Source organism: Streptomyces spinosisporus (genome assembly GCF_022698145.1).
Taxonomy (GTDB): domain Bacteria; phylum Actinomycetota; class Actinomycetes; order Streptomycetales; family Streptomycetaceae; genus Streptomyces; species Streptomyces spinosisporus.
The window spans coordinates 282529-743901 of record NZ_JALDAX010000001.1; the positions used below are offsets into that span (position 1 = coordinate 282529).

The window sequence follows — 461373 nt, forward strand, 5'->3', positions numbered from 1 at the left end:
GGTGGGGGTGGCGACCGGGTTGTTCTGGTTGAGCGGCGTCCACTCCAGGCCGTCGGTGCTGACGGCCAGGTGCAGGCCGTAGTTCGCGGCCAGCATGTCCGGCGACTCCGTGAAGTAGCACATGACGTACGCCGCGTCGGTGGCGGCCCGCGCGGTGCCCGCACCGAGGGCCAGTGCGCCGGTGCCGGCGATCGGGAGGGCCGCCGCCATGCCGAGGATGCGGCGGCGGGAGGGGTGGGGTCCTGTTGCGTCCATCTGGTCTCCAGGGGCGTGGGTGCCGAGGGGCCTGGCGATCGATATGTCGAACAGAGTTCGGTAAATCGGTCAGAAGGTAGGGATGTGACGCGTGGGCGTCAATCACACCGTCGTGCTTGGCCGGTTCTCGTCGTTCACATGTCCCGCGACCGTGGAGCTGCTGTGTGGATCGAGCTCCGCCCGTGCCCGAGCCGCCGCCCCGACCGCCACCGCGTCACCGCCGAGGCCCGCGGGCAGGACCGTCAACGGGCGGCCGCTGACCGGGGGTTCGGCGGCCAGGGCCCGCCGGATCGACGGCTCCACCAGCGACCAGGAACGGCTGACGCCCCCGCCGATCACAAAGGTGGTGACGTCCAGCAGGCCCGCCGTGATCAGCAGCGCACGGGCCACACCGGCGCCCGCGGCCTCGTACACGGCGAGCGCGTCCGCGTCCCCCAGCGCCGCCGACTCGGCCACCCCGCGGGCGCTGACGGACCGGCCGGTGCGCTCGCCGTAGCGGGCGGCGATGGAGCGGCCCGACGCGAGGGTCTCCAGATGACCGCGGCCGCCGCAGGTGCACGGCAGATCACCGAAGCCCGGCACATGCCCGATCTCGCCGGCCGCCCCGTGCGGCCCCTCGTACAGTCCCCCTTCCAGCCACAGCGCCCCGCCGACCCCGGTGCCCAGCGTCATGCCGAGCACATGCGGTACGCCCGCCACCACACCGGCCGCCGCCTCGCCGCGCAGGAACGCGTTGACGTCGTTGTCGAGGAACGCCGGTACGCCCAGCGCCCGTTCGATCTCCGCGCTCACCTCGAACCCGGCCCAGTCGCGGAAGGAGTCGCTGGCCACCAGGATCCGCCCGGCCCGCGCGTCCACCACCCCGGCCGCCCCGACCCCCACGGCGAGCAGCCGCGCCGGCGTACGGTCCAGCAGGCGCCGTACGCACGCAAGGGCGGCGCCCACCATCGCCGCCCCGCCGTCGGCCGCCGGGGTCGGCACCTCCAGCCGGTCGACGATGCCGAAGTCCTCCGCGCACAGGACCACCTGGGTGGTCGTGCCGCCGATGTCGACGCCCGCGATCACCTCGGGACCTCGTGTCACGCAGTGGCCTCCGTTCGTTCCTGCGCCCGGCGGCGCCGCTGCACCACCGGATCCGGCACGGGCACGGCCGCGATGAGCCGCCGTGTGTAGTCGCTGCGGGGCCGCAGCAGGGTCGACATGGTGGGCCCCTGTTCCTCGACCCGGCCGGCCCGCATGACGACGACCCGCTGGGCGAACTCCTGGACCACCGCCAGGTCGTGGGAGACGAAGAGACAGGCGAAGCCCAGCTCGCGCTGCAGCTCGGCGATCACCTCGAGCACCGTCCGCTGCACGCTCACGTCCAGTGCGCTGGTCGGCTCGTCCGCGACCAGCAGCCGTGGTTCGAGGACCAGGGAGCGGGCCAGGCTGACGCGCTGGCGCTGCCCGCCGGACAGCTCGCGCGGTCCTCTGGCCGCCAACTCCTTGGGCAGCCGCACCAGTTCGAGCACCTCGGCGACCCGGGCCCGCCGGTCGGCCGACGACATGCCCCGGCGGTGCATCCGCAGCGGTTCGGCGACGCACTCGGCCACGCTCATCCGTGCGTCCAGCGAGGCCACCGGGTCCTGGAAGACCACGCCCACCCCGGACAGCAGGGCCCGTCGCCTGCGGCCCCGGGTGCGTCCGAGGTCGGTGCCGAACAGCGACACCGTCCCGGCGTCCGGCGGGATCAGGCCGAGGGCCACCCGCGCCGCCGTGGACTTGCCGGAGCCGGACTCGCCCACCAGGCCGACGGTCTCGCCCGGGCGGACGTCGAGCGTCACCCCGTCGAGCGCCTGCACGGCGGACGGCCCGCGCCCGAACCGCACGGAGACGTCCCGGAGTTCGACCACGGACGCGCCCTCCCGCTCCGGAGCGTCCTCGCCGCTGAGGGCCAGCCGGGGGACCGCGGCGAGCAGCCGCTGCGTGTACTCGTGCGAGGGACGCAGCAGCACCTGTTCCACCGGCCCCGTCTCCACGATCTCGCCCCGCAGCATCACCGCGACCCGGTCGGCGAAGTCGGCGACCACGCCCATGTTGTGGGTGACGAGGAGGACTCCGGTGCCGTAGTCCGCCGCCAGCCCCCGTAGCAGATCGAGGATCTCGGCCTGCACCGTCACGTCCAGGGCCGTCGTGGGTTCGTCCGCGATCAGCAGGTCCGGCGAGTTGGCGATGGCCATCGCGATGACGACCCGCTGCCGCTGCCCGCCGGACAGCTGGAACGGAAACGCCGACGCCCGTCGCTCCGGCTCGGGAATGCCGACCCTGCGCAGCAGTTCGACCGCCTCGCGGGCGGCCTCCGCGCGCGAGAGGGGCCGGTGGTTGCGGATGACCTCGGCGATCTGCGCGCCGACCCGGGTGAGCGGGTCGAGTGCGGTGGCCGGTTCCTGGAAGACCATCGAGGCGGTACGGCCGCGCAGCCGGGCGAGTTCGGCCTCGCCGGTGCCGACGACCTGCGTGCCGCCGACCGTGATCCGGCCGGAGACGCGGGCGTTGCCGGGCAGCAGGCCGAGCGCGGCCAGGGCGACCGTGGACTTGCCGGAGCCGGACTCGCCGACGAGGGCGAGGGTTTCGCCGGGCTGCACGTGCAGTGCAATGTCACATACCGCGGGTACGTCGCCGGTGTCCGTGCCGAACGTGACCCCCAGCCCCTCGACCTCCAGCACCCTCTCCGCCGCCGTCTCCGCCGCCGTCCCCACCTCAGCCGCCGCCTCGGCCTCCGCGTCCTTCTCCGCGCCGCTCATCCCCGCCCCCTCACGTCGAACGCGTCCCGCAGCCCGTCGCCGATCGCGTTGAACGCGCACACGACGAGGATGATCGCCAGACCCGGTGGGACGATCAGCCACCAGCGTCCCGAGTACGCCGCCGTCAGACCGGCCGACAGCATGCCGCCCCAGTCCGTCTTCGGCGGCTGCACGCCGAGGCCCAGATACGACACGTACGCGACGAGCAGGATCGCGTCGGCGACCTGGAAGGTGGCCGCGACGACGATCGTCGACACCGAGTTGGGCAGGATGTGCCGGGCGATCGCCCGGCCGTGCGTGCCGCCGGTCGCGCGCAGCGTCAGCACGTAGTCGCGGCTCTTGAGGGTGAGCGTCTCCGCGCGCACCAGCCGGGACGGGACCAGCCACGACACCAGCCCGAGGACGAGGATGAGCCCGAGGGTGTCCGGGGTCGTGATCGCGGAGACGACCAGCAGGATGAACAGCGCGGGGATGGCGATGCCGGCGTCGACGACCCGCATCATCACCGCGTCGGCCCAGCCGCCCACGTAGCCCGCCGTGGCACCCCACAGCGTGCCGATGACGGTCGCGAGGACGCCGGCCGCGAGCCCCACGAGCAGCGAGACCTGCCCGCCGAACATCAGCCGCCCCACCTCGTCGTGCCCCACGGCGTCCGTCCCGAGCCAATGGGCCCCGCTCGGCCCGAGGTTGACCTGATGGAGATCGGTATGGGTCTGGTCGGTGGAGTACAGCAGCGGTCCGACGAAGCAGAACAGCAGGAAGACGACCACCACCACGAGCCCGGCGACCGCCAGCTTGTTCCGCGTGAACCGCCGTAGCGACAGACGGTAGTTGGCGACCGGCTCGGCGGTCGGGGTGGTGGACTGCAGTACGGCACTCATGTACGGCCCGCCTTCACTCGGGGATCGACCACCCGTTGGACCACGTCGGCGAGCAGGGTGCCGACGACCGTGGCGACGGAGATGACGAGGACGCAGCCGAGCAGCACCGGATAGTCGGAGGACTGCGCGGCGCTCCAGAACAGCAGCCCCATGCCCGGGTAGTTGAAGAGCTGCTCGACCACGAGCGCACCGCCGAACAGGACGGGCACGTAGTAGCCGAGCATCGCGATCACCGGGGTCAGCGAGTTGCGGAACACGTGCCGGAACAGGATCGCCCCCTGCCGTGAGCCGCCCGCCCGCGCGGTGCGGACGTAGTCCTCGGACAGGTTCTCCAGGGTCGCGGCGCGCATGTAGCGGCTGAAGACGGCCACCATGGAGGCGGCCCCCGTGACGACCGGCAGCACGAGCGCCACCGGGTCCGCGAACACCTGGGCCAGCGTGTCCCCCTGGGGTGCCTGGGAGGGGAACCAGTGCAGGGTCTGGGTGAAGACCAGCACCAGGATCAGGCCGAGGAAGTACACGGGCGTCGAGTACGCGACGAAGCTCAGCGTGGTGATCACGTAGTCCGCGGGCTTGTTGCGCCGCACCGCCTGCCACATGCCGAGCGGGATCGCCAGCAGCAGGCCCACCAGCGCGGACAGGACCGTCAGCACCAGTGTCTTCGGCAGGCGCTGCCCGATGAGCTGGGAGACGCCCTCGTTGAGGGTGTACGACGTGCCCAGGTCGCCGTGCAGCAGGGTGCGCAGGTAGTAGACGTACTGGACCGGCAGTGAACGGTCCAGGCCCTGCTCGTGGTTGAACGCCGCGATCTGCTGTGCCGTCGCCTGCGGTCCGAGGATCCCGCGTGCGGGACCCCCGGGCAGCGCGTGCAGCAGGCAGAAGACCACGACCGTGACGATGAGGATCACCACGAGGGCCTGGAGCGCCCGCCGGAGCAGATAGAGAAGAGTCTCCATGCCTCAGCTGGTCCACTTCCACTGCGCCGGGTGGAAGTTGGCGAGCGAGTCCTGGGCGAAGCCGCCGAGCCCCTTCTTCATCACCGAGATCTGGTAGTCGGGCTCCGGCAGCCAGATCACCGGCAGGTCCTTGGCGAGGGAGGCGCTGTAGTCCTGGATCGCCTGGTTCGAACTCGACGTCGTGGACGCGCTGATGAGCTGGTCGACCTTGGCGTCGGAGTAGTTGCCGAAGTTGGAGCCGCCCTTGGACTGGAAGAGGGCGTCGCCGGTCGGGAACGCCGGGAAGTACCAGCTGCCGGCCGTGCCGAAGAAGGACAGCTGCCACTTGCAGATCGACTGGCTCGCCGTGCACTGCGGGGTCTGCGAGAGCACGGAGTTGACCGGCGCGGTCTTGATGGAGAACTTGATGCCGGTCTTCGCGAGCGAGGACTGGATCGCGCTCATCATGTTGTCCGTGACGGCCGAGCCGGACTGTGAGAGCACCTGCATCTGGAACTTCGTCCCCTTGGCGACCCCGTCACCGCACTGGCTCGCCCCGCTGCCCGGGCGGGTGCAGGTCATCACCCCGCTCTGCTCGCTCCAGCCGTGCGAGGTGAGCAGCGCCCTGGCCGCGCTCGTCGAGAACGGGTACGGGTTGTCCTTCTGCGTCTGCGAGACGAAGGCGGAGGCCTGCCCCGTGGGGATCGGGCCGTAGCCGGGAACGGCGGTGCCGCTGAAGACGACCTTCGCGATGGTCGTCTGGTCGATCGAGCGCTGGATCGCCTGGCGGGCGTAGAGCTGCTTGAACACCGGCCCCATCGACGGGTTGTTGAAGTTGTACGGCATGTACGTGATCGCCCAGCCCGACCACGGCTTCACCTCGTAGCCCCGCGCGGTGAAGCTCTCCTTCTGGTCGAGGTCGGTCGCCTCGATGTAGCCGTAGTCGACGCTCCCGGAGCGCAGGGCGTTCTTCTCGGCGTCCGTCGTGGTGAACGGCAGCAGGTTCACCGTGGGGATGCCCGGCTTCTCACCGCCGTCGTACTTCTTGTTGGCGGCGAGGACGACCTTGCCGGCCGTGGAGAAGGACTTCACGCCGTAGGGGCCGCTGATCGTCTTCCACAGCGGGTTGGAGGCGTAACCCCCGATGTTCTTGGCCGCGTTGTTGAGGTACGTCCACGTCTTGACGGGGTCGCCGCCCTGGTCCCAGGCGTGCTTCGGCAGCGGGATGATGTACTGCAGCTCGTTCGCCAGCATCCACTGCGGGTTGTAGGCCTTGTCGAAGGTCAGCGTGACGTGGCGGTCGTCGTCGGCCTTCAGGGACGTCCAGTTGTCGGGCGCCTGGCCGGGCGAGTAGCCCGCCCACTGCTTCTTGTTCGCCTTGATCAGGTCGAACCAGAACTTCACGTCCTGCGAGGTGATCGGCTTCCCGTCGCTCCAGTGGCGGTCGCCCAGCGTGATCTTCACGCTCTTGTTGTCGGCGGCGAAGTCGGCGGCCGTCGCGATCGAACCGGCCTTGTTCCAACCGATCTTGCCGGTCGAGCCGTCGTACGCGACCAGCGGCTCCCACAGGGTGTGCGAGATGGAGCTGTTGTTGGTGTTCAGATGCGCCGCGGTGCCGATCGGCAGGATCCAGTTCGGCGTGAAGTTCGCGGGCAGCGCGTAGTTGATGGAGTCCTTGGACGCGGACGACGAACCGGTCGACCCGGAGCAGCCCGCGAGCAGCAGCGCGCACGCGGAGAGGGTGACACCGGCCAGGAGTCTCGTGCGGGCAGGGGACATGGCTCTCCTCGGGGATGGGCTCGAGCGGGGTGAGGACAGTCAACGACCCGCTTGTCCGAAGAAACAGACGCGCCGCTGTAAAAAGTCTGTTTCTGCTGTTCTGGAAAAAGCCTGGAGGGGTCTCGATTGGCCTACGCTCATCGCTCCGAGAGCCGAAGACGGAAGTTGTTTCGTCCATGACTGAAAAAAGTCCGCCGAGGCGCAAGCACAGCGCGGGCGTCTCCTCGCTGGCCGAGCGCGTCCTCGAACTGCTCGCCTCCGGGCAGGCCACCACCCGTACGGAGATCGGCACCCTGCTCGGCGCCGCGCCCTCGACGGTCTCCTTCACGGTGAGCCAGCTGCTGGACCTCGGCCTGGTCGCCGAGGAGGGCACGGTCTCCTCCGCCGGCGGACGGCCGCGGAAGGTGCTGCGCCTCGGCGGCAGCGACGGGTTCGCGGTGGCGGCAGAACTCGGCGGACGGCACGCCCGCGTGGGCGTGGTGCTGCCGGGCGGCGGGCTCACCGAGGTGTCGACCGTGCCGTTCCCGACGGCCGACGGACCCGACGGGGCGCTGCCGGGACTCGCCGAGACCCTGGCGGGCCTGGCCGACCGGCACGGGCGGAGCCTGCTGCGCGGCGTCGGCCTCTCCCTGCCGGGCCCCGTCGACGTCGCCTCGGGCGTGGTCACGCTCCCGTCCCGGATGCCCGGCTGGAACCGCTTCCCCGTCCGCGCCTGGCTGGAGGACCGCTTCGGCGTCCCGGCGGCCATCGAGAACGACGCCAACTGCATGGCCGTCGGCGAGCACACCGTCCAGCCCGTGGGCCGGCGCCAGTCGATCATGGTGAAGACCGGCACGGCGATCGGCGCGGGCGTCATCGCCGACGGCCGCCTCTACCGCGGCGGCACGGGCGCGGCCGGCGAGATCACCCATGTCCGGGTCGAGGCCGGGCACGACATCCCCTGCTCCTGCGGCAACACCGGATGCCTGGAGACGGTCGCCTCCGGCGCGGCCCTGGTCCGCATCCTGCGCGAGCGCGGCCTGACGGTGACCAGCACCGAGGACGTCGTACGCCTCGCCTCCGACGCCGACCCCGAGGCGACCCGCGCCGTGCGGCAGGCGGGCCGCTACCTCGGCCAGGTGCTGGCCGCCAACGTCAACTTCTTCAACCCCGACGCCGTGTACCTCGGCGGCATCCTCTCCACCCTGGAGCCGTTCGTCGCCGCCGTACGCAGCCAGTTGTACGAGGGCTGCCATCCGCTGGTCACCGAGCACCTGGTGATCGAGCGGGCCAGCCTCGGCGCGGACGCGGGACTGGTCGGCGCGGGGCAGTTCGCGCTGCAGCGCGCGCTGGCGCACGCACTGCACTCCCTCACCGGCAACCACCACCCCTGACGGGCAACGACCACCCCTGACCGGCACCCACCACCTTTGATCCTTCCGGAGGAGCCATGCCGCAAGAGCGTCCCGTGATCGCCGTCGCCGGTCTCGGCATCGAGTCGTCGACGTTCTCCCCGGCCCGCACCGAAGCCCCCGCCTTTCACCCGCAGCGCGCCGACGAGGTCCTCACCCGCTACCCCTTCCTGGCCGCCGGCACCGAGCTGCGCGCCGCCGCCGACTGGCGCGGCGCCCTGGTCGGCAAGGCGCTGCCCGGCGGCACGGTGACGGCGGCGGCGTACGCCGAACTCTCCGCCGAACTCATCGAGCGGCTACGTCAGTCGGGCCCTGTCGACGGCCTCTGGTTCGACATCCACGGCGCCATGACCGTCGAGGGGCTGGACGACGCCGAGGTGGACCTGCTGACCCGCATCCGCGCGGTGATCGGACCGGACGTCCCCGTGTCGACCTCCATGGATCTGCACGGCAACGTCTCCCGCGCACTCGTCCACCTCAGCGATCTGATCACCTGCTACCGCATGGCCCCGCACGAGGACGCCATGGAGACCAAGGAGCGCGCCGCCCGCAACCTCGTGGACCTGGTGACCGGGGGCGGACCCCGCCCGGTCAAGGCCTGGGTCCCGGTGCCGGTGCTGCTGGCGGGCGAGCAGACCTCGACCCGGATCGAGCCCGCGAAGAGCGTCTACGCCGCCGTCCCCGAGGTGGAGGCCGCCGAGGGCGTCACGGACGCGGCGATCTGGGTCGGCTACGCCTGGGCCGACGAACCACGCAACCGGGCGGCGGTCGTCGTCACCGGACCGGACCGCACCGAGGTGTCCCGGGGCGCCGAGCGACTGGCCCGCGGCTTCTGGCAGGCGCGCCGGGACTTCGCCTTCGTCGCCCCCACCGGCACCCTGTCGGACTGCCTCGACGAGGCGCTCGCCTCCTCGGCCCGTCCGTACTTCATCAGCGACACCGGCGACAACCCGACCGCCGGCGGCGCGGGCGACGTCACCTGGGGCCTGCAACAGGTGCTGTCCCGCCCGGAGTTCAAGGACCCCTCGGGCCCGACGGTCATCTACGCCTCCGTGCCCGGACCGTCCGCGGTCGCCGAGGCCGAGAAGGCCGGCGTCGGCGCGACGGTCACCGTCACCGCGGGCGCCGAGGTCGACGACCGGCACGCCGGGCCGCTCACCCTGACCGGTGTCGTCCACGCGATCCGGCACGGCGACCGGGACGCCGAGACCGAGGTCGTCCTGCGCGTCGGCAGCGTCCGGGTGATCCTGACCCGGCTGCGCAAGCCGTACCACCACGAGCACGACTTCACCGACCTGGACCTCGACCCGCGCACGGCGGACGTCGTGATCGTCAAGATCGGCTATCTGGAGCCCGAACTCTTCGCCATGGCCGCCGACTGGAAGATGGCCCTGACCCCCGGCGGCGTGGACCAGGACCTGACCAGGCTCGGCCACCACCGCATCCGCCGGCCCATGTTCCCCTTCGACGCGGACATGCCCGACCCCGACCTCACCGCCCGGATCGTCCCGCCGCCGGGCGAACCGCTCACCGGTCCGGAGGAGTGAGCCGGCCCGCTCCGTTCGAGCGGGTCGCCGCCTCGATCAACTGGTCGATCAGCGCGATCAGTACGTCCCGTGACGACTCCCGCTCACGCGCGTCGCACAGCAGCACCTGCACATGCTCCGGCAGGGCGAGCGCCTCGCGGATCTCGTCGGGCGGATAGGGGTGGTCGCCGTAGAAGCCGTTGACGCCCACGACGAAGGGGATGTTGCGGCGTTCGAAGAAGTCGATCGCGGCGAAGCTGGTCTCCGGGCGGCGGACGTCGAGCAGGACGACCGCGCCGAGCGCGCCCAGCGCGAGGTCGTTCCACATGAACCAGAAGCGCTGCTGGCCCGGGGTGCCGAAGAGATACAGCACCAGGTCCTGGCCGATGGTGATCCGGCCGAAGTCCAGGGCCACGGTGGTGGCGTGCTTCTCCTCGATGCCGGCGAGGTCGTCGACGTCCACGCTCGCGAGGGTCAGCCGTTCCTCCGTGCGCAGCGGGGTGATCTCGCTGACCGAGCCGACCATGGTGGTCTTGCCGACGCCGAAGCCCCCGGCGATCAGGATCTTCACCGTGTCGGGTGCCGCCCGGGTGATGGTGTCAGAGCCGGCCAAGGCCGTCCCTCACTTTCTGCAGCAGGTCCAGGTCCGGATTGGCGGAGACGGGATGCGGAGGACGGGCGGTGATACGGCCCGCCTCCAGCAGGTCGCAGAGCATGATCACCACCACGCTCACCGGCAGGTCGAGCAGCGCGGCGAGCTCCGCGACGGCGAGCGGTTCGGCACAGTGGCGCAGGATGCGCTGCTGCTCGGGCTGCGGCCGGGTGGCCCAGACCGGCGGCGGGTCCACCGCGGTCACCGTCGTGATGAGGGTGAAGTCGGCGCGGCTGGGCCTGGTCCGTCCGCCGGTCAGTGCGAACGGCCGGACCAGACGGCCCGCCGTGTCGCCACCGCCCATCTCACGCGCCGGATTCGGAGGTCGGGCCGACGCCCGCCCGCGGCGCCGCGCTGAGGTGCTCGCCGATCTTCTTCACCAGCATGTTCATCTGGTACGCCACCACGCCCACGTCCGCGCCCTGGCTGGTGAGCACCACGAGGTGGGCGCCCGGACCGGCCGAGGTGAGGATCAGATAGCTGTGCGCCATCTCGATCAGCGCCTGGCGCACCGGGCCGCCGCGGAAGTCCATGCTGACGCCCTTGCTCAGGCTCATCAGACCGGACGCGGTGGCCGCCAGCCGCTCGGCGTCGTCGCGCAGGAACCCGGTGGACTTGCTGACGACCAGCCCGTCCTCGGAGAGCACGACGGCATGGTTCACCTCGGCGACCCGCTCCACGAGGCCGGTCAGCAACTGGTCGAGCTGGGTATGGGTGGCTGGGACTGCGGGTGTCATGGCGGTGTTCCTTCGTCAGCGGTCGGCGGGCGGTGTCGAGGGGACTGCAAGGCCTGCGGCGGGGACGGGCGCATCCGGGTCCCGAGTCCCGGGTGCGTCCTGAAGGTCGTACTGCGTCTCGGTGTCGTCGTCACGTGCCCGGAGCGTGCCGCGCTGGAAACCGGCGAGCGAGGAGGCGGCCTGCTCCGCGGTGAACTCCTCGTCGCCGTCGTCCTGTTCGCCGGAGGGGGGGGCCTCGCGCAGCTCGGCGGCCAGGCTGGTCTGGGGGACCCGGCGGGGGAGCGGCGCCATGCCGTCGCGCCGGGCGGAGGGCACGGGTCCCTTGGCGACGGGCGTCGTGGCGGCCGCAGGCTCCTGCGCGGGCTCCTTGTCCCCGTCGGCCGGTTCCTCGGTCGTGTCGCCGGCGGGGGTCTCGCCGGAGACGGCCGGAGTCTCGCGTACGACGATGTCGTGCGGGAGCAGCACGATCGCCGTCGTGCCGCCGTACGGCGAGGGGCGCAGCGTGACCGTGATGCCGTGCCGGGTGGCGAGCCGGGCGACCACGAACATGCCGAGCCTGAGGTCGTCGGCCAGCGCCACCACGTCGAACTGCGGCTCCACCGCCAACTGGGCGTTGAAGGAGGCGTAGTCCTCCTCCGACATGCCGAGGCCGCGGTCCTCCACCTCGACGGCCAGGCCCTTGGCCACCGTCGACGCGCGCACCCCGACCGGGGCGGGCGCGGGCGAGTACACCGTCGCGTTGTCGATCAGCTCGGCCAACAGATGGATCACGTCGGCCACCGCGGGCGGCGCGAGATACACGTCCTCGTCGGTGTGCACCTCGACCCGCTGGTACTCGGCGACCTCACCGACCGCGCTGCGCAGGATGTCGATCAGCGCGACCGGCTCCCGCCAGCTGCGCCGCGGCTGCTCGCCGCTGATGATGACCAGGTTCTCCTCGTAGCGGCGCAACTGGCTGGCCGTGGAGTCCAGTTCGTACAGGCCCTTGAGGACGTCCGGGTCGGAGTGGCTGCGCTCCAGCGTGTCGAGCTTGGTCAGCTGCAGATTGACCAGGTTCTGGCTCTGCCGGGCGATGCCGAGGATCACCTTCTGGAAACCGCGCCGGGTGTCGGCGAGTTCGACCGCGGTGTGCACGGCGGTGCGCTGCGCCTTGTTGAACGCCCGTGCCACCTGGCCGAGTTCGTCGGAGCCGTAGTCGAGCGGCGGGGTCGCCAGGTCCGCGTCGACCTTCTCGCCCCGGTCGAGACGCGAGACCACGTCCGGCAGCCGCTCCTCGGCCAGGCTCAGGGTGGCCTCGCGCAGACCGCGCAGCCGGCGGGACAGGGAGCGGGTGATCCGCCAGGACATGCCCACGCACAGCAGCAGGGCGATCAGTCCGCCCGCGCTCAGCGCGGCGGCCTTCAGCAGCAGGTCGTCGGCCTTGTCGGCGCTGCGGTCGAGCAGTGCGGACGTCTGGGCGCCGATCAGCCGCCCGTACTCGGCGCCCACCTTCTCGAACGCGGCCGCCCACTCCTTCTGCGCGGCGGGCAACGCGACCTTCCCGCCGGACGCCGAGGGCCGGGAGGCCAGCACCTGGTCCTCGACGCGCTGAATGGTCTGCCACTCGGGGCTCTGCAGGATCCGCTCGGTCTGGGTCTTCGCGCTGCCGCGCAGCGAGGGCACGATCTGGTCCTCGACCAGCCAGCGGCGGGTGGCCACCAGCTCGGAGAAGGTGTCCCAGGACTTCTCGCCCAGCCGCCCGGACGGCCAGGCCACGGTCAGCTGGGCGTCCTCCTGGGAGACCAGCTCCGCCGCGTGCTCCAGCGCGACCAGCGGCCCGGCCTGCGAGGTGAGGTCGCCGTCGTCGACCTGCGAGAGCTCCTGGAAGGCGTGGATCTGGTCGTCGATGATCGAGCTGTACTGGTCGAGCGCCTGCGCGGCGGTGATGTCCGTGGGGTCGTCCAGCTGGCCGCGGTAGTACTCCAGGCTGCTCACCGAGCCGAGGACCGAGTACAGCCGGTCCGAGATGCGCGCGGGGGCGTTGTTGATCGCGTCGGTCTGGCCGACCAGCTTGGCGACGGCCTTGTCCGTCGCCGCGCGCTGGGTGTCCAGTGCCTGCCGGGAGCCGCGCGGGTCGGCCAGCCAGGCCGCCGACAGACTGCGCTCGCGCTGCAGGGCGAGCGTGGCGTCGGTGCCCATGGCTCCGGTGGACCGGCTCAGTTCCGTCTGCCCCCGCAGCCGCAGCCCCTCGCTGAAGATCTGAGTGGTCGTCAGCGCCCACATGGCCGCGAGCGTGACGCTCGGCACCAGGGCCAGCAGGATCAGGGAGAGACGTATGGAGCCGATACGGCGCCGGGCACCTTTCCGTTCAGACATCGTCGTCCTAGGCGATCAGCGGAGCGAAGGGGGAAACACGGGGGTGGCCGTGAGCTGGGAGAGAAGGGGTGCTCTGGATGCTATCCGCACAACTGACCGCACGTGCCCCAGGTCTCCGAATCTTTCGAGACATTGACGTCCGAAGTGTCGTTCAGCGCGTCCCGTGGGACGCGAACTCGGCGACCGAGGCCACGTTCGCCTTGGTGACGAACGCCGGTCCGGTGAGCACGGGGGAGACCCCGCCGCCGCTGACATTGCCGTTGGTCCTGTACAGCCACAGCGCGTCCACCGCGAGATAGCCCTGCAGATAGGGCTGTTGATCCACCGCGAACTGCACATCACCGCTCCGGACGGCCTTCACCAGGTTCTGGTTGAGGTCGAACGTCGCCACGTGCGCCCTGCTGCCGGAGTGCTTCACCGAGTCCACCGCGTCGAGCGCGAACTGGGCGCCGTTCATGATCACTTCGTCGATCGTCGGGTCCTGGCGCAGCCGGGCGGTGAGCGCGGCGTCGGTGGAGTTCGCGTCGGTGCCGTCGACGTAGACGATGTCGGTCCGGCCGCCGAAGGTCTTCTTCACCCCGGCGCAGCGGGCCTCCAGGGCGACGTTGCCGCGCTCGTGGATCACACACAGCGCGTGCTTGGCCCTGAGGTCGTCGAGCTTGTCGCCCACGGCGCGGCCGGCCAGGCTCTCGTCCTGTCCGAAGAACTCCAGGGCCCCCTCGGACTGCCAGGAGTCGATGCCGGAGTTGAGGCCGACCACGGGGATGTCCGCGCCGCGCGCCGCGGCGACCGGGCCCTTCATGGCCTGCGGCTTGGCCAGGGTCACCGCGATGCCGTCGACCTTCTGCCGGATCGCGTCGCGCACCAGCGAGGCCTGTGCTGCCGCGTCCGGGTCGTTGGCATACGTCAGTTCGATGTTGTCCTTCGCGGCGGCCGCCTCGGCGCCCTTCTTGACCAGGTTCCAGAAGGTGTCGCCCTCCGAGGCGTGGGTGACCATGGCGACCTTGAGACGGGCCGTGTCCGCCCTGCCGCCGGTGCCGAGAGAGGAGTCGGACCCGCCCCCGGACCCGGAGCACCCGGCCGCGAGCAGACAGACGGCGGCGGCCGCGGCGAGCGCACGGGCGGATCTGTGGGCGGCGGACTGTGGGGGAGGAGTGTTCATGAGGGTGCGGCACCTCGCTGTGCGGCTGAGCAAGTGGAACGGCGAGTCGGAGGCTCCGTCCGTCGTCCGACGTCGGACGACGCAAGGTGACTCTCGCTGGCCGGAGCCAATCGTGTGGGACCGTCGGTCGTCAAGTGATCAGCAACATTCAGTGAGTTGTTGCTGCCGCATCGTGATGATGCGGTCCGTCGGCGGGGGTGCGGCTACGGTTTGCGGGCCACGACGCCGTACATCGCGATGTCCTCGTCGCGGATCGGCCCCGGGTCCGCACCGTCCGGACGCCACTTGTGGACCTGGACCAGGCCCGGCTCGACGAGCTCCAGGCCCTCGACGAACTCCCCGGCCTCCGCGAAGGTGCGCAGCCGCATCGGCATGCCGCGGGCCGCGTACTCGACGGCGACCCGGCCGACCTCCTGCGGCGCGAACTCGGCGGTGCCGATGGACATCGCGAGATGGCTGCCCGGCGCGAGCGGTTCGAGCAGCCGGCGGACGATGCCCACGGCGTCGTCCTCGTCGAGCATGAAGTGGACGATCGCGACGACGGTGAGCGCGACCGGCTCGGCCAGGTCCAGGGTGTCGCGGAACGCGGGGCTGTCGAGGATGGTCCGCGGATCGCGCATGTCCGCCTCGACATAGGACGTCCGGCCCTCGGGCGTGCTGTTCAGCAGGCTCTGCGAGAGCGTGAGGACGAGCGGGTCGTTGTCGACGTAGACGACCCGGGACTCCGGGGCCACCGACTGGGCGATCTCATGGATGTTCGGCGACGTCGGGATGCCGGTGCCGATGTCGAGGAACTGGCGCATCCCCGCCTCCTCGGCCAGCCGGCGGACCGCCCGGTTCAACCAGTCGCGGTTGGCCCGCATATGGACCGGCAGGGCGGGCCACTCCCGGCACATGGCGTCGCCCGCCTCCCGGTCGGCGGGGTAGTGGTCCGTGCCGCCCAGGATGTAGTCGTAGATCCGCGCGGCATGCGCGGTGCCGGTGTCGATGCCGGCCCGGCCGGCCGGCCGGGCGCTGTCCTCGGGCACGATGGCCCCTCCCGTCACGTCGTCCCGCTCCACGGAGCCCCGACATCTACTTCGTCAACCGACGCGCGGGGCAAACCACTTGGGCAACAGGAGTCACGGGAGGCGGCACGGGTCGCGTCCGGGGCCGGGTTCGGTCCCCGGTCAGGCGGGCACGCCCTGCTCCTCGTGCCGTGCGCTCGCTTCCTTCCTGTCCTTCCTGTCCTTCCTGTCCTTCCTGCGCTGCCGCCGGCTGCGGCGCGGCTCCTGGTCCGGCAGCCAGCCGAAGACGAGGCAGCTGCCCACGACGCCGAGGAGCAGGCCGATGAAGAAGCCGCCCAGGTTGGAGGTGATCCAGGAGCCCAGGGAGGCCAGGACGCCGATGATGGAGTAGAAGAGCCGCTGCGAGGGGCTGAACAGGGTCAGCAGCCCGCACAGCACCATGACCACGGGCAGCAGGTACCCGGCCAGGCCCTGCATGCCGATGTGCATGACGACCTTCAGCGAGGCCTTCTCGGTGAGCAGGATCTCCGCCCCGCCCAGAGCGAGCAGCAGCCCGCCCCAGAACGGGCGGCGGGCCCGCCACCGACGGAAGGCGGGCCGCACGCTCTGTGTCCGACGCGTCCGCATCAGCAGCCCGAGCTGCTGAACGACAGTTTCAGACCCGGCAGTTTGAAGACGCCCGCGGTCGTCGCGTAGTTCGTCTGCCGCAGGTTGTCGATGTGCACCGTGTCGGACTGCTGGCTGAAGACGCCCTTCGGGCCCTTGACGCCGGCCTTGTCGAGGGTGCTCGCGTCATTGCCGATCTCGATGTTCTTGAACGCGGCGTCGCCGGACAGCTCGGTCGAGTCGGTGGTCAGGTCGGTCGCCTTCACCTTCGACGAGCCGCTGCCCGCCTTGATGAGCAGGTTGGTGCCGCCCAGGTCGACGCTCTGGCACAGGCTGTCCAGCGTGGCGTTCTTGATCGCGGAGGTGACGATCAGCACCTGACCGCCGGTGTCGCCCTCGTTCGGGCTGTTCTCGATCATGCTGTCGAGCCCGCCGAACTGCTCGAAGCCGGTGCCGTCCAGCGACTTGGCGGTGACGGTGAAGGGCATGCCGGAGATCGAGAACGACACCCCCAGCGCTCCCTCCGCGGTCATGATCGCGAGGCCGGCGGCGACCGCGACGGCGGGCACCGCCATCACGGCGGCCCGGCGCAGCCGGACCCGACCGCGTCTCGCGGGGCCGGTCGTGGAACCGCTCTCCGCGCTTCCTGGGGTGTGGTCGGCGGACGGGGTGACGTCCGAGGACGAGGCCATCTCTGCTCCCATGTGCTTGGTCATGGCGGGTTGGGCATCAGCGGCACGTTGTCCTGGCGCGGACAGCGGACAGCGGCGCACGCCTCCTGACAACTCCCGGCGGGTGCAAGGGCTTTCACGTACTCCGCAGTAGCCGAACCAGGAAGTTACCCGTGGTTACATTTAAGGGTCAAGGGAGTTGTGGAAAAAGAGTGTCGGTTGTGCCTCACCTGTGGTTCCGTCCTCCGGTGAAGCCGCCGCACACTTCTTGATCAGCCGTCAACTCTGCCTCGACGCCTTGACGTTGACTGAGTCTCAGGTCTACAACTGCCCCTGGCTTCCCCCAGGATCCGTGGCGCCGGATCCCCGTCGCGCGGTATGACCCGCGCTCCCGGAATCCCACACACCCCCACGTTCTCGACGGCTTCGCACGGGTACTTCCCCTGACCCGTGCGGGCCGGCTTCCCCGCCCGGTCCCGGCAGGCGGCCCTTCCCACGGGTCCTCTGCCGGTCACCGGCCGGTCGCCGTCGCCGGTCCGTCGCGTAGGAGAAGGCGTCACGGACCGGTGGCGGCGGACGCAGTCCAGCGTCCCCCCACGCCACTTTCAGCCCCCACATCCCAGAGAAGAGGCCCCCGCATGCGTACTCGCACCCTCGTCACTCTCGTCGGCGCCGTAGCCGCCCTCTCCATCCCGGCCGCCGTCCCCGCCTCCGCGGCCGACACCGCCGTCCTGACCACCGGTTCGGCCGGCGGCACCGCCGTCGCGGTCGGCGACGTCCTCACCGCACCGCTCGCCTCCGGCACCAACGCCACCCTCTACTCCAGCGCGACCGGCACCAGCGGCGTCGTCTGCTCGTCCTCGACGTTCACCGCGAGCGTCACCGACAACCCCGCCGCGCCGGGCACCGCCACCGAGTCGGTCACCGGGCAGAGCTTCGACAGCAGCAGCTGCACCAGCAACGTCGTGGGCGTGACCGGCGTCAGCAGCATCACGGTCGACAACCTGCCCTACACCACCACCGTGACCTCCGACGGCGCCCTCACGGTGACCCCGGCGAGCGGCTCCACCATCCAGACCACGGTCAAGCTGAGGACCCTGCTGGGCAGCATCACCTGTGTCTACCAGGCCCCGAGCCTGACCGGCACGGCGAGCAACGACGACAGCAGCATCGCCTTCACCGACCAGGAGTTCACCAAGGTGTCGGGCTCCTCGCTCTGCTTCAGCAGCGGCTTCTTCAGCGCCAAGTACGGCCCGGTGACCGACAACGGCGCGACGGTCTACGTCAACTGACCGCCCCTTAGGGCGACTTCAGCGTCGACGCAGACGCAGCGCCAGGGCGGCGCCGCCGGTGAGCACCAGCACCGCAGCGGCGCCGCCCGCAACCATGGGCGCGGACGGACCGGAGTCCGCGGTGGAGGAGGAGGCCACCGGAGTGCTGTCGGGGGCGCCGGTCTGCTGCTGCGGCGTCGCCGCGTGCGCGGCGTGCGAAGGGGTCGTGGAGGGGCTCGTGGAGGACTCCGGTGTCCTCGAAGGGCTGCTGCTCGCGGCCTTCTTGCCGCCGCTCTCCTTCGCGTCCCCGGCCGACGACCCCGCCGCACCGCCGCTCTTCCCGCTGCCGGACGCCGACCGGAACACGACGTCCGAGCAGGAGTAGTACGTGTCCGTCGTGCTGCTGTTCTGCCAGATCGTGTAGAGCACATGGTGCCCGGTCCGGTCGGACGGCAGCTTCGCCGTGATGCGGTACGCGCCGCTCGTCAGGGCCGGGTCCCTGACCGCGGCAAAGGGCTGTTCCGCCAGCGCGGACCAGGTCAGCGGCTTCTTCGGGTCGTAGCCCTGCTTGGTGAGATACAGCTTGAACGTGCCGGTGTGCGGGATCGTCGAGGCGTACTTCATCGTCATCGTCGCGCCCGGCGTCAGCGTCGTCGACGGCCAGTCGGAGCGCGCGAGGTCGAGGCCCTTGTAGGCGGGCAGGCCGCCGCTGCACAGCTTGCCGTCCGGGATGACCTGCCGGTCCCTGCCGCCCACGTCCGGCACCCGCAGGTTGTCCCACATCGTGAAGGGGCCGCCGTTCGCGGCGATCGCGGCTCGGCAGGCCGCCGACCCCGAACTGCCGCCGTCGGGGGAGCAGGCGTAGACCCGGCTGACCGGATCGGTGGGCGCGCCGTGCGCCTGCGCGGGGTTCGCCGCCCACAGAGGGAGCAGGAACGGGGTGACGAGGGCGGCCGTCAGGGCGGTGCGGTGTGCGGTCATCCGGGGCATCCGGAACGTCTCCTCGGCCGGCGCGGGAACAGTGTGCTCCCGGTGAGTACGGACGACGGGCGGGACGCGTTCATCGTGTGAGCCCCGGAGTGAAAGAGGGTGCCCGGTATCCGAACGTGCGCCCGGCGCCGCCCTTTCACCTGCGTCGTCCGTCTCTGGAGGCCACCTCCGTCTCATTGAAAACCAACCGGTCGCCTCGTACTCTGGCGGTCGCCGGTACGGGCCTGTCCGTCTGGTCTGTCATCGCTTTCGGGGGACCGAGGGAGGGACATGCCTCAACCGACCCTGACGGCCACCGTTCCCCGTCAGCTCGTGCACCGGGCTGCCATCGCGGAAACGTTCCTCACCGACTGGGAGAGGACCGGGGCGGACCAGTTCCGGCTGTGTGCGCAGTGGCCACGGGCCCACCAGTTACACGTGTCCCCGGACCGCTCCGCCTACGAGCCGCTGCTCGTCGCGGAGACCGTGCGCCAGTGCGGGGCGCTGCTGTCCCACGCCGAGTACGAGGCCCCGCTCGACCACTGCTTCGTGCTGAAGGAACTGCGCCTGACCACACGCCCCGAGCACCTCGCCGTGGGGAGCGCACCCGCCGAACCCGTCCTGGACGTCAGGGTCTTCGACGTCCGCCACCGGGCCGGCCGCCCGACCGCGTTCCGCTACGACACCGACGTACGCGTCGGCGGTGAGCGGGTCGCGAGCGCGCACATCTCCGTGAGCTGGACCAGTGCCTCGGTCTACCGCAGGCTGCGCGGCGGCCGCACTCCGGACACCGTCTCGGCGCTGCCGCCCGCGCCCGCGCTGCCCGCGGACGCCGTGGGCCGGGCGCTGGCGGCGGACGTCGTGCTCGCGCCGCCCGACCGTCCGGGGCGCTGGCAACTGCGAGTAGATACCGCCCATCCCGTTTTCTTCGACCATCCGCTCGATCACGTACCGGGCATGCTGCTGCTGGAGGCGGCGCGTCAGGCGGCGCACGCGACCACCGGTCTGCCGGGCTCGTCCGCGGCCTTCCGTTCCACCTTCCATCAGTACGCAGAGCTGGACAGACCCACCTGGATCGAGGTCGTGGACGCGGACGGAGAAGGGATCCGGATCCGCGGAACACAGGGTGGTACGACGGTCTTCGAGTGCGCCGTGGGCGCCGCCGTAGGGTGAGATATCGTTCACGGGGAGTAAAAAACAAACAGCACGACCCGTTCGTTCCAGTCCCAGGAGTGTTCAGCCGATGGCGAGGCAGTTACGCGCCGAACAGACCCGCACGACGATCATCGCGGCCGCAGCAGACCTGTTCGACCGCCGCGGCTATGAGTCGACCAGCCTCAGCGACATCGTCGAGCACGCCCACGTCACCAAGGGCGCGCTGTACTTCCACTTCGCGGCGAAGGAGGACCTGGCCCACGCGATCATGGAGCTGCAGTCCAGGTCCCTGCGGGACCTGACGGCCGAGATCGACGCACGGGGCTACTCCTCACTGGAGACCCTGATGCGCATCACCTTCGGCGTCGCCCGGCAGTCCGTCGAGGGCCCGATCCCACGGGCGGGGCTCCGGCTCGCGACCGGGGGAGTCGCCGTGCGGCCACCGCTCAAGCACCCCTTCACCGAGTTCCGTGAGATGGCCACCCGCAAGCTCCTCGGCGCCGTCAAGGAGTCCGACCTGCACACGGACATCGACGTCGACGCCATCGCCCACTCCCTCGTCAGCTTCTACGTCGGCACCCGCATAGTCGGTCGGTCGCTCGAACCCGTCACCCGCCAGCCCCGCAGACTCGCCGAGATGTGGTACGTCATGATCCGCGGGCTGGTCCCGGTCACGCGCCGGGCGCCGTATCTGAACCTCGCCACCCGGTTGGAGCGAGAGATCAGACCGGCGTGACGGGATCCGATGTGATCTTGCCGGAATCCTGACGGGACTAGGGTGAGGCGCATGTCCGACATCCCGTTCGCGCCCGTGATCCTCGGTGATGAGCCGGGTTCCTTCCCGCACTCCGTGCTCGCCGAGCGGCACCCCGCGATCATCCGGCAGGTGCGGGAGGCCTTCCCCTACGGTCCCGCACAGCACCGCGCACTCGACGCGCTGCTCGCGAGCTGCACCGAGGGCGTCGTCGAACCGCTCCCCGCCGATGCGCACGACCGGGACCGCTGGGAGGAGTGGGGAGCCGGCGCATACACCGGCCGGTCCTGGTTCAAGATCCCCTGGCTGTGGTCGGAGAGCTACTTCTACCGCCAACTGCTCGAAGCCGTCGGCTACTTCGGCACCGGGCCCTGGCAGGGCGTCGACCCGTTCCGCCCGTTCAAGCTGGCCGAACTCGACTCGCCGGAGACGGACGAGGAACTGGCCGCGCTGGACGCCCTGTCCGCCGACGACCAGGACCGGGCCCTGCTGCACGGCTCCCTCTGGGGCAACCGCGCCGACCTCGGTTTCCGCCTCTCGACCGGGGACGCGGGCCCCGCGGACGCCGCCCCGGGTCTGGTCGCCGACGACAGCGCGGCCCTCTGGGCGCTGCTCCCGCCGTCCGGTGCCGGCACGCTCTGCCTGATCGCGGACAACGCCGGACGCGAACTCATCCCCGATCTGCTGCTCATCGCCCACCTCCTGGAGCGGGGGCGCATCGCCCGTGCCGTGCTGCACGTCAAGCCGTACCCGTACTACGTCTCCGACGCGACGACGGCCGATGTGCTCGACGCGCTGAGGAGACTGACCGGGGCGCAGGGCGCCGCCGTCGAGTACGGCAGCATCCTGTGGTCGGCGATGACCGACGGCCGCCTCGTCCTGCGCGCCCACCCCTTCTCCAGCGCCCCGCTGCCGTTCGCCGACCTGCCGGCCGACCTGCGCGCCGAACTCGCCACGGCCACGCTGACCATCGTCAAGGGCGACCTCAACTACCGCCGCCTGGTGGGCGATCGCCTGTGGCCCCCGACCACCCCCTTCGCCGACGTCACGTCCCACTTCCCCGGCCCGGTGGCCGCCCTGCGCACCCTGAAATCCGACGTGATCACCGGCCTCACCCCGACCACGGAGGCCACCCTGACAGCAACGGAACCCCAGACCTGGCGCACAGCCGGCACCCACGCCCTGATCCAGGTCCGCGCCTGAGCCCGGGGCCGTCCTAGGGCGGACCGCCGTAAGTCCGGCCCGAGTTCTGACTCGACCACGGCCGCACTGGCCGGCAGCAGAGGGGCGGAGCTGCCGAATCGACGGCACATCCGCCCCGATCCAGGTCGGGGCCCGTGTCCCGAGCTGTTTGTTCGGGGTCCTGCCGTGGGGTCGTCTGTGCCTGGGCTGGGCCGTGGCCTTGTTTGTGTCCGGGCGGGGTCATGAGGTTGTTCGTGTCCGGGCTGGGTCATGGGGTTGTGTGTCCGGTCCCGCCAAAAGGCCGCCTGAGTCCGACCCCCGCCCTGAAGCCACCCCAATCAACGCCGGGCCACGAGGCCGTCTGTGCGGGCCGCCATGAGGCCCACCCGATTCCGGGCCCCGCTTCGAAGGTCGCTCTGACCGGTGTCGGAGGGTCAGAGCTCACGGACCGGTGGCGCATACGGCCCTGGTCCAGGTCTGGGCCTGAACCCTGAGCCGTTCGTGCCTGCCCCGCCACGAGGCCGCTCGTGTTCGGGCCCGGTCAAAGGGCCGTCCTCGCCCGGCCCTCCCCCCCCAAGGCCACCCGAGGCCCCCGCCTCGCCCCCTCAACTCACCCGCACCACAAGCGACTTGATGCCGTTGATGAAGTTCGACGTCAGCCGTACGGGCGGGCCCGTCGTCCGCAGGACAGGCAGCGTGCGCGACGCCTCTTCGTAGAGCACGCGTAGTTGCAGGCGGGCGAAGTGGGCGCCCAGGCAGATGTGGGGGCCGTCGCCGAAGGAGATGTGGGGGTTCGGGGCGCGGGAGAGGTCGAGGTGGTCCGGGGTGTCGAAGGCCCGTTCGTCGCGGTTGGCGGAGGCGTGGAAGACGACCACCTTGTCGCCCGCGCGGATGCGCCGCCCTGCCAGCTCGGTGTCCTCGGTGGCGGTGCGGCGGAAGGTGAGGACGGGCGGGTGCCAGCGCAGCAACTCGTCCACCACGGTGGGGAGTTCGGACCTCCCTGCGCGGAGGGATGCGTACGCCTCCGGGTGCTCGGCCAGCGCCAGCAGCCCCCCGGGAGCGGCGCTGCGTACGGTGTCGTTGCCCGCGACGGTGAGCAGGAAGAAGAACATCTCCAGCTCGGCGTCGGCGAGTTCCGTCTCGTGCGCGAGTGTGGTGAGCACGTCGTCGGCCGGGTGCCGGCGCTTGTGCGCGGCGAGGCGCTGGGCGTAGTCGAACATGTCCCGGAGCATGGCCGGGGAGCGGGGGTTGACCGGTTTGCCCGCCGCGTCGAGCACGGGTGCGCCCGCCTCGTCCGGGTCCTGGTAGCCGATGACCCGCTGCGTCCAGTGCAGCAGCAGCCCGCGGTCGCTGTCCGGGACGCCGAGCAGGTCGGCGAGGTTGAGCAGGGCGTAGTCGTCGGTCACGGCCGCGACGAGGTCGACGGTGCCGTCCTGGGCGCGGGCGTCCCGTAGCGCGGCCGCGAGCAGGTTCCGGGCCCGCTCCCGTGCGACCGACGTGAAGCGGTCGATACGGCCGGGAGTGAAGGCGCGGCTGACCAGACGCCGCAACCGCCCGTGCCGCGGCGGATCCTGATTGAGCATCATGCGCCGGATGAAGGGCAGATCCGCCGGGTCGGGATCGCGGATCTGGGTCGCGCCGAGGTGGGAGGAGTAGGCCGCCGAGTCCCTGAGGACCCGTACGACGTCCGCGTGCCGCGTCACCGCCCAGAACCCGGGCCCGGCCGGCCAGCCCAGCACCTCGGGCTCGTCCTGCCACACCACGGGGTGGTGGTCGCGCAGGACGCGATAGGCGGCGTACGGCACTCCGGCGGCGTACTGCCGCGGATCGAAGACGTCCGGGACCTGCGGGGCCTCGCGCACATTCATGCGACCACGGTGGCGCGGCGGATGCGGCCCGGGCAAGACAGCGCTCCGTGCCGCCCCTGTGGGACGCATCCGTGACGGCAGCGCGGGAGGATGAGACGGGATGACGGATTGACAACTCCATCGATCAACATGTGGTGATCATGACAAATCCCTGGTACTCATGCCCGCATGGCGTTACGTCGATCGATGCCGGGAATCGGAAAGCCGGCGGTCGTCCTGGCCGCCCTGACCCTGCTCCTCGCGGCCTGCGGTGACGACAAGGACGACTCGGACTCCGCGGGCGGCGCACGTACGAAGTTGAGAGTGGCGGCGCTGCCGCTGACGGACTCCGCGGCGCTCTATCTCGCCCGGGACCGCGGGCTGTTCGAGAAGGAGGGGCTGGACGTCACGATCCAGCCGGTCCAGCAGAGCATCCAGGCCCTGCCCGCTCTCGCCAACGGCCAGGTCGACGTGATCGCGAGCGCCAACTACGTGACCTTCCTCCAGGCCGACGAGAAGGGCACCCTCGACGTCCGTGTCCTCGCCGAGGGCGTACGGGTCGCGCCGCACATGATGGACGTCCTGGTGCCGAAGGACTCGGGCATCAAGAGCGTCGCCGACCTCGCGGGCAAGAAGGTCGCCGTCAACATCCTCAACAACATCCAGTCCCTGACCCTCAACGCGATCCTCGACGCCAAGGGCGTCAGCCGGCCCGTCTACCGCCAGATCGCCTTCCCGCAGATGGGCCCCGCCCTGGAACGCGACCAGGTGGACGCCGTGCATGCGGTGGAGCCCTTCGACAGCGCGATCCAAGGCGACCTGAAGGCGAAGGTGCTGCTGGACGGCGGGGCGGCGCCGGTGGAGTCGCTGCCCATCAGCGGCTATGTCACCACGCAGAAGTTCGCCGCCGGGCACCCCAAGGAGGCGGCGGCCTTCCGGCGCGCGATCGAGGCCGCGTCGAAGATCGCGACGCAGGACCCCGACGCCGTACGCCAGGAACTGCCCAAGTACACCAAGGTGACCGCGGGTCAGGCGGAGAAGATCCGGCTGCCCTCGTACCCGGCGACCACCGATGCCGCGCAGCTGCGGCGGCTGACCGAACTCATGAAGAAACAGGGGCTGTTGAAGAAGGATCTCGATCCGGCGACGCTGCTGGTCAAGTGAGACGGCCGGTCGCATGAGACGGCTGGTCGCGTGACACGGCTGCAGGTGAGGTGAGACGGCTGAAGAGGCTGAGGCGTCCGAAACGGCGGCAGGAGCTGTGGCTGGGGCTGCTCGGTGTGCTGCTGGCCTTCGGGATCTGCGAGGCGGTCGGCCGCGCGGGCGTGGTCCGGCGCAGCTATCTTCCGCCCGCCTCCGAAGTCCTCGCGCGCGCCGTGGAGTTGGGCGGCGACAGCGCCTTCATGGACGGCGTCGGCGCCACCCTGAAGGCGTGGGCGCTGGGGCTCGGCCTCTCCGTCGCGATCGCCGTCCCGCTCGGCCTGCTGCTCGGCAGTGTGCCGCTCGTCGACTCCGCCGTACGCGTGATCGTGGAGTTCCTGCGGCCGCTGCCGTCGGTCGCGCTGATCCCGCTGGTCTCCCTGCTCCTCGGCACCGGTCTCGAGACCGAGGTCACGCTGATCACGTACGCGTGCGTCTGGCCCGTCCTGTTCAACACGATCTACGGCCTCGGCGAGACCGACCCGCTCGCCAAGGACACCCTGCGCGCCTTCGGCTTCGGCCGGCTCTCGGTACTGCTGCGGGTCGAACTGCCCGGCACGGCACCGTTCATCGCCGCCGGTGTCCGGATCTCGGCGGCCGTCGCCCTCATCCTCGCCGTGGCCACCGAACTCCTCTCCGGCTTCGGCGAGGGCCTCGGCATCTTCATCGCCCAGGCGGGCCTGGCCACCGACGGCACCCGGGACGTCCTGGCCGGCGTGGTGTGGGCAGGCGTTCTCGGACTGGTCATCAACGGGGTTCTGGTGTGGGGCGAACGGCGGCTGTTCCCGTGGACACCGGAGCGGCGGGCGGAGCGGGCGGCTGTGGTGCGGCCGTGAACGGGACCCGGGGTGGCGGCCCGAAGCCGGCGACGGCTGCGGCGAGGAGCCGGAGCGGGGGCGGGGGCGGTGGCGGTGGCGCACCGCGCGGGGGAGCGACGAAGGGTGCCGGGAGCGCGTGGCGGCATCTGCTGCTGCGCCTCGCGGTCCTCGTCCTCGTGTTCGCCGTCTGGCAGTTGGCCGCCGAGGCGCACGGCAGCGTCTACTTCCCGCCCCCGGGCCGTATCGCGCACCACATGTACGAGCTGTGGTTCTCGGGGCCCGTCCGGCGGGTGTTCCTCACCGACGCCGCCGTGGCGGACGTCCTGCCGAGCCTCGGGCGAATGGCGGCCGGGTTCGGGATGGCCGCCGTCGCCGGGATCGCGCTGGGTGTCGCGGTCGGGCGCTCGCGCCGGGCGTACGCGCTGTGCAATCCGGTGCTGCAGTTCGCGCGGGCCGTGCCGCCGCCCGCGCTGGTGCCCGTCTTCGTCGTCGTCCTCGATCTGGGTACGCAGATGCAGATCGCGTCCATCGCCTTCAGCGCCGTATGGCCGGTGCTGATCAACACGGCCGAAGGGGTCCGCAACACCGACCCGCTGCGGCTCGACGTGGCGGCCGTGCTGCGCCTCCACCCCGTGGAGCGGCTGTGGTTGCTGCTGCTGCCGTCCGCGCTGCCTCGTATCTTCGCGGGCCTGCGCCTGAGCCTGTCGCTCTCCCTCATCCTCATGGTCTTCTCCGAACTGCTGCCGGGCAGCGCCAACGGCATCGGCTTCACCCTCACCGACGCCCAGTCCCGCTCCGACCTGCCCACCGTGTGGGCCGCCCTGCTGCTCCTCGGCATCCTCGGATATCTCCTCAACACCGCCCTGCTCGCGGCCGAGAGACGGCTCGTCGGCCGGGGAAGGAGCACGGCATGACGCTCCGCCTCGACTCCCTCGGCCAGCGCTACGGCGAACAGGTCGTCCTGCACGGCATCGACCTCACCGTCCCCGACGGCCAACTCCTGTGCGTCGTCGGCCCGTCGGGCTGCGGCAAGTCCACGCTGCTGCGCACGGTCGCCGGGCTGCAGCCGGCCTACGAGGGCTCCGTCTCGATCGACGGCACCCCGGTCACCGGCGTGCCCGACCAACTGGCCGTCGTCTTCCAGGACTACGGCCGCTCCCTCTTCCCCTGGCTCACCGTCCGCGACAACGTCGCCCTCCCGCTGCGCCGCCGCGGGCTGCCCCGGGCCGAACGGCGCGAACAGGCCGAGCGCATCCTCGAACGGGTCGGCCTGGAGGGCGCCGGGCGCCGCCACCCCTGGCAGCTGTCCGGCGGCATGCAGCAGCGCGTCGCCATCGCCCGCGCCCTGGTCTGCCACCCCTCGCTGCTGCTCATGGACGAACCCTTCGGCTCGCTCGACGCGCAGACCCGCGAGGACCTGGAGGACCTCCTGCTGGAGGTGCACCGCAGCGACGGCGCCACCATCGTCTTCGTCACCCACGACATCGACGAGAGCGTCTACGTCGCCGACCGCGTCGTCGTCCTCTCCCCGGGCCCCGCCTCCCACCCGGTCCTCGACCTCCCCGTCACCCTCCCCGCCGAACGCGACCAGATCACCACCCGAGGGCTGCCGGAATTCGTGGCCCTGCGAGCAGAGGTGGGCCGCGCGGTACGGGGCTCCGAACCGAAGGCCCCGGCCCACCCCGACCCCCGCCCCTGACCGAACAGCACCCGAACCCCGTCCCCACCCCGAGCGGCAGCGTGCCGTCCGCTTCTGTGCGCCCCGTGTCAGCTTCCGTGTCCTGCTGCGGGGTTCGGGACTGATCGTCAGAATCGGAGAATGGCCATCCGTGAACTCAGCTACGTGCTCCGCCGTGACCCCGCTTCGGGTGCCGACCGGTTCACGCCTGTCAGCGAGGTGCCGGAGGGTGTGCCGGACGATCTGATGCAGCGGGTCATCGCGGCCACGCACCGTGCCGCGCCCGCCCTCGGCGCCGCGCTCAGCTACACCCGGCTGCCCCACCGCGACGGCGGCGGACTGCTGTGCAGTGTGCGGCCGGACGAGGAGTCGGACGGGCTGCGGGTCGACGCCCGGTACGAGGCGGGGGAGCCGGAGGACGACCGGCGCTGGCCCGTCGACGCGTTCCGCAGGAGCACCCTGGACCGCGACGGCGGTACGGGCTTCGCACCGCGCGACTGGTGCTGGGACCACGCGCTGCTGACGAAGTTCGCGTCCGAACAGGCCGCGCGCATCGCGCCGTTCCTCGCCGACGTCCGCGCGCTGTTCGCCGACCCCGCAGGACGCCAGATCGTCCTGGCCGAGCGGGACCAGGAGACCGTGGCCCGCTGGATCGCCCTCGCCTGCGCCTCCCTGCCCGTCACGCACGCACGCGCACTGACGTTCACCACCCACTGCGCCGACCCCGGCCTCGCCCCGCAGCAGATCCTCGGCATCGGCCCGGACCTGGACAGCGAGGTCTTCGACCGCTACGACGACTCCACCGTCACCCACCTCTTCCGCGTGCACGACGGCCTGGGCGGCCCGGGCAGCCCGCCCCGGTCCGACCCCTGGGCGGAGCTGGCCGCCCGGCTGTGGCGGGAGGGCGTGGTCCCCCGGACCGACGAGCACGAGGCCGGCGACCCCTTCGCCGTGCTGCCCCTGGCCCGCCGCGCCCTCACCGCCCGTTCCGGGCAGGCCCTCACCGGCCTGCCCGAGGAGGTACTGCGCGCGATCCTGTCCGCCGCGGTCCGCGTCGCCGAACAGGGCCCGCCCGACATCGGCACCGCCCACGACCTCGCCGACCTCGCCCGGCAGATCGCCGAGCACCGCCCCGACGCCGTCCAGCCGCTCGCCGCGGCTCTCCTGCGCAGCCGTGCGAAGGCGGCGGACCCGGTGAACGCCGTACCGACCCTGGAGGCGGCCCGCGCCGACCTGCCGCTCGACGAGGGAACCTGGCGCACGGTGCGCTCCGAGTTCGGCCCGCCACCGGAGGACGAGTTGCGCAGGCTGCTGCGCCAACAGCCGTCCACCGCCTGGGAGAAGCCGCTGCGCGCCCTGCTCGCCGCCGGGGGCGACCGCGACCGCGGCTCCGTCCTGGACGAGGCGGAGTTCAAGATCGCGCGCGCCCTGAACCGGCCCGACCAGCGGCGCGCCTGCGCCGACGCGGTTGCCCTGCTCGAAGCCCTCGGCGACCGGGCCCTGGTCCGCCGGATCCTGGAACGGCTCGCCGAGGGAGAGGAGGAGCGCCGTATCCGTGCCCTGCGCGACCTCGCCGCCTCACCGCACGGCGACTGGCTGCGCGACCATCTCGACGGGGCGCCCCGCGCCGTACGCCTGGCCGCGTCGGCGGGGTACCGCAGCCGGGGCGCGTACGGCCTGACGGGGGTCGACCTCTGGATCGACCTCGCCCACCGGCACCTGGAGGGCGCGAAGGTGCCCGACGTGCCCACCCTGAAGATCCTGTGGACGCTGGCCTGGCCGTCGCGCAGCGGCGTGGTCCCGGTCGCCGAGCAGAGCAGGATCACCGAGGTCTGCTCCGCCCGGCTGATCGTCGAGGCGGGCCACGAACTCTCCCTCGCCCACTGGCTGCGGCACCCGGAACGCATCGACGAGCGCTACCTCGACCTCGCCCGCGCCACGACCGACGCCAAGCGGCTCCTGCAGCCGGAGGTCGCCACCGCCCGGCTCGTCGTCTTCGCCCACGACTTCGCGCGCGGCGAGGAGACCCTGGCGGACGCCATGGAACGCCTGCCCCTCCTCGAGGAACGCGCCGGACGGCTGGAGGGCGTGCTCCGGGAGAGGATCGACTCCTGGATCGCCCGCGGAGTCACCCGGGCCGACCCCTACGAGGTCCACGGCACCGACGCACTGCGCCGCTACGCCGTCGGCAGCATGCGGCTGCTGACGCTCTACCGCGAGGCCGTGCACAGCGCACGGCGCGAGGGCGGCGCGCTGGAGGCCCGCGCCCTGTGCGAACCGCGGCGCATGGCCGCGCTGTTCTTCGCCTGGGCGGAACTCCACCCGGGCCAGACGGGAGCCTGGCACGACCTGTCCCGCCATCTGATCGACGAGGTGCTCGGAGAAGCGCTGCGCCACATGGACCGGCGGGCCCGCAGCGAGGTGGCCGCGGTCCTGGACGGCTGGGGCGGGCAGCGCTGGGTGCAGGCCTGGAACCAGTGGTGGCAGTCGCCGAGGTGACGGGGGCGCACAAGGGGCGCACAGCGAGAGCGGTGGAGGTTGTCGTGCCTCGCGAGTTGCCCGGGGCACCAGATCTTCGCCGCTTTCTCAACTAGGCTGGTACCGAAGGAAGTCCGGGCCCGCCTCGGGCCCACCTCGGGGGAGAGGACCAGCGTGAGCGACACCTTCGATCTGCCCGGCGGCAGCATGGCGAGCCGTCCCGTGCACTTCATCTGGCTGCTGGACTGCTCCGGCTCGATGAGTGTGAACGGCAAGATCGCCGAGCTGAACTTCGCCATCCGCGAGGCCATCCCGGAGATGCAGTCGGCCGCCCGGTCGAACCCCGGCGCCACACTCCTCGTCCGCGCGGTGTCCTTCGCCAGCGGCGCCAGCTGGCACATCAACGACCCCACCCCGGTGGACCAGTTCACCTGGGAAGACCTGCACACCTACGGCGGCACCGACATGGGCGCGGCCTTCCGCCTCGCGGCCGGTGCGCTGCAGACGCCGCCCATGCCGCAGCGCGCCCTGCCCCCGGTGCTGGCACTGGTCTCCGACGGCCAGCCCACCGACGACTGGCGCTCCGGGCTGCGCGCCATCGACGACACGCCCTGGGGCAAGCGCGCGGTGCGCGTCGCCCTCGCCATCGGCGACGACGCGGACAAGAGCATGCTCAAGGAGTTCCTCGCCAACCCGGAGCTGGAGCCGCTGCAGGCGAAGAACCCGCGCCAGCTCGCCGCCGCCATCCGCTGGATGTCCACGGCCGTCAAGGCCGCCTCGACGCCGCGCGCCGACGGCGGCGGCCCCGTGCAGGCCCCGCCGCCCGTCGCGCTGGACAAGGGCGAGGACGAGAACCCCATCTGGTGACGGGCGTCGTGGCACCGGCCGAGCGGTGGGAACTGCTCCGGGGCGAGGTCAAGGGCGCGGCCAAGAAGTACAGCCAGGACCGCTGCGCGGCACGGCAGGTGGCGGACGGCCGCGCCGTCGTGCTCGCCGTCGCCGACGGACACGGTTCGGCACCCCACTTCCGCAGCGACCTCGGCGCGCGCTGGGCCGTCGAGGAATTCGCCGCCTGCGCCGAGGAGTTCGCGCTCTCTGCGGTCCGCCACGACGACGCCGAACCGCACGCCGCCGAGGACACCTGGTGGCAGGGGCTGGGCGAACTGCGCGCCTGCGCCCGCCGGTTGCCCCAGCTCGTCGCCCACCGCTGGTACGAGCGGGCCACCCTGCACGACTGCAACTCCCCGGCGCACGGCACACCCCGGCACACGCCCAAGGGCCCCGAGCACGCGTCCAGGGGCCCGGACCTCACCGCCTACGGCACCACGCTCGTCGGCGCCGTCCTGACTCGGCGCCTGCTGGTGTGCTGGCAGCTGGGCGACGGCGACGTCGTCGTCCTGGACGCGGCCGGGACGCCGTACACCCCGCTCTACACCGGCCCCGACCTCGGTGACGAGACGGACTCGCTGTGCGCGCCCGAGTCCTGGCACCGCGCCCGCTGCCACTGGCAGCCGCTGACCAGCGAAGGCCCCTCGGGCGTGCTGCTGTCCACCGACGGACTGTCCAAGAGCTTCACCGACCACCAGGGCTTCCTGGACTTCGCGGCCGGTGTGCAGGGCCGCGCCCATGAGCTGGGGATGCCGGCGGTGCGCAGCCGGCTGCCGGAGTGGCTGAGCCGTGCCGCCCAGTACTCCGGCGACGACACGACACTCGTGGGCGCCTTCGAGGCCGAAGGCCACGCCGCGCCCCGGCAGAACGACGCGCCACACACGTGAGCCACGAGAGGAACCGCATGGTGAACGGCATGCTCGCCCCCGGGCAGACCCTGGTGACCGAGGAGGGGGAGAAGGTCAAGGTCGCGGACATGTTCGGCTCCGGCGGCCAGGGCGAGGTCTACCGCGTGCGCACCCGCAAGGGCGACCGCGCCCTGAAGTGGTACTACCCGCAGATCGCGGACAACCGCCAGCGCCAGATCCTCGAAGGCCTGATCGCCTGCTCCTGGAGCGACGACCGGTTCCTGTGGCCGCAGACCGTCGTCGTCGACGCCGACGGCAGGCTGCCCGGCTTCGGCTACCTGATGGACGTACGGCCCGACCGCTTCCGCGACCTGCCCGCGCTCTTCCGCCGCGACCCGGCGATCGCCGCGACCACCCAGCGCACCCTCGTGACGGCCGCCCTGCACACCGTCGAGGCCTATCGCGCCCTGCACGGCAAGGGCATCGCCTACCGCGACATCAACTGGGGCAACATCTTCTTCGACCCGCACACCGGCGACGTCCTGGTCTGCGACAACGACAACGCGGTCTTCGAGGGCGAGAGCGCGGGCGTCGCCGGCACCATGGACTTCATGGCACCGGAGCTGGTCCGCGGTGACCGCGGCGCCCAGCCCGGCATCCAGAGCGACCTGCACTCCCTCGCGGTCCTGCTCTTCCTGCTCCTGATGAACCATCACCCCCTGGAGGGCGCACTGGCCCTGCAGATCCGCTGCCTCGACGAGAACGCCCGCAAGAAGCTCTACGGCACCGACCCGGTCTTCCTCTACGACCCGAACGACACCCGCAACCGCCCGGTGCCCGAGGAGCAGCAGACGGTCGTGGCCACCTGGGGCGCGCTGCCGCCCATCCTGCAGCGGCTGTTCGTGGAGACGTTCACCGACGGTCTGAAGAACCCGCTGCGGCGGGTGCGCGAGAGCCAGTGGCGCGACGCGCTCAGCGAGGTCCTCGACACCATCTGCGTCTGCGCCTGCGGCCGGCAGAACCTCACCGAACCGAACGGCCCCGCCCCGCACTGCTGGGGACAGAACTGCGGCCGTCCGCTCACGCTACCGCCGCGTCTGCAGCTGACGATCGGCTCGGGCAGGACGCGCACCGAGCCCCGATCCGTCCGGCTCGGCCCGCAGGCCCGGCTGTACGCCCACCACATGGTCGTGGAGGCGGAGCGGCACGACTTCACCGCCGTCGTCGCCGAGGTGACCGAACACCCGCAGCAGCCCGGCCGGTTCGGCATCACCAACCGCTCCGGGACCCGCTGGACGGCCCGCCGCTCCGACGGCTCCGTGCACGACGTCGACCCCGGCCGCACCATCGGCCTGAGCACGGGCCTGCAGCTGGAGTTCGGCGGCGGCGCCGAGGCCGTCGTACGCGACTGAGAACCGTCAGCGGCCGAACGGCCACCATCTGCGCCACCGGTAGCGCCAGGTGTACGACGGCTGCTGTCCGGGCGGCAGCAGACGCGGCGGCACGGGGACCGCGGGAAGGTCCGCGGACGCCGCGTCGGCCGGGACCGCGAGGGCGTCGGGGCGGGGCACCGCGGCGACCGTCACGCGATACGCGTCCGCGGTCACCGGGAATGCCACATGGCCCTCGGCGAGGAAGCGGCTGCGGGCCACCCGCCGCTCCTCGCGCCGCCCGCCGCCCTCCCAGGCGACCAGCACCAGCACGGCCGGCTCCGGCCACTCGAACCGCACCGCGGCACGGTCCACACTGATGCGATGGGCCGTCAGATCCCGTACGGTGCCCGGTCGTTCGACCACGACCGCCGGTCCGGTCAGGGCCCGGTCGCCCAGGGTGCTCAGCGCCGTCATCCGGACCCGGGACCGCTCCGGGACGGCCACCTCCACCGACGGCTCGGGTGTGGCCGGGGACGGCGGCGCCGTCCGGTCCGTGCGCCGGGAGACGTCCGTGCCCGGGCGGACGGGACCGCTCGGCCACGACACCACGGTGCTCAGCCCCTGCTGCGGCGGCCGCCAGGTCAGCGCCACCCGGTCGCCGTCGCCGACGAGACGGCCCACCAGGTCCTCCACCTGGTCGGGCCACTCCTCGGCACGGACGGGCACCTGTACGCCCTCGGACCAGACCGTGCCGCCCTCCGGACCCGGATACGCGCAGCGGATCTCGTACAGATAGGAACCCGCGGCGAGCGGCACGTCCCGCAACCCGTCCCGCTCGCACTCCACCGGATCGGCCCACACGTTCGTCGCCTCCTGCGCGCGGCGCTCCACCTGGATCTCGACACAGGCCGGGTCCGCCCGCCAGCGCAGCCGCACCCCGTCGGGCACGAGGGAGACGGACACGCCGGTCACGTCGGGCGCGATCACCACGGCCTCGGACGCCAACGGCACCCCGGCGACCATGTCCTGACGCAGCGGTACGACGGCGTAGCGCACCGCCCTGCCCACCGGGGCGTCCTCCTCGCTGTGCTGCAGCGGTTCCGAGGCCTGCTCGCCGCCGAGCACCGCCAGTTCGGTGAGGTCGGCGGGCGTGCCGTCGGGGAAGCGCACCACCCGGAACGCGACCGGTTCCACGCCGGGCCGCGGTGGGGGCCAGGTGAGGCGGACGGTCCGCTCCTCCACGACCACGTCCAGGTGCGGGCCGGGATCCGAGGCACCGAGGGCGTCCGCGGCGCGCGCCGCGGCGCCCAGCAGACCCGCCTCCACCGCCGGGTCGTCCCCGGCCCGGCGCACGGCCTCGAACCGTGCCTTGACCGCGGCCCGCACGGAACCGCCGGCCTCCAACCGGGCGGCCCTGTCGAGCAGTTGGTGCACCGCCGCACGCTGTGCGCGCACCTCGTCCAGCAGTCGGGCCAGTACATGGTCGCGGCCGGTGTCGGGCACCTGCGCGGCCGCCTTCTCGGCGCGGCGCAGCCGCCGGTCGGGCCACAGGTCGCCGAGCCGTTCGGCCGTCTCCCGGGCCGGACCGTCCTCGGGGAACCCCAAGGCCACCGCCGCCGCCAGACAGCCCGCCTCGTCCGGGTGCACCCCGAGGTCCTGGGCCGCCTTCTCGGTCGGCCCCGTGTCCGCGTCGCGCAGCAGACAGGCCAGCTGCCACAGCAGCAGCCGGCGCAGCCCCATCGGGTCGTGCCGTGCGTACGCCTCCAGCGTGTCCGCCACGGCCACCGCGCCGTCGGCCCGTGGATCATCGCCGGCCTGCCAGCCGGCCCGGACCTGGCGCACGTACTCCTCGTCGACCCGGACCCACCGTGTGCCGCGGCCCCGGAACCACAGCCCGTCCAGGACCCGGAACGTGTCGTCGTCCGCGGGGCGCGGCGTCGCCCCGAAGGCCGTTCTCCCGGGCGCCGGGGGCGGCCGCAGCGCGTCCGCCACATGCCGGAATTTCAGCGCGGCCAGGTCCTCGCGCAGCTTGGTGTAGCCGTGCATCGCGGGGAAGCAGGGCAGGTCGGGCAGGGGCGGCCGCGCGGCGGCGCCCCCGGCCTCACCCCCGTCCCCGGCTCCGCCCGGCCCGTCCCACGCCGCCCGCTGTCCGGGCCGCCACTGCGCCACGCTCCACGGTCCTTTCCTCGTGCCCGCCGCCGCACCGTCCACGGCCCGCTACTCGACGGGCTGTGTGTAGAAGTACACGCGCACCACCGCCGTGTTCGCCGCCGCGCTCAGGTCGAGGAAGTCGTCCGTCGCCATCCGCTTGCCGAACATGTCGGGCCGCGCCTTGGAGAGCTGGCCGTTGACGCTGTGCGCGTACACCGTGCCGCCCTGCCCGCCGCCGAACGTCAGCACCAGGGCCGCCGTACGGCCCTTCCACTTGGCGGTGGCGGAGCGCAGCTGACGCTGCAGGGAGCCCTTGTCGGTGCCGTGCACCTTGAACTTGATCGGCGAGCGCGACACGCCCTGCGGCCCGGTCGGCGAGGGGTCCGGCGTCGAGGGGGCGGAGGTCGCGGGGGTCGGGGACGGCTTGGGAGGGTCGGCCAGCGGGTCCGGGCGGTCCGCCATCGACACCAGCGCCAGCACCAGCAGCAGGTCGGCGAAGAGCCAGCCGGCGAGGACCACCACTCCGGGGCGGCGGGTGCGGCGCCGGGGGCGCGTGCTCACACCTCACCGCCGTCCGGACGCCGGCGCCGGCCGAACCGCAACTGCATGGTGCCCTGGGTGCCGTTGCCGCCGTCGGGATACTCGTACGCATGCCCGTCCGAGGGAGCGGGCGCGGTGCCGTTCGGGGCGGGCGCACCGTTGCTCTGTCCGGGGAACACGGGGTTCTGTCCCGGGAGCACGGGGTTCTGTCCCGGGAGCGCGGGCGGGCCCGGGGGCACCTGGCGTGCGCTCAGGGCACGCACGGCCTGGTCGAGACGGGCCGCCGCGTCCTGCCAGTGCGCAGCCGCCGCGTCCCAGCGCTCGGTCGCCTCCCGCATGCCGTCCACGACGTCGTTGGTCCGTCCGGCGCCCGCCGCGACGGCCAGCGCCGCCTGCTCGGCCGCGTGCGCCGCCGCCCCGGACTTGGACGCGAGCTCCTTCTGCTCGGCGACCAGCGACGAGAACGCGGACTGCACCTCGCCGGAGGCCGACTTGAGCTGGTCCGCGATCAGCCGGGCCGACTCCTTGCTGTCCTGCCGCACCTGGTCCGTGGCGCTCGTACCGGCCGTGACGGCGGCCTCGACGCGGGTCGCCGCCGTCGCCAGCCGCGGCACCTCCGCCGTGAGCGCCCCGGCCGCGTGCTGCAGCGCGTCGGTGGCCTTGGCGACCGCGTCCGCGCCGTCCGACAGCCGCTTGTGGCTGCCGTTGGCCTTCTGCAGCAGGCTCTGCAACTGCTGTGCGGCGCGCGTGAGTTCCCTGGAGAACTGGTCCGGGGACGCGGCCCGGTGCGGGGCGATCGACAGCTGCACCCGGCTCAGCAGCGAGGCCAGCGAGCCGAGCAACTGCTCGTCGCCCGCCTGCCGGTCCTCCTCCGCCCGCTCGGCCCGGGTCCGGGTGTGCGCGTGCCACACCGACAACAGCACCAGCAGGGTGATCAGCACGACGGCCATCATGGCCACGTTCTCGAACCGGCCCACCGCCGCCAGATGACCGCCGAAACCGGTCTGCCAGAGCTGGAGGAAGGGCCGGGTCGCCTGCTTGGGGTTGTCGCGGCTCAACTCGCCGTAGGCGCGCACCGCTTCACGCAGCCCGAACCAGGTGACCAGCAGCGGGATGAACACCAGCACACCGAGCACGGCCTCCAGTACGCCGTCGCGCGGGGCCCGCCGCCACCAGGGCGTGCCGGACGGTGCGCCCGACGGCACCGAGGCGAGGCTCTCCGGGCGTACGAAGGTCTCGACGAGGTCGAGTTCGGCCCAGGTCTGCAGCCGGTTGCCGGCGTCCAGGTCGGCGGCCAGCGTGCGCAGTTCGGGCCTGCGGGCCGCGAGCCGTTCGGGGTGCTGGTCGAGCAGTTCCCTCAGCTGCGTGCCCAGCACCTTGCGGTCGAGGAAGTTCGGGTCGTTGGGCTTGGGTGCGGTGGACAAGCGAGTTCTCCTGACTCGGCACCGGGACCTCCGGTGCTCCTGCGATCGGCGGGCCCTCCTCAGCGAGGGACGCCACCTCTGTCCCGGTGGTTCCTGCCACGGCGGCTGATGCGCTCCAACAGCTCGTGGGCGAAGGCGTGTTCGGGGTTCCAGGTCAGACACTGCTCCAGTGCCTCGACGGCGTCGTCGAGGCGGCCGCGCCCCTCCAGCCGCTCGGCGTGCCGGTAGGTGCGCTCGGCGAGCAGCTCGCGCACCCGGGCGTTGGTGGGGTCGTGGCCGTAGGCGCAGCGCAGCCAGCGCTCGGCGTCGGGAAAGTGCTCGGGGGAGAAGTCGGCCATGGCCGCCGCGCAGTGCACGCCGATCATCGCGTCCAGCACATCGGCGCCCGACGTGCCGTCCCGGGCGGCCTGCCAGGCGGCGTGCGAGGCCTGCACCGCCTCCTCGTACCGCCGCTCCGTCAGCAGGTCCCGCGCCATGGTGAGCCGCCGTACGGCCTTGCGGTCGGCCTGGTACTCGGAGTCCGTCGGCTCGGTGGAGGCGAACGCCGCCGCCGCTTCGTCACCGGCGCCTGTCTGCCCCGGACCGGCGGCCGCGGTGACCGGCGCCGTCACCGGCGCCGTCTCGGGCGGCGGCGCGTCCGGCGCCTGTGCCGCCGCGCCCTCCAGGGACTCCAGCAAGGTCCGCGCCTCGGACAGGATCGTCTCCAGCAGCGCCCTGGCCTCCTTCACCCGGCCGTGCTCGGCCAGCCTGCGGGCCAGCGCGACGTCCAGGGGCACGCCCGGATCGGACGGCGGCGCGGGCTCCTCGGACTCCGACGCGGGCGCGGCCGGCGGCGGGGGCGACAGCAGGGTGACCGACAGCCGCGGGGCCTCCGCCAGGGTGTCGTCGGAGGTGTCCGCGGGCTCCACCGCCAGGCCCTCCAGTGGCGAGGGCGGGGCGCCGGCGAGCTGGGAGGCGTGCCACAGCGCGCCCGTGGCGAGCAGGTCCTCGGGGGCCGTGACCAGCTCGCGGCCGAGCCCCTGCACTCCCGCCCGGACCGCGTCGAGCCGGGTGCCACCGCCCACCAGGAGCAGCGTGTCGACGTCCCGCCGGTCCATCCCCGACTGGTCCAGCAGGGTCTGCGCGCGGTTGAGGGTACGGCGCACATGGCGCTCCAGGTACTCCACCAACCCGGCGCGGCCGAACTGCAGTTGGGCGGGCATGCCGCCGCCCAGGTCCAGCTCCAGGAGCCCGTCGTCGCCGGAGGTGCCGATCTCCTCCCGGATCCGTTCCACCCGCGCCCGCAGCCGCAGCCAGTCCGTCTCGGCCAGCCGGTCCGGGTTGGCCCGGCGCCCGGCGGCGCGCAGCATGCCGGTCAGCGCCGCGTCGTCGAACGCCCGCCCTCCGGTCGTGGACGCCGACTCGTGGCCCAGCGCCCGGTAGCGCTCCCGCGCCCCGCGCACCAGGCCGAGCTCGAAGCCGCCGTACCCCAGCCCGTAGACGAGGCACGTCGTACTGCCCCGTCCCTCCGTGTGCCCGATGACCGCCGCCATCGCGTCCCCGATGAGCCGCACCGGACCGAGTCCGGCCGCACGCGCCGCGTCCAGCAGCGCCGTCCGCTGCCCGGAGTCGTAGCTCGCCGGGACGCTGACGACGGTCTGGGTGATCCGCCCGCCGGCCTCGGCCTCGGCGCGCTCGCGCACCTCCCGCAGCAGTTCGGTCACCACCTCCTCCGGCGCCCTGGCCACCCCGCCGGCCCGGACCGGACGGCCGCTGCCCAGACGGCTCTTGAGGCTCGGGAACGCCACCGGCAGCGGCCCGGTCACGGCCGGCTCGCACAGCAGCCACGGCCACCGCGGGCCGGACAGCGTGAACCGCCGCACCGGGCCCCCCGGCCCGCCGAACGCGGCCCGCACGGCCGTACTGCCGAAGTCGAGGCCGAGCCCCAGCTCGTGCCCCCGCCCGTCCGGGCCGCCCGCCGCGGTCACGTCTCCGCCGCGTCGTCGGGGACCCGCAGGATCCCGTCGAAGCGTTCCGTGTCGCGCAGCGCCGAGACCCGGCGCGCGTCGTAGGCCTGCGCCACCAGGTTCGCGAGATTGCGGGCCTGCTGGGCGGTGAGCAGCCGGTTGCCCTCGGCGTGCGCCTGCTTCACATAGCCGACCGCCTCGTTGATCAGCCCCGCCGTCTCCGGGGGCGCGCCGTCCGCGGCCTCCTCGGCGTGCAGGAACTGACTGGCGTAGCCGCAGTTGTGGTACATGTCGTCGACCAGCAGCTCGGTGAGCCGCTTGTACTCGCCGCTCTCGCCCTGCCGCAGCACCTGCTCGGCCTGCTGCAGATCCCGGCGTACCTTCATCTCCTGCAGGTCCTCGACGAAACCGCCGTAGCGCTGCAGGAACTTCTCCGTGTCCCGCTTCGCCCACTCCAGCCGCTGGCGCAGCGTCGCGCTGTCCGGCTCGTAGGTCGGGGCGGGCGGCTGGGTGCGGGGCTTCTCGCGCTTGGGCGGCGCCGGCGGCATGGACATCTGGGTGCCGGGCACATTGATCGACACGGTGATGGTGCGGTCGGCGTCGTAGTTGAACGACACGTCGACGCGCTGGTTCAGCTCGATCGGCTCGGGCAGCTCGAACTCCACCACGCCCTGTTCCTGGTTCTTGCTCGCCACCGGGCTGTTGCCCTCGTACACCGGCACCCGGATGACCCGGGTGTCGGTCGCCTGGAACACCTTGGTGCACGGCTCGGGCAGCGGATACGCGGTGCCGCTCTCGATGATCGGCACGAAGACGTCGCGCTGCGAGCCCCGCACGGCGGCGATGCCCATCGCCACGCCCGTCACCTCGTACAGCCCGGTGGAACCGACCGCGCGGCCACTGGCCAGGCTCGTACCGCAGGCCGAACAGGCCGCCGCCGCCTCGTCGTTGACGGTCCCGCAGTCCTCGGCCGGGCACTCCACGCCGTCCAGCGTCCCGGCCAGGATGCCCGCGCCGAGGGCCACGCACTCCATCGGGTTGATGCTGCGGCGGACCTTCTCCTTGCCGAAGAAAGCCTCCACCGCCTCGTACACCGAACGCGTCAGCGTCCCGCCGCCGACCAGCAGCACGTCCGTGATCTGCGCGGTGGTCAGCCCGTCCTGCTCCAGCGTCTCGCGCACCAGGCCCATGGTGCGCTGCACGAGCGGGTCCGTCAGCTGCCTGAACTCGGCCTGGGTGAGCGGCATGTAGACATCGACGACCACACCGTCGCCGCGGAAGCCGGCCGGGATGTTGATGATGGTCTCGGGCATGTCGTTCAGCTCGCGCTTGGCCTGCTCCGCGTACTTCTTCGCGGTGAAGCGGAACTGCTTGTCGTCGGACGGGTCGATGCCGCACTCCTGCTCGACCCACTGCGCGATCCGCTCCACGACCGCCAGGTCGAAGTCGTCACCGCCGAGCCAGTCGTCACCCGCGAACTTCCGCACCGCGAACTGGGCCGTCCCGTCACGGCCCTTGGTGGAGTCCAGGACCGAGATGTCGAAGGTGCCGCCGCCCAGGTCGTAGACGAGGATACGGCTGCGCTGTCCGGCCTTCTTGTCCATGCCGAAGGCGATCGCGGCCGCCGTCGGCTCGTCGATGATCTTCTTGACGGTGATCCCGGCGATCTGTGCCGCCTCCCGCGTGGCCGCGCGCTGCGCGTCGCCGAAGTGCGCCGGAACGGTGATGACGGCGTGCGTCACCTCCTCGTTGAGGTTGCGCGAGGCGTCCTTGGCCAGCTTGCCGAGGATCGCGCTGGAGACCTCCGCCGGGGTGGTCGTACGGCCGCCGAAGACGACATGGGCCCGCGGATCGTCGTCCTGGCCCGCCACGATCCGGTAGTTGAGCCGCTCCTTGGCCCGCGTCACCTTGGCGTCCGTGAAGTCGCGGCCCATCAGCCGCTTCACCGACAGCACGGTGTCCTCGGGCTGCCGGTCCGCCCAGTTGAGCGCGTGCTGGCCGACGAGCAACTGCTCGGAGCCCTCCCGGCGCATCATGCCGACCACCGAGGGGGTCAGGTTGTTCGCCTCGCCGTTGCGGACCACATGGGCCTCGCCGTGGTCCGGGTCGTAGCGTGCCACCACGCTGTTGGTGGTGCCGAGGTCGATGCCGATCGCCGTCATTGCCGTTCCCCCTCCATGTCGTTCCCGGTCAACCGACCGTTCCCGGCTGCTCGTTGACTGTCCGGTACGGCGACCACCACGCGCGCCGCCCGCAGCACCCGGCCGTCGTGGCCGTACCCGCGCTGCAGCACCTGCACCACCTCGTCCTCCGCCGCCGACGCCGACGGCCGCACCTCGACCACGTGGTGGGTGGCCGGGTCCGCCCGCTCGCCCCTGACCCCGATCGGCTCCAGCCCCTCGCCGCGCAGCGCGCTCTCGAAGCGCTCGGCGATCCGCCGCAGACTGCCGCGGTACGCCTCCCCGTCCCGCTCCGGGCCGTCGCCGAGCAGCCGGTCGAAGTCGTCGAGCGTGTCCGCGCACAGCAGCAACAGCCGCTCCAGATGCGCCCGATGCGCCGCCTCCCGCGCCGCCAACTCCCGGGCATGCTCATAACCAAGCCGAGCAGCCCCCACGCCCGCGTCGCTCATGACACTCCCAGGGTCCGAACCAGCCAACGTGACGGGAACGCCCTCAAGGGGCGCGGGGAACGGCGCGCCAAGCCACAACACACCCGCACCCGCCCCACCACACCCACCACACCCCCCGTGACGCGCCACCGCGGCCCCCCACTCACCGATCGAACCGAATCAACTCGTCCAACAACCGCCCCGCCCACACCGGAGGCACCCCCACACCGGACGACACCGCTTCCTCCGCCTCTGCTCCGAACTCACCGATGTCGTACATCAACAGATCGATCAACAACCTCCGCCGAGTGCTGCGCAGCTCATTCCACGCCTGCTGCGTCCGCGGCGACATCAACCCCCGCCCCTGCAACTCGAACGAGACGTCCTGCATCTCGGCATGGGACGTCCACGGCGTCACCCCCACCGGAGCGAGCGCGGCGTACGGCATCCGCCCGCCCGCCGGGTCCTCGATCATCATGCGTCGCCCTCCTCCTGCCCCGAGCCGCCCGAGCCCCGCAGGACATCGCGCCAGCGGTGGACCGCGTCCAGCAGAACGCCGCGGACCCGCTCCGAGTCCGGGTCGGTGCGGGCCGCGCGGATCAGCAGATACACGGCCAGCGCCACGTCCTCGTCCCGCTCCAGCACCTGCCGTGCCCGCTCCACGAGGCTCTCCGCGAGCGCCGCCAGGTCGTTCTCGTTCTCCGGCTGCTCCTGGGACATCTCCCGCATCAGCTCGGCCAGTCCGTCGATGCCGATACGCGTGGACACCAGCCGCTCCAGCACGTTCAGGGTCTCGGCGAGCGTCTCGCGGTAGTCGTGCAGCAGCTGCTGCCGAAGTCCCGTGTGCAGCAGGCCGATCGCCTCCGCGAGCAGCCCCAGCCGCTCCACCGGATCGGCGGTGCGCTCGTCGAGCGTGTACACCAGCGCCCGTACGAGATTGCCGCGGGCGTGGCCCGACTCCGGGTTGAGCCTGAGCGCCCGCCGCAGATCGGCCTCGGCGGCCGGCAGGTCCAGCGGCAGGTCGTACCGTACGCGGGAGGAGGCGCGCCACACGCCGCGCATCGACAGCAGCAGCGACAGCTGGGCGTCCAGTTGGGCCGCCAGATCCTTGGCGAGCGGCTGCAGCACCGGCTTGACCTGCTCGATCAGCGCCACCGCCGCGTCCAGGGAGGCGTCCCGCTGCTCGGCGGGCGCGTCGATCAGCGCCTCGACCCGCCCGAGCACCATCTGTACGACGGCCCCGGTGATCCGGCTCTGCATGCCGCCGCTCGCCGCCGCCGTCACCGCCTGCCGCCAGTGCTCCACCGCCCGGTCCAGCGCGCCGGAGCCGCTGGTGAGCGCCGCCTGGGCGAGCGAGAGCCGCGCGTGCACCGCGAGCGCCGCACCGTCCTGCGCGAACCGGGCGTGCCGTCGCGGCAGCCGCAGATAGGCGGGGCCGCGGCGCACGAAGTCCTGGCAGTGGCCGCAGTCACGCGGATGCGTGTCCGCGTCGCGGTCCGCGCAGTCCTCGGGGAGCTCGGTCAGCGCCGGCAGCGCGGGCATCGCCTCGATGGCCTCGTCGAACCGGTGTGCCTCCGCGAGCGCGTAGGCACCGGACAGCGCCGAGAACGCCCAGCGCAGCTTCCGCACGGTGAACTCGCCCGGATCGTGGCCCTGTTGGGCGGCCGCGCTCAGCTCGGCCGTCCGCTCGGCGAGCGGCACCTCCAGATGCAGCATGTGCAGATAGGCGGGCCCGCAGGCGAGCGCGAGGGCCGTGCCCGGCACCGTCGGCAGCCCGCCGACCTCCTTGAGCACCCGGGCCCCGCCGAGCTCGGCCTCGAACAGCGCCGTCAACCGCCGGTACTCCGCGGCCTGTTCGGGCCTGCCCTGGTCGGTGTGCGTCTCCTCGCCCGCGGCCAGCCCGTCGGACAGATGCAGGCTCAGATCACGGCGCAGCCGTGCGAGGTCGTCGAGCGACACGGTCCGCTGATAGCAGGCCGCGCGTTCGGTGCGCCAGCCGTCCCAGTAGCCCTCGTCGCTCAGCAGCGCGGCCCAGTACGCGAGCGCCTCCGCCCAGGCGCGCACCGCGTGCTCCCAGGCGCCGCTGTGCTCCAGCTCCCGCGCCTGCCACAGCCGGGCCACGGCGAGACCGTGCACCACCGCCATGTCGCCGGGGGCCGTCGCCAGCCGTTCCTCCCAGGCCGCCACGGCCGCGTCCCGGCCGCGGGCGAGCAGAAGCAGCAGCGGGGCGTCCTTCGGGAAGCGCTCGCACAGCGCCTCCAGGGGGTCGGGCCCGTCGTCCGGCGCGAGATGCGCCACCGCCTCACGGACCGCGGCCGGGGCGTGCCACCGGTAGAGCTGCGCGTCCAGCTCCAGCCGCCGCGCCGCCACCCGCAGCCGGTCCCAGGCCACCCGCTCCGGCCAGGACCAGCTCATCTCCTCGCGCTCCATCAGCGTGAACGACACCTCGTTCACCGCGTCCATCGACGAGCCCGGCCCCACGCCCGCGTCACGCAGCGCCAGATACGGGAACGTCCGGTCCCGCAGCGCGAACGGGTCCGCCACCAGCGGCTCGCCGATCGCACCGTCGACCCAGGGCAGCCGCAGCACCCCGCGCAGCCGCACCGCCTGCGCCCGCGCCCCCTCGTGCCCGTCGCCGGCCCGCTCGTAGGCCTCGGCGGCCGCCGCGAACCGGCCCTGCTCCTCCAGCAGCCGGCCCTCCGCGTGGGCGAGCCGCGCCTCGGCATCGCGGTAGGGCCCGCTCGCACGGAAGGCGTCCACGGCCCGGTGCCAGTCCCGTCGGCCCTCGGTCAGCCGGCCCCGCGCATAGGCGGCGATCAGCGGTGCGTCGGCGTGCGCGCGGAGCGCGTCGGCGCTGCGGCAGGCCTCCTCCCAGTCGCTCACGGCCTCGGCGTGCCGGGCCCGTGCGTACTGCGCGCGCACCGCGGCGTCGGCGAAACCGCCGTCCTCGGCGAAGGCGTCCGCCAGCTCCGCGTACGCCTCCTGGACCGCACCCCACTGCTCGGCGCTCTCGGCGACCGCCTCCGCCACCCGCGCCTCGGCGTACCGGGTGCGCGGCGCCACGTCGGCGTGGTCGCCGGGCAGGGCACGGTAGGCGGCCAGCGCCTCCTGCCAGGCCTCGTCGCGCTCGTGCAGCCGCGCCCGCACATATCCGTGCAGCAGCGCGAACTCCTCGTCCTCGGCGGCGAACGGCTCGAACAGGTCCCGGGCACGCTCCAGGTCGGCCAGCCCCAGCGCATGCAGCCCGGCGGCCTTGCGGCGCAGCAGCCCCACCGCGCCGTCCAGCGCCCCGTCCGGTACGTCGTCCAGATGCCGCAGCACCGAGATCCAGGTGTCGGCCCTGGCCTCCTCCTGCTGCTCGGCGATCCGTGCGCGTGCGTACCGCCGCCGATGCCCCACGTCGCCGTCGGCATGGCTGTCCGGCAGCCCGCCGAAGTCCTCCACGACGGCCTTCCAGTCGCCGCGCGCGGAGGCGGCCCTGCCCTGCGCGTACAGCCGCAGCGGCGCGGGCGGCTCCGGGAAGTCATGGATGCGGTCGGGGACTTCGGCGAAGTGCTCGCGGGCCGCGTCCCACTCCGCGCACAGCGCCGAGGCCCGACCCAGCGCGTAGTGCCGCCGGGCGGGGGCGTCGGGGTGCAGCGCCTCGGCGTACGCCCCGGCCGCCGCCTCCCAGTCCCCGGCCGCCTCCGCGACCCGCCCCTCGGCGAACCGCCGCTGCGCCGACGTGTCCTCGTACGCGTCCGGCAGCATCCGCAGACACTCCAGCGCCTGCCCCCAGTCACCCGACTCCGCGGCGACACCGGCACGCTCACGCACCCGCTCCCGCAACTCGGGGATCCAGGCGCCGGGGTCGGGCAGAGCGTCCGCCAACAGCAGGCAGCCATTGGCGCCTTGAGGCACCGCACCGGCGTCGGGCTGGTGACCGGTGACTTCCGCACCGCCTGCCGCCGGTACGGTGCCGTCGGCTTTGGCGGGCAGTCCGGCTGGCGTCGGCAGGGTCCCGTTGGTCTCGGCGGGCAGTCCGGTCGCCGTCGGTAGGGTCCCGTTGGTCTCGGCGGGCAGTGCGACCGCTGTCGGTACGGTCTCTCCGGCTTCGGCGTGCAGTCCGGTCGCCGTCGGTAGGGTCCCGTCGGTGCCCGCGGGCAGTCCGGTCGCCGTCGGCAAGGTCCCTTCGACCTCTGCGCGCAGTCCCGCCGCCGTCTCCATCGCGGCCAGTGCCTCCGGCCAGGCGCCGTCCTTGACGGCCGCGCGGCCCCGGGCGTGGTGAGCCCGCAGGGCGGCGTCGGTGAAGCCGTCGGCCGCCGTGAACGCCTCGGTCGCCTCCTCCCACCGCTCCTGCTCCTCCGCCACGCGCGCGGAGGCGTAGGCGAGCCAGGAGGTGAGTGCGAGGGAGGGGAGCCGGGTGCGCGCGTGCCCGTTCGCGCTGCCGTTCGGCGTCCCGTCCTGTACGCCCACGGCCGCTCCGTCGGCGTCCGTGCGCCGGCCCGCCGCCTCCTCGAACGCGTCGCGCGCAGCGCTCCAGTCCCCGGCCGAGGCGGCCTGTCGGCCCCGGGCGTGGGCCGCGCGGGCCGTCGCGTCGCGCAGGTGCGGGCAGCGCGCGTAGGCGTCCGCGGCGGCGGCCCAGTCCCCGGCCTGCTCGGCCGTACGGCCGAGCACATAGGCCCGTCCGGCCAGCGCCGGGCCGTGGTCGGAGCGCAGACCCAGAGCCCGGTCGTAGGCGGCGGCAGCGGCCACCCAGTCATCCGCGGCGCAGGCCGCGTCCGCCTGGGCGCAGGCCTCCCGCACCGTCTGTTCCTCCACGGCGGTGTCGCGCAGCCGCCGCGCGTCACCGAACCCGGCGGGCCGCTCGGCGAGCACCTCCTCGCACAGCGCGAGCACACCGGCCCAGTCCGCCTCCCGCGCCGCCGCGTGCGCCTGCTCCAGCAGCGCGGAGAGCCGGGTGAGGTCCTGCACCTCCCTGTCCAGGACGGGCAGCCAGGCCTGCTCGCCGTGCGGCAGCGCGACCCGCACCCCGGGCAGCGCCCGGTGCGCCGCCGTCGCGTCCTCCGCGGCGAGCAGCTCGCAGAGCTTCTGCACCTTCGCCCAGGCCAGCTCGTACGCGGCCTCCTCCCGCAGCAGCTCCTGCTCCCGGCGGAAGCGCTGCACATCGGTGGCGAGGATGCTGCGCACCTGCTCCCAGTCGCGGTACAGCCGCTGGAAGCGGGCCGCCTCGATCAGCTGGGCCGAATTCACGTCCCCGATGGGGTTGTTGAACGCCTTCAGCGCCTCGGCGCCCTGGCGCAGGGGATCCTGCGCCGCATGCCCGTCCTCACGCACCTCGCGCGCCTTGAACAACCAGCCGTGCCGGCACTCCTCGTGCAGGAACAGCGCCGGGGTCGCCCACTCGGTGGCCGTGTGCCCGGACTGGTAGGAGATGCTGCGGCGGGCGTAGGCCATCGCCTCGTCGATCGTCTGGTTGGCCGCGATCTTCTTCAGCAGCGCGGGCCCGAACAGCCCCGCCGAACGGTCGCTCACCCGGCCGTGCATGGCCACCACGGCCGGCACACCGCCGCCGATCAGCGCCTGGGCGAGCCCGGAGAACGGCTCCGTGTGCGAACAGTCCGCCCCCGAGCAGAGGTTGAGCACCGCGAGCCGCAGCCGGGGTGCCCGCAGCAGCGTGCCGCTGAGCAGATCGGCGGGTACCGGGTCGGTGCCGCCGCCGGACGTCTCGAGGTGCACCATGCCCTTGCCGCGCCCGGTGTCGTACGAACCGTGGGCGATCAGCAGCACGGCCGTGGGCAGGTCCGAGCGCTCGCCCAGCGCGGTCTCCAGCCGCTCGCGGGTGGCCGGCCGTACGAGCGTCGTCTCGACGGCGACCTGCGGCAACTCCCGCAGCAGTGACGCGACTTCGTCCTGACCCACCGGGAGTGCCGCGCCCTCGGGCGAGGCGTGCACGACCAGCAGCCGGATCTTGCTCGGGGCGTCCTCCGGTTCGGGCAGCCGTCTGCCGATCGGGCCGCCAGGCAGCGACCGCACCAGCGACAGGCTGTCGTGCAGCGCCGGCGTCTGACCCGGTTCGGCGGCGGGCGCGCACAGCGCCTCCAGCGGCAGCGAGCGCAGGTCGGGCGGCAGGTCGAAGCGCAGTCGCAGTCCGCGCGCGGGCTGCATGCCCCGCACCAGCTCGTGCGCCGCACGCATACACTCCGCGGCCCGTCGGCCCAGCAGCAGTCCGAAGACGTCCCGGCCCAGGTCACGCAGCCGGGCGGCGGGATCCTGGTCGCCGAGCGGTGCGTAGCCGAGCTCGGCCTCGATCAGCTGCTCCATGCGCTCGCGGTACGCCTCGGGCCGGGCGCCCACCGTCAGTACGTCCGCGGCAGCGCCCGCACCGCTCACCGTCAGCACATGCCGGTGCGCGCCGACCCGGCGCACCCGGAAGCGCAGCTCCTCGTACTCCATCACTACGGCAGTCCCCCGATCCGCCCCTGCTCCAACTCCGAGTGAACCAGGGCGAGATCGGCTTCCACCAGATCTCGTAGCTGAGAGAGCTCAGGATCCCCGGGAAAGTGCTGCAGTGCCGCGGTGACCCGGTCCAGCGCCTCCTGCAGTCTGCTCCTGCAGCCCACGAGACTTCCCGACCACCGCATGCGTGCCCCGAGGATGCGCAGGACGACCCCCAGGTTGGTCTGGGCCCGGTGCAGATGGGGGTTGATCTCGACGGCGCGGCGCAGATCGGCGGCCGGGCCCTCCAGCCGGTCCATGTCACGGTTGGCCTGTGCGATGCCGCGGTCGGTCAACACCCGCGCCAACTGCCCCTTCAGACGCTCGTGCTGGCCCTCGCCGAGCAGGGCGTACGCCGCCTCCAGGGTCGAGCCGGCGGCGTCGATGTCTCCGGCCCGGTGCAGCGCCTTGGCCGCGGCGAGCGCCGTGTCGGCCACGATCGCCTCGACCTCCGGACCCTGCCCGATGGCCCGGGCGTGCGTCAGCGCGCGCTGCCAACTCGTCGCGGCCCTGCGGACATCGGGCCCTGCGGGGCTCAGCGCGGCGCGGCCCTGGGCCAGGCGCGCCGCCAACGCGAGCGAGCGTCCGTCCCGCATCAGCAGGATGTGCTTGGCGGCCTGGCCCGCGTAGGCGGGGTTGCGCGTGTCGAAGCGGGTGCAGTCGGGGTCGCACACGGCACCGCGCTCCGCCCGCGGCGCCGCGGCCTGCCCGTTGTTCGCCGCGGCCCCGCCCGCCCGCTCCCCGCTGCCGCGCCCCGAGGACGTCGCGGCACAGGTCCGCCTGCCCTCGTCCCCGCTGCCGCCGCGGGCGCGGCAACTCGGGCAGCGCAGCCCCGACAGCGCGGCCAGCGCCTCCGCGGGACGGTCGAGTCGCAGCAGGGCCTGCGCGAAGCCGAGGTGGGAGAAGGCCTGGCGCAGGGCCGGTGCGGCATCCCCCGCCGCGGAGACGAACGCCCCCAACTCCGCCTCCCTGCCCAGCTCCGCGATCCGCAACGGCCCGCACACCAAGGGCGCCGAACCGGTCGCCAACGGCAACCCACCCGCCTCCGCGAGCAACCGCGCCGCCTCGGTCTCACGGCCCAGCAACACCTCGGGCGCGACCCGGCCACCGGCATCCCCCTCAGGCATGAGAGCTTCCAACGCCCCCTGCAGATCCGCACGAAGCGCACCAATCTCCTCGTCCCCCACCACCACCCCGTACCGCCCACCCGCCCCAACCCGCCACTGCTCCCAGAACACAGCGTCATGCAACAGCCCGGCCCATGAGGCGACAGCCCGGGACCAGGCTCCGAGGGGGTCGTCGTTGGGGGTGGCTGCGGGGGTTTTGGGATTGGGGTGGGGGCTGTGGGGTGGGGTGGTCGCGTCGGCGGAGGTGTGAGTTGGCCCGGTCGCGGGGTCTGCGGTGCGGGGTGACTGCGCCGCGCGGTGGACGGTGTGAGGTGGGTGAGTCGCGGTGTCGTAGGCGCGAGTTGGCCGGGTCGTGTCGTCGGCGGTGCGGGGTGGCTGCACCGTGCGGTGGGAGGCGCGGGACGGGTTGGTCGCGTCGGCGGAGGTGTGAGGTGACTCCGTCGCGCCACCGGAGGCGTCAGTTGGCCCAGCCGTGTGGCCGGCGGCGTGAGGTGATGCCGTCGTGCCACCGGAGGTGTGAGCTGGCCCGGTCGGGGTGTCGGTGGTGCGAGTTGACTCGGCCGCGTGGTCAGTGGCGCGAGGTGATTCTGTCGCCGCACCGGAGGCGCGAGCTGGCCCGGCCGTGTAGTCAGCGGCGTGAGGTAGTGCCGTCGTGCCACCGGAGGTGTGAGCTGGCCCTGCCGCGGTGTCGGTGGCGCCAGTTGGCCCAGTCGTGTGGTCAGCAGCGCGAGGCGACTCCGCCGTCCCATCGGAGGTGCGAGTCGGCCCTGCCGCGGTGTCGGTAGCGCGAGTTGGCTCGGCCGTATGGTCGGCGGCCTGAGGTGACTCCGCCACCGCACCGGAGGTGTGCGTCGGCCCGGCCGCGTGGTCAGCGGTGTGAGGTGATGTCGACGGAGCGTCGGGGGTGCGAGGTGGTTTTGTCCCGTCCGCGGCGGTGTCCGTGCCCTCCGTGGGGGTGAGCGCGTGCCACGTCATTACTGCGAGGGTGTGGGCCAGGTGGCGGTCGGTGGGGGTGGAGCGTGTGGCGTCGGTGATCACTGCGATGCCGTCCTCGCGACGGCCGCTCAGGCAGAGGGCGACCGCGTGGGGAAGGGTGAACTCGCGGTTGCCGGGGGCCAGTTGGCGGGCCCGGTCGAGCAGGGCCGCGGCCCGGTTCCAGTCGTCGGCCGCGCGCCGGCGCCCCTTCGGCCCGGTGGCACCGGCGCGTTCCATGGCGGACCGAGCTGCCGTGCCGAGCCGCCGGGCGACGTCCGGTGCCGTGGCGCCCGACAGGGCTGCCAGCACCCAGCGGGCCTCCGCGTCGAGTGGGCCGATGCGCTCCGCGGAGCGTAAGTCGGCGAGCGCGTCGGTGGGCCGGCCGAGCCGTACGCGAACGTGGGCGCGCTGCACGAGGCTCGGCGCGTCACCGGGCCACCGCTCCACCACCTCGGTGAACCTCAGCTCGGCCAGCTCGTAGGCGTCCCGGTCCTGCGCTCCCCGGTGGGCGGCGGCGCAGCCCAGCCAGTACAGCGGCCCCCGATCCGCCGGCCGCAACCGCACCGCCCGCCTGAACTCCCTCTCGGCTCGGTCCGCATCCTCCATCCAGAGCGCCACCCGACCCAGGCCGATGTGCGTTCGGGAGGCGAGGTGGGAGGGTGCGCCGTCTTCAGCTGCAGCTACGCCAGTTGCAGGTGCCGTACACCCGAGGCCCCCCTCTGCACTGCCGTCCTCCAGCGGACCGACCTCCGCCAGCACCGCATGGAACGCCCGTGCCGCCGCCGTCAGATCTCCCGCGGCCAGAAGGGCTTCCCCTTGCTCGCAGTTGCGCAGGATCCGCCTCGGCGCGGTGGGCCGCGCATCCGATGCGTGGTGCACGTCGTCGTACGCCACTTCGCCGCCGCGCCTCAGCCCGCCGCCTCGTCCAGTTCGGAGCGCCACCTGCCGCGCGCGAGGTCGTAGTGCAGGGGCCCGACGCCGAACCCGCTCAGATCGAGTGCCGTGAGTTCCTCGTACGCACGCTGCGGCAGGTCCGCCTCCAGGACGATCCGCAGCCCGGTCCGCTCGTCCTGCAGCACCAGTGGCCGGGGCGCCGCGGCCGGTGCGGTCGCCCCGCGCCGGACCAGACGTGCCACGAGATCCCGCAGTGCGCGGTAACCGTCCTTGACGGCCTCGCCGCCCAGCCCGCTGAGGAAGGCCTGCAGGGGCAGTGACACGAGCACCAGCCACTGCAGGTCGGCCGGGCCGCGGTGGTCGAGCGTCCGCCGGACACGGACCGCGGGCGCACCCAGTTCCCCGAACCCGGCGGTCAGTTCCCGCTCCAGCTCCGCGGAGACGTCGTGGGTGAGCAGCAGCTCCGCGCGCAGCGGTGCCTCGGTCATGACGGCCTACCTCCCCCGGGCCGCAGGCGGCCGGTCGGCTTCCATGTGGCGATCGAGCCTAGGCCCCACAGATCGCCCTCCGCCACCTGAACGCCCTTGCCTTCACCCCTACTTGGCAGTACTGCCACAGACGTCCGGCTGCAGGCGGCGCCGGAGGCCGCCCACGCGCGCGTGCCGATCGGTGATTCACGCGATGGTGTGATCATGTCCGGCCCCGAGGATGCCGCCGCGAACCCCCGGGTAGGGCCCGGCCATGACGCAACAGCCGTTCGAGCTCCCGCACTTCTACATGCCGTATCCCGCGCGGCTGAACCCTCATGTCGAACAGGCCCGGACCCATTCGACCGAGTGGGCGCGCGCGATGGGCATGCTGGAGGGGTCGGGGGTCTGGGAGCAGTCCGACCTGGAGGCCCATGACTACGGACTGCTCTGTGCGTACACCCATCCCGAGTGCGACGGCCCGGCCCTTTCCCTGATCACCGACTGGTACGTGTGGGTCTTCTTCTTCGACGACCACTTCCTGGAGATCTTCAAGCGCACCCAGGACCGCGCCGGCGGCAAGGCCCATCTGGACCGGCTCCCGCTGTTCATGCCGATGGACCTCGAAACCCCGATGCCCGAGCCGCGCAACCCGGTGGAGGCGGGTCTCGCCGACCTGTGGAGGCGCACCGTGCCCGCCATGTCCGCGAACTGGCGCCGCCGTTTCGCCGTGGCCACCGAGCACCTGCTCAACGAGTCCCTGTGGGAGCTGTCCAACATCAACGAGGGGCGGATCGCCAACCCCGTCGAGTACATCGAGATGCGCCGCAAGGTGGGCGGCGCCCCCTGGTCGGCGGGGCTCGTGGAGTACGCGACGGCCGAGGTCCCCGCCGCGGTCGCCGGTACGCGGCCGCTGAGGGTGCTGATGGAGACGTTCGCCGACGCCGTCCATCTGCGCAACGACCTCTTCTCCTACCAGCGCGAGGTCGAGGACGAGGGCGAGAACAGCAACGGCGTGCTCGTCCTGGAGACCTTCTTCGGCTGCACCACCCAGGAGGCCGCCGACACCGTCAACGACATCCTCACCTCGCGCCTGCACCAGTTCGAGCACACCGCCCTGACCGAAGTGCCCGCTCTGGCCCTGGAGAGGGGTCTCACCCCGCCCGAGGTGGCGGCCGTCGCGCAGTACACCCGGGGACTGCAGGACTGGCAGTCCGGCGGTCACGAGTGGCATCTGCGCTCCAGCCGCTACATGAACGCCCGCGCGCGGGCGGCGAATCCGTGGCACGGCCCGTCCGTCCCCGGCTCGTCCGCCGACGTCAGCGCCCTGCTCGCGGCGGCCGGCGCCGAGCGCCTGCGCGCGTACACGCACGTGCCGTACCAACAGGTCGGGCCGTCCCTGCTGCCCGACTTCCCGATGCCGTACCAGGTCGAGGTGAGCCCGCATCTGGACGCGGCCCGGCCCCGGCTCACCGCCTGGATGCACGAAATGGGGATGCTGCAGGAGGGCGTCTGGGACGAGGACAAACTCGCCGCCTACGACCTCCCGTTGTGCTCCGCGGGCATCGACCCGGACGCGACGCCCGAGGCCCTGGACCTCAGCTCCCGGTGGCTCGCCTGGGGGACGTACGCCGACGACTACTACCCGCTCGTGTACGGCAACCGCCGCGACCTGGCCGCGGCGCGCCTGACCACCCGGCGCCTCGCCGACTGCATGCCCCTCGACGGCGAGGCGGCCTGCGCCCCGGTGAACGGCATGGAGCGCGGCCTCGCCGACCTGTGGGCGCGTACGACGGCGGAGATGGCCCCGGACGAACGGCGCACGCTCAAGGACGCGGTGAACGCGATGACCGAGAGCTGGGTGTGGGAGCTGTCGAACCAACTGCAGCACCGCATCCCCGACCCGGTCGACTATCTGGAGATGCGCCGCGCCACCTTCGGCTCCGACCTCACCCTGAGCATGTGCCGCATGGGTTACGGTCCAGCCATCGCACCCGAGGTCTACTGCAGCGGCCCGGTCCGCTCACTGGAGAACGCGGCCATCGACTACGCCTGCCTCGTCAACGACGTCTTCTCGTACCAGAAGGAGATCCAGTACGAGGGCGAGATCCACAACGCGATCCTCGTCGTGCAGAACTTCTTCGGCGTCGAGTACCCGACCGCGCTCGGTGTCGTCCACGACCTGATGACCCAGCGCATGGGGCAGTTCCAGCATGTCATCGCACACGAACTGCCCGTGTTGAAAAGGGATTTCGGCCTCTCCGGGCAGGAGTGCGCGGCCTTGGACGGCTATGTGCGGGACCTGCAGCACTGGCTGGCCGGCATCCTGCACTGGCACCGGTCGGTGGACCGATACAAGCCCGACTTCCTGGCCCGCCGCGCCCACGGCTTCCTCCCGGACCGGCGGCCCGCCACCGTGCCCGTCCCCGCCGTGCCCGTCCGGTAGTGGCTTGAATCCTTCACCCTTTCGGGCGGAAGGGGGCATTCACGGAACTTCGGCGCAGTGCCAGGAGTCTGCCCAAGTGAAGGGAACGAACAACAGAACACACGGGGGTGTTCGACTTGACCGACATCATCGAGAGGATCACGCAGGCGGGAACGCAGGAGGACGCACCGGCTCCTGACGAACTGACGCCGTATGCCGCCCGGTTGCCCGTCCCGCCGGTCCTGCGCCCGGCCTCGGACGACGTGCTGCACGAGACCGAGATCGCCCTGCGCCCGGCCTGGATCCGGCTGCACCCGCAGCTCCCGCCGACCCTGATGTGGGGCTACGACGGGCAGGTGCCGGGCCCGACCCTGGAGGTGCGCCGCGGACAGCGCGTCCGCATCGCCTGGACCAACCGCATCCCCAAGGACAGCGAGTACCCGGTCACTTCGGTGGAGGTGCCCCTGCGCGCGCCCGGCACCCCGCCGGCTTCGACGGAGCCCGGCCGCGAGGGCGTCGAACCGAACAAGGACGTAGCGGCCCTGCCCGCCTGGACGGTCACGCATCTGCACGGAGCGCAGACGGGCGGCGGCAACGACGGCTGGGCGGACAACGCGGTCGGAGTCGGCGACGCCCAGCTCTCCGAGTACCCGAACGACCACCGGGCGGTCCAGTGGTGGTACCACGACCACGCCATGAACATCACCCGGTGGAACGTCCAGGCGGGCCTGTACGGCACCTATCTGATCCGCGACGACGAGGAGGACGCCCTCGGGCTCCCCTCCGGCCACCGGGAGATCCCGCTGCTCCTCGCGGACCGCAACCTCGACACCGACGAGGACGGCCGGCTCAACGGCCGGCTGCTGCACAAGACGGTGATCGTCCAGCAGCAGAACCCGGAGACGGGCAAGCCCGTCTCGATCCCGTTCACCGGCCCGTACACCACGGTCAACGGCCGCATCTGGCCCTACGCCGAGGTGGACGACGCCTGGTACCGCTTCCGGCTCGTGAACGCGTCGAACGCGCGCATCTACGAGCTGGTCCTCGTCGACGAGGACGACAACCCGGTCCCGGGCATCGTCCACCAGATCGGCAGCGACGGCGGACTGCTGCCGCGCCCGGTCCCGGTCGACTTCGACGAGGCGCTGCCGACGCTGACCGCGGCCCCGGCCGAGCGCTTCGACCTGCTGGTCGACTTCCGGGGGCTGGCCGGGAAGAAGCTGCGTCTGGTCAACAAGGGGCCAGGACAGGCCCCGGGCGTGCCCGACCCGGTGAACGACGTGCGGTATCCGGCCGTCATGGAGTTCCGGGTGGGCGCGAGCGGCGAGGCGGACCCCTTCGAGCTGCCCGAGGTGCTCTCCGGCTCCTTCCGCCGGCTCACCCACGACATCGAGCACGGCCACCGTCTGGTCGTCCTCACCCCGCCCGCCACCAAGGGCGGCGGCGGACACCCGGAGATCTGGGAGATGACCGAGGTCACCGACCCCGGCGACATCCGGGTCCCCACCGACGGCATCATCCAGCTCAAGGGCGCGGACGGCACGACGAAGACGTACCGCCGCATCTCCCGGACGTTCAACGACGCCCTGGGCTTCACCGTCGCCGAGGGCTCCTACGAGCAGTGGAGCTTCCTCAACCTCGCGCCGATCGTCCACCCGATGCACATTCACCTGGCCGACTTCCAGCTGCTGGGCCGGGACGCCTACGACGTCTCGGGCTTCGACCCCGCGGTCGGCGGCACCCGCGCGCCGATCGCGTACGACCCGGCGACCACGATCCCCCTGGCACCGAACGAACTCGGCCACAAGGACGTCTTCCGCGTGCCCGGGAACCAGATCCTGCGCGTCATGGGGAGGTTCGACGGCGCGTACGGCCGGTTCATGTACCACTGCCACCTCCTCGAACACGAGGACATGGGCATGATGCGGCCCTTCGTCGTCATGCCGGAGGAGGCGATGAAGTTCGACCACGGCGGGGCGCACGGCGGCCATGACGGCCACGGCGCGGGTCACACGGGCTGACCCTCGCGGCGCGCCGCATGCGCCACCGCGGCTCGTGCCAGCGCCCGGACCATCGGGTGCGGGCGCGAGCCGTCGCCGGCCAGCTCGGGCTGGAAGAGCGAGGCCAGGAAGAAGGGATGGCCGGGGAGTTCGGCGATCCGGACATGACCGTCCTCGTCGTGCCCGGAGAAGCGCAATCCGTGCGCGCGCAGGGGGTCGAGACGGCGTGAGGGGCCGTAGGCGCAGAAGTACCGCTCGACCGTGCGCTCCGAGCCGAGCACCGACTGGGCCAGCGAGCCGGGTTCGACCAGGACGGTTCCCTCGTGGCCCACGAGGGAGCAGGACAGCGGTTCGATGAGCGGGTCCTCGGCGCCGGGGTCGCTCTCGGCGTGCGCCGCCCGCGTCAGGCCGCACACGTTCCGGGCGTACTCCAGCAGCGCGTGCTGGAAACCGGCGCACGTCCCGAGGAAGGGGATGCCCTGCGTGCGCGCGGTCCGGATCGCGGCGAGCACTCCGGCCTCACTGCGGTAGGGACTGCCGGGCACCACCCACACGGCGTCGAAGCCATGCACGGCGTCCTCGGCCACGGCGTCCTCGGAGGGGATCCAGTAGGCGTCCAGGACGAGCCGGTCGCGCTCGGCGAGCGCGTCGAGCAGAAGCGGGATACGGGTGTGGGACACGACCCCCGGCGAGCGGTCGCCGACCAGGGCGACACGGGCGACACGGGCGCTGCGGACGGTCCCTGCTGCGGAGTTCGTCATGCCCGCCATCCTGGGCGCCACCCCTCGATCGCGTCCAACGATGATTTCTGCACCGCCGATAAGCAAGGCTGATGAGACTCTGGTGCGCATGGACCCGCACCTCCTGCGCACCTACGTCACCGTCGCCCGCGTCGCCTCCTTCTCCGAGGCCGCCCGCGAGCTGGGGTACACCCAGTCGGCGGTGTCCCAGCACATCGCCGCGCTGGAACAGGACCTCGGCACGCCCCTGCTGACCCGCCGCCCCGTGGCGCCGACCGCCGCCGGCGAGCGGCTCCTCGAACACGCAGGGCCGCTGCTGCTGCGCCTGGACGCGGCGCGCGCCGACGTCGTACGGATCGCGGCGGCGCCCGAGCACGGCCTCACGCTCGCCGCCGCCCCCACCGCACTCACCGCGGACGCCGTCGCGGCGCTCCCGGCCGCCGGTGTGACCCTGCGTGTGCTGCCCCGCGACGAGGTCCCCGCCGCCGTCGCCACCGGCACGGCCGGCATCGGCCTGGTCGACGGACTTGCCGCCCCCAGCGACCCGCTGCGGCTGCCCGACGTGGCGCCCCTGACCACGCGCGGCGTGGGCGAGGAACCCGTGTGCGTCCTGCTGCCCACCGGGCATCCCCTGGCCCGCCGCCGGGGCCTGCGCCTGGCCGACCTCGCCGACGCCCGCTGGCTGGACGCCCCCGACGCCGGTCTGCCGATCGCCCACCTGCGTGCCGCGAGCGGCGGCCGCGGTTTCCGCCCCGCCCTGCGCTACGACGGCACCGACGTCCGCACCCTCACCGCGCTCGCCGCCGCGGGCCACGGCCTGACCCTGCTGCCCCGCTCGGCGGCGAAGGACGTACCCGGCGCGGTCGCCGTCCCTCTCACCCACCCCCGCGTCGTCCACCGGACGGAACTGGTGTGCGCGGGCTCACCCGGCGGGGCGGCGGCCGCGCTCGCGAAGGCGCTGGGCGCACGGGGGTGACCAGGCGCGCCGCCCCGCCTGTCGCGGCCGGCCGCCGGTCAGTCTCACTCGTTCGTGGCTCGTCGTGCGCCGGAGCGCCGGGTAGTGCTCCAGCCGGAGGCGATCGATGGAACAGACTGCGTTGCGACCCAAGCCGATGCCCGGCCAGGACCCTGGTCGCGGCACCCGATCCGGCGTTCCCGTCCGGCGTCCGCACGCCGCGCGCAGGCGGGCGCGGCGGCTGCGGGCCGTGCTGTTCGGCCTGCTCGTCGGGTCGGTCCTGGTGCTGTCCGGGGTGGGCATCGGCACCGTCGGCGCCACCGTGATCGGGATGAGCAAGCTCGCCGACCTGCAGCGGCGAGCCCCCCAGTCGCCGCCCGCGGTGTCCCGCTCCGCCGCCTCCACCGCGACCGCGACCCCGCCCGGGTCCCCCGCACCCGCCGCCGCGACCCTCGGCCTGGAGGCGGTCGACGCGGAGAAGGCGGGAGCCCTGATCGTCGCCGTCCACGTCCCCGGCCCCGGCTACTCGGCGGGCCTGGTCCGCGGTGACGTACTGCTCACCTTCGGCAGGATCCGCATCGACACGGCCGCCGACCTCGCCCGCGCCGTCGCACACGCCCGCCCCGGCACCGGCGTCACCCTGACGGTCCGTCACCGCAGCGGCGGCTACCAGCAGTTGGCGGTGGTCCCGGGATTCGTCATGTGAGGCCCCGCGGGAAACGCGCGGCGGCACCTCCGCCGGGCGCGCGAGGAGCGTCGTGGGCGCCCGGGAAAAACGGTGGCCGGGCCGGGCGCCAGAAGCCACGATGGCCCTCATGTGGAGCACCCTCCTCGCCTTCCTCGGCGCCTGCACGCTCATCGCGGCCTCGCCCGGCCCCAGCACCGTGCTGATCATCAAGCAGTCGCTGCGCGGCAGACGCTCCGGCTTCCTCACCGTCCTCGGCAACGAGACCGGCGTCTTCATCTGGGGCGTCGTGGCCGCGCTCGGCCTGACCGCGCTGCTCGCGGCCTCCGAGGTGGCCTACGACGTGATGCGGATCGCCGGCGCGGTCGTCCTGGTCGGCTTCGGCATCCAGGCACTGCGGCAGGCACGCCGGGCCAAGGGCACGCCCGGGGACACGCCCTGGGAGACCACGCAGAAGAGCGGCTGGGCGGCCTACCGCGGCGGGCTGCTGATGAACCTCGCCAACCCCAAGGCGGCGATCTTCGCCATGTCCTTCCTGCCGCAATTCGTGCCAGCGGGCGCCCCGCATCTCGCGACGATGGTCGGACTGTCCGCGCTGTGGGCGGTCTACGAGGTCGGCTACTACAGCCTGTACGTGTGGTTCGTGGGCCGGATGCGGGCCGCCCTGTCCCGCGCCGGGGTGCGCCGGCGCCTGGAGCAGGTCTCCGGCGGCGTGCTGCTGCTCCTCGGCGTGCGCCTCGCCCTGGAGAGCTGACGGATGCGCGGCGCGGCCCCCGACATGCCCGGCGCGGCCGACGACCTGCCCGGCGCGGCCGGCGACCTGCCCGGCGCAGGGTGCGAAAGACCCGCAGACCGGTCGCGCGGCCCCCGCTGTGCGGGCAGGATGCTGCCCGTAGTCCCTTGTGGTCCCCTCATCTGCCTCTGGAGGCTCGGATGACCGGCAGCACGCGCCTGCCCTTCACCGCCGACGACTACCGGTCCCGTATGGACCGCGCCGCGCGGAGCGCCGCCGACGCCGGGCTCGACGGGCTCCTGGTGGCGCCGGGACCCGACCTCGTGTGGCTGACCGGCTACGCGCCCACCGCGGTCACCGAACGCCTCACCCTGCTGGTCCTCGCGCAGGGCCGCGCCCCCGTCCTGGTCGTCCCCACGCTGGAGGCACCCGACGCCGCGAAGGCCCCCGGAGCGCCCGCTCTGAACCTGCGCGACTGGACCGACGGCAAGGACCCCTACGCCGCGACCGCCGCGCTGCTGTCCGGCGCCGGCCGCTTCGGCATCAGCGACAACGCCTGGGCGATGCATCTGCTCGGACTGCAGCGGGCGCTGCCCGGCACCTCCTACGACTCCCTGACCGAGGTCCTGCCGATGCTGCGCGCCGTCAAGGACGCGGCGGAACTGGAGCTGATGGCGGCCGCCGGCGCGGCCGCGGACCGGGCGTTCGAGGAGATCCGCAAGGTGCCCTTCGCCGGCCGCAGGGAGTCCGAGGTCGGCGCCGATCTCGCCGACCTGCTGCGGCAGTTCGGCCACTCCCAGGTCGACTTCACCATCGTCGCGTCCGGGCCGAACGGCGCCAACCCGCACCACGAGGTCGGCGACCGCGTCATCGAGTTCGGCGACATGGTCGTCCTCGACTTCGGCGGCCTGAAGGACGGCTACGGCTCCGACACCTCCCGCACCGTCCACGTCGGCGAACCCACCGAGGAGGAGCGCCGGGTGCACGACCTGGTGCGCGAGGCCCAGGAGGCGGGCTTCAAGGCGGTACGGCCGGGTGCCGCCTGCCAGGAGGTGGACCGGGCCGCACGCGCGGTGATCGCCGACGCCGGGTACGGCGAGTACTTCATCCACCGCACCGGCCACGGCATCGGCGTCACGACGCACGAGCCGCCGTACATGATCGAGGGCGAGCAGCAGCCCCTCGTGCCCGGCATGTGCTTCTCGGTGGAACCCGGCGTCTATCTGCCCGGCCGCTTCGGTGTGCGCATCGAGGACATCGTCACCGTCACCGAGGACGGGGGACGCCGGCTGAACGACACGACCCGCGAGATGGTCATAGTGGACTGAGCGACCACCAGGAGCCCCACCACACCCCCGAGCGACAACGGCGCGGACCATGACCCAGGCACCGACACCCACCGCGGACACCGTCCGCAGGCTGGTCAGTTCCCTGCTCAAGGACGGCGGGGGAGGCGCCGCGGGACCGGAGGTGCGGCCCGTCGCCGAGGGCGCCGGGCACTCCACCTGGTGGGTCGGCAGCCGCCATGTGCTGCGCCTGGCCCCGGACCGCGAGGCAGCCGTGCGGCAGCGTCGCGAGCTGCGTCTGCGCGACGTCCTGCGCCCGTATCTGCCGGTGGCCGTGCCGACCAGCGTGGCGCACGGCGAGTGGGCGCCCGGGCTGACGTACACGCTCGACACGAAGGTGCCGGGGGGGACGGGCGAGGAGCACGACGTGTCCGCCGTCGGCGAGGCCGACCTCGCGGGGCTGCTCGGCGGGCTGCGCGAGGTGCCCGCCCGGCAGGCCGAGGCGCTCGGCGTCCCGCGCGTCGCCCCGCGCTCCCTGGAGGCGCTGCGCCGGGCCGCCGAGCGTGCCGCCGAACGCCTGGGCGCGGCCGACGAGTTCGACCCCGCCCGGCTGCACCAGCTCACCGGGGCGGCGGCCGTCCAGCTCGCCGCCCAGCCCGGTACCGCGGTCCTCGTCCATCATGACCTCAGGGGCGAGCACCTGGTGGTCAGCGCCGACGGCCGGGTGCGCGGCGTCCTCGACTGGACCGACGTGGCCGTGGGCGACCCCGCCGAGGACATCGCGGGTCTTGCCCAGGCCGTCGGCTCACCGGCGGCCGTCCGCGCCGCCACCCTCGCCGGCTACGGCGCCCGCCCCTGCCTGCGCGGCCTCTGGCTGGCCCGCTGCGACACCACCACCCGCCTCGCCGAAGCCCTCCAGACCCACAACCCCGACACCCTGCCCCCACTCAGACTCCACCTGCGCCGAGCCTGGGAGCCGATCCTCCTGGAACGAGTGACGGACCTGAGAGACGGCGACGCAGACATCTGAACACCCGGCCGCACGCAACCACCTCCCGTACGGCGATGCCCACGCGACCGTTCAACCCTGCGCGCCCCTGCCTGCGCACCCTCTGGCCGGCCCCCTCACCCCTGCAGCAACACCACGCACGACTCCCCGGGCACCTGCAGCACCCCGTCCGTGCCCGGGGGCTCGACCGGTTCCCAGGCGGCGAGTACGCGGGCGTGGCGTGGGCCCAGGGGGATGGCGGCCGGTTCCTTGGAGAGGTTGACGGCGACTCGGACGTCCCCGCGGCGGAAGGCGAGCCAGCGTTGCTGTTCGTCGTAGGCCACCTTGGTGTCGGCGAGGTCGGGGTCGGTCAGGTCGGGCTGGGCGTGCCGGAGTGCGATGAGGCGGCGGTACCAGTCCAGCACGCGCGCGTGGGGCTCGTCGGCGGGCTCCGTCCAGTCGAGGCAGGAGCGGTCGCGGGTCGCCGGGTCCTGCGGATCCGGTACGTCCTCCTCCGCCCAGCCATGGGCCGCGAACTCCCGTCGCCTGCCCCGCCGTACGGCCTCGGCCAGTTCCGGATCGGTGTGGTCGGTGAAGAACTGCCAGGGCGTACCGGCCGCCCACTCCTCGCCCATGAACAGCATCGGCGTGAAGGGCGCCGTCAGCGTCAGCGTGGCCGCGCAGGCCAGCAGACCGGGGGAGAGCGTCGCCGAAAGCCGGTCGCCCAGCGCCCGGTTGCCCACCTGGTCGTGCGTCTGGCTGTAGCCGAGGAGCCGGTGCGCGCCCACGCGCGTGCGGTCGAGGGGGCGTCCGTGCCGGCGGCCGCGGAACGTCGAGTAGGTGCCGTCGTGGAAGTAGCCGCCGGTGAGCGTGCGCGCGAGCGCGGCGAAGGGAGCGCGCGCGAAGTCGCCGTAGTAGCCCTGGGACTCGCCGGTCAGGGCGGTGTGCAGGGCGTGGTGGAAGTCGTCGTTCCACTGCGCGTGCAGACCGAGCCCGCCCTGCTCGCGGGCGGTGATCAGCCGGGGGTCGTTCAGGTCCGACTCGGCGATCAGGAACAGCGGCCTGCCCAGGTCCGCCCCGAGCGCGTCCACGGCCGTCGACAGCTCTTCGAGGAAGGTGTACGCGCGCGTGTCCGCCAGGGCGTGCACGGCGTCCAGGCGCAGCCCGTCGACGCGGTAGTCGCGCAGCCAGGCCAGTGCGCTGCCGAGCAGATAGGCGCGCACCTCGTCCGAGCCCGGGGCGTCCAGATTGACGGCGGAGCCCCAGGGCGTGTGATGGGTGTCGGTGAAGTACGGGCCGAACGCGGGGAGGTAATTGCCCGAGGGGCCGAGGTGGTTGTGCACGACGTCCAGGACCACGCCCAGACCCAGCTCGTGCGCCCGGTCGACGAACCGTTTCAGCGCCTCGGGACCGCCGTACGGCTCGTGCACCGCCCACAGCGATACCCCCTCGTAGCCCCAGCCGTGCTGTCCCGGGAAGGGGCACAGCGGCATCAACTCGACGTGGGTGACGCCCAGTTCGACGAGATGCCCGAGCCGCTCGGCGGCCGCGTCCAGGGTGCCCTCGCGGGTGTACGTGCCCACATGGAGCTCGTAGAGCACCGCGCCGGGCAGCGGGCGCCCGGCCCACTCGGTGCGCCACGCGTACCGCCGGTGGTCGACGACCGCGCTCAGCCCGTCGGGACCGTCCGGCTGCCGGCGCGAGCGGGGATCGGGCAGCACGGGACCGTCGTCCAGCGCGAACCCGTACCGCGAGCCGTCCTGCGCCTCGGCGTCCCCCCGCCACCACCCCTCCCGCTGCGGATCGCGCTCCAACGCGCGCGTGGCGCCGTCGCACCGGAGCGTCACACGGCCGGCCTGTGGTGCCCACACCTCGAACTGCACGGACGGTTCCCCTTCGTCTGCTCACCGTGATGTAGCCCGTCCATGGTGCTCCAAAAGAGATCAATGCGCCGTTGAATCCCCGTTTTGCGGCCGGTGTCGCCGTGGCACGCGCGCGGGGCGGGCCTTTTCTCGTTTTCTGGACACCCGGAGTTCGCTGACCGACAATCACGAACGTGACGTCGTCCTTCGAGTTCAACACGTACCCCGCGCGGCTGTCCGACGCGGAGCGCGACAAGGCGCTGAAGGTTTTGCGCGACGGCGTCGCCATGGGACGGCTGTCGCACGACACCTTCATCCACCGCATGGAGCTGGCGCTCGCCGCCCGCCGCCCGGACGAGCTCGCCGTGCTCACCGCCGACCTCCCCCAGGAGAGCCGCCTCGCGCGCATGGTGTTCGGCACCGTGGAGGCGGTCTCCGGCTTCACCGTACGGCTGCGCAGGGCCTGGCAGGCCGAGCGCCTGCCCAAGCTGCTGCTGCCGCACCCCGGCAGCGGATACCCGCTGCGCATCGGACGCGATCCGGCCAACGGCCTGCGCCTCACACATGAAACCGTGTCCCGCAGCCACGCCGAACTGACCCGCCAGGGCGGCATGTGGGTCCTGCGCGACCTCGGCTCGACCAACGGCACGACGGTGAACGGGCGGCGGGTCATCGGCGCCGCGGTCGTGCGCGAGGGCGACCAGGTCGGCTTCGGGCGGATGGCGTTCCGGCTCGCCGTCGACTGAGCCGCGCCTTAGCTTTGGCCTGAGCATGACACCGCGTTGACGTGCTGCGATGGCCCAAATCGGTTTCCCCTCCATGGTGTTGACGTACCCCCCAAGTCGTGACTGACTGTGCGTAGGCCATGCACATCAGGTGAACCGACGGCACCACATTGTGGAGGTGTGCCCTGCCGCCCCTCCTCCGCTATCCGACCGTCGACGAGCTCGGCGCGCGGGCGGCAGCAATGGTCGCCCGCCGTCCCGCGGACGCTCGTCTGCGCCGCGTCGGCACCTCCCGCGCGGGCCATCCGATGTGGCTGCTTTCCATCGGTCACGGCAGCCGGCAGGCCCTCGTCGTCGCCGGACCGCACGCCAATGAACCCGTCGGCGGCGGCACCGCCCTGCGGCTGGCCGAACGCGCGCTCGCCGACCCGCGGTTCACCGAGGGCTCCGACGCCACCTGGAACCTGCTGCTCTCCCTCGACCCCGACGGACTGCGCCGCAACGAGGGCTGGCTGCAGGGCCCGTACACCCTCGGCCGGTACTTCCGGAACTTCTTCCGGCCCGGCTTCCTCGAACAGCCCGAGTGGCTCCCCGACGGCGCGGCCGGCGCCGCCCTGCCCGAGACCCGCACCCTGCTGGAACTCCAGGACGAACTACGGCCCTTCCTGCAGTGCTCGCTGCACGGCGTCGACGTCGGCGGCGGCTTCGTCGAACTCACCCACGACCTGCCGGGCCTCGCGGGGCGGGTCGCGCACACCGCGACCCGCCTCGGCATCCCACGCGAACTCGGCCCGTACGACACGCTGTACTGGCCGAGCCTGGGCCCCGCCGTCTACCGCATCCCGCCGCCCCGGATCGGCGACCTGGCCGCGGCCATCACGGAGGCGGCCGTCGAGTCGACCTGGTTCCACCCCCACCGCCACGGCACCGTGACAGCGGTCGTCGAGGCGCCCATGTGGGGCGTGGCGGCCGTGGAGGACGGCTCATCGCCCGCCGACGCGGCAGCCGTCCTGCGCACGGTCAGCCACACGCTGCGCCGCGACACACGGCTCCTGGAGGCGCTGCTCGCACGGCTGCGGCCGCACCTCGCGGGAACCCCGGACGCGGCCCACCTGCTCGCCCCGGTGGACGACTATTTACTGGTCTGCCCCGGACTGGCCGACGCATGGGACCCCGACGTCGCGGACGGCGCGCGTCCGCTGCCGCCCCTCAGCAGCGCCCACCTGGCCGCCCTGCGGATCGCCGCACGACGGCTGGCGCTGCGCACGGCCGGGCTGCTGCACCAGCTCGTGACGGCCGCCGGCCGCGACCCGGCCGGTGTGCTGCCGGACCTGAACCGCTTCATCGAGGAATGGTGCGCCGACTACCGCGACGGCCTCGGGGCGCGCTGGATCCCCATCGCGCGCCAGGTGGAGTACCAGTCGCGCGTGGTGCTCGCCGCGTTCGAACTCGCCGGACGGTACGCGCCGGCGTGCTCTCGTTCGGGTGAGTCAGGCTGGGGTTCCCAGACGGCCGTGCCGATGCATCTGGAATGACGATCAGCACCAGAGCGAAAGCACTGCGCGGCGGTCTGCTCACGGCCGCCCTCCTCGCCGCGGGCGCGGCTCCGGCGCAGGCGGTCGCGCACGACTTCCCGCCGAACAACTGGCTCTACCTCACCGTCGCCAAGGGCGACGCCCGCGCCGGCCACCAGCACGGAACCCTGCTGATGTGCGACCCGCCCGAGGGACACACACGCGCCGCCGAGGCATGCGACGAACTCGCCGCGGTCGGCGGCGACATCTCCCGCCTCCCGGTGAAGGACGCCTTCTGCCCGATGGTCTACGCGCCCGTCACCGTCCACGCGCGCGGGGAGTGGAGCGGCCGCAAGGTCGACTACACCGAGACGTTCTCCAGTGCCTGCTTCATGACCGCGCGCACCGGCTCGGTCTTCGCACTGGACGGCTGAGCCCGGACCCTCAGGCGGCCCGGTCGCGGGCGTACCGCGCCGCCGTGACGACCGTGCGGGACTGGTGCTCGACCTGGTGCTCCAGCGGCACCCAGCGCGCCCGGAAGCGCTCGGCGAAGGCGTCGCTCCACGTCGCCACGAGCCGCTCCAGACCCGGTGCCGCACGGTCGCCCGTGTCCCGCAGGACCCGCAGCAGCATGGCCGCCGCCCGCAGCGGCAGGCGGCGGCCGAACGCGTCCACACTGCTGACGTACGCCATCGTGTCGTCGGCGGGCGGCGTGTGGATCCAGTCCGCGGCCAGGCCCGGCACCAGATCCAGCACCCACTGGGCGGCCCGCAGCAGCGGCCCCTCGACGCCGTCGAGCCGCGGCAGCGCGTCGGCGAGCACCCGCTCCACCTCCAGCGCGTCGCACTGCAGCCGGCGTGCCAGCCGCCCCAGCGCCGCGGCCGGGGCGGGATGCGGGGCCGGATCGTCCACCAGGTCGCTCGCCCACATCGGCACCTCGACCACCGCCGTCAGCCCGCCGTGCCGGTGCGTGGCGTACCAGGTGCTGTTGTGCGCGTCGTCGGGCATGCTCGGGTACGCGGCGCCCGCGCCCAGGGAGGGCATCACATGCACTCCGGGCCCGGAGGCGGACCAGCCCGCGGCGTCCGAGGCGCCCGTCTCCACCGGGATGTGCAGCTGCGCCGCCGACTTGGCGAACGGCTCGGCGAGACCGGGGATGTCCTCGGTCAACTGCACCCAGCTGCCGCCGAGATCGGTGCCGTGCAGGGTCACCTGGAGGTAGGGCCGCAGCTCGTCGATGACCGCGATGAGCGCGCGCGTCTCGGGCGGCAGCCGGTGCGCCGGCAGCACCGACGGCGACCACTCCGGCTGCTCCTCGGCGGCCGGGCGGAAGAACCCGAGGTGATACTCGTAGAGGCTGCGCGGCGCGGGAGTGACATGCAGGCTCGCGCCGTCGGGGTCCGCGCACAGCAGGAAGTGCCAGGACGTCTCCGCGCGCAACTCCCGCTCGGCCAGCACCCGTTCGGCGAGTGAGAGGACCGTGCAGGCGCCGGTGGGCTCATTGGCGTGGGCGCCCGCGACGACGAGCACGGCCCGCCGGGCGTGGCCCACGGACAGCAGATGCAGGGGTCTGCCGGCGCGGGAGACGCCGACCTGTCTCAAGGTGCACAGACCAGGTCTCGCACCGGCCAACGACTGTGCGCACGCAACGAGTTGCGTCACGGTGGGGTAGCGCAGCTGCGGCAGGAGACTCACCCCCGACACGTCCGCCCGGCTTCGCATCCGCAGTACCCCATGCTCGCCCCGAAGTGTCAATAACGCCTTGGGGGAGGCTCCTGGGGGCGCCCGGGTGCATTGGCCGCCGGCCGCACTGGGTTCGGCTTCCGCCCGGCGCGAGCGGAGGCACTGCCCGCCGACGCGAGCGGCGGCAGTCACTGCTGGTGCAGCCCGCGTCCCGCCAGGGTCAGGAAGGTCTCGCCCACCGCCTCGGAGAGCGTGGGGTGCGGATGGACGTGCCGGGCCACGTCCGAGGCGTACGCGTCCCAGCCGACGATCAGCTGGCTCTCCGCGATCATCTCGGAGACGTGCGGGCCCACCAGATGCACCCCGAGCACCTGACCGCCGCCCGCCTCGGCGACGACCTTCACCATGCCGCCGCGGCCGTGCACCATGCCCTTCGCGACCGCCGTCAGCGGCATGGTGTTCACCTCCACTTCGTGCCCACGCGCGCGTGCCTCCGCCTCGCCGAGGCCCACGGCAGCGGTCTGCGGCGAGGAGTACGTCACCCGGGGCACCGCCGCGTAGTCGACCGGTACGGAGGGCACGCCCGCCAGCGTCTCCGCCACCAGCAGCCCCTCCGCGAAGGACGCGTGGGCCAGGCCGAGGGACGGCGGCGGCAGCAGGTCGCCGACGACATGGACACCGGGGACCGCCGTCTCCAGGCGTGCCCAGTCGGCCGGTTCGACGAAGCCGCGCGCGTCCGTAGCCAGGCCCGCGGCCGCCAGGTCCAGGCCGTCGGTGACCGGGGCCCGGCCGACCGCCACCAGGAGCCGGTCCGCCTCGACGGTGCGCATCTCGCCGCGGGCGGTGCGCACGCGTGCGCGTACACCCGACTCCAGTACGTCGGCGTCGACCAGCCGGGCGCCCGCCTGGACGTCGATGCCGCGCTTCTTCAGGCCGCGCGTCAGATGGCGGCTGACGTCCGTGTCCTCCAGCGGCACGATCCGGTCGGCGGCCTCCACGAGGGTGACCTCCGCGCCCATGGAGCGGTGGAAGGAGGCGTACTCCACGCCGATCGCGCCACCGCCGAGCACCAGGACGGAGCCCGGCAGACCGGGCGCGAACAGGGCGTCGTCGCTCGTCACCACGCGCCGGCCGTCCGGTTCGAGCCCCGGGAGCGTGCGCGGCCGTGAGCCGGTGGCCAGGACGATCCCACGGCGTGCGGTGAAGTCCCGCGAGCCCGGCGTGACGTCACCGCCGGCGCTTTCGCCACCGCCGTCGGTGCTCTCCACCCGCACCGTGCGGGGGCCGGTCAGCCGTGCGCTGCCGTGCACCACCCGCACGCGCGCGTGTGCGAGATGCGCCTCCACGCCCCGGTGGTTGCGCGTCACGATGTCGTCGCGCGTGGCGACCAGCGCCGGCCAGTCGACGGCGTCCAGGCTCGCCTTCACGCCCCAGCGCTCGCGCGCCTCGGCGATGCCGTCGACGAGCTCGGCGGCGTGCAGCATCGCCTTGCTGGGGATGCAGCCGCGGTGCAGACAGGTCCCGCCGACCTTGTCCCGCTCGGCGAGCACGACGTCGAGACCGAGGGCGGCGGCGCGCAGGGCGGTGCTGTAACCGCCGGTGCCGCCGCCGATGACGATGACATCCACTGTGTCCATGGCCCCAGCTTCCGTCCGCCCCTTGCCATGAGTCCAAGGCAATGTTCTTGTCGAACCCATGCAGGACGTTTATGGAGCGCGGCGCACACCAGGGGTGCGGGCCACGCGGACGAGGGGAGCGGCATGAGTCTGCGGCAGATGGAGTACTTCCTGGCGGTCGTCGACGAGGCGTCCTTCACGCGCGCGGCCGACGCCCTGCACGTCTCGCAGCCGGCGCTCTCGCACCAGATCAAGGCCCTGGAGCGGTCGGTCGGCGGTGAGCTCCTGGAGCGGCTGCCGCGCGGGGTGCGCCTGACGCCGATGGGCCGCGCCTTCCGCCCGCACGCCGAACGTGCCGTCCGCAGCGCCGACCAGGCCCGCCGCGCGGCCCGTGCCGCGGCCGGGGCCGAGGGCGGCGAACTGCACCTCGCCGCCGTCCACTCCGTCGCCGTCGGCGTGCTGCCCGACGTGTTCGCCCGCTGGCAGGCCGCCCACCCCCATGTCCTGCTGCACCTGCACGAGTACGCCACCTCGCAGGCACTGGAGGAGGAGGTCGAGCGCGGGACCGCGGACCTGGCCATCGGTCCCGCACCGGCCGACTGGCCCGGCACCGTCGTGCCGGTCGGCGAGGAGGAGGCCGTCCTCGTGGTCCCCTTCGACGACCGCTTCGCGGCCCGCAGCACGGTGACCCTGCCCGAACTGGCCGACCGCTCCTGGATCCGCTGCGCCATGGAACCGGTGGTCCACGGCGAGCGCTTCCTCGACTTCGTCTGCACCCGGGCCGGCTTCGCACCACGCACCGCCGTGTGGACCGAGCACACCTCGACGGCCGTACGGATGGCCGCCGCCGGAGTCGGCGTCTGCGTCGCGCCCTCGCACATCGTGCGCGGAGCGGTCGGCGAGGACTGCGCGGTCCTCTCCCACACCCCGCCCTGGCGCCGCCCCATGACCGTCTTCACCCGCGTACCACCCACCGGCGCCGCCCAGGCTTTCGTTGACCTCTTGAGGGAGGCGTGGCCGAGACCGGGGGCGCCTGCCGCCCTCCCGGTCTGAGCCCTGTCGTGGCCCTGCTCCGCTGAGCCCTGTCGTGGCCCTACCCCGCGTTCACCTGCTCCAGCAGCGCCACCGGCAGTGGTCCGAAAAGCTCCGCCACGCGTGCGTGCCCGGTGAACTCCCGCCCCGGGGACAGCACATCGGACCAGCGGCCCGGGGGCAGTGGGAGCTGGGTGTCGCGCCAGCCGCCCGCCTCGGTCAGTCGTAGTGACAGCCGGGTCACGGCGGTCACGACCTGTGCGGATCGTGCGAAGGCCACGCAGTGGGCGGCCGCAGGGCCCTCGGCGGTCAGGGGTGCGTATGTCGCCGCCTCCCCGAAGGCGCCGGGCTGTCGTGCGCGCAGTCGCAGGGCCGCCGCGGTCAGCGCGTCCTTGTCGCCGGGGCGGTCGGGCGGGAAGTGCACGGGGCGCCGGTTGTCCGGGTCGACCAGCGCCAGGTACTCGCCCTCGGTGCCCTGGTAGACGTCCGGCACGCCCGGCATGGTCAGCTGCACCAGGGCGGTGCCCAGCACATTGGCCCGCACGTGCGGCTCCAGCGCCCGGCGCAGTGCGATCACCTGCTCGCCCGGCGCCCCGCACGGCCCCGCGGCGACGAACGCCGCCACGGCCTCCTCGTACGCGGGCTCCTGCTCCGTCCAGCTCGTGTGCAGCCCCGCCTCGCGCACATGCTTCAACAGGGCCTGCCCGACGCGCTCCTCGTCCGCCGTCCCGAGCCCGAACACCGTCTGCCAGGCCGCCCAGGCGAGCTGCGGGTCCGGTACACCGTCGCCCGCGCGCGTGGCCTGCGCCGGCACGTCCGCCCAGCGCTGCGGGCACTCGGTGAGGACGGCCAGCGCCGCCCGTACGTCGGCGCTGCGCTTGGTGTCGTGCGTCGAGGCGACCGTGCCCGTCGCCGGCCAGTCGCGCTGCACGCGCGCGCAGTAGCCGTGGAAGTCCTCCGGGGACACCGCCGGGCCGCCGGGGTCGCCGCCCACCTCGTTCGCCGAGAGCAGCGGCACATAGCGGTAGAACGCCGTGTCCTCCACGGACTTGGCGCGCAGCGCCGACGCGGTCTGTGCGAACCGCGCCTGGAACTCCGCCAGGTCGGCCCCCTCGCCCGCGCGCCCCAGGACGAGATCGCGCACGACGTCGACGGCGCCGGCCTCCTCCGGGACGACGAAGGCGCGCCGGGCCTCGGCGGCGGCCGCCTCGGTGACCACGGATGCCGCGTCCCCGGGGCCGTACGGCCGGTAGACCTCCAGGCGGACCAGCAGCTCCTGCAGCGCCGTGCGCAGCGCCCAGGGGGCGCGGTCGCGCAGCGCGGGGTCCGGCGAGGCGGCGCACAGCCGGTCCGCCACCCGGGTCAGCCGGCGCACCTCGGTGGCCAGCTCGTGGGTGATCACCTTGTACGCGGCCCGGCGCACCGTGGCCGCCCAGTCGCCGCCCCGGTCCGGCTGCGGGTTCGCGAACCGCCGGTACTGGCCGAGGAGTTCGCCGAACCCCGCCGGGTCGGTGAACAGACCGTCGATGTGCCGCAGGGCGTCGTAGCCGGTGGTGCCCGCCACGGGCCAGGAGACCGGCAGCCCCTCCCCGTCCGCGAGGATCTTCTCCACGACCGTCCAGCGGCCCCCGGTCGCCTCGTGCAGCCGCTGCAGATAGGTGCCAGGGTCGGCGAGCCCGTCGGGATGGTCGACGCGCAGCCCGTCGACCACGCCCTCGTGCAGCAGCCGCAGGATCGTCGCGTGCGTGGCCTCGAACACCTCGGGGTCCTCCACCCGCACCCCGATGAGCTCCGAAATGCTGAAGAAGCGCCGGTAGTTGAGCTCGGTGCGGGCCAGCCGCCACCACGCGAGGCGGTACCACTGGGCGTCCAGGAGCTGCGGCAGCGGCAGCTCCTCGGTGCCCTCGCGCAGCGGGAAGGCATGGTCGTAGTAGCGCAGCACGTCGCCGTCGACGCGCAGCTCGTCGATCACCGAGCCCAGCGGCTGCCCGAGCACCGGCAGCAGCATCCGTCCGCCCTGCGCCTCCCAGTCGATGTCGAACCAGCGCGCGTACGGCGACTTGGGGCCCTCGCGCAGCACCTCCCACAGGGCGTGGTTGTGCCGCGGCGCCATGGCCATGTGGTTGGGCACGATGTCGACCACCAGGCCGAGACCGTGCTCCCGCGCGGTACGTGCCAGCGCGCGCAGTCCCTCCTCGCCCCCCAGCTCCTCGCGCACGCGCGCGGGGTCCACCACGTCGTAACCGTGCGTGGAGCCGGGCACGGCCTCCAGGACGGGCGACAGGTGCAGGTGCGAGACGCCGAGCGAGGCCAGGTACGGCACGGCGGCCGCGGCGGCCGCGAACGGGAAGTCGGGCTGCAGCTGCAGCCGGTAGGTGGCCGTGGGCACCACGGGGTCGGGTCGCTCAGGTGTCATGCAGACCTACGTACCCGCCCTGCCGCCCTTCGTGTCATCGTCACCCCACCGGTGCGCTGAACGGCCCCGGGGCTGCACCGTCCGTCGGCCCCGGAACCGCCGGCCCCTACACCGGCCGCCGCAGCACCGTCAGGCTCCGGTCCACCAGGGTCAGCCGGTCACCGGCCTGCACCTTCTGTTCCTCGTCCGGCAGCACGCCCTTGGAGCGGGCGGTGTCCACCACGACCTGCCACTGCCGCCCGTGGTTGACCGGCACCACGAACTCCAGTGGCTCGGGCGAGGCGTTGAACATCAGCAGGAACGAGTCGTCGCCGATCCGCTCCCCGCGCACCCCCGGCTCGGAGATCGCGTTGCCGTTCAGGAACACCGTCAGCGCGGAGGCCTGCGCCGTGTCCCAGTCCCGCTGGTTCATCTCCTTGCCCTCCGGCGTGAACCAGGCGATGTCCGACAGCTCGTCGTGGGTGCCCTCCACGGGCCGCCCGTGGAAGAAGCGGCGCCTGCGGAAGACCGGGTGGTCCTTGCGCAGCCACACCATCGCGCGCGTGAAGTCCAGCAGCGCGCTCTCGGGGGTCTCCTCCGTGGCGTCCGGGTCGAGCCACTTGACCCAGGAGATCTCGTTGTCCTGGCAGTAGGCGTTGTTGTTGCCGCCCTGGCTGCGTGCGAACTCGTCGCCGTGGCTGATCATCGGCACGCCCTGGGAGAGCATCAGCGTGGCGATGAAGTTGCGCATCTGGCGCGCCCGCAGCTCCAGCACACCGGAGTCCTCGGTCTCGCCCTCCGCCCCGCAGTTCCAGGACCGGTTGTGGCTCTCGCCGTCGCGGTTGTCCTCGCCGTTGGCCTCGTTGTGCTTGTCGTTGTACGCGACCAGGTCGTGCAGGGTGAAGCCGTCGTGACAGGTCACGAAGTTGATCGAGGCGAGCGGGCGGCGGCCGTCGTCCTGGTAGAGGTCCGAGGAGCCGGTCAGCCGGGACGCGAACTCCGCGAGCGCGCGCTGCTCACCGCGCCACAGGTCCCGTACGGTGTCGCGGTACTTGCCGTTCCACTCGGTCCACAGCGGCGGGAAGTTGCCCACCTGGTAGCCGCCCTCGCCGACGTCCCACGGCTCGGCGATCAGCTTCACCTGGGAGACCACCGGGTCCTGCTGCACCAGGTCGAAGAACGACGACAGCCGGTCCACCTCGTGGAACTGCCGGGCCAGGGTGGCCGCGAGGTCGAAGCGGAAGCCGTCGACGTGCATGTCGGTGACCCAGTAGCGCAGCGAGTCCATGATCAGCTGCAGGACGTGCGGGGACCGCATGAGCAGGGAGTTTCCGGTGCCCGTGGTGTCCATGTAGTACTTGGGGTCGTCCGTGAGGCGGTAGTACTGCGGGTTGTCGATGCCCTTGAACGACAGCGTGGGGCCCAGGTGGTTGCCCTCGGCAGTGTGGTTGTAGACCACGTCGAGGATGACCTCGATGCCGGCCTCGTGCAGGGCCTTGATCGCCGACTTGAACTCCAGGACCTGCTGGCCGCGATCGCCCCAGGAGGCGTAGGCGTTGTGCGGGGCGAAGAAGCCGATCGTGTTGTAGCCCCAGTAGTTGTTCAGGCCCATGTCGACCAGCCGGTGGTCGTTGACGAACTGGTGCACCGGCATCAGCTCCAGCGTGGTCACGCCGAGCTCCACCAGATGCTCGATGAGCACCGGGTGCGCGAGGGCCGCGTAGGTCCCGCGCAGCTCCTCGGGCAGCCCCGGGTGCTGCATGGTGAGGCCCTTGACGTGGGCCTCGTAGATCACCGTCTCGTGGTAGCCGCGCCGTGGCCGCCGGTCGTCGCCCCAGTCGAAGTACGGGTTGACCACCACCGAGGTCATCGTGTGCGGTGCGGAGTCCAGGTCGTTGCGCTCGTCGGGTGCGTCGAAGTGATAGCCGTAGACCTCCTCGCCCCAGCGGATGGAGCCGCTGATCGCGCGCGCGTACGGGTCGAGCAGCAGCTTCGCCGAATTGCAGCGCAGCCCGTGCTCGGGGGCGTACGGCCCGTGCACCCGGAAGCCGTAGCGCTGTCCCGGCATGATGCCGGGCACGTACGCGTGCCGTACGAACGCGTCGCTCTCGCGCAGTTCCACCGCCGTTTCCGAGCCGTCGTCGTGCAGCAGACACAGCTCTACTCGGTCCGCGGCCTCCGTGAAGACCGCGAAATTGGTGCCGGCGCCGTCGTACGTGGCACCGAGCGGATATGCCTCGCCAGGCCAGACCTGCATGGATCGACTCTTTCAGCTGGACCGCGACGCCGGGGGCGCCTTCGCGTCGAGTGTCCCCGAAAGTGATGGAACCACCTATGACTTACGTCCCTCTTACCGCTCGACCAGGCATACGCGGTATGCCGAACCAGTGGGGCAGACACGTACTCCCGTGACCAAGGGGGAGTAGGGGGAAGATGTGCGCAAGATAGTGCACCGCCATTTGGGAAAGGTGGTGGCGGGTGCGGCCGTGGCGGTGGCAGGGACCGCCGTGATGGTCGCGATCACCCTGCCGGGAACGGCGGGGGCCGACGAATCCGGAAAGGGCGGGGGAGCGGCCGGGGCCGCGGCCCCGGCGGAGCAGGACGGCGCGGTCCGGCCGGGCGTCGTGCGGCAGGCGCCCGCCGAGGGGGACAGGGGCAGGGGCGGCGACCCGCTCACCGACGACGAGATCGAGCGGGCCGAGCAGCTCGCCGCCAACCGGCAGCTGCGCAGCTCGGCGGTGAACGTGGAGGGCGAGCGCGGGCCGCAGCGGCTGACCGTCGACCTCGTCGATCCGGAGGACGACGGGACGGACGGCTCGGACGCGCCACGGCGTGCCGACGTCACGTTCTACGACTACAAGAACGACAGCCTCGTCACCAAGACGGTCAATCTGGACACCGGGAAGGTCGAGGAGACCGGCACGCAGCACGGCGTCCAGCCGCCGCTGAGCCGGGCCGAGAACGCCGAGGCGGCCAGGCTCCTGATCGCCGACCCGCTCGGCGCGGGTCTGAAGGCCGACTACAAGGACGCCACCGGCAAGGAGCTCACCTCGCCGGACCAGCTGCTGCTCAACGGCGCCGTCTACCGGGCAACCCCCGGCGCCCAGCCCGCCGTGCTCGACCGGTGCGGCGAGCACCGGTGCGTGCGGCTGTTCCCGAAGGTCGTCAACGGCCCGTGGATCGACGCCAGGTCGATCATCGTCGACCTCAGCGCCGGCAAGGTCGCGAAGCTCGACCGCTGACCTCCGTCCACTTTTCCCACTTGCTCCTCCTGTAAGGGAGTCATCTCTTCATGCACGTCAACAGAGTCAGCCGTGCACGCATGCGCACGGCCGTCGGTGTGTCCGTGGCCGCGCTCGCCGCCGGCGCCCTGGCGGGTGCGGGACCGGCCTCCGCCGGGCCGAGGACCGCCGCAGCCCCGGCCGCCGGCTGCAGCAGCGCCTACCAGATCCAGCAGAAGCTCTCCAGCGGCACCACCTGGACGATGTGCTGGCGCTACGACAGCAAGGCGGGCCTCGTCCTGAACGACGTCTCCTACCAGCCCAAGGGCGAGACCAAGCCGATCAAGGTGCTCAACAGCGCCCGGCTGGCGCAGATCGACGTTCCGTACGACGACGGCAGCGTCGAGTACGACGACCTCACCGGCTTCGGCTTCGCCCAGGGCCTGATGAACCTGGCGCCCGGCGAGTGCCCCGGCGGCACCATCAGGTCCGTCAAGGTGCCCGACTCCTGGGACCCGGAGCACCCGAACGTCAACGGACTGTGCACCACGACCCGTTCACGCGGCCACGCCTACCGCATGCAGGGCGACAGCGCGAACAAGGTGTACCAGGCCCAGGGCAAGGACCTCCTCGTCTACACGGTCAACCAGGTCGGCTGGTACGAGTACATGACCGAGTGGCGCTTCCAGGACGACGGCACGATCAACATGAACGTCGGCGCCACCGGCAGCCTGTCCTACGAGGACTACGACGCCGGTGACGGCCGCGGCTGGCCCATCGGCAAGGGCGCCACCGCCTCCGCCACCAGCCACAGCCACAACGTCTTCTGGCGCCTCGACTTCGGCCTCGACGGCTCCTCGAAGACCAGGGTCGAGCAGTACGACTCGAAGGTCACCGCACCGGCCCGCGGCCAGGAGGCGCCGACCGCGAAGACCACCCGCACCAAGGTCACCAAGGAACTGGCCGGCGACTACAAGACCTACCGCTGGTGGCGGATGGTCAGCGCGAGCGGCAAGAACAAGGACGGGCACGCGCGCTCGTACGAGATCGTCCCCGGCACCACCACGAAGTACCCGGGCCGCAGCTTCACCAAGCACGACCTGTACGTCACCGACTACAAGAAGTGCGAGCAGTTCGCCAGCAACAACACCGGCAACTGCCCGGCCGGGACGGGCAAATCGGTCGACAAGTGGGTGAACGGCCAGACCCTCACGCACCCGATCGTCTGGATGAACGTGGGCTTCCACCACATCGCCCGCGACGAGGACCAGCAGCCCATGCCCGTGCACTGGCAGGGCTTCTCCATCGCCCCGCGCGACGTCACCGCTATGAATCCGCTCACTCCCGACGCCCTGGCGGCCCAGAACGGCCACTGAGAGCCGCGTAGTTGAGAAACGACCTGTCCATCCGGCTGCATCGCCGACCGGTCCCGGAGTACCCTTCCTTGATCGTTGAGACGGGGAGTCTCGGGGGAGCGGAAGGCGGTGCGCGGGTGGGCTCGGGAGGGCTGGAGCTGCCCCCTGGTGACGAGGGTCACGAGGGGAACTCCACAGAGGTCCCGCCCGGCACGGTGTCTCTGGCCAGGCCCATGGCGACCAACTCCATCGGCCCGGAACTCGACTGGGACGCCGACGCCTGGCACGAGGTGCGTACGCGCGCCCAGAGGGCGGGGCGGGCCTACATCTGGCTGAACCTCGTCGAACAGCGGCTGCGCGCGGTCGTGGCCGCTGTTCTGCGGCCCATCTACGAACCCGTCCACGCCGACGACTGGGTGGTGGCCGCGGCCGGTCCGGCCGGCCAGGAATGGGTGCAGCGCGCCGTCGCCGTACGCGAAGTCAGCCGCCGCAAGGGCTACTTGCTCGACCCGGCCGACGACAACGTCCTCAGCTTCCTCACGCTGCCGCAGCTGCGCGAGCTGATGGTGCAGCACTGGCCGTGCTTCGAGCCCTACGTCGACGACCGCCGCGAGGTCGAACTCGCCCTGGACGAGCTCGAGGTCACCCGCAATGTCGTCTCCCGCAACCGGGCCCTGTCCGAGGCTGTCCTGAGCCAGGCCGAGCGGGCCTCGGCGAAGCTGCTGGACGTCCTCGGGGCGGCCGGTGACGTGCCCTCGGCCCGCCGGCTGCCCGTCGACGCGGTGGAGGACCTGATCGGCGACCGGTACGCGGACGTGGTCGGCGTGCACCCCGACCGGGTGCGGCTGCTGCGCCAGTTCCCGGCCGAGGACATCTTCGGCGGTGCGCGGCGCCTGGACGCCGTCGGCATCGGCCTGAACCTGCTCGTGCAGAACTTCTCCGGGCGGCGGCTGGTGCGGCTGGCCGAGGCGGGCTGCCGGGTGCGGCTGCTGTTCCTCAACCCGGCCTCCAGCGCGGTCAAGCGGCGCGAGCGCGAACTCGGCATGAAGCGCGGCGAGTTGAGCCGCTCCGTCGAGATGAACATCCTGCACATGCGCCGGGTGCGCTCCCGGCTGCGCGACCCGGGGGCCTTCGAGATCCATGTCTACGACGAGATCCCGCGCTTCAGCGCCTATCTGGTCGACGGGGACGGCTCGGACGGCATCGCGGTCGTGCAGTCCTATCTGCGGCGCACGCGCGGGATGGAGGCGCCGGTGCTGGTCCTGCGCAACGGCGGCCGCGTGGTCAAGCCGGACGACATGGACAAGGGGGTCGACAACGGACTCTTCCCCACCTACCGCGAGGAGTTCGAAATGATGTGGGTGGATTCGCGGCCCGTGTCCTGAAACCGTGCCCGCACGCCGGAGCCGCGGTAAGCGGAATGCGGTCCTCTGATTGTCAGTGGCTCATGGGAAGGTGGAGACCACTGGGGGAAAGCACCACCAAGAAGGGGGGGCCGCCCATGGGCTGGCACCAGGAGCTGCTGATCGGCTTCGACCTGGAGACGACCGGGACCGATCCGCGCGAGGCGCGCATCGTCACGGGGGCCGTGATCGAGGTCAGGGGCGGGCAGCCCATAGGGCGCCGGGAGTGGCTGGCGGACCCGGGCGTTCCGATCCCGGCGGACGCGGTGGCGGTGCACGGCATCAGCAATGAGCGGGCGGCCGCGGAGGGCCGCCCCGCCGACCAGGTGGCGAACGCCATCGCGGACGTCCTCGCGGGGTACTGGAAGACGGGCGTCCCGGTCGTCGCCTACAACGCCGCCTTCGACCTGAGCCTGCTCTCGGCCGAACTGCGGCGCTACGGCCTGCCGTCGCTCAGCGACCGCCTCGGCGGCATCGCGCCCGCCCCGGTCATCGACCCGTACACCATCGACCGCTGGGTCGACCGCTACCGCCGCGGCAAGCGCAACCTCGAAGCCGTCTGCGCGGAGTACGGCGTCCTGCTGGACGCCGCGCACAACGCCGCCGCGGACGCCCTCGCCGCCGCCGGCCTGGCCTGCGCCATAGCCGCCCGCCACACCAAGATCGCGGCCCTCGGCCCGGCGGAACTGCACCGCCGCCAGATCGAGTGGTACGCCGAATGGGCGGCCGACTTCCAGGACTTCCTCCGCCGCAAGGGCGACCCGACGGCAACCGTGGACGGCACCTGGCCACTGCGGGAACCGGCAGACGAACGAGTGCTCTGAACCGCCACACCGGGAGCCGCAGAGCGGGTTGGCGCAGCTGCGGAGGTGTTACGCCGGGGCAGGGCTTGCCACGCGTTCCACTCGGGGCTGGGCCACCCGTTCGTAGTCGGTGCCCGAGAGGGAGAGGGAGCGGTCCAGGCGGGCTGCGTTGAAGTAGAGGCGGGGCAGGGCGACGACGGCCGGGTCGGCGACGAGTTCGAGTTCGGGGTCGAAGCTGAACGGGAGCACGGTGCCGGGGACGGCGCGGGCCAGCCGCTCGGCCGTCTCCGCGTCGCTGAAGCCGACGTAGCGGGCCGCGTACAGCGTCTTCACGGCGTCCAGGTCCACCCGCCGGTCCCCGGGGACGACCGCGAGGACGTGCCGGGTGGTGCGCCGGTCGACCTTGACCCGCAGCACGATGCACTTCGCGGCCTCGGACACGGCGTGCCCGCGCAGCGCGCTGACGGCCTCGGTGGTGCCCTCGGGCTCGTGGTCGATCAGCTTGTAGTCGACCGACGCGGAGTCGAGGAGGGAGATCAGACGGTCGTAGGTGTCGTGGTCCGGCATCGGACATCCCCTTCGTGGGCGTGGACTTCGGTGGCGGCTGCGGTGACCGCGGTGCGGTGGGCGCGCTCCACGGACTGGCCCCAGTAGGTGCCGGCGACCATCATCGCCGCACCGAGAGCAGTGAGTGCCGTGAGGTGTTCACCGCCGAGGGCGAGGCCCGCCGCGACGGCCCAGACCGGCTCGGTGCCCAGCAGCAGACTGGCCCTGCTGGCGGAGGTGCGCTGCACCGCAAAGGTCTGCGCGAGAAAGGCGAACACACTGCAGAACAGGGCGAGATACACCAGTTGCGCCCAGGTCGCCGGGCCGGCCCGGACCAGCTCCGGCAGACCGTGGACGGCCGCCACAGGCAGGAACAGCGCCGTGCCGACAAGGGTCTGCACGGCCGTCAGCTGCAGCGGGCGTACGCCCCGGCCGACGGTGAGCCGCCCCACCAGCGCGACATGACCCGCCCGCACCGCCGCCGCGCCGAGCATCAGCAGATCGCCGAGGCGCGGGGCATGGAAGCCGTTGCCGGCCATCAGCAGACCGACGGCCAGGACGCACACACCGGCGGCGGCGTAGAACAGGGGCGGCGGCCCGCCGTGCGTGCGGTCGAGCAGCGGGGTCAGCACGATGGTGAGGCTGATGATCAGCCCCGCGTTGGCGGCGCTGGTGTGGGCGACGCCGTACGTCTCCACGACCAGGACCGCGGCCTGGGTCAGCCCGAGCGGCACACCCGCCCGCACCTCGTCGCGGCTGAACCGGCGCGGCCCGCGCCGCGCGGCCACGACCCCGAGACAGGCGAGCGCGGAGAGGGCGTAGCGCGCGAACAGCACCAGCAGGACGGGGAGCGCGGCGGTGGCCGTCCGGGCGGACAGATAGCTCGAACCCCAGACGACGGCGACAAGGAGGAGTACCGCATCGGTGCGGCGGACGTCGGACACGGCCCCACCCTGCACCGAAGACGTTCGTGAAGCCCAGTACCACTTACTGAACCGATCTTTTAGAAGTCCTACATCGACTCCCTACACTGGTCACATGGACGAACGGCAGCTCCGGATCCTGCGGGAGCTCGGCGAGCTGGGCAGCGTCACCGCGGTCGCCGAGGCGCTGCTCGTGACCCCGTCGGCGATCTCCCAGCAGCTGCGGCTGCTGCAGCGCTCGATCCCGGTTCCGCTCACCGAGCGCCGGGGCAGACGCCTGGTGCTCACCGACGCCGGGCAGACACTGGCGGGCTCGGCGATCGAGGTGGAGTCCGCGATGGAGCGGGCCCGCCGCAGCGTCGGCGAGTTCCTGGACCGGCCCGACGGCGAGGTGTCGGTGGCGGCGTTCCACAGCGCGGCCGCGGCGTTCTTCCCGCCGCTGCTGCGCGCACTCGCGGCTCCCGGCGCCCCGGTGCCGAGGCTCGCCGACGAGGACGTACCGCAGGAGGAGTTCCCGCGCCTGACCCGGGAGTACGACCTCGTCCTCGCGCACCGTCTCGACCACGCACCCCCGTGGCCGCCCACGGTGACCGCGACAACCCTGCTGCGTGAACCCCTGGACGTGGCCATGCCGGCCACCCACCCGCTCGCCGCCCAACGCCGTGTGACCCCGCGCGACGTGGCCGACGAACCCTGGATCACGGTCCACGACGGCTTCCCGGTCCTGGCCACCATCGAGGCGATCTCCGCCGCCGCGGGCAAACGCCTCCATCTCGCCCACCGCATCAACGAGTTCGCGGTCGTCGCCGAAGCGGTGGCAGCGGGCGGCGGCCTCGCCCTGATGCCCCGCTGGACCACCCGCCCCCACCCCGAGGTCCTCCTCAAACCCCTGAGCGGCGTCCGGGCCGAACGCCACATCGACACCCTCTACCGCCCCGAACGCACAGCCCGAAAAGCAGTCCGCACGGTGCTCACAGAACTACAACAAGCCGCACAAACCATCCAAGGCAGAAGGGCAACCCCCTAGGGGCGCGGGGAACTGCGCGCTCAACCCAAAACAACCCGCACCCGCCCGACGAACAAAAGCCCCCCACCCCTCAGGCGCTCAAAACGAATACCACCGCACCGACTCATCCCCGGCCCGCAACGACCCCACCCGCCGCTCGAACTCCACCAACGCCGCCGGATTGCTCCCCGCATGCTGCGCCACCCACGCACAACTCGCCGTCTCCCGGGCCCCCCGCAACACAGCACACCCCTCCCACTCCCGCACATCCCACCCATACGCCGCGACAAACCCGTCATAAGCCGCCGCAGGCAACCCGTACCGATCGCGCGACAGCGCCATCACCACCAGGTCGTGCTCCCGCAGATCCGACGAGAACGTCTCCAGATCCACCAGCACTGGCCCATCAGGCCCCACGTACACATTCCGCGGCAGCGCATCCCCGTGGATCGGCCCCGGCGTCAGATGCGGCGTCAACGCGGCCGCGGCGGCCGCGAACCCGTCCCGCCGCTCCCGCAGATACGCCGCGTCCGCCGGGTCGATCGCGTCCCCCGCGAGCCGCAGCCAGCGCTCCACGCCGCCCAGCAGCTCACGCGGAGGCAGTGAGAAGGAAGGCGCGGGCAGCGCATGCACCACCCGCAGCAGTTCGGCCAAGTCCCGCGGTTCGGCGTCCCGTACGGGATCCGGCAGCCGGTGCCACACGGTCACCGGGTGCCCCAGGACCGACCGCGGCTTCGGCTCGGCCGCGCGGACCGCGGGCACGCCCTCCTCGGCGAGCCACAGGGCGATGTCCAGTTCGCGGCGTGCCCGCTCCAGCAGCTCCGGGTCGCGGCCCACCTTGACCACCAGGTCACCGGCGGCGAACACCGCGTTCTCGCCCAGGGAGAGGAGCCGCGCGTCCCGCGCCGGGCCGGGCAGGACGTCCGCCGCGGCCAGTACGTCCCGCGCCCGTGCCTCGTCCATCGTCCGCCTCCGTGTCGTCGTCCCCTGCCGTGGCCGGCGTCGTAAACCCGCCATCCGCCGCTCAGTCTCGCATCCACACAGGTCGCGCCGGGTGCGCGGTCTCTTGACGGGGCACAGTATCTTCACGACCATGACCGGGCCCGTCCGTGCTGTACAGGGCGGCCGAGCCCGTACAGAGAGGGAGATTCCGTGGCGTCAGTGGCCCAGGCGGGCAGACCGGTGCGGCGTTCCACCGACCGCGGCGCCTGGTTCCTGGTCCTCCCCGCGCTGATCCCCATCCTCGTGCTGAGCGTCGCACCGCTGCTCTACGGCATCCTGCTGGCGTTCACCGACGCCCAGTCGGGCCGTACGCAGGCCACGCAGTGGATCAGCGGCCTCAACTTCCAGGACCTGCTGCACGACACCCTGTTCTGGGAGTCGTTCCGCATCGGGCTGCTGTGGGCGGTCGGGGTGACCGTGCCGCAGTTCCTGCTGGCACTCGGCCTCGCCCTGCTGCTCAACGAGGACCTGAGGCTGCGCTGGCTGGCCCGCGCCCTGGCGATCGTCCCGTGGGCGATGCCCGAGGTCGTCGTGGGCGTCATGTGGCGGCTGGTCTACAACCCCGACGCGGGGGTGCTCAACGAGACCCTGCGCGACCTCGGCCTCGGTGACGGCCGCGACTGGCTCAGCGGGCTTGCCACCGCGCTGCCCGCGGTCGTCGTCGTCGGCGTCTGGGCCGGTATGCCGCAGACCACGGTCGCCCTGCTCGCCGGACTGCAGAACACCCCACGCGAACTGCACGAGGCGGCCGCCGTCGACGGAGCGGGCGCCTGGCGCCGTTTCCGCACGGTCACCTGGCCCGCCCTCAGACCGATCGCCCTCGCCATCACCGCGCTCAACCTGATCTGGAACTTCAACTCCTTCGCCCTGGTCTACGTCCTGACCAACGGCGGCCCCGGCGGCCGTACCCGGCTGCCCATGCTGTTCGCCTACGAAGAGGCCTTCCGCTACGGCCAGTTCGGGTACGCGGCGGCGATGGGATGCGTGATGGTCGCCGTCATCTCCGTCCTGCTCGCCCTCTTCCTGGTGGGACGGCTCAGCGGAGGTGACGAGGCATGAGGTCCCGGACCGGCACCCGCGCAGGGCAGTACGCCGCCCTGCTCTGCTATCTCGTCTTCCTCGCCTTCCCGTTCCTGTGGCTGCTGTCCACCGCCTTCAAGTCGCCGCGCGAGCTGGGCAGTCTGCATCCCACCTGGATCCCGCGCAACCCCACGCTCGACAACTTCCGGCAGGCCTTCGACGAGCAGCCCCTGCTGCACGCCGCACTCAACTCCCTGCTCGCCGCGGCCGGTGCGGCCGTCATCGCCGTGGTGATCGCGACCCCGCTCGCCTACGTCATGGCCCGCCGCCGCACCGCGCTGACCCGGGCCGCGACCGGCTGGGTGGTGGTCAGCCAGGCGTTCCCGCTGGTCCTGGTGATCATCCCGCTGTTCCTCGTGCTGAAGAACCTGCACCTGATCAACTCCCTGTTCGGGCTGACGCTGGTCTACGTGGTGTGGGCGCTGCCGTTCGCGCTGTGGATGCTGGCCGGATACGTCCGTGCCGTGCCCACCGAGGTCGAGGAGGCGGCGGCCGTCGACGGGGCCGGGCGCACCCGGACCCTGGTGTCCGTGGTGGCGCCGCTGCTCGCGCCGGGGATCGCGGCGACGGGCCTGTTCGCCTTCGTCACCGCGTGGAACGAGTTCTTCTTCGCGCTGGTCCTGCTGAAGACACCGGAGAAACAGACCCTGCCCGTGATCCTCACCCACTTCATCGGCGCCGAAGGGGTCGCGGACCTCGGACCGCTCGCGGCCGCCGCGTTCCTCGCGACGCTGCCCTCCCTCGTCGTCTTCGCGCTCATCCAGCGGCGGATCACCGGCGGCATGCTCACCGGGGCGGTGAAGAACTGATGCGCACCCGCATGATCTGCCTCCAGGTCCTCACCCTGCTGCTGGCCGGCTGCACCAGCGGAGGCAGCGGCGGCGCGCACGGCCGCATCACGCTCCGCTTCCAGTCCCTGGCCTGGCAGCAGGAGTCCGTCGAGGCCAACAAGGAGCTGGTCAAGGAGTGGAACGCGAGCCATCCGGACGTCAAGGTCGAGTATGTGCAGGGGAGTTGGGACAGCGTCCACGACCAGCTGCTCACCTCCTTCGAGGGCGGTGAGGCACCCGACATCATCCACGACGCCTCCGACGACCTCGCGGACTTCGCCTACGGCGGCTATCTCGCCGACCTGACCGACCTGCTGCCCGCCCGCCTCAAGTCCGACATCCCGCAGCGGAGTTGGCGGACGGCGACCTTCGGCGACGGCATCTACGGCGTGCCCTTCCTCCAGGAGCCGAGGGTGCTCATCGCCAACTCCACCTGGCTGAAGAAGGCCGGCGTGCGCATCCCGACGCCCGAACACCCCTGGACCTGGCCGGAGTTCCGGCAGGTGACGAAGCGGCTGAGCGGCAAGGGCAAGTACGGCGTGGCCTGGCCGCTCAAAGAGCCCGTCTCCGCCACCCTCAACCTGTCCCTGTCGGCGGGCGGCGAGCTGTTCCACCGGGGCGCGGACGGCAAGGTGACGATCCGCTTCGCGGCGGCCGACCAGGTGGTGCCGCGCACGATCCACGACCAGGCGAACACCGATCACAGCGCCTCGCCCACCACCCTGGGCAGCGGCGGCTCCGACACCCTGCCCGGCTTCTTCGCCGGCAAGTACGCGATGGTCCCGCTCGGCTTCTCCTACCGTCAGCAGATCGCGCAGCAGGCACCCAAGGGCTTCCACTGGCAGGTGCTGCCCGCACCGGCCGGCGCCGACGGACTCACCCAGGGCGTCAGCCCGCAGACCCTGTCCGTCGCCGAGGACAGCCCGCACAAGAAGGAGGCGGCCGCGTTCGTCGACTTCCTGCTGCGCCCGGAGAACATGGTGCGGCTCGCGCTGGGGGACTGGATGCTGCCGACCGGCACCCGGGCCCTCGACGACCCGGCCCTGCACACGGCCAAGGACGGCTGGGCGACCGGCACCGCCCTCGCCGCCCACCTCAGCTCAGCACCCGCGCAGTCCGTCCGCGGCTACCCCGAGTGGAAGGACAAGGTGGCGACGCCCGCCTTCCAGGAGTACTACAGCGGAGACATCGACCTCGGAGAGCTGCGCAGCCGGCTGGAGAAGGACGGGAACCTGGTGCTGGCCCGCTACCAGCGCTGAGCAGCCGCCGGAAAACCCGTTGCCGGCCGACGGCCGCCCGCCTAGCGTTCCGTCCGTGGCAGCTTGCAACGCGATCACCGACACCGGTCTCGGCCGGGGCAGCACGCACTCCGTACGGATGCGTCGTGGCCCCGGTGCCCTGACCGGTACGGAGAGCCGCACCCGCTGATCCCTTCGCGGCGCGTGCCCCTTGGCGGCACGCCCCGCGTCTCGCGCATGCTCGCTCGCTTCCTGTCTTCCGGCCAGGGCCTCGGCTGCCCTCTTACTTCTCCCGGAAGACAAGGACGCAGGCCATGGCCCGCCCCAGCCCGACCTCCCGCGCGCGCTCGCAGAAGCACTCCGCGAAGCACTCCGCGAAGCCCTCCCCGAAGCTCTCGCAGAACTTCCTCGCCGACCGCGCCGCCGCCGAACACCTCGCCCGGCTCGCCGTCCCGCACGGACACGAGGCCCCCCTGCTGCTCGAAGTCGGCGCCGGAAAAGGCGCGTTGACCGAGCGGCTCGCCCCCCGCTGCCGAGAGCTGCGGGCGTACGAGATCGACCGCCGACTGCTGCCCGCACTGCGCGCCCGCTTCGCGGACACGCCCCATGTCACCGTCATCGGCGGCGACTTCCTGCACGCCGACCCGCCCTGCGCGCCGTTCGCCGTCGCCGGGAACGTGCCGTTCCACCGCACCAGCGCGATCGTCGACTGGTGTCTGCGGGCCCCCGCACTCACCGAGGCCACCCTCCTCACCCAGCTCGAATACGCCCGCAAGCGCACCGGCGACTACGGGAGCTGGACCCTGGTCACGGTCCTCAGCTGGCCGCGCCACGAGTGGCGGCTGGTCGGCCGGGTCGACCGAAGCCGCTTCCGGCCCGTGCCGCGCGTCGACGCCGGAGTCGTACGCATCGAGCGGCGCAGTACCCCACTGCTCGACCGCGCGGCCCACGCCGGCTGGCGGCACCTCGTCGAGCTCGGCTTCTCCGGCGTCGGCGGCTCGCTGCACGCCTCGCTGCGGCGCGCGTACCCGAGGCGCCGGGTGGACGCCGCGTTCCGGGCGGCGGGACTGGACCCGGGCGCCCTGGTCGGTCAGGTGTCGCCGGAGCGCTGGCTGCGGCTGTACGACGTGCTGGGCGGGTGAGCCGGTGACGTATGCGACGTATTGCAGTTGCACGAGACGTATCGTCTCGCCTACGGTCGATCACATGACCAGCCGAGCCCCCACCACCCGCCCCGCCCACATCGCGATGTTCTCCGTCGCCGCCCATGGGCACGTCAACCCCAGCCTGGAGGTGATCCGCGAGCTCGTCGCGCGGGGACACCGTGTCACGTACGCGATCCCGCCCGCCTTCGCCGAGAAGGTCGCCGCGACCGGCGCCGAGCCGAAGCCGTGGAACTCCACCCTCCCCGGCCCCGACGCCGCCCCGGACGCCTGGGGCAGCGAACTGCTCGACCACGTCGAGCTGTTCCTGAACGACGCGATCCAGGCCCTGCCGCAGCTCATCGAGGCGTACGAGGGGGACGAGCCGGATCTCGTGCTGCACGACATCACGTCGTACCCGGCCCGGGTCCTCGCCCACCGCTGGGGTGTGCCCGCCATCTCGCTGTCGCCCAACCTCGTCGCCTGGAAGGGGTACGAGGAGGAGGTCGCCGAGCCGATGTGGGCGGAGCCGAAGAGCACCCCGCGCGGACAGGCGTACTACGCCCGCTTCCAGGGCTGGCTGGAGGAGAACGGCATCGCCCTGCACCCGGACCCCTTCGCCGGCCGGCCCGACCGCTCGCTCGTCCTGATCCCGAGCGCGCTGCAGCCGAACGCCGACCGGGTCGACGAGAGCGTGTACACCTTCGTCGGCGCCTGCCAGGGCGACCGCTCCGCGGAGGGCGACTGGCAGCGTCCGGAGGGTGCCGAGAAGGTCGTGCTCGTCTCCCTGGGGTCGGCCTTCACCAAGCAGCCGGTGTTCTACCGCGCGTGCGTGGAGGCCTTCGCCGGTCTGCCGGGCTGGCATCTCGTGCTCCAGATCGGCCGGCATGTGGACCCCGGCGAGCTGGGTGACCTGCCGGACAACGTCGAAGTGCGGTCCTGGGTGCCGCAGTTGGCGATCCTCCGGCAGGCCGACCTGTTCGTCACGCACGCGGGTGCGGGCGGCAGCCAGGAGGGGCTGGGCACGGCCACGCCGATGATCGCCGTACCGCAGGCCGTGGACCAGTTCGGCAACGCGGACATGCTGGTGGGTCTCGGCGTCGCACGCCGCATCGACACGGAGGAGGCGAGCGCCGAGGCCCTGCGGGAAGCCGCCCTCGCGCTCGTCGGCGATCCCCAGGTGGCCCGCAGGCTCGAGGACATCCGGGCCGAGATGGCCCGGGAAGGGGGCACACCGCGGGCGGCCGACCTCATCGAGGCCGAACTGCCCGAGCGCCGGGCATGAGAGAGGGCCCGTTGGCTCCCCGGCAGCCAACGGGCCCTTATTCCAAGCGGGTTCAGCGGGTATAGCGGGTTGAGCGGTTCAGCGAGTTCATCGGGTTCACACCCTCACCGGCTCCCCCTCGTCGTCCCGCGCCCCGGGCGCGGCCACGGCGTCCGCGGCCTCGTCGTGCGTCAGGTCCGGCAGCCGGTTCAGCCACTTCGGCAGATACCAGTTGCGCTCGCCGAGCAGCGCCATCACCGCGGGGAGCAGCACGCCCCGGATGATCGTCGCGTCGATCAGCACCGCGGCCGCGAGGCCCACGCCCATCTGCTTCATGGACTGCATGGACAGCGTGCCGAAGATGGCGAACACGGCGACCATGATGACCGCGGCGCTGGTGACCACACCGGCCGTGGTGACCACACCGTGCTGGATCGCGTCCCGCGTCGAACGGCCGCGCAGCCGCGCCTCGCGGATCCGCGAGACCACGAACACGTGGTAGTCCATGCTCAGTCCGAACAGGATCACGAACAGGAACAGCGGCAGCCAGGTGATGATCGCGCCGACGCCCTCCGCGCCCACCAGGGACGCGCCCCAGCCGTGCTGGAAGACGGCGACGAGGATGCCGTAGGCGGCGCCCACCGACAGCAGGTTGAGCAGGATCGAGGTGATCGCGACGGTCAGCGAGCGGAACGACAGCAGCATCAGCGCGAAGGCGAAGACCACGACGAACGCGAAGACCGGGATCACGGCTCCGGCGAGCTGGTCGTTGAAGTCCTTCGAGCCGGCGACCTGTCCGGTGATCGGCGCCTGCAGGCCGTCCACCTTGCCCAGCGTCGCGGGCCGCACCTCGTCGCGCAGCTTGTCCAGGCTGGCGCCCGCCTTGTCCAGGTCGGAGCCGCCGACCAGCGGGACGTAGACGTAGGCGACGTTCTGCGCATCGTGCAGCTTGATCTCGACCGGGCCGCGCGAGGCGCCCGAACTGATCGCCCGCTCCTTGAAGTCGGCGAGCGCGGACTTCACCTCGGGGGCGTTGATGTCCTTGGCCTTGACGACGACCTCGGCCGGCTCGGAGCCGCCCGGGAAGGCGTCGTTGACGCGGTTGTACGTCTGCACGATCGGAAGGGAGTTGCCGAACTCCTGGTCCAGCGTGAGGTTCTGGGTCTTCATGCCGATCGCGGGAGCCGCGACGGCCAGCAGCGCGCCCACCGCCACCAGGACGGAGACCAGCGGCCTAGCGAGGACACCGCGCAGGACGGCGGTCCAGAACCGGCTCTCCCCGCCCGTGCGGGCGGCCCGGCGCTCCATCGCCTTGCGCAGGAAGGGGATCCTGCCCTTCTCGACCCGCTCGCCGAGCAGCGAGAGCAGCGCGGGCAGTACGGTCACCGAGCCGACCATGGCGACCGCGACGACCATCAGCGAGGCCAGACCCATCGCCTCGAACTCGGCGAGCCCGGTGAAGAGCATGCCCGCCATCGCCACGCACACCGTGACACCGGAGACGATGATCGCGCGGCCACTGGTGGCGGCGGCGACCCGCAGAGCCGTCTGCGCGTCACGTCCGGCGGCCCGCTCCTCGCGCTCCCGGCGCAGATAGAACAGGCAGTAGTCGACGCCGACGGCCAGACCGACCAGCAGCATCACGGAGTTGGCGGTGTCGCTCATCGGCATCACATGGCTGACGACGCCCATCAGGCCCATCGTGGCCATGATCGCGGTGATCGCCAGAGCCACCGGCAGCAGGGCCGCGACCAGCGCGCCGAAGGCGATCAGCAGAATGCCGAGGGCCACGGGCACCGCGGAGAGCTCGGCCTTCTGGAAGTCGTCCCCGAAGGCGTCGTCGAACGTCTTCATCATGCTGGCGCCGCCGATCTCCTCGATCCGCAGCGTCTCGTGGTCCTTCTGCACCCCGTCGACGGCCTTGAGCACGGGCTCCACCCGCTCGCCCGCGGTGTCGGAGTCGCCGCGCATGTCGAACTGGACCAGCGCGCTGCGCCCGTCCTTGGAGATCGTCTGCGTGGTGTACGGCGACTGCACGTCCGTGACCCTGCCGGTCGCGTCGACGGCCTTCACGACCGCGGCGACGGCCGCCCTGAACTCGGGATCCGTGGCCTTGACGTTCCCGTCCCTGGCCTGGATCAGGACGCTCTCACTGGCCGGCTCCTCGATGCCCGCGTCCTCGACGATCTTGGCGGCGGTGTGGGTCTCGCCCTTGAGCTGGTCGCTGTCCTTGACGTCCACCCGGCCCGCCGCGGAGCCGAGCCCCATCGCCAGGACGACGAACAGCACCCAGATTCCGACGGCGGCCCATCGGTGCCGGGCGCTCCAGCCGCCGGCCCGGGCGGCTATACCCCGCACCCGCGCATCTCCGTTCCCCATGACGGGCCTGCCCCCTCTTGCACGGTGACGGCCCCGTGCCGCCACCTTCCGCTTCGAAGGTATGGGCGCCGTAAGCGCATCTCGTCGTGCTGCCCGGTGAAGTGCCGGGGCGGGAACTCATCCCCTCGGACCCGGCTGCCTCACCGCTGGGGAGGACCATGGTCCCTTACATCTATCCGGGCTACCCGACGGTAGTGATCAGGGTGACCGGCCCGTGTCCGGTCCGTCGGCATCGCTCCTCTTTGTGATTACAGAACCTTGTTGAACAAGTCACAGCTGCGTGTAGGTGTTGCTCCGGGCCGGGTCGTTCGGCCAGAGTTTCGCGCAGTCCGCCGTGCGCGGACACGGCCGTCGTGCCCACCCCCACGGGGCACGACGGCCCTAGGGTGGGGCCCATGACGACGACGTATGCGGCGCTGCTGCGCGCGGTGAACGTGGGCGGCCGCAAGCTCCCGATGGCCGAGCTGCGGCAGCTGATGACCGGTCTCGGATACGAGGGCGTCCGCACCCATCTGCAGAGCGGACAGGCCGTCTTCACCACCGGTCACGGCGACGAGGAGTCCCTGGCCGCCGAGCTCGCCGAGGCGATCGGGAAGCACTGCGGTTTCCCGGTCGACGTCATCGTGCGCGACCACGCCTACCTCGCGGCGGTCGTGGAGGCCTGTCCGTTCCCGGCCGCCGAGCTGGAGGCCAGGCAGCTGCACGTCACCTACTTCTCCGCGCCCGTCGACGCGGCGCGCTTCGCGGAGATCGACCGGGAGACGTATCTGCCGGAGGAGTTCCGGCTCGGACGGCGCGAGCTGTACCTCTACGTCCCCGACGGGCTCGGCCGCTCCAAGCTCGCCGAGCACCTGGCGAAGCCGCGTATCAACAAGGGCGTGATCGCGACCAGCCGCAACTGGAACACCGTCACCAAGCTGGTCGAGCTCACCGCCGGGTGATCGGGGCCGGGACCGGCGCCGCACACGGGTGTGCGAGGCTCAGGGCATGCGCTACATCATCATCGGAGCAGGCGCCGTCGGCGGCGCGATCGGCGGGCGTCTCGCGGGCGCGGGCCACGAGGTCGTCCTGGTCGCGCGGGGCGCGCACCTCGCCGCGCTGCGGGAGGGCGGGCTGCGGCTGAAGGTGCCGGACGGCGAGTACACCCACCGGCTGCCGGCCGTCGAAGGGCCGGACGAGCTGGGGGAGTTGAGGGCCGACGACGTGCTCGTCCTTGCCGTGAAGACCCAGGACACCGTGGCCGCGCTGCAGGCCTGGGGTCCCGCGCCGGTCGCGGGCGGCGGCACGGCGGCGGAGCGGCTGCCGCTGTTCTGCGCCCAGAACGGCGTCGAGGGCCAGCGCCTCGCCCTGCGCGTCTTCCGGCAGGTGTACGGCGTCTGCGTGTGGCTGCCGGCGACCTTCGTCGAGCCGGGTGCCGTCTCCGCCGCGGGCAGCCCCCTCACCGGCATGCTGCACCTGGGCCGCCACCCGCACGGCACCGACGAGACCGCCCGGCGGGTCGCCGCCGACCTGGAGAAGGCGCACTTCGAGGCACCGGTCGTGGCCGACGTGGCCCGCTGGCAGTACGCCAAGCTGCTGTCCAACCTGGGCAACGCCCTGGAGGCCGTCGCCGGGCCCATCGCCGGGGACAAGGCCGGACAGCTGTACGGCAGGGTGCGCGCCGAGGGCGAGAGCGTGCTGGACGCCGCCGGGATCGCGTACGCGAGCGTCGCGGAGCAGCAGGCGCTGCGCGGCCACAAGGTCGACCTGGTGCCGCTCGACGGCGCCCCGCGCGGCGGCGGCTCCTCCTGGCAGTCGCTCAGCCGTGGCACCGGCACCATCGAGGCGGACTACCTCAACGGCGAGATCGCCCTGCTGGGCCGGCTGCACGGCGTGCCGACCCCGCTCAACGACCTGCTCCAGCACCTCGCGAACACCTTCGCGCGCGAGCGCCGTGAGCCGGGCTCGATGGAGATCGACGAGCTCGTCCGCCGGGCCGACGAAGCCGTCGAAGCGGTCGAGGCCGGCGAAGCTGTCGCGTTTGTTCAAGAGTCCTGAGCGGGCCCTTCCTAGCGTGGGGTGCATGACGTACGACGACCCGAAGCAACTGCACCCGTACATGACCGAGTGTGCCGCCGAGGCGGCGCGTGTCGCGCGCGACGTCCCGGCGGACCGGCTCGGCGACCCCACCCACTGCCCCGACTGGGACGTGCGCGCCCTGGTCAACCACTGGGTGCTCTACACCTCCCACGGTCTGGAGCACCGCGCCCTGCGCAAGGACCTCCCCGAGGAGCTCACCGCACGCGACTTCACCGCGGAGCCCGGCTGGCCCGCCGCCTACGCGGCCCGGCTCGACCGCGCGGTGGCGGCCTGGGCCGACCCCGCGGTGTGGGAGGGCGAGGTGGACCTCGGCATGGCGAAGGTGCCCGCGCTCGACATCGCCTCGATGGTCATCAAGGAGATGGCCGTGCACGGCTGGGACGTCGCCACCGCCACCGGCCAGCCGTTCCACGTCTCGGACGACACCGCCGCCTTCGTCCTGCACGTCGTCGAGAAGCACGGCGACCTCTACCGCCAGTACGACGGCTTCGCCGACCCGGTGCCCGTGCCGGACGACGCACCCGTCTTCGACCGTGCCCTGGCGTCGAGCGGACGGGATCCCGAACTGGGCCGGTGAGCGGAGGCTCGAATTGGGCCAGTGACACAGACACCGAATGGGCCGGGACACTGCGCCATTGCGCCCATAGCGTCGACGGCATGACGAACACCTCGACCACCCGGGTCGACTTCTGGTTCGACCCCGCCTGTCCCTTCGCCTGGATCACCTCCCGCTGGCTGCTGGAGGTCGAGCGCGAGCGCCCGCTCGACCTCCGCTTCCACGCGATGAGCCTGTATCTGCACAACATCGGCAATGAACTGCCCGACTGGTACCGCGAGTTGGTCGACAAGTCCATCGGCCCGGTCCGGGTCGCCGTGGCCGCCGCCGAGCGGCACGGCGAGAAGGTCCTGCGCGATCTGTACACCGCGTTCGGCACCCGTATCCACGAGCGCAAGGCCGACGACTTCGACGCCGTGGTGGCGGACTCCCTGGCCGAACTGGGCCTGCCGGCCGACCTCGCCGCCGCCGTGCACGACCCGTCGTACGACGACGCCGTACGTCGCAGCCACGAGGCGGGCGTCGAGCCCGACTCGGGCGGCTACGTGGGCACACCCACCCTGCACGTCGACGGAACGGTGTGGTTCGGGCCGGTGCTGCGGACGATCCCCCGGGGCGCCCGCGCGGCCGGACTCTTCGACGCGTTCCGCGTCCTGGCGACCGACCCGGACCTCTTCGAACTCAAGCGCACCCGCACGGGGTCGCTGCGTTTCGACTGACCGGGCGCTAGGCGCCGAGGGCCGCCGGCACCGGCAGCCGCGCCTCGTCGTACCGCTCCAGCAGCACCCGCGCCACCTCCGGTGCCGGGCCGAGCACGCCGGCCAGTACGTCCGCCTCTCCCGCGCCCCGCGCGATCCGGTCCGGCAGGAAGCCGGGCGCCAGGACATAGGGGGCGACGGCGACGCGCGCGCAGCCCAGCGCCCGCAGCTCCCGTACCGCGTCCTCGGTGCGGGGAAGGGATGCGGAGGCGAACGCAGGCCGCACGGCGCACCAACCGGTGTGCCGCCACTCCCGCGCGATTTCTGCGATCACTGCGATCGCCTCCGGGTCGGAGGACCCCGCCGAGGCCAGCACGACCCCGGTCGAGGACTTGTCGGCCGGGCCCAGCCCGGCCTCGTACAGCCGCCGTTCGAGGGCGGACAGCAGCAGCGGCGACGGACCGAGCACGTCCGCCTGGCGGATGCGCAGCTGCGGCGGCGCGTCCCGCAGGACCGCGGGGATGTCCGACTTCGCGTGGAAGGCGCGCGTCAGCAGGAGCGGGAGCGCCACGACGTCGCGGACGCCCTCCGCCGCCAGCGACTCCAGCACCCCGTGCACGGAAGGGATGTTGAAGTCCAGGAAGCCGATCTCCACGCGCAGCCCCGGCCGCAGCGACCGAACGCGCCGCACGAGGGCGTGCACGGTCGCGGCGTGCCGCGCATCGCGGCTGCCGTGGGCGATCACTACAAGGACGGGGTGGACCGGCTTCACAGGGCGCATGGGATCAGCTCTTCACCAGCAGGCCGCGGCTGCGCAGCACCCACCGCTCCAGCGGACTGAAGATCAGCAGGTCGATGGCGATGCCGACGAACAGGATCAGCAGGATGGCCTCGAACACCATGGCCATGTCGCTGGCGGTACGGGCGTTCTCCAGGAGCTGGCCGAGGCCCACGCCCAGGTCGGGGAAGTTCGCGATGATCTCCGCGGCCATCAGCGAGCGCCAGGAGAAGGCCCAGCCCTGCTTGAGGCCCGCCACATAACCGGGCAGCGCCGCGGGCAGGGTGACGTGCCAGATGCCCTTGATGCCCGTGGCGCCCATCGTGCGGCCCGCCCGCAGGAACAGCGGCGGCACCTGGTCGACGCCGGACACCAGGCCGTTGGCGATGGAGGGGACCGCGCCGAGCAGGATCACGGCGTACATCATGGAGTTGTTCAGACCCAGCCAGATCACGGCCGGCGGCACCCACGCCACCGACGGCAGCGACTGCAGGCCGGACAGGATCGGGCCGATCGCCGCGCGCACGAACTTCACCCGGGCCACCAGCAGTCCGAGCGGGGTGCCGATGAGCAGGGCGAAGAAGAAGCCCAGCAGACCGCGCGAGACGCTGGTCCAGATGTAGCCGAGCAGATCGCCCTTGAGCCAGGCGTCCTGGAAGGCGCTGCCCACCGCTCCCGGCGAGGGCAGCTTGGTCGGGTCGTCGACGACCGGGTAGAGGACCGCCCAGATCACGAGGACGACGGCGATCGCGACGATCGGCGGAAAGATCTTGTTGACGAAGGTCTGCCGCAGGGTCGGACGGCCGGTGGCCGAGGTCTCCAGCGCGTCCAGGCCGGCCTCGACACTCCCGGAGTCCTGGACCGGTGTGGTCTCAGTGCTGGCCATGACGGCGGATCTCCCCACGCAGTACATCGGTGATCTCAAGGGACAGTTCGGCGACGGGCGCGTCCTCGATACGGCGCGGCTGCGGAATGCCGACCGACCATTCACGGGCGATACGGCCCGGACGGGAGGACAGCAGGATCACCCGCTGGGCGAGCCGTACCGCCTCACGCACGTTGTGCGTGACGAACAGGACGGACACCCCCGTCTCCTGCCAGATGCGGGTCAGCTCGTCGTGGAGCACGTCCCGGGTGATGGCGTCCAGGGCCGAGAACGGCTCGTCCATCAGCAGCAGATTGCTCTCCTGCGCGAGCGCGCGGGCCAGTGCCGCACGCTGGCGCATACCGCCCGACAGCTCGTGGACGCGCTTGCCGTACGCGCCCTTCAGCCGGACCAGCTCCAGCAGCGACTCGGCCTTCCCGCGCCGGTCCTGCTTGGGCACACCCCTGAGCTTCAGGGCGAGTTCGATGTTCTTGCCCGCGGTCAGCCACGGGAACAGCGCGTGCTCCTGGAACATCAGGGCGGGGCGCCCGTCGGTCGTGATGGAGCCCGCGGTGGGCCGGTCGAGACCCGCCACCAGGTTCAGCAGCGTGGACTTGCCGCAGCCCGAGGCCCCCAGAAGGGTGACGAACTCACCCGGCGCGACATCGATGCTGATGTCGTCCAGGACGAGCTGCTGCCCGCGGGGCGTCGCGAAGGACTTCGACACGTGGTCGAGGCGTGCCGCGTACTCGACCGTCTCGTCGGCCTTGGCGAGCGTCGTGGTCGTGGCCATGGTCGTCACCTCCTGGGAACTCGTCGGGACTTGCGTCAGCTGGTGCCGAGACCGGCGGCGTCGACCGGGCTCTCGCCCGCGGCCTTGAGGACCTTGTTGAGGACGGTGAGGTCGTAGATGCCCTTGAGGTCCGGCTTCTCCAGCAGGCCTGCCTTGACCGCGTGCGCCGCCTCGGTGTTGAGCGTGGCGGCCAGCGGGTCGTCGGTGAACCGGATGGACTTCCACGCCGGGTCCAGGACGTTCGCCGGCAGCTCCTTGCCGGAGTCGATCCCCAGCTGCTTGTTCGCCGCCGCCTTCGCCTTGCCGGGGTTGGCGTTGATCCACTTGTTGGCCTCGACCGAGGCCTTCAGGACCGCCTCGACGGCCTTCGGGTGCTCCTTGAGGAAGGCCTGCCGCACGATGATGTTCGTGATGACGAACTTCTGGTCGGGCCACAGCGTGGACTCGTCGAGAATCGTTTTGGCGCCCTCGGCGACCAGCTTCGAGGCGGTCGGCTCCGGCACCCAGGCGCCGTCGATGGAGCCCGCCTTGTAGGCGTCCGGGGTGATCTTGTTGTCGGTGCGGACGACCGTCACATCACCCTTGCCGCTCTGCGCGTCGACCTTCCAGCCCTGTTCCGCGGCCCAGTTGAGGAACGCGACGTCCTGCGTGTTGCCCAGCTGGGGCGTCGCGATCTTCTTGCCCTTGACGTCCTTCAGGGACTTGATCTTCTTCGGGTTCACGACGAGCTTGACGCCGCCGGAGGCCGAACCGCCGATGATCTTCAGGCTCTTGCCGTTGGACTTGGTGTACCCGTTGATCGCCGGGGAGGGGCCGAGCCAGCCGATGTCGATGGAGCCCGAGTTGAGGGCCTCGATCTCGGAGGGGCCGGCGTTGAAGATCGCGTAGTCGGCCTTGGTGGCGCCCAGTTCCTTCTGGAACAGGCCCTGCTCACGGCCGACCAGTGCGGTCGCGTGGGTGAGGTTGCCGAAGTAGCCGATCTTGACGGAGTCCAGCCCGTCGATCTTCTTGGACCCGGCGGCCACCTTCGCGGTGTCGGTGTCGTCGGCCTTGGACCCGTAACCGCAAGCGGCGAGGGCGAGAAGCGGAAGGGCCGCGATCACGGTGATGCCGCGGCGAAGGGACTTGCTGCGCGAGCGGTTGGCAGGCACGGGAGGTTTTCCTCTCGTTGGCCCGGCGGTCACGGTCTTTCAGGTCGTGGCCGGGAGATCGGCAGGTTTGCGTCTACGGCGGTGGGGGGTGAGGGCGCGCAGGCAGTGCGCGTACGTCAGCGCACACATCGCGTCACTCCGCCCTGCCCGCTGCCGAGGTCGCCGCTGCCGATGCGGCCGCCCTCCTTGGCGAACGTGGAGTAGTAGTCGGTGGGGTTCATCTCAGAAGTCCCACCCGTCGTCCTCGGACTCGTCCTTGACGGGCTCGGGGGCCGCGAACGACTCGCCGACCATGCCCGCGGTCAGCGTGGTGCCGTCGCTGGGGTCGATGAGGATGAAGGAGCCGGTGCGGCGCGAGTCGGAGTAGGAGTCGACCGGCAGCGGCTCCGCGGTGCGGATCTTCACCCGGCCGATGTCGTTGGCGACGAGCTGCCCCGGGTGCGGGTGCAGGGACAGGTCCGACAGCGTCAGCCGGGACGGGATGTCCTTCACGATCGCCTTGACCGTGCGCGTGCCGTGCTTGAGCAGCACCCGGTGGCCGACGGTCAGCGCCGCGTCGGCGACATGGCAGACGGTCGCCTCGATGTCCTGCGTGGTCGCCGGGGCGTCCTTGCTGGGCACGATCAGGTCGCCGCGCGAGATGTCGATGTCGTCCTCCAGCAGGAGGGTCACCGACTGGGTGGTCCAGGCGACGTCGACCGGCTCGCCCAGCAGGTCGATCGCGCTGATCCGCGAGGCACGGCCGGAGGGCAGCACCGTGACCGGCTCGCCGACATGGAACGAACCGGCGGCGATCTGCCCGGCGTAGCCCCGGTAGTCCGGGTGCTCGGCGGTCTGCGGCCGGATCACGTACTGCACGGGCAGCCGCGCGTGGCAGTGGCTCAGGTCGTGACTGACCGGGACCGTCTCCAGGTGCTCCAGGACCGTCGGGCCGCCGTACCAGTCCATGGTGGCCGACGGCTCCACCACGTTGTCGCCGACGAGCGCGGAGATCGGGATCGCGGTGACCTCGGGGACGCCCAGTTCCAGCGCGTACGCCGTGAACTCCTCGGCGATCGCGGCGAAGACGGGCTCCTTGTAGTCGACCAGGTCCATCTTGTTCACGGCCAGGACCACGTGCGGCACCCGCAGCAGGGCCGCGATCGCCGCGTGCCGGCGGGTCTGTTCGACGACGCCGTTGCGGGCGTCGACGAGGATGATGGTGAGTTCGGCGGTGGAGGCGCCGGTGACCATGTTGCGGGTGTACTGCACATGGCCGGGGGTGTCGGCGAGGATGAACCGGCGTTTGGGCGTCGCGAAGTAGCGGTAGGCGACGTCGATGGTGATGCCCTGTTCGCGTTCGGCGCGCAGGCCGTCGGTGAGGAGGGCGAGGTCGGGGGCGTCCTGGCCGCGGTTGCGGGAGGCGTGTTCGACGGCTTCCAGCTGGTCGGTGAGGACCGACTTGGAGTCGTGCAGCAGCCGGCCCACCAGGGTCGACTTGCCGTCGTCGACGGAACCGGCGGTGGCGAACCGCAGCAGCGTGGTGGCCGAGAGCTCCTCGGTCGTGATCGTGCTCATGCTTAGAAGTACCCCTCGCGCTTGCGGTCTTCCATCGCGGCCTCGGAGAGCTTGTCGTCGGCGCGCGTCGCGCCCCGCTCGGTCAGCCGGGAGGCGGCGATCTCGACGATCACCTTGTCGATGGTGTCGGCGTCGGAGTCGACGGCGCCGGTGCAGGACATGTCGCCGACCGTGCGGTAGCGCACCTGCCGCTTCTCCACGGTCTCGCCGTCCCTGGGCCCGCCCCACTCACCGGCCGTCAGCCACATCCCGCCGCGCTTGAACACCTCACGCTCGTGCGCGAAGTAGATCTGCGGCAGCTGGACGTTCTCGCGGGCGATGTACTGCCACACGTCCAGCTCGGTCCAGTTGGACAGCGGGAAGACCCGGACGTGCTCGCCCGGTGCGTGCCGGCCGTTGTAGAGGTTCCACAGCTCGGGCCGCTGGCGGCGCGGGTCCCACTGCGAGAACTCGTCCCGCAGACTGAACACCCGTTCCTTGGCCCGTGCCTTCTCCTCGTCGCGCCGTCCGCCGCCGAAGACCGCGTCGAACCGCTCCGCCTGGATCTTCTCCGTCAGCGGCAGCGTCTGCAGCGGGTTGCGGGTGCCGTCCGCGCGCTCCTTGAGGACGCCGCGGTCGATGTAGTCCTGCACCGAGGCCACGTGCAGCCGCAGTCCGTGCTGCTCCACCACGCGGTCGCGGTATTCGAGGACTTCGGGGAAGTTGTGCCCGGTGTCGACGTGCAGCAGTGAGAAGGGGATCGCCGCGGGGGCGAAGGCCTTCAGGGCCAGGTGGAGCATGAGGATGGAGTCCTTGCCGCCGGAGAAGAGGATCACCGGCCGTTCGAACTCGCCCGCCACCTCGCGGAAGATGTGCACCGCCTCGGACTCCAGCGCGTCCAGGTGCGAGAGGGCGTACGGGGAGCCCGTGCCCTCCTTGGCCGTGGCGACGGTCGTCATGCCAGTCCCCTTTCGGTGAGCAGCGCGTGGACCGCGGCCGCGGACTCCTGGACGGTCTGGTGCTGCGACTCGATCCGCAGGTCGGGCGACTCGGGGGCCTCGTAGGGGTCGTCGACCCCGGTCAGCCCGGTCAGTTCGCCCGCCGCCTGCTTGGCGTACAGACCCTTCACATCACGTACGGAGCACACGTCGACGGGAGTGGCGACGTGCACCTCCAGATACGGCGCCCCGCTCTCCTGGTGACGCTTGCGGACCGCCTCGCGGCTGTCCGCGTAGGGCGCGATCACCGGGACGAGCGCCTTGACGCCGTTGCGGGCGAGCAGTTCGGCGAGGAAGCCGATGCGCTGCACATTGGTGTGCCGGTCCTCGCGGGAGAAGCCGAGGCCCGCCGAGATGAACTCGCGGATCTCGTCGCCGTCGAGCACCTCGACGCGGTGGCCCTCCTCGCGCAGCCGGCCTGCCAGCTCGTACGCGATGGTGGTCTTGCCGGCGCTCGGCAGACCCGTGAGCCAGACGGTGGCTCCGGTCGTCACAAGGTTCTCCTGATTCGTCGAAGGCGCGGCGGTCATCCGTGCAGCCCGCACTCGGTCTTGGCGCTGCCCGCCCAGCGGCCGGCCCGTGCGTCCTCGCCCTCCAGGACCCGGCGGGTGCAGGGGGCGCAGCCGACGGAGGGGTAACCGTCCATCAGCAGCGGGTTGGTCAGCACGCCGTGCTCCGCGACGTAGGCGTCGACGTCGTCCTGGGTCCAGCGGGCGATCGGTGAGATCTTGACCTTCTGCCGCTTCTCGTCCCAGCCGACGACCGGGGTGTTCGCCCGGGTCGGGGACTCGTCGCGGCGCAGACCGGTCGCCCAGGCCACGTAGTTGGTCAGGCCCCGCTCCAGCGGCTGGACCTTGCGCAGCCTGCAGCACAGGTCGGGGTCGCGGTCGTGCAGCTTCGGCCCGTACTCGGCGTCCTGCTCGGCGACCGTCTGACGCGGGGTCAGGGTGATGACGTTGACGTCCATCACGGCCTCGACGGCGTCGCGGGTGCCGATGGTCTCCGGGAAGTGGTAGCCGGTGTCGAGGAACACCACGTCCACACCGGGCATGGCCCGTGAGGCGAGGTGGGCGACCACCGCGTCCTCCATGGACGAGGTCACGCAGAAGCGCTTGCCGAAGGTGTCGGCCGCCCACTTCAGGATCTCCAGCGCGGAGGCGTCCTCCAAGTCACGGCCCGCCTGCTCGGCGAGCGCCTTGAGATCCTCTGTCGTCTGCTCTTCCGTCACCGTGGTCATGTCGTGTCTCCCCCTGCGTCGGAGTGCTGAAAGCCCCGGGCGAGCAGCCCGAGGAACTTCAGCTGAAAGGCCCGGTTGCATGCCGCGCATTCCCACGAGCCGTGGCCCTGCTCGCCGGGACGTAGGTCCTCGTCGCCGCAGTAGGGGCAGTAGAAGGGGGCGGCGCGCTCGCTCATGACAGGGCCTCCTCGGAGGCGCGTGCGGCCCAGGCGGCGAACCGCTCGCCGTCCTCGCGCTCGGCCAGGAACCGCCTGAGGACCCGCTCGATGTAGTCGGGCAGCTCCTGCGAGGTGACCTTCAGACCACGCACCTTGCGGCCGAACCCGGCCTCCAGGCCGAGCGCGCCGCCGAGGTGCACCTGGTAGCCCTCGACCTGCTCGCCGTTGCCGTCGAGGACCAGCTGGCCCTTGAGACCGATGTCCGCGACCTGGATACGGGCGCAGGCGTTCGGGCAGCCGTTGAGGTTGATGGTCAGCGGCTCGTCGAACTCCGGCAGGCGGCGCTCGAGTTCGTCGATGAGCTGCGAGCCGCGCTGCTTGGTCTCGACGATGGCGAGCTTGCAGTACTCGATGCCGGTGCAGGCCATGGTGCCGCGCCGGAAGGTGGACGGCCGGGCGGTCAGGTCCAGCGCCTCCAGGCCCTCGACCAGCGAGTCGACCCGGTCCTGCTCGACGTCGAGCACGATCATCTTCTGCTCGACGGTGGTACGCACCCGGCCCGAGCCGTGTGCCTCCGCCAGCTCCGCGATCTTGGTGAGCGTGGCGCCGTCGACGCGTCCCACGCGCGGGGCGAAGCCGACGTAGAACCGACCGTCCTTCTGGCGGTGCACGCCGATGTGGTCGCGCCACTGCTGGACCGGCTGCTCGGGGGCGGGGCCGTCGATCAGCTTGCGTCCGCCCAGGTACTCGTCCTCCAGGACCTGGCGGAACTTCTCCGCGCCCCAGTCGGCGACGAGGAACTTCAGCCGGGCGCGGGTGCGCAGCCGGCGGTAGCCGTAGTCGCGGAAGATCGACAGGACGCCCTCGTAGACGTCGGGGACCTCGTCGATCGGCACCCAGGCGCCGAGCCGCACGCCCAGCTTGGGGTTGGTGGACAGGCCTCCGCCGACCCACAGGTCGAAGCCGGGGCCGTGCTCGGGGTGCCGTACGCCGACGAAGGCCACGTCGTTGATCTCGTGCACCACGTCGAGGACCGGCGAGCCCGAGATGGCCGTCTTGAACTTCCGGGGGAGGTTGGAGTACGCCTTGTTGTTGAGCACGCGGCGCTTCATCTCCTCCAGCGCAGGCGTGCCGTCGATGATCTCGTCCTCGGCGATGCCCGCCACCGGGGAGCCGATCATCACGCGGGGGGTGTCGCCGCAGGCGGTGACCGTCGACAGGCCCACGCCCTCCAGACGCTCCCAGATCGTCGGGACGTCCTCGATGCGGATCCAGTGGTACTGGACGTTCTGCCGGTCCGTGATGTCCGCGGTGCCGCGCGCGAACTCCTGGGAGATCTCCCCGATGACCCTCAGCTGCTGCGTGGTCAGCGCACCGCCGTCGATGCGGACGCGCATCATGAAGTACTCGTCGTCCAGCTCCTCCGGCTCCAGGATCGCGGTCTTGCCGCCGTCGATCCCGGGCCTGCGCTGGGTGTACAGACCCCACCAGCGCATCCGTCCGCGCAGGTCACCGCCGTCGATGGAGTCGAAGCCGCGCTTGGAGTAGATCGTCTCAATGCGTGTCCGCACATTGAGACCGTCGTCGTCCTTCTTGGTCTGCTCGTTGCCGTTCAGCGGGGTGAAGTGCCCCGCGGCCCACTGGCCCTCACCGCGGTGACGGCTCACCTTGCGGCGTGGAGTCGCGGCGGCAGGCTTCTGCGGGGTGGCGGCCATGGTTGATACGTCCTTCGGGACAGGCGTGAATGCGGCTCTGACCTGCGCGCGCGGGCGCATGGGCATACGTGCGCGTCGTTGCGCGGGGGGAGAGAGTCAAAAGATGTCGGGCGTGCTGCGCGGGTGGCCGAGGGCCACGGTGGAGCAGGTCAGCTCGCCGGACAGATGGCGCTGGACATGCGGCCGAGGTCGACGTGCCGCCGACTCACCAAGGCAATTCCAGTTCCAGACATGACGAAAGCGTGGCACGGCAGTCTGGACACAGTCCAGCTTCGTCCACGATGCGGACACCCTTGTCCCGGAGTACGAGACAAGCGTGTCCTCGATCACATCGGCTGCGGACGGTCTTGTCCGCGCAGGTCAGACCGGGTATGCACCGGCCCACGGGCCGGGCGCGGACACCTCGGGCTGCTCCTCGACCTTGGTGTCGAAGAGCTTGAAGCCCCGGCGCTGATAGTTGTCCATGGCGTGCTCGCCGTCCAGGCTGCAGGTGTGCACCCAGACCCGCTTCGTCCGCGCGCGCCCGGGCCAGCGCTCGGCGAGGTCCCAGGCGCGGGCGGTGCCGCAGGACAGCAGATGCCCGCCGATGCGGCGGCCGCGGAAGGCGGGGATCAGCCCGAAGTAGGCGATCTCCACGACCCCGTCGTCCTGCGGGTCCAGCTCGATGTATCCCGCGGGCGTGCCCCGGTCGTAGGCGACCCAGGTCTCCGCGCCCGGCCGGTCCAGCTGCTCCTGCCAGCGCGCGTACGTCCAGCCCAGCCGGTCGATCCAGCGGATGTCACCGCCGACGGACGTGTACAGGAAGCGGCTGAACTCGGGGGAGGGCACCTCGGAGCGGACGATCCGCACGTCCCCCTCCGGCGCGGCGGCCGGCAGCAGGTCGGTCGGGGCGGTCTGCTCCAGGGACCAGGTGGTCACGGGGATGGTGGTCATGACCGCCAGGGAATCATCTACCCCAGAGATCTGTCGATCGAGTCCAGCGGCAGCGCGTAGAGCATCCGTCCCGACTGCGACCAGACCTCGCCGCTGTCCTCGGCGTAGGAGAGCGACCCGGCCCGTGCGGTCCAGCAGTGGTTCGACTCGTCCACCCCGCACCGGGTGGCCAGCGCCCTGCGGGTGCTCTGCCGCCACAGGACGCCGTGACCGTCCGGCTCGTCGGCCGGGCGGGCCAGATACCACTTCGAGCGGTACGACAGCACTCCGCCGACGCCGTCCGTCTTCGTCTCGTACGCCTGCTCCGGGACCGCGCGCCCCGCGGCGTCGGTGGCCAGCAGACCGGCGCGGACCGGGTCACCGCTGAACGCGTAGCGCCACAGCAGGGTGGTCCCCTCGCCGTCCGCCCGCACCCGCTCGCTCGCGACCAGGCTGTCCGGCGCGGTGCTGCGGTCCAGGGAGATCGCGCCCGGTCGCGCGCCGTGGCCGGTGAGGCGGTACGAGCCGATCGCGGGCAGCACGTACCGCGAGCCCTGCGCCGCCCAGCCGCCCTTCACCCTGCCGACCGCGCCGCTGTTCACGGTGGTCCGCTGGATGCGGTGCATGTCGTACACGTACAGCCCGTCGGCGGCGGTGACCAGCAGCTTGCCCTGGTACCAGACCATGCCGGAGACGGGGGAGGACAGGCCGCGGTAGTCGCGGCCGCCGTCGACCGGGACGACGAGCGAGGCCCAGGCGTAGGTGAGCCGGGCCGGATCGGTCGCGTCGACGACGGCGAGCCGGGCGCCGCCGGGCTTCGCCGACCGTCCGATGTCACGGCTCCAGCCGGACAGGATCACCCGGTGCTCGCCCCAGTGGCCGTCGTCGTCCGCGTCCCCGGACGTGGTGACCGCGCCCGCCCGCCAGCCACGGGTGTCGGCGGTGTCCCAGCAGTACGCGCGCGTGGCCGTCGGCGCGACGGGCAGCGACCCGTGCGCGACGGACGCGCAGTCGCCCGCACCGCGCAGCGAATGGTCGGGGTCGGCGAGGACCGTGCTCACGCCGACGGGCCTGCCCATCGCGGAGGAGAGCCGGTCGAGCGTGCTCTGCGGCACCTCGCGCTCCTGGAGCCGCAGCCCCGCGGCCGCCCGGTCGGAGGACGAGAGCGTCTTCAGGGCCCCCGGCCTGTCACCGACCGTGGCCTGCGACGCGCTGATCATCGTGGCGGCGGCGGTGAGCGCGAGGGCGGTCCCGGCCAGGGCGGCGCGCAGCGCTCGGCCCCGCTTCTGCCTGCGGTGTCGGCCACGTTGCTTCATACGTCCTCCCGAGGCGGGCCAACTGCGGCCATTGGTCCGAGCGTTGACCAAAGGAGCAGGTGGGGCGACCCGTAGTGGGATGCTACGGCAGTCGGGCCCGTCCGGGGACAAAGACCCTGCAATTATGCGGAAGATGGGCCCATGGGGTCACTCAGGGGGACGCCGCGGTCACGCGGCGGACACGATCAGGGCGCCTCGAACGGCGCGCGCACCCGGAGCACCGCCGGCGCCGTCGACTGCGGCAGCAGATCGACCGGAGCGTCCGGCAGCAGCAGCTCCACCTCCGCGTCCTCCGCGAACCGGTAGGGCCGGTGCTCCAGCAACCCCCCGAGATACCGGCGCACTCGGGACATCTCCGCGCGTACCGTCACTCTGCGGGCCGGGTCGCCGAAGACCTCATCGGCCAGGCCCGCCGCGCTGCAGCCGTCGCGGTGCAGCGCGAGCAGGTAGAGCAACTCGGCGTGCCGGGGGCTCAGTTCGTGCGTCCAGGAGCCCGCGCTCCCGGACACCGTCACCGAACTGCGGCGCGGCTGCGTCAGATCAAGCACGACCCGGGTGGCGCCGTACGGCAGCGGCTCCTCCGAGACCCGGATCAGCCAGCCCTCCCCGAGCGGCTCCACCGCGCACAGACCGAGCGCCGGCAGCCGTCTGCGGCCCGCCGACAGGGGCTTGGGCAGGGTGATCCGGCCGGTGTACGGCATCCCCGTCACCGCCGCCGTCCAGCCGTCCCGGTCCACCACCACGGCCCGGCCGCCCACCCGGGCCAGCGCCGGTGCCGCCACCGCGCGCAGCCGCTCCAGTGAGCCCAGATGCAGCTCCCGCAGCCGCGCCTCGGCCAGCTTGGCCACCGAGTCGACCCAGGCGAGGGTCGCCGGGTGCATCGTCTCCAGCGGGCCGCTGACGTCCACGATCCCCAGGAGCCGGCCGTCACGCGGATCCGTGATCGGCGCGCCGGTGCACGTCCAGGAGGTCTGCGAACGCACGAAGTGCTCGGAGGCGAAGACCTGTACGGGTCTGCGCACCACCGCGGGGGTGCCGATGCCGTTCGTGCCGACGACGTCCTCCCGCCAGTCCGCGCCGAGTTCGAAGCCGAGGTGGTCCGCCTTGCGCAGGACGGACGGGCTGCCCTCCCGCCACAGCACCCGGCCGTCCGCGTCGGCGACCACCATGATGTGGTGGGCGACGTCCGCGACCGAGAGCAGCCCCTCCCGCAGCACCGGCAGGACATGCCGCAGCGTCGTGGTCTCCCTGCGCCGCCGCACCTCGTCGGCGGGCAGCAGGCCCGAACGGCGGTCGTGCTCGGGGTCGATGCCGCTGCGCAGCATGCGCCCCCAGGACTGCTCGATCACCGGGCGGGGGGCGACCGCGGTGCGCTGCCCGGAGAGCCGGGCGGTGCGGACCTCGCTCAGTACCCGCGCGGCCTGGGCCGTGTCGACCATGGCGAGCTGCGTCACGTCCGTCGGCGGATGCGCCACTGGTCCTCCCGCAAGAAGGGCTCGGGACAACGGGTTCCCGTCGCGTTTCGGCCACGGAGTCCGAAGTCGTCCGCACTGTCCGTCTCATAGTGCCGTTCGGCGCTGACGGACGGAGACAGTCCAGCCACAGACAGCAGCAAGTTGCAACCCCTTGCAACCCTGGTGAACCGATCCCGGACTGTTTGAATATTGGGCAACGCCGTCCCGAGCGGCGTTCATGGCCTTGTAGGGGCCAGCTGGGCGGGGGTGATGCCGTGTCGGCGCAGCATCACCCCCGCAACGCATCCGCCCAGCTCAGGCCATCGGCCGGGCGCGCTCCACGATCGACGCCAGGTCCAGGGTGTGCGGCAGCGTGCCGAACGCGGAACCTCCGTCGCCGCCCAGCCGCGAGGCGCAGAACGCGTCGGCGACCTCCGGTGGCGCGAACCTGACGAGCAGGGAGCCCTGCAGCACCAGCGCGAGCCGTTCCGTCAGCCGCCGCGCGCGTCCCTCGATGCCATCCAGGTCGGCCAGTTCGGTCAGCAGGTTCTTGATCGCGGCGTCCAGCCGGTGGTCGGCGCCGCGGGCCCGGCCGACCTCCTGGAGGTAGGCGTTCAGGGCCTGCGGCTCCCGCTGCAGCGCGCGCAGCACGTCCAGTGCCTGGACGTTGCCCGCGCCCTCCCAGATCGAGTTGAGCGGCGACTCGCGCACCAGCCGGGGCAGGCCCGACTCCTCCACGTAGCCGTTCCCGCCCAGGCATTCGGCGGCCTCGACGACGAGCGGGGCGCAGCGCTTGGTCACCCAGTACTTGGCGGTCGGGACCGCGATCCGCAGCAGCGCGCGCTCCTGCTCGCCGCCGTCGTCGTAGGCGGCGGCCAGGCGCAGTGCGAGGGTGGTCGCCGCCTCGGACTCCAGGGCCAGGTCGGCCAGAACGTTGCGCATCAGCGGCTGGTCGGCCAGCTTCGCGCCGAACGCCTCCCGGTGGGCGCAGTGGTGCACGGCCTGCGCCACCGCCTGCCGCATCAGACCCGCGGAGCCCAGGACGCAGTCGAGCCGGGTCGCGGCCACCATGCCGATGATGGTCCGCACCCCGCGCCCCTCCTCCCCGACCCGGCGCGCCCAGGTGCCGTCGAACTCGACCTCGGCGGAGGCGTTGGAGCGGTTGCCGAGCTTGTCCTTGAGCCGCTGGAGCAGGAAGACATTGCGGGTGCCGTCCTCCAGCACGCGCGGCACGAGGAAACAGGTGAGGCCGCCCGGCGCCTGGGCGAGCACCAGGAACCCGTCGGACATCGGCGCCGAGCAGAACCACTTGTGGCCGGTCAGCTCGTACGTCCCGTCCTCGGCGAGCGGCCGTGCGGCCGTCGTGTTGGCCCGTACGTCACTGCCGCCCTGCTTCTCCGTCATGCCCATCCCGAACAGGGCCCCGGCCTTCAGGTGGGCGGGCCGCAGCTCGCGGTCGTAGATCACGGACGTCAGGCGCGGCTCCCACTCGGCGGCCAGCTCCGGGTCCGTGCGCAGGGCGGGGACGGCGGCGTGGGTCATCGACAGGGGGCAGAGGTTCCCGGCGTCGACCTGCGTCCACACCACGAACGCGGCGGCCCGGCGTACATGGCCGCCGGGCCGGTTCCAGGCCGCGGTCAGGCCCGCCGCCACGCCCTTGCCGAGCAGCCGGTGCCAGGCCGGATGGAAGTCGACCTCGTCGATACGGTGCCCGTAGCGGTCGTGCGTCCGCAGCCGGGGCGGGCTCTCGTTCGCCTGCACGGCCCACTCCTGCAGCTGCGCGGACCCCGAGGCCCGCCCGAGCGCGCCCAGCTCACCGCCCACCTCGTCGAGCAGCCCCGGCTCCAGATGCCGCTCGACCGCCTCGCCCAACGCCCGATCGGCCCCGAAGGCGTCATAGCCCACCAGAGGCGGGACCTGATTGCTCACGGTGTGCGTACGCCAACCCATGCCGCGAAAGTACCCCCGCCCCCGCCCCACTCACACCGAGAACCCACCCCACCCACCAGGACGCCACGGCAACGCCCCGGAGGGGACCGCATCGGGAGCGCCGGACGCCGACTGCGCGGGCCCGGCAGTGAGGACGTACGGCCTCCCTGGGGGCGCAGGTTGGTTGTACCGGCGGCGCGGCCCGCGGCCCCGCCCGGAGGCCTGCCGTTGCGGGACTCCCGCAGTGCCCCGAACGGGCCGTGCCCCCGGGCGCCGACCCGGCAGGCCTCGCGGGCCCGGCCCGGCCGATCACGCCGGTGCCGGACCCGGTCGGCCGCGTAGACCCGGTGCCGGACGATCACGCGCTCCCGGCGCCGGACGATCACGCGAGCCCGGCGCCGGGCCGTCACGCCAGTCGTGCCATAGCCGGCTCCGGTTCCATCGCGTCCGCCGGCCAGCCTTCTCGGTAGACCGTGTCCAGGTAGCGTTCGCCCAGGTCCGGGGCGATCGCCACCGATGTCAGGCCCTGGTGGCCGTGTTCGGCGAGCCATTGGCCGGCGCCGCTGATGACGGTTCCTGTCGAGCCGCCGAACATGAAGCCGCGGGCGGCCAGGCGGCGGCAGGCGAGGATGGCGTCGCTCTCCTCGACGCGGACCAGGTCGTCCACGTACGACTCGTCGAGCAGGGACGGCGGCACGCTCATGCCGAGCCCCGGGACCATCCGCCGCCCGGGCGGCATGCCGAAGCTCACCGAGCCGACGGTGTCGATGGCCACGATGCGCACCCGGCGCCGCCGCTGCCAGAACCAGCGGGCGCAGCCCATCAGGGTGCCGGTCGTGCCGGCCCCGACGAACAGGACGTCCAGGTCCGGGAAGCGACGTGCGATCTCCGGTGCGGTCGTACGGAAGTGCGCCCGCCAGTTGCCCTGGTTCTGGTACTGGTTGAGCCATACGTACCTGTCGTCGGAGGCGCACAGCGCGTTGACGTACGCCATCCGCGCCCCCAGGAAGCCCCCGAGGGAGTCGGGTTCGTCGATGACGTGCACCTGGGTGCCCAGCGACTCCATCAACCGGATCGTCGGCTTGTTGCAACGCGCGTCGGTCACGCACAGAAACCGGTAGCCCCGGCTCGCCGCGATCACGCTGAGCGCCACCCCCAGGTTCCCCGACGAGGACTCCACCAGCACCGAGCCCGGCCGCAGCCGCCCCTCGCGCTCGGCCGCGTCGACCATCTCGGTCGCCGCCTTGAGCTTGATGGACCCGGCGAAGTTGAAGCCCTCGCACTTCAGGTACAGAGGCAGCCCCAGTGCGGCCCGAAGGTCGACATAGAGCTCCTCCTCGTTGAACTGAACAGGATCAGAAATGACGGGCATGATGCCCCCCTCCTCATGCGCCACGGGCCGGATCAGCCGTGCCTTCGCAGCTCGTGGAAGAACCCGTCGACGACGTGCAGCCCGCCCCTACGGGCCACCTCGTCGTGGACGAACTTGCCGACCGCCAGGTCGAGCACCCCCAGTCCGAACGGCGAGAACACCACCGTCCGGTCACCCGGAACGGACACCCGCCCGGTCAGTACGTCGTTCAGCGTGCCGTCGAGGAACTCCCGGCTCCCCGTGAGCTGTTCGGTCAGATGCGGCGACGTCTGCGCCTTCAGGCAGTGCTCGACGTCGTCGACGAAGTTGGCCGACGCGAGCAGGATCGCCGGATCCAGGTCGCGCAACGACACATGCAGCACCAGCGGGTGGTGGTCGAACCACGACCCGTCGTCGATGTACGGCGTCGCCGCGACCGTCGCGAACACCAGCAGATCGCTGGAGCGGACCAGGCTCTCGGCGTTGTCGTGCACCGTGAACCGTCCCTTGGCGCCCGAGCGTTCCAGGTAGCCGCAGAAGCCCGCCGCGCTGTCGGGAGACAGGTCGTACACGCCCGTCTCCTCGAACTCCCAGCCCGTGCCGGTGAGATGGGTGTGGATATAGCGGGCGATCAGACCGGTCCCGACGAACCCGACGCGCACCGGCCGCTGCCGGGTCCGGCTCAGCCGGTCCGCGGCCAGCGCCGCCGAGGACGCCGTGCGCGTCGCGCTGATGACCGAGCTCTCCAGGCACGCGAACGGATAGCCGGTCTCCGGGTCGTTGAGGATCAGCACGGCCGACGCCCGCGGCAGCCCGGACTTCGTGTTCTCCGGGAAACTGGAGATCCACTTCAGCCCGTCCACCCGCAGCTTCCCGCCGAGCGAGGCGGGCAGCGCGATGATCCGCGACGAGGGACGGTCCGGGAAGCGCAGGAAGAACGACGGCGGATTGATCGCGTCGCCCGCCCCGTGCAGCCGGTACACGGCCTCGACGAGCTCGGCGATCTCCGGCTCGCGGCCCGCCAGCACCTGCTGCACCTGCTCGCCGGAGATCACTGCGAACGGCGGTGCGGCCAGGGCGCCTTGAGCGGCACTGTCAGTGGTCGTCATGCGGTCCTCACTTCGATGGTCGGCGCGCAGTCCGTCAGCCGGACCGGTTCGCCGAGCGCGGCCAGCACCTCACGTGGCCCCTCGAAGGGCTCCCTGCTGTGCGAGGTGCGGATGTTGTCGACGAGCAGCAGGTCACCGGAGTGCCACGGCTCGCGCAGGGTGTGGGCGTCGTAGACCTCGTTGATGGTCGCCACGACGCCCTCGTCGAGCGGATCGCCGTTGCCGAAACGGGTGTTGAAGGGCAGCCCGTCGGAGCCGTAGACGTCGACCAGGTACTCGCGCACCTCGGGGTCCATCGTCCACTCGTTGAGGAAGGCGATCTGGTTGAACCAGCAGCGGCGGCCGGTCACCGGGTGGTGCAGCACGGCGCTGCGGTGCTGCCGGGTGCGCAGCGAGCCGTCGTCCTGCCACGCGAACTCGATGGCGTTCGCCCGGCAGTAGTTCTCGACGGCGGTGCGGTCGTCGGTGCCGAAGGCCTCGGCGACCGACGCGCCGATCTCGTCGTTGTACGTCCGGGTCAGCACCCAGCCCTCCCGTTCGAACCGCTCGACCAGAGGGGCCGGCAGCGCGTCGAGGACCGTCGGGCTGTCGGCGACCGCGGTCGCGCCGCCCTCCTCCGGTGCCACCAGGCAGGCGTACTGCAGAAGGCCAGGGAACTCGAGCCCGTAGCTCAGCTCGTGGTGCATGCACATCGGCTGGTTGGCGGGCCACTTGGAGGACGAGTACACGCCCTCGGCGTAGACGCGGCGCGGCGCGAAGGGCTCCCGGTCGGCCAACAGGCGGTCGCTCGACACGTGCCGGAACACCTCCTCCGTGACGCCGGGTCCGTCCAGGCCCAGGCCGCGCACGAGCAGGCTGCCGTGCTCGGCGACCGCGGCACGCAGCGCGCCGCGGTGTTCCGCGGCCCAGCCGGCCGCGTCGCCGTCGGACTTGGTGTGCAGGATCGGCGGCCGGCCCGGGGCCAGTTCGATGTCGGACAGAAGAGCTGGGGATGCGTGCGACATGGCACTGGTTCCTTTCAGTGGCGCTGGTCCAGCAGCCCCGCCAGATCGGCGAGGACCGGGTGGCGGGTGACGTCCTTGAGGGTGATCGCCCGGTCCAGGGCGATCGCGAGCTTCACGGCGGACAGCGAGGTGCCGCCGCGGTCGAAGAAGTGGTCCCGGCGGCCGATCCGGTCGGCGCTCACGCCGAGCACCTCGGCCCAGGCGGCGGCCAGCCGCCGCTCGGCGGGCGTGTCGGGCGCCTCGGAGTCCGCGGGGTCGAGCTGTTCGGCCAGCGCGGTCAGCGTCTTGCGGTCGATCTTGCCGTTGGCGGTCAGCGGCAGCCGCTCGCGCCAGTGCACGACCGCGGGGACCATGTACGAGGGCAGCGAGGCGGCCAGCTTGTTCTGCACCTCCTCGGCGCCCACCGGCTCGTCGCCGGTGCAGAACGCCACCAGCTGTTCCGCCCGTACGACGACCGCGCCGTCCCGCACACCGGGCACCCGCAGCAGCGCGTTCTCGATCTCGCCGATCTCGACGCGGAAGCCGCGGATCTTGATCTGGCTGTCGCGGCGGCCGAGGAACTCCAGCTTCCCGTCGGGCAGCCATCGCCCGTGGTCGCCGCTGCGGTACAGCCGCTCGCCGGGCCGGTAAGGGTCCTCGCCGAAGGCGGCCTTCGTGCGCTCGGGGTCGTTGACGTAGCCACGGCCCACGCAGACACCGGAGAAGACGATCTCGCCGGGTGCGCCGAGCGGCACGGGCTGCAGGTCCGCGTCGACGACGTACACCCGTACGTTCGCGATCGGCGGCCCGAGCGGTACCCGCTCCTGGTCCGGCACCCGGTCCATGACCTCGTGGTTGGTGTCGTCCGAGGTCTCGGTCAGGCCGTAGGCGTTGACGAGGCGGATCCCGGGCATCGCGTCGAACCAGCGCTGCACCAGCTCCTTCTTGACCGCCTCACCGGTGACCGACACACAGCGCAGGTCGGGCAGTTCGCGCGGCCGCTGCTCCAGTTCGGCCAGCACGGCCTCCAGATACGACGGCACGATCTGCAGGACGTTCACCCGGCCCTGCGCGATCGTGTCCACGAACCGCGGCACGTCCAGGATCGTCTCCTGCCCGACCAGCAGCGTCCGCCCGCCGACGAGCAGCGCGGAGACCAGCTGCCACAGGGAGATGTCAAAGCACTGCGGGGCGGTCTGCGCGACCGTGCGCCCGGCCCCGACCCCCAGGTCGTCGATCTTGGCGAGGACGTGGTTGAGGAAGCCGGCGTGCTCGCACATCGCGCCCTTGGGCTCACCGGTGGAGCCGGAGGTGAAGTAGATGTAGGCGAGTTGTCCGGGCCCGACGGGCACACCGAGGTCGTCGTCGGCGTGGTCCTCCGCGTAGGCGTCGGCCACGAACAGCGTGCGGGCGGCCTGGTCGACATGGCCGGCGCTCCCGTGCTCGGTGAGCACGAGGTCGCAGCCGGCCCGGCCGAGGGTGGTCGCGATGCGGTCGGCCGGGAAGTGCGGCTCGATCGGCAGATAGACGCCGCCCGCCTTGAGGACGCCGAGCACGGCGGCCAGCCAGTCGAGGTTGCGCTCCATCACGACCGCGACGACGCCCTCGCCGCTCAGCCCGCGCGCCAGCAGCGCCCGGCCGATGCGGTTGGCACGGGAGTTGAGCTCCCGGTACGTCCACTCCCGCTCCTCCTGGACCGCGGCCACCGCGTCCGGGTGCAGCAGCACCCGCTCCTCGAACAGCTCGTGCACGCGCCGGTCCGGCAGCGTCCGCTCGGGTCCCGCCAGCTCCTGCAGCTGGAACCTGATCTCCTCCTCGGACAGCAGGCTGGAGCGCTCGGGCTGGGCCAGCGCCGTGAGGTGGTAGCCGGCGATCCGGGCGGCGGCACCGGCGTCGAGCACGTCGGTGCGGTAGCGCAGGCGCAGTGTGCGGCCGGTGACGGCGACGTGCAGGGCGCCGTCCTCGGGCCCGGCCGTCACCTCGTCCTCGCCGGACAGTGCGGCGAGCACCCGGGTGTGCGCGGCGGCCAGCGCGGCCGCTGTGCCGGGTACGCCGTCCGGCAGCGGGACGTCGTACTCCGCGACGCCCACGACCGGGTCGAGCGTCCAGTGCGGAATGGTTTCCATCGGTGGTTCCCCCCTGTGTTTCCTTGCGTTCGTGGTCACGCGTGCCGCGGCGCGACCGCCGGGTTCCCGCCCCAGTGCGTCCCCGGGGGCATCTCCTCGCCCTTCATCAGGAAGGAGTCGGGCGCGAGGACCGCGCCGTCGCCCATGGAGACGCCGTAGTGCACGAGCGCTCCGGTGCCGAGCGTGCAGCCGGCGCCGATCGTGATGTGGTCGGACTTGAAGGTGCCGTCCTCCTGCGAGTGGGCCTGCACCTTGGTGTGGGCGGCGAGGGTGCAGTCGTCGCCGATCGCGGAGAGCGTGCGGTCGGTGATGTAGCAGCCGTCGTCGAAGACCCGGCGACCGATCCGTACGCCCAGCAGCCGCCACACGAACGTCTTGAACGGCGTCCCGTTGAACACCTCGAGGTGGTGGTCGGGCACCTTCCACAGGCGCTCCACCCACCAGAAGTGCGGGTCGTAGATCGAGACCAGCTGTGGCTTCAGCGGCCGGAAGCGGGTGATCATCCGCTCCACCAGGACGTAGTAGCCGGTGCTGAACAGCAGGCCCACGAGCAGGGACGCACCGATCACCAGTCCGCCCGTGGCGCCCTCGGCGCCGTACAGGTCGAAGGCGGCGAAGCCGAGCACGCTGAGGGCGAACCAGTGCAGCCAGCGCACGAACAGGAACAGACCCATCGAGCGCAGGTTGTAGCGGTTCTTCAGGGCCAGCCGGCGGCGCAGCTCGTCGCCCTCGCGGTAGTGGTCGAAGCGGCTGTCGCGCTCCACCGAGCGCGGGATCTCGAAGGCGGGCGAGCCCAGCAGGCCCACGTTCTCGCGCACCTCGCCGTCCAGCGGGACCATGACCTTCGTCGCCAGCAGGACGTTCTCGCCGGTGCGGCCGCCGCTGGGGTAGGCGATGTGGTTGCCGAGGAAGCTGTGCGCGCCGATCGTCGCGCGGGAGACCCGGAAGGACGTGCCGGAGAAGTCGGCGTTCACGACGGACAGTCCGTCGGCGACCATCGTGCCGCTGCCCACGGTCACCAGGTGCGGTGTCTCGTGCTGCACCTCGGTGCCGAAGTTGGAGCCGGTCTGCTCGACGTGCGAGAGGTCGTACCCGATGGACCTGAGGTAGTGGACGATGTACGAGCTGTCGCCGAAGAGCCACTTGAAGAACTTGATGTTGCTCATGCGGGCGATCGCGCGCTGCACCGAGTAGTGGAAGCCGTAGAGCGGATAGACCGTGTCGGGGCGGAGCATCCGGCCCAGCAGGCGCGGCAGCACCGCCACGGAGAGGAAGCCGGCGACCATGAAGGCCGCGTAGGCCGCCAGCGAGAAGCCCAGGGACTCGCCGTAGAACGCGGCCGAGCCCAGGTCGTGGGAGGACGGGTCGAGCAGCGTGCCGAGGGCGGGAACCACCGTCAGCAGCAGATAGGTTCCGCCGAGGCCGACGGGGACGTAGACGATCAGCATCGGCAGCAGTCCGCCGAGGCCGTACAGGACCCGGCGCAGGGTGGTGACCCGGGCCGGGGGGATGCGGACGTAGTCGACGTCCGTGCGTACGGCGGGCGAGCCGTGCCAACGCTCGCCGGCCGGGACCGACGCCTCGCCGTAGAGGGCGGAGGAGTGGCCGAGCTGGGCGCCGTCACCCATCGTCGTACCGATGTCGAGGACGGACTTCTCACCCACGTACACATCGCGGCCGAGCGTCACCCGGCCGGTGCGGATGCGCCCCGCGTGCGCCTGGTAGCAGAGGATGAAGGAGTCCTTGCGGATCACCGAACCGGCGCCGACCGTCAGCAGGTCGGTGCAGACCGGCACGGTGTGGGTCAGGATCGTGACGCCCTTGCCGATCCTCGCGCCGAGCGCCCGCAGGTAGAGCACGTACAGCGGGCTGCCGGTGAACAGGATCAGCGGGTTGGTGTGCAGCAGCGCCTTGACGGTCCAGAAGCGGACGTAGGCGAGGCTCCAGACGGGGAACTCCGTCTCCTTCCAGCGGCCCACCAGCAGCCACTTGGCGGTGATCGGGACGACGCAGGCGCCCGCGAACACCGAGGCGCCGAAGACCAGCGACCGCAGATAGATGTCGAGGACCCCGTCCACGGCGGAGATCCACTCGTAGCCCAGGCCCATGACGATCCCGGCGATCGCGCAGTACCCGGCGAAGACCAGGAACTGCAGCAGACCGCACAGGAGATGGCGCGGGGTGCTGCCGGGCTGCGGCGCGGGTGCCACCGGCGCCGGGGCCGCAGCGGCGGCCGGGGCCGTGTCGAGGGCGGCGGCCAGGCTGCGGATCGTCGGGTTGCCGTAGACGTCCTTCATCGACACGGACGGCAGGTCGGGTCGCTTGCGGACCCGGGCACAGAAGTGGGCCATCACCAGCGAGTTGGCGCCGAGATCGTCGAAGAAGTGGCTGTCGACCGGTATGTGGTCCCGGCGTACGACGCCGGCCAGGACCTCGGCCAGTACATTTTCGGTGAGGGTGTCGATTTTTCCCACCACGTCTGCTCCTTACGGGTTTTGCAGTCTTTACGCGCTTTGCGGCTTGTCCGGTTCCGTCGGTGACAGGCTTGTTGCATCACGGCCGAGGGCCGCTCTGCGCGCCCGTCCGGCCGCCGCCGCGACCAGGGCCTCAAGGGGGCCCCGGCCCGCCGTCCGCCGCCAACACATGGCGAAGAGGAGTGCGCCGGCGACCAGCGCGGCGCAGAGCAGATCGGGGGAGTCCTCGAGCGCGCCCGTCGCGAGGAACAGGACGTGCGCGCAGTAGAGGGTGAGCGGCATGCTGCCCGCCGCCGCGAGGGGCGCGAGCGCCGTGCGGCCGGGTGCGTGCCGGGTCAGGAGGAGGACCGCGCCGAGCAGCGCGGCCGCCGAGCCCAGGGTGTGCAGCATGTCGAAGGGTGAAGTGGAGTGCGGGGCGCGGGAGATCAGGGACCACCAGGTGGCGCCGTCGGGGGCGTCCCACAGGACCTCGTTGCGTGCCTCGGGCCAGGGTGTGTCCGTGAACTCCGCCCGCCACAGGTGCCACAGCCCGCCGAACCACCGCAGCAGCAGCGTGGCGGCGAGCCAGGTGCCGGCCGCCAGCGCGAGCCCGCCCGCCAGCAGTCGCCCGGCGACCCGCCTCGACCTCAGGTCCAGGCGTCCCGCCGCGAGCCCGGCGCACACATAGGCGGTCCAGGCGAGCACCGGGTAGTTGCCGTGGACGAGCAGGTCGGACAGGAGCCCCAGCGGGTCGGTGAACAGGTCCGCCGGGGTCGGATCGCCGTCGTAGGAGGGCATCGGCAGCACATCGCGCAGCAGATGCACGAGCACGGGGCCTGCGACGGCGAGGAACAGGGCGAGCCCGATCAGGGTGCGCGGATGCAGGCGCAGCAGCGGCAGGGCGCACAGGAACAGCAGGGCGTAGAAGACCAGGATCACGTCCACGTCCAGGCCGGCCGTGCGGGAGGCGAGGCCGAGCAGCAGTCCTGCGAGGCCGACGAGCAGGGCCCGGGTGGCGATCGCCGCGCGGGTGCCGCGGTCGACCACCGGTCGCCGCCCGCCCGTGGTGAACGCCAGTCCCACGCCCGCCAGCAGGGCGAAGGTCGCCGCCGAGCGGCCGCCCGCGAACATCCACGCCGGCGTCGGTGAGCCGTCCGCCGCGAACGCCCCGTACGCATGCACCGAGAACATCCCGATCAGTGCCAGCCCCCGTGCCGCGTCCACTCCGGCGATCCGCGGCGCGGCTCTGCCCGCGCCGCCCCGTCGAGCCCGTGGCGGCGTACGCGTCGATGAGTACGCAGCTGGCATGAAAATTCCCCCGAGAGAAATACGGCGGAACTCCGCCGGCTGTTCACGCCGGGACGGAATTCCAGAAGATTGGGATTCGAGTTCAGAATGGTGCTTGAGTGTGTGGAGTGGCCGCGTGAAAAATGGCGCAGGGCAGCACGGTGCGACCCGCACGGGTCCCATGCGGATCACGGGTAACGCGGCTGGATCGGGCCTTGGTCTCGGGCCCTCGAAGTCCCCCGTGTCGTGTGCGCCTGAGTCGTTCTCAGCATGCACGACGAATGCAATGCGAATTCTTTCGGAGAGTTCATGAACGGTTCAAGGCCGTTTCGTCCATTGGCGCGTTCCAGTCGCTGTGGAATGTATTGATCGCGACCCGGATTTCGGGTGCCGCGGCGCGCGACCGGGTAACTTCCCGAATGGGTGATACATGTGTGTGCATCGGTTCCGGTTGAACGGCGGAACAATCCGGCCATCGCGGACATGACACGACAATGGGTGGGAATCGCTCGGCCGGTTTCCGGTCCGTTGCCGCCCCGTTTCCGCCCGGGCGCCCCGACAGGCCGCGGGGCCGGGGGGTGAGTGCACCCCGTCACGGCGGATACCTTTAGGTCGTGCAGCCAGCAAGTGAATCCCCACAGGGCCCTTCCGGGCGTCTCCACCGGGCACGTGCCCTCTACCGGAACGTCTCGAAGCGAAGGACCGCCTGGCTGCTGCTCAAGGACACCGTCAACTCCTGCATGGAGTACCGCATCCTGGGCCTCGCGGCCGAGGCCGCGTTCTTCACGCTGCTGTCCGTGCCGCCGCTGTTGCTCAGCATGATCGGTTTGCTCGGCTACGTCGACGACTGGACCGGCGCGGACACCATCGCCAGCCTGGAGAACAACATCCTGGAGGCGTCCCGGACCGTCCTGTCCGACAAGGGCGTCTCCGAGATCGCCCAGCCGATCCTGCACGACGTGATGAAGGGCGGCAGACCGGACGTCATCTCCATCGGCTTCGTGTTCGCCCTGTGGTCCGGCTCGCGCGCCGTGAACGTCTTCATCGACACGATCACCGTGATGTACGGCCTCGACGGCGCCCGCGGCATCGTGAAGACCCGTCTGCTGGCCTTCCTGCTCTTCATCGTGGCGCTGCTGATCGGCTCGGTCGCGCTGCCGCTGATGGTGGCCGGACCGGACGCGGTGGTGAACGTCGTGCCCTGGTCGACGACCGTCGTGCAAGTGCTGTACTGGCCCGTGGTCATCGTCCTGTCGGTGGTCTTCCTGACCACGCTGTACCACGTGTCCGTGCCCGTCCGCTCCCCGTGGATCGAGGACGTGCCCGGCGCCCTGGTCGCCCTCGCGATGTGGGTGCTCGGCAGCTTCCTGCTGCGCATCTACCTCACCAGCACGGTCGAGGGCCCCACCATCTACGGCTCGCTCGCCGCGCCCGTCGCCGTGCTGCTGTGGATCGGTGTCTCCGCCTTCGCCGTGCTCGTCGGGGCCGCGGTCAACGCCGCGATCGACCGGGTCTGGCCGGCCGCCGCGACCGCCGCGGCCCGTGCCGCGAACGAGCGCATGCGCGAGGCACAGCTCGCCGAGCACGTGGCCCGCGCCGCCGCGGGCCACGAACCCGACCCCGAAGACCCCGACATGCCCTCGGAGTTCCCGGAGCGCTGGTCCCGCTTCCTGCCGCCGGAGGACGTCACCTCCCGGCTGCGCACCCATGTCAAGAGCACGCACCCGCCGCACACGGGACAGAAACCGGACGCGTCCTGACGCTTCACGCCTTCCAGGTGCCCGCCGCGGCCGCCTCCCGCGCGAAGTCCGTGAAGTCGCGCGGCGCACGGCCCAGTACCTCCCGGACGCCGTCCGTGAGACGGGCGTTGCGGCCGTCGAGCAGCCCCTCGAAGACCTCCACCAGGAACTCCGCCTCCTCCGGCGGCACCCCGAACCCGGTCAGCGCCTCGCCGTAGGCGCGCGCCGGGACCGGTGTGTATGTGAGCTCCGTGCCGGTCGCCTCCGAGATCTCCGCGACCGCGTCCCGGAAGGACAGCAGCCGCGGCCCGGTGATCTCCACCGCCCGCCGCACATACCGGTCCCCGGAGGTCAGCGCGGTCACCACCACGTCGGCTATGTCCCGTACGTCGATGAACGGCTCCCGCACCTCACCGGCCGGGAACACCAGCCCGCCCCCGCGCAGCTCGTCCAGCAGCGGCCCCTCGCTGAAGTTCTGCGCGAACCAGGCGGCCCGTACGATCGTCCAGTCCGCGCCCGAACCTCGCAGCGCCTCCTCGGTCGCCCGCGCCTGCTCCTCGCCGCGCGCCGACAGCAGCACCAGTCGCCGCACCCCGATCCCGACCGCCTCCCGCGCCAGGGCCCCGATGCCCTCGGTCGCCGCCGGGGAGCCGACGTCGGACGGATACATGAGGTACGCCGCGTCCGCGCCCCACAGGATCTCCGCCCAGGTCGTCGGGTCCTCCCAGTCGAAGCCCCGGGCGCGGGACGCGGCCCGCACCGTCAGGCCCGCCGCCCGTGCCGCCTGTGCCACCCGGCTCCCGGTACGACCCGAGGCACCGGTCACCACGACCGTCATCTTCTGCGTCTTCGCTGTGTTGTCCGCCATGCCTCAAGTCAACGGCCCGGCACCCCAAGGCCCCATGGCTGAACGGCTCATTCCCATGCGCGGACGTCTACGCTGAGCCCATGGACGCTCTCGCAGGCCTCCTCGAAGGCCCCCGCGCGCGGGGCGCCTTCATGATCCGTGCGTGCTTCGAACCGCCGTGGTCCGTGCGCATCGAGGACCGAGCGCCCCTGACCGTCATGCTGATGGTGCGCGGCGAGGCCTGGGTCCTGCCGGACGCCGCCGAGCCGGTGCTGCTGCGGCCGGGCGACCTCGCCATCGCGCGCGGCCCGGACCCCTACACGTGTGCCGACGACCCCGGCACCCCGCCGCAGGCGCTGATCCTGCCGGGCGCCGAGTGCAGCTACCCCGACGGGCGGTCGCTGAACGGCTCCATGGACCTCGGCGTGCGCAGCTGGGGCCATCGGCTCGACGGTTCCGCGGTGCTGCTGATCGGCACCTATCTGTGGCAGGGCGAGGTCAGCGGACGGCTTCTCGACGCCCTGCCGCCCCTGCTGACCCTCACCTCGGAGGTGTGGGACTGCCCGCTGACGCCGTTCCTCATGGAGGAGATCGGGCGGGACGAACCGGGCCAGGAGGTGGTCCTCGACCGGCTCCTGGACCTGCTCGTCATCGCCGCGCTCAGGGCCTGGTTCTCCCGCCCCGAGGCGGAGGCGCCGGCCTGGTACCGGGCGCTCGCGGACCCCGTGGTGGGCCGGGTGCTGCGGCTGGTCCAGGACGACCCCGCGCACCCCTGGACAGTGGCCTCGCTCGCGGTCAAGGCCGGGGTGTCCCGGGCCGCGCTCGCCCGCCGGTTCACCGAGCTGGTGGGCGAGCCCCCGATGACGTATCTGACCGGCTGGCGTCTGGCACTGGCCGCGGACGCGCTCCGGGACACCGACGACACCCTGGAGGCGATCGCCCGGCGGGTCGGCTACGGCAGCGCGTTCGCCCTGTCCAGCGCCTTCAAGAGGGTGTACGGCGTCAGCCCGCAGGAGCACCGGGGGCGGGCGGCCGAGGTGCGCGCGTAGGCTGGCCGGCGTGTACGTGGAGAGACCGTCCCGGCTGACCGGAGCGGTCGTGTGGCGCAACACCCCGGCCGAGGCCGGCGTCGGGCGGGTGCTGCCCGACGGCTGCATGGACCTGCTCTGGCACGAGGACCGGCTGCTGGTCGCGGGACCCGACACCCGCGCCTACGTCACCGACGACGCACCCGGCGTGTGGACCGGCGTGCGCCTCGCTCCCGGAACCGCTCCCGCACTCCTCGGCGTGCCCGCGCACGAACTGCGCGACCGGCGCGTCGCGTTCGCCGAGCTCCGGCCGGCCGCGGAGGTCCGCCGCCTCACCGCCCGTATGCGCGCCGCGGCCGAACCGGCGGGCGCGCTGGAGGAGCTGGCGCTGCGGCTGGCCGCCGACAGCGAACCGCCCGACCCGTTGCTGCGGCACCTCGTCGGTGCCCTGGGCCGGGGCCGCCCGGTCGCGGCCGTCGCCGACGAACTCGGGCTCGGCGCCCGCCAGTTGCACCGCCGCTCACTGGCCGCCTTCGGCTACGGACCCAAGACGCTGGCCCGTGTGCTGCGGCTGCAGCGGGCGCTGGCGCTGGCCCGGCAGGGGGTGCCGTTCGCGGACACCGCGGCCCGGACGGGCTTCGCCGACCAGGCCCATCTGTCCCGTGACGTCAAGGAGTTGGCGGGCGTCCCGCTGCGCGAGCTACTGCGCTAGCGGGGCGAACAGGTCGACGCCGTTGCCGTCCGGGTCGTGCACGACCGCGTACCGCTGGCCCCAGAAGGCGTCCCACGGCTTCAGCTCCCCGTGGTGTCCCGCCTCGACCAGCTCCGCGTACGTCGCGTCCACCTCCGCCGGGCTGTCGCAGCGGAAGGCGAGCCCGGTCCGGTAGCCGCCGGTGGGCGGCCGCCACCCCGCGTGGAAGGAGCGGACCGTGGCCTCGGTGTCGAGCAGCAGACGCAACCCGCCCGGCAGCCCGGCCTCGCAGTGCGGCTCGCTCTCGGCCCCCTCGGGGAACGCCAGGCCGAGCCGGCGGTAGAACGCGACGGAGGCCGCCATGTCGGAGACGACCAGTCCTACGGCATCGATTCGTGGAGTCATGCGACGACCGTAGGCGGCACGGGGGCGGCGGGTCTTGAAGGAATCGGACACGGTGGGCCGTGCAGCGCCTCCTGCGGAGCACGGCGGTCCGGCATCGCTCCCTGCGGCGCACGGCGGGCCGTGCAGCGCTCCCTGCGGATTCCCGGCGCACGCTCAACGCGTGCGCGTGCTCGCCCGTTCCACCAGTCGCGTCGACAACTCGGTGCGCGTGCTCTCCGGGCGGTCCCCCTCCATCATGCGCACCAGCAGATGCAGGGCCGTCGCCGCCATCTCCGCCAGCGGCTGGCGGATGGTGGTCAGCGCGGGGGAGATCCAGCGGGACTCGGGCAGATCGTCGAAGCCGACCACGCTGAGGTCGTCCGGGACCCTCAACCCCCGCTCGGCCAGGGCCTGGTACACCCCCAGAGCCATGTGGTCGGAGCAGACGAAGACCGCCGTCGGCGGCTCGCGCAGGTCGAGGAGCTCCAGCATCCGCAGGTGCGCGACGCTCTCGTCGAAGCCGGCGTGGCGGACGTACTCCGGGCGGTGGCGGATGCCGGCCGACGCGAGCGCCGAGCGGTAGCCGGCCACCCTGGTGGTGCTGCACATCTTGCGCTGGTGACCGGCGATGACGGCGATGCGCTCATGGCCGAGGGAGAGCAGATGCTCGGTCGCGGTCACCCCGCCCTGCCAGTTCGCGGCGCCCACCGACACCACGCCCTGCGGGGGTTCGAGGACCGGGTCGATCAGGACGTAGGGAATGCGGTGCTGGTCCAGCCAGGCGTACTGCGAGGCAGTCAGCTCGGCCAGGTTGAACAGCACCCCGGACGAACCGCGCGCGATCAGCTTGTCCAGCCAGCCGCGCTCCGGCCGCCCGCCGCGGGTGCGGGTGAGCCCCGCCGAGACCACCACCTCCAGGCCCGCGTCGTGCGCCGCCGCCTCCACGCCGTGCAGCACCGCCCCCGACCAGGAGCTCTCCAGGGAGTGCACGACCAGGTCCACCAGGCCCGGTGTCTTCGCCGCGTCGAACCGGGGCCTGCGGACATAGCCGAGCCGGTCCAGGGCCTCGGTGACCCGGCGGCGGGTCTCCGGGGCCACGTCCTCACGGCCGTTGACCACCTTGGAGGCGGTCGGCACGGACACCCCGGCCTCGCGGGCCACGACCGCCAGCGTCGGCCCGGCGGCCACGCTCGCACTCCCCGTGCGGACCATCGGGAACCACCTCTCCGGCCCGCCCGGGCCATGAAAAGTTTCGACCGGCATGAAGGCAGTAAGCGCTTCCCACACTAGGGAGACCGGCTCGCGACGGGAAGAGCCCGGACTTCGCGGCTCCTGGCGGTCTAGGGCTTTCGAAACTCTGAACGGCGAGATGGTCCCCAGGTGGAAGGCGCGGCGGCGAGGACCGCACTCGCCGTACGGACCGTGGCCGGGTCCCCCGACCGGCGGCCGAAACGCGCTCTGCACCGGAATACCGGCGCGCCCTGTGGTGCTCTGTTGTTCACGGTGCAGTAGCGCGGTGAGGAGGCTGATGGTCGTATGACGGCAGCAGTCCAGACGGATCCCGTGGTGAGGACGCCGTACGGCGACGTACGCGGCCGGTACGAGGACGGGATCGCGGTGTTCCGGGGCATCCCGTACGCGGCGCCCCCCTTCGGCCCCCGGCGGTTCAGGCCGCCCGTCCCGCCCGAGCCCTGGGACGGGGTCCGCGACGCGGGCTCCTTCGGGCCGACACCGCCGAAACCGCCGTATTCCGAGGCCTTCGAGAAGTATCTGTCGGACCCCGTCGTCCCCGGCGACGACTGCCTCAATCTGAACGTGTGGACCCCGGAGCCGGGACCCGCGGCCCGGCTCCCGGTCATGGTGTGGCTGCACGGCGGCGCCCTGACCAGGGGGTCCTCCGCCGTGCCGGTGTACGACGGGGCGACCTTCGCGCGCGACGGCGTCGTCCTGGTCTCGGTGAACTACCGGCTGGGCGTCGAGGGCTACGGACTCTTCCCGGACGCCCCCGCCAACCCGGGTCTGCGCGACCAGCTCGCCGCGCTGCAGTGGGTGCACGAGTCGATCGCGGCCTTCGGCGGCGACCCGGACCGGATCACCCTTTTCGGCCAGTCGGCGGGGGCGATCAGTATCGGGGCCCTGCTGGCCGCCCCGCAGGCACAGGGGCTGATACGCCGGGCGGTCCTGCAGAGCGGGCCGCCCGAGGCCTTCGAACGGGACAAGGTGCGCCGGATGGTGCGCCGCATGGCGACCCGGCTGAAGGTGCCCGCGACCGCCGCCGCCTTCGCCGAGGTCGACCGCGACCTGCTGCTGCGCGTCCAGGGCGACGTGGGCCGCCTCAGCAGCCCCGTGCTCGGGGGGCCCTCCTTCGGGATCGTCGTCGACGGCGACCTCGTGCCGCGTGATCCGCTGGAGGCCCTGACCGCGGGGGACGCTGCTTCGGGCGTCGACCTGATGATGGGCTGGACCAGCGAGGAGTACCGCCTGTGGCTGGTGCCCGGAGGTCTCCTGGAACGCGTCGACCGGCTGGGTGCCGTCGCCCTCGCGGGCGCCATGGCCCGCTGCCACTGCGGCACCGAAGTGCCGCGCGGCTACCGCACCCTGCACCCGGAGGCCGGCACCGCCGACATCGTCGGGCAGATCGTCACCGACCATCTGCTGCGCGTCCCCCTGCACCGGCTGGCCGACGCGCACACCGGCTCCTCGTACGTCTACGAGTTCGCCTGGCCCTCCAACCTCCCCGGCCTCGGCGCCTGCCACGCCCTGGAACTCGGCTTCGTCTTCGACACCGGCGACGTCCCGGAGTCCCGCAAGCTCGCGGGCGAGGGCGGGCCGCAACACCTGGCCGACGCGATGCACTCCGCCTGGGTCCGCTTCGCGACCGACGGCGACCCGGGCTGGCAGCCCTGGGACGACACCCACCCCGTCCGCATCTTCGACGCGGCCCCACCCCGCACCGCCTACGGCCCCCGCGACGCCGAACTGGCCCTCTGGACCACAGCCCCAACCCCCGAGCCCCAGCCGGTACCCGCAATGGCCCCCACTCCCACCCCACCGTCACGCACGACGGAGCTCCGCTCGGTGGTACGACGGTTGCGGCTGCCGGGGTCGGTCCGCCGGCAGTGAGCATGCGCGTGGGCGTGCGGGAGGGGGCGGTGCGATGAGGCGGCCGATCCGCCCTCCAGCCGTCCCTGCGTGTCCCGGTGTTGCGCTCGCGATGCAGGCGGTTCGACCCTCGGTGCGGTCGGCGCCGTCGTGACAGGGTCGGTCAGCTCCTCAGCGCCCCCGCGATGGCCGTGATCGCGTCCGGTCCCACGCGGCAGCAGCCGCCGATCAAGCGTGCGCCCGAGTCCCGCCAGTGCGTGACCTGTTGTGGGGTGAGGGTGGAGGGGCCGTGCCACGCCCGGGTTTCGGCGTTCCAGGTCTCGCCGCTGTTGGGGTAGGCCACGATCGGTTTGGTCGTGACGTGTGCGGCCGTTTGGATCGCGGGAGCGACGTCCTCGGGGGCGCAGCAGTTGACGCCGATCGCGATGATCTCGTCGGCGTCAGCGGCGAGCGCGAAGGCCTGTTCCAGGGGCTGACCCGCACGGGTGCGGCCGCCCGCGACGGAGTACGACAGCCAGGCGGGCACGCCGAGCCCGCGCACCGCGCGCAGCAGCGCCGCGGCCTCGTCGGTGTCGGGCACCGTCTCCAGGGCCAGTACGTCGGGCCCGGCCGCCGCCAGGACCTCGAGGCGGGGCCGGTGGAACCGTTCGAGTTCGGCCACGCTCAGGCCGTACCGGCCCCGGTACTCGGAGCCGTCCGCGAGCATCGCCCCGTACGGACCGGCGGACGCCGCCACCCACAGCGGCCGCGTGACCCCCTTCGCCCGCGCCCGCCCGGCGGCCTCGCGCGCCAACTGCACGCTCAGACCGAGGAGTTCGCCCGCCCGGTCCCGGCCGATCCCGCGGAGCGCGAACCCCTCGAAGGTCGCCTGGTAGCTCGCGGTGATCGCCACGTCCGCGCCCGCCTCGTAGTAGGCGAGGTGCGCCTCGGTGACCGCCTCGGGCCGCTCCGCGAGCAGCCGCGCCGACCACAGCCGGTCGCTCAGGTCGTGCCCGCCCGCCTCCAGCTGGTTGGACAGGCCGCCGTCGAGAACCACGGTCCCCCGACCGAGGGCCGCTACGAGGGTGTTCGTGCCGGTCATGTCATCGACGGTAGTCGACTGCGCATCGACCCCCATGGAAAGCGCTGTCCCCTGTCGCGTCCGACCCGTTGACCTCACCGTTCCACCCCCTTACCTTTTCCGCGTTCGTGATGGCAGATGGTGTTCGTCTCCCCGAACACCAGAGGCTGACACGAGCACCGGCCGAGGCGAAGGAGAACGTGGCATGAGACGTGCGTACGCGACACTGCTCGCCCTCTGTCTGGCCCTGGCCGGCGCTCTCCTGACCGCGGGTCCCGCGCAGGCGGCCGCCCGCACCGTCACCAACGGCACCCAGTTCACCGACACTTCGGGCAACCCCGTCCATGCCCACGGCGGCGGCGTCCTCAAGGTCGGCTCGTACTACTACTGGTTCGGCGAGAACCGCAACGCCGACAACACCTTCCGGTACGTCGACGCCTACCGCTCCACCGACCTGAAGAACTGGGAGTTCAGGAACCACGTCCTGACCCAATCCTCCGCCTCCGAGCTGGGCACCGCCTACATCGAGCGCCCCAAGGTCATGTACAACGCCTCCACCGGCATGTTCGTGATGTGGATGCACAAGGAGAACGGCGTCGACTACAGCGAGGCCCGTGCCGCCGTCGCCGTCTCGTCCACCGTCGACGGCGCCTACACCTACCGGGGCAGCTTCCGCCCGCTCGGCGAGTACATGTCCCGTGACCTCACCACCTACGTCGACACCGACGGCACCGGCTACCTGGTGTCGGCCGCCAACGAGAACTACGACCTGCACATCTACCGGCTCACCGCCGACTACACCGGAATCGACAGCCGCATCGCCAACCCCTGGCCGGGCGGCCACCGCGAGGCCCCGGCGCTCTTCAAGCGGGGCGGCGTCTACTTCATGCTGACCTCCGGCGCCACCGGCTGGAGCGCCAACCAGCAGCAGTACGCCACCGCCACCTCGCTGTCCGGCCCGTGGACCTCGTGGAGAGACGTCGGCGACTCCACGGCGTACAACTCCCAGACCGCGTACGTCCTTTCCGTCACCGGCACGTCCGGCACCTCGTACCTCTACCTGGGCGACCGCTGGGGCAACTCCTTCGGCGGGACCGTCAACGACTCCCGCTACGTCTGGCTGCCGCTGACCTTCCCGAGCGCGACCTCCCTGTCGATGTCCTGGTATCCGGAGGTCACCGTCGACACCACCGCCGGGACCGTCACCGGCACCGGCGCCACGTACGACACGCTGGTCGCACGGCACAGCGGCAGATGCGCCGACGTCACGAGTCAGTCGCTGTGGCAGGGCGCCCAGATCAAGCAGTACGACTGCAACGGCGGCGCCAACCAGAAGTACTGGTTCAGGTCCGTCGGCGGCGGCTACTACCAGCTGATGGCCAGGAACAGCTCCCTGTGCGTCCAGGAGAACGCGAGCACAATCACCCAGGAGAACTGCAGCGCCACCGCCACCACCCAGCAGTGGTCCCTGACCACGTCCGGTTCCTACGTCACCCTCACATCCCGCGCGAGCGGCGAGTGCCTGGACGTGTCCGGCGCGTCCACCGCCAACTCCGCCGCGATCATCACCTACACCTGCAACGGAGTCACCAACCAGCAGTGGACACGCGGAACCTGACGCCGACTCGGCACGGACGGCGCTGGCTCAATGCCGACGCAACGCAGAGCAACCACACCGCCCCGCTGGTCAACAGCCCCGGTGTGGACCATCCTTCTGTCATCCGTTCGGTCGCAGCGGCGCACCGCGCGGGACTTGTCCGCGACGCACGCGTCGCCCAGCATCTGGTGCCCGGGGGCAAGGTGCGGGTGGGATGAACCCCTGGGGCGTCTCGACCGGAACCGGGGCGCCCCAGGTCCACCCCCGCGTCGGCCGCGCCGTACGCCGGCCCCGTACGCCGTGAAAGAGAGCCCATGCAGCTGCCGCCCGACGACCGCGCCCTCAGCCCGCGCACCGGATACACCCGCGCCCACTGGGAGGCCGCCGCGGACGCCCTGCTCGCCGCGGTCGAGCCGTACGCCGCGCAGGGCGGCGCCCTCTACCACCTCCCCGGCGACCGGACGAGCTGGTCAGGACGCCTCTCCGACGGCCTGGAGGGCTACGCCCGTACGCTGCTCGCCGCGGCGTTCCGGCGGGACGAGACGGTGCTGCAGCGGTACGCCGAGGGACTCGCGGCCGGCGTCGACGGCGTCTGGCCCCGCATCGAGGACCGCAGCCAGCCCCTCGTCGAGGCGGCGTCGATCGCCCTGGCGCTCCGGCTGACCCGCCCGCTGCTGTGGGACCGGCTGGACGACGGCGTGCGGCAGCGGGCGGCCGGCTGGCTCGCGGACGCGCTCACCGCCGAAGCCTGGCCGTGCAACTGGGAGTTGTTCCCGGTCACCGTGGGCGGCTTCCTCCAGGAGATCGGGTACGAGCCCGAGGCCTCCCGCAAGGCGATCGAGCGCGGCCTGGGACGGATCGAGGAGTGGTACGTCGGCGAGGGCTGGTACACCGACGGCGACGGCCGCAAGTTCGACCACTACAACGGCTGGGCGATGCATCTCTACCCGGTGCTGCACGCCTGGCTCGCGGGCGACACGGGGCTGCTGGACCATTACGGCGGCAGGCTCTCCCGGTATCTGGCGGACTACGCCCGGCTGTTCGGCGGCGACGGCGCCCCGATGCACCAGGGCCGCTCGCTGACCTACCGCTTCGCGGCGACGGTCCCGCTGTGGCTGGGCGCGCTGACCGGGCACACCCCGCTGCCGCCGGGGCAGACGCGCAGGCTGGCCTCCGGGGCGCTGAGGTACTTCCTGGAGCGCGGCGCGGTGGACTCCCGCGGCCTGCTCACGCTCGGCTGGCACGGCCCCGACTCCGCCGTCCTGCAAGGCTATTCGGGACCCGCGTCGCCGTACTGGGCGAGCAAGGGCTTCCTCGGCCTGCTCCTGCCCGCCGACCACCCGGTGTGGACCGAGGCCGAGGAGCCGGGCCCGGCGGAGCGCTCCGACGCGATCACGGCCCTTGCCGCCCCCAACTGGCTGCTCCAGTCGACCAGTTCGGACGGTGTGGTCCGCCTCCACAACCACGGCAGCGAGGACGTCCGCTACGACCCGTACTACACACGCCTCGCCTACTCGACGGCGACGCAGCCGGTCCCGTCGTACGGCAACGGCGTGTCCGACAACAGCGTGATCGTCGGCGGCGATCCGGGCCGCACCGGGATCGAACCGCTGGGCGTCGGCGAGGGCTGGGCGGCCTCCCGGCACACGGCGGGCGGCGGAGCGCGGGTGACCGATGTGGTGCTCGCGCAGGGGGCCGTGGAGGTACGGGCCCATCTGGTGGAGGGCGCCGAGCCGGGGACGCCGGTACGGGTGACGGGCTGGGCGGCGCGGGACGGCGTACGGGCCGAACTCCTGCCCCTCGTGGGCCTTTCCGAGGCGCTCACGGGCGTCACCGGCGACGGCGGCACCCTGTTCGTCGCCCTGGCACGGCTGACCGGCGAGCCGGACCCGGTGCCGCTGGAGGAGACGGTGAGCGTACGGGCCGACGGGGAGCGGGAGTTGACCGTGCGCTGGAGCGACGGGCCCGAGGTGCGGGTCCGGTGGGAGGACTCCGGCGTGTCCGTCGTGCCGTCGGACGGCCGGTGAATCCATGACCGGCCGATCGGGCCGCAGCTGCCAAGAGCGCCGGGACACTTCGGCCGGGGCCGAAGCAACGGGGTCTTAGCGTGCCGGTATGACCGAGACCGAGACCTCGCAGCAGACCCCCGCCCAGGCCGTCACCGGCATGGTGGACCACACTCTGGAACTGGCCGCCACCTGGTTGAACTGGGACGGCACGCTTGCCCATGTCGACGACCGCGTCTACACCCCGCACAAGGCGATCCGCCGCGTCGCCGACCACCTGATCGACCACCTCGCCGAGATGGAGGCCCGGCTGGCCGGGGAGGAACCGCAGCCCGACCACTGGCACGCGTCCATGGTGACCACCGAGGCGGATCTCGCGCCCTTCACCCAGGCCGACCTGGACGAGGCCCGCAGCCGCCTCGGCCGCCTCGCCCGTATCTGGGCCAACCGCCTCGACGCCCTCACCGCCGAACAGCTCGACCACTCGCCGGGCGAGGGCTGGACCTTCCGTGAACTCGCCCTGCACCTCAAGGGATCGACGTACTACGCGGACTCGGTGGGCGACCTGTCATGACGGAGTTCGCCGAGCTGCACCGCGCCGCCGAGCCGCTGCTCCTGCCCAACGCCTGGGACCACGCCTCCGCCATGGCGCTCGCCGCCGAGGGTTTCCGCGCTGTCGGCACCACCAGCCTCGGGGTCGCCGCGGCGGCCGGTCTGCCCGACGGCGCCGCGGCGACCCGCGACGAGACCCTGCGGCTCGCCCGCTCCCTGGGCCCGGCGCCGTTCCTGCTGTCCGTCGACGCGGAGGGCGGCTTCGCCGAAGACCCGGACGAGGTGGGGGAGTTCGCGCGTGAGCTCGCGGCCGCCGGGGCCGTGGGCGTCAACCTGGAGGACGGACTCGGCCCCGTGGGGCGGCACGCCGCGAAGATCGCCGCCGTGAAGGCCGCGGCGCCGGACCTCTTCGTGAACGCCCGCACCGACACCCACTGGCTGGGCGACGGCGAGGGCACGCTGCACCGCCTCGACGCCTACGCGGAGGCGGGCGCCGACGGCGTGTTCGTGCCCGGCCTGACGGATCCCGCCGAAATCGCCGCGCTGGTCCGTCACTTGGGCGACATCCCCCTCAACATCCTCTACTCGCCCACCGGACCCACCGGACCCACCGGCCCCACCGTCCCCCACCTCACCGACCTCGGCGTACGACGGGTGAGCCTCGGCTCGCTGCTGTACCGGAGGGCCCTGGGAGCCGCCCTGGAGACACTCGCCGACATCCGCGCAGGCCGGAGCCCACGGGGCACGGCACCCTCGTACGCGGACGTCGACGCGCTCGCCCAACGGTGCGACCCGGTTCACAGCGCTGGGCGCTGACTCCTTGGTACGGTGGATGCTTTCGTGGGTATCAGACCCTTTGGACTCATCTCCGGCGAGGGACCGAGGAACCATGGACATGGACATCCCCGGCGACAAACGGCTGGCGGCCGCGGTCGTGATGGACGACGAGGGCAGGGTGCTGCTCGTGCGCCGCAGTGAGACGGAAAAGTTCCTGCCCCGTGTGTGGGGCGTGCCGTGCGGCAAGCTCGAACCGGACGAGAGCGCCCGGGACGGTGCCCTGCGCGAGCTGAAGGAGGAGACCGGGCTCCTCGGCGAGATCGTCCGCAAGGTCGGCGAGTCGTCCTTCGTCAGTGAGTACGGCGGCCACGAGGTCAAGAACTGGCAGGAGAACTTCCTGGTCAGGCCGCTGACCCGGCAGATCACGCTGCCCAGGCCCGACCAGGCCCACATCTGGCTGGCACGCTCGGAGCTGACCACGGTCGACATCGACGAATACAACCTCGACATCGTCGACCAGGCGTTCACGAGCTCCTGAGCAGTCTTTTCCTGGGCGGTCCTCACGAGCTCCTGAGCAGCTCGGCGAGCCCGCTCAGCGCACCCAGATAGCCGTCCACGTCCAGCGGCACCTTCGCCACCGCCCCCGGATGGGGGCCCGCCGCGGTGAACACGTCGGTGTGGGCGCGGCGTCCGCTCCCCGTCTCCAGGAACAGCGTCACCGTCGGCGCGTCCGTGTCGCACCAGGCCCGGTGCAGGGTGTGCGCCGGAAGGGCGTACGAGCTGCCCGCCGCGTACTGCCCCACATGCGTCATTCGCAGCCGCGCCGGACCGGCCGGCTCCAGCAGCCAGTCCGCCGACCGCTGCGCCAGCGACTCCTGGTACCGGGCGGCGTCGATCCCGCCCTCGTCGCCGGCCTCGTACAACTCCATCGCGATCCGCCCGCGGACGATGTACGAGGCGAGGGCGGAGCGGTGGTTGTGGATGTCCTCCTCGCCGACCGCGCCCGAGCCGCGGTGCCACAAGTGGGCGCGGAGCATATGGCGCGGTCCGGCGTCGATCAGCAGCAGCTTGTCGAAGCCGAGGACATGGCGGTACGACAGCTTCGCGCAGCCCTCCGGGTCGCCCTGGTCGGAGGCGAGTTCGCCGATCAGCTCCAACAACCGCTCGGGCGAGCCCAGTTCGGCGACGACGGAGCGGGCCGCGGCGGCCCGTTCGTGCTCGGGCGGATCACCCTCCAGCGTTCTGGCCAGCAGCCGCCGTGCCTCCAGAATCTGCCGACCGCCCATGCACGTGCCCCCAGTTCCGGCCCCGTCGCCCGGGGCCTGGTTCAGTCTTCCGGCTGATACATCCATACGGCATGCGCCCGCAGCGCCGAAAGACCCTGGTAGGTCATCCAGATGGGTTGCCGCAGCTCACCGCCGTCGGGAACGCCCCAGGACCAGATGCCGCCCGACTGCCCGGCCCACACCGCGGTGGCGGCACCGTCCAGCCGCTCCCGCCACGCCTCCTGCAGCCCGTCCTGCGCCGCGACCTCCCGGGCGCCCGGCGTCATCAGCGCGCGGACCACCCAGGAGGCGGTGAAGTGCCGTACGTTCAGCACCTCGTGGCGTGAGGGGTCGTCGGTGCGCGGGCGGCGCACCTCCTCGTGCAGGTTGCGCAGATCCCGGCACTGGTGATGGGGGCCGTCCGGGCAGGTCAGCAGCCAGCGGACGGCGTCCTCGCGGGCGGCGCGCGCCGCCTCGTCCTCGCCCAGCACCCGGGCGGCCCGGTCCAGGGCCACCACGGCCTGCGCGGTGTGCAGGGAGGAGGGCAGGCCGCGCGGCGGGTCGAGGCGGTAGCCCCAGCAGCGCAGATGGTCGCGGCGGGCGTCACCGATCGAGCCCTCGGCGAGGGCCTCGCGCAGCTGGGACAGTACGGCGGCGTCGGGGGCGGCGCGCAGCAGGCCGCGCAGCACGGTCGTCACGACATGGGTCGACTGCCGTCCGGCGCGGTCGAGTTCATGGGTGAACGCGGCCGTGCACCGGTCCACCTCCTGCGCCAGCCGCTCGCGCGACACACCGGCCCGGCCCAGCGCGCCGAGGACCAGCGCGGTGACCTCCGGCCGCGCCTCGGCGCCCTGCGACCGCGCCGACCAGCCGCCGTCCGGCAGCCTGAGCCGCCACAGGGTGTCCACCAGGTCCCCGGGGTGCAGCCGGCCGTCCGGCACGCCGAGGTCGAGCACGACGTGCAGGCCGTACGCGGTGCCGACCGAGGTGGGCCGGACCGGGCCGGTCTCGCTCAGCGAGTGCGACCAGCCGGTGAGGCGGCCGCGGGCCGGGTCGTCGACGACGGACAGCTTCTCGACGAGCGTGGTGTACGCGGACGCGAAGACATCGGGGAGCGGGCCGGGCGACACACGCTCCGCGGACCGGGGAGCGGGGATGCCGGGCCGGTCCGGACCGGCCGCGGCGCGGGCCCGGACCAGGGCCGCCGCCAGCCAGGCGGCAACCCCCGTCCCGATCCCGCTGACCCCGGAGATCAGATACCGGGCGGCCTCACCGCCCAGGGACTGCGGCAGCACGCCGAACAGGAACTGGAACACGCCGTACCCGGCAGCGGCGCAGCCGAGACTGCCCAGCCAGCCGACGAACCGTGCGGTCTCGCCGGGCCCGCCGGGTTCCGGTGGTGCCGGGTGGTCGGATCTCAAGGGACGGCGTCCCAGCTGCTGTTGAGACAAGGCGTGCTCCCTCCCCCGGGGCGGCACGTGACTTCCGCGAAGATTCCAGTCTAAGTGGTGTACGGGGCCTGTGAGTCGCCGACCGGAACGAGTGTCTCCGCGAGCAGCCCCGCGAAGTCCGCGGGATGTTCGGCCACGCCGACATGCCCGCCGGGAAACTCGACGAAACCGCTGCCGGTGTGCCGGGAGAGGAACTGTGCGGTGCGATGGAGGAGTTGACCCCGGGAATCGGCGCCTGCGGCGAGGGTGAGACGGGCGGGGGAGGCGGTCAGTGCGGCGAGATCGGGGTCGTATGCCGTGAACGACGTCAGGACGTGGGCGAGAAAGAGGGCCATCGGGCTGCCCAACTCCTGCTCACGCGTGAGCGGTTGCGGTTCACCAGCCTCCTGCACGGGCTCCGCCCCGCTCAGTACGGCGCCCAGCCGAGCACCGGCCGCGCGCAGCCCGGCCGCGCGATAGACGTCGTAGACCTCCTGGAACGCGGCCTGTTGCCGTGCCCCGTCCGGCAGCACTCCCACGCACGGCGGCTCGTGCGCGACGACGTGGCGCAGCCGCCCGGGATGCCGGGCGAGCAGGTCGAGAGAGGCGATCGCGCCGGAACTGGTACCGAGGACGTACGCCGACTCGCCCTCGGGCAGGACCTCGTCGAGCACTTGGAGCGCCCTGTCGCTCCAGTCCTCCACCCGCTGCTCGCCCACGGGTTCGCCGAGCCGCCCGTGGGCGAGCCCGAGGGGGTCGCAGGTGACGACGGTGAACCGATCGGCGAGCGCATCGGTCATCCGGTCGAACCCCATGGGGTGCCCGGCGCCCCCGGGAAGGACGAGGAGAACCGGCCCCGAGCCGCGCATGTCGTAGTAGAGATCAGTCATCGTGGTCGGTCTCCTCACGAGGCCAGTGCATGAGCGTGATGTGCAGGGCGTCGACGGCCTTGTCCCAGGACCGCTGTACGTCGCGCGGGGCGCCGAAGCCGCCGGCGGCCTCCAGGGCGCAGTAGCCGTGGAAGGTGCTGCGCAGCAGGCGCACGGCGTCGGTGAGGTCGGGCTCCTCGAGGCCGTAGGCGCGGAGCATGCCGTAGGTGATCTCGGCGGTGCGGCGCATGACGGGGGAGTCGACGACCAGGGCCTGGTCGATACGGATCTGCGTCGCGGCATACCGCCCCGGCCGCCGGAGCGCGAACTCCCGGTACGCCCCGGCGAAGGCCACCAAGGCATCCTTCCCGGCCCGCCCGGCCACGGCCGCAGCAATCCGGTCGATCATCTCGCCCCCGGCCAGCAACGCCATCCGCGTCCGCAGATCCTGCAAGCTCCTGACATGCGCATACAAACTCGCATCCTTCACCCCGACCCGCCGAGCCACCCCAGACAACGTCACCTTCTCGAACCCCACCTCATCAGCAAGATCCGCGGCTACGGCGACGATGCGGTGGGGGGTGAGGCCGGCTCTGGGCATGGGGGCCTTTCTGTGGGGCCGGGGCGAAAACCTAGGAGATCTAGGTTTATGCCTAGTGTAGGCAGGGTGGAGTGGACGAGCGAGCGTTTATTCGGTGGGGCCATGGGGGCGGTCCGGGAGAGGGTGTGAGGTGTGCATGCATCCTCCACTCAACCCCTGCGGCGACAACGAGACTTCGGGATCTTCTGGGCCGCCCAGACTCTCTCGGTCCTCGGTGATTCCTTCGCGCTGATCGCCCTGCCCCTGCTGGTTCTCGAGGCCACTGGGTCGGTGGCGCGGATGGGGCTGTTGACGGGGGTGGGGGCGGTTGCGGCTGTGGGGGCGGCCGTGGGGGCCGGGGTGTTGGTGGATCGGGTCGATCGGCGGCGGTTGCTTGTCGTGTGTGATCTCGTGCGGATGGTGCTGTACGGGGTGGTCCCGGTGGTGTGGCTGTTCGGGGCGCAGGTATGGCTGCTGTATGTCGTGCTGCCGCTGTGCGAGGCGGTCGGCATGCTCTTCGCGGTCGGTTATGTCACCGTCGTGCGGAGTCTGGTCGGCGGTGAGCGGCTGACGGAGGCCAACGGTCGGCTGAACGCGACGGCCGCCGCTGCCGGGGTGCTGGGTCCCTTGGGCGCGGGCATCGTCGCCGCGTGGACCGGACCTGCCGCCGCCGTCGGCGTGGACGCCGCCAGCTTCGGGGTGTCGGCGGCCTGCATGCTCCTCGTACGCTTCCGGGCCCGCCCGGACGACGACGGCGCGTCGCAGCGCTCCGGCTTCCGGGCGGATCTGCGCGCCGGCCTCTCCTTCCTCCGCGGTCACCCGGTGCTGCGCGCCCTGACCGTGCTGCTCTGCTTCTTCAGCTTCCTCACGCTCGGCCTGACCGACCTGGTCATCTATCACCTCAAGCACGACCTCGGCCACGACGACGGCGCGGTCGGCACCGTCATGGCCTGCGGAGCGCTCGGCACGATCGCCGGATCGCTGCTCGTCGCGCGTGTCCGGCGCCGGCTCGGCTTCGGACCCACCTGGACGGGCGCGGTCGCGGTGTGCGGACTGGCCTTCGCCGGCCTGGGCCGGGCCCAGGGCGTCCCTCTCGTGGCGGCCCTGAGCGCGGCCTACCTGGCCTGCGTCGGCGTCGCCGGCACCTGCTCCATGTCGCTGCGCCAGGAGGTCACCCCCGAGCACCTCCTCGGCCGTGTCACCTCCGCCTTCTGGTTCCTCCAGTACTCCGCCGCCCCGGTCGGCGCGGCCGTCCTGACCTGGTCGGCCGAGCACCGGGGCACGGCGCCGGTGAGCCTGGTGGCGGGCTGCTGCTGCGTACTGATCGCGGTCGCGGCCCTGTTCACACCGATACGCCGTGAGGTCTCCAGCTCCGGTTCGCTCAGCCCAGCTCCGTGAAGATGAACGAGAACTCGGCCGGTTCGGCCTTCAGTTGGTACTGCGGGAGTACGCCCGGGCCGCAGGAGCCGGTGCCGATGCCGTGCAGGGCGTGGTCGAGGTTGACCCAAACCGTGTCACCGGGAGTGAGGTCGCTCAGGTGGGTGGCCGCGTCCAGTTGTTCGGTCGTCCAGCGGCGGGCCGTGAAGGAGAACTCCGGATCGCCCTCGATGCGCAGGCCCCCGATCTCCGCCCAGCGGACGTCGGGGCGCGCACCGTTCTCCTGCGGACGCACGTACGGCGTCTGCAGCAGGTCCACCGTGGACTCCCAACGGCCTGTGCGTGCGGCGGTGTCGGTGTCCGGATAGCCCTCGCCGGGGCCCCCGCCGAACCACTTCACGGCGTCGGCCCGCCGTAGTCCGAAGCGGATGCCGAGCCGGGGGAGCGGCATCGTCCACTCGCCGTCCGGCGCCACGGACACGGTCAGCTTCAGCCGGCTGCCGTCCGACGTCCAGCGGTACACCGTGCGCAGGCCGAACTCCCGCGCGGCGGGCGCGACCCGGGTCCGTACGGTCAGCGCGTCGTCGCCCGCCTCGACGGAGCCGATGCGGTGCCGCATCCGGTGCAGGCCGTGCGTGCGCCACACGGTCGCCCAGCGGGTGTCCGACTGCCACGCGGCTCCCTCGTCGTTGTCGGTGGGCGCCCGCCACACATCCAGGCGCAGCCCGCTCACCTCGACCCCGCCGATGGTCTTGAGCGCTCCCGTGCGGGCGTCGAAGGAGGCCGGGCCGAGAGTGATCACCCGCTCGTCGAGCACCGGAGCGTCGCTCGCGACCACGCAGGGCAACCGCCGTGCCGTGACCGGGCCTTGACCCCAGGCGACCTCATGACCGCGCGGCCCCCAGGAGGTGTCCGCCGCGAGCAGGGCCCGTACCGTCCAGCGGCTCTCGAAGCCCTGCACCTCGCCGGCCGGCTCCGGCAGCTTCACCTCGGCCGACGCGCCGGGCGCGAGCGAGGGCACGGCGAGGGTGCCCGCCTCGACCGTCTCCCCGTCCACCTGGTACGACCACTCGAAGACCAGGTCGGACAGGTCGGCGAAGTCCCGCTTGTTGGTGATGCGCACGGTGCCCGCGGAGCCCAGGGTGCCGCCGGATCCGCCGGTGCCGTAGAAGCCCTCGCCCTCGATCCCGACCGGCTCGATCACCTTCTTGAAATCGACCAGTCCGGGTGAGGGCCGCCGGTCCGGGAAGACCAGGCCGTCGCAGACGAAGTTGCCGTCGTGGAGTTCCTCGCCGAAGTCGCCGCCGTAGGCGTAGCCCAGCTCGGGGTGGGTGATGCCGTGGTCGATCCACTCCCAGACGAAGCCGCCCTGCAGCCGGTCGTGGGCCTCGAACAGCCGCTGGTAGTCGGCCAGTCCACCGGGACCGTTGCCCATGGCGTGGCCGTACTCGCAGAGAATGAAGGGGAGTTGGCGGCGCCTGTGCGTGCCCCCGTCCAGTCCCTTGCCGATCCGTTCGACCTCGGCGTGATCGGCGTACATCCGCGCGTACAGGTCCGTGTCGCGGCAGTCGATGTCGCCCTCGTAGTGCACCAGGCGCGAGGCGTCGCGGTCGTGGATCCACTCGGCCATCGCGGTCAGGCCGCGTCCGGTGCCGGCCTCGTTGCCCAGCGACCACACGATCACCGAAGGGTGGTTCTTGTCGCGTTCGACCATGCGCGCGGCGCGGTCGAGCAGGGCGGGAGTCCAGCGGTCGTCGTCGACGGGGTTGTCCCGCCAGCCCTGTTCGGTGAAGCCGTGGGTCTCCAGATCGCATTCGTCGATCACCCACAGGCCGTACGTGTCGCACAGGTCGAGGAAGGCCGGATGCGGCGGGTAGTGCGACGTACGTACGGCGTTGACGTTGTGCCGCTTCATCAGCAGTACGTCCTCGAGCATGGTCTCCGCGTCCAGGGCGCGGCCCGTGTCCGGGTGCCACTCATGGCGGTTGACGCCCTTGAAGAGGATCGCCCGGCCGTTGACCTTGATCAGGCCGTCGTCCCGTTCGACCGTGCGGAAGCCGATGCGCAGCGGCACCCGCTCGCCCTCGGTGACCAGTTCGCCGTCGTACAGCGTGGGCACCTCGGCCGACCACGGCCGGACGGGCACCGTCACCGCCTCCCCGGTCGGGACGTCGATGCCGAGGGCGGGCACGGACACCCGTCCCTCGACGTCGGAGTCGACGCGCAACGTGCCCTCGCCCGTGCGGTGGTCGTAGGAGGCGTGCACGAAGAAGTCGAGGACGCCGCCCGCCGGCCGGTGCAGCAGCGTCACATCACGGAAGATGCCGGGCAGCCACCACTGGTCCTGGTCCTCCAGATACGAGCCGGCCGACCACTGGTGCACCCGGACGGCGAGGACGTTGCCGGCCGGCTTCAGCAGATGCCCGACGGCGAACTCGTGCGGCAGCCGGGAGCCCTTGAACCCGCCGATGTCCGTGCCGTTCAGCCAGACGCGGGCGCACGACTCGACGCCGTCGAAGCGGAGCACCGCACCGCCGTCGCCCGGCCAGTCGTGCGGCAGGTCGAAGACGCGGAGGTGGTCGCCGGTCGGGTTCTCCGTCGGGACGTGCGGCGGGTCCACCGGGAAGGGGTAGAGGTGGTTGGTGTAGATCGGCAGGCCGAAGGCGCCGTCGCCCTGCAGCACCCAGTGACCCGGGACGGTGATTTCGGCCCAGTTGCCGGCGTCGAATCCCGGCTCGGCGAACGAGTCGTCCTCGGCATCGGCGGTCGGCGACACACGAAGTCTCCAACTGCCGTTCAGCGACAACGATTTGGCGTCCGAGCACGGGTACCAGGCGCGCGGTGGCAGTGCCCCGCTGCCCGGCGACACGTCCTCCGCGAAGTCGACGGCCGAAGGGGTGCGCGTAGTCATCGGTCTCCAGGTCGTGAAGGGGACGGTCAGCCCTTGATGCCGGTCTGCGCGATCCCCTGGACCAGCCAGCGCTGGAGGAAGAGGAACACGAACACCAGCGGCAGGATGGAAATGGCGGTGGCCATGAAGATCAGATGGAAGTTGACGGTCTGGTTGGTCATGTACGAGGAGAGCGCGACCTGCACCGTCCAGGAACTGGGGTCCTGGCCGATGACCAGCGGCCACAGGAAGGCGTTCCAGCCGCTGATGAAGGTGATCGTCGCCATCGCCGCGAAGAAGTTCAGCGAGTTGGGTACGACGATCCGCCAGTACGCGCCCCAGTAGCCGAGCCCGTCCACGCGTGCCGCCTCCTCCAACTCCCTGGGGAAGCCCAGGAAGTACTGCCGGAACAGGAAGCAGGTGAAACCGCTGAACAGGCCCGGAATGATCAGTCCGCGGTAGGTGTCCACCCAGCCGAGGGAGGAGACCAGCACGAAGCTCGGCACGAAGGTGACGGCCGTGGGGACCATCAGGGTGGCCAGGACGGCGTAGAAGACCTTGTCGGCGTGCTTGTAGGGGATGCGGGCCAGGCCGTAGCCGGCCAGGGAGCAGATCAGCAGGGTGCCGACGGTCGTGGAGACGGCGATCACCGTCGAGTTCCACATGGCCCTGCCGAAGTCGACCGTGGTGTCGTCGAACAGCTCGCCGATGTTGCCCCACTGGAAGGAGGGGAGCAGCTTCCAGTTCTCGCCCGTGATCTCCGGGTCCGTGGACAGGGCGTTGCGCAGGATCAGATAGAAGGGGACCAGGAAGAGCAGTGCGGCGACGCCGACCGCGACGTACAGGCCGGTGTTGCCGATGACCTTACCGCGCTGTGCGCGGCGCGGCCTCCCGGTCTCGGGTGCGGTGGTGGTCACTTGGACTCCTCCCCCCTTCCGAAGCCCATGATCCTGCCCTGGAAGAGCGTGACGACGCAGATCAGCAGCGTGAGGATGACGGCGCCCGCGCTGCCGGCGCCGTAGTCCTGGTTCTCGCCGAGGGCCGTCTTGTACAGGACCATGAGCGGTGTCTGACCCCAGGTGGCCCTGGTCGTGATGATGTTGAAGAACTCGTCGAACGCCTGGTAGGCGGCGATGAGCAGCAGCAGGATCACGGCGGTGGAGGTGGCGCGCAGCTGGGGCAGGGTGATGTACCGGAAGGTCTGCCAGCCGGGCTTCGCGCCGTCGATCGCGGCCGCCTCGTACAGCTCCGGCGGGATGTTCTGCAGGGCCGCGAGGAACAGGATCATGTAGAAGCCGGCCTGCAGCCACAGCCGTACGGTCACGATGACCAGCCAGTACCAGGGCGGGTTCGGGTCGGACAGATAGGCGATGTTGTCGACGCCGAACCAGCCGAGCACCGTGTTCATCAGACCGAAGCGAACGCCGGTGAAGACGGACATCTTCCAGATCAGCGCGGCGGCGACGTAGGAGACGGCGGTGGGCAGGAAGAACACCGACCGGAAGAACGCCCGCATGAACCGCAGCCGGTGCACCAGCAGCGCGAGCCCCAGGGACAGCGCCCAGGTGAGCGGCACGATAAGCGCGGCGAACACCGTGAACGTCACCAGCGAACCGGTGAAGTTGGAGTTCTTCAGCATGCTCGTGTAGTTGTCGAAGCCGATGAACCTGCTCGGCGTGACGGTGAAGCGGGCGTCGAAGAAGCTGAGCCAGACGCTCCAGCCGATCGGTACGAAGACGAAGATCACCAGGCCGATGAGGAACGGGCCGGTGAAGAGCCAGAAGTTGAAGGCCGGGCTGCCCCGCAGGGCCCGCCGCGGCCGGCCCTGGGAGGCCTTGGCCGGGGCGGGGCGGGCAACCCCGCGCGTGGTGGTGGTCGACATGGCGTCGTCTCTCGGCCGGCCTAGCCGAAGAGCTTCTCGAGCTCGGCGTCGACCTTCTTCTCCGCGGTGCTCAGCGCGGCGTCCGGGTCGCCGTTCTTGCGGACGCTGTTGGCGAAGGCGTCCTGGACCGCCGTGATCATGGCCTGGGTCCAGCCGATGTTGTCGAAGTGCCCGTAGGTGTTGAAGAGCTTGACGCCCTCGGCGGGCAGTCCCGACTGGAGCTTGGTGGCGCCCTGCGCGATGGAGGTGCGCGGCGGGATGTGGAAGCCGTACGAAGTGGCCCAGTCCTCCTGGTACTTCTTCTGGTCGATCCACAGCCACTTGACGTACTCCTTGGCCGCGTCGACGTTCTTGCCCTTGGCGTTGACGAACATCGACCAACCGCCGTTGTAGACCGAGAGCTTGCCCGCGTCCCCGACCTTGGGGAAGGGGAAGACGCCGAGGTCGTCGCCGAGCGCCTTCTGCATGGCGGGCATCGCCCACATGCCGCTGAACTGGATCGCGCACAGGCCCTGGTCGATCGCGGACGGGTCCCAGTAGTCGGCCGGGGCGTCGAGGAGCAGGTTGCCGCTGGTGAACAGCGTGCGCAGCTGCTTCATGCCGGCGACCACCGCGTCCGTGTGGAAGGCGGGCTTGTTGTCGGCGGTCAGGGTGTCGGCGCCGGCCGACCAGATGAGCGGGTTGATGACCGCGGTGAGGTCGTTGCCGAGGTAGACGCCCTTGACCTTGTCCGTGGTGAGCTTGGCCGCCGCCTCGATCAGCTCGTCGAGTGTGGTCGGCACGTCGACCTTCGCCTTCTCCAGCATCGACTTGCGGTAGAAGAAGAACTGCGGGTCGTCGATCATGCGGACGCCGTAGATCTTCCCGTCCACCGTGTGCGACGTGATGTCGGCCTGGTTGAAGTCGGACTTGACCGGGTCGATGATGTCGCTGAGGTCGGCCACCTGTCCGCTCTTGACGAGCTGGATCTGCGGGTGGAACTCGAAGACGTCGGGCGCCTGCTTGGTGAGCAGCGCGGCGAAGAGCTTCGCCTCGAAGTTGCTGCCGGTGATCCAGCTGGTGCGCACATGAGTGTCCTTGTACGCGGCCGCGTACCGCTTGATGGCCTGCTCCGTGCCCGCCTCGCCGTAGGCGTGGAAGTACTGGACCAGCTGTTTGCCCGACCCCGATCCGCCCCCGCGCCCGTTGTTGCTGCCGCACGCGGCCAGCGTCCCGGCGGCCGCCATGCCCGCGGCAGCCCTGAACAGGGACCGGCGGGAGAAGTTGCTGTTGCTCATTGCCGACATGCTGACGTCCTTGTCTCGAGTGCTGCTGCGGCTCCACGCCTTCAGCGCTACGGCGCCCTGAGGCGCGACGTGCTGTGCGGTGCGGGGACGTTAGCCTTACGCCAATCCTTCGGCAAGGGGTTGGACGAAGCCTGCATGAAGCGTTGTCTGCGGTTCGGCATACCGAACAGGGCGGTGACACAAGGGGGTTGAGGGCCGCCGGACCGGGTGTGGTCGGCGGCCCTCTGTTCGCGGGTGCTACGGCGTCACGGTGCGGTTCTTACCGTGCTGCCGTGCCCGCTGCGGCGCGGGGCGCTGGCCCACCGACTGCAGCGCGCCCTCCAGGGCGAACGTGGCGGCGCCCAGGCACACCGGGTCCGTGGGGATGGGGGACAGGACGATCTCGGTGGCCGCCATCGGCCGCGGCAGCGCATGCCGGGCCACGCCCTCGCGCACCTCGGCGACCAGGGGCTCGCCGAGCGCGCTCGCGACCCAGCTGCTGAGCACCACCACTTCGGGGTTGAACAGATTGACCAGGTCGGCGATGCCGGCGCCGAGGTACTTGACGGTCTCGCGGACCACCTTGAGCGCCACCGGGTCGTTCTCGCGCAGCGCCTGCGCCAGCGCGTCGATGGTGGCCGTCTGGTCCTCGGGGTGCAGCAGGGTGCTGTCGGGGCACAGCTCCCGCAGCGTCAGCATGATCCCGGACGCGCCGACGTAGGCCTCCACGCAGCCGTTTTTGCCGCAACGGCACAGTCTGCCGTCCAGCACGATCGTGGTGTGGCCCCACTCGCCGGCGCTGTTGCTGACGCCCCGGTGCAGTGCGCCGCCCAGGACCAGTCCCGCGCCCACGCCGGTGCCGAGGTTGACCACCACGGCGTCCCCGCGCCCGCGCACCGCACCGAACCACAGCTCGGCCACCGCGGAGGCGCGCAGGGGGTTGTCCAGATACAGCGGGTAGGCGATGTGCTCGGTGAGCAGATCCAGCAGTGGCACGTCGTGCCAGTTCCAGTTCGGCGCGTACTCCGAGACGCCGGTCGCCCGGTCGACCTGTCCCGGCACGCTCACCCCGACACCGAGGACCCGGGCGCCCTCGATCCCGGCCTGCGCCACCACCGAGCCGACGGCGGCGGCGACATGGCCGACCACCTGCTCGGGCAGGCTCTCGCCGGGGCGGACGTCCTCGTCGGCGCGGGCCAGGACGTTGAGCGCCAGGTCGAAGAGCTCGACATGGACGTACGTCTCCGCGATGTCGACGCCGATCAGCGCGCCCCCCGACGCGTTGACGGCGACCAGGCCCCGGGGGCGGCCGCCCGCCGAGTCCTCGAAGCCGACCTCGGTGATCATCCGCAGGTCCAGCAGCTCGCCGACGAGGGTGGCGACCGTCGCCAGGCTCAGCCCGGTCGCGGCGGCCAGCTCCTGCCGTGAGGTGGGAGACTGGGCGATGATCTGGCGCAGCACCTCGTACCGGTTCGCCGTACGGATGTCACGCGATGTGCCGCGCCTCATCGAACTCCCCTCCCTGCCGGCACTCCTCCGGCGCGGCGCAAGGCTATGGTCTGCGGGAGACTTTCGACAAGGGCTTAGGAAAGGGGTTTGAGAAAGCCCCCTTCCCGCGCGCCGGGCGGTGCGGGCCTGCGTGAAGTCGCTGGATATCGCCGGAGAGCACCGAAGAGCACCGAAGAGCGCCGGAGAGCACCGGAGATCACCGGGGATTCAGCCCTCCAGTACGTCCCGCAGGAATGCGTTGGTGAACTTCCCCGCCGGGTCCAGAGTTCGCGTCAGGGCCCGGAAGTCGCCGAGCCGCGGGTACCGTTCGCGCAGTACGGTCGCCGGGGTGGTGAAGACCTTGCCCCAGTGCGGCCGTGCCTCGAAGGGGTTGAGGGCCTCCTCCAGTTGGCGCACCACCGGCAGCACGGCGCGGGTGTCCTCGATCCAGGTGAAGTGCAGCGCCACGGTGTCCCGTCCGTACGCGGGGCTGAGCCACTGCGGGTCGGCGGCCACGGTCCGCACCTCGCAGGTCTGGAGCACGGGCGCGAGCGTCGCACTGATCGCGTCGAGCGCATGCAGCGCGTCCAGGGCGTGCGGCCTCGACAGGAGGTACTCCGACTGGAGCTCCGCGCCGCTGCTCGGGACGAACTCGGCCCGGAAATGGGGCAGTCGCTCGTGCCAGGGCCCGGGCACCCCGAACTGTTCGGTGCAGTTGACCGCGGGCATGCCGGGCACCGGGTGCAGTTTCTCGGTCGCGGTCGCGGCCCACGGGAAGTCGGGCAGGGGCCGGTCGGTGCGCCGCTTGCGCCACACCTGCCGGAAGCCCGGCGCGCGCCAGTCGGTGAACAGGCTCACGCTGTACGCGGACGCCATGATCGTCTCGAAGGTCCCGAAGTCCAGCCCGTCCAGCGGGAGTTCGGTGAACAGGTGCTGCTCGACCTCGTAGGCGGGCTCCAGGTCGAGCGTCAGGGCCGTCACGACGCCCAGGGCGCCCAGCGAGGTCACGGCACCCTCGAAGCGGTCGTCGCCGCGGGCGATCCGTTCCGTCGAGCCGTCCGCCACGATCAGCTCCACCTCCCGTACGGTCGACGCGAGCGAGCCGTTGAGCACGCCCGAGCCGTGGGTGCCGGTCGCGACCGAGCCGGCGACGGAGATGTGCGGCAGGGACGCCATGTTGGGCAGGGCGAGCCCGCGGGAGTGCACCGCACGGGCCAGTTCCGCGTACCGGACGCCGCCCGAGACCCGTACTGTACGGGCCGCCGTGTCCACGTCCGTGACCGGCGGCAGGTCGGCGATCGAGACCAGGACACCCTGGGGGCCGGGCTCGGCGATCTCGTTGAACGAGTGCCCGCTGCCCAGCACCCGCACCTTCGCGCTCGCGCCCACCAGGGCCCGCAGCGCGTCGAGCGAGTGCGGCCGCTGCAGCTCCTTCGCCCGGTAGGTGATGTTGCCCGCCCAGTTGGTGACCGTGTCCGTCATGCGTGCCGCCCCTCCGCGGAGTAGGTGCGCGTTGACCGTTCCCTGCGCACCCGCCCACTTTAGAGAGCGTTTTCCGCATGCTTCACCTGCCGTCCAATGGGTGGGCCACTCCGTCGCCCGAGCGTCCCCAGGCGCTGCTCGCGATGCCCGCGGAGAACGTCCCGCAGGTCTTCCCGCCGGAGGTGCTCACCCAGCTCCGGGAGAGCGTGGCCGTCGCCCCGGACACGGCGGTCGCCGACTTCGACGACCCCGCATCCGGGACATCCTGGCCCGCACCGAGATCCTGGTCACCGGCAACGAGGTCGCGCGCCCGGGTCGCGTGGGCGCCGCGGAGGCGGGACGGTTCGTGCGCGGCGAGTGGTCGGCGTACGAGGTGGATCCGGAGGCGCTGCGGCGGGAGGCGTGAGACCTGCCACAGACCAGGGTCCGGGGGACCCTTGTGCCCGACCCGCTGTTTCCGCCAAACGCCTCCCTATCGGGATATATCGCGCATCACGTGGGGACCCGCCCCGGCCGTCGCGCGGGCAAGGGCATACCGTGAGGAGTCGTACGTCCGAACCGGGAGGAGCGTGGGGATGGGCAGCCGTACCGCACTGGTCGAGGATCTGATGGAGCGGTTCCCGCATGTACCGCGGGAAGCCGTCTTCAAGGAGGACCTGCTGCGAGGAGGCGTGGCCTTCGACCCGTCCGCGCTGAGCGACAACGAGTCCGGCGAGGTCAAGCCGAAGTCGTACTTCATCTTCTCCTTCGACCACGGGACCCTGCCGGAGCTCGGCGAGGCCGCGCTGCGGCGCCCCCCGGAGGAGATCATCCTCACCGGCGGACCGTACGACCTGCGCCGCACCGTCGTCTCCGTGCGCGTGAACCCGGCCTCGCCCTACCGCGTCGCCGCCGACGAGCACGGCGTGCTCGGCCTCTACCTGGACGGCAGGCGCATCTCGGACGTCGGCGTGCCGCCCATGCCCGAGTACTACCGGCACACCCTCTCCAACGGGAAGTCGGTCATGGAGGTCGCCCCCACCATCCAGTGGGGCTACCTCATCTACCTCACCGTCTTCCGCGTCTGCCAGTACTTCGGCGCCAAGGAGGAGTGCCAGTACTGCGACATCAACCACAACTGGCGCCAGCACAAGGCGGCCGGGCGGCCGTACACCGGCGTCAAGGACGTGGAGGAGGTCCTGGAGGCGCTGGAGATCATCGACCGGTACGACACCGCCAAGGCGTCCACGGCCTACACGCTGACCGGCGGAGCGATCACCAAGACCGTCTCTGGACGCGACGAGGCCGACTTCTACGGGCACTACGCCAAAGCCATCGAGGAGCGCTTCCCGGGCCGCTGGATCGGCAAGGTCGTCGCCCAGGCGCTGCCCAAGGACGACGTGCAGCGGTTCAAGGACTACGGCGTGCAGATCTACCACCCCAACTACGAGGTGTGGGACGAGTATCTGTTCAAGATGTACTGCCCGGGCAAGGAGCGGTACGTCGGCCGCGACGAGTGGCACAAGCGCATCCTGGACTCCGCGGACGTGTTCGGCGCGCGCAATGTCATCCCCAACTTCGTGGCGGGCGTGGAGATGGCCGAGCCCTTCGGGTTCAAGACGGTCGACGAGGCCATCGCCTCCACCACCGAGGGCCTGCGCTTCTTCATGTCGCAGGGCATCACGCCCCGCTTCACCACCTGGTGCCCCGAGCCGACCACACCGCTCGGCAGGACCAACCCCGACGGCGCCCCGCTGGAGTACCACATCCGGCTGCTGCAGGCCTACCGCCAGACCATGGAGGACTTCGGCCTGTCCTCGCCCCCCGGCTACGGCCCGCCCGGACCCGGCCGCGCCGTCTTCTCCGTCAGCTCCTTCATGGACAGCCTCCCGGCCCGGGACACGGTGGAGGAGGCGGCCGAGACGGCGGAGGTCTGAGCGACCCCTGGGCACGGTGAGTCGAAACATGGTCTCCTTGCGTACATGAGGCCGGAGTTGGGCCGCCCCCTGCGCCGCGCAGGTGTCCGCCGGGACAACTGAACACAGCGCTTGTCAGTTGTGAGAAGGACGTGAAAGGCTCCTGCCTGCCGCGAGGTTCCCCCCAACTCCTTTGCCGTCATGGTGAGTTGACCTCGCTCGTGGATGCAGGAGACCCATGCCCGACCTGCCGACCCCGAAGGACGCCGCCGAGGCCGCGCTGTTCTCCGAGTGCTGGGACGCGGTCCTTTCCTACGCCGATCTGTGCACCGCGGGTTCGGCCCCGGCCACCCAGCTCGCCACCGAGGCGTTCACGCTCGGTATCCGCGAGGTCCGTGCCGCCGGGACGACGGACGCCCCGGGCGGTGGTCGCCGCTCGCCCCGCCTCCCCGCGATACCCCTGCTGCTGACCGCCGTACGCACCACGGCGGCGGCCTGGGAGGCCGGGGGACGCGGACACGACCTCGACCCCGATCTGCGCCTGTGGCTCAACTCGGACAAGCCCGCGCGCTACACCGGACTTCCGCTGCGCCGCCCGCTCGCCCTGCGTGCGCTGCGCGATCTGCAGGAGCCGGACGCGACGCTGCTGTGGCTGGCCGAGGTGGAGGCGCTGCCGCTGCCCGTGGCGGCCCGCAGGCTCGGCCTCGACCCCGCCGTCGTCGCCGACGAACTCGCCCAGGTGCGCGGCCTGTTCCGCGACCGCTGCCGCCGTGCCCGGCGCGACACACCGATGGACACCGAGTGCCGCAGCTACGCCCGGCTCCTCGACGCGGTCACCCGCTCGCCCGCCGCCGACGTCCCGGCCGACCTCTCGCGGCACCTGGCCACCTGCGTGGAATGCGCCGAGGCCGCCGCCTGTCTGCGCCCGCAGGGCGGCGGACTGCCCGCCGCCCTCGCCGGAGGTGTCATCGGCTGGGGCGCGCTCGCCTATCTGGAGCGCCGGCGCCGTGCGGTCGAGGCGCGGCTCGGTGCCGGGCGCCCGGAGCGGGCCGGTGGTGAGGGCGGCGAGCCGGGCAACGGTACGAACCGTGCGCGCGTCCTGCGTGGCGGCCTGCTCGTCGCCGCCGTCGCCGTGTCGCTGCTCGCGCTGGCGGTGTCGCTGATGCCGTTCGGTTCCGGCGACGACGATGCCGCGGGGAACTCCCCGGCCGACAGCTCACCGGTGGCGGCGCCCCGCCCGTCCCTGCCCTCCGCCACGCCGTCGCCGTCCGCCACCGCGTCACCGTCGCCCACGCGCACCGAGCCGAGGGCCGGTTCCCGGGCGAAGAACTCCGACCCGGAACCCCAGGGCACCTCCACCTCCGCCTCCACCTCCACGGCCGCGGGCACACCGGCCCCCGACCGGAGCGAGCCGGCCGCCTGCACGGTCGCGTACCGGCTGGACAGCCAGTGGCCCGACGGCTTCCAGGCCACCGTCTCCGTCACCACCACCGACGCCCTCGACACCTGGCGGGTGGCCTGGTCCTTCCCGGACGGCCAGCAGGTCCGCCAGATATGGGACGCCACCGTCACGCAGAGCGGCTCGCGGGTCACCGCATCCGCCGCCGACTACAACCGCTCCGTCTCCGCCGGCGGCACCCTCTCCTTCGGCTTCCTGGCGACCTGGCAGGGCAAGAACTCACCGCCGTACGGCTTCACGCTGAACGGCAGCGCCTGCACGAAAACCGGTTGACGTCGTCCCGTCGCGACGGGATACCGTTGCGACGGCTCGACGTCCGCGCAAATCGACGACGAACGAGCAGAAGAAGACGAGCAAAGGAATGTCGAGGAGGTGTCGACCGATGGCTGTCATGGCGATGAGCGCTGCCCGCATCCAGTTCATCAAGTCCACCTCCGTGGCCGCCGGCTGACCGCATCGACCGCTGTGCCGGGGCCGCCCCTGTGAAGGGTCTGTCTTGACTTCCAGCTCCAACTCCAGTTCCACCTCTTCTTCCGATCTCTCCGCCTTCTCCGCGCTCGCCCCCTACGGCTGGGACGACGCATGGGCGGACGAGTTCGCCCCCTACGGGACCGAAGGCCTGCTGCCCGGACGGGTGATCCGGGTCGACCGCGGCCAGTGCGACGTGGTCACCGCCGACGGGCTCGTACGGGCCGACACCGCGTTCGTCACCCCGCACGACCCACTGCGCGTCGTGTGCACCGGCGACTGGGTCGCCGTCGAACCCGCGGGCAACCCCCGCTACGTACGGACGTATCTGCCGCGCCGTACCGCCTTTGTGCGCTCCACCTCCTCCAAGCGGTCCGAGGGGCAGATCCTCGCCGCCAACGTCGAGTACGCCATCGTCGCCGTGTCCCTCGCCGTCGAACTCGACCTCGGTCGTATCGAGCGCTTCCTCGCGCTGGCCTGGGAGTCGGGCGCGCAGCCGCTCGTCGTGCTCACCAAGGCCGACCTGGTGCCGGACCCGGTGACGCGCGCGCATCTGGTGCAGGACGTGGAACTGTCGGCGCCCGGGGTGAGCGTGCTGACGGTCAGCGCCGTCGACGGCGACGGGCTCGACACCCTCGTGGCGCTCGTCTCCGGGGGCACGTCCGTGCTGCTCGGCCAGTCCGGCGCGGGCAAGTCCACCCTCGCCAACGCCCTGCTCGGCGAGGACGTGATGGACGTGCAGGCCACCCGGGACGTCGACGGAAAGGGCCGTCATACGACGACCACGCGCAACCTGCTCGCCCTGCCGGGCGGCGGCGTCCTCATCGACACCCCGGGGCTCAGGGGCGTGGGCCTGTGGGACGCCGAGACCGGCGTCGGACAGGTCTTCTCGGAGATCGAGGAACTCGCCGCCCAGTGCCGCTTCCACGACTGCGCCCACAGCGCGGAACCGGGCTGCGCGGTCCTCGCCGCCGTCGACACGGGCCAACTGCCGGTCCGCCGCCTGGAGAGCTACCGCAAGCTCCTGCGAGAAAACCAGTGGATCGTCGCCAAAACCGACGCCAGGGCCCGCGCGGAGCTACGACGCGAGTGGAAGAGGAGGGGCGCCCAGGGCAAGGCAGCCATGGAGGCCAAACGGGGCAACCGCTGACGCGAGCCCCGGCTCGACGGCTGGGGCACCACCTCCCTCTACGAGGCCTCGGCTCCGTGGACGGGGCATCGGCTCCGTCTGCGGGGCTCCGCCCGCACCGTCGTGTCCGATTTCCGCCAGACCTGGGTGGTGGGGTGGCGGAGACTGGGGGTGTGAGGGATGAAGATGCCAGGTACGAGGCCGTGCGTAGTCGGGATGCTCGGTTCGATGGGGAGTTTTTCTTTGCTGTCCTGACGACCGGGATCTACTGTCGGCCCAGCTGTCCGGCGGTGACGCCGAAGCGGCGTAATGTGCGGTTCTTTGCGACGGCCGCTGCCGCGCAGGGCTCGGGGTTCCGGGCCTGTCGGCGGTGTCGTCCGGATGCCGTGCCGGGGTCGGCCGACTGGAACGTGCGTGCGGATGTCGTGGGGCGGGCCATGCGGCTGATCGGGGACGGGGTCGTCGACCGTGAAGGTGTGGCCGGACTGGCTGCCCGTCTCGGGTACAGCGCCCGCCAGGTGCAGCGTCAGCTCACCGCCGAGCTCGGGGCCGGGCCCGTCGCCCTCGCCCGGGCGCAGCGGGCGCACACCGCACGTGTGCTGGTGCAGACGACGGACCTGCCGATCACCGAGATCGCGTTCGCGTCGGGGTTCGCCAGCGTGCGGCAGTTCAACGACACCATCCGCGAGGTCTACGCGGCGACGCCCAGCGAGCTGCGGGCCACCGCCCCGAACGGAGGGCGCGGCGGCCGGCGCGCCACCGCCCCGAGCGCGGAGATCCCGCTGCGGCTCGCCTTCCGGGGGCCGTACCAGTCCGGCGCGGTCTTCGACCTGCTGGCGGACGAGGCCGTGCCCGGGGTGGAGGAGGTGAGCGGGCAGCCGGGGCGGCGCACCTACCGCCGTACGCTCCGGCTGCCGCACGGCACCGGCATCGTCGCCGTCGACGAACGGACCGGGACGGTGAAGTCCGCCTCCGGCTCCCATCCCGGCGGCTGGCTGGACGCCCGGCTGCACCTCACCGACCCGCGCGACCTGACCACCGCCGTCGGCCGGCTACGGCGGCTCCTCGACCTCGACTCCGACCCGTACGCCGTCGACGAGCGGCTCGGCGCCGACGAACGGCTCGCCCCGCTGGTCGCCGCCCGCCCCGGGCTGCGCTCACCCGGAGCCGCCGACGCCGAGGAGGTGGCGGTACGGGCCGTCACGGGGAAGGCGGGGGCGCAGCGGCTGGTGGCCCGGTACGGAAAGACCCTCGACGCGCCCTCCGGCAGCCTCACCCACCTCTTCCCGGAACCGGCGGTCCTCGCCGGAGCCGAACCCCACGGAGTGCTCGGCGCACTCACCGCCGCCCTCGCCGACGGCGCCCTGCGCCTCGACCCGGGCGCCGACCGCGAGGACGCCCAGGCGGCCCTGGCCGCACTGCCCGGCATGGACCCGGCGACGGCCGCCGTCATCCGCGCCCGGGCCCTCGGCGACCCCGACGTCGCCCCGCCCGGCCTCGACGTTCCCGACAGCTGGCGCCCCTGGCGCTCCTACGCCCTGCAACACCTGCGCGCAGCAGGAGAGTTGGACTGACCTCGATGACCACGCTCTGGACCCGTACCGACAGCCCCGTCGGCCCCCTGCTCCTGACCGCCGACCCGACCGGCGCCCTGACCTCCGTCTCCGTACCCGGACAGAAGAACGGCCGTACGGTGCAGGACGACTGGCGGCACGACCCCGCGCCGTTCGCCGCCGCCGAGGAACAGTTGGCGGCCTACTTCGCCGGTGAACTCAAGGACTTCCAGCTGGAGTTCAGCACCGCGGGCAGCGAGTTCCGCGAGCAGGTCTGGGCCGCCCTGGACTCCGTGCCCTACGGGGCGACCACGACGTACGGCGAGATCGCCGCCCGCATCGGCGCCCCCCGGGCCGCCGTACGCGCGGTCGGCGGCGCGATCGGCGCCAACCCGCTGCTGATCGTCCGCCCGTGCCACCGGGTGATCGGCGCGAACGGCTCCCTCACCGGCTACGCGGGCGGACTCGAACGAAAGGTACGGCTGCTCACGCTGGAGGGGAGCCTCCCGACCGTGCCGGACGTGCTCTGACACCTCCGTAGCCCGCCCCCCGGGGGTCAGTCGTCCAGGCCCCAGCTGTGGATCCGCCGCGGATGGACGCGGATCACCTCCTCGCTGAAGTGCGGGCCCAACTCGTGCGGCCCGACGAGGAGTTCGGCCTCGCCGCGGATGTCGATGCCGCGCACCCTCCAGGGGCGCACGCTGACGATGTCGTCGACGACCAGGGCCACCTTGGGGTTCTGCCGCAGGTTGCGCCACTTCTTGGTGCGGCCCATGGCCACACCGCCGATCAGGATGGTGCCGTCGTCCTGCGGGAAGAAGCCGACCGGGTTGGCCTGCGGCTGTCCGTGCGGGTCGACGGTGGCCAGCCGCCCCAGCCGCTGCGACTTCAGATACGCGCGCTCGGCCTCGCTGAATTCGCTCATGCCCCTCACCCAAACACGCCCGCCCCCACGAGCACATCGGACCCGCGCCCTGGTTCGTCCGTCCTACGCCACCTCCTTCCTACGCCACCTCCTGTCCTACGCCACCTCCTGTCCTACGGCGCCCCTGCCCACCTCAGCCCCTGCCCACCTCAGCCCCTGCCCCACGTCACCCCCAGATCACCGCCCCCAGCCACGCCCCGGCGATGAGCAGGCAGGTGAACAGCTCCGCCAGCACACTGGAGCCGCCCGAGCGCATGGCGGTCCGCAGCGCCGTCATCGCCTCGCGGTGGCCGCCGAGGCGCAGCCGTTCACACAGGTAGACACCGCCCATGAACCCCGGGATCGCGCCGAGGACCGGTATCAGGAAGAAGCCCGCGAGCGCCCCGACCCCCGCGAACACCCCCATGCGGGGCGTGGCACCGCCCGCGCGCAGCCGTCTGGGCGGCAGTGCCCAGCGCACCACCTGGGAGACGAACAGCGCGACGGTGGCCCCCACCAGCACCCACCACGCCACCGGCTGCGGATCCTTCAGCGCCCACCACAGCACCGCGGCCCACACGAGCCACGACCCCGGCAACCCGGGCACCAGCACTCCGCACAGGCCGAGCAGGAGGACCAGACCGACCAGCAGGAGGTCCCACACTCCCATCTGACCAGGGTGCAGGAGACGGGGAGAAGCCGCAGATCAGCCACGAAGCCGCAGATCAACCAGGCCGCCTCACCCGTTCCGGTCCCGTGCCACCCAGCCCCGTTCGTACGCATGCCACCCCAGCTGCAGCCGGGTCGTCACCCCGGTCAGCTCCATCAGCCGCTTCACCCGGCGCTGCACGGTCCTCAGGCCCAGGTCGAGCTGTTTCGCCACGCTCGCGTCCGTCAGCCCGGCCAGCAGCAGGGACAGCACCTCCAGATCCGTGGCGTCGGGGCCGTCGGGCTCCTGCTCGGTGACACCGGACGCGCCGATCCGCAGCGGCAGCGCGTCCCGCCACACCGACTCGAACAGCCCGGACAGCAGCTCCAGCAGCCCGCTCTCATGGACGACGAGGGCGGCCGGCTCCGCCGTGTGCGTGGTGAGCGGCACCAGGGCGAGCGCCCGGTCCGCCACCACCAGCTTGGTCGGCACCGTGTCCACCACGCGCACCTGCTCGTCCCGGCCGAGCGCGGCGGACAGCTCGGTGACGCCGTCCGGCAGGTCGAGCACCGAGCGCTCGACGACCACCCGGTAGCGCACCCCGCGCCCGGCCGCCTGCTCCTCCGCGTCGTTGTCCGGGCCGGTGACGACGGCCGGTGTGCCGGTGACCAGGGCGCACACCTCCTCGCTCGCCCCGAGCTGCAGCTGGAGGAAGCGCCGGCCGACCGCGGCCGCGCCGGTCACCACCTCGACCAGGTCGTGCACCGCGGGCTCGGCCGCCGCCGCCCGGTACTCCTCGGCGAGCAGGGCCACCGCCAGCTCCGCCTTCTCCAGCTCGTGCCGCTGCTGGGTCAGCAGCGCGCCGAGCGCCACCCCGGGCGGTGCCGCGACCCAGCGTCCCGGCCGCGCCGAGGACTGGGCGGCGAGGCCGTGCCGCTCGAGGCGGCGCAGCGCACGCTCGGTGTCCGGTTCGCCGAGGGTCAACCGCCGGGCGAGATCGGGCAGATCGGCCGCGCCCACGGACACCAGTGCCCGGTACGCCGACTCGTGTGTCTCGTCCAGCCCCAGCACGCCCAGCATCGGCCGCCGCCCCTCCCAGGTCCCATCGTGCGTCGCCGTGGCGGAAAACAGCCACGGCGCAAACCCGCCTCGGCACATCATCGCCGTAGCACCCGGCACTCTGCCAAGGTGTGGTCACGCCTGTGTTGATCAGCGTCTGTGTCCGGCGGGGGACCGGACGGCGACGCACAGCTGATCTCCAGGGACTTCGGCCACACTCGGAGCCCGACCGACCGCCGTCCTGGCGCGATCCGGTCGCCCCGAACGTGATCCGGGCCCGAGACGTGCCGACGCGCTCCGCCGGCGCGAAGGGGATCCGGGCCCGGGTCACCCGACGTCGCCGGGCGGTTCTCCCGTGGGGGGTGGAACCGCCCGGCGGCCTTGCCGTACCGCAGTTCGACCACTCACCCCCGGATTTTCCCGATGCCCCGTTTTCATACGGCCCGCGCGGTGGACAATTGGGGGCATGAGCCAGCAGGGGGGAAGTCCCACAGGTCACGAGGACGACTGGTGGGGGCAGTTGTACGACGAGGCCACCGAGGACACCGGCCCCACACCCGTGCCCGACACCCTGGACGACCGGTTCGCCTCGGCGGCGGGAGCCGTGGGAGGGGCCGGCAACGGCGGCATCGACCACAGCGGGACCGACCACAGCGGGGCCGACGAACGCGGGCCCGAGGCGACGTCGTCGCCGCTCCGCACCGGAATCGCCCCGCAGCGCACACCGTGGGAGCCCGCGCTGGCCATGACCGCGGACGAGCCCGCACCGACCGCATCCGCCGGCCCGGCGACGATCGCCTCCCCGGCCGGCGGCCACACCTCCACGGAGACCCCCGCCGCGGCGGACGCCGCCGCTCCGGCCGCCCGGGACGGGCAGCGCGCCGAGGAGGACCTGCTCGACGATCCCGCACCGCAGGCCCCCCGTACGGCCACCCGCGTCGACCTGCCCGCCCTCCCGTCGCACCCGGTGGACTACGTCGGCTCGGGCCCGCCCACCTACGAGGCCGAACCCACCGCGCTGCCCCCGGCCGACCCGGACGACCTCGACGACCTGGTCGCCGACACCGTCCTCGACGGCGCCCGCTACGGCGCCTGCACCCTGCGCGCCGTCTCCGTGCGCGGCGACTCCGCGCGCTACCGCGGCGAGCCACGCCGCGACTCCCTGCTGACCGCCCGCTTCGGCACCGGCGACCAGGCGCTGATCCTCGTCGCCATGGCCACCGGCGCCCGCGCCACACCGGGCGCGCACCGGGCGGCAGCGGAGGCCTGCCACTGGATCGGCCGCGCCGTCGGCCGCAGTCACGCCAGGCTCGCGGAGGACATCAGGGCGGCCCGGCGCGGCGACCTCAAGTCGGGTCTGCACCGCCTGACCGACCGCAGCCTCGGCAAGCTGCGCGCCAGCGCCGCCGAGCAGGGCATCGAGCCGGAGGAGTACGCCGCCACCCTGCGCTGTCTGCTGCTGCCCGCCGATCCGCAGTGCCGTACCCGCGTCTTCTTCGGGGTGGGCGCGGGCGGACTGTTCCGGCTGCGGGGCGGCGACTGGCAGGACATCGAGCCGCGGGTCACCGAGATCACCGGCGACCCCGTGGTCGGCTACGGCTCACTGCCCCCCGAGACGCCCGAGGGCGACCGCCTCACCATGGACCTGGGCATCACGACACCGCCCAGCCCCTACGAGCCCGCCCCCGAACCGCCTCATGAGCCCTTCCGGTTCCGTGCCTCCGTGGCCCACCCGGGTGATGCGCTGCTGATGTGCACCTCGGGCCTCGCGGAGCCGCTGCGCGGCGAGCCCGATCTCTGCCGCCACCTCGCGAACCGGTGGTGCGGACCCACCCCGCCCGGACTGGCCATGTTCCTCGCCGACACCCAAGTCCGGGTCAAGGGTTACTCGGACGACCGTACGGCCGCCGCCGTTTGGGAGGCGTGAGCGCCCGCGCTGTGGATTGATGGACCCGGAGGGATCCGAAAGTCGGGACCGCGGAGACCGAAGGGCACAGACAACCATGGCCAAGCAGAACGTCGCCGAGCAGTTCGTCGACATCCTCGCCCGCGCCGGAGTCGAACGGCTCTACGGAGTCGTCGGCGACAGCCTCAACCCGGTGGTGGACGCGGTACGCCGCAACTCCGCCATCGACTGGGTGCACGTCCGCCACGAGGAGACCGCCGCCTTCGCGGCCGGTGCGGAGGCCCAGATCACCGGGAAGCTCGCCGCCTGCGCCGGCTCGTGCGGGCCCGGCAACCTCCATCTCATCAACGGCCTCTACGACGCCCACCGCTCCATGGCGCCGGTCCTCGCCCTCGCCTCGCACATCCCGTCCAGCGAGATCGGCCTCGGCTACTTCCAGGAGACCCATCCCGACCAGCTGTTCCGCGAGTGCAGTCACTACAGCGAACTCATCTCCAACCCGCAGCAGATGCCGCGGCTGCTGAACACCGCCATCCAGAACGCCGTCGGGCTCGGCGGCGTCAGCGTGGTGTCCCTGCCGGGCGACATCGCCGACCAGCCCGCCCCCGAGAAGTCCGCCGAGACCGCGCTCGTCACCTCGCGGCCCAGCGTGCGCCCCGGCGACGCCGAGATCGACCGGCTCGTCGAGATGATCGACGACGCCCAGAAGGTCACCCTGTTCTGCGGCAGCGGCACGGCGGGCGCGCACGCCGAGGTGATGGAGTTCGCCGGGAAGATCAAGTCGCCGGTGGGGCACGCGCTGCGGGGCAAGGAATGGATCCAGTACGACAACCCCTACGACGTCGGCATGAGCGGTCTGCTCGGCTACGGCGCGGCCTACGAGGCCACCCATGAATGCGACCTGCTGATCCTGCTCGGCACCGACTTCCCGTACAACGCGTTCCTCCCCGACGACGTCCGCATCGCCCAGATCGACGTCAGGCCCGAGCATTTGGGCCGCCGCTCCAAGCTCGACCTGGCCGTGTGGGGCGACGTACGGGAGACGCTGCGCTGTCTGATCCCGCGGGTGAAGCCCAAGGGAAACCGGCGCTTCCTCGACCGGATGCTGAAGAAGCACGCGGACGCGCTGGAGGGAGTGGTGAAGGCGTACACGCGCAAGGTCGACAAGCACGTGCCCATCCACCCCGAGTACGTGGCCTCCGTACTGGACGAACTCGCCGACGACGACGCGGTGTTCACCGTCGACACGGGCATGTGCAACGTCTGGGCCGCGCGCTACATCTCGCCCAACGGCAGCCGCCGCATCATCGGTTCCTTCTCCCACGGCTCGATGGCGAACGCGCTGCCGATGGCGATCGGCGCCCAGTTCACCGACCGCGAGCGGCAGGTCGTGTCGATGTCCGGGGACGGCGGATTCTCCATGCTGATGGGCGACTTCCTGACCCTGGTGCAGTACGACCTCCCGGTCAAGGTCGTCCTCTTCAACAACTCCTCCCTCGGCATGGTCGAGTTGGAGATGCTGGTCGCCGGTCTTCCCTCCCACGGCACCACCAACAAGAACCCCGACTTCGCGGCCGTGGCCCGCGCCTGCGGGGCGCACGGGGTGCGGGTCGAGAAGCCGAAGGACCTGCCCGGCGCCCTCAAGGACGCCTTCAGGCACAAGGGCCCGGCCCTCGTCGACATCGTCACCGACCCCAACGCCCTGTCCATCCCGCCGAAGATCAGCGCCGAGATGGTGACCGGCTTCGCGCTCTCCGCCTCCAAGATCGTCCTGGACGGCGGGGTGGGCCGCATGCTGCAGATGGCCCGCAGCAACCTCCGCAACGTGCCCCGGCCGTGACGGCGCCTCAGCTGTCGTACGGCACCCAGGCCCGCTCGCCCGAGCCGTTCGTGCCGTACCAGTAGCGGGGCTTGCCCTTGATGCTGCTGGTGTGGAACGGGCGGCCGTGGTCGTCGATGCGCAGCGTGCCGCTGCGGCCCTGGGAGGACCAGTCGAGCTCCAGGTACCAGCGGGCGTCGTAGGCCTGCGTCGTCGCGTCGATCAGCAGCACCTCGGGGTCCTCGGCGGAGACGCGGTAGGGGAAGTGCACGGCGGGGATGGTGTGTTCGCTGTCCGCGCCGTCCTTCGGCCGGGCGACGGGCCGGTCCGCGTCGAGGTTCACGGTGAAGCTGCGGGGCGTGAGTTCGCCGCCGCAGCCCTGGTCCATGGCGTACGCGCTGCCGGCGGCCGGGTTGCCGCGGCTGACGACGCGGACCCGCAGCGCCTCGAGGACCACGGCCGTGGACGACCGCCCCTGTACGGAGACCTGCACCAGCGTCTGCCGCCCGTGCACGGCCCCCTGGGTCGCCGCCCAGGTCCCGGCGTCCTGCTGCACCGGGGGCGGCGGGACCGCGGCGGGCGCCTTGTCGATGAGGTAGTCGTGGCCGCAGCCGCTCTGCCAGACCTGGGAGTCCGCGTGCCAGGTGAGGGGGAGGCCCGTGGCGGGCCTGCCCGCGCCGGTGGGGTCCGCGCCCGGGGCGTGGGACGAGCCGGAGCCCTTCTTGCCGACTCCGGGTGACGCCGAGCCGTGCGAGGCGCCGGGGGAGGGGCTCGCGGACTTCTTCGCCTTCGGCTTCGACGAGGTGCCCGGTGCCGTGGAGTCGTCCGCGCGCGGGGCGACGGAGGTGTGCGGTCCGGCCGTGTCCGAGGAGCGGTCGGCCGACAGCGCGGACAGACCGGCGACGGTGGCGAGCAGCGCGCAGGCGACGGCCGTGGACGCCAGGATCCGCCGACGGCGGTACCAGGGGCGGGGAGCGGCCGGGGCGCCGGGCTGCCCCACCGTGACCTCGGGCTCGCCGGCCTGGGGCTCGGGCTCGCCGGGCTCGGGCTCGGGCTCGGCGACGTCGGGCTCGGGCCCGGCGGGGCGTGCTTCCGCTCCGGGCGCCTCCGCCGCAGTCGCCGCCGCAGCCCGCGGACGCTGCCGCGCCGCCACCGCGAGCAGCCACAGCCGGTGGAGTTCGAGCCGTTCCTCCGGAGTCGCCGAGCAGAAGGCCGCGAGCCGTTCCACGGGCGCGAAGTCCTGCGGTACGGCCTCGCCCGCGCAGTAACGGTGGAGGGTGGAGGTGTTCATGTTCAGACGGCGGGCCAGGGAGCCGTAGCTCCGGTCCGTGCGCGCCTTCAGCCGGCGCAGCAGCGCCGCGAACTCCTCGACGTCGTCCCGATTCTCCACATCGCCCCCGTCGTCCACTGTGTCCCGTATCCCAGGCACTCGTATACCTGCACGTCAGATGGGCTGGGATGGTTCCACCGCGACCGATCGGACGCCAGTCGTTGCGCCGGGCTCCCGTGGCGGCCGATGCTCTTGGTGTCGCACCGACCGGGGCCCTGCCGACCGTCGCGGCGGCATCCCACACTCATGCACCGATTCTCGACCATGCACTCGTACACGGGGGGACTTTCATGCCCAAGCGCACCCGAGCAGGCGCGCTCCTCACCATCGCCGCCGCGGGAGTAGCCCTCGGCACCGCGCTCGCCGCACCGGCGAACGCCGCCACCACGACGCCCGGCTTCCTCGCGGCCGGGGACCTGCCGCCGCACCCCTCCTCGTCGTGGACGGCCGACAAAGTCGCCGTCGGCGTACCGGAGGACACGGAGTGGGACACCTGCCTCCGTGCACTGCCGGGACACGAGTGGGCCTGGCACCGCGACTTCCGCACCGACCTCGACACGACCGCCCGGCAGATCACCGTCGTCCTGCCCGACGTCCGCTCCGCCACGTACCTGATGTCGGCCCTGGACCGGGACATCACGTCCTGCCCGGAGCGGATCGAGGGAGCCGACCCGGAGACCGAGGCCACCGTGAAGGACTACGGAAAGGTCTCCGTCGAGGAGGGCGCCCATGTCTACGGCCTGCACACCGAGACGTCCTGGGGAGCCACCGACGTCCGGCTGCTGGCGGCCGGCCGGGACGGCAGGACCGTCACGGTCGTCAACTGGGGCCAGATGGGCGGCTTCGAGGGCGCCCCGGTGAAGGCCTTCAAGAAGACGACCGTCACGGCCGTGAACAAGCTCCACTGACCGCTCCACCAGGGCCGCCCTCCCGCCACGGGGGTCGGGAGGGCGGCCCGGCGAACCATCTCGTCGACCACAGAACACGTAGAAAACGGGGAACCCACATGTCCAACAAGACCCGCACCGCCCTGACCGCCGGCCTCCTCGCCGTCGCCCTCGGCCTCGGCGCCACCGCCACCGCATCCGCCGGCACCCCGCGCAGCGTCAGCGGCAAGCCGTCCGACGACATCACCCGGATCGCCGACTTCTACGGCGCCTACATCGACGCGGTGACCGACGAGGACAGCGGCAACCTCGGCACCGCGCTGCGCGGCCACTACCTGACCGCGGACTTCCAGCAGGAACTGGCCGCCTGGGAGGACACCGAGCACGCCGACGGCGTCCTGCGCGCCCAGAACGTGCCGCTGGCCTGGAAGGTCACCGACCACGGCAGCACCGCGAACCGCACGGAGGCCGTCGTCACCCTCACCTGGAGCAAGGACACCACGACCAAGCTGGTGGTCGACATGGCCCGCGACAGCCGCCGGATCGACCACATCGGCGAGCAGGGCACCGCGGCCCGGTAGTCACTGCGGTCGCAGCCGCAGCGTCAGGATCTGGAACGGCCGCAGCTCGAAGCTCAAGTCGCTGACGTGCTGCGGCCGTTCGAGGAGATCCGTCACCTCGGCCCGGACTACCGGGAACCCGGGCGTCAGCGTGGCCCGCGCCCGCCCGCCCCGGGACTCGTAGAGACGTACCACGACATCACCGCTGCGGTCCTCGGCGAGCTTGACCGACTCGACCGTGACGGCGGGGTGGTCGACGCGGACCAGCGGCTCCACGGCTCCCGTCCCCGCCGTCCGCAGCGGCAGGTTCAGCGCCAGGCCCTCGGCGACGGCGTGCCCGACGTCCGCGCCGGGCAGCAGGGCGTAGGTGAAGCGGTGGGTGCCGAGGTCGGTCTCCGGGTCGGGGCTGTGCGGGGCGCGCAGCAGGGTCAGCCGTACGGTGGTGCCGAGTCCGGCCCCGTGCGGTGTACGGGTCACGTCGTGGCCGTACGTCGAGTCGTTGAGGACCGCCACGCCGTAGCCCTCCTCCGCCACCCGCAGCCAGCGGTGCGCGCAGATCTCGAAACGGGCCGCGTCCCAGGAGGTGTTGGCGTGCGTGGGGCGGTGGACATGCCCGAACTGGATCTCCGCCGTGGAGCGTTCGGCGTGCACGTCGAGCGGGAAGGCGGCTTTCAGCACCTTTTCGGACTCCTGCCAGTCGACGTCCGTCACGACGTCGACGCGCCCGCTCGCGGCCGCGAGCCGGATCTCCTGCGTGATCCGGGACTTCCCGAACGTCCGGGTCACCCGCACCGCCGCCCCGAGCGGCCCGTCCGCCACCAGCTCCAGCGACTCCACGTCCGTGAGGTCCGTGTGCCGGCGCCGGTAGTGCCGGTCGATGTCCCAGGCGTCGTAGGCGTTGGGGTGGTCGGGGTGCAGCTGGAGCAGATTGCCCGGGCCGCACAGGACCTCGCGGTCCGCGGCCAGGTCGCGCACCGAGGAGAGCAGCCCGCGCGCGTCGACGGTGACCCTCAGCCGGGAGTTCTCCAGCACGTACGCGCCGCCGTCGCGCGACGCCCGTACGTTCTCGTCCGCGGATTCCGCCGTGTCCGCGACCGCCGCGCCGCCGAGCCCGGGCACGTTCACCAGCGTGTCACCGACCACCTCCGTGCGCGGATACGGCGAGGCGTTCAACACTGCCGTCCCGCCCGTCTCCAGCGCCGCCACCGCCGCCGCCGTGAGGTCCTCCACCTCGGCCAGCACCCGGGCATACGTCTCCCGCGCCTCCCGGTGCACCCAGGCGATCGACGACCCGGGCAGGATGTCGTGGAACTGGTGCAGCAGCACCGTCTTCCACAGCCGGTCGAGCGCGTCGTGCGGGTAGGCGTACGACGGATTGCGTACGGCCGCCGTCGTGCACCACAACTCGGCCTCGCGCAGGGCGTGTTCGGAGCGCCGGTTGCCCTGCTTGGTCTTGGCCTGGGTGGTGTAGGTGGCCCGGTGCAGTTCCAGGTACAGCTCGCCCGACCACACCGGTGCCTGTGGCCCGTACTCCTGCTCGGCGGCGGCGAAGAAGGCGGACGGCTGCTCCACCTCGACGCGCGGTGAGCCCTCCAGGGAGCGCAGGCGCCGGGCCTTCTCCAGCATCTCGCGGGTCGGACCGCCGCCCCCGTCGCCCCAGCCGAAGGGGACCAGGGAGCGGGTGGCGCGGCCCTTGTCGGCGAAGTTGCGCTCCGCGTGGGCGAGTTCACGGCCGTGCAGCTGCGAGTTGTAGGTGTCGACGGGCGGGAAGTGGGTGAAGACGCGGCTGCCGTCGATGCCCTCCCACCAGAAGGTGTGGTGCGGCATCCGGTTGGACTGGTTCCAGCTGAGTTTCTGCGTGAGGAACCAGCGGATTCCGGCCAGTTTCGCGAGCTGCGGGAAGGCGGCGGTGTAGCCGAAGGAGTCCGGCAGCCAGATCTCCTCGGTCTCCACGCCGAGTTCTTCGGCGAAGAACCGCTTCCCGTGCACGATCTGCCGTGCCAGCGCCTCCCCGCCGGGCATATTGGCGTCCGACTCCACCCACATCGAACCGACCGGGGCCCAATTGCCGTCCCGCACGGCCTTCTTGATCCGGTTCCAGATGTGCGGCTGGTGCTCCTTCACCCACGCGTACTGCTGGGCCTGCGAGCAGGCGAACACCAGCTCCGGGTAGTCCGCGGCGAGCGCCGTGACATTGGCGAAGGTGCGCGAGGCCTTGCGGACCGTCTCGCGCAGCGGCCACAGCCAGGCCGAGTCGATGTGCGCATGGCCGGTCGCCGAGATCCGGTGCGCGCTGGCCGCGGCCGGGCGGGACAGGACGTCCGTCAGCGCGGCCCGCGCCCGGGCCGCCGTACCGGAGACATCGTGCAGGTCGAGGGCGTCCAGCAGGTCCTCCAGAGCGCGCAGGATCTCGTGCCGGCGTGGCCGGTCCATGGGCAGTTCGTGCATCAGCTCGGACAGCACCTCGACATCCAGCACCAACCGCCACACCTCCTCGTCGAGTACGGCGAGGTCGGCAGAGCGGAATCGGTAGATGGTCCGGTCCCCGGCGGTCAGCACATCGCCCAGTGGTGTAGGCGCGAAGCCGTGCAATACGGCCGGATTGGCGGCCGCCTCCAGGAGCAGATGCACCGGTTCGCCTCCGCTTGCCGGAGAGCCCACGGTCAGATGCCGGTTGCGCGGGTGAATTCCCTTGAGCGGCACGCCCGAGGCGTCGTAGAGCAGTCCCTCCGCCTGGAATCCGGGTCCGTCGCCGGTGAACCCGGGGTCGATCACCACCTCCACGCGTCGCCCGGCCCATTCCTCGGGCACCCGGCCGGTCAACCGGAACCAACTCGTCGACCAGGGCTTTCCCCAGGCCGAACCCGCCGTGAACGGCTCGTACGCGGCCTGCAGCGCCTGGTCCACGGGGACGGGCTCGCCGGGCACATGCCAGGCGGACAGGACCAGGGGCACACGCTCCGCGTACTGGGCGGGCCGTACGAACTGCCCCATGGCGCGCTCCAGGCGCTGCTCCACCAGAATCCGGTCGTCGTGCACGGCGGCTCCCTCGGCGCTCGGACGGTCGTGCCCACGGTGTCACCTACCCGGCCGGAATCGGCGCATCCGTGTCTCGACCCCTGGTCGTTCACCATTCGACATGACTGGGGCGTGTTCAGAGGGGCAAGCATCCTCGTGAACGTGTTCGACACGGAGGGGACCGACATCGACACGCGGGCGGGGGTCATGAAGAGGCAGGCGCGAGGGGGCGGTCCCATGGCGATCGGGGCCTTCTCGGCGAAGACGGCGCAGGAAGCGGCCGACGGCACGGGGCAGGTGCAGTCGTCCCAGTTGCGGCAGAGACTTCAGCGGGCGGACCTCAAGGCGGTACCGGAGGCGCGCAGGGCGCTGCGCGACCTGCTGCGGCAGTGGGGCAAACCCGGCCGCTCGGACGTGGCGGAGCTGCTCACCAGCGAACTTGTCACCAACGCACTCATCCACACCGACACCGACGCGATCCTGACGGCCACGGTCTCACCCCGTGGACTCAGGGTGGAGGTGCGGGACTTCGTGGCCCGCAGACCCAGACTGCGGATCTCGAACTCCGACGACGGCACGCACGGCAGAGGCCTGGTCCTGGTGCAGTCCCTCGCCGACGCATGGGGGGTCCGGGCGCACGGGGTGGGGAAGGTGGTGTGGTTCGAACTGGACGCCGGGGCGGCCTGACCGCGGCGGCCTGCGCGACCCGTTGCCCGGGGCACCTGACACCCCGGGCAACGGGAAGGGGCGTGACCCGCAGGTCACGCCCCTTCCCATGACGGCCGTTCCTAGCCGAACTGCTGCTCCAGGTCCTTGAGCTTGCGCTCCAGGGAGTCGAGGCGCGGCAGCGCCTGGGTGTCGTCCTCCGCGGTGAGGTCGACGGTCACCGGCTCAGCGGCTCCTTTGCGGACGGGCTGCAGGGACGGGCGAGAGCGCACGGGCAGCGGTTCCGCGTTCGCTATGGCAGGCTCCGCGGTGACCGAGGCGGAGGCGCGCTCCAGCGCCTGGGGTTCGGCCTGGCGGCCGCCGCCGCGGCCGATGAACCCGCGGTGGCCCCGGCTGATCGCCTTCAGCTGGGCGCGCTCCAGACGGTCGTGCTCGCGCCGGCGCAGCCGGTTGGCCTCCTTCTGGCGCTGGTCCTCGCGCACCTCGTCGACCGCCTCGTCCAGGCTGCGCACGCCCTCCAGGAGCATCAGCGACCAGGCCTTGTAGGTCTCGCGGGGGGCCCGCAGCCAGCGGACGATACGGATCTGCGGCAGCGGACGCGGGACCAGGCCCTGCTCGCGCAGTGCGGCGCGGCGCGTCTGCTTCAGCGCGCGGTCGAACAGCACGGCCGCCGAGAGCGACATGCCGGCGAAGAACTGCGGGGCGCCCGCGTGATCGATGCCCCTGGGCGCGTGCACCCAGTTGAACCAGGCCGCGGCGCCCGCGAACGTCCACACCAGTATCCGGGAGCCGAGCGCGGCGTCACCGTGGCTGGCCTCGCGCACCGCGAGCACGGAGCAGAACATGGCCGCGCCGTCCAGGCCGAACGGCACCAGGTACTCCCAGCCGTTGGAGAGGCCGAGGTTCTGCTGGCCGAAGCCGACCAGGCCGTGGAAGGAGAGTGCCGCGGCGACCGCCGCACAGCAGAACAGCAGGACATAGGAGGCGGTGCCGTAGATGGCTTCCTTGCGCCTGCGGCGCTCCTCGCTGCGCTCCCACGAGTCGTCCGTCTTCGCGTGCTCCCCCGACCGTTTGCTGCGCGCGAGCACCGCCACCGCCGCCAGCATGCCCAGGAGCAAAACGGCGCCCGGAAGCAGCCAGTTCAGCGATATGTCGGTCAGTCTCATCTGGGGTCCCTTGCATTGGGATAGGGCGTAACGCCCGCCATAGTGGCCCAATCCCACCGGCCCTCAGGGGGTTTCGGGGCAAGAGGCCGCCAAGGAAGTGCAAGGGGATGCCCATGGCGGCGTTCTGCTCGAACTGCCGCTTGAGGGGCGGGAGTTGAGTTCGAATAAGACTACCCGTCCGGGTGGTTCCACGGAAAGTTCCTGCGGCAAGTGAGGAAGTTGTGAATTACCCGTCACCGTGAGGGCGTCCCGTCCACCGGTGATCTTACGGGACGGCAGGCGCCGGGCCCGCCTGAGGGGGCCTCAACTCGCGGCGGCGGCCAGTGGTTTGGTGGACCGGTTCGTGCCGCAGGTGCGCGGGCAGGTGGCGCAGATGTCCTCGGGGCGCACCGTGTAGAACATGCAGCAGCTCGTCCGGTCCCGGGTGATCTGAGGGTCCCCCCAGGCCTTCTCGGGCGCCGGGGGAGTCTCGCCGTTCGGTCCGGTCAGCACCCGGAAGGCGGCGGACCCGGCGTAGGGCTTGGTGGCGCCCGGCAGCAGTGCCTCCAGCTCGCGCATCGCCCGCCGCTCCTCGCCCAGCAGATGGGCGACGTACCACAGGCCCTCGACGATCTCGTCGGTCGCCATGCCCCACAGGGCGCGCCCGCGCCTGCGCATCCGCGGTCCGAACGCGGCGAGGACGGGTTCGAGGTGCTCGGCCACGGCGGTGCGCACCTGTGCCCGCAGCGCCTCCTCGTCGGCGACGACGTGGGCGCCGGGCAGTGCGGCGGCCGGGTCGCCGGGGAGGCAGGAGAAGCCGGCCGGCCGTACGGCCATGCGGCCGATGGAGAGGCCGGGTGCGGTGCGGTCGTAGGACACCCGGGCCACCGGCAGGCGCGGCACCCGGCGCTGCAGGAACCACGGCATGGTGATCAGGAGACAGGCGGGCCAGGCGTACCGGTGCAGCCCGAAGCTCGCCACGACGTCCGGTCGCGCGCGCGTTCCGTAGTCGCGCAGTATCTGTGCGTCGTCCCATTCCAGGAAGGTGTCGAGGCCCGTCCCGCCCTCCGCGAGCGAGGCGGCGGGGATCCAGCCGCCGGTTCGCGGCGCGGGCTCCCGTGCGCCGAGTTCCGTGATCTCCAGGCCCGGAAAAGCCTCGGTCAGCCGGGTGTACGCGTCCGTGTGCGCCGAGCGGGGCACGGGTGTGTGCACGGGCATGCGGGACCGCCGATCGAGGTCGTTTGTAGGCAAGCCTTACCTTACCCAAGATCGTGGAGGTTTGAACTGACGGCTCGTGCGCTTATGGTGCTTGACGGACGAGTAACAACCCGTCGTAATGACCCCAAGTACCGACACGTCCGGAGGAGGACCCGTGAGGCGGAGCACGCCGGGCTCGGCGGTGACGGGGATTCCGGAGAGCTGGACGGCCGCCGCGCCCCGGGTGCCGCAGCAGCCCGCGGCGGCGGACGTCGACCGCGACCGGCGCGACCGGGCCGCGGGGACGGACCGGGAACGGGCCGACGGGCAGGGGGCCGGACGCGGGAGGGACGTCGCCGCCACGCGCGGCGAGCACACCCACAGCGAGCAGCCCTACCCCCGCCCCCGTCCGGTGCAGCGGGCCTCCGTGCGCGGTCAGATCCTCGACGCGCTGCGTACCGCGCTGGTCGCGGGCGAGCTGACGCCGGGGGAGGTGTACTCGGCGCCGGTCCTCGGTGAGCGGTTCGGGGTCTCCGCGACGCCCGTCCGGGAGGCGATGCAGCAGCTCGCGCTCGAAGGGGCGGTCGAGGTGGTGCCCAACCGGGGCTTCCGGGTGATCGAGCGCGGCACCCGTGAACTGGCCGAACTGGCCGAGGTCCGGGCGCTGATCGAGGTTCCGGTGGTGCTGCGCCTGGCCCGTACGGTCCCGGCCGAACGCTGGGTGGAGCTACGGCCGCTGGCCGACGCGACGGTCCGCGCCGCATCCTCCGGCTGCCGTGCCACCTACGCCGAGTCCGACCGCACCTTCCACCGCGCCCTGCTGTCCTTCTGCGGCAACGAACAGCTCGTCCAGATCGCCGACGACCTCCACCGCCGCGCCCAGTGGCCCCTGGTCGGCGCCCCCGCCACCCGCGGCCGCGCCGACCTCGTCGCGGACGCCGCCGAACACACCTCCCTCCTGGACGCGCTGATCGCCCACGATCTCGACGTGGTACGGGGCCTGGTGGGGGAGCACTTCACCGGGGCACTGTGAGCGACTGAGGCTGCAGTCCCGCGACCGGACCTGAGGCAGCTCAGGTTGTAGCCGCCCCACAGCCGGCGGAGCCGGTCCCCGGGCCAGGTCAGCCCGTGGCCTCCCCGCAGCCGGCGGAGCCGTTCCCCGGGCCGGTCAGGCCGTAGCCGGCCTCGGTGTCGGAGGTGCCGACTGCCGAAGCGGCCAGGTCCGGCGACTGCGGCGGGTCTCTCGGCCGCGGGGGAAGACTCGCGGCCGTCAGGGCGGGCGGCGGCCCGCGGGCCAGCTCAGGTTGTAGCCGCCCCGCAGCCGGCGGAGCCGGTCCCCGGGCCGGTCAGGCCGTAGCCGCCCCCGTAGCCGGCGGAGCCAGTTGGCGGGAGAGCCAGGTTGGTACGCCGCCGAGGAGGCGGAACAGGCGGCGGGCCTCCTCGCGGAGGCGGGAGGCCTCCGGTTCCGTTTCCGTGTCGGCCAGGGACACCAGGGCCGGGGCCGTGCCGACGAGGTAGCCCAACTCCTCGCGGATGCGCAGGGATTCGGCGAAGCCGTGCCGTGCCTCGGCCAGCTCCCCCTCCCGCAGGGCGAGTCCGGCGAGATGGCGCCAGGTGAACGACAGCAGCAGCGGGTCGGAGTGCGCCGTGGCGGCCGCGTGCGCCCGCCGGTACGCCGCCCGCGCGGCCTGCGGCGACCCCGTGAGGTTCTCCGCGAGCAGACCCCGCCGGAAGTCCAGCACCGCGCGCCCCGCCGCACCCGGAGCGATCAGCGCCGCCGCCCGGCCCAGCGCGGAGCGTGCCTCGTCGGCCCGGTCGCGCACTCCGTGCAGGGTGGCCGCGTACGCAAGGTGCCCTCTTTCACAAGCGGCCGCGCCCCGCTCGTCGTCGGTGTGGGCCAGCGCCTCGGCCGTGCGCAGCGCGTCCTCGGCCTCCTCCCAGCCCTGCTCGGTGTACAGACACCGTTCGACCAGCAGCGCGGCACGCTGCAACGAGGCATCCGCGGTACCGGGTTGGAGCAGCGCGGCCGCGTCGGCCCAGCAGGCGCGTGAGCGCAGCCGCCATACCGCGGTCTGGAGGGGATCGTCACCAGCGGTCGTTCCGTTACCAGACATGGCGGTATGCGCCACGTTGCCCTCCCCGAGCACGCCATCGAGCTATGAGTGGTGGCGGCATCTCAGCACGAATTCCGGGGCCCGGCCAAGGGGGTGGGTGAAGGATTTCACAAAGTCGTGGGACGGTGACGGCACTTGGTGCCACCCCCGTCCCACGCCGGATGACCTCAGCTCATCCGCAGTGCCAGGAAGAAATCGAGCTTGTCCTCCAGGCGCGAGAGATCACGACTCGTCAACTGCTCGATCCGCCCGACGCGGTAGCGCAGCGTGTTGACGTGCAGGTGGAGCCGGGTCGCGCAGCGCGTCCAGGAGCCGTCGCAGTCGAGGAAGGCCTCCAGCGTGGGGATCAGCTCGGCGCGGTGGCGGCGGTCGTAGTCGCGCAGCGGATCGAGCAGCCGGGCGGTGAAGGCGCGGCGGACGTCGTCCGGCACGAACGGCAGCAGCAGCACGTGCGAGGCCAGCTCCTGATGCCCGGCCGCGCACACCCGTCCGGGCCGCGCAGCGGCGACCCGCCGTGCGTGCCGCGCCTCCTCCAGCGCCCCGCGCAGCCCCTCCGCCGAGTGCACGGCCGCGCTGACGCCGAGCGTCACGTGCCCGTCGTCGTCCAGGCCCGCCGACAGCGGGTCCCGCACGGTCTCCAGCAGCACGTCGGCGAGGATGCCGGTCTCGGAGCCGTCGTGCTCGGCCGAGACGGCCGGCAGCGGTACGAGTGCGACGGCCTCGTCGCCGGTGTGGGCCACGGCGATACGGTCGGAGGGCTCGGGCCCCGTCGCCAGCGGGTCGACGAGGATCTCCTCCAGCAGCGCCTGCGCGACCGGCCCGGCCTCGATGTCCGCGTCCGCCCAGTCCACGCGGGCCACGATCACCTGCCAGTGCGGCGCGGCCCCGAGGCCGGGCAGCAGCACCGGCGCCGCCACCCGCAGCCGGGCGGCGATCTCGGCGGGCGCCGCGCCCGTCTGCACCAGTTCCAGGACCTCCTGCGCCAGCCGTCTGCGCACCGTGCGCGCCGCGTCCCTGCGGTCCCGCTCGACCGAGATCAGCTGGGTGACGCCCTGCAGCAGGTCCAGCCGCTCCGCGGGCCAGTCCCCGGCGTCCGCCTCGACGGCCAGCAGCCAGTCCGACAGCACCGTCTCGCGCACGTCCCGCGAGGCCTGCGCGGAGCGCCCGCCGGCGCGGATGGGGAAGAGGCTGTACGTGGTCGGGCCGAGCGTCACCCGGTGCGGTCCGCGCCGTCCCGTGCGGGCGGCGGCCAGGTGTTCCGCGGCCAGCTTGGCGCAGCGGTCGGCGGGCAGCCCCGGCCCGGCGGCCTTCGGGCCCGCGATGAGCCGGCCGGTGGGCGAGAGCACCCACGCCTGCAGGTCCAGGTCGGAGCCGAGCAGGTCGAGGACCACGTCGGGGCCGCCGCCCGCGGGGCCCGAGGTCATCATCCGCCGGTGCCGGTCGACGACGGCCGCGAGGTCCCCGGCGCGCTCGCCGGACACCTGCCGCACCACATGCTCGGTGATCGTCGCGAACGCCACCGACTCGTCCACCGCGAACAGCGGCAGCCGGTGCCGGGCGCAGGCCGCGACGAGGTCGTCGGGGATGTCCCGCAGCTCCGCCTCACCGGCGGCCAGGGCCGCCACCCCGGCCTGCGCCAGGATCCGTACGAAGGGCTCGGAGTCGTCGGCGTCCCGGCGCCAGGCCAGCCCCGTCAGGACCAGCTCGCCGCCCGAGAGATAGCGGCTGGGGTCCCGCAGGTCGGTGGTCATCACCCCGCGTACGGTGCGGTCGAGCTCGTCCTCGCCGCCGAGCAGCCGCAGGCCCAGCGCGTCGGTGTCCAGCAGTGCGCGCAGCCGCATTCTCGTCGCCGCCGTTCTTTGTCTCGAAATCTACGATGATGGGGAGGAGGAGCGGTGGAAGGAGCCCGGCGACCGCCGCGCGCGGCGCATCCCTCGATCGCCTGGCTGTTTCCTGCGTTTTTACAGGAGAACGAAGAGGTTGCTGATGACCTCCGTTCATACGAATCTACAAGATGCCCGGCCTGGCCAGCCAACTCCTTCATGGTTTCCGTGACTGACCCGGGCGGAGCACGGCGCTGTGTACTGACTCCGTTCCGCGTGAACAGCACGTGAACGAGCCGGGACCGCCGGAGTGGATCTGGCTCGATCCGTACGACCACGAGACGCAGAAGAGAGCCGGCCATGGACTTCCTTCGCCCCGCCAGCTGGCAGGAGGCGCTCGCCGCCAAGGCGGAGCACCCTGCCGCTGTGCCGATCGCCGGCGGCACCGACGTGATGGTCGAGATCAACTTCGACCACCGCCGGCCCGAGCACCTGCTCGACCTGAACCGCATCGCCGACCTGTACGAGTGGGAGGTCGGCGAGGAGAGCGTACGGCTGGGCGCATCCGTCCCGTACACGCAGATCATGGAGAACCTGCGCGCCGAGCTGCCGGGCCTCGCCCTCGCCTCCCGCACCGTCGCCTCCCCGCAGATCCGCAACCGCGGCGGCGTCGGCGGCAACCTCGGCACCGCCTCCCCGGCCGGCGACGCCCACCCCGCCCTGCTGGCGGCCGGCGCCGAGGTCGAGGTCGAGTCGGTGCGCGGCAGCCGCCGTATCCCGATCGACGCGTTCTTCACCGGCGTCAAGCGCAACGCACTCGCCGCGGACGAACTGATCAAGTGGGTGCACATCGCGAAGGCCGACGGGCCGCAGCAGTTCTCCAAGGTCGGCACCCGCAACGCCATGGTCATCGCGGTGTGCGCCTTCGGTCTCGCGCTGCACCCCGCGACCCGCACGGTCCGCACCGGCATCGGCTCGGCCGCGCCCACGCCCGTGCGGGCGAAGGCCGCGGAGGAGTTCCTGAACGCGGCGCTCGAGGAGGGCGGCTTCTGGGACAACGGCAGGATCGTCCCCCCGTCGGTCGCGGCGCAGTTCGCCCAGCTCTGCTCCGGCGCCTGCAACCCGATCGACGACGTCCGGGGCACGGCGGGCTACCGCCGCCACGCGGTCGGCGTCGTGGCCCGCCGCACGCTTGCCTGGACGTGGGAGTCGTACCGCGGCGCCCGCCGCGTCACGGAGGGAGCCGCGTGATGCGCGTCAATCTCACCGTCAACGGACGCCCGCAGCAGGCGGACGACGTCTGGGAGGGCGAGAGCCTGCTCTACGTCCTGCGCGAGCGCCTGGGGCTGCCCGGTTCCAAGAACGCCTGCGAGCAGGGCGAGTGCGGCTCCTGCACGGTCCGCCTGGACGGCGTGCCGGTGTGCTCCTGCCTGGTCGCGGCCGGCCAGGCGGAGGGCCGTGAGGTCGTCACCGTCGAGGGCCTCGCGGACCTCGCCGGGCGGCGCGCCGAGGGCGGCGAACTCGCCCCCGTCCAGCAGGCGTTCATCGACGCCGGTGCCGTCCAGTGCGGCTTCTGCACGCCCGGTCTGCTGGTCGCCGCCGACGAGATGCTGGAGCGCAACCCGAACCCGAGCGACGAGGACATCCGCGAGGCGCTCTCGGGCAATCTGTGCCGCTGCACCGGCTACGAGAAGATCATGGACGCGGTCCGTCTCGCGGCCGCCCGGCAGCAGGAGGCGGTGTGACCCCCATGCCCGCCGACAAGGCTCCCACCACGATCAGCCAGGGGTCGCAGACCAAGGGCGGTATCGGCGAGTCCACGCTCCGCCCGGACGGCACCCTGAAGGTCACGGGCGAGTTCGCGTACTCGTCCGACATGTGGCACGAGGACATGCTGTGGGGCCAGATCCTGCGCTCCACCGTCGCCCACGCCGAGATCGTCTCCATCGACACCGGCGAGGCCCTGGCCACACCGGGCGTCCACGCCGTCATGACGTACGACGACCTGCCGACCGCGGTGCGCCACTACGGCCTGGAGATCCGCGACACCCCGGTCCTCGCCCACGGCAAGGTGCGCCACCACGGCGAGCCGGTCGCGATCGTCGCCGCCGACCACCCCGAGACCGCGCGCCGCGCCGCCGCCAAAATCCGGGTCGAGTACCGCGAGCTGCCCGTCATCACCGACGAGGCCTCCGCGACCGCGCCCGGCGCCGTCCTCGTCCACGAGAACCGCGAGGACCACCACGCCCGCCACGTCCCGCACCCCAACATCGTGCACCGCCAGCCGATCGTCCGCGGCGACGCGGCCGCGGCCGCGCGCCGAGCCGACGTCATCGTCACCGGCGACTACACCTTCGGCATGCAGGACCAGGCCTTCCTCGGCCCCGAGTCCGGTCTCGCGGTCCCGGAGGAGGACGGCGGCGTCCACCTCTACATCGCCACCCAGTGGCTCCACTCCGACCTGCGCCAGATCGCGCCCGTGCTCGGCCTTCCCGAGCACAAGGTGCGCATGACGCTCTCCGGCGTCGGCGGCGCCTTCGGCGGGCGCGAGGACCTGTCGATGCAGATCCACGCCTGCCTCCTCGCCCTGCGCACCGGCAGGCCCGTCAAAATCGTCTACAACCGCTTCGAGTCCTTCTTCGGGCACGTCCACCGCCACCCGGCCACGCTCCACTACGAGCACGGGGCCACGCGCGACGGCAGGGTGACCCATGTGAAGTGCCGGATCGTGCTGGACGGCGGCGCCTACGCCTCCGCCTCCCCGGCCGTCGTCGGCAACGCCTCGTCCCTGTCGGTGGGCCCGTACGCGATCGACGACGTCGACATCGAGGCCCTCGCCCTCTACACCAACAACCCGCCCTGCGGCGCCATGCGCGGCTTCGGCGCGGTCCAGGCGTGCTTCGCCTACGAGGCGCAGATGGACAAGCTGGCCAAGGAACTCGGCATGGACCCGGTGGAGTTCCGGCAGCTGAACGCGATGGAGCAGGGCACCCTCATGCCGACCGGGCAGCGGGTCGACTCCCCGGCCCCGGTCGCCGAACTGCTGCGCCGCGTCAAGGCGATGCCCATGCCGCCGGAGCGCCAGTGGGAGTCCAGCGAGGGCGCGGACGTACGGCAGCTGCCCGGCGGCCTGTCCAACACCACCCACGGCGAGGACGTCGTCCGCGGTGTCGGCTACGCGGTCGGCATCAAGAACGTCGGCTTCTCCGAGGGCTTCGACGACTACTCCACCGCGCGGGTGCGCATGGAGGTCGTCGGCGGCGAGCCCGTCGCGACCGTGCACACGGCGATGGCGGAGGTCGGCCAGGGCGGTGTCACCGTCCACGCGCAGATCGCCCGCACCGAGCTGGGCGTCGCGCAGGTGACCATCCGCCCCGCCGACACCCAGGTCGGCTCGGCCGGTTCGACCTCGGCCTCCCGGCAGACCTACGTCACCGGTGGGGCCGTCAGGAACGCCTGCGAGCTCGTCCGCGAGCGGGTGCTGGAGACCGGCCGCCGCAGGTTCGGTGCGTACCACCCCGCCTGGGCCACCGCCGAACTGCGCCTGGAGGGCGGCAAGGTGGTCACCGACGGCGGCGAGGTCCTCGCCGACCTGGTGGACGTCCTGGAGGGCGAGGCGGTCGAGGTGGAGCAGGAGTGGCGCCACCGCCCGACCGAGCCCTTCGACCGGCGCACCGGCCAGGGCAACGGCCACGTCCAGTACTCCTTCGCCGCGCACCGCGCCGTCGTCGAGGTCGACACCGCGCTCGGCCTGGTCAAGGTCGTCGAACTGGCCTGTGCGCAGGACGTCGGCAAGGCGCTCAACCCGCTGTCCGTCATCGGCCAGATCCAGGGCGGCACCGTCCAGGGCCTGGGCATGGCGGTGATGGAGGAGATCGTCGTCGACCCCGCGACGGCGAAGGTCAGGAACCCGTCCTTCACGGACTATCTGATCCCCACGATTCTCGACACGCCGACCATCCCCGTCGACGTGCTCGAACTCGCCGACGACCACGCGCCGTACGGGCTGCGCGGCGTCGGTGAGGCACCGACCCTGTCGTCGACCCCGGCCGTGCTCGCGGCGATCCGCGACGCGACCGGGCTCGAACTGAACAGGACCCCGGTCCGGCCCGAGCACCTCACCGGAACCGTGTGAAAGACCGCCAGTTCGTTCGTCTCGGGCCGTCCCCCGGGTCGTGCGGCCGCAGCACCATCCCAAATCCCGTATGCGCCTTCGGCGTTGACGGGTGCCTCTGTGAACCTTGGGAGTAGGCCCCACATGACCCAGCAGTCCCTGAAGCCGGCGACCACCGCCGCCGACGCGGGAGAAGGAACCCGCGTCCCGGCCGGCCGGTCCTGGCTCGACCGTTACTTCCACATCACCAAGCGCGGATCCTCCGTCGCGCGAGAAGTGCGCGGCGGCGTCACCACCTTCATGGCGATGGCGTACATCCTCCTGCTCAACCCCCTGATCCTGTCCGGCAAGGACGCAGCCGGGGACACGCTCGGCCAGAAGGCCCTGATCACCGCGACGGCGTTCGGAGCGGCCTTCACCACGCTGCTCATGGGCTTCTTCGGCAAGGTGCCGCTCGCCCTCGCCGCCGGCCTGTCCGTCTCCGGCGTGCTGTCCTCGCAGGTGGCCCCGCAGATGACCTGGCCGCAGGCCATGGGCATGTGCGTGATGTACGGCGTGGTCATCATGCTGCTGGTCGTCACCGGCCTGCGCGAGATGATCATGAACGCGATCCCGCTCGCGCTCAAGCACGCCATCACCATGGGCATCGGGCTGTTCATCGCGCTGATCGGCCTGGTGAAGGCCGGCTTCGTGCACCAGGGCAAGGCGACCCCCGTCACCCTCGGGGCGACCGGTGAACTCGCCGGCTGGCCCGTGCTGCTCTTCGCTCTCACCCTGCTCGCCATCTTCATGCTGCAGGCGCGCGGCATCCCCGGCGCGATCCTGATCGGCATCGTCGGCGGCACCGTCGCTTCCGTCGTCCTCAACGCGGCCGGTGTCATCGACCCGAAGCAGTGGGCGAGCGGCGCCCCCGAACTGCACGGCAGCGCGGTCTCCATGCCCGACTTCTCGCTCTTCGGCAAGGTGGAGTTCGGGGGGTGGGGCAGCGTCGGCGCGATGACCGTCGGCATGATCGTCTTCACGCTCGTACTGGCCGGCTTCTTCGACGCGATGGCCACCATCATCGGCGTCGGCACCGAGGCCAAGCTGGCCGACGAACAGGGCCGGATGCCGGGCCTGTCCAAGGCACTGTTCATCGACGGCGCGGGCGGCGCGATCGGCGGCGTCGCGGGCGCCTCCGGGCAGACCGTGTTCGTGGAGTCCGCGACCGGCGTCGGCGAGGGCGCCCGCACGGGCCTGTCCTCGGTGATCACCGGCCTGTTCTTCGCGGCCTGTCTGTTCTTCACCCCGCTGACGGCGATCGTCCCCGGCGAGGTCGCCGCCGCGGCCCTGGTGGTGATCGGCGCCATGATGATGATGAACGCCCGGCACGTGGACTGGGCCGACCGCGCCACCGCGATCCCGGTCTTCCTGACCGTCGTGATCATGCCGTTCACGTACTCCATCACCGCGGGCGTCGCGGCCGGAGTCGTCTCCTACGTCGCCATCAAGATCGCGCAGGGCAAGGCGCGGGAGATCGGCGCCTTCATGTGGGGCCTGACGGTGATCTTCCTGGTCTACTTCTCCCTCAATCCGATCGAGAGCTGGATGGGCGTGCACTGACGGCGACCGCGGCCGGCGGCGACCCCGCCGGCCGGTCGGGAGCAGGCATGCGTCGATCGGTGTCAGGGCGTTCTGAGGAGGCGGTTGGCCGCCCGTCCGAACATCGCGCGGGCGACGGGTGCGACGAGCACGTCGAGGAAACCGGGGAGGAAGCGGACGTCCAGCTCCTCGCGCCAGAGCACCCGGCTGCGGCCCCCCGGCCCCGGCCGGACCTCGATCTCGGCCCAGCCCGCGATCACCCGTCCCCGCTTCTCCAGCCGGCACAGCCCCGCCTCGCCGTCCATGGGCGGTCGCCACACCGTGACCTCCATCGGGTCCTCGAAGGCGAGCGGCCACAGCCCGGAACGGGCGACGAAGACCGTGCCCACGTCCGTCGGCGCGGGCGTGACCACCCTGACGCGGGTCAGCGGGACCACGTCGCCGTGCCGGGGCCATGCGGTGAGGCGGCGCCACGCCTCGTCGAGGGGGAGCAGGGCCGTGCGTTGGAGGAGGAAGTTGACCACGTAACGATCGTAGGTAATCCGGGCTGCTCACAGGGGTGTTCACCGGCGCGTCACGCACTTGGACCAGAGCGGCGCGCGCCAGAGTGCGTAGACGGGACGGCTACGGCAGGGTCACGAGGACCGCGCCGTGCGGTAGAGGTGATCCAGCGCCGACACGGTCGCGGCGTCGCTGCCCGCCAGGAAGGGCGAGGTGCGGAAACGGCCGCCCACGACCACGGTCGGCTCCTCGACCACCTGGTAGCGCTCACGGAGCGCGGGCGCCGCCTTCACGGCGTCCGTGACCGCCCTGGACCGGTAGGCGCCGCGTACCGCGTCCACATCGAGGCCCTGCCCGGCGGCCCAGGCCAGGACCTTCTTCTCGGTGGTGAGGCTCTGGTGCCGGTCCCGTACGGCGCGGAAGACCGCGAGCGCCTCACGCTCCGCGAGACCGAGCCGGTCCAGGGTGTAGAACAGGCGGGCGTAGGCGAGTTGGTCGGGCTGGTCCGGCCAGGCCGCGGGGATGCGGACCACCTTCACCGCGGGGTGCTGCCGTGCCGCCCAGTCCTCCAGCGGCTTCTCGAAGGCGTAGGAGTCCGGGCAGTCGTACCAGAACACCTCCACCACCTGGCGGGCGTCCACGCCGGACACCGGGTGCTTGAGCCGGACGTACTGCTCGCCCTCCTTCGGATCGCCCGGGGCGGCTCCGAGCAGGCAGGTCAGGACGGCCGTCAGCGCGAGCAGGCGCAGGGGTCTTTTCATGGCGGTCACCCTGACGCCCGCCGTCCCCGGACACCCGGGTGACACACGCGAGGTCCCTCGATCGGCCGCGGCACCGGACCGCTCGGAGCCGGCCTGCCGCCGCCGTTCTCAGAGCCAGCCCCGCCGTTTGAAGATCAGATACAGGCTGAAGCAGACCACGCCCATCAGACCGATGGCGAAGGGATAGCCGAAGGTCCAGCTCAGCTCGGGCATGTGCTGGAAGTTCATGCCGTAGATCGTGCCCACCAGCGTCGGCGCGAACAGAATGGCCGCCCACGACGAGATCCGTTTGATCTCCTCGTTCTGCTCGAAGCCCGCCTGCGCCAGCGCCCGCATCTCCGCGTTCTGCTGCTGGGTGACCAGGGTCGCGTTCACCGTGAGGATCTCGGTGAGGGCCTGCCGGAAGCCGTCGACGCGCTCGCTGGTGTGCGTGACATGGTCGGCGACGTCCCGCAGATAGCGCTGCAGCTCCTCGTCCGTGCCGTACTTGGAGAACCCGGCGATCAGGCCGTGCAGCATGCCGACCAGGGGGCGGGTGGCGCGCTGGAACTCGACCATCTCGCGGGAGAGTTCATAGATGCGGCGGGAGACCTCGGGGTCGCCGCGGAAAACCTCGGTCTCGATCTCGTCGATGTCGTTCTGGACGCCGGCGACGACCGGGGCGTACCCGTCGACGACCGCGTCGAGGATGGCGTACAGCACCGCCTCCGGGCCCAGTTTCAGCAGCTCCGTGGACTCCTCCATGCGGTGGCGGACCGCGGAGAGGTCGGGGGCCGCTCCATGGCGCACCGTGATGACGAAGTCGGGCCCCACGAACACATGCAGCTCGCCGAAGTCGACCTCCTCCGGGGCGTCGAGGTAGCGGGCCGCCCGCAGCACGACGAACAGGGTCTCGCCGTAGCGCTCCAGCTTCGGGCGCTGATGCGCCTCCATGGCGTCCTCGACCGCCAGCTGGTGCAGATCGAACTCCGCGGCCAGGGAAAGGAGTTCACCCTCGGTGGGGCGGGCGAGACCGATCCACGCCATTCCGGATGGCTCCTCGCGCAGTTCGCGGAAGGTGTCGGCGAGGGTGGCCGGGGAGGAGACGCGCACGCCGTCGCGGTACAGCGCCGCCTGGACGACGCTGGCCACCTCCGTCGGTTCCACGGGCGCCGGATCGGTCGTCCGCGCGGGCGTCGTCGGCGCGGGTGGCTGCGGCGGGGTCAGTGCGCGGCGCCAGACGGACTTCCTCGCGTTGTCGGCGGCCATCGGGGCACCTCCCGCTCATGGGGGAGGGCGCATCGGCTCGGCGTGCGGCCGCCTCCCGGGTCCTGCCTGCGGCTGGCGTGATCCCGGGCAGGATATACGGGGCGTATGACGGCCGGAGGAGCCGTGGCCGCGGTGCCCGGTGGGAGTTGCGGACAGCAGGTGTCCGCAAGCGCCGCTACCTTCGGAGCATGACGAAGCGGAGCAGGCCGAAGACGACGTCCGCGACGAGCCCCGTGCTCGGCACGCGCGAGCTCAACCGCGCCACACTCGAACGGCAGTTGCTGCTGCGCCGCTCGCCGCTCGGTGCCGAGGCCGCCGTCGCGCATCTGCTCGGGCTCCAGGCGCAGAACGTCAAACCGCCCTACTACGCGCTCGCCGCCCGCCTCGACGGCTTCCGGCCCGAGCAGCTGTCCACGCTGATGGCGGACCGGGACGTCGTCCGCATCGTCACCATGCGCTCGACCATCCACACCCACACCGCCGACGACTGCCTCACCCTGCGCCCCCTCGTCCAGCCGGCCCGCGACCGCGAACTGACCAACTTCCGCAAGGGACTTGCCGGCGTCGACCTGGACCGGCTGGCCCGGCTCGCGCGGGAGCTGGTCGAGGCCGAGCCGCGCACGATGAAGGAGCTGCGCGAGGCCCTGCTCGCCGAGTGGCCGGACGCCGACCCGCAGTCCCTCGGCGTCGCCGCGCGCTGCCGGCTGCCGCTCGTCCAGGTCACCCCGCGCGGACTGTGGGGCCGCAGCGGGCAGGTCGCCCTGACCACCGCCGAGCACTGGCTGGGCCGCTCCGCCGGACCGGCGCCGAGCCCGGACGCCACCGTGCTGCGCTATCTGGCCGCCTTCGGTCCCGCCTCCGTCAAGGACATGCAGACCTGGGCGGGTCTGACCCGGCTGCGCGAGGCCTTCGAGCGGCTGCGCCCCGAACTGGTCACCTTCCGTGACGACAACGGCGTCGAGCTCTTCGACCTGCCGGACGCGCCCCGCCCCGACGCGGACACCCCGGCCCCGCCGCGCTTCCTGCCCGAGTTCGACAACCTGCTCCTCTCCCACGCCGACCGCACCCGGGTCGTGCCCGCCGAGTACCGGGGCCGCAGCTGGGTGGGCAACATGGTGTACCGCACCTTCCTCGTCGACGGCTTCCTGGCCGGGGTGTGGAAGCTGGTCGACGACGCCCTGGTCATCGAGCCCTTCGGCAGGCTCGGCAAGGGGGCGCGGGAGGAACTGGTACAGGAGGGCGAGCGGATGCTGACGGCCATGCATCCGGAGTCGTCGTACGACATCCGGTTCGGGACGGTGATCACATGACTCGGTCGGACCCGAAGGTCATGAACGGGCACGCACGACTCTCAGTCCGCCCGCCCCGTCACCGCCACCGTCACCCCCAGCCCGATCATGGTGAAGCCTCCCGCGCCGCCGATCAGTGACAGACGGCGGTCGGAGCGGGCGAACCAGGCGCGGGCCGCCGAGGCGGTCAGGCCCCAGAGGGTGTCCGTGACGAGGCCGATCGTGATGGGGACCAGCCCCAACAGGAGCATCTGCACCGGGACATGGCCCGCCGAGTGGTCGACGAACTGAGGGAGTACGGCGGCGAAGAACACGACCCCCTTGGGGTTGGTGACCCCCACCAGGACCCCGTCGAGGACGGTCCGCAGATCGCCGCGCGCGGGCCGCACCTGCCGGGTGCCGATCATCGACGCCTTCAGCTCCTTGCGGTGCCGGAACGCCTGCACGCCCAGATACACGAGATAGGCCGCGCCCGCCAGCTTCACCGCCAGATAGACCGTCACGGAGCGCTCCACCAGCGAACCGATGCCGACCGCGACCGCCACCACCAGCAGATACGAGCCGAAGACATTGCCGACCGCGGTCGCCACCGCGGTGCGGCGGCCGTGGGCGAGCGCCCTGCCGATGACGAAGAGCACGCTGGGCCCGGGGATCACGATCACCAGCAGGGACATCGCCGCGAAGGCGAGGAAACGGTCCGTGGACACCATGCCAATCACTCCCATCGGCCGCTCATTCAAACAGCGCCCGACCGGTTCCCTCCAGAGACTGTTGCGAAGGCGACAAGCCCTACAGTCGACCCCATGGAACTGAGGCAGCTCGGTTACTTCGTGGCCGTGGCCGAGGAGCTGCACTTCGGGCGGGCGGCCGAGCGGCTGCACATCGTGCAGTCGGCGGTGAGCATGCAGATACAGCGTCTGGAACGGGAGTTGGGGGCCGAGCTGTTCGACCGCACACCGCGCCGGGTGCGGCTCACGGCGGCCGGTGAGCGGCTGCTGCCCAAGGCGCGGGCGGTGCTGGCCGCGGCCGAGGAGGCGCGGGCCGCCGTCACCCCGGCGCCGGGCCTGCGCATCGGCACCGGTGCGGGACTCGGCACGCATCTCGACCGGGTCCTCGCCGCCTTCGCGCGCCGTGCGCCGGACGTGCCCGTCGAGCTGTTCGAACTGCCCGCCCGTGAGCGGCTGGCCCGGGTCGCGGGCGGCCGGCTCGACGCCGCGTTCGTCCGGGCGGTCGACCCGGTGCCGGGCGTACGCGTACTGCCCCTGTGGCCCGACCCCCTGCTGGCGGCGCTCCCGGCCGGGCATCCGCTCGCCGCGCGCGAGGAGGTCGGCATCGCGGAACTGGCCCGGCTGCCCCTGAGCCTGACCGAGCGGAGCAACAACCCGCCCCTGGTCGACCTGGTCGTCGGCGCCTGCCGCGAGGCCGGCTTCGAGCCGCTGCCGGGACCGGCGGGCGGTTCCCTGCGGGACACCCTCGCCGCCATCGGCGTCCGGCCGCTGTGGACCGTCGTCCACGCCTCCCACGCGCGCGTGCTGCACAGCCCCCGTGTCGCCTTCGTACCGTTCAGCCCACCCGGCCTCGCCCTGCCGACGGGCCTCGCCGTCCCCACCGCCGCCCCGCCCCCGCATGTACGGACCCTGCTGCTCGCCTGCCGCGATCACGAGAACTGACCGCGCGCAACTGACCGCGCGCATTGGAAAGGGGGCGCTGCGGGCTGCTCGTGGAAGCCCGCAACGCCCCCTTGTCTCTCACCTGAGGGGTGCTCAGGAGATCTGCCGGATCACGAGCCGATCTGCTCGGCCACCAGATCCGAGAAGGTGGTCAGCCGGGTGTAGACACCCGGGTAACCCGCCTCCGCGCACCCTTCGCCCCAGGAAGTGATCCCTGCCAGGACGCCCCCGATGAGCAGGGGACCGCCGCTGTCGCCCTGGCAGGTGTCCACGCCGCCGGAGGAGTATCCGGCGCACACCATGTCGGACTGGACGAAGTCCGAACCGTAGGAGTTCTTGCAGCTGGAGTCGGCCACGATCGGCACGGTCGCGGTCCGCAGCTGGTTGGAGGAGCTGCCGTTCTCCGAGGTGGTGCCCCAGCCGAGGATGCGGGCGGTGGTGCCGGACGCGTAGACGGAGGTGTCCGAGGACTTGACGTACGACGCCGTCGTGTACGGCATCGACGTCGACAGCGTCAGGACCGCCACGTCGTCCCCGTTGGTGGCGTCGGTGTAGTCCGGGTTCACCCAGATCTTGCTGACCTTGCTGACGGTGCCGTTCGTGCCGTTCAGATAGGTGCGGCCGCCGACGACCCGCACCCCGCTGGGGCTCTCGCCGGCCATGCAGTGGGCGGCCGTGACCACCTTGGTGGCCGAGACGAGGGTGCCGCCGCAGAACTGGTTCTGCGAGGCGTCGGTGATCTGCATGACGAACGGGTAGGCCGTTGTGGTGGTTGTGGTGCCGCCCACGATGGGCTGGGGCGCGGCTGCCGCGGACGGCGCGCAGAGCAGTGCGGTGACGGCCGCCGTCGCGGCCGCGGCAGTGACTGCGGCGGTCTTTCTGGCACGGGTTGACCCGGACATGAGTCTCCTCAGTGGGGGTTGCCGGTGGGGGGTCGCGCGGGTGGGGGTTTAGCACGGGGGTCGCGGGACCGACCCCCGTATGCCCGGGCGAGCGGCACGCCCTTCACGCTAGGACCCGGAACCCCCGGCTCCCAATGAGGGAACCCCCTAGCGGGCTGGGTGAGGGAAAACCCTCGGTCCGCCTCAGTTAACCTGGCGCGCCGTCACTTCGCGCGCCGTGCCGCCGCCAAACGGACGATGTCCACGCGCGAGCGGATCCCCAGCTTGCGGTAGACCCGGGTCAGGGTCGCCTCGACCGTCTTGACGCTGATGAACAGGCGCGCGGCGATCTCCCGGTTGGTCGCACCCTCCATGACGAGCGCGGCGACCTGCCGTTCCATCGCGGCCAGGCCCTCCAGCCCCTCCGACGCGGCAGTGGGGGCGATCGGTTCCATCCGGCTCGCCGCGGCCGCCGCCTCCACCTGACGCACCCAGGGCAGCGCCCGGCAGCGGCGGAAGAGCCGGGCCGCCTCGTCGTACGACGTCGGCCCGGGTCGGCCGGGCCGCAGCGAGGCCATCGCGAACGCCGCGCGCGCCTCCTCGAGGCCGTACCCGAGCTTCGCCAACCGGTCCTGGGCCGAGGTCAGCTGGGCGAGCGCCGCGTCGTGCTCCCCGCGCGCGGCCCGTACCAGCGCCTCGGCCCGGTCGAGCACGCCGAGCACGCTCTCGCGCCCGAGCCGCAGCGCGTGGGCGCGCGCCCCGTCGAGGAGTCGCTGCGCCTCGTCGATCTCGCCGGTGCGTACGAGGGCCTCGGCGAGATCGCCGTGCCACCGGCCGCGGGCCGGGTCGGTGATGCCGAGCCCGTGCTCCAGATCGCGCACCCGGCGCAGCGAGCGCACCGCGCCCTCGGCGTCCCCGGCGACGAGCTGGGCGTGCCCGAGCGCGGTCAGTCCCCGCGAGACATACATCTGGTCGCCGACCTGCTCGGCCTGCTCGACCGCCTCCCGGGCGAGCGCGAGCGCCCGGTCCGGGTCGCCGCCCGAGGCCTCCGCGAGCGAGTCGAGCACGGCGGACGGTATCTCGCCGATCCCGGAGTCGCGGGCCAGCCGCATGCTCTCCCGCGCGAGGTCCAGGGCGCGTCCGCAGTGTCCGGAGCGCAGTTCGGTCTCGGCGAGCAGCCGTACGAAGTGCACCTCGCTCTCGACCATGCCGCGCCTGCGCACCTCGCGCAGCAGGGCGTTCACGGTGCTGCGGGCCTCGGGCAGCTGGTCGCTCATGATCAGCCAGCGGTAGCGGGTCGCGCCCGCGCCGTTGTGATGGCACGCCACCTGCGGGTCCTGCGGCTCCTTCAGCGCGCGCTTGATGGTCGCGGGGGCGTCCGGGTGGCCCATCAGGGTCTCGGTCTGCGCCTGGAAGGCGAGCGCGAGCAGCTCGGTACGGCGGTCGCCGGCCCGGGCGGCGAGTTCCGCCGCGTGCGCCGCCTCCTCCCGGCCCTCCGCGAAGTCGCCCTCCACGACCAGTCCGCGCCAGGCCAGCTGGTAGTGGACCAGGGCCAGCAGCCGCGGGTCGTCGCCTGCGTCGGCGAGGGCCTGCGGGTAGACGGTGTCGACGTCGCCGAGGGCCTGACCGGCCGCCTCGATCACCACCATCCAGGCCCGCACCCGGTCCGCGGCCGCGGTGGCCCGGGTCAGCACGTCCCGGGCGATGTCCCGGGCGAGGTCCACCTCGCCGGCCGTGATCGCGTCCTCCGCGGCCTGCAACCGGCGCTCGTCGGGGTCGACTTCGCCGTCGGGCGGGGTGTGCCGGGCGGCGAGCAGCCCGAGCGTCGCGGCGACCGAGGGCGCCCCGCGGTCCCGGGCCAGGGCGGCGGCCTCGGCGAGCCGGGCCGCGGCCTCCGGGTCGGTGCCGGTGGTCGCGAGGGCGAGATGGCGGGCGCGCTCGATCGGGTCGGAGGCCGCCGTGGACAGCGCGGCGTGCGCGGCACGCCGGTCCTGCGCGGGCGCCTCCGCGTACAGCGCGGCGGAGACCAGCGGATGCGCGAAGCGTACGGCGGGGCCCTCCGGCTCCGTTGCCAGCAGCCCCAGTTCGGCCGCCCGGGCCGTCTCGGCCTCGGCGTTGTCGCGGCCCGCCGCGTGCAGCAGGGCCAGGGTGGGGCGGGCACCGGCGCTGGCCACCAGCAGGGTGCGGCGGGCCTCGGCGGAGAGCATCTCCAGCCGGTTGAGCACCAGGGCGCGCAGCGAGGTGGGCACCGGCAGCGGCTCGCCGGGGCGCGGCGGGGTGGGGTTCTCGGCCAGGGCGCGGCCCAGTTCGAGGGCGAAGAGCGGATTGCCGCCGCTGGTGCGGTGGATGTCGCGGACCGTGGAGCGGGGCAGGCCGGTGTAGCCGCGGTGGTCGAGGAGGGTGGAGACCTGGGCGCGGGAGAGCGGGCCGAGCCGTACGGCCAGGGTGTCCGGGGGCGATGCGTTCAGATGGCGGTCGTACTCCTGGCCCTCGGTCCGTACCGCGCACAGCAGTTGGACCGGGGTGTCGCCCAGGCGGCGGGCTGCGAAGCCGAGGAGCTCCGCGCTCGCGGAGTCCAGCCACTGCAGATCGTCGGCGACGACGAGGACGGGACCCTCGGCGGCCAGCGCGCGCAGGACCGAGAGCACGGCCAGGCGCAGGGCCAGTCCGTCCCGCTGCAGTGTCGATTCTCCGCGGCCGGTGAGGGCCGACTCCAGGGCCGTGCGCTGGGCGGCGGGCAGCCGGTCGGACACCTCGTCCGCCACCAGGCCGAACAGGTCCGCCAGGGCCAGGAAGGGGAGATGGGATTCGGACTCGGTGGCCGAGCAGCGCAAGACGGTGCGGTCGGCCGTCCCGTATTCGGAGGCCAATGCCCGCAGAGCGGTCGACTTTCCTATTCCGGCGGGGCCGTGGAGCAGCACACTCCCGCCGCGGCCGAGCTGCTCACGCGCCGCGCCGAACAGCTCCTCCCTGCCGATGACCAGGTCGGAGCGGCATCTGGCAGGCTCCTTGAAGTCCCCTCGCACAGGTCCGCTCCCCTCCACGTGTCGTGTCCGGGCCAAATTCTAGGCAATGTCTCTTTGAAATTCGGACGGACGAGGCGGTGAGGGATATAACAATGGTGCAGCATATGCCAATTCAAAGAGCGGCTGAATGAATAACCGACCTTGAGCGGGCGGGCCGCGACCTACGGCAGGAGCCCGGTCCGACGGGCCGTGGCGACCGCCTCCCCCCGGGTGTGGGCGCCCAGTTTGCGCATCGCCGACCGCAGATAGCTCTTCACCGTCTCCGGCCGCAGACCCAGCCGCTGCGAGGCCGCGGAGTTGGTGGCTCCGGCCGCGACACAGGCGAGCACGTCCAGCTCCCGGGGGGCCAGCCGCACCGCCCCGCCCGGCGCGTCCGGCGTCAGCAGCTCGCACGCGTCGAGCAGTTCCGCCCGCAGCGCCGGGTCCGCGATCCGCGGCGCCAGCGCCCGCAGCGCCGCATGCGCCTCCCGCACCTGCTCCCAGGCGGCGCCCGTCGCCGCGGCAGGTCCCGCCTGGGCGGCCGCCGCCAGGCTCCGCGCCTCGTCCCCGACGGCCAGCGCCTGCTCCACGTCCCGCGCGGCCTCCATCGCCGCGTCCAGGGTGCGGTCGCCGAGCGGCTCGGCGGTGCGCAGAGCGCCGTACAGCACACCCCGCACCCGGCGTCGTACGACGACCGGCACCGCCAGGATCGACCGCAGCCCCTCCGTGGCGACCGGGATGTCGTACTCGTGACTGATCTGCCGCGACGAGGAGTAGTCCGTCACGGCGCACGGGCGGGCCAGCGCCACCGCCCGGCCGCCCAGGCCGTTGCCTGAGCTCACCGGCAGCCCGCTGAGCGCGAGTGTGGCCGTGCCGCTCAGTTCGCTGATGCGCACCTGCTGCCGTCCCGGGTCCACCAGACCGCCGAAAGCGACCGGGAGCCGGGTGGTACGCCGCAGCCGTGCCAGCGCACTGCGAATCTCGATGGCCCCGGCCGCGTCTGCTGTCACCTGCTTTGCCCTTTCCTTGCAGCGCACACCCCCGTTCGGGGGTAGTGAGACCTGCATCACGGATTACACGATGGCAGACAGCCGCCCGGCAATGGTCGGGCACAACGGGAGTGAGCCGGAGGGCGCGCCGATGTCGAGGGCGCGAGCGCGCGGAGGCGAACGACCCAAAAGGCGAGGAGGAGAGATGACGACGGCCACGGAGCTCTTCCGCAGCGCGCGGGACTTCCTGCTGGAGCACCGCGAGGACTATGCGAACGCGTACGAAGGGTTCGAGTGGCCCCGGCCCGAACACTTCAACTGGGCGCTCGACTGGTTCGACGTCATCGCCGAGGGCAACGACCGCACCGCCCTGCACATCGTCGAGGAGGACGGCAGCGAGGTCCGCGTCTCCTTCGCGGAGATGTCCGAGCGCTCGGACAAGGTGGCCAACTGGCTGCGTGACCTCGGCGTCGGCCCCGAGGACCGGGTCCTGGTCATGCTCGGCAACCAGGTCGAGCTGTGGGAGACCGCGCTCGCCGCGATGAAGCTGCGCGCCGTCGTCATCCCGGCCACCCCGCTGCTCGGCCCCGCCGACCTGCGCGACCGCGTCGACCGGGGCCGCGTCAAGCACGTCGTCGTACGGGCCGAGGACACCGCCAAGTTCGACGACGTGCCCGGCGCCTACACCCGTATCTCCGTGGGCGGCCTGCCCAGGGAAGGGTGGGAGCCCTACGAGGACGCCCACGCCGTCGCCCCCGCCGCGTTCCTGCCCGATGGGCCGACCCTGGCCGACGACCCGCTGATGCTGTACTTCACCTCGGGCACCACCGCCCGTCCCAAGCTGGTCGAGCACACCCACACCTCGTACCCGATCGGCCATCTGGCCACCATGTACTGGATCGGCCTCAAGCCCGGCGACGTGCACCTCAACATCTCCTCGCCCGGCTGGGCCAAGCACGCCTGGTCCAACCTCTTCGCGCCGTGGAACGCCGAGGCGACCGTCTTCCTGTACAACTACACGCGCTTCGACGCGGCCCGGCTGATGGCCGAGATGGACCGCGTGGGCGTCACCACCTTCTGCGCCCCGCCGACCGTGTGGCGCATGCTCATCCAGGCCGACCTGACCCAGCTGCGCGGCAAGCCGCGCGAGGCCGTCGCCGCCGGCGAGCCGCTCAACCCCGAGGTCATCGAGCAGGTCCGGCACGCCTGGGGCGTCACCATCCGGGACGGCTTCGGGCAGACCGAGACGGCCGTGCAGGTCGCCAACAGCCCCGGCCAGCAGCTCAAGACCGGCTCGATGGGCCGGCCGAGCCCGGGGTACAGGGTCGAGCTCCTGGACCCGGTGACCGGCGCGCCCGGCGCCGCCGAGGGCGAGATCGCCCTCGACCTCTCGACCCGGCCCGTCGGCCTGATGACCGGCTACCACGGCGACCCGGACCGCACGGCGGAGGCGATGGCCGGCGGCTACTACCGCACCGGTGACATCGGTGCGCGGGACGCCGACGGCTACATCACCTACGTCGGCCGCAGCGACGACGTCTTCAAGGCCTCCGACTACAAGATCAGCCCCTTCGAGCTGGAGAGCGCGCTGCTGGAGCACGAGGCGGTGGCCGAGGCGGCCGTCGTGCCCGCCCCGGACGAGCTGCGCCTGGCCGTCCCGAAGGCGTACATCGTCCTCGCCGAGGGCTGGCAGCCGGGCCCCGACACGGCCAAGGTGCTCTTCGAGCACTCGCGTGAGGTCCTCGCCCCCTACAAGCGCGTCCGCCGCCTGGAGTTCGGCGAACTGCCCAAGACCGTGTCCGGCAAGATCCGCCGGGTCGAGCTGCGCGAGGCGACCGCGGCGGGCTCGGACCAGGAGTACCGCGAGGAGGACTTCCGGTGACCGAACTGTCGTATGCGCACGGTACGAGCCCGACCGTGCTGCTCGGGGACACCATCGCCGCCAACCTGGACCGGGCGATCACGGCCTGGCCCGACCGCGAGGCGCTCGTCGACGTGCCGTCGGGGCGGCGCTGGACGTACGCCGAATTCGGCGCCGACGTCGAGCGGTTGGCGCAGGCGCTGCTCGCGAGCGGGGTCGCCAAGGGCGACCGGGTGGGCATCTGGGCGGTCAACTGCCCGGAGTGGGTGCTGGTGCAGTACGCCACCGCCCGGGTCGGGGCGATCATGGTGAACATCAACCCGGCCTACCGCGTCCACGAGGTCGAGTACGTCCTCAAGCAGTCCGGCATCTGTCTGCTCGTCGCCTCGCTGAGCCACAAGACGAGCGACTACCGCGCGATGGTGGACCAGGTGCGCGGCGGCTGCCCCGAGTTGCGCGAGGTCGTGTACATCGGCGACCCGAGCTGGGACGCGCTGCTCGGGCGGGCGCGGACCACCATGCCGTACGAGGACCTGTCCTGCGACGACCCCATCAACATCCAGTACACCTCGGGCACGACGGGCTTCCCCAAGGGGGCCACCCTCTCCCACCACAACATCCTCAACAACGGTTATTTCGTCGGTGAGTTGATCGCCTACAGCGAGCAGGACCGGATCTGCGTCCCGGTGCCCTTCTACCACTGCTTCGGCATGGTGATGTGCAACCTCGCCGCCACCTCCCACGGTGCCTGCATCGTCATCCCGGCCCCGTCGTTCGAGCCGAAGGCCACGCTGGAGGCCGTCCAGCAGGAGCGCTGCACCTCCCTGTACGGCGTGCCGACGATGTTCATCGCGGAGCTGAACCTCGCCGACTTCGCGGACTACGACCTCACCTCCCTGCGCACCGGCATCATGGCGGGCTCGCCCTGCCCGGTGGAGGTGATGAAGCGGGTGGTCGCCGAGATGCACATGGAGGAGGTCTCCATCTGCTACGGCATGACCGAGACGTCCCCGGTCTCGCTGCAGACCCGCATGGACGACGACCTGGAGCACCGCACCGGCACGGTCGGCCGCGTCCTGCCGCACATCGAGGTCAAGGTCGTCGACCCGGCCACCGGAATCACCCAACCGCGCGGCACCGCGGGCGAGTTGTGCACCCGCGGCTACAGCGTGATGCTCGGCTACTGGAACGAGCCGGAGAAGACCGCCGAGGCCGTCGACGCCGGCCGCTGGATGCACACCGGCGACCTGGCGATGATGCGCGAGGACGGCTACGTCGAGATCGTCGGACGCATCAAGGACATGATCATCCGCGGTGGCGAGAACATCTACCCGCGCGAGATCGAGGAGTTCCTCTACGGCCACCCGAAGATCCAGGACGTACAGGTCGTGGGCGTGCCCCACGAGCGCTACGGCGAGGAGGTCCTCGCCTGCGTCATCCCGCGCGACCCCGCCGACCCGCCGACCCTGGAGGACGTACGCGCCTTCTGCGAGGGGCAGTTGGCCCACTACAAGGTGCCGAGCCGGCTGCGGATCCTGGACGCCTTCCCGATGACGGTGTCGGGGAAGGTGCGCAAGATCGAACTGCGGGAGACCTACGCCGGGGAGTAGAGCCCCGGCCGCCGACGGCACCGAGGTGTGGAGTGCGCTCTACGCCCCGGTGCCGTCCAGTTCGTCCGCCGGGCTGTTGACCGGCTGCGGGGTGCCCGTGAGGTCGAGGACGAACAGGGGGACGCCGAGGGCGTCCGCGCGGGTGCGCGCGTCGGTGGCGTACCCGGCCAGGGAGAAGTACGCGCAGTCCGCCGACTCCGTCATGGCCGTCAGCCACAGGCACTCCACATCCCGCAGCGAGGCCGGGCGCACGGTCGGGTCGACCTGGGCCACCAGACCGCGGGCGGCGATCCCGATGCCGGTCGGGGGCCGCTGGTCGGCCCGGCGGATGTCCTGATAGCCGAGCCAGCGCAGATACACCGCGGCGGCCGTCACCGCGTCCCGGGCGGTGCGGATGGTGACGGGCTGGAAGGGGCGGCGCGGCTTCGGCCGGGCGGCGGTGGTCTCCGGGGCTGCCGCGGCGCGGGGGACGGCGCCCTTTCGAGCCTCAGTGACCTCAGTGACCTCTGTGACTTCTGGGACCTCTGTGCCCTCTGTGACGTCCGCCCGCTCCGTCACGGCGATGCGCAGCACCGTCCCGCACGGGCAGCCCAGCTCCGGGTGCGGCCACTCGTCCAGGCGGCCGCAGGAGCCGCAGCGCAGCCTGATCCAGTCCTCGGCCCAGGAGCGATGGGTGACGGCCGTCGCCGTTCCTCTGCGGTCGAGCGGCGGTGCGACGGGCGCTCCGCACACGCACGGGAACGACGGTGCCGCATAGAGGTGTTCGCGCCGGCAGGCCGGACAGCGCACCGGGACGCTCTCGGTCATGGCCCACATCGTCCTCCAGGCGGCCCCTGCTTGTCCGTGTCTTGACGGCCTTCCCTCACCCACTTACATTGCTTTCAGATAGCAGAAAACAGTTTCCGCAATGTGGAAGTCCGGCTGGGAAATCCGCAGGGCGGAACGATCAGGAAGCCGATACGGAAGAGCTCACCGCGGGGCGCGACGGGAGTGCTAGTCCGACAGCCGAAGCAGGAGTACTCGATGGCACGTATGACCGCTGCCCGCGCGGCAGTTGAGATCCTCAAGCGCGAGGGCGTCACCAACGCGTTCGGTGTGCCCGGCGCGGCGATCAACCCCTTCTACGCGGCGCTCAAGGCCTCCGGCGGCGTCCACCACACCCTCGCCCGGCACGTCGAGGGCGCCTCGCACATGGCCGAGGGCTACACGCGCACGCACCCGGGCAACATCGGTGTCTGCATCGGCACCTCGGGCCCCGCGGGGACCGACATGATCACCGGCCTGTACTCCGCCACCGGCGACTCCATCCCGATCCTGTGCATCACGGGCCAGGCCCCGACCGCCGTGATCCACAAGGAGGACTTCCAGGCCGTCGACATCGCCTCGATCGCGGGGCCGGTCACCAAGATGGCCGTGACCGTCCTGGAGGCCGCGCAGGTCCCCGGCGTCTTCCAGCAGGCCTTCCACCTGATGCGCTCCGGCCGTCCGGGTCCGGTCCTGATCGACCTGCCGATCGACGTCCAGCTCACGGAGATCGAGTTCGACCCGGAGACGTACGAGCCGCTGCCGGTCTACCGGCCCGCCGCGACCCGCGCCCAGATCGAGAAGGCGATCACGCTCCTCAACGAGTCCGAGCGTCCGCTGATCGTCGCCGGCGGTGGTGTCATCAACGCGGACGCGGCCGAACTGCTCGTCGAGTTCGCCGAGTTGACCGGTACCCCGGTCGTCCCGACGCTGATGGGCTGGGGCGTCCTGCCCGACGACCACGAGCTGAACGCCGGCATGGTCGGCCTGCAGACCTCGCACCGCTACGGCAACGCGACCTTCCTGGAGTCCGACTTCGTCCTCGGCATCGGCAACCGCTGGGCCAACCGCCACACCGGCAAGCTGGACGTCTACACGGCCGGACGCACATTCGTCCACGTCGACATCGAGCCGACCCAGATCGGCCGGATCTTCGCCCCCGACTACGGCATCGCCTCGGACGCGAAGGCCGCGCTGGAGCTCTTCGTCGAGGTGGCACGGGAGTTGAAGGCGGCCGGCAAGCTGCCCGACCGGTCCGCCTGGGCCGCCGCCGCGCAGGAGAAGAAGGCGACGCTGCAGCGCCGTACGCACTTCGACGACATCCCGATCAAGCCGCAGCGGGTGTACGAGGAGATGAACAAGGCCTTCGGCCCCGAGACGCGCTATGTGTCGACGATCGGTCTGTCGCAGATCGCCGGCGCCCAGATGCTGCACGTCTTCAAGCCGCGGCACTGGATCAACTGCGGTCAGGCGGGCCCCCTCGGCTGGACCGTCCCGGCCGCACTGGGCGTCGCCACGGCCGACCCTCAGGCGCAGGTCGTCGCCCTCTCCGGCGACTACGACTTCCAGTTCATGATCGAGGAACTGGCGGTCGGCGCTCAGCACAGGATCCCGTACGTCCATGTCCTGGTGAACAACTCCTACCTGGGCCTGATCCGCCAGGCGCAGCGGGCGTTCGACATCGACTTCCAGGTCAACCTGGAGTTCGAGAACATCAACTCGCCCGAGCTGGGCGTCTACGGCGTCGACCACGTCAAGGTCGCCGAGGGCCTGGGCTGCAAGGCGATCCGGGTGACCGACCCGGCCGACCTGGGCGCGGCCCTGGAGCAGGCCAAGAAGCTCGCGGCCGAGTTCCAGGTGCCGGTGGTCGTCGAGGCGATCCTGGAGCGCGTCACCAACATCTCCATGAGCGGCACCAACGACATCAGCAACGTCGTGGAGTTCGAGGAGCTCGCAACAGAACCGGGCCACGCCCCGACCTCGATCAGGCCACTGAAGGTCTGACCCGCCGATCGCAGGCGGGGTTCACCGAGCGCAGACGTAGGGGCGGCCCGTCCGGGGGGACGGGCCGCCCCTACGCGCATGCCCGCACCGTCACACCGCCCCGCAGCTCATCCCGCTGCCACTGCCGCAGGAGAGACCGGGCTGCTCACGCTCCGTGCTGCCGCCCCGGCCCGTCAGCCCCCCGTCCCGGGCGAAGCGGGGCGCGAGCGCCGTCAGCGCCCGGTCGCCGTACAGGGCGACGACGAACAGGATCTCCTCGACCGGCAGACCAGCCCGGCCCACGGGCAGCGGATGCCGGTCGCGCACCCCCGGCACGAGGCCCGCCGCCCCCGTGCCGGCGGGCCTCGCGTGACATGAATATCTCCGTGGGCGGGGGCGGTTGAAGCCCGTTGAACCATGTTCAGAGGTTGATTTGAGGATTGCGTAGACGTTCTACGTCCTCGGTGGTGTCTGCTGCCGGCGGCTCATGGTGTTCGGACAGGCCGGGCCAGTCGTCGGGCCCGCCGCCCTGCCACTCGATGAGCTCGCTGCCCTCGACGTCGGTGACGTACAGGTCGGCCAGCCGCAGGATCTCGGCCACGTCGTCCACGTGCGTGGCGATCCCCAGCGTCTCCTCGCCCTCCGTGACCCGCCGGGAGCCGTCCAGGGCGGGCGAGTGCACCACGATGTGCGGTTGCCGCGCCGGATCTGCCGTGCCTTCTGGATGTGCCATGCCTTCAGACTCCTGCGGAAGCAATCCCTCCGCACCCCGGATGAGCCGAAACGCAGACGGACCGGCGCCGGATGCGGGACCGTCCGCATCCGGCGCCGGCCGGCCGGTGAGGTGTTCGGTTGTGGCCGTCCGGCGGCGCGAGGCTGGGCGCGACAGGACATTCGCGCCGCCGGACGGGGTCTGGGGTACTGCTGACCACGGCTGGGACCGCGGCGGGTGCGACGGAACCGCGGCGCTCCTCCCCTCAGGTCGAAGAAGGAGAGCCCGGGACCTTCACCACCGCACTGGCTCGCACACCGCCGCGGTCCTTGCCTCGCCCGGGCACGTCCGTCCGGCCACCCCTCATCCGGGCCGTCCGGTCGTGCTCGGGCCGTCTGTTGTCAGTCCTCGCGCAGGGCGCGGACCGCCTCCTCCACCCGCCGCCCGTACTCCGGGTCGGCGGCGTGGAAGTGGGCCAGGTTCTTCCTGACCACGTCGTCACGGGTGACCTGCGCGAGACCCCCGGCGATGTTCGCGACCAGCCGCGACCTCTCCTCGGCCGACATCAGGCGGTACAGCTCGCCCGCCTGGACGAAGTCGTCGTCCTTGGTGTGCAGCGGCGCCTCGTGGGTGCCCGTGTGCCCGGTGACGGGCAGCGGGGCGGCCAGCGGGCGGCCGGTCTCCACCGGGCCGTCGTAGGAGTTCGGCTCGTAGTTCTTGGCGTGCCGGCCCTGGGAGTTGACCGCCATCAGACCGTCGCGGCCGTAGTTGCTCGCGACGGTCGCCCTCGGGGCGTTGACCGCCAGCAGCGTGTGGTTGACGCCGAGGCGGTAGCGGTGGGCGTCCGCATAGGCGAACAGCCGGCCCTGGAGCATCTTGTCCGGCGAGGGGCCGATGCCGGGCACGAAGTTGTTCGGGGAGAACGCGGCCTGCTCGACCTCGGCGAAGACGTTGTCCGGGTTGCGGTCGAGGACCAGCCGGCCCACGCGCCGCAGCGGGTGGTCCCTGTGCGGCCACACCTTGGTCAGGTCGAACGGGTTGAAGCGGTAGTCCGCCGCCTCGGCCGCCGGCATGACCTGCACGTACATCGTCCAGGACGGCTTCACGCCCCGCTCGATGGCCTGCAGCAGGTCCGTCTGGTGGGAGCTCGGGTCCGTGCCCGCGAGCTCGGCCGCCTGCTCGGAGGTGAGGCAGCGGATGCCCTGGTCGGTCTTGAAGTGGTACTTGACGAAGAAGGCCTCGCCGTCGGCGTTCGTCCACTGGTAGGTGTGCGAGCCGTAACCGTTCATGTGGCGGTACGACGCCGGGATGCCGCGGTCGCCCATCAGCCAGGTCACCTGGTGCGTGGCCTCGGGGGAGTGTGCCCAGAAGTCCCAGACGTTGTCCGGCTCCTGACGGCCCGTGAAGGGGTCGCGCTTCTGCGAGTGGATGAAGTCGGGGAATTTGATCGGGTCCTTGATGAAGAACACCGGGGTGTTGTTCCCGACGAGGTCGTAATTGCCCTGCTCCGTATAGAACTTGACGGCGAAGCCGCGCGGGTCGCGGACGGCGTCCGCGCCGCCGAGCGAGTCGGCCACGGTGGAGAAGCGCACGAACACCTCGGTGCGCCTGCCGACGCCGCTCAGGAAGTCCGCGTGGGTGAAGCCGGTGACGTCGTCGGTGACCTCGAAGTGGCCGTAGGCGCCCGAGCCGCGGGCGTGCACCACGCGCTCCGGGATGCGCTCGCGGTTGAACCGCGCCAGCTTCTCCAGGAGGTGCTGGTCCTGGAGGAGGAGCGGACCACCGGGGCCGGCTGAGGCGGAGTTCTGGTTGTCGGCGACCGGGGCGCCGGACTCGGTCGTGAGCACGCGCTGCGACATGGGGACCTTCCGTGCGGGGGCACTTCCGTGCGGGAGTTGACGTGTGATTCCGGGCGGCGCCGGTGCCTGGGCGCGACAGGACAGATGTCGGCGCCGGCGCCGCCCGGAAGTTGTCGGCTGCGTCAGAGCTGGGCGCCGGAGAGGCGCTCCACGGCCCGCAGCAGGGCCGAGTGGTCCAGGCCCCCGTCGCCCTGCGCACGCAGGCTGGCGACGAGCTGGGCGACCACGGCGCCGACGGGCAGGGCCGCGCCGACGTTGCGGGCGGCGTCGGTGACGATGCCCATGTCCTTGTGGTGCAGGTCGATACGGAAGCCGGGCTTGAAGTCGCGCTGCAGGAAGTTGTCCTTCTTGCGCGTCAGCACGGTCGAGCCCGCGAGCCCGCCGTTCAGGACGTCCAGCGCGGCCTTGAGGTCCACGCCCGACTTCTCCAGGAAGACCACGGCCTCGGCGCACGCCTGGATGTTCACGGCGACGATCAGCTGGTTGGCGGCCTTCACGGTCTGGCCCGAGCCGTGCGGGCCGCACAGCACGATGGTCTTGCCGAGCGCCTCCAGGATCGGCTTGGCGCTGTCGAAGTCGGCCTGCTCGCCGCCGACCATGATGGACAGCACGGCCTCGATCGCACCGGCCTCACCGCCGGACACGGGCGCGTCCAGCACGCGGATGCCCTTGTCCTTCGCGGCCTTCGCGAGGTCGACGGAGGTCTGCGGGGTGATCGACGACATGTCGATCAGCAGCGCGCCGGACCTGGCGTTCTCCAGGATGCCGTCGGGGCCGTAGGAGATGGCCTCGACCTGCGGGGAGGCGGGCACCATCGTGATGATCACGTCGGCGTCCCGCACGGCCTCGGCGATCGAGCCGGCCGCGGTGCCGCCGGCGGCGGCCAGGCGGTCCAGCTTGTCCTGCTCCAGGGTGTAGCCGGTGACGTCGTAGCCCGCCTTGATCAGGTTCTCGGACATGGGGGAGCCCATGATGCCGAGGCCTATCCAGGCGACCTTGGGTAGAGTGCTCATGAAATGTGCCTTTCGGTAAGGGAGTTCAGCGGGCGGCGCGTGCTTCGCGGGGCAGCCAGTCGAAGGCCTCGGCGCTCGGGCGGTCGCCCGGCTTGTACTCGAGGCCGACCCAGCCGTCGTAGCCCGCCTTCCTCAGTTGGCCGAGGAGCTCCTCCAGGGGGAGCGAGCCCGTCCCCGGCGCGCCGCGGCCCGGGTTGTCGGCGATCTGCACATGGCCGGTCTTGGCGGCGTACCGCTCGATCACCGACGGCAGGTCCTCGCCGTTCATGGACAGGTGGTAGAGGTCCATCAGGAAGCGTGCGTTGCCCAGCCCCGTCGCCTCGTTGACCTTGTCGACGACGCCGATCCCGGCCGGTGCGCTGACCAGCGGGTACAGCGGCGACTCCGGCTGGTTGAGGGTCTCGATCAGCAGGATCGCGCCGATGCGGTCGGCCGCGCGGGCCGCGAGCACCAGGTTCTCCAGGGCCAGTGCGTCCTGCTCTGCGGGGTCGACGCCCTCGACGCGGTTGCCGTACAGCGCGTTGAGCGCCGTGCAGCCCAGGGACTCGGCGAAGCCGGCCGCCACGTCGATGTTGGCGCGGAACCTCTCCGACTCCTCGCCCGGGATCGACAGGGCGCCCCGGTCGGGTCCGGGCAGCCGGCCGGCGTAGAAGTTCAGGCCCGTGAGCCGTACGCCCGCGTCCTCGATCGCCTTCTTCAGCGCGTCGAGTTCGGACTGGTCGGGGGTGGGGGAGTCGACCCAGGGCCACCACAGCTCGACCGCGGTGAAGCCCGCCGCGGCGGCGGCCGCGGGGCGCTCCAGGAGCGGGAGCTCCGTGAAGAGGATCGACAGGTTGACGTTGAAGCGCTGCTCTGCGGCGGTGTCCCAGTCAAAGCCCGGCATCGGCGTCGGTGCTCCCTTCCGTGTAGTGATTCCGTATTACGGAAGTTAGTTTCTGCTTAACGGAAGACTGCCTGTGACCGGGGAGGCCTGTCAAGAGCGTCCGGGCAAATCCACCGGTCTCCGAGGGTCGCCATGGCGTTAGGTTGTGCGCGTGCGATTGAGAGTGGAGTTCACGACCGAGCCCTTCGACCTCGACCAGGCGCCCGCGCATGCGGTGGTCGCCCGTGAGGTCATCGAGGCGGCCGAGCTGGACGCGGTGGACGTCGGCCCGTTCGGCAACACGGCGGAGGGCGGTGCGGACACCGTGCTCGCCGCCGTGGACGCCCTGCTGCGCAAGTCGCTGCAGGCCGGTGCCACCCGCATCTCGCTGCAGGTGAACGTCGTGGGCGCGGCCGGGGAGGGCGCCGAGTGACCGGCACCGGGGACGAGCCGTTCATCACGGCCGTGAAGCCGCTGGTCGACGCCATGGGCGGCGAGATGCTCCCGCCCGACGAGGCCGGCCCGGACGACGTCGTGCTCACCTGGCAGGGCGTCGACGCGGTCGCCGTACGCCTGCCGCAGCTCGCCGACTCCCTCTATCACATCCTGGCCGCGATGGAGCGCAAGCAGGGCAAGCCGCTGGCCGAGCTGGACCGCAAGGCCAAGCAGGAGGTCGTACGGATACTCGAGGCGCGAGGCGCCTTCTCCGTACGGCACGGCGTGGAGACCGTCGCGAGCGCGCTCGGCGTGAGCCGGTTCACGGTGTACAACTATCTGAACCGGGACAAAACCCCCTGATGGTGCGGCCGGGCGGGACCTGAGACGGGTCGATCGCTCTCCCCGCCGCGAATTTTCAACAAAGTGTTGACGGCGTGTTGCCGAGGGCGTTAGCTATCGGCACGCCCGTTCAGCACGACGGCCCACCGCGGCCACGGAGGCACCCGTGACGTCGACTTCCACGCCCCCGGGCCTGGCCCGCCTCAACGCACTTCCGGAGCACGCGGCCCTCGCCGCCCTCCACGAGGTGTGCGCCTCCACCACCTGGGCGCGCCGGCTGACGGACGCCCGCCCCTTCGCCACCGACGAGGAACTGCGCACCGCCAGTGACGCCGCCATGGCCGGGCTGACCGCCGCGGACCTGGCGGAGGCGATGGCCGGGCACCCGCCCATCGGCCGCCCCAAACCGGGGGATCCCACCTCGGCGCGGGAACAGCGCGGCATGGCCGGCGCCTCCGACGAGCTCAGGGCGGAGCTGCTGGAGCTGAACCTGGCCTACCAGGAGAAGTTCGGCCACGTCTTCCTCATCTGCGCCACCGGCAGAACCGCCGAGCAGATGCGCGACGCGGTCAAGGAGCGGATCGGCAACGCACCCGAACAGGAGCGGGAGATCGTCCGCACCGAACTGGGGAAGATCAACCGCATCCGCCTCACCCGACTCCTCGAAGAGGAAGCCTGACCACCATGAGCACCAGCACCACCGCCTCCGTGTCCACGCACATCCTGGACACCAGCGTCGGCCGCCCCGCCGAGGGCGTCGCCGTCCACCTCGCCGCCCGCTCCGGGCGCGAGGCGGACTGGCAGGCGCTCGGCGGCTCCGCGACCGACGCGGACGGCCGGTGCAAGGACCTGCCGGCGCTGCCGGAAGGAACCACCCACGTACGCCTCGCGTTCGACACCGAGACGTACTTCGCGAAGAAACAAGCCGCGGCCCAGCAGGACGCCCCCGCGCTCCGGGACAGCGAGAACGGCCGGCCGGTGTTCTTCCCCGAGGTCACCATCGCCTTCGCGGTGGTGCCCGGCGAGCACTACCACGTTCCGCTGCTGCTCAACCCGTTCGGCTACTCCGTTTACCGAGGGAGCTGACCGACACCATGACCCGTTTCGTCCTGGGACAGAACCAGTACGGCAAGGCCGAGAACCGCGTCGTCAAGATCACGCGCGACGGCGACACGCACCACATCAAGGACCTGAACGTCTCCGTCGCCCTCTCCGGCGACATGGAGGAGGTCCACCGCAGCGGTTCCAACGCCAACGTCCTGCCGACCGACACCACCAAGAACACGGTGTACGCCTTCGCCAAGGAGCACGGGATCGAGAGCGCCGAGGCCTTCGGCATCGCGCTCGCCCGCCACTTCGTGGACGACACCGCGCCCATCCACCGGGCCCGCATCCGCATCGAGGAGTACTCCTGGGAGCGGATCGAGACCTCGCAGTCCGGCGCCCGCTTCGTCGGCGCGGACGAGATCGCCCACTCCTTCGTCCGCAAGGGCCAGGAGACCCGCGTCGCACAGATCACCTACGACGGCCACGGCGTCCAGGTCCTGTCCGGCTTCAAGGACCTGACCGTGCTGAACTCGACCAACTCCGAGTTCTTCGGCTTCCTGAAGGACAAGTACACGACCCTCCCCGAGGACCACGACCGCATCCTCGCCACCACCGTCTCCACCTGGTGGCGGCACAACTGGGACGGCATCGACTCGCACGCCCCCGACTGGGACCGCTCCTACAGCGGGGTGCGCAAGCACGCGCTGCAGGCGTTCGCCGAGACCTACTCGTACTCGCTGCAGCAGACCCTCTTCGAGATGGGCGTACGGGTGCTGAACTCCCGTGACGAGGTCGACGAGATCCGCTTCTCGATGCCCAACAAGCACCACTTCCGCTCGGACCTGTCGCCCTTCGGGATCGACAACGAAGCCAAGGACGGCGCCGTCTACTACGCCGCGGACCGTCCCTACGGCCTGATCGAGGCCACCATCCTGCGCGACGGTGCCGAGCAGCTCATCCCGGTCGACATGACCAACCTCTGAGCCCCGGTTCCCGGCACTCGCGGCCGGAGAGCCCCGCTCCCCGGCCGCGGTACCCGGGACTCCAGGTCCTGCCGTGCCCTCCCCTCGAGTCCACTGAGCGAAAAGGACGCATCATGGCAGCAGCCCGGCGCATCGTCATCGAGAACTGTTCGATCGCCACGGTCGACGCCGACGACACCGAGTACCCGAGCGGCCATCTCGTCATCGACGGCGACCGCATCGAAACGCTCGGCGCGGGCAGGGCCCCCGAGGGCCTGGAGAACGTCGTACGCAGGATCGACGCCACCGGGCATCTGATGACGCCCGGCCTGGTCAACACCCATCACCACTTCTACCAGTGGCTCACCCGGGGCCTGGCCACCGACCACAACCTCTTCGACTGGCTCGTCGCGCTGTACCCGACCTGGGCGCGCATCGACGAGCCGATGGTGTACGCGGCCGCCCGGGGCTCCCTGGCGACGCTGGCCCGCGGTGGCGTCACCACCGCCATGGACCACCACTACGTCCACCCCAAGGACTCCGGCGACCTGTCCGGCGCGATCATCCGCGCCGCCCGTGAGACGGGCGTCCGCTTCACCCTCGCCCGCGGCTCCATGGACCTCGGCGAGAAGGACGGCGGCCTGCCCCCGGACTTCGCCGTCGAGACCCTCGACGGCGCCCTCGCCGCGACCGAGCGGACCGTCCAGGAGCACCACGACACCTCCTTCGGCGCGCTGACCCAGGTGGCCGTCGCACCCTGCTCGCCCTTCTCTGTCTCCACCGAACTCATGCGTGAGGGCGCCGAGTTGGCCCGCCGCCTCGGCGTGCGCCTGCACACCCACGGCTCGGAGACCGTCGAGGAGGAGCAGTTCTGCAAGGAGCGGTTCGGGATGGGCCCGACCGACTACTTCGAGTCCACCGGCTGGCTCGGCGAGGACGTGTGGATGGCGCACTGCGTCCACATGAACGACTCCGACATCGCCGCCTTCGCCCGTACGAGGACGGGCGTCGCGCACTGCCCGTCCTCCAACGCCCGCCTCGCCGCCGGCATCGCCCGGGTCCCCGACATGCTCGCGGCCGGCGTCCCGGTCGGCCTCGGTGTCGACGGCACGGCCTCCAACGAGTCCGGCGAACTGCACACCGAACTGCGCAACGCCCTGCTGATCAACCGCCTCGGCGCCCACCGCGAACACGCCCTGAGCACCCGCCAGGCGCTGCGCCTGGGCACCTACGGCGGCGCTCAAGTCCTGGGCCGCGCCGCCGAGATCGGCTCCCTGGAGCCGGGCAAACTCGCCGACCTGGTGCTGTGGAAGCTGGACACCCTCGCCCACGCCTCCATCGCCGACCCGGTGGCCGCCCTGGTCCTCGGCGCGGCGGCCCCGGTCACCGCGTCGTTCGTGCATGGCCGTCAGATCGTCGAGGACGGACGGCTGTTGCACATCGACGAGGACGCCGTCGCCCGCTCCACGCGCCACGAGGCACAACGCCTCGCGCGGATCGCCGGGCAGGGCTGAACAGCCCGAGATCTCCGGTCGAGGGGGACGGCCCTCGACCGGTAGCCGTGGACCCAGTTCCATGGCGGCCGTCTCCGGGGCGTGCGTGGACGCGCGCGCCCCGGAACGGTCTCCGTCCCGGTCCCCCATGACCAGCGCACCACCTCCTTGACACCCGTGTCAGAGCCGACACGTAACCGACCGGAGGAGCCGCCGTGGCCGCCCACCCCGTTGACGAACGCCTGCCCGCACTCAAGATGGCGACGACCGGCCTGCAGCACGTGGCCGCCATGTACGCGGGGGTCGTCGCCCCGCCCCTGATCGTCGGCGCGGCCATCGGCCTGACCGCCACCGATCTCACCTTCCTCACCGGCGCCTGTCTGTTCACCGCGGGCCTCGCCACCTTCCTGCAGACCCTCGGCATCTGGAAGATCGGCGCCCGACTGCCCTTCGTCAACGGCGTCACCTTCGCCGGTGTCGCCCCCATGACCGCGGTCGTCGCCTCCACCAAGGACAAGTCCGACGCCCTGCCCATCATCTTCGGCGCGGTCATCGTCGCCGGCCTGCTGGGCTTCGTCGCCGCCCCCTTCTTCAGCAAGGCGGTCCGCTTCTTCCCGCCGGTCGTCACCGGCACGGTCATCACGCTGATAGGCGTGTCCCTGCTGCCCGTGGCCTTCGGCTGGGCGCAGGGACCCGACCCCGCCGCACACGACTACGGTTCGGCGACCTACCTGGGTCTCGCGGCCACCACCCTGGTGATCGTGCTGCTCCTGCGCCGCTTCACCCGCGGCTTCGTCAAGCAGATCGCGGTCCTGCTCGGCATGGTCGCCGGCACGCTGATCGCGATCCCCTTCGGCGTCACGGACTTCGGCCCGGTGGCGGACGCGGACGTGGTCGGCTTCCCGACCCCGTTCCACTTCGGGGCGCCGCAGTTCCAGCTCGCCGCGATCCTCTCCCTGTGCGTGGTGATGGTGGTCTCGATGACCGAATCGACCGCGGACATGCTGGCGCTGGGCGAGATCGTCGAGCGCCCGGCGGACGAGCGGACCATCGCGGCCGGGCTGCGCGCCGACACCCTCGGCTCCGCCCTCAGCCCCTTCTTCAACGGCTTCATGTGCAGCGCCTTCGCCCAGAACATCGGCCTGGTCGCCATGACGAGGATCCGCAGCCGCTACGTCGTCGCCACCGGCGGCGGCTTCCTGGTCCTGATGGGCCTGTGCCCGATGGCCGCCTCGCTGATCGCCGTCGTACCGCGCCCCGTGCTCGGCGGCGCCGGCGTGGTGCTGTTCGGCTCGGTCGCCGCCAGCGGCATCCAGACCCTGGTCAGGGCGGGCCTGGAGAAGGACAACAACATCCTGATCGTCGCCGTCTCGCTCGCCGTCGGCATCATCCCCATCACGGCACCGGACTTCTACCACGCCTTCCCCGAGACCGCCCGGATCGTGCTGGACTCGGGCATCTCCACCGGATGCGTGGCGGCGGTGGTGCTGAACCTGGTCTTCAACCACCTCGGCGGAAACCCCGACGAGCAGGACCTCACCCGGCCCGCGAAGACCGGCGAGCAGATGGCCGCCGTCCACTGAACCGGCCGCGCGTCAGACGCGGCTCGCGACCCACGCCTGGCGGACCGACGCGCAGGGCGTGGCCTGCGGCAGCCGGCCGGTGAAGTACGAGCGGGGCGGTACGCCCATCAGGGTGCGGAAGTCGGACGTCATGTGGGACTGGTCGTAGTAGCCGGTCGTGGCGGCGAGTTCGGCCCAGGAGCGGGTGGCGGCGTGGTCCAGGACCGTGCGGACGCGGTTGATCCGGGCGTAGTGCTTGGGGGAGAGGCCGACGCCCTCGGCGAACAGATTGCGCAACTGGCGCTCGCTGACGGCGAGTTCACGCGCCACGCCGCCCACCTGACCGGGGACGTGCCCGGCCCGGACCGACAGCGCCTCGACGCCCGCCCGCAGCAGCTCGGTGCGAGGCCGGTCCGCGGTGGCCGCGAGCCGCTCGGGCAGCACGTCCGCGAGATGCTCCATCGCCTCTTCGGGCGTCAACCACCGCAGCTCGTCGGCGAGTTGACGGGTGCCCGGTCCCGGCAGGTCGCCCAGCGGCACGGCACGCCCGACGAGGTCCACGGCCGGGATGCCGAACAGCGGGCGGACGGTGCCGGGCGCGAGCCGTAGCTCGGTGCAGGACACCCGGCGCTTGCCGCGGTGGTACGAGGCCCGGGCCCGCGGGCCGACGACCAGGGCACTGCGGGCGCCGTGCTCCCCGGTGCGCACCACCACCCGGGTCGCGGCCTCCGGCAGATGCACGAACGGCTCCGTCGGCCGGTCACCGATCGACACGGACCCGATGCCGGCCACCCAGGGGCGCAGCACCTCGGGCGTGGGCAGGACCTCTTGGAACAGGGCGTTCGTCACCCCTCCACCGTAAGCGCGCCGCAGGTGCCACCGGGCCCCGCAACCGTGCCGGAATTTCCAAGAGATCCAGGCCGTGCACCACCCACCGTGGCCGGCATGATCCTAGTCACCGGTGCCACGGGCACCATCGGAAGTGAAGTCGTACGACAGCTCGTCGCGCGCGGCGAGAAGGTCCGCGCCCTCAGCCGGGACCCGGAGAACGCGCGGCTGCCCGCGGGTGTGGAGGCCGCCCGCGGACACCACCGCGACCGGGCGTCCGTCGAGGCGGCCATGGCGGGCGCGGAAGCCGCCTTCCTGGTGGGCGTGTTCGGGCCGGACGACGCGGAGAACGACCGCGGTCTGGTCGAGGCGGCCCGGTCGGCGGGCGTACGGCGGATCGTGAAGCTCTCCGGGATCGGCACCGGCGACCCCCGCCTCGGCGTGTTCGGGACCTGGCATCTGCACGGCGAGCAGGCCGCCCGCGACAGCGGTCTGGAGTGGACGATCCTGCGGCCCTCCTCCTTCGCCTCCAACACGCTCATGTGGGTCCCGGCCGTACGGGAGGGCTCGCCCGCGCCCAACCTGATGGGCTCGGGACGGCAGGGTGTCGTCGACCCGCGAGACGTGGCCGAGATCGCCGTGGCCGCGCTGCTCGACCCACGGCACTCGGGGCGTACGTACACCCTGACCGGACCGGAGACGCTCAGCGCCCACGAGCAGGCCGCCGTTCTGGCCGACATCCTCGGCCGCCCGGTGCCGCTGCACGACGTGTCGCCGCAGGAGCGCCGGGAGCAATTGCGGGCCGCCGGGCTGAGCGAGCACTACGCGGACGGCCTCATGGTCACCACCCGGTTCATCCAGGAGGGCGGCAACGACGTCGTCACCGGGGATGTGCAGGACCTGCTGGGCCGCCCCGCGCGGACCTACCGGCAGTGGGCCGAGGACCACGCGTCGGCGTTCGCGCGGGACTGACGGGGGCGGCCGTGCGGCTGCGGACGGCGCGTCCGAGTGCCGCACGGCCGCCGGTGCTCAGGCCACGGTGCGCTGGACGTACGGCACCAGTTGCACCGGCCCGACCAGGCCGTACGCCTGCCGGGCCGCCGTGCCGAACACCGCCGGGTTGCTGACGCGCAGCCGGTTGAACAGCGGTGTGGCCACCTCGATCTCGAGGGTGTTGGCGCCCTTGCGCAGACGGCCGCCGAGGTCCACCACGGGGTTGACGCGGTCGACCGGGTCCAGCCGGACGCCGTTGACCGTGACCCGGCAGGTGTCGGTGACGCTGCCGAGCCGCAGCAGCGCGCCCGTCGCGGAGGACCAGCTCTTCGGCAGCGTGACCGTGGTCCGGTAGGTGCCGATGCCGCCGACGTCGGCGAGCTCCGGGATCTGCGACCAGGGCAGCAGGGCGTCCAGGGTGAGGCTGTGCCGGACCACCTCGGTGCTGGTGGCGTCGGCGCCGGGCCGCCAGTCGTCGACCGAGAGCGTCCAGCGGTCCGGGGTGACGGCCGCCGGCACCTCGGCGACCTTCGTGGTGACCTTGCGCCCGGTGGACAGCGTGGTGGTGAAGGTGCCGGCGGCCGAGGCGCGCACGGCCAGCCTGCCGCCCGTGAACAGCGCGTCGTCCGCGTCGGTGGCGACGGCGTGCGGACGGTTGCCGTCGCGGTTGCCGAACAGCCCCGGGCGGCCGAGCGCCACCACCAGCGTCTCGCCCGGCTGCAGCGTCACCCGGAACGTGAACGCGTCGCCGTCCCGGGTGTACCGGGCGAGCCGGGTGACCCGCCCGGACCACGGGTCCAGCAGATACGGCACCGTGCCCGCGCCCCCGCGCACGGTGCTGCGCAGCGTCACGTCGTGGTCGATGGCGGCGACGGGCGGCTTGACGGTCTCGGCGTGCTTGCCGTTGCACAGATAGTAGAAGTCGGCGTCGTCGGTGACCCGGTGGGCGTTCAGCAGGGTCGAGGACACCGAGTAGGAGACGTCCGAGGTCACCCCGAGCTCCGCGAACGCCGCGCCGACCAGGGTCTTGTCGGTGACGTTGCGGACGTTCGGCAGGGCCAGCAACTCCGCTGTCAGTGCCCGCAGTTCGTCGGTCTCGCCGTCGTCGGGCAGGCCCGGCGTCAGGGCCTGGCCGAAGGCGCCGAGCAGGACGGTGGGCAGTCCCGCCCGCGCGAACTTCAGCAGCTTGCGGGCGTCGTCGAGGGACAGGGTGGGCGTGGAGCCGTAGAAGAAGTCGCCCTCCAGGAACAGGGCCTTGTAGGCGGGGCCGTCCGGGGCGAGGCGCTTGCCGGAGACCTTGGCGTTCGGCAGGTCGAGCAGCGGGCCGCTGAGGAACTGGTGGGTCCAGCCGAGCGGGACGCCCGTCGAGGTCAGCCAGGACGCGCCGATGCCGGTCGCGGTGTAGCCGGTCTGCCGGAAGACAGCGACGTCCGCGCGCACGGTGCCCGACTGCAGCACCTGCTGGACGCGGCCGATGTAGCCCGCGACGTCGGCCACATGGTGCCAGGTGGGCTGCCTCGGCCCCCACGACTCGCCGTACCCGGGCGCACCGCTGTACGGGCTGAACGCGGCGAACCCGGGCCAGCTGACGCCGGGCGCGGTGGCGTAGGAGAAGCCGTGGATCACCGTCTGGTTGACGCCCGCCGCGTACGCCCCGCCCATGGTGCGCAGGAACTTGTCCCAGGTGGTGTTGTAGGCGCCGCCCGCGTACGCCCCCGACTCGCAGGACAGCACGCGGCTGCCGGCCATGTCCCGTCCGCCGGCCAGGCAGCGGTAGTCGTCGAGGTTCTTGAAGCCGAGCGACTCGCCCTCGGGGATGTCGAGCACCGCCGCCGAGGCGATGGCGTCGGTCTGCAGACCGTACGGCTGCGAGCGCAGCTTCATGCCGTGCCCGTGGGCCCACTTCTTCAGCGCCCCGAGGTGGTGCTCGTTGAACAGGTTCGAGACGGTCTCCCAGAAGTCGTGCCGGATCTCCTGGGTGAGCCGCGCCTCGAAGGCGAAGACCTGGTTGCTGTTGTCGAGGATCACGGCGGGCAGATACGGCAGCAGGTCGCGCCCGGTGTGCGCGCGGAAGGCGTCGGGCAGTCCGGGCGTCCACTGCAGGCCCTTGCTCTCCAGCTCCACGGAGTCCTCGAAGAAGGCACCGCCCGCGGCCTTCAGCAGCTTGCGCAGGGTGGAGTCGAGGATCGCGGTGTCCCAGTAACGGGTGACGGCGGCGGTGCCGGCCGCGCTGAAGTGGTCGATCACATAGGCGGCGGGGGAGGAGTGCGGTCCGGCCTCGGGCTGCTGCCCGGAACCCCGCTGCCAGTACGACAGGACCACCCAGGTCCCCGAGTCGGGCGGGGTCCAGCTCAGGTTGCCGTCGGCAACGCGGTTCGTGAGGTCGGTGACGCTGTCCACGTCCAGGCCGGTCGCCTTGCCGCTGGAGTAGGCGGTGTCGACGCGGGCGGCCTGCACCGCGAACAGCTTCTGCACGGTGACGCCGGAAGCGGGCGCGTAGACGGGGGCGGGCACCGGGCCGTCGAAGGCGGCGCCGCCGGTCAACGTGGCCTTTCCGTAGGCGAGTTCCTTGACCGCGGCCTCGTCGTCCGGGGTGACGCCCGGCACGGCCACCGGCCAGCTCGGGCCGAGCGTGAGATCGACGGTCAGCCCGCGTCTCGCCGCCTGTCTCAGCGCGGCCTTCACCCCGTCGCGCCAGGGGGCGCTGCCCCACCCGTGGTGCGCGGTGTCCAGCACCGAGGTGTCGGAGATGCTGTGGTGGACGGCCGCGATCTCGGCGCCGCCGAAGCCCGCGTCGGCCATCTGGTCGATCTCCCGGGCGATCTCGGCCGGGTCCACCAGACCGTCCGGCCACCACCAGCGGAACTTGGGCCGGACCGCCCGCGCCGGTGCGGCGAACCAGCTCGCCGTGGGTGCGGATCCCGCCGAGGCGGACGCCGCGGGGGAGGCGGCGGCCTCGGCCGCCGGGCCGAGCGCTGCGAGAACACCGGTCGTCAGACCGGCGGCGAGCACCGACCGCCGTGTCATACCGCCACGGCGCGGGTGGGTTTCGTGCATGGTTCAGCCCCAAGTGGTCACGGGTGAGCGTGTGTTGAATCGTTTCAACCGCCACGGATGCCGGAACGGTAATTCGGCATACCAAGTGAGGTCAATAGGGGCGACAACGATTCAAAGCATGATGTCGACCGGTGCATGATGTCGGTCGGTCAGCTCTTACGGCTGCGCAGTGCGGTCGCCGCCAGGACGAGCGCCGCCAGCGCCACGACCGTCGCCACCCGGAACGCCAGCCGGTATCCGTCCGCCGTGGCCGGAACCAGCTCCGCGCCGCGGGCGAGCAGGCCGTCGGTGCGGCTCGCCGCCAGTGTGCTCAGGACCGCCAGACCCAGTGAACCGCCCACCACCTGCGTGGTGTTGAAGAGCCCCGACGCCAGCCCCGCGTCCTCCTCGCGCGCACCGGACATCGCGAGCCCGGTCAGCGGGGGCATGGCGGCGGCGAACCCGGCGGCCAGCAGAAGCATCGGGAGCAGTACGTCGGTGACGTAGGAGCCGTGTGCGGGGGCGCGGCTCAGCAGTGCCATGCCGCCGGTGATCAGTACGAGTCCGGCGAGCAGCACCCGGTGGGGGCCGAAGCGGCCGATCGCCCGCGCGGACAGGCTCATCATGAGGACGCCGATCGCCACCGGCGCCGGGAGGAAGGCGAAGCCCGTGGTCAACTCGTCGTAGCCGAGGACGCGTTGGAGGTAGAGCGCGCCGATGAACTGGAAGCCGTACATCGTCGCGATCATCAGGATCTGCACGCAGTTCGCGCCGGTGAGCAGCCGCGAGCGGAAGAGCCTCGGGCGCAGCAGCGGGCGGGCGGTGTGTGCCTGGCGGAGGGCGAAGGCCGCGAAGAGGGTGAGGGCGAGCGCGGTGAGGAGCAGCGTCGCGGGGGTGCCGCGGCCGCCGGAGCCGACGATGACGTAGACCGTCAGCATCAGCGCGCCCGTGACCAGCGCCGCTCCCGGGTAGTCGGCGCCGTCGCGGAGTCCGGTGCCGCGCTCCGGAACGAGGATCCGCAGCGCCGCCAGCCAGGCGACGACGCCGATCGGCAGATTGATCAGGAAGATCCAGTGCCAGCTCAGCAGCTGGGTGAGCGCGCCGCCGAGGAAGGTGCCCAGCGTGGCGCCCACCGAGCCGACCGCGCTGAACACCGCGATGGCGCGGGCCTGTTCGCGCGGCTCGGGGAAGAGTGCCACCAGCATGCCGAGCACCACCGCCGAGGCCATCGCCCCGCCGGCGCCCTGCACGGCCCGCGCGGCGATCAGCAGGGCCTGGCTGTTCGCCGTCCCGCACAGCACGGACGCCGCGGTGAAGACCGCGAGCCCGGCGGTGAACATCCGTTTGCGGCCCAGCAGGTCGCCCAGCCGACCGACCAGCAGGAGCAGTCCGCCGAACGGGATCAGATACGCGTTCACCACCCAGGCGAGGCCCGCGCGGCTGAAGCCGAGGTCGTTCTGGATGGCCGGCATCGCCACGGTCACGATGGACCCGTCCAGAATCGTCATCAGCGCCCCCGCGCACAGGACGATCAGGGAGGCCCAGCGGGAGTACGGACGCGCCGGTGGTCTCACGGGTGACTCGGTCCGCGTGGTGGACATGGCTGCACGGCCTCCGCGTTCTCTACGGGTTCCCTACGGGGTTCCCTCGGGGATCTGCATGGGCTCAAGTCGTGCCCTTGGTGCACGACTTGTAACGGAGACCATCGTGAGTGACCATGAAGGTGTGCCGTAAGGAGGCAGTCCGATGTCCCAGAGGAACACCCGTGTAACCGTCCAGGTCGTGAACGCGGACGCCTGCCCGGTCCGCGAAGTTCTTGACAGGGTCTCCGGCAAATGGAGCGTCCAGATCCTTGTCGCCGCGGCCCACGGGCCCATCCGCTTCACGGAGCTGGAGCGCAGCATCGAGGGCATCAGCCGCCGCATGCTGACCCTCACCCTGCGCAACCTGGAACGCGACGGCCTCATCACCCGCACCGTCCACCCGACGGTCCCGCCCAAGGTGGAGTACGAACTCACCCCGGTGGCCCGCGAGTTGCACGAGACCCTGCAACGCCTGACGAACTGGGCCGAACGCAACCGCGTCTACATCGCCGAGTCACGGGCGGCGTACGACGAGGAGCACCGGCCTGACGGGGCGGGGGCTGACGCGTAGGTTCGGCGGCAGCCCCGCCCGCTCAGAACCCGAACACCCCCGGATCCGTGGCCATTTCCTTGAAGTAGCGCTGCGGTTCGGGCAGCAGGCGGCGTTCCTCGAGGTCCATGAGGCCGCCGACCGCGGTGATCTCCGCCGCGACGGTGCCGTTCGTCTTGCGGATCGTCTGGTGGATGCGGAACGTCTTGCGCTCGCCCCAGATGAAGGCGCAGGTGACCTCGACCTCGTCGCCCGCGAGGAGTTCGCGGCGGTAGCGGATGGTGGTTTCCAGGGCTACCGGGCCGACGCCTCTGGCTATGAGTTCCGCCTGGCCTATTCCGGCCGCGCGCAGTAACGACCAGCGTGCGTGTTCGGCGTAGTTGAGGTACACGGCCTGGTTCAAGTGGCCCTGCACGTCGGTCTCGTATCCACGGACGGTCACCGGGACGGAAAACGGCTCGCTCACTTCGTTCCCTTCTCGCACTGGACTCTCGCACTGGACTGTCGTGCCTGCTGCAATGATCACCGATCCTGACATGCTCATCACGTCCGGCGCGGGGATGCCAGCAGATATCGGTTCCCGGTGCGCGGCTCCGTGTGCTCGCCCACCTGCCAGCCGGCCCGTTCCAGGGTCGTCGCGCAGGCCCGCCGTGCCTCGGCCGCCGCCTCGTACACGGCGACGGCCTCGGGCTGCGGCGTCGCGCGCACCCGGTAGCCGTCGGCCGGTTCCGCCCCGGACGGGCGATGGCCCGCCGCCTCCAGCGCGAGCGCGGCCGCCTGCACGAGATGTGTGCGCTCCCAGGCGCACGGCCGGTCCGTGGCACCGTCCGGATTGGTCATCCGGCGCAGCTCCAGCAGCCCCTGCCAGGCGCTGTGCACCTCACGGGCGCGGGCGGGCCCGCTCTCCGGTGCCTGCTCCTCACCCCCGACGCGCGCGGCGAACGCCCCCGCCGCCGTGGGCGCGGCGGGCTCGGGCGGCGGCTGCACATCGGCCCCCTCCCGTATCCGATGCCCGGCCGGGGTCAGGAAGTGGTCGTGCGGCGGGCGCGGGTGTCGGAAGGCGAGCCCCCGCGCGACCAGCGCCGCGAGCTGCGCGTCCGTGCCTTTCAGCTGCCCGGTGACGGGATCGGCGGCGTCGATGACACGCCGCTGGGCGGCGGTCGGCGGTCGTGCCACGGCGTGCTCCTTCCCGGCGGGCTCGCTCGCCCCGGCGCGCGATGCTCGTGCCGACACCTGCTCGGAGCGGGGCGTACCAGCAGTGATCAACCCGTTCGAAGCCTACGACGGGGGTCTGACATTCCACCCGGCGATCACCGGCCGCCCGTGCTCGGTCCCCAGCCGGCACACCGTCCCCGTCGCCAGCTGGAACAGCGCCCCGCGCGACGGCGGCAGCCCGAGCCGCCGGGCGGTGAGCACCCGTAGGAAATGACCGTGCGCGACGAGGACCACGCAGCCCTCGGTGTTGGCGAACGCCGCGTCCACCCTGGCGAGCACCCGGTCCGCGCGCTCGCCGACCTCCTCGGGGGTCTCCCCGGGATGGTCGGGCGGCCCGGGCGCCACCCCGTCGGTGAACAGGAACCAGTCCGGCCGGGTGCGGTGGATCTCGACGGTGGTGACGCCCTCGTAGCCGCCGTAGTCCCACTCGCGCAGGTCCGGGTCGACCCGCAGGTCGTGCAGCCCGATCAGCTCCGCCGTCTCGCGGGCCCGCTGCAGCGGGCTGACGAACGCGGCCCCGATCCGGTGCGAGCGGATCAGCGGCACCAGCCGCCGTGCCTCCTCGCGGCCCCGCTCGGTCAGTGGTACGTCGGTCCGCCCGGTGTGCCGCCCGGACCGCGACCACTCGGTCTCGCCGTGCCGGACGAGGAACAGATCAGCCATGCCCTCAGGCTAAGAGCCCCACGCCCCGGCCGCCTCACGCCCCTACTGCCGGTACCCGCCGAGGAACCGCCCGATCCGGCCGATCGCCGCTTCCAGGTCGTCCGCGTGGGGGAGGGTGAGGATGCGGAAGTGGTCCGGGCTGGGCCAGTTGAAGCCGGTGCCCTGGACGACCTGGATCTTCTCCCGCAGCAGCAGGTCCAGGACGAACTTCTCGTCGTCGTGGATCTTGTGCACCGCGGGGTCGATGCGCGGGAACGCGTACAACGCGCCCTTGGGCTTCACGCACGACACCCCGGGGATCTCGTTGAGCTTCTCCCAGGCGACATTGCGCTGTTCGTGCAGCCGTCCGCCGGGCGCGGTCAGCTCGTGGATGGACTGGCGCCCGCCGAGCGCGGCCTGGATGGCGTACTGGGCGGGCGCGTTGGCGCACAGCCGCATGGAGGCCAGCATGGTCAGGCCCTCCAGATAGTCGCGGGCGTGCTGCTGGGGCCCGGTCACCACCAGCCAGCCCGAGCGGAAGCCGGCCACCCGGTAGGTCTTCGACAGCCCGCAGAAGGTGAGGACGACCAGGTCGGGCGCGAGGGTCGCGACCGGGTGGTGCACGGCGTCGTCGTACAGGATCCGGTCGTAGATCTCGTCGGCGAAGACCATCAGGCCGTGGCGGCGGGCGAGATCGAGGATGCCCTCCAGGATCTCCTTGGGGTAGACCGCGCCGGTGGGGTTGTTCGGGTTGATGATGACCACGGCCTTCGTACGGTCCGTGATCTTCGCCGCCATGTCCGCCAGGTCCGGGTACCAGTCGGCCTGTTCGTCGCACAGGTAGTGGACCGCCTTGCCGCCGGCCAGCGTCGTCACGGCCGTCCACAGCGGGAAGTCGGGGGCGGGCACGAGGATTTCGTCGCCGTCCTCGACCAGCGCCTGTACGGCCATGGAGACCAGCTCGGAGACGCCGTTGCCGAGGAAGACGTCGTCGACGCCGACCTCCAGACCCAGGTCCTGGTAGCGCTGGGCGACGGCCCGGCGGGCCGACAGGATGCCGCGCGAGTCCGTGTAGCCGTGCGCCTGCGGGAGCATCCGGATCATGTCCTGGAGGATCTCCTCCGGCGCCTCGAACCCGAAGAGGGCCGGGTTGCCGGTGTTCAGGCGCAGCACGCTGTGGCCCGCCTCCTCCAGCGCGTTGGCGTGCTCGATCACCGGTCCGCGGATCTCGTAGCAGACCTCGCTGAGCTTGTTCGACTGCCGGAACTCCATGCGCGCTCGCCCCTCCGGTTTCCTGTGTTGCTTGGTTTTACCAAGTAGCCGCTTGGAAAGTCCAACAACTTGTCTAGACTGCGTCGCATGTCACGACGCCGAAGCTACGACCAGTACTGTTCCGCCGCCCGCGCCCTGGACCTCGTCGGCGACCGCTGGACGCTGCTGATCGTCCGGGAGCTGCTGGCCGGTCCCCGCCGTTATACGGACCTGCACGCGGACCTGCCCGGCGTGAGCACGGACGTACTCGCCTCCCGGCTGAAGGACATGGAGCGCGACGGGCTGTCGACGAGGCGCAGGCTGCCGCCGCCGGGTGTCGCGTACGTCTACGAACTGACCGCGCGGGGACGGCAGTTGCTCCCCGTTCTGCAGGCGCTCGGCGTGTGGGGCCAGGGCGAACTGGGCGAGCGGCGGCCCACGGACGCGCTGCGGGCCCACTGGTTCGCGCTGCCGCTGCTGCGCGCGCTGGAAGGGGAGGGGGAGGGGCTCGTCGAAGTGCGCCTGGAGGAAGGGGTCTTCCATCTGCACGTCGGTGCACAGGACGGACCCGTCTACGGCGACGGGGAGGCCCCCGGTGAGCCCGACGCCCGGCTGGTCCTCGATGCCGGCACCTGTGCGGCGCTCAGCCGCGGGGAGTCGAGCCTGACCGAGGCGGTGCGCGCGGGGCGGGTCACGGTGACCGGCGACGGCACCCTCGCGAAGGCCCTGCGGGAGGCGTGAGGCACGGCAACGGCACGGGCCCGCCGAACCGATGGTCGCGACGGGCCCCATGACGATGTGTCAGGCCCCCGGCGGCACCCGCCCGGGCCGACCCGACCCCCGCGTCAGCGCATACCCGCCGACGCCCGCGAGCGCGGCCAGCACCCCGCCCACCGCGGTCCACACCCACCGGTCGGACCACCAGCCGGACGCCCATCCGTCCTCGGGCTCAAGGCCGGCCAGTACGGCGGACTTCGCCGCATCCCCGTCGTCCTCACCGGACTTGGACGTCACCGCGATCCCCGGCACCAACGGCTCCGCCAGCGAGCCGTCGACCGCCGCCGAGCCGCCGACGTCCTTGGAGCCGACCCGGACCGAGGCGCTGATCGGCTGCCCCAGGTCGGCCGTCGCCACATTCAGCGCGGTCAGGCGCACGTAGTACGTGCCGGGCAGCGGGTCGTTCGCCCACGGCTCGGACCAGGAACGCACCGTACGCAGCGTGCAGGACAGGTCGACCGAGGCCGCGCCCTGCGCCGCGGTGCGCGTCTGCGCCCCGTACTGGCAGGCCTGACGGCGGCGCAGGCCGTCGTACACGTCGATCTGCCAGCTCTGCGCGGCGTGCGCGTCCGGCAACTTGACGGTCGCCCGCACCGTGGGGCGCTGACCGGCATCCGCGGGGAACGACCAGTACAGGTAGTCGCCCGTGGAGGCGCTCGCCGTGGCCTGCTGCCCCTGCTCGACCTCGGCCGCCGTACGGAACGACGTACCCGCCGTGGTCGGTGCCGCGTCGTCACCGGACGCGCTCGGCGACGGTGCGGAGTCGGCGACGGCCGGGGGGACGGCGAGCGCGAACAGCAGCGCCGTGGCGCCCAACACACGTGTGATCCGCATCAGTTGGTCCTCCAGACCGCGACCCGCCAGCGTGACACCCAGCCCCAGACCAGACCCGCGAGGAAGCCGGCCAGGACCACGACGCCGAGCAGCCACCAGCCGCGGCCGAGGCCGAAGGAGGCCACGTCGTCCGCCTGCGAGGGACCGTCGACCACGTCGACGGTGAGTTCGACCGGCAGGCCCGGCGTGGTCTTCACACCGGACGCCGCCGAGAAGGAGTTGGTGACCTGAAGACACACGGTCTCCGCGGGCGCGTCCTCGTCGTCGCCCTCCGCCTTGGGGTAGCGCAGGCCCGTGGAGAGCACGTCCGTACGGCCGTTGCCCGCCGCCTCACCGCGCACGATCTCGCGGCCGTGGACCGTGACCGCCCGCAGCAGCACCCCGTAGTCCGGCTGCACGGACCGGTCCGCGGCGACGGACACCGAGGCGCGCAGCTCCTGGCCGGGCTCCACGTCCACCTTGTACCAGCGCTGCTGCCCGAACTCCTCGCGGTCGGTGTACAGACCGGACTTCAGCGCGGGCGCGTCCGTGCACTGACCGGCGCCCTCGGTGGCCACCGGCGTCACCACCGGATCGGCCGCGCGGTCCACCAACTGGTTGACTTTGTCGGTGAGTTCGTCCGTGTGCTCGACCGAGGTGTAGGTGCCGCCGGTCGCCTCGGCGATACAGCTGAGCTGCTTGCGCAGCTTGGTGTTCGGGACCAGACCGAGGGTGTCGATGGTCAGGCCGATGCCCTTGGCCGCGATCCCGCGGGCCACCTCGCACGGGTCGAGCGGCGCGCAGGTGTCCTCGCCGTCGCTGATCAGCACGATCCGCTTGGAGCCCGCGTCGGTGCCGAGGTCGTCCGCCGCCTTCAGCAGGGCCGGACCGATCGGCGTCCAGCCGGTCGGCGAGAGCGTCGCGACCGCCGTCTTCGCCTCGGTGCGGTCGAGCGTGCTGACCGGGTAGAGCTGCGCGGTGTCCTTGCAGCCCGTCTTGCGGTCGTCGCCGGGGTAGTTGGCGCCCAGCGTGCGGATGCCGAGCTGGACCTCCTCGGGGGTCGCGTCCAGCACCTCGTTGAACGCCTGCTTCGCCGCCGCCATCCGGGTCCCGCCGTCGATGTCCCGGGCCCGCATCGAGCCGCTGACGTCGAGCACGAGGTCGACCTTGGGCGTGGCCTCGCCCGTGGGTTCGCCGGCGCGCGCCGCGGCCGGGAACGCGAGCCCGGCCGCCAGGGTGGCGAGCAGGGCGCACACTCCTGCCGCCAGCCGTTGTGTTCTGATCATCGGCGGATCTTATTGATCAGATGCGCCGGGCTCCAAAACGGGGGTGCGGCGCAAGGGGGTTGGGCAGCCGCGCCCACTGGTCACCGGGTGTTCCCGGCGACATCCGCATCAGCGTCAGCGCCTTCGCGGGCAGCGGCTCCTCGACGAGCGCGGCCAGGTCGGGGGTGCGCGGCAGATCCCGTACCGCCGCCTCCAGCGCCGTCCCCAGCGCCTGCGCCGAACCCGCGGTGGCCGCCAGGGCGCCCGCCACCAGCGAGCCGAACAGCTTGCGGCGCAGCGCCGTCTCGTCGTCCGTGACGATCCGTCCGGTCAGCTCCGGGACCGGTATGCCGTGCCGGGCGAGCCGGGCCGGAGAGACGCGGATGTCGGCGAGGTCGCGGTAGACCAGACGCAGCGGGGCACCCGTCGGGGAGAGGACGACCAGCAGGTTCTGACCGTGCGCCTCCAGGGCCACACCCAGCTCCAGCAGGCGCAGGCCGACGGTGAGGGTGAGACGGGTGAAGTCGGCGAGCCAGGCGGGGGATTCGGGCAGGCCGGTGGTGGCGAGCGCGGCCACCGGCACGACACGCTCACCCCGGCCCGTCGCCGCGTACGTCTGCGGGGACTCCCGTAGTACGACCGCGAGGTCGGGCGTCCCGGCCGCGGCCGCGCCCAACGTCCGGGTGACGTGCAGCAATCCGTCCGCACGGGCCGCCAGCGACTCGGCGAACGACGACAGAAGGGCCGAAAGCCCCACCGAGTAGACCGAGATGTCCCGCACCGAGGACGTCAGCCGAGCACTCAGCGCGGTCTTCACATGCAGCCCACCGGGCACGGCGAGCGTACGCAGGGACATCAGGGGGTGCGCCGCGATACCTCCGTCACGGATGCCCGGGGCGCCCGCGTGCTGCCCGGCGGGGGTGCGCGGGGCGCCCGCGCGTTGCCCCGCGGGGATGTGTGGGTCGACCGCGTGCTGCCCGTCAGGGTTTTCAGGGCCACCCGCGTGCCGCCCGGCAGGGTTGTCCGGGCTGCCCGCGCGTTGCCCGGCAGGGACGTCCGGACTACCCGCCCGCTGCCGGTCACGGATGTTGGGGCCGCCCGCCCGCTGCCGGTCACGGATGTCCGGGCCACCCGCGCGCTGCCCGTCTGGGGCGTTCGGGCCGCCGGCCCGTTCCCCGCCGGGGACGTCCGGACCACCCGCCTGCTGCCGGTCACGGACGTCCGGGGCACCCGCGTGCTGCCCGCCGGGGACGTCCGGACCGCCCGCCCGTTCCCCGGCAGGGATGTCCGGGCCGCCCGCCCGCCGCCCGCCAGTGACGTCCGGACCGCCCGCCCGCTCCCCGGCAGGGATGCCCGGACCACCCGCCCGCTCCCCGCCCCCACCCCGGTTCAGCACATGTGCCGTCTGCCAGGGATGTACCGGCAGCAACAGCTGCCCTCCGTCCCGTAGTTCGTCCGGCCACTCCCCGGTCACCAGGCAGTCCGACGCCCGCACCGGGACCGTGCCCAGGTGCACGATCGGCTGGTGCTCGGGGCCGTACGCGAGCTGTTCGGCGGCCGAGAAGCCGGGCCGGGAACGGCAGTTCGGGTGGTACGGATGCCCGTCCACCACCCGTTGCTCCCACTCCCAGTCGGACAGCGGCCACTCTTCCGAGAGGGGTTCCGCTCCGGCCCGCGACAGCGCCAACGACGCGACGCTGTGCGCGAGTTCGGCCGCGAAGTCGTCACCGTGCGGTACGGCGAGAGCGGTCATCAGCCGCGCCGGATGGTCGTACGCCGTGCCGTCGAGGTGGACGACGGTGACGTACGCGTCGGTGGCGTACGGGTCCGCGGCCGGACCGTGCAGCCGCCGCCCGTCGCGCAGCCGCAGCGTGAGCCCGTCGCGGATTCGCTCCCGGCCCGTGATCCACGGCAGCGGCTCATGCGCCAGCGCCCGCCACAGCCGGGTCAGCACCGCCGCCCGGGCGCCCGGCAGCCGGTTCGCGTACCGTGACAGCAGGTCGGGGCGGATCTCGGCCAGCTCGTCGGCGATCTCGGCCTCCGCGGGGTGGGGACGGTGCACAGGCGGGCTCCTCGGGTACGAACAGGGCGTCACGGACAGGGTGCGACGGCATCCATACTGATCGTCTCCGCCCGAATGGACCTCAGGGAACGAGTGGATCGCGTGGTTCTCATCCCCCCGGCACCCGGTGACGACGACGCCGACCGTGCCGACGCGTACGCGGCCGCGCCGCTGCTCAACTGTCTCCTGCGCGAGGTGGCGGAGCCGATCGCCGAGTCCCGCGCCCACCGCACCTACCGGCTGCCGGGAGTGGACCGTCTGCTGCGGGTGCGCGCCACCCGCCGCCCCACCGGCCCCGAGGTGTACGCGGCCGGCGGCTGGCACCGCATCGGCCACACCGAGCTGGTCAAACTGGTCGCCGAGGAACTGCGCCGGCACACGGGCCTGTCCAACCACGAACTGCCCGCCGAGATGATCGACAGCCGGGACGCGGTGGCCGCGCTGCTCGCCGCGCGCGCCCGGGCGACGGCGCCCGAGGACCCGTATCTGCGCTCAGAGCAGTCGCTCATCACCGGCCACCCGTACCACCCGGCGCCCAAGGCGCGCGGCGGCGGCCCGGTGGCCGCCTGGCTGCCCTACGCCCCCGAGGCGCACGGCCGATTCCCGCTGGTGCTGCTCGGCGTGCGCGAGGACACCGTCGTCGAGGAGGGCGACACCTCGGCGCTGGACGCCCTGGGCGAGGCCCCGCCCGGCTACCGGCTGCTGCCCGCCCACCCCTGGCAGCTGGACCTCGTCGGCCGCGAACTCACGGACGCCTTCGCGGACGGGCGGCTCGTGCGCCTCGGCACGACCGCCTTCGATGCCTTCCCGACAGCCGCGGTCCGCACGCTGTACGCCCCCGGGCACGATCTGTTCCTGAAGTTCAGCCTCGATGTGCGCATCACCAATGACATCCGCCGGCTGTGGCGACACGACCTGCACAAGCTCCGCCGGACCGACCGGGCGGCGATGGCGGCGCTCGGCTCGTTCGACGGGCCCGCCGCCTGGCTGAGCGACCGCGGCTACCGCACGGCCGGCTTCGCCTTCGAGGAGCTCGCCGTCCTCGTCCGCGACGGACTGCGGGGCCATCTGCTGCCCGGCGCCACCCCGTTGCTCGCCGCGGGCCTGGTGGAGGGGTTCGCGGGCAGCCCGCTGGAGCGGACCACCGACCCGGACGCCTGGTGGGAGGCGTATCTGAGGGCCGTCGTACCGCCCGCGCTGGCCGCCTTCGACCGGAACGGGGTCGTGCTCGAAGCCCATCTGCAGAACACGCTGGTCGCCGTCGACGCCGACGGGCTGCCCGTGCAGGCGCTCTTCCGGGACGCGGAGGGCGTGAAGCTGCTGCCCGACGTGACGCGGGCCGCCGGCTGGGAACGGCTCGTCTACACGCTGGTCGTCAACCACCTCGTCGAGATCGCCGGCGCCCTGGCGGAACACCACCCCGGCCTCGACCCCTGGCCCGCGGCCCGCCGTGAGTTCGCCCGCCACGACCTCCCCGAGATCGCCGCCCTGCTCACCGCGCCGACCCTCCCCGGCAAGACCAACCTGCTGCTGCGCTGGACCGGCGCCGACGGCGCGGACGCCCGCTACCTGCCACTGCCCAACCCGCTGGCCCGGCCCGCACCCGAGCGCTGACATACCCTGGCGGGTGTGCTGCGCGACGTGACTGCTGTTCGATATGTGACCCCCCTGCGGTCGGGCGGCTCCGTGCCCGGCGTCGTCGAGGCCGACGACCTCGGCACCTACGTCGTGAAGTTCACGGGCTCCGCACAGGGCCGCAAGGCGCTGGTCGCCGAGGTGATCGTCGGCGAACTGGCCCGCGCCCTCGGACTGCGCTTCCCCGAGCTGGTCCTCGTCGACTTCGACCCGGCGGTCGCCGACAGCGAACCCCACCAGGAGGTGCGCGAACTCCACAGCGCGAGCCGGGGGATCAACCTGGGCATGGACTATCTGCCGGGCGCGCGGGACTTCACCCCCGAGGTCGCCGCGGCCTTCCCCGTGGACTCCCTGGAGGCGGGCCGGATCGTCTGGCTCGACGCCCTGACCGTGAACGTCGACCGCACGGTCCACAGCTCCAACCTGATGATCTGGCCGACACTCGGCGTCGCGCCCCCGCGCCTGTGGCTGATCGACCACGGCGCCGCGCTCGTCTTCCACCACCGCTGGGACGGCACCGACCCGGCCAAGTCCTACGACTTCCGGCATCACGCCCTCGGCCAGTACGCCCCGGACGTCCGCGCGGCCGACGCGGAGCTGGCGCCGAAGGTGACGCGCGAGCTGCTGCGGGAGATCACGCAGGAGGTGCCCGAGGCCTGGCTCGCGGGCGAGGAGGGCTTCACGACACCCGACGAGGTGCGTACCGCGTACGTCGACCATCTGCACGCGCGCGTGCAGGCCTCCGCGGCCTGGCTGCCCACCGACTTCCCCGCCCCGGAGGAACTCGCCCTGGAGAACGCCGCCCGTGAGGCGCGCAGCCGGCGGGGCCGCCCCGCCTGGCTCCAGCAGGTCCCCGACCTGCACGGCAAACCGGCGGCCCAGCCGGACTGGACGGCCCACCTGGGGTGAGCCGCGCAGCACGGGGCCGCCGGTCGCCGCGCGCGCTCTAGCCGCGCAGCTGCTCGTACGCGGGCAGCGTCAGGAAGTCCGCGTAGTCCTCGTCGAGGGCGACGGTCAGCAGCAGGTCGTGGGCCTGCTGCCAGTGACCGGCCGCGAAGGCCTCCTCGCCGATCTCGGCGCGGATGGCGGCGAGTTCCTCGGCGGCGACCTTGCGAGCCAGCTCCGGGGTCGCCTTCACCGTGCTTCCGGCGTGCTCGAACTCGACGCCCGCGTTGATCCACTGCCAGATCTGCGAGCGGGAGATCTCGGCGGTGGCCGCGTCCTCCATGAGGTTGAAGATGGCGACGGCGCCCATGCCGCGCAGCCAGGCCTCGATGTAACGGGTGCCCACCTGGACGGCGTTGACCAGACCGGCGTAGGTCGGCTTCGCGTCGAGCGAGTCGATCGCGATGAGGTCGGCGGCCTCGACGTGCACGTCCTCGCGCAGCCGGTCCTTCTGGTTCGGCCGGTCGCCGAGCACCTTGTCGAAGGACTCCATGGCGATCGGGACCAGGTCGGGGTGGGCGACCCACGATCCGTCGAACCCGTCGTTCGCCTCACGGTCCTTGTCGGCTCGGACCTTCTCGAACGCCACCTTGTTGACCTCGGCGTCCCGGCGCGAGGGGATGAACGCCGCCATGCCGCCGATCGCGTGCGCACCGCGCTTGTGGCAGGTGCGGACGAGGAGTTCGGTGTACGCCCGCATGAACGGGGCCGTCATCGTCACCGCGTTGCGGTCCGGCAGCACGAACTTGGGGCCGCCGTCACGGAAGTTCTTCACGATGGAGAACAGGTAGTCCCAGCGGCCGGCGTTCAACCCCGAGGCGTGGTCGCGCAGTTCGTAGAGGATCTCCTCCATCTCGTACGCGGCCGTGATCGTCTCGATCAGGACGGTGGCGCGGATCGTGCCCTGCGGGATGCCGACGTAGTCCTGAGCGAAGACGAACACCTCGTTCCACAGGCGGGCCTCCAGGTGCGACTCCGTCTTCGGGAGGTAGAAGTACGGGCCCTTGCCGAGGTCCAGCAGGCGCTGGGCGTTGTGGAAGAAGTAGAGGCCGAAGTCGACCAGGGCGCCGGGCACCTGGGTGCCGTCCGCGTCGACGAGGTGACGCTCATTCAGATGCCAGCCGCGCGGGCGCATGACGACCGTCGCCAGCTCCTCGTTCGGCCGCAGGGCGTACGACTTGCCGCTCGCCGGGTCGGTGAAGTCGATGCTGCGGGTGTACGCGTCGATCAGGTTGGCCTGGCCGGTGACGACGTTCTCCCAGGTCGGCGCCGAGGCGTCCTCGAAGTCCGCGAGCCACACCCTGGCGCCCGAGTTGAGGGCGTTGATGGTCATCTTGCGGTCGGTGGGGCCGGTGATCTCGACGCGGCGGTCGTTCAGGGCCTCGGGGCAGGGGGCCACCCGCCACGAGTCGTCCGCGCGGACGTCGGCCGTCTCGGGGAGGAAGTCGAGCGAGGAGGTGCGGGCGATCTCGGCGCGGCGCTGCGCCCGGCGGGCGAGGAGCTCGTCACGGCGCGGCGTGAACCGCCGGTGCAGCTCGGCCACGAAGGCGAGGGCCGCCTCGGTGAGGACCTCCTCCTGCCGCGGCAGGGACTCGGCGTCGACGATGGCCAGCGGGGACGGCGCTGGTGCGGACATGAGCTGTCACTTCCTTCAGCGGTGGCACCGGGTGCCAGTCGAACCGGGTACGGCGAGACGCGCCCTCGGAGTGCTGAGGATGCGGGAGGGCGCTTCTGAACAGTGGATACTAGTTTCCTCATTGTGGAAGTTCAATGGTTTGTTGATGTCGAGATTCTCCGAGTCGAGGGAAGGTGGCGCTCAGTGCCACCACGCTCACTCAAGGTGGACCAGATCGGCCGCCGTGTCGATGTCGTACGGCCGGGCCACGTCCGCGCACTCGACGAGCGTGATGTCCCGCTGGTGCGCCCCGAGGTAGGCGCGGGCCCCGCGGTCCCCGGTCGCACTCTCGGCGATACCCGCCCAGTGGGCGCGTCCGAACAGCACGGGGTGGCCGCGCACCCCGTCGTAGGCGGCCGATGCCAGCGAGTGCTCGTCCCGGTATGCGGCGAGCACCCGGCCGACCGCCTCCGCTCCGATCCCCGGCTGGTCGACGAGCAGCACCACGGCGGCCGGGGCCGCCGTACCGGCGAGCGAGTCCAGCCCCGCGCGCAGTGAAGTGCCCATGCCCTGCTCCCACTCCGGGTTGTCCACGAGGACGCACCCCTCCAGGTCCGCCTGCTCCCGTACGGCGCCGGCACGCGCCCCCAGGACCACATGGACGCGGGAACAGCCGGCCGACCGCAGCGCATCGGCCGCGTGTTCGACGAGCGGTCGTCCGCGGTGGTGCAGCAGCGCCTTGGGACGCCCGCCGAGCCGCCGCCCGCCGCCCGCGGCCAGCAGCAGCCCGGCGACGGCGACCTGGTCTTCGTTGTCCGTCATGTCTTCTGCATACCTGACATCCGGGCGAGTGCCCGGTTTCAGAGGGCTGAATTTCGGTCCGCACTGTGGCGCGTCCGGCATCGGGTGGCGTTTACTGGCCCGCGTCCCCCGGCGCCCGACCAGTGCCACGGGGGTGTTCGGCAAGATCACGTATGACTGCGCACAAGGGCGTGCGAGGGGGAGGGCTGTGTTGCGGAGCTTGGGGCAGAGGCCAGTGATCGGCAGCGACGAGGACCCGAGGGTGGCCGAACTGCGCACCGCCGTGTCCCGGTTGCGCCGTGAACTCGCCGCCCACCCCGCCGAGTTCCCCGACCGCGGCATCGCCGAGGACGAACTCGCCGCCCTCGCCGCGATGACCACCGACGGCGCCCCCGAGGTCCGCCGCCTGCGCCGCTCCCTGCTCCTCATCGCCGGCGCGATCGGCTCGGTCAGCGCCCTGGCCCGCGGGCTGTCCGAAGTACGCGACGCGGTGGACCTGTTCGGGGAGCCCCCACGCCGCTGAAGGCACGATCCTGCGCGTGACGCCGACGCGCCCCCCACCTGTGACCCTGTCCCGTAGCGCTGCGAGCGATCCGGTGTGCGGGGTCGGATGCGACCGGGCCGGCTAGGCCGCCTCCCGTAAGCCCGCCGCCATCAGGCCGTCGCCCGCCCGGCCACCGGCCCCGAGTTCGCCAGGGCCTCCAAGAGCCCAGGGGGGTCTGCTCCGGGTTGGGGGCGATCCGTTTCCAGGGTCGCCCGTGAACCGGCCCGATAGGCCGTGGGGCCCGAGCCGGTCCGGGCCTCCGCCCGTTCTGAGGTCACTTGTTGCGGGCGGGGGAGGTTTGTTCGTGGCGTCGCCCGTGCTCCGGCCCTTCCGGCCTCCGCCCACAAGGCCTCCGCCCGTCAAGTCGCCGGACCCGACTCGCCTCTGCCTTCGGGGGCTCCGGGCCCCCTGCCGCGGGATGGGGCGACTCGGTTTGTTGCCGGCACCCTCCGTGACCCGGCCGGCTAGGCCGGACCCGAGCTTGCCAGAGCCTCCGACAGTTCCGACGCCACCTGCTGCAGGATCGGGACGATCCGGTTCGTGGCGTCGTCCGTGACGCGGCCCGCGGGGCCCGAGATGGAAATGGCCGCGGCGGTGGGGGAGTTGGGCACGGAGACCGCGAGGCAGCGTACGCCGATCTCCTGTTCGTTGTCGTCGACGGCGTACCCGGCCCGGCGTACGTCCTCCAGGGCGGCCAGGAAGCCGTCCGGGGTGACGATCGTCTTCTCCGTCGCGGCCGGCATGCCGGTGCGCGAGAGCAGCGCGCGCACCTCGTCGTCCGGGGTGTTGGCGAGCAGCGCCTTGCCCACGCCCGTCGAGTGCGGCAGGACGCGCCGCCCGACCTCGGTGAACATGCGCATCGAGTGCTTGGACGGCACCTGCGCGACGTACACGATCTCGTCCCCGTCGAGCAGCGCCATGTTCGCCGTCTCGCCGGTCTCCTCGACCAGACGGGCCAGATAGGGCCGGGCCCAGGTGCCGAGCAGCCGGGACGCGGACTCGCCGAGGCGGATCAGACGCGGACCGAGCGCATAGCGGCGGTTGGCCTGCTGGCGGACGTATCCACAGGCCACGAGCGTGCGCATCAGGCGGTGAATGGTGGGCAGCGGCAGCCCGCTGCTCGCGGACAGCTCGCTCAGCCCGACCTCGCCACCCGCGTCGGCCATCCGCTCCAGCAGATCGAAGGCGCGCTCGAGTGACTGGACCCCGCCGCCGTTGGACCTGGCGGAGTCGGTGGTGCTGGCGCTGGACGTCGGCACGGCGCGTTCCTTTCGGGACTGGCGGGAGGTTGCAGAAGCCTACCCGGCAGTCGGTTGACTCCCTGGTTGTGCATAGCTACGTTCTGCTTGATGGAATCCTAATTCCGCTTTGTGGAAACGTCCAGAGTCCGTGCTCCGGGCGCACTGTGGAGCAGTGTGCCCTTGACGGCCCACGGGCGGGAGTGAAGACTCTTTCAACAGAACGTTGAATTTCGGTACGTGGAAGCAGCTCGCGACGGCTGAGAGGGGTCCGGGTGTCCGACGTAGAACTGGTGCTGCGCTCGACGCGCGTCATCACACCCGAGGGGACGCGCGCCGCGTCGGTGGCGGTCGCCGGCGGCAGGATCGAGGCCGTCCTGCCGTACGACTCCGCCGTGCCCGCCGGTGCCCGCCTCGAGGATCTCGGCGACGACGTCCTGCTGCCCGGTCTGGTCGACACGCACGTGCACGTCAACGACCCCGGCCGCACCGAGTGGGAGGGCTTCTGGACCGCCACGCGCGCGGCGGCGGCCGGCGGCATCACCACGCTCGTCGACATGCCGCTCAACTCCCTGCCGCCCACCACGACGGTCGACCACCTCCGTACGAAACAGGAGGTCGCCGCGGGCAAGGCGCACATCGACGTCGGCTTCTGGGGCGGCGCCCTGCCCGACAACACCAAGGAGCTGCGCCCCCTCCACGAGGCCGGGGTCTTCGGCTTCAAGGCGTTCCTGTCCCCGTCCGGCGTGGACGAGTTCCCGCATCTCGACCAGGACCGGCTCGCCCGCTCCCTGGCCGAGATCTCCTCCTTCGGCGGACTGCTGATCGTGCACGCCGAGGACCCGCACCACCTGGACGCGGCCCCGCACCAGGGCGGCCCGAAGTACGCCGACTTCCTGGCCAGCCGCCCGCGGGACGCGGAGGACACGGCGATCGCCCAGCTCATCGCCCAGGCGAAACGATTCGACGCGCGGGTGCACATCCTGCATCTGTCATCGAGCGACGCGCTGCCGCTGATCGCCGAGGCGAAGGCCGCGGGCGTCCGCCTCACCGTCGAGACCTGCCCCCACTATCTGACCCTGACCGCCGAGGAAGTCCCGGACGGCGCAAGCGAGTTCAAGTGCTGCCCGCCCATCCGCGAGGCCGCCAACCAGGACCTGCTGTGGCAGGCGCTCGCGGACGGCACCGTCGACTGCGTGGTCACCGACCACTCGCCGTCCACGGCCGACCTCAAGACCGACGACTTCGCGACCGCCTGGGGCGGCATCTCCGGCCTCCAGCTGAGCCTGGCCGCGGTGTGGACCGAGGCGCGCAGGCGGGGCCACGGCCTAGAGGACGTGGTCCGCTGGATGTCGTCGCGGACGGCCGCACTGGTGGGCCTGGACGCCCGCAAGGGCGCCATCGCGCCGGGCCACGACGCCGACTTCGCCGTCCTCGCGCCCGACGAGACCTTCACCGTGGACCCGGCGGCCCTGCAGCACCGCAACCCCGTGACGGCGTACGCGGGCAAGACCCTCCACGGCGTGGTCAGGTCGACCTGGCTGCGCGGCGAACGCATCGTCGCGGACGGCGAGTTCAGCGAGCCGAAGGGCCGACTGCTCACCCGTAACCCCTGATCCCAGAACGACGAGGACGAGAGGAAAGACGTGACGGCGATTCCGAGCTACACCGGTGACGCGAACCCCTACGGAGGAGGCGACCCATACGCGGACTACCGCACCGCCGACTTCCCCTTCACCCAGTACGCCAACCTCGCAGACCGGCAGCTCGGCGCCTCGGTCATCGCCGCCAACGACGAGTTCTTCGCCCAGCGGGAGAACCTGCTGGTGCCGGGGAGGGCCGAGTTCGACCCCGAGCACTTCGGGCACAAGGGCAAGATCATGGACGGCTGGGAGACGCGCCGCCGCCGCGGCACCGGTGCCGACCACCCGTGGCCGACCGCCGACGACCACGACTGGGCGCTGGTCCGCCTGGGCGCGCCCGGCGTGATCCGCGGGATCGTCGTCGACACCGCACACTTCCGCGGCAACTACCCGCAGGCGGTGTCGGTCGAGGCCACGTCCGTGCCCGGCTCCCCCTCGCCCGAGGAGCTGCTCGGCGACGACGTGAAGTGGACGACCCTCGTCCCGCGCACACCGGTCGGTGGGCACGCGGCCAACGGCTTCGCCGTCTCGGCCGAGCAGCGCTTCACGCACCTGCGCCTCAACCAGCACCCCGACGGGGGCATCGCACGACTGCGCGTGTACGGCGAGGTCGTGCCGGACCCGAAGTGGCTGGAAACCCTCGGCACCTTCGACGTGGCCGCCCTGGAGAACGGCGGCCAGGTCGAGGACGCCTCCAACCTCTTCTACTCGCCGGCCACGAACACCATCCAGCCGGGCCGCTCGCGCAAGATGGACGACGGCTGGGAGACCCGGCGCCGGCGCGACCGGGGCAACGACTGGATCCGTTACCGCCTCGCCGCCCAGGCCCGGATCCGCGCGATCGAGATCGACACGGCGTACCTCAAGGGCAACAGCGCCGGCTGGGCGTCGGTGTCCGTGAAGGACGGCGAGAGCGGTGAGTGGCACGAGATCCTGCCGCGCACCCGCCTGCAGCCCGACACCAACCACCGCTTCCTCCTGCCGGCCGAGGCCGTCGGCACGCACGCGCGCGTGGACATCTTCCCCGACGGCGGCATCTCCCGCCTGCGCCTGTACGGCTCCCTCACCGAGACCGGCACGACCGCCCTCGCAGCCCGCCACCAGGAACTGGGCGGCTGACAAGCACGCGCGTGGGGCACACCGGACGGACAGCTCCGGCGCGCCCCATGCGCGCGTCAGGCCGCGTGTCCGCCGTCCACGGCGAACTCCGCTCCGGTGACGTAGCCGGCGCCCGCGAGATGGGCGACCGTCTCCGCCACCTCCTGGGCCGTTCCGAAGCGGCCCAGGGCGGTCATCGCCGCCTGGTCCTCCGCGTATGGGCCGTCCGCCGGGTTCATGTCGGTGTCCGTCGGGCCCGGGTGGACGATGTTGGCCGTGATGCCGCGCCCGCCGAGTTCCCTCGCCAGGGCCTTCGTCAGGCCGATCAGGGCCGATTTGCTGGTCGCGTAGAGCGTTCCGCCGGGCCCCGGCACCCGCTGGCTCATACAAGTGCCGATGGTGATGATCCGGCCCCCGGCCCGCATCCGTCCGGCCGCCGCCTGGGACGTGAGGAACACCCCGCGGACGTTCACCGCGAGGACCCGGTCGACATCGGCGAGCGTGAGCCCCTCCAGGGGACCTAGCACCCCCACGCCCGCGTTGTTGACCAGCACGTCGAGCCCGCCCAGCGCCTCGGCGGCGCGCTCCACCGCCCCCGCCGCCTCGTCCGCGTCCGCGGCATCCGCGCGCAGGGCCACCGCGCGCCGTCCCAGCGCCTCGATCCGCCGTACGACCTCCTCGGCCGCCTCCTTGCCGTTCACATAGGTGAGGGCCACGTCCGCGCCCTCCCGGGCGAGCCGCAGCGCCGTGGCCGCACCGATGCCGCGGCTGCCGCCGGTGACCAGGGCCGCCTTGCCGTGGAGAGTTCCGTAAGTGGTTGTCATGGATCCATCCCAGCCGCCGCCACGCACGCGTGCTGGCGGTGAACGGACGCCGAGGTCGGGTGGCCGAAAAACATGGCTCCGGGCCGGAACTCTTTCCTCCGTCTTCGGCGTTCTCCCCACGTGACCCTTCAGCAAGAGATCGTCGGCAACGCCATGCAGATGGCGGTCGTCAACCTGCAGCCCGGCCAGACCGTCTACTGCGAGGCCGGAAAGTTCCTGTTCAAGACGGTGAACGTCACCATGGAGACCCGTCTGTCGGGCCCGGGTGGCGGCCGACAGCAGGGCGGTGGCGGAGGTGGCGGTGGCGGCATGGGCGGCATGCTGCGCCAGGCCATGGGCACCGCCATGCAGGCGGGCCAGCGCGTGCTGGCGGGCGAGTCGCTGGCGTTCCAGTACTTCAACGCACAGGGCGGCGAGGGAACCGTCGGCTTCGCGGGCGTGCTCCCCGGCGAGATGCGCGCGCTCGAACTCGACGGCACGCGCGCGTGGTTCGCGGAGAAGGACGCCTTCGTCGCGGCCGAGTCCACCGTCGACTTCGGCATCGCCTTCCAGGGCGGCCGCACCGGCATGAGCGGCGGCGAGGGCTTCATCCTGGAGAAGTTCACCGGGCACGGCACGGTGATCATCGCCGGCGCGGGCAACTTCATCGACCTCAACCCCGCCGACTTCGGCGGCCGTATCGAGGTGGACACCGGCTGCGTCGTCGCCTTCGAGGAGGGCATCCAGTACGGCGTCCAGCGCGTCGGAGGCCTGAACCGCCAGGGGCTGATGAACGCCGTCTTCGGCGGCGAGGGCCTGTCCCTGGCCACCCTGGAGGGCAACGGCCGGGTGATCCTGCAGTCCCTCACCATCGAGAGCCTCGCCAACGCCCTGAAGAAGGCGCAGGGCGGCGACAAGCAGGGCCCGACGGGCGGTCTGTTCTCCACCCACGCGGGGTGAGGTGCCGCGTCGGCGGCAGGTTAACTCGGGGAGAACTCATCGGACGTCCGGGAAAAATCTCCGGGCTTGACATTGACATGCCACTGTCTACGCGCGTCATCATGAAGGCATGAGATTCCCCCCACACATCACTCGCATCGGCGCAGCAGCCGCCCTCCTGTCCGCCCTCGTCGTGGGCGGCACCGTCACGGCCACCACGGCCGACGCAGCCCCCACCGCCGTCGGCAGCATCTGCTACGGCGACCTGCCCTCCCAGGCGTACGACACCCTGGACCTCATCGCACAGGGCGGCCCGTTCCCGTACGAGCAGGACGGCACCGTCTTCCAGAACCGCGAAGGCGTCCTGCCCAGCCAGTCGTCCGGCTACTACCACGAGTACACGGTCAAGACGCCCGGTTCGGACACGCGCGGCGCCCGCCGGATCGTCACCGGTGAGCAGACCCAGGAGGACTACTACACCTCCGACCACTACGCCACGTTCGACCTGATCGACTTCGGCTGCTGAGCGACTTCCCCCGCTCGGCACGAGGAACGGCGCGACCAGCCGGAAGTCCGGTCCGCGTTCACCCGGACTTCCGGCTCTCCGCGGCGGCGAAAAGCGCGAACGCCAGCACCACCAGGGCGACGCTCGCGTAGACCCCGTAGCCGTCGAGGAAGCCGACCCGCTGCACGAGACCCACATGCCAGTGGGTGAACTCGTGCAACAGGCCCATCACGCCCTGCACCAGGGCGAGGAAACCGAGCAACTCCAGCAACTGCTTCATGCCACGAGCCTCGCCCCGCGGACCCCCCACACACATCGGCCGCGGGGCGAGTCGTGTCCGACGGAAGTGCCCCCTGCCGACGGGCGGGAACACCGAAAGTCTTCACCCGCGCGACTTTGGTCGGGGATCGCCCGCCCGGAGCGGTGAGCGCGGCCATTCGTGCGTAGATTTGTCGACCGTGAGCAAGGACAGGGCGGCGTCGGCCGCGGCAGGGGTCATAGGGCGCAGATGGCTGTTCCCGTCCGCCCTGCTGCACGATCTGGACCCCGACGCCGGGCGAGGCGGACGGCGGCCCCGGCGCACCGCGCGCGACTGGGTCGTCGACTTCACCTGTTTCCTGCTCGCCGTCGGGCTCGGCGTGGCGGCCGCGGACACCCTGAACAACGACGCCAACACCCCGCACGCCCTCGCGGTCGTCGACCAGCTGCTCGGCGCGCTGTCCTGTGCCGCGGTGTGGTTGCGCCGCCGCTGGCCGCTCGGGCTCGCCATCGCGATGATCCCCGTCGGCATGCTGTCGAACACGGCGGGCGGGGCCGGCGTGGTCATCCTGTTCACCCTGGCCGTGCACCGGCCCTTCCGCTACGTCGCCTGGATCGGCGGCATCGCGCTCGCCCAGGTGCCGCTGCTGTTCTGGCTGCGCCCCGACCCCGACCTGCCGTACGCGGGCGCGGTCGCGTTCACGGAGATGGCCACTCTCACCGTCATCGCCTGGGGCCTGTTCGTCCGCTCCAAGCGGCAGCTCATGCTGAGCCTGCGCGACCGCGCCAGGCGCGCCGAGACGGAGGCCCAGCTGCGCGCCGAGCAGGCGCAGCGGCTGGCCCGCGAGGCCATCGCCCGCGAGATGCACGACGTCCTCGCGCACCGGCTGACACTGCTCAGCGTGCACGCGGGCGCCCTGGAGTTCCGGCCGGACGCGCCCCAGCAGGAGATCGCGCGGGCGGCCGGCGTGATCCGCGAGAGCGCGCACGAGGCACTGCAGGACCTGCGGGAGATCATCGGCGTGCTGCGCGCGGGCGAGCCCGACGACGCGGGCCGCCCCCAGCCGACGCTCGCCGCCCTGGACGCACTGGTCGCCGAGAGCCGCGAGGCCGGCATGAAGGTCACCCTCGCGAGCCGGGTCAGTGACCCCGCCGACGTCCCCTCCTCCGTCGGCCGCACCGCCTACCGCATCGCCCAGGAGGCGTTGACCAACGCCCGTAAGCACGCCCCTGGCACGGAGGTGACGGTCACGGTCACGGGCGCACCGGGCGACGGCCTCGTGGTGGACGTACGCAACCCCGCACCCGAGGGCGACGTGCCCTCCGTGCCCGGGTCGGGCCAGGGCCTGATCGGGCTGACGGAGCGGGCCACGCTGGCCGGCGGCCGGCTGGAGCACGGGCCGGAGCCGGACGGGGGGTTCCGGGTCCGTGCCTGGCTGCCGTGGGGATGACGCGACCCGGGCGCGCCGGAGGCGACCGGCGTGATTACGTAAGGCCCATGACTGCGATCAAAGTGCTCCTCGTGGACGACGATCCCCTGGTGCGGGCCGGGCTGTCCCTGATGATGGGCGGCGCCGACGACATCGAGATCGTGGGCGAGGCGGCCGACGGCGCCGAGGTCGAGGCCCTGGTCGAGCGCACCCGCCCGGACGTGGTCCTCATGGACATCCGGATGCCGTCCGTGGACGGCCTCACCGCGACGGAGCGGCTGCGGAGCCGTGAGGACGCGCCACAGGTCGTGGTCCTCACCACCTTCCACGCCGACGAACAGGTGCTGCGCGCCCTGCGCGCGGGTGCCGCCGGGTTCGTCCTCAAGGACACCCCGCCGGCCGAGATCGTCGACGCCGTGCGCCGGGTCGCGGTCGGTGACCCCGTTCTGTCGCCGGTCGTCACACGGCAGTTGATGGAGCACGCCGTCGGCACCGGGCCCGGCGCCGACACCCGGCACACGCACGCGCGCGTGCGCATGGACGTCCTCAACGACCGCGAACGCGAGGTCGCCGTCGCGGTCGGGCGCGGCCTGTCGAACGCCGAGATCGCCGGCGAGCTGTTCATGAGCGTCGCCACCGTGAAGACCCATGTCTCCCGCATCCTGGCCAAGCTCGACCTCAACAACCGTGTGCAGATCGCCCTGTTGGCGTACGACGCGGGGCTCCTGGAGGAGCCGGAGGCGAACGGACAGGGGAACGGGCACTAGCGGCGCCCGCCGTGCGTTGACCTTGTACCGGGAGGAGAACCCGGCGGGGGACGGGCAGGACGGGGGCGAGCAGGGTGGAGACGATCGACCTGGGGGAGTTCGGCGACGGGTTCCGCACGGACCCGCATCCCGTGTACGCGCGCCTGCGCGAGCGAGGCCCGGTGCACCGGGTGCGGCTGCCCGAGCCCGACCAGCACCACGAGACCTGGCTCGTCGTCGGGTACGAGGAGGCGCGCACCGCTCTCGCCGACCCGCGGCTGGCCAAGGACGCCAGCAAGATCGGCATGCTGTTCCTGGACGAGGAGCTGATCGGCAAGTATCTGCTGGGCACCGACCCGCCCCAGCACACACGCCTGCGCGCGCTGGTCTCGCGGGCGTTCACCATGCGCCACGTGGAGGAACTGCGGCCGAGGATCGAGGAGATCACCCACGGGCTGCTCGACGCGATGCTGCCGCACGGCCGCGCCGACCTCGTGGAGTCGTTCGCCTACCCGCTGCCGATCACGGTGATCTGCGAACTGCTCGGCGTGCCCGAGATGGACCGCACGGCCTTCCGTGCGATGTCCACGGAGGCGGTCGCGCCCACCAGCGCGGAGAGCGAGCACGACGCGTTCGTGCGGCTCGCGGCGTATCTCACCGAGCTGATCGAGGACAAGCGCTGCGCCGGCCCGAGCGGCGACCTGCTCAGCGAGCTGATCCGTACGACCGCGGAGGACGGCGACCGGCTCTCCGTGAACGAACTGCGCGGCATGGCCTTCGTGTTGCTCATCGCGGGGCACGAGACGACGGTCAATCTGATCAGCAGCGGTGTCCTCGCCCTGCTCACGCACCCGGACCAACTCGCCGCCCTGCGCGCCGATCCGAGTCTGGTCGACGGCGCGGTGGAGGAGGCGTTGCGCTACGAAGGGCCGGTGGAGAACGCCACGTTCAGGTTCGCCGCCGAGCCCCTGGAGATCGGCGGCACGAAGATCGACCGGGGCGACGCGGTGATGATCGGCCTCACCGCCGCCGACCGGGACACCCGGCGCTACGCCGACCCCGACCGCTTCGACGTCCGCCGCGACACCCGCGGCCACCTCGCCTTCGGCCACGGCGTCCACTACTGCCTCGGCGCCCCGCTGGCCCGCCTCGAAGCCCGTACGGCCATCCGCGCACTCCTGGAGCGCGCCCCCGGCCTCACCCTCGACGGCCCGCCCGGCGACTGGCTGCCCGGCATGCTGATGCGCGGGGTGCGCAGCCTGCCGGTGCGCTGGTAGAACACCACGGTCCTAAGGGCGTTCAGGGGGGGCATACGTGCTGCGCACCGCGGAGATCACCGCCGAGTCGACGGGTTGCGGTGGCTGGTGGGTGCCTGGCTCCGCCGGCCGTCCTTCGTGTCCTCGAAGGGCGCCCACCAGTAGCCGGCCAGGGCGCGCAGACCCGGCCGGTCCTCGCCGGTGGTCGTGTCGTACGCGGCGATCCGGCCCGCCGTGCAGTGACGCCCGAAGCCGCAGCGGCTGCCCGAGCACAGGGCGCGCTCGGCGCCGCGCTCGCAGTCCGTGGTGCGTCCGGTCCGCTCGCCGACGAAGCAGCCCACGCTGAGCTCCAGTCGGGGGCGCCGGTGCAGACCGTGGAAGTCGCCGCCGCTCAAGACGGCCGTACGCCTGCTCATGTGAACGCCGTCTCCGCCCGGCCCGGGATCTCCGCGAGGGCCACCGGTCTGCGCTCCCGTCTGGAGACCCCGCACGCCTCGGCGATCCGCAGCGCCTGCAGGGCCTCGCGGCCGTCGCACGGATTGACCCGCTGCCCGAGCACGACCTCGACGAACGCCGACAACTCGGCCTCGTAGGCGGGCCCGAAGCGCTCCAGGAAGCCGCTCCACGGCTTGTCCGCGGCGGGCGGACCGGTCGGCTCGGTGGACGCGATCGGCGTCCGGTCGTCCAGGCCGACGACGATCTGGTCGAGCTCACCGGCCAGTTCCATACGGACGTCGTAACCGGCGCCGTTCAGCCGTGTCGCCGTGGCCGTCGCGAGGGTGCTGTCGTCGAGCGTGAGCAGCGCCGCGGCCGTGTCCACGTCGCCCGCCTCGCGGAACATCGGGGGCCCCGCGTCGGACCCGGCCGCGTACACCTCGACGACCTCGCGCCCCGTCACCCAGCGCAGCATGTCGAAGTCGTGGATCAGCGTGTCCCGGTACAGCCCGCCCGACAGCGGCAGCCAGCCGGGCCGGGGCGGCGCCTGCTCGGAGGTGAGCGCCCGTACGGTGTGCAGCCGTCCGAGCCGGCCCGAGAGGACCGCATCGCGCGCGCCCGTGTAGCCCGTGTCGAAGCGGCGCTGGAACCCCATCTGCAGAATCGTCCCGGCGGCCTCGACCTCGGCGATGGCGTGCAGCGTTCCCGGCAGATCGAGCGCGATGGGCTTCTCGCAGAAGACCGGCAGGCCCGAGCGTGCTGCCCGACCGATCAGTTCGGCGTGGGCCGACGTGGCCGTGGTGATCACCACGGCGTCCACACCCCACCGGAAGATCTCGTCCACCCCGGGCGCCGCCGTCTCCCCGAGCCGCCGCGCGAGTTCCTGCGCCCGCGCCGGATCCACGTCCGTGAGGATCAGTGACCCCACCTCGCGATGGCGGCTGAGGGTGTTCGCGTGAATGGCGCCGATCCGCCCCGTACCGATGACCCCGATGCGCATGAAAACAAAGTGAGGGTTCCGTGCGTACGCTGTCAATGCATATGTCCGGACAATCGAACTACACAACTTCCCGTCAACAACGCGTGGAGCTACGCTCGGGCCGTGCCGAAACCAGAAGTGGACCCCACCGTGTCGCTCGAACTCAGCGTGGATCGGAGTTCTCCGGTGCCGCTGTACTTCCAGCTCTCCCAGCAGCTCGAAGCCGCCATCGAGCACGGGGCACTCACCCCCGGCAGCCTGCTGGGCAACGAGATCGAGCTGGCCGCACGGCTCGGCCTGTCCCGGCCCACCGTCCGCCAGGCGATCCAGTCGCTGGTCGACAAGGGCCTCCTGGTACGCCGCCGCGGCGTCGGCACACAGGTCGTGCACAGCCAGGTCAAACGCCCCCTGGAGCTCTCCAGCCTCTACGACGACCTGGAGGCGGCCGGGCAGCGCCCCGCCACCAAGGTGCTCGTCAACACCGTCGTCGCGGCGACCGCCGAGGTCGCGGCCGCCCTGAACGTGGCCGAGGACAGCGATGTGCACCGCGTCGAGCGGCTGCGGCTCGCGCACGGCGAGCCGATGGCGTACCTCTGCAACTTCATCCCGCCCGGCCTGCTCGACCTGGACACCGGCCAGCTGGAGTCCACCGGTCTGTACCGGATGATGCGCGCCGCCGGGATCACCCTGCACAGCGCCCGCCAGACCATCGGGGCCCGCGCGGCCACCGCCGCCGAGGCCGAACGCCTCGGCGAGCCGGAGGGCGCGCCGCTGCTCACCATGCAGCGCGTCACCTTCGACGACACCGGCCGAGCGGTCGAGTACGGCACGCACACGTACCGGCCGTCGCGCTACTCGTTCGAGTTCCAGCTGCTCGTACGGCCCTGATCGCCCCGACCGTTCGTCGCAATGTCCGGACAATGTGATCAGGGGCCGGGCGTCCCGCGACCGACCCCCTGCCCCGTCGCTCAGGCGACGAGCTTCCACGTGCCCGGCGAGCCGGTGACCTTGCACAGGTACAGGTCCGCGCCGGCGTCCAGGACGAGTTCCCCGGCGACGTGGAAGCCGCTGGTCGGCGGGCCCGTGAGCGCGGAGCGGCCGAGCTGGATCGCCGCCTGGCCGCCGGACGCGTACAGCCCGGTGCCGGACTGGCCGAGCGCCACCACGGCGACACCGCCCGGGGAGCCGGAGGAGTTCTCCGCCAGCACCGCCGCGGCCGACCCGGAGTTGGTGCCGGCCACCACACCGCTGCCCTCGACGCTGTACGCGTTCAGGGCCTCACGCCCCTGACTGAAGGCCAGGACGCCCATCCCGCGCACCCCGACCCCCAGCGTGCCGACGCCGCTGTCGGTGTAGCCGTAGACGCCGTGCCCCGCCGTGCTCTCACCGCGCACCCCGGCCCCGGAGCTGGTCGGGGCGGCGTACCCGAACACCCCGTTGTCGCGGTAGCTGAGGCCGTGCAGGCCGGGCCCGTTCCGGGCCACCCCGCTCACGCCCCTCGCGTCACCGGTGACGTACAGGGCGCCGTTCGGCGCGCCCGAATCCAGGTAGGTGGTGTCGGCGGCCGTGTTGCTCGCGCCCGCGACGACAGGGGAGCCGGTGGCCGGCGGTGCCACCGAGCGGGCCGCCGTCCCCTGCTCCTCGGGGACCTGCGGCTCGGTGCGCCGCTCCAGCTCCGCGAGCAGTGCCGTGGCCTGTTCGCGCAGCTCGGCGAGGCGCTGCGTGAAGTTCTCGTGCCGCTCCAGAACCGCCTTCTCGCCCTCGACGCCCTCGTTCGCGACCCCGTGCTCCTGTGCTGTCATGGCCGGTTGCCTCCCCTGTTGACGGGCCTGCCCTGCTGCTCGGCACGCTAGGCGGCGGAGTGGACGGCCGCTTCCGGGACTTCCCTAGGAAGCGCCCTGCGCCGCCCCATTCGGCACTCAGTGTGAGCGTGCGGCAGAATCGGGCCTTGATGAGCACCTACGGCAACTTCACCGCCCCCATAGGCTCCCGGCGCGCCCCCGCACTGCGGACGGTCGGCACCCGGGAGCGCCGCTCGCACCTGACCGCGCCCCGTGTGCCCACGGTCGGTATCGACATCGGCGGCACCAAGGTGATGGCGGGCGTCGTCGACGCCGACGGCAACATCCTGGAGAAGCTCCGTGCGGAGACGCCGGACAAGTCCAAGAGCCCCAAGGTCGTCGAGGACACCATCGTCGAACTGGTCCTGGACCTGTCCGACCGGCACGACGTGCACGCGGTGGGCATCGGCGCGGCCGGCTGGGTCGACGCCGACCGCAACCGCGTCCTGTTCGCGCCCCACCTGTCCTGGCGCAACGAGCCGCTGCGCGACCGCCTGGCGGGCCGGCTCGCCGTGCCGGTCCTGGTCGACAACGACGCCAACGCCGCCGCCTGGGCGGAGTGGCGCTTCGGCGCGGGCCGCGGCGAGGACCATCTGGTCATGATCACGCTCGGCACCGGCATCGGCGGCGCGATCCTGGAGGACGGCCAGGTCAAGCGGGGCAAGTACGGCGTTGCGGGCGAGTTCGGCCATATGCAGGTGGTGCCCGGCGGCCACCGCTGCCCGTGCGGCAACCGCGGCTGCTGGGAGCAGTACAGCTCCGGCAACGCGCTGGTGCGCGAGGCCAAGGAGCTGGCCGCCGCCGACTCCCCGGTGGCGTACGGCATCATCGAGCACGTCAAGGGCCAGGTCGACGACATCACCGGCCCGATGATCACCGAGCTGGCCCGCGAGGGCGACGCGATGTGCGTCGAGCTGCTGCAGGACATCGGCCAGTGGCTCGGCGTCGGCATCGCCAACCTCGCCGCGGCCCTCGACCCGTCCTGCTTCGTCATCGGCGGCGGCGTGTCCGCGGCCGACGACCTGCTGATCGCCCCCGCGCGCGACGCGTTCAAGCGCCAGCTCACCGGCCGCGGCTACCGCCCAGAAGCCCGGATAGTGCGCGCCCAGCTCGGCCCCGAGGCCGGCATGGTGGGCGCCGCCGACCTCGCCCGGCTGGTCGCCCGCCGCTTCCGCCGCGCCAACCGGCGCCGGGTCGAGCGGCACGAGCGCTACGCGCGCTACACCGAGTCCCGCCGCTCCCAGTGGGACAGCGCATGACCGTGCCGCGCCAGTCCCCGTCCTCGCAGGAGCCGCCCCGGCCGCCGGAGGACCGCCGTCACAAGATCCGCCGCCGGGCGCTCACCCTGCTCATCATCGTGCTGCTCATCGGCGTCCCGGCCGGCTACCTGGTGATCTCCGCCAACCAGAGCCGCAACAGCGGCAAGGACAAGGAGGCCAAGTACGCGGCGACCGGCCTGACCAAGGGCTGGCCGTCGAAGGTGCAGCGCCGCCTCTACCAGGTGCCCATGCCGCACCCCTCGGGCAAGGTCGCCTCCTACGAGACCAACAACTGGAAGACCAGCCGGCTCTACGTCCAGTTCCAGACGCCGCTGGCCAACCTGGACGTCTTCCTCAACGACATGGGCGTCAAGCGGTCCGACCTCAAAAAGGGCAAGATCACCATCAGCGCCCGCGACCAGAAGATCACCGGCTGGGACTTCACCAGCCCGGGCCCCTGGTACGGCCTGGTCCACAAGCAGAAGGCCCCGAAGCCGACCCAGGACGTCATGGTGAGCTTCGGCAACAAGAACAACCCGTTCTTCTACGTCGTCTCCCGCACGGTTCCCTGACCAGGCACGCCCGGTCCCCGGCGCCGGAGCCGATTGTCAGACCCCGCCCGTAGAGTCGAAGCCGTCTGATCCGAAGAGTCGAAGACGTTGGTTCCGGGGCACGGGCGGGAGGTGACAGGTCGTATGGGCGACACGGCTGCGGTGGCCGAGCGCGAGCAGGGGGCGGAGTCGTCCGTTCCGGTGCGGCTCGCGGCCGTCTTCCTGCCCGCCCCTGTGCCGAGGGAGGGCCGGATCGCCTTCTGGGACCCCGACGGCGACCCGCTGCCCACCGGGGACGGCGATCTCACTGAGCTCACCGATCTCACCGTCGTACGCCGGCACGGCTCGGGAGTACGACGCAGGACCGCTCCCGCGCTGTCCCTCCCCGTCGCCGGGGCCCTGCCCCTGCTCGTCCGCGCCCGGCGCGACCCGGCCGCCCACCCGGCCACCGCCTGCTGGGGAGCCGCGGCGCTGCACGCGCTCCGGCTCACCGCGCGGGGACGCCTGCTGCCCGGCCTGACGGCCACGGGCCACGACGCCTGGCGGGCCGGGCCCCTGGACCCGGACGACATCGCGCACCTGCGCGCGGTCGCCGCCGCGCTGCCGTACGAGGGCCATGCGGTCCCGCTGCCCGGACCGGGCCCGCTCCGGCTGCCCGAGCCGCAGGCCCTGATGCGCTCCTTCCTGGACGCGGTCGCGGACACCCTCCCGCGCACCCCCGCCGCCCCGCACGCCTCCGGCAGGCCCTTCGCCGACCGCCGCCCGCAGCATCTGCCCGCCGCCGCGGACTGGGCCGCCGAGGTCGCCGCCGGCATGGACGCGGGCGTGCGCATCTCGCTGCGCCTCGACCTGTCGGCCTACGAGCTGTTCGACCGGGACGAGCACGTGCGCACCGCGGGCGCCGCGATCGTCCAGGTGCACAGCCTCGCCGACCCCACCCTGGTCGCCGACGCGGCGGCCCTGTGGGCGGGCGAGGCGGACGCGGCGTTCGGACCACGCGCGCGCGTGGACGCGGCCCTCGCCGTGCGGCGCGCGGCCCGGATCTGGCCACCGCTCGACCGGCTCTCCGAGCAGGACGTGCCGGACGTCCTGGCGCTGTCCGACGAGGAGTTGGGCGACCTCCTCGGCGTGGCGGCGACCCGGCTCGCGGCAGCCGGCGTCGCCGTGCACTGGCCGCGCGACCTGGCCCAGGACCTGAGCGCGACCGCGGTGGTACGGCCCGCGCCGGGCTCCGCGACGGACGGCACGGGCTTCTTCGACAGCGAGGAACTGCTGCAGTTCCGCTGGCAGTTGGCGCTCGGCGGCGACCCGCTCAGCGACACCGAGATGGACGCCCTCGCGGAGGCCCACCGCCCGGTGGTGCGGCTGCGCGACCGCTGGGTGCTCGTCGACCCCGCCCTCGTCCGCAAGGCCCGCAAGCGCGAACTGGGCCTGCTGGACCCGGTGGACGCGCTCTCGGTCGCGCTCAGCGGCAGCGCGGACGTGGACGGCGAGGCGGTCGAGGCCGTCCCGGTCGGCGCCCTGGCCGCCCTGCGCGACCGGCTCACGGCGGGGATCCGTCCCGCCGAACCGCCGCCCGGCCTGCACGCCACCCTCCGCGACTACCAACTCCGTGGCCTGGCCTGGCTGGACCTCATGACCGGCCTGGGCCTCGGCGGCTGCCTCGCCGACGACATGGGCCTCGGCAAGACGATCACGGTCATCGCGCTGCACCTGCGGCGCGCCCGCAGCGCGCCCACCCTGGTGGTCTGTCCGGCCTCCCTCCTCGGCAACTGGCAGCGGGAGATCGAGCGCTTCGCCCCCGGCGTCCCCGTCCGCCGCTTCCACGGCCCGGACCGCAGCCTGGAGGACCTGGAGGGCGGCTTCGTCCTGACGACCTACGGCACCATGCGCACGACGGCACCGCGCCTCGCCGAGCAGCCCTGGGGCATGGTCGTCGCGGACGAGGCGCAGCACGTCAAGAACCCGTACTCCGCGACGGCGAAGGCCCTGCGCACGATCCCCTCACCGGCACGCGTCGCGCTCACCGGCACACCCGTGGAGAACAACCTCTCCGAGCTGTGGGCCCTGCTCGACTGGACCACACCGGGACTCCTCGGCCCGCTGAAGTCCTTCCGCGCCCGGCACGCGCGTGCGGTGGAGAACGGCGAGGACGAGGAGGCCGTGCAGCGGCTGGCCCGGCTGGTGCGCCCCTTTCTGCTGCGCCGCAAGAAGTCCGACCCCGGCATCGTGCCCGAGCTGCCGCCCAAGACCGAGACGGACCACCCCGTGCCGCTCACCCGTGAACAGGCGGCTCTGTACGAGGCGGTGGTGCGGGAGTCGCTGCAGACCATCGAGACCTCGCAGGGCATCGCACGCCGCGGCCTGGTGCTCAAGCTGCTCGGCGCGCTGAAGCAGATCTGCGACCACCCCGCGCTGTATCTGAAGGAGGAGGCCGCGGCCGACGGCCGCCTGCTCGCCCGCTCCGGCAAACTCGCGCTCCTGGACGAGCTGTTGGACACCCTCCTCGCGGAGGACGGCTCGGCCCTGGTCTTCACGCAGTACGTGGGCATGGCGCGGCTGATCACCGCGCATCTCGCCTCCCGGGCCGTCCCGGTCGACCTGCTGCACGGTGGCACGCCGGTGCCCGAGCGCGAGCGCATGGTGGACCGCTTCCAGGCCGGCGCGACACCCGTGCTGGTGCTGTCGCTGAAGGCGGCCGGCACCGGCCTGAACCTCACCCGCGCGGGACACGTCATCCACTTCGACCGCTGGTGGAACCCCGCCGTCGAGGAACAGGCCACCGACCGCGCCTACCGCATCGGCCAGACCCAGCCCGTCCAGGTCCACCGCCTCATCACCGAGGGCACGGTCGAGGACCGCATCGCCGAGATGCTCGCGTCCAAGCGCGCCCTGGCCGACGCCATCCTCGGCTCCGGCGAATCGGCCCTCACAGACCTGACCGACCGCGAGCTGACCGACCTGGTCACCCTCAGGAGGACAACATGACCCCGGGCCCGGCCGACGAGGCCCGCAGGGCGCTGAGGGAGGCGCGGGAGGGGGAGAGGGGGGTCGGGCGGGAGAAGGCTGTTGGGCGGGAGGGGGCTGCCGGGCGCGAGGGGGTTGCGGGGCGGGTAGAGGCCGTCGAGCGGGAGGGGGTTGCTGGGCGCGAAGGGACCGCGGGGAAGGAGACGGCTGAGGGGCGGGAGAAGGCTGCCCAGAGTGAGGAGGCCGCAGGGGGCGATGAGGCCGCCGGACGGGAGGGAGTTGTAGGTCGCGGGGCCGTAGTACGCGATGCCGCCGAGCAGGACCTGGTCTCCGACGCGACGGCGACTCCCGCCGCACCGGCACCGGCAGACGCAGCCGCCCCCGCATCCGCGCCTGACGAGCCCGAGGTGTCCGAGTCCCCCGCGCCGCGGCCCGGTGACGCCGCCCGGGCGGCGCTACGCCGGGCGGTCTCGGCCAGAACGTCCACGCAGCCGACCGCGGCACCCGAGCCGGCGCGCGAAGCGCCCGCTCCGGAGGCGGCGCCCGAGGACCGGGAGGGCGACCGCGCGGGTGCACGGCCCGGGGATGTTGCGCGGGAGGCACTGCGGGCCGCGCGAGCGCGCAGGGCCCGGGCGGAAGCCGAACAGCGGCCTCGGCGCACCGCGTCCGCCCGGCCTCGCGGCGACGCCCCGCGTCGTACGACCGGCGTCCAGGCGCGTGACTTGCGGGAGTTGTCGGCCGACCTGTTCCGTATGCCCTCCTCGGCGGACGAGCCGACGCAGGTCCACGCCAGCGACGAAACGCCCCGGGCGGTCAGCAGCCGGGCTCCCCGGACCTCCACCCCGGACGAGGCCGTCCCGGAGCGAGCGGCCGGGTCTTTGCACCATCCGGCCGGTGAGGCCTACTCCTCGGCACAAGCGCCCCACCTCTCGGCCGGACACGCCCACGACCCGGTCGAAGGGATCCGGCCCTCCGCCGGTGAGGCCCACCCGCCGGCCGAAGGCATCCAGCCCCCGGCCGGAGAGGCCCACCCCTCGGCACAACCGCCCCACCTCCCGGCCGGACACGCCCACCACCCGGCCGAAGCGACCCAACCCCCGGCCCAAGCGACCCAACCCCCGGTCGGCAAGCCCCACCCAACCGGAAAGCCCCGCCCCCCTGCCGAAGCCCCCCACGAGCCCGGCGCGAGCGTGTCTCACCGCCCCCGTTCCATGGCCGCTCCCGGCCGTGACGGCGAACTGCGGCGCACCTTCCCGGCGTTCCCGTCCCACGCCGCCGCATCCGCCTCCGCCTCCGCAGATACCTCCGCCTCCGCAGATACCTCCGCCTCCGCAGATACCTCCGCCCCCGCCTCCGACAACCGCTTCGCGGCCACCTGGTGGGGCAATGCCTGGATGACGGCGTTGGAGGAGGGGGCGTTGGATGCCAAGCGGCTGGCTCGGGGCCGGAGTTATGCCGAGCAGGGCAACGTCGACGCCATCACGGTGACACCGGGACTCGTCCTCGCCTATGTGCAGGGCAGCCGCCCGCGGCCGTACCGCGTGCAGGTGCGGCTGCGCACCCTGGGCGACGCCGACTGGACGCGGTTCCTGGAGGCCGCCGCCGAGCGGACGGGGCACATCGCCGCGCTGCTCGACAAGGAGCTGCCCCAGTCCCTGGCCGACTGCGGAGTGCCGCTGCTGCCCGGACCGCGCGATCTCGACCCGCACTGCAGCTGCCCCGACCGCGGCCACCCCTGCAAGCACGCGGCCGCGCTCTGCTACCAGACGGCCCGTCTGCTCGACGCCGACCCCTTCGTGCTGCTCCTGCTGCGGGGCCGCGGCGAGCGGGAACTGCTGGACGCCCTGTCCCGTATGAGCGCGGCCCGGGCAGCGCGCGCGGTCCGTGAGCAGGAGCCGGCGCCGCTCCCGGGCGTACGGGCCACGGACGTCCTCGCGCCCCGCCAACTGCCACCCCTGCCACCGCCGTTGCCCGTGCCGCCACACCCCGAACAACCCCCCGTCTATCCCGCGGCTCCGGGCGGCCCCGACCCCTTCGCGCTGGACCAGTTGGCGACCGACGCCGCGGCCCGGGCCCACGCCCTGCTCGGCACCGGCCGCGACCCGGTGGGCGAACTCACGCTGTGGCAGGACGCGGTCCGGCTCGCGGCGGCCCGCCCCGGCTCCGGCCTCACCGCCGGCTCCCGTGCGCTCTACGCCTCGCTCGCCTCCTCCGCCGACCGCACCCCCGCCGAGCTGGCCCGCGCGGTCGCCGCCTGGCGGCAGGGCGGACTCGAGGGGCTCGCCGTGCTGGAGGAGCCCTGGGACCCGCCGGCCGGACGCTTCGACCGTGCCCGCCCCCTGCTCCTCGCCGCCGACCTGCCGGCCTTCCGCCCCTGGCGCAACCACCTCACCCACCCCCGCGGCCATGTCCAACTCCGCCTGGGCCGCGACGGGTTGTGGTACGCGTACGAGTCGGAGCCCGGCCACGACGACTGGTGGCCCCGCGGCACCCCCGACCTCGACCCGGTGGGCGCGCTGACCGGACTGGGCGCGTCACCGGAAGGCTGACGGGGTCTCACTTTGCGCGGCACGTCCGTCACCCACTGTGGCGCGGGCCACCATGTGTGCCACACTGCCGCGAGGTCGATGCACCACACAGGAACCGGCTGAGAGCGATCGGAGAGAAGCATGGCTACGGGGGGATGGGGGCCGGGAACCGGCCCGGGCCAGCCCGGCGGGAACGGGCCGGGAGGACAGGGCGGTTGGGGCGCTCCGTACGGACCACCGCAGGGCGGCCCCTACGGCCCACCGCAACCGCAACCGGGCCCGTACCCGAACCAGCCGCCGTATCCGCACCCGAACCAGCCCCCGTACCCGCAGCCATACCCCTACGGCCCACAGCCCACGAGACCCGCCGCCCGGCGCCGCGGCGGCTGCCTGTCGTTCGGGCTCATCGGCGCGCTCCTGCGCTCCGCGCACCGCGTGGCCACCAGGCTCTTCGCGAACGAGGGCGACAACCGGATCGTGGACCGCACCGTGGACCGAGTCCAGATGGCCCGCACGGTGCTCGGTGCGCTCGCCACCGTAGGACTGATCCTCGCCTACAACGTGGACCCGAACCGCTGGCAGGACGCGGCGGAGAGCAGCGCCGCCCAACTCCTCATCGCCCCGTTCGTGTTGATCGTCGCCGCGCCCCTGGTCATCGTGGGCTTCATCTACTACGCGCCCCCGCACCTGCGGCCGCACCTGCGCTCCCGGCTGCGCGCGCCGCTCAAGGCGGTCGGCTGGTACGTGCTGACCCTGGTCGTGGTCTGGGGCATCCTCGTGGTGACGGCCCTGACCGTCAACGCCGACGACGGCAAGGACTGGTGGGAGTACGTCCTGGCCGTCGCCTCCCTGGCCGTGATCGTGTGGGGCTTCCCCTTCTGGTTCATGGCGTCGCTGTACTCGGCCCGCAGCGCCTTCAACAGCGCCCAGGTCCACCCGATGCTGCCGCCCGTCCTCACCATGACCCTGGTGTGGGTGTTCGCGGCTCTGAACGTGATCGGTGACGGCGCGCCGCCCGGTTCCGCCGTCGTCCAGTTCTGCTCCACGCTCGGCGGCCCCCTGTCGGTGACCGCGGTCTCCCTGTGGGAGCTCCGCCGCATGAGAACCCGCTTCGGCGTCACCCTCCGCGGCTGACCCGGCGCCGGGACGTGCTCGACGGCCCTGCTGTGTTCGTTGGTACTCAAGTGCCCAGCAATTGACGGGTAGTTGGGTGGGGCGAAGAATCAGGTGGTGCGCCAGGGTTGGCGTGTACTCGTCGAGCGGCCTGGGGGTGCGGCGTGGGCAGGCGGGAATCGCCGATTCCGAACGGTCCCTTGCACGACTTCGCCCAGGGGCTGCGTGATCTGCGCGCCGCGGCCGGTTCGCCGCCGTACCGCGAGCTGTCACGGCGGGCCCGGTACTCGCACTCGGCGCTGTCGGACGCGGCCGCCGGGCACCGGCTCCCCACCCTCGATGTGACGCTGGCTCTGGTGGCCGCCTGCGGCGGCGACGTGGACGCCTGGCGGGTGCGATGGGAAGAACTGGACGCGCAGTTGCGGGCCACTCATCCGGAACTGCTCCCGGGACAGGGCGAATCCGAGGACGACGCGGCCGGGTCCCCGCCGCGGGTGCAGGGCGCGGAGCCCCTGGCGAGTCGGCAGGCCCCGGCCGGGTGGGACGCATCGTCGGCCGAGGCACGCGCGGTGATACGGCGGCTGACCGAGGCGGGGGAGTACGGGAGGGCGACCGTGGCGGCCGAGATGTGTGAGGGCGACGCCGTCCGCGTGTACGGCGTCGAGAGCGCCGAGGCGGCGGGTTGGGCCGAGATCCGCGCCGACGTCGCTCGCGCGGCCGGAGAAATGGGCACGGCGACCCGTTGGTGGCTGACCGCGGCAAAACGGCGCACGGCCCGGGGAGTGCCGGACACTTCAGGAGCGGTGGCGGCGGCACGCAGCGCCCACTGGTGCTGGGAGCGGGTGACCGATCCCGTCGAGGCCCGTCTGCTCGGCGCGGACCTTGTCGTCCTGCTGAGCCGGTTACCCGGTCTCGACCCACGCCAGTTACCGGCCGCCCGGTCCCGCCTCAACTCCCTTGCGAACACGCCCGATCCAGGGGCAGGGGCCTCGGGCACACCTCCGCACCCGCCCACCCCGGATCCGTCAGCCACCGCTTCACGGACGACTGCTCGGGGTTCCGCCGCTCCGGCCTCGCCGTCGGATGGCGGCGGCCCCACTCCCGCCGCCCCGGTCCCGGCGACCGACGCCGCCTCAACTCCCGCGCCCGCCACACCATCCGTCCCGACTCCGCCCGGCGCCCCGGCCACATCCCCCGCCCACGCATCGCCGTCCCCTCTGCGCCCCATCCCGGAGCCGTCCCTTCCGTCCCCGAACCCGGAGTCGTCCCCACCGCACTCGAACCCGAAGACGTCCCTTCCGCACTCGAACCCGGAGTCGTCCCCACCGCACCCGAACCCGGAGTCGTCCCCACCGCACTCGAACCCGAAGACGTCCCTTCCGCACCCGAGCCCGAAGACGTCCCTTCCGCCTCCGAACCCGGAGCCGTCCCTTCCGCACCCGAACCCCGAGCCACTCCCGTCCCCCGCCCCCACGGCCGTGGACCCCCCGGTCGTCGAGCCGCTGCGGAAAGCGGACCCGGAACGTGTCGGGGCGTTCCGCCTGTTGGGGCGGCTCGGGGCAGGGGCGATGGGGGAGGTGTTTCTCGGGGCGTCGGCGAGTGGGCGGCCGGTGGCGGTGAAGGTGGTGCGGGCGGACTTCGCCCAGGACGCGGCCTTCCGGCGCAGGTTCGCCGCCGAGGTCGCCACCGCGCGCCGCGTGCAGGGCCCGTACACACCGGCCGTGGTCGACGCGGACGCCGACGCCGAGCGCCCCTGGCTCGCCACCACCTACATCTCCGGCCCGTCCCTCGCCGAGGTGATCCGCACGAGCGGGCCGCTCCAGCCCGGCGTCGTGCGGGCGCTCGCCGCCGGCATCGCGGAGGCGCTCGCCGCGATCCACGGTGCGGGCGTGCTGCACCGCGACCTCAAGCCGTCGAACGTCCTGCTCGACCGCGACGGCCCCAAGGTGATCGACTTCGGTGTCGCCCGCGCCGCCGACGGCACCCGGCTGACCGAGACCGGAGTCGCGGTGGGCACCGTCCCGTTCATGTCACCGGAGCAGATCGACGGCCGCCCGCTCGGCCCGCCGTCCGACGTCTTCTCACTCGGCGGCCTGCTGACCTACGCGGCGACGGGACTGACCCCGTTCGGCGAGGGCAACCCCGGTGAGGTCGCGGGCCGGATCATCCAGGGGGCGCCCGACGCACGGGCACTCGACGTCCACGACGGTGCGCTGCGTGAGCTGATCACGCGCTGCCTCGACAAGGACCCCGGGCGGCGTCCGACGCCCCGGCAGATCATCGAGTCGTCCGGCAACGGCCGTCCGCACGGCAACTGGCTGCCGGCCCCGCTCGCCGCCAGGATCGCCCGGCGCGAGCATCGTGTGGCCGACGTTCTGAAGGGCGTCGCGCGCCGTGGGCGAACCCGGCGCTCGCTCAAGCTCGTTGTGCCGCTGGCCGCCGCCCTGGTCCTCGCCGTCGTGCTCGCCCTCACCCTCCATCGCGGCGATGCCACGCCCCGTGCCTCGGCGTCGTACGGCTACGAGACGGTCTTCCGGAACCGGCCGGTGGCGCTGCGGGACGACGAGCACGAGATCGACCTGATGAGCGGTGACGTGGTGACGGGGAGCCGGTACTGGACGCTCTCCACCGACGCGGGCGGCGACAGCAAGGGCGGGTTCTCGCTCCAGGACGCCACCGACGCGTACGTCGCCGGTTCGGGACGCATCACCCCCGCCCAGTGCGCCGCCGATGTCGCCCGGCATCCGGTGGAGGACGAGGTGCACTGGCCGCAGGTGCCCGCGGGAAGCTGGTTCTGCCTGCGCTGGTGGCTGACCGGGGACATCGCCGTACTCCGCGTCTCCAGTACCGACACGGGCAGTTGGGGTGCCGACCTCAGCCTCGACTACTACCGGCACAGCCCGCCCCTGTCCACGCCCGGCAGCGTGCCCGGACCCGTCGGCGCGGGCTACCGCCGGCTCTACGCCCCCCGGCCCCTCACCCTGCCCGGGGCCGACAGCCTGATCGACCTGGGCCGCGGTCGCGTCGCGTCGAAGGGGACGTGGGTGCTGTCCACGGACGCGGGCGGCGACAGCAAGGGCGCGTACGACCTCCAGGACTCCAGCGACGCCTACATCTCCGGGCAGTCCCCCGTCGGCCCGGCCCGCTGCGCGGTCGGCATCGCCCAGCATCCGGTGGCGGACCAGGTCCGCTTCCCGCAGGTCCCGGCCGGAACATGGTTCTGCGTCCGGGACACCCTCACCCACGACATCGCGGTCATCCAGGTCCTGGACAAGGACGACGGGGACTGGAGCACCACCATCACGGTCACCGCCTACCGGCCCACCACCGCGGGCGGGAACTGACCCGACTCCCGTGCGCGTGGGCCCACTTGGCGACCCGGTCGGGCATCGGCGGGCTCGCGCCGGATTGTTGACCAGTTGTTCATGAGTGGCCTCGGGGCCTGGATGGACAACGGCGGGGGCCCGACTCTGAGACACGACGAGGGACTTGACGGGCATGACGGGATCGAGTGGGGCCGAGGGGTCGGGAGGGGCCAGTGGGCCGCGCAGGTGGCTTCGGGCAGTTGGAGGCGGGTGATCCCCGGCGGGTGGGGCCGTACCGGGTCCTCGCGCTGCTGGGTGCGGGCGGTATGGGGCGGGTGTATCTGGCCGAGTCGCGCGGTGGGCGGCTGGTGGCGGTGAAGGTGATCCGGCCGGAGGTCGCGGGACATGACCGGTTCCGGCGCCGGTTCGCGCGCGAGGTCGCCGCGGCCAAGGCGGTGAGCGGGGTGTTCACGGCGGCGGTGGTGGCGGCCGACACGGAGGCGACGCCGCCCTGGCTGGCGACGGAGTACGTCGGCGGTGTCTCGCTGCACGACGCGGTGGCCGACGCGGGTCCGCTTCCACGGACCACGGTGTGGCGGCTGGGGGCGGGGCTGGCCGAGGCGCTGGAGGCCATTCACCGGGCCGGGGTGGTGCACCGGGACCTGAAGCCGTCGAATGTGCTGTTGGCCGAGAACGGGCCGCGCGTCATCGACTTCGGCATCTCGGTCACCAACGACGCGAGCGCGCTGACCACCACGGGTGTGGCGGTGGGGACGCCGGCCTTCATGGCACCGGAGCAGCTGACCGGGAAACGGCCGGTCGGTCCGGCGACCGATGTGTTCGCGCTGGGCTGCGTGCTGGCCTTCGCGGTGACGGGAGCGGGGCCGTTCGGCGACGGGCCCACGCAGGGGGTGATGTATCGCATCGTGCACGAGCAGCCGCTGCTGGAGCGGGTGCCCGAGTCGCTGCGCGGTGTGGTGGCGAGCTGCCTGCACAAGGATCCCGGCGACCGGCCCGAGGTCGGCGAACTCATGGAGCTGCTCAGAGAGGGGGCGGAGGCAGGCCCTGACCGGTCCGCCGACGTGAAGGGATGGCTGCCCGGGGAGATAGCGGACCTCGTCACCCTCCGCGCCGAGATACCTCATACGCCGACGATGCTCGATCCAGGCCGCCCGGCGCCACGCCCGCCGCAACCGCAACCGCGACGGCAACAGCAACAGCAACAGCAACCACGCCCCGGCCGAACCCAGGACGCGACGGACGAGTCCGGCCCGGCGCGACGCGCGGTGGTGCGCGCGGGCAGTACGGCCGTCGCCGCGGCCGCCCTGAGCGGGGTCGGCTACGGCGGCTGGAAGGCGCTGAAGTGGCTGTTCGGGGAAGCGGAAAGCCTGTTCCCGGACCTGACCACGGCCGACTCCGAACAGCGCTGGGTCTTCAAAGGGGGTATGGACGACACGTTCAGCGACGACTCCTCACCGGCGGTCTCCGGGGGCGTCGTCTACGTCGGCGCAGTGGACGCCGACTTCCGCGACCGCCTGTACGCACTCGACGCCGCCACCGGTCGGCAGCGCTGGTCCCACCGCACCCACGGCCGCACGGGATCACCGGTCGTGTCGGGCGGCACGGTCTACGTCGCCGACGACAACCTCTACCTGTACGCGCTGGACGCGGCCACCGGCCGGCGTACCTGGACCGTCCGTCTCGAGGGCAGCATGGAGACCCCGGCGGCCCCACGGGTCGTGGACGGAGTCCTGTACGCCACCGCCTCCGCGATGGGCGCCGCGGGCTTCTTCGGCTACGTCTACGCGTTCGACGCCGCCGACGGCAGCCTGCGCTGGCGTTTCCAGGCCGACAGCGTCATCCGGTCCTCGCCGTGCGTGTCCGGGGGCGTCGTGTACGTCGGCAGCTACGACCACAACGTGTACGCGCTGGACGCCGCCACGGGCCACCGCCGCTGGACCTTCCCCACCAAGGGCCAGGTCACCACCTCCCCGGCGGTGTCCGACGGCACCGTCTTCGCCGGCAGCGGCGACCACCATCTGTACGCGCTCGACGCGGCGACCGGCCGCAAGCGATGGACGTTCGCCGCGGACGCCCCGGTGAACGCCGCCCCGGCCGTGTCCGACGGCATCGTCTGCGTGGGCGCCGACAGTCCCAGCCTGTACGGCGTGGACGCCGCCACCGGCCACCGACGATGGAAGACGACGTTCCACTCCAAGATCGCCACATCCGCGCTCACGGCCGCCGCAGGACTGGTCTACGTCGGCGTGGACGGCTGCCTGTTCGCGGTGGACGCCAAGAGCGGCCGTAGGCGATGGAAGTCCGACATGGGCGGCGTCAACTCCTTCTCCTCGCCCGCCGTGGCCGGCTCCGTGGCCTACATCAGCGGCTACGGAGCCGTGTACGCGGTGAGCGAGAAGAGGTGAGACGACGCCACAGCGTCCGCCCGGTCGCGGACGGCTGCAGCCAGGACCCCGCTCACAAGCGCTGTCATGACGGATGAGAGGCTCGGGCGGGTGAGTGAGACACCGATGAACACCCTGCAATACCGCCTGGACGGGCCAGAAGACGCCCCGGTCCTGATCCTCGGTCCCTCACTGGGCACCACATGGCACATGTGGGACCGGCAGGTGCCCGAGCTGACGAAGCAGTGGCGTGTCTTCCGCTTCGACCTTCCCGGGCACGGCGGCGCGCCCGCGTACCCGGCGGACTCGGTCACCGAGCTCACCTCCCGGCTGCTGGCCACGCTGGACGGCCTCGGCATCCAGCGCTTCGGCTACGCGGGCTGTGCGTTCGGCGGCGCGATCGGCCTCGAACTGGCGCTGCGCCACCCCGAGCGGATCGCCTCGCTCACGCTGATCGCCGCCTCGCCCCGGTTCGGGACGGCGGACGAGTTCCGCCAGCGCGGTGTGATCGTGCGGACCAACGGGCTCGACCCGATCGCCCGTACCTCCCCCGACCGCTGGTTCACCCACGGCTTCGCCTCCGCACAGCCCGCGATCACCGAGTGGGCCGTGCAGATGGTGCGCACCACGGACCCCGGCTGCTACATCGCCGCCTGCGAGGCACTGGCCTCCTTCGACGTACGGTCCGAACTGGGCGGAGTTGGGGTGCCGACGCTCGTCCTGGTCGGTTCCGAGGACCGGGTCACCGGTCCGGCCGAGGCGCGCACCCTGGTCGCCGGCATCCCCGACGCCCGGCTCGCCGTGGTCCCCGGCGCCTCCCATCTGGTGCCGGTCGAGCAGCCCGCGGCCGTCACCGACCTGCTGGTGCGGCACTTCTCCTCCCCCTGGAGACCCGCGTTCGACTCGACCACCGGCCAGATGGCCATCCCCGCCGCGCCGGTCAAGCCGGTGCTGACCCCGCCCACGCGGCCCGCGTCGCCGCGGCAGCCCGCACCCGTCGCCGAGATCGCGGCCCCGGTCGCGGCGCCCGGGCAGTCGACGGGACGGCCCGATCCGTACGACGCCGGGATCAAGGTGCGCCGCGAGGTGCTCGGTGACGCGCACGTCGACCGGACGCTGGGGCAGGCGGACGAGTTCTCCACGGACTTCCAGGAGTTCGTCACCCGGTACGCGTGGGGCGAGATCTGGGACCGCCCGGGCCTCGACCGGCGCTCACGCAGCTGTGTGACCCTCACCGCCCTGATCGCGGGCGGCCACACGGACCAGCTCGCCCCCCACATCCGCGCCGCCCTGCGCAACGGCCTGACCCCCTCGGAGATCAAGGAAGTGCTGCTCCAGGTCGCCGTCTACTGCGGCATGCCGGCGGCCGACCGCGCGTTCGGGATCGCCCAGCAGGTCATAAGAGAGGAGACGACTCCCACGGAGTGACGCGCGCGGGGGCAGGATGGGGGTCATGAAGCTCACGAAGAAGTCGCACAGCTGCGTCCGTCTCGAGAAGGACGGGCGCGTGCTCGTCCTCGATCCCGGCGGTTTCAGCGAGCAGGACGCCGCGGCCGGCGCCGACGCGATCCTCGTCACGCACGAGCACGCGGACCACTTCGACGAGGGGCGGCTGCGGGCCGCCATGGAGGCCAACCCGGCCGCCGGGATCTGGACCCTCAAGTCCGTCGCCGACCAGCTCTCGGCCGCCTTCCCGGGCCGTGTGCACACCGTCGGGCACGGCGACACGTTCACGGCCGCGGGCTTCGACGTACAGGTCCACGGCGAGCTGCACGCCGTCATCCACCCGGACATCCCGCGCATCACCAACGTCGGCTATCTCGTCGACGGCGGCAGCGTCTTCCACCCCGGCGACGCCCTCACCGTCCCCGACCACCCGGTCGAGACGCTGATGCTCCCGGTGATGGCCCCCTGGAGCAAGATCTCCGAGGTCATCGACTACGTCCGCGAGGTCGCACCGCAGCGCGCCTACGACATCCACGACGCCCTGCTCACCGACCTCGCCCGCCCGATCTACGACCGCCAGATCGGCGCCCTGGGCGGCGCCGAGCACCTGCGGCTCGCCCCCGGTTCCTCGGCCGAGGTCTGACCGGCACCGGGCGGGACCGCGGTGTCAGACCCGCCCGGTAGGTTGTGGGGCATGCGCATCGCGACCTGGAACGTGAACTCGATCACCGCCCGCCTGCCGAGGCTCCTGGCCTGGCTGGAGAGCAGCAACACGGACGTGCTCTGCCTCCAGGAGGCCAAAGTCGCCGAGGCGCAGTTCCCCTTCGACCAGCTGCGCGAAGTGGGCTACGAGGCGGCGGTGAACGCGACGGGCAGGTGGAACGGCGTGGCGGTGCTCTCCCGCGTCGGCCTGGAGGACGTCGTCAAGGGCCTGCCCGGCGACCCGGGGTACGAGGGCGTCGAGGAGCCCCGCGCCGTCTCCGCGACCTGCGGCCCGGTCCGCGTCTGGTCGGTGTACGTGCCCAACGGCCGCGAGGTGGACCACCCGCACTACGCCTACAAGCTCCAGTGGTTCGAGGCCCTCAAGGCGGCCGTCGCGGGCGACGCGGCCGGCAGCCGCCCGTTCGCGGTGATGGGCGACTACAACGTGGCGCCGACGGACGACGACGTCTACGACGTGGCCGCCTTCGAGGGCCTCACCCATGTCACTCCCGCCGAGCGCGCCGCGCTCGCGTCCCTGCGCGAGACGGGCCTCTCGGACGTCGTCCCGCGGCCCCTCAAGTACGACCACCCCTTCACGTACTGGGACTACCGCCAGCTCTGCTTCCCCAAGAACCGCGGCATGCGCATCGACCTCGTCTACGGCAACGAACCGTTCGCGAAGGCCGTCACCGACTCCTACGTCGACCGCGAGGAGCGCAAGGGCAAGGGCGCCTCCGACCACGCGCCGGTCGTGGTGGACCTGGACGTCTGAGCACCGGCACGGGATCGCCCAGAAGGGAGCGCCCGCGCGCCTGTGGTGCGCACGCCGGTGCGAATGACACGCTGGGTGTATGAAGATCCCTTTTCTGGGCCACCCGAATGAGAAGCACGGCGTTCCCGACCCGGAGGGCATCGCCGAACTTCTCGCCGAGTGCGAGCTGCTCCGCTCCCAGGCGTCCCGGGAGGGCGTCCAACTCGACGACTCTGCCCGCTCGTTGGAGGCACTCGATCAGCTGCTGCCGCGCTGGCGCGACGACGAGGAGGTGCTGCACTGGCTCGGCAACGACGCCGGTCTGTATCTGGGCACCGTCCTCGTGCGCACGGTGCCCGGTGCCGCCTGGGCGATCTGGCCGAGCGGCCAGCCGGTCGTACGGCTCGCCTCCGGCCGCGAGTTCGATGTCGTGGCCTCGGGGCACGAGTGGGCCGCCAGCGGGGTGCCGGAGCTCTCGCAGCTGTACGGCGAGGTCGCGGAGGTGTGACGCCATGGACCTAAGATCGACGTAAATACGGCTAATGCCCGAAAAGTGCGTGTCGTGCCTTAAGTGATCCATTGTCCGGATAGTTTTTGCGGCCAGGACGACACAGCTGAGAGTGGGTAGGGCTGCGTATGGCCGTCGATCCGTTGATCGAACTCCATGACGTCAACAAGTACTACGGGGGGAGCTGTATGCGCCGACCAGTGTTCCCGCCGGCTTCTGGGCCCCGCAGGGCCCGCCGGCCGACCACCCCGTGATGGCATGAGGATCCTCAAGCACTGAGCCGAAGAGCCATACCCGCCCGGTACCGGCCGGAGATCACTGCTCGCGCAGCGGAATCGACACGTACGACGGGTCGTCTGCCGGTGAGGAGAAGGTCAGCCGGGCGCCGGACGGGTTGTGCTCGATGTAGAGCGGGTCGACCGTGTCGACGACCAGGGCCAGCCGGTGCCCTGCCGGGACGTCGTAGGCCGTGGAGAACAGCTCCAGGTCGAGGCCGAACGGCTTTCCGGGCGTGAGTCCGTGGAAGGTGTACGGCGCGTTGCTGACCAGCTTGCCGAGGCCGAGCGGCCCCACGTCGTACAGGTAGGCGACGAGGGTGCCGCTCTCCTTGGTCGGAGTGACCGTGGTGTGCAGCCTCGCCGTACCGCGGATCTGCTGGACCGTGCCGTACTTCTGCGACTGCCACACGGCGGCCCAGCGGCGGGGGAGCAGGGGGATCGAGGCGACCGGGGGCAGCTTGGCCACCTGGTCGAGGATGCTGGACAGGAACACGATCCCGCCGTCCGCGCCCGAGTCGACGTTCGTGTGGATCGTGGTGGTGCCGCCGAGGGCGATCTTCCGTTCGGTCGCGGCCACAGACTTCCAGTCCGGATAGCCCTCGTAGCCGCCCGTGGAACGGGACGTGAGCCGGACCGGCTGCTCCCGGTCGACGCCGTTGTCGACGCCCTTGAGGTAGTGGTCGAACCAGCGACCGGTGTCGGTCCACACGTCGTTGGGCAGTCCGAGCAGTCCGGTGAGCTCGGCGGTCGCGTGGTCGCCGGGGCGCAGTTCCAGCCGCTTCGGGCCCTTCAGCTTCTCGTAGAAGTCCGCGTACTGGTTGGGCGGGAAGATCGTGTCGCCCCAGGCGTTGGCCATCATGACCGCGGCGCCGTTCTGGTTGAGTTGATCCACGTATGTTGCGGGCGAACGTTTCTTCCCCCAGTTGATGAGGTCTTGTTCCTTCGCCAGGTTCGACGCGTAGAAGTCGTTGAAGACCTGGCGGACCTCGGGGGCCTGGCGGCCGGTGACCAGGCTCGCGCCGTCCAGCAGTGCGGCGGCCTGGACGTGCTGGGTGCGGCCCGAGTAGATCGAGCCGATCAGGTCGGCCCAGCCGCTGAGCGCCGCGACCGCCTTGATCCGCTTGTCGTGCGCGGCGGCGAGCAGGCTGATGCCGGCGCCGTAGGAGACCCCTGCCATGCCGATGTGCCGTGAGTCGGCCGGGGTGTTGGCGAGCGCCCAGTCGATGACCTTGGAGGCGTCCGCTATGTCGGGCGGTCCCGCCACCTCTATCTCCCCGCCGGACTGCCAGAAGCCGCGGACGTTGTAACTGACCACGACGTAGCCGGAGTTCGCGAGCTTCTGGGCCTGTGCGAGGTACTCGGCCTGGGGCAGGCCCCAGCTCGTGGGGAGCACGAGCAGCGGGTGGCGGTGGGTGCTGTCGGCGCCCGCGGGCGTGATGACGTTCGCCTTGAGGACGGTGCCGCCGTCGCCGGTGATGTCGACGAAGCGGATGCCGTCCGCGGCGTGTGCGGTGGGGGCGAGCCCGAGGGCGCTGCCGGAGATCAGCGTCGCCGACACGGCGCCCACGGCGGTCGTACGCAGGGCCTTGCGCGTGTGTCCCACGGGCCACTCCTCACTCGTGTAAGTGCAAAGTGACCAGACGGTAACCTCGGGCCCTTACTGGAAGTAACCCGTCGGTAAGTTACGTGCCAGTAACGATTGTTGAAATGTGTCGGACCTCAGGACGCGCGGTGCGCATTGCGCGCAGCCGTGCTGCTCGCGGGCAACTCCGTCTGCGCCGCACGCGTCACGTCCGCCACCAGCTCCACCACGTCCGGACCGTACGCCTGCGAGTTGACGACCTTCAGCAGGACGACGAAGGAGCTGTTGCCGTGCTTGCGGGCGAGGCGTTCGTGGTTGCGGGCCAGATAGCGGGTGGCGGCCTGGTTGGTGATGGCGGTCTGGCCGCAGAAGAGGAAGACGGGGCGGTTGTTGGGGCTCTGGCCGGCGGTGAGCCGTGCGAGGAGGGCGTACTCCTCCCGGCCCGGCTCCACCCGGTAGCGCTCGGTGCCGACCTGGAAGGCGCCCCGGTCGGGGCCGGGTTCGGCATCCATGTTCACCCGCACCCCCGGGAGCATGGAGGCCAGATGCGCCACCATGCGCCGGTTGGACGCGGGGCCGCCCACACAGAACTCGGTGCGCTCGCCGAAGCCCTGGCGGGCCGAGTCGTGCGGGAGTATCTGGGCGTGGGCGTTGCAGTCCTTGATCAGGGCCGCGAGTTCGAGGAGTGCGAACACGTCATAGCGCATCACCGTCAGTTCGGGCCCGCCGGCGCCACGGTTCACCACCAGCAGCGACTCGGAGTTGTCCGGCAGCCCGAAGAACGCCTGCTTGCGGCGCAGCTTCCGCTTCCACAGATAGGTGCGGGCCAGCCAGCCGAGCGCGGCGGACAGGCCGGCGGCCACCACGCCCAGGACGATGTTGCGTACGTCGTCAGTCATGGGCGCGCATGGTAGCGGGCCCGGGGAAACCGTTGTTCGAGTCGTTCCTGACGAGAGCATGTCGTTGGATTAAGCTGCGCGGACGGTCCCTCACCGGAGGTGCGCATGCGTCGTCCTGTGGCACGGAAACTGTCGGTCCTGGCGGTCTCTGCCGCCGTGGTGTCGGTGGGAGCGGCGGCGCCGCCCTCCGCGCCGGCGAGCGGCACCCCTGCGAAAGTCCCGGTCGCCGTCGGCTACGGCGGCGCGGTCGCCAGCGTCGACGCCGACGCCTCCGCCGCGGGCATCGAGGTCCTGAAGAAGGGCGGCAACGCGGTCGACGCGGCCGTCGCCACGGCCGCCGCCCTCGGCGTCACCGAGCCCTACTCCTCCGGCATCGGAGGCGGGGGCTACTTCGTCTACTACGACGCCAAGTCCCGTACGGTGCACACCATCGACGGCCGCGAGACCGCGCCGCTGAGCGCCGACTCGGACCTCTTCGTGGAGAACGGCAAGCCGCTCGCCTTCGCCGACGCCGTCAGCAGCGGGCTGAGCGTGGGCACGCCCGGCTCGCCCGCCACCTGGCAGACCGCGCTCGACCAGTGGGGGAGCAGAAGACTCGGGACGGTGCTCAAGCCCGCCGAGCGCATCGCCCGCGACGGCTTCACCGTCGACGACACCTTCCGCTCGCAGACCGCCTCGAACGAGACGCGCTTCCGCTACTTCCCGGACACGGCGAAGCTGTTCCTGCCGGGCGGACGGCTCCCGGAGGTGGGCTCCACCTTCAAGAACCCCGAACTCGCCCGCACCTACGAGGAGTTGGCCAGGAAGGGCGTCGGGGCGATCTACCACGGCGACCTCGGCAGGGACATCGTCCGCACCGTGAACAAGCCGCCGGTCGACCCCGCCTCGGGCTGGAACGCCCGCCCCGGCAAGCTCTCCCGGAAGGACCTCGCGGCCTACCGCGCCAAACTGCAGGCGCCCACGAGGACCTCGTACCGCGGCCTCGGCGTCTACTCCATCGCGCCCTCCTCCTCCGGCGGCACCACCGTCGGCGAGGCGCTCAACATCCTTGAGAAGACGGACCTTTCGAAGGCGAGCGAGGTCCAGTACCTGCACCACTACATCGAGGCGAGCCGGATCGCGTTCGCGGACCGCGGGCGCTGGGTGGGCGACCCCGCCTTCGAGGACGTACCGACGAAGGGCCTGCTGTCCCAGCGGTTCGCCGACTCGCGGGCCTGCCTGATCAAGGACGACGCGGTGCTCACCAGCCCGGTGGCGCCCGGCGATCCGCGGCATCCGCAGGCGTGTGCCGCCGGCGGTACGGCGGCTCCGACGACGTACGAGGGCGAGAACACGACCCATCTGACGGTGGCCGACAAGTGGGGGAACGTCGTCTCCTACACGCTCACCATCGAGCAGACCGGCGGCAGCGCGATCACCGTGCCGGGCCGCGGGTTCCTGCTCAACAACGAGCTGACGGACTTCTCCTTCACCCCGGCGAACCCGGCCGTGCACGACCCGAACCTGCCGGGGCCGGGCAAGCGGCCCCGGTCGTCGATCTCGCCGACGATCGTGCTCGACCAGCACAACAGGCCCGTGGTGGCGGTGGGTTCGCCCGGTGGGGCGACCATCATCACTACGGTGCTGCAGACCCTCACCGGGTTCCTGGACCGTCATCTGCCGCTCGTGGACGCGATCGCGGCGCCGCGGGTGAGTCAGCGGAATGCCGCGAAGACGGAGATGGAGCCGGCGTTGTACAACGACACCGGTGCCTCCGGTCTCAGGGCTCAACTGGAGGCCATCGGGCACTCGTTCAGCCTGAACCCCGAGATCGGCGCGGCCACCGGAGTGCAGCGGCTGCCGGGTGGGAAGTGGCTGGCCGCCGCTGAGAAGGTGCGGCGTGGGGGCGGGTCGGCGCAGGTGGTCGTTCCTGCGCCGTGACGTGGCCGTCTGCGGGTGCGTGGGGGCTGGTCGCGCAGTTCCCCGCGCCCCTAAGGGTGCTCGTCCGTACGGAACTCCAAGTGGCCGTCGGTCACGTCCACCGTCACTCGGCCGCCCTCCTGGATCCGGCCGTTGAGCAGGAGGCGGGAGAGCTGGTTGTCGACCTCGCGTTGGATGGTGCGGCGTAGGGGGCGGGCGCCGTACTCGGGCTGGTAGCCGCGTTCGGCGAGCCAGTCGACCGCCGCGTCGGTGAACGCGACCGTGATGCCCTGCGCGTGCGTCAGCCGGCGGGTCTTCTCCAGCAGGAGGTTGGTGATCCGGCGGAGTTGATCGCCCGTCAGACGGCGGAAGACGACCGTCTCGTCGATGCGGTTGAGGAACTCCGGGCGGAAGTGCTCGCGCAGCGGGCGCAGGATCCGCTCGCGGCGTGCCTCCTCGTCGGCGTCCGCGTCGCCCGGCCCGAAGCCGATGCCGGCGCCGCTGCGGCCGATCGCCTCGGAGCCGAGGTTGCTGGTCATCACGATGACCGTGTTGGTGAAGTCGACCGTGCGGCCCTGGGAGTCGGTCAGCCGTCCGTCGTCGAGCACCTGCAGCAGGATGTTGAAGACGTCCGGGTGCGCCTTCTCCACCTCGTCGAGCAGGAGCAGCGAGTACGGGTGGCGGCGTACGACCTCGGTCAGCTGGCCCGCCTCCTCGTGGCCGACGTATCCGGGCGGGGCGCCGACCAGCCGGCTGACGGTGTGCCGTTCCTGGTACTCGCTCATGTCCAGGCGGATCATGCGCTCCTCGCTGCCGAACAGGGCCTCGGCGAGGGCGCGGGCCAGTTCCGTCTTGCCGACGCCGGTCGGCCCGAGGAAGAGGAAGCTGCCGATCGGCCGGTCCGGACTTGCGAGCCCGGCACGGGAGCGCAGGATCGCCTCGGAGACCACGCTGACGGCCTCCTCCTGTCCGACGACCCGCTCGTGCAGATGCTCCTCCAGGCCGAGCAGCTTCTCCTTCTCCTCCTGGGTGAGGCTGCTGACCGGGATGCCCGTCTGCCGGGAGACGACCTCGGCGATCGCCTCGGCGGTCACCTCCAGCTGTCCCTCGTCGGCCTTGACCCCGCCGCCGGTGTCGGCGATGCGCTGCTTCAACTCGGCGATACGGTCGCGTAGTTGCATCGCCCGCTCGTACTGCTCGTCGGCGACCGACTGGTCCTTGTCGCAGGTCAGCTGCTCGATCTCACGCTCCAGGGCGCGTACGTCCGTGCCCTTGGTGCGCGCCCGCAGCCGCACCCTGGCGCCCGCCTGGTCGATCAGGTCGATGGCCTTGTCGGGCAGCCGGCGGTCGGTGAGATAGCGGTCGGACAGCTCCACGGCGGCGACCAGGGCCTCGTCGGTGTAGCGGACCTGGTGGTGCGCCTCGTAGCGGTCGCGCAGCCCGCGCAGGATCTCGATCGTGTCCGGCACGGACGGCTCGGGCACCAGGATCGGCTGGAAGCGGCGGGCGAGGGCAGCGTCCTTCTCGATGCGGCGGTACTCCTCCAGGGTCGTGGCGCCGACGATGTGCAGTTCGCCGCGGGCCAGCGCCGGCTTGAGGATGTTGCCCGCGTCCATGGCGCCGCCGCTCTCGCCGCCGCTCCCGGCGCCGACGACGGTGTGCACCTCGTCGATGAAGACGATCAACTGGTCGGAGTGGGACCGGATCTCGTCGACGATGTTGTTCAGGCGCTCCTCGAAGTCGCCCCGGTAACGGGTGCCGGCGACGACGCCGGTGAGGTCGAGGGCGACGACCCGCCGTCCGATCAGCACGTCGGGCACGTCACCGTCGGCGATCCGCTGGGCGAGGCCCTCCACGATGGCGGTCTTGCCGACGCCCGCGTCACCGATGAGCACCGGGTTGTTCTTGCCGCGCCGCGACAGGACCTCGATCGTCTGCTCGATCTCCTCGTCGCGTCCGATCACCGGGTCGATACGGCCCTGCCGGGCCAGGTCGGTGAGGTCGCGGCCGTACTTGTCGAGGGTGGGCGTACCCGTGGTACGCGTCTGCTCGCCACGGCTCTGGCCGGTCTCCGGGGCCTCGGGCTGTGGTCCGGTCGGTGCGAAACGGGCCGAGTTGAGGATGTGGCCCGCGGCCGAGTCGGGGTTCGCGGCGAGGGCGCTGAGCACATGCTCGGGGCCGATGTAACCGGCGCCGCTGGCCCGCGCCATGTCGTGCGCGTCGAGCAGGGCGCGCTTGACCGCGGGGGTGAGGGAGAGCGAGGTGGGCGGGGGTGCCTCCTCGGCGGTGTGCTGGGCCGGGCCGGAGCGCTCGTCGATCTCCGTCGCCAGTGAGTCGGGGTCGGCGCCGGCCCGGCTGAGCAGGCTCCGGGTCGGCTCGGCGGCCAGCGCGGCCCGCAGCAGGTGCTGGGTGTCGAGGTCCCGGCTGCCGTGCTCGGCGGCGTACTGCGCGGCCCCGCGGACCAGCTCCCGTGCGGGTTGACTGAGCAGCCTCCCGATGTCGATCTGACGCGGCCCCGGGCGGGGGCCGCCGAAGAAGCGGGCGAGGAATTCTCCGAAGGGGTCGTAGCCCTCAGGACCACTGAAGCCGCTGGTCATGGCCTTCCGTTCCGGCGTCCCGACAGGCGGCCCGGGACGCGCTCACTGATCGACGTTCCGGCCCGTGCGAGTGCCCCGACAGGGCCCGGTTCACACCACCTTCGCACGCGGATGGGACGGGGGCACGTTTACCCCGTCTCAACCCATCGGCTGCCGTTCGGTCAAGATCCGTGGTCCGGCGTTTGTGATTGCGACCGTGTGTTCGGCGTGGGCTGCGCGGGAGCCGTCGTTGGTGCGGAGGGTCCAGCCGTCGGCCGCTGCGTGGTAGTCGTCCTTTCCGCCGCCGATCAGCATCGGCTCGATGGCGATGACCATGCCGTGGCGCAGGGGGAAGCCGCGGCCCGGGCGCCCCTCGTTCGGCACCCCCGGGTCCTCGTGCATGGCGCGGCCCACGCCGTGCCCGCCGAAGTCCTGGGGGATGCCGTATCCGCCGTCCCGGCACACCGTGCCGATCGCGTGCGCGATGTCCCCGACGCGGTTGCCGACGACCGCCGCCGCGATGCCCGCCGCCAGGGCGCGCTCGGCCGTCTCGACCAGCCGTACGTCGGCCGGGTCCGGCTCGCCCACGACGAAGCTGAGCGCGGAGTCGCCGACCCAGCCGTTCAGTTCGGCACCGCAGTCGATGGAGACCAGGTCGCCGTCGCGCAGCCGGTAGCGGGTCGGGATGCCGTGCACGATCGCGTCGTTCACGGAGGCGCAGATGACGGCGGGGAAGGGGACCGGGGCGAAGGAGGGGCGGTAGCCGAGGAAGGGGGAGGAGGCACCGGCTCCGCGCAGCACCCCGCGGGCCACCTCGTCCAGCTCCAGCAGGGAAACGCCCACGTCGGCGGCGTGCCGCACGGCCGTCAGGGCCCGTCCGACCACCTGCCCCGCTTCGTACATGGCGTCGATCGATGTATCTGTCTTCAGTTCCACCATGCCAATTAATATACCGGCTTGTTCGACCGGGTTGAAATCCCGGCTTAGAATGACGGCATGGTGCGCACCCCTCTCACCCCCGAAGAGCGTGAACGCGGCGAGCGGCTCGGCCGGATACTCCGTGAGGCGCGTGGCGCCCGGAGCATGACGGACGTGGCCGCGCAGGCAGGCATCTCCGCGGAGACGCTCCGCAAGATCGAGACCGGGCGGGCCCCGACCCCGGCCTTCTTCACCGTCGCCGCCCTCGCCCGCGCGCTCGGCCTGTCGATGGACGATCTGGTCGAGCGGTGCGCGCTGCTGCCCGTGTGAGACCGACGCGTCCGCACGCCGCTCGAAAACTCCCCGTAGCACCCCCGTAACACGATTGGTGTTGCCTACGGGAGCGGAGCACTCCGGTCAGGCGGGAGTCGAGCGATGGCTGTGGAACAACTCCCGGGCCGGGTACGGGAGTTCGCGAACTACCTGAACGACCTGCTGGCGCGCCTCGACCAGGGCGGCGGCTGGTGCGCCGTGTTCTGGCAGCGCGACCCCGACGGTATGCGGGCCTGCCTCGACGGGCGGGAGATGCCGCCCTGGGACGTGGTGGAGGCGCTGCTGCAGGACTTCGCCACGGTGTACGGTCCGCGGGCCGCGACCGGGGAACAGGAACGGGCCCGCCCCCTGCACGCCGCCGCGATGACCGCGTACGACGACCGCCCCGGGGGCCGGGAAGCCCTCGGCGACCGGCTGGACGTGATGCTCCGCGAACAGCGCTACGCCGCCGAACGCCAGGCGCAGCTGAGCCGGTTGCTCACCGCCGCCACCACCCGGCAGGAGTCCGACACCCTCCGCCTCGACCTCGCCTGGGCCCACGACGACCACGAACGTGCCACCGCCCGCTGCGCCGAACTCCGGCACCGAATGGCCGAGTTGAACCGGCGTTCCCACGTCCGGCCCGACCGGGGGCCGACGCGTCCACCGGCCCCCGGCCAGCCCCACACCACCACCCCGGAACACGGCCCCGGACCCGCCGCCACCCCGGCACAGTCCGCCCCCACCCCGCCACAGCCCGCCGTCACCCCGGCACAGCCCGCCGCCACCCCGCCACAGCCCGCCGTCACCCCGGCACAGTCCGCCGCCACCCCGGCACGGCCCGCCCCCACCCCTCGGCCGACCGCCCCGGAATCTTCGGCCACTTTCCAGCCCGCCCCTGAGCCCTCAGCCGCCTTCCAGCCCCTGGCCGCCCCCGGCCCCCCAAGCGCCTTCCAGTCCCCGTCCGCCCCTGGGCCCTCAGCCGCCTTCCAGTCCCCGGCCGCCCCCGAGCCCACACCAGCCCTCCAGCCCCCACCCCCCCCCGACCCCCCCGCCTCCCTCGAACCCCAGCCTCCGCCCCCCACCGACACCCCGTCTCCCGCTCCCAAACCCAAACAACGCAAGCGCCGCCGCGGCGGCGCACGCTTCGCCGGGTTGGCCGAGGAGGACACCGCTCCCGTCGTAGTGCCGCCCGGGGCGGGCCCGGTCCCGGTCGAGCGCGGCGCCGCTGGGCGCACCCCGCGCGGTGCCCGGTTCGCCGGGGCCGCCGCCGAGGTTCCCGCGGTGCCGGAGCCGCAGGTCGAGGCGGTGGACGCGGAGGGGGAGCGGGAGGTCGCCGGGGCCGTCGTGAGGCTCGTACGGCTGCGGGCCGAGGGCCGTAGCGGCGAGGCGCACATGCTGCTCGCCGAGGCCGCCCAGTGGCCGCCCGCCCGCTACCCCCTGCTCGCCGACGCGCTGCAGCGCGCCGGGCTCGGCGCCGACTGGGCGACGCTGCTGTGGGAGACCGTCTCGCTGCCCGTGGACCGGCTGGTCGCGGTGGCGGACGCGCTGGTCGCGGCCGGGCGCGGCGCCGACGGCGAGCAGATCCTGCGGCAGGGCGTCGCCCGGCCCGCGACCGACACGGGGCGGGCCGTCCTGGCCCTGGCCGCCGAGGGGCGCCACCGCGAGGTGCGGGTGCTGCTCGACGCGTACGTCCGCGCCCGCACCCCCGAGGAGGCCGCCCGCAGCGCCGAGCCCGACCCGCAGACCCTCGTGCCGCTCCTGCTGGAGGCCGCGCAGGGCGTCTCGGAGGAGCGACACTGGGATCTGGTGCACGCCCTCCGGGTCGCCGGATTCGCCCCCTGACATCCCTGTCCACCCCTCCCACCGGCCCCGACGCTCACCCACAGGAGTGCGAAACATGATCGAGTCCGCGGGTTGACGGCGATGGTCTTGGCAAGGCTCTCCCGGAGGCTTACGTTCATCCCTCTACGGCCGTATCTACGGGCGTAGAGGCTCTGACGACCCGCCGAAGGAGCAGCTCATGGCCAACGTCGTACGTGCCGCTCTGGTCCAGGCCACCTGGACCGGCGACACCGAGTCCATGGTGGCGAAACACGAGGAGCACGCCCGCGAGGCGGCCCGCCAGGGTGCGAAGATCATCGGGTTCCAGGAGGTCTTCAACAGCCCCTACTTCTGTCAGGTCCAGGAACCCGAGCACTACCGCTGGGCCGAGCCGGTGCCCGACGGCCCCACCGTGAGCCGGATGCAGGAACTCGCCCGCGAGACCCGCATGGTGATCGTGGTGCCGGTCTTCGAGGTCGAGCAGTCCGGCTTCTACTACAACACCGCCGCCGTGATCGACGCCGACGGCACCTTCCTCGGCAAGTACCGCAAGCACCACATCCCGCAGGTCAAGGGCTTCTGGGAGAAGTACTACTTCAAGCCCGGCAACGCCGGCTGGCCGGTCTTCGAGACCGCCGTCGGCAGGATCGGCGTCTACATCTGCTACGACCGCCACTTCCCGGAGGGCTGGCGGCAACTCGGCCTCGGCGGCGCCCAGTTGGTGTACAACCCGTCGGCCACCCACCGCGGTCTGTCCTCCTACCTCTGGAAGCTGGAGCAGCCGGCCGCGGCCGTCGCCAACGAGTACTTCATCGCCGCGATCAACCGCGTCGGCCAGGAGGAGTACGGCGACAACGACTTCTACGGCACGTCGTACTTCGTCGACCCGCGCGGACAGTTCGTCGGCGACGTCGCCAGCGACAGCAAGGAGGAACTCGTGGTCCGCGACCTCGACTTCGACGTCATCGAGGAGGTCCGGCAGCAGTGGGCGTTCTACCGCGACCGACGACCCGACGCCTACGAGGGGCTGGTGCAGCCGTGAGCGACCTGTACGCACGCCACCGTTCGGTCCTGCCCGACTGGCTCGCCCTCTACTACGAGGACCCGCTGGAGATCACGCACGGCGAGGGCCGGCACGTCTGGGACGCGGACGGCAACAAGTACCTCGACTTCTTCGGCGGCATCCTGACGACGATGACGGCGCACGCGCTGCCCGAGGTCACCAAGGCGATGAGCGAGCAGGCCGGGCGCATCCTGCACTCCTCCACGCTCTACCTCAACCGCCCCATGGTCGAACTCGCCGAGCGCATCGCCCAGTTGAGCGGCATCCCGGACGCCCGGGTCTTCTTCACCACCTCCGGCACCGAGGCCAACGACACCGCCCTGCTGCTCGCCACCACCTACCGGCGCAGCAACACCCTGCTGGCGATGCGCAACAGCTACCACGGCCGCTCCTTCAGCGCCGTCGGCATCACCGGCAACCGCGGCTGGTCCCCGACCTCGCTGTCCCCGCTGCAGACCCTCTACGTCCACGGCGGCGTCCGCACCCGCGGCCCGTACGCCTCCCTCGGCGACGAGGAGTTCATCGCCGCCTGCGTCGAGGACCTGAAGGACCTGCTCGGCCACACCCGCCCGCCCGCGGCCCTGATCGCCGAGCCCATCCAGGGCGTCGGCGGCTTCACCTCGCCGCCGGACGGCCTCTACGCCGCCTTCCGCGAGGTGCTCGCCGAGCGCGGCATCCTGTGGATCGCCGACGAGGTGCAGACCGGCTGGGGCCGCACCGGCGACCACTTCTGGGGCTGGCAGGCGCACGCCCAGAACGGTCCGCCGGACCTGCTCACCTTCGCCAAGGGCATCGGCAACGGCAGCTCCATCGGCGGTGTCGTCGCCCGCGCCGAGATCATGAACTGCCTGGACGCCAACAGCATTTCGACGTTCGGCGGCACCCAGATCACCATGGCGGCGGGCCTCGCCAACCTCTCGTACCTGCTGGAACACGACCTCCAGGGCAACGCCCGGCGCGTCGGCGGGCTGCTCCTGGAGCGGCTGCGGGCCGTCGCCGCGCAGGTGCCGCATGTACGGGAGGTGCGCGGCCGGGGCCTGATGCTCGGCGTCGAACTGGTCAAACCGGGGACCGACGAGGCCGATCCGGACGCTGCGAGCGCCGTCCTGGAGGCGACCCGCGCGGACGGGCTGCTCATCGGCAAGGGCGGCGGCCACAACACCAGCGCCCTGCGCATCGCCCCGCCGCTGTCCCTCACGGTCACGGAGGCCGAGGAGGGCGCCGCGATCCTGGAGCGCGCTCTGAGGAGCCTGTCGTAGCAGTGCACTGAGCAAGGGAAGACGGCCATGACCACCACCTTCGGGACCCTCGAACCCGCCCTGTCGGTGCGCCAGGTGCTGACCCTGGAGCGCGTGCTCGCCGGGGAGCCCGAGGTGGTGGCGGGCGCGGGCCAGCTCGACCGTCCGGTGCGCTGGGTGCATGTCGCCGAGGCGCCCGACGTGGGCGTGATGCTCACCGGTGGCGAGATGGTGCTCACCACCGGCGTGCTGCTGGTCGGCGACGAGGAGAAGCAGGCCGAGTACATCCGCTCGCTGCACCGCGCGGAGGCCGCGGCCGTCGTGCTCGGCCTCGGGCGGGCCTTCCCCGCCGCGCCGGAGGTGATGCGCCGGGCCGCCGAGCGGTGCGGGCTGCCCATGGTCGTCCTCCACCGGCCCTTCCCCTTCGCGGAGTTGACGGAGGAGGTGCAGGCCCGGCTGGTGCGGCGCAAGTTCGCCGCCGTCAGCCTCTCGGAGTCCGTCCGCACGGCCCTGACCGGGCTCATCACCGCGGGCGCCCCGCTGCAGCGGCTGCTCGACGAGGTCGCCCAGCACAGCGCCTGCCCGGTCGTCGTCACCAACCTCGCCCATCGCGTCCTCGCCACGGCGGGGGAGCGGCCCGCCGTGGACGACGTGCTGCGCGACTGGGAGCGCATCGCCCGGCAGGCCGGCGGCAGCGAGGGCGACGGCTGGATCCGCGCCGAGCTCGGCGGGCGCGGTGAGCGCTGGGGCGAGATCATGCTGTGCGGCTACCGCGGCGACACCGCCACCGGTCGGCTGCTCGCCGACCGCGCCGCCGAGGCCCTGGTGCTGCACCGCATGCTCGGCGGCACCTCGGCCCACACCTGGGAGGAGCAGTCGGCGCAGAGCCTCCTGACCGACCTGGTCAGCGGGGTCGTACCGGCCCGTCAGCTGCTGCCACGCGCGCGTGCCGCCGGACTGCCGGTCAACCGGCGCACCTTCGTGCCGCTGGTCGTGCACGACGGCGAACCCGCCCAACTGGAGCGCGTGCTGCGCCTGGTGGGGCTCTCCGGCCTGGTCGCCGAACTCGCCGACGGCGCCACGGCCGTGCTGCTGAGCCTGGCCCGGGACCAGGACGCCTCGGTGCTCGTGGCGAACTTCGCGGCCCGGGTGCGCTCGGAGGCCGCCCGGACGGTCGTGGCCGCCGCCGATCCGCGGACCGCCTGGGACGACGTGCCGACGGGACTGCGCGAGGCACAGCATGTCGCGGAGGCGGTCGCGGACTCCTCGGCCGCCCTCGACCTCCCGGCAGTCGTACGCCTGAGGGACGTCCATCTGCGGGGCCTGATACGGCTGTTGCGGGACGACCCGCAGGTGCAGTCGTTCGCGGAACGGGAGTTGGACGGGCTGCTGTGCCCGGACGGCGACGACCTCCTCTCGGTGCTGCGCACCTATCTCGCCACCGGCCGCAACAAGTCCCGCACCGCACAGCTCCACCATGTCTCCCGGCCCGCGCTCTACCGGCGACTCGAGGCCATACAGGGCCGGCTCGGCGTCGACCTCGACGACTTCGAGCAGGCCGCATCGGTGCACATCGCACTCCTCGCACACGACGCGCAACAGGGCTGAAACACATCACGACCTGCGAAAACGGCGGTGAAACATGGACCTTCGCGAGGGTGACACCGTGGCACGCCGCCCGGTGGCATGCGTGACACCGTGCCACTCAAAGACGACTTCCGGACTTCCTACGCTCCTCGGACATCCAGCGACCGGAGGTCCCGATGAGCCGAGTGATCCGCGCCGCCCTCTTCCAGACCGCGTGGACGGGCGACAAGGAATCGATGATCCAGGTGCACGAGCAGGCGGCCCGCGACGCGGCCGCACAGGGTGCCCAGGTGCTGTGCTTCCAGGAGCTGTTCTACGGACCGTACTTCTGCCAGGTCCAGGACAAGGCGTTCTACGAGTACGCCGAGCGGATCCCGGACGGCCCGATCGTCAAGCGCTTCCAGGCGCTGGCGAAGGAGCTCGGCCTCGTCCTGATCCTGCCGATGTACGAGGAGGAGCAGCCGGGCGTCCTGTACAACACGGCCGCGGTGCTCGACGCGGACGGCTCGTACCTCGGCAAGTACCGCAAGCACCACATTCCCCAAGTGCAGGGATTCTGGGAGAAGTTCTACTTCCGTCCCGGCAACTCCGGCTGGCCGGTCTTCGACACGGCCGTCGGCCGCATCGGCGTCTACATCTGCTACGACCGCCACTTCCCGGAGGGCTGGCGGGCGTTGGGCCTGGGCGGTGCGGAGGTCGTCTTCAACCCGTCGGCCACCTCGCGCGGACTCTCCCGCTATCTGTGGCAGCTGGAGCAGCCGGCGGCGGCCGTCGCCAACGAGTACTTCGTCGGCGCGATCAACCGCGTCGGTGTGGAGGAGCTCGGCGACAACGACTTCTACGGGACCTCGTACTTCGTGGACCCGGAGGCCCAGTTCGTCGGCGAGGTGGCCTCCGAGAAGGAGAGCGAACTCGTCGTCCGCGACCTGGACCTGGCCAAGCTGCGCGAGGTGCGCGACCGCTGGCAGTTCTTCCGCGACCGCCGTCCCGACGCGTACCACCCGCTGACCGCACCCTGACCGGACCGTTCACGACGACCGAACCGTTCACGCCGACCGAACCGTTCACCCTGGCAGGAGAGGGACCATGAGCAGCCGTACCGTCATCCGCGGTGGTCTCGTCATCACCGCGTCCGACGAGATCCATGCCGACGTGCTGATCGAGGACGGCCGCGTCGCCGCCCTCGCCGCCTCCGGCACCCCCGCGGCCGAGGCGTTCACCGCCGAGAGCGTCATCGACGCCACCGGGAAGTACGTCATCCCGGGCGGCGTCGACCCCCACACCCACATGGAGATGCCGTTCGGCGGCACCTACGCGGCCGACACCTTCGAGACCGGCACCCGGGCCGCCGCCTGGGGCGGCACGACGACGATCGTCGACTTCGCCATCCAGACCGTCGGGCAGTCCCTGCGCGAGGGCCTGGACGCCTGGCACGCCAAGGCGGAGGGCAACTGCGCGATCGACTACGGCTTCCACATGATCGTCTCCGATGTGAACCAGGAGACGCTCAAGGAGATGGACCTGCTGGTGGAGGAGGGGGTGACCTCCTTCAAGCAGTTCATGGCCTACCCGGGCGTCTTCTACTCCGACGACGGCCAGATCCTGCGCGCCATGCAGCGCTCCGCCGAGAACGGCGGCCTGATCATGATGCACGCCGAGAACGGCATCGCGATCGACGTGCTGGTGGAGCAGGCCCTCGCCCGCGGCGAGACCGACCCCCGCTATCACGGCGAGGTGCGCAAGGCCCTCCTGGAGGCCGAGGCCACGCACCGCGCCATCAGGCTCGCGCAGGTCGCGGGCGCCCCGCTCTACGTCGTGCACGTCTCCGCGATCGAGGCGGTCGCGGAGCTCGCCCGGGCGCGCGACGAGGGGCTGCCCGTCTTCGGCGAGACCTGCCCGCAGTACCTGTTCCTGTCCACCGACAACCTCGCCGAGCCGGACTTCGAGGGCGCCAAGTACGTGTGCAGCACGCCGCTGCGGCCCAAGGAGCACCAGGCCGCACTGTGGCGGGGGCTGCGCACCAACGACCTCCAGGTCGTCTCCACCGACCACTGCCCCTTCTGCTTCGTCGGACAGAAGGAGCTCGGCCGGGGCGACTTCTCCAAGATCCCCAACGGCATGCCGGGCGTCGAGAACCGCATGGACCTGCTCCACCAGGCCGTCGTCGACGGACACATCAGCCGCCGCCGCTGGATCGAGATCGCCTGCGCCACCCCGGCCCGGATGTTCGGCATGTACCCGAAGAAGGGCACCATCGCGCCGGGCGCCGACGCCGACGTGGTCATCTACGACCCGCAGGCCGAGCAGGTCATGTCCGCCGAGACCCACCACATGAACGTCGACTACTCGGCGTACGAGGGCCGCCGCACGACCGGCCGGGTCGAGACGGTCCTCTCGCGCGGGGAGGTCGTCATCAACCAGCGGGAGTACACCGGACACGCCGGTCACGGTGTCTACACCCCGCGCTCCACCTGTCAGTACCTCAACTAGGAGTGGCGCCATGGACTTCGGACTCGTCCTGCAGACCGACCCGCCCGCCTCCAGGGTCGTCAGCCTCATGAAGCGCGCCGAGCGCAACGGCTTCACCCACGGCTGGACCTTCGACTCCGCCGTGCTGTGGCAGGAGCCGTTCGTGATCTACAGTCAGATCCTCGCAAACACCGAGAAGTTGACCGTGGGACCGATGGTCACCAACCCCGGCACCCGCACCTGGGAGGTCACCGCCTCCACCTTCGCCACCCTCAACGACATGTTCGGCAACCGCACCGTCTGCGGCATCGGCCGCGGCGACTCCGCGATGCGCGTCGCGGGCCGCAAGCCCAACACCCTGGCCCGGATCAGCGACGCCATGAAGGTCATCCGTTCCCTCGCCCGCGGTGAGGAGGCGGACCTCGGCGGCACGGTCGTCAGGTTCCCCTGGGTCAAGCCGGGCGCCCGACTGCCCGTCTGGATGGCCGCGTACGGCCCGAAGGCGCTGAAGATGACCGGCGAGGAGGCCGACGGGTTCATCCTCCAGCTGGCGGACCTGTATCTGACGCAGTACATGGTCAAGGCGGTCAAGGACGCCGCCCGCGCGGCCGGCCGGAACCCCGACGACGTCACGATCTGCGTCGCGGCCCCCGCCTATGTCACCGCGGACGACTCGCCGGAGGCGCTCGCGCACGCCCGCGAGCAGTGCCGCTGGTTCGGCGGCATGGTCGGCAACCACGTCGCCGACCTGGTCTCCAAGTACGGCGAGCACTCCGCACAGGTCCCCGAGGAACTCACCGACTACATCAAGGCACGCGAGGGGTACGACTACTCCCACCACGGCCGCAGCGGCAACCCCGACACCCGGTTCGTCCCCGACGAGATCGTCGACCGGTTCTGCCTCATCGGCCCGGTCGAGGCACACATCGAGAAGCTGAACGCCCTGCGCGAGCTGGGCGTCGACCAGTTCGCCGTCTACGACATGCACGACGCCCAGGAGACCGTGATCGACGCCTACGGGAACAAGGTCATCCCGGCGGTCAACGCCTGAGCCCCGCCCCTCCCCGACCCCGCCGACCCGCACGGCCTTTCCGGACCTCACCTTGATCGATTGGCCTGCCCATGACTGACACCGCTCCATCGGCCATACCACCGACCGCTCAAGTCACCCTGGACGACGGGCGCGTGGAGATCGCGCCCGGCGCCCCCATGCCCACCGGTCCGTACGCCAACGAGGACCTGCTGCCGGTTCCCGTCGAACGGCGCACCTGGACCACGTACAACTTCTCCGCCCTGTGGGTGGGCATGGCCCACAACACGGCCTCCTGGACCCTGGCCTCCGGTCTGATCGCCGTCGGCATGGACTGGAAGCAGGCGGTGTTCACCATCGCCCTGGCCAATGTGATCGTGCTGATCCCGATGCTGCTCACCGGACACGCGGGCCCGAAGTACGGCATCCCCTTCCCGGTCTTCGCCCGCGCCTCCTTCGGCATCCGGGGCGCCAACCTCCCAGCGGTCGTCCGGGCGTTGGTGGCCTGCGGCTGGTTCGGCATCCAGACCTGGATCGGCGGCGAGGCGATCTACTTCCTGGCCGGCAAGCTGATCGGCAACGGCTGGTCCGACGCCGGGAAGATCGGCGGCTACGCCTGGACCATGTGGCTGTCGTTCGTGATCTTCTGGGTGATCCAGGTCGCCATCATCTACCGGGGCATGGAGACGATCCGCCGCTTCGAGAACTGGGCGGCGCCCTTCGTCATCGTAGGCGCGCTCGTGATGCTGTGGTGGATGAGCGACAAGGCCGGCGGCTTCGGTCCGCTGCTCGACCAGCCCTCCAAGCTCGGCTGGGGCGGCGACTTCTGGAAGCTGTTCTGGCCCTCGCTCATGGGCATGATCGGCTTCTGGTCCACGCTGTCGCTGAACATCCCGGACTTCACCCGCTACGGCAAGAGCCAGAGGGCGCAGTCCTGGGGACAGGCGCTGGGCCTGCCCACCACGATGACGCTCTTCGCGTTCCTCTCCGTGCTGGTCACCTCCGGCTCGCAGGCCGTCTACGGCAAGACGATCTGGGACCCGGTGCAGCTCGCCTCGCAGACCGACAACGTCTTCGGCCTGCTGTACGCGCTGGTGACCGTGCTCGTCGCGACGCTGTCGGTGAACATCGCCGCCAACCTGGTCTCGCCGTCCTTCGACTTCTCCAACGTCGCGCCCCGCAAGGTCAGTTTCCGGGCCGGCGCACTGATCACCGCGGTGCTCGCCGTGCTGATCTTCCCGTGGAAGCTGTACTCCGACCCGCAGGGCTACATCTTCACCTGGCTCGGGCTGGTCGGCGGGCTGCTCGGCACGGTCGCCGGCATCCTCATCGCCGACTACTGGATCCTGCGCCGGTCCCGGCTCGACCTGGTCGACCTGTACCGCGCGGGCGGCCGCTACTGGTACGCGGGCGGCTGGAACTGGCGGGCCGTGCTGGCCTTCGTGGTGGGCGGCGTACTGGCGATCGGCGGCGCGAGCTTCAAGCCGCTGGTCGACGGACGGCCCATTCCGGCGCTGAGGTCGCTGGCCGACTACGGCTGGGCGGTCGGCCTCGGCACCTCGATGGTGCTCTACCTGGCCCTGATGCTGCTGCGCGGCCGGGACGCGGAGCGCACCGCCTGACGCGTGCCTGCGGGGCGGTGGGCGCGGCTCAGCCGGCCTTGCCGCCCCGCAGCGCGGCGACCGCCTCCTTGGCGGCCTTGATGGCGCCCTTGTTGATCTCGTCCGTGCTGGGCGCCTTCTTGTTCTCGAAGTCGCTGCCGTTGTAGGTGATGGCCACCAGCACGTTGCCCACCCGGGAGATGACCACTCCCTCGCGCGTCTGCTGCTTGTCCTCGGTGGTCAGGTTCACCACGGAGTAGCCCTCGTCCCCGAGTCCGGGAACCGCCCCTCCGCCGCTCTTGTCCGCGATCCGCTCCTTGTACGTCTTCTGTCCCGTCTCGTCCGAGTTCATGACCTCGTACGAGACGTCGAGCCAGCGGTAGTCGTAGCCGTGGAGCGCGTTCCAGGAGCAGGTGCGGCGCAGCTTCTCGTCGGTCGACTTGATCTCCTTGCCCGCCGTCTTGGCGCCGGGCACCAGCGACTTGATCGTCGCCGTGGTCACGCTCCCGCAGGGCGAGGGCGCGGAGGAGTACGACTTGGACTGTGCCGTCGTGGCCGGGGCGGTGGCCGACTGGGTGCCGGTCTTCGCCGCCTCCTTGTGCTCGGCGGCCGGTGTCGTGGAGGGGCCGGACGACAGTGCCCAGCCGGCCGCCGCCAGCACGACGACCGGGGACAGACGCGCGGTCAGGGCGAGCGGCAGAGGGAAATCGCGCACGGCACACTTTTCGGTGGGGGACGGTGTGCGGACGTGGTCCGCACTGCGGACGGGGCGCCAGTTTCACATGAGTCTCTGTGAGACGGAAGTGTCAACTCGCTCCGTGGCCGCGTGGTGACCGCTCAGTCACCGTCGGGTTTGTCGCGCACCGGCCGGTTCGCGGTGACGAGCCAGACGGCGCCGCGCAGCCGCACGCCGAGCCTCGACTCGTACGGGCGCAGGGAGTCCTCCAGCATCGTGCGCGTCCCGGCGGGCACCGGGCGGCCGGGGGAGCGGGACAGGATGAAGTCGACCGCGTCCGCCGCGTCGCGGCCCCACACCGCGTCGAGGGAGACCGGGGAGATCTCGACGTTCTCCCAGCCCTCCAGCACGGCCCTGATGCGGTCCGGGTCGGAGAGCGACGCCATCGCCGCGAGCGCCGCCGCGGTGTCCGGGTCCGGCCCGCCCAGGAGCTCGCCGAACAGCCGGAGCGCCTGCCCCTCCTCGGTGCCCGGGCCGGCCGGCTGAGGACACACGAACGCCAGCCGGCCGCCCGGCATCAGCGCCCGCCGCAAGTTCCGGAAGGCGGCGGCGTGGTCCGCGAAGAACATCACGCCACCCCGGCTGACGATCACGTCGTAGCCGCACGACGGGAACGCATGGACCTGCGCGTCCGCCTCCGTGTACGTGGCGTTGTGGATCTTCTCGGCTGCGGTCAGCTCCTGCGCCCGGCGCAGCAGCGGCGCCGAGATGTCGACGCCGACCGCATGGCCGCGCGCCGCCAGCCGGGCCGCGATCCGGGTCGTGGTGCCCGCGCCGCAGCCGACGTCCAGGACGCGGTCGGCGGGCCTGACGGCGGCCGCGGCGAACAGCGCGTCGTTGACGTCGGTCAGCAGGGCGTCGTAGCGCTGCTGGTGGGTGGCCCAGTGCAGGCCCACGGATCCGTTCCAGGCCTGTGCCTGGCGGGTGTTGACGAAAGTGGTCATGACCTCTCCCGGGCGGCGTGCAGGGTGAAGGAGCTCTCGATGCGGTCCACGGCGGCGAAGGCGCCGAAGGCGACGAGACGGACCAGACAGCGGTCGGTGTGTTCCGGACGGCGCCAGGCGGTCACGTCCTCCTGCGTGATGCGGTACGGCGCGAGGGCCGCCAGCACGGCCAGCCGCGCGCCGGGCTGTTCACGCCGGTCCGGGAGCGCGGGCCAGGACAGCGGCGGATGCGAACCGTCCCAGTCCCACAGGGTCTCCCGTACGACGGCCTGCTCGTCCTCGTCGAGCAGGTCCGCGCCCGCCGCCGTCGCCGCACGGAGCGCCGCGTAGGCCGGTCCGACGGTGGTGCCGGCCGCCCAGGCGGGTCCCGCGGCCTGCTCGTCGAGCAGGGCCAGGGCAGCGCCGGGCACCGCCGTACGGCGCACGGTGCCCGCCATCGAGCGGCCCGCGAGGCTGCGCACCGGGCGCCACCGCTGGACATTGCCCGGCATCAGCTGCTCGGTCAGCAGTGACGAGACGATGCGGTTGATGAAGTGGAAGGACAGCGCGGTGCCGATGTAGGCGGGGGCGTGCTCCGGCGGGAACGGGTACGGCATCAGGCCGGCGCCCGGCACGCGCGTGTGCTGTCCCCAGCTCAGCACACGCGCGTGCTCCTCGTTCTCCGGGCGCTCGCCCCGGGCCAGCCGCTCGGCCAGGGCGTGGTCGCCCGTGGCGTGCAGCAGGACGGTGTGCGCGTCCACGCAGAACGGGCACTTGTTGGCGTGCGAGACGCCGTAGGCCGCCAGTTCCTTGCCGGTGCGGCTGCCCGCGCCGGCGATCAGCGACTCGCGCATCAACGCCCAGGTGGGGGCGAGGATCTCGGGCGCGGAGGACAGCACCACGAAGGTGGGCGCCTTGTCGATGCCGAAGTCCCGGGCGAGCTGTTCGTACACCTCGGCGACACGGCCGGTGGCCGCCTTCGGAGGCAGGGGTTCGGTGAAGCGGAAGGTTGTGGACATGGACAGCAGCGTGCGCCCCGGGGGCGGGTGAAATCGTCGTACGGGCGGAGGCAGTGCGCACTGCGACCGCGGGGCCGCACGCAGCCGCTTCTACTACGGCGGGAGTAGCGGCAGAGCCGTCCACAGGGCTGACGCCGTTGTCGGCGCGTCCGTCTACTGTGCGTGCATGAGCGGGTACCGGATCTCACGCAGCCGCCTCGCCGACGTGCTCTTCGCGGTCGCCGTCGGCGCCGTCGTGCTGATCGCGGCAGCGTTCGACTCGGACACCACAGCGGTCGACTACGGCCTGATCGCGGTGAGTTCGGCCGCCCTGGCCTTCCATCGCGCCTCCCCGCAGGCGGTGCTGGCGGTGTCGACGGTGGCCGGCAGCGCGTACGTCCTGCACGCCCACCCGGGACCGGCCGCCTCCCTGCCCGTCTTCGTCGCCGTGCTCGTGGCGGCGCGCGCGGGGCACCGGGGGTATGCGGCGGGCGCGACCATGGTGTTCCTGGCCGCGTACATCCCGACCGGGCCGACGACCCACGACGTCGTAGAGCGAACCTCACTGCTGGCGGGCTGGTTCCTGTGCGCGGTGATCACCGGCATGGCGGACCGCAACTGGCAGGCGTATCTGCGCCAGACCGAACAGCGGGCGCTGGAGGCGGAGCGCACCCGGGAGGAGGCGGCGCTGCGCCGCGCGGGGGAGGAACGGCTGCGCATCGCACGGGAGTTGCACGACTCGCTCACCCACAGCATCTCCATCGTCAAGCTCCAGGCCGGGGTCGCGGTCCATCTGGCCCGCAAGCGCGGGGAGGAGGTGCCGCCCGCGCTGCTCGCCATCCAGGACGCGAGCAGCGAGGCGATGCGCGAACTGCGCTCCACGCTGGAGGTGCTGCGCAGCGACGAACCGACCGGGACGCCCGCGCTGCTCGTGGAGCGGGCCCGCGCGGCCGGCCTCGCCGCCGACCTCACGGTGACCGGCGAGGTCAGGCCCCTGCCGGCGACGCTCGACCGGGCCGTCTACCGCATCGTCCAGGAGGCGCTGACGAACGCGGCCCGGCACGCGGGCCCGGCCAAAGTGGTCGTCCAACTCGCCTACGACACGGACGAGTTGACGATATCCGTCACCGACGACGGCACAGCCGACCCGGCCCGTCCCCCCAAGCCCGGCGTGGGCCTGACCGGCATGCGCGAACGCGTCACAGCCCTCGCCGGCACTTTGCACGCCGCCCCGCGCCCGGAGGGCGGCTTCGAGATACGGGCGTGTCTGCCGTTGGGGGAGGCGGGGTGATCAGGGTGGCGCTCATTGAACTTCGGGCGTTCGCCGCGCCGCGTCCAGAGGGCGGCTTCGAGGTCCGGGCGTGTCTGCCGTTGGGGGAGCCGGGATGATCAGAGTTGCCCTTGTCGACGACCAGGCTCTGATGCGGGCCGGGTTCAGGGCCTTGCTGGAGGCCGAGGACGGGATCGAGGTGGTCGGGGAGGCGGCCGACGGGGAGCAGGGGCTGGCGCTGGTGCGGGAGCGGGCGCCGGACATCGCGCTGATCGATGTGCAGATGCCGGTGATGACCGGCATCGAGGCCACCCGCCGCATCGCCGCGGACCCCATGCTCGACGCCGTGCGCGTCGTCATCCTCACCAACTACGGCCTGGACGAGTACGTCTTCGAGGCCCTGCGGGCCGGCGCGAGCGGCTTCCTCCTCAAGGACACCGAACCGTCCGACCTGCTCCAGGCCATCGAGGTGGTGGCCCGCGGCGAGGCCCTGCTCTCCCCGTCGGTCACCCGCACCCTGATCGGCGAGTTCGTCTCCCGGCCGCCGGACCGGGCGACGGCTCCCGCACTCGACGGCCTCACCCGCCGCGAACGCGAGGTGACGGCCCTGGCCGCCCGGGGCCTGAGCAACGAGGAGATCGCCGCCCACATGGTCGTCAGCCCCTACACGGCCAAGACCCACATCAGCCGGGCGATGACCAAGCTGGGCGCACGCGACAGGGCGCAACTCGTCGTCTTCGCCTACGAATCGGGCCTGGTGTCACCGCGCCACGCCTGATCACCGGCGTGCGGGCTCGCGAAAAGGCGGAATCTTGGTGTGCGCGCGGCTGGGTAGCCTCCCCCGTGGACCCGAGCGCCGATCGGCCCGCGAAGGCGCGTAGACAGTGAGGTGAGAGATGCCGTTCACCACCCGCCCCACCCTCCAGGGCACCTTCGGCATGGTGTCCTCCACCCACTGGCTGGCCTCGCAGTCCGCGATGGCCGTGCTGGAGGACGGCGGCAACGCATACGACGCCGCCGTGGCGGGAGCGTTCGTACTGCACGTCGTCGAGCCGCACCTCAACGGCCCGGCCGGCGAGGTGCCCATCCTGCTCGCCCCGGCGGACGGCGAGGTACGGGTGCTGTGCGGCCAGGGCGTGGCACCGGCCGGTGCCACGGTCGCCCACTACCGCTCCCTCGGCCTGGAGCTAGTCCCCGGCACCGGCCCGCTCGCCGCGGCCGTCCCCGGCGCCTTCGACGCCTGGATGCTCCTGCTGCGCGACCACGGCACCAAACCCCTCGCCGACATCCTCAAGTACGCCGTCGGATACGCCGAACACGGGCACGCGCCCGTGGAGAACGTCGGCGCGACCGTCGAGACAGTACGGCAGCTCTTCGAGACCGAGTGGACCTCCTCCGCGGACGTCTATCTGCCCGGCGGGAAGGCCCCGAGGCCCGGTGAGCTCCTGTGCAACCCGGCCCTCGCCGCCACCTGGAAGCGGCTGCTCGCCGAGGTCGCCGGGGCCGGGGACCGCATCGCGCAGATCGAGGCCGCGCGCGAGGTGTGGCGCTCCGGATTCATCGCCGAGGCCCTCGTCCGGCAGGCGCAGCGGCCCACCATGGACACCAGCGGCGAACGCCACAGCGGCACGCTCACCGCCGCCGACCTGGCCGGCTGGTCCGCGACCTACGAGGCCCCGGCGACGTACGACTGGAACGGCTGGACGGTGTGCAAGGCCGGACCCTGGAGCCAGGGCCCCGCCCTCCTCCAGCAGCTCGCCCTGCTCCCGCCCGAACTGCCCGCCTACGGTTCCGCCGACTACGTCCACCTGCTGATCGAGGGCTGCAAGCTCGCCATGGCCGACCGGGAGGCCTGGTACGGCGACGCGGCCGCGGTCCCGCTGAGCGACCTGCTGTCCCCGCACTACAACGCCGCCCGCCGCCATCTCGTCGGCGCCAAGGCCTCGCACGACCTGCGCCCCGGCGCCCCCGGCGGGCGCACCCCGCGGCTCAGCGCGCACGCGCACACGGTCGTCGGAGACGAGCCCGGGTTCAGCCCAATGGGCGTGGGCGAGCCGACCGTGGCCAAGCCGACGGTCTCCCCGGTGCCGGGCGAGCCGCCGGTCGCCGCGGACGGCACCACCCGCGGCGACACCTGCCACCTCGACGTCGTCGACCGCTGGGGCAACATGGTCGCCGCCACCCCCAGCGGCGGCTGGCTGCAGTCCAACCCCGTCGTGCCCGAACTGGGCTTCCCGCTCGGCACCCGGCTGCAGATGGCCTGGCTGGAGGAGGGCCTGCCGAACTCGCTGACGCCCGGCCGCCGGCCCCGCACCACCCTCACCCCCTCGCTCGCCCTGCGCGACGGCGTCCCGGTGATGGCGTTCGGCACACCCGGCGGCGACCAGCAGGACCAGTGGCAGCTGCACTTCTTCCTCGCCGTCGCCCTGCGCGCACAGGTCCGCGGGGGCCTCGACCTCCAGGGTGCGATCGACGCCCCGAACTGGCACAACGACAGCTTCCCCGGCTCCTTCTACCCGCGCGGCATGCGGCCCGGGAGCGTGACGGTCGAGTCCCGCATGGACGCCGGGGTCGTCGAGGATCTGCGGCGCCGGGGACACGACGTGACGGTCGGCGACCCCTGGTCGGAGGGGCGGCTGTGCGCGGTCGCCCGGGACCCGGAGACCGGCATCCTGTCGGCGGCCGCCAACCCGCGGGGCATGCAGGGGTACGCGGTCGGCCGCTGACCGCGCACCGCGAGTTCACGCCGATTCCACCCGGCGTCCACCGGCCCGGCGGGGATTGTCAGTGGTGCGTGCTCTCATGGAGGCATGATCGAGAACAAGGAAACCATCGACGAGTTTCTCGCCCACCGCTCGGCCGACGTGGAGGAGGCGGTCCGCAAGGCCGCCGCGGCCGAGATCATGCCCCGCTTCCGCCGCCTGGCCGACCACGAGGTCGACCAGAAGAGCGGACCGCACGACCTGGTCACCGACGCCGACCGGCTCACCGAGCGGTATCTCACCGAGGTCCTCGGGGCCCTGCTGCCCGGTTCCGTCGTCGTCGGCGAGGAGGCGGTGCACGCCGACCCGGCGACATACGGGGCGATATGCGAGGACGCCCCGGTCTGGATCGTCGACCCGGTCGACGGAACACGCCAGTTCGTGCACGGCGACCCCGGATTCTGCACCCTGATCGCGCTCGCCCACCGCGGTGTCCTGCTCGCCTCGTGGACGTATGTCCCGGCCGAGGACCAACTCGCCACCGCGGTAAGGGGCCAGGGCGCCTTCCTCGACGGCGAGCGGCTGTTCGCCGGCCCGCCCGCGCCCGGCCGTGACCTCGAAGTGGCCACCTCCCACCCGGACTACACGACCGACGAGGAGAAGCGCGCCCTGCTCGGACTGCGCACCGAAGGCGTCGCACCGCGTCCCTGCGGCTCCGCCGGCATGGAGTATCTGGCCGTCGCCCGCGGCCGGTTGGACGCGGTCGCCTTCAGCTGGGAGGCGAGCTGGGACCACGCCGCGGGCATCCTGCTGGTCGAGGAGGCGGGCGGCGCGCATCTGACCCTGACCGGGGAGCCGTTCCGCATCACGGGCGGCAACGCCCTTCCGTTCACGGCCGCTCGCGACGAGGCGACGGCCCGGCGGGTGCGCGGCGCCCTGCTGCCGGACGGGGCGTGAACCGCCGGCAGGGGCGGCCCGGGCTGCCGGACGTGGCGTGATCCGGGCAACGGGTCAGGAGTATCCGGACAACCGTTGAGGAGTGAACCACCCGCCGCCCTGGACCGTCGGTCCCCCGGCATATCCTGATCCTCAGTGGCCATCGGCTGACGAAGGGGTCCGAAGGTGCCGTCGATGCTCGATGCAGTCGTGGTGGGAGCGGGGCCGAACGGACTGACGGCCGCCGTCGAGCTGGCCCGCCGGGGCTTCTCCGTGGCCGTGTTCGAGGCCCGTGACACCGTCGGCGGGGGAGCCCGCACCGAGGAGCTCACCCTCCCCGGCTTCCGGCACGACCCGTGTTCCGCGGCCCACCCCCTCGGCATCAACTCCCCGGCGTTCCGCGCCCTGCCGCTCGAGCGGTACGGCCTGGAGTGGCTGCACCCCCGGCTGCCCATGGCGCACCCGTTCACCGACGGCACCGCCGCCGTGCTGTCCCGTTCGGTCGCCGAGACGGCGGCCTCGTTCGGACCGCGGGACGCCGGTGCGTACCGCAGGCTGGTCGAGCCGTTCCTGCCCAAGTGGGACACCCTGGCCCGGGACTTCATGTCCCTGCCGGGCACGGCGCTCCCGCGCGACCCGGTGACCCTCGCCCGGTTCGGCCTGGTCGGACTGCCCCCGTCGACCTGGCTGACCCGCCGCTTCCGCGACGAGCCCGCCAAGACCCTGTTCGCCGGCCTCGTCGCGCATGTGATGGCGCCCCTGACCGGCCTCGCCACCGGCGCCATCGGCCTGGTCTTCGCCCTCGCCGCGCACGCCCGCGGCTGGCCCGTGGCCCGCGGCGGCTCCCAGTCCATCGCGGACGCGCTCACCGCGTACCTCAAGGACCTGGGCGGCCTGGTCCACACGGACTACGAGGTCAAGCGCCTCGACGACCTGCCACCCGCCCGCGCCTACGTCTTCGACACCTCGCCCACCGCCCTGGCCCGCATCGCCGGTCTCGGCAACTACTACGAGGGCTACCGCTACGGCCCGGGCATCTTCAAGGTCGACTACGCCCTGGACGGCCCGGTGCCGTGGACCTCCGAGGAGGCGCGCGGCGCCGGGACCGTGCAGATCGGCGCGGACAGCGCGGAGATCGGCACCGCGCTGCACGAGGCCTCCCGGGCGGGCCGGGCACCCGAGCGGCCGTTCATGATCACGGTCCAGCCCGGCGTCGTCGATCCCGGCCGCGCACCCGAGGGCAAGCACGTCTTCTGGGCGTACGGCCATGTGCCGAGCGGCTGGACGGGAGACCTCACGGACGCCATGGAGCGCCAACTGGAGCGCTTCGCACCGGGGTTCCGCGACCGTGTCCTCGCCCGCGCGACCGCGGGCCCGCCCGAGATCGCCGCCCGCAACCACAACTACATCGGCGGCGACATCGCCTCCGGCGCGGTCTCCGGACTCCAGGTCCTGCTGCGCCCCAAGCTCACGCTCAGCCCGTACAGCACACCGCACCCGGCGGTCTTCCTCTGCTCGTCGGCCACTCCGCCCGGACCCGGGGTACACGGCATGTCCGGGCACAACGCGGCGAAGGCCGTCTGGAGAAGGCTGAGGCAGACATGACCACCATCACGCTCGTCCGCGGCGACATCACGCGCGAGAGCGTCGACGCGATCGTCAACGCGGCGAACTCCTCCCTGCTCGGCGGCGGAGGCGTGGACGGCGCGATCCACCGCCGCGGCGGCCCGGCCATCCTCGACGACTGCCGCAAACTCCGCGCCTCCCAGTACGGCAAGGGACTGCCCACGGGCCAGGCGGTCGCCACCACCGCGGGCGACCTCGACGCGCGCTGGGTGATCCACACCGTGGGCCCGGTCTGGTCGGCGAGCGAGGACCGCTCCCAGCTGCTGGCCTCCTGCTACCGCGAGTCCCTGCGCGTCGCCGACGAGCTCGGCGCCCGTACGGTCGCCTTCCCCGCGGTCTCCACCGGCATCTACGGCTGGCCGATCGACGACGGCGCCCGCATCGCGGTGGAGACCGTCCGCGCCGCGGACACCGCGGTCGAGGAGGTCCGCTTCGTGCTCTTCGACGAACGGGCGTACGAGGCGTTCGCGGCGCGCGTCGGCTGACGCGGCCGGTGCTCAGCGGGCGTCCGTGACGGCCAGCGTGTCGCCGATGTGGGCCCGGGCGTAGAACCAGGCGGCGTCCTCGGCGCCGAGTCCGATCCACTCGCTCTTGGCCGCGTAGTCGCTCAGGGCCTTGAGTTTCGGGGTGAAGACGCCGATGTAGTGCGGCTGGTCCTGCCGGTCGCGCAGCTCGACCACATACGGGACGCGCACCGAGACCGGGCTCTTCGAGGGGAGTACGAAGGTCAGGTCCCGCGGGTTCTGCTTCGCCACCACCCTCATCGGGCCTGTGGCGGCGAGCGGACGGCCCGACTGCGCGAGGACCGGCAGCACTCGGCGGCCGCACGTCAGGGCGTGCCGGGACAGGTCGAGCGCACCGACCACAGGCGTCGCGGCGCTCGGCGACGGCACGGCGGAGACGGGGGCCGTCACGGCCGGGGGCCGGATGCCGGGCCGCTGGTCCGTTGTCCCGGACGGGTGCAGGTGCACAGCGAGGCCCAGCAGGACGAGAGCCGCGGTCCCCCCGCCGCCGAGAGCGTACGCGGCGCGGCGGCGGCGTCTGCGGCGCATCGCCCGGGCCCTGATCCCGGGACCGTCGAGGACCGGCCGGGTCGCCCGTGCGGCGGCCAACTCGCGCAGGGCGGTCGAGAGTTCATCGGACACGGCCGCTCTCCTTCCGGACCGGCCCGTCGGCCTCGTCCCCGCCAAGCCGCTTCGCCAGCTCCGTACGCCCCCTGGACAGTCTCGCCTTGACCGTGCCCACGGGAGCGCCGGTCTCGGAGGCTACCTGCTCCACGCTCAGGTCGCACAAATGGTGCAGGACGATCGCCATCCGCTGCGCCTCGGGCAGGTCGCGCAGGGCGGCCACGAGCGCCGTGTACTCGGGTCCCGGCCCCGGGTCGGTCTCGGGCGGTGGAGTACGCCGCACCAGTTCCAGCCAGCGCTTGGCGCGCCGCCAGCGGCTCACCGCCAGCCGCATGGCCACCGTGCGGATCCACGCCTCGGGAGCACTGTCCGCCAGGAACCTCTCCCGCCGGTCCCAGGCACGGACGAACGCCTCCTGTACGACGTCCTGGGCCTCGCCGTGGTCTCCCGTGAAGGCGTAGAGCTGTCCGGTCAGCCGGGGGAACGCGGCGGCGTAGAAGGCGTCGAACTCGTCCTCGGTCATGCCCCTGCCTGAATCCGTGGCCTCTTCGTGCAACCCGGCCACCTCCGTCGTGCGTACAGGTCTTGTACAGGAAGACGGCGAACCGGGGCTTGAGGCTCCCCTTCTTGGACGGTGTCGGCTCCTCGGCTGCTCAACCTGCCTGTACGGCCCGCGTTTCCGAGCCGAAGGACCCCCCACGTGCCACCGACCCCCGCCGGCCACGACTTCGCCACATACGCCCGGACGCACTGGTCCGGTCTGACAGCGACCGCACGGCTGCTCACGCTCACCGACGAGCCCGGTGCGGCACACGAGCTGGCGCACAGAACGCTGGTACGGATGTGCGCGCGGTGGCGACGTGTGCCGTGTGACGACGTGGACTTCCATGTACGGCGCTGTCTCGTGCGCGGCCATCTGCGCCGGCCGCGTGGGCGCCGGTCGGCGCGCCGCCGGGCCGTGCTGGTACTGCGTGTCTGGGAAGGCCGCGCGGACGCCGAGATCGCGCAGTTGCTGGGGTGCTCGGTGGGCGCGGTGCGGTCCCACGCCCGGCGGGGCCTGCAAGCGGCCGGCGGCGACCTCGGACGACTGCGGGAGGAATACGCCCGCGCCGTGGGGGAGTTGACGCCGTCCGAGGTGCCGTTGGCCGACGTCCGGGCACGCGGGCGCATCCGACGGCGGCGACGGGTCGCCGTGACCGGGGCCGTCTGCGCGGTCCTGCTCACACCGGTCGTCTTTCTCGCCGACGGCCTTGTGCGGGGCGGCGGTTCGGCGAAAGGGGCGGCCGCGGACGGCGCCCTTGCGGCGACCAGTCCGGTCCGGGTCGTAGCCCCCGGCGAGCGGGTGACCACCGGGCCCGGGGTGCGGGTGTGGCTGACGGCCGACGGCGGCCACTGGTCGGGACCCTCCGTGCTCGACGGGCGCACAAGCAGCGACGAGCCGATCGACGACAAGCCGATCGATGACAAGCCGATCGATGACAAGCCGGGCGACGACAAGCCGGGCGACGACAAGCCGGGCGTCACGCTGCGTTTCGACAGCGTGAAAGGCGGCTTCCTCCTTTCGGGCCTCTACTACGGCCTGAGCGGTGAGCCGGGACGCGTCTCGGTGCGCACCGGTGACCGAGCGGCCACGGCGAAAGTCCTAACCCTGGCGGGTGATCCGGGGTGGGGCATCTGGTACGCGAGCGCTCCGGTGCCCTTGAAGGACGCGAAGGCGGTCCTGTCCGCCGAACCGGACGAGCGGATCGTCACGGTGTACGACGCCTCCGGCAAGGTCGCCGCGCGCTCGGCCCGCGAGGGGCGGCGCATATGAAGCGGCCCCGGCACCGCGAACGCCCGCCGCTGCGGATCCGGTTCCGGCGCACCAGGGGCCGGCGGCTGCGGCTGCTGGGTTACGCTTTCCTGACGCTGATCGCGACGCTGTGTGCGGCGGTCGTCGTGGCGTACCGGTTGACGACCATTCCGAAACCGCATCCCGAGACGGTCACCCAGAGCACCGTGTTCCTCGACTCGGGCGGCGCCTATCTGGGCCGGCGCGGACCCGTGGACCGGCAGGACGTCGACCTCGCCACGGTCCCGCGGCCCGTCCAGGACGCGGTGATCGCCGCGGAGAACCGCTCCTTCCGTACGGACAGAGGGATCTCGCCGAAGGCCATTGCGCGGGCCGCGCTGGCGGCGTCGACCGGCGGCGCGCCCCAGGGCGGCTCCACCATCACCCAACAGTACGTGAAGAACGCGTTGCTGAGCCCGGAGCACTCGCTGTCCCGCAAGGCGCGCGAGGCACTGGTCGCGATCAAGCTGGACCGCACCCGCAGCAAGGACGAGATCCTCCAGGGCTATCTGAACACCGTGTACTTCGGTCGGGGCGCCGCCGGGATCCAGTCCGCGGCGCGCAACTACTTCGGAGTGGACGCGAAGGACCTGACGATCGCGCAGGGCGCGGCGCTGGCGTCCATCATCAACATCCCGTCGTACTACGAGAAGGCGGGCTCCGACCCGAAGGTGACCGCGAAGCTGCTGCGCCGCTGGGAGTGGGTGCTCGACGCGATGGTCGCGAGCAGGAGCATCACGGCGAAGCAGCGGGCCGCGGCGCGTTTCCCGGCGTTCCGGTTCTATCCGCCGGGCGAGACCGACGGGCAGCGGCAGTATCTGATCGATGTCGCCGCGAAGGAGGCCGCCGACCGGCTCGGCATCACCGAGGACCAGCTCGCGAGGGGCGGCTACAGCGTGACCACCACCTTCGACCTGACCTCGCAGGACAGGGCCGCACAGCTGATCCAGGACGACCCTCCCGCGGCCAAGGGTGTCCGGGTGCACACCGCCGTCGTGGGCATGGTGCCCGGCGACGGAGCGGTGCGGGTGCTCTACGGGGGCTCGGACTACGCGCACCGGCCGTTCAACGACGCGGTGAGCGGGGCGGTGGAGGCGGGGACGGCCCTCGAGCCCGTCGGCAAGCTGCGCACGACCGGACCCTTGCGCGGGCTGCTGAGGACAGCGGCGCCGACCCCGCTGAACCTGGCGTCGGCGTATGCGGCGCTGGCCGACGGCCGGTACGCCACCCCCTACACCGTCGCACGCATCACGCGGGCGGGCCGCACCGTCTACCGCACGCATGCGGACGTACAGCGCGTACTGGACGAAAAGGAGACGATTCTCGCCGGCGCCAAGGGGGTCTTCCTCACCGCGGGGGCAGGAGGCGGGAAGACGCGGCGCACCGTGTGGGCGACCGGATACGACAGCCGACTCGCGCCGACGGTCGCGCTGTTCGCGGACCGGGCGGGCAGCAAAAAGGGCACGACGGTGCCGGCGCAGCTGCCGAACGACCCGTCGCCGACCGGCTTCGCCCAGAGCGTGGCCACGGGGATCCGGTCGGCGGTCGACCGCGGGGCACAGGGTGCGGCATCGCCGGTGCCGCGTTCTTGACCTGTGCCGGACCTGCGAAACGCACGACGCGTACAGGGAGCGGTTCTCCGGCGGCCCCCAGTACGGCGAGTACGCTCGCATCCGGGTCGGGCCCCGCCCGCCCCGCCCGCTTCCCGGCACGAGAGGGGTCGTCTCCGTGGCAGCTGCCCACCTGGCCGTCACCCAGGCGGTGAACGTCCTGGACGCAGGATCCCTGCTGTCCGCGTTCGGCGCGCTCGGCGTCGCCGTCGTGCTGTTCGCCGAGACCGGCCTGCTGGTCGGCTTCTTCCTGCCCGGCGACTCCCTGCTGTTCACCGCGGGCCTGCTGTGCGCCGGGGACTCCGGCAGGTCGGTGCATCTGTCGCTCTGGCAGGTGCTGGTGGCCGCCGTGGCCGGTGCGCTGCTCGGCGCCCAGACGGGGTACTGGATCGGGCGCCGCGGCGGCCGCCCCCTGCTGGCGCGCAGCAGATCGAAGAAGCTGCACGAGGGCGCGGCGCGTGCGGAGCAGCTCCTCGAGCGCTACGGACACGCCAAGGCGGTGGTCCTGGCCCGTTTCGTCCCGGTCGTGCGTACCGTGCTGAACCCCCTGGCCGGTGTGCTGGAGGTGCCGGTGCGGACCTTCACCGTGTGGCAGGTGGCGGGCGGTCTGGTGTGGACGGTCGGTCTGACGCTGGCCGGCTACGCGCTCGGCTCCTCGGTGCCCAACGTCGACCGCTATCTGCTGCCGCTGGTCGCGCTCGTCGTCCTCGTCTCCCTGATCCCGATCGCGCTGGAGGCGCGACGCGCGCGTGCCCGCCGCACCTCGGAGGGGACCACGCCCTGACGGCCGCACGGACGCCGTGACCGCGCCGACCGCCGGCGCATGGGCGCCGTGATCCGGGCCGGTCCAGCGCACACGACGTCGACGTCGGATTCTCGCCAGCCCGCACCCGTCCCTTCGCCCATGCTGGACGCATGCAGAACGGGATGCACACCGACCGAGAGCGCTGTGTGCGCGCCGTCCGGTCCAAGGACGCGCGCTTCGACGGCTGGTTCTTCACGGCCGTCCTGACCACCCGCATCTACTGCCGGCCCAGCTGCCCGGTCGTACCGCCCAAGACCGAGAACATGACCTTCTACCCGAGCGCGGCCGCCTGCCAGCAGGCCGGGTTCCGGGCCTGCAAGCGCTGCCGCCCCGACACCAGCCCGGGCTCCCCGGAGTGGAACCAGCGCGCCGACCTCGTGGCGCGGGCGATGCGGCTGATCGCGGACGGCGTCGTGGACCGCGACGGCGTGCCCGGACTCGCCGCCCGGCTCGGCTACAGCACCCGCCAGGTCGAGCGCCAGCTGCTGGCCGAGCTGGGCGCAGGACCGCTCGCGCTGGCCCGCGCCCAACGCGCCCAGACGGCCCGCCTGTTGATCGAGACGACGACCCTCCCGATGGCGGAGATCGCCTTCGCCGCCGGCTTCTCCTCGATCCGCACCTTCAACGACACCGTGCGCGAGGTCTTCGCCCTGTCGCCGAGCGAACTACGGGCCCGGCTGCCGAAGAAGAACGCACCGGCGGCCACCCCGGGCGCGCTCACGCTCCGGCTGCCCTTCCGCACCCCGCTCAACCCCGACAACCTCTTCGGCCACCTCGCGGCCACCGCCGTGCCCGGCGTGGAGGAGTGGCGCGACGGCGCCTACCGCCGCACGCTCCGCCTCCCCTACGGCCACGGCATCGTGAGCCTGACCCCCGAGCCCGACCATATCGCCTGCCGCCTCACCCTCGGCGACCTGCGCGACCTGACCGTGGCCATCAGCCGCTGCCGGCGCATGCTCGACCTGGACGCCGACCCGGTCGCCATCGACGACCAGCTCCGCACGGACCCGCTGCTCGCCCCGCTGGTCGACAAGGCACCGGGGCGGCGCGTCCCGCGCACCGTCGACGAGGCCGAGTTCGCGGTACGGGCCGTGCTCGGCCAGCAGGTCTCCACCGCCGCGGCCCGCACCCACGCCGCCCGCCTGGTCTCGGCCCACGGAGACCCGGTGGACGACCCCGAGGGTGGTCTCACCCATGTCTTCCCGACCCCCGAGGCGCTCGCCGCCGTCGACCCCGAGTCCCTGGCGATGCCGCGCACCCGGCGCACCACCTTCACCACACTCGTCGGTCAACTCGCCGACGGAACCATCCACTTGGGACCCGAGAGCGACTGGCCCGAGACCCGCGCCCGGCTGCTCGCCCTCCCCGGATTCGGCCCCTGGACGGTCGACGTCATCGCCATGCGCGCCCTCGGCGACCCCGACGCCTTCCTCCCCACCGACCTCGGCATCCGCCGCGCCGCCAAGGAGCTGGGCCTGCCGTCCACCCCGGCGGCCCTCACCGCCCGCGCGGCGGCCTGGCGGCCCTGGCGCGCGTACGCGGTCCAGTACCTGTGGGCGACCGACAACCACCCGATCAACTTCCTTCCGGTATAAGGACGTTCACCATGAGCCCGGTGAAGCAGCACACCGTGATCGACAGCCCGTACGGCCCCCTCACCCTCGTCGCCGACGACGGCGTCCTGAGCGGCCTCTACATGACCGAACAGCGCCACCGTCCGCCGCAGGAGACCTTCGGCGAACCCGACGAGCGCCCCTTCGCCGAGGCCGAGGAACAGCTGACGGCCTATTTCGAGGGCGAGTTGAAGGAGTTCACCCTCGAACTCCGCCTGAACGGAACCCCCTTCCAGCGCACCGTCTGGGACCAGCTCCGCCGCATCCCCTACGGCGAGACCCGCTCCTACGGCGAACTCGCCGCCGCCCTCGGCAAACCCTCCGCCTCCCGCGCCGTGGGCCTCGCCAACGGCAGGAACCCGATCGGCATCATCGTCCCCTGCCACCGCGTCGTAGGCACCGACGGCAACCTCACCGGCTACGGCGGCGGCCTGGACCGCAAGCAGCGCCTGCTGGACTTCGAGGGCGGGAGCGCTCTCTTCTGACGGGAGGGCCCTCTCCTAAACGTCGTCTCCGGCGCTCAGCCCCCGCAGCAGCCGCGGCAGGGCCGTGCCGATGGGCTCGCGGACGACCTCGTCCGCGAGTTCGTCGTACGGCGTCGGCTCGGCGTTGACGATGATCAGGCGGGCGCCGTGGTCGGTGGCGAGGCCCGCGAGGCCGGCGGCGGGGTGGACCTGGAGGCTGGTGCCGACGGCGATGAAGATCTGGCAGGCCTTGGTGACGGCGACCGCCTCGCCGAGCACCACGGGGTCGAGCTGCTCGCCGAACATGACGGTGGCCGACTTCAGGATGCCGCCGCACTCCCGGCAGGCAGGGTCGGCCTCCCCGGCGTCGAGCCGGGCCAGCGCCTCCTCCATCGACCCGCGCGCCCGGCACCCGGTGCACACGACCTCCCGCGCGCTGCCGTGCAGTTCGAGCACCTTGCGGCCGGGCACACCGGCGAGCTGGTGCAGCCCGTCCACGTTCTGCGTGATGACCCGCACCGGCACGCCGGACCGCTCCAGCTCGGCCACGGCACGGTGCGCGGCGTTCGGCTCGGCCCGCAGCGCCTGGCTCTCGCGGCGCATCCGCCACGACCGCCGCCGGATGTCCGGGTCGGCCATGTAGTACTCGTACGTCACGAGCTTCTCGGCCTCGGGATCCTTGCGCCACAGGCCGTTCGGGCCGCGGTAGTCGGGGATACCGGAGTCCGTGGAGATACCGGCGCCGCTGAGAAGGGCGACGAGAGGCCTGTTCATGGGGCGAGCCTAAGGTCACCACCCCGCCCGGAGCCACGGAGTATCGGTCGGCGTGACCTGGCCATCGCGGCGTCGTTGGCCAGGCCATGAAGAAGATCGGCGCCCTCGCTGCGCTCACCATGGTCGGTCTCACGCTCGCCACGCCCGCCCACGCCGACGAAGGCGATCACGGACGTATCAACATCGGGGGCAGGACGCTGTCGCCCAACGCCCTCTGCAAGGAGGCCCTGACGCTCGTGCCGGTGGCCGCGCCGTGGACCGCCCAGTCGGTGGACGACGCCTGCAACGACCGCGACCACAGCGAGATCCACCACGGACACATCGGCCGGGACGAGGCACCCCGGTAGACCTCAGCCCACCCGGCGGCCGTTCTCCAGCTCCGCCGTGCCCGAGCCCTCCGCCAGGACGTCAAGGGCCACCATGACGCGCCCGGCGAGGGTGCCGTGCAGATGGTCGGCGAGCCGGTCGCGCTCCACCAGACGCCAGGACAGCAGCTCCTCCTCCTGCAGGCGGATCGCCTTGAGGTCGTCGCCGGTGAGCACGCCACCGTCGTAGAGATACGCCACCAGCGGCGGCCAGCCCGGGCGGTACACCCAGTCCACGGCGAGCAGCCGCCCCAGGTCGACGTCGAGCCCGATCTCCTCCAGCGTCTCGCGGTGCGCGCCCTGGCGCGGGGTCTCCCCGCCGTCGGACTCGATCGTGCCGCCCGGAAGGGCCCAGCCCTCGCGGTAGTTGGGCTCGACGAGCAGCACCCGGCCCTCCGCGTCGCGGAAGAGGGCGGCGGCGCCGGAGAGGATCCGGGGGAGGCCCGCGATGTACGCGGCGAATTCTTCAGAGCTGGTCATCCAGGAAGGGTAACCAGGCAGGGTGACCAGTTCCCCGGCTCGCTTTCCTCCCCGCCGGTGCCCGGCTAGGTCTCCGCCTCCGTCAACTGCCGCGTCCGCTCCGCCAGCTCGCTGATCCGCACCCCGTCGAAGCCGAACACCGCGCTGCGGACCGTGTCCTCCAGCGGCTCCGTCCACTGCGCCGGGATGGCGTCCGCTCCGGTCAGCACACCGGCCACCGAACCGGCCGTCGCCCCGTTGGAGTCGGTGTCGAGGCCGCCGCGGACAGTGAGGGTGATGGTGCGGGTGAAGTCGCCGTCGCCGTAGAGAAGCCCCGCGGTGAGGACCGCCGCGTTCGGGATGGTGTGGATCCAGCCCAGCCCGGCGGTCTCCTCGGACACCGTCGTCAGGGTGTCCTCCCAGGTCATCCGGGTGTCGTGGAGGGAGACGACCCGTCTGACGGTGCGCGCGAGCCGGCTGCTCCCGGGGATCACGGCCAGCGCCTGGTCCACCGCGTGCCGCACGGTGGGCGCCGTGAACGCCGCCGAGACCAGCGCGGCCGCCCACATCGCGCCGTACACGCCGTTGCCGGTGTGCGACAGCACGGCATCGCGGCGGGCCAGGGAGGCCGCACGGCGCGGGACGCCCGGGCAGGTCCAGCCGTAGATGTCGGCGCGGATCAGGGCACCGATCCACTCCTGGTACGGGTTGTCGTACGTGGCCGTCAGCGGCGGCTTGAGCCCGTTGGCGAGATTGCGGTACGTCGCCCGCTCCGCCGTGAAGGTCTGCAGATACGGCAGCCGCAGCAGCCACAGTTCGCCGACCTGCTCGGTGCTGAAGGCGAAGCCGTACGTCTCCAGCAGGTCCAGGCCGAGGATCGCGTAGTCGACGTCGTCGTCGCGGCAGCTGCCGTGAATGCGGCCGCGGACGCACTGGCGCCACTCGGGGCGCAGCTCGAAGCCGTCGCTCTCGACGGCGGGTTCGGGGAGGTAGTCGGTCAGGGGCAGGGCGGCGGCCTGCCGCAGGTAGCGGTCGATGCGCTCGCGTGTCCACAGGTCGCCCTGCTCGACCGGTTTGCCGAGCATGTTGCCCGCGATCCGGCCGAGCCAGCCCCCGAGGATGCGGTCGGCGAGCTCTGGCTCAGTGCCCACAGGGGTCATAGCTGATGGTTTACCCAATTCCGGGCGCGCCTGCCCGCGCTGCGGAAAGGGAGCACAAGCAGGTGCAGGGGAGCACTCAGGAGGCTTCGGGCCGCGTCCCACGGGCCGGGCGGTGCATGACGGCGGGGGCGTCCTGCGGTTAAGGTCGCAGCGGCGCGACTGGCCCCGACGTGCGCGGGGCCCGGAGAGCAAGGGGAAGACAAGGTGGCGGACGCTGCAGGCAGGAGCGCCCAGAGGGTGCTCATCGCCGCGGACAAGTTCAAGGGGTCGCTGACGGCCGTGCAGGTCGCCGAGCGCGTGACGGCGGGCCTGCGCCGGGTCGTGCCGACGGTCCAGGTGGAGGCGCTGCCGGTCGCCGACGGCGGCGACGGAACCGTGGACGCCGCGGTCGCGGCCGGTTTCGAGCGGCGCGAGGTGCGCGTCGCCGGGCCGCTCGGGGACGAGGTGACGGCGGCGTTCGCGCTGCGCGGCGGCACGGCGGTCGTGGAGATGGCGGAGTCGAGCGGGCTGCAGCGGCTGCCCGCGGGCGTCTTCGCACCGCTCACGGCGTCCACGTACGGCTCGGGAGAGCTGCTGAGTGCCGCCCTGGACGCGGGCGCGCGGACCATCGTGTTCGGCGTGGGCGGCAGCGCGACCACCGACGGCGGCGCGGGGATGCTCTCGGCGCTGGGTGCCCGGTTCCTGAACGCCGACGGGGAGCCGGTGGCTCCGGGTGGCGGCGGTCTGAGCGAGCTCGCGTCCGCCGACCTGTCCGGACTCGACCCGCGCCTCGGCTCCGTCGAGCTGGTGCTCGCGAGCGACGTCGACAACCCGCTGACCGGCCCGAAGGGCGCCCCCGCCGTCTACGGCCCGCAGAAGGGCGCCTCCCCGGACGACGTGGAGACCCTGGACGCCGCCCTCGCGCACTACGCGAAGGTGCTGGAGGAGGCGGTCGGGGCGAAGGCGGCGGAGTACGCGGCAGCCCCGGGCGCCGGCGCGGCCGGCGGCATCGGCTACGGCGCCCTGCTCCTCGGCGCCCGCTTCCGGCCCGGCATCGAGGTCATGCTCGAGGTGCTCGGCTTCGCGCCGGCCCTGGAGTGGGCGGACCTGGTGATCACCGGCGAGGGCTCCCTCGACGAGCAGACCCTCCACGGCAAGGCCCCCGCAGGCGTGGCCGCCGCCGCCCGCGCCGCCGACAAGGAGGTCGTGGCCGTCTGCGGCCGTCTCGCCCTCCCCCCGGAGGCCCTCGGCCGCGCCGGCATCCGCCGCGCCTACCCCCTGACGGACGCCGAACCGGACGTGGCGAAATGCATCGCCGAGGCGGGCCCGATCCTGGAACGGGTGGCCGAGCACATCGCGGGAGACTTCCTCGCCTGACGAGGTCACCGACGGGTTCCCGACAACCGGTAGGCGTCCAGGGCCAGCGTCATCTCGATGAGATCCCGTGGGCGGGCCAGGGAGCGGGACGTCAGCTGTTCCAGGCGCCGCAGCCGGTTGAAGACCGTGTTGCGGTGGCAGTACAGCCGTCCCGCGGCCCGGCCCGCCGAGCCCTCGCAGCCCAGCCACACGTCCAGGGTCTCCAGCAGCACCGCCCGGTCGGCGGGCTCCAGCTCCAGCAGCGCCCCGAACACGTCCGACACCAGACGGTCGGCGAGCTCGGGCTGACTCACCACGAGCGCGGTCGGCATGCGCTGGTCCAGGCGTACGACCGTGCTCGCGTCCGGCGGGCAGGTGCGCAGGGCGAGTTCGGCCAGCCGCCGGGCCCGGCCCAGCTCGGCCAGCCCGGACACGACCGGGCTGATGCCGCCGGGCCCCGCGCACCGCCCGTCCAGCGCCCGCGCCACCCCGTCCAGGCCCTGGCCGGGAGCCAGCGCGACGACTCCGACCTCGCAGTCGGCCCGCATCCGCCAGATGAAGCCGAACCCGGCACCCCGCACGGGCCGCTCCCACGACTCCCGCCGCCCGGCCCTGAGCACCACCACCGCGTACGGCCCGTGCTCCGGCAGATCGAGGCCCGCGGCCGCCCGCGCGGCGAGCCCGGGCGTCGCCTGCCCCTCCAGCAGCGCGTCCAGCAGCGCCTGCAACTGCTCGTCCGTACGCCGCCGCAGCTCCGCCTCCGTGGCCCGGTACGCCTCCGAGGCGGCCTGCGCCTGCGCGTCCACCGCGGACCACACCATCGTCGTCGAGCGCATCAGCGCCGCGAGCCGCTCCGGCTCCCGCCCCGACGCCCCTTCCACGAGCGCGTCCCACAGCAGATAGCCGGCGTTGCGGTAGGCGTGCACGAGGAGGTCCAGCGGCAGCCCCTGCCGGGCCCGGCGCCGCCCCGCGTCCTCGGCGAGCTCCAGGTCGCGGCGCGGCGAGTCCCGGGGCGCGGCGAGCGTCTCGATCCCGACCCGCATCGCCTCCTCGGCCTCCCGCCACTGCTGGTCGTACGGGAGCACCTGCCCGTAGACGGGGGAGTACTCGACGAGCTGCCGCACATGCTCGTCGACGAGTTCCGGCAGCCGTTCCAGCAAGGCGTTGCAGGCCTCCGCGAGCAGCTTCCAGTCATGACCGGTACGCGGTCGGCGCCCTCCCATGGCCGGAGCATGCCACCGGGACCCGGTCGTGCACAGGCCCCTGACACGCGGTGTTGTGCACGCGCACAACGTCCGGCGGGGCCCGCTGGGCGTCGGCAGCGATTCGGCCGCATGGCGTGGACGCGCGCCTCCACCGGTGCTGGGGTGAGCGCCACACCGGGTGAGAGCGAAGGAGAGTCCATGGGCGGATCCGGGCTGGTCGTCAGCGACCTGTCGGTCGGATACGGACCCGTGCGAGCACTGCGACGGGTGTCACTCCAGGTGCCCGAAGGGGCTGTGGTGACGGTGCTCGGCGCGAACGGCGCGGGCAAGTCGACCCTGCTGCGGGCCATCAGCCGCACGCTGTCCTTCCACGGCGGCGCGGTCGTCGAGGGCACGGTGAGCCTGGCCGGCCGCCGCCTCGACACCCTGTCGCCCGACCGGGTGGTCGCCGCCGGAGTGTCCCAAGTGCCGGAGGGGCGGCAGGTGTTCGCCCGGATGACGGTCGCCGACAACCTGGCCGCGGGCGCACTCGGCAGCCCCCGGTCGCGGCGCGCGGCCGCCCTGCGCCGCGTCCACGAGCTCTTCCCGGTGCTCGCCGAACGCGCCCGGCAGCGCGCCGGTCTGCTCTCCGGCGGCGAGCAGCAGATGCTCGCGGTCGCCCGCGCCCTGATGGCCGCCCCGGCGCTGCTGCTCCTGGACGAACCGTCCCTGGGCCTGGCCCCGCTGATGGCCGAGCGGATCGCCGAGACCGTCAAGGAGATCAACGAGCAGGGCACCTCGGTCCTCCTCGTCGAGCAGAACGCCGCGCTCGCCCTGCGCCTGGCCGAGCGGGCGTACGTCCTGGAGGTCGGCGAGGTGACGCTGTCCGGGCCCGCCACGGAACTGGCCGCCTCCGACGAGGTGCGCCGCCGCTACCTGGGCGTGGTCGACGAGGACGCGGCAGCGGACGCGGCGAGAGCCGGCACAGGCACCCGGACGCTGACGCGGTGGCGGGGGTGAGCGGCGTGACCGCAAGCCCCAAGCCGGGCAGCACCACGGAGACCCTCGACGTACGCAATCTGACCGTCCGCTTCGCCGGGCTCACCGCACTCGACGACGTCGGCTTCACCGTCCGCCCCGGCACCGTGCACGCCCTCATCGGGCCGAACGGTGCCGGGAAATCCACCTGCTTCAACGTCCTGTCCGGTGTCTACCGGGCCACCGCGGGCAGCGTCCGGTTCGGCGGGCACGAGCTGACCCGGATGCCCGCGCACCGCATCGCCGGTCTCGGCGTCGCCCGCATCTTCCAGAACCTCGCGCTGCCGCCGCACGCCACCGTGGCCGACAGCCTGCTCCTCGGCCGGTACCGGCTGACCCGCACCGGCTTCCTGGCCGCCGGGCTGCGCCTGCCCTCGGCGGCGCGCGAGGAGCGGCTGCACCGGGCGCGCGTACGGGAGATCGCCGAGTTCGTCGGCATCGACGACTGCCTCGACGCGCCCGCAGGCTCCCTGCCCTACGGGCAGCAGAAGCTCGCCGAACTCGCCCGCGCCCTGTGCATGGAACCGCGCCTGCTGCTCCTCGACGAGCCGGTCGCGGGCATGACCGCCGACGAACGGCGCCGCACCGCGGCCGTCATCGCGGGCGTCCGGGACGGCCTCGGCATCTCGATCGTGCTGGTGGAACACGACATGGGGGTGGTGATGCGGCTCGCGGACGCGGTGACCGTCCTCGACTTCGGGCGCCGTATCGCCGACGGCTCTCCCGCCGACGTACAGAACGACCCGGAAGTCGTCCGCGCGTACCTGGGAGCGGGAGCATGAGCACCTTCGCCGAGATCCTCCTCAACGGTCTGTCCCTGGGCTCCGTCTACGCCCTCATCGCGCTCGGGTTCGTGGTGATCTTCCGGGCCACCGAGGTCGTCAACTTCGCGCACGCCTCGCTGCTGCTCGCGGGCGGCTACCTCACCGCCGTCCTCCACGACGACATCGGGTTCTGGCCCGCGCTCCTGGCCGGAATCGCGGGCGCGGCGCTGGTGGGCGCCGCCGTGGAGTTCCTGGTCATGCGGCGCTACCGGGGCAGTGACCACAGCGTCCTCGCCATCGTCACCATCGGCGTCGACATCCTGCTCACCACCGAACTGACGCGCCGTATCGGCACGGACGTCCTCACGCTCGGCGATCCCTGGGGCGACGCCGTCGTCACCGTCGGTTCGATCTCGCTGGCGCAGACACGGATCGCCGCGTTCGTCACCGCGGCCCTGCTCATCACCGCGTTCCTGCTGGTCTTCCGGTACACCTCGTGGGGCGTGGCGATGCGCGCCGCCGCGGAGAGCGCGGAGACGGCCGCGCTGATGGGCGTACGGCTGGGGCGGGTGTCGCTCGGCGCCTGGGCGGTGGCGGGCGGTCTCGCCGCCGTGGCCGCGCTGTTCCTCACGGTCTTCCCCACGCCGGGCCTGGAACGGGCCACCTCGCTGGCCGCGCTCAAGGCGTTCCCGGCGGCCATCCTCGGCGGGCTCGACTCCACGACGGGCGCCCTCGTCGGCGGCCTGCTGGTCGGCGTCACGGAGTCCCTGGCCACCGGATACCAGAGCGATCTGACGTTCCTGGGACGCGGTCTCGGCGACCTGGCGCCCTACCTCGTCATGGTCGCCGTCCTGCTCATCCGGCCCGCGGGGCTGTTCGGCACGAAGGAGCTCGCCCGTGTCTGAGGTGCTGCACCGTGACGAGGCGCGCGAGACGGCTCCCCGGCCGGGCCTGCGCTTGGTGCGGCTGGTCCGCCCGCGTGTGGGGGCGTGGGCCGTCGCCGTCGTCCTCCTCCTCGCGTTCCCGTTCTACCTGGACCGCTTCTGGCTGCAGGCCGGGCTGTTCGCGATGGCCGCCGCGATCGGCGCCATCGGCATCAACCTGCTCACCGGCGCGACGGGCCAGCTCTCGATGGGGCACGCCTTCTTTCTGGCCGTCGGCGCCTACGGCTACTGCGTCTTCGCCGCGGACGGCGGCGACGGCCTGACCGGGCTGGGCCTGCCGACCTGGCTCGCGGCGGTGCTCGCCGTGCTGGTCGCGGGCGTCGCGGGCGGGCTGTTCAGCCCCATCTCGGGCCGGCTCAGCGGCGCCTACCTGGGCATCGCCACCCTGGCCCTGGTCTTCATCGGCCAGCACGTGATGTTCAACGCCCACGACCTGACCGGGGGTGCCAACGGCCGTGACGTCCCCGCGCTGAACCTGTTCGGCCTCACCTTCGACGACCGTGAGGTCGTCGTCGCCGCCGTGCCGTTCGGCTCCGCCGAGAAGCTCTGGTACGCCGGTCTCGTCCTGCTCGTCGCCTGCGCCCTGTTCGCCCGCGGGGTGCTGCGCGGCCGCCCCGGCCGGGCCATGAACGCCATCCGCGACCACCGCATCGCGGCCGGCGTGATCGGGGTCCCGGTGGCCCGCCACCGCGCCGCCGTCTTCGTGCTGTCGTCGATGTACGCGGGCCTCGCGGGCGTCCTGCTCGCCCTGGTCTTCCAGCGGACGGTGCCCGACTACTTCGGCATCACGCTGTCCCTGGAGTACCTCGCCATGATCGTCATCGGCGGACTCGGCTCGGTCTCCGGAGCGGTGGCCGGGGCCGTCTTCGTCTCCCTGCTGCCGCAGCTGCTGACCCGCTACAGCGACGCGCTGCCCCTGGTCTCCGCGCCGGGCACGGGCGGAATCGCCCCGGGCGAGGCGTCCCGGTACCTCTACGGCGCCGCCGTCGTGCTGGTGGTGCTGTTCCTGCCGGGCGGCCTGGCCGGGGTGGCCGCACGGCGTCGTGCCAGAAACCGTTCAGCACAGACCCACCCAGGGGAGGAACGATGAACAGGACGTTGGCGGCCAGGGCCGCTGCGGGTGTGCTCGCCGCCGCGCTCGTACTGGCCGGATGCAGCTCCAAGGCCAAGGACGACGGTGACAAGGCGGCCGAGGGCGGGATGAAGACCGGGGAGGGCATCTCCGGCAAGACGATCACGCTCGGCGCGCTCACCGACATGACCGGCGTCTACGCGACCCTCGGCAAGAGCGTCACGCAGGCGCAGCAGCTGTATGTGAAACAGCTGAACGCCGCCGGGGGCGTCTGCGGCTACAAGGTCGAGCTGACCATCCGCGACCACAGCTACGACCCGCAGAAGGCGGTGTCGGCGTACACCGAACTGGAGCCGAAGGTGCTGGGCTTCGTCCAGTTCATCGGCTCGCCGTTCGTCGCCGCCGTCAAGCAGCGCATCGACGGCCAGGACAAGGGCCTGGTCCTGCCGCAGGCCTGGTCGGCGACGCTGCTCGGCAGCCCGTACATCCGCGTCATCGGATCCACCTACGACCTGGAGACGATCAACGCCGTCGACTTCCTCATGCAGGAGAAGGGCATCAAGAAGGGCGACAAGATCGGCCATGTGTACTTCGAGGGCGACTACGGCGAGAACGCGCTCACCGGCTCCGAGCACATCGCCAAGGAGGCCGGTCTGACCGTGGTGCAGCAGAAGATCAAGGCGACCGACAACGACATGACGGCCCAGGTGACCGCCCTGAAGAAGGCCGGGGTCAAGGCGATCGTCCTCAGTGCGGGCCCCCGCCAGGCGGTCTCGCTCGTCGGCGTCGCCGCGGCGAGCGGCTTCAATGTGCCCATCATCGGCAACAACTCCGCCTTCGCACCCCAGCTCCTCGCCACCGAGGCGGGCCCGGCCCTGATGAAGAACTACTACGTGGCCTCGCCCTCGCTGCCGATCGGCGCGGACACCCCGAAGGCCAAGAAGCTCGTCGCCGACTACAAGGCGGCCTACCCCAAGGACTCCCTCGACAACGGCATCGTCGCCGGCTGGACCGCCGCGTCGGCCTTCGGCGAGGCCCTGAAGAAGGCCTGCGCGAGCAAGGACCTCACCCGTGAGGGCGTCGACAAGGCCCTGCTGTCGCTCGACGCCTACGACATCGGCTTCGGCGTCACCCAGGACTTCAGCGACCCCGCCGCCGCCTCCTCCCGCGAGAGCGTGATCCTGCAGCCCGACAAGAGCGTCACGGGCGGCATGAAGGTCGTACGCGAGGCAGGCGCCTCGAAGGTGGCCCAGGCGTACACCCCGGCGAGCTGAGCCGCCCGGAGGGACAAACGCCCGAGGGGGCCCGGACCGTTCCTGGTCCGGGCCCCCTCGGGCGTGTCGCGACGGCGGCTACGGCAGCTGGGCCGCGCGCGCCTCACGACGGTTGTCGCGGAAGTTGTTCACCCGGCGGGCCGTGGCGAACAGCGGGATGACCGCGCCCGTGACCAGCTGCAGCGCGCAGCCCGTCTGGAGCAGCAGCTGACCGCTCGGGGCGTCGAAGGCCCAGGCGGCCAGCAGCCCCATGGACACGACGATCCAGGACAGCATCGCGACCGCGAGACGGCCCCGCGGCTTCGGGTACTCGACCCGGCTCACCATCAGCCAGGCGGTGCCCAGGATCGCCAGCAGCGTCGCCACGAAGGGCAGCTCGAGCAGCACGATCGAGACCACCGTCAGCGCGCCGAACGGCGAGGGCATGCCCTGGAACATGCCGTTGGGCACCGTCACGCACGAGAAGCGCGCCAGCCGCAGCACCACGGCGAGGAGCACCACGATCGCCCCCACCGCCGCCACCCGCTGATGCGCGTCGTCCGCGACCATGCCGTAGACGAGGACGAAGTACGCGGGCGCCAGGCCGAAGCTGATCAGGTCCGAGAGGTTGTCCAGCTCGGCGCCCATGGGCGAGGAGCGGAGCTTGCGCGCCACCAGGCCGTCGAACAGGTCGAAGACCGCCGCGCAGAGCATCAGGATCACCGCGGTGGCCGCGCTGTGGCGGGCCATCCCGGACGCGTCCTGGCTGCCGGTGAGGTGCGGGATCAGGATGCCGGTGGTGGTGAAGTACACGGCCATGAAGCCGCAGGTGGCGTTGCCGAGGGTGAGGGTGTCCGCTATCGAGAGGCGGAGAGAGAGCGGCATCTCCTCCTCGTCGTCGACCTCGTCGGCGTCGGGCACCCAGCCCGCCTGGGTCTCTGGATCAATCACGGTCAATGCGAGTCACCCCAGCCACCGTCTTCTGACCGACCTCGACCGCGACCTCCACGCCCTCGGGCAGGTAGATGTCGACGCGCGAGCCGAAGCGGATCAGACCGATGCGGTCGCCCTGCTCGACCTTCGTGCCCTGCGGAATGTAGGGCACGATGCGGCGGGCCACCGCGCCGGCGATCTGGATCATCTCGATGTCGCCGAGTTCGGTGTCGAAGTGCCAGACTACGCGCTCGTTGTTCTCGCTCTCCTTGTTGAACGCCGGAACGAACCCGCCGGGGATGTGCTCGACCGACGTCACCGTGCCGGACAGCGGCGCGCGGTTGACGTGGACGTTGAGCGGGCTCATGAAGATCGCGACGCGGGTGCGGCCGTCCTTCCACGGCATGATGCTCTGCACCACACCGTCGGCGGGGGAGATCACCCGGCCCCGGGTGATCTCGCGCTCGGGGTCGCGGAAGAACCACAGCATGCCCGCCGCGAGCGCGGTGGCGGGCACGGCCACGGCCCTGGCGACGCCGGAGCGGCGCGCACGGGCGAGGCTGAGGGCTGCGGTGGCGACGGTCGGGAGAAGCCACGGCGATGCTCCGCGCGCGAGGCGTACGCCGGCCCGGCTGTCGCTTGGTGCAGAGGTTTGGCTGTGGGGCATGGATGACCTTCGTAGCGGATGATGCCGCGCAGTAACGGGGGACGGCGGCTTTCCGGGGATCGTACCGGTCGCGGACCACAACTGGGCAAGCCAGGAAGCCGAGTCGGCGGCCGAAGAGGGATGACGGGGTGTGACCTTCTTCTCCAAGAAAACACCCCGTATCCGGACATCTAGCCCTGGAACCGATACTCTTCGAGCAGCCTGCGACCGATGATCATTTTCTGGATTTCGGCGGTACCTTCGCCGATCAGCAGCATCGGGGCCTCGCGGTAGAGACGCTCGATCTCGTACTCCTTGGAGAAGCCGTAGCCGCCGTGGATCCGGAAGGCGTCCTCCACGACCTCCTTGCAGTACTCGGAGGCGAGGTACTTCGCCATCCCGGCTTCAAGGTCGTTTCGTTCTCCGGAGTCCTTTTTGCGTGCCGCGTTCACCATCATCGCATGGGCGGCCTCGACCTTGGTGGCCATCTCGGCGAGCTTGAACTGAATGGCCTGGTGCTGGGCGATCGCCTTGCCGAAAGTGTGCCGTTGCTGGGCGTACTGGACGCCGAGTTCGAAGGCACGCTGAGCGACGCCGCAGCCACGCGCCGCCACGTTCACGCGACCGACCTCGACGCCGTCCATCATTTGGTAAAAACCTCGGCCGGTGGTGCCGCCGAGCACCCGATCGGCCGGAACGCGCAGGCCGTCCATGATCAGCTCGGTGGTGTCGACACCCTTGTAGCCCATCTTGTCGATCTTCCCGGGGATGGTGAGGCCGGGCCGGACCTCTCCGAAGCCGGGCTCCTTCTCGACGAGGAAGGTCGTCATCGACTTGTGGGGCGCCGTCCCCTCGGGGTGTCCTTCGTCACTTCGCACGAGTACGGCGACCAGAGACGACGTTCCGCCGTTCGTCAGCCACATCTTCTGGCCGTTGAGGACGTACTCGTCGCCGTCCTTGACCGCCTTGGAGGTGATGGCCGAGACGTCCGAGCCGAGGCCCGGCTCCGACATGGAGAAGGCGCCCCGGATGTCGCCGGCCGCCATGCGCGGCAGGAAGTGGTCCTTCTGCTCCTGCGTGCCGTGCTGCTTGAGCATGTACGCCACGATGAAGTGGGTGTTGATGATGCCGGAGACCGACATCCAGCCGCGGGCGATCTCCTCGACGCACAGGGCGTAGGTGAGGAGCGACTCGCCCAGACCCCCGTACTCCTCCGGGATCATCAGGCCGAACAGGCCGAGCTCCTTGAGGCCGTCGACGATCGCTTGCGGGTACTCGTCGCGGTGCTCCAGCTCGGTGGCGACCGGGATGATCTCCTTGTCCACGAAGTCGCGGACGGTGGAGAGGATCTCCTGCTGGATGTCGGTGAGACCGGCGGTCTGGGCGAGTCGCGCCATGGCTACTTCTCCTGCTCCTTGAGCTCGGGGCGGCCCGGCTGCTCGCCGCCGCGCTCCTTGATGTACGTCTCGGTCGGCACCATCACCTTGCGGCGGAAGACGCAGACCAGCGTGCCGTCCTGCTTGTAGCCCTTGGTCTCGACGTGGACGATGCCGCGGTCGTTCTTGGACTTCGAGGGCCACTTGTCGAGCACGGTCGTCTGGCCGTAGATCGTGTCGCCGTGGAAGGTCGGCGCCACGTGCTTGAGCGACTCGATCTCCAGGTTGGCGATCGCCTTGCCGGAGATGTCCGGCACGGACATGCCGAGCAGCAGGGAGTAGATGTAGTTCCCGACGACGACGTTCTTGCCGAAGTCCGTCGTCTTCTCCGCATAGTTCGTGTCCATGTGGAGCGGGTGGTGGTTCATGGTGAGGAGACAGAACAGGTGGTCGTCGTACTCCGTGACCGTCTTTCCCGGCCAGTGCTTGTACGTCGCCCCGACCTCGAACTCCTCGTAGGTGCGTCCGAACTGCATGACCGTCAGGCCTCCGGGATCTCGAACTTCGACGTGCGCTGCATGCCGGCGGCCCGGCCCTTGCCCGAGATGACCAGGGCCATCTTGCGGCTGGCCTCGTCGATCATCTCGTCGCCGAGCATCGCGGAGCCCTTCTTGCCGCCCGCCTCGGACGTGTAGTAGTCGTACGCGTCCAGGATCAGCTCGGCGTGGTCGTAGTCCTCCTGCGACGGCGAGAAGATCTCGTTGGACGCCTCGACCTGGCCCGGGTGCAGCACCCACTTGCCGTCGAAGCCGAGCGCGGCGGCGCGGCTTGCGACCTCGCGGTAGCCGTCGATGTTGCGGATCTGCAGGTAGGGGCCGTCGATGGCCTGGAGGTTGTTGGCGCGGGCGGCCATCAGGATCTTCATCAGGATGTAGTGGTAGGCGTCCGCCGGGTAGCCGGGCGGCTGCTCGCCCACGACGAGCGACTTCATGTTGATGGACGCCATGAAGTCGGCCGGGCCGAAGATGATCGTCTCGACGCGCTGGGAGGCCGTCGCGATCTCGTTGACGTTGTTGAGGCCCTGGGCGTTCTCGATCTGCGCCTCGATGCCGATCTTGCCGACCTCGAAGCCCATCGTCTTCTCGATCTGCGTCAGCAGCAGGTCCAGCGCGACGATCTGCTCGGCCGTCTGCACCTTCGGCAGCATGATGCAGTCGAGGTCCTGGCCCGCGCCCTCGACGACCGTGACGACGTCGCGGTACGTCCACTCGGTCGTCCAGTCGTTGACGCGCACGACCCTCGTCTTGCCGGTCCAGTCACCCTCGTTGAGGAACTTGACGATGGTGTGCCGTGCCTCGGGCTTGGCCAGCGGCGCGCACGCGTCCTCCAGGTCGAGGAAGACCTGGTCGGCGGGGAGGCCCTGCGCCTTCTCCAGGAAGCGGGGGTTGCTTCCCGGGACCGCGAGGCAGGAGCGTCGCGGACGCAGACGGTTGACAGGCGTGGTCATGCGGGGACCTCCAGGGGGTCGAGCTTGTTCGCTTTCCGGATCTCGTCGACGATGCGGCCGATGATGCCGGTGATGTCGAAGTCCTTCGGGGTGAAGACGGCGGCCACTCCGGCGGCCCTGAGCTGCTCGGCGTCACCATTGGGGATGATGCCACCGGCGATCACGGGTATATCTGTGGCACCGGCCACACGCAGCCGCTCCAGCACGTCCGGCACCAGCTGGGCGTGCGAGCCGGAGAGGATGGACAGGCCGACCGCGTGCACGTCCTCCGCGAGGGCCGCGTCCACGATCTGCTCCGGGGTGAGCCGGATGCCCTGGTAGACGACCTCGAAGCCGGCGTCGCGCGCGCGGACCGCGATCTGCTCGGCGCCGTTGGAGTGGCCGTCCAGACCGGGCTTGCCGACCAGGAAGCGGAGCTTGCCGACGCCCAGGTCCTTGGCGGTGAGCTCGACCGTGCGCCGCACCCGCCCCATCGCCGAGCCCTCCTCGGCGGTGACCGCCACCGGCGCCGAGGAGACACCGGTCGGCGCGCGGAACTCGCCGAACACCTCGCGCAGGGCCCCGGCCCACTCGCCGGTCGTGACCCCGGCGCGGGCGCACTCCAGCGTGGCCTCCATGAGGTTGTCGGTGCCCTTCGCGGCCTCCTTCAGCCGCTCCAGCGCCTTGCAGGGGCGCGGGTGGTTGAAGGGCGGCTGGTAGCGGGTGTCGCGCCAGTTCTGCAGCGATGCGATGACGCGGGCCTCGACAGCTGGATCGACCGTCTGGATGGCTGTATCGAGATCGGCCGTCAATGGATTGGGCTCGGTCGTCTCGAAGATGTTGACGCCCACGATCTTCTCTTGACCGGACTCAATACGGGCCCTGCGCTCGGCGTGCGAGGAGACGAGCTGCGACTTCAGGTAGCCGGACTCGACGGCGGCCATCGCGCCACCCATCTCCTGGATCCGTTCGATCTCCGCGAGCGAGTCCTCGACCAGGGCGGCGACCTTCTTCTCGATGACGTGCGAGCCCTCGAAGATGTCGTCGTACTCCAGCAGGTCGCTCTCGTGCGCCAGCACCTGCTGGATGCGCAGCGACCACTGCTGGTCCCACGGCCGCGGCAGGCCCAGCGCCTCGTTCCAGGCGGGGAGTTGGACGGCACGCGCGCGTGCGTCCTTGGAGAGGGTCACGGCCAGCATCTCCAGGACGATCCGCTGGACGTTGTTCTCCGGCTGCGCCTCCGTCAGACCCAGGGAGTTGACCTGGACGCCGTAGCGGAAGCGGCGCTGCTTGGCGTTCTCGATGCCGTAGCGCTCGCGGGTGACCCGGTCCCAGATGCGGCCGAACGCCCGCATCTTGCACATCTCCTCGACGAAGCGCACACCGGCGTTGACGAAGAAGGAGATGCGGGCGACGACGTCGCCGAACTTCTCCTGCGGCACCTGACCGGAGTCGCGGACGGCGTCCAGGACCGCGATCGCCGTGGACATCGCGTACGCGATCTCCTGCACCGGCGTGGCGCCCGCCTCCTGCAGGTGGTAGCTGCAGATGTTGATCGGGTTCCACTTCGGGATGTGGGAGACCGTGTACGCGATCATGTCCGTCGTCAGGCGGAGCGACGGTCCCGGCGGGAAGACGTGCGTGCCCCGCGACAGGTACTCCTTGACGATGTCGTTCTGGGTCGTGCCCTGGAGCCTGGTGATGTCCGCGCCCTGCTCCTCGGCGACGACCTGGTAGAGCGCCAGCAGCCACATGGCGGTGGCGTTGATCGTCATCGAGGTGTTCATCTGCTCCAGGGGGATGTCCTGGAACAGCCGCCGCATGTCACCGAGATGGGCCACCGGCACGCCGACGCGGCCGACCTCGCCGCGGGCGAGGATGTGGTCGGAGTCGTAGCCGGTCTGCGTAGGGAGATCGAACGCGACCGACAGACCGGTCTGGCCCTTGGCGAGGTTGCGCCGGTACAGCTCGTTGGACGCCTCGGCCGTGGAGTGACCGGCATACGTGCGCATGAGCCACGGCCGGTCCTTCTGACGCTCAGTCATGTACGCCTCTCAGATGTTCCGGAAGCGGTTGATGGCGTCGAGGTGCTTGGCGCGCATCTCCTCGTCGCGCACGCCGAGACCTTCCTCGGGGGCCAGGCACAGCACGCCGACCTTGCCCTGGTGGAGGTTGCGGTGCACGTCGTAGGCCGCCTGGCCGGTCTCCTCGAGGGAGTAGACCTTGGACAGCGTCGGGTGGATCTTGCCCTTCGCGACGAGCCGGTTGGCCTCCCAGGCCTCGCGGTAGTTGGCGAAGTGCGAGCCGATGATTCGCTTCAGCGACATCCACAGGTAGCGGTTGTCGTACTCGTGGTGGTAGCCCGAGGTCGAGGCGCAGGTGACGATCGTGCCGCCCTTGCGCGTGACGTACACGGAGGCGCCGAAGGTCTCGCGGCCCGGGTGCTCGAAGACGATGTCGACGTCCTCGCCGCCGGTGAGCTCGCGGATGCGCTTGCCGAAGCGCTTCCACTCCTTGGGGTCCTGGGTGTGCTCGTCCCTCCAGAACCGGTAGCCCTCGGCGTTGCGGTCGATGATCGCCTCGGCGCCCATGGCGCGGCAGATCTCCGCCTTCTGCGGGCTGGAGACGACGCAGATCGGGTTGGCGCCACCGGCCAGCGCGAACTGCGTGGCGTACGAGCCCAGTCCGCCGCTCGCCCCCCAGATCAGCACGTTGTCGCCCTGCTTCATGCCGGCGCCGTTGCGGGAGACCAGCTGGCGGTAGGCGGTGGAGTTGACGAGGCCCGGGGCGGCGGCCTCCTCCCAGCTGAGGTGGCCGGGCTTGGGCATCAGCTGGTTGGACTTGACGAGCGCGACCTCGGCGAGGCCGCCGAAGTTGGTCTCGAAGCCCCAGATGCGCTGCTCGGGGTCGAGCATCGTGTCGTTGTGGCCGTCGCTGGACTCCAGCTCGACCGAGAGGCAGTGCGCGACGACCTCCTCACCGGGCTTCCAGGCGTTCACGCCCGGGCCGGTGCGCAGGACGACGCCCGCGAGGTCGGAGCCGATGATGTGGTACGGCAGGTCGTGGCGCCGGGTCAGCTCGGAGAGACGGCCGTAGCGCTCCAGGAAGCCGAAGGTGGACATCGGCTCGAAGATCGAGGTCCACACCGAGTTGTAGTTGACACTCGATGCCATGACGGCCACCAGCGCCTCGCCCGGGCCCAGTTCGGGCACCGCCACCTCGTCGAGGTGGAGGGACTTGCGCGGGTCCTTGTCGCGGGTCTGGAGGCCCGCGAACATCTCCGTCTCGTCCTTGTGCACGGTGATCGCGCGATACGACTCGGGGAGCGGCAGAGCTGCGAAGTCGGCCGGCGTCGAGTCCGGCGACTGGATCGCGTCCAGGATGTCCTTCACGGTCACGGTGTTGCCTCCGGCGATACGCGCCCCTCGGGGAGGGGCGCTGAGGGTTACGTCGGTGCTGCTGAGGGTTTTCGAAGGTGCCGTCGGTTCGGCCCGGTGGTGCTGCGGCAGCGCTTTGTGGCGCGGGAGGTTGCCTGTGACGCAGGCGTCCGGGCGCGCAGGCCATGAGCTTGCGGGGACAGCCGGCGTACGGAAGATCGCTGTACGCCGGCCGCCCGGACTCCTTCAACGTATGACACCGCGTGTCACCCTGCAAGGCACTGAGTGCCAGAGATTGCGCTCAGGCGAAATCTTTACGCGACAAATGAGCGATGATCGATCGAACAGCCTCGGAAATCCGCGCGAAAAGGGGCTCTGACATGCCAAAACGGCCACCCCGAAGGGTGGCCGTCATCACAGCGGCAAGGAGCCGCTCAGCGCTCCTTGAGCGCCTCCTCGATGGTCCGCATGACCTCGTCCAGCGGCGCGTCCGTGCGGGCGACCGTGACCAAAACCTCGCCCTGGTGCGAGACCGTCGCCGGGACCGTCTGCCGCGGCGCCGTGGAGCGGCCCGCCCCGATGCCCGTCCCGAACGTCTTGCGCACGATCGCGAAGGCGTGGTCCAGCTGCGCCTCCACGTCGCCCTGTCCGCCGGCCCTCAGCCAGCGCCGCAGCACGTGGTTGTGGGCGGTGACCACGGCGGACGCGGCGACCTCCGCCAGCAGCGGGTCGTCGTTGGCGTCGTCGTCGTGCGCGTGCTCGTCGAAGTGGCCGAGGAGATAGCGGGTGAAGAGGCGCTCGTAGCGGGCCACCGACGCGATCTCCGCCTCGCGCAGGGTGGGCACCTCGCGCGTCAGCTTGTAGCGGGCGACCGAGATCTCCGGCCGGGCCGCGTACATCCGCATGACTTCCTTGATGCCGCGGCACACCGTGTCGAGCGGATGCTCGTGCGCGGGTGCCGCGTTCAGGACCGCCTCCGCGCGGACCAGTGTGTCGTCGTGGTCCGGGAAGATCGCCTCCTCCTTGGAACGGAAGTGGCGGAAGAAGGTGCGGCGGGCGACCCCGGCCGCGGCCGCGATCTCGTCGACGGTGGTCGCCTCGTACCCCTTGGTCGCGAACAGCTCCATCGCCGCGGCCGCCAGTTCGCGGCGCATCCTGAGGCGCTGGGCGGCCGCACGACTGCCTGCGGCACTCTCCGGCGCGTCGGGCGTGGCTGGTGTACGTGAGGACTTGGCGGGCTGGGACATGACCCGAACGTACTGCATGTGCGCAGCTTGTTGCGCGTGTACGGGGTTTCCCCCGCCCTCGGCGGGCGGGGGAGAGCCGGGGCTCGCGAGCGGGGGGAGACTGCCCGGGTCGAGCAGTCCGCCCCAGTCCTCGCCGCCTTCGAACCGGTCGCGGACGCCGTCAGCGGCGGGCATATTCACGGAAGCCGCGGCCCGTCTTGCGGCCGAGGCAGCCCGCGGCCACCAGGTGCTCCAGGAGCGGGGCGGGGGCCAGACCCGGGTCGCGGAACTCGCGGTGCAGGACCTTCTCGATCGCGAGCGAGACATCGAGCCCGACGACGTCCAGCAGCTCGAACGGACCCATCGGGTAGCCGCCGCCCAGCTTCATGGCGGCGTCGATGTCGTCGAGCGTCGCGTAGTGCTCCTGCACCATCTTGACCGCGTTGTTGAGGTACGGGAAGAGCAGCGCGTTCACGATGAAGCCCGCCCGGTCGCCGCAGTCCACCGCGTGCTTCCTGATCTTCGTGCAGACCTCGCGGACGGTCGCGTGGACGTCCTCCGCCGTCAGCACCGTCCGCACGACCTCGACCAGCTTCATCGCCGGTGCGGGGTTGAAGAAATGCATGCCGATCACGTCCTGCGGGCGCGAGGTGGCGCGGGCGCAGGCGACGACGGGCAGCGAGGAGGTCGTGGTGGCCAGCACCGCGCCCGGCTTGCAGACCTTGTCCAGCGTGGCGAACAGCTGCTGCTTGACCTCCAGGTCCTCGGCGACCGCCTCCACGGCCAGGTCGACGTCGGCGAAGGCCTCGTACGAACCCGCCGCGGTGATCCGGTCCAGGGTCTCGGCGGCGGCCTCGGCGGTCATCCGGCCCTTGTCGACAGAGCGCGAAAGCGACTTGCCGATACGGGCCTTGGCGGCCTGCGCCTTCTCGTCGCTGCGGGCGGCGAGCACGACCTCGTAGCCCGCCTTGGCGAAGACCTCGACGATGCCGGACGCCATCGTGCCGGAGCCGGCGACGCCGACGGAGCGGACCTCGCGGCCGGGGGTGAGGGCGGCGCCCTCCAGCGGCGTCAGCGCGTCGCGCACGACGGTGGCGCTGCCCGGGGCCTCGTAACTGTAGAAGCCGCGGCCCGACTTGCGGCCGGTCAGGCCCGCCTCGCTGAGCTGCTTGAGGATCGGCGCGGGGGCGTGCAGCCGGTCGTGGGAGGCGGCGTACATCGCCTCCAGGACCGTGCGGGCCGTGTCCACGCCGATCAGGTCGAGCAGCGCCAGCGGGCCCATCGGCAGACCGCAGCCGAGCCGCATCGCGGCGTCGATGTCCTCGCGGGAGGCGTACTTCGCCTCGTACATCGCGGCGGCCTGGTTGAGGTAGCCGAACAGCAGCCCGTCGGCGACGAATCCGGGGCGGTCGCCGACGGCCACGGGCTCCTTGCCGAGGTCGAGGGCGAGGTTGGTGACCGCGGAGACGGCAGTCGGTGCGGTCAGCACCGAGGAGACGACCTCGACGAGCTTCATCGCCGGCGCCGGGTTGAAGAAGTGCAGGCCGAGCACGCGCTCCGGGCGGGCGGAGTCGGCGGCCAGACGGGTCACCGACAGGGCGTTGGTGCCGGTCGCGAGGATCGTCTCCGGCCGCACGATGCCGTCGAGTTCACGGAAGATCTGCTGCTTGATCTCGTACGACTCCGGGGCCACTTCGATGACCAGGTCCGCGTCGGCAGCGGCGCGCAGGTCGGTGGAGGTGCGGACGCGGGCGAGGGCGTCGGCGCGCTCCTGCTCGGTCAGCCGGCCCCGCTCCACGGCGCGGGCGGTGGTGGCCTCCAGGGCGGCGACGGCCTGGGCGGCCGCGGCCTCGCTGATGTCGATGCCGACGACCTCGCGGCCGGCCCTGGCGAGGATCTCGGTGATACCGGTGCCCATGGTGCCGAGGCCGACGACGGCGACGGTGGACAGGGAGGAGGAAGAGGGGGACAGGGGAGTGGCCATCGCGGGACTCCAGGAATGAGGGTGACGACTGGGAGCGCGCCCTGGTGCGCCGGGAACGGACCGGCCGGGGCCGGACCATGGCGCAGGGTGCGTGAGGGATGCGGGTGTTGCCGGGCTGCGAGCGCACACGCCCGGTGCCGTCGCCGTGGGCGCGCACACGCCTGGAGCGAACGGTGGGAAACCGACCGGCCCTGTCCCGTGGCCGGGTCGTGCTGCGGTACATGACGTACCGAACCGACTTCTCACGACGGCTGCGTCACCAGGCCGGCATGAGGGGGTGCGAGTGGGTGACTCGCTCTTATGAGCTTAACCGGCGAGTAACGAGCGCGCCAGCCCCCGTGTTTGTGATGTACGTCCCGGGAGATCGCCGCCCCCTCTAATGTCTGAGTCATGGACGAAGAGTTGCGATCACTCACGGAGCGCTTACGGACGGAGTCGGGAGGCTCCCTCGCCTTCGAGCGTCTTCTGGCGACCGACGACCTCGACGAGCTGGCGCGGGTGCTCACCGAGACGGGACGGCCCCTGTGGGCCCGGGAGCTGGCCGCGTTCCGGCTGGGGCTCGCGGGCGACCGGCGCGCCTTCGAGTCCCTCGTCCTGCTGCTCAACCACCGCGACCCGCCGCGCTGCGCCTCCGCCGCGTACGCCCTCGCCCGCCTGGGCGACCCCCGCACCGCCCGCGCGGCCGCCGCCCTCGCCACCAACGAACTCCGCGTCGCCTACGCCCTGCACCCGGTCAGGCTGCTCACGGACCTGCGCGCACCCGAGTCCGTGCCGGCGCTCATCACGACGCTGCAACGCAGACTGCGCCCGCACGACCCCTACCGCCGCGTGGCCCTCGCCTGCGTGGACGGCCTCGGCACCCTGGAGGACGCCCGCGCCCGCCCCGTCCTGAACGAGGCCCTCGCCCACCCGGCCCTCGCGGAAGCAGCGGTACGCGCACTGGCCCGCATCCCCAAGCAGAGATGACCCCGGCCGCCGCGCGGCCCCGTCACCCCGTCAACTCCCGGACGTACCGCACCTCGGGCACCGCGACACCCGCCACCTCGTACGGCTCCTCGACGCCGTCGGCGCGGAAACCGGACCGTTCGTAGAAGCGCCGGGCGCGTGCGTTGTCCCGCAGCACCCACAGGTACATCCGCGCGTGCCCGGCGGCCGAACAGCGTCGTATCGACTCGCCGAGGAGCGCCTGTCCGACGCCGGCGCCGGACCGCACGGGGTCGACGTAGAGCGCGTACAACTCGGCACTCCTGGGCGGCACTTCGCCGTCCCGACAGGGGCCGTGGCAGAGCCAGCCCACGGTCTCGCCCTCCTGTTCGGCGACCAGGTTCAGCACCCCGGGCCTGGCCTGCCGGAAGCGGGTGCGGTGGCGTTCCGCGTCCTCGCTCGGGCTCATCGCGTCGAGGTGCGCCTGCGGCATCAGGCCGCGGTACGCCCACTGCCGGCCGCCGACCCTGATCTCGGCCACGCGGTCGCAGCCGGCGAGGGTCATCTCGCGGACCTGGGGGGCGTTCATGTGCTCAGGACCGCGAGTGCCTCGATCTCCATCAGGAATTCGGGGCGCACCAGGGCGGACACCTGCACGGCCGAGGCGGCCGGGAGGCGGTCGTCGGGGATGTGTGCCGCGCGGGCCGTGCGGATCGCGGGCATGTGGGCCATGTCCGTGACGAAGAAGGTGAGTTTGACGACGTCGTCGAAGGTCGCGCCGGCGGCGGCGAGGCAGCGGCGGAGGTTCTCGAAGATCTGGCGGGCCTGGCTCTCCGCGTCGCCCTCGCCGACGATCTTGCCTTCCTCGTCCACGGCGATCTGCCCGGAGATCGCGACGAGGCGCCCGGTGGCCGTGACGACGTGGCTGTACTGGGCGGCGGGGAAGACCCCGTCGGGGGCGGGAATCCTGGTCGGCTCACTCATGCGTCCATCCTGGACCATGGGTGTGACAACGCCCCCGACGGGCTCTCAGGTGCGGGACGTCCGGGCCGGACTCAGCCGCGGAAGCCCAGCATTCCGTGCAGCTCCGAACCACCGGTGGAGCCGGACGCCGTCTTCGCGGCGGCCAGTGGAGTGGGATCGGGCAGCTTGGGGCACACCGCGTCGACCTCGCCGCCGCTGCGCGGCACCGTCCCGTTCGACAGATAGTCGGCGAGGTACTTGTCCAGGCAGGCGTTCCCGCTCAGCGTGATGCCGTGGTTCCCGCCACCCTGCTCGACCACGAAGCTGGAGCGGGCCAGCAACTGGTGGACGGTCGCGCCGCCCTCGTACGGGGTGGCCGCGTCATCGGTCGCCTGGAACAGCAGCACCGGCGGCAGCTTGTGGTTGGCGATGCTCACCGGGTGCTTCGAGTGGGTCGGCCAGAAGGCGCACGGCGCGTTGTACCAGGCGTTGTTCCACGCCATGAACGGCGCCTTGTCGTACACCGCCCAGTTGTCCTTGCGCCACTGGTCCCAGTCACGCGGCCAGGAGGCGTCACGGCACTGCACCGAGGTGTAGATGCTGTAGCCGTTGTCCCCGGACGCGTCGACGGCCGCGAAGTTGTCGTACGCCTCGACCAGCGGGTCGGCGTTCTTGTCGTTCACATAGGCCGCGAACGCCTCGGCCAGATAGGGCCAGTAGCCGTTGTAGTAGCCGCCCGGGATGAAGGTGTCCTCCAGCTCGGACGCCCCCACCTTGCCGCCGGCCGGCTTCTTGGCGAGCGCCGCCCGCATCGCGTACCACTTGGCCTCGATCTTGGCCGGGTCGGTGCCCAGCTTGTACGTCGAGTCGTACTTGGCGATCCAGGCCATCAGGGCCTTCTGCCGGGCGTCGAAGGCGTAGTCCTGCGCGATGTTGTCCTCGTACCACACGCCCGTGGGGTCGACGATCGAGTCCAGGACCAGACGCTTCACGCGCTCGGGGAAGAGCTTCGCGTAGACCGCGCCGAGGTAGGTGCCGTAGGAGTAACCGAAGTAACTGGTCTGCTTCGCGCCCAGGGCCGCCCGGATGGAGTCCATGTCCCGTACGGCCTGGATGGTGTTGATGTACGGCAGCAGGCTCGCGTACTTCGTGCCGCAGGCGGCGGCGAAGGACTTGGCGCGGGAGAGGTTGGCCTTCTCAAGGGCCCGCGTCCTCGGCACGGAGTCGGGGCGCACCGGGTTGAAGTAGCCCGGCTTGCAGTCCAGAGCGGGCTTGCTCTGGCCCACCCCGCGCGGGTCGAAGCCGATGACGTCGTACTGCGCCGCGACCGCCTTGGGCAGCGAGGAGGCGACGAATCCGGCCAGCGAGAGTCCGCTGCCGCCGGGGCCGCCGGGGTTGACCAGCAGCGGGCCCTGGCTCTTCTTCGCGGTGTGCTGCACGCGCGAGAGCGCGAGCGTGATCTGCCGCCCGTGCGGGTCGTCGTGGTCCAGCGGCACCTTCAGCGAGGAGCACTGCAGCGTCGGATAGTCGGCGGTGCCGCAGTTCTTCCAGGTGAGTCTCGCCGCGGAAGCGGTGTCCGAGGCCTGCGAGGTGCTCGCGTCGGCGGGGAGGGCCGTGAAGGTCCCGGCCACGACGACGGCGGCACCGCACAGCACGGCTGCGCGTTTTCTCATGGAGTCCTCCCAGGACGGAGGGTTGCGGGCCGCGAGTCTCACGGTCCTCGCCGCATCGTCCCGGAAAGCGGCTGCGGAAGAACTCGTTCTGGCAATACTTGACCCAATTGGGTCGCCGGATGCCCACGAATGATCTCAAATCAACGTGAGTTGGGTTGATTCGGGCATCGACGGCTCGGGCGGCTCCGATGGCTGGATCCGGCGGGGCATGCCCGCGCGCGTGGGGCCGATCCCGTACTCCCGCGCCAGCTCGTGCACCTGACGGGTGATCCGGCGCTGGTACCACTTCGGGGCGTAGGAGCCGTCCGCGTACAGGCGCTCGTAGCGGCGCACCAGATACGGGTGGTGCCGGGCCAGCCAGGCCATGAACCACTCGCGGGCCCCGGGGCGCAGATGCAGCACCAGCGGGGTGACCGAGGTGGCCCCGGCGGCCGCGATCGCCCGTACGGTGGCCCGCAGTTGGGCCGGGTGATCGCTGAGGAACGGGATCACCGGGGCCATCAGGACGCCGCAGCCGAGGCCGTGGTCGGCGAGCGTGCGCACGACGTCCAGACGGCGCTCCGGGGCGGGCGTGCCCGGCTCCACCGTGCGCCACAGCTCGGGGTCGGTGAAGCCGACGGAGACGGAGATGCCGACGTCCGTCACCTGTGCCGACTGCACCAGCAGGTCGAGGTCGCGCAGGATCAGCGTGCCCTTGGTCAGGATCGAGAAGGGGTTGGCGTGGTCGCGCAGGGCGGACAGGATGCCCGGCATCAGGCGGTAGCGGCCCTCGGCGCGCTGGTAGCAGTCGACGTTGGTGCCCATCGCTATGTGCTCGCCCTGCCAGCGGCGCGAGCCGAGCTGGCGGCGCAGCAGCTCCGGGGCGTTCACCTTGACCACGATCTGCGAGTCGAAGTCGAGGCCCGAGTCGAGGTCCAGATAGGTGTGCGTCCTGCGGGCGAAGCAGTACACGCATGCGTGCGAGCAGCCCCGGTAGGGGTTGACCGTCCACTCGAAGGGCATCCGCGAGGCCCCCGGCACCCGGTTGATGATCGAGCGGGCCCGCACCTCGTGGAAGGTGATTCCGCGGAACTCCGGCGTGTCGAAGGTACGGCTGACCACGGCGTCCGCGCCGAACAGCGCGGCGTCGGCCGCCCTGCTGTGGCCGCCGGACTCCACTGTGAGGTTCTCCCAGCGCATGACGCCTCCTCGGTAGCTCTGCCACCAGAGTGAAACACGTGTTCGATTTTCCGTGCAAGGGTGCCCCTCGATCCTTTCGAAGGTCCCTTCGAACACCGGGGCACCCCGATTTGGGCGGCCGTGGGCGGGGGTGGTTGGCTTGCCCCAACCCCGAGAACGCAAGTCCTGGAGGAACCGATGGCGCAGGTCGAGGCCACTACCGAGCGGGTCGTCGCGGCAGACGCGGAGAAGGTGTTCGACGCCCTCGCCGACTACAGCGGCACGCGCGCGAAGCTGCTGCCCGAGCACTTCAGCGAGTACGAGGTGCGCGAGGGCGGCGACGGCGAGGGCACCCTCGTCCACTGGAAGCTCCAGGCCACCAGCAAGCGGGTGCGCGACTGCCTCCTGGAGGTCAGCGAGCCCACCGACGGCGAACTCGTCGAGAAGGACCGCAACTCCTCGATGGTCACCACCTGGCGGGTCACCCCGGCCGGGGAGGGCAGCTCCCGGGTCGTCGTGACCACCGTCTGGAACGGCGCAGGCGGGATCGGCGGCTTCTTCGAGAAGACCTTCGCCCCCAAAGGCCTCGGCCGGATCTACGACGCCGTGCTCGCCAAACTCGCCACCGAGGTCGAGAAGTAGCTCCCGGCGCGTGAAAGACAAGTCCCCGGTGTTCAGGGGCTGTTGACCCGCTCACCGGATCGAGTGGATCTGCAGGGATCGCACCGGTCTGCCGTAACTCGTCGTGCTTGCTCGTAGTTGTCGCCTTACGCGGGAATTGCGTGGCAGCGCGACGAGGGGAGCGGTACGTGGGCGGGACGACTCTGGTGCACCGGGAAGCGGCGCCGGCACCTGCGCGAACGCCCGCCGCCGCACCGGCCGTTCCGGCCGAACTGAGCCCGCGCCGGGTGCGGTTGGTCTTCCTCGGGCTGATGCTGGCCCTGCTGCTCGCCGCCCTGGAGCAGATGATCGTCGCCACCGCGCTTCCGAAGATCGTCGGCGAGCTGCACGGCCTGGACCGGATGTCCTGGGCGATCACCGCCTATCTGCTGACCGCCACCATCGGGCTCCCGATCTACGGCAAGCTCGGCGACCTGCTCGGCCGCAAGGGCGTCTTCCAGTTCGCCATCGTCATCTTCGTGATCGGTGCCGCGCTCGCGGGCCGGGCGCAGTCCATGGACCAGCTGATCGCCTTCCGCGCGGTCCAGGGCGTGGGCGCGGGCGGGCTCATGATCGGCGTGCAGGCGATCATCGCGGACATCGTGCCGCCCCGCCGCAGGGGCCGCTTCATGGGCCTGATCGGCGCCGCGTTCGGCCTCGCGTCCGTGGCCGGCCCCCTGCTCGGCGGCTACTTCACCGACCACCTCTCCTGGCGCTGGTGCTTCTACTTCAACGTCCCCTTCGGCCTCGTCACGCTCGCCGTCGTCACCGTCGTGCTGAAGCTGCCGAGGCCGAGCGTCAGGCCGCGGCTCGACCTCCTCGGCGCGCTGCTGCTCGCCGCCGCCTCGACCTGCCTGGTCCTGCTGACCAGTTGGGGCGGCACCGAGTACGCCTGGGGCTCACGGGTCATCCTCGGGCTCGGGGCCGGAGCGCTGGCCGCCACGGTGCTCTTCGTCGCCGCCGAACACTTCGCCGCCGAACCCCTCATCCCGCTCAGGCTGTTCAGGGACTCCGTCTTCAACGTCACCGGCCTGGTGGGCCTGGTGATCGGCGTCGCGCTGTTCGGCGCCGCCAGCTATCTGCCGACCTTCCTGCAGATGGTCGACGGAGCCTCCGCCACCGAGTCGGGCCTGCTGATGCTGCCCATGATGGGCGGCATCGTCGGCGCCTCGATCATCTCCGGGCAGCTCATCAGCCACACCGGGCGCTACAAGATCTACCCCGTGCTCGGCAGCGCCGTCTCCGTGCTCGGCATGTGGCTGCTGTCCCGGCTCGACATCGACACGCCCCGGCTGCACTACAGCATCTGGATGGCGGTCCTCGGCGCCGGCATCGGCATGGTGATGCCGGTCCTGGTCCTCGCCGTGCAGAACTCCGTCCGCCCGGCCGACCTCGGCACGGCCACCAGTGCCAACAACTACTTCCGGCAGATCGGCGGCAGCGTCGGAGCCGCGATCTTCGGCACCCTCTTCGCCCACCGGCTCACCGACGCCCTCGAAGAACAGCTGCCCACGCGCGCGGGCGAGCGCCTGCCCGACCCCGAGTCCATCACTCCGCAGCTCGTCCACGCGCTGCCCGCCCCGCTGCGCGACGACTACATCCGGGCCTACGCCGACGCCATGCCCCGCATCTTCCTCTACCTGGTGCCGGTGCTGGCCGTCGGTCTCGTCATCGCCTTCTTCCTCAAGGAGATCCCCCTCTTGAACAGCGCAGCGTCCCCTCACGCGACCGAATCGGAGCCGGTGAACATCACGGTGCCGCAGGCACGTTCGCCCCGCGGCGCCGGAATTCCCGTCTGCGGCACGGTGCAGCACCCCGACGGAACCGTCGTCCCGCGCGCGGCGCTCACGCTCATCGACGTGGCGGGAACGCAGATCGGCCGGGGCGCGAGCGGTGAGGACGGGCGGTACGCGCTGTCCACGCCCGGCCCGGGCTCCTACGTCCTCATCGCCGCCGCGGGCGGCCACCAGCCGCAGGCCGTCTCCGTCACCGTCGGCGAGCGCCCCGTCGAACTGGACGTCGTCCTCGGCGGCGCCGGACGCCTCGCCGGCACGGTGCTGACCGCCGACGGCACCCCCGTGCGGGACGCCACCGTGACGCTCACCAATGTGCACGGCGAGGTCGTCGCCACCACCCGCAGCGCACGCGAGGGCGGCTATGTCATCACCGAGCTGGTCGCCGGCGAGTACACCCTCGCGGCCAGCGCGCCCGCGTTCCGCCCGGCCGCGCTCCCCGTCAGCGTGCAGGCCGCCCGGGAGACCCGCCAGGACGTCGAGCTCGCAGGAGGAGCCGTGCTGCGGGGCACCGTGCGGGCGAGCGGCGGACGGCCCGTCGAGGACGCGCGCGTGACGCTGCTCGACGCGGCCGGCAACGTCGTGGACACGCTCACCACCGGACCCGACGGAACGTTCCGGTTCGTCGATCTCTCCTCCGGCGAGTACACCGTCATCGCCGCCGGTTACCCGCCCGTCGCCACCGTGCTGCAGGTCGCGGGAGGCGGACGGACCGAACGGGACCTGCAGTTGGGGCACGAGGACTGACGGGGGATCAGCCGGACCGGGACGGCCGCGGCACCAATTCCCGCATTGCCGCACATCGCCTCCGACCGGGGCCGTACGGTGGAGTAGGCGGCACAGATCTTGCGGAGCCGTGGGGGAGGGAGGCCCTGGGCCATGGACAACGGCACCGACCGTGGCACCGGGAGGGACACTCCTCCCGGCCGCGGAACCGTGACCGGCACGGCGGAGGAGTCCGTCGCGGTCGGCCGCATCCCGCTGGCCGTGGTCGTGGCCGACCGTGACGGCCTGGTCTCCCACTGGAGCCGGGGCGCGGGACGGCTGTTCGGGGTCCCCAAGGACGAGGCGCTGGGCCGCTCCGCCGTCGACCTGCTGCCCGTCTCCGGCGCCCTGCCCGAGGACGACGACATCGCTCCGTACGGGACGTACGCCGTCTACGACGGACTCGGACCCGACCTCGAATCGTCCCTCGACGGCAGGCTCTCCTACCCGGCCGCGGGCCGCGCCCGCCTCACCGTGCCCGCGCCCGAGGGGGACCACGCGCGCGTGGACGTGCTGTGGTGGGCGTACCCCCTGGTGGGTCCGGGGAGCGAGCGGCTGCTGGTGCTCGCCGCCGACGCCGCGGGGCTGCGCCAGGACGACCCCGACGGCGGCGCCGCGGACATGGCGTACGAGCGGATCGCGCCCGGCTTCGCCCTGCACACCGACTTCCCCGGTGCCGAACAGCTGGCCCGCCGGCTGCCCGAGATCCTGCCCAGCATGAGCGTCGACGAGAGCGCCCGCATCGTCGCGCAGGTCCTCGAACTGGGCTATCCCGTGCTGGAGTTCAGCCAGAGCGACCGGGTGCCGGTCACCCCCGACTGGGGCGTGCCGCGGCGCGCCCAGCGCAAGGCCCGCCGGGAGCGGGCCGCGCGGGCGGCGGCCGAGGGCCGGGCCCTGCCGCAGGAAGCCGCCGACGAGGCCCCGGACCTGGAGTACGCCGCCGTACGGGAACACCTGGAGTTCCTCAACGAGGTCAGCGCCCGCATCGGCACCTCCCTCGACCTGTCGCGGACCATCGTCGAGGTGAGCAAGGCAGTCGTGCCGCGCTTCACGGACGTCGCAGGCACCTATCTGCGGGAACAGGTGGTCGCGGGGGAGGGGTTCCCCGACGGCGTCCCGGACACCACCACCATGTGGCACCGGGTGGCCCTGGAGCACACCGACGAACCCGGCCGCTGGGACGACGTCGTGCCGGTCGGCGAGGCCATGCCCTTCCCGGCGCACACGCCCTTCTTCCAGTGCATGACCAGCGGTGAGCCCGTCCTCGTGCCCCGGATCAGCGAGGTGATGGGCCACGCCATCGCCTCGCAGTTCGAAAAGCGCGACATCCGGCCGCTGATCACGGGCCGCTCCATGCTGGTGGTGCCGCTGAAGGCCCGCAACGTCGTGCTCGGCTTCATGATCCTGCTGCGCCACCCGGAGCGCGTCGAGTTCAACGACATGGACCGGGTCACCGGCGCCGAACTCGCCGCCCGCGCGGGCCTCGTGCTCGACAACGCGCGCATGTACACCTACCAGGAGAGTGTCGCCGAGACCCTCCAGGACAGCATGCTGCCGCACATCCCGCCGCGCATGGCGGGCTGCGACATCGCCACCCGCTACCTGCCCGGCACGCTGCTGGGCCGGGTCGGCGGCGACTGGTTCGACTCGGTGAAGCTGCCCGGCGCCCGCACCGCCCTCGTCGTCGGCGACGTCATGGGCCACGGCCTCAACTCGGCCGCGATGATGGGCCAGTTGCGTACGGCCGTGCAGACGATGGCCGCCCTGGACCTGCCGCCCGCCCAGCTCCTGCGCAATCTCGACGACCTCGCCCAGCGGCTCGGCGACAACTACCTCGCGACCTGTCTGTACTCCGTCTACGACCCGATCGCCGGCGAGCTGCACATCGCCAACGCCGGTCACATCCCGCCCGTCCTGGTCCGTGCCGCCGACGGCCGCAGCGAGCTGCTCGACCTGCCGACGGGCGCGCCGATCGGCGTCGGCGGGGTGCCCTTCGAGGCGGTACGCGTGCGCGTGCAGCCCGGCGACCGGCTGGTGATGTGCACCGACGGCCTCGTCGAGGTGCGCGGCGAGGACATCGAACTGGGCCTGGCGACACTCTGCGAGTCCGCGGCACACCCTGCCGCCTCCATGGACGACGCCTGCGACCGGATCATCCGCGCCCTCAACACACGCGGTGGCCGCAAGGACGACGTGGCCCTGCTGATGACCCGGCTCAACGGCGTCGAGGCAGACGACGTGGCCGAGTGGCGCCTCGCCCTCGACCCGATCGAGGTCGCACGCGCGCGTGCCGTCGTCCGTGAACAGCTCCACGAGTGGGGGCTCGCCGGGCTCGTCCGCAACGCCGAGCTGATGGTCAGCGAACTCGTCACCAATGCCGTACGGCACTCCCACAGCCGTCCCGTGGAACTGCGGCTCGTCCGGGGCGACCACCTGCTGGTCGAGGTGGAGGACGACGACCACGACCTGCCGACGCTGCGCAGCGCCGGTCCGACCGACGAGTTCGGGCGCGGGCTGCGCGTGGTGAGCACCCTCGCCCGGGAGTGGGGCACCAGCCGTACGAAGACGGGCAAGACCGTCTGGTTCGAACTGACCCTGCCGCGGCGCTGATCCCGCAGTCCGCGGCGATCCCGCAGTCCGCGGCGCCGATGCCGAAGTCCGGGCCGCCGGCCCCGTATCCGGAGTGCGAAGGGCGCACCGGGCGCATACCTCTCGAATGCGGAGTGAAGGAATGCGCCACGCGCTTGTAGCGGTGACCGGGGCGCGATAGACCGTACTCGCCCGTCGCCAGGACGGGCGAGATCGTCGCACCCTGGGGAGTTGTGCATGAGCGTGACGAGACGGTACCGCGAGGCCTGGGACGGCTTCTGGCGTGAGGCCCCGGATGAGCAGGGGGCGGTGTTCTGGGACGCCGAGCCGGCCGTGACCGCGGGCGTCCACCTGGCGCTGTTCGAACCGCATCTCGCCGACCCCGGCCTTGCGATGGTGGACCTCGGCTGCGGCAACGGCACCCAGACGCGGTTCCTCGCCGAGCGCTTCCGGCATGTCGTCGGCGCCGATCTGTCGGGCGCCGCCCTCGACCACGCCCGGCACGCCGACCCGGCCGGACAGGCCACTTACCGTGTGCTCGACGCCGTGGAGAAGGGCGAGACGGAGACGCTGCACGCCGAACTCGGCGACGCCAACGTCTATATGCGCGGCGTGCTGCACCAGGCCGAGCCGGACGACCGGCAGCCCATGGCGGACGGGCTCGCGACACTCGTCGGACAGCGCGGCCGGGTCTTCCTCGTGGAACTCGCCGAAGCCGCAAAGCCCGTGCTGATGGGCCTGGCGCAGAGCCCCACGGGACCGCCGCCCAAGCTCGCACCGATCTTCCAGCACGGCATCGCGCCGGGCGAGGTGGCCGACGACGCGCTGCCGCAGTATCTGCGGGCGGCCGGCCTCACCGTCCTCGCGAGCGGCGAACTCCCGCTCACCACCACGGAGTCCGGGCCCGACGGCAGCCCGATCGTCCTGCCCTCGACATGGCTGGTGGCGGGGCGCATGGGCTGAGGCCCGACCCTCCCTCCGCTGCCGCAACGGCCTGGAGGGACACCTTCGGGTGACGGTGGGGCGCCGGGGAACTCCCGCGGACGACGGCTCGTTTTCACGAACAGAATTCGAAACCCCGGCCAAGGCCGGGTCATCGAGTCGCCAAGGTTCGCAAAGTTCAGGAGTTCGCCGAGTCCCACCCTCACCGCCCCGGAGGCCCGAACCATGACCTCGAACCACTCCCGTCCCTCCCGCCGCGCCGTGCTCGGCGCAGGCGCCGTCACCGCCCTCGCGCTGGGAACCGGCGCGGGCACCGCGAGCGCGTCCGACGCCACCGGCAGAGCCACCTGGCCCACTCGCTTCCCGCTGCCCGACGGCTGGCTCCCCGAGGGCATCACGATCTGCAGCAGGCCGTTCGCCTACATGGGCTCGCGGGCCAACGGCGCCATCTACCGCACCGATCTGCGCACCGGAAAAGGCGGCGTTCTCTACGCCGGCGCGACCGGCCAGGTCGCCGTCGGCCTCAAGCTGGACCGCGACGGGCTGCTGTACGTCGCGGGCAGCACGGGCGTCGCGCGCATCCACGACTCCCGCACCGGCAAGGTCCTCACCACCTACCGACTGAGCCCGGAGACCGGCCACTTCATCAACGACGTCACCCTGCTCGACGACCGCGCCTGGTTCACCGACTCGCTCGACGCCGTCCTGTACGGCGTGCCGCGCGGCCGCGGCGGCACGGTGCGCACCCTGCCGCTGACCGGTGACTGGGTGCAGACCCCCGGCGTCAACAACGCGAACGGCATCGTCTCCGCCCCGGGCGGCCGCGGCCTGATCGTCGTCAGCAGCACCCCCGGCAGGCTGTACAAGATCAGCCTCAGGACGGGCTCCGCCACCGAGATCGCCCTGGCCGGCGCGGAGAACGTGATGGCGGGCGACGGCCTGTGGCGCATCGGCCGCACGCTGTACGTCGTGCAGAACCGGCTGAACCTGATCAGTGTCTTCGAGCTCGACGCCAAGGCCACCACCGCCACCCTGCGCCGCACCATCACCGACCCCCGCTTCGACGTCCCCACCACCATCGCCCGCTTCGGCCACCGCCTGTATCTCGTCAACGCCCGCTTCACCAGCCCCCAGACACCTGAGACGACGTTCGACGCGGTCGCCGTGCACCTGTGACGACCTGCACCCCGACCGGTGACTTCCTGGCCGGTTTCCCCCGCGGCGCGTAACGTGGCGCTCCATGAAGATCCTGATCAGCGCCGACATGGAGGGTGCCACGGGGGTGACCTGGCCTGCCGACGTGCTGCCGGGCACTCCGCAGTGGGAGCGGTGCCGTTCGATGTTCACCTCGGACGTGAATGCGGCCGTGCTGGGGTTCTTCGACGGCGGGGCGGACGAGGTCGTCGTCAACGAGGCCCACTGGAGCATGCGCAACCTGTTCCTGGAGCAGCTGGACGAGCGCACCGAGATGCTCACCGGGCGGCACAAGTCCCTGTCCATGGTGGAGGGCGTGCAGCACGGCGACGTGGACGGCATCGCCTTCGTCGGCTACCACACGGGCGCCGGGATGGAGGGGGTGCTCGCGCACACCTACCTCGCCAACTCCATCACCGGCGTGTGGCTCAACGACGTACGGGCGAGCGAGGGCCTGCTGAACGCGCACGTGGTCGCCGAGTACGGCGTGCCCGTGGTCCTCGTCACCGGCGACGACCTGGCCTGCGAGGACGCACTCGGCTATGCGCCCGAGGCGCTGAAGGTCGCCGTCAAGGACCATGTCTCGCGCTACGCCGCCGTGTGCCGCACACCGGCCAGGACCGCCGCCGACATCCGGGCCGCCGCGAAGGAGGCCGCACAGCTCGCGGTCCGTCACGAGCCGGTGCGGGGCGGGCCGTTCACCGTGGCGCTGGAGTTCGACGCCGAGCACCTCGCGCTCTCCGCGACCGTCGTGCCGGGCGTGGAGCGGATCGGCGAGCGGAAGGTGGCGTACACCAGCGACACCATGTACGAGGGCATCCGTACCTTCAAGGCGGTCACCACGATCGTCTCGGCCGCGGTGGAGGAGCAGTATGGCTGACGAGCAGGCGCTGGACGAGGTCGTCCGGTTCACCTCCGATCTGATCCGCATCGACACGACCAACCGGGGCGGCGGCGACTGCCGGGAGCGGCCGGCCGCCGAGTACGCGGCCGAGCAGCTGGCCGGGGCGGGACTGGAGCCCATGCTCCTGGAGCGCACCGAGGGGCGGGCCAATGTGGTGGCCCGGATCGAGGGGAGCGACCCGTCTGCCGACGCGCTGCTCGTCCACGGTCATCTGGATGTCGTCCCGGCGCAGGCCGACGACTGGAGCGTGCACCCCTTCTCCGGTGAGGTCCGCGACGGCGTCGTGTGGGGGCGCGGCGCGGTCGACATGAAGAACATGGACGCGATGATCCTCGCCGTCGTGCGGGGCTGGGCGCGCGAGGGGATCCGGCCGCGCCGCGATGTCGTCGTCGCGTTCACCGCCGATGAGGAGGACAGCGCCCGGGACGGCGCGGGGTTCCTCGCCGACGAGCACCCCGAGCTCTTCGAGGGATGCACCGAGGGCATCAGCGAGTCGGGGGCGTTCACCTTCCACGACGGCAGCGGCCGGCAGATCTACCCGCTCGCGGCCGGCGAGCGCGGAACGGGCTGGCTGAAACTCAGCGCGCGCGGGCGCGCGGGACACGGCTCCAAGGTGAACAAGGAGAACGCGGTCACCCGTCTCGCGGCCGCCGTCACCCGCATCGGCGCGTACGAGTGGCCGCTGCGGCCCACCGCGACCGTGCGGGCCGCGCTGGCCGGACTGGCCGAGGTCTACGGCCTCGACGCCGACCTGTCCGACGTCGACGGGCTGCTGCGCAAGCTCGGCCCGGCCGCCAAGCTGGTCGAGTCGACCGTCCGCAACAGCGCCAACCCCACCATGCTGGACGCCGGTTACAAGGTCAACGTGATCCCGGGAGAGGCCGTCGCCCACGTCGACGGACGCTTTCTGCCCGGCGCCGAGGACGAGTTCCGGGCGACCCTGGACCGGCTCACCGGACCCGACGTGGACTGGGAGTTCGTGCACCGCGAGGTGGCCCTGGAGGCACCCGTCGACGCGCCGACGTACGCGCGGATGCGGGAGGCCATCGAGGAGTTCGCGCCCGAGGGGCATGTGGTGCCGTACTGCATGTCGGGCGGCACGGACGCCAAGCAGTTCTCCCGCCTCGGCATCACCGGCTACGGGTTCACTCCGCTCGAGCTCCCCGAGGGCTACGACTATCAGGCCATGTTCCACGGAGTGGATGAGAGAGTCCCGGTGGGGGCACTGCACTTCGGTGTGCGGGTACTCGACCGGTTCCTGCGGACGGCCTGAGTGAAGGTGGGGGAGAGCGTGCAGACCCTGGCGTACGGATCCTGGCCGTCGCCCATCGACGCGGCGCTGGCGGCCGCGCACGACGGGCGGCCCGAGTTCGTCGGTTTCGTCGGCGACGAGGCGTGGTGGACCGAGCCGCGTCCCGCCGAGGGCGGCCGGCGCACCCTGGTGCGGCGCCGCGCCGACGGCCGCGAGGAGCAGGTGCTGCCCGCGCCGTGGAACGTCCGCAGCCGTGTCATCGAGTACGGCGGACAGCCCTGGTCCGCCGCCGTGGTGGACGGTGCACCGCTCGTGGTGTTCGTCGACTTCGCCGACCAGCGCCTGTACCGCCATGAACCCGGCGGCGAGCCGCGCCCTCTGACCCCTCTCTCGCCGGTGGGCGGCGGGCTGCGCTGGGCCGAGCCGCAGGTGCTGGTGGAGCGCGGTGAAGTGTGGTGCGTGCTGGAGGAGTTCACCGGTGACGGCCCCACCGATGTGCGCCGTGTCCTGGCCGCGGTTCCGCTGGACGGCTCGGCGGCCCAGGACCGGGACGCCGTCCGCGAACTCACCGACGACCGGCACCGGTTCGTCACCGACCCCCGGCTCTCGCCCGACGGCGGGCGCGCCGCCTGGCTGGCCTGGGACCATCCCCGGATGCCCTGGGACGGCACGGAGCTGGTCGTCGCCGAGGTCGCCGACGACGGCACCTTCCGGGCGGCACGGACCCTCGCCGGAGGAGCGGAGGAGTCCGTCGCCCAGGTGGAGTGGGCGGCCGACGGCTCGCTGCTGTACGCGAGCGACCGCACCGGCTGGTGGAACCTCTACCGCGACGGCACCCCGCTGTGCGAGCGCGAGGAGGAGTTCGGCGGGCCGCTGTGGAAGCTCGGCCAGCGCTGGTTCGCCCCGCTGGACAGCGGTCTGATCGCCGTCGTGCACGGCCGCGGCGCCACCGCGCTCGGGATACTGGACCCCGACAGCGGCGAGGTCGTCGACGCGGCGGGCCCCTGGACCGAGTTCGCCCCCACGCTCGCGGTGCACGGGGAGCGCGTCGTCTGTGTCGGGGCCAGCCCGCGCAGCGCGTACGAGGTCGTGGAGCTGGACACCCGCACGGGCCGGGCCCGGGTGATCGGCGCCGAGCACGACGACGCCGTCGATCCCGCCTACTACCCCGAACCCCAGATCCGCACCTTCACCGGACCGGCCGGCCGCGACATCCACGCGCACATCTATCCGCCGCACAACCCCGGCTGTGTCGCGCCCGGCGGCGAGCTCCCGCCGTATGTCGTGTGGGCGCACGGCGGCCCCACCAGCCGGGCGCCGCTCGTGCTCGACCTGGAGATCGCCTACTTCACCTCCCGGGGCATCGGGGTCGCCGAGGTCAACTACGGCGGCTCGACCGGGTACGGGCGTGAGTACCGCGGCCGGCTGCGCGAGCAGTGGGGTGTGGTCGACGTCGAGGACTGCGCGGCGGTCGCCCTCGCGCTCGCCGAGGAGGGCACCGCCGACCGCGACCGGCTCGCGATCCGCGGCGGCAGCGCGGGCGGCTGGACCTCGGCCGCCTCGCTCGCCGCCACCGACGTGTACGCCTGCGGCACGATCATCTACCCCATCCTCGATCTCACCGCCTGGGGCACGGGGGAGACCCACGACTTCGAGTCGCAGTACCTGGAGACGCTGGTCGGACCGCTCGCCGAGGTGCCGGGCCGGTACACGGAGCGCTCGCCCGCCGAGCACGCCGACCGCATCACCGTGCCCTTCCTGCTGCTGCAGGGCCTGGACGACGTGATCTGCCCGCCCGCGCAGTGCGAGCGGTTCCTGGCCCGGATGGAGGGACGGCGGGTGCCGCACGCCTACATCGCCTTCGAGGGGGAGGGGCACGGCTTCCGCCGGGCCGACACCATGATCCGCGTCCTGGAGTCCGAACTCTCCCTGTACGCCCAGGTGTTCGGCCTCAATCCGCAGGGCGTCCCGACCCTGGAGCTGTCCAAGTGAGCGAGCACCTCCGGCCACTGCGGCGGCCCTCCCGGCTGGCCCCCGGCGCCCGCGTGGCGATCGTCGCCCCCAGTGGGCCGGTGCCCGAGGAGCGGGTGCAGGCGGGGCTCGACGTGCTGCGCGGCTGGGACCTCGACCCGGTGGTGGCGCCCCATGTGCTGGACCGGCACGGGGAGTTCGACTATCTGGCGGGCAGCGACGCGGACCGGGCCGCCGATCTGCAGCGCGCCTGGTGCGATCCGTCCGTGGCCGCCGTGATGTGCGCGCGGGGCGGGTACGGGGCACAGCGGATGGTCGACCTGCTCGACTGGGAGGCGATGCGGACCGCGGGGCCCAAGGTGTTCGTGGGCTTCAGCGACGTCACCACGCTGCACCAGGCGTTCGCCACCCGCCTGGGCCTGGTCACCCTGTACGGTCCCGCGGCCGCCGGTGTCGACTTCATCAAGAACGGCCGGGCGCAGGAGCATCTGCGGACCACGCTGTTCGCCCCGGAGGACGCCCGCACCATCGCCTCCGCCGGAGCCACCGTGGTGCCCGGGCGGGCCCGCGGCGTCACCGTGGGCGGCTGTCTTGCCCTGCTGGCCTCCGACCTCGGCACGCCTCACGCCCATCCCGGCGCCCGGGGCGGACTGCTGCTGGTCGAGGACGTCGGCGAGCGGCCGTACCGCATCGACCGGATGCTGACCCAACTGCTGCGCAGCGGATGGCTGGACGGCGTCGGCGGGATCGCGCTCGGCTCGTGGGAGGAGTGCGGACCCTACGACGGGGTGCGCGCGGTGCTGACGGACCGGCTGGCCGGCCTCGGGATCCCGGTCGTGGAGGAGTTCGGTTTCGGGCACTGCGCGGGGGCGCTGACTGTCCCCTTCGGGGTCACGGCGGAACTGGACGCCGACGCGCGCACGCTGACGCTCGATCAGCCCGCTCTGCGCTGAGTCCCCTTCACTGAACATCCGTCAACAACACTCATCTGGGCGATTGACCTCCTCTGACACGTGTCACACCATGACAACCGGCCAGTACTTACTGGTCGGTAAGCAGGGCTGTCCCGAGTGTGGAGGTCTCAGTGTCCCGACGCGTGCCCCGATCCCGCGCCGCCCGAGGGCCTGCCCTCGCCGTCGCCCTGTGTGCGGCGCTCACCGCGCCCCTGGCCGTCACCGCGCCCGCGGCGTCGACCGGGCAGTACAGCGTCACGGCACTGAGGTTCACCGTCGAGGCGGGCGGCCGCACCTGCGCGGTCGACGCCGATCTGTACCGCCCGGCGGGCGTCGACCGGGCGCATCCCGCCCCGGCCGTGGTCGCGACGAACGGCTTCGGCGGCAGCAAGTCCGACGGCTCGACCGACGCCATCGGCAAGGCCTTCGCCGAGCGCGGCTATGTGTCCCTGGTCTACTCCGGACTCGGCTTCGGCAAGTCCGGCTGCCTGATCTCCCTGGACGACCCGGCCATCGACGGTACGGCCGCCGCGCGACTGGTCGACTTCCTCGGCGGCAAGCGCGCCGCCGACGACGGCACCAGAGCCGACTTCGTCACCCTCGACCGCCCGGGCGACCCGCGGGTCGGCATGATCGGCGGCTCGTACGGCGGGGCGATCCAGCTGGCGACGGCGGCGGTCGACCACCGGGTGGACGCGCTCGTCCCGCTGATCACCTGGAACGACCTCGCCTACTCGCTCGACCCCAACAACGCCTCCAGCACCGTCCCCGGCGCCTTCAAATGGCAGTGGACCAACGGCTTCTACCTCATCGGCGAGGGCCAGCCGCTGACCGAGCCGAACCTCGACCCGTCCCGCATCAACTCCCTGGCCTGTCTGCACTTCGTCACCAAGGCCTGCGCGACGATGCGGCTGCTGAACTCCGGGAGCTACCGCCCCGGCCCGACCGCCGAGATGCTCGCCTACGCGCACAGCGTCTCCCCCCGCTCGTATCTGAGCCGCGTGAAGGCGCCCACCCTGCTGATCCAGGGGCAGGCCGACACCCTGTTCAACCTCAACGAGGCGACCGCCACGTACAAGACGCTCAAGGCGCAGGGCACGCCCACCAAGATGATCTGGCAGTCCTGGGGGCACAGCGGCGGCATCACCGACCCCGCGAGCGGCGAACTCGACCTCGCCCAGGGCAACTTGGAGACCAGCTACGTCGGCCGACGGATCCTCGCCTGGTTCGACCGCTATCTGCACCGGCAGAACACCGACACCGGCCCCGCCTTCGCCTACTACCGCGACTGGATCACCGACCCCGCCCGCACCTACGCCACGGCCGCCCAACTCCCTTCCCTCGACCGGACGTTCTACCTCTCCGGCGACGGCAAGCTGGTCGACAACCGCAGCAAGGTCGTCCGCGGCAGCCGTACGTACACCAACCACCTGATCCCCACGAGCCATTCGGAGAGCTCGCTGGCCGGGATCGCCGGGCTGCCGGACCCGGGGCCGTACGACACCGCGGGCACCTATCTCGCCTGGACCGGCGCACCGCTCACCCGCACCACCGACGTCGTCGGCTCGCCCCGGGCCACGCTCAGGGTCGTCTCACCGGCCGCCGCACGGGCCCAGCGCTCGGGTGACGCCGCCGACCGGCTCGTCCTGTTCGCCAAGCTCTACGACATCGCGCCCGACGGCAGCAGGACGCTCGTGCACCGGCTGATCGCGCCGGTCCGGGTGCCGGACGTGACCAAGAGCTTCACCGTGACGCTGCCGGGCATCGTCCACCGGTACGAGAAGGGGCACCGGCTGCGGTTCGTGATCGCCGCCAGCGACGACGCGTACTTCGGCAACCAGGGGATCAAGCCGGTGACCGTCGTCAGCGCGCCCGGGGACACCGGGGTGCTGGAATTGCCCGTGCTCGGCGGCTGAGGCCGCCGTAGGGTGGCGGAATGCCGCACACCGCATCCCGCTATCTCACCGAAGGCCCCCGGGTGGGCATACGCCACTTCACCTACGACGACGGCGTCGAGTTCGCCGCGCGGGCCCGTGAGAGCAAGGCACTGCACCAGCCCTGGCTGTTCCCGCCGGACACCCCGACGGCGTACACCGCGTACGCGAGCCGGCTGATCGAGGACCCGACCAAGGCCGGGTTCCTGGTCTGCGAGAAGGCAAGCGGGCAGGACGGTGGGGCGGTAGACGGGGCCATCGCCGGGTTCATCAACATCAACAACATCGTCGAGGGCGGCTTCCGCTGCGGCGCGCTCGGCTACGGCGCCTTCGCGCACGCCGCCGGGCGGGGGCTGATGCGCGAGGGCCTGAACCTCGTCATGGACCACGCCTTCGGCCCGATGCGGCTGCACCGCCTGGAGATCAACGTCCAGCCGCGAAACGCCGCGTCGATCGCACTCGCCCGGTCCTGCGGATTCCGCCTGGAGGGCTTCTCCCCGGACATGATCTTCATCGACGGGGCCTGGCGCGACCACGAACGCTGGGCGATCACCGCCGAGATGCGGACTTCCGGTTGACCTTCATGGTGTCGAGATCCGTGACGGTGGACCGGAGCCCGCCGAAGCCGTAGCCGAGGCCCCGGAGCGTGGTCTCGGCGCGGTCCTCCGCGATCGCGCCCGCCATCTCCTCGCCGTCCGCCGCGTCCGACACCACCACGTACCGCATCGAGAAGTGCTTGAGCGGCCTCGGCTCGTACGTCAGCGAGCCCTCCTCGGTGAACCGCATGCTCGTCATACCGTGATCCGCGGCCTCGGCCAGCAGCCGCTCCCGGGCCGCCTCGCTCAGCCCCTCCCACGTGCCGCGGACGATCACCCGGTACGTGTGCTGCTCGCTCATCCGTCTGCTCCCGTGCTGCCGCGTCGATGTGGGTCGAAGGCCCGACTGTACGTCGACGGGGACGGACCGCACCCGGGATTTTCCGCGGCCGGCCGCTGGGGCCTTTGCGTAATCCTGACTCGTACTGCCCCTGGTCAGCTCATCGGTGAGGGGCTTCCATGGTGATCGTGACGACGATCCGACGTGAGGTACTGACCCTGCCCGCGGCGCAGTTGGGGCCGGACAACCCCCTGCCCCCGCTGCGGCTGCTCCACGAGGTACACCGCATCGACGCACGCGACCGGGACGAACTGCCGCGCGACATGGCGCGGCAGGTGGACTACGAGCCGCTGCGCAGCCTGCTGCCGGTGCGCGTGCGGGACGGCTACGGCAGAACGCGCGAACCCCGGCAGTTCGACGCGCTCGTGATCGAGAACGACCGGCTGCGCGCGACCGTCCTGCCCGGCCTCGGCGGCCGGGTCGCCTCGCTCTTCCACAAGCCCACCGGCCGTGAACTCCTCTACCGCAACCCGGTGTTCCAGCCCGCCAACTTCGCGCTCAACGGCGCCTGGTTCTCCGGCGGCATCGAGTGGAACATCGGCGCCACCGGCCACACCACCCTGTCCTGCTCCCCGCTGCACGCCGCCCGCGTCCCCGCCCCCGACGGCGGCGAGATGCTCCGGCTGTGGGAGTGGGAGCGGCTGCGCGACCTGCCCTTCCAGGTCGACCTCTGGCTGCCGCGCCACTCCGACTTCCTCCACGTCGGCGTCCGCATCCGCAATCCGCACGAGCGGCCCGCGCCGGTCTACTGGTGGTCCAACATCGCCGTGCCGGAGGAGCGCCGGGTGCTGGCCCCCGCCGAGGAGGCCTGGCACTTCAGTTACGAACGCCGGCTGCGCCGGGTGCCCGTGCCGGCATACGACGGAATCGACCGCTCCTACCCGCTCCAAAACCCTTACGCCGCCGACTATTTCTACGAGGTGCCGCAGGAACGCCGGCGCTGGATCGCCGCCCTCGACGACTCCGGCCACGGCCTGGTGCAGACGTCCACCGATGTGCTGCGCGGCCGCAAGCTGTTCGTGTGGGGCGCGGGCAGCGGCGGGCGGCGCTGGCAGAACTGGCTCACCGAGCCGGGCAGCGGCGGCTACTGCGAGATCCAGGCCGGGCTCGCCCGCACCCAGCTGGAGCATGTGCGGCTGGACGCGGAGAGCGAGGTGAGCTGGACGGAGGCCTACGGGCCGCTGGACGCGTCGCCCACCGGTTCCTCCTGGTCCGCCGTCGTGGACGCGGCCGAGGCCCGCCTCGAGGCCGTGCTTCCGCGCGCCGACGTGGACGCCGCCCACGCCGCCTGGAAGCCCTACGCCGACACCGAACCCGGCGAGGTGCTCGCCACCGGCTCCGGCTGGGGCGCGCTCGAAGTGCTGCGCGCTGACCTCAAGCTGCCCGGCACGCCCTTCGACGAGAGCACCCTCGGCGATCCCCAGGAACCCTGGCTGCACCTGCTGCGGGCGGGCTCCCTGCCCGAGCCGCGCCGGGTGCGGCCGCCCGGCGAGACGCTGGTCGCCCCGCACTGGCGGGACATGCTGGAGACCGCGCCCGCGACCCCGCTCACCGAGTACCACCTCGGCGTCGCCCAGTGGCACCACGGCGACCGGGCGCAGGCGGTGCGCAGCTGGGAGCGGGCCCTCGAACTCGCCCCGTCCATCTGGCCGTTGCTGCGCTGTCTGGCCGTCGCCGACCAGGAGGCCGGCAACCACGAGCGGGCCGCGGACCGGTACGCCGACGCCTTCGACGACCTGTGCCAGGAGCGGCGCGACGACAGCGAACGGTGGACGGCGGCCACGGCCGCGCTGGGCCGCGAGGCGATCGAGGCGCTGCTCGCGGTGCGGCGCACGGAGCAGGCGCGCGCCGTCTGGGAACGGCTGCATCCCGCCACCCGGGAGCGCGGGCGGTTCCGGCTGATCGAGGCACACCTGCTGCTCGCGGAGGGCAGGCAGGAGGAGGCGCTGGACGTCTTCCGGGCCGGCTTCGAGGCCGCCGATCTGCGCGAGGGCGCGGAGGCCGTGGGCCGCCTGTGGGCGCGGCTGACCGACGAACCGCTGCCGGAGCACTACGACTTCCGGATGCGGCCGCCCGAGGTCTGAGGAGCGTGGCCCGGGGCGGGGGTTACTGGTTGCGGTCCACGTACTCGTACACCGTGCCGTCCGGGTGCATCGCGATCAGGTTGCGGCCCACCGGCGTGGGCACCGGACCCGCGATGATGTGGGCGCCGAGCTCGGTGAGCACACGGTGGGCCTCGTCGACGTCCTTGACGGCGATCGTCGCGGCGACCTTGCGCAACACCTCCAACTCGGCCTCGGGCCCGCTCATCAGCAGGAAGAAGCCGACCGCGGCCACCTGGACGCCACCGCGCTCGAAACGGAGTGCCGTGCCGCCCACGAGCCGTTCGTAGAAGGGCACGGCCCGGTCCAGGTCGTCGACGCAGATGCGCAGCGTGGCTCCCAGAATGTCCATGCGGACGAGCCTAGTTGGGGCGGCCGCGGAAGGTGATCGTTTCGGCCGATCGGTCCTCCTCCGGCCGCCCCCGCCGGGCACCGGCCCGTCACCCGGCGGACCGGCCCGGCGCCTCGCGGATCAGCCCATCGCCTTGCGTACGACATCCCGGGTGCGGTCCACGACGGCCGCGACCGGACCGACCGTGAGGTTCTTTCTCGTGGCGCTCCACGTTGTCGGCGTGCGCGAGCACGTCCTGGCGCAGTGCCGCGAAACGGTCCAGGAACTCGGCGCTTGGTACCCGGGCGTGGAGCGTGGACGCGATGGTTTCCGGCCGGGACACCGGGGCGTTATGCGTACGCACGTACGGGTACCCGGCGCGCATGGAAGGCTTGGATGATCTGCAGCATCTGGACAGGCACCTGGTCGACGAGCTGACGCGGGTGGCGCGCGAGGCCGTGCGCGACGAGCTGCGCGAACAGGCTCGCAAGCAGCGGCGTACGGCCGTGCTGTACGGCGCGTCCGGAGCCATGGCCCTGTACGCGGGAGCGGCCGTCGCACTCGCCGTGGGGCTGGCCCTCGCGCTCGGCCTGCCCGACTGGGCGGCCGCGCTCATCACCGCGGCGATCCTCGGCATCGCCGCCTACGCGCTGCGCGAGGCGGCCCGGCCCTCCGCACCCCGGCCCGCCGGTCCGTCCGAGGCCGAACTCGCCTCCGGCGCGGGCCAGGGCGACCACGTCATCGGCGGCATGGCGCCCGGGGCGCCCCCGAGCGGCCTCGGCATGCCGTACCCGCCGGTCCCGCCGGTCGCGCCGACCGCGGGCTCGCCGAAGGCCGACGAAGCGGGCGGCGACCCCGAACAGCCGCACCACCGGACGTGACGCGCGGTGCGCACGCAGCACGGCAGGGTCGTGGTGGTGACCGGAGCCAGCGGCGGCGTGGGGCGGGCCACGGCCCGGGCCTTCGCCGCCCGCGGCGACCGGGTCGCCCTGCTGGCCCGGGGACGCGAGGGTCTCGCCGCGGCGGCTGACGAGGTGCAGCGGGCCGGTGGCGAGGCCCTGGTCGTTCCCGTGGACGTGGCCGACGCCAAGGCCGTGGACGACGCGGCCCAGCAGGTCGTGGACGCGTTCGGGCACATCGACGTATGGGTCAACGACGCCTTCTCCGGGGTCTTCGCGCCGTTCACCGAGATCACCCCGGACGAGTTCCGCCGGGTCACCGAAGTGTCGTACCTGGGCTATGTGTTCGGCACCCGGGGCGCGCTGCACCACATGCTGCCGCGCGACCGGGGCACGATCGTGCAGGTCGGCTCCGCGCTCGCCTACCGCGGGATTCCGCTGCAGTCGGCGTACTGCGGGGCCAAGCACGCGATCCAGGGGTTCAACGAGTCGCTGCGCTGCGAGCTGCTGCACTCCGGCACCGGTGTCCGCACGACGATGGTGCAGCTGCCGGCGATGAACACCCCGCAGTTCGACTGGGTGTTGAGCCGGATGCCGGGGCGGGCCAGGCCGGTGGCGCCGGTGTTCCAGCCGGAGGTCGCGGCCCGGGCGATCGTGCACGCCGCGTCCCACGCGCGTCGGCGCGAGTACTGGGTCGGCGGCTCCACCGTGGGCACGCTGCTCGCCAACGCTGCCGTCCCCGGACTGCTCGAACGCTATCTCGCCCGCACCGGCTTCGACGCCCAGCAGGACGAGGGCGAGCACGGCTCGCCGGGCAACCTCTGGAGCCCGGCGGACGGACCGCACGGCCGGGACTTCGGCCCCCACGGCCGCTTCGACGAGGAGTCGCACAACCACAGCGCCCAGAACTGGCTCTCCCGCAACCGCACCCGCGCCGGGACAGCCCTCGCGGTGGGCGCCGGGGTCGTGGCGGTGGGGAGGCTGGCCCGCCGGGTGCGGGCCTGAGGGGTCGGTGTCCGGCACGGGCGGACACTCCGGTCGACGTCGGGGTGGGTCTCCCGCAACCGCGTACGCGCCGGGACGGCCCTCGCGGTGGGCGCCGGGGTTCTGGCGGTGGGGAGGCCGGCCCGCCGGGTGCGCGCCTGACCGGCCGTGCCCGGCTCTGGCCGCGCCCGGCACACTGGGCGTGCTCGATCCACCGGCCGTCCCCGGCACGGGCCGCGCCCGGCACACTGGGCGTGCCCGATCCACCGGCCGCGCCCGGCACGAGCGGAACGCCCGACGGGGGTCTACCCCACCCGGTACTCCGCCACGTCGTCCGTTCGCAGTTCCAGCCCGTGCCCGATACCGGCGAGGGGACATACCGTGCCGCCCGTCGGGTCCAGTGCGCCGTCGAAGAACATGTCCTCGATGCGCACGTGGTCGTGGAACCATTCCAGGTGGCGGAAGTTGGGGACCGAGGCGGCCGCCGCGGCGTGGACGTGCGGGGCGCAGTGTGTGGAGATCTCCAGGCCGTGCGCCTGGGCCAGGGCGGCGGCGCGCAGGAACTCCGTCAGGCCGCCGCAGCGGGTCGCGTCGGCCTGGAGGCAGTCCACGGCGCCCGCCGTGATCATGCGGGCGAAATAGGGCAGGTCATAGCCGTACTCACCGGCGGCCACGTCGCACACCAGCGCGTCGCGGACCAGCCGCAGCCCCGTCAGGTCGTCGGAGGAGACCGGCTCCTCGAACCAGCCCACACCCTGCTGGGCGAGCGCATGACCGACCCGTATCGCCTGCTTGCGGGTGTAGGCGCCGTTCGCGTCGACGTACAACTCGCTCTCGGGACCGATCACTTGGCGGGCCGCGTGCACCCGGGCCAGGTCGCGGGTGACCTCGAGACCCCAGTTCCCGCCGATCTTGATCTTGACGCGCGGGATGTGCTGCCCGTGCACCCAGCCGTTCAGCTGCGCGGCCAGATGCGTGTCGTGGTACGTCGTGAAGCCGCCGCTGCCGTAGACCGGGACCTGTTCGCGGCAGACGCCGAGGAGCCGGGCCAGCGGGAGTTCGAGCAGCCGGGCCTTCAGGTCCCACAGGGCGATGTCCACGGCCGATATGGCGCAGGCGGCGATACCCGGGCGACCGGTGTTGCGGACCGAGCGGCACATCGCGTCGTGCGCCGCGGGGATGTCGAGGGCGTCGCGGCCCTCGACGAGCGGGGCGAGCCGGTCGCGCAGGAAGTCCGCGACGGCGACGGGCCCGTAGGTCCAGCCCGTGCCCGTCGCGTCGCCCGCCGCCACCTCCGCGATCACCATGGTCGTGGAGTCCCAGGCGAGCGTGCCGTCCGCCTCGGGCGCGTCGGTGGGCACCGTGTAGACGGACACGGCGGGACGGTGCAGTTTCATGGCCGCTCCCTCAGGTCTGCTGGAGCTGCGGCAGCACCTTCGTACGGTAGAAGTCGAAGAAGCCCCGCTGGTCGGGACCGATCTGGTTGACGTAGACCCGGTCGAAGCCGGCGTCGGCGAAGGCGCTCAGCGCGGCGACGTGTTCGTCGATGTCGTCCCCGCACGGCGTCCGGCCGGCCACCATGTCCTCGGTGACCAGGGGCTCCAGCTGCTCGAAGTGGCTCGGGGAGGGCAGGATCTGGCCCATCTCGCCCGGCAGGAACTGGTTGAACCAGAGCTTGCGGACCGTGCGCACGGCCTCGTCGCGGTCGGTGCCGTAGCAGACCTTCGTGCCGCCGCTCACCGGCTTGCCGCCCCCGCCGCCCTTGCGGAACTGCTCCACCATCGGCTCCTCGGGCATCATCGTGATGTAGCCGTCGCCGATGCGCGCCGCGAGTTTCGTGGCCGCCGGTCCGAAGCCGGAGATGTCGATCGGGACGGGCTCGTCGGGGACCGTGTAGAGCCGGGCGTTCTCCACCGTGTAGTGGGTGCCGTGGTGGCTGACCTCCTCACCGGTGAACAGCCGCCGCATGATCTGGATGGCCTCCTCCAGCATCTCCATGCGGACGGTCGCGGGAGGCCAGGCGTGCCCGAGGATGTGCTCGTTGAGCGCCTCGCCCGTGCCCACTCCGAGCCGGAATCGGCCGCCCGTCATGACGGCGGACGTCGCCGCGGCCTGCGCCACCACCGCCGGGTGGATCCGCACGGTGGGACAGGTGACCGCCGTCTCGACCGGCAGCGAGACCGCCTCCGAGAGCGCCCCGATCACCGACCACACGAACGGGCTCTGGCCCTGCGCGGCGTTCCACGGGTGGTAGTGGTCGGAGATCCACAGCGACTGGAATCCGGCCTGCTCGGCCATCCTGGCCTGCTCGACGAGGTCCGCGGGACCGAACTCCTCGCAGGAGAGGAAGTAGCCGTACTCGGGCATGGGGAGTACCTCCGGTGAGTTCCGGTCCGACGGCGGTCGCCGCCCCGAGTACCCGGCACCCGGCGCGGAAACCGGCGCACGTTTGGGCGCCCCGGCCAGGGGGACGCGGAAGACTTCCCTACTAGGCACGCGACAGCGCCGGAGGCGAACCGTGAGTCGACCCCGCATCGTGATCGTCGGTGCCGGCTTCGCCGGCTACCGCACGGCCCGCACCCTGTCGAAGCTGGTGCGGCACAAGGCCGACATCACCCTGCTCAACCCGACCGACTACTTCCTGTACCTGCCCCTGCTGCCCCAGGTCGCGGCCGGGCTCCTGGAGCCGCGCCGGGTGACCGTCTCCCTGTCGGGGACCCTGCCGCGCGTCCGGCTGGTGCTCGGCGAGGCCGACGGCATCGACCTCGACTCGCGGACCGTGCACTACACCGGCCCCGAGGGCGAGGGCGGCACGCTGGCCTACGACCGGCTCGTGCTCGCCGTCGGCAGCGTCAACAAGCTGCTGCCCATCCCCGGGGTCGCCGAGCACGCGCACGGCTTCCGGGGCCTGCCCGAGGCCCTGTACCTGCGCGACCACGTCACCCGTCAGATGGAGCTCGCCGCCGGCGCGGACGACCCGAAGAGCTGCGCCGCACGGTGCACCTTCGTGGTGGTCGGCGCCGGCTACACCGGCACCGAGGTCGCGGCGCAGGGACAGCGCTACACCGAGGCACAGGTCCGCAAGAGGCCCCTGCCGAACGGCAGGAAGCCGCGCTGGCTGCTGCTCGACGTCGCGCCGCGGGTGCTGCCCGAGATGGACGAACGGCTCTCGCGCACCGCCGACCGGGTGCTGCGGGAGAGGGGCGTCGAGGTGCGCATGGGCACCTCCGTCAAGGAAGCCACGCACGACGGAGTCCTGCTGACCGACGGCGAGTTCGTCGACACCCGCACCCTCGTGTGGTGTGTCGGAGTGCGGCCGGACCCCCTCGTCGAGGGCGTCGGGCAGCCCATGGAACGCGGCCGGCTCCTCGTCGACCCGCACCTGCAAGTGCCGGGCCACCCCGAGGTGTTCGCCTGCGGAGACGCCGCCGCCGTACCCGATCTGAACAACCCCGGCGGCTACACGCCCATGACCGCGCAGCACGCCTGGCGGCACGGCGCCGTCGTGGCCCGCAACGTCGCCGCGTCGATCGGCGTCGGCGAACGCACCTTCTACCGCCACCGCGACCTCGGCTTCGTCGTCGACCTGGGCGGCGTCCAGGCCGCCGCCAACCCGCTCGGCGTCCATCTGCCCGGCCCGCTCGCGGGCGCCGTCACCCGCGGCTACCACCTCGCGGCGATGCCCGGCAACCGCGTCCGGGTCGCCGCCGACTGGCTGCTGGACGCCGTACTGCCGCGCCAGGCCGTCCAGTTGGGCCTCGTACGGTCCTGGTCGGTGCCGCTGGACACCGCCTCACCGGAACTGCCACGGGTGCCGGACAGCGCCTCCGGACCCGCCGAGACATCGACCGGCGGTGCGCCGACCGAACCCCCCGGCCCCGTCAGGCGCACCGACACCCCTGCGGAGGAAGACTGATGAACACAGCCGAACTCGTCGAGCTGGCCCAGCAGTTGCGCGTGGACAGCGTGCGCGCGTCGGACGCGGCGGGGTCCGGGCATCCGACGTCGTCGATGTCCGCCGCGGACCTGATGGCCGTGCTCCTGGCGAACCACTTCCGCTACGACTTCGAGCGCCCCGACCACCCCGGCAACGACCGCTTCGTCCTGTCCAAGGGCCACGCCTCGCCGCTGCTCTACGCCGCCTACAAGGCGGCCGGTGCCATCGACGACGCGGAACTGCTCACCTTCCGCAAGCAGGACAGCCGCCTGGAGGGCCACCCGACCCCGCGCCGGCTGCCGTGGGTCGAGACGGCCACCGGCTCGCTCGGCCAGGGCCTGCCCGTCGGCGTCGGCATCGCGCTGGCCGGCAAGCGCCTCGACCACAGCAACTACCGCGTCTGGGTGCTGTGCGGGGACAGCGAGCTGGCCGAGGGGTCCGTCTGGGAGGCCGCCGAGCACGCGGCGTACGAGAACCTGGACAACCTCACCGCGATCTTCGACGTCAACCGGCTCGGCCAGCGCGGCCCGACCCGGCACGGCCACGACCTGGACGCCTACGCCCGCCGCTTCCAGGCGTTCGGCTGGCACACCATCGAGGTCGACGGGCATGACGTCGACGCCGTCGACCGCGCGTACGGCGAGGCGATCTCCACCACCGGACAGCCGACCGCGATCATCGCCCGCACGCTCAAGGGCAAGGGCGTCGCAGCGGTCCAGGACCGCGAGGGACTGCACGGCAAGCCCCTGCCCGAGGCCGACGAGGCGATCGCCGAACTCGGCGGCCCGCGCGAGGTGCGCGTCCAGGTCCACGAGCCGCCCGCCGCCCGCATGCTGCACGCCGTCCGCTCCGGTCACGTCGAACTGCCGCGCTGGGACAAGGGGGACGAGGTGGCGACGCGCAACGCGTACGGGCAGGCGCTGACCGCGCTCGGCACCGGACGCGGCGACGTCGTGGCCCTCGACGGCGAGGTGGGCGACTCCACCCGGGCCGAGTTCTTCGCCAAGGAGCACCCCGAGCGGTACTTCGAGTGCTACATCGCAGAGCAGCAGATGGTCGCGACGGCGGTCGGGCTCGCGACCCGCGGCTGGGTGCCGTACGCCGCCACGTTCGCGGCCTTCCTCACCCGCGCGTACGACTTCGTGCGCATGGCGGCCGTCAGCGGCGCCGGCCTCAACCTCGTCGGCTCGCACTCCGGCGTCGCCATCGGCCAGGACGGGCCCTCCCAGATGGGCCTGGAGGACCTGGCGATGATGCGCTCGGTGCACGGCTCGACCGTGCTCTACCCGTGCGACGCCAACCAGACCGCACGGCTCGTCGCGGCGATGGCCGACTGCGAGGGCATCCGCTATCTGCGCACCTCGCGCGGCGAGAGCACGGTGATCTACGGCCCCGACGAGGAGTTCACCGTCGGCGGCAGCAAGGTGCTGCGCTCGTCCCCGGACGACCGGCTCACCCTCGTCGCCGCGGGCGTCACCGTGCCCGAGGCGCTGGCCGCCGCCGAGGCGCTGGAGCGCGACGGCATCCGGGCCCGGGTCATCGACCTCTACTCGGTCAAGCCCGTCGACCGCGACACCCTGCGCCGGGCCGCCGAGGAGACCGGCTGCCTGGTCACCGTGGAGGACCACCACGAGGAGGGCGGCATCGGCGACGCCGTCCTGGACGCCTTCCTCGACGGGCGGCCCGTGCCACGGCTGGTGCGCCTGGCCGTCCGTACGATGCCGGGCTCGGCCTCGCCCGAGGAGCAGCTGCGCGCCGCGGGCATCGACGCCGAGGCGATCGCCGCGGCCGGGAAGCTGCTGGTGGAGGAGGCGGTCGTGCGGTGAGCGACGACGGCGAGCGCACCGTGCGGGCCGGGCGCCGCACGGTGCGCGTCCACCGGGCCGGCAAGGTGCTCTTCCCTGGGGACGGCGACGCGAAGGAGTACACCAAGGGGGACCTGGTCGACTACTACCGGTCCGCGGCACGGCTCATGCTGCCGCATCTGCGCGGGCGTCCGCTGATGCTGGAGCGGCACCCCGACGGAGTCGACGGACCGCGCTTCATGCAGAAGAACACCCCCGAGAACTACCCGGAGTGGATCACCCGCGCCGAGCTGCCCAAGGAGGGCGGCACCGTCTGCCACACCGTGTGCGACGAGGCGGCCACCCTCGTGTACCTGGCCGACCAGGCCGCCGTCACGCTGCACCGCTGGCTGTCCCGCACCGGCAGCGTGGACCGGCCCGACCGGCTGGTCTTCGACCTGGACCCCGCTGAGGACGACTTCGAGGCGGTACGCGAGGCGGCCGTGCTGCTCGGCGAACTCCTCGACGAACTCCGGCTCCCCTCGGGGCTGATGACGACCGGCTCGCGCGGACTGCACGTCGTCGTCCCCCTCGACGGGCGGCACGGCTTCGACGAGGTCCGCGAGTTCGCCCACGACGTCGCCGACACCCTCGCCGCGGCCCACCCGGACCGGCTGACCACCGCCGCCCGCAAGAAGGAACGCGGCGACCGGCTCTACCTCGACATCGGGCGCAACGCCTACGCGCAGACCGCGGTCGCGCCCCTGACCGTGCGCGCCCTTCCCGGCGCACCCGTGGCGACCCCGATCGCCTGGTCCCAGCTGGACGACCCGGGCCTGCACGCCCGGCGCTGGACCATCGACGACGCCGTCGAACAGGCCGGCTCCGACCCGTGGGACGGCGTGATGAGCCGCGGCCGCGCCCTGGGACCGGCCCGGCGCAGGCTGGACGCGCTGCGCAAGTCCTGACGCTTCGCGTGAACGCTCGCGTGAAGGTTTGGCCATCGACATTGCGGCCACCCGCAGACAAGAGGTGGCCATGTCTGACACCAGAAATACACATGCATCTCAGGATTCACATAAATCACAGAATTCGGACAGAGGAAGCGGCGGAGTGGACAAGCGCCCGGGCCCCATGGAGGTCCTGCGACAGGCACGCGCCCAGCTCACCGAGCTGACCGGCATGACGGCCGAGACCGTGTCGTCCTTCGAGCAGACCGAGGACGGCTGGTCCCTGGAGGTCGAGGTGCTCGAACTGGAACGCGTGCCCGACACGATGAGCCTGATGGGCAGCTACCAGGTCGAACTCGACGCGGACGGCGAACTGACCGGCTACCGCCGCATCCGCCGCTACGAACGCGGACGGGCCGACGCACACAAGCCCGGCGGCCGCTAGGCCGCCCGCCCGCGACTCACATGGACACAGAAAAGGAGGATCGATCGGTATGACCGTTGTCCCGGCTCAACAGTCCGGTGGTGGAGGTGGCAGCAGCGGCCTCTACGACGTTCTTGAGCTCGTCCTCGACAGGGGTCTCGTCATCGACGCCTTCATACGGGTCTCTCTGGTCGGCATCGAGATCCTGAAGATCGATGTGCGTGTCGTCGTGGCCAGCGTCGACACCTATCTGCGCTTCGCCGAGGCGTGCAACCGCCTCGACCTGGAGTCCGGACCCAACAAGAGCCCCGGTCTGCCCGAGATCGTCGGCGAGGTCACCGAGTCCGGTGCCCGCGGCAAGTCCAAGGGCGCTCTCTCGGGAGCCGCCGAGACCATCTCGGACGCGTTCAAGCAGTCCCGTGAGGAGGGACGCCAGAAGGAGTCGGAGTCCCGCCCGCGCGCCCGTAAGTCGACGTCCTCGCGCCGTAAGGAGGAGCAGGAGTGAGCACGTACGTCTACGGCATCACCGACAGCTCCCATGCCGGGCTCCCCGAGGGCATGGAAGGCGTCGGGGACCCGCCCGCCGCGGTGCGTGTCCTGAAGGAGGGAGGACTCGCGGCCGTCGTGAGCGACGCCCCCGAGGGGCTCAAGCCCAAGCGCAAGCACCTGCTCGCCCACCAGAACGTGCTGGCCGAGGCGGGCGCCGCGGGTGCCGTGCTGCCCATGCGGTTCGGCAGCGTCGCCCCCGACGACGACACGGTCACGGGCGTGCTGGCCGAGGGTGCCGACCACTACAAGGAGCGCCTGCGCGCCCTGGAGGGCAAGGTCGAGTACAACGTCAAGGCCACGCACGACGAAGAGGCCGTACTGCACCGCGTGATGTCCGAGAGCCCCGAGCTCCGCTCGCTGGCCGAGGCCAACCGGCAGTCGGGCGGCGGGAGTTACGACGACCGGCTGCGCCTGGGCGAGATGGTCGTGGCCGCCGTGAAGGCCCAGGAGGCCGACGACGCCGCCGAGCTGCGGCGCGTCCTGGAACCCGCCGCGGCCGATGTGAGCGTGGGCCCCGAGTCCACCGGGTGGCTGGCCAACGTCTCGTTCCTCGTGGACCGCAAGTCGGCCGAGGACTTCCTGGCGGTGGTCGAGGAGGCCCGCAGGGCCCACCCGCACATCGAGCTGCGCGTCAACGGACCGCTGCCGCCGTACAGCTTCGTCGAGCCGGGCCCCGCCCAGCACGCGGAGAGCGGCGTCGGCCAGGAGACAGCCCTGGAGTGATCCCCGTGGGACTGATCAAGGAAGTGGTCCTGTTGCCCTTCGCGCCGGTACGCGGCAGCGGCTGGGTGATCGGGCAGGTGCTGCAGGAGGCGGAACGGATCTACTACGACCCCGCCACCGTCAGGGCCGAGCTGGCCCGGCTCGAGGAACAGCTGGAGGCCGGCGAGATCGACGAGGAGGAGTTCGACCGGCAGGAGGACGAACTCCTGGAACGCCTGGAGACCGGCCTGCGCCGCGGCGGGGCCACAGGGGACGGGACGGCACGATGAACCGAGTGGGACTCGGCCTCGCGGTAGGGGCCGGATACGTCCTAGGACGTACGAAGAAGATGAAGATGGCGTTCGCCCTGGGCACGCTCGTGGCCGGCAAACGGATGCACCTGAGCCCGCGGGCGGTCGCGGACCTGGTCTCCCAGCAGCTGCAGAACAATCCGCAGTTCAAGGAGATCGGGGACCAGCTGCGCGAGGATCTGCGAGGTGTCGGCAAGGCTGCCTCCGGCGCGATGGTCGAGCGGCAGATCGAGGCCCTCGCCGACCGCCTCCACGGCCGCACCGCCGAGGTCCGCGACACGCTCTCGGGCGCCGCGGGCAAGGCCGGCGGAGCCGCCAAGAAGGCCAGGGGCGCCGCGGGCAAGGCGACGGGCCTGGAGCTCGACGAGCGGGACGAGGACGAGCAGGACGAGAGCCCGGAGCCGGAGGACACTGAAGAGGAGCCTCGGGAGGAGTACGAGGACGAGGAGCCGGAGGACCGGGAGCCCGAGGACGAGGAGCACGACGGCGGTGAGCCGGAGGCCGAGGAGGAGCCCCCGGCGCGCAAGACCGCCAAGAAGGCCGCGAAGAAGGCTCCCGCCAAGAAGACGGCGGCCAAGCGGGCGCCGGCGAAGAAGGCTCCGGCCAAGAAGACCGCGAGCAAGCAGACGCCGGCGAAGAAGTCCGCCGCCAAGAAGACGGCCGGCCGCAAGACGGCCGCCGCCCGGAGCGGCGCCCGCTCGACCCGGGCCCGTGTGCCGAAGGGAGGCGGTGAGTGATGACCGAGACCGCGACCTCCGCCGCGAGCGGCGCGAAGGACAAGGCGGGCCCGCTGTCGGAGCTGGCCCACAGCGAGGCCACCGACCGGCTCAAGGCCGAGGTGCAGGACTACCTCGCCGCACAGGCGACCCGGCTGCTCACCGGCCTCGGCCACAAGCTCGGCGAGACCACCGGCAAGCTGAACGACATCGCCGAGGGCAACAGCCCCGGCTTCGCGAAGATGGCGCTCGCCGGCGGCCGCAAGCTCGCCGAGGGCAAGGGCCCGCTCCGCTCGGCGCTGGAGGTCGGCGCGGCCGGCGCCAAGGACAAGGTGGTCGGCGCCTTCAAGAACCTCGGCGGGAAGGGCAAGGGGAAGGGCAAGGGCGGGGGCAACAAGCCCACCGTCATCATCGAGTCCGTCGACGTCGGCGTCGATCTGCGCACGGCCTACGACCAGTGGACCAAGTACCAGGACTTCAGCACCTTCGCCAAGGGCGTCAAGAGCGCGAGCCGCGCCGACGACACCCAGTCCGACTGGCAGATGAAGATCTTCTGGTCCAACCGCAGCTGGAAGGCGAAGACCACCGAGCAGATCCCCGACGACCGGATCTCCTGGACGTCGGAGGGCGCCAAGGGCACGACGAAGGGCGTCGTCTCCTTCCACCGGCTCGACGACAACCTCACCCGGGTCCTGCTGGTCATCGAGTACTACCCCCAGGGGCTGTTCGAGAAGACCGGCAACATCTGGCGCGCCCAGGGCCGCCGGGCCCGGCTCGACCTCAAGAACTACGTCCGCTTCATCACCCTCAAGGGCGAGGCGGAGGACGGCTGGCGCGGCGAGATCCGCGACGGCGAGGTCGTCCGCAGCCACGAGGACGCCGTCGCCGAGGAGGAGGAAGCCCGCGACGAGGACGAGTCGGTCGAGGGCGAGGAGGCCGAGGGCGACGAGGTCGAGGGCGACGAGGAGAGCGCCGAGTACGAGGACGAGCCTCGGGGCGAGGAAGAGGAGGACGAGGAAGAGGAGTACGAGGACGAGCCCGAGGAGGGCGAAGAGGACGCGGAGGGTGAGTACGAGTACGAGGACGAGGAAGAGCCCGAGGAAGAGGCCGAGTACGAGTACGCCGACGGCGGGGGCCGTCGATGACCATGGCCGGCCGGATGCCCGAACCCTACGGACAGGGTTCGGGTGCCAACCTCGCCGACATCCTCGAGCGCGTGCTCGACAAGGGCATCGTGATCGCCGGTGACATCCGGATCAACCTGCTCGACATCGAACTGCTCACGATCAAGCTCCGGTTGATCGTCGCCTCCGTGGACAAGGCCAAGGAGATGGGCATCGACTGGTGGGAGACCGACCCGGCACTGTCGTCCCGCGCCCGCCGCGACGAACTGGCCCGGGAGAACGCCGAGTTGCGTGAACGCCTGGCCCGGCTGGACCCCGACCACGAGCTCGAGGCACGTGAGGAGAGCGAGGAGGAGTCATGACCGGACTGCGTTACGTCTACGCCGTCTGCCACCCCTTCGACGCGCCCCTGCAGGCCCAGTTGAAGGGCGTGGCGGGCGATCCGCCCAGACTGCTGTCGCACCACGGCCTGATCGCCGTGGTGAGCCATGTGCCGGAGCGGGACTTCTCGGAGGAACCGCTCCGCAGGCGTCTGGAGGATCTGGACTGGCTGACCGAGACGGCGCGGGCGCACCAGAGCGTGATCGACGCGCTCACCGTCGTCACCACCCCGCTGCCGCTGCGGATGGCGACCGTCTTCCGGGACGACAGCGGGGTCCGCGTCATGATGGAGGCCCGCGAGGACGACTTCCGGCGCACCCTCGAACGGCTGGCGGGGCGCGTGGAGTGGGGGGTCAAGGTGTACGCGGAGGCCGAGCAGCAGGCGCCCGCCGCGGCGCCGAAGCCGGCGTCCGGCCGGGACTACCTGCGGCAGCGGCGCTCGCAGGTGCGCACGGACGAGGACATGTGGCAGCGGGCGGAGGAGTTCGCGACCCGGCTGCACGCCTCGCTCTCCTCGTACGCGGAGGACTCGCGGCTGCACGCCCCGCAGAACCCCGCCCTCTCCCGCGCCTCCGGCCGCAATCTGCTGAACGCCGCCTATCTCGTACCGCGCGACTCCTCCGAGGAGTTCGTGGAGCTGGTGGACCGTACGAAGGACGAGACGAGGGCGGGCGGGTCCGGGATGAGGGTCGAACTCACCGGCCCCTGGGCCGCCTACTCCTTCGCGGGGGAGCAGTCGTGACCGTGGTCGAACGCCGGGAGATCGCTCTCGTGGACCTGCTGGACCGGCTGCTCGCCGGCGGGGTCGTCATCAAGGGGGACATCACCCTGCGCATCGCGGACGTCGACCTGGTCCGGATCGACCTCAACGCACTGATCAGCTCGGTCAACGAGCAGGTGCCGTCGCCCTGGGGGGAGTTCACGTGACCGAACGCCGCGCCAACAAGCTCGACCTGGAGCCCGACACCGTCGAACGCGACCTGATCAAACTCGTGCTGACGGTCGTCGAGTTGCTGCGCCAACTGATGGAACGCCAGGCGGTACGCCGCTTCGACACCGGGGACCTCACCGAGGACCAGGAGGAACGCATCGGCCTCACCCTGATGCTCCTGGAAGACCGCATGACCGAACTCCGCGACCGCTACGACCTACGCCCCGAAGACCTCAACCTGGACCTGGGCCCACTGGGACCACTGCTGCCCAGGCAATAGCTCCAGAGTGCTGGTTCCGTCCGCTCAGGCCCGCTTGCGGCACAGGAGTTCGCCGTGGAGGACGGTGAACCAGGCGTCCTCCTGGGCGCCCCAGTCGCGCCAGGCGTTCGATACCGCCTGGAGTTGGTCCGGGGTGGCGTGGCCGCCCTCGGTGGCTTGCCGGGCGTAGGACGAGGCGAGGGTTCGTTCTGCCCACAGGCCGCTCCACCACGCGCGCTCGTCCGGGGTGGCGAAGGTCCAGGTGGTGGAGGTGGTGGTGATCTCGGTCAGGCCGGCCTGCAGTGCCCAGGACTTCAGGCGGCGTCCGGCGTCGGGCTCGCCGCCGTTGGCGCGGGCCACCCGGTGGTACAGGTCCAGCCAGTCGTCCATCCCCTGGGACGCCGGGTACCAGGCCATGGCCGCGTAGTCCGAGTCGCGCACCGCGATGAACCCGTTCGGCTTCGTCACCCGGTGCATCTCGCGCAGCGCCTGCACCGGATCGCCCACGTGCTGCAGCACCTGGTGCGCGTGCACCACGCAGAAGGTGTCGTCCGGGTAGTCCAGGGCGTGCACGTCCGCGACCGCGAACTCGACGTTCGTCAGGCCCCGTTCGGCGGCCGTGGCGCGGGCTCGGTCCAGGATCTCGGGCGCGTGGTCGACGCCGGTGACGTGTCCGTCGGGGACCAGCGCCGCCAGGTCGGCGGTGATGGTGCCGGGGCCGCAGCCGATGTCCAGGATCTTCATATGGGGCTTGAGCGAGTCGAGCAGGTAGGCCGCGGAGTTGGCGGCGGTCCGCCAGGTGTGGGAGCGCAGCACCGACTCGTGGTGCCCGTGCGTGTACACGGCGGTCTCCTGCGGCTTGGGCATGGCTGAACTCCCCTGTCCGACATCCTGTCCGTTCCGTCCGCCTCACGGTACGCCCGCATGTCGAATGATGAGACCCCCTGTTTTGCAATGTGGACTGATGGCTCGTCAGTCGACGGTCGGGTGAGGGCGGGCGGTGGGGCGGCGGAGGCCAGGGAGTGCCGGTTACCCTGAAGAGGCCGTTTCCTGTCCGCGGGCGGCGGACCACACCCGGAGGGCCCCTGTATGCGTCTGCTCCTCGTACGCCACGGCCAGACCCCCAGCAACGTCGAGTTCCTGCTGGACACCGCCGTACCGGGCCCGGGCCTGACCGCACTCGGCGAGCGGCAGGCGGCCGCCCTGCCGGAGGCGCTCGCCGACGAGGACATCGAGGCCCTGTACGTCTCCACGCTCGTCCGCACCCAGCTGACCGCCGCGCCCCTGGCGGCCGCCCGCGGCCTCGACCCCGTGGTCCGGGACGGCATCCGGGAGATCGCCGCGGGCGACCTGGAGATGCTGCCCGGCGACTCCGAGCAGGGCCTGCTCTACATGAAGACGGTGTTCGCCTGGGCCGAGGGGGACACCGCGCTCAGGATGCCCGGCGGGGAGAGCGGCGAGGAGGCCCTCGGACGCTACGACGCCGTGGTCGCGGAGGCCGCCCGCAGCGGCGCCGGAACGGTCGCGATGGTCAGCCACGGCGCGGCCATCCGGATGTGGACGGCGGCCCGCGCCGGCAACGTCGACGTCGCCTTCGCCGCCGACCGCCCGCTGGACAACACCGGCGTCGTGATCCTGGAGGGCTCGCCCGCCGACGGCTGGAAGGCCCTGTCCTGGGCCGGCGCCGTGGTGGCCCCGGCGGGCGAGGGCGGACCCACCGGCCGGCCCGTATAACGGTTTGCCCGTGCCGCGCCGCGGCCCGCAGAATGCGGCCTCATGGGACATCTGGAAGCCGCACATCTCGAGTACTACCTCCCCGACGGGAGGGCGCTGCTCGGCGATGTGTCCTTCCGGGTGGGCGAAGGCGCCGCCGTGGCCCTGGTGGGGCCCAACGGCGCCGGCAAGACGACGCTGCTGCGGCTGATCTCCGGCGAGCTCAAACCCCACGGCGGCACGGTCACCGTGAGCGGAGGGCTCGGGGTGATGCGGCAGTTCGTGGGGTCCGTACGGGACGAGACGACCGTGCGCGACCTGCTCGTGTCGGTCGCGCCGCCGCGGATCCGGGAGGCCGCGCACGCCGTCGACAGGGCCGAGCACGCCGTCATGACCGTCGACGACGAGGCCGCCCAGCTGACGTACGCACAGGCGCTCGCCGACTGGGCCGAGGTGCGCGGCTACGAGGCGGAGACGCTGTGGGACATGTGCACCACGGCCGCGCTCGGCGTGCCGTACGAGAGGGCGCAGTGGCGGCAGGTGAGCACGCTCTCCGGCGGTGAGCAGAAGCGGCTCGTGCTGGAGGCGCTGCTGCGCGGCACCGACGAGGTGCTGCTGCTCGACGAGCCGGACAACTACCTCGACGTGCCCGGCAAGCGCTGGCTGGAGGAGCGGCTGAAGGAGACCCGCAAGACGGTGCTCTTCGTCTCCCACGACCGCGAACTCCTCGCCCGTGCCGCCGAGAAGATCGTCTCCGTGGAGCCCTCGCCCGCGGGCGCGGACGCCTGGGTGCACGGCGGCGGCTTCGCCACCTACCACGACGCCCGCCGCGCCCGGTTCGCCCGCTTCGAGGAGCTGCGCAAACGCTGGGACGAGAAGCACGCGCAGCTGAAGAAACTCGTCCTGACACTCCGTCAAGCCGCCGAGAACAGCCCCGACATGGCCTCCCGTTACCGGGCCGCCCAGACCCGGCTGCGCAAGTTCGAGGAGGCGGGCCCGCCGCCCGAGCCGCCCCGCGAGCAGGACATCAGGATGCGCATCAAGGGCGGCCGTACCGGCGTAAGGGCCGTCACCTGCAAGCAACTGGAACTCACCGGTCTGATGAAGCCGTTCGACCTGGAGGTCTTCTACGGCGAACGGGTCGCCGTCCTCGGCTCCAACGGCTCCGGCAAGTCGCACTTCCTGCGGCTGCTGGCCGGCGACGAGGTGGTCCACACGGGGGAGTGGAAGCTCGGGGCGCGGGTCGTGCCGGGGCACTTCGCGCAGACCCACGCCCACCCCGAGCTCCAGGGCCGCACGCTGGTGGACATCCTGTGGCAGGAGCACGCCCAGGACCGGGGAGCGGCCATGTCCCGGCTGCGCCGCTACGAGCTCACCGGCCAGGCCGAGCAGACCTTCGACCGGCTCTCCGGCGGCCAGCAGGCCCGCTTCCAGATCCTGCTCCTGGAACTGCAGGGCGTCACGGCCCTGCTGCTCGACGAGCCGACCGACAACCTCGACCTGGAGTCGGCCGAGGCCCTTCAGGAGGGGCTGGAGTCCTTCGACGGCACGGTGCTCGCGGTCACGCACGACCGCTGGTTCGCCCGCTCCTTCGACCGGTTTCTGGTGTTCGGCAGCGACGGACGCGTCCGCGAGAGCGCCGACGCCGTCTGGGACGAGCGACGGGTCGAACGGGCGCGGTGACCGCTCACCGGCGCCGCGGTCGGCGGACGACGGAGGCCCGGGCGCCGGGTTGTTCGTAGAGTGGAAGCAGCAGGACGAGATCCATGGTTTCCCTCCCGGATGCCGCTCGGGGCAGAAGTGCGCCGGGCGGGTACCCGGACCGCATGAACGAACACGACGAGCGGGGTACCACCATGACCGGAGTCGACCCCAGCCGGCTGGACGACCAGCAGCTCATGAGGGAGCTGGAGACGATCCACCGCACGCGCCACGACACGCTGCTCTACGGCTCGACCGACGCACTGCGGGCCCACAACGATCGCATGGCCCAGCTGGAGGGCGAGTACCTGCGCCGCAACCCGCAGCGCATGGTCGCCGCGGGCCGCACCCGGGAAGGCGCCCGGGAACGGCACTGCGGGGAGTCGGCGACTCCCCGCAGCTGACGTCACCCGCTCAGCCCGCGCTTTCCGCGAACACGCGCACGAACGCGTCGCAGAACGCCTTGAGGTCGTCCGGCTTGCGGCTGGTGACCAGCTTGTTGCTGCCGTGGTCGCAGATCCTGACCTGCTCGTCGACCCAGGTGCCGCCCGCGTTCTTGATGTCGGTCCGCAGACTCGGCCAGGAAGTGAGCACCCGGCCGCGGACCACGTCCGCCTCCACCAGCGTCCACGGGGCGTGGCAGATCGCGGCGACCGGCCGGCCCCCGTCGAAGAACTCCCGGACGAACGACACGGCCTTGTCGTCCATGCGCAGGAAGTCCGGATTGGCCACACCGCCCGGCAGGACGAGCCCGCCGAAGGAGGACGCCGAGGCCTCGCCCACGACCTCGTCCACCGGGAACGTGTCCGCCTTGTCGAGGTGGTCGAAGGCCTGGATCCGGCCGGACTTCGTCGACACGAGCACGGGCTCGTGACCGGCGTCCTTCACGGCCTGCCAGGGTTCGGTGAGCTCGACCTGCTCCACGCCCTCGGGTGCTGTCAGAAATGCGATACGCATGGTGTTCGACGTCCCTTCCTCGCGTCCTTCTCGTCTCGCGTCCTTCTCGTCTCGCGTCCTTCTCGTCTCTCTCGGCTCTCCGGGCCTTCTCGGCGTGCCTCGCCTCACCGGGCGTCCCGGTCGGCGGGTTCGGCGCGGCTGATCTGCGCGAGCGCCGAGTCCGGGTCCTGCGCCTCGGCCAGGTCACCGAGGCTCACCATCCCCACCGGCAGCCCGTCCTCCACGACGGGCAGCCGCCGGACCGCGTGGGTGCGCATGAGCGCCACGGCGGCCCCGACGGGATCGTCGGGCGCCAGCAGCACCGGATCGCGGGTGCACACGGACTCCGCGCTGACCACCGCCGGATCGTCACCGTCCGCGACCGCTCGTACGGTGATGTCACGGTCCGTGAGCACCCCGACGACCTGCTGCCCGTCGGCCACCACCACATCGCCGATGTCCTGGGAGCGCATGAGCTGCGCCGCCTCGACGAGGGACGCGTCCGGGCGGACGGCGACGACCCCGGGAGTCATCACCTCCCTGACGAAATCGGCCATCACCGCGAGCCCTTCGGGACGTTCCCGGGGCGGGTCAGCGCCTTCGTCAGCTCCTGCACGTTCGCATAGCGGTCCGTACGGGGCAGCCGCCCCAGGGCCTCGACGAGGACGTCGGGGGCGTTCTTGCGGCGCAGCACGCCCGTCAGCTCACGGGGACCCGCGGGGAAGGAGCTGCGGCCGAGGATCCGGGCCAGTTCCAGCCGTACCGTCTCGAACGACGCCCCGGATCCTCCCGGCGCCACCGGACCGCCCGCGACCTGCGGGTCGTCGTCGGCGACGGGCTCCGGGTCGTGCCACTCCTCCGCCCGCGTGGGGTGCCCGGAACGGAGCAGTCCCTGCAGTTCGTGCTTCATCTCCTCGTCGCGGTGGACGCTCAGCCGGTCATTGCCTCGCTGCATGTCTTTCTCCAGATCTTCCGGGGTCCGCACCGCGTACCCGATGACCGGAGGCCGACACCGCGTTTGCCGATCGTGCGGCAGGAAACTCGGAGGGGGCCTCCCACAAGCAGGACCTGGGGAAGGACGTGCCATGGCACTGCTCGCGGTGATCATCCCGATTCTGATGCTCGGCGTGGTGCTGGCTCTGGGCCGCTACGAGGAACTGCTGCTCCCGCGCGGACCGGACGACGGCGACCGGGACGCCCTGCAGCCTCCCGGCCCCGTCGCCCCCGCGGTCACTTCCCGCGGTGGGGCAGAAACTCCTGCACCTTTGCCTTGAACCCCTGCTTGACCATGCCGGCGCGGTCCGCGTCCCCCTTGAGGATCGAGGCGGCCGTGGCCTCCATCTGCTCCCAGGTGGCGTGCGGCGGGATCGGCGGGACCGCCGGGTCGGTGAGGAACTCGATCACCGCCGGACCGTCCGCCTCGAGCCCCGCGCGCCAGCCCGCCTCGACGTCCTCGGGCTTCTCCACCCGCACCCCGGTCAGCCCGAGGGAACGGGCGAACGCGGCGTACTGCACGTCCGGCAGCTCCTGCGAGGGCAGGAAGGACGGGGCGCCCTCCATGGCCCGCATCTCCCAGGTCACCTGGTTGAGATCGCGATTGTTGAACACGGCGACGACCAGTCGCGGGTCCTCCCACAGATCGCGGTACTTGGCCGCCGTGATCATCTCCGCCAGACCGTTCATCTGCATCGCGCCGTCCCCGACCAGCGCGATCGCGGGCCGGTCCGGGTGGGCGAACTTCGCGCCGATCGCGTACGGCACCCCGGGCCCCATCGTCGCCAGCGTGCCGGAGAGCGAGGAGCGCATGCCGGGCCGCATCGTCAGATGCCGGGCGTACCAGTTGGCCGCGGAACCCGAGTCGGCGGTGATGATCGCGTTCTGCGGCAGCAGCGCGTCCAGCGCATGCGTGACGTACTCCGGATTGATCGGGTCCGCGGACTGCTGCGCCCGCCGCTCCATCACCTCGCGCCAGCGCGCGACGTTGTCGCAGATGGTGTCGTACCACTCGGGTCCCCGGTCCTCGCCGATCAGCGGGATCAGCTGCTGCAGGGTCGCCTTGGCGTCGCCGACGAGATTGACCTCGTAGGGATAACGCATCCCGACCATGTGCGGATCGATGTCGATCTGCACGGCGCGCGCCTTGCCGAAGTCCGGCAGGAACTGGCTGTACGGGAAGGAGGAACCGATGGTCAGCAGGGTGTCGCAGTCCCGCATCAGCTCGTACGACGGACGGGTGCCCAGCAGCCCGATCGAGCCGGTGACATAGGGGAGTTCATCGCTCAGGACGTCCTTGCCGAGCAGCGCCTTGGCCACGCCGGCCTTCAGCCGCTGGGCGATCTGCTCCACCTCGGCGCGCGCTCCCGCGGCGCCCTGGCCGACCAGAATGGCCACCTTGTCACCGGAGTTGAGGATCTCCGCCGCCCGCCGCAGGGACTCCTCGGACGGCACCGCCGTCCAGGAACTGCGGTCCAGGCTGGAGGGAACCATCTTGAACTCGTGCGTGGGCGGGGAGTAGTCGAGCTCCTGCACATCACCGGGGATGATCAGCGCGGTCGGGCTGCGGCGGGCGTACGCGGTGCGGATCGCGCGGTCGAGGACGTTCGGCAGCTGCTCCGGCACCGTCACCGTCTCCACGAAGTCCGAGGCGACGTCCTTGAACAGCGTGTGCAGATCCACCTCCTGCTGGTACGAGCCGCCCATCGCGGTGCGGTGCGTCTGACCGACGATCGCGAGCACCGGGACGTGGTCGAGCTTGGCGTCGTACAGACCGTTGAGCAGATGGATCGCGCCGGGCCCCGAGGTCGCCGCGCACACCCCGAGACGGCCGCTGAACTTGGCGTATCCGACCGCCTCGAACGCCGACATCTCCTCGTGCCGGGACTGGACGAACCGCGGCTGGTCGTCAGCCCTGCCCCACGCGGCGAGCAGTCCGTTGATGCCGTCGCCGGGATAGCCGAAGACGTGGTCCACCCCCCACTCGCGCAGTCGTTGCAGGATGTGGTCGGAGACCTTGACGCTCATGTGCGGACCTCCCGGGCCTGTGGCGGACGGACTGGCAGTCGTCTACGGGGCGAGTCACCGCGACCGCCGCCGGAAAACCTGTGCGGGTGTTTGCGACGGGGGTGCGGGGGCAGGCGCAACACCAGTGCTTCGGACAGGAGGCACGTCCGTGGGAACGGCCCTGCGCCGCCCCGGTCGCGCCTGTCCCGTCCCGAAGGCGCATCCGAACTCCCACGGGGACCGTCCGCCCCAGAGCATCTTCGAGGGAGTTGCGACGCACATGCCCACGACAGCGAGCGCGAAGCACCACCCGCACGACGACGCCCCGGACACCGCCGAGGCCTTCCGTACGCTCGTGGGGCTCCCTCCGGGTCCACAGCGCGACGCACTGCGCGCACGCATCGTCGAGGCCTGGCTGCCCATGGCCGAGCGGCTCGCGGGACGGTTCCGCAGCCGTGGCGAGAGCTACGAGGACCTGCGGCAGGTCGCGTCCCTCGGCCTGGTCAAGGCCGTGGACCGCTACGACCCCGAACGCGGCAACGCCTTCGAGAGCTACGCCGTGCCCACCATCACCGGCGAGATCAAGCGGCACTTCCGCGACCACATGTGGACGCTGCACGTGCCGCGCCGGGTCCAGGACCTGCGCAACCGCGTCCGGTTCGCGGCGCAGGAACTCTCCCAGACCACCCCGGGCCACGGGCCCACCGTCGCGGAGATCGCCGCACACGCGGGCATGAGCGAGGAGGACGTCCGGACCGGCCTGGAGGCGCTGGAGAGCTTCACCGCCCTCTCCCTCGACGCCGAACTGCCCGGCAGCGAGGACGGCTACTCCCTCGGCGACGCCCTCGGCGCGGCCGACCCCGCGCTGGACACCGTGGTGGACCGCGAGGCCGTCAAACCGCGGCTCGCGGCGCTGCCCGAGCGGGAGCGGACCATCCTCTACATGCGGTTCTTCGGCGGCATGACGCAGAGCCGGATCGCCGAGCAGCTGGGCATCTCCCAGATGCACGTGTCCCGGCTGATCAGCCGGTCCTGCACGCGGATGCGGGACCAGATCATGCACGACGTGGCGTAGGCGGCGCCGTGGGGACGTCCGGGCGGGCCGGGTCACCCGCTCGGGCGTCCCTTGTCGCGCGAATGGGGCCCGGCCGCGCGCGCCTCGCGGGGAACGGGGCTCTGATGGGCTAGGGAGCACGGCCGGGCCATGAAGCGCGGCAAGGGGTGCTCCCGCCACATCGCCCGTCGAAGGAGCCCTCCCCATGCGTTCCACCGCCCGTGTGCTGTCCGTGGCGGCCCTGGCCAGTGCCACGCTCGGCTTCGCCGCCTCGGCCGCCCTCGCGGACCCGGCCGCGGAGGTCACTCCGAGCACCGTCTCCCCGGGTGGCAGCGTCACCGTCACGGTCACCTGCGAGCCCACCGGCGGCGAGGCACCCGCCACCATCGACGCCACCTCCGAGGCCTTCGACGAGGGCACCGTCCAGCTGCAACGGGTCCCCGGCGCCGACGAGGCCTCCGGCACCTCCTACCGCGGCACCGCCCGGGTCTCCGGCACGGACGACCTCGCGGGCGACGCCGCGGACGAGGCGGTCCCTGACGAGCCGCCCGCGGACGAGGCCGCCCCGGACGGCGCCCCCGCGGACGAGGCGGCCCCCGGTGCTGCGGCCCCCGACACGGCGGCCGAGGAGGTCGCGTGGACCGTCGAGGGCACCTGCCCCGGGGCGCCCGGCGGCAAGGGCAAGGAGTGGAGCGCCACGTTCCACGGCGGCCACGGCGGTGGGGGAGGCGGCGTCGCCGGCGGAGGTGATGTGCCCGGGGGAGCCGGCCACGTCCCCGGAGGGTCGAGCGACGTCCCCGGCGGATCGAGCCATGTCCCCGGCGGACCGAGCGACGTCCCCGGAGGCGGCGGGGTCGGAGGCGGAGGCGGCGGGCCGGTCCAGCACGGGGTGCAGGCCGGTGAGGGCGGCACCTTCACCGACTCCGTGCCCGCCCTGGTCGCCGGCGGCATCCTGATCGCGGGCGCGCTGGGCGCGGCCGTATACCGGATGTGGCACAGGGGCTCCGTCCCGCGCGGCTGACGCGCCGCCTGCCGACCCGTGGTGTGACGGGCGCAACCCCGGCGGACGGCCATGGCCCTGCGGCACCCTGGGTACTCGGAGCCCGAGGCACGACTGCGCGGAGGTACGCATGCGGCGGACGGACCCGGAAGGCCACGGCCCCGTCCGCTACGGGCCACCTCTCCCCGAGGACGGACTGCCCGTGCCGCCCGAACTCGCCGACGCGCTGACCGCGGCCGCGACACGGTCCGACAGCGAGCCGATCGGCGGCGGACCCGCACTGCTCCAAGCCGCCTGCGGCTACTGGGAGCGGCGCGGCCTGCCCACCGAGGGCGGCCTCGTGGCGGCGGCTCCCGGCGCCCCCGCCCTGCTGCTCGCCCTGACCGCCGCGCTCGGCGGCGACGTCCTGGTGCCGAGGCCCTGCGCGGCCTGGTGGGCGCCGTACGCACGCCTGTTGGGAAGACCCGCCTTCCATGTCGCGACGCCCGCCGAGAGCGGTGGCGTCCCGGACCCGTACGCCCTCCTGGAGACCGTGCGCAGGGTGCGCGCCGAGGGCGGTGACCCGCGGCTGCTCGTCCTGTCGGTCGCCGACGACCCCACGGCCACCGTCGCCCCGCCCGAGGTGCTGCACGCGTGCGTGGAGGCCGCCGCGGCGGAGGGCCTGCACCTGGTCAGTGACGAGACCTGGCGCGACACCGTGCACGCCCCGCACGACACCGTGCTGGTCAGCCCCGCCGAGATGCTGCCCGACCGGGTCACCGTCGTCACCGACCTGGCGGGCGCCCTGCTGCCGCCCGGCTGGCCCGCCGCGGTGGCGCGCTTCCCCGGGGACGAGCCCGGCCGTGCGCTCCACGCGCGCGTGCTCGACGTGCTGACCGCGCTCGGGGCTCATGTCGCCGGACCGGTCGCCGCTCCCGCCGCCTACGCGCTGGGGGAGCCGGACCCGGTCACCGCGCGGGTGAGCGCCGCCGTACGGCTGCACGCGCGCGTGGCCGCCGCCGTGCACCGGGAGATCGTCGCGGCGGGCGCGGTGGCCCGGCCCCCGCAGGCCGGCCGTCATCTCTACGCCGACCTCGGCCCGCTGCGCACCGCCCTCGCCGGACACGGAGTGGGCGACGCACAGGAGTTGGAGGACTTCCTCGCGGCCCGGCTCGGCATGCCCGCGCCCGGCGGACACCGCTTCGGTGACGAACTCGGCGCGCTGCACGTCCGGCTGTCCACCGGGCCGTTTCTGGGGCATACGGACGAGGAACGCGCGGAATGCCTCACCTCTCCCACGCCGTTGGAACTGCCACACGTGCAACGCGCGTTGATCCATGTGAAGTCGGTCTTCGACGATCTCCGCGACGACGCTCAGCGATGGGAGCCTCCTCGATGACGCAACAGTCCGAGTCGACCACCACGAGCACCAGCACCGGCCCCGGCACGAGCCTGACCACGACCACCACCACCACGACCACGACCGCGACCGGCCAGGCCGGTGCCCCGGCGGCCGGGAAGAGGCTCGCGCCCCCGTTCCCGCCGCTCGCCGAACCCCGCCCCCTCGGCGAGCACAGGGTGTGGCCGCGGACCTTCCACGACCGTCTGACCGCTCCGCTGCCCGGCCTGAAGTCCATGGCCCGCTTCGCCCGCGAGGGCTCCGTACGCCCCGACCGCGAGGGCCTCGCCGACATCCCCCGCCTCCCGTACGAACCGGCACCCGTGCCCCGTGTCGACGCCCGCACGGTCGCCGTCTCCTGGGCGGGGCACGCCAGTTGGGTCGTGCAGATCGGCGGCCTGACCGTCCTCACCGACCCGGTCTGGTCCCGCCGCATCCTCGGCACCCCCACCCGCATCACCCCGGTCGGCGTCGACTGGGACACGCTGCCGCGCATCGACGCGGTCGTCATCAGCCACAACCACTACGACCACCTGGACGCGCCCACCCTGCGCCGACTCCCGCGCGCGACCCCGGTGTTCGTACCGGCCGGACTGGGCGCCTGGTTCCGTCGCCGCCGCTTCACCACCATCACCGAGCTGGACTGGTGGGAGGGGGCCGAACTGGGCGGGGTGCGCTTCGACTTCGTCCCCGCCCACCACTGGTCCAAGCGCACCCTCACCGACACCTGCCGCTCCCTGTGGGGCGGCTGGGTCCTGACGGCGCCCGACGGCCGGCGTGTCTACTTCGCCGGGGACACGGGCTACGGCCACTGGTTCTCCCGTATCGGCCGCCGCTACCCGGGCATCGACCTCGCCCTCCTGCCGATCGGCGCCTACGACCCACGGTGGTGGCTCAGCGACGTCCACTGCGACCCGGAGGAGGCGGTGAGGGCGGCCCAGGACGTCGGCGCCCGGCGGATGGCCCCCATGCACTGGGGCACGTTCGTGCTCTCCGCCGAGCCGGTCCTGGAACCCCTGACACGCGTGCGTGCCGCGTGGGAGAAGGCCGGCCTGGACCGCGACGACCTGTGGGACCTGCCGATCGGGGGATCACGCGTTCTGGACTAGGACTTGCCCTGGATCGCGGGCGCCGTCCTAGGCGGCGGTCGTCGTGCGGCGGATGCGGCGCCAGACGCCGGGGGCGGCGCCGACCAGGACGGTCAGCACGACGGCCGCCACCACGCCCTCCCAGGGCTCGTCGAAGAGCGACCCGCCCAGAATGCCGATCAGCTGATACGTCACGGCCCAGGCGAGGCACGCCGGCAGATTCCCCCGGGCGAACCGCCGCATCGGCCACTTCGCCAGCAGACAGGCCAGCATCACCGGGATACGCCCGGCGGGCACCAGCCGGGACAGCACCAGCACCGTGCCCCCGTGCTCGGCGAGCTTCTCCTGCGCCTGCGCCAGCCGGTCCTCCGGCGCGCGCGACCGGATCGCCTCCAGCCACCGCGACCCGTTCTTCGACCGCATCCCGCGCCGCCCCAGCCAGTACAGCGCCGCATCCCCGAGGAACGCGGCCACCGAGGCCGTCACGAACACCAGGGCCAGGGAGAAGGGCGCCGTCTGGTGGAAGGCGACCACGGCCGCCGAACTCACCAGCGCCCCGGTGGGGATGACCGGCACCAGCGCCCCGAACAGCACCAGCAGGAACAGCGACGGATAGCCGAGCGCCTGCTGGGTGGACTCGGGAGGCACGGTCGTCGTCGCCGTGGTGGCGAGCCACGTCACCGGGCGACCTCCAGCCGCACACTCTCCCCGTGCCTCAGCCGGTGCACCGCGACGTCCGGCGCGTACTCGGCGGCCAGGCGCACGAACTCGTCGCCGGGCGCGTGGAATTCGTGCGGGCGAACCGCGTCCATGCCGATCGGCCAGTACGTGCCGTAGTGCACCGGCACCGCACTGCGCGGCGCCAGCCGGGCCAGCGCCCGCGCCGCCCGGCCGGCGTCCAGATGCCCCTCACCGAGGTGCGGACCCCAGCCGCCCACCGGCAGCAGCGCCACGTCGACCGGCCCGACCTCGTCCGCCATCGTGTCGAACAGCCCGGTGTCCCCGGCGAAGTACGTCCGCCCCTCGCCCTCGACGACATAGCCGAGCGCGGGGGAGCGGTGCGGTCCGAGCGGCAGCCGCCGTCCGTCGTGCCGGGCGCTGACGACCCGTACGACCACGTCGCCGACCGTCACCCGGTCCCCGGGCGCCACTTCGCTCACCCGGAGACGGCCGAGCCGGCGCAGCCCCGGGACCGCCCGGGGGGCGCCCCGGGGCACGAGCAGGCGCGTGCCCTCGGCGAGCCGCTCCAGCGAGGGGACATGCAGATGGTCGGCGTGCAGATGCGACACCAGCGCCACGTCGGCGCGCGCGGCGCCGGGCGGTGGCAGCGCCCCGCGCCGGCGGCGCAGATGGGCGAGCCGGCGCGCGAACAGAGGGTCGGTCAGCAGGCGTACGCCCGAGTCGGTGACCGTGCAGGTCGCATGACCCCACCAGGTGATCTCCACGGGCACCTCTTTGCCTCCTTCGCGCGACTCCCCCGAAGCCTACGGGCAGGAGTAGGGTCGGCGCCGAAACCCAGAGGTGAGGGGGACGCCATGGGACCGGTGCGGGTCACGGCGATCGCGAGTCTGACGCCGCTCGAGGAGCTGGACGCCGATCCCTTCCTGGTGGACTCGCGCAGCCAGCACGCGATGTGCGCCCGCTGGGCCGCCGAGCGCGGCTACATCGTCAGCCGGGAGCTGCTGGTGCGGGGACTGCGGGCCGACCACTGTGTGCTGTGGGACGGCGTGCGGCCGGGGGAGGATCTGTTCGTGGCGCCCAGCCGCCGGGTGCTGGAGAGCGCGCTGTCGTCCGTCGAGGAGTTCACCGAGGAGTGCGCCCGGCGCGGGGTGCGGGTGGAGACCGTGGGCTTCGCGGAGCCCTGCTACGACGCGCAGATGAAGGCACGGGTGCACCGCCGGCTGTCGATGCCGACGGCCGGGTACGACGGACGCTGAGGTCCTCGCCCTCGCCCTGTCGCCGCTTTCGCCCCGCCCCGCGCCCCGGCTCTCGCCCCACCCCGCCCCAGGTGCCGGAACGGGTTGTCCGACCCTTGTGACACTCTGAGGACAGGCCCGCACCGACGACGGGCCGGGACGTGAGGTGGACAGGGCGTGCGTGGCGGGCGTTGGCGCAAGGTCGCCAGTCAGGTGGGGCGGAGCGCCACGGTGTGGGCGGTCTCCACGGTCACCATGCTCGTGCTCGCCGGGATCCTGCCGGACTTCCGGCTGCAGTCCCCCGACGGCGAGAGCGCCACCCACATCGCGGTCACCGCCGCGGTCGGCGCCGGAGCGTTCGGTCTGCTCTCGGCCCTGGCCTGGCCGCTGCTCGTACGGCTGCTGCTGCTCGTGCCCGCGCTGGTCCTCGGCCTGCTCGTCTTCGTGCTGAACGGCTCCCTGCTGCTCGTCGCGCTCCGCCTCAACCCCGCCAGCAGCGCGGAGGCGGCCCCGGAGACGGCCGTCGTGGTGGCCGCCGTGATGTCCGCCGTCGCCTCCGCCACCGGCGCCGCCCTCGCGGTGCGCGACGACGACGCCTACCGGCGCCGCCTCTACCGCCTCTCCGACCGCCGCCGCAGAAGGGGGCCGGCGGGCCCGTCCACGCCGGGCACGGTCTTCCTGCAACTCGACGGCGTCGGACACGACGTACTGGTGGCGGCGGCCGAGAAGGGCCTGATGCCCACGGTGGCCCGGTGGCTGGAGAGCACCCACCGGCTCACCCCCTGGCGCACCGACTGGTCCAGCCAGACCGGCGCCAGCCAGCTCGGCATCCTGCACGGCAGCAACCACGACATCCCGGCCTTCCGCTGGTACGAGAAGGACACCCGTGAGGTCATGGTCTGCAACCGCCCGACCAGCGCCGCCGAACTCCAGCGCCGTGCCGTCGAGCGCACCGGCGACGGCGGGCTGCTGAGCGCCGACGGCGCGAGCCGCGGCAACCTCTTCAGCGGCGGCGCCGACGAGCAGGCGCTCGTGCTGTCCATCGCCACCCGCCGCCGCGGCCGGGAGAACCGCTCCCGCGCGGGCTACTTCGCCTACTTCTCCGACCCGGCCAACGCCGTGCGCACCGCCATGTCCTTCGTCGCCGAGGTCGGCCGCGAGATCGGCCAGTCCACCCGGTCCCGGTTTCGCAAGCAGCGCCCCCGCGTCGCCCGCGGCGGCCTCTACCCCCTCGTGCGCGCCTTCGCGACCGTCGTGGAACGGGACGTCGTCGTCGCCGCGGTCATGGGCGACCTGCTCGCCGGACGCACCGCCGTCTATGCCGACCTGGTGGCCTACGACGAGGTGGCGCACCACTCCGGGCCGATGAGCCGTGACGCCGAGAAGGTCCTCGAACGCCTGGACCGCGCGCTGGCGCTGATCGCGAACGTCGCCGAGCACGCCCCGCGGCCGTATCGCATCGTCGTCCTGTCCGACCACGGGCAGAGCCCGGGCGAGACCTTCCGCTCCCGCTACGGCCTGGGCCTGGGTGAGCTGGTGCGGGCCGGGTGCGGGCTGCCCGTGCCGCGCAAGGCCCGGCGCACCCGCAGCGGGGCCGAGGCGCGCGCCGCCGTGCGGGCCGCGCTGCGCCGGCCCGTCGAGGCGGGCGGCGAGCAGCAGCACCCCGCCCGCCGCCGCTCCGAGCCGCTCGTGCTGGCCTCCGGCAACCTCGGCCTGGTCTCCTTCCCCGACGTGCCGCACCGGATGAGCAAGGAGGAGATCGACGCCCGCCACCCGGCGCTGCTGACCACGCTCGCCAACCACCCCGGCGTCGGCTTCCTGCTGGTGCGCAGCGAGGAGCACGGCGGGGTGGTGCTGGGCGCCCAGGGCGCGGAGATACCGCTCGACGCGCTCGACGACAAGAGCGGCCCGCTGGCCGTGTTCGGACCGGGCGCGGCCGACGCCGTGCGCCGTACGCACTCCTTCGCGCACACCGCCGACATCATGGTCAACTCCTCGCACGACCCGGCCGACGGCGAGGTCCTCGCCTTCGAGGAGCAGATCGGCTCGCACGGCGGGCTCGGCGGCGCCCAGGGCAGACCCTTCCTGCTCTCCCCGCTCGCCCTCTCCGAGCCGGTCGGCGACGGCCTCGACCTGGTCGGCGCCGAGCAGGTGCACCACGTCCTGCGCCGCTGGCTGCGCGAGTCCAACGGCCCCCAGGTGCCACTGAACACGGAGCCCGAGGAGCGGGCCGCGTGAAAATCGGCTGCGCCGGCTGATCCGTACGGACACACTGTCCGTATCGGACATCGCGCACCTGCGCGCCCTTCTCGACCCTTCTGGAGCCGCTGCGTGCAGGCAGCCGTCACCGTCACTCCCGCCCGCATACCGGAGCTGCTGCTCGGTCTCGCGACCGTGCGGCCGGTCTTCCTCTGGGGTGCCCCCGGCATCGGAAAGTCCTCCCTCGTCCGGGACTTCGCCGAATCGCTGGGACTGGAGTGCGTGAGTCTGCTGGGCACGCAGCTCGCGCCGGAGGACCTGATCGGCGTCCCCCAGATCCGCGAGGGGCGGTCCGTCTTCTGCCCGCCGGAGGCCATCGCCCGCGACGAGCCGTACTGCCTGTTCCTGGACGAGCTGAACGCGGCCACCCCGGACGTGCAGAAGGCCTTCTACTCGCTGATCCTCGACCGCCGCATCGGCAGCTACGAACTGCCGAAGGGCTCCATCGTCATCGGCGCGGGCAACCGCTCCACGGACAACGCCCTCGCGCGCCCCATCGCCTCCGCCCTCGTCAACCGCCTCACCCACGTCCATCTGGAGGCGTCCGCGAAGGACTGGCTGACCTGGGCCGCGAACAACGGCATCCACCCGTGGATCCTGGACCACCTCACCGACCGGCCCGACCACCTGTGGTCCAAGCCGCCGAAGACCGAGGAGCCCTTCTCCACGCCCCGCTCCTGGCACATGCTCTCCGACGCGCTGCACTCCTTCGGCCAGGGCCTCGACGAGGAGACGCTGAAGGTGCTCGCCCACGGCACGCTCACACCGGCGCACGCCACCGCGTTCTGCGGCTACGTCAAGATCGTGCGCAGCCGCTTCGGCATCGACGCCGTCATCAAGGGCGACGCCCGCTGGCCGAACCGCCTGGAGGACCGCGACCTGCTCTACTACCTCGCCGAGTCCTTCCGCGGCCGGCTCATCAAGGAACTCCCGGTCAGCAAGGAGCACATGTCGGCGAACGGCCGGCAGACCGCGTACCGCGCCAAGTCGCTGCTGGTGCAGCTCGCCGAGATCTCCGTGGAGGTCGCCCAGACCGTCATCGCCTCCGACGCGGACGGCAACCCCGTACTGCCCTCGTGGTTCCTCATCGAGGCCGCCCGGGACATGCCGCGCCTGGTGGAGGCGCGCCGATGAGCCGCACCCGCGGCAAGGGGGAGAAGAAGCGGGACCTCGCGGCCGAGGCGTTCGCCGAGGGGATGAAGCTGGTGCGGGCCAACCCGGCCCTGTCCGCCGTCGAGTTCGGCATCTGCGGGTCCGAGGAGTGCAAGGTCGCGCCGCGCGACGGGCTCGTCGTCGTCGACTCCGACGCCGACCTGCACATCCACCGCCGGCGCCTGGCCGATCCGGCCGCCTGGGCCTGGGCGCTCGCCCACGCCGTCCTGCACCTCGGCTTCGGGCACGTCCCGGCGGCGAAGGGCGAGCGCACCCAGCCGGACCGGTTCGACCTCGCCGCCCGCTGCGTCGTCGTCAACCGCTTCCTGCTGACCTTCACCATCGGCACCACCCCCGAGGACCTGCCCGTCTCCTATCCCGACGGCGACGAGGAGGAACTCGCCGCGCGCTGGCGGCGGGACGGACTCCCGGCCGTCTACGAACGCTGCGGCACGGCGGGCCCCGAGCCCGACCAGCTGCTGGTGCCGTGGACGGACTGGCTGGGCCAACCCCCGGACCACCAGCTGGCGTTCGCCACCGCGCTGACCCGGACGGTCTCCGCGGCGATGGACATGGCGGGCGGCCGCCGCGACTCCCTCAGCGGCGACGTGGTCCCGCAGCGTCCCTGGCAGCGGGCGCTGAGCTGGTTCATCTCCTCCTACCCGCTGCTCGGCGGCATCGCGGCCGGCATCAAGCTCGTCGCCGACGCCGAACTCACCCGCGCCCACGGCATCTCCGTCGCCGCGGTCAACCCGGAGGCGGGCGAGATCTACATCAACCCGCTGCGCGCCTTCGAGGACGAGGAATGGCGGTTCGTCCTCGCCCACGAGATGCTGCACGCCGCCCTGCGCCACGGCGACCGCTGCGGCGCCCGCGACCCGTATCTGTTCAACATCGCCTGCGACTACGTCATCAACGGCTGGCTGTGCGAGATGCAGATCGGCACGATGCCCGAAGGACTGCTGCACGACCCGGAGTTGAAGGGCCTGTCCGCCGAGGAGGTCTACGACCGCATCGCCGGCGACCTGCGCCGGATGCGCCGCCTGTCCACGCTGCGCGGCAAGGGCCTCGGCGACGTCCTCGGCGCCCCGCTCGGCAGCCCGCGCGACTACGTCGACCTCGACGAGTTCTACCGCCGGGGCCTTAGCCAGGGCCTGGACCTGCACCAGCAGCAGGGACGCGGCTTCCTGCCCGGCGGCCTGGTGGAGGAGATCCGCGCGCTCAGCCATCCGCCGCTGCCCTGGGACGCGCAACTGGCCCGCTGGTTCGACGAGTTCGTGCCCCGCCCGGAGCCCGTACGGTCCTACGCCCGCCCCTCGCGCCGCCAGGCCTCCACCCCCGACATCCCGCGCGCCGGCCGGTACTTCCCGCCCGAGGAGATCGCCCGCTGCACCTTCGGCGTCGTCCTGGACACCTCCGGCTCCATGAACCGCACCCTGCTCGGCAAGGCCCTTGGCGCGATCGCCTCCTACGCCGAGGCCCGCGACGTACCGGCCGCCCGCGTCGTCTTCTGCGACGCGGCCCCGCACGACGCGGGATATGTGCCGGTGACCGAGATCGCCGGGCGGGTGCGGGTGCACGGCCGCGGCGGCACGGTCCTGCAGCCCGGCATCGACCTGCTGCACCGCGCCGACGACTTCCCGCCGGGCGCACCGATCCTGGTCATCACCGACGGCTGGTGCGACGTGCTGCGGGTGCGCCGAGAGCACGCGTATCTGATCCCGGAGGGTGCCCGGCTGCCGTTCACCGCCCGTGGGCCGGTCTTCCGGGTGAGCCGAGACGGAATGTGATCGGATGGTGCCCAGGGACCCAGCCCAGGGAACCGCGTCGAAAGGAATCACCGTGGCTACCACGCGCACCGCACACACCGAGTGGGAAGGCAATCTGCTCGAGGGCAACGGCGTCGTCACCTTCGACTCCTCCGGCATCGGCCAGCAGCCGGTGACGTGGGCGTCGCGGGCACAGGAGGCGAACGGGAGGACCAGCCCCGAGGAGCTGATCGCCGCCGCTCACTCCAGCTGCTTCTCCATGGCGCTGTCGCACGCCCTCGCGGGTGCGGGCACCCCGCCCACCAAGCTGATCACCAACGCCGACGTCACGTTCCAGCCCGGCGAGGGCATCACCGGTATCCACCTCACGGTCGAGGGCACGGTGCCGGGCCTGGACAACGACGGCTTCGTCGCCGCCGCCGAGGACGCCAAGAAGAACTGCCCGGTCAGCCAGGCCCTCACCGGCACGACGATCACCCTGTCGGCCAAGCTCGCCTGACCCCGCCCCCGACTCGATGCCGCGCCCGGAAAACGGGCGCGGCATTGACATTCCTGCACTCAAGTTTTGTGCTGGAGTCTGGGAAGTGCCCTGGCGGAAGGGGACCGAAATGGCACGCGCGGTCGGGATCGATCTCGGGACCACGAACTCCGTGGTGGCCGTCCTGGAAGGCGGTGAACCGACGGTCGTCGCCAACGCGGAGGGAGCCAGGACGACTCCGTCGGTCGTGGCCTTCGCCAAGAACGGGGAGGTGCTGGTCGGAGAGGTCGCCAAACGGCAGGCCGTGACGAACGTGGAGCGGACCGCCCGCTCGGTGAAGCGCCACATGGGGGACACCAACTGGCGTTTCCCGGACCAGGGCGACATCGACGGCACCCGCTACCGCGCACAGGAACTGTCCGCGCGCGTCCTGCAGAAGCTGAAGCGGGACGCTGAGTCCTACCTCGGCGAGGACGTCACCGACGCGGTGATCACCGTGCCCGCGTACTTCGACGACTCACAGCGGCAGGCGACCAAGGAGGCCGGCGAGATCGCGGGCCTGAAGGTCCTGCGGATCATCAACGAGCCGACCGCCGCCGCCCTCGCCTACGGCCTGGACCGCGGCGAGGAGCAGACCGTGCTGGTCTTCGACCTCGGCGGCGGCACCTTCGACGTCTCGCTGCTGGAGATCGGCGACGGCGTCATCGAGGTCAAGGCCACCAACGGCGACACCCACCTCGGCGGCGATGACTGGGACCAGCGGATCGTCGAGCACCTGGTCAAGCGGTTCCAGGGGCAGAACGGCATCGACCTCGGCAAGGACAAGATGGCCCTGCAGCGGCTGCGGGAGGGCGCCGAGAAGGCCAAGATCGAGCTGTCCAGCTCCTCCGAGACGACGATCAACCTGCCCTACATCACCGCCTCCGCCGAGGGGCCGCTGCACCTCGACGAGAAGCTGACCCGCGCCCAGTTCCAGGAGCTCACCGCCGATCTGCTCGACCGCTGCAAGACCCCCTTCCACCAGGCGGTCAAGGACGCCGGCATCAAGCTCGCCGCGGTCGACCACGTGATCCTCGTCGGCGGCTCGACCCGGATGCCCGCCGTCACCGACCTGGTCAAGGAGCTCACCGGCAAGGACCCGCACAAGGGCGTCAACCCCGACGAGGTCGTGGCCGTCGGCGCCGCCCTGCAGGCCGGTGTGATCCGCGGCGACGTCAAGGACGTCCTGCTGCTCGACGTCACCCCGCTGTCCCTGGGCATCGAGACCAAGGGCGGCATCATGACGAAGCTGATCGAGCGCAACACCACCATCCCCACCCGGCGTTCGGAGATCTTCACGACGGCCACGGACAACCAGCCCTCGGTGGGCATCCAGGTCTACCAGGGGGAGCGGGAGATCGCCGCCTACAACAAGAAGCTCGGCGTCTTCGACCTGACGGGCCTGCCGCCCGCCCCGCGCGGGGTCCCGCAGATCGAGGTCGCGTTCGACATCGACGCCAACGGCATCATGCACGTCTCCGCCAAGGACATGGCGACCGGACGCGAGCAGAAGATGACGGTGACCGGCGGCTCCGCCCTGCCCAAGGACGACATCGACCGCATGATGCGGGAGGCCGAGCAGTACGCGGAGGAGGACCGCCAGCGGCGCGAGGCCGCCGAGACCCGCAACCAGGCCGAGCAACTCGTCTACCAGACCGAGAAGTTCCTGCGGGACAACGAGGACCGCATCCCCGCCGACACGAAGACGGAGGTGCAGGAGGCGGCCACGGAACTCAAAGGTCTGCTGGAGCGCGACGCCGACACCGCCGAGCTGCGCACCGGCGTGGAGAAGCTCGCCTCCGTCAGCCAGAAGATGGGCCAGGCCATGTACGCCCAGGCCGAACAGCCCCCGGCCGACGGAGGCACCGAGCAGCACACCTCACCGCAGGACGAGGAGGGCGTGGTCGACGCCGAGATCGTCGACGACGACCGCGACACCAAGGGCGGCGCGGCCTAGGCCGGCCTCTCTTCCGTGCCGTCACGGGCGCCGTCCGGTGCGGACGGTGGGCAGCGCCGCGCAGACGGCGGCCAGGACGGACGCGTAGGGCGTGCCGAAGTCGGTGAGCCGGGAGCGCAGTTGTTCCAGGCCCGCCCGGTGGTCGGTGAGGAGGTCCGTGTTCCCGGTGCGTGCGGTGAACTCCAGCACCGCGGGCAGGAAGTCCGGAACCTCCTCGCCGGTCAACTCCAGCCCCGCGGCCCGGTATTCGTCCTTGAAGCGCACGAGCGACATGCCGCGCCGCCGGGTGCCGTCGTCCGTCCACCGGCTCAGATGGAGGCTGTGACGGTTACCGGAGTCGAAGACCCGTACATAGTGCGCGGCCAGCTCCTCGGCGGGGGTGACGGCCGCGTGGTCCGTGAACTCCCGCAGCTGCGGCGCCGCTTCGCGCAGCAGCGGCAGCCGGGCGCGGAAGTCCTCGCCGGGGTAGGTGAGGCAGAGCGCGGCGGCTTGGTACAGCACGGCGTCCGAGGGCATCGGGCCTCCTTCTGCGCTCCCTTGCTCACCCTGTGCCTCGACGCTAGGGGCGAGCCGGGCGGGGCACCTGTTCACCGCATCCGTTCGGGTCAGGCCAGGTGCGCCGGGGTCAGAAGTCCTCGCGGCGCTCCCGCAGGATCTTCTTGGTGCGCTGCGCCGACGCGGCCCGTGCCGTCATGTGGTCGAGGACCTCCAGATGCGCGGAGACCTCGGTGCGCGAGTCCAGGTACAGGGCCCCGGTCAGATACTCGGTGAAGACCATGTCGGGCAGCTCGGGCTCGCCGAAGCGGAACAGCGTGAACGGCGCGTACGTCCCCGGGTGCGGGCCGTCCTTGAACTCGGCGATCTGCAGGGTGATGCGGTCGCGCTCGCTGAGGTCGAGGAGCTTGTCCAGCTGGTCACGCATCACCTCGCCGCGGATGCTCACCGGCCGCAGCAGGACCGTTTCATCCATGATCACCCACAGATGCGGCGGATCCGGGCGCTCCAGCAGCTGCTGCCGGGTCATCCGCAGCGACACATGACGCTCGATGGTGTCCGGGCCCGCCTGCCCTATCGTGCCCGCCTCCATCACGGCACGCGCGTACTCCTCGGTCTGCAGCAGGCCGGGCACGAAGTGCGGCTCGTAGGAGCGGATCAGGGTGGCGGCGCCCTCCAGGCTCACATACAGGCTGAACCAGTCCGGCAGCACATCGTGGAACCGCTGCCACCAGCCCGGCTGGTTCGCCTCCTCGGCGAGCGCGACGAACGCGGCCGCCTCGTCGTCCGGGACGCCGTACGTCTCCAGCAGCACCTGCACGTAGGGGATCTTCAGGGCGACCTCGGCCATCTCCATCCGCCGCACGGTCGCCGGAGCCACCCGCAGAACGCGCGCGGCCTCCTCGCGTTTGAGGTCGGCCGCCTCCCGCAGCTCCTGCAGGCGCTTGCCCAGCACCACTTGTCCCACGGTCGGCGCGGGACGCCGCTCACTCACGCCACGCCTCCCCTACGCGCCGAAGCAACCGCGAAGCAGTGTGCCATGTCCCCCTGCGGATCCCACAGGCCCGGTGGCGAGGCGCCGGCCACATGTGCCGTCCGGCGGGGCGGCGGTGACCGTGCGCACCGGGCATTACCCCCGGGGTAATCGACCCGCCGGGCCGTGCGCGCGATCGTGGGGGAACCGGGTTTTGGGGCGGCGCACTCCGGTCCTGAACCCGTCTCCCAGCTGCCGCGACGCAACCTCGACGGAGGGTGATCCGCCATGTCCGCAACCCAGTTCACCGCGCTCGCCCGCACCGGCGACCCGCACACCGCACTGCGCCGTTTCCTCGCCCTCGACGCGGTGGTCACCGGCGCGAACGGCCTGGCCTACCTCGCCGCGTCCGGGCCGCTCGGCCGGTTCTTCGGGGTCGGTCCGGACCTGCTGCTCGCACTCGGCACGGTCCTCGCGGTCTACGGCGTGGCCGTGGGCCTGCTCGCCGCCCGGGCCCGCCCGGCCGCGCTGCCGGTCCGTGCGGTCGTCGAGATCAACCTCGCCTGGACGGTGCTGAGTTTCCTGGCCCTCGCACTGTGGCTGGAGCCGTCGACGGCCGGCGCGGTGTGGACCGTGCTGCAGGCCGTGGTGGTCGCGGGCTTCGCCGCCCTGCAGCACCTCGCGCTGAAGGCCCGTCAGGACATCAGCGAGTGAAGGTACTTGACCGTCGCCGGGTCGGCCGGGAGCAGCGTCTCGATGGCCAGCTCGGCGACGGTCACGTCCATCGGCGTGTTGAACGTGGAGATCGACGAGATGAACGACAGGACCCGGCCCTCGTGCTCGATCTGCATCGGCAGCGCGAAGTAGGGGACGGGCTCGGCCGGTTCGTCGCCCGCGTCCGCCTCCGGCACCGGGTAGGCCGCGACCTCCTCGTACAGCTCCCGCAGTGGTTCGGAGCGGTACAGCCCGATCTGGCGCTCCATCTGCGCGAGCAGATGCCCGCGCCACTCGCGCAGATTGCGGATGCGCGGCGCCAGCCCCTCGGGGTGCAGGGTCAGCCGCATCACGTTCAGCGGCGGCTGCAGCAGATGCTCCGCCACGCCGTCCATCAGCATCACCACACCCCGGTTCGCCGCGACCACGTGGTACATCGCGTCGACGACCAGCGCCGGATAGGGCTCGTAGCCCTGGATGAGGCGCTCCATGCCCTCGCGCAGCGTGTCCAGCTGCGGGGAGTCCAGGGGGGTCTCCGGGTAGTGCGGGGCGTAACCGGCCGCCAGCAGCAGGGCGTTGCGTTCGCGCACGGGCACGTCCAGATGCTCGGCGAGCCTGAGCACCATCTCCTCGCTCGGCCGGGAACGGCCCGTCTCGACGAAGCTGATGTGCCGGGCCGAGGAGTCGGCGCGCAGCGCCAGCTCCAGCTGGCTCACCCGCCGCCGCTCCCGCCATGCCCGCAGCAGCGGACCGACGCCCTGGTCGGCGGAGGCGGCTGCGGGGGCGGAGTGTCCGGCGGCGGCAGTGGTCATGCCTACGACGGTAGTCGAGGACGCGGCCGGGCAGCGCGGGGAATTCGCCCGCGGCAGAGCGCGCACCCCCACCGGTCCGCGCCGCAGGTGCCGGTCCCGCCGCCTCGGGCCCCCTTCTGACCAGGGCCGTGGTCACTCGTGTGTGGCAGCCTTGAGGGGTACCCGACGTCCGGAAGGAGCGAGGTCATGGCCGTCGAACCGCTGTCGCAGAAGGAGATCGAGGACCGGCTCGCCGAACTGCCCGGCTGGTCGCTCGACGGTGACCGCCTCACGCGTCACTACCGCCTCGGCTCGCACTTCGCGGCGACGGCGATGGTCGTCCACATCGCCCAGGTGCAGGAGGCGCTGGACCACCACTCCGACCTCACCCTCGGCTACAACACGCTCGCCCTGTCCGTGAACACGCACAGCGCGGGCGGCGCCGTCACCGAGAAGGACCTCGAGCTGGCGCGGAAGGTGGAGGCGCTCGCCCCCGGCCACGGGGCCCAGTGACGCCGTGCTCGACTACGACAAGGAGGCCGATGCCTACGACGCCAGCCGCGGCGGCGAACCGCGCGCCCGGGCGGCCGCCGACGCCGTCCTCGGGCTGATCCCCGCCCACACCGGGCGGCTTCTCGACCTCGCCTGCGGCACCGGCATCGTCACCCGGCGGCTCGCCTCCGCCCGCCCCGGCCTGCGGGTGACCGGCGCCGATCTGACGTACGGCATGGCCCGGATGGCGGCCGCGCGGCTGCCCGGCGCGATCGTGCTGGCCGACAGCCGCCGGCTGCCCTTCGCCGACGGCACCTTCGACGCCGTCACCAGCGTGTGGCTGCTGCACCTCCTCGACGACGCACAGGACGTCCGCGGCGTCGTCGCCGAGTGCGCCCGGGTGCTGCGGCCCGGCGGGGTGTACGTCACCACCGTCGACAAGGCCGCCGCGCACGACGTGGGCAGCGACATCGACGAGGTGCTGGCCGGGCGCCCGCGCCGGGCGGCGCGCGACGCCGCGGTACTCGTCGAGGAGTACGCCGCCCAGTGCGGGCTGCTGCCCGCCGGGCCCGCCCGCTTCCTCGGCCACGGCCAGGGGCGCAGCCCCCGGCGCACCGCGGCGGACCTCGGCCGTGGCTGGTTCACCATGCTGCCGCCCGGCGACCCGCTCACCGAGCGGTTCGCGGCCCATCTCGCGGCCCTCCCGGACCAGGACCGGCCGCGCGCCGACCCCGTGTTCAGCCTGCGGTCCTTCAGGAAGCCCGCCGGGTGAAGTCCATGGTCCAGTTGGTCACCCAGCTCGCGCCGCCGTCGGTGGAGAACGCCTGCTCCCAGCGGGCGGCGGCGGGGGAGACGCCGGACCAGACGTAGCGCACGCGCACTTCCTTGCCGATGGGGGCGCCCCCGCTCGAGCGAAGCCGAGAGTGGGGGAGGGTGTCGTCGCCGTAGAACTCCCCGCGGTCGCCGTCGAAGCGGCCGACGACCGGCGGGAACAGCTTTCCGGTGCGGCTGGAGGACCAGCTCAGCGACCACTCCTCACGCTCGGTGTCGTAGAGCCGCAGCGTCAGACCCTTCGCGCCCAGGTGCGGCATGTCGATCTCGTCGATGTTGGCGGCGCCGTCGAACAGCGGCCGGCACCAGTGGGTGGCGGGGAACTCCTCCCAGTCGCTGTCCGGGTCGAGGAAGTCGGTCCTGCGGCGGTTGGCGACCTGCCACTCGCCGTGGAAGAAGTCGAAGTCGTGCGGGCTGCTCATCGGCGCTCTCCAGTGGTTCCCTCGGGCAGGGAGTCGGTCAAGTAGGCGTCCAGGTCCGGGACTTCGGGCACGAGCATGTGCCGCACCCAGGCGTCCCGTTCGTGCTGGATCGGCGGCAGCTCGAAGACGCAGCCGATCCAGGGCAGTTCGGGCCTGACGAAGTGGGTCGGGTCGTGGTCGGGACAGCCGACGACGGGCTGGCCCGCGGCCGCGTTGGCGTAGTGCAGGACGTTGTCCCACACCCAGCTGTAGGCGTTGACGTAGGCGCCGTCGTCGTTTCCCCGGTGCACGACGACGAAGGTCACCGGCGGCGTCCCGTCCGGCTCCGGCAGCAGCTCGGGCAGGATCGCGTACGCCGCCTTCTCCACGTCGGGCGCGATGCCCGCGGGGTCCGCGGTGACGTGGTAGCGCTTGATGTGCCGGCCGGCCACCTCGATGGGCGGCGGCACGGTCAGGAACTTCTCCGCAAAGGCCATGAGGTGACGCTAGGCGCGCTTCACTGACACCATGTGTCAGTGAAGTCCAGCCGGCTCGTCTCGATCCTGCTTCTGCTCCAGACCCGGGGCAGGATGACCGCCGCCCAGCTCGCCGAGGAGCTGGAGGTGTCGGTGCGCACGGTCTACCGGGACGTGGAGGCGCTCGGCGCGGCGGGTGTCCCGCTGTACGGCGACGCGGGCCACGCCGGCGGCTACCGGCTGCTCGACGGCTACCGCACCCGGCTGACCGGCCTCACCGCCGAGGAGGCCGAGGCGCTGTTCCTCGCCGGTGTCCCCGGCCCGGCCGCCGAGCTGGGCCTCGGCTCGGTGCTGGCCGCAGCGCAGCTCAAGGTGCGCGCCGCCCTGCCCGCGGAGCTGCGGGCGCACGCCGACCGGATCAGCGGCCGCTTCCATCTGGACGCCCCCGGCTGGTACGCGGACGCCGAGGAGACGCCGTATCTGCCGGCCGTCGCCGACGCGGTGTGGAACGGCCGGGTGCTCGACGTCCTGTACCGCCGCTGGGCCGAGCCGACCGATGTCGAGCGCCGCCTGGAGCCGTACGGCCTGGTGCTGAAGGCGGGCCGCTGGTACGTCGTCGCCGCCCCCGGACCGCGCACCTACCGCGTCGACCAGATCCTCCGACTCGCCGCCACCGACGAGGAGTTCACCCGCCCGGACGACTTCGACCTGGCCGCGTACTGGACGGCGTACCAGCGCGACTTCCACGACCGGCTGTACCGCGCGGAGGCGCTCGTCCGGCTGGCGCCGGGTGTGGAACTGCCGCGAGCGGTCAACACCCGTACGGAGGGCGACGGTTGGACCCTGGCCCGGGTTCCCGTCGAGTCCGTCGAGCACGCGCACGGCGAGTTCCTGCGCCTGGGCGCGGACATCGAGGTCCTCGAACCGCCGGAGCTACGGGCCCGGATCGCCCGCACGGTGGCCGAACTGGCCGAAAGATACGGCAACTCGGCGCAGTCCCCCTGACGTGGAGGCGGCCGCCCGCAGCACACGGGCGGCCGCCTCACCGGACGGTCAGAGCAGACCGCCGAGCAGACCGCCGAGCAGCCCGGTCACGGCGCCCAGGAGGCCGCCGAGGAGGTTGTCCGAGGAGGAGGCGTCGTCCGAGGACGGCGTCAGGCACGCCTCGTGGCCCAGGAGGGACACGTGGGTGGTCCCCGCGCACGCGGCGGGGGTGTCGACCGGCGCAGCCGCAGAGGCAGCCGGCGCCATGAGAGTGAGAGCGAGTACGGGGGCGGCGAGGACCGCCGCGACCCGGGCGCGGGTCGCCTTGCTGGTGCGCTGCGACATATCTGGCCTTTCGAGGCTGTGGGGGAACTTCCTTGATCAGCCTCACGCGTGCCCGCACGCTCCGCAACTCGTGCCTCACCCAGGGTGAGGGCCGGGTGTGCGCACCCGGTGTCATGGCGGTCCGCCGGGTCAGGCCTCCTGGCCCAGACCCCGGCGGATCGCGAACTCCACCGCGGAGTAGTCACCGTCCGGGCGCTGCAGCTCGTACGGCACGGCCGGCATCAGCGGCGGCTGGGCCATGAAGCGCGGGCGGCTGCCGTGGTGCGGCTGGGCAGCGTGCACGAGGAAGGGGTGGCACAGATAGACGTCACCCGGGCGCCCGGTGGCGTACGCCAGCGGCCGGTGCGCGGAGGCCTCGACGACCTGCGGGGCGATCTTCAGCATCGAGACGCCCTCCTCGCCGTACGGTTCGAGGACCGGCGGGATGTCCAGGTGCGAGCCGACCCGGATGCGGGTGGGCGCGTCCTGCTCGGTCACCTCGGAGAAGAGGAAGAGCATCAACAGCGCGCGGTCGCGGGAGCGCAGGTTGGTGTAGGACCAGCGGGTCTCGACGCCCTCCGGGAGATAGCTGCCCTCGATGTGCCAGCCGGCGTCGTCCGGCTCGTCGTCGTGCGGGAAACGCAGCGGGAAGCTGCCGAGGGAGTAGCGCGGCATCCAGCGGCCCTCGCCGACGAGCAGGTCGAACGCCTCGTGCAGCACATGCGAGTTGGCGGCCGCGGCGAACGGTCCCTGCGCCATGCCGCCCACCCAGACCACCGGGTCCTTCCAGGTGGCGGAGTCCTCGGGGTCGTATCCCGTCTCCCGCCACAGCAGCCGTGCGCAGTCCTCGGCGACGCGCGGCGGGAACGCCCCCTCGATCTTCACGAACCCGTCCCGGAGGAAGTCCTCCACCATCGTGTCGTCCATCCGGACATCGTGTGGGACCCGCCCGGCGCCGCGCATCTCAATTTCTGCCGCGCCGCTTGCCCTGCACCGCTTTCCTTCTACGACTTTTCCTGCGCCGTTTTTGCTGCGACGGCAACAGTGCTTGCCGATGCGGGGTGCGTCGGAGCACCCTGGCCGGACGCGGACGAGAGGCTGACCACCATGGCGCACGGACACCACCACGAGCACACCGACATCGACTGGGCCGAGATGGCCCCACTGCTGGAATCACAGGCGGAGCTGTTCACGTCGCTGTACGAGCGGGCCATGGCGTGGCTCACCGACAAGCAGACCGAACCCGGGCTGATCGTCGACGCGGGCAGCGGACCCGGCGTCGTCGCGTGTCTGATGGCCGAGGCGTTCCCGGGTGCGCGGGTCGTCGCGGTCGACGGCTCCGAGCCGCTCCTCGAGCGCGCCCGCGCACGCGCCGACCGCCTCGGCGTCGGCGACCGCTTCGGCACCATCGCCGGTGAACTGCCCGGCGTCCTCGACGAGTTGGACTACCCCGCCGATCTGCTGTGGGCCAGCCGCAGCCTGCACCACCTCGGCGACCAGCGGGCCGCGCTCGCCGCCTTCGCCGACCGGCTCGCACCCGGCGGCACCCTGGCGATCATGGAGGGGGGACTGCCCGCGCGCTTCCTCCCGCGCGACATCGGCATCGGCCGGCCCGGACTGCAGGCCCGGCTCGACGCGCTGGAGGAGGAGTGGTTCGCCGAGATGCGCGCGGACCTGCCCGGCGCGGTCGCCGAGGCCGAGGACTGGCCCGCGCTGATGACCGCCGCGGGCCTGCGGCCCACCGGCACCCGCACCTTCATGCTGGACCTGCCCGCACCGGCCAAGGACCGTGCGCGCGCCTATGTCGCCGCCACGCTGGCCCGCCTCCGCGACGGCTTCGGCGACCGGCTCGACACCACCGACCGCGCCACCCTCGACCGCCTCCTCGACCCCGACGACAAGGCGAGCGTCCACCACCGCCCGGACGTGTTCGTCCTGGCGGCCCACACCGTGCACACAGCAGTCCACGCGATGTGAACGACGCCCCCTCAGCACCGCCCCGGCCGCGCATACACGGTGACCCGTGCGCCCTGCGCGCCGGCTGCGCACCCTCACCGGGGCGCTCGCCGCGCTGTTGTGCGTGGCCGTCGTCGCGGGGGTGGCGGCCTGGCGGCAGGGCGGGGTCAACGCGCGGCAGCGCGACGAGGCCGAGGCTCGGCGGATCGCCGCGATGGTGGACACCCTGCGGGAGTCCGAGCCGCGCACCGCGATGCGTCTCGCGCTCGCCGCCTGGCGGACCGCCGACCTGCCGGAGACCAGGGCGGCGCTGCGGACCGCCGCCGCGCAGAGCGGGCAGGACACGTTCACCCAGCCCGAGGAGGGCGGCCGTGCCCTCAACGCCCCGTCCTGGCTCAGCGGCGACGGCCGGGTGCTCACCAAGGTCGCCCATGACCGCGTCCTGCAGTGGGAGGTGCGCACGCACCGGCAGATCCGTTCCGTGCACGTCCCCGGTCTGTCGCAGGGCGTGGTGGACGTCAGCGACGACGGCCGGTTCGGGCCCGGCGGGCACACCTACCTGGTCGGCCGGAACGCACACGACCCCAGCGGCGACCGGATGGTCCTGGAGCTCTGGGACGTCGACCGACAGCGGGTGCGTCATCGCTACGACCACGGCGAGGACGACGGCCCGCTGCCCCTGCCGAGCCCGGACGGACGCCATCTCGCCTGGTGCGGGACCGACGACACCCAGCTGCGCATCCTCGACCTCACGACGGTGCCCGCCCCCGCGGACGACAGTGCGCGCGCACCACTGCTGACCTGTCCCGTCTCGGCCCTGTTCGATCGGCGAGCTCCGGCTGGACCCCGGGACGGACTCGACGCCCACGGCCGCCCCGCGCCCGCCCGTGAACTCCCGGTTGTCGACAAGGAGAACACCGTCGCCGTCGACGCCGGTGGTCGTACCGCGCTGACCTCCGAGGGCACCCTCGTGGACGTCGCGACGGGCATCCGGCGCCCGGGTGGAGTGACGGGCGAGGACCTGCTCGGCACCGGTGCGTTCAGCGCGGACGGGCGCTACCTCGCCGCCGAGGACGCCCTCGGCCGTCTCACGCTGTGGGACGCCCGCACCTGGCGCAGGCTCGACGTCCTCAGGCCGACCGGCTCCACCGTGACGAGGTCGGCCCTGGCCTTCTCCGCCGACGGCTCCCTGTTCGCGGCGAGTGCCGGCGACGGGTCCGTGCAGGTGTGGGAGACCGCGCGGACGCGGCTGCCGGCGGCGACCGTACCGGTGGGTGACGGGCCCGTCCTGGCCCTGGGGTTCGGCCCGCACGCGCGGGAGTTGCACATCGCCACACCCCATCTGCCGGACCGCACCGCCCAGTTGGAACCTAGCCGTGCCGCGGCGAAGGTGTGCGCGCGGGCCGGGGGCGGCGCCACCGAGGCCGAGTGGCATCAGTACCTGCAAGCCGTGCCGTATCGCGACACCTGTCGCCCTTGACTTCGAGAGCGCTCGAAGTGGTTCACTCCCCCCGTCGAACGAACCACAGGGGGAACCATGGCCACGACCACCGAATCGCCCGTCACGCTGATCACCGGCGGAGCCACCGGCATCGGCGCCGCCGTCGCGCGGCAGTTGCTCGATGCCGGGCACCGGGTGGCCGTGACGGGGCGCCGGGAGGAGCGGCTGCGTGCCTTCGCCGAGGAACTCGGCAGCCCTGAAGGGCTGTTGACGCTTCCGGGCAACGCGGCCGAGTACGGCGATGTGCGGTCGGCGGTCGACAGCACGCTCAAGGCGTACGGACGGCTGGACACGGTCGTGGCCAACGCCGGGTTCGCCACCCACGACTCGGTGGCGGACGGCGACCCGGCCGGCTGGACCGAGATGGTGCTCACCAACGTCCTCGGCCCGGCGCTCCTCGTGCGGGCCTCCGTCGACGCGCTCAAGGAGAGCCGGGGCCGGATCGTCCTGGTCGGCAGCGTCGCCGGGTTCGTGAACACGCCCGGCAACATCTACGGGGCGACCAAGTGGGCGGTGACCGGTCTCGCCGAGAACACCCGCCGTCAGGTCACGGAGTTCGGCATCGGCGTCACCCTGATCGCACCCGGACGGGTGGAGACCCCGTTCTGGGACGGCAGCCTGCCGCCCGGTCATCTGCTGACCGCCGACCAGATCGCGGACTCGATCGTCTGGGCTCTCGGGCAACCGGCCGGAGTCGACGTCAACACCGTCGTCGTACGGCCGATCGGGCAGCCCAACTGACCTTCGCGCGAGGGTCGGTTGGGCTGCCCCTCGCCCTCTAGTTGTTCTGCAGGAACTGCCTGGCCAGCTGGTCCCCCAGCGTCACCGCCGCGCTGTGGCTCTCGATGGGGGAGACCCGAGAGTTCTTGAAGAGGATGTACGTCACCCCGGAGTCGGTGCCGCCGGTCTCCGGGTCGGGGTCGATGCCGAGGGCGTTGGCGGTGGCGTAGGAGGCCTCGCCGATGATCTGTGTGGGGCCGGTGTCGCCGACGACGGCGTACTCGACCTTGTTGTTGTAGATCACCGCGACCACGCCGCCGCCCTTGATGCCGGCGCTCGTGTAGTCCCAGATGCCGCTGGAGCTGGGCACGACGACGTACGGCAGTGAATCGGCCTTCAGCGGGCTGCCGTTGGACTGATGGAAGGCCGTGTCGTCCTGGTACCAGGGGTCGGTGTCCTCGTTGCAGTTCGACGTGCGCTGGCCGTCGCAGTCGATGTCCATGTCGGCCTTCCAGAACACGGCGCCGTTCTTGCCGCACACGGGGATCGTGGCCGACGTCTCCTCGTCGGTGCGGTACGTGCCGTTGGAGATCCGGGAGCAGGACGTCACCTTGGCGAGCAGGTCGGCCGCGCTGACCGAGCCCTCCTGGGTGGACGCCGGTCCCGAGGAGCCGGAGGCGTTCGCGGGGAGCACTCCGGCTGCGAGCAGGGCGGCCCCGGAGGCCGCGGCGAGGGTCAGTGTTCGTATGCGCACTGTGGGGGACCCTTCTGTTAGGAAAGTTTCCTGACCGGGTTGGCGTACACGGTGGACCCGTGGGCATGCTCGCGTCAAGACTGTGAACGGAGAATCAAGCCCATGGACGCAGAAGCAGGTTCATGAACGCGGACACGCGTCCGCCCCGCCGCGCGGCACTCGCGCGGCGGGGCGGACGCGTGTCCTGGCCGGTCTCAGGTTCCGTTGACGGTGTTCGGGTCGCCGCCCAGACGCCGGTCCTCGTTCAGCGCGCTGATGGCCGCCAGGTCCTCGGTGTCCAGGCTGAAGTCGAAGACCTCGATGTTCTCCTTGATCCGGGACGGCGTCACGGACTTGGGGATCACGATGTTGCCGATCTGGAGGTGCCAGCGCAGGACGATCTGGGCGGGGGTGCGCCCGTGCTTCTGGGCGATGGCGACGATCGCCGGGACCTCCAGGAGCCCCTTGCCCGAGCCGAGCGGCGACCAGGCCTCGGTCGCGATGCCCTGCTCGGCGTGGAACTCGCGGGCGGCGTGCTGCTGCAGATGCGGGTGCAGCTCGATCTGGTCGACCGCCGGGATGACCGAGGTCTCCTCGATCAGCCGCCGCAGGTGCTCCGGCTCGAAGTTGGAGACGCCGATCGCGCGGACGCGGCCGTCGGCGTACAGCTTCTCGAAGGCCTTGTACGTGTCGACGTACTTGTCCCGGGCCGGGGTCGGCCAGTGGATCAGATACAGGTCGACGTACTCCAGGCCGAGCTTGCCGAGCGACACGTCGAACGCGCGCAGCGTCGCGTCGTACCCGTGGTCGCGGTTCCAGAGCTTGGTGGTGACGAAGATGTCCTCGCGGGGGACTCCGGAGGCCGCGATCGCCCGTCCGGTGCCCGCTTCGTTGCCGTAGATCGCCGCTGTGTCGATGCTGCGGTACCCGGCCTCCAGCGCGGTGGCGACCGCCCGCTCCGCCTCGTCGTCCGGCACCTGCCAGACGCCGAAGCCCAGCTGGGGCATCTCGACGCCGTTGTTGAGGATGATCGGGGGGACCTTGCTCACGAGCTCTTGATCCTTACGGTTGTCGTCAGGTGGTACGCCCCATCCTCAACGATCACGGCCCGTGATGCATTCCTGACCGGAGAATTCACCGGTGCCGGGCCGTCAGGCCTGGTACAGGGCCTCGACCTCGTTGGCGTACGCGTTCTCGATGGCCTTTCGCTTCAGCTTCAGGGACGGGGTCAGCAGACCGTGTTCCTCGGTGAAGGGCTGGGCCAGGATGCGGAAGGTGCGGATCGACTCGGCCTGCGAGACGAGGGTGTTGGCGGCGACCACGGCACGCCGCACCTCCGTCTCCAGGTCGGCGTCGCGCACCAGCTGGGCGGGGCCCATCTGCGGCTTGCCGCGCATCTGCAGCCAGTGCTCGACGGCCTCCTGGTCGAGGGTGACCAGGGCGGCGACGTAGGGCCGGTCGTTGCCGACGACGATGCACTGGTTGACCAGCGGATGGTCGCGGACGCGCTCCTCCAGCAGACCGGGCGAGACGCTCTTGCCGCCGGAGGTCACCAGGATCTCCTTCTTGCGGCCGGTGATGGTGAGGTAGCCGTCGTCGTCGAGGGAGCCGAGGTCACCGGTGGCGAGCCAGCCGTCGTGCAGGGTCTCGTCGGTGGCCTTCTGGTTGTTCAGGTAGCACTGGAAGATGTTCTGGCCGTGCAGCCAGATCTCGCCGTCGTCCGCGATGTGCACGGTGACGCCGGGGATGGGCTGTCCGACCGTGCCGTAGCGGGTGCGCTCGGGCGGGTTGGCGGTCGCGGCGGCCGTCGACTCGGTCAGGCCGTAGCCCTCGTAGATCTGCACGCCCGCGCCCGCGAAGAACAGGCCGAGCCTGCGGTCCATCCCGGAGCCGCCCGACATGGCGTTGCGGATCCGGCCGCCCATCGCGGCGCGCACCTTGGAGTAGACGAGCTTGTCGAAGAGCTGGTGCTGCATGCGCAGGCCGGCCGAGGGGCCGGGGCCGATGCCCCAGGCCTTGGCCTCGACGGCGTCCGCGTACTTCACGGCGACGTCGACGGCCTTCTCGAAGGGCCCGGACTTGCCCTCCTTCTCGGCCTTGCGGCGGGAGGCGTTGAAGACCTTCTCGAAGATGTACGGCACCGCGAGGATGAACGTGGGCCGGAACGCCTGCAGATCGGGCAGCAGGGCCGCCGCGTTCAGCTGCGGCTGGTGGCCGAGGCGCACGCCGCCGCGGATGGTGGCGACCTCCACCATGCGCCCGAAGACGTGCGCGAGCGGCAGGAACAGCAGGGTCGACGCCTCGTCGCCCTTCTTGGTGTGGAACACCGGCTCCCAGCGCTGGATGACGGTGTCCGACTCGTACATGAAGCTGCCGTGGGTGATCACACAGCCCTTGGGGCGGCCCGTGGTGCCCGAGGTGTAGATGATCGTCGCGACCGAGTCCGGGGTGATCGCCTGCCGGTGCCGGTGCACCACGTCGTCGTCGAGGTGGGCGCCGGCGTCGTAGAGCTGGTGCAGGCAGTCGTTGTCGAGCTGCCAGAGCTGGTGCAGCTGCGGCAGCCGGTCGATGACGGTGGCGATCGTCATCGCGTGGTCCTCGTGCTCCACGATCGCGGCCGTGCACTCGGAGTCGTAGAGCATCCAGAAGCACTGCTCGGCCGACGAGGTGGGGTAGATCGGCACCACCTGGGCGCCGATCGTCCACAGGGCGAAGTCGAACACCGTCCACTCGTAGCGGGTACGGGACATGATCGCGACGCGGTCGCCGAACCGGACGCCCCGGGCGAGCAGCCCCTTGGCGAGGGCCATCACCTCGTCACGGAACTCGGCCGAGGTGACGTCCCGCCACTGCCCGCTCTCGTCCTTGCGGCCGAGCGCGATGTGCAGCGGGTCCTCCTGGGCACGCTCGAAGACGACGTCGGCCAGACCCCCCACCGTGGGTGCCAGCGTCAACGGCGGGCTGGTGAACTCGCGCAATCCCACTCCCCGCTCCCTCAGCGCTGTATCGAGTACTCCGCAAGCGCCGTGAAAGCTACCCCACGCGGAGACAGGGCGGGAGGGGGGCCAAAACCGAGCATCCCTCAGCTTCACCCTGGTCACCGGCAGGAAAATGCCCTCACATCCGGAAGGGTCGGACAGAAAACTGACGGTTGAGTAAGTTTCGGTCCCGTAATCTCCACCGAATCTGTACGACCTGGCTACCGCCCTTGACCGCTGGTCAACGACCTCGTCCGCGCGGTGGAACCGTCTCCTCCGTAAGCGTTCCGGAGCCGGAATTCGTCACTCCGGTCCGGGCCGCGCGCGGCGTCCGGACCAGCGTCACCACCAGCGCTCCGGCGACCGTCGCGGTCAGTCCGGCCACCACCGCCGCGGTGTTCAGACCCGACGCGAACGCCGTCCGCAACGCCTGCTCGGAGAAGGCCCCGCGCAGTGCACCGGCCGCGCCGCCCGCCAGCGCGTGGGCCGCGTCGTGCGGGAGCGTGTCGTTCATCCGCGAGGTCACCACCGTGCCGTAGACAGCGATGCCGAGGGCATACCCGAGCTGGCGGAACGTATTCACGGCGCCGCCCGCCATCCCGGACCGCTCCGGCGGCACGGCGGCCAGCGCGGCGCCCGCGATGCCCGGCGAGACCAGGCCGGTGCCGACCCCGGCCAGGACCAGCCCCGGTATCAGCGCGGACGCCGTCGAGCCCGCGTCCAGACCGGTCATGCAGAACTGGCCGGTGCCGATCAGCAGCAGCCCGCCGCCGACCGTGATCCGGGCCGGCACCCCGTGCAGCAGCCGGCCGCCCGCCGCGGCCACCACGAACGACGACAGCGACAGCCACAGGAAGACGAGCCCGCCGCGCACCGGGCTCATCCCGAGCAGTGTCTGCAGCCAGATCGAGTCGTACGCCATGAGGCTGAACGCCGCCGCGTTGAAGGCGATCGCGCCCACCATCACGCCGGCGAACGCGGGCTTGAGGAACAGCCGCGGGTCCAGCAGCGGGTCGGCGCTGCGCCGCTCGGCCACGAGGAAGCACGCCAGCGCCGCCAGGGCCGCCGCGAACGTCAGCAGGGTGCCCGTGTCGCCCCAGCCGTGCTGCCCGGCCCGCACCGCGCCGTACGTCAGCGCGCCGGCGAACGCGGCGAACGTCGCCGTGCCCGCCCAGTCCACGCGCCGCTCGCGCGCACCGTGCGACTCCGGTACGACCCTCAGCGTCAGCCACACCGCGGCCACGCTCACGGGCAGGTTGACGTAGAAGATCCAGCGCCAGCCCGGACCGTCGGTGAGCAGTCCGCCGACCACCGGGCCCACCGCGGCCGCGGCGCCGCTCACCGCGCCCCACACGCCGAGCGCCACCGAGCGCCGCCTGCCCTGGTAGACCGAGGCGAGCAGCGGCAGCGTCGTCGCGAACATCGCCGCCGCCCCGAGACCCTGCAGCGCCCGCGAGGCGACCAGCATCCCCGGGCCGCCCGCCGTGCCGCACAGCAGCGAGGCCGCCGCGAACACCACCACGCCCACGACGTGCACCCGCCGCCGCCCGAGGATGTCGGCGGCGGCGCCCGTGCCGAGCAGCACCGCCGCCAGCGCCAGTGCGTATCCGTCCATCACCCACTGCAGATCGCTCAGCGACGCGTGCAGCGACGCCGCCATGTCCGGCAGAGCGACCACCGCGATCGTCACGTCCAGCAACAACATGAACGTGCTCAGGCACACCGCCGTGAGCGGCCCCCATGTACGCATGTCCTTCAACTCCCTGTGATGTGCGCGCCTGCTTCGTGTGCGGCGCATGCGTATGCCTCCGTACGATGGGCGGGGCGTGGACGATCGCCATGGTGTCCGGCGGCCTGGCGGCGGAATCCGATGAGAGTGGGCCCGATGGAGATGGAATCCGACGTCTTCGACCAGCTCGATCTGCAGCTGCTGCACGCACTGGAGGTCAACGGCCGCGCCTCCTTCAGCCGGCTCGCCGCCGTGCTCGGCGTCTCCGACCAGACCGTCGCCCGCCGCTACCGGCGGCTGTGCGCCGAGGGCGGTCTGAGGGTCGTCGCGGTACGGGACGCCGACGCCCTCGGGCAGGACCAGTGGACGCTGCGGCTGCGCTGCGTCCCGGACAGCGCCCAGGCCATCGCGGAGGCGCTCGCCAAGCGCCCCGACACCAACTGGGTCGGGCTCGCCTCCGGCGGCACCGAGGTCATCCTCGGCACCCGGCCGCGCAGCCCCGGTGACCGCGACGACCTGCTGCTGGGCAAGCTGCCGCGCACCCCGCGCCTGCTGGAGATCAGCGCCCACCAGATGCTGCACCGCTTCTACGGCGGGCCGAGCGGCTGGCTGGAGAAGTTCGCGGTGCTGGACCCGGACCAGATCGAGGCCCTCAGGCCCGACCCCGTGCCCGATCCGGGCCCCGCCCGCATCGCCCCCGAGGACGAGCCCCTGCTCGCCGTCCTGGAACGCGACGGCCGCGCCACCTACCCCGAACTGCAGCGCGCCACCGGCCGCTCCGAGTCCGCCGTCAAACGCCGGCTGGCCGCACTGCTCGCCTCCCGCGCCGTCTACATCGACGTGGAGTACAACTCCGAGGCCATCGGCTACCCGGTGGCCGCGGCGCTCTGGCTCACCACGACCCCCGCGGCCCTGCACTCCGTCGGCGAGGCCCTGGCCGCCCACGACCAGATCGCCCACGCCGCCGCAACCGCCGGCCCCACCAACCTCACGGCGACAGCGGTCTTCCGCAACACCGCCGACCTCTACACCTACCTCAGCGGCCCCCTCGGCCACCTGGAAGGCGTCCAACACGCCGAGGCGACCCCATTCCTACGCCGAGTAAAGCAACTGACCTACCGAGCGAGACCGCGCTGAGGACACCCCGAGGACTCCCCCTGCCCGGCGCCGTCCGACACGTCCGCCCCCTGCGTCGACCGCCGAGGAGCCTCCGCCCGGGCGGCGCTGCAGGGGACCGCTGCCCGCGAGGCTGATCGGATGGCCGCCCGCCACGGGCCGTCCGGCAGGTCCGTCCGCTGTGCGGCCGGGCCGCCCGGGTGCCGCGGTGTGGCCGGGCCGCCCGGGTGCCGCGGTCTGGCGGGCCGGGCGCTGTGCGATCGCGCGCAACGCGCGCCCAGGGGTCTGCTCGCCGGGTGGTCGACGGGAAGGGACGCTCGCCCCACTGCCGCAAGGACGCCGATGTGCCGCCGGCTCGCCGGGCGGGCCCGGCGCTGCGTGAGCGGGTGCACCGGCCGCCGAGAGGCCGCCGTCGGGGCGGTCGTCGGCCGTGAGGGCGGTCACTGCCGCCTGCCTTGGAGCGTTCGGACCAGACGCCGCAAGGCGAGTCCTACGGGTGGACGACGGTAGTAATCGGCCCCCCGGCTGCTGCGCCACCGCGCGAGCGGCTCCTCGCCCGGTGGCATCGTCCGACTTCCGTCGTACGTGTCGCACACGGAGCGCAGGACGCAAAGCGTCAGAACCCCCCACCCCCTACCCCCTGCTCCGCCGCTGCAAGCGATCCCCTCCCGCCAGGATCGTTGCCGCCAAGGCGTCGGCTGCCTCCTGGGCCGTGCCGGGGCGGTGGCTGTGGATCAGGACGAAGTCGACGGGGGTGAGTTCGGGGAGGCCGAAGCGGGTGGGGACGCGGACCAGGCCCGGGGGGATCAGGCCACGGGAGTGGGCCATGACGCCGAGGCCCGCGCTGGCCGCCGCGATCAGGGCGCTGAGGCTGCCGCTGGTGCAGGCGATGCGCCAGGGGCGGCCCTCGCGCTCCAGGGACTCCAGGGCCACGGCCCGGGTGATGCCGGGCGGCGGGAAGACGATCAGCGGCACCGGGCGGTCCGCCTCCAGGCGCAGCCGCTCCGCGCCGATCCACACCAGCTCGTCGTGCCAGACCAGTTGCCCGCGCGAGTCCTCGGGCCGCCGCTTGGCCAGCACCAGATCCAGCTTCCCGGCCGCCAGCTGCTCGTGCAGCGTCCCCGACAGCTCGACCGTGAGCTCCAGGTCCACCTCGGGATGGTCGTAGCGAAACCCCTCCAGGATCTCCGGCAGCCGGGTCAGCACGAAGTCCTCCGAGGCGCCGAACCGCAGCCGCCCGCGCAGCCGGGTGCCCGTGAAGAACGCCGCCGCCTGCTCCTGCACCTCCAGGATCCGCCGGGCGAACCCGAGCATGGCCTCGCCGTCCTCGGTCAGCTCCACGGAGTGGGTGTCCCGGGTGAACAGCTGCCGCCCGGTCGCCTCCTCCAGCCGCCGCACGTGCTGGCTGACCGTCGACTGGCGCAGCCCGAGCCGCCGGGCGGCCTGGGTGAAGCTGAGGGTCTGCGCGACCGCCAGGAAGGTGCGCAGGTGGGAGGGGTCGTACATGCCGACCACCGTAGCGGCTCATCGCGTAGCGCGATAACAGTCAGAGCGGTATGACGGATTCCCGATCGTCGGCCGGAGGAGGACGATGGACGGGGGCACTCCGGCCCCTGGACCGACGACAGCAATCAGCAAGTGGAGCAACGTGAAACGCCCGCAATGGCCGAGTTGGATGCCGATCGACCCGTACATCCTGCTTCTGCTCGGAACGGTGGGCCTCGCGGCCCTCTTCCCGGCACGCGGGACGGGCGCCGATGTGGCCTCGGGCGCCTCCACGGCTGCGATCGCCTTCCTGTTCTTCCTGTACGGCGCCCGCCTCTCCACCCGCGAGGCGATGGACGGACTCAAGCACTGGCGGCTGCACGCCACGGTCCTCGCCTGTACGTTCCTGATCTTCCCGCTGCTGGGTCTCGCCGCCCGCGGTCTCGAACCGGTCCTGCTCACCCACCCGCTCTACCAGGGCCTGCTCTTCCTCACGCTGGTGCCGTCCACCATCCAGTCGTCGATCGCCTTCACCTCGATCGCGCGCGGCAACGTACCCGCCGCGATCTGCGCCGGCTCCTTCTCCTCGCTCGTCGGCATCGTCGTCACCCCACTGCTCGCCGCGGCCGTGCTCGGCAGCAGCGCCGGCGGCTTCTCGGCCGACTCGCTCGTCGACATCGTGCTGCAGCTGCTGGTGCCGTTCGTCGCGGGACAGCTGCTGCGCCGCTGGATCGGCGGCTTCGTCGCCCGGCACAAGAAGGTCCTCGGCCTGGTCGACCGCGGCTCCATCCTGCTCGTCGTCTACACCGCGTTCAGCGAGGGCATGGTCCAGGGCATCTGGCACCAGGTCAGCCCGGCCCGGCTCGGCGGCCTGCTGGTCGTGGAGGCCGTCCTGCTCGCCGTCATGCTGACCCTGACCTGGTACGGCGCGAAAGCCCTGCGCTTCGGCCGCGAGGACCGCATCGCCATCCAGTTCGCCGGCTCCAAGAAGTCCCTCGCCTCCGGACTGCCCATGGCGAGCGTCCTGTTCGGCGCGCACGCCTCGCTGGCCGTGCTGCCGCTGATGCTCTTTCACCAGATGCAGCTGATGGTGTGCGCGGTGATCGCCAAGCGCCGCTCGCGCGATGTGCCCGCAGGGATCGGAGAGCCCGCGCCCCTCACCCCGCGCGAGTCAGCCGCACCGACACGAACCGCGGTCGGTACAGGCTCACGTTCGCATTGATGCTCGCCGAAGCACCCGTCGTATCGAGCCAGTTGACGTCGTAGCTCAGCACCAGCCGTCCGTCGCCGCCCGCGCCGGTGGAGCTGCCCGACAGGGCGGGGTGCGCCTGCGGGTTGTACGCGGCCACCCCGGCCGTCGGCAGCGCGGGGCTGAAGTTCTTCGTCGGCCCGTGCCACGGCCCGGTGGGGGAGCAGGCCCAGTACGAGGTCACGGTGGTCAGCCCGGCCGTCCCCGCGGCCATGGTGAACAGCAGGTAGGTGCCGTCCACCGGCACCACGGAGAACGCGCTGCCCACCTTCGCCCCGTGCAGCGGCCGCGGCCGCGGCCCCCATCCCGAGCCGCTCCAGTACCGCCACGCGGACGGCTCCCCGAGCCGCCCCTCGGGCACCCGGGCCACGTACGCCGACGAGGCCGGCCGGTTCACGGCCCGTCCGTCGTCGCCCCCGAAGACGTACGTCCAGCCGTCCTTTTCGACCAGCGTGGTGCCGAACAGGACCCGACGGGAGGGATCGGCGACCAGGCTCTGGTCGAGGACCTTCACGACCGACTCGACCCGCAGGGAGGGCAGCGAGAGGGTGGCGACCTCGGTGGCGGTGGGCATCCCGTAGATCCACGGCGACGTCCCGGCCGTCCGCACCCACAGCAGCACCCGTACGACCTTCCGAGACGAGCCGGGGGAGCGGGGCTCGACGCGGGCGGCGACGGGCCAGCGCCACTGGTTCGGGGCGGGGTCGGCGAAGAGCGGGGCGGGAAGCGTGCGCCGCAGGCGGTCCCTGCCGTCCATCACGACGGCCGAGTTGCGCACCAGCGGGGCCGTACCGTCCCGCCAGGCGTACGACTCGCCGACCGGGTTGGGCGGGCCGTGCACCCGGCCGAGATAGGTGTCCGAGAACAGCCACAGCACCCGGCCGTCCGGCAGCCGCACCGAGTGGGTGCCGTCGCCGCCGGTCCAGTCGTCGGTGCGGGTGGCGTCGTCGCCGTAGCGGGCGAACTCGGAGGTGAGGCCCTGGTCGGCCGACCAGGAGGCGATCTTGCGGGGGGTACAGCCGCCGCCCTCCCGGTCGTTGCCGTCCGGGAGGGCGGTGAGCAGCACGGCACCGAGAACCAGGGTCAGCAGCAGGCCGAGGCCGGTTCCCGTCCGCTGTCGTGCTCGTACGTCCTCGGGCACGCAGCGGACGTTAGTGGCTGCCGCTCACATGGTCCATGGGCAGCCACAGCACGGAGTCCCGAGTAGAGGTGTCCGGGCCGGCGAGCTCCGTGTCGCTCAGCGCCCGGTCCCACACATGGACGTCGTCGATCGCGCCGGTGAAGTACGCCCGGCTGTCCATGCGCTGCCCGATGTGCACGCCGAACGGCGAGTTGCGGCTGACCGACCCCGGTACGTCGGCGGCCGAGGCCGACACACCGTCGACCGCGATCGTCAGCTGCCCGCCGCCGCGGCGCAGCGTCAGATGGTGCCACTGGCCGTCGTTGTAGGCGCCGTTCGTGCGGACGGACACCGACTGCGGGGCCGCGGCGCCGTTGCGCACGGTGATCAGACCCTGGATGCGGTTGCTCGCGGGCTCGCCGCGCAGCCACACCTGCGGCTGCGTGGTGCCGATCCCGCCCATCCACAGCAGCGGCTGTTCACCGGTCGTGGCGGTGTAGCGGAACCACAGCGACGCCGTGAAGTCCTTCGTCCCGAGCGGGAGTCGGTCGCTGTACGGCAGACGTACGGCATCGTCGGCGCCGTCGAACTCCAGCGCCCCGCCGAAAACGCCGTCCGTGGTCCGGGCGCCGCCCAGTACGGCCGCCGGACGGGCGTGCCGGGCGAGGTCGGCGGTGGTCGGGTCCGGGCCGCGGCGCGCCTGCAGCCAGTCCTCGTCGAAGCGCGCGAAGCGGATCTCGTCGCGGGCGTCGACGGCACCGCCCTCGTACATCAGCCCCACCGTGTCGTGGCCGGTGTACGCCATGTCGGAGTAGCCCGACCAGTCCGTGGTCACGACCGTGCCGCGGTCCACGCTGTCCCAGGTGCGTCCGCCGTCGTACGAGGAGCGGATCATCATGGTCCGGCGGCGGTCGGGGTCGCCGGGGCAGGCCAGCAGGATGCGGTCGCCGAGGCGAAGCATCGAGCCCTGCACCTGGGGCGTGTAGAGGTCCGGAAGGGTGTGGAAGGGGGCGGTGAAGCTGCTGCCGCCGTCCCGGCTGACCGCCTGGGTGCGATGGCCGAGGTCGGTGCCGTCCGTCTCGCGGCCGCTGACCAGGACCGAGCCGTCGGTGCGCTCGGTGAGCGTCATCTCGGACGGCTTCTGCCGGAAGGTGCCGTCGTCGGCGATCGGCCAGCTGTCGGTGGCGCCGATCCTCCAGTGGTCGCCGCCGTCGTCGCTGACGATCAGCGCCGCGTGGTTGGCGGTGACGCGACTGCCGTTCCACGTCTCGGTGTTGACGCCGAAGACCAGCCGCCCGGCGTGCCGGCCGCGGGTGAGCTGGATGCCGTGCACGGGTCCGGTGGCGTACCAGGAGTTCCAGTTGGCGGGCAGGATCTCGGAGCTGAGGTCGCGCGGCTCGGACCAGCTGACCCCGTCGTCGTCGCTGTACTGCAGGTGCGGGGTGCGGTCGCAGGGGACCGAGCAACTGGCGCTGTCCGTACGGCCGGTGTTGTACGTCTCCGCCAGCAGGATGCGGCCGGTCCTGCGGTCCACGATCGGCGCCGGGTTGCCGTGGGTGTCGCCGCCTCCGTCGTTGACGACCTGCAGCGGGCCCCAGGTGCGGCCGCCGTCGGTGGACCGCTTGAGGACGATGTCGATGTCGGCGGCGTCCCCGCAGTTGAGGACGCGGCCCTCGGCGAACGCCAGCAGCGTGCCGTCGTTCGCCCGCACGATCGCCGGTATCCGGAAGCAGGCGTAGCCGGGGTCCTGCGAGGCCTTGAAGAGGATCTGCTGCTCGAACAGGGGTGTCGTGTCCGGGTTTTGGGCGTGTGCGGGGCTCGGCAGCGCGGCGACGCCCACCAGGACGGCCACCGCGGTGACGACGGATCTCAGACGTGCGCGAAGACGTGACGGCATGGTGCGAACCTGCCCTTCAGAGGTCTGGACATCTGGACATCCCACGTCCAACGTCCGGACCACCGAGGCTAGTTGCGGCTCCCGTGCCCCACAAGAACCGTGCGCCCGATCGGTGTGTTGCCGCCGGTGCGGCACCGGCGGCGCGTCAGGGCCGGAGCACCACCTTGCCCAGGTTCGCGCGCGACTCGATCGCCGCGTGCGCCTCGGCGGCGTCCTCCAGCGCGAACTCCCCGTGCACGGCGGGCCGCAGGGCTCCGTCGGCGAACAGGCGCCACAGCTCCTGCCGCCACCGCTCGTACAACTCCGGTTCGCCGCGCGCGATCCGGGCCATCTGGAAGCCGGTCACCGACTTGGCTCCCACGAGCAGGTCGTACGCCCGGATCGTCCCGCCGCCCGAGCTGTACGCCACCAGCCGGCCGCCGGGGGCGAGGGCGGCGAGTGCCGGGGTGAGCAGGTCGCCGCCGACCGCGTCGAGGGCGTAGTCGACGGGCTCGCCCCAGCTCGCGTCGCCGTACGCGATCACCTCGTCGGCGCCGAGGGAGCGTACGAACGCGGCCTTCTCCGGGTCCGACACGGCGCCCACCACGCGGGCCGCGCCCCGTGCCCTCGCGAGCTGCACGGCGAGGTGGCCCACCCCGCTCGCCGCGGCCGTGATCAGGGCCGCCTCGCCCGGCTCGGGGCGCGCGGCCGCGAGGGCGCCGAGGGCGACCAGTCCGCTGCGGACGAGGGCGACCGCGTCCACGGCGGTCGCGTCGTCCGGGATCGGGGAGGCCATGGCCTCGTGCAGCAGGGCGAAGTCGGCGTAACCGTGCCCGAAGCACAGGCCGGTCACGCGCTCGCCGGTGCGAAAGCGGATGACGCCCTCGCCCGCGGCGACGACCTCGCCGGCGATCTCGCCGCCGAGCGGGACCGGCTCGGCGGCCTCGGTGACCTTGCGGACGACCGGCAGTGTGACGCCCACGGCCTCGCAGCGGACCAGGAGTTCGCCCGGGCCCGGCCGTGGAACGGGGGTCTCCTCCACGAAGAGGGGGCCACCGGTGGATGCGTGGCGGACGCGGCGCATGGCACCTCCATGACTCGTTGGGGTTCCCCATGAATTCGTTGGGAGCCCCAACGGTATAGCCGAGTCGTTGGGAAGTCCAACGACTTCTCGCTAGGCTGTGGCCATGCCCGAAGCCCCCCTCGCCGCGATCCGCTCCCTCCCCAGCTGGCTGCTCGGCCGTGCCGCCGCACGGGGCCGGGCCCTGGTGGCCGAGGCGCTGGCCGCGGAGGGGCTGAAGATGTGGCACCACGTGGTCCTGTCCGCCGTACGCGATCTCGCCCCCGTCGCACAGGCCGACCTCGGGCGCGCGGTCGGGCTCGACCCCAAGGACCTGGTGGGCGTCCTGAACGATCTGCAGGACGCGGGGCACGTCGTGCGCGCACCGGACCCGAAGGACCGCCGCAAGAACGCCGTCTCCCTCACCGGCGAGGGAGCGCGGCTGCTGAAGCGCTGCGAGCGGGCGGCGCGCGCGGCCAACGACGAACTGCTCGCGCCGCTCTCGGCGGCCGAACGCGACCGGTTCATGGGCCTGTTGATCCGGATCTCGGGCACGGAGGGCTGATGACAGATAACGTTCCGTCATGACCGCACCCCTCGCCCTCGATCCCGCGCGCACCGCCCTCGTCCTCGTCGATCTGATGGAGCGGATCGTCGCGTTGCCCCTGGAGCCCCGCAAGGGCACCGAAGTCCTCACCGCCGCCGAGGAGTTGGCGACCGCCTGCCGCACGGCGGGCGCGACCGTCGTCCTCGTCCGCGTCGAACGCCCCGCCGTCGCCGAACAACCGCCCGGCAGCGGACTGGCCGCCGGTCTGGCCCAGGACGGCGACCTGGAGATCGTGAAGCGGACGATCGGCGCCTTCCAGGGCACGGACCTCGACGAGCGCCTGCGCCAACGCGGCATCCGCACCCTCGTGTTCGGCGGCATCGCCACCAACCTCGGCGTCGAGTCCACCGCCCGCGCGGCGGGCGACCTCGGCTACGACCTCGTCTTCGTCGAGGACGCGATGGCCGCGTTCACGGCCGCCGAGCACGAGGCGTCGGTACGACTGGACTTCCCACGCCTGGGGACGGTGGTGACGACGGAGGGGGTGCGGTTCGTGTCCTGAGCGGCCTGAACCGGGCACGCCGTGGACGTGAGCGAGCGGGCACCCGGTGCACGCCTCAGACCAGCGTCCCTCCGCCGTCCACCGTGACGACCGAGCCGGTGCTGTAGCCGCCGCGCATCAGGTACAGGTACGCCTCGGCGACATCGGTGGGCTCGCCGACCCGGCCCACGGGCAGGGAGCCGGCCATGGAGGTGTACAGGCCCTCGCGGTCGCCCGCCGGCAGGTCACGCCACAGGTCGGTGCGGACCACGCCGGGGGAGACGATGTTGACGCGGACCGGGGCGAGTTCCAGGGCCAGGGCGCGGGTGAGGGACTCCATCGCCCCGCACAGGCTCGCCGCGACGGTCGTGCCCGGCATCGGGCGCCGCGCCACCGTGCCGGTCGTCAGCACCACCGAGCCGCCCGGCCGGATGCCGGGGGCGCCGTGCTTGACGGCCGTGTACGCGCCCCACAGCCGGGTGTCCAGGAAGCGCCGGGCCCGCCCGAGGTCGGATGCGGCGAGGGTCTCCATCAGCAGGGATTCGCCGGCCGTGTAGACGAGGTGGTCGAAGCCGCCGATCCGGTCGAAGAAGCCGCGTACGGCCTCCTCGTCGGTCGCGTCCAGGGCGTGTCCCTCGGCGCCCTCCGGCAGCCGTTCGAGCGCGGCGTCCACGCTCTCCTTGCGGCGTGAGGCGACCACGACCTCCGCGCCCTCCCCGGCGGCGCCCCGCGCCACCGCGAAACCGATCCCCGACGTACCGCCGATGACGACGATCCGCTGTCCTTGCAGGCTCATGCCCGTCTCCTCACGCGATTGCTGGATGTCCTCCAGCCTGCGGTCGCCCCCGGGCCGCCGTCCAAGACCTCTTTCGGCGTCGGCGATACCCTGAAGGCATCGCCGACAGAAGGGGCGGCCATGGACCTCGACCTGCGGAAAGTGCGCTACTTCGCAACCGTCGCCGAGCTGCTGCACTTCGGCCGGGCGGCCGAGCGGCTGCACATCGCGCAGCCCGTCCTGAGCCGGCAGATCAAGGCGCTGGAGAAGGACTTGGGGGCCGCGCTGTTCGAACGCGACAGCCACGGCGTGACCCTGACCCCCGCGGGACGCCAACTCCTCGACGACGCGGGCTCGTTGCTCGCCGCCGCCGACGCGACCCGGCGCCGGGTGCGGCGGACCGCCCGGGGCCCGGGCCGCCTCGTGGTGGGCTTTCGCGCGGGAGTCGTCGTCACCCCGGCCGTGCGCGCCTTCGGCGCGGCGCACCCGGACGTGGACGTGCAGACCTGCCGCGTCGAGTGGGACGACCAGGAGCGGCTGATCCTCGACGGCACCGTGGACCTCGCCTACGTGCGCACGCCCATCGACGGCACCGGCCTCAAGCTGGTGCCGCTGTTCGGCGAGGCCCGGCTGGCGATGCTGCCCGCGGACCACCGGCTGGCCGGCAAACAGGAGCTGGTCCTGGCCGACCTGGCCGGCGAGACCTGGCTGCGCTACACCGACACCGGCGCCGACGAGGTGCCGATCCGTGTGGTCGAGGAGAAGTTCGAGCGGGTGGCGTCGGGCGCGGGCATCACACTCGTACCGGCGTCGATCGCCGCGCAGTACTCCCGCTCCGACATCACCTACGTGCCCGTGACGGACGCCGAACCCGACCGGGTGTTCCTGGCCTGGGAGACGAGCCGCCGCTCACCGCTCGTGACGGCCTTCGCGGAGGCGGCTCGCTCGCTGAGCCGGAAGGGCCCGGGAGCCTGAAGCGGGGCCCCTGCGGCGCAGGGGGCGCTCCCCGCCGCTCGGGGCCCCGCCGCCGTGTCGCGGAGAGGCGGTCACGCCTGGGCGGCCGCGGTCCGCAGGGCGATGCGGTCCTCGCCCGCGTACACGTTCATGGAGCTGCCCCGCAGGAATCCCACCAGGGTCAGCCCGGTCTCCGCGGCCAGGTCCACGGCCAGCGACGACGGTGCCGAGACCGCCGCCAGGACCGGGATGCCCGCCATGACCGCCTTCTGCGCCAGCTCGAAGGAGGCCCGGCCGGAGACGAGCAGGATCGCGCGGGACAGCGGCAGGTTCCCGCTCTGCAGCGCGCGGCCCACCAGCTTGTCGACCGCGTTGTGCCGGCCCACGTCCTCCCGTACGTCCAGCAGCTCCCCCTCCTCGCTGAACAGGGCCGCCGCGTGCAGGCCCCCGGTCCGGTCGAAGACGCGCTGGGCCGCCCGCAGCCGGTCGGGGAGGCTCGCGAGCAGCTCGGGCTCGACCCGGACCGGGGGAGTGTCGGCGATCGGCCAGCGGGCCGTCGTCCGCACCGCGTCCAGGCTCGCCTTGCCGCACAGTCCGCAGGACGAGGTGGTGTAGACGTTCCGTTCGAGGGTGATGTCGGGGATCCGCACGCCCGGCGCGGTCTTCACGTCCACCACGTTGTACGTGTTCGAGCCGTCGACCGTCGCGCCCGCGCAGTACACGATGTTCTGCAGGTCCGACTGCTCCGCCAGCACGCCCTCGCTGACCAGGAAGCCCGCGGCCAGGGCGAAGTCGTCGCCCGGGGTGCGCATGGTGATCGCGAGCGGCTTGCCGTTCAGTCTGATCTCCAGCGGTTCCTCCGCGACGAGCGTGTCCGGGCGGGTGGAGATGGCCCCGTCCCGGATGCGGATCACCTTGCGTCGTTCCGTGACTCGTCCCATGTCGTGTTCAGTCCCGGTTCTGTACGTGCTGGTAGCCGAAGCGGCCCTTGATGCAGAGGTTGCCGTGGGTCACCGGGTTGTCGTGCGGGGAGGTGACCTTCACGATCTCATTGTCCTGCACGTGCAGCGTGAGGTTGCAGCCCACTCCGCAGTACGCACAGATCGTCGTCGTCTCCGTCTGCGCCGGCTCGTCCCACGTACCCGCCGCACGCATGTCGAACTCCGACTTGAACGACAGCGCACCGGTCGGGCAGACCTCGATGCAGTTGCCGCAGTACACACACGCCGAGTCGGTGAGCGGGGCGTCCTGCTCGACGGCGATCCGGGCGTCGAAGCCGCGCCCGGCGACCGAGATCGCGAAGGTGTTCTGCCACTGGTCGCCGCAGGCGTCCACGCACTTGTAGCAGAGGATGCACTTGTCGTAGTCGCGCACGTACAGATCGTTGTCGACCCTGGGTTCCTCGTTCAGGCGGGCCGCGTCCGGGCCGAAGCGGTCCGGTTTCGCCTCGTACTCCTTGATCCATTCAGCGACTTGTGGAGTCGTCGACAAGTCGACCGAGGAGGCGAGGAGTTCGAGGACGATCTTGCGGCTGTGCCGGGACCGCTCGGTGTCCGTGCGCACCTCCATGCCCGGCTCGACCTTGCGCGAGCAGGCCGGGACCAGGGTCCGGGAGCCCTCCACCTCGACCACACAGACCCGGCAGGCGTTCTTCGGCCGCAGGGTGTCGCCCTCGCACAGGGTCGGGATGTCCTTCCCCGAGGCCCGGCAGGCGTCGAGGATCGTCGCGCCCTCGGGGGCGCGCACCGCCTCCCCGTCGAGGGTGAACTCCAGCAGCCGGCGCGGGATCCCCAGCTCTGTCACGGTCATTCGTACGCCCCCAGACGGTCGATGGCGGATTCCACGGCGTTCCACGCGGTCTGTCCCAGACCGCAGATCGAGGCGTCGCGCATCGCGCGGCCGACCTCCCTGAGCAGCGCGATGTCGTCGGCGGCGGCCGCGCCCGTGCGCTCCGCGATCCGGTTCAGCGCCTCCTCCTGGCGCACAGTCCCGACCCGGCAGGGCACGCACTGGCCGCAGGACTCGTCGCGGAAGAACTCCGCGATGCGCAGCAGCAGCCGGGGCAGCGGGACGGTGTCGTCGAAGGCCATCACGACCCCCGAGCCGAGCGTGGTGCCCGCCTCCCGGGTGCCTTCGAAGGTGAGCGGGATGTCCCGTTCGTCGGCGCGTACGAAGCCGCCCGCGGCCCCGCCCAGGAGCACTGCCCGCAGCCCCGGGCGCACCCCGGCCAGGTCGAGGAGCTCACCGAGCGTGGCGCCGAACGGCAGCTCGTAGATGCCGGGCCGTTCCACGCTGCCCGAGACGCAGAACAGCTTCGGTCCGGTGGACTTCTCGGTGCCGATCGCCGCGTACGCCTCGGCGCCCATGGTCAGGATCGGCAGGACGTTGACCAGCGTCTCCACGTTGTTCTCGACCGTCGGCTTGCCGAACAGGCCCTTCTCCACCGGGAAGGGCGGCTTGGAGCGCGGCTCGCCCCGGTAGCCCTCGATGGAGTTGAACAGCGCCGTCTCCTCGCCGCAGATGTAGGCGCCCGCACCGCGCCGGATCTCGATGTCGAAGGCGTAGCCCTGGCCGAGGATGTCCTCGCCGAGGAAGCCACGCGCGCGTGCCTGCGCGATCGCGTGCTCCATCCGCCGCAGCGCGCGCGGGTACTCGCCGCGCAGATAGAGGTAGCCGCGGTGCGCGCCGGTCGCGTACGCCGCGATCGTCATCGACTCCACCAGCGCGTACGGGTCCCCCTCCAGGATCACGCGGTCCTTGAAGGTGCCCGGCTCGGACTCGTCGGCGTTGCACACCAGGTAGTGAGGGTGGTCGGGCTGCGACGCCGTGGCCTGCCACTTGCGGCCAGTGGGGAAGGCGGCGCCGCCGCGCCCGACCAGGCCGGAGTCGGTGACCTCGCGGATGACCCCGGCGGGGCCGAGGTCGAACGCCCGGCGCAGGGCGGCGTAGCCGCCGTGGGAGCGGTAGTCGTCCAGCGACGCCGGGTCCACCACGCCGACGCGGCGAAGGAGCGTCAGACCGGGGTCCCCGGCCTGGGGCACCGCCATCGCCGCCGGTGGCTCCTCGGGCGCCGAGTCGGGTGAACTCGCCGCCAGGACGGCCTCGTGGACCGTCGCGGGCGCCGACACCGCCGTACGCACCGGATCACCCGCCTTGATCGCGAGCGCCGCCGGCGCCCGCTCGCACAGGCCGAGGCAGGGGCTGCGCTCGACGTGCACACCGCTGCCGAGACCGAGCCTCGCCTCCACGCCCTCGCACAGCGCGGACGCCCCGGCCGCCGCGCACGCGAGGTCCGTGCAGACGTGCAGCACGGTCGCCGGGCGCGGCTTCACCGAGAACATGGCATAGAAGGTGGCCACGCCGTACGCCTCCGCCGGCGGCACCGTCAGCCGCCGGCACAGGTAGTCGAGGGCGCCCTCGCTGATCCAGCCGACCCGGTCGTTGATCGCGTGCAGCCCCGGCAGCAGCAGGTCGCGCCGGTCGCGGGCGGCGCGGCCGCCGCGCGCCCACCGGAGGTCGGCGGCCCTCATCTCATCGCGGGCGGCGCCTTCCCAGGAGGACTCCGGAGGACCGAGCAGCGCGTCGATCGCCGCCCGTTCCTCGTCCGTCGGCTTGCTGTCGCCGAAGTGCAGATCCACCAGGTCACCTCACGATGGTCGCGACGGGAAGCTTCTCGATCCGGATGGCCGACGCCTTGAACTCCGCCGTCCCCGCGATCGGGCAGTTGGCCTCGATCGTCAGGCTGTTGGTGTCCACCTCGTCGGGAAAGTGCATGGTCATGAAGGCGAGCCCGGGGCGCAGCGCCGGTTCCACCCACACCGGGGCCACGACCGCGCCCCGCCGCGAGGACACCTGCACCTCCTCGCCCACGACGACGCCGTACCGCTCGGCGTCCTCCGGGCTCAGCTCGACGTACTCGCCGCGCCGCAGAGGTGAGGCGAAACCGCCGCTCTGCACACCGGTGTTGTAGGAGTCCAGGCGCCGTCCGGTGGTGAGCCGGATCGGGTACTCCTCGTCCGTGAGGTCGACCGGAGGATCGTGCCGGACGATGCCGAACGGCGCCGGCATCCCCCGCCGTTGCGGGTCCTTCTCCCACAACCGGCTGTGCAGATACGTCGGTTCGAGCTCCTCGGTGCTCGGACACGGCCACTGGATGCCCTGGTGCTCCTCCAGCCGGTCGTACGTCATCCCGTAGTGGTCGGGGGAGAGGGACCTGAGCTCGTTCCAGACGGCCTCGGCGTCGGCGTACTTCCAGTCGTGGCCGAGGCGGGCGGCGATGTCGCACATGATGTCGATGTCCTCGCGGGCCTCGCCCGGCGGGGTGACCGCCTTGCGCACGCGCTGAACCCGCCGCTCACTGCTGGTCGTTGTTCCGTCGGTCTCCGCCCAGCCCGCCGTGGCGGGCAGGATCACGTCGGCGAGCTCGGCCGTCTTCGTCAGGAAGATGTCCTGGACCACGAGGAAGTCGAGCTGCCGCATGCGGCGCACCGCCTGGTCGCTGTCGGCCTCCGACTGCGCCGGGTTCTCGCCGATGCAGTAGACGGCCCGGACCGAGCCCTCCTCCATCGCCTCGAACATCTCCGTCAGGTTCAGCCCGTAGTGCGGCTGGATGACGGTGTCCCAGGCCGACTCGAACTTGAGGCGGGTGTCCGGGTCCAGGATGTCCTGGAAGCCGGGCAGGCGGTTGGGGATGGCGCCCATGTCGCCGCCGCCCTGCACGTTGTTCTGGCCGCGCAGGGGCTGCAACCCGGCGCCGTAGCGGCCCACTTGGCCGGTCAGCAGGGACAGGTTGATCAGCGCGCGGACGTTGTCCGTGCCGTTGTGGTGCTCGGTGATGCCGAGGGTCCAGCACAACTGGGCGCGCTCGGCGCGGGCGTAGGCGTGCGCCAGCTCCTTGATGGCGCGGGCCGGTACGCCCGTCACCTTCTCGGCGAGCGAGAGCGTCCACGGCTCGACGAGCTTCTTGTACTCCTCGTAGCCGGTGGTGGCCCGCTCGATGAACGCCTGGTTGGCCAGGCCCGCGTGGATGATCTCGCGGGCGACGGCGTGCGCGAGCGGGATGTCGGTGCCGACGTTGAGCCCGAGCCAGCTCTCCGCCCATTCGGCGGTGGAGGTGCGGCGCGGGTCGACGGCGTACATGCGGGCGCCGTTCCTGATCCCCTTCAGCACGTGCTGGAAGAAGATCGGGTGCGCGAAGCGGGCGTTGGAGCCCCACATCACGATGACGTCCGTGTGCTCGATCTCCTCGTAGGAGGAGGTGCCGCCGCCCGAGCCGAACGCCGCCGACAGCCCCGCGACGCTGGGTGCGTGGCAGGTGCGGTTGCAGGAGTCGACGTTGTTGGTGCCCATGACGACCCGCGCGAACTTCTGCGCCACGTAGTTCATTTCATTGGTGGCGCGGGCGCAGGCGAACATGCCGAACGCGTCCCGGTTGCGCTGCAGACCCCGGGCCACCCGGTCCAGGGCCTCCTCCCAGCTCGCCCGCCGGAACGGCTCGTCGCGCGTGTCGCGCACCAGCGGGTGCGTGAGCCGGGTGTAGGTCTTCGGTTGCCGCTTCTTCATCCGACACTCCTCATGCGGCGTTCCTCACTCCTCATGCGGCGCTCCTCAGCGCGAGCAGGTCCGAGATGGCGTGCACGGTGCGCAGGGTGGGCACCTCGACGCCGGTGATCTCCGCCAACTCGACGACCGCGGCCAGCAGTACGTCGAGTTCGAGCGGTTTGCCGCGCTCCAGGTCCTGGAGCGTGGAGGTGCGGTGGTCGCCGACCTTCTCGGCGCCCGCGAGCCGGCGTTCGATGGAGATGCCGATCTCGCAGCCGAGGGCCTCGGCGACGGCGAGCGTCTCGGCCATCATGGTCTCGATGACCTTGCGGGTGCCGCCGTGCAGACACATCTGCCGCATGGTCGCGCGGGCCAGCGCGCTGATCGGGTTGAACGAGATGTTGCCGAGCAGCTTGAGCCAGATGTCGTTGCGCAGATCCGGCTCGACCGGGCACTTGAGCCCGCCGGCGACCATGGCCTCGCTGAAGTCCCGGCAGCGCGCGGACACGCTGCGGTCGGGCTCGCCGACGGAGAACCGGGTGCCTTCCAAGTGCCGTACGACACCCGGTTGTTCGAGTTCGGTGGCGGCGTACACCACGCAGCCGATGGCCCGTTCGGGCGCGAGCACCGCACTGACCGCGCCGTCCGGGTCCACGCTCTCGACGCGGTGGCCGTCGTAGGGGCCGCCGTGCCGGTGGAAGTACCACCACGGGATGCCGTTCTGGGCGGCGATCACCGCGGTGGCGTCGTGCAGCAGTGGCTCGATCAGCGGCCCGCACGCCGCGTACGAGTTGGCCTTCAGGCCGAGGAAGACATAGTCGACCGGGCCGATCGCGGCCGGGTCGTCGGTGGCGTGGGCGCGCGCGGTGAAGTCCCCGCGCGGGCTGAGCACGCGTACTCCGTGCTGCCTCATGGCCGCGAGATGCGGTCCACGGGCGACGAGATGCACGTCGGCGCCGGCGCGGTGCAGCGCGGCTCCGACGTAGGCGCCGATCGCACCGGCGCCGAGGACTGCGACTTTCATGACGTGGGAGCTCCGTTCGGTTCGAGGGATACCGCGGAGATTGCGCGTCGTCGAACTTCGTCGACTGAATATTGTCTACAGTATGGTGCGGAGGCCAGCAAGGGGTCGTGCACGCTTCGGTAAACCGGTCGGTTCGACCGTTCGTCGCGTCCTGCATACCGCTCACCGCATACGATCGACCCGTCGCCTTTTCAACAACCCGGCGACTGCCTACCGTTCGGGATCATGAGTCCCCCTGTCGCACCAGCCGGCTGGAGCCGCTGGCTCGTTCCCCCCGCAGCTCTCGCCGTCCATCTCTCCATCGGCCAGGCCTACGCCTGGAGCGTCTTCAAGCCGCCCCTCGAGTCCGCGCTGGGCCTCAGCGGCACCCAGAGCGCGCTGCCCTTCCAGCTCGGCATCGTCATGCTCGGCCTGTCGGCGGCGTTCGGCGGCACGCTCGTGGAGCGCAACGGCCCGCGCTGGGCCATGACCGTCGCCCTGATCTGCTTCAGTTCCGGCTTCCTGCTCTCCGCGCTCGGCGCCTGGAGCGAGCAGTACTGGCTGATCGTCCTCGGCTACGGCTTCGTCGGCGGCATCGGCCTCGGCATCGGCTACATCTCGCCCGTCTCCACCCTGATCAAGTGGTTCCCGGACCGGCCCGGCATGGCCACCGGCATCGCGATCATGGGCTTCGGCGGCGGCGCGCTCATCGCCTCGCCGTGGTCGGCGCAGATGCTGGAGTCGTTCGGCACCGACAGCTCCGGGATCGCGCTCGCCTTCCTCGTGCACGGGCTCGCGTACGCCGTCTTCATGTCCCTGGGCGTGCTGCTGGTGCGGGTCCCGCGCACCGAGAAGCCGGTCGAGGGCGCACCGAGCGCCCTCCAGGGGCCGCAGGTCTCGGCCCGCAACGCCGTGCGCACCCCGCAGTTCTGGCTGCTGTGGATCGTGCTCTGCATGAACGTGACCGCGGGCATCGGCATCCTGGAGAAGGCCGCCCCGATGATCACGGACTTCTTCGCGGACACCTCGACCCCGGTCTCGGTGTCGGCCGCCGCCGGCTTCGTCGCGCTGCTGTCCGCCGCCAACATGGCGGGCCGCATCGGCTGGTCCTCGACCTCCGACCTGATCGGCCGCAAGAACATCTACCGCGTCTACCTGGGCGTCGGCGCGGTGATGTACGCCCTGATCGCGCTGTTCGGCGACTCCTCCAAGCCGCTGTTCGTCCTGTGCGCGCTGGTGATCCTCTCCTTCTACGGCGGCGGCTTCGCCACCGTCCCCGCCTATCTCAAGGACCTGTTCGGCACCTACGAGGTCGGCGCGATCCACGGACGGCTGCTCACCGCCTGGTCCACGGCCGGCGTCCTCGGACCGCTGATCGTGAACTGGATCGCCGACCGGCAGGAGGAGGCGGGCAAGGACGGCTCCGCCCTGTACAGCGTCTCCTTCCTCATCATGATCGGACTGCTCGTCGTCGGCTTCGTCGCCAACGAGCTCGTCCGGCCCGTCAACGCCCGTCACCACATCCCCGCACCCAGGGAGGCCGTCGATGTCGAACGACAGCAGCCAGAGTCCGCCTGACCGGCGCCTGTTGATCGCCTTCGCCTGGCTGTGGGTGGGCGCACCGCTCGCCTACGGGCTCTACGAGCTCGTGCACAAGGCGACACAGCTGTTCACCGGGTGACACCGCACCGGGTGACTGTTCGGCAGCGGATCGGGCGTCCGCCTTCAAACCCGCCTTTGCCCCAGGGGATGACAGAAACCGACAACCCGGGCGCCCGATTCCTGTCAGCTCGGCTGCCGTCGTACCCGTGAGTCACTGATCAGACTGGTGGATCCACAACCCAGGGCAACGAGGGGGTCCACCGAATGAACGGCTCGCGCATCGCCGCCGTCGGCCACTACCAGCCCGCCAAGGTCCTCACCAACGAGGACCTGGCGGGCATGGTCGACACCAGTGACGAGTGGATCACCTCGCGGGTGGGCATCCGCACACGCCACATCGCCGGGCCCGACGAGCCGGTCGACGAACTCGCCGCCCACGCCGCCGCCAAGGCCCTCGCCGCCGCGGGCCTCGCGCCCGGCGACATCGACCTGGTGCTGGTGGCCACCTCCACCGCCGTGGACCGCTCGCCCAACATGGCCGCCCGGGTCGCCGCCCGGCTCGGCATCCCCTCGCCCGCCGCGATGGACGTCAACGTCGTGTGCGCCGGGTTCACCCACGCCCTGGCCACGGCCGACCACGCGGTGCGGGCCGGTGCCTCGGTGCGCGCGCTGGTCGTCGGCGCCGACAAGATGTCCGACGTGACCGACTGGAGCGACCGCAGCACCTGTGTCCTCGTCGGGGACGGGGCGGGAGCCGCCGTCGTGGAGGCCTCGGACGAGTCCGGCATCGCGCCGGTGCTGTGGGGCTCGGTGCCGGAGATGGGGCACGCCGTGCGGATCGAGGGCACCCCGGCACGGTTCGCCCAGGAGGGCCAGAGCGTCTACCGCTGGGCGACCACCCAACTGCCGCCGCTGGCCCGCAAGGTCTGCGAGCGCGCCGGGCTCACGCCCGAGGACCTCGCCGCCGTCGTGCTGCACCAGGCGAACCTGCGCATCATCGAACCGCTCGCCGAGAAGCTGGGCGCCGTCAACGCCGTCGTGGCGCGGGACGTCGCCGAGTCCGGGAACACCTCGGCGGCGAGCATTCCGCTCGCGTTCTCCAAACTCGTCGAACAGGGCGCCGTCAGCACCGGGGACCCGGTCCTGCTCTTCGGTTTCGGCGGGAACCTCTCCTACGCGGGGCAGGTCGTCCGCTGCCCGTGACCTGCGGGAAGAACAAGTGTGACGCAACCGACTCCCCGATCGACTGGTCGTTGTGCGCCGTAGACTGTAGACGAAAGACAATCCATACTGACTTTCCGGCTGCACGTGCTCCACGCCGCCCAGGAGGGGGACCGACGGATGCTGTCGACAGGACTGCCGCAGGGCGCGGTACCCAAGCTCGAACGACCCGGCCCGCTGCGCGACCGTGTCTACGAGGCACTGCTCGAACTCATCACCACGCGCGCCCTCCAGCCGGGCCAGCATCTCGTCGAGAGCGAACTCGCAGGGCACCTGGGCGTCTCGCGCCAGCCGGTGCGCGAGGCGCTGCAGCGGCTGAACACCGAGGGCTGGGTCGATCTGCGGCCCGCCCAGGGCGCGTTCGTGCACGAGCCGACGGAGGAGGAGGCCGACCAGCTCCTGACGGTCCGTACGCTCCTGGAGGCGGAGGCCGCCCGGCTCGCCGCGGCCAACGCCAACGCCGCGGGCATCAAGGCCCTGGAGGACGTGTGCGCGGAGGGCGAGAAGGCCGTCGCCGCGGACGACGTGGACGGGGCCGTCGCCATGAACGCCCGCTTCCACGCCAAGATCATGGAACTGGCCGGCAACGCCGTGCTCGGTGAGCTGGCCGCGCAGGTGGACCGGCGGGTGCGCTGGTACTACACGCCGGTCGCCCGGCAGCGCGGCAGCCAGTCCTGGATCGAGCACCGCGCCCTGATCGCGGCGATCGTGGACCGCGACGAGCAGCGCGCCACCCAGCTGATGCGCGAGCACACCGAGCACACCCGGCGGTCGTACCACGCACGGGCGAAGTCGTAGCGCCCGTCTCGTCGTTCCCGGCTTTGTCCTGTCAGTGGAGAAAGTCGAGGGTAATTCCTGCACAGCTTCTTCCCAGCTTCGGCGCCCGCTGCTACGTTCCCCTCGAAAGCCCGAATACAGGCGCGGCCGATTGAGGCGGGGAGGGGCTCGTGAGACGTATGACGGCACGACCCGCGAATGCTCATCAGGCCCGGCTGCTCAAGCTGCTGCGCGACGGCGGACCCAACTCCCGTGCGCAGCTGGGCGATCAGGTCGATCTGTCACGGTCGAAGCTGGCCGTGGAGGTGGACCGGCTGCTGGAGACGGGCCTCGTCGTGGCCGACGGACTCGCCGCCTCGCGCGGCGGCCGCCGCTCCCACAACATCCGGCTCAATCCCGAACTGCGGTTCCTCGGCGTCGACATCGGCGCGACCTCGGTCGACGTCGCCGTCACCAACGCCGAGCTGGAGATCCTCGGACATCTCAACCAGCCCATGGACGTACGCGAGGGCCCGGTCGCGGTCTTCGAACAAGTCCTGTCCATGGCAGCGAAGTTGAAGGCCTCGGGGCTCGCGGAGGGGTTCGACGGCGCCGGCATCGGCGTCCCGGGACCGGTCCGCTTCCCCGAGGGCGTCCCGGTGGCTCCGCCGATCATGCCGGGCTGGGACGGCTTCCCCGTGCGGGAGGCGCTCAGCCAGGAACTCGGCTGCCCCGTCATGGTCGACAACGACGTGAACCTGATGGCGATGGGGGAGATGCACGCGGGCGTCGCACGCTCCGTGGGCGACTTCCTCTGTGTCAAGATCGGCACCGGTATCGGCTGCGGCATCGTCGCCGGCGGTGAGGTCCACCGCGGGGCGACGGGCAGCGCGGGCGACATCGGGCACATCCAGGCCGTGCCCGACGGACGACCGTGCGCCTGCGGCAACCGGGGCTGTCTGGAAGCACACTTCAGCGGGGCGGCCCTTGCCCGCGACGCCGTGGAGGCGGCCGAGCAGGGGCTGTCGGAGGAACTCGCGGGCCGGCTGGAGGCGAACGGCACACTGAGCGCCGTCGACGTCGCCGCCGCGGCCGCCGCGGGCGACGCCACCTCCCTCGATCTGATCCGCGAGGGCGGCGACCGCACCGGCCAGGTCATCGCAGGACTGGTCTCGTTCTTCAACCCGGGCCTGGTGGTGATCGGCGGCGGGGTGACCGGCCTCGGCCACACCCTGCTCGCCGCGATCCGCACCCAGGTCTACCGTCAGTCGCTGCCCCTCGCGACGGGCAATCTGCCCATCGTGCTGGGGGAGTTGGGCCCCACCGCCGGAGTCATCGGCGCGGCCCGGCTCATCAGCGACCACCTGTTCTCACCCGCGTAAGCACTCGGCTCGTAGTTCGCAGTACGCAGTTCGTACACCGCCAACACAAGGCACCCGGCACAGCGCGCTGCTCCGCCCTGCCCCGAACACGCCTGCACGAAGGCACCCTTCACCGGCCCGCACGCCCGCCAAGGGGATCCGCATGGCTCCAGAACCACCGCTGCTCAGCATGTCCGGCATCACCAAGTCGTTCCCCGGAGTCCGGGCCCTCGACGGCGTCGACCTGGACGTCCAGGCCGGCGAGGTGCACTGCCTGCTCGGCCAGAACGGAGCCGGGAAGTCCACCCTGATCAAGGTCCTGGCCGGCGCCCACCAGCCCGACACCGGCACCATCAGCTGGCGCGGCGAGGATGTCACCCTCCGCTCGCCGATCGCCGCCATGCGCCTCGGCATCGCCACCATCTACCAGGAACTCGACCTGGTGGAGCACCTGTCGGTGGCCGAGAACGTCCACCTCGGACATGAGCCGACGGCCGCCGGATTCGTCGTACGGGGAAAGACGGCCAAGGCGTCGACGGCCCGGCTGCTCAAGCGGCTCGGTCATCCGGAGATCGACCCGGGGCGGCTGGTCGGGCAGTTGTCGGCGGCCCAGCAGCAGATCGTGTCCATGGCCCGGGCGCTCTCGCACGACGTACGGCTCATCGTGATGGACGAGCCGTCCGCGGCCCTCGACCCGGACGAGGTCGACAACCTCTTCCGCATCGTCGGCGACCTGACCGCCGAGGGCGTCGCCGTCGTCTACATTTCCCACCGCCTGGAGGAGATCAGGCGGATCGGCGACCGCGTGACCGTGCTGAAGGACGGCCGCGCCGTCGCGGGCGGGCTGCCCGCGAAGTCGACGCCGACCCGCGAGGTCGTCGCCCTGATGACCGGCCGCAATGTCGAGTACGTCTTCCCCGACCGGCCCGTCTCGGCCCCGGACGGCACGCCGGTCCTGGAGGTCAGGGGGCTGATGCGGCACGGCGAGTTCGAGCCCCTGGACCTGGACGTCCACCCTGGCGAGATCGTCGGCCTGGCCGGACTCGTCGGCTCCGGACGCTCCGAGATCCTGGAGACGATCTACGGCGCCCGCAAGCCCGGCGCCGGTCACGTCCGCGTCGACGGACGGGCATTGCGGCCCGGGAGTGTCCGCGCGGCCGTCCGCGCCGGGCTCGGGCTCGCCCCCGAGGAACGCAAGGCGCAGGCCCTGCTGATGCTGGAGTCCGTCACCCGCAATGTCTCAGTCTCGTCCATGTCCCGCTTCTCGCGCGGGGGTTGGCTCGACCGGAGGTCCGAGGCGGGGGCGGCGCGGGCGGCCACCCGTGAGCTGTCGCTGCGGCCCGACAACCCGGCCGTGCCGGTGCGCACCCTGTCCGGCGGCAACCAGCAGAAGGCCGTCCTCGCCCGCTGGCTGCTGCGCGGCTGCCGCGTCCTGCTGCTGGACGAGCCGACCCGCGGCGTCGACGTCGGCGCCCGCGCCGAGCTCTACGCCGTCATCCGCCGCCTCGCCGACGAAGGCCTCGCGGTGCTCCTGGTCTCCAGCGAGGTCCCCGAGGTGCTCGGCCTCGCCGACCGCGTCCTGGTGCTCCGCGAGGGCCGCGTCGTGCACCGCGCCCCCGCCCGCGAACTCGACGAACACCGCGTACTCGACCTGGTCATGGAAGGAAGCCCGGCCTCATGACGCAGCATGCCTCCCCGCCACGGGACAACACCGACAAGGTGCCTCCGATGGGTCGACCGCCGTCCTGGCGCGGCCTGTTCGCCCGTGCCGACGTGCGCACCCTGTCCCTGCTCGGCGTACTCGCCGCGCTGATCCTGATCGGCGGGATCACCAAACCGGACGAGTTCCTGGACACCCGCAACCTCCAACTCGTCCTCACCCAGGCCTCGGTGATCGGCGTCGTCACCGTCGGCATGACCTTCGTCATCACCTCCGGCGGCATCGACCTCTCCGTCGGTGCGATCGTCGCCCTCGCCTCCGTGTGGGCGACGACCGTGGCCACCCAGGACTACGGCTTCGCGGGCGTCCTGTTCACCGCGGTGATCGTCGGCGTCGGCTGCGGCCTGGTGAACGGTTTGCTCATCGCCTACGGCGGAATGGTCCCGTTCATCGCCACACTCGCCATGCTGGCCTCCGCGCGCGGACTCGCCCTGCAGATCACCGACGGCAAGACCCAGATCGTCACCATCGGCAGCATCCTCGACCTGGGCGAACGCGACGCCTATGTGCTCGGCGTCCCCCCGCTCGTCATCGTGTTCGCGGTCGTGACGATCATCGGCTGGCTGATCCTCAACCGCACCACCTTCGGCCGCCGCACGGTCGCCGTCGGCGGCAACGCGGAGGCGGCCCGGCTCGCCGGCATCGACGTACGCCGCCAGCGTCTGTACCTCTATCTGCTCTCCGGGCTGTGCTGCGGCATCGCCGCCTTCCTGCTGATCATCCTGTCCGGCTCCGGCCAGAACACCAACGGCAACCTCTACGAACTCGACGCCATCGCGGCCGCGATCATCGGCGGCACCCTGCTCAGCGGCGGCCGCGGCACCATCACCGGCTCCGTGCTCGGCGTCCTGATCTTCACGACGATCACCAACATCTTCGCCTTGAACAACCTGCAGAGCGACGTCCAGCAGATCGCCAAGGGGGCGATCATCGTGGCTGCTGTGCTGGTGCAGCGACGTACTGCCAGCTCGACCTGAGGAAAGGGTCAGTACCATGTCACATACCACTCGTGGTGCCATGTCACATACCACCAGCCGCAGAGGACTGCTCTTCGGAACCGCAGCCGTCTCCGCCACCGCCGTCCTAGCCGGTTGCACCAGCAACGACTCCAAGGACGAGAAGCCGGCCGCGAACGACCAGTCGGCCGCCGACGACAAGCCCGGCAAGCACGTCACCATCGGCTTCGCCGGCCCGCAGGCCGACCACGGCTGGCTCAACGCGATCAACGACAACGCCAAGAGCCGGGCCAAGAAGTACTCCGACGTCACGCTGGAGATCACCGAGGGCTCCAACGACACGGCCGCCCAGATCGGCCAGATCGAGACCCTGATCAACAAGAAGGTCGACGTCCTGGTCGTGCTGCCCGCCGACGGCAAGGCGCTCACCCAGGTCGGACTGAAGGCGATGCGCGCGGGCATCCCGGTCGTCAACCTCGACCGCATCTTCAACTCCCCGCAGGCGTACCGCTGCTGGATCGGCGGCGACAACTACGGCATGGGCCTGAACGCGGGCACGTACATCGGCGAGAAGCTCAAGGGGAAGTCGAACGCCAGGGTCATCGAACTGGCCGGCCTGGACAACCTGGAGCTGACCAAACAGCGCACCCAGGGCTTCGACGACGCCCTGAAGAACTACCCCAACATCAAGAAGGTGGCCCGCCAGGCCGCCGAGTTCACGGTCGAGTCCGGACAGGCCAAGATGGCCCAACTCCTGCAGGCGCAGCCCAAGTTCGACGCCCTGTGGAACCACGACGACGACCAGGGCGTGGGCGCGCTGCGCGCCATCGAGCAGGCCGGACGCGACGACTTCCTGATGGTGGGCGGCGCGGGCGCCCTGTCCGCCTTCCAGGCCATCAAGCAGGACAACGGCGTACTGAAGGCGACCGTCCTGTACCCGCCGACGATGGCCGCCTCCGCCATCGACCTCGCCCGCGCGCTGGGCCAGGCCAAGGGCATCAGCGGCCTCGCCGAGTTCGAGATCCCGGCCTCGCTGACGCTCTACTCGGCCGTCGTCGACAAGGACAACGTCGACCAGTACATGCCCACGGGCTTCCGCTGACCGAATCCGCCCCGCACCCCCCACGGCGCATTCACCACGAGGACGAGGAGGACATCCGTATGGGAGAGCCCCAGCAGCCGGACGGGCCGGAGGCGGCGAAGCCGCCGTTGCGCGTCGGCATGGTCGGCTACGCCTTCATGGGCGCCGCCCACTCACAGGGCTGGCGCACCGCGGGCCACGCCTTCGACCTGCCGCTCCGCCCGGTCCTGAGCGTGATCTGCGGGCGGGACGCGCAGGCGGTGCGCCGGGCGGCCGACCGGCACGGCTGGGCGGCGACCGAGACCGACTGGCGGGCCCTGGTCGCGCGGGACGACGTCGACCTCGTCGACATCTGCACGCCCGGTGACAGCCATGCCGAGATCGCCCTCGCCGCCCTCGCCGCGGGCAAGCACGTACTGTGCGAGAAGCCCCTCGCGAACACTGTCGAGGAGGCCAGGGCGATGGCCGACGCGGCCGAAGCGGCCTACGGGCGCGGCCAGTTGGCGATGGTCGGCTTCAACTACCGCCGGGTGCCCGCCACCGCCCTGGCCAGGAACATGATCGCCGAGGGCAGGCTCGGCACCCTGCGGCACCTGAGGGTGACGTACCTCCAGGACTGGCTCGTGGACCCGCAGTTCCCCCTCACCTGGCGGCTGCGCAAGGAGCTGGCTGGCTCGGGCGCCCTCGGCGACCTCGGCGCCCATGTCGTCGACCTCGCGCAGTACCTGGCGGGCGAGCAGCTGGCCGGGGTGTCCGCGATGACGGAGACGTTCGTACGGGAGCGGCCGCTGCCCGTCGGCGCCACCAGCGGCCTGTCGGCGGTGCAGTCCGCCGGCACCGGTCAGGTCACCGTCGACGACGCGGCGCTGTTCACCGGACGCTTCACCTCCGGCGCCCTCGCCTCCTTCGAGGCCACCCGGTACGCGACCGGCCGCAAGAACGCCCTGCGTATCGAACTCAACGGCACGCACGGCTCGTTGGCCTTCGACCTGGAGCGGCTCAACGAGCTGTCGTACCACGACGGTACCGAGGCCGCGACGCACGCCGGTTTCCGCCGCATCCTGGTCACCGAACCCGACCACCCCTATCTGGACGCCTGGTGGCCGCCGGGCCACGGCCTGGGCTACGAGCACACCTTCGTCCACCAGGCCCGCGACCTCGTCCACGCGGTCGCCGCGGGCCGCCGGCCCGAACCCTCCTTCGCCGACGGGCTGCAGGTGCAGCGCGTGCTGGCGGCGGTGGAGGAGAGCGCCGAGAAGAACTCCGTCTACACGCCGATCGCCGCCTGAGGAGGGTTCAGCATGCCGCGCCAGTTCACGCTCTTCACCGGCCAGTGGGCCGACCTGCCGCTCGAAGAGGTGTGCCGCCTGGCCCGCGACTTCGGCTACGACGGCCTCGAACTCGCCTGCTGGGGCGACCACTTCGAGGTCGACAAGGCGCTCGCGGACTCCGCGTACATCGACTCCAGGAAGCAGCTGCTCGACAAGTACGGCCTCAAGTGCTGGGCCGTCTCCAACCATCTGACCGGCCAGGCCGTGTGCGACGCGATCATCGACGAACGCCACCAGGCCATCCTGCCGGGCGACGTGTGGGGCGACGGCGACCCCGAGGGCGTACGGCAGCGTGCCGCGCAGCGCATGAAGGACACGGCACGCGCTGCGGCCGCCCTCGGTGTCGACACCGTCATCGGCTTCACCGGCTCCGCGATCTGGCACCTGGTCGCCATGTTCCCGCCCGCGCCCGAGTCCATGATCGAGCGCGGCTACGACGACTTCGCCGAGCGCTGGAACCCGATCCTGGACGTCTTCGACGAGGAGGGCGTGCGCTTCGCCCACGAGGTCCACCCCAGCGAGATCGCCTACGACTACTGGACAACTCACCGCGCCCTGGAGGCGGTTGGCCATCGCCCTGCCTTCGGCCTGAACTTCGACCCGTCGCACTTCGTGTGGCAGGACCTCGACCCGGTCGGCTTCCTGTGGGACTTCCGCGACCGGATCTACCACGTGGACTGCAAGGAGGCCCGCAAGCGCCTCGACGGCCGCAACGGCCGCCTCGGCTCCCATCTGCCCTGGGGCGACCCGCGCCGCGGCTGGGACTTCGTCTCCGCCGGACACGGCGACGTCCCCTGGGAGGACGTCTTCCGGATGCTGCGCTCCATCGACTACCGGGGCCCCGTCTCCGTCGAGTGGGAGGACGCGGGGATGGACCGGCTGCAGGGCGCCCCCGAGGCCCTGACCCGTCTGAAGGCCTTCGACTTCGAGCCGCCGTCCGCCTCCTTCGACGCGGCGTTCGGCAACTGAGCCGTTCCGACGCACAACTGAGCCGTTCCGACGCACAACTGAACGTTCATCAGCTCTCCGGGATGCCGGCGCATCCCGGCGCACTTCACCCACCCGTACAACCGGCCCCTTACTGGGAGGCATCCGTGCACGGGAACACCAGCACCACCAGCACCGACAGAATCGAGGCCCACAGACACCGCTTCCGCAGAGCCGTCGCCCTCCTCGGCGGCGCGCTCCTCGCGGGCGCATCCCTCAGCCTCACCGCTCCCCAGGCCGGCGCCGTGGTCGCCGATCCCGGGGCCGCGCCGGCGGCAGCCGCGGCCGAGGACTTCCAGCAGGTCACCCTGGCCAAGGGCGAACCGGAGACCGGTGAGCCCATGTCGCTCGCCGTACTGCCCGACCGCTCGGTCCTGCACACCTCGCGCGACGGCGAACTGCGCATGACGGACGCCGCGGGCAACACCCGGGTCATCGGCAAGCTCGACGTCTACTCCCACGACGAGGAAGGCCTCCAAGGCATCGGCGTGGACCCGGACTTCGCGAACAACCGCGCCATCTACCTCTACTACGCGCCCCCGCTCGACACCCCGGCCGGCGACGCCCCCGAGACCGGCACCGCCGCCGACTTCGCGCCCTTCGACGGCGTCAACCGCCTCTCCCGCTTCACCCTGAACGCCGACGGTACCCTGAACACTGCCAGCGAGAAGAAGGTCCTCGACGTGAAGACGTCGCGGGGCATCTGCTGCCACGTCGGCGGTGACATCGACTTCGACGCGGCGGGCAACCTGTACCTGTCGACGGGCGACGACTCCAACCCCTTCCAGTCCGACGGCTTCACCCCCATCGACGAGCGCTCCGACCGCAACCCCGCCTTCGACGCGCAGCGTTCGGCCGGCAACACCAACGACCTGCGCGGCAAGATCCTGCGCATCAAGGTCGCCGAGGACGGCTCGTACACCATCCCCGACGGCAACCTCTTCGCGCCCGGCACCGACAAGACGCGGCCCGAGATCTACGCGATGGGCTTCCGCAACCCGTTCCGCTTCAGCGTCGACAAGAAGACCGGCATCCTCTACGTCGGCGACTACGGCCCCGACGCGGGCGCCGCCGACCCGGCCCGCGGACCGGGCGGCCAGGTCGAGTTCGCGCGCGTGACCGCCGCCGGCAACTTCGGCTGGCCGTACTGCACGGGCGACAACGACCCGTACGTCGACTACGACTTCGCGACCAAGACCTCCGGCGCGACCTTCGACTGCAACGCGCCGAAAAACACCTCCCCCAACAACACCGGCCTCACCGACCTGCCGCCCGCCCAGCCCGCCTGGATCCCCTACGACGGCCCGTCCGTCCCGGAGCTCGGCGACGGCTCGGAGTCCCCGATGGGCGGCCCGGTCTACCACTACGACGCCTCGCTCGACTCACCGGTCAAGTTCCCCGAGGCCTACGACGGGAACTTCTTCGCCGGCGAGTTCGGCCGACGCTGGATCAAGCGGATCGTCAGCGACGACAACGGCACCGTGCAGTCGATCAACGCCTTCCCGTGGACCGGCACCCAGGTGATGGACATGGCGTTCGGCCCCGACGGCGCGCTCTACGTCCTCGACTACGGCACCGCATGGTTCGGCGGCGACGAGAACTCGGGCCTGTACCGCATCGAGAACGCCACCGACGGACACTCGCCGGTCGCGCAGGCGGCGGCGAACAAGACGTCCGGACAGGCGGCTCTGAAGGTGCGGTTCTCCTCCGAGGGCTCCATCGACCAGGACGGTGACGCCCTCACCTACAGCTGGGACTTCGGCGACGGCGGCACGTCGACGGCGGCGAACCCGACGCACACGTACCGGAAGAACGGCACCTACTCCGCGACCGTGACCGCGAAGGACACAAGCGGCCGCACCGGCAGCGCGAGCGTGCAGATCGTGGTCGGCAACACCGCCCCGAAGGTGACGGTCGAACTGCCCAAGGACGGCCAGCTGTTCAGCTTCGGTGACGCGGTGCCGTTCAAGGTGAAGGTCACCGACCCGGAGGACGGCCGCGCCATCGACTGCTCGAAGGTCACGGTCACCTTCATCCTCGGCCACGACACCCACGGGCACCCGATCACCTCCGCGAACGGCTGCACCGGCACCATCCAGACCACCGCCGACGGCGGCCACGACGAGAACGCCAACATCTTCGGCGTCCTCGACGCCGAGTACACCGACAACGGAGGCGGCGGCCAGGCCGCACTGACCACGCACGACCGCAACGTCCTGCAGCCCAGGCACCGCCAGGCCGAGCACTTCTCCAACGCCTCCGGAGTCGACGCCATCGCCAAGGAGACGGCGCACGGCGGCAAGACGGTCGGCAACATCGACAACGGCGACTGGATCTCCTTCACGCCGTACGTCCTCAACAACGCCAAGTCCGTCACCGCGCGCATCTCGTCGGGCGGCGCGGGCGGCACCCTCGAGATCCGCGCGGGCTCCGCGAAGGGCACCCTGCTCGGCAAGGCGACCGTGCCGGTGACCGGCGGCTGGGAGAACTTCCAGGACGTCAGCGCCGATCTGTCCCGCGCGCCGAAGGGCACGACCACGCTCTACCTGGTCTTCAAGGGCGGCTCGGGCGCGTTGTTCGACGTCGACGACTTCACCTTCACCACCGGCTGAGAGGAGGGCATGTGATGCGCTCAACCAGCAGACTGGCCACCGTCGTTGTCGGAGCCGGGCTCCTGCTCGGCTGCGTCTCGGGACCCGCCTCCTCACAGTCTGGCGGGCCGTCGGGCGGACACGACGCCGACGGCAAACGGGTGCTGGTCTTCTCCAAGACGGCCGGCTTCCGGCACGACTCCATCCCCGACGGCGTGGCGGCGGTGAAGCAACTCGGTGAGAGCGGCGGCTTCGCCGTCGACGCCACCGAGGACGCGGGCGCGTTCACCGCGAAGAACCTGCGGCGCTACGACGCGGTCGTGTTCCTGTCCACGACGGGTGACGTCCTCGATGCGACCCAACAGGGCGCGTTCGAGGGCTACATCCGGCACGGCGGCGGCTACGTCGGCATCCACGCCGCCGCCGACACCGAGTACGACTGGCCCTTCTACGGCGGCCTCGCCGGCGCCTGGTTCCAGTCGCACCCGGCGATCCAGCAGGCGAGGGTGAACGTCGAGGACCGCTCCCACCCCGCCACCGCGGGCCTGGGGCCGACCTGGGACCGCACCGACGAGTGGTACAACTACCGCTCCAACCCGCGGGAGCGGGCCCATGTCCTCGCCTCGCTCGACGAGTCGTCCTACAGCGGCGGCACCATGAACGGCGACCACCCGATCTCCTGGTGCCAGAACTACCAGGGCGGCCGGGCCTTCTACACCGGCCTCGGCCACACCAAGGAGTCGTACACCGAACCCGCCTACCGGCAGCACCTGTTGGGTGGGATCCGGTGGGCGATCGGTGACGCCCAGGCCGACTGCCGCCCGGAGAACGGCTACCGTCCGCTCTTCGACGGCACGGCCGCCTCGCTGGACGGCTGGAAACAGGCGGGCCCGGGCTCCTTCACCCTCGACGACGACGGCACCCTGACGTCGTCGGGCGGCATGGGCCTGCTCTGGTACGCCACCTCGGGCTTCACCTCGTACTCCCTGAAGCTCGACTGGAAGATGTCCGGCGCCGACGGAGACGACAACTCCGGTGTGTTCGTGGGCTTCCCGCCCTCGGACGACCCGTGGTCGGCCGTCGACAACGGCTACGAGATCCAGATCGACGCCACCGACGTACCCGAGAAGACGACGGGGTCCGTCTACGGCTTCCGCTCCGCCGACCTGAAGAAGCGCGACCGTGCGCTGAACCCGCCGGGGCAGTGGAACACGTACGAGATCCGGGTCGAGGGCGAGCACCTTCGCATCTGGCTCAACGGCGTGAAGATCAACGATTTCACCAACACCGTTCCGGCCCGGAGCCTGCGTGACGGACACATCGGCATCCAGAACCACGGAGCCGACGACCAGGTGTCCTTCCGCGACATCCGGATCAAGGAACTGCCCGGCAAGGGCAACTGATCGGCGGCGGGCGGGGGACGCCGGACCTCCGCCCGCCGTCTTCCGGCACGACGCGCTCGACAAGGAGGCTGCCCATGTCCGCGTCCGTTTCCGAATCCCCCACTCCTTCGCGCGTCGGCGTATGGCTGATCGGCGCGCGCGGCTCCGTCGCGACCACCGTCGTGGCGGGCTGCGCCGCCCTCACCGCCGGCCTGCATCCGCCGACCGGCCTGGTCACCGAGACCCCGGTGTTCGCCGACGCGGGCCTGCCGCCCCTCACCTCCCTGGTCTTCGGCGGCCACGACACCCTGGACTGCCCGCTCCCCAAGCGAGCGGAGGCACTCGCCGCGGGCGGCGTCCTTCCGCCGGGCCTGCCCACGGCGGTGGCGTCCGAACTGGCCGCCGCCGACCGGGAGATCAGACCCGGTGGCCCCACCCCCGGCGACAGCCGCGACGAGGACGAGCTGATCGCCGCCTTCGCCGCCGACATCAGCGACTTCGTACGACGCTGCGGCCTGACGCGTGCCGTCGTCGTGAACGTGGCCTCCACCGAACCCCCGGCCACCGGACACGCCCTCCCGCCCAGCTCGCTCTACGCGGCCGCGGCCCTGCGCGCGGGCTGCCCCTACGTCAACTTCACCCCCTCCACCGGCCTGCACCACCCGGCGCTGGCCGCGGCGGCCGCATCCAGCGGTCTGCCGTACGCGGGCCGCGACGGCAAGACGGGCCAGACGCTGCTGCGTTCCGTCCTCGGCCCGATGTTCACCCAGCGGGCCCTCGCCGTCCGCGCCTGGTCCGGCGCCAACCTGCTCGGCGGGGGCGACGGCGCCGCCCTTGCCGACCCGGGCGCCGCCGCCGCGAAGAACGCGGGCAAGGAACGCGTCCTCGCCGACACCCTCGGCACGACGCCCGAGGGCGAGGTCCACATCGACGACGTCCCCGCGCTCGGCGACTGGAAGACCGCCTGGGACCACATCGCCTTCGACGGCTTCCTCGGCACCCGCATGATCCTCCAGACCATCTGGCAGGGCTGCGACTCCTCCCTCGCGGCACCGCTCGTACTCGACCTGGCACGCCTCGTCGCCCGCGCCCACGAAGCGGGCCTGTCCGGTCCGCTCGGCCCACTCGGCTTCTACTTCAAGGACCCGGTGGGGGAGGGGCCTTCGGCCCTGGGGGAGCAGTACGCGGCGCTGTCGGGGTTCGCGGAGCAATTGCGGGGCGTACGAGATGTGGGGGACGCCGGTTTGGCCGGCGAGGTGGGGGACGCGGGGTCGGCCGGCGAAGTGGGGGACGCGTACGGCGGAGATCGTGGTGCCGTTCCCCGTGGTGGGCGCCGACCGGAGCAGTCGCGGTGAGCGGGGCCGTTGCGCCAACCCCGCGCTCCGGACGCGCGAGCCGCAGACGTGCCTGGGCCGAACTGCTGCGTCTGCCCGCCCTGTTCACGGTTCCCGGCGACGCGCTCGCCGGCGCGGCGGCGACCGCCGCGGCCCCGGGCCCCCGCACCCTGCTCGCCATCGGCTCCTCCCTCTGCCTCTACGAGGCCGGCATGGCTCTCAACGACTGGGCGGACCGCGAGGAGGACGCCGCCGAACGCCCCCACCGCCCCCTGCCCTCCGGCCGCATCCACCCGGCCGCCGCCCTGACCGCGGCCTGCGCGCTCACGGGAGCCGGGCTCGCCCTCGCCGCACGCGCCGGCCGCCCCGCCCTCGCGGTCGCCGCACCGCTGGCGGCCACGGTCTGGGCATACGACCTCGCCCTCAAACACACCCCGGCAGGACCGCCCGCCATGGCCGCGGCCCGCGGACTCGACCTGCTCCTCGGCGCGGCGGCCACCACGGGCCGCACCCGCGAGGCCCTGAGTTCCGCGGCGCTGCTCGGCACGCACACCCTCGCGGTGACGGCCGTCTCCCGCCGGGAGACAACGGGCGGCTCTCCACTGCCCCCACTGGCCGCCCTCGCCACCACCGCCGCACTGGCCCGCCTGGCCACCCGCCGCCCTCCCCGACCCCCGGCAGGCCGCAGGGAAGCAGCCCCCGGCGGCCTGCCGGGCACCACACCCGAGGCCGGAGGCGCGGCCGTCCGCACCGCCTCCGAAACGACCGCCTCCCTTCTGCGCCCGGCCCTCGCCGCCGCCTACGCGGCCACCGCCGCCCGCCCCTACCTCCACGCCACGCTCAACCCCTCTCCTCCGCTCACTCAACGCGCCGTCGCCGGCGGCATCCGCGCCACCATCCCGCTCCAGGCGGCCCTCGCGGCCCGTGCCGGTGGCCTCTTTGCCGGTCTGCTGGTCGCCGCGCTGGCCCCGCTCGGCAGGCGGTTCGCGAGGACGGTGAGCATCACATGAGCGCACACAACGGGACCGCTCCCTTCCGATTCGGCTACGGCACCAACGGACTCGCCGACCTCCGTCTCGACGACGCCCTCGCCCTGCTCGCCGACCTCGGCTACGACGGCGTCGGGCTGACCCTCGATCACATGCATCTCGACCCGATGGCCCCCGACCTGCCCGCCCGCACCCACCGGCTCGCGGGGCGGCTGGCCGAGCTGGGGCTCGACGTCACCGTGGAGACCGGCGCCCGCTATGTGCTGGACCCGCGGCGCAAGCACGGCCCGTCCCTGCTGGACCCGGACCCCGACGACCGGGCCCGGCGCGTCGACCTGCTGATCCGGGCGGTCCGGGTCGCCGCCGACCTCGGTGCCCACGCCGTGCACTGCTTCAGCGGGATCACACCGCACGGCACGGACACCGACACCGCGTGGAAACGCCTGGCCGACGCGCTCACCCCCGTCCTGGACGCCGCCACCGCCGCCGGCGTTCCCGTCGCCGTCGAACCCGAACCGGGCCATCTCCTCGCCACCCTCGCCGACTTCCACCGACTGCGCGGCCACCTCGGCAACCCGGAACACCTCGGCCTCACCCTGGACATCGGCCACTGCCAGTGCCTCGAACCCCTCCCTCCCGCCGACTGCGTACGCGCCGCGGCCCCCTGGCTGCGCCACGTCCAGATCGAGGACATGCGCCGCGACGTCCACGAACACCTCCCCTTCGGCGACGGCGAAATCGACTTCCCACCCGTCCTCAAAGCCCTCGCCGAATCCGCCTACCAGGGCCTGACCGTCGTCGAACTCCCCCGCCACTCCCACGCAGGCCCCCACTTCGCCGAACACTCCCTCCACTTCCTCCACCAGACAGCCGAGACAGCCACGAGGACACCCAGCCTCGCCCCGGTGCCCGCCCCACCCCACGGCGATCCCTCCGCCACCCCCGAAGGGAGCACCCCCTCATGACGCACCCGCACACCGCCTGGGACACCCCCGCGGCGAACTCCGAAGCCACCACCCCCGCCACGGACCCGGAGGGCACCCCTGCCAAGCACCCGGAGGGCACCCCTGCCTCCGGCTCACCTGCCGACCTGTACGACCGGCTCAGGGCGCATCTCGACGCGGACGCCCGGGACTGGCTCGAGCAGGCGCTCGGTGAGGCCGCCGCACAGCCCGGTATTCGCGGGCCGATCTCCGTGTGGGAGCTGCGTCTTGCCGAAGCGGGGCGCCGGTGCGGTGCCGAGTACGCCGATGCGGCCCGGGTGCTGATCATGCACTCCGCCCGCGCCGGCACGGACGCCCTCTCCCGCGTCTACTCCCAGGGCACCGCCGCCGAACGCCGCTCCGTCCTGCGCGCCCTGCCCCACCTGGTCGACGGGCCGGAGGCGCTCCCGCTGGTCGAGGACGCCCTGCGCACCAACGACACCCGTATCCTCGCCGCCGCCGTCGGCCCGTACGCGGCCCGGCACCTGGCGCCCCACCACTGGCGCCACGCCGTCCTGAAGTGCCTGTTCACCGGTGTGCCCGTCGCCGAGGTCGCCGACCTTGACCGCCGCGCCCACGCCGACGCCGAACTCGCCCGCATGCTCCGCGACTACGCCGCCGAGCGCACCGCCGCGGGCCGTCCCGTGCCCGAGGACCTCCACCGCGTCCTGACCCTGACCGACCCCACGGCCACCCCACCCGCGCAGTCCGTCCGGCACGGAGCGCGCGGCACCGACGGCAAGGAGTCCTGATGCGCATCTTCGACCCCCACATCCATATGACGTCGCGGACCACCGACGACTACGAGGCCATGCACGCCGCGGGTGTCCGCGCCCTGGTGGAACCCGCCTTCTGGCTCGGTCAGCCCCGCACCTCGCCCGCCTCCTTCTTCGACTACTTCGACTCCCTCCTGGGCTGGGAGCCCTTCCGCGCCGCGCAGTACGGCATCGCCCACCACTGCACGATCGCCCTCAACCCCAAGGAGGCCAACGACCCGCGCTGTGTGCCCGTCCTCGACGAACTGCCCCGCTATCTCGTCAAGGACCAGGTCGTGGCCGTCGGCGAGGTCGGCTACGACTCGATGACCCCCGCGGAGGACACCGCCCTCGCCACACAGCTCCAGCTGGCCGCCGACCACGACCTGCCCGCCCTCGTGCACACCCCGCACCGCGACAAGCTCGCCGGGCTGCGCCGCACCCTCGACGTCGTGCAGGAGTCCGCGCTGGCCCCGGACCGCGTCCTGATCGACCACCTCAACGAGACCACCGTCAAGGAGGCCAAGGACAGCGGCTGCTGGCTCGGCTTCTCCGTCTATCCCGACACCAAGATGGACGAGGAACGGATGATCGCGATCCTGCGCTCGTACGGACCCGAGCAGGTGCTGGTCAACTCCGCCGCCGACTGGGGCCGCAGCGACCCCCTCAAGACCCGCAGGGTCGGCGACCTGATGCTGGCCGAGGGCTTCACCGAGGACGAGGTCGACCGTGTGCTGTGGCGCAACCCCGTCGCCTTCTACGGACTCAGCGGCCGGCTCAACCTCGACATCGCGGTCACCGAAGCCACCCACGAGGGCAACTCCATCCTGCGGGGCGGGGCGTGAGCCATGCGCTTCCGCCACCCCGACGGCTCCACCGTCCACCTCGCCTACTGCACCAACGTCCACCCGGCCGAAACCCTCGACGGCGTCCTCGCACAACTCCGCGACCACTGCGAGCCCGTCCGCCGCCGGCTCGGCCGCGACCGCCTCGGCATCGGACTGTGGCTCGCCAAGGACGCCGCGCACGCCCTCGTCACCGACCCGTCCGCCCTGCGCGGGCTGCGCACCGAGCTCGACCGGCGCGGCCTGGAGGTCGTCACCCTCAACGGCTTCCCCTACGAAGGCTTCGGCGCCGAGGAGGTCAAGTACCGCGTGTACCGGCCCGATTGGGCCGATCCCGAGCGACTCGACCACACCACCGCCCTGGCCCGCGTCCTCGCCGGGCTCCTCCCCGACGACGTCACCGAGGGCACCGTCTCGACCCTGCCGCTCGCCTGGCGCACCGCCTATGAGGAGGGCCGTGCAGAGAAGGCCCACACCGCCCTGGTCACCCTCGCCGAACGGCTCGACGCCCTCGACGAACTGACCGGCCGCTCCATCCGCGTCGGCCTCGAACCCGAACCCGGCTGCGTCGTCGAAACCACCGAGGACGCCCTCGCCCCGCTCACCGCGATCGCCCACCCCCGCATCGGCATCTGCGTCGACACCTGCCATCTCGCCACCTCCTTCGAAGATCCGCACACCGCCCTGGACGCGCTCACCGCGGCCCGCGTCCCCGTCGTCAAGTCCCAGCTCTCAGCCGCCCTGCACGCCGAACACCCCCATCTCCCCGAGGTCCGCGCGGCCCTCGCCGCCTTCGACGAACCGCGCTTCCTGCACCAGACCCGCACCTCCACCGCCGCGGGCCTGCGTGGCACCGACGACCTCGGCGAGGCCCTGCACGCCGATGCCCTGCCCGACGCCGGACCCTGGCGCTCCCACTTCCACGTCCCCCTGCACGCGGCCCCCGCCGCGCCCCTCACCTCCACACTCCCCGTCCTCAAGGCCGCGCTGACCCGGCTCGTCGGCGGCCCGCACCCGCTCACCCGCCATCTGGAGGTCGAGACCTACACCTGGCAGGCCCTTCCGCCCGAGCTGCGGCCCCGCGGCCGGGCCCAGCTCGCCGACGGCATCGCCGCCGAACTCACCCTGGCCCGCGACCTGTTGACCGACCTCGGCCTGAAGGAGCTGCCATGACCACCCAGTCGGCCGGCCCCGACCCCACCCCGCTCCTCGTCCTCGACATCGTCGGCCTCACCCCCCGTCTCCTCGACCACATGCCCCACCTCAAGTCGCTCGCCCAGTCCGGCTCCCGGGCCGCGCTCGGCACCGTCCTGCCCGCCGTCACCTGCGCCGCCCAGTCGACCTTCCTGACCGGCACCCATCCGTCCGAACACGGCATCGTCGGCAACGGCTGGTACTTCCGCGAACTCGGCGACGTCCTCCTGTGGCGCCAGCACAACGGGCTCGTCGCCGGCGACAAACTCTGGGACGCCGCCCGCCGCGCCCACCCCGGCTACACCGTCGCCAACATCTGCTGGTGGTACGCCATGGGCGCCGACACCGACTTCACCGTCACCCCCCGCCCGGTCTACTACGCCGACGGCCGCAAGGAACCCGACTGCTACACCCGGCCCCCGGCCCTGCACGACGAACTCACCGCAAAACTCGGCACCTTCCCCCTCTTCCACTTCTGGGGACCCGGAGCGGACCTGGTCTCCAGCCAGTGGATCATCGACGTGACCCGCCACATCATGGGCACCCGGCACCCGGACCTGACGCTGTGCTACCTCCCTCATCTCGACTACGACCTGCAGCGCTTCGGCCCCGACGACCCGCGCTCCCTGAAAGCGGCCGCCGACCTCGACGCCGCCATGGCCCCGCTCCTCGACGACGCCCGCGCCGAGGGCCGTACCGTCGTCGCCCTGTCCGAGTACGGCATCACCCGCGCGGACCGCCCCGTCGACATCAACCGGGCCCTGCGCCGCGCCGGACTCCTGGAAGTGCACACCCAGGACGGGATGGAGTACCTCGACCCGATGGCCTCGCGCGCCTTCGCGGTCGCCGACCACCAGATCGCCCATGTCTATGTGCGCCGGCCCGAGGACCTCGACGCCACGCGCGCCGCACTGACCGGGCTGCCCGGCATCGGTCAACTCCTCGACGACGAGGGCAAGAAGAGCCATCACCTCGACCATCCGCGCTCCGGCGAGCTGGTCGCCGTCGCGGAGCCGGACGCCTGGTTCACGTACTACTACTGGCTCGACGACTCCCGCGCGCCAGACTTCGCACAGCTCGTCGAGATCCACCGCAAACCCGGCTACGACCCGGTCGAACTCTTCATGGATCCCCTCGACCCCTACGTCAAGGTCAAGGCCGCGACCGCGCTGGCGCGCAAGAAGCTCGGCATGCGCTACCGCATGGCGGTCGTGCCCCTGGATCCCTCACCTATTCGCGGCAGCCACGGCCGCCTCCCTGCGAGCGACGACGACGGTCCGCTCCTCATCTGCTCCACTCCCCGCGCTGTCGGTGACCGCGTCGCGGCCACCGATGTGAAGTCAATCCTGCTCCGACTCGCCGGTCTCACCTGACGGACCGGCCCCACCGGCCCCTCGGATCCAGGTGATCCGACTGGTCACAAGTGAAGCACTCACCACTGACAACGCCCTTTGACCCCGAGGAGTTCCAGGCATGAGCCGCACTTCACCGACCGACCCCGAACTCACCCACCGCCTCACCAGACGAGGCATGCTCGGCGTGGCCGCGGGCGCCACCGCCGCCGCCCTGCTGGGCGCGGCGGCCCCCGCCTCCGCCGCCCCGGCCACCGCGGCGGACGCCTCCGGCCACGGCCGCGGACGGCCCGTCCTGCCGCCCGGGCGGCTCGGCGTCCAGCTGTACAGCCTGCGCGACAAGGTCGCTTCGCTGGGCTTCGCGCCCGTCTTCGCCGAACTGGAGAAGTACCGGTACGACGAGATCGAGTTCGCCGGATACACCCAGGGCACGGGGCCCATCACCCTGGCCCAGCTCAAGCGGCTGGCGAGGAACCACGGCCTGAACCCGATCGGCAGCCACGTCGGCTACTACTCCAGCGACCCGAACGCCTACACCTTCGCCCAGAACCTCAACCAGGTCCTCGACGACGCCCAGGCCCTCGGTCTCAAGCACATCGGCACCGCATCGGGCCCGAACCGCTACGGCAACACCGTCGACGCCTGGAAGCGGGCCGCCGAGGAGTTCAACACCTACGGCGCCGCGGCCAAGAAGCGCGGCATGAAGTTCTACCAGCACAACCACTCCGACGAGTTCGCCTTCGCCACCGACAACCCCAAGGTCCGCCTCTACGACGTACTGCTCGCCGAGACCGACCCCGGTCTCGTCTACCTGGAGATGGACATCTTCTGGGCGTACGCGGGCCAGTTCCGCTTCTCCAAGCGGCCCGACGGCTCGCCCGCACCCTTCGAGCCCCTCGACTACGTGCTCAAGCAGCCCCACCGCTATCCGCTCTTCCACGTCAAGGACGGAGTGAGCGACCCCGACAACGAGTTCGGGTACCGCATGGTCGACGTCGGCGACGGCGACATCGACTACAAGAAGTTCATCACCGCCGTGACCCGGCTGCGCGGCGAGCGCCTCGCCCACCACTGGCAGACCGAACACGACCAGCCCACCGAGTCGTTCACGTTCGCGCGCCGCTCCAGCGCGTATCTGCACTCCCTGCGCGAGAAGTGCTGACTTCTTTCGGCGAACGGACATGAGGAGGCCCTCCCCGCAACCGGGGAGGGCCTCCTCACGCGCGCGTGCCGTCAGCTCGCGGGCTGCGGCTGCGCAAGGGGTGCGTCCTTTCCACTGCGCCCGGGCTGACGCAGCAGCAGCGCGATCGCCGCGGCGACCATCGAGATGCCGCCCGCGAGGGCGTACGCCCCGTTGTAGCCCCAGGCCGCGACCACCATGGAGCCGAGGCCGCCGCCGAACAGTCCGCTGACCAGCTTGCCGCTGTACACCAGGCCGTAGTTGGTGGCGTTGTAGTTCTCCCCGAAGTAGTCCGGGGTGAGGGCGGCGAACATCGGGTAGAAGGCGCCGCCGCCGAAGCCGGAGAGGAACGCGAAGAACAGGAACAGCCACTCGTTCTTCATGTCACCGGCCCAGATGACGCCGAACTGGGCGAGGCCCAGGATCACGATGACGAACACCAGGGTCAGCTTGCGGCCCCACAGGTCCGACAGCCAGCCGACGACGGCCCGGCCGACGCCGTTGATGACGGCCATGACGCCCATCGAGGAGGCCGCCACCAGCGGTCCGAAGCCGGCTTCCTTGGCGTAGTCGACCTGGAAGGAGATGCCGAAGATCGACACACCCGCCGTCATGACGACGGTGATCCACATCAGCGGCAGCATGCCCGTCCTGATGGCCTCCTTCGGCGTGAACTGGCGTACCGCGGGAGGGTTCTTGGCGAGGCTGGCCGCGCTCTTGGTGTTGCCCGAGTACGACAGCGGGTCGATCTCGGAGGGCCACCAGTTCTTCGGCGGGTCCCGGAAGAAGAAGGCGCAGGCGGCCACCACGATCAGCACATAGACGCCGATCAGGTCGAGCACCTCGTTGTAGTTCCCGGTGTCGAAGGCGTAGTTGAAGATGAAGATGAACGGCAGCGAGCCGTAGGCGAAGCCGCCGTTGACGAAGCCCGTCTTCGCGCCCCGCCGTTCAGGGAACCACTTTCCGACCATGTTGATGCAGGTCGCGTAGATCAGGCCCGAGCCCAGGCCGCCGACCACACCGAAGCCGAGGACGGCCAGCAGCACGTTGTCGAGGTGGGACAGGGCCAGGAAGCCGACCAGACACATCGCGGCGCCCGTGTACATGGCGCGGCGCGCCGTGAGGATGCCGCGCTCGCGCAGCCAGCCGGCCGGGAACGCGATGCCCGCCTGGAAGAACACCCAGATGCTCAGGATCCAGAAGGTGTTGCTCTGCGTCCAGCCGTGCGCCTCGGAGAGGGTGTCCTCCGCGGAGCCGTAGGCGTACTCGGAGACGCTGATGGCCATCATGGCGATCCACGGGAGATACACCATGAACTTGCGGGAGTGACCGAGGATGTCCCGGTCCGTCTCGCCGACGCGGTAGACGCGGCCGCGGGCGTCGGTCACTTCTCGGTAGGGGCGGTGCGCGGCGCCTGGATCCGCCGATGAGCTGCCTGTTGCTATGGGGTCCGCGGTCATGTCAGTGACATCTCCTCGCCGAGCGGGTGCGGGTTGGGGACGATGCGCCGGGCGTTCGGCCTGCCCGGTGCCTTGAGGAAGAGCGCCAGTACTGCGGTGGCGAGGCCGAGGGAGCCGGCCGGTACGAACGCGCCGTCGTAGTCCGGGGAGCCGGTGACGAGCGCGCCCGTCACGAGGCCGACGACTCCGGCGATCGCCGTCGAACTGTGGATCAGGCCGTAAATGGCGGCGTTGTCGTTCTCGCCGAAGTAGTCCGCCGTCATGGCCGCGAACAGCGGGAGCAGCGCCCCGCCGCACAGGCCGACGACCACGGCGCACAGCAGGAAGAACGGCATGCTGCCCGCCCGCCCGGAGACCAGCACGCCGAACTGCGCCGTGCCGAGCCCGATGCAGACGATGCTGAGCGTGTTGCGGCGCCCGTAACGGTCGGAGATCCGGCCGACGACACCGCCTGCGGCGCCGGCGACGAGGGCCGTCAGGACGATCGCCGTGGTGACGGTCGCGTCGGCGAAGCCCGTCTCCTCGCCGAACGGCACGAGGACGGCGATGCCGAGGACGGCGATGCCGGTCGTGCACAGCAGACAGATCGACATCATCCACAGGACGGGTGTGCGAGCGGCCTCCTTCGGGGTGTAGTGCCTGACCGCCGGCGGGTTCTTCCGCAGTGCCCGGCGGATCCTCGGGTCGGTGGCCTGCCTCAGTGGATCGATGTGCGCGGGCCACCAGTTCTTCGGCGGGTCCTGGAGGAGCCGGCCGGCCGCGGCCACCGCCAGGCACAGCCCGATGCCCACACCGGTGAGCACGGCCCCCTCCTTGCTCAGGTCGAGGCCCGCGGCGAGCAGGATGACGAACGGTAGGGCCCCGAGGGCCGGACCGCCGCCGACGAGGCCGGTCGTGGCGCCCCTGCGCTCCGGGAACCACTTGCCGGTCGTGTTCACGCAGGTCGCGTGGACGAGACCGGTGCCGATGCCGCCGCACACGGCGAAGCCGAGGCGGGCGGCGCTGTCGTTCGGCGCGAACGCCAGGGCCGCTCCGCCCAGCAGCGTGCCCAGGGCGCCGATCGTCATCGCCGTACGCGCCGGGAGCCTGCCGCTCTCGCGCAGCCGCCCGGCGGGGAAGGCCACGGCCGCCTGGAAGAAGACCCAGACGCCCAGCAGCCGATAGATGTCCTGACCGCTCCATGGATGCGCCGTGTGGAGCGGGTCTGCCGCCGCCGCGAAAGCGAACGCGGCGGCGCTGATGCCCGTCGTGCCCACCCAGGGCAGGACGGCCATCCAGGTGCGTGACCGGCCCATCAGATCGACATCCGATTCGCCGATCCGATACACGCGGCCGTTGCGGTCCGTCACCTCCCTGCGCGGGACGGACGGATGGTAGGTCGTTGCCATTGCTCAGTGCCCCTTGCGTCGAAAGCTCTGGCCAGCGCCCCCTGTCCAATGCGTTTCGCGTGCGCACGGGTCCCGGGGGCCGACCGGCCGCACTGCCGGCCGGCCCCGCGTTCGCTCACGTCATGAACCGCCCCCCAACAGGCCCGCCGCCCGCGCCCAGCGGTACTTCGCGCCGAGGACCGCCACCGGCTTCTCGGTCGTGTACGGGTACGCCACGACCCCGCGCTCGTAGAGGTACTGGCAGGCCTCCTCGACCTCGACGTCACCCGCGAGGGAGGCCACCACGGGCTTCTCGATGCCGCGCTCGCGGAACTCGGCCACCACGCGCGCGGTGAGCTCCGCGAAGACCATCGGGGGAGTGACGATGGTGTGCCAGTAGCCGAGGACCAGCGCGTGGATGCGGGGGTCCTCCAGGCCGAGCCGGATCGTCGCCTCGTACGTCGACGGCGGCTCGCCCCCGGTGATGTCGACCGGGTTGCCCGCGGCCCCGAAGGGAGGGATGAACTTCCGGAAGGCCTCGTCCAGGTCCGGCGGTATCTCCATCAGGGACAGGCCGTTGTCGGTCACCGCGTCCGACAGCAGCACACCGCTGCCGCCCGCCCCGGTGATGATCACGACGTTGTCGCCCTTGGGGGTGGGAAGGACGGGCAACGCGCGCGCGTACTCCAGCATCTCGTTCAGGCCCGGCGCCCTGATGACACCGGCCTGCTTCAGGATGTCGTCGTAGACGGCGTCGTCGCCCGCGAGCGCCCCGGTGTGCGAGCCGGCGGCCTTCGCGCCCGCCGCCGTACGGCCCGCCTTCAGCACCACGACCGGCTTCTTCGGCACGGTCGCCCGCGCGGCCTCCACGAAGGCGCGCCCGTCCTTGAGGTCCTCCAGGTGCATCGCGATGCACTCGGTGTGCGGGTCCTCGCCGAACCAGGTCAGCAGGTCGTCCTCGTCGAGGTCCGACTTGTTGCCCAGGCCCACGATGGCCGACACACCCGTCTTCGTGGTGCGGGCGAAGCCCAGGATCGCCATGCCGATGCCGCCGGACTGCGAGGTCAGCGCCACCCCGCCCTTGACGTCGTACGGCGTGCAGAACGTGGCGCACAGGTCCTGCCACGTCGAGTAGTAGCCGTAGATGTTCGGCCCGAGGAGGCGTATGCCGTGCCGCTCGGCGATCGCGACGATCTCCGCCTGGAGTTCGTGCTCGCCGGTCTCCGCGAAACCGGAGGGGATCAGCACGGCGTTGGGGATGTTCTTGCGTCCCACCTCTTCGAGGGCCGAGGCCACGAACTTGGCGGGGATAGCGAAGACCGCCACATCCACCTCACCGGGAACGTCCGTCACACTCTTGTACGCCTTGCGGCCCTGAATGTCATCGGCCTTGGGGTTCACCGGATGGATCTCACCGGCGAAGCCTCCGTCGATGAGGTTGCGCATCACGGAGTTGCCGATCTTGCCCGGCTCGTTGGAGGCACCGATGACGGCGACCGAGGACGGCTGCATCAGACGGCGCATCGAGGTGAGGATCTCCTCGCGCGTGTACGTCCTGCGCGGGGGCGGCTGCTTCTCGGCGAGGATCACGCGGATGTCGGCGGCGACCGCGCCCTCAGGGGTCGCGATCACCGGGTTGAGGTCCACCTCGGCGATCTCCGGGAAGTCCGCCACCAGCTGGGACACCCGGCGGATCTGCTCGGCGATCGCCCACCGGTCCACGCCCGCGGCGCCGCGCACCCCGTTCAGGATCTCCGCCGACCGGATCGAGTCCAGCATGGACATCGCCTCGTCGGCGCTCACCGGCGCCAGCCGGAACGTGATGTCCTTGAGGACCTCGACGAGCACACCGCCTAGCCCGAAGGCCACCACCTTCCCGAACGTCGGGTCCGTCACCGAACCGACGATGACCTCCTGCCCCTGCGGCAGCAGCTCCTGGACCTGTACGCCCTCGATCCGCGCCGAGGCGTCGTACGCGCGCGCGTTCTCGACGATCCGGTGGAACGCGGCCCGGACGTCCGCGGCGCCCTCGACGCCGACGATCACACCGCCGGCGTCGGTCTTGTGCAGGATGTCCGGGGAGACGATCTTCATCACGACCGGTCCGCCGAAGCGCGCCGCGTACGAGACGGCCTCGTCGACGTCGGTCGCCAGCTCCTCTCCCGGTACGGCGATGCCGTACGCGTCGGCGATCACCTTGCCCTCGGGCGCGGTCAGCGCGGTCCGCCCCTCGGCCCGCACAGTGTCGAGGAGCGACCGCACCCTCAGCACCCGGTCTTCGGCCATCACGTCAGATCACTCCGTTCGACTTGAGCAGGCGCAGTTCCTCGTCACCGAGGCCGAGCTCGCCGATGTAGACCGCTTCGTTGTGCTCGCCGAGCAGCGGTGAACTGGTCACCTCGACGGGGGAGTCGGAGAGCTTCAGGGGGCTGCCCACGGTCACGAACTCGCCGCGCTCGGGGTGCGGCACGGTGACGACCATCTCGTTGGCGACCAGCGAGGCGTCCTCGATGATCTCCTTGGTGGACAGGATCGGCCCGCACGGGATGTTGTGGGCGTTGAGCCGCTCCAGCACCTCCCACTTGGGCAGGGTCGAGGACCACTCCTCGATCAGCTGGAACATCTTGTTGAGCTTGGGCAGCCGGGCCTGCGGCGTCGACCACTCGGGGTCGTCGGCCAGTTCGGGACGGCCGATGAGCTCGCTGAGCGGCTTCCAGCCGACGGGCTGCACGATGACGTACACGTAGTCGTTCGGGCCGCCCGGCGCGCACTTGACCGCCCAGCCGGGCTGGCCACCACCGGACGCGTTTCCGGACCTGGGAACTTCCCGGCCGAAGTCCTCGTTCGGATATTCAGCGAGCGGGCCATGGGTCAGGCGCTGCTGATCGCGCAGCTTCACCCGGCAGAGGTTGAGCACGGCGTGCTGCATGGCCACGTTGACCCGCTGGCCGCGCCCGGTGTGCTCGCGCTGGAACAGCGCCGCGAGGATCCCCGCCACGGCGTGGACGCCCGTGCCCGAGTCCCCGATCTGGGCCCCCGTCGCCAGCGGTGGCCCGTCCTCGAAACCGGTGGTCGACATCGACCCGCCCATGGCCTGCGCGACGACCTCGTACGCCTTGAAGTTGGTGTACGGGCCCTCGCCGAACCCCTTGATGGAGGCATAGACGATCCGCGGATTGATCTCCTGGATGCGGTCCCAGGTGAAGCCCATGCGGTCGACCGCGCCCGGTCCGAAGTTCTCGACCATGACGTCGGAGCGCCGGATCAGCTCGGTGAGGATCTCCTTGCCGCGCTCGGTCTTGGTGTTGAGGGTGATGCTCCGCTTGTTGCAGTTGAGCATCGTGAAGTAGAGGGAGTCGACGTCCGGGAGGTCGCGCAGCTGCCCCCGCGTGATGTCCCCGGTCGGCGCCTCCAGCTTGATGACGTCCGCGCCGAGCCAGGCCAGCAGCTGGGTCGCGGAGGGCCCGGACTGGACGTGGGTCATGTCGAGGACGCGGACACCCGCAAGAGCCTTGGACGGCTGCGAGGTCGAGATGGGCTCGGTGGTCTCGGTGGTCACCAGGTCACCTCACTTGTACATGGTCTGGTTCATGGTTCCGGGGGCGTACGCGTCCGGGTCGACCCAGACGTTGATCAGCGACGGCTTGCCCGACTCGCGGGCGCGGCGCAGGGCGGGGCCGATGTCGGCGGGGTCGCGGACCTCCTCGCCGTAACCGCCCAGCATCTGCGCGAACTTGTCGTAGTGGACGTCGCCGAGGGTGTTGCCGACCCGCTCGCGCTCCTCGCCGTACTTGGCCTTCTGGCCGTAACGGATCTGGTTCATCGAGGAGTTGTTGCCGACGATGCCGACGAAGGGGAGGTCGTAGCGGACCAGGGTCTCGAAGTCCCAGCCGGTCAGGGAGAAGGCGCCGTCGCCGAAGAGGGCGACCACCTCCTTGTCGGGCCGCGCCTGCTTGGCCGCGAGCACGAAGGGGACGCCGACGCCGAGGGTGCCGAGCGGGCCCGGATCCATCCAGTGCCCGGGCGACTTGGGCTGGACGACCTGCCCGGAGAAGGTGACGATGTCGCCGCCGTCGCCGATGTAGATCGAGTCCTCGGTGAGGAAGTCGTTGATCTCGCTGACCAGGCGGTACGGATGGATCGGCGAGGCGTCGGACTTCAGGCTGGGCAGCCGCTTCTCGATGGCGGTCTGCTCGGCCGCGCGCAGCTCGTCCAGCCACTCCTTGCGCTTGGCGGCCCCGCCGTTGACGCGTCCGGAGGCGGCCTCGGTGACCGACTTCAGCACCAGTCCGGCGTCGCCGACGATGCCGAGGTCGATGTCGCGGTTCTTGCCGACGGTGCGGTAGTCGAGGTCGATCTGCACGACGGTCGCGTCGGGGGACAGCCGCTTGCCGTAGCCCATGCGGAAGTCGAAGGGCGTGCCGACGATGACGATGACGTCGGCGTTGGAGAAGGCGTAGCGGCGGGAGAGCTGGTAGTGGTGCGGGTCGCCGGGCGGGAGGGTGCCGCGTCCCGCGCCGTTCATGTACGCGGGGATGTTCAGGGTGCGTACGAGCTCGATGGCCGCCTCGGTGCCGCGGGTCGACCAGACCTGGCTGCCGAGCAGAATGGCCGGTTTCTCGGCGTGCACGAGCAGGTCGGCGAGCTTCTCGATGGCCTCGGGGTCGCCGGCGGAGCGGGTCGAGGCGCGGTAGGCGCCGGCCTTCGGGACCCGCGTCCTGTCCACCGGCACCTTGGCGTCCAGCACATCGCGCGGGATCTCCAGGAAGGACGGGCCGGGCGCGCCGTGGTAGCACTCGCGGAACGCCATCGACACCATGTCCGCCGCGCGCGCCGTGTCCGGCACGGCCGCCGCGAACTTGGTGATCGGCGTCATCATGTCGACGTGCGGCAGGTCCTGCAGTGAGCCCATCTTGTGCTGGGTGAGGGCCCCTTGGCCGCCGATCAGCAGCATCGGGGACTCCGCGCGGAACGCGTTGGCGACCCCGGTGACGGCGTCGGTCGTTCCGGGGCCGGCGGTGACGACGGCGCAGCCGGGCTTGCCGGTGATGCGGGCGTAACCGTCGGCGGCGTGGGCGGCGACCTGCTCGTGGCGGACGTCGACGACCTCTATGCCCTCGTCGACGCAGCCGTCGTAGATGTCGATGATGTGGCCGCCGCACAACGTGTAGATGCGGTCGACTCCCTCTGCCTTGAGCGCCTTGGCAACGAGATGACCACCGGAAATCACGTCCTGGGTGTCGTCGGGCATGGCGAAGTCCTGTCCCTTCGTAGGGGGTGGAGCTGCTCTCGCGGTACATTGCATACAGTCGACGAATACTGTATGAACCTTGTTATCCCGCATCCGGTGGGTGGTGTCCAGGGGGCGTGCGGCACTTTTAAGTCAGGAGCCGGAATGGACCTGTACGAACACCAGGCAAGGGAACTCTTCGAGGAACACGGCATCCCGGTGCCGAGGGCCGCGGTCACCGGCTCGTCCAAGGAGGCGCGCGGCATCGCCCGCGTCCTCGGCGGGCGAGTGGTGGTGAAGGCCCAGGTCAAGACAGGCGGGCGAGGCAAGGCGGGCGGCGTCAAGATGGCCGCCGACCCGGCCGCGGCGGAGCTCACCGCACGACAGATCCTCGGCATGGACATCAAGGGCCACACGGTCCGCAAGGTGATGCTCGCCGAACCGGTGGACATCGACAGCGAGTTCTACGTCTCCTACGTCCTCGACCGCGCGGCGGGCACGTTCCTCGCGATCGCCTCCGCCGAGGGCGGCATGGAGATCGAGGAGGTCGCCGCGACCCGGCCCGAGGCGGTGGCCCGTATCCCCGTCGACCCGGCCGAGGGCGTCACCTCGGCGAAGGCGGCCGAGATCGCAGACGCCGCGGCACTTCCGCCGCAGACCGTCGACGTCCTCGTACGGCTGTGGGACGTGCTCGTCCGCGAGGACGCGCTGCTCGTCGAGGTCAACCCGCTCGTCCGCACGAAGCAGGGCCACATCCTCGCCCTGGACGGCAAGGTGACCCTCGACGACAACGCCCGCTTCCGGCAGGCGCGTTGGGGTGCCGACGAGGTCGAGCACGACGACCCGCTGGAAGCGGCGGCCGCCGCCAAGGGCCTCAACTACGTGAAGCTGGACGGCGAGGTCGGCATCATCGGCAACGGCGCGGGACTGGTGATGTCCACCCTCGACGTGGTCGCCGGCTGCGGCGCCCGGCCCGCCAACTTCCTCGACATCGGCGGCGGCGCCTCCGCGCAGATCATGGCCGACGGCCTGTCCGTCATCCTCTCCGACCCGGCCGTGAAGTCCGTCTTCGTCAACGTCTTCGGCGGGATCACCGCCTGCGACGCGGTCGCCGACGGCATCGTGCAGGCGCTGGACGCCGTGCAGTTGACCAAGCCGCTCGTCGTCCGCCTCGACGGGAACAACGCGGCCCGCGGCCGCACCATCCTCGACGAGCGCGCGCACCCGCTGGTCCAGCAGGCCACCACCATGGACGGCGCCGCCGCCCGTGCCGCCCAACTCGCCACCGCCAACTGAGGAGACGGGACGACATGGCGATCTACCTCACCAAGGAGAGCAAGGTCCTCGTCCAGGGCATGACCGGCGGCGAGGGCATGAAGCACACCCGGCGGATGCTCGCCGCCGGCACGAACGTCGTCGGCGGCGTCAACCCGCGCAAGGCGGGCCGCACCGTCGACTTCGACGACCGGGCCGTCCCCGTCTTCGGCTCGGTCGCCGAGGGCATGGAGGCCACCGGAGCCGACGTCACCGTCGTGTTCGTGCCACCCGCCTTCGCGAGGGCCGCCGTCGTCGAGGCCGCCGACGCGGGCATCGGCCTCGCGGTCGTCATCACCGAGGGCATCCCCGTGCACGACGCCGTCGCCTTCCACACATACGCGAAGTCGAAGGGCACACGGATCGTCGGCCCCAACTGCCCCGGTCTGATCACCCCGGGACAGTCCAACGCGGGCATCATCCCGGCCGACATCACCAAGCCCGGCCGCATCGGGCTGGTGTCCAAGTCGGGCACGCTCACCTACCAACTCATGTACGAGCTGCGGGACATCGGCTTCTCCACCTGCGTCGGCATCGGCGGCGACCCCGTCGTGGGCACCACCCACATCGACTGCCTGGCCGCCTTCCAGGACGACCCCGACACCGAACTGATCGTCCTCATCGGCGAGATCGGCGGCGACGCGGAGGAGCGGGCGGCGGCGTACATCCAGGAGCACGTCACCAAGCCGGTGGTCGGCTACATCGCCGGGTTCACCGCGCCCGAGGGCAAGACGATGGGGCACGCGGGCGCCATCGTGTCGGGCTCGTCCGGCACCGCACAGGCGAAGAAGGAGGCCCTGGAGGCGGTCGGGGTGCGTGTGGGCAGCACACCGACGGAGACGGCGAAACTCGTGCTCGCACGCCTCGAAGAGCGCGATCAGCGCAACTCATAGCCACCGAGCCGTGCAACCCCCCGCCCCCGACTGTGCACCGAGAGCGGAGCAACCCAATGGCATCCACCCTCACCTCCGAACCGCCCACCCTCACCCTCAAATCCGGCACGTCCTGGCAAGACGCCTGGCAGCGCTGCCTCGCCGTCGCTCCCGAGGCCTTCCAGGACGACCGTGTCCTCAACCTCTGGGGCTCCGGATGGCGGGCCGACGGCCGGGCCCTGCCCGCCATCAGCCCTGTCGACGGCAGCCCCATCGCCGGCCCGCCCCGCCTGGACGGCGACACCGCCCGTCAGGCCGTCCGCGCGTCGCTCGACCAGCACCGCGCCTGGCGGCACATCCCGCTCGAGGAGCGCCGCGCCCGCGTCGCTGCCACCCTCGACGCCCTCACCCAGCACCGCGAACTCCTCGCCCTGCTGCTCGTCTGGGAGATCGGCAAGCCCTGGCGGCTCGCACAGGCGGACGTCGACCGGGCCATCGACGGAGTGCGCTGGTACGTCGACGGCATCGAGCCGATGCTCGACGGCCGGGCTTCACTGGACGGCCCGGTCTCCAACATCGCGAGCTGGAACTACCCGATGAGCGTGCTCGTTCACGCAATGCTGGTACAGGCCCTGGCGGGCAACGCGGTGATCGCCAAGACCCCGACCGACGGCGGCCTCGCGTGTCTGACCCTGGCCTGTGCGCTCGCCGTCCGCGAGGGGCTGCCCGCCAGCCTCGTCAGCGGCAGCGGGGGAGAGCTGTCGAAGGCGCTGGTGCGGGCGCCGGAGATCGGCTGCGTCTCCTTCGTCGGCGGTCGCGACACCGGCGCCGCGGTCGCCACGGCCGTCGCCGACCTCGGCAAGCGCCACGTACTCGAACAGGAAGGACTCAACACCTGGGGCATCTGGAACTACTCGGACTGGGACACCCTCGCCGCGGTGATCCCCAAGCTCTTCGACTACGGCAAGCAGCGCTGCACGGCGTATCCGCGCTTCGTCGTCCAGCGGCAGCTGTTCGACGACTTCCTGGCGGCGTACCTCCCCGCGGTGCGCACGCTCAGGGTCGGCCATCCGCTCGCCGTGGAGAAGGACGACGACCCGTATCCGCGGCTGGACTTCGGGCCCGTCATCAGCGCCGCCAAGGCCAAGGAACTGCACGACCAGGTCGCCGAGGCCATCGACCGCGGCGCCGTCCCGCTGCACCGCGGCAGCGAGGCCGACGGCCGATTCCTGCCCGGCCAGGACACCTCGGCGTACGTCCACCCGGTCACGCTCCTCGGGCCGCCTCCGTCCTCGCCCCTCCACCACGCGGAGCCGTTCGGCCCGGTCGACACCATCGTCCTGGTCGACACGGAGGCGGAGCTGCTGGCGGCGATGAACGCCTCCAACGGCGCGCTCGTGGCCACCCTGTCCACGGACGACCGGGCCACCTTCGACCGGCTGGCCCCGCAGATCCGTGCGTTCAAGGTCGGCCACGGCACACCCCGCTCCCGCGGCGACCGCGACGAGCTGTTCGGCGGGTTCGGCGCGTCCTGGCGCGGCGCGTTCGTCGGGGGTGAGCTGCTGGTGCGGGCCGTGACCCGGGGCCCGGCGGGGGAGCGGCTGCCCGGGAACTTCCCGGACTACCACCTCATGCCCTGACCGTAACCGTCCGATCGCTCACGGTGACGCGTTCCCGGTCGGCCCAGGCGGGCCGGGAACGCGTCCCGGCGGCCCTGATATGCAGGTGAAGGGCACTCCGAAAGCTTGGTATTGTTGTCCATGTCGCCGGGGCGCACGCCCCAGTCAAGGCGGCAGACACCTTGTCCGGGTGGCGGAATGGCAGACGCGCTAGCTTGAGGTGCTAGTGCCCTTTATCGGGCGTGGGGGTTCAAGTCCCCCCTCGGACACTGACCGGATCGTGCGGGTCGAGCTGAGCCTCGGCCCGCACGATCTGTTTCCCGGGTTTTCCGGGGTGCTACGCCGGCCGCGGCTGTGGCTGTGCGGCGGCCGTCGGCAGGGTGAGGCTGCGGGTTCCCAGGCGGAACAGGACGTAGCTGGTGACGGCGACGGCGAGGTATCCGAGGAACAGGACCGGGTTCTCGGACTCGTAGGTGAGCAGGCCGTCGTTGGCGGAGTGCAGCAGGGCGACCAGCAGATAGCCGCCGACCAGTCCGGCGGTGAGCGTGACCTTCCCCCGTTTCTGCCAGCTGGTGAAGGCGAGTGCGCAGAGCAGACCCGTCCAGGCCAGATGGCCGAAGGGTTCGGTGAGCCCGCGGCCGATCAGTGTGCCCTCGGCGGCGGTGATGCCGTCGGAGAGGGCCGCCTGCAGTCCGTAGGACATCGACTCCAGCACGGCGAAGCCCAGCGCGGTGGCGAAGCCCAGGGCGACACCGGAGCGGACGGCGAGGTAGCGGCCGGTCAGGGCCATCGCGAGCACCGGCAGGAACTTCGCGAGTTCCTCGATGAAGCCGACCACCAGGATCTCCGGACTGTTCAGGTCGCGGATGAACTCCGCGTCGAAGAACCCCCCGAGGGCCAGCGAGATGCCGCCGCCGAACAGGAACATGCCCAGCAGTACCGACGGCGGGACGCTCGTGGCGAAGCCGGTCCTGGTGTGGGTGGCCATGGCGAACGCCAGCGGCGCCGCCGCGGCGCCGTAGAACAGGGCCGCCGGAACCACGGCTTCGTTGTCGGTCGTCAGCATGACGACCGACATCAGGACCGCCAGGACGGTCATCGACAGCCATGTCCGGAACCACGGCCGCTTGAAGAACTGCAGCCGATAGCCGAGTCCCCTGCGCTTCCCCACGGTGCGTTTCGCCATGACGCTGGCCCTCCCGCGCTCGGGAGGGCGGCAAACGCCTGGGTGCTCCGGCGGAGTGAAGGGTCAGGACGCCCGTGCCTGCGCCTGTCGTCGGAAGGCCCAGTCCATCCTCGGCTCGATGACGAAGCGGAAGATCCGCCGGATCGGCGGGGTGCACAGGACGGTCACGATCGACGCGGCGACGACCGTGACGGTGATCTCGCCGAGCGGGCCGTGCACCCAGGCCGGGTCGTACCAACCCCAGAACTTCGACCCCTGGGCGACGAAGCCGTGCAGCAGATAGCCGTACAGGGTGCCCGCGCCCAGGGCCGTGATCCACAGGCGGCGGCCCGGGATCCAGGAGAGGAAGCAGGCGACCAGGATCATCGAGCAGCCGAAGGTGGCCAGCGTCATCAGCGGCCCGTACCAGGCGGGTGCGCCCAGCTCCTGGGCGCTGTCGCGGTGGAAGAACCAGGCGCCGGTCATGCGCGGGGCCGCCCAGTACGACACCAGGAGCGCACCGGCCAGCACCGGCAGGGCCAGGACCCGCACCCGCCAGCGCCGCACCAGCCGGAAGTGCTCGGGCCGCAGGCACAGGCCGAGCACGAAGTACGGCAGGAACTGCAGCACACGCTGCAGATCGAGGTCGTTGCCGATGGACGGGGAAACCGTCGCCAGCATCGCGAGGACCAGCGCCACCGGCAGCGGCCAACGCGCGTTCCTCCAGAGCGGGGTCGTCAGCCGCCAGACGAACAGCGCGATCAGGAACCACGTCAGATACAGGGGGTCCAGAACAGTGATCGGCCGGTCCGGTACGCCGTCGGTCCAGCGGGTGTAGAGGGTGTACGCCGTCTCGAAGACCACGTACGGCACGAGGACCCCGGTCACCAGACGCCTGATCCTGGCCGGGCTCGCGTCGAAGCTGCGCGAGAAGTACCCGGAGATCACGATGAACGCCGGCATGTGGAAGGCGTAGACGAAGTTGTAGAGCGCCGTCACGGTCCGGCTGCCGTCCCGCAACGGCTCCCAGGAATGCCCTATCGCCACCAGCACGATCGCCACGTACTTCGCGTTGTCGAAGTACGCGTCGCGCCGTGTCGACCGTGCTTGTCTCACGCCCCGCGGGGAACCTGTGCCCTCTGGGGAGCGTCTTACCTGAGTTGCGGCTGAGGTCTGCGGATAGGACATCCCACGCGCCTCACCGGTTCTGCGCGGCGTAAACCCCCGGGAAGCCGATCAGTGCGAACGGGCCCGGGACGGTCCCGCGTGTGCGAGGCCGGCCCGGGCCCTGAACGCCATGGGTGCCCTGAGCGCCCTGCGGGCAGGTCAGAGGTCGAACTCGTGCGGCGGCAGGTCGAGCGTGAAGCACGCCTCCCGCACGATGGCCTGCTCGGTCTTGTCGAAGTCGCCGTCGGCGCCGCCGATGACGATGCCGATCTGGATCACGGCACGGGCCTCGGCCGGCTTCTTCTTCGCCTTGGCGACCTCCTGCAGCACACTCACCTTGCCGAACGCGAAGTCCGCCGTCAGCTTGTTGAGGTTCTCCTCGAAGCGGCGGCGCAGGTCGTCGGCGGGGAAGTTCTGCAGGACCTCGTTGGTGGCGATCAACTGGGCGACGCGCTGGCGCTCTGCCGGGTCGATGGTGCCGTCGGCGGCGGCGACCAGGGCGCACATCGCCATGCTGGCATCGCGGAAGGCGCCGCTCTTCAGGTCGTTCTTCTTCGCCACGAGCTGGGTCTGCATCGTCGATGCGGATTCCCTGATGCGGTCCCACAGGGCCATGAGAACTCCATGTCTTCGGTGTCGTAAGAGATCTTCAAAGATCTACAGCAACGTAGAAACTAGCGGCGCGGCGGATAAGTTCCGGCTGTTCGCGGAAAGTTCACCGGCGAAAAATGCCGTGCCGCGCCCGCTCCGGTGTCCCTACACTCGGCACGCACCGTGCGTCGCCGTGACGTGCGGGACGAGTGAGGAGGACGGCTGTGCGCGACCGCACCGATGTCGTCGTCCCCTGCTCGCAGTACGAGGTGATCCTCGTGTCCCCGTCCGTCCGGTGCCCGCTGCGCGGCCGGTACCGGATGCCCGTGACGAACGCCTGACGCCCGCCGCCGTCGCCGACTGCGCCCGCGACAGGGCCCGTTCGACGGGAATCGCGCTGCCCTTCTCCGGATCAGCCGCTCATCGGCTCATCCGTGACGATCACCGATCACCAGGAAAGGCCGACGGGCCGTGCGCACCGACACCCACCCCACGACCACCACCAACCCCACGACCACCACCCTTGCCCTCGTCCGCAACCTCGGCATCCTCGCCCACGTCGACGCGGGCAAGACCACCGTCACCGAACGGATCCTGTACGCCACCGGAACCACGCACCGGCGCGGCGAGGTCCACGACGGCACCACCGTCACCGACTACGACCCGCAGGAGCGCGACCGCGGCATCACCATCTTCGCCGCGGCCGTCAGCTGCACCTGGGACGGTCACCGGATCAATCTGATCGACACCCCCGGGCACGTGGACTTCGCCGACGAGGTCGAGCGCTCGCTGCGGGTGCTGGACGGCGCCGTCGCGGTGTTCGACGCCGTGGCCGGTGTGGAGCCGCAGAGCGAGTCGGTGTGGCGGCAGGCGGACCGGCACGGTGTGCCGAGGATCGCGTTCGTCAACAAGCTGGACCGCGCGGGCGCCGACCTCGACGCGGCCGTCGCCTCGATCCGGGAACGGCTCCATCCGGCGCCCCTGGCCGTGCAGTTGCCGATCGGCGCGGAGGACGCCTTCACGGGCGTCGTCGACCTCGTCCGCATGCGGGCGCTGGTGTGGGCCGACGGCGGCGACGCGGCCGCCGAGGGTCCGGTGCCGGACGAGTTGCGCGAGGAGGCGCTCGGGCGCCGGCGGGTCCTGGAGGAGGCGGTGGCGGAGCTCGACACCGGTGCGCTGGAGGAGTTCTGCGCGCAGGGCTCCGTCTCCGCGCCGACCCTGGCCGCCGCCCTGCGCGAGGTGACGCGCACCGGCGACGGCGTGGTGGTGCTGTGCGGCTCGGCCTACCGCAACCGCGGGATCGAGCCGCTGCTGGACGCGGTGGTCGCGTATCTGCCCTCGCCGCTCGACGTGCCCGCCGTGCGGGGCACGTACGACGGTACGGAGCAGGAGCGCGCCGCCGACCCTCAAGTGCCGTTCTCCGCACTGGCGTTCAAGGTGAACGCCACCTCGACGGGACGGCTGACGTATCTGCGGGTCTATTCGGGAACGATCGGGAAGGGGGACGCCGTGTGGGACGCGGGCGCGCGCCGCAGCGAGCGGATCGGGCGGATCCTGCGGGTGCAGGCCGACCGGCACGCCCAGGTGGACCGCGCGGTCGCCGGGGACATCGTCGCCGTCGTCGGGCTGAAGTCCGCCCGGGCCGGCTCGACGCTCTGCGCACCCGGCGCCCCGCTCGTCCTCGAACCCCCGGGCGCCGCCGAGCCGGTGGTCTCCGTGGCCGTCGAGGCCCGCAGGGCCGGTGAGACCGACAAGCTGGCCTCGGCGCTCGCGCGGCTGGCCGAGGAGGACCCCTCACTGGTCGTGCGGACGGACCCCGAGACCGGCCAGACGGTGCTGTCCGGGATGGGCGAGCTCCACCTGGAGGTGGCGGCGGAGAAGCTCCGGCGCTCCCACGGCATCGAGGTCAACGTAGGCCGTCCGAGGGTCAGTTACCGCGAGACGGTCGGCCGCGGGGTGTCCGGTCTGGTCTTCCGGCACGTCAAACAGGACGGCGGGGCGGGGCAGTTCGCCCATGTCGTGCTCGATGTCGAGCCGCTCGGCGAGGAGTTCGGCAAGGGGTCCGGCGGCGAGTCCGGCGACGCGTTCGGCGGGTTCGAGTTCCGTTCGGCCGTCGTCGGGGGCCGGGTGCCGCAGGAATACATCCGCGCGGTCGAGGCCGGCTGCCGGGACGCCCTCGCCGAGGGACCGCTCGGCGGGCACCCGGTGACCGGGCTGCGGGTCACCCTCACCGACGGGGCGACCCATGTGAAGGACTCCTCGGAGACCGCCTTCCGCACGGCGGGCCGGCTGGGCCTGCGCGAGGCCCTCCGCGCCTGCGCGATGACCCTGCTGGAGCCGGTCGCCGAGGTCACGGTGACCGTCCCGGAGGACGCCGTCGGCAGTGTCCTCGGCGACCTCGCCGCCCGCCGCGGCCGGGTCTCCGGCTCGACCGCACGCGGCGGCGCGGCGGTCGTCACGGCCACCGTGCCGCTGGCCGAACTCTTCGGCTACGCAACGCGGTTGCGCAGCCGGACGCAGGGCCGCGGCACGTTCACGGCCCGCCCGACCGGGTACGCGCCGGCGCCCGCCGCGGCATCGGAGCGGTGACCGGTCGCCGGCCGTGACGCCATTGCCGTGACCGGTCGCCGGCCGTCATGCCGATGCGGTGACCGGCAGGGCGGCCCCGCCCCCACACGGGCGGGGCCGCCCCCGGCTCACGGGTACGACACCACCGTGGACGGCGTCGTCGACGTGCCCGACGTCGGCGATCCGGTCTCGTTGATGACGTGCTCGTACTGGCCCTGGCCGCCGAGCGAGACCACCAGCAGGTCGTGGAACTTCACGCCCGCGTTGTTCGGCGCGGCGAAGCCGTGATGCTGGACGATGCTCGGGTCGACGTTGTAGTAGCAGTAGCTGCCCAGCCCCCAGCCCTCGTGCGAGGTGACCGAGTCGCCGACCTTGTAGGCCGCGTAGCCCTTGATGTCCCCGTTCTGGATCGCGGCCTGGTTCGGGGCGTCGTAGGCCTTCTCGTTCTGGAAGAAGATCGTGCGGCCCCGCTGGCCGTTCCACTGCACGTCGTACTTGTTGAAGTGCTCGACGAACAGGCCGGTGCACAGCACGTCGTCGCCGTTGACGACGATGCCGTAGTCGGCCCGGTTGGTCTCCCAGCCGACGCCGGTGCCGTGGTCGGCGCGCCACACCCAGGTGTGGTCGACGATGGTGTGCCGGCTGTTGATCACCATGCTGGTGGTGGCCTTGCCGGCGCCCGCGCCGCCGATGCGGACGAACACGTCCTGGACGGTGGTCGGGTCGGCGGAGTGGTCCGCGGAGGCGCCGCTGGGGCCGACCTCCAGCAGGGTCTCGGAGTTGACCGGTCCCGCGTCGATGAGGAAGCCCGCGAGGCGTACGCCGTCGACGTCGGCGACCCGGAGGGCGGTGACTCCGTTGTCGGGTACGAGAGTTGCGTACCCGAGGCCCAGCACCACGGTGCCCGCCCGGTTGACCTGGATGGGCTGGTCGAGGTGGTAGATGCCCGGCGTCAGCAGCAGGTGGAGGCCTTGTTCCAGCGCCTGGTTGAGGGTCGCCGCGGTGACGCCCGGCTGGGCGACGTAGAACTGCGACAGCGGCAGCGACGTACCCCTGGGTGTGCCGTTGCCCCAGGTCACCCCGCGGGCGTCGGTCCGCTTCTCCGGCAGGAAGACGTTGTAGTCGGTGCCGCTCAGGTACAGGAAGGGCTTCTCGCGGGAGACCGGGGTGGTGTCGAGCGTGGTGTACACCGGGTTGGGGAAGCCCTGGGCGGGGGCGCCCTCGACGCCCGAGAACACCATGTTCCACACGCCGTTGAGCCAGCTGCCGATCGCGCTGTCGCGGGTGTACCACTGCTGCTGGGAGTACGGGCCGACCTGGCCGTCGATGCGGCTGTCGGCGATGTAGCCGCCGCTGGCCCAACCGTAGCCGTCGGGCGAGAGGTTGAGGCCGCCGCGGACATGCATCCGGCGGAAGGGGGCCGCCTGCGCGACGGCCCATCGGTTGGTGCCGCTGACCGGGACCAGCGCTAGGTTCTCCGCCGAACGCCAGAAGTTCTGCGTGGCGTTGCCGTTGAACCAGCCCGCGTCGACGGTGACGTCGCCGTTGATGGTCGTGTCGTCGGGGGAGAGGCCGAGGCCCGCGATGGAGGTGTAGAAGCCGAGTTGGGCGTTGAGGCCGCTGTACGAGCCGGGCTTGAACAGCAGGGCGTAGCGGCCGGTGCCGAACTGTGCCGTCTCCTGCTGCTTGAAGATCTCGTCCAGCTTGGCCTGGATGCCGGCGGTGGACGGGTCGAAGACGATGACGTTCGGACCGAGGTCGCCGCCGCCCGCAAGGAGACGGGGCGTCTTCGCTCGCTTCTTCGGCTGGGGGGAGGCCGTGGCGCGGCCGGACAGGCCGAGGACGGCCGGTGCGGCGGCTGCGGCGCCGAGGACGGTTCTACGGCCTATGTCAGGCAGAGACATGGGGCGGCTCTCCTGTTCATGAAGTGAACGGGGTGGGGGTTTGGGAGCGCTCTCTCGCCGGTGAATGCTTCAACTATCCGAACGATCGCGTCAAGGGGTACGACCGGAGTTCCACAAGGGTTGCCGTACCCCTTGACTAGGCCATCTCTTGAGGTTTAACTCACGTCCTAAATTAAGCCATGAGTGCAATCCCTGAAGGGACACCGGGAGCCATGCGCAGCATCCGAGCCGCGGCCGTAGGCGCCGTCACCATGTCACTCGCCCTCGCCGCCACGGCATGCGGAGGCGGATCGTCGAGCGGCGGCGGGTCCAACGACTCGCCGAAGACGCTCACCTACTGGGCCTCCAACCAGGGCGCGAGCATCGCGATCGACAAGAAGGTCCTCCAGCCCGAACTCGACAAGTTCGAGAAGCAGACGGGCATCAAGGTCAAGCTGGAGGTCGTGCCCTGGTCCGATCTGCTGAACCGGATCCTCACCGCGACCACCTCCGGCCAGGGCCCCGACGTCCTGAACATCGGCAACACCTGGAGCGCCTCCCTGCAGGCCACCGGCGCCCTGCTGCCGTGGGACGCCAAGAACTTCGACAAGATCGGCGGCAAGGACCGCTTCGTCGACTCCGCCCTCGGCTCGACGGGCGCCGAGGGCAAGGACCCGGCGGCGGTCCCGCTGTACTCGATGGCCTACGCCCTCTACTACAACAAGGAGATCTTCGCCGACGCCGGCATCAGCAAGCCCCCGGCCACCTGGGCCGAGCTGATCGCGGACGGCAAGAAGATCAAGGCCAAGGGCAAGTCGCCGCTCGGCGCCGAGGGCGCCAACGTCTCGGAGAACATCCACCACGTCTTCGTCTTCGCCAAGCAGCACGGCGCCGACTTCTTCACCGCCGACGGCAAGCCCGACTTCACCAACCCCAAGATCGTCGACGCGGTCAAGCAGTACGTCGACCTGATGGCCAAGGACAAGGTCATCCCGACCGGCGACGCCGAGTACGCGCAGAACCAGTCGGTGAGCGACTTCGCCAAGGGCAGGCAGGCCATGCTGCTGTGGCAGTCGGCGGCGGCCAACCTCAAGTCGCAGGGCATGAGCGAGGACAAGTACGGCATCGCCCCCGTGCCCGTGCAGTCCGGCACCCCGGGCACCGGCGCCCAGACCAACTCGATGGTCGCGGGCATCAACCTCGCCGTCTTCAAGAACACCGACAACCTCGACGGCGCCACCAAGTTCGTGAAGTTCATGACCAGCGACGCCGAGCAGAAGATCCTCAACACGGCGTACAGCTCCATCCCGCCGGTCAAGGGCGCGCAGTCGGACGCCGCGTTCAACTCCCCCTCCAACGCGGTCCTGAAGCAGACGCTCGCCACCAGCGCGGCCGCGCTGCCGCAGGTCGCCGACGAGTCGCAGTTCGAGACGGCGGTCGGTACGGCCGTCAAGGAACTGTTCGCCGACGCGGCCGCCGGGCGCGCGGTCACCACCGACTCGGTGAAGGCGAAGCTCGAGAAGGCCCAGCAGCAGATGCCGATGAAGTGAGCCCGATGACCACCACGACCCTCAAAGAGCCGGTGAGGGGAAGTTCCACCGGAGCGGCGGCGCCCGAACAGCGTCGCCGCCCCGGGCGGATCCGCCGGATCGGACTGCCCTACCTGCTTCTGCTGCCCGCCCTGCTGCTCGAACTCCTGGTCCACCTGGTGCCGATGGTCATCGGCATCGTGATGAGCTTCAAGGAGCTCACCCAGTTCTACATCCGCGACTGGGGCACCGCGCCCTGGACCGGCTTCGGCAACTACTCGGTGTCGGTGGACTTCGACGCCCCGGTCGGCAAGGCCCTGCTGCACTCCTTCTTCGTCACCGTCGGCTTCACCCTGCTGTCGGTCGGCCTGTGCTGGCTGATCGGCACGACGGCGGCGATCTACATGCAGGACACCTTCCGCGGCCGCGGTCTGCTGCGGGCCCTGTTCCTGGTGCCGTACGCCCTGCCGGTCTACGCGGCCGTCATCACCTGGGTGTTCATGTTCCAGCACGACAACGGCCTGGTGAACCACGTCCTGCACGACCAGCTGCACCTCACCGACAAGCGGTCGTTCTGGCTGATCGGCGACAACAGCTTCTGGGCGCTGCTGATCACGCACGTCTGGAAGGGCTGGCCGTTCGCCTTCCTCATCGTCATGGCCGGACTGCAGAACATCCCCAAGGAGCTGTACGAGGCGGCAGCACTGGACGGGGCGGGCATGCTGCAGCAGATCCGCCGCATCACCCTGCCGTCCCTGCGGCCGGTCAACCAGGTGCTGGTCCTGGTGCTGTTCCTGTGGACGTTCAACGACTTCAACACGCCGTACGTCCTGTTCGGCAAGGCCGCCCCCGAGGCCGCGGACCTCATCTCGGTCCACATCTACCAGGCGTCCTTCGTCACCTGGAACTTCGGCACCGGCTCCGCGATGTCCGTGCTCCTGCTGCTGTTCCTGCTGGTCGTGACCGGCGTGTATCTGGTGTTCACCTCACGCGGACGGAGGACCGGCGATGTCTGACGCCCGAGTGTCCAAGTCGCCCATGGCGCCGCCGAGTTCCTTCCTGTGGTCCCGGCGGATCTTCCTCACCCTGCTCACCGGCTTCGTGCTCATCCCGGTGTACGTCATGGTCTCCAGCTCGCTGAAGCCCCTCGCGGACGTCACGGGCAAGTTCCGCTGGCTGCCCAGCGGGCTGACGATCCGGCCGTACATCGACATCTGGTCGACCGTCCCGCTCGCGAAGTACTTCATGAACTCGCTGATCGTGGCGGTCTCGGCGACCGTGTGCTCGGTGGTGGTCGCGGTGTTCGCCGCCTACGCCGTCAGCCGCTACAACTTCCGCGGCAAGCGCGTCTTCACGGTCACCGTCCTGTCCACCCAGATGTTCCCGGGCATCCTCTTCCTCCTCCCGCTGTTCCTCCTCTACGTCAACATCGGCAACGCCACGGGCATCGCCCTGTTCGGCTCACGAGGCGGCCTGATCCTCACCTATCTCACCTTCTCCCTCCCCTTCTCGATCTGGATGCTGATCGGTTACTTCGACTCGGTGCCGCGCGACCTCGACGAGGCGGCACTGGTGGACGGCTGCGGACCGCTGGGCGCGCTGTTCCGGATCGTCGTACCGGCCGCGATCCCCGGCATCGTCGCCGTCGCCGTCTACGCCTTCATGACCGCCTGGGGCGAGGTGCTGTTCGCCTCGGTCATGACCAACGACACCACCCGCACCCTGGCCGTCGGCCTCCAGGGCTACTCCACGCTCAACGACGTCTACTGGAACCAGATCATGGCCGCCTCGCTGGTCGTCAGCGTGCCCGTGGTGGCCGGCTTCCTGCTGCTGCAGCGCTATCTCGTCGCCGGGCTCACCGCAGGAGCCGTCAAGTGACCAACACCCCCCGCATCGAAAGGACTTCCGTGTCCGACCGCATCGACCTCGCCGCCTTCCCGAACGACTTCCTGTGGGGCACGGCCACAGCCGCGTACCAGATCGAGGGAGCCGTCGCGGAGGACGGCAGGTCCCCGTCGATCTGGGACACCTACTCCCACACACCCGGAAAGGTCGCGGCCAACGACAACGGCGACGTCGCCTGCGACCACTACCACCGCTGGCGCGAGGACATCGGTCTGATGCGCCAACTCGGCACCAACGCCTACCGGTTGTCCATCGCCTGGCCGCGGGTGCTGCCGGGCGGCGACGGCCCGGTCAACCCCAAGGGCCTCGCCTTCTACGACGAGTTGATCGACGCCCTGCTGGAGGCGGACATCACCCCGTCCGTCACCCTCTACCACTGGGACCTCCCACAGGTCCTCCAGGACCGCGGCGGCTGGCCCGAGCGCGAAACGGCCCTCGCCTTCGCCGAGTACGCCTCGGTCGTCGCCGAACGCCTCGGCGACCGCGTCTCCCACTGGGCCACGCTCAACGAGCCCCTGTGCTCGGCCTGGATCGGCCACCTGGAGGGCAGGATGGCCCCGGGCCTCACCGACCTGACGGCCGCCGTCCGAGCCTCCTACCACCTCCTGCTGGGCCACGGCCTCGCCGTCGAGGCGATCCGCGCCGCCGCCCCCTCGGCCCAGGTCGGCATCGTCACCAACCTCTCCACCGTGCACGCCGCCACCGACCGCGACGAGGACGTCGCGGCCGCCCGCCGGCAGGACGGCCACGTCAACCGCTGGTGGCTGGACCCGGTCTACGGCCGCGGCTTCCCGGCCGACATGCGCGAGGTGTACGGCGTCGAACTCCCCGAGCAGGAAGGCGACTTGGCGAAGATCGCCGCCCCGCTCGACTGGCACGGCCTGAACTACTACATGCCGGCCACCGTCGCCGACGACCCCTCGGCCCCGGCACCCCACGTCCGCTCCGTGCGCCGCCTCGGCGTCCCGCGCACCGGCATGGACTGGGAGGTCGACGCGAGCGGCATCGAGACGCTGCTGCTGCGCCTCACCGAGGAGTACGGCGTCCGCCGCCTGTACGTCACCGAGAACGGCTCCGCCTACCCCGACGTCGTACGCCCCGACGGCACGGTCGACGACCCGGAGCGCCAGGACTACCTGGAGCGCCACCTCGCCGCCTGCGCCTCGGCCGTCCGCAAGGGCGCCCCGCTGGCGGGCTACTTCGCCTGGTCGCTGCTGGACAACTTCGAGTGGGCGTACGGCTACGACAAGCGCTTCGGCCTGGTCCACGTCGACTACCAAACCCAGAAGCGCACCATCAAGGGCACCGGCCACCGCTACGCGGACATCGTCCGCACCCACCGCAACCGCGCACGCCGGGCGGCCTGACACGAACGGCGGTGGGCGCACGTTTTTAGGGGAGCTTGCGCCCACCGCACCCCGGGAGCCGCCCTCCGATCAGTGAACAGGTAAAGCGGCAGCTCAGGCATCACTCCGGCTGTCCAGGTAACCTCTAACTCATCGTCATTGCGGCCCGACGGGCTTCCGCTCCGCCTCGGTGGAGTCTCGAAGGACATGCCCCCACCCGCACGAGTCATTTCGTGCTGCCCGGGGGAAGGTCTTGCTGTTCCGCGCGTCTGCGAAAACGATCGCCGCCAGGGCGCTCGACAGTTCGCTGTACCTCCACCTCACCGAGCAGTTCTCCCACTTGCACGGCTACCAGCCCAGTCCTTCGGAGGCCCGGTCGTGGGAGCGGAGTATCCCCACGCTGACCGCCGCGCTCAATGACGCGGGTCTCGGCGACGTGGAGGTGATGCTCGAATACGCGCTCCCGATGAACAGCAAGCGGGCCGACGCGGTCCTCGCCGGCGTCCATCCGCGCACGGGCGCCCCCTCCTACGTCGTGGTGGAACTCAAGCAGTGGAGCGATGTCGTACCCGACGAGGACGATCCGGTCCTCTGCCACGTCGTCTCCTACGCGCAGCCGGTCCTCAACCCGATCGAGCAGGTGCGCCGCTACTGCGAGTACCTCGTCAACTTCAACGGCGCGGTCGCCGACCATCCGGAGAGAGTCGGTGGCGTGGCTTTCCTGCACAACGCGACCGAGTTCGATGTCGGCGCACTGCGCGAGATCGAGTCCGGCGAGTGGGGCCAGTTGTTCGCGGGTGACAGCCGTGGCGGGTTCATCGACTACCTCCGCGCCCGGCTGAGCCCCGCGCATCCGGGCGCCGCTGCCGCTGACGCGCTCCTTGCGGGCAAGACCGTTCCGTCGACGCAGTTGATGGCCGTCGCGGCCCAGGAGGTCCGCGAGCGTGAGCAGTTCGTGCTCCTCGACGAGCAGCAGGTCGCCTACCGCAAGGTGCTCAACGCCGTACGCAGGGCCCAGCGGTCCGACCACAAGGAGGTAGTGGTCATCACCGGTGGTCCCGGCACCGGCAAGAGCGTGATCGCTCTCTCCTTGCTCGGCGAGTTGTACCGGCAAGGTGTTCCGGCCCTGCACGCGACCGGTTCCCAGTCCTTCACCAAGACGATGCGCAAGGTCGCGGGCGCGCGCAAGCGCGAAGTGCAGGACCTCTTCAAGTACTTCAACAGCTTCATGACGACAGAGAAAAACAGCCTCGACGTGTTGGTCTGCGACGAGGCCCACCGCATCCGTGAGACATCGGCCAACCGGTACACGCCGGCCGCGCGTCGGACCGGCAAGCGCCAGATCGACGAGCTGATGGACGTGGCCAAGGTGCCCGTCTTCCTGCTCGACGAGCATCAGGTCGTGCGCCCGGGCGAGATGGGCACGGTGGAGGACATCCGAGCCGCGGCGGCCCGCAGAGGGCTGAACTGCCCGGTCGTCAGGCTCGAGAGTCAGTTCCGCTGCGGTGGGAGCGACGCCTACCTGCGCTGGGTGGTGCGGCTTCTGGGCCTGGAGCCAGGCGGCCCGGTCGTATGGGACCCGGACGACCGCATGCAACTCCTGCTGGCCGACAGCCCGGAGGAGATGGAGAGCTTCCTGGACGGCCGCCGTGGCCGGGGCTACAGCGCCCGCATGTCGGCCGGCTACTGCTGGCCGTGGTCGCCGGAGCCCAAGCCGGGACAGCCCCTGCCGGCCGACGTACGGATCGGCGACTGGGCGCGTCCCTGGAACCTGCGCGGCGAACGCTCCGTCTCGGGCGCACCGCCGTCCGCCCTGTGGGCCACGGACCCGGCGGGCTTCGGCCAGGTCGGCTGCGTCTACACCGCCCAGGGCTTCGAGTACGACTGGTCCGGCGTCATCATCGGCCCCGATCTGGTGTGGCGCGGCGACCGCTGGGTGACGGACCGAACCGCGTCCAAGGACCCGGTGTTCAAGCGCTCCACGCCGGACGCCGACGTGGACCGCCTGATCCGCAACACGTACAAGGTGCTGCTGACCCGCGGGATGGTCGGCACGGTCGTGTACTCCACGGATCCGGAGACCCAGGAGAAACTTCGGGAATTGGTCGGCACTGAGCGGCGCGTGACCGTTCTGGCGTGATCGACCCGCTGGATCCGCAACATTTCCGCCAACTTACCGCTGGAACAACGTGAGTTGGCGAGAGGAGCTCGCGTGAGCCGTCGGGCTCCCTAAGATCACCCCTACCAATTGCGGCCCGACGGGCTTCCTTTACGCGAGGACACGCCCCCACCCGCACGAGTCACTCGTGCCCTGGGGGAACCACCTCGTGTCGATGCTCCTGCTGAGGCTGTCTGCGCAGGATCTGCTCTCATTGAACTCGAGGCGCCGGATGGTGCCCCACCTCGCCGCTCGGTGGAAGCACTTCCGGCAGACCGATGCCTCGCTCTCCGAACGAACCGCCTGGGCGGAAAGCCTGGTCGAACTGGCCAAGGACCTCATCGAGGCCGGCCGCGGCAACGTGGAGATGATCGTCGAATGTGCCCCGACCGTCGACGAAGCCGAGAATCCCCGTGACCAGCGCCTGATCGACGTGGTGCTGGCCGGCCACCACCCGGAGACCTACCGCCCGTCATTCCAACTCGTCGAGCTGAAGCGCTGGTCCACGGTCACGAGGGTCGAGCAGGCCACTGCCGAACTGGTCCACGTGCCGGGCATCTTCGAGCCGAAACGACACCCCGCCCTGCAGCTGCGCGAGTACTTCGAGCTTTTCACGGGCGACAAAGGGCCGTTGGCCGGGCACCTCATCGAGTGCGGCGGGTTCACCTATCTCCACAACGCCACGGAGGAGTCGGTACGACCGCTGCTGGCGGCGGAAGCACCCATGGGCCCCTACGCGCGCACCTACACCAAGGACCGGCGCGACCGGTTGCTCTCCGACTTACGCACGCACTTCGCAGAAGCGGGCGCCGACTCGGCGGCCGAACTCCTGCTGAAAGGCATGAACCTCCGCAACACACCGCTCCTCGACGCGATGATCAAGTCGCGCGGCGAGGACACCGTGTTCCAACTGCGCGGCAAGCAGAAGGAAGTGGCCGAGGACGTACTGGGCAGGGCGTCGCTCATCCTCGGTGACCCGGACCAGCCGAGCCTCATGGCGGACGACCGTCGCGCCGTGTTCATCATCACGGGAGGCGCGGGCACGGGAAAGAGCGCTGTCGGACTGGAACTCAAGGCAGAGTTCGAAGCCGAGGGCCGAACGGTCAAGTACGCGAGCGGCAGCCGAGCCTTCAACGGGGCGCTTCAGGAGCACGTCGGTTACGGCGACAAAGAGTTCAAGGAGAGCTTCGCCTACTTCAGCAACTTCGTCACGCCACCCGAGCCACCTCTCGATGTCCTCATCTGCGACGAGGCGCACCGCCTGCGGGACCGCACCACCAACCGCTACCTGCCCGCTGAGCAGCAGGGAACGAAACCCCAGGTGGACGAGCTGCTGGATGCCTCCCGTCTCACGGTGTTCTTCCTCGACGGCAGCCAGACGGTGCGCCCGAACGAGGTGGGCACGGTCGACCTGATCGAGAACGCCGCCAAGGGCCGTGGCATCGTGCCGGCCCGCCACGAACTCACCGACCAGTACCGCTGCGGCGGAAGCGACGCCTATGTGCACTGGGTACGGAGTGTCCTGGGACTGACCGAAGAGGCACTGGGACCGTGGACCCCTGACGGGCTGATGCATGTCGAGGTCGCCGACAGCCCGGAGGAACTGGAACGGATCATCAGGACGGAGGCCGAGGCCGGCGCCTCCGCCCGCATGGTCGCCGGCTTCTGCTGGCCCTGGACCAAGCCGCAGGGCAAGGGCACGAAGAGATGGCTGGAGGCCGACGTCCGGATCGGCGACTGGCACCGCCCCTGGAACGCCGACAGCACCAGCTGGTGCGAGAACGGGACGGTGCCTCCTTCGAGGATCTGGTCGGTGGACCCGGCCGGGATCAACCAGATCGGCTGCGTCTACACCGCCCAAGGCCTGGAGTGGGACTGGTGCGGCGTGATCATGGGCGAGGACATGGTGCGCCGCGACGGCCATTGGGTCTTCCGGCGAGGCAAGACCCGCAAGGACCCGGAAACGGGGGCCAAGCGTGTCGCGGTCCCCGGTTCCTTCGACCCGAGACTGCGGTGGAAGAGCCTGAGTGAGGAGGACTTCGCGCGGTGCGTCCGGCACGCGTACCACGTCCTCATGACCCGTGCGAGCCGCGCGACCGTCCTGTACTCCACGGACGAGGAGACACAGGCGTACCTCAAAGCAGTCGTCGGTGACGTGCACATACACGGCCTGCGGCCCACGTGGGACAACCTCCCGGCCGTGGCCAGGGTCTCTCACCTTCCGCGCCCGAAGGGGAAGCGCAAACGCCAACGCAGCCGGAAGAAGAAGCAGAACCAGAGCCTTGCCGACCAGCGGCCTCTCTTCTGACTTCTGAGGAGAGTGGCGGGCTCTCCGGGCCCGCCACATACCTGCCTCAGACGAGCAGGTGCGCTGCCGCCGCCAGCGCCTCCAACACCAGGTTGGAGACGATTCCGGCGGCGGCGCCGACGAGGATCTCGCGGATCCAGCGACGACGCGCAGGCTTGTACTCGACCGGTTCCATGAAGGGCCACTCCAGGTTGTGAGTGCGGAATGGCAGGGATCGCCCTACCGGGCATCCGCCCTCACCGAAGTGAGGTCCACGTGGTGGATTCACCATCCGTCACTCACGACCAGCGAACTGGCCCGGCTCCGCCTCGTACCCTCCGGGAAGGTGCGCAGCGAAGGACAAGCTTAGCGGATGGTTCGGACGAGGAATGGGGTCAACTTCCGGCCGACTGGCGCGAGTTGGTGCTCGCGATCCGTTTGATGACTGGGAAGGGCCTTTCGACGAGACAGTGCTCGCTCCGTGAAGATTTGAGTGCGTGCCTGCCGTGACGTGGGCGAATGTCGCGTATGCACTTCCTTCACGGGGGCTCCTCATGTCGGTCCCAGCCACTAGGATCTACTCACCTGGGGGTTTTCGCCCTCGCCTGACGGGTAGCTCCCGAAGCTCCCGGTCAGGCGGGTGAACGTTTCGACTAGCGGGGATGGCAGCAGATGCGGGAAGGCGGCCGGTGGACGACGGTCACCGAGTCGGAGTTCGCTCATGAGCGCCGCGGCCTGGAGGCGATCCGGGAGAAGCTGCCGAACTCCGACCCCTGGCGCGCCTGGTCGAACTTCACCTTCACCGCGAACACCGGACACGTCCGCGAGGTGGACCTGCTGGTCGTCGCCCCCGGCGGCGTCTACATGATCGAGCTGAAGGACTGGCACGGCTCGGTCACCTCCGAGAACGGCACCTGGGTGCAGACCACGCCCGGTGGCCGGCGCCGTACCCACGGCAACCCCCTGCACCTGGTCAACCGCAAGGCCAAGGAGCTGGCCGGCCTGCTCGTGCTGCCTGGCCACAAGCGCGTCTGGGTCGCCGAGGCAGTTTGCTTCACCGACAACAGCCTGCGCGTACGGCTGCCCGCCCACGACCAGAACGGCGTCTACACCGTCCACCAGCTGGTCGAGATGCTGGGGCAGCCCCCGCGCGACGAGCGGCGCCGCATCACCGCGATCGGCTCGCGCGAGATCGAGGCGGCCCTCAAGAACATCGGCATCCGCAAGAGCGACGCGCAGTACAAGGTCGGCCCCTACGAGCTGGAGCGCAAGTCCTTCGATTCCGGGCCCACTTGGGCGGACTATCTGGCCCGCCACAGCGACCTGCCCGAGGCCGCTCGCGTCCGCATCTACCTCAGCGAACGCGGCTCGGACGCGACCCTGCGCCAGTCCGTCGAGAACGCAGCCCGGCGCGAGGCGGCAGTCCTGGGCCGTTTCAAGCACCCGGGCGTGGTCGAGCTCAAGCAGTACTTCCCGTCCGGGCACGCCGCCGGGCCCGCGCTGATCTTCGACTACCACCCGGCCACGCTGAAACTGGACGAGTACCTGGTCCAGTACGGCGAGAAGCTGGACATCCTCGGCAGGATGGCCCTGGTCCGCCAGCTCGCCGAGACCATGCGCTCCGCGCACTCCAGCCGCATCCACCACCGTGCGCTCGCCGCCCGTTCCGTGCACGTCGTCCCCCGGCCGCGTGGCGGGAAGGGACAGGCCGTGGGGGACGAGGCCGCCTGGCTCACCCCGCAGCTGCAGATCTCCGACTGGCAGATCGCCACCCAGCGCAGCGGCGACTCCTCCCAGGGCATGACCCGCTTCGCGCCGACCGCCCTGTCCGCCATGCACGTGGCCGACGACGCGGACGCCTACCTCGCCCCGGAACTCACGGCCCCCAGGCCCGACCCGGTCTACCTCGACGTCTACGGACTCGGCGTCCTCACCTACCTCCTCGTCACCGGCAAAGCCCCCGCGGCCAGCCAGGCCGAACTGCTGGCCCGTCTGGAAGCGGGCGAGGGCCTGCGCCCCAGCTCCCTGGTGGACGGGCTGTCGGAGGACGTCGACGACCTCGTGCAGGCCGCCACCGCCTACCGTCCGGGCCAGCGGCTCTCCAGCGTGGACGAGTTCCTGGAGCTGCTGGAGGTCGTCGAGGACTCCCTGACCTCTCCGGCCCCGTCCGCCACCGGCACGGACGGTCCGGGCGAGGAGGACGAGGCCGCCGCCGACAAGGACCCGCTGGAGGCCGTCGCCGGCGACGTGCTGGCCGGCCGCTGGGAGATCCGCCGCCGCCTCGGCACCGGCTCCACCAGCCGCGCCTTCCTCGTCCGCGACCTGGAGGCCGAGGCCCGCAAGACCCGCCCGCTGGCCGTGCTCAAGGTCGCCCTCTCCGACAACCGCGGCGAGATCCTGGCCCGCGAGGCCGAGGCCATGGGCCGCCTGCGCCCCCACTCCGGCATCATCCGCCTCGTAGAACCCGAGCCACTGCACATCGGCGGCCGTACGGTCCTGGTACTGGAGTACGTCGGCGACGAGCGCGACGACAACGGCCAGAACGGCCAGGGCACCGAGGCCGCACCCCGCCCGCGCCGCCGCGAGGAGACCGTCGCCCGCCAGCTCCGCGAGAACGGCCGCCTCCAGGTGGACCAGCTGGAGGCGTACGGCGACTACCTCTTCGGCGCAGTCGACTTCCTGGAGGGCGAGGGCGTCTGGCACCGCGACATCAAGCCGGACAACATCGCCATCCGCATCCGCCCCAACCGCACCCGCGAACTCGTCCTCATCGACTTCTCCCTCGCCGGCTACCCCGCGAAGAACACCGACGCGGGCACCGACGGCTACCTCGACCCCTTCGTCGACACCATCACCCGCGGCTCCTACGACTCCCACGCCGAGCGGTACGCCGTCGCCGTCACCCTGCACCAGATGGCCTCGGGCGAACTGCCCAAGTGGGGCGACGGAAGCGTCCTGCCGCGCATGACCGATGCGAAGGAATGGCCGTGCCCGACGATCGCGGCCGAGGCCTTCGACCCGGCCGTACGGGACGGACTGGTCGCCTTCTTCCAGAAGGCCCTGCACCGCGACGCGGCCAAGCGCTACCCCGAGCTGAAGCCCATGCGGGACGCCTGGCGCAAAGTCTTCCTCGACGCCTCCCAGACGGTCCCGTCCAGCCACCGCACCCGCACCCCGGCCACCACGGGCGAGGGGGCTCCCGCCGAGGGCGCCGCCGCAGCGACGATCGCCGACGCCGAGCCGGAGACCGCCGAGCAGCAGCGCGACCGGCTCGCCGCCGAGGTCACCCGCGACACCCCGCTGACCGTCTCAGGTCTCACCCCCGCCGCCCAGTCGTTCCTGTACGGCCTGGGCATCACGACGGTCGGCGAACTGCTCGACTACAGCCGCCGCAAGCTCGTCAACGCCCCCGGTCTGGGCGCCAAGACCCGCAACGAGGTCCAGCAGCGGCAGCGCGAGTGGGGCGAGCGGCTGCGCGAGATTCCGGTCTCGCCGCTGACGCCGAAGGGCCGGGCGGAGGCCAAGGAGGAGCTGGAACAGCTCACGGCCGCCGAGTCCGCCCTCGTGGGCAAGCTCGCCACGGGCGAGTCGGCAAGCGCACTGCCCGCCCGTACCCTCCGCTCGGTCAGCCTCGACACCCTCGCCACCGTCTTCGTGCCGGCCGTCAACAACAACGGCTCCAACCGCAACAAGGCGGAGATGGTACGGCTGCTGCTGCGCCTGCCCGATGAGCAGGGGGTCCTGCCGGACATCGGCGTGTGGCCGAAGCAGAAGGACGTCGCGGACGCGCTCGGGTTGAGCCACGGCCGTATCCCGCAGATGCTCAAGGAGGAGCGCAAGCGCTGGAAGGCCGAGCCCGCCGTCCAGGCGCTGCGCGCGGAGATCATCGACCTGCTGGTGAGCATGGGGCGGGTCGCCTCGGCGGTCGAGATCGCGGACGCCCTGGCGGTACGGCGCGGCACGCACCTCGCCGGGCGGGAGCAGCGGCGCGCGATGGCGTTGGCGGCCGTACGGGCCGTGGTCGAGGTGGAACAACTCGTGCCCCAGGAGGCGGAGTTCCAGCACCAGGCGAACCGGAAGGCGACGGACGAGTCTCTCGGCGCGGGTCTGCTCGCGCTCGATGTACGGGAGACCGACGGCCCGGACACCCCGACCGCGCCAGGGCTGCTGGAGTACGCGACTCGTCTGGGTCGTACGGCGGATCGGCTGGCCAAGCTGGACACCTTGCCGACGGCGGCGACCGTGCTGGCCGAACTGGGAGCGTTGACGGTGCCGCCGGGCGCGGTCAACTGGGACGAGCGGCGCATGGTGGAGCTGGCGGCAGCGGCCTCGGTGAA

Annotated in this window: 392 protein-coding genes, 1 tRNA gene and 1 pseudogene (2 of these 394 cut by a window edge); 215 read left to right on the forward strand and 179 right to left on the reverse strand. The window is 71.8% G+C overall.

Features of this window, described 5'->3' with window-relative positions:
* From MQN93_RS01225 to MQN93_RS01250, 6 genes are all read right to left on the reverse strand, one after another.
* Window positions 1-255 carry the 5' end (the start) of a glycoside hydrolase family 43 protein gene (locus MQN93_RS01225; RefSeq protein ID WP_242707914.1) on the reverse strand. Its footprint begins 1140 nt before the window's first position, so 255 of the gene's 1395 nt are visible here — the first part of the coding sequence; its start codon is at window positions 253-255; its stop codon lies beyond the left edge, outside the window.
* A 102-nt stretch (window positions 256-357) separates the two neighbouring features.
* Window positions 358-1338 carry an ROK family protein gene (locus tag MQN93_RS01230; protein WP_242707915.1) on the reverse strand — a complete coding sequence of 327 codons (981 nt, stop codon included), beginning with the start codon at window positions 1336-1338 and terminating at the stop codon, window positions 358-360.
* Window positions 1335-3038, reverse strand: coding sequence for a dipeptide ABC transporter ATP-binding protein (locus tag MQN93_RS01235; protein WP_242707916.1), 1704 nt, complete (start codon window positions 3036-3038; stop codon window positions 1335-1337). Before MQN93_RS01235 ends, MQN93_RS01230 begins: the two co-directional genes overlap by 4 nt.
* A complete protein-coding gene (locus MQN93_RS01240; protein WP_016432002.1) occupies window positions 3035-3919 on the reverse strand; it encodes an ABC transporter permease in 885 nt (294 codons plus the stop codon). Before MQN93_RS01240 ends, MQN93_RS01235 begins: the two co-directional genes overlap by 4 nt.
* Window positions 3916-4875 (reverse strand): ABC transporter permease, encoded by a 960-nt coding sequence (locus MQN93_RS01245; protein ID WP_242707917.1) that lies wholly within the window; start codon window positions 4873-4875, stop codon window positions 3916-3918. The genes MQN93_RS01240 and MQN93_RS01245 overlap by 4 nt, the downstream gene beginning before the upstream one ends.
* 3 nt (window positions 4876-4878) lie before the next feature.
* A complete protein-coding gene (locus MQN93_RS01250; protein WP_242707918.1) occupies window positions 4879-6633 on the reverse strand; it encodes a peptide ABC transporter substrate-binding protein in 1755 nt (584 codons plus the stop codon).
* A 176-nt stretch (window positions 6634-6809) separates the two neighbouring features.
* On the opposite strand from MQN93_RS01250, the gene MQN93_RS01255 reads away from it, so the two are divergent.
* Window positions 6810-8006: an ROK family transcriptional regulator gene (locus MQN93_RS01255; RefSeq protein ID WP_242707919.1), complete on the forward strand. Its 1197-nt coding sequence runs from the start codon at window positions 6810-6812 to the stop codon at window positions 8004-8006.
* Window positions 8007-8062: 56 nt separating this feature from the next.
* Window positions 8063-9571, forward strand: a complete 1509-nt coding sequence (locus MQN93_RS01260) for a M81 family metallopeptidase (protein WP_242707920.1) — start codon at window positions 8063-8065, stop codon at window positions 9569-9571.
* On the opposite strand, the gene MQN93_RS01265 is transcribed toward MQN93_RS01260, so the two are convergent.
* From MQN93_RS01265 to MQN93_RS01300, 8 genes are all read right to left on the reverse strand, one after another.
* Window positions 9552-10163 (reverse strand): GTP-binding protein, encoded by a 612-nt coding sequence (locus tag MQN93_RS01265; RefSeq protein ID WP_242707921.1) that lies wholly within the window; start codon window positions 10161-10163, stop codon window positions 9552-9554. The genes MQN93_RS01260 and MQN93_RS01265 overlap by 20 nt on opposite strands.
* Complete coding sequence (locus MQN93_RS01270) at window positions 10150-10506, reverse strand: DUF742 domain-containing protein (RefSeq protein ID WP_016431996.1); 357 nt, start codon at window positions 10504-10506, stop codon at window positions 10150-10152. The genes MQN93_RS01265 and MQN93_RS01270 overlap by 14 nt, the downstream gene beginning before the upstream one ends.
* A gap of 1 nt (window position 10507) precedes the next feature.
* On the reverse strand, window positions 10508-10939 hold the full coding sequence (locus tag MQN93_RS01275; RefSeq protein ID WP_016431995.1) for a roadblock/LC7 domain-containing protein: 432 nt from the start codon (window positions 10937-10939) through the stop codon (window positions 10508-10510).
* 15 nt (window positions 10940-10954) lie between these two features.
* Complete coding sequence (locus tag MQN93_RS01280; RefSeq protein WP_242707922.1) at window positions 10955-13294, reverse strand: sensor histidine kinase; 2340 nt, start codon at window positions 13292-13294, stop codon at window positions 10955-10957.
* A 151-nt stretch (window positions 13295-13445) separates the two neighbouring features.
* Window positions 13446-14456 carry a substrate-binding domain-containing protein gene (locus MQN93_RS01285; protein WP_016431993.1) on the reverse strand — a complete coding sequence of 337 codons (1011 nt, stop codon included), beginning with the start codon at window positions 14454-14456 and terminating at the stop codon, window positions 13446-13448.
* A 203-nt stretch (window positions 14457-14659) separates the two neighbouring features.
* Entirely contained in the window at window positions 14660-15502 is an 843-nt protein-coding gene (locus MQN93_RS01290; RefSeq protein ID WP_372504242.1) for an SAM-dependent methyltransferase, read from the reverse strand.
* Between the two features lie 123 nt (window positions 15503-15625).
* Window positions 15626-16090, reverse strand: coding sequence for a DUF6114 domain-containing protein (locus MQN93_RS01295; protein ID WP_242707923.1), 465 nt, complete (start codon window positions 16088-16090; stop codon window positions 15626-15628).
* Window positions 16090-16761: a DUF6230 family protein gene (locus tag MQN93_RS01300; RefSeq protein WP_242708497.1), complete on the reverse strand. Its 672-nt coding sequence runs from the start codon at window positions 16759-16761 to the stop codon at window positions 16090-16092. The genes MQN93_RS01295 and MQN93_RS01300 overlap by 1 nt, the downstream gene beginning before the upstream one ends.
* Before the next feature lie 617 nt (window positions 16762-17378).
* Between MQN93_RS01300 and MQN93_RS01305 the strand changes: the two genes are divergently transcribed.
* A complete protein-coding gene (locus MQN93_RS01305) occupies window positions 17379-18032 on the forward strand; it encodes a Tat pathway signal sequence domain protein (protein ID WP_242707924.1) in 654 nt (217 codons plus the stop codon).
* 18 nt (window positions 18033-18050) lie between these two features.
* Here the strand turns inward: MQN93_RS01305 and MQN93_RS01310 are convergent, their stop codons facing one another.
* Complete coding sequence (locus MQN93_RS01310; protein ID WP_016431988.1) at window positions 18051-19001, reverse strand: lytic polysaccharide monooxygenase auxiliary activity family 9 protein; 951 nt, start codon at window positions 18999-19001, stop codon at window positions 18051-18053.
* A gap of 270 nt (window positions 19002-19271) precedes the next feature.
* Here MQN93_RS01310 and MQN93_RS01315 point away from each other — a divergent pair, with 270 nt between their 5' ends.
* The 3 genes from MQN93_RS01315 (at window position 19272) to MQN93_RS01325 (ending at window position 22092) form a co-directional block, all read left to right on the forward strand.
* Complete coding sequence (locus MQN93_RS01315; RefSeq protein ID WP_016431987.1) at window positions 19272-20153, forward strand: ScbA/BarX family gamma-butyrolactone biosynthesis protein; 882 nt, start codon at window positions 19272-19274, stop codon at window positions 20151-20153.
* A gap of 70 nt (window positions 20154-20223) precedes the next feature.
* Window positions 20224-20871 (forward strand): ScbR family autoregulator-binding transcription factor, encoded by a 648-nt coding sequence (locus MQN93_RS01320; RefSeq protein WP_016431986.1) that lies wholly within the window; start codon window positions 20224-20226, stop codon window positions 20869-20871.
* A gap of 51 nt (window positions 20872-20922) precedes the next feature.
* Entirely contained in the window at window positions 20923-22092 is a 1170-nt protein-coding gene (locus MQN93_RS01325; RefSeq protein ID WP_242707925.1) for a damage-control phosphatase ARMT1 family protein, read from the forward strand.
* A gap of 584 nt (window positions 22093-22676) precedes the next feature.
* On the opposite strand, the gene MQN93_RS01330 is transcribed toward MQN93_RS01325, so the two are convergent.
* The gene (locus MQN93_RS01330) at window positions 22677-23939 is read right to left on the reverse strand and encodes a cytochrome P450 (protein WP_016431984.1); all 1263 of its coding nucleotides are present in this window, start codon (window positions 23937-23939) and stop codon (window positions 22677-22679) included.
* A gap of 186 nt (window positions 23940-24125) precedes the next feature.
* Between MQN93_RS01330 and MQN93_RS01335 the strand changes: the two genes are divergently transcribed.
* The 8 genes from MQN93_RS01335 (at window position 24126) to MQN93_RS01370 (ending at window position 33240) form a co-directional block, all read left to right on the forward strand.
* Complete coding sequence (locus MQN93_RS01335; protein WP_016431983.1) at window positions 24126-25082, forward strand: ABC transporter substrate-binding protein; 957 nt, start codon at window positions 24126-24128, stop codon at window positions 25080-25082.
* A gap of 50 nt (window positions 25083-25132) precedes the next feature.
* Complete coding sequence (locus MQN93_RS01340) at window positions 25133-25954, forward strand: ABC transporter permease (RefSeq protein ID WP_016431982.1); 822 nt, start codon at window positions 25133-25135, stop codon at window positions 25952-25954.
* Window positions 25951-26850, forward strand: coding sequence for an ABC transporter permease (locus MQN93_RS44150; protein WP_242707926.1), 900 nt, complete (start codon window positions 25951-25953; stop codon window positions 26848-26850). The genes MQN93_RS01340 and MQN93_RS44150 overlap by 4 nt, the downstream gene beginning before the upstream one ends.
* Window positions 26847-27635, forward strand: coding sequence for an ABC transporter ATP-binding protein (locus tag MQN93_RS01350; protein WP_242707927.1), 789 nt, complete (start codon window positions 26847-26849; stop codon window positions 27633-27635). The genes MQN93_RS44150 and MQN93_RS01350 overlap by 4 nt, the downstream gene beginning before the upstream one ends.
* A 120-nt stretch (window positions 27636-27755) precedes the next feature.
* Window positions 27756-30113, forward strand: coding sequence for a GTPase-associated protein 1-related protein (locus tag MQN93_RS01355; protein ID WP_242707928.1), 2358 nt, complete (start codon window positions 27756-27758; stop codon window positions 30111-30113).
* 186 nt (window positions 30114-30299) lie between these two features.
* Window positions 30300-30959, forward strand: coding sequence for a vWA domain-containing protein (locus MQN93_RS01360; RefSeq protein ID WP_037780996.1), 660 nt, complete (start codon window positions 30300-30302; stop codon window positions 30957-30959).
* Window positions 30956-31867: a protein phosphatase 2C domain-containing protein gene (locus MQN93_RS01365; RefSeq protein WP_016431977.1), complete on the forward strand. Its 912-nt coding sequence runs from the start codon at window positions 30956-30958 to the stop codon at window positions 31865-31867. Before MQN93_RS01360 ends, MQN93_RS01365 begins: the two co-directional genes overlap by 4 nt.
* Before the next feature lie 17 nt (window positions 31868-31884).
* Window positions 31885-33240, forward strand: coding sequence for a protein kinase domain-containing protein (locus MQN93_RS01370; protein ID WP_242708498.1), 1356 nt, complete (start codon window positions 31885-31887; stop codon window positions 33238-33240).
* Between the two features lie 6 nt (window positions 33241-33246).
* Here the strand turns inward: MQN93_RS01370 and MQN93_RS01375 are convergent, their stop codons facing one another.
* The 10 genes from MQN93_RS01375 to MQN93_RS01420 all read right to left on the reverse strand — a co-directional run bounded on the left by MQN93_RS01375 (window position 33247) and on the right by MQN93_RS01420 (window position 51831).
* Window positions 33247-35370, reverse strand: coding sequence for an amino acid adenylation domain-containing protein (locus MQN93_RS01375; RefSeq protein WP_242707929.1), 2124 nt, complete (start codon window positions 35368-35370; stop codon window positions 33247-33249).
* A 48-nt stretch (window positions 35371-35418) separates the two neighbouring features.
* Window positions 35419-35913: a hypothetical protein gene (locus tag MQN93_RS01380; protein WP_242707930.1), complete on the reverse strand. Its 495-nt coding sequence runs from the start codon at window positions 35911-35913 to the stop codon at window positions 35419-35421.
* A complete protein-coding gene (locus MQN93_RS01385) occupies window positions 35910-37316 on the reverse strand; it encodes a hypothetical protein (RefSeq protein ID WP_242707931.1) in 1407 nt (468 codons plus the stop codon). The genes MQN93_RS01380 and MQN93_RS01385 overlap by 4 nt, the downstream gene beginning before the upstream one ends.
* 59 nt (window positions 37317-37375) lie before the next feature.
* The gene (locus MQN93_RS01390) at window positions 37376-39283 is read right to left on the reverse strand and encodes an Hsp70 family protein (protein ID WP_242707932.1); all 1908 of its coding nucleotides are present in this window, start codon (window positions 39281-39283) and stop codon (window positions 37376-37378) included.
* On the reverse strand, window positions 39280-41424 hold the full coding sequence (locus tag MQN93_RS01395; RefSeq protein ID WP_242707933.1) for an Hsp70 family protein: 2145 nt from the start codon (window positions 41422-41424) through the stop codon (window positions 39280-39282). Before MQN93_RS01395 ends, MQN93_RS01390 begins: the two co-directional genes overlap by 4 nt.
* Window positions 41421-41891 carry a nucleotide exchange factor GrpE gene (locus MQN93_RS01400; RefSeq protein WP_242707934.1) on the reverse strand — a complete coding sequence of 157 codons (471 nt, stop codon included), beginning with the start codon at window positions 41889-41891 and terminating at the stop codon, window positions 41421-41423. The genes MQN93_RS01395 and MQN93_RS01400 overlap by 4 nt, the downstream gene beginning before the upstream one ends.
* Before the next feature lie 142 nt (window positions 41892-42033).
* The gene (locus MQN93_RS01405; RefSeq protein WP_016431969.1) at window positions 42034-42348 is read right to left on the reverse strand and encodes a hypothetical protein; all 315 of its coding nucleotides are present in this window, start codon (window positions 42346-42348) and stop codon (window positions 42034-42036) included.
* Window positions 42345-48305 carry a CHAT domain-containing protein gene (locus tag MQN93_RS01410; RefSeq protein ID WP_242707935.1) on the reverse strand — a complete coding sequence of 1987 codons (5961 nt, stop codon included), beginning with the start codon at window positions 48303-48305 and terminating at the stop codon, window positions 42345-42347. The genes MQN93_RS01405 and MQN93_RS01410 overlap by 4 nt, the downstream gene beginning before the upstream one ends.
* Before the next feature lie 2 nt (window positions 48306-48307).
* Window positions 48308-49474 carry a tetratricopeptide repeat protein gene (locus MQN93_RS01415; protein WP_242707936.1) on the reverse strand — a complete coding sequence of 389 codons (1167 nt, stop codon included), beginning with the start codon at window positions 49472-49474 and terminating at the stop codon, window positions 48308-48310.
* 1883 nt (window positions 49475-51357) lie between these two features.
* Complete coding sequence (locus tag MQN93_RS01420) at window positions 51358-51831, reverse strand: hypothetical protein (protein WP_016431966.1); 474 nt, start codon at window positions 51829-51831, stop codon at window positions 51358-51360.
* Window positions 51832-52084: 253 nt separating this feature from the next.
* Here MQN93_RS01420 and cyc2 point away from each other — a divergent pair, with 253 nt between their 5' ends.
* Window positions 52085-54256, forward strand: coding sequence for a germacradienol/geosmin synthase Cyc2 (gene cyc2 / locus MQN93_RS01425; protein WP_242707937.1), 2172 nt, complete (start codon window positions 52085-52087; stop codon window positions 54254-54256).
* A 116-nt stretch (window positions 54257-54372) separates the two neighbouring features.
* The gene (gene phsA, locus MQN93_RS01430) at window positions 54373-56256 is read left to right on the forward strand and encodes an O-aminophenol oxidase PhsA (protein WP_242707938.1); all 1884 of its coding nucleotides are present in this window, start codon (window positions 54373-54375) and stop codon (window positions 56254-56256) included.
* Here phsA and MQN93_RS01435 read toward each other — a convergent pair.
* Window positions 56244-56996, reverse strand: a complete 753-nt coding sequence (locus tag MQN93_RS01435; protein WP_242707939.1) for a CTP synthase C-terminal region-related (seleno)protein — start codon at window positions 56994-56996, stop codon at window positions 56244-56246. The two genes, phsA and MQN93_RS01435, sit on opposite strands and share 13 nt — an antisense overlap.
* An 88-nt stretch (window positions 56997-57084) precedes the next feature.
* Between MQN93_RS01435 and MQN93_RS01440 the strand changes: the two genes are divergently transcribed.
* The 5 genes from MQN93_RS01440 to MQN93_RS01460 all read left to right on the forward strand — a co-directional run bounded on the left by MQN93_RS01440 (window position 57085) and on the right by MQN93_RS01460 (window position 61664).
* Window positions 57085-57951 carry a LysR family transcriptional regulator gene (locus MQN93_RS01440; RefSeq protein WP_242707940.1) on the forward strand — a complete coding sequence of 289 codons (867 nt, stop codon included), beginning with the start codon at window positions 57085-57087 and terminating at the stop codon, window positions 57949-57951.
* Window positions 57952-58057: 106 nt separating this feature from the next.
* Window positions 58058-58636 (forward strand): PDZ domain-containing protein, encoded by a 579-nt coding sequence (locus tag MQN93_RS01445; RefSeq protein WP_242707941.1) that lies wholly within the window; start codon window positions 58058-58060, stop codon window positions 58634-58636.
* A 109-nt stretch (window positions 58637-58745) separates the two neighbouring features.
* On the forward strand, window positions 58746-59369 hold the full coding sequence (locus tag MQN93_RS01450; RefSeq protein ID WP_242707942.1) for a LysE family translocator: 624 nt from the start codon (window positions 58746-58748) through the stop codon (window positions 59367-59369).
* Between the two features lie 179 nt (window positions 59370-59548).
* A complete protein-coding gene (locus MQN93_RS01455; RefSeq protein ID WP_242707943.1) occupies window positions 59549-60676 on the forward strand; it encodes an aminopeptidase P family protein in 1128 nt (375 codons plus the stop codon).
* A 49-nt stretch (window positions 60677-60725) separates the two neighbouring features.
* Window positions 60726-61664: an aminoglycoside phosphotransferase family protein gene (locus MQN93_RS01460; RefSeq protein ID WP_242707944.1), complete on the forward strand. Its 939-nt coding sequence runs from the start codon at window positions 60726-60728 to the stop codon at window positions 61662-61664.
* A 95-nt stretch (window positions 61665-61759) separates the two neighbouring features.
* On the opposite strand, the gene treZ is transcribed toward MQN93_RS01460, so the two are convergent.
* Complete coding sequence (treZ, locus tag MQN93_RS01465) at window positions 61760-63505, reverse strand: malto-oligosyltrehalose trehalohydrolase (RefSeq protein ID WP_242707945.1); 1746 nt, start codon at window positions 63503-63505, stop codon at window positions 61760-61762.
* 173 nt (window positions 63506-63678) lie between these two features.
* On the opposite strand from treZ, the gene MQN93_RS01470 reads away from it, so the two are divergent.
* The 3 genes from MQN93_RS01470 to MQN93_RS01480 all read left to right on the forward strand — a co-directional run bounded on the left by MQN93_RS01470 (window position 63679) and on the right by MQN93_RS01480 (window position 66157).
* On the forward strand, window positions 63679-64230 hold the full coding sequence (locus MQN93_RS01470) for an FHA domain-containing protein (RefSeq protein ID WP_242707946.1): 552 nt from the start codon (window positions 63679-63681) through the stop codon (window positions 64228-64230).
* A 221-nt stretch (window positions 64231-64451) separates the two neighbouring features.
* Window positions 64452-65744: a M14 family zinc carboxypeptidase gene (locus tag MQN93_RS01475; protein WP_372504244.1), complete on the forward strand. Its 1293-nt coding sequence runs from the start codon at window positions 64452-64454 to the stop codon at window positions 65742-65744.
* Complete coding sequence (locus tag MQN93_RS01480) at window positions 65741-66157, forward strand: SSI family serine proteinase inhibitor (RefSeq protein ID WP_016431953.1); 417 nt, start codon at window positions 65741-65743, stop codon at window positions 66155-66157. The genes MQN93_RS01475 and MQN93_RS01480 overlap by 4 nt, the downstream gene beginning before the upstream one ends.
* Window positions 66158-66167: 10 nt before the next feature.
* Here the strand turns inward: MQN93_RS01480 and MQN93_RS01485 are convergent, their stop codons facing one another.
* Entirely contained in the window at window positions 66168-67418 is a 1251-nt protein-coding gene (locus MQN93_RS01485; RefSeq protein WP_242708499.1) for a M14 family zinc carboxypeptidase, read from the reverse strand.
* A gap of 176 nt (window positions 67419-67594) precedes the next feature.
* Window positions 67595-69043, reverse strand: coding sequence for a dihydrolipoyl dehydrogenase (gene lpdA / locus MQN93_RS01490; protein ID WP_242707948.1), 1449 nt, complete (start codon window positions 69041-69043; stop codon window positions 67595-67597).
* Window positions 69044-69166: 123 nt separating this feature from the next.
* Between lpdA and MQN93_RS01495 the strand changes: the two genes are divergently transcribed.
* Window positions 69167-70075 carry a LysR family transcriptional regulator gene (locus MQN93_RS01495; RefSeq protein ID WP_242707949.1) on the forward strand — a complete coding sequence of 303 codons (909 nt, stop codon included), beginning with the start codon at window positions 69167-69169 and terminating at the stop codon, window positions 70073-70075.
* Window positions 70076-70115: 40 nt separating this feature from the next.
* On the opposite strand, the gene treY is transcribed toward MQN93_RS01495, so the two are convergent.
* Together treY and glgX are read right to left on the reverse strand one after the other, a co-directional pair.
* The gene (gene treY / locus MQN93_RS01500) at window positions 70116-72470 is read right to left on the reverse strand and encodes a malto-oligosyltrehalose synthase (protein ID WP_242707950.1); all 2355 of its coding nucleotides are present in this window, start codon (window positions 72468-72470) and stop codon (window positions 70116-70118) included.
* 106 nt (window positions 72471-72576) lie between these two features.
* Window positions 72577-74706: a glycogen debranching protein GlgX gene (glgX, locus tag MQN93_RS01505; protein ID WP_242707951.1), complete on the reverse strand. Its 2130-nt coding sequence runs from the start codon at window positions 74704-74706 to the stop codon at window positions 72577-72579.
* Window positions 74707-74884: 178 nt separating this feature from the next.
* Here glgX and MQN93_RS01510 point away from each other — a divergent pair, with 178 nt between their 5' ends.
* The 4 genes from MQN93_RS01510 (at window position 74885) to MQN93_RS01525 (ending at window position 79252) form a co-directional block, all read left to right on the forward strand.
* On the forward strand, window positions 74885-75691 hold the full coding sequence (locus tag MQN93_RS01510) for a Tat pathway signal sequence domain protein (protein WP_242707952.1): 807 nt from the start codon (window positions 74885-74887) through the stop codon (window positions 75689-75691).
* Window positions 75692-75741: 50 nt separating this feature from the next.
* Complete coding sequence (locus tag MQN93_RS01515; RefSeq protein WP_242707953.1) at window positions 75742-77046, forward strand: copper amine oxidase; 1305 nt, start codon at window positions 75742-75744, stop codon at window positions 77044-77046.
* A 116-nt stretch (window positions 77047-77162) separates the two neighbouring features.
* Window positions 77163-78410 carry a DUF5919 domain-containing protein gene (locus MQN93_RS01520; RefSeq protein ID WP_242707954.1) on the forward strand — a complete coding sequence of 416 codons (1248 nt, stop codon included), beginning with the start codon at window positions 77163-77165 and terminating at the stop codon, window positions 78408-78410.
* A gap of 116 nt (window positions 78411-78526) precedes the next feature.
* Window positions 78527-79252: a 3'-5' exonuclease gene (locus tag MQN93_RS01525; RefSeq protein WP_242707955.1), complete on the forward strand. Its 726-nt coding sequence runs from the start codon at window positions 78527-78529 to the stop codon at window positions 79250-79252.
* Window positions 79253-79300: 48 nt separating this feature from the next.
* Here the strand turns inward: MQN93_RS01525 and MQN93_RS01530 are convergent, their stop codons facing one another.
* Together MQN93_RS01530 and MQN93_RS01535 are read right to left on the reverse strand one after the other, a co-directional pair.
* Complete coding sequence (locus MQN93_RS01530; RefSeq protein WP_242707956.1) at window positions 79301-79798, reverse strand: YbaK/EbsC family protein; 498 nt, start codon at window positions 79796-79798, stop codon at window positions 79301-79303.
* Window positions 79768-80721, reverse strand: coding sequence for a DMT family transporter (locus MQN93_RS01535; protein WP_242707957.1), 954 nt, complete (start codon window positions 80719-80721; stop codon window positions 79768-79770). Before MQN93_RS01535 ends, MQN93_RS01530 begins: the two co-directional genes overlap by 31 nt.
* A 94-nt stretch (window positions 80722-80815) precedes the next feature.
* Between MQN93_RS01535 and MQN93_RS01540 the strand changes: the two genes are divergently transcribed.
* Window positions 80816-81727 (forward strand): LysR family transcriptional regulator, encoded by a 912-nt coding sequence (locus MQN93_RS01540; RefSeq protein WP_242707958.1) that lies wholly within the window; start codon window positions 80816-80818, stop codon window positions 81725-81727.
* Between the two features lie 78 nt (window positions 81728-81805).
* On the opposite strand, the gene MQN93_RS01545 is transcribed toward MQN93_RS01540, so the two are convergent.
* Window positions 81806-82669: a phosphotransferase enzyme family protein gene (locus tag MQN93_RS01545; RefSeq protein WP_242707959.1), complete on the reverse strand. Its 864-nt coding sequence runs from the start codon at window positions 82667-82669 to the stop codon at window positions 81806-81808.
* Between the two features lie 189 nt (window positions 82670-82858).
* Between MQN93_RS01545 and MQN93_RS01550 the strand changes: the two genes are divergently transcribed.
* From MQN93_RS01550 to mgt, 5 genes and pseudogenes are all read left to right on the forward strand, one after another.
* A complete protein-coding gene (locus MQN93_RS01550) occupies window positions 82859-83767 on the forward strand; it encodes a carbohydrate ABC transporter permease (protein WP_242707960.1) in 909 nt (302 codons plus the stop codon).
* Window positions 83764-84597: a carbohydrate ABC transporter permease gene (locus MQN93_RS01555; RefSeq protein WP_242707961.1), complete on the forward strand. Its 834-nt coding sequence runs from the start codon at window positions 83764-83766 to the stop codon at window positions 84595-84597. Before MQN93_RS01550 ends, MQN93_RS01555 begins: the two co-directional genes overlap by 4 nt.
* Window positions 84597-85877, forward strand: a complete 1281-nt coding sequence (locus tag MQN93_RS01560) for an ABC transporter substrate-binding protein (protein WP_242707962.1) — start codon at window positions 84597-84599, stop codon at window positions 85875-85877. Before MQN93_RS01555 ends, MQN93_RS01560 begins: the two co-directional genes overlap by 1 nt.
* A 293-nt stretch (window positions 85878-86170) precedes the next feature.
* Window positions 86171-86998: an ErmE/ErmH/ErmO/ErmR family 23S rRNA (adenine(2058)-N(6))-methyltransferase gene (gene erm / locus MQN93_RS01565; RefSeq protein ID WP_016431936.1), complete on the forward strand. Its 828-nt coding sequence runs from the start codon at window positions 86171-86173 to the stop codon at window positions 86996-86998.
* A 21-nt stretch (window positions 86999-87019) separates the two neighbouring features.
* Window positions 87020-88283 (forward strand): annotated as a pseudogene (gene mgt, locus MQN93_RS01570) (macrolide-inactivating glycosyltransferase).
* 96 nt (window positions 88284-88379) lie between these two features.
* Here mgt and MQN93_RS01575 read toward each other — a convergent pair.
* Window positions 88380-90641: an MMPL family transporter gene (locus tag MQN93_RS01575; RefSeq protein WP_242707963.1), complete on the reverse strand. Its 2262-nt coding sequence runs from the start codon at window positions 90639-90641 to the stop codon at window positions 88380-88382.
* A 395-nt stretch (window positions 90642-91036) separates the two neighbouring features.
* Here MQN93_RS01575 and MQN93_RS01580 point away from each other — a divergent pair, with 395 nt between their 5' ends.
* The 4 genes from MQN93_RS01580 (at window position 91037) to MQN93_RS01595 (ending at window position 93995) form a co-directional block, all read left to right on the forward strand.
* Complete coding sequence (locus MQN93_RS01580; RefSeq protein WP_242707964.1) at window positions 91037-91582, forward strand: DUF1697 domain-containing protein; 546 nt, start codon at window positions 91037-91039, stop codon at window positions 91580-91582.
* 46 nt (window positions 91583-91628) lie between these two features.
* On the forward strand, window positions 91629-92678 hold the full coding sequence (locus tag MQN93_RS01585) for a ketopantoate reductase family protein (protein ID WP_242707965.1): 1050 nt from the start codon (window positions 91629-91631) through the stop codon (window positions 92676-92678).
* 25 nt (window positions 92679-92703) lie between these two features.
* Entirely contained in the window at window positions 92704-93297 is a 594-nt protein-coding gene (locus MQN93_RS01590) for a TIGR03086 family metal-binding protein (RefSeq protein ID WP_242707966.1), read from the forward strand.
* 80 nt (window positions 93298-93377) lie between these two features.
* Window positions 93378-93995 carry a mycothiol-dependent nitroreductase Rv2466c family protein gene (locus tag MQN93_RS01595; protein WP_242707967.1) on the forward strand — a complete coding sequence of 206 codons (618 nt, stop codon included), beginning with the start codon at window positions 93378-93380 and terminating at the stop codon, window positions 93993-93995.
* Between the two features lie 7 nt (window positions 93996-94002).
* Here MQN93_RS01595 and MQN93_RS01600 read toward each other — a convergent pair whose 3' ends face one another.
* The 21 genes from MQN93_RS01600 to MQN93_RS01700 all read right to left on the reverse strand — a co-directional run bounded on the left by MQN93_RS01600 (window position 94003) and on the right by MQN93_RS01700 (window position 118062).
* Window positions 94003-94755: a sirohydrochlorin chelatase gene (locus MQN93_RS01600; protein ID WP_242707968.1), complete on the reverse strand. Its 753-nt coding sequence runs from the start codon at window positions 94753-94755 to the stop codon at window positions 94003-94005.
* Between the two features lie 4 nt (window positions 94756-94759).
* On the reverse strand, window positions 94760-95638 hold the full coding sequence (locus MQN93_RS01605; protein WP_016431928.1) for an ABC transporter permease: 879 nt from the start codon (window positions 95636-95638) through the stop codon (window positions 94760-94762).
* Window positions 95625-96410, reverse strand: coding sequence for an ABC transporter ATP-binding protein (locus MQN93_RS01610; RefSeq protein WP_242707969.1), 786 nt, complete (start codon window positions 96408-96410; stop codon window positions 95625-95627). Before MQN93_RS01610 ends, MQN93_RS01605 begins: the two co-directional genes overlap by 14 nt.
* A 35-nt stretch (window positions 96411-96445) precedes the next feature.
* Complete coding sequence (locus MQN93_RS01615; protein ID WP_242707970.1) at window positions 96446-97561, reverse strand: aliphatic sulfonate ABC transporter substrate-binding protein; 1116 nt, start codon at window positions 97559-97561, stop codon at window positions 96446-96448.
* Between the two features lie 222 nt (window positions 97562-97783).
* Window positions 97784-99118, reverse strand: a complete 1335-nt coding sequence (locus MQN93_RS01625; RefSeq protein ID WP_242707971.1) for a sulfate adenylyltransferase subunit 1 — start codon at window positions 99116-99118, stop codon at window positions 97784-97786.
* A 2-nt stretch (window positions 99119-99120) separates the two neighbouring features.
* Window positions 99121-100056 carry a sulfate adenylyltransferase subunit CysD gene (cysD, locus tag MQN93_RS01630; RefSeq protein WP_242707972.1) on the reverse strand — a complete coding sequence of 312 codons (936 nt, stop codon included), beginning with the start codon at window positions 100054-100056 and terminating at the stop codon, window positions 99121-99123.
* A complete protein-coding gene (cysC, locus tag MQN93_RS01635) occupies window positions 100053-100625 on the reverse strand; it encodes an adenylyl-sulfate kinase (RefSeq protein WP_078516499.1) in 573 nt (190 codons plus the stop codon). Before cysC ends, cysD begins: the two co-directional genes overlap by 4 nt.
* Window positions 100622-101332, reverse strand: coding sequence for a phosphoadenylyl-sulfate reductase (locus MQN93_RS01640; protein ID WP_016431921.1), 711 nt, complete (start codon window positions 101330-101332; stop codon window positions 100622-100624). Before MQN93_RS01640 ends, cysC begins: the two co-directional genes overlap by 4 nt.
* The gene (locus tag MQN93_RS01645) at window positions 101329-101508 is read right to left on the reverse strand and encodes a hypothetical protein (protein WP_016431920.1); all 180 of its coding nucleotides are present in this window, start codon (window positions 101506-101508) and stop codon (window positions 101329-101331) included. The genes MQN93_RS01640 and MQN93_RS01645 overlap by 4 nt, the downstream gene beginning before the upstream one ends.
* Entirely contained in the window at window positions 101505-103205 is a 1701-nt protein-coding gene (locus MQN93_RS01650; RefSeq protein WP_242707973.1) for a nitrite/sulfite reductase, read from the reverse strand. Before MQN93_RS01650 ends, MQN93_RS01645 begins: the two co-directional genes overlap by 4 nt.
* Before the next feature lie 149 nt (window positions 103206-103354).
* Window positions 103355-103438, reverse strand: a complete 84-nt coding sequence (locus MQN93_RS44345) for a putative leader peptide (protein WP_309486338.1) — start codon at window positions 103436-103438, stop codon at window positions 103355-103357.
* A 127-nt stretch (window positions 103439-103565) separates the two neighbouring features.
* A complete protein-coding gene (locus tag MQN93_RS01655; RefSeq protein WP_242707974.1) occupies window positions 103566-104138 on the reverse strand; it encodes a GNAT family N-acetyltransferase in 573 nt (190 codons plus the stop codon).
* Between the two features lie 17 nt (window positions 104139-104155).
* A complete protein-coding gene (locus tag MQN93_RS01660) occupies window positions 104156-105433 on the reverse strand; it encodes a hypothetical protein (RefSeq protein WP_016431917.1) in 1278 nt (425 codons plus the stop codon).
* 185 nt (window positions 105434-105618) lie between these two features.
* Window positions 105619-106908, reverse strand: coding sequence for a helix-turn-helix domain-containing protein (locus MQN93_RS01665; RefSeq protein ID WP_016431916.1), 1290 nt, complete (start codon window positions 106906-106908; stop codon window positions 105619-105621).
* 294 nt (window positions 106909-107202) lie between these two features.
* Window positions 107203-108837, reverse strand: coding sequence for an acyl-CoA dehydrogenase family protein (locus MQN93_RS01670; RefSeq protein WP_242707975.1), 1635 nt, complete (start codon window positions 108835-108837; stop codon window positions 107203-107205).
* Window positions 108838-109222: 385 nt separating this feature from the next.
* The gene (gene sbnA / locus MQN93_RS01675) at window positions 109223-110188 is read right to left on the reverse strand and encodes a 2,3-diaminopropionate biosynthesis protein SbnA (RefSeq protein WP_016431914.1); all 966 of its coding nucleotides are present in this window, start codon (window positions 110186-110188) and stop codon (window positions 109223-109225) included.
* Between the two features lie 32 nt (window positions 110189-110220).
* A complete protein-coding gene (gene sbnB, locus MQN93_RS01680) occupies window positions 110221-111276 on the reverse strand; it encodes a 2,3-diaminopropionate biosynthesis protein SbnB (protein ID WP_242707976.1) in 1056 nt (351 codons plus the stop codon).
* Window positions 111273-112280, reverse strand: a complete 1008-nt coding sequence (locus MQN93_RS01685) for a TauD/TfdA family dioxygenase (protein WP_242707977.1) — start codon at window positions 112278-112280, stop codon at window positions 111273-111275. The genes sbnB and MQN93_RS01685 overlap by 4 nt, the downstream gene beginning before the upstream one ends.
* A 14-nt stretch (window positions 112281-112294) precedes the next feature.
* Window positions 112295-114385: a non-ribosomal peptide synthetase gene (locus tag MQN93_RS01690; RefSeq protein ID WP_242707978.1), complete on the reverse strand. Its 2091-nt coding sequence runs from the start codon at window positions 114383-114385 to the stop codon at window positions 112295-112297.
* A gap of 35 nt (window positions 114386-114420) precedes the next feature.
* Window positions 114421-116859, reverse strand: coding sequence for a Pls/PosA family non-ribosomal peptide synthetase (locus tag MQN93_RS01695; protein ID WP_037780978.1), 2439 nt, complete (start codon window positions 116857-116859; stop codon window positions 114421-114423).
* 30 nt (window positions 116860-116889) lie between these two features.
* Window positions 116890-118062, reverse strand: coding sequence for a heparan-alpha-glucosaminide N-acetyltransferase domain-containing protein (locus tag MQN93_RS01700; protein ID WP_242707979.1), 1173 nt, complete (start codon window positions 118060-118062; stop codon window positions 116890-116892).
* Between the two features lie 677 nt (window positions 118063-118739).
* Between MQN93_RS01700 and MQN93_RS01705 the strand changes: the two genes are divergently transcribed.
* Complete coding sequence (locus MQN93_RS01705) at window positions 118740-119885, forward strand: YihY/virulence factor BrkB family protein (protein WP_078516498.1); 1146 nt, start codon at window positions 118740-118742, stop codon at window positions 119883-119885.
* A 4-nt stretch (window positions 119886-119889) separates the two neighbouring features.
* On the opposite strand, the gene MQN93_RS01710 is transcribed toward MQN93_RS01705, so the two are convergent.
* Window positions 119890-120732: an NAD(P)H-binding protein gene (locus MQN93_RS01710; protein WP_242707980.1), complete on the reverse strand. Its 843-nt coding sequence runs from the start codon at window positions 120730-120732 to the stop codon at window positions 119890-119892.
* Between the two features lie 80 nt (window positions 120733-120812).
* Between MQN93_RS01710 and MQN93_RS01715 the strand changes: the two genes are divergently transcribed.
* Together MQN93_RS01715 and MQN93_RS01720 are read left to right on the forward strand one after the other, a co-directional pair.
* Entirely contained in the window at window positions 120813-121760 is a 948-nt protein-coding gene (locus MQN93_RS01715) for an AraC family transcriptional regulator (protein ID WP_242707981.1), read from the forward strand.
* Window positions 121761-121770: 10 nt separating this feature from the next.
* A complete protein-coding gene (locus tag MQN93_RS01720; protein ID WP_242707982.1) occupies window positions 121771-122451 on the forward strand; it encodes a helix-turn-helix transcriptional regulator in 681 nt (226 codons plus the stop codon).
* Here MQN93_RS01720 and MQN93_RS01725 read toward each other — a convergent pair.
* Together MQN93_RS01725 and MQN93_RS01730 are read right to left on the reverse strand one after the other, a co-directional pair.
* The gene (locus tag MQN93_RS01725) at window positions 122440-122835 is read right to left on the reverse strand and encodes a VOC family protein (RefSeq protein WP_242707983.1); all 396 of its coding nucleotides are present in this window, start codon (window positions 122833-122835) and stop codon (window positions 122440-122442) included. The two genes, MQN93_RS01720 and MQN93_RS01725, sit on opposite strands and share 12 nt — an antisense overlap.
* A gap of 153 nt (window positions 122836-122988) precedes the next feature.
* Entirely contained in the window at window positions 122989-124026 is a 1038-nt protein-coding gene (locus tag MQN93_RS01730) for a LacI family DNA-binding transcriptional regulator (RefSeq protein ID WP_016431903.1), read from the reverse strand.
* A 324-nt stretch (window positions 124027-124350) separates the two neighbouring features.
* Between MQN93_RS01730 and MQN93_RS01735 the strand changes: the two genes are divergently transcribed.
* Window positions 124351-125937 carry a carboxylesterase/lipase family protein gene (locus tag MQN93_RS01735; protein WP_242707984.1) on the forward strand — a complete coding sequence of 529 codons (1587 nt, stop codon included), beginning with the start codon at window positions 124351-124353 and terminating at the stop codon, window positions 125935-125937.
* A 142-nt stretch (window positions 125938-126079) separates the two neighbouring features.
* On the opposite strand, the gene mmuM is transcribed toward MQN93_RS01735, so the two are convergent.
* A complete protein-coding gene (mmuM, locus tag MQN93_RS01740; RefSeq protein ID WP_242707985.1) occupies window positions 126080-126997 on the reverse strand; it encodes a homocysteine S-methyltransferase in 918 nt (305 codons plus the stop codon).
* A 184-nt stretch (window positions 126998-127181) separates the two neighbouring features.
* On the opposite strand from mmuM, the gene MQN93_RS01745 reads away from it, so the two are divergent.
* From MQN93_RS01745 to MQN93_RS01770, 5 genes are all read left to right on the forward strand, one after another.
* Window positions 127182-128594, forward strand: a complete 1413-nt coding sequence (locus tag MQN93_RS01745) for an RICIN domain-containing protein (protein ID WP_242707986.1) — start codon at window positions 127182-127184, stop codon at window positions 128592-128594.
* A gap of 293 nt (window positions 128595-128887) precedes the next feature.
* On the forward strand, window positions 128888-130600 hold the full coding sequence (locus tag MQN93_RS01755) for a DUF2264 domain-containing protein (RefSeq protein WP_242707987.1): 1713 nt from the start codon (window positions 128888-128890) through the stop codon (window positions 130598-130600).
* Between the two features lie 88 nt (window positions 130601-130688).
* Window positions 130689-131153 (forward strand): hypothetical protein, encoded by a 465-nt coding sequence (locus tag MQN93_RS01760; protein ID WP_242707988.1) that lies wholly within the window; start codon window positions 130689-130691, stop codon window positions 131151-131153.
* Window positions 131150-131947, forward strand: a complete 798-nt coding sequence (locus tag MQN93_RS01765; RefSeq protein ID WP_242707989.1) for an isocitrate lyase/PEP mutase family protein — start codon at window positions 131150-131152, stop codon at window positions 131945-131947. Before MQN93_RS01760 ends, MQN93_RS01765 begins: the two co-directional genes overlap by 4 nt.
* Window positions 131948-132026: 79 nt before the next feature.
* On the forward strand, window positions 132027-132446 hold the full coding sequence (locus MQN93_RS01770) for an NUDIX hydrolase (protein ID WP_242708500.1): 420 nt from the start codon (window positions 132027-132029) through the stop codon (window positions 132444-132446).
* Window positions 132447-132468: 22 nt separating this feature from the next.
* Here the strand turns inward: MQN93_RS01770 and MQN93_RS01775 are convergent, their stop codons facing one another.
* Genes MQN93_RS01775 through MQN93_RS01790 form a run of 4 tightly spaced genes read right to left on the reverse strand, consistent with a single transcriptional unit; the run spans window position 132469 to window position 136073 of the window.
* On the reverse strand, window positions 132469-133194 hold the full coding sequence (locus MQN93_RS01775) for a hypothetical protein (protein ID WP_242707990.1): 726 nt from the start codon (window positions 133192-133194) through the stop codon (window positions 132469-132471).
* A 41-nt stretch (window positions 133195-133235) separates the two neighbouring features.
* Window positions 133236-134624: a prenyltransferase/squalene oxidase repeat-containing protein gene (locus tag MQN93_RS01780; RefSeq protein WP_242707991.1), complete on the reverse strand. Its 1389-nt coding sequence runs from the start codon at window positions 134622-134624 to the stop codon at window positions 133236-133238.
* Between the two features lie 50 nt (window positions 134625-134674).
* The gene (locus MQN93_RS01785; RefSeq protein WP_242707992.1) at window positions 134675-135493 is read right to left on the reverse strand and encodes an alpha/beta fold hydrolase; all 819 of its coding nucleotides are present in this window, start codon (window positions 135491-135493) and stop codon (window positions 134675-134677) included.
* On the reverse strand, window positions 135486-136073 hold the full coding sequence (locus MQN93_RS01790; protein WP_242707993.1) for a TetR/AcrR family transcriptional regulator: 588 nt from the start codon (window positions 136071-136073) through the stop codon (window positions 135486-135488). Before MQN93_RS01790 ends, MQN93_RS01785 begins: the two co-directional genes overlap by 8 nt.
* 132 nt (window positions 136074-136205) lie before the next feature.
* On the opposite strand from MQN93_RS01790, the gene MQN93_RS01795 reads away from it, so the two are divergent.
* On the forward strand, window positions 136206-137450 hold the full coding sequence (locus MQN93_RS01795) for an MFS transporter (RefSeq protein ID WP_242707994.1): 1245 nt from the start codon (window positions 136206-136208) through the stop codon (window positions 137448-137450).
* Here MQN93_RS01795 and MQN93_RS01800 read toward each other — a convergent pair.
* From MQN93_RS01800 to MQN93_RS01825, 6 genes are all read right to left on the reverse strand, one after another.
* Entirely contained in the window at window positions 137434-140340 is a 2907-nt protein-coding gene (locus tag MQN93_RS01800; protein ID WP_242707995.1) for a glycoside hydrolase family 2 TIM barrel-domain containing protein, read from the reverse strand. The genes MQN93_RS01795 and MQN93_RS01800 overlap by 17 nt on opposite strands.
* A 26-nt stretch (window positions 140341-140366) precedes the next feature.
* Window positions 140367-141236: a carbohydrate ABC transporter permease gene (locus MQN93_RS01805; protein WP_242707996.1), complete on the reverse strand. Its 870-nt coding sequence runs from the start codon at window positions 141234-141236 to the stop codon at window positions 140367-140369.
* Window positions 141233-142201: a carbohydrate ABC transporter permease gene (locus MQN93_RS01810; protein WP_242707997.1), complete on the reverse strand. Its 969-nt coding sequence runs from the start codon at window positions 142199-142201 to the stop codon at window positions 141233-141235. Before MQN93_RS01810 ends, MQN93_RS01805 begins: the two co-directional genes overlap by 4 nt.
* A gap of 20 nt (window positions 142202-142221) precedes the next feature.
* Window positions 142222-143487 (reverse strand): ABC transporter substrate-binding protein, encoded by a 1266-nt coding sequence (locus tag MQN93_RS01815; protein WP_242707998.1) that lies wholly within the window; start codon window positions 143485-143487, stop codon window positions 142222-142224.
* A gap of 237 nt (window positions 143488-143724) precedes the next feature.
* On the reverse strand, window positions 143725-144975 hold the full coding sequence (locus MQN93_RS01820; protein WP_242707999.1) for an ROK family transcriptional regulator: 1251 nt from the start codon (window positions 144973-144975) through the stop codon (window positions 143725-143727).
* 207 nt (window positions 144976-145182) lie between these two features.
* Window positions 145183-146436 carry an FAD-binding protein gene (locus MQN93_RS01825; protein ID WP_242708000.1) on the reverse strand — a complete coding sequence of 418 codons (1254 nt, stop codon included), beginning with the start codon at window positions 146434-146436 and terminating at the stop codon, window positions 145183-145185.
* Window positions 146437-147011: 575 nt separating this feature from the next.
* Between MQN93_RS01825 and MQN93_RS01830 the strand changes: the two genes are divergently transcribed.
* The 5 genes from MQN93_RS01830 (at window position 147012) to MQN93_RS01850 (ending at window position 153470) form a co-directional block, all read left to right on the forward strand.
* The gene (locus MQN93_RS01830; RefSeq protein ID WP_016431883.1) at window positions 147012-148352 is read left to right on the forward strand and encodes a radical SAM protein; all 1341 of its coding nucleotides are present in this window, start codon (window positions 147012-147014) and stop codon (window positions 148350-148352) included.
* Window positions 148353-148569: 217 nt separating this feature from the next.
* Window positions 148570-150063, forward strand: a complete 1494-nt coding sequence (locus MQN93_RS01835) for a cellulose-binding domain-containing protein (protein WP_242708001.1) — start codon at window positions 148570-148572, stop codon at window positions 150061-150063.
* A gap of 223 nt (window positions 150064-150286) precedes the next feature.
* A complete protein-coding gene (gene rsgA / locus MQN93_RS01840) occupies window positions 150287-151408 on the forward strand; it encodes a ribosome small subunit-dependent GTPase A (protein ID WP_242708002.1) in 1122 nt (373 codons plus the stop codon).
* Between the two features lie 152 nt (window positions 151409-151560).
* Window positions 151561-152961: a DNA-3-methyladenine glycosylase 2 family protein gene (locus MQN93_RS01845; protein ID WP_242708003.1), complete on the forward strand. Its 1401-nt coding sequence runs from the start codon at window positions 151561-151563 to the stop codon at window positions 152959-152961.
* A gap of 5 nt (window positions 152962-152966) precedes the next feature.
* The gene (locus MQN93_RS01850) at window positions 152967-153470 is read left to right on the forward strand and encodes a methylated-DNA--[protein]-cysteine S-methyltransferase (protein ID WP_242708004.1); all 504 of its coding nucleotides are present in this window, start codon (window positions 152967-152969) and stop codon (window positions 153468-153470) included.
* 26 nt (window positions 153471-153496) lie between these two features.
* On the opposite strand, the gene MQN93_RS01855 is transcribed toward MQN93_RS01850, so the two are convergent.
* From MQN93_RS01855 to MQN93_RS01865, 3 genes are all read right to left on the reverse strand, one after another.
* Entirely contained in the window at window positions 153497-153865 is a 369-nt protein-coding gene (locus MQN93_RS01855; RefSeq protein WP_016431877.1) for a PPOX class F420-dependent oxidoreductase, read from the reverse strand.
* A 166-nt stretch (window positions 153866-154031) separates the two neighbouring features.
* Window positions 154032-154514 (reverse strand): DUF456 domain-containing protein, encoded by a 483-nt coding sequence (locus tag MQN93_RS01860; protein ID WP_016431876.1) that lies wholly within the window; start codon window positions 154512-154514, stop codon window positions 154032-154034.
* A gap of 69 nt (window positions 154515-154583) precedes the next feature.
* Complete coding sequence (locus MQN93_RS01865) at window positions 154584-155573, reverse strand: helix-turn-helix transcriptional regulator (RefSeq protein ID WP_242708005.1); 990 nt, start codon at window positions 155571-155573, stop codon at window positions 154584-154586.
* 445 nt (window positions 155574-156018) lie between these two features.
* Between MQN93_RS01865 and MQN93_RS01870 the strand changes: the two genes are divergently transcribed.
* Together MQN93_RS01870 and MQN93_RS01875 are read left to right on the forward strand one after the other, a co-directional pair.
* The gene (locus MQN93_RS01870; protein ID WP_242708006.1) at window positions 156019-157479 is read left to right on the forward strand and encodes a protein phosphatase 2C domain-containing protein; all 1461 of its coding nucleotides are present in this window, start codon (window positions 156019-156021) and stop codon (window positions 157477-157479) included.
* 76 nt (window positions 157480-157555) lie between these two features.
* Window positions 157556-159298, forward strand: coding sequence for a pyruvate dehydrogenase (locus tag MQN93_RS01875; protein WP_242708007.1), 1743 nt, complete (start codon window positions 157556-157558; stop codon window positions 159296-159298).
* A 7-nt stretch (window positions 159299-159305) separates the two neighbouring features.
* Here the strand turns inward: MQN93_RS01875 and MQN93_RS01880 are convergent, their stop codons facing one another.
* On the reverse strand, window positions 159306-160667 hold the full coding sequence (locus MQN93_RS01880) for a helix-turn-helix domain-containing protein (RefSeq protein ID WP_242708008.1): 1362 nt from the start codon (window positions 160665-160667) through the stop codon (window positions 159306-159308).
* A gap of 230 nt (window positions 160668-160897) precedes the next feature.
* Between MQN93_RS01880 and MQN93_RS01885 the strand changes: the two genes are divergently transcribed.
* Together MQN93_RS01885 and MQN93_RS01890 are read left to right on the forward strand one after the other, a co-directional pair.
* Window positions 160898-161515, forward strand: coding sequence for a hypothetical protein (locus MQN93_RS01885; protein ID WP_242708009.1), 618 nt, complete (start codon window positions 160898-160900; stop codon window positions 161513-161515).
* Between the two features lie 98 nt (window positions 161516-161613).
* Window positions 161614-162075: a hypothetical protein gene (locus tag MQN93_RS01890; RefSeq protein ID WP_242708010.1), complete on the forward strand. Its 462-nt coding sequence runs from the start codon at window positions 161614-161616 to the stop codon at window positions 162073-162075.
* Here MQN93_RS01890 and MQN93_RS01895 read toward each other — a convergent pair whose 3' ends face one another.
* Window positions 162076-165093 (reverse strand): alpha-mannosidase, encoded by a 3018-nt coding sequence (locus MQN93_RS01895; RefSeq protein ID WP_242708011.1) that lies wholly within the window; start codon window positions 165091-165093, stop codon window positions 162076-162078.
* A gap of 216 nt (window positions 165094-165309) precedes the next feature.
* Between MQN93_RS01895 and MQN93_RS01900 the strand changes: the two genes are divergently transcribed.
* The gene (locus MQN93_RS01900; protein WP_242708012.1) at window positions 165310-165759 is read left to right on the forward strand and encodes an ATP-binding protein; all 450 of its coding nucleotides are present in this window, start codon (window positions 165310-165312) and stop codon (window positions 165757-165759) included.
* Between the two features lie 101 nt (window positions 165760-165860).
* Here MQN93_RS01900 and MQN93_RS01905 read toward each other — a convergent pair whose 3' ends face one another.
* Both MQN93_RS01905 and MQN93_RS01910 read right to left on the reverse strand, forming a co-directional pair.
* Window positions 165861-166904, reverse strand: a complete 1044-nt coding sequence (locus tag MQN93_RS01905; protein ID WP_016431867.1) for a DUF2637 domain-containing protein — start codon at window positions 166902-166904, stop codon at window positions 165861-165863.
* Between the two features lie 303 nt (window positions 166905-167207).
* Window positions 167208-168101 (reverse strand): (2Fe-2S)-binding protein, encoded by an 894-nt coding sequence (locus MQN93_RS01910; RefSeq protein ID WP_242708013.1) that lies wholly within the window; start codon window positions 168099-168101, stop codon window positions 167208-167210.
* Window positions 168102-168255: 154 nt separating this feature from the next.
* On the opposite strand from MQN93_RS01910, the gene MQN93_RS01915 reads away from it, so the two are divergent.
* Window positions 168256-169113 carry a GntR family transcriptional regulator gene (locus MQN93_RS01915; protein WP_242708014.1) on the forward strand — a complete coding sequence of 286 codons (858 nt, stop codon included), beginning with the start codon at window positions 168256-168258 and terminating at the stop codon, window positions 169111-169113.
* Window positions 169114-169426: 313 nt separating this feature from the next.
* Here MQN93_RS01915 and MQN93_RS01920 read toward each other — a convergent pair whose 3' ends face one another.
* Both MQN93_RS01920 and MQN93_RS01925 read right to left on the reverse strand, forming a co-directional pair.
* Window positions 169427-170209 (reverse strand): hypothetical protein, encoded by a 783-nt coding sequence (locus MQN93_RS01920; protein ID WP_016431864.1) that lies wholly within the window; start codon window positions 170207-170209, stop codon window positions 169427-169429.
* Between the two features lie 152 nt (window positions 170210-170361).
* Complete coding sequence (locus tag MQN93_RS01925) at window positions 170362-172035, reverse strand: PucR family transcriptional regulator (RefSeq protein ID WP_242708015.1); 1674 nt, start codon at window positions 172033-172035, stop codon at window positions 170362-170364.
* A 342-nt stretch (window positions 172036-172377) separates the two neighbouring features.
* On the opposite strand from MQN93_RS01925, the gene MQN93_RS01930 reads away from it, so the two are divergent.
* The 4 genes from MQN93_RS01930 to MQN93_RS01945 all read left to right on the forward strand — a co-directional run bounded on the left by MQN93_RS01930 (window position 172378) and on the right by MQN93_RS01945 (window position 177733).
* On the forward strand, window positions 172378-173268 hold the full coding sequence (locus MQN93_RS01930; protein WP_242708016.1) for an FAD binding domain-containing protein: 891 nt from the start codon (window positions 172378-172380) through the stop codon (window positions 173266-173268).
* Window positions 173268-173762: a (2Fe-2S)-binding protein gene (locus MQN93_RS01935; protein ID WP_016431861.1), complete on the forward strand. Its 495-nt coding sequence runs from the start codon at window positions 173268-173270 to the stop codon at window positions 173760-173762. Before MQN93_RS01930 ends, MQN93_RS01935 begins: the two co-directional genes overlap by 1 nt.
* Before the next feature lie 5 nt (window positions 173763-173767).
* The gene (locus MQN93_RS01940) at window positions 173768-176152 is read left to right on the forward strand and encodes a xanthine dehydrogenase family protein molybdopterin-binding subunit (protein WP_242708501.1); all 2385 of its coding nucleotides are present in this window, start codon (window positions 173768-173770) and stop codon (window positions 176150-176152) included.
* Between the two features lie 123 nt (window positions 176153-176275).
* A complete protein-coding gene (locus MQN93_RS01945; RefSeq protein WP_016431859.1) occupies window positions 176276-177733 on the forward strand; it encodes an NCS2 family permease in 1458 nt (485 codons plus the stop codon).
* Between the two features lie 62 nt (window positions 177734-177795).
* Here MQN93_RS01945 and MQN93_RS01950 read toward each other — a convergent pair whose 3' ends face one another.
* The 3 genes from MQN93_RS01950 to MQN93_RS01960 form a co-directional block, all read right to left on the reverse strand.
* On the reverse strand, window positions 177796-178236 hold the full coding sequence (locus tag MQN93_RS01950; protein WP_242708017.1) for an SRPBCC family protein: 441 nt from the start codon (window positions 178234-178236) through the stop codon (window positions 177796-177798).
* A 111-nt stretch (window positions 178237-178347) separates the two neighbouring features.
* Entirely contained in the window at window positions 178348-178974 is a 627-nt protein-coding gene (locus MQN93_RS01955) for a thiol:disulfide interchange protein DsbA/DsbL (RefSeq protein ID WP_242708018.1), read from the reverse strand.
* A 108-nt stretch (window positions 178975-179082) separates the two neighbouring features.
* Window positions 179083-180222, reverse strand: a complete 1140-nt coding sequence (locus MQN93_RS01960; protein ID WP_242708019.1) for a magnesium and cobalt transport protein CorA — start codon at window positions 180220-180222, stop codon at window positions 179083-179085.
* A gap of 188 nt (window positions 180223-180410) precedes the next feature.
* Here MQN93_RS01960 and MQN93_RS01965 point away from each other — a divergent pair, with 188 nt between their 5' ends.
* Window positions 180411-181532: a winged helix DNA-binding domain-containing protein gene (locus tag MQN93_RS01965; protein WP_242708020.1), complete on the forward strand. Its 1122-nt coding sequence runs from the start codon at window positions 180411-180413 to the stop codon at window positions 181530-181532.
* A 41-nt stretch (window positions 181533-181573) separates the two neighbouring features.
* Here MQN93_RS01965 and MQN93_RS01970 read toward each other — a convergent pair whose 3' ends face one another.
* Entirely contained in the window at window positions 181574-182221 is a 648-nt protein-coding gene (locus MQN93_RS01970; protein WP_242708502.1) for a LysE family translocator, read from the reverse strand.
* Between the two features lie 93 nt (window positions 182222-182314).
* On the opposite strand from MQN93_RS01970, the gene MQN93_RS01975 reads away from it, so the two are divergent.
* Entirely contained in the window at window positions 182315-183181 is an 867-nt protein-coding gene (locus MQN93_RS01975) for a LysR family transcriptional regulator (RefSeq protein ID WP_242708021.1), read from the forward strand.
* A gap of 110 nt (window positions 183182-183291) precedes the next feature.
* Here MQN93_RS01975 and MQN93_RS01980 read toward each other — a convergent pair whose 3' ends face one another.
* The 3 genes from MQN93_RS01980 to MQN93_RS01990 form a co-directional block, all read right to left on the reverse strand.
* Entirely contained in the window at window positions 183292-184083 is a 792-nt protein-coding gene (locus tag MQN93_RS01980; RefSeq protein ID WP_016431852.1) for a S1 family peptidase, read from the reverse strand.
* A gap of 203 nt (window positions 184084-184286) precedes the next feature.
* The gene (locus tag MQN93_RS01985; RefSeq protein ID WP_016431851.1) at window positions 184287-187088 is read right to left on the reverse strand and encodes a helix-turn-helix transcriptional regulator; all 2802 of its coding nucleotides are present in this window, start codon (window positions 187086-187088) and stop codon (window positions 184287-184289) included.
* A 161-nt stretch (window positions 187089-187249) separates the two neighbouring features.
* On the reverse strand, window positions 187250-188077 hold the full coding sequence (locus MQN93_RS01990; protein WP_242708022.1) for a response regulator transcription factor: 828 nt from the start codon (window positions 188075-188077) through the stop codon (window positions 187250-187252).
* A gap of 184 nt (window positions 188078-188261) precedes the next feature.
* Here MQN93_RS01990 and MQN93_RS01995 point away from each other — a divergent pair, with 184 nt between their 5' ends.
* Both MQN93_RS01995 and MQN93_RS02000 read left to right on the forward strand, forming a co-directional pair.
* Window positions 188262-189938 (forward strand): AMP-binding protein, encoded by a 1677-nt coding sequence (locus MQN93_RS01995; RefSeq protein WP_242708023.1) that lies wholly within the window; start codon window positions 188262-188264, stop codon window positions 189936-189938.
* Window positions 189935-191527, forward strand: coding sequence for an AMP-binding protein (locus MQN93_RS02000; protein ID WP_242708024.1), 1593 nt, complete (start codon window positions 189935-189937; stop codon window positions 191525-191527). Before MQN93_RS01995 ends, MQN93_RS02000 begins: the two co-directional genes overlap by 4 nt.
* A 39-nt stretch (window positions 191528-191566) precedes the next feature.
* On the opposite strand, the gene MQN93_RS02005 is transcribed toward MQN93_RS02000, so the two are convergent.
* Window positions 191567-192334 (reverse strand): hypothetical protein, encoded by a 768-nt coding sequence (locus tag MQN93_RS02005; RefSeq protein ID WP_242708025.1) that lies wholly within the window; start codon window positions 192332-192334, stop codon window positions 191567-191569.
* Between the two features lie 216 nt (window positions 192335-192550).
* On the opposite strand from MQN93_RS02005, the gene gcl reads away from it, so the two are divergent.
* Entirely contained in the window at window positions 192551-194335 is a 1785-nt protein-coding gene (gcl, locus tag MQN93_RS02010; protein ID WP_242708026.1) for a glyoxylate carboligase, read from the forward strand.
* A gap of 90 nt (window positions 194336-194425) precedes the next feature.
* Here the strand turns inward: gcl and MQN93_RS02015 are convergent, their stop codons facing one another.
* From MQN93_RS02015 to MQN93_RS02035, 5 genes are all read right to left on the reverse strand, one after another.
* Window positions 194426-194650 (reverse strand): hypothetical protein, encoded by a 225-nt coding sequence (locus MQN93_RS02015; RefSeq protein WP_242708027.1) that lies wholly within the window; start codon window positions 194648-194650, stop codon window positions 194426-194428.
* An 85-nt stretch (window positions 194651-194735) separates the two neighbouring features.
* The gene (locus MQN93_RS02020) at window positions 194736-195047 is read right to left on the reverse strand and encodes a hypothetical protein (protein WP_016431844.1); all 312 of its coding nucleotides are present in this window, start codon (window positions 195045-195047) and stop codon (window positions 194736-194738) included.
* Between the two features lie 380 nt (window positions 195048-195427).
* Window positions 195428-196885, reverse strand: a complete 1458-nt coding sequence (locus MQN93_RS02025) for a catalase (RefSeq protein ID WP_242708028.1) — start codon at window positions 196883-196885, stop codon at window positions 195428-195430.
* Window positions 196886-197007: 122 nt separating this feature from the next.
* Window positions 197008-197898: a 2-hydroxy-3-oxopropionate reductase gene (locus tag MQN93_RS02030; protein ID WP_016431842.1), complete on the reverse strand. Its 891-nt coding sequence runs from the start codon at window positions 197896-197898 to the stop codon at window positions 197008-197010.
* A 25-nt stretch (window positions 197899-197923) separates the two neighbouring features.
* Entirely contained in the window at window positions 197924-198781 is an 858-nt protein-coding gene (locus MQN93_RS02035; protein ID WP_242708029.1) for a TIM barrel protein, read from the reverse strand.
* 151 nt (window positions 198782-198932) lie between these two features.
* On the opposite strand from MQN93_RS02035, the gene MQN93_RS02040 reads away from it, so the two are divergent.
* The 7 genes from MQN93_RS02040 (at window position 198933) to MQN93_RS02070 (ending at window position 204622) form a co-directional block, all read left to right on the forward strand.
* The gene (locus tag MQN93_RS02040) at window positions 198933-199193 is read left to right on the forward strand and encodes a YkoF family thiamine-binding protein (protein WP_242708030.1); all 261 of its coding nucleotides are present in this window, start codon (window positions 198933-198935) and stop codon (window positions 199191-199193) included.
* Complete coding sequence (locus tag MQN93_RS02045; RefSeq protein ID WP_242708031.1) at window positions 199190-199558, forward strand: helix-turn-helix domain-containing protein; 369 nt, start codon at window positions 199190-199192, stop codon at window positions 199556-199558. The genes MQN93_RS02040 and MQN93_RS02045 overlap by 4 nt, the downstream gene beginning before the upstream one ends.
* A 145-nt stretch (window positions 199559-199703) precedes the next feature.
* Window positions 199704-200216 carry a 2-oxo-4-hydroxy-4-carboxy-5-ureidoimidazoline decarboxylase gene (uraD, locus tag MQN93_RS02050; RefSeq protein WP_016431838.1) on the forward strand — a complete coding sequence of 171 codons (513 nt, stop codon included), beginning with the start codon at window positions 199704-199706 and terminating at the stop codon, window positions 200214-200216.
* Window positions 200217-200221: 5 nt separating this feature from the next.
* Window positions 200222-200623: a hydroxyisourate hydrolase gene (gene uraH / locus MQN93_RS02055; protein ID WP_242708032.1), complete on the forward strand. Its 402-nt coding sequence runs from the start codon at window positions 200222-200224 to the stop codon at window positions 200621-200623.
* Between the two features lie 8 nt (window positions 200624-200631).
* A complete protein-coding gene (gene pucL / locus MQN93_RS02060) occupies window positions 200632-201567 on the forward strand; it encodes a factor-independent urate hydroxylase (RefSeq protein WP_016431836.1) in 936 nt (311 codons plus the stop codon).
* Between the two features lie 113 nt (window positions 201568-201680).
* Window positions 201681-203060 carry an 8-oxoguanine deaminase gene (locus tag MQN93_RS02065; RefSeq protein ID WP_242708033.1) on the forward strand — a complete coding sequence of 460 codons (1380 nt, stop codon included), beginning with the start codon at window positions 201681-201683 and terminating at the stop codon, window positions 203058-203060.
* Between the two features lie 194 nt (window positions 203061-203254).
* A complete protein-coding gene (locus tag MQN93_RS02070; protein WP_242708034.1) occupies window positions 203255-204622 on the forward strand; it encodes a nucleobase:cation symporter-2 family protein in 1368 nt (455 codons plus the stop codon).
* A gap of 12 nt (window positions 204623-204634) precedes the next feature.
* On the opposite strand, the gene MQN93_RS02075 is transcribed toward MQN93_RS02070, so the two are convergent.
* Window positions 204635-205450 (reverse strand): AraC family transcriptional regulator, encoded by an 816-nt coding sequence (locus tag MQN93_RS02075; protein WP_016431833.1) that lies wholly within the window; start codon window positions 205448-205450, stop codon window positions 204635-204637.
* A 96-nt stretch (window positions 205451-205546) separates the two neighbouring features.
* On the opposite strand from MQN93_RS02075, the gene MQN93_RS02080 reads away from it, so the two are divergent.
* Window positions 205547-206401 (forward strand): NAD(P)H-binding protein, encoded by an 855-nt coding sequence (locus MQN93_RS02080; RefSeq protein ID WP_242708035.1) that lies wholly within the window; start codon window positions 205547-205549, stop codon window positions 206399-206401.
* Between the two features lie 57 nt (window positions 206402-206458).
* Here MQN93_RS02080 and MQN93_RS02085 read toward each other — a convergent pair whose 3' ends face one another.
* Both MQN93_RS02085 and MQN93_RS02090 read right to left on the reverse strand, forming a co-directional pair.
* Window positions 206459-209479, reverse strand: a complete 3021-nt coding sequence (locus MQN93_RS02085; RefSeq protein WP_372504248.1) for a glycosyl hydrolase — start codon at window positions 209477-209479, stop codon at window positions 206459-206461.
* 149 nt (window positions 209480-209628) lie between these two features.
* Window positions 209629-211059, reverse strand: coding sequence for an MFS transporter (locus MQN93_RS02090; RefSeq protein WP_242708037.1), 1431 nt, complete (start codon window positions 211057-211059; stop codon window positions 209629-209631).
* Between the two features lie 145 nt (window positions 211060-211204).
* Between MQN93_RS02090 and MQN93_RS02095 the strand changes: the two genes are divergently transcribed.
* Window positions 211205-211612 carry a winged helix-turn-helix transcriptional regulator gene (locus MQN93_RS02095; protein WP_016431829.1) on the forward strand — a complete coding sequence of 136 codons (408 nt, stop codon included), beginning with the start codon at window positions 211205-211207 and terminating at the stop codon, window positions 211610-211612.
* A gap of 22 nt (window positions 211613-211634) precedes the next feature.
* Here MQN93_RS02095 and MQN93_RS02100 read toward each other — a convergent pair whose 3' ends face one another.
* From MQN93_RS02100 to MQN93_RS02115, 4 genes are all read right to left on the reverse strand, one after another.
* Window positions 211635-212057: an acyl-CoA thioesterase gene (locus tag MQN93_RS02100; protein ID WP_242708038.1), complete on the reverse strand. Its 423-nt coding sequence runs from the start codon at window positions 212055-212057 to the stop codon at window positions 211635-211637.
* A 77-nt stretch (window positions 212058-212134) separates the two neighbouring features.
* Entirely contained in the window at window positions 212135-212767 is a 633-nt protein-coding gene (locus MQN93_RS02105; protein ID WP_242708039.1) for a hypothetical protein, read from the reverse strand.
* A gap of 102 nt (window positions 212768-212869) precedes the next feature.
* Window positions 212870-213469: a histidine phosphatase family protein gene (locus MQN93_RS02110; RefSeq protein WP_016431826.1), complete on the reverse strand. Its 600-nt coding sequence runs from the start codon at window positions 213467-213469 to the stop codon at window positions 212870-212872.
* Window positions 213470-213511: 42 nt separating this feature from the next.
* On the reverse strand, window positions 213512-214720 hold the full coding sequence (locus MQN93_RS02115; RefSeq protein ID WP_242708040.1) for a pyridoxal phosphate-dependent aminotransferase: 1209 nt from the start codon (window positions 214718-214720) through the stop codon (window positions 213512-213514).
* A gap of 87 nt (window positions 214721-214807) precedes the next feature.
* On the opposite strand from MQN93_RS02115, the gene MQN93_RS02120 reads away from it, so the two are divergent.
* Entirely contained in the window at window positions 214808-215440 is a 633-nt protein-coding gene (locus MQN93_RS02120) for a winged helix-turn-helix transcriptional regulator (RefSeq protein WP_242708041.1), read from the forward strand.
* Between the two features lie 60 nt (window positions 215441-215500).
* Here MQN93_RS02120 and MQN93_RS02125 read toward each other — a convergent pair whose 3' ends face one another.
* Genes MQN93_RS02125 through MQN93_RS02135 form a run of 3 tightly spaced genes read right to left on the reverse strand, consistent with a single transcriptional unit; the run spans window position 215501 to window position 219616 of the window.
* Window positions 215501-216310: a hypothetical protein gene (locus MQN93_RS02125; RefSeq protein ID WP_242708042.1), complete on the reverse strand. Its 810-nt coding sequence runs from the start codon at window positions 216308-216310 to the stop codon at window positions 215501-215503.
* Window positions 216310-217575 (reverse strand): VWA domain-containing protein, encoded by a 1266-nt coding sequence (locus MQN93_RS02130; RefSeq protein WP_242708043.1) that lies wholly within the window; start codon window positions 217573-217575, stop codon window positions 216310-216312. The genes MQN93_RS02125 and MQN93_RS02130 overlap by 1 nt, the downstream gene beginning before the upstream one ends.
* A 16-nt stretch (window positions 217576-217591) precedes the next feature.
* Entirely contained in the window at window positions 217592-219616 is a 2025-nt protein-coding gene (locus MQN93_RS02135) for an IucA/IucC family protein (protein WP_242708044.1), read from the reverse strand.
* Between the two features lie 75 nt (window positions 219617-219691).
* On the opposite strand from MQN93_RS02135, the gene MQN93_RS02140 reads away from it, so the two are divergent.
* Entirely contained in the window at window positions 219692-221230 is a 1539-nt protein-coding gene (locus MQN93_RS02140) for an IucA/IucC family protein (RefSeq protein ID WP_242708045.1), read from the forward strand.
* Window positions 221231-221245: 15 nt separating this feature from the next.
* The gene (locus MQN93_RS02145) at window positions 221246-222160 is read left to right on the forward strand and encodes a HipA family kinase (RefSeq protein WP_242708046.1); all 915 of its coding nucleotides are present in this window, start codon (window positions 221246-221248) and stop codon (window positions 222158-222160) included.
* A gap of 37 nt (window positions 222161-222197) precedes the next feature.
* Here MQN93_RS02145 and aceB read toward each other — a convergent pair whose 3' ends face one another.
* Window positions 222198-223832, reverse strand: coding sequence for a malate synthase A (gene aceB / locus MQN93_RS02150; protein WP_242708047.1), 1635 nt, complete (start codon window positions 223830-223832; stop codon window positions 222198-222200).
* Window positions 223833-224027: 195 nt separating this feature from the next.
* Complete coding sequence (locus tag MQN93_RS02155; protein ID WP_242708048.1) at window positions 224028-224633, reverse strand: nucleotidyltransferase family protein; 606 nt, start codon at window positions 224631-224633, stop codon at window positions 224028-224030.
* Between the two features lie 214 nt (window positions 224634-224847).
* Here MQN93_RS02155 and MQN93_RS02160 point away from each other — a divergent pair, with 214 nt between their 5' ends.
* Window positions 224848-225135, forward strand: a complete 288-nt coding sequence (locus tag MQN93_RS02160) for a DUF5955 family protein (protein WP_037780188.1) — start codon at window positions 224848-224850, stop codon at window positions 225133-225135.
* Window positions 225136-225620: 485 nt separating this feature from the next.
* Here MQN93_RS02160 and MQN93_RS02165 read toward each other — a convergent pair whose 3' ends face one another.
* Entirely contained in the window at window positions 225621-226415 is a 795-nt protein-coding gene (locus MQN93_RS02165; protein WP_016431815.1) for an IclR family transcriptional regulator, read from the reverse strand.
* A gap of 254 nt (window positions 226416-226669) precedes the next feature.
* On the opposite strand from MQN93_RS02165, the gene allB reads away from it, so the two are divergent.
* Both allB and alc read left to right on the forward strand, forming a co-directional pair.
* Window positions 226670-228010, forward strand: a complete 1341-nt coding sequence (gene allB / locus MQN93_RS02170) for an allantoinase AllB (RefSeq protein WP_242708049.1) — start codon at window positions 226670-226672, stop codon at window positions 228008-228010.
* 30 nt (window positions 228011-228040) lie between these two features.
* Window positions 228041-229156: an allantoicase gene (alc, locus tag MQN93_RS02175; RefSeq protein ID WP_242708050.1), complete on the forward strand. Its 1116-nt coding sequence runs from the start codon at window positions 228041-228043 to the stop codon at window positions 229154-229156.
* A gap of 56 nt (window positions 229157-229212) precedes the next feature.
* Here the strand turns inward: alc and MQN93_RS02180 are convergent, their stop codons facing one another.
* Entirely contained in the window at window positions 229213-229959 is a 747-nt protein-coding gene (locus MQN93_RS02180) for an SDR family oxidoreductase (protein WP_242708051.1), read from the reverse strand.
* 120 nt (window positions 229960-230079) lie between these two features.
* Here MQN93_RS02180 and MQN93_RS02185 point away from each other — a divergent pair, with 120 nt between their 5' ends.
* On the forward strand, window positions 230080-230898 hold the full coding sequence (locus tag MQN93_RS02185; protein ID WP_242708052.1) for an AIM24 family protein: 819 nt from the start codon (window positions 230080-230082) through the stop codon (window positions 230896-230898).
* Window positions 230899-231007: 109 nt separating this feature from the next.
* The gene (locus tag MQN93_RS02190) at window positions 231008-231403 is read left to right on the forward strand and encodes a ribonuclease (protein WP_016431810.1); all 396 of its coding nucleotides are present in this window, start codon (window positions 231008-231010) and stop codon (window positions 231401-231403) included.
* 58 nt (window positions 231404-231461) lie between these two features.
* Here the strand turns inward: MQN93_RS02190 and MQN93_RS02195 are convergent, their stop codons facing one another.
* A complete protein-coding gene (locus tag MQN93_RS02195; RefSeq protein ID WP_016431809.1) occupies window positions 231462-231662 on the reverse strand; it encodes a hypothetical protein in 201 nt (66 codons plus the stop codon).
* Window positions 231663-231831: 169 nt separating this feature from the next.
* Here MQN93_RS02195 and MQN93_RS02200 point away from each other — a divergent pair, with 169 nt between their 5' ends.
* From MQN93_RS02200 to MQN93_RS02210, 3 genes are all read left to right on the forward strand, one after another.
* On the forward strand, window positions 231832-233091 hold the full coding sequence (locus MQN93_RS02200; RefSeq protein WP_278190254.1) for a sensor histidine kinase: 1260 nt from the start codon (window positions 231832-231834) through the stop codon (window positions 233089-233091).
* Between the two features lie 47 nt (window positions 233092-233138).
* A complete protein-coding gene (locus MQN93_RS02205; RefSeq protein WP_242708054.1) occupies window positions 233139-233837 on the forward strand; it encodes a response regulator transcription factor in 699 nt (232 codons plus the stop codon).
* A 74-nt stretch (window positions 233838-233911) separates the two neighbouring features.
* On the forward strand, window positions 233912-235093 hold the full coding sequence (locus MQN93_RS02210; RefSeq protein ID WP_242708055.1) for a cytochrome P450 family protein: 1182 nt from the start codon (window positions 233912-233914) through the stop codon (window positions 235091-235093).
* Window positions 235094-235149: 56 nt separating this feature from the next.
* On the opposite strand, the gene MQN93_RS02215 is transcribed toward MQN93_RS02210, so the two are convergent.
* On the reverse strand, window positions 235150-235488 hold the full coding sequence (locus MQN93_RS02215) for a hypothetical protein (RefSeq protein WP_242708056.1): 339 nt from the start codon (window positions 235486-235488) through the stop codon (window positions 235150-235152).
* Window positions 235485-236507, reverse strand: coding sequence for a Gfo/Idh/MocA family protein (locus MQN93_RS02220; RefSeq protein WP_016431804.1), 1023 nt, complete (start codon window positions 236505-236507; stop codon window positions 235485-235487). Before MQN93_RS02220 ends, MQN93_RS02215 begins: the two co-directional genes overlap by 4 nt.
* A 129-nt stretch (window positions 236508-236636) precedes the next feature.
* Between MQN93_RS02220 and MQN93_RS02225 the strand changes: the two genes are divergently transcribed.
* Window positions 236637-237374: a GntR family transcriptional regulator gene (locus MQN93_RS02225; RefSeq protein ID WP_106964351.1), complete on the forward strand. Its 738-nt coding sequence runs from the start codon at window positions 236637-236639 to the stop codon at window positions 237372-237374.
* A gap of 80 nt (window positions 237375-237454) precedes the next feature.
* Here the strand turns inward: MQN93_RS02225 and MQN93_RS02230 are convergent, their stop codons facing one another.
* The gene (locus MQN93_RS02230; RefSeq protein ID WP_242708057.1) at window positions 237455-238288 is read right to left on the reverse strand and encodes a hypothetical protein; all 834 of its coding nucleotides are present in this window, start codon (window positions 238286-238288) and stop codon (window positions 237455-237457) included.
* 149 nt (window positions 238289-238437) lie between these two features.
* Between MQN93_RS02230 and MQN93_RS02235 the strand changes: the two genes are divergently transcribed.
* The 11 genes from MQN93_RS02235 to MQN93_RS02285 all read left to right on the forward strand — a co-directional run bounded on the left by MQN93_RS02235 (window position 238438) and on the right by MQN93_RS02285 (window position 255862).
* Entirely contained in the window at window positions 238438-239586 is a 1149-nt protein-coding gene (locus MQN93_RS02235) for an ROK family glucokinase (protein ID WP_037780180.1), read from the forward strand.
* Window positions 239583-240158, forward strand: coding sequence for a hypothetical protein (locus MQN93_RS02240; protein WP_016431800.1), 576 nt, complete (start codon window positions 239583-239585; stop codon window positions 240156-240158). Before MQN93_RS02235 ends, MQN93_RS02240 begins: the two co-directional genes overlap by 4 nt.
* 123 nt (window positions 240159-240281) lie before the next feature.
* Entirely contained in the window at window positions 240282-243125 is a 2844-nt protein-coding gene (locus tag MQN93_RS02245; protein ID WP_242708058.1) for an SCO1167/SCO6262 family helicase, read from the forward strand.
* A complete protein-coding gene (locus MQN93_RS02250) occupies window positions 243122-245653 on the forward strand; it encodes an SWIM zinc finger family protein (protein ID WP_372504249.1) in 2532 nt (843 codons plus the stop codon). The genes MQN93_RS02245 and MQN93_RS02250 overlap by 4 nt, the downstream gene beginning before the upstream one ends.
* A 120-nt stretch (window positions 245654-245773) precedes the next feature.
* Window positions 245774-246766 (forward strand): hypothetical protein, encoded by a 993-nt coding sequence (locus MQN93_RS02255; protein WP_242708060.1) that lies wholly within the window; start codon window positions 245774-245776, stop codon window positions 246764-246766.
* A gap of 179 nt (window positions 246767-246945) precedes the next feature.
* Window positions 246946-250089 (forward strand): protein kinase domain-containing protein, encoded by a 3144-nt coding sequence (locus tag MQN93_RS02260; protein ID WP_242708061.1) that lies wholly within the window; start codon window positions 246946-246948, stop codon window positions 250087-250089.
* Between the two features lie 194 nt (window positions 250090-250283).
* Window positions 250284-252476, forward strand: a complete 2193-nt coding sequence (locus tag MQN93_RS02265; RefSeq protein ID WP_242708062.1) for a serine/threonine-protein kinase — start codon at window positions 250284-250286, stop codon at window positions 252474-252476.
* Between the two features lie 90 nt (window positions 252477-252566).
* Complete coding sequence (gene pcaDC, locus MQN93_RS02270; protein WP_242708063.1) at window positions 252567-253883, forward strand: bifunctional 3-oxoadipate enol-lactonase/4-carboxymuconolactone decarboxylase PcaDC; 1317 nt, start codon at window positions 252567-252569, stop codon at window positions 253881-253883.
* Between the two features lie 25 nt (window positions 253884-253908).
* Window positions 253909-254544, forward strand: coding sequence for an MBL fold metallo-hydrolase (locus MQN93_RS02275; protein WP_016431792.1), 636 nt, complete (start codon window positions 253909-253911; stop codon window positions 254542-254544).
* A 51-nt stretch (window positions 254545-254595) separates the two neighbouring features.
* On the forward strand, window positions 254596-255375 hold the full coding sequence (locus MQN93_RS02280) for an exodeoxyribonuclease III (RefSeq protein WP_242708064.1): 780 nt from the start codon (window positions 254596-254598) through the stop codon (window positions 255373-255375).
* Between the two features lie 79 nt (window positions 255376-255454).
* The gene (locus MQN93_RS02285) at window positions 255455-255862 is read left to right on the forward strand and encodes a DUF6278 family protein (RefSeq protein WP_016431790.1); all 408 of its coding nucleotides are present in this window, start codon (window positions 255455-255457) and stop codon (window positions 255860-255862) included.
* A 315-nt stretch (window positions 255863-256177) separates the two neighbouring features.
* On the opposite strand, the gene MQN93_RS02290 is transcribed toward MQN93_RS02285, so the two are convergent.
* Both MQN93_RS02290 and MQN93_RS02295 read right to left on the reverse strand, forming a co-directional pair.
* A complete protein-coding gene (locus MQN93_RS02290) occupies window positions 256178-257743 on the reverse strand; it encodes a CocE/NonD family hydrolase (protein ID WP_242708065.1) in 1566 nt (521 codons plus the stop codon).
* 116 nt (window positions 257744-257859) lie between these two features.
* Window positions 257860-258621 carry a hypothetical protein gene (locus tag MQN93_RS02295; RefSeq protein ID WP_242708066.1) on the reverse strand — a complete coding sequence of 254 codons (762 nt, stop codon included), beginning with the start codon at window positions 258619-258621 and terminating at the stop codon, window positions 257860-257862.
* 105 nt (window positions 258622-258726) lie between these two features.
* Between MQN93_RS02295 and ggt the strand changes: the two genes are divergently transcribed.
* Window positions 258727-260541 carry a gamma-glutamyltransferase gene (gene ggt, locus MQN93_RS02300; RefSeq protein WP_242708067.1) on the forward strand — a complete coding sequence of 605 codons (1815 nt, stop codon included), beginning with the start codon at window positions 258727-258729 and terminating at the stop codon, window positions 260539-260541.
* A 50-nt stretch (window positions 260542-260591) separates the two neighbouring features.
* Here the strand turns inward: ggt and MQN93_RS02305 are convergent, their stop codons facing one another.
* Entirely contained in the window at window positions 260592-263117 is a 2526-nt protein-coding gene (locus tag MQN93_RS02305) for an ATP-dependent Clp protease ATP-binding subunit (protein ID WP_242708068.1), read from the reverse strand.
* A gap of 138 nt (window positions 263118-263255) precedes the next feature.
* Window positions 263256-264035 (reverse strand): type I methionyl aminopeptidase, encoded by a 780-nt coding sequence (gene map, locus MQN93_RS02310; protein WP_242708069.1) that lies wholly within the window; start codon window positions 264033-264035, stop codon window positions 263256-263258.
* 57 nt (window positions 264036-264092) lie between these two features.
* On the opposite strand from map, the gene MQN93_RS02315 reads away from it, so the two are divergent.
* The 9 genes from MQN93_RS02315 to MQN93_RS02355 all read left to right on the forward strand — a co-directional run bounded on the left by MQN93_RS02315 (window position 264093) and on the right by MQN93_RS02355 (window position 275159).
* Entirely contained in the window at window positions 264093-264344 is a 252-nt protein-coding gene (locus tag MQN93_RS02315; RefSeq protein WP_016431784.1) for a helix-turn-helix domain-containing protein, read from the forward strand.
* Window positions 264345-264449: 105 nt separating this feature from the next.
* Window positions 264450-266171, forward strand: coding sequence for a hypothetical protein (locus MQN93_RS02320; RefSeq protein ID WP_242708070.1), 1722 nt, complete (start codon window positions 264450-264452; stop codon window positions 266169-266171).
* 178 nt (window positions 266172-266349) lie between these two features.
* Window positions 266350-267192 carry a nitrilase-related carbon-nitrogen hydrolase gene (locus tag MQN93_RS02325; RefSeq protein WP_016431782.1) on the forward strand — a complete coding sequence of 281 codons (843 nt, stop codon included), beginning with the start codon at window positions 266350-266352 and terminating at the stop codon, window positions 267190-267192.
* Window positions 267189-268472, forward strand: a complete 1284-nt coding sequence (locus tag MQN93_RS02330; protein ID WP_242708071.1) for an aspartate aminotransferase family protein — start codon at window positions 267189-267191, stop codon at window positions 268470-268472. The genes MQN93_RS02325 and MQN93_RS02330 overlap by 4 nt, the downstream gene beginning before the upstream one ends.
* Window positions 268473-268499: 27 nt before the next feature.
* Window positions 268500-270059, forward strand: coding sequence for a PucR family transcriptional regulator (locus MQN93_RS02335; RefSeq protein ID WP_242708072.1), 1560 nt, complete (start codon window positions 268500-268502; stop codon window positions 270057-270059).
* Window positions 270060-270214: 155 nt separating this feature from the next.
* Window positions 270215-271057, forward strand: a complete 843-nt coding sequence (locus MQN93_RS02340) for a nitrilase-related carbon-nitrogen hydrolase (RefSeq protein WP_016431779.1) — start codon at window positions 270215-270217, stop codon at window positions 271055-271057.
* Window positions 271058-271124: 67 nt separating this feature from the next.
* Window positions 271125-272528 (forward strand): dihydropyrimidinase, encoded by a 1404-nt coding sequence (gene hydA / locus MQN93_RS02345; RefSeq protein WP_242708073.1) that lies wholly within the window; start codon window positions 271125-271127, stop codon window positions 272526-272528.
* Between the two features lie 10 nt (window positions 272529-272538).
* Window positions 272539-273558, forward strand: a complete 1020-nt coding sequence (locus MQN93_RS02350) for a TIGR03842 family LLM class F420-dependent oxidoreductase (protein WP_016431777.1) — start codon at window positions 272539-272541, stop codon at window positions 273556-273558.
* Window positions 273559-273629: 71 nt separating this feature from the next.
* On the forward strand, window positions 273630-275159 hold the full coding sequence (locus tag MQN93_RS02355) for an NCS1 family nucleobase:cation symporter-1 (protein ID WP_037780175.1): 1530 nt from the start codon (window positions 273630-273632) through the stop codon (window positions 275157-275159).
* Window positions 275160-275187: 28 nt separating this feature from the next.
* Here MQN93_RS02355 and MQN93_RS02360 read toward each other — a convergent pair whose 3' ends face one another.
* The 3 genes from MQN93_RS02360 to MQN93_RS02370 form a co-directional block, all read right to left on the reverse strand.
* Complete coding sequence (locus MQN93_RS02360) at window positions 275188-275853, reverse strand: hypothetical protein (protein WP_242708074.1); 666 nt, start codon at window positions 275851-275853, stop codon at window positions 275188-275190.
* A 122-nt stretch (window positions 275854-275975) separates the two neighbouring features.
* Window positions 275976-276818, reverse strand: a complete 843-nt coding sequence (locus MQN93_RS02365) for a class I SAM-dependent methyltransferase (RefSeq protein WP_242708075.1) — start codon at window positions 276816-276818, stop codon at window positions 275976-275978.
* Window positions 276815-277816: a carboxymuconolactone decarboxylase family protein gene (locus MQN93_RS02370; RefSeq protein WP_242708076.1), complete on the reverse strand. Its 1002-nt coding sequence runs from the start codon at window positions 277814-277816 to the stop codon at window positions 276815-276817. Before MQN93_RS02370 ends, MQN93_RS02365 begins: the two co-directional genes overlap by 4 nt.
* A 166-nt stretch (window positions 277817-277982) precedes the next feature.
* Between MQN93_RS02370 and MQN93_RS02375 the strand changes: the two genes are divergently transcribed.
* The 6 genes from MQN93_RS02375 (at window position 277983) to MQN93_RS02400 (ending at window position 284814) form a co-directional block, all read left to right on the forward strand.
* A complete protein-coding gene (locus MQN93_RS02375) occupies window positions 277983-279086 on the forward strand; it encodes a sensor histidine kinase (protein WP_242708077.1) in 1104 nt (367 codons plus the stop codon).
* Between the two features lie 94 nt (window positions 279087-279180).
* Window positions 279181-279843 (forward strand): response regulator, encoded by a 663-nt coding sequence (locus MQN93_RS02380; RefSeq protein WP_016431771.1) that lies wholly within the window; start codon window positions 279181-279183, stop codon window positions 279841-279843.
* 118 nt (window positions 279844-279961) lie between these two features.
* A complete protein-coding gene (locus MQN93_RS02385) occupies window positions 279962-281791 on the forward strand; it encodes a gamma-glutamyltransferase family protein (RefSeq protein WP_242708078.1) in 1830 nt (609 codons plus the stop codon).
* Window positions 281792-281875: 84 nt separating this feature from the next.
* Window positions 281876-282724 (forward strand): inositol monophosphatase family protein, encoded by an 849-nt coding sequence (locus MQN93_RS02390; protein ID WP_242708079.1) that lies wholly within the window; start codon window positions 281876-281878, stop codon window positions 282722-282724.
* 174 nt (window positions 282725-282898) lie between these two features.
* Complete coding sequence (locus tag MQN93_RS02395) at window positions 282899-284308, forward strand: phytoene desaturase family protein (RefSeq protein ID WP_242708080.1); 1410 nt, start codon at window positions 282899-282901, stop codon at window positions 284306-284308.
* On the forward strand, window positions 284305-284814 hold the full coding sequence (locus MQN93_RS02400; protein WP_242708081.1) for an O-acetyl-ADP-ribose deacetylase: 510 nt from the start codon (window positions 284305-284307) through the stop codon (window positions 284812-284814). The genes MQN93_RS02395 and MQN93_RS02400 overlap by 4 nt, the downstream gene beginning before the upstream one ends.
* A 12-nt stretch (window positions 284815-284826) precedes the next feature.
* Here the strand turns inward: MQN93_RS02400 and MQN93_RS02405 are convergent, their stop codons facing one another.
* Together MQN93_RS02405 and MQN93_RS02410 are read right to left on the reverse strand one after the other, a co-directional pair.
* Window positions 284827-285474 carry a hypothetical protein gene (locus MQN93_RS02405; protein ID WP_242708082.1) on the reverse strand — a complete coding sequence of 216 codons (648 nt, stop codon included), beginning with the start codon at window positions 285472-285474 and terminating at the stop codon, window positions 284827-284829.
* On the reverse strand, window positions 285464-285979 hold the full coding sequence (locus MQN93_RS02410) for a SigE family RNA polymerase sigma factor (RefSeq protein ID WP_037780172.1): 516 nt from the start codon (window positions 285977-285979) through the stop codon (window positions 285464-285466). Before MQN93_RS02410 ends, MQN93_RS02405 begins: the two co-directional genes overlap by 11 nt.
* Before the next feature lie 177 nt (window positions 285980-286156).
* On the opposite strand from MQN93_RS02410, the gene MQN93_RS02415 reads away from it, so the two are divergent.
* The 5 genes from MQN93_RS02415 (at window position 286157) to MQN93_RS02435 (ending at window position 291800) form a co-directional block, all read left to right on the forward strand.
* A complete protein-coding gene (locus tag MQN93_RS02415; protein WP_242708083.1) occupies window positions 286157-287269 on the forward strand; it encodes a sigma factor-like helix-turn-helix DNA-binding protein in 1113 nt (370 codons plus the stop codon).
* Window positions 287266-288879: a transglycosylase domain-containing protein gene (locus tag MQN93_RS02420; RefSeq protein WP_242708084.1), complete on the forward strand. Its 1614-nt coding sequence runs from the start codon at window positions 287266-287268 to the stop codon at window positions 288877-288879. Before MQN93_RS02415 ends, MQN93_RS02420 begins: the two co-directional genes overlap by 4 nt.
* A 136-nt stretch (window positions 288880-289015) precedes the next feature.
* The gene (locus MQN93_RS02425) at window positions 289016-289681 is read left to right on the forward strand and encodes a DedA family protein (protein ID WP_242708085.1); all 666 of its coding nucleotides are present in this window, start codon (window positions 289016-289018) and stop codon (window positions 289679-289681) included.
* 143 nt (window positions 289682-289824) lie between these two features.
* Complete coding sequence (locus MQN93_RS02430; RefSeq protein WP_016431761.1) at window positions 289825-291297, forward strand: DNA-3-methyladenine glycosylase 2 family protein; 1473 nt, start codon at window positions 289825-289827, stop codon at window positions 291295-291297.
* 20 nt (window positions 291298-291317) lie between these two features.
* Complete coding sequence (locus MQN93_RS02435; protein ID WP_308404249.1) at window positions 291318-291800, forward strand: methylated-DNA--[protein]-cysteine S-methyltransferase; 483 nt, start codon at window positions 291318-291320, stop codon at window positions 291798-291800.
* Window positions 291801-291815: 15 nt separating this feature from the next.
* On the opposite strand, the gene MQN93_RS02440 is transcribed toward MQN93_RS02435, so the two are convergent.
* The gene (locus tag MQN93_RS02440; RefSeq protein WP_242708087.1) at window positions 291816-292553 is read right to left on the reverse strand and encodes an SIR2 family NAD-dependent protein deacylase; all 738 of its coding nucleotides are present in this window, start codon (window positions 292551-292553) and stop codon (window positions 291816-291818) included.
* Window positions 292554-292639: 86 nt separating this feature from the next.
* On the opposite strand from MQN93_RS02440, the gene MQN93_RS02445 reads away from it, so the two are divergent.
* Window positions 292640-292900, forward strand: a complete 261-nt coding sequence (locus MQN93_RS02445; RefSeq protein WP_016431758.1) for a hypothetical protein — start codon at window positions 292640-292642, stop codon at window positions 292898-292900.
* A gap of 3 nt (window positions 292901-292903) precedes the next feature.
* Here MQN93_RS02445 and MQN93_RS02450 read toward each other — a convergent pair whose 3' ends face one another.
* Together MQN93_RS02450 and MQN93_RS02455 are read right to left on the reverse strand one after the other, a co-directional pair.
* On the reverse strand, window positions 292904-293398 hold the full coding sequence (locus MQN93_RS02450; protein WP_016431757.1) for an NUDIX domain-containing protein: 495 nt from the start codon (window positions 293396-293398) through the stop codon (window positions 292904-292906).
* A gap of 65 nt (window positions 293399-293463) precedes the next feature.
* A complete protein-coding gene (locus tag MQN93_RS02455; protein ID WP_242708088.1) occupies window positions 293464-294537 on the reverse strand; it encodes an ADP-ribosylglycohydrolase family protein in 1074 nt (357 codons plus the stop codon).
* A gap of 237 nt (window positions 294538-294774) precedes the next feature.
* On the opposite strand from MQN93_RS02455, the gene MQN93_RS02460 reads away from it, so the two are divergent.
* Window positions 294775-295893, forward strand: a complete 1119-nt coding sequence (locus MQN93_RS02460; RefSeq protein ID WP_016431755.1) for a glycerate kinase — start codon at window positions 294775-294777, stop codon at window positions 295891-295893.
* Between the two features lie 5 nt (window positions 295894-295898).
* Here the strand turns inward: MQN93_RS02460 and MQN93_RS02465 are convergent, their stop codons facing one another.
* Window positions 295899-297095, reverse strand: a complete 1197-nt coding sequence (locus MQN93_RS02465) for a PucR family transcriptional regulator (protein ID WP_016431754.1) — start codon at window positions 297093-297095, stop codon at window positions 295899-295901.
* Between the two features lie 180 nt (window positions 297096-297275).
* Here MQN93_RS02465 and MQN93_RS02470 point away from each other — a divergent pair, with 180 nt between their 5' ends.
* The 5 genes from MQN93_RS02470 to MQN93_RS02490 are packed head-to-tail and all read left to right on the forward strand — an operon-like array spanning window position 297276 to window position 302148.
* Window positions 297276-298076 (forward strand): ABC transporter ATP-binding protein, encoded by an 801-nt coding sequence (locus MQN93_RS02470; protein ID WP_242708089.1) that lies wholly within the window; start codon window positions 297276-297278, stop codon window positions 298074-298076.
* Window positions 298073-298876: an ABC transporter ATP-binding protein gene (locus MQN93_RS02475; protein WP_242708503.1), complete on the forward strand. Its 804-nt coding sequence runs from the start codon at window positions 298073-298075 to the stop codon at window positions 298874-298876. The genes MQN93_RS02470 and MQN93_RS02475 overlap by 4 nt, the downstream gene beginning before the upstream one ends.
* Complete coding sequence (locus MQN93_RS02480) at window positions 298873-299763, forward strand: branched-chain amino acid ABC transporter permease (protein WP_242708090.1); 891 nt, start codon at window positions 298873-298875, stop codon at window positions 299761-299763. Before MQN93_RS02475 ends, MQN93_RS02480 begins: the two co-directional genes overlap by 4 nt.
* Before the next feature lies 1 nt (window position 299764).
* A complete protein-coding gene (locus tag MQN93_RS02485; RefSeq protein ID WP_372504271.1) occupies window positions 299765-300892 on the forward strand; it encodes a branched-chain amino acid ABC transporter permease in 1128 nt (375 codons plus the stop codon).
* Entirely contained in the window at window positions 300889-302148 is a 1260-nt protein-coding gene (locus tag MQN93_RS02490; protein WP_242708091.1) for an ABC transporter substrate-binding protein, read from the forward strand. The genes MQN93_RS02485 and MQN93_RS02490 overlap by 4 nt, the downstream gene beginning before the upstream one ends.
* A 78-nt stretch (window positions 302149-302226) precedes the next feature.
* On the opposite strand, the gene pssA is transcribed toward MQN93_RS02490, so the two are convergent.
* The 9 genes from pssA to MQN93_RS02535 form a co-directional block, all read right to left on the reverse strand.
* The gene (gene pssA, locus MQN93_RS02495; RefSeq protein WP_242708505.1) at window positions 302227-303048 is read right to left on the reverse strand and encodes a CDP-diacylglycerol--serine O-phosphatidyltransferase; all 822 of its coding nucleotides are present in this window, start codon (window positions 303046-303048) and stop codon (window positions 302227-302229) included.
* 22 nt (window positions 303049-303070) lie between these two features.
* On the reverse strand, window positions 303071-303727 hold the full coding sequence (locus tag MQN93_RS02500; protein WP_016431747.1) for a phosphatidylserine decarboxylase: 657 nt from the start codon (window positions 303725-303727) through the stop codon (window positions 303071-303073).
* Window positions 303728-303897: 170 nt separating this feature from the next.
* Window positions 303898-305103 carry an acyl-CoA dehydrogenase family protein gene (locus MQN93_RS02505; protein WP_016431746.1) on the reverse strand — a complete coding sequence of 402 codons (1206 nt, stop codon included), beginning with the start codon at window positions 305101-305103 and terminating at the stop codon, window positions 303898-303900.
* Window positions 305104-305105: 2 nt separating this feature from the next.
* A complete protein-coding gene (locus tag MQN93_RS02510; RefSeq protein ID WP_016431745.1) occupies window positions 305106-305618 on the reverse strand; it encodes a MaoC family dehydratase in 513 nt (170 codons plus the stop codon).
* A 5-nt stretch (window positions 305619-305623) separates the two neighbouring features.
* Window positions 305624-306589, reverse strand: coding sequence for an HpcH/HpaI aldolase/citrate lyase family protein (locus MQN93_RS02515; RefSeq protein ID WP_242708092.1), 966 nt, complete (start codon window positions 306587-306589; stop codon window positions 305624-305626).
* On the reverse strand, window positions 306586-308613 hold the full coding sequence (locus tag MQN93_RS02520; RefSeq protein ID WP_242708093.1) for an ethylmalonyl-CoA mutase: 2028 nt from the start codon (window positions 308611-308613) through the stop codon (window positions 306586-306588). Before MQN93_RS02520 ends, MQN93_RS02515 begins: the two co-directional genes overlap by 4 nt.
* 9 nt (window positions 308614-308622) lie before the next feature.
* Window positions 308623-309960: a crotonyl-CoA carboxylase/reductase gene (ccrA, locus tag MQN93_RS02525; RefSeq protein ID WP_242708506.1), complete on the reverse strand. Its 1338-nt coding sequence runs from the start codon at window positions 309958-309960 to the stop codon at window positions 308623-308625.
* Between the two features lie 419 nt (window positions 309961-310379).
* A complete protein-coding gene (locus MQN93_RS02530) occupies window positions 310380-311192 on the reverse strand; it encodes a TetR family transcriptional regulator (RefSeq protein WP_199786491.1) in 813 nt (270 codons plus the stop codon).
* Between the two features lie 160 nt (window positions 311193-311352).
* Window positions 311353-313155 carry a 3-hydroxyacyl-CoA dehydrogenase family protein gene (locus MQN93_RS02535; RefSeq protein ID WP_016431740.1) on the reverse strand — a complete coding sequence of 601 codons (1803 nt, stop codon included), beginning with the start codon at window positions 313153-313155 and terminating at the stop codon, window positions 311353-311355.
* A 390-nt stretch (window positions 313156-313545) separates the two neighbouring features.
* Between MQN93_RS02535 and MQN93_RS02540 the strand changes: the two genes are divergently transcribed.
* Window positions 313546-314121 (forward strand): adenylosuccinate lyase, encoded by a 576-nt coding sequence (locus MQN93_RS02540; protein WP_016431739.1) that lies wholly within the window; start codon window positions 313546-313548, stop codon window positions 314119-314121.
* A 22-nt stretch (window positions 314122-314143) separates the two neighbouring features.
* On the opposite strand, the gene MQN93_RS02545 is transcribed toward MQN93_RS02540, so the two are convergent.
* The 4 genes from MQN93_RS02545 to MQN93_RS02560 all read right to left on the reverse strand — a co-directional run bounded on the left by MQN93_RS02545 (window position 314144) and on the right by MQN93_RS02560 (window position 317894).
* Window positions 314144-314668, reverse strand: coding sequence for a GNAT family N-acetyltransferase (locus MQN93_RS02545; protein WP_242708094.1), 525 nt, complete (start codon window positions 314666-314668; stop codon window positions 314144-314146).
* Window positions 314665-315063: a RidA family protein gene (locus MQN93_RS02550; RefSeq protein WP_242708095.1), complete on the reverse strand. Its 399-nt coding sequence runs from the start codon at window positions 315061-315063 to the stop codon at window positions 314665-314667. The genes MQN93_RS02545 and MQN93_RS02550 overlap by 4 nt, the downstream gene beginning before the upstream one ends.
* 71 nt (window positions 315064-315134) lie before the next feature.
* Window positions 315135-316715: an alpha/beta hydrolase gene (locus MQN93_RS02555; protein ID WP_242708096.1), complete on the reverse strand. Its 1581-nt coding sequence runs from the start codon at window positions 316713-316715 to the stop codon at window positions 315135-315137.
* A 135-nt stretch (window positions 316716-316850) separates the two neighbouring features.
* On the reverse strand, window positions 316851-317894 hold the full coding sequence (locus tag MQN93_RS02560) for an Rv2578c family radical SAM protein (RefSeq protein WP_016431735.1): 1044 nt from the start codon (window positions 317892-317894) through the stop codon (window positions 316851-316853).
* Between the two features lie 177 nt (window positions 317895-318071).
* Between MQN93_RS02560 and MQN93_RS02565 the strand changes: the two genes are divergently transcribed.
* The 11 genes from MQN93_RS02565 (at window position 318072) to MQN93_RS02615 (ending at window position 333408) form a co-directional block, all read left to right on the forward strand.
* Window positions 318072-318515, forward strand: a complete 444-nt coding sequence (locus MQN93_RS02565) for an SRPBCC family protein (protein ID WP_016431734.1) — start codon at window positions 318072-318074, stop codon at window positions 318513-318515.
* A gap of 167 nt (window positions 318516-318682) precedes the next feature.
* Window positions 318683-321073 (forward strand): MFS transporter, encoded by a 2391-nt coding sequence (locus MQN93_RS02570; protein ID WP_242708097.1) that lies wholly within the window; start codon window positions 318683-318685, stop codon window positions 321071-321073.
* Between the two features lie 132 nt (window positions 321074-321205).
* Window positions 321206-323701 (forward strand): ATP-binding SpoIIE family protein phosphatase, encoded by a 2496-nt coding sequence (locus MQN93_RS02575; RefSeq protein ID WP_242708098.1) that lies wholly within the window; start codon window positions 321206-321208, stop codon window positions 323699-323701.
* A gap of 216 nt (window positions 323702-323917) precedes the next feature.
* A complete protein-coding gene (locus MQN93_RS02580; protein WP_242708099.1) occupies window positions 323918-324643 on the forward strand; it encodes a class I SAM-dependent methyltransferase in 726 nt (241 codons plus the stop codon).
* A 204-nt stretch (window positions 324644-324847) separates the two neighbouring features.
* The gene (locus MQN93_RS02585; protein WP_242708100.1) at window positions 324848-325798 is read left to right on the forward strand and encodes an SMP-30/gluconolactonase/LRE family protein; all 951 of its coding nucleotides are present in this window, start codon (window positions 324848-324850) and stop codon (window positions 325796-325798) included.
* Between the two features lie 64 nt (window positions 325799-325862).
* On the forward strand, window positions 325863-326696 hold the full coding sequence (locus tag MQN93_RS02590) for a M55 family metallopeptidase (protein WP_016431729.1): 834 nt from the start codon (window positions 325863-325865) through the stop codon (window positions 326694-326696).
* Entirely contained in the window at window positions 326689-327993 is a 1305-nt protein-coding gene (locus tag MQN93_RS02595) for a M20/M25/M40 family metallo-hydrolase (RefSeq protein ID WP_016431728.1), read from the forward strand. The genes MQN93_RS02590 and MQN93_RS02595 overlap by 8 nt, the downstream gene beginning before the upstream one ends.
* An 18-nt stretch (window positions 327994-328011) precedes the next feature.
* Entirely contained in the window at window positions 328012-329964 is a 1953-nt protein-coding gene (locus MQN93_RS02600; protein WP_242708101.1) for a prolyl oligopeptidase family serine peptidase, read from the forward strand.
* The gene (locus MQN93_RS02605) at window positions 329961-330896 is read left to right on the forward strand and encodes a S66 peptidase family protein (protein WP_242708102.1); all 936 of its coding nucleotides are present in this window, start codon (window positions 329961-329963) and stop codon (window positions 330894-330896) included. The genes MQN93_RS02600 and MQN93_RS02605 overlap by 4 nt, the downstream gene beginning before the upstream one ends.
* A 143-nt stretch (window positions 330897-331039) precedes the next feature.
* Window positions 331040-332812, forward strand: a complete 1773-nt coding sequence (locus MQN93_RS02610) for a CocE/NonD family hydrolase (RefSeq protein WP_372504251.1) — start codon at window positions 331040-331042, stop codon at window positions 332810-332812.
* A gap of 20 nt (window positions 332813-332832) precedes the next feature.
* The gene (locus MQN93_RS02615) at window positions 332833-333408 is read left to right on the forward strand and encodes a GNAT family N-acetyltransferase (protein WP_242708104.1); all 576 of its coding nucleotides are present in this window, start codon (window positions 332833-332835) and stop codon (window positions 333406-333408) included.
* On the opposite strand, the gene MQN93_RS02620 is transcribed toward MQN93_RS02615, so the two are convergent.
* Window positions 333380-333727 carry a DUF6204 family protein gene (locus tag MQN93_RS02620; protein WP_242708105.1) on the reverse strand — a complete coding sequence of 116 codons (348 nt, stop codon included), beginning with the start codon at window positions 333725-333727 and terminating at the stop codon, window positions 333380-333382. The genes MQN93_RS02615 and MQN93_RS02620 overlap by 29 nt on opposite strands.
* Before the next feature lie 158 nt (window positions 333728-333885).
* Between MQN93_RS02620 and MQN93_RS02625 the strand changes: the two genes are divergently transcribed.
* A complete protein-coding gene (locus tag MQN93_RS02625; RefSeq protein WP_242708106.1) occupies window positions 333886-335850 on the forward strand; it encodes a DUF5107 domain-containing protein in 1965 nt (654 codons plus the stop codon).
* A 22-nt stretch (window positions 335851-335872) separates the two neighbouring features.
* Here the strand turns inward: MQN93_RS02625 and MQN93_RS02630 are convergent, their stop codons facing one another.
* On the reverse strand, window positions 335873-336220 hold the full coding sequence (locus tag MQN93_RS02630; RefSeq protein ID WP_016431721.1) for a VOC family protein: 348 nt from the start codon (window positions 336218-336220) through the stop codon (window positions 335873-335875).
* Window positions 336221-336582: 362 nt separating this feature from the next.
* On the opposite strand from MQN93_RS02630, the gene MQN93_RS02635 reads away from it, so the two are divergent.
* Both MQN93_RS02635 and MQN93_RS02640 read left to right on the forward strand, forming a co-directional pair.
* Window positions 336583-337080 (forward strand): phage holin family protein, encoded by a 498-nt coding sequence (locus tag MQN93_RS02635; RefSeq protein ID WP_242708107.1) that lies wholly within the window; start codon window positions 336583-336585, stop codon window positions 337078-337080.
* Window positions 337081-337113: 33 nt separating this feature from the next.
* Complete coding sequence (locus MQN93_RS02640) at window positions 337114-338103, forward strand: SDR family oxidoreductase (protein WP_242708507.1); 990 nt, start codon at window positions 337114-337116, stop codon at window positions 338101-338103.
* A gap of 284 nt (window positions 338104-338387) precedes the next feature.
* On the opposite strand, the gene MQN93_RS02645 is transcribed toward MQN93_RS02640, so the two are convergent.
* Window positions 338388-339479, reverse strand: a complete 1092-nt coding sequence (locus MQN93_RS02645) for an enolase C-terminal domain-like protein (RefSeq protein WP_242708108.1) — start codon at window positions 339477-339479, stop codon at window positions 338388-338390.
* A gap of 10 nt (window positions 339480-339489) precedes the next feature.
* Complete coding sequence (locus tag MQN93_RS02650) at window positions 339490-340449, reverse strand: LLM class F420-dependent oxidoreductase (protein WP_016431717.1); 960 nt, start codon at window positions 340447-340449, stop codon at window positions 339490-339492.
* Window positions 340450-340600: 151 nt separating this feature from the next.
* Here MQN93_RS02650 and MQN93_RS02655 point away from each other — a divergent pair, with 151 nt between their 5' ends.
* From MQN93_RS02655 to MQN93_RS02715, 13 genes are all read left to right on the forward strand, one after another.
* Window positions 340601-341998, forward strand: a complete 1398-nt coding sequence (locus tag MQN93_RS02655; protein WP_242708109.1) for an NAD(P)/FAD-dependent oxidoreductase — start codon at window positions 340601-340603, stop codon at window positions 341996-341998.
* Window positions 341998-343845, forward strand: coding sequence for a transketolase (locus tag MQN93_RS02660; RefSeq protein WP_242708110.1), 1848 nt, complete (start codon window positions 341998-342000; stop codon window positions 343843-343845). The genes MQN93_RS02655 and MQN93_RS02660 overlap by 1 nt, the downstream gene beginning before the upstream one ends.
* Window positions 343842-344771 carry a non-homologous end-joining DNA ligase gene (ligD, locus tag MQN93_RS02665; RefSeq protein ID WP_242708111.1) on the forward strand — a complete coding sequence of 310 codons (930 nt, stop codon included), beginning with the start codon at window positions 343842-343844 and terminating at the stop codon, window positions 344769-344771. The genes MQN93_RS02660 and ligD overlap by 4 nt, the downstream gene beginning before the upstream one ends.
* Window positions 344772-344841: 70 nt before the next feature.
* Window positions 344842-345198 (forward strand): gas vesicle protein GvpO, encoded by a 357-nt coding sequence (locus MQN93_RS02670; protein ID WP_078516493.1) that lies wholly within the window; start codon window positions 344842-344844, stop codon window positions 345196-345198.
* Between the two features lie 49 nt (window positions 345199-345247).
* Complete coding sequence (locus tag MQN93_RS02675) at window positions 345248-345682, forward strand: gas vesicle structural protein GvpA (RefSeq protein WP_242708112.1); 435 nt, start codon at window positions 345248-345250, stop codon at window positions 345680-345682.
* Window positions 345679-346449 (forward strand): GvpL/GvpF family gas vesicle protein, encoded by a 771-nt coding sequence (locus MQN93_RS02680; protein ID WP_242708113.1) that lies wholly within the window; start codon window positions 345679-345681, stop codon window positions 346447-346449. Before MQN93_RS02675 ends, MQN93_RS02680 begins: the two co-directional genes overlap by 4 nt.
* 5 nt (window positions 346450-346454) lie before the next feature.
* The gene (locus MQN93_RS02685) at window positions 346455-346718 is read left to right on the forward strand and encodes a gas vesicle protein GvpG (protein WP_016431710.1); all 264 of its coding nucleotides are present in this window, start codon (window positions 346455-346457) and stop codon (window positions 346716-346718) included.
* Complete coding sequence (locus MQN93_RS02690) at window positions 346715-347476, forward strand: DNA primase (protein ID WP_242708114.1); 762 nt, start codon at window positions 346715-346717, stop codon at window positions 347474-347476. The genes MQN93_RS02685 and MQN93_RS02690 overlap by 4 nt, the downstream gene beginning before the upstream one ends.
* Complete coding sequence (locus tag MQN93_RS02695) at window positions 347476-348600, forward strand: SRPBCC family protein (protein ID WP_242708115.1); 1125 nt, start codon at window positions 347476-347478, stop codon at window positions 348598-348600. The genes MQN93_RS02690 and MQN93_RS02695 overlap by 1 nt, the downstream gene beginning before the upstream one ends.
* On the forward strand, window positions 348597-348941 hold the full coding sequence (locus MQN93_RS02700; RefSeq protein WP_016431707.1) for a gas vesicle protein: 345 nt from the start codon (window positions 348597-348599) through the stop codon (window positions 348939-348941). The genes MQN93_RS02695 and MQN93_RS02700 overlap by 4 nt, the downstream gene beginning before the upstream one ends.
* Window positions 348938-349702, forward strand: a complete 765-nt coding sequence (locus tag MQN93_RS02705; RefSeq protein WP_242708116.1) for a GvpL/GvpF family gas vesicle protein — start codon at window positions 348938-348940, stop codon at window positions 349700-349702. The genes MQN93_RS02700 and MQN93_RS02705 overlap by 4 nt, the downstream gene beginning before the upstream one ends.
* Window positions 349699-349887, forward strand: coding sequence for a gas vesicle protein (locus MQN93_RS02710; RefSeq protein ID WP_242708117.1), 189 nt, complete (start codon window positions 349699-349701; stop codon window positions 349885-349887). The genes MQN93_RS02705 and MQN93_RS02710 overlap by 4 nt, the downstream gene beginning before the upstream one ends.
* A complete protein-coding gene (locus MQN93_RS02715; RefSeq protein ID WP_278190361.1) occupies window positions 349869-350171 on the forward strand; it encodes a gas vesicle protein K in 303 nt (100 codons plus the stop codon). Before MQN93_RS02710 ends, MQN93_RS02715 begins: the two co-directional genes overlap by 19 nt.
* A 24-nt stretch (window positions 350172-350195) precedes the next feature.
* Here the strand turns inward: MQN93_RS02715 and MQN93_RS02720 are convergent, their stop codons facing one another.
* A complete protein-coding gene (locus MQN93_RS02720; protein WP_242708118.1) occupies window positions 350196-351017 on the reverse strand; it encodes a class I SAM-dependent methyltransferase in 822 nt (273 codons plus the stop codon).
* A gap of 222 nt (window positions 351018-351239) precedes the next feature.
* On the opposite strand from MQN93_RS02720, the gene MQN93_RS02725 reads away from it, so the two are divergent.
* The 3 genes from MQN93_RS02725 (at window position 351240) to MQN93_RS02735 (ending at window position 353968) form a co-directional block, all read left to right on the forward strand.
* The gene (locus MQN93_RS02725) at window positions 351240-351884 is read left to right on the forward strand and encodes a histidine phosphatase family protein (RefSeq protein WP_016431702.1); all 645 of its coding nucleotides are present in this window, start codon (window positions 351240-351242) and stop codon (window positions 351882-351884) included.
* A gap of 42 nt (window positions 351885-351926) precedes the next feature.
* Window positions 351927-353546: an ABC-F family ATP-binding cassette domain-containing protein gene (locus tag MQN93_RS02730; protein WP_016431701.1), complete on the forward strand. Its 1620-nt coding sequence runs from the start codon at window positions 351927-351929 to the stop codon at window positions 353544-353546.
* A 143-nt stretch (window positions 353547-353689) separates the two neighbouring features.
* Window positions 353690-353968: a DUF6158 family protein gene (locus tag MQN93_RS02735; protein ID WP_242708119.1), complete on the forward strand. Its 279-nt coding sequence runs from the start codon at window positions 353690-353692 to the stop codon at window positions 353966-353968.
* 10 nt (window positions 353969-353978) lie between these two features.
* Here MQN93_RS02735 and MQN93_RS02740 read toward each other — a convergent pair whose 3' ends face one another.
* The 3 genes from MQN93_RS02740 to MQN93_RS02750 all read right to left on the reverse strand — a co-directional run bounded on the left by MQN93_RS02740 (window position 353979) and on the right by MQN93_RS02750 (window position 355455).
* Entirely contained in the window at window positions 353979-354521 is a 543-nt protein-coding gene (locus MQN93_RS02740) for a type 1 glutamine amidotransferase domain-containing protein (RefSeq protein ID WP_016431699.1), read from the reverse strand.
* Between the two features lie 104 nt (window positions 354522-354625).
* Window positions 354626-355057: a CBS domain-containing protein gene (locus MQN93_RS02745; protein ID WP_016431698.1), complete on the reverse strand. Its 432-nt coding sequence runs from the start codon at window positions 355055-355057 to the stop codon at window positions 354626-354628.
* Entirely contained in the window at window positions 355057-355455 is a 399-nt protein-coding gene (locus MQN93_RS02750) for a DUF2795 domain-containing protein (RefSeq protein WP_016431697.1), read from the reverse strand. Before MQN93_RS02750 ends, MQN93_RS02745 begins: the two co-directional genes overlap by 1 nt.
* A 130-nt stretch (window positions 355456-355585) precedes the next feature.
* Here MQN93_RS02750 and MQN93_RS02755 point away from each other — a divergent pair, with 130 nt between their 5' ends.
* The gene (locus MQN93_RS02755) at window positions 355586-355774 is read left to right on the forward strand and encodes a hypothetical protein (protein ID WP_016431696.1); all 189 of its coding nucleotides are present in this window, start codon (window positions 355586-355588) and stop codon (window positions 355772-355774) included.
* Here the strand turns inward: MQN93_RS02755 and MQN93_RS02760 are convergent.
* Window positions 355731-357521: a thiamine pyrophosphate-requiring protein gene (locus tag MQN93_RS02760; protein WP_242708120.1), complete on the reverse strand. Its 1791-nt coding sequence runs from the start codon at window positions 357519-357521 to the stop codon at window positions 355731-355733. The genes MQN93_RS02755 and MQN93_RS02760 overlap by 44 nt on opposite strands.
* A gap of 259 nt (window positions 357522-357780) precedes the next feature.
* Between MQN93_RS02760 and MQN93_RS02765 the strand changes: the two genes are divergently transcribed.
* From MQN93_RS02765 to MQN93_RS02780, 4 genes are all read left to right on the forward strand, one after another.
* A complete protein-coding gene (locus MQN93_RS02765) occupies window positions 357781-358575 on the forward strand; it encodes an RNA polymerase sigma factor SigF (protein ID WP_037780155.1) in 795 nt (264 codons plus the stop codon).
* A 184-nt stretch (window positions 358576-358759) separates the two neighbouring features.
* Window positions 358760-359575: a hypothetical protein gene (locus tag MQN93_RS02770; protein ID WP_242708121.1), complete on the forward strand. Its 816-nt coding sequence runs from the start codon at window positions 358760-358762 to the stop codon at window positions 359573-359575.
* A gap of 109 nt (window positions 359576-359684) precedes the next feature.
* Complete coding sequence (locus MQN93_RS02775; RefSeq protein WP_242708122.1) at window positions 359685-360932, forward strand: aminotransferase class I/II-fold pyridoxal phosphate-dependent enzyme; 1248 nt, start codon at window positions 359685-359687, stop codon at window positions 360930-360932.
* The gene (locus MQN93_RS02780) at window positions 360929-362041 is read left to right on the forward strand and encodes an MBL fold metallo-hydrolase (RefSeq protein WP_242708123.1); all 1113 of its coding nucleotides are present in this window, start codon (window positions 360929-360931) and stop codon (window positions 362039-362041) included. The genes MQN93_RS02775 and MQN93_RS02780 overlap by 4 nt, the downstream gene beginning before the upstream one ends.
* Before the next feature lie 27 nt (window positions 362042-362068).
* On the opposite strand, the gene MQN93_RS02785 is transcribed toward MQN93_RS02780, so the two are convergent.
* Together MQN93_RS02785 and MQN93_RS02790 are read right to left on the reverse strand one after the other, a co-directional pair.
* Window positions 362069-362701, reverse strand: a complete 633-nt coding sequence (locus MQN93_RS02785; RefSeq protein ID WP_016431690.1) for a DedA family protein — start codon at window positions 362699-362701, stop codon at window positions 362069-362071.
* On the reverse strand, window positions 362698-363471 hold the full coding sequence (locus MQN93_RS02790) for an MBL fold metallo-hydrolase (RefSeq protein WP_242708124.1): 774 nt from the start codon (window positions 363469-363471) through the stop codon (window positions 362698-362700). The genes MQN93_RS02785 and MQN93_RS02790 overlap by 4 nt, the downstream gene beginning before the upstream one ends.
* An 84-nt stretch (window positions 363472-363555) precedes the next feature.
* Here MQN93_RS02790 and MQN93_RS02795 point away from each other — a divergent pair, with 84 nt between their 5' ends.
* From MQN93_RS02795 to dnaK, 6 genes are all read left to right on the forward strand, one after another.
* On the forward strand, window positions 363556-363957 hold the full coding sequence (locus MQN93_RS02795) for a hypothetical protein (protein WP_016431688.1): 402 nt from the start codon (window positions 363556-363558) through the stop codon (window positions 363955-363957).
* 156 nt (window positions 363958-364113) lie between these two features.
* Window positions 364114-366174, forward strand: a complete 2061-nt coding sequence (locus MQN93_RS02800; protein WP_242708125.1) for an alkaline phosphatase family protein — start codon at window positions 364114-364116, stop codon at window positions 366172-366174.
* Window positions 366175-366267: 93 nt separating this feature from the next.
* On the forward strand, window positions 366268-367329 hold the full coding sequence (locus tag MQN93_RS02805) for an ATP-binding protein (protein WP_242708126.1): 1062 nt from the start codon (window positions 366268-366270) through the stop codon (window positions 367327-367329).
* Window positions 367326-369137: a vWA domain-containing protein gene (locus MQN93_RS02810; RefSeq protein ID WP_242708127.1), complete on the forward strand. Its 1812-nt coding sequence runs from the start codon at window positions 367326-367328 to the stop codon at window positions 369135-369137. The genes MQN93_RS02805 and MQN93_RS02810 overlap by 4 nt, the downstream gene beginning before the upstream one ends.
* 52 nt (window positions 369138-369189) lie before the next feature.
* Window positions 369190-369615, forward strand: coding sequence for an OsmC family protein (locus MQN93_RS02815; RefSeq protein WP_016431684.1), 426 nt, complete (start codon window positions 369190-369192; stop codon window positions 369613-369615).
* A gap of 109 nt (window positions 369616-369724) precedes the next feature.
* Window positions 369725-371590 (forward strand): molecular chaperone DnaK, encoded by a 1866-nt coding sequence (dnaK, locus tag MQN93_RS02820; RefSeq protein ID WP_242708128.1) that lies wholly within the window; start codon window positions 369725-369727, stop codon window positions 371588-371590.
* Between the two features lie 21 nt (window positions 371591-371611).
* Here dnaK and narJ read toward each other — a convergent pair whose 3' ends face one another.
* Both narJ and MQN93_RS02830 read right to left on the reverse strand, forming a co-directional pair.
* Window positions 371612-372106 carry a nitrate reductase molybdenum cofactor assembly chaperone gene (gene narJ / locus MQN93_RS02825; RefSeq protein WP_242708129.1) on the reverse strand — a complete coding sequence of 165 codons (495 nt, stop codon included), beginning with the start codon at window positions 372104-372106 and terminating at the stop codon, window positions 371612-371614.
* Between the two features lie 109 nt (window positions 372107-372215).
* Window positions 372216-373079: a Sco1979 family transcriptional regulator gene (locus MQN93_RS02830; protein WP_016431681.1), complete on the reverse strand. Its 864-nt coding sequence runs from the start codon at window positions 373077-373079 to the stop codon at window positions 372216-372218.
* A 267-nt stretch (window positions 373080-373346) separates the two neighbouring features.
* Between MQN93_RS02830 and MQN93_RS02835 the strand changes: the two genes are divergently transcribed.
* Window positions 373347-373772 carry a hypothetical protein gene (locus tag MQN93_RS02835; RefSeq protein ID WP_016431680.1) on the forward strand — a complete coding sequence of 142 codons (426 nt, stop codon included), beginning with the start codon at window positions 373347-373349 and terminating at the stop codon, window positions 373770-373772.
* Here MQN93_RS02835 and MQN93_RS02840 read toward each other — a convergent pair.
* Window positions 373754-374584, reverse strand: a complete 831-nt coding sequence (locus tag MQN93_RS02840; RefSeq protein WP_242708130.1) for a helix-turn-helix domain-containing protein — start codon at window positions 374582-374584, stop codon at window positions 373754-373756. The two genes, MQN93_RS02835 and MQN93_RS02840, sit on opposite strands and share 19 nt — an antisense overlap.
* Before the next feature lie 186 nt (window positions 374585-374770).
* Between MQN93_RS02840 and MQN93_RS02845 the strand changes: the two genes are divergently transcribed.
* A complete protein-coding gene (locus MQN93_RS02845; protein WP_016431678.1) occupies window positions 374771-375076 on the forward strand; it encodes a 4a-hydroxytetrahydrobiopterin dehydratase in 306 nt (101 codons plus the stop codon).
* A 4-nt stretch (window positions 375077-375080) separates the two neighbouring features.
* On the forward strand, window positions 375081-375827 hold the full coding sequence (locus tag MQN93_RS02850) for a class I SAM-dependent methyltransferase (RefSeq protein ID WP_242708131.1): 747 nt from the start codon (window positions 375081-375083) through the stop codon (window positions 375825-375827).
* On the opposite strand, the gene MQN93_RS02855 is transcribed toward MQN93_RS02850, so the two are convergent.
* On the reverse strand, window positions 375808-376308 hold the full coding sequence (locus MQN93_RS02855) for a hypothetical protein (RefSeq protein WP_016431676.1): 501 nt from the start codon (window positions 376306-376308) through the stop codon (window positions 375808-375810). The two genes, MQN93_RS02850 and MQN93_RS02855, sit on opposite strands and share 20 nt — an antisense overlap.
* Window positions 376305-376784, reverse strand: a complete 480-nt coding sequence (locus MQN93_RS02860; RefSeq protein WP_016431675.1) for a hypothetical protein — start codon at window positions 376782-376784, stop codon at window positions 376305-376307. Before MQN93_RS02860 ends, MQN93_RS02855 begins: the two co-directional genes overlap by 4 nt.
* A gap of 39 nt (window positions 376785-376823) precedes the next feature.
* On the opposite strand from MQN93_RS02860, the gene MQN93_RS02865 reads away from it, so the two are divergent.
* Window positions 376824-377768 carry a helix-turn-helix transcriptional regulator gene (locus MQN93_RS02865; RefSeq protein WP_242708132.1) on the forward strand — a complete coding sequence of 315 codons (945 nt, stop codon included), beginning with the start codon at window positions 376824-376826 and terminating at the stop codon, window positions 377766-377768.
* 48 nt (window positions 377769-377816) lie between these two features.
* On the opposite strand, the gene MQN93_RS02870 is transcribed toward MQN93_RS02865, so the two are convergent.
* Entirely contained in the window at window positions 377817-378092 is a 276-nt protein-coding gene (locus MQN93_RS02870) for a hypothetical protein (protein WP_016431673.1), read from the reverse strand.
* A 129-nt stretch (window positions 378093-378221) separates the two neighbouring features.
* On the reverse strand, window positions 378222-379034 hold the full coding sequence (locus MQN93_RS02875; RefSeq protein ID WP_372504252.1) for a phytanoyl-CoA dioxygenase family protein: 813 nt from the start codon (window positions 379032-379034) through the stop codon (window positions 378222-378224).
* 144 nt (window positions 379035-379178) lie between these two features.
* Between MQN93_RS02875 and MQN93_RS02880 the strand changes: the two genes are divergently transcribed.
* From MQN93_RS02880 to MQN93_RS02890, 3 genes are read left to right on the forward strand one after another with little or no spacing between them, the layout of a single operon-like run.
* On the forward strand, window positions 379179-380048 hold the full coding sequence (locus MQN93_RS02880) for a class I SAM-dependent methyltransferase (protein ID WP_242708134.1): 870 nt from the start codon (window positions 379179-379181) through the stop codon (window positions 380046-380048).
* Window positions 380049-380094: 46 nt separating this feature from the next.
* Window positions 380095-381507, forward strand: a complete 1413-nt coding sequence (locus tag MQN93_RS44155; protein ID WP_242708135.1) for a WD40 repeat domain-containing protein — start codon at window positions 380095-380097, stop codon at window positions 381505-381507.
* A 57-nt stretch (window positions 381508-381564) separates the two neighbouring features.
* On the forward strand, window positions 381565-382269 hold the full coding sequence (locus MQN93_RS02890) for an SDR family oxidoreductase (RefSeq protein ID WP_016431668.1): 705 nt from the start codon (window positions 381565-381567) through the stop codon (window positions 382267-382269).
* 37 nt (window positions 382270-382306) lie between these two features.
* Here the strand turns inward: MQN93_RS02890 and MQN93_RS02895 are convergent, their stop codons facing one another.
* The 4 genes from MQN93_RS02895 to MQN93_RS02910 all read right to left on the reverse strand — a co-directional run bounded on the left by MQN93_RS02895 (window position 382307) and on the right by MQN93_RS02910 (window position 387709).
* Window positions 382307-383002 carry a glycoside hydrolase family 75 protein gene (locus MQN93_RS02895; RefSeq protein WP_016431667.1) on the reverse strand — a complete coding sequence of 232 codons (696 nt, stop codon included), beginning with the start codon at window positions 383000-383002 and terminating at the stop codon, window positions 382307-382309.
* A 194-nt stretch (window positions 383003-383196) separates the two neighbouring features.
* Window positions 383197-383988 (reverse strand): aldo/keto reductase, encoded by a 792-nt coding sequence (locus MQN93_RS02900; RefSeq protein WP_051183540.1) that lies wholly within the window; start codon window positions 383986-383988, stop codon window positions 383197-383199.
* Between the two features lie 144 nt (window positions 383989-384132).
* Window positions 384133-385959, reverse strand: a complete 1827-nt coding sequence (locus MQN93_RS02905) for an AMP-dependent synthetase/ligase (RefSeq protein WP_037780143.1) — start codon at window positions 385957-385959, stop codon at window positions 384133-384135.
* A 241-nt stretch (window positions 385960-386200) separates the two neighbouring features.
* Window positions 386201-387709, reverse strand: a complete 1509-nt coding sequence (locus MQN93_RS02910) for an MFS transporter (RefSeq protein WP_242708136.1) — start codon at window positions 387707-387709, stop codon at window positions 386201-386203.
* Between the two features lie 135 nt (window positions 387710-387844).
* Here MQN93_RS02910 and MQN93_RS02915 point away from each other — a divergent pair, with 135 nt between their 5' ends.
* Window positions 387845-388825, forward strand: coding sequence for an Lrp/AsnC family transcriptional regulator (locus tag MQN93_RS02915; RefSeq protein WP_242708137.1), 981 nt, complete (start codon window positions 387845-387847; stop codon window positions 388823-388825).
* Window positions 388826-389437: 612 nt separating this feature from the next.
* Here MQN93_RS02915 and MQN93_RS02920 read toward each other — a convergent pair.
* Complete coding sequence (locus tag MQN93_RS02920) at window positions 389438-390310, reverse strand: LysR family transcriptional regulator (protein WP_016431662.1); 873 nt, start codon at window positions 390308-390310, stop codon at window positions 389438-389440.
* Window positions 390311-390452: 142 nt separating this feature from the next.
* On the opposite strand from MQN93_RS02920, the gene MQN93_RS02925 reads away from it, so the two are divergent.
* The gene (locus MQN93_RS02925; protein WP_242708138.1) at window positions 390453-391511 is read left to right on the forward strand and encodes a bile acid:sodium symporter family protein; all 1059 of its coding nucleotides are present in this window, start codon (window positions 390453-390455) and stop codon (window positions 391509-391511) included.
* On the opposite strand, the gene MQN93_RS02930 is transcribed toward MQN93_RS02925, so the two are convergent.
* From MQN93_RS02930 to MQN93_RS02940, 3 genes are all read right to left on the reverse strand, one after another.
* Window positions 391447-392679 (reverse strand): DUF5005 domain-containing protein, encoded by a 1233-nt coding sequence (locus tag MQN93_RS02930; RefSeq protein ID WP_242708139.1) that lies wholly within the window; start codon window positions 392677-392679, stop codon window positions 391447-391449. The two genes, MQN93_RS02925 and MQN93_RS02930, sit on opposite strands and share 65 nt — an antisense overlap.
* A gap of 10 nt (window positions 392680-392689) precedes the next feature.
* Entirely contained in the window at window positions 392690-394555 is a 1866-nt protein-coding gene (locus tag MQN93_RS02935) for a sialidase family protein (RefSeq protein WP_242708140.1), read from the reverse strand.
* Between the two features lie 145 nt (window positions 394556-394700).
* Complete coding sequence (locus tag MQN93_RS02940) at window positions 394701-395618, reverse strand: quinone oxidoreductase family protein (protein WP_242708141.1); 918 nt, start codon at window positions 395616-395618, stop codon at window positions 394701-394703.
* Window positions 395619-395721: 103 nt separating this feature from the next.
* On the opposite strand from MQN93_RS02940, the gene MQN93_RS02945 reads away from it, so the two are divergent.
* Both MQN93_RS02945 and MQN93_RS02950 read left to right on the forward strand, forming a co-directional pair.
* On the forward strand, window positions 395722-396159 hold the full coding sequence (locus MQN93_RS02945; RefSeq protein ID WP_016431657.1) for a MarR family winged helix-turn-helix transcriptional regulator: 438 nt from the start codon (window positions 395722-395724) through the stop codon (window positions 396157-396159).
* A gap of 19 nt (window positions 396160-396178) precedes the next feature.
* A complete protein-coding gene (locus tag MQN93_RS02950) occupies window positions 396179-396703 on the forward strand; it encodes an isochorismatase family protein (protein ID WP_016431656.1) in 525 nt (174 codons plus the stop codon).
* Window positions 396704-396758: 55 nt separating this feature from the next.
* Here the strand turns inward: MQN93_RS02950 and MQN93_RS02955 are convergent, their stop codons facing one another.
* Window positions 396759-397478, reverse strand: coding sequence for an SDR family oxidoreductase (locus MQN93_RS02955; RefSeq protein ID WP_242708142.1), 720 nt, complete (start codon window positions 397476-397478; stop codon window positions 396759-396761).
* A gap of 120 nt (window positions 397479-397598) precedes the next feature.
* Between MQN93_RS02955 and MQN93_RS02960 the strand changes: the two genes are divergently transcribed.
* Window positions 397599-398432: a LysR family transcriptional regulator gene (locus MQN93_RS02960; protein ID WP_242708143.1), complete on the forward strand. Its 834-nt coding sequence runs from the start codon at window positions 397599-397601 to the stop codon at window positions 398430-398432.
* 71 nt (window positions 398433-398503) lie between these two features.
* Here MQN93_RS02960 and fdhD read toward each other — a convergent pair whose 3' ends face one another.
* The 5 genes from fdhD to MQN93_RS02985 are packed head-to-tail and all read right to left on the reverse strand — an operon-like array spanning window position 398504 to window position 404976.
* Complete coding sequence (gene fdhD / locus MQN93_RS02965) at window positions 398504-399352, reverse strand: formate dehydrogenase accessory sulfurtransferase FdhD (RefSeq protein ID WP_016431653.1); 849 nt, start codon at window positions 399350-399352, stop codon at window positions 398504-398506.
* Between the two features lie 7 nt (window positions 399353-399359).
* Window positions 399360-400220, reverse strand: coding sequence for a 2Fe-2S iron-sulfur cluster-binding protein (locus tag MQN93_RS02970; RefSeq protein WP_242708144.1), 861 nt, complete (start codon window positions 400218-400220; stop codon window positions 399360-399362).
* Window positions 400217-402049, reverse strand: a complete 1833-nt coding sequence (locus MQN93_RS02975; RefSeq protein ID WP_242708145.1) for an NAD(P)H-dependent oxidoreductase subunit E — start codon at window positions 402047-402049, stop codon at window positions 400217-400219. The genes MQN93_RS02970 and MQN93_RS02975 overlap by 4 nt, the downstream gene beginning before the upstream one ends.
* 4 nt (window positions 402050-402053) lie before the next feature.
* The gene (locus MQN93_RS02980; RefSeq protein WP_242708146.1) at window positions 402054-403973 is read right to left on the reverse strand and encodes a molybdopterin oxidoreductase family protein; all 1920 of its coding nucleotides are present in this window, start codon (window positions 403971-403973) and stop codon (window positions 402054-402056) included.
* 31 nt (window positions 403974-404004) lie between these two features.
* Window positions 404005-404976, reverse strand: a complete 972-nt coding sequence (locus MQN93_RS02985) for a 2-dehydropantoate 2-reductase (RefSeq protein ID WP_242708147.1) — start codon at window positions 404974-404976, stop codon at window positions 404005-404007.
* Between the two features lie 225 nt (window positions 404977-405201).
* Between MQN93_RS02985 and MQN93_RS02990 the strand changes: the two genes are divergently transcribed.
* The 20 genes from MQN93_RS02990 (at window position 405202) to MQN93_RS03080 (ending at window position 428557) form a co-directional block, all read left to right on the forward strand.
* Window positions 405202-406533, forward strand: coding sequence for an OFA family MFS transporter (locus MQN93_RS02990; protein ID WP_016431648.1), 1332 nt, complete (start codon window positions 405202-405204; stop codon window positions 406531-406533).
* A complete protein-coding gene (locus tag MQN93_RS43825; RefSeq protein WP_016431647.1) occupies window positions 406502-406636 on the forward strand; it encodes an MFS transporter small subunit in 135 nt (44 codons plus the stop codon). The genes MQN93_RS02990 and MQN93_RS43825 overlap by 32 nt, the downstream gene beginning before the upstream one ends.
* A 185-nt stretch (window positions 406637-406821) precedes the next feature.
* On the forward strand, window positions 406822-407760 hold the full coding sequence (locus tag MQN93_RS02995; RefSeq protein WP_242708148.1) for a beta-ketoacyl-ACP synthase III: 939 nt from the start codon (window positions 406822-406824) through the stop codon (window positions 407758-407760).
* A 138-nt stretch (window positions 407761-407898) separates the two neighbouring features.
* Complete coding sequence (locus MQN93_RS03000) at window positions 407899-408576, forward strand: GntR family transcriptional regulator (protein ID WP_016431645.1); 678 nt, start codon at window positions 407899-407901, stop codon at window positions 408574-408576.
* Window positions 408577-408734: 158 nt separating this feature from the next.
* Window positions 408735-409916 carry an ROK family transcriptional regulator gene (locus MQN93_RS03005; protein ID WP_242708149.1) on the forward strand — a complete coding sequence of 394 codons (1182 nt, stop codon included), beginning with the start codon at window positions 408735-408737 and terminating at the stop codon, window positions 409914-409916.
* Between the two features lie 142 nt (window positions 409917-410058).
* The gene (locus MQN93_RS03010) at window positions 410059-411576 is read left to right on the forward strand and encodes a sugar ABC transporter ATP-binding protein (protein ID WP_242708150.1); all 1518 of its coding nucleotides are present in this window, start codon (window positions 410059-410061) and stop codon (window positions 411574-411576) included.
* Entirely contained in the window at window positions 411573-412592 is a 1020-nt protein-coding gene (locus tag MQN93_RS03015; protein ID WP_242708151.1) for an ABC transporter permease, read from the forward strand. The genes MQN93_RS03010 and MQN93_RS03015 overlap by 4 nt, the downstream gene beginning before the upstream one ends.
* Window positions 412593-412632: 40 nt before the next feature.
* Complete coding sequence (locus MQN93_RS03020; protein WP_037780135.1) at window positions 412633-413673, forward strand: substrate-binding domain-containing protein; 1041 nt, start codon at window positions 412633-412635, stop codon at window positions 413671-413673.
* Between the two features lie 59 nt (window positions 413674-413732).
* Window positions 413733-414941, forward strand: coding sequence for a Gfo/Idh/MocA family protein (locus MQN93_RS03025; protein WP_242708152.1), 1209 nt, complete (start codon window positions 413733-413735; stop codon window positions 414939-414941).
* Window positions 414942-414953: 12 nt separating this feature from the next.
* Window positions 414954-415952 (forward strand): sugar phosphate isomerase/epimerase family protein, encoded by a 999-nt coding sequence (locus MQN93_RS03030; protein ID WP_242708153.1) that lies wholly within the window; start codon window positions 414954-414956, stop codon window positions 415950-415952.
* A gap of 125 nt (window positions 415953-416077) precedes the next feature.
* Window positions 416078-418582 (forward strand): PQQ-dependent sugar dehydrogenase, encoded by a 2505-nt coding sequence (locus tag MQN93_RS03035; protein WP_242708154.1) that lies wholly within the window; start codon window positions 416078-416080, stop codon window positions 418580-418582.
* Between the two features lie 14 nt (window positions 418583-418596).
* Window positions 418597-419964, forward strand: a complete 1368-nt coding sequence (locus MQN93_RS03040) for a ThuA domain-containing protein (protein WP_242708155.1) — start codon at window positions 418597-418599, stop codon at window positions 419962-419964.
* 74 nt (window positions 419965-420038) lie between these two features.
* Window positions 420039-421298: an inositol-3-phosphate synthase gene (locus tag MQN93_RS03045; protein WP_242708156.1), complete on the forward strand. Its 1260-nt coding sequence runs from the start codon at window positions 420039-420041 to the stop codon at window positions 421296-421298.
* Window positions 421295-422287 carry an SCO3242 family prenyltransferase gene (locus tag MQN93_RS03050; protein ID WP_242708157.1) on the forward strand — a complete coding sequence of 331 codons (993 nt, stop codon included), beginning with the start codon at window positions 421295-421297 and terminating at the stop codon, window positions 422285-422287. The genes MQN93_RS03045 and MQN93_RS03050 overlap by 4 nt, the downstream gene beginning before the upstream one ends.
* Window positions 422284-423231 carry a sugar phosphate isomerase/epimerase family protein gene (locus tag MQN93_RS03055; RefSeq protein ID WP_242708158.1) on the forward strand — a complete coding sequence of 316 codons (948 nt, stop codon included), beginning with the start codon at window positions 422284-422286 and terminating at the stop codon, window positions 423229-423231. Before MQN93_RS03050 ends, MQN93_RS03055 begins: the two co-directional genes overlap by 4 nt.
* Window positions 423228-424001 (forward strand): EboA domain-containing protein, encoded by a 774-nt coding sequence (locus MQN93_RS03060; RefSeq protein ID WP_242708159.1) that lies wholly within the window; start codon window positions 423228-423230, stop codon window positions 423999-424001. Before MQN93_RS03055 ends, MQN93_RS03060 begins: the two co-directional genes overlap by 4 nt.
* Window positions 424001-424849: a TatD family hydrolase gene (locus tag MQN93_RS03065; RefSeq protein WP_242708160.1), complete on the forward strand. Its 849-nt coding sequence runs from the start codon at window positions 424001-424003 to the stop codon at window positions 424847-424849. Before MQN93_RS03060 ends, MQN93_RS03065 begins: the two co-directional genes overlap by 1 nt.
* Before the next feature lie 3 nt (window positions 424850-424852).
* Window positions 424853-426022 (forward strand): metabolite traffic protein EboE, encoded by a 1170-nt coding sequence (eboE, locus tag MQN93_RS03070; RefSeq protein ID WP_242708161.1) that lies wholly within the window; start codon window positions 424853-424855, stop codon window positions 426020-426022.
* Window positions 426019-427416: an alkaline phosphatase family protein gene (locus MQN93_RS03075; protein WP_242708162.1), complete on the forward strand. Its 1398-nt coding sequence runs from the start codon at window positions 426019-426021 to the stop codon at window positions 427414-427416. The genes eboE and MQN93_RS03075 overlap by 4 nt, the downstream gene beginning before the upstream one ends.
* Before the next feature lie 100 nt (window positions 427417-427516).
* Window positions 427517-428557 carry a sugar phosphate isomerase/epimerase family protein gene (locus MQN93_RS03080; RefSeq protein WP_242708163.1) on the forward strand — a complete coding sequence of 347 codons (1041 nt, stop codon included), beginning with the start codon at window positions 427517-427519 and terminating at the stop codon, window positions 428555-428557.
* 71 nt (window positions 428558-428628) lie between these two features.
* Here the strand turns inward: MQN93_RS03080 and MQN93_RS03085 are convergent, their stop codons facing one another.
* The 5 genes from MQN93_RS03085 to MQN93_RS03105 all read right to left on the reverse strand — a co-directional run bounded on the left by MQN93_RS03085 (window position 428629) and on the right by MQN93_RS03105 (window position 436653).
* Complete coding sequence (locus MQN93_RS03085) at window positions 428629-430035, reverse strand: OFA family MFS transporter (protein WP_242708164.1); 1407 nt, start codon at window positions 430033-430035, stop codon at window positions 428629-428631.
* Entirely contained in the window at window positions 430032-431423 is a 1392-nt protein-coding gene (locus tag MQN93_RS03090; RefSeq protein ID WP_242708165.1) for an OFA family MFS transporter, read from the reverse strand. The genes MQN93_RS03085 and MQN93_RS03090 overlap by 4 nt, the downstream gene beginning before the upstream one ends.
* Window positions 431424-431543: 120 nt before the next feature.
* Window positions 431544-433688 carry an acetate--CoA ligase family protein gene (locus tag MQN93_RS03095; RefSeq protein WP_242708508.1) on the reverse strand — a complete coding sequence of 715 codons (2145 nt, stop codon included), beginning with the start codon at window positions 433686-433688 and terminating at the stop codon, window positions 431544-431546.
* A gap of 4 nt (window positions 433689-433692) precedes the next feature.
* Entirely contained in the window at window positions 433693-434937 is a 1245-nt protein-coding gene (frc, locus tag MQN93_RS03100; RefSeq protein WP_308404250.1) for a formyl-CoA transferase, read from the reverse strand.
* Window positions 434938-434970: 33 nt separating this feature from the next.
* The gene (locus MQN93_RS03105; RefSeq protein ID WP_242708166.1) at window positions 434971-436653 is read right to left on the reverse strand and encodes a thiamine pyrophosphate-binding protein; all 1683 of its coding nucleotides are present in this window, start codon (window positions 436651-436653) and stop codon (window positions 434971-434973) included.
* 144 nt (window positions 436654-436797) lie between these two features.
* Between MQN93_RS03105 and sucC the strand changes: the two genes are divergently transcribed.
* From sucC to MQN93_RS03125, 4 genes are all read left to right on the forward strand, one after another.
* Entirely contained in the window at window positions 436798-437928 is a 1131-nt protein-coding gene (gene sucC / locus MQN93_RS03110) for an ADP-forming succinate--CoA ligase subunit beta (protein WP_016431623.1), read from the forward strand.
* A gap of 14 nt (window positions 437929-437942) precedes the next feature.
* On the forward strand, window positions 437943-438839 hold the full coding sequence (gene sucD / locus MQN93_RS03115; RefSeq protein WP_242708167.1) for a succinate--CoA ligase subunit alpha: 897 nt from the start codon (window positions 437943-437945) through the stop codon (window positions 438837-438839).
* Between the two features lie 56 nt (window positions 438840-438895).
* Window positions 438896-440458: an aldehyde dehydrogenase family protein gene (locus MQN93_RS03120; protein WP_242708168.1), complete on the forward strand. Its 1563-nt coding sequence runs from the start codon at window positions 438896-438898 to the stop codon at window positions 440456-440458.
* Window positions 440459-440621: 163 nt separating this feature from the next.
* Window positions 440622-440706, forward strand: a tRNA-Leu gene (locus MQN93_RS03125).
* A 68-nt stretch (window positions 440707-440774) separates the two neighbouring features.
* On the opposite strand, the gene MQN93_RS03130 is transcribed toward MQN93_RS03125, so the two are convergent.
* The 3 genes from MQN93_RS03130 to MQN93_RS03140 form a co-directional block, all read right to left on the reverse strand.
* On the reverse strand, window positions 440775-441623 hold the full coding sequence (locus tag MQN93_RS03130) for a PrsW family intramembrane metalloprotease (RefSeq protein ID WP_242708169.1): 849 nt from the start codon (window positions 441621-441623) through the stop codon (window positions 440775-440777).
* A gap of 63 nt (window positions 441624-441686) precedes the next feature.
* Entirely contained in the window at window positions 441687-442790 is a 1104-nt protein-coding gene (locus MQN93_RS03135) for an acyltransferase family protein (RefSeq protein ID WP_242708170.1), read from the reverse strand.
* 138 nt (window positions 442791-442928) lie between these two features.
* Window positions 442929-443384, reverse strand: a complete 456-nt coding sequence (locus MQN93_RS03140; RefSeq protein ID WP_016431618.1) for a tellurite resistance TerB family protein — start codon at window positions 443382-443384, stop codon at window positions 442929-442931.
* Window positions 443385-443831: 447 nt separating this feature from the next.
* Here MQN93_RS03140 and fusA point away from each other — a divergent pair, with 447 nt between their 5' ends.
* Window positions 443832-445949: an elongation factor G gene (gene fusA / locus MQN93_RS03145; RefSeq protein WP_242708171.1), complete on the forward strand. Its 2118-nt coding sequence runs from the start codon at window positions 443832-443834 to the stop codon at window positions 445947-445949.
* A gap of 107 nt (window positions 445950-446056) precedes the next feature.
* Here fusA and MQN93_RS03150 read toward each other — a convergent pair whose 3' ends face one another.
* On the reverse strand, window positions 446057-447832 hold the full coding sequence (locus tag MQN93_RS03150) for a pectate lyase-like domain-containing protein (protein WP_242708172.1): 1776 nt from the start codon (window positions 447830-447832) through the stop codon (window positions 446057-446059).
* A gap of 212 nt (window positions 447833-448044) precedes the next feature.
* Between MQN93_RS03150 and MQN93_RS03155 the strand changes: the two genes are divergently transcribed.
* From MQN93_RS03155 to MQN93_RS03180, 6 genes are all read left to right on the forward strand, one after another.
* Window positions 448045-449361 carry an ABC transporter substrate-binding protein gene (locus tag MQN93_RS03155; protein WP_242708173.1) on the forward strand — a complete coding sequence of 439 codons (1317 nt, stop codon included), beginning with the start codon at window positions 448045-448047 and terminating at the stop codon, window positions 449359-449361.
* Between the two features lie 5 nt (window positions 449362-449366).
* The gene (locus MQN93_RS03160; protein WP_016431613.1) at window positions 449367-450356 is read left to right on the forward strand and encodes a carbohydrate ABC transporter permease; all 990 of its coding nucleotides are present in this window, start codon (window positions 449367-449369) and stop codon (window positions 450354-450356) included.
* 22 nt (window positions 450357-450378) lie between these two features.
* The gene (locus MQN93_RS03165; protein ID WP_037780931.1) at window positions 450379-451218 is read left to right on the forward strand and encodes a carbohydrate ABC transporter permease; all 840 of its coding nucleotides are present in this window, start codon (window positions 450379-450381) and stop codon (window positions 451216-451218) included.
* A 29-nt stretch (window positions 451219-451247) separates the two neighbouring features.
* Window positions 451248-452612 carry a GH1 family beta-glucosidase gene (locus tag MQN93_RS03170; RefSeq protein WP_037780928.1) on the forward strand — a complete coding sequence of 455 codons (1365 nt, stop codon included), beginning with the start codon at window positions 451248-451250 and terminating at the stop codon, window positions 452610-452612.
* Between the two features lie 232 nt (window positions 452613-452844).
* Complete coding sequence (locus MQN93_RS03175) at window positions 452845-454731, forward strand: DUF2075 domain-containing protein (RefSeq protein WP_242708174.1); 1887 nt, start codon at window positions 452845-452847, stop codon at window positions 454729-454731.
* Between the two features lie 250 nt (window positions 454732-454981).
* Complete coding sequence (locus tag MQN93_RS03180) at window positions 454982-457057, forward strand: DNA/RNA helicase domain-containing protein (RefSeq protein WP_372504254.1); 2076 nt, start codon at window positions 454982-454984, stop codon at window positions 457055-457057.
* A gap of 46 nt (window positions 457058-457103) precedes the next feature.
* On the opposite strand, the gene MQN93_RS03185 is transcribed toward MQN93_RS03180, so the two are convergent.
* On the reverse strand, window positions 457104-457232 hold the full coding sequence (locus tag MQN93_RS03185; protein ID WP_242708175.1) for a DUF6408 family protein: 129 nt from the start codon (window positions 457230-457232) through the stop codon (window positions 457104-457106).
* 476 nt (window positions 457233-457708) lie between these two features.
* On the opposite strand from MQN93_RS03185, the gene pglW reads away from it, so the two are divergent.
* Window positions 457709-461373, forward strand: partial view of a BREX system serine/threonine kinase PglW gene (gene pglW / locus MQN93_RS03190; protein ID WP_242708176.1) — the 5' portion only. Its footprint extends 1039 nt past the window's final position; the window shows 3665 of its 4704 coding nt (coding positions 1-3665); it begins with the start codon at window positions 457709-457711; its stop codon lies off the right edge, out of view.

Excerpts from the sequence above, each read along its gene's own strand:
- MQN93_RS01235 (WP_242707916.1), bottom strand. The coding sequence starts at position 3,038 with ATGAGCGGCGCGGAGAAGGACGCGGAGGCCGAGGCGGCGGCTGAGGTG.
- MQN93_RS01240 (WP_016432002.1), bottom strand. The coding sequence starts at position 3,919 with ATGAGTGCCGTACTGCAGTCCACCACCCCGACCGCCGAGCCGGTCGCC.
- MQN93_RS01245 (WP_242707917.1), bottom strand. The coding sequence starts at position 4,875 with ATGGAGACTCTTCTCTATCTGCTCCGGCGGGCGCTCCAGGCCCTCGTG.
- MQN93_RS01250 (WP_242707918.1), bottom strand. The coding sequence starts at position 6,633 with ATGTCCCCTGCCCGCACGAGACTCCTGGCCGGTGTCACCCTCTCCGCG.
- MQN93_RS01255 (WP_242707919.1), top strand. The coding sequence starts at position 6,810 with ATGACTGAAAAAAGTCCGCCGAGGCGCAAGCACAGCGCGGGCGTCTCC.
- MQN93_RS01260 (WP_242707920.1), top strand. The coding sequence starts at position 8,063 with ATGCCGCAAGAGCGTCCCGTGATCGCCGTCGCCGGTCTCGGCATCGAG.
- MQN93_RS01270 (WP_016431996.1), bottom strand. The coding sequence starts at position 10,506 with ATGGGCGGTGGCGACACGGCGGGCCGTCTGGTCCGGCCGTTCGCACTG.
- MQN93_RS01275 (WP_016431995.1), bottom strand. The coding sequence starts at position 10,939 with ATGACACCCGCAGTCCCAGCCACCCATACCCAGCTCGACCAGTTGCTG.
- MQN93_RS01280 (WP_242707922.1), bottom strand. The coding sequence starts at position 13,294 with ATGTCTGAACGGAAAGGTGCCCGGCGCCGTATCGGCTCCATACGTCTC.
- MQN93_RS01285 (WP_016431993.1), bottom strand. The coding sequence starts at position 14,456 with ATGAACACTCCTCCCCCACAGTCCGCCGCCCACAGATCCGCCCGTGCG.
- MQN93_RS01295 (WP_242707923.1), bottom strand. The coding sequence starts at position 16,090 with ATGCGGACGCGTCGGACACAGAGCGTGCGGCCCGCCTTCCGTCGGTGG.
- MQN93_RS01300 (WP_242708497.1), bottom strand. The coding sequence starts at position 16,761 with ATGGCCTCGTCCTCGGACGTCACCCCGTCCGCCGACCACACCCCAGGA.
- MQN93_RS01305 (WP_242707924.1), top strand. The coding sequence starts at position 17,379 with ATGCGTACTCGCACCCTCGTCACTCTCGTCGGCGCCGTAGCCGCCCTC.
- MQN93_RS01310 (WP_016431988.1), bottom strand. The coding sequence starts at position 19,001 with ATGCCCCGGATGACCGCACACCGCACCGCCCTGACGGCCGCCCTCGTC.
- MQN93_RS01315 (WP_016431987.1), top strand. The coding sequence starts at position 19,272 with ATGCCTCAACCGACCCTGACGGCCACCGTTCCCCGTCAGCTCGTGCAC.
- MQN93_RS01320 (WP_016431986.1), top strand. The coding sequence starts at position 20,224 with ATGGCGAGGCAGTTACGCGCCGAACAGACCCGCACGACGATCATCGCG.
- MQN93_RS01325 (WP_242707925.1), top strand. The coding sequence starts at position 20,923 with ATGTCCGACATCCCGTTCGCGCCCGTGATCCTCGGTGATGAGCCGGGT.
- MQN93_RS01330 (WP_016431984.1), bottom strand. The coding sequence starts at position 23,939 with ATGAATGTGCGCGAGGCCCCGCAGGTCCCGGACGTCTTCGATCCGCGG.
- MQN93_RS01335 (WP_016431983.1), top strand. The coding sequence starts at position 24,126 with ATGCCGGGAATCGGAAAGCCGGCGGTCGTCCTGGCCGCCCTGACCCTG.
- MQN93_RS01350 (WP_242707927.1), top strand. The coding sequence starts at position 26,847 with ATGACGCTCCGCCTCGACTCCCTCGGCCAGCGCTACGGCGAACAGGTC.
- MQN93_RS01355 (WP_242707928.1), top strand. The coding sequence starts at position 27,756 with ATGGCCATCCGTGAACTCAGCTACGTGCTCCGCCGTGACCCCGCTTCG.
- MQN93_RS01360 (WP_037780996.1), top strand. The coding sequence starts at position 30,300 with ATGGCGAGCCGTCCCGTGCACTTCATCTGGCTGCTGGACTGCTCCGGC.
- MQN93_RS01370 (WP_242708498.1), top strand. The coding sequence starts at position 31,885 with ATGGTGAACGGCATGCTCGCCCCCGGGCAGACCCTGGTGACCGAGGAG.
- MQN93_RS01395 (WP_242707933.1), bottom strand. The coding sequence starts at position 41,424 with ATGACGGCGATCGGCATCGACCTCGGCACCACCAACAGCGTGGTGGCA.
- MQN93_RS01400 (WP_242707934.1), bottom strand. The coding sequence starts at position 41,891 with ATGAGCGACGCGGGCGTGGGGGCTGCTCGGCTTGGTTATGAGCATGCC.
- MQN93_RS01405 (WP_016431969.1), bottom strand. The coding sequence starts at position 42,348 with ATGATGATCGAGGACCCGGCGGGCGGGCGGATGCCGTACGCCGCGCTC.
- MQN93_RS01410 (WP_242707935.1), bottom strand. The coding sequence starts at position 48,305 with ATGGAGTACGAGGAGCTGCGCTTCCGGGTGCGCCGGGTCGGCGCGCAC.
- MQN93_RS01415 (WP_242707936.1), bottom strand. The coding sequence starts at position 49,474 with ATGCCTGAGGGGGATGCCGGTGGCCGGGTCGCGCCCGAGGTGTTGCTG.
- MQN93_RS01420 (WP_016431966.1), bottom strand. The coding sequence starts at position 51,831 with ATGACCGAGGCACCGCTGCGCGCGGAGCTGCTGCTCACCCACGACGTC.
- cyc2 (WP_242707937.1), top strand. The coding sequence starts at position 52,085 with ATGACGCAACAGCCGTTCGAGCTCCCGCACTTCTACATGCCGTATCCC.
- MQN93_RS01435 (WP_242707939.1), bottom strand. The coding sequence starts at position 56,996 with ATGACGAACTCCGCAGCAGGGACCGTCCGCAGCGCCCGTGTCGCCCGT.
- MQN93_RS01440 (WP_242707940.1), top strand. The coding sequence starts at position 57,085 with ATGGACCCGCACCTCCTGCGCACCTACGTCACCGTCGCCCGCGTCGCC.
- MQN93_RS01445 (WP_242707941.1), top strand. The coding sequence starts at position 58,058 with ATGGAACAGACTGCGTTGCGACCCAAGCCGATGCCCGGCCAGGACCCT.
- MQN93_RS01450 (WP_242707942.1), top strand. The coding sequence starts at position 58,746 with ATGTGGAGCACCCTCCTCGCCTTCCTCGGCGCCTGCACGCTCATCGCG.
- MQN93_RS01455 (WP_242707943.1), top strand. The coding sequence starts at position 59,549 with ATGACCGGCAGCACGCGCCTGCCCTTCACCGCCGACGACTACCGGTCC.
- MQN93_RS01460 (WP_242707944.1), top strand. The coding sequence starts at position 60,726 with ATGACCCAGGCACCGACACCCACCGCGGACACCGTCCGCAGGCTGGTC.
- MQN93_RS01475 (WP_372504244.1), top strand. The coding sequence starts at position 64,452 with ATGGTCGCCCGCCGTCCCGCGGACGCTCGTCTGCGCCGCGTCGGCACC.
- MQN93_RS01480 (WP_016431953.1), top strand. The coding sequence starts at position 65,741 with ATGACGATCAGCACCAGAGCGAAAGCACTGCGCGGCGGTCTGCTCACG.
- lpdA (WP_242707948.1), bottom strand. The coding sequence starts at position 69,043 with ATGGACACAGTGGATGTCATCGTCATCGGCGGCGGCACCGGCGGTTAC.
- MQN93_RS01495 (WP_242707949.1), top strand. The coding sequence starts at position 69,167 with ATGAGTCTGCGGCAGATGGAGTACTTCCTGGCGGTCGTCGACGAGGCG.
- treY (WP_242707950.1), bottom strand. The coding sequence starts at position 72,470 with ATGACACCTGAGCGACCCGACCCCGTGGTGCCCACGGCCACCTACCGG.
- glgX (WP_242707951.1), bottom strand. The coding sequence starts at position 74,706 with ATGCAGGTCTGGCCTGGCGAGGCATATCCGCTCGGTGCCACGTACGAC.
- MQN93_RS01515 (WP_242707953.1), top strand. The coding sequence starts at position 75,742 with ATGCACGTCAACAGAGTCAGCCGTGCACGCATGCGCACGGCCGTCGGT.
- MQN93_RS01525 (WP_242707955.1), top strand. The coding sequence starts at position 78,527 with ATGGGCTGGCACCAGGAGCTGCTGATCGGCTTCGACCTGGAGACGACC.
- MQN93_RS01530 (WP_242707956.1), bottom strand. The coding sequence starts at position 79,798 with ATGCCGGACCACGACACCTACGACCGTCTGATCTCCCTCCTCGACTCC.
- MQN93_RS01540 (WP_242707958.1), top strand. The coding sequence starts at position 80,816 with ATGGACGAACGGCAGCTCCGGATCCTGCGGGAGCTCGGCGAGCTGGGC.
- MQN93_RS01545 (WP_242707959.1), bottom strand. The coding sequence starts at position 82,669 with ATGGACGAGGCACGGGCGCGGGACGTACTGGCCGCGGCGGACGTCCTG.
- MQN93_RS01555 (WP_242707961.1), top strand. The coding sequence starts at position 83,764 with ATGAGGTCCCGGACCGGCACCCGCGCAGGGCAGTACGCCGCCCTGCTC.
- MQN93_RS01560 (WP_242707962.1), top strand. The coding sequence starts at position 84,597 with ATGCGCACCCGCATGATCTGCCTCCAGGTCCTCACCCTGCTGCTGGCC.
- erm (WP_016431936.1), top strand. The coding sequence starts at position 86,171 with ATGGCCCGCCCCAGCCCGACCTCCCGCGCGCGCTCGCAGAAGCACTCC.
- MQN93_RS01575 (WP_242707963.1), bottom strand. The coding sequence starts at position 90,641 with ATGGGGAACGGAGATGCGCGGGTGCGGGGTATAGCCGCCCGGGCCGGC.
- MQN93_RS01580 (WP_242707964.1), top strand. The coding sequence starts at position 91,037 with ATGACGACGACGTATGCGGCGCTGCTGCGCGCGGTGAACGTGGGCGGC.
- MQN93_RS01585 (WP_242707965.1), top strand. The coding sequence starts at position 91,629 with ATGCGCTACATCATCATCGGAGCAGGCGCCGTCGGCGGCGCGATCGGC.
- MQN93_RS01590 (WP_242707966.1), top strand. The coding sequence starts at position 92,704 with ATGACGTACGACGACCCGAAGCAACTGCACCCGTACATGACCGAGTGT.
- MQN93_RS01595 (WP_242707967.1), top strand. The coding sequence starts at position 93,378 with ATGACGAACACCTCGACCACCCGGGTCGACTTCTGGTTCGACCCCGCC.
- MQN93_RS01600 (WP_242707968.1), bottom strand. The coding sequence starts at position 94,755 with ATGCGCCCTGTGAAGCCGGTCCACCCCGTCCTTGTAGTGATCGCCCAC.
- MQN93_RS01605 (WP_016431928.1), bottom strand. The coding sequence starts at position 95,638 with ATGGCCAGCACTGAGACCACACCGGTCCAGGACTCCGGGAGTGTCGAG.
- MQN93_RS01610 (WP_242707969.1), bottom strand. The coding sequence starts at position 96,410 with ATGGCCACGACCACGACGCTCGCCAAGGCCGACGAGACGGTCGAGTAC.
- MQN93_RS01625 (WP_242707971.1), bottom strand. The coding sequence starts at position 99,118 with ATGAGCACGATCACGACCGAGGAGCTCTCGGCCACCACGCTGCTGCGG.
- cysD (WP_242707972.1), bottom strand. The coding sequence starts at position 100,056 with ATGACGACCGTCGCCACGGCCAAGGAGGGCACGGGCTCCCCGTACGCC.
- cysC (WP_078516499.1), bottom strand. The coding sequence starts at position 100,625 with ATGACCGCCGCGCCTTCGACGAATCAGGAGAACCTTGTGACGACCGGA.
- MQN93_RS01640 (WP_016431921.1), bottom strand. The coding sequence starts at position 101,332 with ATGACCACGGTGACGGAAGAGCAGACGACAGAGGATCTCAAGGCGCTC.
- MQN93_RS01645 (WP_016431920.1), bottom strand. The coding sequence starts at position 101,508 with ATGAGCGAGCGCGCCGCCCCCTTCTACTGCCCCTACTGCGGCGACGAG.
- MQN93_RS01650 (WP_242707973.1), bottom strand. The coding sequence starts at position 103,205 with ATGGCCGCCACCCCGCAGAAGCCTGCCGCCGCGACTCCACGCCGCAAG.
- MQN93_RS44345 (WP_309486338.1), bottom strand. The coding sequence starts at position 103,438 with ATGTCTGGAACTGGAATTGCCTTGGTGAGTCGGCGGCACGTCGACCTC.
- MQN93_RS01655 (WP_242707974.1), bottom strand. The coding sequence starts at position 104,138 with ATGACCACCATCCCCGTGACCACCTGGTCCCTGGAGCAGACCGCCCCG.
- MQN93_RS01660 (WP_016431917.1), bottom strand. The coding sequence starts at position 105,433 with ATGAAGCAACGTGGCCGACACCGCAGGCAGAAGCGGGGCCGAGCGCTG.
- MQN93_RS01670 (WP_242707975.1), bottom strand. The coding sequence starts at position 108,837 with ATGGGTTGGCGTACGCACACCGTGAGCAATCAGGTCCCGCCTCTGGTG.
- sbnA (WP_016431914.1), bottom strand. The coding sequence starts at position 110,188 with ATGCCCGTCATTTCTGATCCTGTTCAGTTCAACGAGGAGGAGCTCTAT.
- sbnB (WP_242707976.1), bottom strand. The coding sequence starts at position 111,276 with ATGACGACCACTGACAGTGCCGCTCAAGGCGCCCTGGCCGCACCGCCG.
- MQN93_RS01685 (WP_242707977.1), bottom strand. The coding sequence starts at position 112,280 with ATGTCGCACGCATCCCCAGCTCTTCTGTCCGACATCGAACTGGCCCCG.
- MQN93_RS01690 (WP_242707978.1), bottom strand. The coding sequence starts at position 114,385 with ATGGAAACCATTCCGCACTGGACGCTCGACCCGGTCGTGGGCGTCGCG.
- MQN93_RS01710 (WP_242707980.1), bottom strand. The coding sequence starts at position 120,732 with ATGGCGGACAACACAGCGAAGACGCAGAAGATGACGGTCGTGGTGACC.
- MQN93_RS01715 (WP_242707981.1), top strand. The coding sequence starts at position 120,813 with ATGGACGCTCTCGCAGGCCTCCTCGAAGGCCCCCGCGCGCGGGGCGCC.
- MQN93_RS01725 (WP_242707983.1), bottom strand. The coding sequence starts at position 122,835 with ATGACTCCACGAATCGATGCCGTAGGACTGGTCGTCTCCGACATGGCG.
- MQN93_RS01730 (WP_016431903.1), bottom strand. The coding sequence starts at position 124,026 with ATGGTCCGCACGGGGAGTGCGAGCGTGGCCGCCGGGCCGACGCTGGCG.
- MQN93_RS01735 (WP_242707984.1), top strand. The coding sequence starts at position 124,351 with ATGACGGCAGCAGTCCAGACGGATCCCGTGGTGAGGACGCCGTACGGC.
- mmuM (WP_242707985.1), bottom strand. The coding sequence starts at position 126,997 with ATGACCGGCACGAACACCCTCGTAGCGGCCCTCGGTCGGGGGACCGTG.
- MQN93_RS01745 (WP_242707986.1), top strand. The coding sequence starts at position 127,182 with ATGAGACGTGCGTACGCGACACTGCTCGCCCTCTGTCTGGCCCTGGCC.
- MQN93_RS01755 (WP_242707987.1), top strand. The coding sequence starts at position 128,888 with ATGCAGCTGCCGCCCGACGACCGCGCCCTCAGCCCGCGCACCGGATAC.
- MQN93_RS01760 (WP_242707988.1), top strand. The coding sequence starts at position 130,689 with ATGACCGAGACCGAGACCTCGCAGCAGACCCCCGCCCAGGCCGTCACC.
- MQN93_RS01765 (WP_242707989.1), top strand. The coding sequence starts at position 131,150 with ATGACGGAGTTCGCCGAGCTGCACCGCGCCGCCGAGCCGCTGCTCCTG.
- MQN93_RS01770 (WP_242708500.1), top strand. The coding sequence starts at position 132,027 with ATGGACATCCCCGGCGACAAACGGCTGGCGGCCGCGGTCGTGATGGAC.
- MQN93_RS01775 (WP_242707990.1), bottom strand. The coding sequence starts at position 133,194 with ATGGGCGGTCGGCAGATTCTGGAGGCACGGCGGCTGCTGGCCAGAACG.
- MQN93_RS01785 (WP_242707992.1), bottom strand. The coding sequence starts at position 135,493 with ATGACTGATCTCTACTACGACATGCGCGGCTCGGGGCCGGTTCTCCTC.
- MQN93_RS01790 (WP_242707993.1), bottom strand. The coding sequence starts at position 136,073 with ATGCCCAGAGCCGGCCTCACCCCCCACCGCATCGTCGCCGTAGCCGCG.
- MQN93_RS01800 (WP_242707995.1), bottom strand. The coding sequence starts at position 140,340 with ATGACTACGCGCACCCCTTCGGCCGTCGACTTCGCGGAGGACGTGTCG.
- MQN93_RS01810 (WP_242707997.1), bottom strand. The coding sequence starts at position 142,201 with ATGTCGACCACCACCACGCGCGGGGTTGCCCGCCCCGCCCCGGCCAAG.
- MQN93_RS01815 (WP_242707998.1), bottom strand. The coding sequence starts at position 143,487 with ATGTCGGCAATGAGCAACAGCAACTTCTCCCGCCGGTCCCTGTTCAGG.
- MQN93_RS01820 (WP_242707999.1), bottom strand. The coding sequence starts at position 144,975 with ATGAGGCGCGGCACATCGCGTGACATCCGTACGGCGAACCGGTACGAG.
- MQN93_RS01825 (WP_242708000.1), bottom strand. The coding sequence starts at position 146,436 with ATGACGGACACGGTCACCAACTGGGCGGGCAACATCACCTACCGGGCG.
- MQN93_RS01830 (WP_016431883.1), top strand. The coding sequence starts at position 147,012 with ATGGGCAGCCGTACCGCACTGGTCGAGGATCTGATGGAGCGGTTCCCG.
- MQN93_RS01835 (WP_242708001.1), top strand. The coding sequence starts at position 148,570 with ATGCCCGACCTGCCGACCCCGAAGGACGCCGCCGAGGCCGCGCTGTTC.
- MQN93_RS01850 (WP_242708004.1), top strand. The coding sequence starts at position 152,967 with ATGACCACGCTCTGGACCCGTACCGACAGCCCCGTCGGCCCCCTGCTC.
- MQN93_RS01855 (WP_016431877.1), bottom strand. The coding sequence starts at position 153,865 with ATGAGCGAATTCAGCGAGGCCGAGCGCGCGTATCTGAAGTCGCAGCGG.
- MQN93_RS01860 (WP_016431876.1), bottom strand. The coding sequence starts at position 154,514 with ATGGGAGTGTGGGACCTCCTGCTGGTCGGTCTGGTCCTCCTGCTCGGC.
- MQN93_RS01865 (WP_242708005.1), bottom strand. The coding sequence starts at position 155,573 with ATGCTGGGCGTGCTGGGGCTGGACGAGACACACGAGTCGGCGTACCGG.
- MQN93_RS01870 (WP_242708006.1), top strand. The coding sequence starts at position 156,019 with ATGAGCCAGCAGGGGGGAAGTCCCACAGGTCACGAGGACGACTGGTGG.
- MQN93_RS01875 (WP_242708007.1), top strand. The coding sequence starts at position 157,556 with ATGGCCAAGCAGAACGTCGCCGAGCAGTTCGTCGACATCCTCGCCCGC.
- MQN93_RS01885 (WP_242708009.1), top strand. The coding sequence starts at position 160,898 with ATGCCCAAGCGCACCCGAGCAGGCGCGCTCCTCACCATCGCCGCCGCG.
- MQN93_RS01890 (WP_242708010.1), top strand. The coding sequence starts at position 161,614 with ATGTCCAACAAGACCCGCACCGCCCTGACCGCCGGCCTCCTCGCCGTC.
- MQN93_RS01900 (WP_242708012.1), top strand. The coding sequence starts at position 165,310 with ATGGCGATCGGGGCCTTCTCGGCGAAGACGGCGCAGGAAGCGGCCGAC.
- MQN93_RS01905 (WP_016431867.1), bottom strand. The coding sequence starts at position 166,904 with ATGAGACTGACCGACATATCGCTGAACTGGCTGCTTCCGGGCGCCGTT.
- MQN93_RS01910 (WP_242708013.1), bottom strand. The coding sequence starts at position 168,101 with ATGCCCGTGCACACACCCGTGCCCCGCTCGGCGCACACGGACGCGTAC.
- MQN93_RS01925 (WP_242708015.1), bottom strand. The coding sequence starts at position 172,035 with ATGCGGCTGCGCGCACTGCTGGACACCGACGCGCTGGGCCTGCGGCTG.
- MQN93_RS01930 (WP_242708016.1), top strand. The coding sequence starts at position 172,378 with ATGGACTTCCTTCGCCCCGCCAGCTGGCAGGAGGCGCTCGCCGCCAAG.
- MQN93_RS01935 (WP_016431861.1), top strand. The coding sequence starts at position 173,268 with ATGCGCGTCAATCTCACCGTCAACGGACGCCCGCAGCAGGCGGACGAC.
- MQN93_RS01940 (WP_242708501.1), top strand. The coding sequence starts at position 173,768 with ATGCCCGCCGACAAGGCTCCCACCACGATCAGCCAGGGGTCGCAGACC.
- MQN93_RS01945 (WP_016431859.1), top strand. The coding sequence starts at position 176,276 with ATGACCCAGCAGTCCCTGAAGCCGGCGACCACCGCCGCCGACGCGGGA.
- MQN93_RS01955 (WP_242708018.1), bottom strand. The coding sequence starts at position 178,974 with ATGAAAAGACCCCTGCGCCTGCTCGCGCTGACGGCCGTCCTGACCTGC.
- MQN93_RS01960 (WP_242708019.1), bottom strand. The coding sequence starts at position 180,222 with ATGGCCGCCGACAACGCGAGGAAGTCCGTCTGGCGCCGCGCACTGACC.
- MQN93_RS01965 (WP_242708020.1), top strand. The coding sequence starts at position 180,411 with ATGACGAAGCGGAGCAGGCCGAAGACGACGTCCGCGACGAGCCCCGTG.
- MQN93_RS01970 (WP_242708502.1), bottom strand. The coding sequence starts at position 182,221 with ATGGTGTCCACGGACCGTTTCCTCGCCTTCGCGGCGATGTCCCTGCTG.
- MQN93_RS01975 (WP_242708021.1), top strand. The coding sequence starts at position 182,315 with ATGGAACTGAGGCAGCTCGGTTACTTCGTGGCCGTGGCCGAGGAGCTG.
- MQN93_RS01980 (WP_016431852.1), bottom strand. The coding sequence starts at position 184,083 with ATGTCCGGGTCAACCCGTGCCAGAAAGACCGCCGCAGTCACTGCCGCG.
- MQN93_RS01995 (WP_242708023.1), top strand. The coding sequence starts at position 188,262 with ATGACGACGGCCACGGAGCTCTTCCGCAGCGCGCGGGACTTCCTGCTG.
- MQN93_RS02005 (WP_242708025.1), bottom strand. The coding sequence starts at position 192,334 with ATGACCGAGAGCGTCCCGGTGCGCTGTCCGGCCTGCCGGCGCGAACAC.
- gcl (WP_242708026.1), top strand. The coding sequence starts at position 192,551 with ATGGCACGTATGACCGCTGCCCGCGCGGCAGTTGAGATCCTCAAGCGC.
- MQN93_RS02020 (WP_016431844.1), bottom strand. The coding sequence starts at position 195,047 with ATGGCACATCCAGAAGGCACGGCAGATCCGGCGCGGCAACCGCACATC.
- MQN93_RS02025 (WP_242708028.1), bottom strand. The coding sequence starts at position 196,885 with ATGTCGCAGCGCGTGCTCACGACCGAGTCCGGCGCCCCGGTCGCCGAC.
- MQN93_RS02030 (WP_016431842.1), bottom strand. The coding sequence starts at position 197,898 with ATGAGCACTCTACCCAAGGTCGCCTGGATAGGCCTCGGCATCATGGGC.
- MQN93_RS02035 (WP_242708029.1), bottom strand. The coding sequence starts at position 198,781 with ATGCCGGGCTTTGACTGGGACACCGCCGCAGAGCAGCGCTTCAACGTC.
- uraH (WP_242708032.1), top strand. The coding sequence starts at position 200,222 with ATGAGCACCAGCACCACCGCCTCCGTGTCCACGCACATCCTGGACACC.
- pucL (WP_016431836.1), top strand. The coding sequence starts at position 200,632 with ATGACCCGTTTCGTCCTGGGACAGAACCAGTACGGCAAGGCCGAGAAC.
- MQN93_RS02065 (WP_242708033.1), top strand. The coding sequence starts at position 201,681 with ATGGCAGCAGCCCGGCGCATCGTCATCGAGAACTGTTCGATCGCCACG.
- MQN93_RS02080 (WP_242708035.1), top strand. The coding sequence starts at position 205,547 with ATGATCCTAGTCACCGGTGCCACGGGCACCATCGGAAGTGAAGTCGTA.
- MQN93_RS02085 (WP_372504248.1), bottom strand. The coding sequence starts at position 209,479 with ATGCACGAAACCCACCCGCGCCGTGGCGGTATGACACGGCGGTCGGTG.
- MQN93_RS02090 (WP_242708037.1), bottom strand. The coding sequence starts at position 211,059 with ATGTCCACCACGCGGACCGAGTCACCCGTGAGACCACCGGCGCGTCCG.
- MQN93_RS02095 (WP_016431829.1), top strand. The coding sequence starts at position 211,205 with ATGTCCCAGAGGAACACCCGTGTAACCGTCCAGGTCGTGAACGCGGAC.
- MQN93_RS02110 (WP_016431826.1), bottom strand. The coding sequence starts at position 213,469 with ATGGCTGATCTGTTCCTCGTCCGGCACGGCGAGACCGAGTGGTCGCGG.
- MQN93_RS02115 (WP_242708040.1), bottom strand. The coding sequence starts at position 214,720 with ATGGAGTTCCGGCAGTCGAACAAGCTCAGCGAGGTCTGCTACGAGATC.
- MQN93_RS02120 (WP_242708041.1), top strand. The coding sequence starts at position 214,808 with ATGTCACGACGCCGAAGCTACGACCAGTACTGTTCCGCCGCCCGCGCC.
- MQN93_RS02125 (WP_242708042.1), bottom strand. The coding sequence starts at position 216,310 with ATGCGGATCACACGTGTGTTGGGCGCCACGGCGCTGCTGTTCGCGCTC.
- MQN93_RS02130 (WP_242708043.1), bottom strand. The coding sequence starts at position 217,575 with ATGATCAGAACACAACGGCTGGCGGCAGGAGTGTGCGCCCTGCTCGCC.
- MQN93_RS02140 (WP_242708045.1), top strand. The coding sequence starts at position 219,692 with ATGGACCTCAGGGAACGAGTGGATCGCGTGGTTCTCATCCCCCCGGCA.
- aceB (WP_242708047.1), bottom strand. The coding sequence starts at position 223,832 with ATGTCCGCACCAGCGCCGTCCCCGCTGGCCATCGTCGACGCCGAGTCC.
- MQN93_RS02155 (WP_242708048.1), bottom strand. The coding sequence starts at position 224,633 with ATGACGGACAACGAAGACCAGGTCGCCGTCGCCGGGCTGCTGCTGGCC.
- MQN93_RS02180 (WP_242708051.1), bottom strand. The coding sequence starts at position 229,959 with ATGACAACCACTTACGGAACTCTCCACGGCAAGGCGGCCCTGGTCACC.
- MQN93_RS02190 (WP_016431810.1), top strand. The coding sequence starts at position 231,008 with ATGAGATTCCCCCCACACATCACTCGCATCGGCGCAGCAGCCGCCCTC.
- MQN93_RS02195 (WP_016431809.1), bottom strand. The coding sequence starts at position 231,662 with ATGAAGCAGTTGCTGGAGTTGCTCGGTTTCCTCGCCCTGGTGCAGGGC.
- MQN93_RS02205 (WP_242708054.1), top strand. The coding sequence starts at position 233,139 with ATGACTGCGATCAAAGTGCTCCTCGTGGACGACGATCCCCTGGTGCGG.
- MQN93_RS02215 (WP_242708056.1), bottom strand. The coding sequence starts at position 235,488 with ATGAGCAGGCGTACGGCCGTCTTGAGCGGCGGCGACTTCCACGGTCTG.
- MQN93_RS02220 (WP_016431804.1), bottom strand. The coding sequence starts at position 236,507 with ATGCGCATCGGGGTCATCGGTACGGGGCGGATCGGCGCCATTCACGCG.
- MQN93_RS02230 (WP_242708057.1), bottom strand. The coding sequence starts at position 238,288 with ATGACAGCACAGGAGCACGGGGTCGCGAACGAGGGCGTCGAGGGCGAG.
- MQN93_RS02235 (WP_037780180.1), top strand. The coding sequence starts at position 238,438 with ATGAGCACCTACGGCAACTTCACCGCCCCCATAGGCTCCCGGCGCGCC.
- MQN93_RS02240 (WP_016431800.1), top strand. The coding sequence starts at position 239,583 with ATGACCGTGCCGCGCCAGTCCCCGTCCTCGCAGGAGCCGCCCCGGCCG.
- MQN93_RS02245 (WP_242708058.1), top strand. The coding sequence starts at position 240,282 with ATGGGCGACACGGCTGCGGTGGCCGAGCGCGAGCAGGGGGCGGAGTCG.
- MQN93_RS02250 (WP_372504249.1), top strand. The coding sequence starts at position 243,122 with ATGACCCCGGGCCCGGCCGACGAGGCCCGCAGGGCGCTGAGGGAGGCG.
- MQN93_RS02255 (WP_242708060.1), top strand. The coding sequence starts at position 245,774 with ATGGCTACGGGGGGATGGGGGCCGGGAACCGGCCCGGGCCAGCCCGGC.
- MQN93_RS02275 (WP_016431792.1), top strand. The coding sequence starts at position 253,909 with ATGAAGCTCACGAAGAAGTCGCACAGCTGCGTCCGTCTCGAGAAGGAC.
- MQN93_RS02280 (WP_242708064.1), top strand. The coding sequence starts at position 254,596 with ATGCGCATCGCGACCTGGAACGTGAACTCGATCACCGCCCGCCTGCCG.
- MQN93_RS02285 (WP_016431790.1), top strand. The coding sequence starts at position 255,455 with ATGAAGATCCCTTTTCTGGGCCACCCGAATGAGAAGCACGGCGTTCCC.
- MQN93_RS02295 (WP_242708066.1), bottom strand. The coding sequence starts at position 258,621 with ATGACTGACGACGTACGCAACATCGTCCTGGGCGTGGTGGCCGCCGGC.
- ggt (WP_242708067.1), top strand. The coding sequence starts at position 258,727 with ATGCGTCGTCCTGTGGCACGGAAACTGTCGGTCCTGGCGGTCTCTGCC.
- MQN93_RS02305 (WP_242708068.1), bottom strand. The coding sequence starts at position 263,117 with ATGACCAGCGGCTTCAGTGGTCCTGAGGGCTACGACCCCTTCGGAGAA.
- map (WP_242708069.1), bottom strand. The coding sequence starts at position 264,035 with ATGGTGGAACTGAAGACAGATACATCGATCGACGCCATGTACGAAGCG.
- MQN93_RS02315 (WP_016431784.1), top strand. The coding sequence starts at position 264,093 with ATGGTGCGCACCCCTCTCACCCCCGAAGAGCGTGAACGCGGCGAGCGG.
- MQN93_RS02320 (WP_242708070.1), top strand. The coding sequence starts at position 264,450 with ATGGCTGTGGAACAACTCCCGGGCCGGGTACGGGAGTTCGCGAACTAC.
- MQN93_RS02325 (WP_016431782.1), top strand. The coding sequence starts at position 266,350 with ATGGCCAACGTCGTACGTGCCGCTCTGGTCCAGGCCACCTGGACCGGC.
- MQN93_RS02335 (WP_242708072.1), top strand. The coding sequence starts at position 268,500 with ATGACCACCACCTTCGGGACCCTCGAACCCGCCCTGTCGGTGCGCCAG.
- MQN93_RS02340 (WP_016431779.1), top strand. The coding sequence starts at position 270,215 with ATGAGCCGAGTGATCCGCGCCGCCCTCTTCCAGACCGCGTGGACGGGC.
- hydA (WP_242708073.1), top strand. The coding sequence starts at position 271,125 with ATGAGCAGCCGTACCGTCATCCGCGGTGGTCTCGTCATCACCGCGTCC.
- MQN93_RS02350 (WP_016431777.1), top strand. The coding sequence starts at position 272,539 with ATGGACTTCGGACTCGTCCTGCAGACCGACCCGCCCGCCTCCAGGGTC.
- MQN93_RS02355 (WP_037780175.1), top strand. The coding sequence starts at position 273,630 with ATGACTGACACCGCTCCATCGGCCATACCACCGACCGCTCAAGTCACC.
- MQN93_RS02365 (WP_242708075.1), bottom strand. The coding sequence starts at position 276,818 with ATGACCACTTTCGTCAACACCCGCCAGGCACAGGCCTGGAACGGATCC.
- MQN93_RS02370 (WP_242708076.1), bottom strand. The coding sequence starts at position 277,816 with ATGTCCACAACCTTCCGCTTCACCGAACCCCTGCCTCCGAAGGCGGCC.
- MQN93_RS02375 (WP_242708077.1), top strand. The coding sequence starts at position 277,983 with ATGAGCGGGTACCGGATCTCACGCAGCCGCCTCGCCGACGTGCTCTTC.
- MQN93_RS02380 (WP_016431771.1), top strand. The coding sequence starts at position 279,181 with ATGATCAGAGTTGCCCTTGTCGACGACCAGGCTCTGATGCGGGCCGGG.
- MQN93_RS02385 (WP_242708078.1), top strand. The coding sequence starts at position 279,962 with ATGCCGTTCACCACCCGCCCCACCCTCCAGGGCACCTTCGGCATGGTG.
- MQN93_RS02390 (WP_242708079.1), top strand. The coding sequence starts at position 281,876 with ATGATCGAGAACAAGGAAACCATCGACGAGTTTCTCGCCCACCGCTCG.
- MQN93_RS02395 (WP_242708080.1), top strand. The coding sequence starts at position 282,899 with ATGCTCGATGCAGTCGTGGTGGGAGCGGGGCCGAACGGACTGACGGCC.
- MQN93_RS02400 (WP_242708081.1), top strand. The coding sequence starts at position 284,305 with ATGACCACCATCACGCTCGTCCGCGGCGACATCACGCGCGAGAGCGTC.
- MQN93_RS02410 (WP_037780172.1), bottom strand. The coding sequence starts at position 285,979 with ATGACCGAGGACGAGTTCGACGCCTTCTACGCCGCCGCGTTCCCCCGG.
- MQN93_RS02420 (WP_242708084.1), top strand. The coding sequence starts at position 287,266 with ATGAAGCGGCCCCGGCACCGCGAACGCCCGCCGCTGCGGATCCGGTTC.
- MQN93_RS02430 (WP_016431761.1), top strand. The coding sequence starts at position 289,825 with ATGCACACCGACCGAGAGCGCTGTGTGCGCGCCGTCCGGTCCAAGGAC.
- MQN93_RS02440 (WP_242708087.1), bottom strand. The coding sequence starts at position 292,553 with ATGAACAGGCCTCTCGTCGCCCTTCTCAGCGGCGCCGGTATCTCCACG.
- MQN93_RS02445 (WP_016431758.1), top strand. The coding sequence starts at position 292,640 with ATGAAGAAGATCGGCGCCCTCGCTGCGCTCACCATGGTCGGTCTCACG.
- MQN93_RS02450 (WP_016431757.1), bottom strand. The coding sequence starts at position 293,398 with ATGACCAGCTCTGAAGAATTCGCCGCGTACATCGCGGGCCTCCCCCGG.
- MQN93_RS02455 (WP_242708088.1), bottom strand. The coding sequence starts at position 294,537 with ATGACCCCTGTGGGCACTGAGCCAGAGCTCGCCGACCGCATCCTCGGG.
- MQN93_RS02465 (WP_016431754.1), bottom strand. The coding sequence starts at position 297,095 with ATGGGAGGGCGCCGACCGCGTACCGGTCATGACTGGAAGCTGCTCGCG.
- MQN93_RS02470 (WP_242708089.1), top strand. The coding sequence starts at position 297,276 with ATGGGCGGATCCGGGCTGGTCGTCAGCGACCTGTCGGTCGGATACGGA.
- MQN93_RS02480 (WP_242708090.1), top strand. The coding sequence starts at position 298,873 with ATGAGCACCTTCGCCGAGATCCTCCTCAACGGTCTGTCCCTGGGCTCC.
- MQN93_RS02490 (WP_242708091.1), top strand. The coding sequence starts at position 300,889 with ATGAACAGGACGTTGGCGGCCAGGGCCGCTGCGGGTGTGCTCGCCGCC.
- MQN93_RS02500 (WP_016431747.1), bottom strand. The coding sequence starts at position 303,727 with ATGCCCCACAGCCAAACCTCTGCACCAAGCGACAGCCGGGCCGGCGTA.
- MQN93_RS02505 (WP_016431746.1), bottom strand. The coding sequence starts at position 305,103 with ATGGCGCGACTCGCCCAGACCGCCGGTCTCACCGACATCCAGCAGGAG.
- MQN93_RS02510 (WP_016431745.1), bottom strand. The coding sequence starts at position 305,618 with ATGCAGTTCGGACGCACCTACGAGGAGTTCGAGGTCGGGGCGACGTAC.
- MQN93_RS02515 (WP_242708092.1), bottom strand. The coding sequence starts at position 306,589 with ATGACCACGCCTGTCAACCGTCTGCGTCCGCGACGCTCCTGCCTCGCG.
- MQN93_RS02520 (WP_242708093.1), bottom strand. The coding sequence starts at position 308,613 with ATGACTGAGCGTCAGAAGGACCGGCCGTGGCTCATGCGCACGTATGCC.
- MQN93_RS02530 (WP_199786491.1), bottom strand. The coding sequence starts at position 311,192 with ATGTCCCAGCCCGCCAAGTCCTCACGTACACCAGCCACGCCCGACGCG.
- MQN93_RS02535 (WP_016431740.1), bottom strand. The coding sequence starts at position 313,155 with ATGGCCACTCCCCTGTCCCCCTCTTCCTCCTCCCTGTCCACCGTCGCC.
- MQN93_RS02540 (WP_016431739.1), top strand. The coding sequence starts at position 313,546 with ATGGACGAAGAGTTGCGATCACTCACGGAGCGCTTACGGACGGAGTCG.
- MQN93_RS02545 (WP_242708094.1), bottom strand. The coding sequence starts at position 314,668 with ATGAACGCCCCCCAGGTCCGCGAGATGACCCTCGCCGGCTGCGACCGC.
- MQN93_RS02550 (WP_242708095.1), bottom strand. The coding sequence starts at position 315,063 with ATGAGTGAGCCGACCAGGATTCCCGCCCCCGACGGGGTCTTCCCCGCC.
- MQN93_RS02555 (WP_242708096.1), bottom strand. The coding sequence starts at position 316,715 with ATGAGAAAACGCGCAGCCGTGCTGTGCGGTGCCGCCGTCGTCGTGGCC.
- MQN93_RS02560 (WP_016431735.1), bottom strand. The coding sequence starts at position 317,894 with ATGCGCTGGGAGAACCTCACAGTGGAGTCCGGCGGCCACAGCAGGGCG.
- MQN93_RS02565 (WP_016431734.1), top strand. The coding sequence starts at position 318,072 with ATGGCGCAGGTCGAGGCCACTACCGAGCGGGTCGTCGCGGCAGACGCG.
- MQN93_RS02575 (WP_242708098.1), top strand. The coding sequence starts at position 321,206 with ATGGACAACGGCACCGACCGTGGCACCGGGAGGGACACTCCTCCCGGC.
- MQN93_RS02580 (WP_242708099.1), top strand. The coding sequence starts at position 323,918 with ATGAGCGTGACGAGACGGTACCGCGAGGCCTGGGACGGCTTCTGGCGT.
- MQN93_RS02585 (WP_242708100.1), top strand. The coding sequence starts at position 324,848 with ATGACCTCGAACCACTCCCGTCCCTCCCGCCGCGCCGTGCTCGGCGCA.
- MQN93_RS02590 (WP_016431729.1), top strand. The coding sequence starts at position 325,863 with ATGAAGATCCTGATCAGCGCCGACATGGAGGGTGCCACGGGGGTGACC.
- MQN93_RS02595 (WP_016431728.1), top strand. The coding sequence starts at position 326,689 with ATGGCTGACGAGCAGGCGCTGGACGAGGTCGTCCGGTTCACCTCCGAT.
- MQN93_RS02615 (WP_242708104.1), top strand. The coding sequence starts at position 332,833 with ATGCCGCACACCGCATCCCGCTATCTCACCGAAGGCCCCCGGGTGGGC.
- MQN93_RS02620 (WP_242708105.1), bottom strand. The coding sequence starts at position 333,727 with ATGAGCGAGCAGCACACGTACCGGGTGATCGTCCGCGGCACGTGGGAG.
- MQN93_RS02625 (WP_242708106.1), top strand. The coding sequence starts at position 333,886 with ATGGTGATCGTGACGACGATCCGACGTGAGGTACTGACCCTGCCCGCG.
- MQN93_RS02630 (WP_016431721.1), bottom strand. The coding sequence starts at position 336,220 with ATGGACATTCTGGGAGCCACGCTGCGCATCTGCGTCGACGACCTGGAC.
- MQN93_RS02635 (WP_242708107.1), top strand. The coding sequence starts at position 336,583 with ATGGAAGGCTTGGATGATCTGCAGCATCTGGACAGGCACCTGGTCGAC.
- MQN93_RS02645 (WP_242708108.1), bottom strand. The coding sequence starts at position 339,479 with ATGAAACTGCACCGTCCCGCCGTGTCCGTCTACACGGTGCCCACCGAC.
- MQN93_RS02650 (WP_016431717.1), bottom strand. The coding sequence starts at position 340,449 with ATGCCCGAGTACGGCTACTTCCTCTCCTGCGAGGAGTTCGGTCCCGCG.
- MQN93_RS02660 (WP_242708110.1), top strand. The coding sequence starts at position 341,998 with ATGAACACAGCCGAACTCGTCGAGCTGGCCCAGCAGTTGCGCGTGGAC.
- MQN93_RS02670 (WP_078516493.1), top strand. The coding sequence starts at position 344,842 with ATGTCTGACACCAGAAATACACATGCATCTCAGGATTCACATAAATCA.
- MQN93_RS02675 (WP_242708112.1), top strand. The coding sequence starts at position 345,248 with ATGACCGTTGTCCCGGCTCAACAGTCCGGTGGTGGAGGTGGCAGCAGC.
- MQN93_RS02690 (WP_242708114.1), top strand. The coding sequence starts at position 346,715 with ATGAACCGAGTGGGACTCGGCCTCGCGGTAGGGGCCGGATACGTCCTA.
- MQN93_RS02695 (WP_242708115.1), top strand. The coding sequence starts at position 347,476 with ATGACCGAGACCGCGACCTCCGCCGCGAGCGGCGCGAAGGACAAGGCG.
- MQN93_RS02700 (WP_016431707.1), top strand. The coding sequence starts at position 348,597 with ATGACCATGGCCGGCCGGATGCCCGAACCCTACGGACAGGGTTCGGGT.
- MQN93_RS02705 (WP_242708116.1), top strand. The coding sequence starts at position 348,938 with ATGACCGGACTGCGTTACGTCTACGCCGTCTGCCACCCCTTCGACGCG.
- MQN93_RS02720 (WP_242708118.1), bottom strand. The coding sequence starts at position 351,017 with ATGCCCAAGCCGCAGGAGACCGCCGTGTACACGCACGGGCACCACGAG.
- MQN93_RS02725 (WP_016431702.1), top strand. The coding sequence starts at position 351,240 with ATGCGTCTGCTCCTCGTACGCCACGGCCAGACCCCCAGCAACGTCGAG.
- MQN93_RS02730 (WP_016431701.1), top strand. The coding sequence starts at position 351,927 with ATGGGACATCTGGAAGCCGCACATCTCGAGTACTACCTCCCCGACGGG.
- MQN93_RS02735 (WP_242708119.1), top strand. The coding sequence starts at position 353,690 with ATGAACGAACACGACGAGCGGGGTACCACCATGACCGGAGTCGACCCC.
- MQN93_RS02740 (WP_016431699.1), bottom strand. The coding sequence starts at position 354,521 with ATGCGTATCGCATTTCTGACAGCACCCGAGGGCGTGGAGCAGGTCGAG.
- MQN93_RS02745 (WP_016431698.1), bottom strand. The coding sequence starts at position 355,057 with ATGGCCGATTTCGTCAGGGAGGTGATGACTCCCGGGGTCGTCGCCGTC.
- MQN93_RS02750 (WP_016431697.1), bottom strand. The coding sequence starts at position 355,455 with ATGCAGCGAGGCAATGACCGGCTGAGCGTCCACCGCGACGAGGAGATG.
- MQN93_RS02755 (WP_016431696.1), top strand. The coding sequence starts at position 355,586 with ATGGCACTGCTCGCGGTGATCATCCCGATTCTGATGCTCGGCGTGGTG.
- MQN93_RS02760 (WP_242708120.1), bottom strand. The coding sequence starts at position 357,521 with ATGAGCGTCAAGGTCTCCGACCACATCCTGCAACGACTGCGCGAGTGG.
- MQN93_RS02765 (WP_037780155.1), top strand. The coding sequence starts at position 357,781 with ATGCCCACGACAGCGAGCGCGAAGCACCACCCGCACGACGACGCCCCG.
- MQN93_RS02770 (WP_242708121.1), top strand. The coding sequence starts at position 358,760 with ATGCGTTCCACCGCCCGTGTGCTGTCCGTGGCGGCCCTGGCCAGTGCC.
- MQN93_RS02775 (WP_242708122.1), top strand. The coding sequence starts at position 359,685 with ATGCGGCGGACGGACCCGGAAGGCCACGGCCCCGTCCGCTACGGGCCA.
- MQN93_RS02780 (WP_242708123.1), top strand. The coding sequence starts at position 360,929 with ATGACGCAACAGTCCGAGTCGACCACCACGAGCACCAGCACCGGCCCC.
- MQN93_RS02795 (WP_016431688.1), top strand. The coding sequence starts at position 363,556 with ATGGGACCGGTGCGGGTCACGGCGATCGCGAGTCTGACGCCGCTCGAG.
- MQN93_RS02810 (WP_242708127.1), top strand. The coding sequence starts at position 367,326 with ATGAGCCGCACCCGCGGCAAGGGGGAGAAGAAGCGGGACCTCGCGGCC.
- dnaK (WP_242708128.1), top strand. The coding sequence starts at position 369,725 with ATGGCACGCGCGGTCGGGATCGATCTCGGGACCACGAACTCCGTGGTG.
- narJ (WP_242708129.1), bottom strand. The coding sequence starts at position 372,106 with ATGCCCTCGGACGCCGTGCTGTACCAAGCCGCCGCGCTCTGCCTCACC.
- MQN93_RS02835 (WP_016431680.1), top strand. The coding sequence starts at position 373,347 with ATGTCCGCAACCCAGTTCACCGCGCTCGCCCGCACCGGCGACCCGCAC.
- MQN93_RS02840 (WP_242708130.1), bottom strand. The coding sequence starts at position 374,584 with ATGACCACTGCCGCCGCCGGACACTCCGCCCCCGCAGCCGCCTCCGCC.
- MQN93_RS02845 (WP_016431678.1), top strand. The coding sequence starts at position 374,771 with ATGGCCGTCGAACCGCTGTCGCAGAAGGAGATCGAGGACCGGCTCGCC.
- MQN93_RS02855 (WP_016431676.1), bottom strand. The coding sequence starts at position 376,308 with ATGAGCAGCCCGCACGACTTCGACTTCTTCCACGGCGAGTGGCAGGTC.
- MQN93_RS02860 (WP_016431675.1), bottom strand. The coding sequence starts at position 376,784 with ATGGCCTTTGCGGAGAAGTTCCTGACCGTGCCGCCGCCCATCGAGGTG.
- MQN93_RS02870 (WP_016431673.1), bottom strand. The coding sequence starts at position 378,092 with ATGTCGCAGCGCACCAGCAAGGCGACCCGCGCCCGGGTCGCGGCGGTC.
- MQN93_RS02875 (WP_372504252.1), bottom strand. The coding sequence starts at position 379,034 with ATGCGCGGCGCCGGGCGGGTCCCACACGATGTCCGGATGGACGACACG.
- MQN93_RS02880 (WP_242708134.1), top strand. The coding sequence starts at position 379,179 with ATGGCGCACGGACACCACCACGAGCACACCGACATCGACTGGGCCGAG.
- MQN93_RS02890 (WP_016431668.1), top strand. The coding sequence starts at position 381,565 with ATGGCCACGACCACCGAATCGCCCGTCACGCTGATCACCGGCGGAGCC.
- MQN93_RS02900 (WP_051183540.1), bottom strand. The coding sequence starts at position 383,988 with ATGCCCCAGCTGGGCTTCGGCGTCTGGCAGGTGCCGGACGACGAGGCG.
- MQN93_RS02910 (WP_242708136.1), bottom strand. The coding sequence starts at position 387,709 with ATGCGTACATGGGGGCCGCTCACGGCGGTGTGCCTGAGCACGTTCATG.
- MQN93_RS02915 (WP_242708137.1), top strand. The coding sequence starts at position 387,845 with ATGGAGATGGAATCCGACGTCTTCGACCAGCTCGATCTGCAGCTGCTG.
- MQN93_RS02920 (WP_016431662.1), bottom strand. The coding sequence starts at position 390,310 with ATGTACGACCCCTCCCACCTGCGCACCTTCCTGGCGGTCGCGCAGACC.
- MQN93_RS02935 (WP_242708140.1), bottom strand. The coding sequence starts at position 394,555 with ATGCCGTCACGTCTTCGCGCACGTCTGAGATCCGTCGTCACCGCGGTG.
- MQN93_RS02940 (WP_242708141.1), bottom strand. The coding sequence starts at position 395,618 with ATGCGCCGCGTCCGCCACGCATCCACCGGTGGCCCCCTCTTCGTGGAG.
- MQN93_RS02945 (WP_016431657.1), top strand. The coding sequence starts at position 395,722 with ATGCCCGAAGCCCCCCTCGCCGCGATCCGCTCCCTCCCCAGCTGGCTG.
- MQN93_RS02950 (WP_016431656.1), top strand. The coding sequence starts at position 396,179 with ATGACCGCACCCCTCGCCCTCGATCCCGCGCGCACCGCCCTCGTCCTC.
- MQN93_RS02955 (WP_242708142.1), bottom strand. The coding sequence starts at position 397,478 with ATGAGCCTGCAAGGACAGCGGATCGTCGTCATCGGCGGTACGTCGGGG.
- MQN93_RS02960 (WP_242708143.1), top strand. The coding sequence starts at position 397,599 with ATGGACCTCGACCTGCGGAAAGTGCGCTACTTCGCAACCGTCGCCGAG.
- fdhD (WP_016431653.1), bottom strand. The coding sequence starts at position 399,352 with ATGGGACGAGTCACGGAACGACGCAAGGTGATCCGCATCCGGGACGGG.
- MQN93_RS02970 (WP_242708144.1), bottom strand. The coding sequence starts at position 400,220 with ATGACCGTGACAGAGCTGGGGATCCCGCGCCGGCTGCTGGAGTTCACC.
- MQN93_RS02980 (WP_242708146.1), bottom strand. The coding sequence starts at position 403,973 with ATGAAGAAGCGGCAACCGAAGACCTACACCCGGCTCACGCACCCGCTG.
- MQN93_RS02985 (WP_242708147.1), bottom strand. The coding sequence starts at position 404,976 with ATGAAAGTCGCAGTCCTCGGCGCCGGTGCGATCGGCGCCTACGTCGGA.
- MQN93_RS02990 (WP_016431648.1), top strand. The coding sequence starts at position 405,202 with ATGAGTCCCCCTGTCGCACCAGCCGGCTGGAGCCGCTGGCTCGTTCCC.
- MQN93_RS43825 (WP_016431647.1), top strand. The coding sequence starts at position 406,502 with ATGTCGAACGACAGCAGCCAGAGTCCGCCTGACCGGCGCCTGTTGATC.
- MQN93_RS02995 (WP_242708148.1), top strand. The coding sequence starts at position 406,822 with ATGAACGGCTCGCGCATCGCCGCCGTCGGCCACTACCAGCCCGCCAAG.
- MQN93_RS03000 (WP_016431645.1), top strand. The coding sequence starts at position 407,899 with ATGCTGTCGACAGGACTGCCGCAGGGCGCGGTACCCAAGCTCGAACGA.
- MQN93_RS03005 (WP_242708149.1), top strand. The coding sequence starts at position 408,735 with ATGACGGCACGACCCGCGAATGCTCATCAGGCCCGGCTGCTCAAGCTG.
- MQN93_RS03010 (WP_242708150.1), top strand. The coding sequence starts at position 410,059 with ATGGCTCCAGAACCACCGCTGCTCAGCATGTCCGGCATCACCAAGTCG.
- MQN93_RS03015 (WP_242708151.1), top strand. The coding sequence starts at position 411,573 with ATGACGCAGCATGCCTCCCCGCCACGGGACAACACCGACAAGGTGCCT.
- MQN93_RS03020 (WP_037780135.1), top strand. The coding sequence starts at position 412,633 with ATGTCACATACCACCAGCCGCAGAGGACTGCTCTTCGGAACCGCAGCC.
- MQN93_RS03025 (WP_242708152.1), top strand. The coding sequence starts at position 413,733 with ATGGGAGAGCCCCAGCAGCCGGACGGGCCGGAGGCGGCGAAGCCGCCG.
- MQN93_RS03030 (WP_242708153.1), top strand. The coding sequence starts at position 414,954 with ATGCCGCGCCAGTTCACGCTCTTCACCGGCCAGTGGGCCGACCTGCCG.
- MQN93_RS03040 (WP_242708155.1), top strand. The coding sequence starts at position 418,597 with ATGCGCTCAACCAGCAGACTGGCCACCGTCGTTGTCGGAGCCGGGCTC.
- MQN93_RS03045 (WP_242708156.1), top strand. The coding sequence starts at position 420,039 with ATGTCCGCGTCCGTTTCCGAATCCCCCACTCCTTCGCGCGTCGGCGTA.
- MQN93_RS03055 (WP_242708158.1), top strand. The coding sequence starts at position 422,284 with ATGAGCGCACACAACGGGACCGCTCCCTTCCGATTCGGCTACGGCACC.
- MQN93_RS03060 (WP_242708159.1), top strand. The coding sequence starts at position 423,228 with ATGACGCACCCGCACACCGCCTGGGACACCCCCGCGGCGAACTCCGAA.
- MQN93_RS03065 (WP_242708160.1), top strand. The coding sequence starts at position 424,001 with ATGCGCATCTTCGACCCCCACATCCATATGACGTCGCGGACCACCGAC.
- eboE (WP_242708161.1), top strand. The coding sequence starts at position 424,853 with ATGCGCTTCCGCCACCCCGACGGCTCCACCGTCCACCTCGCCTACTGC.
- MQN93_RS03075 (WP_242708162.1), top strand. The coding sequence starts at position 426,019 with ATGACCACCCAGTCGGCCGGCCCCGACCCCACCCCGCTCCTCGTCCTC.
- MQN93_RS03080 (WP_242708163.1), top strand. The coding sequence starts at position 427,517 with ATGAGCCGCACTTCACCGACCGACCCCGAACTCACCCACCGCCTCACC.
- MQN93_RS03085 (WP_242708164.1), bottom strand. The coding sequence starts at position 430,035 with ATGACCGCGGACCCCATAGCAACAGGCAGCTCATCGGCGGATCCAGGC.
- MQN93_RS03090 (WP_242708165.1), bottom strand. The coding sequence starts at position 431,423 with ATGGCAACGACCTACCATCCGTCCGTCCCGCGCAGGGAGGTGACGGAC.
- MQN93_RS03095 (WP_242708508.1), bottom strand. The coding sequence starts at position 433,688 with ATGGCCGAAGACCGGGTGCTGAGGGTGCGGTCGCTCCTCGACACTGTG.
- MQN93_RS03105 (WP_242708166.1), bottom strand. The coding sequence starts at position 436,653 with ATGCCCGACGACACCCAGGACGTGATTTCCGGTGGTCATCTCGTTGCC.
- sucC (WP_016431623.1), top strand. The coding sequence starts at position 436,798 with ATGGACCTGTACGAACACCAGGCAAGGGAACTCTTCGAGGAACACGGC.
- sucD (WP_242708167.1), top strand. The coding sequence starts at position 437,943 with ATGGCGATCTACCTCACCAAGGAGAGCAAGGTCCTCGTCCAGGGCATG.
- MQN93_RS03120 (WP_242708168.1), top strand. The coding sequence starts at position 438,896 with ATGGCATCCACCCTCACCTCCGAACCGCCCACCCTCACCCTCAAATCC.
- MQN93_RS03130 (WP_242708169.1), bottom strand. The coding sequence starts at position 441,623 with ATGGCGAAACGCACCGTGGGGAAGCGCAGGGGACTCGGCTATCGGCTG.
- MQN93_RS03135 (WP_242708170.1), bottom strand. The coding sequence starts at position 442,790 with ATGTCCTATCCGCAGACCTCAGCCGCAACTCAGGTAAGACGCTCCCCA.
- MQN93_RS03140 (WP_016431618.1), bottom strand. The coding sequence starts at position 443,384 with ATGGCCCTGTGGGACCGCATCAGGGAATCCGCATCGACGATGCAGACC.
- MQN93_RS03150 (WP_242708172.1), bottom strand. The coding sequence starts at position 447,832 with ATGTCTCTGCCTGACATAGGCCGTAGAACCGTCCTCGGCGCCGCAGCC.
- MQN93_RS03155 (WP_242708173.1), top strand. The coding sequence starts at position 448,045 with ATGCGCAGCATCCGAGCCGCGGCCGTAGGCGCCGTCACCATGTCACTC.
- MQN93_RS03160 (WP_016431613.1), top strand. The coding sequence starts at position 449,367 with ATGACCACCACGACCCTCAAAGAGCCGGTGAGGGGAAGTTCCACCGGA.
- MQN93_RS03165 (WP_037780931.1), top strand. The coding sequence starts at position 450,379 with ATGGCGCCGCCGAGTTCCTTCCTGTGGTCCCGGCGGATCTTCCTCACC.
- MQN93_RS03180 (WP_372504254.1), top strand. The coding sequence starts at position 454,982 with ATGGTGCCCCACCTCGCCGCTCGGTGGAAGCACTTCCGGCAGACCGAT.
- MQN93_RS03185 (WP_242708175.1), bottom strand. The coding sequence starts at position 457,232 with ATGGAACCGGTCGAGTACAAGCCTGCGCGTCGTCGCTGGATCCGCGAG.